Origin of the sequence: Mycobacterium conspicuum (assembly GCF_010730195.1) — a bacterium.
GTDB classification, from domain to species: domain Bacteria; phylum Actinomycetota; class Actinomycetes; order Mycobacteriales; family Mycobacteriaceae; genus Mycobacterium; species Mycobacterium conspicuum.
This window is the reverse complement of sequence record NZ_AP022613.1, coordinates 284,644-741,516: the sequence shown is the minus strand read 5'-3', so window position 1 is coordinate 741,516 and position 456,873 is coordinate 284,644. Positions and strand designations below refer to the sequence as shown.

Genomic DNA, 456,873 nt, shown 5'->3' with positions numbered 1-456,873 from the left:
TGAGATTCCGCCGCCGGCCGACTGTGGGGCCTATGCACGAAAAACGTTGCGAATTCGCACATTAGCCCCACAGGCCAGCATCACCCGGGTAGTGGTGGCGGTGATGGCCGTGGTGGTCCTGGAAGACGCCAACCACTCGCCGCTTGGTCGAGGCCGAACCCGCCTATCGCAGCGGTTGACTTCCCCGTGCGCGGCGACGCACAGTGCGCTGCCGGGCTAGGGGCACATGAAGCTGATCGGCGGGCACTGCCTCCTGGTGATCGCCTCGATCGGCGGGTTGTCGCCATCCCAGATCGCGGTCGGCCGGCCCTGGCTGGTGACGTTGCCCATCCCGTAATTGGTCGGATACCAGGTGTGGCAGACGTTCCAGTCCCAGTCGATGTACTGGTTGACGATGTAGGGCATCTGCTTCGGGTTGCCCGGGCACCACCTGTGGGGCTGAGTCGTGTCCGCGTGGGCGATCCCCGCACCCCACCCAGTGAGCGCGGTGCCCCCCGCCAGCAATGCGGCGGCGAGGGCTCGCTTCGATGTGAGGGCCAAAAGCATGATGGCTGTCCTTTCTGGTCGACGTGTCGCAACCAGTGCACTGCCTACATCGCGCTACCGATCCCAAGTTGCACTCTGCGCTCGAGCGTAGATCGCCATCCGCGATCGCGGCGCGTTCCGGTTGAAACAGCACTCGCGAGGGTGTCTAAACGACAACACCCCCGGCCCACCGAGGACCCGCCTCGAGCACCGGGGGTGCTTCGTCGATCAAACGGCATGCCGCTCAGTGGTGGTGGTGGTGGTGACCGTGGCCGTGGCCGTGGCCGTCATCCTCCTCGTCAGCCGGCTTCTCTACGACGGCCGTCTCAGTGGTGAAAGAAGTAAGCCGTCAATGTGTCACCGACGGGTCGAGACCGAAGACCTTTACCGCTGCCGACTTGCCTTTCAGCTCATGCGATCCTCGGTCCACAAGACCGAGCGGACGAGAAGCCAGGGCGTCGACGGTTTCGTGGGTGAGAAGAAGCGCGTCACCGGTGGTCTTGGTCAGCTGCTCAACGCGGGCTGCGACATTGACCGTGTCGCCGATCAGCGTGAACTCTAGCTTGCCTCCTCCGCCGATCGTGCCCGCGATCACCACACCGGTATTGATGCCGGTACCGATCCGCAACGCGCCACCGAATCGCCTGGCCGCCAGGCGATTGATCAGGACGGCCGCGGACACGGCTGCATCGGCATGATCCGCGAGGTCGTTGGGGGCGCCGAAGACTGCCAGCGCGCCGTCGCCGAGGAACTTGTTCACATGCCCGCCAGCATCCACGACGGCAGGCACGACGATCTCGAACAATGCGTTGAGTCGCGCGACCGTGTCCTCGGCGGTGTTGGCCTCCGCGAACGAGGTGAAGTCACGGATGTCGATGAACATCACCGTCACCTCGCGACGCTCACCGGTGAAGACATCGTCGCCCTGCTCCAGCAGGCGCTCTGCCAGTGCCGGATCGACGTAGGTCCCAAACGCCGCCTGAAGTCGTTGCCGCTCAGCCAAACCGGCCTGCATACGGTTGAACGACGCCGCTAGCGCGCCAAGGTCATCGTCTTGAACCACCGGCAGGCGTTGGCTGTAGTCGCCGGTCGCAACACGTTCAGTGCCTTCGGCAAGATCGCGAATCGGTCGCAGGGATGGCGAGAACGAGGAGACAACGACCACCGGCACCCCGAGGACCAGTGCCAACGCGCCTCCGATGACGACGGAAAGCACCGGGACTTCACTGGTCCGATCGAACACTGCCGCCAGCATGGCGCCCGAGACGGCAAAGTTGAACGCGACTCCGAGCACCGACAGGTTCGACCACGCGGCAAAAGTCGGTCGAGAACGGGGCAGCGAGTCCCCGACCTCCGTATCCCCGGCGATAGCGACCCTGGCTGGTCGCAATGTCGCCTCCACGAAGCTGTGAATGGCAAGCATCTCGATGCCAATCCCGATGGCGGCACCCAGGATCCCGTACTGGATTAGCCGCGACCCGGTTCCTCCGGCGATCGCGCCGACAACAACCAAATTCAGTGCGCCCCCAATTACATTGCTTCCCAGCCCTCGGGCCACCGCGCCCCGAGCGTAGGTATACGTGGCGTCCAGTGCCCTCGTCCGGTCGATGTCGTGGCCGGCGGCCCACTCCTCTACGAGGCGGCTCGGGCCCGAGCCGGGAAGAAAAACCACGCACACCCCCAGCAACAGGACGACAACGGTCACCATGGCCGCCTCGACGTAGTGATCCGACTTCTCGAAAGCGGCAACAAAAAACGACAAAAAGAGGTAAACCGGCAGAACCACGGCGAACGTGATTGCACAGATCGCCCACGAATACCTCGCCCCGTACCGATCCCACACCCACTGCCAGATGCGATCCATGACGCGAGATTAGACGTGCGCCATCGAGCGCGACCAGACGCAAAAGCCCCCGAACACTCGGCGTGTCGGAGGCTTTTGCGTCTGCTGGGCAGAGATTAGTGATGGTGGTGATGGCCGTGGCCGTGGCCGTCATCCTCCTCGTCAGCCGGCTTCTCGACGACCGCCGTCTCGGTGGTGAGCACCATCCGGGCCACCGACGCGGCGTTGAGCACGGCGGACCGGGTGACCTTGACCGGGTCGATGATGCCGGCGGCGGCCAGGTCCCCGTAGTCCAGGGTGTTCGCGTTCAGGCCGTGCCCGGCGGGCAGCTCCCTGACCTGGTGCACCGCGACCGAGCCGTCCAGCCCGGCGTTGGTGGCGATCCAGTACAGCGGCGCCTCCAGCGCGTCGGCGAACACGTCGACGCCGGCCGCCTCGTCGCCGGACAACGACTTGCGCAGCTTGGCAAGCGTCGTGCCGGCCTGGATCAGCGCCGAACCGCCGCCGGCGACAATGCCTTCCTCGACAGCGGCTTTCGCCGCCGCGACGGCGTCTTCGACGCTTTCCTTGCGCTCCTTGAGCGCGGTCTCGGTGGCGGCCCCCACCTTGATGACGGCCACCCCGCCGGCCAGCTTGGCCACCCGCTCCTGCAGCTTCTCGCGATCCCACTCCGAGTCGCTGGCCTCGATCTCGGCGCGCAACTGCTTGACCCGGTTGGTCACCGCGTCCTTGGAGCCGCCGCCGTCGACGATGATGGTGTCGTCCTTGTCGACCACGACGCGCCGGGCCGTACCCAGCACGTCCAAACCGACCTCCCGCAACACCAGCCCGACGTCGGGGTTGATCACCTGCCCACCGGTGACGATCGCCAGGTCCTCCAGGAAGGCCTTGCGCCGGTCGCCGAAGAACGGCGCCTTGACGGCAACCGCCTTGAGCGTCTTGCGGATCGAGTTGACGACCAGGGTCGCCAGCGGCTCGCCCTCGACGTCCTCGGCGATGATCAGCAGCGGCTTGCCCGCTTCGGCGACCTTCTCCAGCAGCGGCAGCAGGTCGGGCAGCGAGCTGATCTTCTCCTGGTGCAGCAGGATCAGCGGGTCCTCGAGCACGGCCTCCTGCGAGTCGAAGTCGGTCACGAAGTACGCCGACAGGAAGCCCTTGTCGAACCCGACACCCTCGGTGAACTCCAGCTCGGTGTTCAGCGTGGACGACTCCTCGACGCTGACCACGCCGTCGGCGCCGACCTTGGTCATCGCCTCGCCAACCAGCTCACCGATCTGCTCGTCGCGCGACGACACGGTCGCCACCTGCGCGATGGCGTCCTTGCCGGAGACCGGGGTGGCGGCGGCCAGCAGCGCCTCGGACACCGCGTCGGCGGCCTTGGAGATGCCCAGGCCAAGCGCGATCGGGTTGGCGCCGGCGGCAACCATCCGCAGACCGCCCTTGACCAACGCCTGGGCCAGCACGGTCGCGGTGGTGGTGCCGTCGCCGGCGACGTCGTTGGTCTTGGTGGCCACCGACTTCACCAGCTGGGCGCCCAAGTTCTCGAACGGGTCCTCCAGCTCGATCTCACGCGCGACGGTGACGCCGTCGTTGGTCACGGTGGGACCGCCAAATGCCTTGGCCAGCACCACATGTCGACCCCGAGGACCCAGCGTCACCCGGACCGTGTCGGCGAGCTTGTTCACGCCCGCCTCCATCGCGCGGCGCGCGGTTTCGTCGTACTCAATCAGCTTGCTCATCAGGCTCCTTCCGCCCGGCGACGATGCAGGCCGACGCAGCGGCCTGCTGAGGTACCGGGCACGTCAAACTCCGTAACGCGAGCCGCCCCGGAATCACCCGCGAAAACGCGGGGATCGCCCGGGGCGGAACACGACCTACTACTTGGTTACTTGGAAACCACGGCCAGCACGTCACGTGCCGACAGGATCAGGTATTCCTCGCCGTTGTACTTGATCTCGGTGCCGCCGTACTTGCTGTAGATGACGGTGTCACCCTCCGACACATCGAGCGGGATCCGCTTCTCGCCATCCTCGTCCCACCGGCCGGGGCCGACTGCGACGACGGTGCCCTCCTGTGGCTTTTCCTTGGCGGTGTCAGGAATGACCAGACCGGACGCGGTCGTGGTCTCGGCCTCGTTGGCCTGCACGAGAATCTTGTCCTCGAGTGGCTTGATGTTCACCTTCGCCACGATTGGAGCCTCCAACTTAGTTGTTCGGGTCCGGGGCCTTCGCCCCGGACGGGTTAGTTCGGGTTCGGGGCCCATGCCCCGACCAGAGTTGGCGGTCGGTCCGGGGTCTGCCCCTGGACCGTCCGAATTACCAGGTGATATGGCATTCGTCCGGGCCCGAGCGCCGTCGTCGCGGGTGCCGACACAGGGGTTTGGCCGATTGCCACCTAGCACTCTATACACGAGAGTGCTAGCACTCAAGGCCACCCCGCTGCCGAAGCGAATCCAGAGCCGCCGGTCCCGGGGATCACTCCCCTGAATCGGCCGAACGGCCATAATCGCAATGTGTACACCCGCATGCTCAACCCCCTGCTGGCCGTCATCCTCGCGCTCGGCCTGGCGCCGCTCGCCCACGCCGACCCGGGCGGTCAAATGTACGGAGATCCGCAGGCCGCGGCACGTTATTGGCGCTACCAGCACGGCGACGATTGCGGCCTGATGGCCGTCGCCGACGTGGTCGGACAGGTCACCGGGCGGGAACCGCATCAGATCGGCATCGAGCTGCGCGGCGTGTTCACTAAAAGCGAAGTCCACCGCGGCAGCGTCTACAAGCTTGACGGCACCTCTCCCGAAGACATGGTCATGCTGCTAGGCAAATATGGCGTCCCAGCGCAGCTCACGACCGGGAACAGCATGCAGACGGTGGAACAGGACCTGGCCGGCGACCATAAAGTGATCGCCGCCCTCAACGCCGAGACCATTTGGAATTACCCGGCGGGCCAGGGCCAGCGGACCCAGGCCGACCACGCCGTCGTCGTCACCGGCGTCGACACCGCCAACAACGTCGTGCACCTCAACGACAGCGGCACCCCCAACGGCCGCGATGAGCAGATCCCGATGGCCACCTTCACCCAGGCCTGGTCCACCGGCAACAACCTGCTTATCGTCGCCTGACGGTCAGGGCAGCTGCCCGCGCACCACCGGCAGACCCGGGTCGGTTGCCACGTCCAGCGGCGACGGCGGCGCTCCCGCGGCCACCAGGTGCGCGGCGAACGCGGCGATCATGGCGCCGTTGTCGGTGCACAGCCGCAGCGGCGGGATCCGCAGCGCGAGGCCCGTCGCGGCGCAGCGCTGCGCGGCCAGCTCCCGTAGCCGCGAGTTGGCGGCCACTCCCCCCGCGATCAGCAGGGTCTGCACTCCGAGTGCGGTGGCCGCGCGCACCGCCTTGCGGGTCAGCACGTCGGCGACGGCTTCCTGGAACCCGGCGGCGATGTCGGCCGTGGCGGCGTCCGGGTGGCTCTCCACATACCGGGCGACCGCCGTCTTGAGCCCGGAGAAGCTGAACGCGTAGGGGTCATCGCGCGGGCCGGTCATGCCGCGCGGGAACGTGATCGCGTCGGGGTCGCCGCTGCGGGCCAGGTCGTCGAGGACCTTGCCGCCCGGGTAGCCCAGGCCCAGCAGCCGCGCCACCTTGTCGTAGGCCTCCCCCGCCGCGTCGTCGACGGTGCTGCCCAGCTCGATGATCGGCTCGCCGAGCGAACGCACATGCAACAAATGGGTGTGGCCCCCGGACACCAGCAGCGCCACGCATTCGGGCAGCGGTCCGTGCGCGTAGACGTCGGCGGCCAGATGCCCGCCCAGGTGGTTGACGGCGTAGAACGGAATGTCCCACGCGGCCGAATACGCCTTGGCCGCAGCGACTCCCACCAACAGGGCGCCGGCCAGCCCGGGCCCGATGGTGGCCGCGACGATATCGGGCCGGTCCAGACCGGCTGCGTCCAGCGCGCGGCGCATGGCCGGGCCGAGCGCCTCCAGGTGCGCGCGGGACGCGATCTCGGGAACGACGCCGCCGAACCGGACGTGCTCGTCGACGCTGGACGCGACCTCGTCGGCCAGCATGGTCACGGTGCCATCGCGGTCCAGCCGCGCGATGCCGACTCCCGTTTCGTCGCAAGAGGTTTCGATGGCCAGAACGACGGTCACAGGGCCTCCCGGCGCATCGTGTAGGCGTCGGCGCCGCTCACCCGGTAGTAGCGCTTGCGCAGGCCGACCTGTTCGAATCCCATGCTGCGGTACAGCGCGATGGCCGCCTCGTTGTCGGTGCGGACCTCCAGGTAGACGACGCCGCCGTCGGCGAACTCCAACAGCTGCGCCAGCATCCTGCGGCCGATGCCCTGCCCTTGGAATGCCGGATCCACGCCGATGGTGTGCACCTCGTACTCGAACGGCGGTTTGCGGCCCAGCCGCGAGATGCCAGCGTAGCCGACCAGCACGCCGTTGGCGCGCGCGGCGACGTAATGGTTGTGGGTGGCGGCCAATTCGCGCTGGAACGCCACCGCCGGCCACGGGTCGTCGCCGTCGAACAGCTGCGCCTCCAGCTCGGCGCACCGGGCGGCGTCGGCGGGGGTCAGCGCCCCGACGGTGACGGGCTCGAGGTGCGCGGTCATGGGTGCGCCGCCAGCGGCTTGGCGTCGGGCCGGCGCAGGTACAACGCCACCAACGGCGCGGGTTCGTCGGCCCAGTTCACCGCGGCGACCAGGCCGGCCGGGGTCGGGTAGACCGGCTCGCAGCGCGGCAGGTCGAACAGCGCCGCGTGCTCGGGTGAGCCGGCCACCGCCCGCGCCGGGCCGGGGTCGACGTCGGCGGGGGCGCTGACCGCGGGACCGTCGGTGCGTGACCCGTCTTGGTATCGCGCCCAATAGATTTCGCGGCGACGGGCGTCGGTGACCACCAGGGTGTCGCCGGTGGTCAGCACGCCGATCGCGTCCAGGCTGCACACCCCGTGCACCGGGATGCCCAGCGCGTGTCCGTAGGCGGCGGCGGTCGCCATCCCGGCCCGCAGGCCGGTGAAGGGGCCGGGCCCGCAGCCCACCACGACGGCGTCGAGGTCGGCCATGGTCAGTTCGGCGTCGGTCAGCGCGGCCAGCACGTTGGGCGTCAGCCGCTCGGCATGTGCGCGGGCGTCGATGGTGACCCGCTCGGCCAGCACGCTGAGATCGTCGCGGCGCACGATGCCCGCCGTCACCGCCGGAGTGGAGGTGTCGAGGGTCAGGATGGCGCTCATGAGCCCCACTCCCACGTCGCAATCCTGGTGTCGGAATGGCTGATTCGTTCGAGACGGATGTCGAGGTGGCGCTCGGCGAGGCGTTCGGCCAGACCCTCGCCCCACTCCACCACGACGACCGCGTCGGCCAGCTCGGTGTCGAGGTCCAGCGATTCCAGCTCGTCGAGCAGGTCGGCGGCGTTGCGGTCCAACAGCCGGTAGACGTCGACGTGGATCATCGCCGGGGCACCGGGTCGTCGCGGCGGATGCACCCGCGCCAGCACGTAGGTCGGCGACGTGACCGGGCCGTCGACGTCCATCGCCGCGGCAATCCCCTTGGCCAGCACCGTCTTTCCCGCGCCCAGCGGACCGGACAGGACGACGACGTCACCGGCGCGCAGCTGCTCCCCGAGCCGGGAGCCCAGCGCGACGGTGTCCTCGACCCGTTCGAGTGTGGCGGTTCCCGAGCTAGTCATCGCGGCACAACCATTCCCGAAGCCGGCGGTACCGCTGCGCCATCTTGCTCGGCCGCGACCGGTTGACCAGCCGGATCAGTCCGTCGTTGATGGCGTCGGGTTTGTCCAGCAGCGCCAGGTGGCTGGCGCCGGTGACGATGACCAGTTCGGATCGCGGCATACAGGCCGCCATCTTTCGCGAGTACTCGTCGGGGGTGAGCAGGTCGTGGTCACCGCAGGCGATCAGCGTCGGGACCCGCAACAGCGTCCACAGCCCGGCGGTTTCGTCGTGCGCTTCCAGCGCGGGCAGGAAGCCGACCATGGTGGCGATCGGGGTCTCGTTCATCATCCGCTGGGAGAACGCGTCCAGGCTGCGGCTGACTTGCAGGTCGCTGAAGGAGGCGGCGCGCAGGATGGGAGCGATCAGCGACCGTGACACGGTGCGGCCGCGGTGCAGCAGACTGGGTGCGGACCGGGCGGTGAACCGGATCGCTTCCAGCGCAGGGTTTTTCAGTATCTCGCCCAGGGGGGACCGGGTCACACCTTCGGCGGCGGAGGAGATCAATGCCGCACCGACAATCCGGCGGCCGTACCGCTCGGGGAACTGCCGGGCGTGCGACAACACGGTCATGCCGCCCATCGAATGGCCGACCAATACGATCGCCCCGCGCGGCACCGCCGCCCGCAGCACGGCTTCCAGGTCCTTGCCCAGTTGGGTCAGCGTGTAGGTCTCGGGGTCGGCCTCGGCGGACTCGCCGTGACCGCGCTGGTCGTAGAAGACCATCCGCACATCGGATACCCAGTGCCCGGCCAGGCGCCGACGCTGAAAGTGGAAGGCGCCCATGCGCAGACAGAATCCGTGCACGAAGACCAGGGTCAGCGGGGCGTCCGTCGGGCCGTCCTCGCGCACCGTCAACCGCACCCCATCGGGCGCGCTCACCACGTAGCTACGGTCGACGTCCACGTCGTCGAAATCCTCGCCAGCGTAAGGATCTTCGAGCGCGGCGGCCCGGGCGGTCATCGAACGCCGGGCCGATGCCCCGACGATGGTAGCCACCGCGCTCACCCCGGCGCCCCCCGCAAGCCAGGCCCTGCGCTTGCGGGTTTCTTCATCACTCAACGGTTTTCGGCCTCGCGATAGGTTCTGGTAATGCGACCGCGCGGGCTGGTGACCACTTCGTAGTGGATGGTGTCGAGCAGATCCGCCCAGTCCTGCGCGGTGGGCTCGCCCGCGGTGCCCGGCCCGAACAGGATCGCCTCGTCGCCCTCGGCGACGTCGGGCTGCCCGGGGCCCAGGTCGACGACGAACTGGTCCATGCAGATCCGCCCGACGCCCGGGCGGCGCCGGCCGTTGATCAGTACGTCCAGCCGCCCGCCCAGCGCGCGGAACACGCCGTCGGCGTAGCCGATCGGCAGCAGCGCCAGATTGGTGTCGCGCTGCGCGGTCCAGGTGTGACCGTAGGAGACGCTTTCGCCGGCGCGAATCGATTTGACCAGTGCCACAGCGCATTTCACCGTCATCGCCGGAATCAGGCCCATGTCGCCCAGCTGCGGCACCGGGCTCAGGCCGTACACCGCGATGCCCGGGCGCACCAGATCAAGGGCCAGATCGGGGCGCGACAGGGTGGCCGACGAGTTCGCCAGGTGCGCCACCTCGAATTGCACCCCCTGATCGCGCGCGTGGGCCAGCATCTCGGAGAACCGTTGGGCCTGAACGTCGTTGATCGGGTTGTCGGGCTGGTCGGCGTACACCAGGTGCGACATCAGCCCGCGCAGGCGCAGGGCGCCCTCGGCGGCGCCGACCCGCAATGTCTGCAGCATCGTCGGGTATTCCGCGGCGGGCACACCGTTGCGATTCAGCCCGGTGTCGACCTTGACAGTCACCGTCGCGGTGCGCCCGGTCCGCTGCGCCGCGCCGAGCAGTTCGTCGAGCTGACGTATCGAGGACACCGCGATCTCGACGTCGGCCAGCAGCGCGGGCCCGAAGTCGGTGCCGGGCGCATGCAACCAGGCCAGCACCGGCACGCAGATGTCGTCGGCCCGCAGCGCCAGTGCCTCGTCGACCGTGGCCACCCCCAGTTCGGCCGCCCCGGCGGCCAGCGCGGCGCGGGCGACCCGCGCGGCCCCGTGGCCATAGCCGTCGGCCTTGACGACGGCCATCACCTGCGCGGAGCCGGCGTGCTCGCGCAGCACCCGCACGTTGTGTTCGATTGCCCCGAGGTCCACCACGGCCTCGGCGAGGACCCCGGGCCTCAGCGATATCGGCGTAACAGCCACGCCGCCATTGTCCCAGAAGTGCCGCGAGCGCCCGCGAACCGAACGTCAGTGCGAAAATCCTGCGCTGATTTCGCAGTGCGGTTCGGCTCGCGAGCGCAAGGACTCAGTGCGCGAAGTGCTCGGCGCGGTAGTGCCCGCCCGGCTTGAGCTTGTCCAGCGAGGCCAGCGCGCTGCGGGCGTCGTCGTGCAGCGCCCGGGCCAGGTCGGCGGACAGCCCCTCACGCACCACGATGCGCAGCACAGAGATGTCGGTGGCGTTGTCCGGCATCGTGTAGGCGGGCACCTGCCAGCCGTAACCGCGCAGTTCATGCGAAACGTCGAACTCGGTGTAGCCCAGGCCGCGCTGCAGCCGGAAGCTGACCACCGGGATCGCCGAGCCGTCCGAGATCAGCTCGCAGTGGTCCCCGACGCGCAGCTGCTCGGCCAGCCAGCGCGCGGTCGACGACAGCGTCTGCATCACCTGGGTGTAGCCCTCGCGGCCCAGCCGCAGGAAGTTGTAGTACTGGCCGACCACCTGATTGCCGGGGCGGGAGAAGTTCAGCGTGAACGTCGGCATGTCGCCGCCCAGGTAGTTGACGTGGAACACCAGGTCCTCGGGCAGGTACTCCTTGCTGCGCCAAACCACGAACCCGACGCCGGGGTAGGTCAGGCCGTACTTGTGGCCGCTGACGTTGATCGACACCACCCGCGGCAGCCGGAAGTCCCACTTCAGGTCGGGGTGCAAGAACGGCACCACGAAGCCGCCGCTGGCGGCGTCGACGTGCACCGGAACGTCGACTCCCCCGCCCGCCGCCAGCTTGTCCAGCGCCGCGCAGATCTGCGCGATGGGTTCCAGCTCGCCGGTGTAGGTGGTGCCCAGGATCGCCACCACCCCGATGGTGTCCTCATCGACCGCCTCGACCACCTGCTTGGGGGTGATGACGTAGCGCCCCTCCTCCATCGGCAGGTAGCGCGGCTCGACGTCGAAGTAGCGGCAGAACTTCTCCCACACCACCTGCACGTTGGAGCCCATCACCAGGTTGGGGGTGCGACCCTTCCAGTCTTTCCCGACCTTCGCCCGCCACCGCCATTTCATCGCCAGCCCACCCAGCATCACCGCCTCGCTGGACCCGATCGTCGACACCCCGCACGCGCTGGAGGGGTCGTCGTCGCGCAGGCCGTCGGCGTGGAACAGGTCGGCGACCATGCACACGCAGCGCTGCTCGATGGCCGCGGTGGCCGGATATTCGTCCTTGTCGATCATGTTCTTGTCGAAGGTCTCGGCCATCAGCCGCCCGGCCTCGGGGTCCATCCAGGTGGTGACGAAGGTGGCCAGGTTCAGCCGCGAGCTGCCGTCGAGCATCAGCTCGTCGTGAATGAAGCGGTAGGCGGCGTCGGGGTCCATGGATTCCTCGGGCAGCCGCAGCGCGGGTACCGGCGCGGTGAACAGGCGGCCGGTGTAGGCGGGGGCGATGGAATGCGCTGGCATGGACGGATGTTGGGGCACGGGATTCCTCTCTAAGGTCTATAGGGCAGCCACGGCCGCCCGGATGTGGTGCAGGATCCGTGACGCCGACGTCGGCGCCTCGCCGGGACCCGGGTCGGCCGCCGACATCGCCGCCGCCCGCGCGTGCACGAACGCCGCGGCCGCGGCCGCCTCGGCCGGCGGCAGCCCCGACGCCAGCAGCGCGCCGATCATGCCGGACAGCACATCCCCGGAGCCGGCGGTGGCCGCCCAGGACTGTCCCGCCGGGTTCAGGTAGACCGGGCCGCCGGGGTCAGCGATGACGGTGACGTTCCCCTTGAGCAGCACGGTCGCGCCGAACGCGTCGGCCAGTTTTCGGCACGCGCTCACGCGATCGTCCCCGGGCGGGGCGCCGGCCAGCCGGGCGAATTCGCCGGCGTGCGGCGTCAGCACCGTCGGCGCGGCGCGGTCGACGAGCACCTCGGGATGGGCCGCCACGATGGTCAGCGCGTCGGCGTCGACGATCACGGGCAGGTCGGTGTCCAGCGCGAACCACAGCGCGGCGGCCCCCTTGTCGTCGGTGCCCAGCCCGGGCCCGACCACCCAGGACTGCACCCGTCCGGCCGACGACGGAGTGGGCGAGGCGATCACCTCCGGCCAGCGCGCGAGCACCTCGGCATGCGCGCCGCCGGCGTAGCGCACCATGCCGGAATGCGTCACGACGGCGGCGCCGGTGCACAGCACCGCCGCGCCCGGATACGTCGACGAGCCGGCCAGCACGCCGGTCACGCCCTGGGTGTATTTGTCGTCGCGGGCGCCGGGCACCGGCCAGCGCGCCACCACATCGGCGGCCTCGAAGCCGAACAGGTCCGTCTCCGGCAGGTCGAGCCCGATGTCGACCAACCGCACGCGGCCGCAGTCGCCCAGCGCGTGCACGGGCTTGAGCCCGCCGAAGGTCACCGTCAGCGCCGCGTGCACGGCCGGGCCGGTGACCGCTCCGGTCGCCGCGTCGACGCCGCTGGGGATGTCGACGGCGACCACCGGGATCCCGGCCGCGTCCACCGCGGCGAACACCTCGGCCGCCGCCGGCCGCAGCGGGCCGGATCCGGAAATGCCCACCACGCCGTCGATGACGAGATCCGTTGCCGCCGAGACCTTTTGCACGATTCTCCCGCCGGCCTTGGTGAACGCCGCCAACCCCTTGCGATGCGTGCGGTCCGGGTTGAGCAGCACCGCGTCGGCGGCCGCGCCGCGACGGCGCAGGAAGGTGGCCGCCCACAGCGCGTCGCCGCCGTTGTCGCCGGAGCCGACGACCGCGCACACCCGGCGCCCGGCCACCCCACCGGTGCGCCGGGCCAGCTCGCAGATGATCTCGCTGGCCAGCCCGAACGCCGCGCGTCGCATCAGCGCACCCTCGGGCAGGCTGGCCAGCAGCGGGGCTTCCGCCTCGCGGATCGCGTCTGCCGAGTAGTAGTGCCGCATCACCGCCAGCCTAGGCGACGGCCTTGCCCAGCCATTCACTCATCGCCGTGGCCAACGCCGCGCGATTCTCGCGCTTGACGATCCCGTGTCCGTCGTCGTCGAACAGCAGGTAGCGCACGTCGCGACCGGCCCGGCGCAGCGCGTCCACGATTTGCTCCGATTCGCCGACCGGGACGTTGGTGTCCATGGCGCCGTGCACCACCAGCAGCGGCGCGGTCAACGCGTCCACGCGGCGCAGCGGGGAGAGCTCCGCCAGCAGTTCGCGATCGTGCACCGGGTGGCCGTACTCGGGGTACGCCGCGGCGGCGATCCACGGCTCGGTGTTGCGGTAGAACGTGGTGAGATCGCTCATCCCGCAGATGCTGACGCCCGCGGCGAACAGCTCGGGGTGAAACGTCAGGGCCGCCAGCGTCAGGTAGCCGCCGTAGGACCAGCCCGCGCAGGCGATCCGCGTCGGGTCGGCCACGCCGTTGTCCACCAGGAAGCGCACGCAGTCGGCGACGTCGTCGATCGCGCCGAAGCGCTTCTCCTTGTCGTCGGCGTGCACGAACGTCCGGCCCAGGCCGCCGGAGCCGCGAACGTTGGGCGCCAGCACCACGACTCCGTCGCCGACCAGCCGCGCGAAGATCTCGCTGTAGCCGGGCCGGGCCTGGCCTTCCGGCCCGCCGTGCAGATAGATCATCGCGGCCCCGGTTGGCTGCGCGGGCCGGTACAGCCAGGCGTTGAGGCGCAACCCGTCGCGTGCGGTGATGATTTCCAGCGTGGTGGCCGCCGATCCCGGAATGATTGGGCCGCAACTGGGTTCGCGGTCGATCGGCTCCCATTGGCGCGAGCGGGGATCGACGAGCTCGACGGTGCGCGGCGTCGAAGGCCCTTCGACGGTGACGGCGACCATCGACCCGCCCGCACTGATGGACAGCTCACTGGCGACCAGGCCGGGCAGCGGGATCGGTTCTCCCAGCGTGTTGTCGGAGTATTCGAGAATCTGTAATTCGCTGCGGCCCTGCAGGTTCCACAGCAACGCAACGGTGGACAGGTCGTCACTGATGACGAACGCGTCGAGATCACAGTCGGGGCGCTCGGCCACCACGTAGTAGCTGACGCCGTCCGGCGTGGCCGTGACTTCCAACAGCCGGGCATGCTCGCAGCCGTTGTCGCTGCGGATCAGCGCCCGGACGTATCCGCTGCCGTCCGCGCCCGGGTAGTACAGCTCACTATCCGGGCCGTGCCGGACGCGGCGCGGATGGTGGTCGTCGAGAATGACGCCGTCTTCCGTGGTGGACCCAGGATCTGATGGCAGCAATGCGATTTCGGTCGATCCGTGCAGCATGATCAGTTCGTGGTAGCCGCGTGGCCCGACTCGTATCAGCGACGCTCCGGCCCACGCGTCGACCAGTCTGCCGCCGGATCGTCGGTCCAGCACCGTGCACTGGCCGTCGGCCGGATCGATCAGACATGAGGTCCCGACGCCGTCCTCACCGGTGAGGATCGCGGCCACCCGGGTGCCGTCCCAGGCGATCAGCTCGGCGGTGCCGGCATCATTTCCGTCGATGCCGTCGATGCGGTCGATGTCGTCAATCCTGCGGGCCATCCGGTCGTCGGGGTCGGTGGTGACGACCCAGATCTGGCTGCGGGTTCCGCCGCCCGGGGCGACTTCGCAGGCCAGCCACCGACCGTCCGCAGAGTGAATGACCCGCGAGACCGCGCCCTCGACCGGTAGCTCCACATCCCGCGACGAGCTGGCCCGCCGGCCCCGTAGAAACCGTTGCACCGCACGGGGATAACCGCCGTCGTCGACCAGATGGGCGAACGCCGTCGCGTCCGGCGACAGCGACGCGCCGTAGAGCGCGCGGACCTGCTGGGCCATCGCCTCAGCCCGCCATGCCCTGCAGCCACATTTCCAGCACGGCCAGTTGCCACAACGCGTTGGCGCCCAACGTGGTCCGTGTGCGGTTGGGCTCGGCCAGCAGCGCTTGGATGGCCTCGGGGCGATACAGCCCGCGCGCGCGGGCGGCGTCGTTGGTCAGCGCGTCGCCCACCATGTCGAGCAGCTCGCCGTGCAGATGGCGGATGCCCGGCACCAGGAAGTGTCCCTTGGTGCGGTCGATCACCTCCGCCGGAAGCAGCTTGCGTGAACCGTTTTTCAGCACACCCTTGCCGGCCGAGGCCAGTTTCAGTTCGGGCGGGCAGGTAGCCGCCAGCTCGACGAAGTCGTGGTCGAGGAACGGCACCCGCGCTTCCAGGCCCCACGCCATGGTCATGGTGTCAACGCGTTTGACCGGATCGTCGACGAGCATCACCTGGGTATCCAGCCGCAACGCGGCATCCACCGCGCTGTCGGCGCCCGGTGCGCCCTGATGGGCCGTCGCGAACTCGCGGCTCACGTCGGCGTCAATCCCGTACTCGGGGGCCAGGATTGACAGCACCTCGTCGTGGCTGCGGTCGAAGAACACCTTGGCGTAGGCCTCGGTGGTCTGCTCGCGCGCAATGTTCGCCAGCGGCGGGTACCAGGAGTAGCCGGCCAGAATCTCGTCGGCGCCCTGCCCGGATTGCACCACCTTCACCGACTTGCTGACCTGGCCCGACAGCAGGTAGAAGGCCACGCAGTCGTGGCTGACCATCGGTTCGCTCATGGCGGCAATGCTTTTCGGCACCGCGGGCGTCAGCCGCGAGGTGTCGATGTGGATCTTGTGGTGGTCGGTGTCGAAGGTCTTGGCGATCAGGTCGGAGTAGAAGTACTCGTCGCCGGATTCGCCGTCGGACGAGTCGAAGCCGATGCTGAAGGTGGCCAACCCGTGCTGGCCCTGCTCGGCCAGCAGCGCCACCACGATCGAGGAGTCGATGCCGCCCGACAGCAGCACACCCACGGGGACGTCGGCGACCATCCGGCGCTTCACCGCGGTGCGCAGCGCGTCCATCAACGCGGCTTCCCAGTCGCGGCCCGACCAGGACGCCTTGTCTGGGTCGCGGCCGAATTTCGGTGTCCAGTAGACGGTTTCGGTGTGCGACCCGTCGGGCTGGATCACCCGTACCGTCGCGGGCGGAAGCTTGCGCACGCCGCGGTAGATGGTCAGCGGCGCCGGCACCACGGAGTGGAACGTCATGTAGTGGTGCAGGGCCTCGCGGTCCAGTTCGGTGTCGATCTCACCGGGCTCGCCAGCCTGTAGCAGCGCCCGCATGCTGGACGCGAACCGCAGCCGGCCCGGCGCCGCCGCCAGGTAAAGCGGCTTGATGCCCAGCCGGTCCCGGGCCAGCGTCAGCACACCGGTGTCCCGGTCGGCGATGGCGAACGCGAACATCCCCTTGAATCGCTCGACGCAGTGCGCGCCCCACTTGTGGAACGCCTTGATCACGACCTCGCTGTCGGCGGTGGAGAAGAATCGGTACCCGTCGGCCTGAAGTTGCTTACGCAGCTCCTGGTAGTTGTAGATGCAGCCGTTGAAGGCCAGGCTCAATCCGAGTTCGGCGTCGACCATCGGTTGCGCCCCGCGAGCCGACAGGTCGATGATCGACAGTCGCCGATGCCCGAGGGCCACGGGTCCGTGCGCGACCACCCCGTCGGCGTCCGGCCCGCGCGAGGTCATCGCGCATGTCATCCGGGCCACCGCCCCGACGTCGGCTGCCCTTCCGTCCCAACGGATTTCACCGCAGATACCGCACATGTCATCCGCCCCCATCGACTGCGCCCAGAATCCAGGTGTCCTTGCTGCCGCCGCCCGACGATGAGTTGACGATCCGCGACCCGCGCACCCCCACTCGCGTCAGCGCCGCGGGCATCACGTGCGCCGAGACGGAACCAGCATCGGGCCGCAGATGGACGAAGGCGCGCAGGTCGACGTGGTGGGGGTATAAGCCGCCGCCGTCGAACGTGGGGTGGGTGGACAGGTTGATCGGCTCCTGGGCGATGAACCGCTCGGGTTGCGCCTCCAATTCGGCGCGGCGAGCCTCGACCGCGGCGTCGGAGGCCTCCGGCCCGATCAGCACACCGCTGCCGCCCAACCCGTCGATCGGTTTCACCACCAGGTCGCCCAGGTGGGCCAGCACGAAGTCGCGCTGTTCGCGTTCGGCGCAGATCCACGTCGGCACCTGAGCCAGTCGTGGCTTTTCGCCGAGGTAGTACTCGATCATGGCCGGGACGTAGGCGTAGATGGCCTTGTCGTCGGCCACCCCGTTGGCCAGCGCGTTGGCGATCGTGAGGTTGCCGTCGCTGACCGCCTCCAGCAGTCCCGGGCGCAGGGGCGCGTCGTCGTACCCGTGGGAGGACAGCAGCATGTCTTCGTCCATCCGCGCATACACGACGTCGATGCGTCGCACGTGAGAACCGATGTGCTGCACCAGCTTTCCGTCGCGCACCGTCAGGTCGGCCGGCTGCACCAACGCGACGTCCATCTCCTCGGCCAAAAATGTGTGTTCGAACCACGCGGAGTCTTTCCAGCCGGCCGACAGGATCACCACGGTGGGGTCGTCGGGCGCGTGTGCCGGTGCGGCCGCGCGCAGCGTCTCGAGCAGCATCCGCGGCGTCTGTCCGGGGTCCTCGATCGGGGCGGGCGGTTGCAATTCGGGGATGTGCTTGGCGATCAGCCGGTGGTTGACGATCGCGTAGGCGACGCCCGACGGCACGCGCAGGTTGTCTTCGAGCACCATCCAGCGGCCGGCGCCGTCGCACACGATGTCGGTGCCGCTGATGTGGGCCCGCACCGTGTTGCCCGCGCGGCGGCCCGTGGAGCGGAAGCCGGGCGCGCGGTCGAGGGCCTGCACGCCGATGATGCCGTCGGCGACGATCGCCTGCTCCGAGTAAACGTCGCGAAGGAACGCGTCCAGCGCGCGTGCTCGCTGAGCCAGGCCGTCGGACAGCGCCGCCCAGTCCTGCGCGTCGACGATGCGCGGCACTAGGTCGACAGGGAACAGCTGGGCCCGGCTCTGGCCGGTGACGCGGAACATGATGCTGTCGGCGCGCTGCTCCTGCTCGATATCCGCTTCCCGGGATCGCAGCTGCGCCGCGCCGAGCCGCGCCACGGTGTCCAGGACCGTTCGGTAGTGCGGGCGGGGCTGTCCGTCCGCGTCGACCGCCTCGTCGTAGCTGTCTTCGAGGGTGACCCGGGGATCGCCGCGGGCGGGGCCGGTCAGGGGTTTGCTGCCCGGGTGGTAGCCGAATAGCAGGCTGGGATCGTCGATGGCGCCGGTCGGGGTGCTGCGCTCGCCGTTGGCGGTCTCGACGATGAGCTGGTCGACCACGTCGGTGAGACGGCCACGGCGGCGCAGCGCGCGCCGTTGCCGAGCGGACGAAGTGCCCGCGACCAGCGCGGCCCGGCTCAATTCGCTGACGGTGTCCCAGTCGTCGCTTTGTTCGAGTTGCGGGCGCAGCGAGTCGACCAGGGCGCCGACCACCTCCGCGGCCGGCCGGCTGGCCGGGCCGGTCACATCGACGAGCTCGCCCTCCAATCCCGAGCGGGCGGCTCGCCACAGCGCCGCCCGGCCCACCGCCGGCGACAGCACCGTCGCTGGGACGCCGGCCCGGGCCGCGGCCTGCTCGCGCTCGACCAATGCCCGGAATATCCCGGCGATCAGCAACACGGTGTCCACCGACGGGCAGCTGTCGCAGACCCGCAACTCCAGCGTCGGAGCGCAGTTGGCCGGACGGACGTCGAAATAGACCATCCCGATGTCGGCGATGACACCGCTGGCCACCAGGTCGGCGACCAGGTCGTCGTACTCGCGGGCCGATTGCACCGGGGCGGCCAGACCCGTCGTCGGCCAACGCTGCCAGACGAGCGTGCGCATGCTGGCGTAGCCGGTGTCGGAGCCGTCCGACGCGAAAGGCGAGCTGGCCGACAACGCGAGCAGGATCGGCAGGTACGCGGCCACCCGGTAGGCGACGGCGACCGCCGTGTCGCGGTCCTCGACGCCGACGTGGATCTGGGTGCCGCAGATCAACTGCTCGCGGGCCAGCAGTTGATAGTCGGCGAGCATTTGCCGGTAACGCCGTGTCCTGGTCACCTGCATTTCGGCCGGCACCGCCAGCGGCACCGCCCCCGCCGCGACGACGCCGATGCCCAGCCCCGCCGCGGTGTCGACCAAAACCTTGCGGTGGCGGACGATTTCGTCGCGCAATCCCTGCAGCGACTCCACCACCTGGGTGTTGGTCTCGATGACACAGCGCTGCAACTCGGCGACGTAGTTCTCGTTCAGCTCGGCCAACAGCTCCGGAGCGCGCGCGGTGAGTCGCCGTGTCTTCAGGTCGACAAGGTGAAACTCTTCTTCCGCCCCCAATGTTCGCGGCGTTAAACGTCGCATTCCGCCACCGTACGGGCGGCCAATTACCGACGCGTTACTTGGCCCGTTGCCCGAGCGGCCCTTCGACACATCCGTCTAATACCCGGATCACCGGGACTCCACGCGACGGGTAGCAGCACAGCCCGATGAGGATCGCCGCGAAATGGGCGATGACAAGGTGCCGCGCCCCGGCCACCTTCGCATGCGCGGACGTCAGGCCGGTTTTTCGGCCTCGGGTCTCAGATGACGCCACCAACAGGAGATGTAGATCAGCATCGACATCACCACCACGACGATCACCCACAGCGTGACCGTGACGTCGAGCCACGATCCGATCGGGGGCGAGTCGGGCAGGGCATTGCGCAGCGGAACCACCGCAAAGAGCATTGCCGCATACCACGTTGTCATCGGCGGTTGGAATTTTCGCTTGTTGCGCAGTGTCTGAACCGCGACGAAGAGGGAGACGCCAGCGATCGCGATCAGCACACCGACGATGACGGCACCAAACGCCGCGGTGCTTGGCGATCGATGCAACTCCACGCGGTACAGCGCCGGTGTAGCGCCGCCGGAGACGGGCGAAACCGCAAGCAGCCAGCCGGGAACGCGGTCGACGAAGTTCACCGGCACCCGCTGGGCTACTGACGCTCCGCCACGGATGATGTCGACGCTGATCGGCCCCGTCCGGTAGCGATCGAAGGGCCAATTCGAGGGGTCACCCGAAATGGTCAGGGGGACAGGGTAAACGCCCGGGGTCATCCCCGCCGTCCAGGTGCGCTTGCTGGGCGACACCGACGAATGGATCACGACACTCAAATCTGCGTTGAGTCCGTGAGTTTGCGGGTCCAGCAGCCCAGCGCCCGGTTGGACAGTGACGTTGGCCGTCAACGCACCCTTCACCGACTGGAGATCTTCAAGGCTGATCGTCACGGAGGTGCCGTCCGGAGCAGATTGATCTTCGATGAGCGGCCGAGGGCACCCGCAACCCGATTTGGCGTACAGCGCAATCGTGGCGATGTACGCCCCGATGAAGAAGATCACCAGACCGATGATGAAAAATCGCATAAAGCGATGGGGTTGGTTGGAAGAATCATCCGCGGACAAGAAGTATGCCTCCCCCGATTGGTTAGCGTGCGAAACGGCTTACCGCGCACAGATAGTAACTCAGCCGATCCAGGAGACTGTGCCCGCGACTCTTGGCCCAGCTACCCGGCTTGTCGACGTCGCTGCCGCAAAACGTTGCTACCGCGGGGATTTCGATCAGCCGCTAGGCCCCGGCGGTTGGACCCCCGCCATCGCCGGGCGGTCCCGGCAACGGCGGCAGCTCACGAGCAACCGTCGGGTGGTCCCAATTCGGCGGCAGCGTGTGCACCACCGTCGGCTTCTCCGTATGCGACACCGGCTGCACCGGGCCCGGTGGCTGCACCGCTTCCCACGCCGGCGGCACCGGCTCCGGGGGCCTGGCGGCATCCGGCCGCACCGGTTCTAGTGGCTTCTGCGGCTCCGGTCGCAAATGCCGCCACCAGCAGGAGATGTAAAGCGCCATCGAGATCGCCAACGCCACGATCACCCACATGACAATCGTGACGTCGATCCAGCTTCCGAAGGGAGGCGCATCGGGCAGGGCGTTACGCAACGGCATCACCGCGAACAACATAGCCGCGTACCACGTCGTCATCGGCGGCTGAAATTTTCGCCTGTCCCAAACCGTTTCCACCGCAACGAAAAGGGCCAGGGCCGCCAGCGCGACGAGGACGCAGAGGATCGCGACACCGGCGAACACGGTGCTGGGCGATCGCTGCAGCGCCACCCGGTACGGGCCGATCTCGCTGGTGTCGTTGACGGGGCTGACCGCGACCTCCCAGCCCAGCAGACGATTGACCAACGTCACCGCCGTCGGCACCGGCGTGTACGACGAGCCGGACAGGAGCTCAGCCACGATCGGCCCCGAATGGTATTCGTCGAACGGCCAATTCGCGACGTCGCCGGCCACCCCCAGGGAGACGCGGAAGGCGTCGGGCAGGGTGCCCTTCTGCCAGGTGTGCTTGCTGCTCGTGACCGCGGAAGTGACCACGATATTGAGGTCGTCCTTGAGCGTGTGGGTCAGCGGGTCCAACAGCGCCGGTGCGGGTGACACGTTGACGTTGATGACAAGCACGCTGCTATCGGACTTCATGCTGTCGGCATCGATGATCACCCGGGTTGCGTCGTCCATCGATGGACCGTGGACAACCACGTGGGGGTGGCCCGAACCGTTGTTGATATACAACACAATTGAGACGACATAGACGACGACGAAGAATGCGACACCCAAGATGCCCAGTCGCGTGCGTCGCCTACTCAACGGTCACCGACTTCGCCAGGTTACGCGGTTTGTCGACATCGTAACCGCGGGCCCGCGCGACCGACGCGGCGAACATCTGAAGCGGGATGGTCGACAGCAGGGGCTGCAAAAGCGTTGATACCGCCGGGATTTCGACCAAGTGATCGGCGTAGGGGCGCACGGTGTCGTCGCCCTCCTCGGCGATCACCACGGTCACCGCGCCGCGGGCCTGGATCTCCCGGATGTTGGACAGCAGCTTGGCGTGCAGCGTGGCCGACCCCTTCGGGGAAGGCATCACAACGATGACCGGCAGGCCTTCTTCGATCAGCGCGATCGGGCCGTGCTTGAGCTCGCCGGCGGCGAACCCCTCGGCGTGCATGTAGGCCAATTCCTTGAGTTTCAGCGCGCCTTCCAGCGCCACCGGGTAGCCGACGTGGCGGCCCAGGAACAGCACGCACGTCGACTGAGCGAACCGGCGAGCCAGCTCGGCTACCGGCTCGATCGCCGCGATCACCCGCGCCACCAGGTCGGGCATCGCTTCCAGTTCGCGGTATTCGCGCGCCACCTCGTCGGGGTACTTGGTGCCCCGGGCCTGCGCCAGCGCCAGGCCCAGCAGGTAGTTGGCGGCAATTTGGGCCAGGAAGGTTTTCGTCGAGGCCACCCCGATCTCCGGTCCGGCGCGGGTGTAGAGCACCGCATCGCACTCGCGCGGGATCTGGCTGCCGTTGGTGTTGCAGATCGCCAGCACCTTGGCCTTCTGCTCCTTGGCGTGCCGGACCGCTTCCAAAGTGTCTGCGGTTTCCCCGGATTGGGAGATCGCCACCACCAGCGTGCTGCGGTCCAGCACCGGGTCCCGGTAGCGGAATTCGCTGGCAAGCTCCACTTCCACCGGCAGCCGCGTCCAGTGCTCGATCGCGTATTTCGCCAGCAGCCCGGAGTGGTAGGCGGTGCCGCAGGCAACCACGAATACCTTGTCGATCTCGCGCAATTCCTGGTCGGAGAGCCGCTGTTCGTCCAGCACGATGCGGCCGTTGACGAAGTGGCCGAGCAGCGTGTCGGCCACCGCGGCGGGCTGCTCGGCGATCTCCTTGAGCATGAAGTACTCGTAGCCGCCCTTTTCGGCGGCGGCCAGGTCCCAGTCGATGTGAAACTCGCGGAATTCGACATCATCGTTGCCGTCGAAATCGGTGATCCGGTAGCCGTCGGCGGTGATCACTACGGCCTGGTCCTGGCCCAGTTCGACCGCCCGACGGGTGTGTTCGATGAACGCCGCCACGTCGGAGCCGACGAACATCTCGCCGTCGCCGATCCCCACCACCAGCGGTGTGGACCGGCGGGCGGCGACGATGGTGCCCGGCTCGTCGGCATTGGCGAACACCAGGGTGAAGTGGCCTTCCAAGCGGCGCAGCACGGCGAGCACGGAGGCGGGGAAGTCGCCGGCGGTGTCGCCGTGCTGGTAGGCCCGGGCCACCAGATGCACCGCGACCTCGGTGTCGGTGTCGCTGACGAATTCGACGCCGGCGGTCTCCAGCTCATGGCGCAGGCTGGCGAAATTCTCGATGATGCCGTTGTGGACGACGGCGATCTTGCCGGCGGCGTCGCGGTGGGGGTGCGCGTTGCGATCGGTGGGGCGGCCGTGCGTCGCCCAGCGGGTGTGGCCCAGGCCGGTGCTGGCGGTGCGCCAGTCCTCGGACGTCTCGGCCATCTCGGCCACGGCGTCCTCAAGGTTGGCCAGTCCGCCGGCCCGGCGACGGACAGTGAGTTTGCCATGACCGTCGACCAGGGCGAGTCCCGACGAGTCATAGCCGCGGTATTCCATGCGTCGCAGCGCGTCCATGACAACCTCGCAGGCGCAGCCGCGCCCGACGTAGCCGACAATTCCGCACATTCTGATCAGGGTAGTGCACGCCACCGCTCCCGGCCCGTTGCAGCACACTGACCTGGGGAAATGCCGCGCGACCCGGGCGCGGTGGGGCCGATCGGGTGGCGCTACCCCGGCCAGATTACGACGAGATGACACGTTCGGTTCCATTTCAATTCATGTCGACTTCCTATTAAATAGGGGTCCTTTTCACCTGATGTCTTTGTGACGTTTTCGATTACGTCATTGCCTCAGCAACCGGCCGACTTACTCTCGGAATATAAGCAAGGCTGGCAACTATCAGAAGCCAGGGGGATCCGCTAAATCAGCCCACGCTGAATTGGCAGACACACCAAGGCGATAGCCCAACGGCACCAGCGGAAAGGACGACGGAGTTGACGCCCGCCTGATCACCACCCTACCGACTCTTGAAACGCTTGCCACGGACCAATTCCGTTGCAGTCCAAGCCTTTATTGCGTGCGCGGCGACCCCTTGCCGGCCGTAAAACTGTTCTCCGTCAGCAACCGATCCAGCTGGCGACAATGCCGATAACCGAGCGACCGGTTTACCCCACGGGGGGATGCGTCACGGATTAGCGATATACGAATACGCAATTGTCCGCAAATGGTTCTCATAACCAGCTAATTCACCAATTCTATTTGCCAATAATCTCTTGGAGGAATCATGACCGCAGTTCTTTTGGACGATATCGACGTTATCGATGTGGCCAGCGACATCCGGCCCACCACCCGGCTGGCCGTGGCGCCCGCGGCGACGAAGAAGCGGGTGCGGCGGGCGCCGATCGACACCGGGGGCGACCCCATGGTGGATGCGGCCACGAGGTTGCTGAGCATCCCGCTGCGCCACATGTACGCGGCGCTGTGGCGCGTGGGTGTGATCGAGGTTCGCTAACGTCTAGGGGTGGCCCGCACCCGCAAGCTCTTCGCCGCCCTCACCCGCCGTGGTCCGCACCGGGTTTTGCGAGGTGACCTGGCCTTCGCCGGCTTGCCGGGAGTGGTGTACACCCCCGAAGCGGGGCTGAACCTGCCCGCGGTCGCGTTCGGCCACGATTGGCTTACCGGTGCCGACCGTTATTCGGGTCTGCTGGAGCATCTGGCATCGTGGGGCATCGTGGCCGGGGCGCCCGACACGCAGCGGGGGCTGGCGCCTTCGGTGCTCAACCTGGCCTTCGACCTGGGCACGGCGTTGGACATCGTGGCGGGGGTGCGACTCGGACCGGGCAAGATCAGCGTGCACCCGGCCAAGCTCGGCGTGGTGGGTCATGGGTTCGGCGGCTCGGCCGCGGTGTTCGCCGCGGCGGGCATGCCCGCCAAGCTGGCGGCCGTGACGGCGATCTTCCCGACGTTCACCAGTCCCCCGCCCGAGCAGCCCGCCGCGACGCTGAAGGTCCCGGGTTTGATCCTGACCACGCCCGCGGACCCGACCGCGTTGAACGCCAACGCCCTCGCGTTGTCCGCGGTGTGGAAGGCGGCCACGTTGCGCATCGTCAAAAAGGGTGAAGCCGCGGGTCTGGCCGAGGGTCGGCGACTGACGCAGGCGATCGGGCTCGGCGGCCCGCACCGCGGCACGCAAAAGGCGGTGCGGGCACTGATCACCGGCTATCTGCTTGCCACGCTCGCCGGCGACAAGACCTACCGCGACTTCGCCGACCCGGACGTGCAACTGCCGCGGACCGTGCCGGTGGACCCCGACGCGGAACCGGTTACCCCGGAAGAAAAGATCGTCGCGCTGCTGAAGTAAGGAGCGTTGATGCGCATCGGCATTGCCCTGGATTACTCCCGCGGATTTCACGAGGCCGTCGACCGCGTCGTTGCGCTCGAGAAGTCGGGTCTCGACATCGCCGTGGTGGCCGAGGCCTACTCCTATGACGCGGTCAGCCAACTCGGGTACCTGGCGGCCAAGACCAACACCGTGGAATTGGCCTCGGGTGTGTTCCCCATTTACATCCGCACGCCGTCGCTGTTGGCGATGACCGCGGCGGGGCTGGATTTCGTGTCCGACGGCCGGTTTCGCCTCGGCATCGGCACGTCCGGGCCTCAGGTGATCGAGGGATTTCACGGTGTCGAGTTCGACGCGCCGATCGAACGCACCCGCGAGATCGTGGAGATCTGCCGGCAGGTGTGGCGGCGCGAACGGGTGCGGTATGACGGCAAGCACTATCAGCTGCCGCTGCCCGCCGACCGCGGAACCGGTTTGGGCAAGGCCCTTCAGCTCATCAATCACCCTGTGCGCGAACGCATTCCGATTCTGATCGCGGCGCTGGGCCCCAAGAATGTCGAGCTGACCGCCGAGATCGCCGAGGGCTGGCACCCGGTCTTCTTCTATCCCGAAAAGGCATCGTCGATCTGGGGTGGGGCGCTGGCGGCGGGCGCCGCCAAGCGCGACCCCGCCCTCGGCCCCCTCGATGTCATGGTGCACGCGTCGCTGGCCATCGGCGACGACGTCGAGGAGCGGCTGGCGTGGACCAAACCGCAACTGGGTCTGTACCTCGGCGGCATGGGCGCCAAGGGACGGAACTTCTACCACAACGTGGCCACCCGCTACGGGTACGGCGAAGTCGCCGACCGGATCCAGGAGCTGTACTTGGCCGGGCGCAAGCGTGAGGCCATCGAGGCGGTGCCCGACGAATTGGTGCGTGGACTCTCGCTGATCGGCCCGCGCGGATTCGTCGCCGAACGGCTGGCCGCGTTCGCCGAGGCCGGGGTGACGACGATGCTGGTGAGCCCGCTGGCGGCCGACTCCGCCGAAGCCATGCGCTACGTCGAGGAAGTGCTCGAGCTGCGCCCCGCCTGAGCGGGATCACTGCCCCGCCTTCGGCAGCTCGTCGGCCGCGATCTCACACGGGGTCTTTGCACCCGGCGGCGGCGCGGCTACCGGCGGCGGCGCGTCGATCGGTGGCGTGGCCGGCGGCGGCGCGTCGTCCGGGGCGGCCTCCTCGGCCACGACGTTCTGGCTTTCGTCGGGCTTGTCCGGCTCGGGATCGGACTCCTCGTCATCGTCGGCTTTGTCGTCGGCGGGGTGGTCGGTGTCGTCGGTGTCTTCTGCGTCGGTGTCGTCGGCGTCGGTGTCGTCGGGGTCCGGCGCGTCGTCAAGCCCCGACGGATCGTCCGAACCCAGCAGCCCACTCAACTCGTCGATGATCCGATTCGCGAGGCCGCCCAGCCCACCCAGCCCGCCGAGCCCGCCCAGTCCGTCGGGGCCGGAGGTACCACCGAGACCAGCGGGCAGCGCCGACGCATCTCCCAGCCCGGTGCCCAAGTCCGGCGCCGCGAGTGGCACGGGCGGCGCGGATGTCGCGGCCGGCGCGGGAGGTGGGGCAACTTCAGCCGGCGCCGGCTCGGGGACCAGGGTGGGACGCGCGGGCGCGGGCGTCGCGCTCACGGGCGGTGCGCTCGCCGGCTGAAGCGGGGCGCGGTCGGGCCGGAGGTCCTCGGGGATCTCAAAATAGACCGGTGCGGCCGCGGCGAACTTGTCGATCACCATGTCATAGGCCGTCGCTACCCCGGCCCGCGCCGACCGCATCGCGGCCAGCCATTCGACGCGAATGTCGTTGTCCACGTAGGGTTTTATCTGCTGTTGGACCAGTTCGCCAGCGGGCCGGTCTCCGTCGGTGACCGCGGCGGCCGCGGCCAGCCACGCGGGCCGGTTCGCCGCGGTGCGATCGTCGATGGCGGTGGCCGTCGCGACCTTGACGTCGACAAGGTGCCACAGGTTGTCGCGCAGCGACTCGCAACGCTGGGCCGCCGCGCGGATCTCGGTGGCCACCGCGTTGGCCGCATCGCAGTGGCGCTGCAGAAAGGCGAGCGCGGACTCCGCCCCGGGCCCGGTCCACGCCGCCGCCAGCTCGTCGACTTGGGCGCGCTGCATCCGCAGCGCTTCGGTGACCGCCCCGGCCGCCGCCCGCAGCCGCGCACAGTCGCCGTCGAGCGCGTGCAGGTCGAGCCCTTGCTCGCTGTCGTACCAATCTCTGATTTGGTTTGGGCGGGAAGTCAATTCGGGATCGTGATAGCCCAGCACCTGACACGCCCGCACGTAGGCCTGGGTGTGTTCGACGGCCGGCCGGCCCTCGGCGAGGCGGCCGGCGACGTCGAACCGCTCGGCCATGATCAGGCGATCCGCGCCGCGGCATACCCGTCGGCGTCGGCGTAGCGGTTGGCGCTGGCCCGCATGGCGACGGCGATCTCGACGGCGGCCCGCGACCACCGCGACACCTCGGCCGTCAACCGGTCCAGCGCGCCGCGTAACGCGTCGCCGCTCGCGGTGTGGGCGCGGCCCGCGCCGGACCCGCCGAACGCGAGGGCGGCCATGTGGTCATAGACGGCGGCGTCGAGGAGTTCGGCGGCGTCACCGAACCGCTCGGCGATCGCGTGCACGGCGCCGGTGTCGATACCGGTGGAACGGCTGTCGGGTCTCATGCCTATTCCGACGCCGGACAAGGCGCGGGAGTTCCCGCAAAAGAATTAGCGCTGCGAACTCACCGCGTCGGCAACACGAGTCGCCACCCGGTGGGCGACGTCTTCGTCGGCCGCTTCCACCATGACCCGGATCATGGGTTCAGTTCCCGAGGGGCGCAACAAGATTCGGCCGGTGTCGCCCAGTTCGGCCTCGGCCTCGTCGACCGCCGTGCGCACCGCCGGCGCGGCGGCGGCGGTCGCCTTATCGGCGACCTGGACGTTGATCAGCACCTGCGGCAGCGACTTTATCGTCGACGCGAGTTCGGCCAGCGACGAGCCGGTCTGCGCCATGCGCGCCATCAATCGCAGTCCCGTGACGATGCCGTCGCCGGTCGAGCCCAGCGCCGGCATCACGATGTGTCCGGACTGCTCGCCACCGAGGCTGAAGTCGCCGGCGCGTAACTCCTCGAGGACGTAGCGGTCGCCGACGCCCGTCGTGCGCACCCTGACCCCGGCCGACCGCATCGCCAGGTGCAGCCCGAGGTTGCTCATCACGGTGGCGACCACGGTGTCGCCGGCCAGTTCGCCGGCCTCCTTCATCGCCAGCGCGAGCACCACCATGATGGCGTCGCCGTCGACCAGGTCGCCGTTGGCGTCGATGGCCAGGCACCGGTCGGCATCGCCGTCATGCGCCAGGCCCAGGTCGGCGTGGTGGGCGAGGACCGCCGAGCGCAGCGAGTCGAGGTGGGTCGATCCGCAGTCGTCATTGATGTTGATGCCGTTGGGCTCCGCGTTGATCGCGATGACCCGGGCACCGGCCGCGCGGTAGGCCCGCGGCGCCACCGACGACGCGGCGCCGTGCGCGCAGTCGACGACCACGGTCAGCTTGTCGAGCGTGCCGGTGCTGGCCTTGCTCAGGTGGCGCAGGTAGCGCTCCGCCGCGTCCTCGGCGTCGATGACGCGACCGAGCCCGGCGCCGACGGGGCGCAACCCGGGGCCGGCGGCGACGAGTTCCTCGATCTGGTCCTCGGTGTCGTCGTCCAGTTTGTGTCCGCGGGGTCCGAAGATCTTGATCCCGTTGTCGGGCATCGGGTTGTGTGACGCCGAGATCATCACGCCGAAGTCGGCGTCATACGCGCCGGTCAGGTACGCCACCGCGGGCGTGGGCAACACCCCGACCCGCAGCGCGTCGATGCCCTCGCTGGTGAGTCCGGCGATGACGGCGGCCTCCAGCATCTCGCCGCTGGCCCGCGGATCGCGGCCGATCACCGCGACCCGCCTGCGCAGATCGCTCGACGCCGCCAGCCTCCGGGCCGCCGCCGCACCCAGCGCCAACGCCAGCTCGGCGGTCAGCTCGCGGTTGGCGACCCCGCGAACCCCGTCGGTGCCGAACAGTCGACCCATGCGGACAAACCTCCCACATTGCTGGGCTCAGACCAATAACAGGGCCTATACCCGACCTAACGTGCCCACTCTTTTCTGGCCCAAACAGCGCACAATTGTGCGCCGACACGCCGCGGGCTATGCACGCGATGCGCCGTTGCATCCAGAAAGTGATCGCCGATCAGCGCTTGCTGTACTGCGGCGCCTTGCGGGCCTTCTTCAGGCCGTACTTCTTGCGCTCGGTGGCGCGCGGGTCGCGGGTGAGGAAGCCGGCCTTCTTCAGCGGGGGCCGGTCCTCCGGCGACGCCAGGATCAGCGCCCGGGCGATGCCCAGGCGAAGCGCACCGGCCTGGCCCGACGGGCCGCCGCCATGCAGCAGGGCGAAGATGTCGAAGCTCTCGACCCGGTCCACGGTGACCAGCGGGGCCTTGATCAGCTGCTGGTGCACCTTGTTGGGGAAGTAGTCCTCCAGGCTGCGGCCGTTGAGGTCGAACTTGCCGGTGCCGGGCACCAGGCGCACCCGGACCACCGCCTCCTTGCGGCGGCCGACGGTCTGAATGGGGCGCTCGAACACGAAGGACTCGGTGCGCTTGGGCGCCGGGCTTTCGACGGGGGTGTCCACCTCTTCGACGACCTCCACCGCTTCGGCTTCGGGAGCTTGGGTGGGTTCCAGGGTGGGCTCGTCGGTTTCCAGGCTGGTTTCGGTCTCGGTCACTGGGCCACCTGCTTGATCTCGAACGGAACCGGCTTCTGCGCGGCGTGCGGATGCTGCGGGCCGGCGTAGACGTGCAGCTTGCGCTGGATCTGGCGGCTCAGCTTGTTCTTGGGCAGCATGCCGACGATCGCCTTTTCGACCACGCGGTCGGCCTGCTTTTGCATCAGCTCACCGATGGTGCGCTTGTGCAGGCCGCCGGGGTATCCGGAGTGGCGGTAAGCGATTTTCTGCTGCAGTTTGTCGCCGCCGATGGCGACCTTGTCGGCGTTGATGACGATGACGAAGTCGCCGCCGTCGACATTGGGAGCGAACGTCGGCTTGTGCTTGCCGCGGAGCAGCGTGGCTGCTGCGACGGCAAGGCGACCAAGCACCACGTCCGTGGCGTCGATGACGTACCACGACCGCGTGGTGTCACCCGCCTTGGGCGCATATGTGGGCACCGCTTACCTTCTTCTATCTCGAGGTGGATCCCGGGTGACCCGGGTACCGGTCAGGCGTTGACGGTTGGGTTGATCTCGGCGACCAGCATTGACCCGAGGACCCTGGCGTACCGCACGCCAACCGAGCAGCTTACCGACCGGCGTCCCCGCAGGTCAAAACGGCCGCCACCGCATCGAATGCGCGCAGTGTGTCCAACATGTGCGGCTCGTGCGAGTGCGGCTGGGTGGACACCTTGGCGGCGACGACCTCCGCGGCGCGGTTGACGTAGATCATCTGGCCGCACATGCCCAGGCACAACACGACGTTGCTGCCCGGATAAGGAACCCACACCTGGTTGCGGTACATCCCGCCGGGCAGTTCGGTGTCCCCGGGGCAGGCGGCGAACGCCGCGCGCGAGCCGGGGCCCCCGTCGAGGGTGTCGGCGATCCACGCCGCCGGCACCACCTGCTCGCCCGTCAACGAGACGCCGTCGCGCAACAGCAGCGTCCCGAACCGGATCATGTCGGTCAGGCAGGCGCTGACGCCGCCGTCGAAAAACCCGGTGCCGACCGCGTCGACGGCGATGGTGGCGTCGCATTGGGCCCCGATGCGGCTCCACAGCAGCTCCGACATCAGTTCGGGCATCCGCCGGCCGCCGGCTACCTCGCAAATCCAGCCGAGCACGTCGGTTTCGCAAGAGCGATATTCGAAGGGGCCGCCGTGCGCCGACTTCTGCCGCAGGGTGAGCAGGAAATCCTGCAGCGTCGCGGGGCCATCCACGGTCCTTGGCGCCCACCCCATCGCCTGATCGAGAAGGTGGATTTCCGCGGTCGGGTCGAGGGGATTCTCCGAGAACGCGATGCCCGACCTCATGTCCAGCAGGTGACGCACCGTCGCCCCCGCATAGCCGCAGTTCGCCAGGGCGGGCACGTAGGCCGTGACCGGTGCGTCCGGGTCGATGGCGCCGGCCTCGTGCAGCGCTCCGACCACCGCGGCCACCAGCGACTTGCTCACCGAGAACAGCAGGTGCCGGGTTTGCGCGCTCATGCCGTCCAGGTATTCCTCGGCCACCAACGCACCGCGGTGGGCGACGGCCCAGCCGTCGGTGGCGGTGGCGGCCATCACCGCGCCGACGGTGGTGGAGGAACCGTCCGTGGTGGTCGTTGCGATGTCGGCGATCGGGGCGGTGGCGGTGGGCAGCGACGCGACGGGCCCGGTCCCGCGTGAGATGGGCGCGGTCGGCACGAAGTCGTCGACGTGCTGGAAGGACCAGTGCGCGTACGGCGCCGACAGCCAGTTGTCCAGGGAGATACCGGCCGGGGCTTCGCTCACGCGCGTGCGACGAGCCGCGAGACGATCGGCGCGGCCGGCGACAGCGGCGTCGAGACGAACTTCGCCTTCATGCCCCGCACCCAGCGCTGGCAGCGCTCGCTGAGCTGATAGTCGTCGGTCTGCAGGTGCGAGCGGGTGACCAGCACGCCGAGTTGGGCGCCCTCGGAACGTAGGTCGCCGGGCGCCGCGACCCGCATATAGAAGGCCTCCGACCCGTCGAGCAGCGTGGCCCAGTCGTTGGCGGTCCGCGAGAAGGAGACCCGGCCGTCATCGTCGATCCGCCATACCCCGGTGCGTGGCGTCGCGGTGAAGATCTCCAGATCCGGCGACGTCTCGGTGATGATCACCTGGCCCCAGACCTCGTCCTCGCCGTAGCCGCGCTCCCAGCGCGCGTTGATCTCGTCGATGTCGAGCTCGTACTCCACGTCCATGTACTCGAGCAGGTGGAAGAGGAACAGCGGCATGTCGGCGTAGGCCTCGGTGGTCAGGTTCGTCATCGGGCTGGCGCCGCTCAGCCGCGGATTCACCTCGCCGAGGTAGAGCTCGTCGGAGTCCAGGTCGTGCAGCAGGTCCACCTCGAAGTAGCCGAGGTAGCCCTCGCGGCGCATGACGTCGCCGAGCTTGGTCACCATTTCTCGCGCGGCGTGCGTCTGGGCCGGCGGCAGCACCTCGTGCCAGATGTCGTTGCCACACCAGCTGCCCCGGCTCGGCGTCAGCTCCGAGTAGCCGACCAAACTGGTCATCGCGGGGCCGACGACGGTGCCGTGGCGGGTCACGGCGCCCTCGAGGCACACCTCGACGTTGCGGATGCGCTTCATCACCTTGAGTTCCTGCCCGACCAGGTCGCCGGCGTGCTCGTCCCAGTCGCGCTGGCCGTGCACGAAGAACGTCCCGCTGCCGGCGTTGCCGTAGGCGATCGAGATGACGAGGTCGTCTCCCAGGTTTGCGTCTTGGGCGAGGGCCAACAGTTCGTCGTAGGAGCCGGCCCGCCCGATCGTGTTGGGCACGCTCGGGACGCCGGCCTCGTCGGCCAGGCGCGTCATCACGATCTTGGAGCCCAACCGATTGCGTAGCTCGATCGGTGGGTGCATGACCTCGAGACCAGCCGAGCGCGCCTTGGCCTGGATTTCCTCGTTCATCATCACAAAGCAGCATTTGCCGCCGGGACCCTTGCCCCCGATGAAGTCGAGCGTCTCGGGATCGGACAGCAGGTGGCTGCACACGTCGTCCATGGAATCGAAATCGCGGCGGTCGCGGCGGCGCGGCACGAACACCCGCGAGTGCGTGCCCTCGAAAGAGTCAAAGTAGGTGAGGTAGAAGAAGTTTCGTATCCAGCGGTCAACGCCGAGCAGGTTGAACGGGGTCGGAGAGATGAAGTACAGCGGCACCTTATTGGTGTGAAAGAACGCGCGTATGTCCGAGAGGCCATTCAGCGGGGGGCGCGGCCCCGGGGCGCCGGCGGTGGCGCTCACGCCGGTTGCGGTGACGTCGTGGCCAGGCGCCGCGGCAGGGGCAAAAGCGCTGCGGTCAGCGCGACGCTGGTGTCCTCGTGAACCTCCATGCCGTCAATTGTGCACGGGCACATGGCCGGGTGGAAGTGCTGGGCTCGGGGCGTGACTGTGTGGTCCCGGCGGCTCTCCTTCCGCAGGGACCACACAGGGTCTGTTTCGGCTACCTGGCCCAGACGCCGGCCGCCCGGCGGTCGGCGTCTGCCACCTCTTGCGCACCGTCGCGCACCGCGTGTCCGAGGTCGACCAGGATCTCATTGAGTGCCGTGGCGGCCTGGTGCCACTTCAGCTGCTCGGCCTGATACGCGGCCGCGGCTTCGCGAGTCCAAAGTTGTTGCAGCGGAGCGATTTGTGACCGCAGCTCCTCCAGCGCGGCGTTGAAGCGTGTCGACGTGGTGTGAATCTCCTGGCGAACCGAGTGCTCGATTTCGTCGAAGTTGTACGACAGCACGGGATCCATGGGCAGTCCTCTCGATCACAGGTGTCCGCCGGTGGCGGCGATGCGGTGCGCATGGCTCTGGCCGGCCTCCTGCAGCGCAGCCTCGTTGTGCCGAATGGTCTCGGCGATGTCGTGCAGAACGCGATAAAGCCGCATCGACTCGGTGTTCCAGCGATCCACGACATCTTTGAACCGCACGGCCGCGAGCCCACCCCACACCGACGGCGGCACAGCGCTCATGCGGCCGATGAATGCCTGCAGCAGCGCCCGGATTTCTTCGTTGCGGGTATCCGTGGTGGCCGCGACGGACCGCATCACGTCGAAGTCGGTGCTCAGGGTGTTGGCGCTCGTCGGTGTGCTCATACCTATTCCGACCGCTGCGGGGCTGGTTTGGTTCCCTCCGATATCGCGCGGGCCGACCGCACCGCCTGCTCGCACACCTCGCGGACCGCGTCCTCGCCGCCCGGACGGCTCTGGCATCCCACGCTGATGCGCACCGGCCCGTCGAGCAGCACCGTCCACCGCACTTGGTGGCCGGCGCGCAGTTCACGGTAGGTCACCGCGGGCCGTCCGGCGCTGGTTCCGGACGGGTTGAAGTCGACAAATATCCCGGCCGGCTCGGCGTCGATGGCTCGCTTCAACCGCTCGGCCGTGCGGCTGAGCGTCTCGCCGGGGATCGGAGTCTGGGTGACGTGCAACGCCACCTCGGGATCCGACGGCGACGTGAGCTCTACCCGCGCCGAGCCGGGCCCACCGGTTAGGCGCCGCGTGGACCAGTTCGCCGGAACCGTCACCGCGACTTGACCTTCCACCAAGAATGTCGTTGCCGGCTTGGCCGCATTCGGCATCTCGCGCCGACCGGCCGCGCCCACCGCGGGCACCGCCGCGACCACGACGACGCCGGCCGCCGCCAGCCAACCCAGCCGCCGCGCGGGCGATCGAGAATCACGAGCAATGTCGGTTGACGGCGGCTCGCCGCAATCCCACCGGTGCAGCGACGCTAGGCGGGCCAGTTGCCGCAGCCGTGCGTCGTCGATTTCGATCACCTTCTGGGCGCCGCGATGACGTACCGCCTCGGCGATCGATGTCGTGAGCGCCGCCATGCCGTCGTCCGAGGCATCGATCACCACGACCGCGCGCTTCGTCGCGGCGGCCAGGCTCGCGACCTCCTGCGCGACGAGCGTCGGCCGCATCGTGCGCGGCACGGCGACCACCTCGCCGCCGGGGGCACTAGTGACCGCCACTAAGCGCTCGGCGATCTCCACCACCGTCGCGTCCGGTCCGGTGTCCGACCATCCCTGCGCCAACAACCACGACCGCGGTTGCGCCGCTAGGTCATTGGGCCGCGGCGCGGCTGTGGTGAGCACGCCGATGCGCGCCGGCGGCCACCACGACGGATGAATTATAGTCAGGCCGTTGCTGCCGTCGCAGGGCAGCGACTCCAGCACTGTTCGCCACAGCGATTCGACGGCGACCGGGCGCTCCCCCACCAGCGCGACCCGATCGTCTATCGCTTCCAGCGCCGCGCGCATCTGGGCATCGTCGATCACGCTTGTGCCACAACATAATCGGCGGATGCTTCCGGGACCCACTTCAATGATCGCGCGATGTGGGCTCACGGCGGACTCCACGCCACCTGAACTAGCCGCTCGTCGCCGGTGCGGGTGATCAGAACGCCGCGCCCCGGTGGCAGCGGTTCGGGGCGGACGGAGCCGAGCAGCGCCCCGTCGGCGCCGCGCCCGCTCATCATTAGTCCCGCGCAGCCGAAGTCCCGCAGGCTCGCGAGCACCGGCTCGAACAACGCCCGGGCCGCGCCGCCGCTGCGCCGCGCCACGACGAGATGCAACCCCAGATCCCGCGCGTACGGCAGGTATTCGAGCAGGGGCGCCAACGGATTTCCCGCCGGGCCGGCAACCAGATCGTAGTCGTCGATCACAACATAGAGGTCCGGTCCGGACCACCATGACCCGGCCCGCAATTGCGCCTGGCTCAGTTGCGGTGAAGGCATGCGGTGGCGCAGCCGGTCCAGGAAACCGGGCAGCGACGCCTCGAGCGCCGCGGGCGACATGGCATAGCCGGCGCAGTGTTCCGACTCGACGACACCCAGCAGCGTGCGCCGAAAGTCGACAATCAACAACTGGGCCTGCTCGGCTGTCCTGGTTCGGACGATCTCACGGCACAAGGTGCGCAGCACGGCGGTCTTGCCGCAGTCGTTGTCACCGATCGCCAGCAGGTGCGTCTCTTGCTTGAAATCGACTGCCACCGGCCGCAACTGACGTTCCTCGATGCCGAGCAAGATGCCCACGCCAGAGGTGTCACCGGCCTGCCGCACGACGGCGTCATGATCCACCCGAGCGGGCAGCAGCGGTATTGGCGGCGCGAGCAAAGCGCCGTGGCGACCCGGCAGGTCACCGACGTCGATTGGCAGCGCGATCAGCATGTGCAGTCCGTCGGGAGTGAGGCCGCGGCCCGGCCTATCGTGGGGCACTTGCCGCGCCTGCCGGCGGTCCAGCTCGGAATCGGCGGGATCGCCCAGCCGCAGTTCGATGCGGGTACCCAGCTGGTCCTTCAGCGACGGCCTGATCTCCGCCCAGCGCGATGCCGACAGCACCACATGCACACCGAACGAGAGTCCTTGCACCGCAAGCGCAGTGATCGATTCCTCGAGTTCAGGGAACTCATTTCGCACTCCGGTCCAGCCGTCGACGACGAGGAATACGTCGCCGAACGGGTCGGCATCCACCGTTCGTTGCCGACGGTATCGGGCGATCGAGTCGACATGGTGCTCGCGGAAGAAGGCCTCCCGGGACCGCACGACCGACTCCAGTTCGGCGATCATACGCACCACCAGCTCCGGCTCGGCCCTACCGGCCACCGCACCAACATGTGCCACCGTGCGCAACGAGGCCAGGCCTCCCCCGCCGAAGTCGAGGCAGTAGAACTGCACCTGCGTGGGATCATGGGTCGCGCACAACGCGGTGACCAGCGTGCGCAGCACCGTCGACTTGCCCGATTGAGGCGCGCCGACAATCCCGACATTGCCTGCCGCTGCGGACAATTCGACCATGAGCGGCGTTCTGCACTGGTCGAACGGCCGATCCACGATCCCGATCGGTACGGCCAAACCGCCCGCCGCACGTCCGGCTTGACGCAACAGGGCGCGCAGAGTCGGTGACTCGTGCAGTGGCGGGAGCCAGACCTGGTGCGCGGGCGGCCCATGCCCCGCGACCCGATCCATGATCGCCCGCAGCACAGTGCCTTCCGATGATGCGCCGGCCGGGGCCGCGACCGGCTCGATGTTTCGTGAGGTGAACAGTCGCGCGGTCCGGAGCGCGGACTCCGGTGCGCCGCCCACCAGCGGCCCGGACACGTATGCCGCCCGAAAGCCAACCGACTCGCCCGCCGCGGCACGCAGCAATCCCGCCCCGGGCTCGTTCGGCAGCAGATACGCATCCGGTGTTCCCAGCACGGTTCGTGATTCGCTGGCGGAGAGCACCTTCAGACATATCCGGTACGACAGGTGCGCTTCTAATCCGCGCAACCGTCCCTCATCGAGCCGTTGACTGGCCAACAAGAGATGCATGGCCAGCGAGCGGCCGAGTCGACCGATCGCGACGAACATGTCGGCAAAATCGGGATGCTGGCCCAGCAGTTCGGAAAACTCGTCGACGATGATGAACAACGTCGGCAGGGCGGGCAATTGCGCACCGGCCCGACGCGCCCGCTCGTACGCCGCGACGCTGGCACAGCTCGCCGCCCGCAGCACCTGCTGGCGGCGGTTCATCTCACCGGCCAGCGCGTCACGCATCCGGGCGACCAGGGGCGCTTCCTCGGCCAGGTTGGTGATGACCGCGGCGACGTGCGGCGCCCGCGCCAGGTCGAGAAACGTTGCCCCACCCTTGAAATCGATGAGCAGCAGGTTGAGCACCTCCGGCGAATTGCGCGCCATCATGCCCAGCGTGATGGTCCGCAGCAGCTCGGACTTTCCCGAGCCGGTGGCTCCCACACAGAGCCCATGGGGACCCATGCCACCTTCGGCCGCCTCCTTGACGTCCAGCTCAATCGGTGCACCGTCGATCGTGGTTCCGATCGGCGCGCGCAGGCGATCGGCGTGGGTTCGGTTGTCCCAGAACGTACTAGGATCGAATGACCTGATGTCGCCGATCCCGACCAGACTCGACCAACCCGCCGCTGCGCCCGCGGCCCTGGAGCCGCGTTGGCCGGCCAGCCGCTGCGCACACACCACCGCGTCGGCAAGATCCATCTGGTCGGGACGGACCAGAGCGTCGGCGACGTCCGGGTGCCCAATCGTCAACGGTGCGCCGTCGCGCCCGGCCCCGACCTCCAGGGTGCTGACGGCGTCGATGATCGGCGCGGGCTCGTCGCGGTCGTCCAGGTCGGCGATCAGCACCACGTGCGGCCCGGCCAGACCCTGCAACGCACCGAGCGCTTCGGCCCGAGAGGGATAGATCATGCGGGCGCGGCCCAGCGCATCGGCAACGCTGGGGTGGCCGCTGGGATGGCCGCTGGGATGGCCGCTGGGATGGCCGCTGGGATGGCCATTGTGCGGCAACCATTTCAGCCATTCCCAGTGGGCTCGGTTGCCGTCGCTGACCGCGCCGACGATGAGCAACTCGTCGGGAGCATGCCACACCGCCAGTTGGCAGATCATCGCCCGCAGCAGCGCCCGCACCTGAGCCCGGTCGCCGTCGACAATCACGGTTCCGGGCAACCCGACGGTGACCGGCGCGTGCGCGATGGTCGAGTGTGTGTCGAGGAAGCGCTGCAGTGCCGCGGCGGTGACCGGATCCGACCGCCCGGCGCCCGCGGTCTCCGCGGCCACCAGTCGGGTGGCGAGCGGACGGGATCCGAGGCCGACGCGGACACGGCCGAAGTCGGGGTCGCCGGCCCGCCGGTTCCACATCCGTGGGCCGCCGATCAACGTCCACAGCGCTTCGGGCTCGGGATGGTCAAGGCTTAGCGACAAGTGTTGCGCTGCAGCCGTTTCCATGACGGCCCGGCGCAGCCGACTCAGGTAACCGAGGTATTCGCTGCGATCGGCGGCGATCCCGCGGCGGCCACCGCGCCCGGTTAACGCCGTGACCACGACGGAAGCCAGCATCATCACCGGGAATGCCAAAAACATGGGATTGCGGCCGGCGCCCGATCCCGACAGGAAAGCCGCCGCCATGACGCCCACCGTGGCGAGGGACACGACGACCGGCAGCAGCCGCACCAACGCGGTCGCGGATGCCGTGCTGGGCACTTCGGGAGGCGCGAGCACCACGATGTCGGCACCCGGGGCCATCGGCGGCGGTGCTAGGGCCGCGTTAGGGCTTGCCACGGTTGCAAGACGCTAAGCAGGACCCGAGCCGTCGGCAAGTCACCTGTGGATGGCCGCAGACCACAACGGCTAAGAAGGGATACCGTGCTGCCCGATGTTGTCTGCACCCGATCCGGGGCTGCGCCGCGTCTGCGTGCACGCCGGCACCGCCGTCGTCGACCTGGCCCTGCCGGCCGCCGTCCCCATCGCGAACCTGATCCCGTCGATCATCGACATCCTGGACGACTGCGGTGTCGACAGGTCCGGCGATCGGCCGGGCCGCCCCTACCGGCTGGCTGCGCCCGGCGTTCCTGCGCTACGCGCATCGACGACGCTGGCGCAGAATGACATTCGCGACGGTGCGGTGCTGATCTTGAGCCAAGCCCGTGCCGACCCACCCGCTCCGCGCTATGACGATGTGGCCGAGGCCGTCGCTGCCACGCTCGGGGTGCGCGCACGGCCGTGGACCCGGCGGGCCAGCCGGCTGACCGGCGCGGTCACGGCGGGGTTTTTGACCGGTGTCGGTGGCCTAGTACTCGTTCGAAACGCCCTCGGCGACAACGCCACCCGCGAGGTTGGCACCGCCGCCGGTGTCGCGGGCTTGGCCGCGGTTCTTGGCCTGCTGATCGCGCGGCGCGCGGCTCGGGATCCGATCACCGGGCTCACCCTGAGCCTGCTTGCCACCGCGTTCGCCGCGCTTGCCGGGTTCACCGCGGTTCCCGGCACGCCGGGTGCACCCAACGTGCTGCTGGCCGCGATGGGGGCGGCGGTGGCGTCGGTGCTGGCAATACGGCTGACAAACCGCGACGTCGTCGCCCTAACCGCGGTCGCGGTCTTCGCGATGATCGCGGCCGGGGCCGCTTTCGCGGACGTGCTGACCGCGGCCCCGGTGCGCACCGTCGCGGCCCTGTCCGCGCTGGTTTCCCTTGGCCTGCTGGGGATTGCCGGCCGGGTGTCCATCGCGCTGGCGAGGCTGTCGCCGCACCGACCGGACGACGCACATCTGGGCGATAAGGCGATGCGCGCCGACGCCTGGTTGGCCAGCCTGCTCGCGGCATTCTCGTCGTCGGCCGCCGTCGCCGCCATCGTCACCGCGGCCGCCGCACCAGGCGCCGACACGGAAGCCTTTGCCTTCGTCACAGCCGCCCTGCTGCTGCTGCGTGCGCGGTCGGCGGACGGCACAACGACGCTCGTGTTGGTTGTCAGCGGAATCGCCACTGTCGGAACAACATTCGCGATCGCGTCGGCCGCCGCGCCGGACCGCGCGGCATGGATCACCGCGGCGACGGCGATGATGGCCGCCGCGGCGCTCTGCCTGGGCTTCCTGGCCCCAGCCATGTCACCCGTTCAGCACCGCATCGTCGAGCTGTCGGAGTATCTGGCCTTCCTCGCGATGGCCCCCCTGGCGTGCTGGATATGCGGCTTCTATGGCGCCGTTCGCGCGCTGAACCCGGCATGAGCACCGCTCGGCTGCTGATGGTGTCGGCGCTGGCTGCCGCACTGGCGTTGGGAATGCCTTTGGCGCAAGCGGTTTCGCCGCCGCCTATCGACGAGCGGCGGCTGCCCGGGCCGGCGAGACCGGCGCCCGCACAGCCGACCGCGCAACGCGAGGTGTGCGACGCGCTGAGCGCGAACCCCGCGGAGCCGGGACGCGGCCCCGATCAGCTCGCGGACCTCGACTTGTCACAGGTGTGGCAGCTCACCCGCGGTGCGGGCCAGCGAGTTGCGATCATCGACACGGGTGTTGCGCGGCACCCGCGGCTGCCGAACCTTGTGCCCGGCGGCGACTACGTGTCCACTGGCGACGGCACCCAGGATTGCGACGCGCACGGCACCGTGGTGGCCGGAATTCTCGGCGGTGTCGCCCCCGATGTCACCTTGATCAGCATCCGCCAATCCAGCGCCAAGTTCGCGCCGGCCGACCATTCCGGGCCCGCTGTCGGCGACGTCGACACCATGGCGAAAGCCGTCCGGACGGCAGCCGACCTCGGCGCTTCGGTGATCAACATTTCGTCGGTCGCCTGCGTTCCGGCCGCAACGCAGCTCGACGACCGCGCGCTCGGCGCCGCCCTGGCCTACGCGGTCGACGTCAAGAACGCCGTGGTCGTGGCCCCGGCGGGCAACACCGGTGGCGCCGCACAGTGTCCGGCTCAGCGGCCCGACGCGACGTGGGAGAACGCGACTGTGGCGGTCAGCCCGGCCTGGTACGGCGACTACGTGCTGACCGTCGGGTCGGTGAACGCCGCGGGCACGCCATCGGCATTCACCCTCGCCGGGCCCTGGGTCGACGTCGCAGCGATCGGCGAGGGCGTGACGCTGTTCGGTTCGGGCCCCCTGTCGGGCACGAGTTATGCGGCCCCGGTTGTCAGCGGGCTGGCCGCGCTGATCCGCGCCCGCTTCCCGACGTGGACCGCCCGCCAGGTGATGCAACGGATCGAGTCAACCGCGCATCACCCGCCGGCCGGGCGGGATCCGGTCGTAGGCAACGGCACGATCGACGCCCTGGCCGCCGTCAGCACCGACTTGACCCCCACCACCACTCCGGCGCCGCAAGCCCCACCGGTTGCGGTCAGCCCCCCGCCGCCGCGGCCGTCGGACGGCCGCGTTCGCGGGGGCGCGTTGCGCGGCGCGGCGATCGGCCTGGCCGTCTTGGTGGCGGCGGTGGTCTCGCTACGGGTGCGAGGGCCCCGCGGCACCGTCTCGAGCGACTGACGCGGTGGCCCGGCTGAGTTCCGGTCCGGACGGCAGCGCCGCCAAAACGGCCCATGGCGCGGGCAGCGGTACCGCCGGCAGCCCAAGGCTGTGCGCCGCCTCGTCGTCGTGGATCGCGAATCGGACCCCGACGTCGGTGACGAGGTATCGCGCCCCGCCCTTCGCCGCCACGTAGGCGCTGCGCCCGGGCGGCAGGTAGACCGCATCCAGCGCCGGCCCGGCGCCGTCGGCCTGGGCCAACGTCACCGGCAGTCTGCCGACCGGCACCGGCAGGCCGGTGCCCGTCAGGAACGCGACGCCGCCTGTCCCATCGGACGCCCAGGTCGCGCAATAGCTGGTATCACGCGCGTCGGCGGCCGCCGGAGCCCGATCCGGAAACGTGGACACCGGCAGGGTGGTGGAGATCGGAGCGGCCCGGATCACATCGGGTGCGACCGCGATCACGTTGGCGGCGCGCTGCGAGTCGCTGAAGCGCAACAAGTCCGTTGCCACTTGGCCGATGCGCTGAACTCCGTCGGTCAGCACGGCGTAATACTCGTCACCGTCGCCGCGGCTGATGCGCAGCACGCTGCCGACCGGGAAGCCGGGAAGCCCGCGCGCCGCGCCGCCGGCGCCGCGGATCCGCGGCGCGGTGATCGCCGGTGCCTCCGGAATGGCGTTCAGCAAAGCCCGCGAGACGTTGCGCGGGACTCGGCCCTCCAGCCGCAGCGCGCGCACAACGGCGGCATCGGCCAGATCCACCACAGCCCGGTGCCCGTTGTAGAGCAGATAGGTCGGCGAACCTGGTCCGGCGGCGACGAGCATGCCCCGTTCGGGGGCCAACCGACGGACCGACGATTCGTCCGGCCGTCCGATGACGATCGTCGTCGCCGGGTCGCCCTGCGTGTCGCAGATCGTCCAGGCCGCCTCATCGCCGGTGAGCGGCCGTCCGATCGTCTGCGGCGCTCCCGAAATCCCCAGCAGTGGACCACGTTTGGTACGGCCCAATTCGGACTCGGGCACCGGCTGTGGGTCGGCGTCGGTGGCCGCGATCAACCGCGCCGAGGCCAGGTTGAGTACCGGATGCCAAATATCGCCGACTCGCACATACAGCGCCCCGGAGTCCCGGCCCATCACGATCTGCGCCCGATCCAGCGCCGGCTGCGGTCGCAGCAAACCAGCCAACGCACATCCCGCCAGCGCGAGGCCGGCGAGCACGACCCCCAGCACCCAGGCGGCCGAATGCGCGCGCAGCGGCTCGTCGACCGTGTCGAGATCTCTGCCCAGCAACGCGCACTCGATGCGGCGGAGGAGAAATCGATGACCGCTGACCTGCAGCCAGCTGGTCGGTTGGCGCGGCGATCGACGGTTCAAAATCCTCCCGGAAAATTTGTGCGTACCGGCCTAGCGCGTCAGGTTAAACCGCACGTCGAACAGCGTGTGGTCGGTTATCCACAGCTCAGCGCCGTTTCGTTGTGCCTGGTAGTGGGTAAAATCGGGGGCGTGAATTCCCTTCCATACCGCTCACGTGGCCCTCGGGCGGGCCGCGCGCGGTCGGCAGGTCGCTGGGTCGGCCTCGGCGCTTCGGCACTGCTCACCGCGACCGGGCTGTTAGCCGTCCCGGCCGCCACGCAGGTGGCCGCCGCGGACGACTGCCCGGACGTCGAGGTCATCTTCGCCCGCGGCACCAACGAACCACCGGGGCTGGGCAAGGTGGGCGATGCCTTCGTGGACTCGCTGCGCCAGCAGACCGGCGGCCTGAACATCCTGCCCTACGGGGTGAACTACGCCGCCAGCAAGCTGCAACTGCACGGCGGCGATGGCGCCAACGACACGATCGACCGGGTCAAAAAGAGCGTGGAAAAGTGCCCGAACACCAAGATCGTGCTGGGCGGCTACTCGCAGGGCGCGTCGGTGATGGACATCGTGGCCGGCGTGCCGATCGGCGGCATCAACTGGGGCAACACGCTGCCCCCGCAGTACGCCAACAACGTCGCGGCCGTCGTCACGTTCGGCGACGTGGCCGACCGGGCCGGCGGGTCGCTGCCCACCCAGAGCGCGATGTTCGGGTCCAAGGCGATCGACCTGTGCAATCCCAACGACCCGATCTGCCACGCCGGCCCGGGCAACGACTGGCAGGGACACACCGAGGGCTACGTCCCGGTGTACACCACCCAGGCCGCGGCCTTCGTCGCGTCGAAGCTGCTGGCCGGGACCGGCCGGCAGGTGCCGGGGTTTGGGCCGCCGATCCAGGGTTATCCGCCGCAGCCGGGCTACAGCCCCCAGGGTCCCCTGAGTCCCCAGGGTCCCCAGACTCCCCAGATACCGGGGTACGGGCCGCAGATGCCCGGGTCACCCGGTTATGCCCCGCAGCCGCCCGGTCCCTCCGGTCCCGATGTGCACGGGCCGGTGCCCGCCACGCCGGCACCCGGCCTGGTTGCTGCGGTGCAGTGACGTACTGTCCGTAAGGCTTCAAAATTCCGTAACATCGCGTCAGTGAGGCATGATGCAACCCGAGTGGCCGGTTTCGCGGCCGCGGCACTCCTCGCTCCCGCACTGGTGATCGCCCCGGCCCTGGTTCCTGTTGGGTCGGCGCCGCTGATCCCCGCGGCGTCGGCGGAGTGCCCGGGAGCCGAAGTGGTGTTCGCGCGGGGCCGAGAGGAGCCGCCCGGACTGGGCGCGGTCGGCGACGCGTTGGTCAATTCGCTGCGCGGTAAGACCCGGATGTCGGTCGGAGCCTACGGGGTCAACTATCCGGCGAACATCACCGTCGACAGCGGCGCCAATGACATGGCCGCGCATGTGCAATCGATGGCGACAAGTTGCCCGAACACCCGTGAGGTGCTCGGCGGTTATTCGCTGGGCGCCGAGGTGGCGGACCTGGCGACGTGGAGCCGTATCCCGCCGGGCCTGGATCAGCACGTCGCGGCGGTCGCTTTGTTCGGGAATGGCACCCGCAAGGTTGCCCCCGCCTTCGCGGGCAAGACGATCGATCAATGCGCGCAGGGCGACCCGATCTGTCGCAACGGCACCACGTGGGCGGCCCATCTTCAGCCCTCATACATCGGCTCCGGACTGGTGGATCAGGCCGCCGCATTCGTCGCCGGCAGGCTCTAGTCGCGCGTGCGCAGGTCCCGGGTGATCAAGACCCGCGACGCAAGTTCGTCGTCCGGCGGATAGTCCACGCCGATCAGCGTCAATCCGTGCGCGGGCGCGGCCGCGAAGTCACTGGAACGGTCTGTTGCAGTAAGCAATTTGCGACACCATGCGGCCGTGCGCCGGTGTTCCCCGACGGCCAGCAGCGCGCCGACCAACGACCGCACCATCGACCAGCAGAACGCGTCGGCGGTCACGTGTGCGGTGACCAGATCCCCGTCGCACGACCAGTCGAACCGCTGCAGCTCGCGGATCGTGGTGGCACCCGCGCGGCGACGGCAAAACGCGGCAAAGTCGTTCAACCCCAGCAGTTCTCGCGACGCGGTCGTCATCGCCGCCACGTCCAGTGGGCGTGGCCAGGCGGTGATGTAGCGGGCCAGCTGCGGAACCACCCCGTAGGGCGCGGTCGACAGTCGATATTGGTAGTGACGGCGCAGCGCCGAAAACCGAGCATCGAAACCCGCTGGGGCCCGGGTGATATCAAGGACGCGAACGTCGGTGGGTAAGAACCCGCCAAGGCGCCGCAGCAACGGCATGAACTCTGGATCGTGCGCACGGGGCGAGCGCGCGTAGGCGTTCGGCAGGGCATCGGCGGGCACGTCGACATGGGCCACCTGCCCGCTGGCATGTACGCCGGCGTCGGTGCGACCGGCGGCGTGCAACCGCACCGGAGTGCGAAACACGGTCGTCAGCGCCTCATCGAGGACGCCGGCGACGGTGCGCTGTCCGGCCTGCACCGCCCAGCCCGCGAAATCGGTTCCGTCGTAGGCGATATCGAGCCGAAGACGGACGTCTTCGCTAATTCTCGGGCGCCTCTTCCGGCGCCTCGGCCTGGGCCTCTTCGGCAGCAGCCTCGTCGGCCTGAGCCTCTTCGGCAGAAGCCTCTTCGGCAGAAGCCTCTTCGGCAGGAGCCTCGTCGGCCTCCTCGGCGGTCGGACCGACCGCCGCCTCGGGCTCGATCGCCGCCTGCGGAGCCGCGGCCGCGGCCACCGGGGCCGCAGCCGTCTTTTTCGAGGCTTTCACGCGGCGCGCCCGGTCGGCCTCGGACGTCACCGTCTTCTCCCGCACCAGCTCGATCACGGCCATCGGGGCGTTGTCGCCCTTGCGCGCCTCGACCTTGATGATGCGGGTGTAGCCGCCGTCGCGGTCGGCGAAGAAGGGCCCGATCTCGGCGAACAAGGCGTGCACGATGTCCTTGTCACGGATCTTCTTCATGACCTCGCGACGGTTGTGCAGCGTGCCCTTCTTCGCGTGCGTGATCAGCTTCTCCGCGTAGGGTCGCAACGCCCGCGCCTTGGGCTCGGTGGTCTTGATCCGGCCGTGCTCGAACAGCGACGTGGCCAAGTTGGCCAGCAGGGCCTTCTGGTGCGACGACCCCCCGCCGAGGCGGGGACCCTTGGTGGGCTTGGGCATTGCGACTTCTCCTAAGTGGGGCCGGCCCCCGTATCAGGTAGGGCCGGGACGGACTTCTTCATCTGTGTCCGGTTCCTCAGCGGCCGCTGCACGGCCGCGTCGTCACCGGACGGTCGTTAGAGCTGTTCGGTTTCGGCGTAATCCTGGTCGTCGTAGGCACTCTCGCTGGACCAGGTGCCGGTGGCGACGTCGTAACCCGCAACCTCCGACGGGTCGAAGCTCGGCGGGCTGTCCTTCAGCGACAGACCCAGCTGGTGCAGCTTGACCTTCACCTCGTCGATGGACTTCTGACCGAAGTTGCGGATGTCGAGCAGGTCGGACTCGGTGCGGCTGACCAGCTCGCCGACCGTGTGCACACCCTCACGCTTGAGGCAGTTGTACGACCGCACGGTCAGATCCAGGTCGTCGATCGGCAGCGCGAACGAGGCGATGTGGTCGGCCTCGGCCGGCGACGGCCCGATCTCGATGCCCTCGGCCTCGACGTTGAGTTCGCGTGCAAGACCAAACAATTCGACCAGGGTCTTGCCGGCGGACGCCAGCGCGTCGCGCGGGCTAATCGAACTCTTGGTCTCCACATCGAGGATCAACTTGTCGAAGTCGGTGCGCTGCTCGACACGGGTGGCGTCCACCTTGTAGGTCACCTTGAGCACCGGCGAGTAGATGGAATCGACTGGGATACGGCCGATTTCGGCCCCCGAAGCGCGGTTCTGCACGGCGGGCACGTAACCACGGCCGCGCTCGACGACGAGCTCCACTTCGAGCTTGCCCTTGTCGTTCAGCGTCGCGATGTGCATGCCGGGGTTGTGCACGGTCACGCCGGCGGGCGGCACGATGTCACCGGCGGTGACCTCACCCGGACCCTGCTTGCGCAGGTACATGGTGACGGGCTCGTCCTCCTCGGACGACACCACCAGACCCTTGAGGTTCAGGATGATGTCGGTGACGTCTTCCTTGACGCCGGGCACGGTGGTGAACTCGTGCAGCACACCGTCGATGCGGATGCTGGTGACGGCCGCGCCGGGAATCGACGACAGCAGCGTGCGACGCAGCGAATTGCCCAGCGTGTAACCGAATCCCGGCTCCAGCGGTTCGATGACGAACTGAGACCGGCTGTCGGTGAGGATGTCCTCGGACAGTGTGGGCCGCTGTGAAATCAGCATGGTGTTTCTTCTTCTCCTTCTCGGCACCCGCTATTTGATGCCGTTTGGGTTTTCAGGCCGGCCGGCCCGAAAGTCTGTTACTTCGAGTAGTACTCGACGATCAGCTGCTCGGTGAGCGGCACGTCGATCTGCGCGCGCTCGGGCAGCTGGTGGATCAGGATGCGCTGCCGCTCCCCCACCACCTGCAGCCAGCTCGGGATCGGGCGGTCACCCGCCGTCTCCCGCGCGATCTGGAACGGCACCGTGTTCAGCGATGAGTCCCGCACGTCGATGATGTCGTACTGCGACACCCGGTAGCTCGGCACGTTGACGTGCACCCCGTTGACGCTGAAGTGCCCGTGGCTGACGAGCTGGCGGGCCATCCGGCGGGTGCGCGCCAGGCCGGCGCGGTACACGACGTTGTCGAGGCGGCTTTCCAGGATCTTGAGCAGTTCCTCACCGGTCTTACCGGACTGGCGCGAGGCCTCTTCGTAGTAGCGACGGAACTGCTTTTCCATCACACCGTAGGTGAAGCGGGCCTTCTGCTTCTCCTGCAGCTGCTGTCGATATTCGCTGTCCTTGATCCGCGCGCGGCCGTGCTGGCCGGGCGGGTAGGGACGCTTTTCGAAGGACTGCGAACCGCCGACGAGGTCGGTGCCCAGCCGGCGCGATTTGCGGGTTACGGGTCCGGTGTAGCGAGCCATGACTTATCTCCTCCTAGACCCTGCGTCGCTTGGGCGGCCGGCAGCCGTTGTGCGGCTGGGGAGTGACATCGGAGATCGCACCGACCTCCAGGCCCGCAGCCTGAAGCGACCGGATCGCGGTCTCCCGGCCCGAGCCCGGGCCCTTGACGAACACGTCGACCTTGCGCACGCCGTGCTCCTGGGCCTTGCGGGCCGCGTTCTCGGCGGCCAGCTGCGCGGCAAACGGCGTCGACTTGCGCGACCCCTTGAAGCCGACGTGGCCCGAGGACGCCCAGGCGATGACGTTGCCCTGCGGGTCGGTGATCGTCACGATCGTGTTGTTGAACGTGCTCTTGATGTGCGCGGCGCCGTGCGGGATGTTCTTCTTTTCCCGACGACGGGTCTTCTGCCCCTTCTTGGGGGCAGCGGCTGCCTTCTTGGCGGGTGGCATGGGTTACCTGGCCTTCTTCTTGCCGGCGATGGTGCGCTTGGGGCCCTTGCGGGTGCGCGCGTTGGTCTTGGTGCGCTGGCCACGCACCGGCAGGCCGCGGCGGTGCCGCAGACCCTGGTAGCAGCCGATCTCGATCTTGCGGCGGATGTCCGCCTGCACCTCGCGGCGCAGGTCACCCTCCACCTTGAGGTTGGCTTCGATGTAGTCACGCAAGTGGGTGAGCTGGTCGTCGGACAGATCCCTGGTGCGCAGGTCCTTGTCGATGCCGGTGGCCGCCAGAATCTCGTTCGAGCGGGTGCGGCCGATGCCGAAGATGTACGTCAGCGCGATCTCCATGCGCTTGTCGCGCGGCAGATCGACGCCTACTAGTCGTGCCATAGGTGGCGTTTCCTCTTGTCTCATGCGGAGGTCTTTTCCCAGCCCGTTCCCGATCTGGATCGGGGCCCGGCCTCCGTCCGGGCGTGGATAAGCGGCCTATCCGCTCATTGGTGCTGGGAGGTCTGCATTCAGTTGTGTCGTGCGCTTCTGGGTTTTTAAGGGCTATTAGCCCAGGTCAGCCCTGGCGCTGTTTGTGGCGCGGGTCGGAGCAGATCACCATGACCCGTCCGTGCCGACGGATCACCCTGCACTTGTCACAGATCGGCTTGACGCTCGGGTTCACCTTCACGGCAGTCTCGGTCCTGTTCTCTGGGTTCTCGTTACTTGTACCGGTACACAATGCGGCCCCGGGACAGGTCGTAGGGCGAAAGCTCTACCACCACCCGGTCCTCGGGCAGGATGCGGATGTAGTGCTGCCGCATCTTGCCGCTGATGTGGGCGAGCACCTTGTGTCCGTTCTCCAGCTCAATGCGAAACATCGCATTGGGCAGGGGCTCGACCACTCGGCCCTCGACCTCGATGGCGCCGTCCTTCTTGGCCATACTCTCTCAGGAATCCCTCGTTTTAGTTCGTTCTCATCCGCGCCCAGATCGGCGCAGCAGACACCCGGCTTAAAACGTGAGCCGGTGACAGGAAATTCCTAGGAACTGGGCACACAAAAAAGCCGGCGCGGAACCGCACCGTTGGTCAACGATACCCGTATCGCCGCGCTCCGCGCAAAACGCGCTAGGTGCGCGTCAGTGCCAGGATCTTATCGTTGTGGCCTGCGACGTAGACCGTCCCGTCGCGGTCGACCGCCAGGCCCCACGGATAATCGAGGCCGGTGAAGGGCAGCACGATTTGTTCGGCGGAGCCGGCGGGCAATTCCAGCGCCCGATTGCCCTCGCTGTCGGTGACGTAGAGCGCGCCCTTGCTGTCGACCGTCACGCCGCCCGGATCCCTGAGGTCCTTGAAGTTCACCTGCTTTGCCTCTTTGGACCCCCGCGGCAACGCGAGGACCCGGTTATTGCCGCCATCGGCGACATACAGCGTCCCGTCTTGACCCATCGTCAAACCGGTCGGCGCATTCAGGCCGGTAAACGGCACCTGGAATTGCTCCGCCGGAGTCGTCGCATTCTCGGGCAGCCCGACCACCCGATTGTGTCCGGTATCGGTGACGTAGACGGTGCGGGCACTGTCCACCGTCAGCCCCGTCGGATGGCCCAGGCCGGCGAAAGGCAGTTCGATGGGCGTCTTCTGGCCATTCGGCAGCTTCAGCACTCGATTGTGGCCGGCGTCGTTGATGTAGACCGCGCCGGTGTTGTCGGTCGTCACACCGGTCGGACCGCTGAGGGCGGTGTTGATCTCCAACGGGGTCGCCGTGTTCCCACGCGGGGCCAAAACCCAGATCCGGTCGTGCAGGGTGTCGGCGACGTACACCGTGCCGGTGCTGTCTACCGTCAGCCCTTCCGGCTTGCGCAGCCCGGTGAACGGCAAAGCCGTCTGCCGGGTATTCGCGTGGCTCGCGGTGTAGGTGTCCTGCGGGGAATTCGGGTTTCGCGGATTGTTGGTGTCGAAGCCGATGAGGAAAGCAAGGACGACGGCGACGACGGCAAGCACGGCGGTGGCCGAGATGACCGAGACGACGAGCGTTTTGCTGCGCCAGCGCGGCGCGGCCGGTTTCGCCGGTGGCGGAGGCGGACCGATGGGGCGCGGTGGGACCGGCCGGCGCGCGGCAGGCTCTCGGGACGCGACCGGCGGGGCTGGCCGAACATTGGGGTCGGGATAGGCGTTCGGTGCTGACCGTCGCCCACCATCCAAAACCTCGGTGTCGCGCGGCCCGTTGACCGAGTGCCGGGATGTCGGTTGTCCAGCCGGCTCCGGTGTCACCGGGATCGGCGTGGTGATGACCGCGCAGGCGGCTCGCGCCAATTCGGTGGCGGTTTGGTACCGCTCGCGGGGGTCTTTGGCCATGCCCTTGGCGATGATGTGGTCGAAGGCGGGTCCCAGCGCGTGGTTGGTTCTCGACGGCCGCGGCGGCGGGCTGAAGAGATGATTGGCGAGCTGTTTCTCCAGTTCGTCGCCGGGAAATGGCTGCCGTCCCGTGAGGCATTCGTAGAGCACACAGGCCAGTGCATAGATGTCGGAGCGGGCGTCCACCGGCGGCGCGTCGGGCTCATTGGGCTTGAACCGCTCGGGGGCCATGTAGTGGAAGGTGCCGATCACGTCGCCGAGGGTGGTCAGTCCTCGCTCGCCGATCGTCTGGGCAATCCCGAAATCGATCAGACACGCGTCGTCGTCCTCGTCGATCAAAATGTTCGACGGCTTGACGTCCCGATGCAGCAGCCCGATCTTGTGCGCGGCCTGCAACGCCTTGGCGATCTGCTCGATGATCCGCACCGCGCGGGCCGGCGCCAACGGGCCGTGGTCCAACATGGCCGCTAAGTTGGTCCCCTCGATCAGCCGCATATCCACGAACAGGCGGCCGTTGACCTCCCCGTGGGTGTGGATCGGCACGATGTAGGGGCTGTTCAGGCGCGCGGCCGCGTGGGCCTCGCGGCGGAACCTCTCCTGGAACACCTCGTCTTTCGAGATCTCGGCAGGCAGAATCTTGATCGCGACCGTCCGGTCGATGACGGTGTCGTGAGCGCGCCAGACCTCGCCCATACCGCCACGTCCCAGCAACTCGATCAGCTGGTACTTCCCGAACGAAGTTTCAGGCACCGTGCCCTCCGACGGCAAAGCATTGGCAGTTGACTCAGCACGATAACGTGCTACCGACATCGTTGCAGGTGTTTGAACACGCCGTAACCCTGGAGCCGAGTTCGAAACAATCCCGCTCCGCCGTCCAACGGACCGGCCCGTCGACCGACCGTGCGCGGCGGCTGAGCGGGTTGCCAGCAAAACGACTTTGGTCGACGTCGCCGACGAGAGCCGCCCACTCGACCCGCCACCGGGCGCCTGACGAGGGCATACTTGACGACGATGACTAGTCCTGATTCAGGTCCTGTTCCCCAGTCACGCAAACCCGTGTTGTTGACGGTCGACGACGATCCGTCCGTGTCCCGCGCGGTGGCCCGGGACCTGCGACGCAAATACGGCGAAGAGCACCGGATCGTGCGCGCGGAATCCGGCCACGACGCCCTGGACACCCTCAAGCAGCTCAAACTGCGCGGCGAAACGGTCGCCACCCTCATCGCCGATTACCGGATGCCGCAGATGACCGGCATCGAGTTCCTGGAACGGGCGATGGACCTGTACCCGCTGGCCCGACGGGTGCTGTTGACCGCCTACGCCGACAGCCACGCCGCCATCGACGCGATCAATGTCGTCGACCTCGACCACTACCTACTCAAGCCCTGGGATCCGCCGGAAGAGAAGCTCTATCCCGTCATCGACGAATTGTTGGACGCCTGGAAGCAGGCGCCCGAGCACCCCATCCCGCACACCAAGGTGATCGGGCACCGCTGGTCGGCCCGGTCCTGGCAGGTCCGCGACTTCCTGGCCCGCAATGGGCTGCATTACTCCTGGTTTATGGCCGACGAACCCGACGGTGAGCGGCTGCTCAACGCCGCCGGCGCCGACCACCGGCGGCTCCCGGTCGTCGTCACCGAACGCGGGGACCCGCTCGTCGAACCCACCGACGCCGAACTGGCCGCCAAGCTCGGCCTGACCACCACCCCGTCGCAGGATTTCTACGACCTGATCGTCGTCGGCGGCGGGCCGGCGGGCCTGGCCGCCGCGGTGTACGGCGCCTCCGAGGGGCTGCGCACCGTGCTCATCGAGCACACCGCGACGGGCGGTCAAGCCGGGCAGAGCTCACGCATCGAGAACTACCTGGGCTTCCCCGACGGGGTGTCGGGCGGACAGCTGGCCGACCGCGCCCGCCGACAGGCGGAGAAGTTCGGCGCCGAGCTGATCACCGCCCGCAAGGCAACCGCCCTCGAGATCAATGGATCCAAGCGCACGGTGCGGTTCGCCGACGGCGGCTCGGTCGACGCACACGCGGTCATCCTGGCCACCGGTGTTTCCTACCGCCAGCTGGCGGCCGAGGGCTGCACGGAGCTGACCGGCTGCGGCGTCTACTACGGGGCCGCGGTGTCCATCGCCTCGGACTGCGAGGGCGAAGAGGTCTACGTGATCGGCGGGGCGAATTCGGCCGGCCAGGCCGCGATGTACCTGTCGCGGACGGCCAAATCGGTCAATATTGTGGTGCGCGCGCCGTCGCTGGAGGCCTCGATGTCCTACTACCTCATCCAGCAGATCGAGGCGAACCCGAAGATCAACGTCCTGACCTGCACCGAGGTGCAGCGCGCCAGCGGCGACGGCCACCTGGAGACGCTGACCCTGATCAACAACAAAACCGGCGACGTCGAGGAGGTCACCTGCGGCCGGATGTTCATCTTCATCGGGGCCGCGCCGCGCACCGACTGGCTCGACGGGGTACTGGCCCGCGACGACCACGGCTTCATCCTCACCGGTCCGGACCTGCGCAACGTGTGCGGGTGGACGCTGGACCGCCCGCCGCATCACCTGGAAACCAGCATCCCGGGGGTGTTCGCCACCGGCGACGTCCGCGCGACGTCGGCAAAACGGGTCGCGGCCGCGGTGGGCGAAGGGTCGATGGCCGTCATGCTGGTCCACCGCTACCTCGCGGAATCATGACCGCATCATGACCACCAAAGTGCCGTGTGAGCCCGACGAGCTGCGCACGCTGTTCCTGTTCGAGGCCCTGACCGACGAGCAGCTCGCGGTGCTGTGCAGCAACGGGCACATCGAGCACTACCAGCCGGGGCCGATCTGCGTCGAAGGCGAACCGGCGACGTGCTTCTACGTCCTGATCGAAGGGGAGCTGACGATGTCCAAGCTCTCCGGCGGCCAGGACATCGAAACCAACCGCACCTCGCAGCGCGGCGTGTATTGCGGTGCCTGGCGGGCGTTCACCGGCGGCAAGCAGAAAAGCTACGACGCCTCCGTGCACGTCACCAAGCCGTCGCGGTTCTTCGTGATGGACGCGCCGGTGTTCGCCCAGTTCATGCGCGACCAGTTCCCGATGGCGGTGCACCTGCTGGACGGCATCGCCGTCGGAACCGACCGGACCCGCCGCATCATCGACAATCGGGAGAAGCTGCTGGCATTGGGCCGGTTGTCGGCCGGGCTGACCCATCAGCTGAACAACCCGGCCGCGGCCACCGCGCGCGCCGCCGCCGAGTTGCGCGGGCGAGTCGCCGGGATGCGTCAGAAGCTTGCCATGCTCGCCGATGGCACCTTCACCTCCGACGCGTTACGCGCGTTGGTGCGAATGCAACAGGAGGTGGTCGAGCAGGTCGCCAAGTCCGCCTCGCAGGAGTTGAGCGCGCTCGAGGCCACCGATCGCGAGGACGCCGTCGGCGAGTGGCTGGAAGAGCACGGCGTCGAGGACGCCTGGGATATCGCACCGACGTTCGTCGAGGGCGGTATCGACACCGATTGGTTGGAACGGATCTCCGCCGGGGTTGACGAACTCCCGTCGACCTCGTTGGCGGGGGCCATCCACTGGTTCAACTACACCGTCGAGATCGAGCTGTTGCTGAACCAGATCGCCGAAGCGAGCAAACGCATTTCGGCGTTGGTAGCCGACGCCAAGCAGTATTCGCAGATGGACCGGGCCCCGTTCCAGGTGGTCGACGTGCACGACCTGCTGCGCAGCACGCTGTCCATGTTCGCCGACCGGCTGGGCAAAGACGCCAAAGCCCCGAACGCGATCACGGTGGTCAAGGATCTCGACAAATCCCTTCCCGAAATCCCTTGCTATCCAGGCGATCTCAACCAGGTGTGGACCAACATCATCGACAACGCGCTCGCCGCGATGGGCGACGAGGGCGGCACGCTGACCATCCGAACCTGCCGCGAGCAAGAGACGATGGCCCGGATCGAGATCTGCGACACCGGCCCGGGCATCCCGGAGGACGTGCGCCAGCACATCTTCGAGCCGTTCTTCACCACCAAGCCGGTCGGTGAGGGCACCGGGCTCGGACTGGATCTGGCGTTCAACATCGTCGTCAAGAAACATCGCGGGGATCTGCGAGTGGAATCCGTGCCGGGCGAAACGAGGTTCATCGTGCTGCTGCCGCTTGAAACGGCTCCCCTCGTCGACGATGTCGTGGATGACGCCGTGGATGACGCCGCACCCGAGGAATAGCGCCCCCGCGCCCCAGGTTGGTTGAACCATGACTTCCACCAAACCCAATCTCGGCAAGTTCGGATCGTTTGGACGCGGCGTGACCACGCAGCAAGCCAAGGAAATCGAAGCCCTGGGCTACGGGGCCGTCTGGGTGGGCGGCTCACCGCCGGCCGAGCTGGCCTGGGTGGAGCCCATCCTGGAGGCGACGACTACCCTGCAGGTTGCCACGGGCATCGTCAACATCTGGACGGCGGCCGCCAAGCCGGTGGCCGAGTCGTTCCACCGGATCGACAAGGCCTACCCGGGCCGCTTCCTGTTGGGCATCGGCGTCGGCCACCGCGAGGTGATCACCGAATACCGCAAACCGTACGACGCGCTGGTGGACTACCTGAAGCAGCTCGACGACTACGGGGTGCCCACCGAGCGACGCGTCGTGGCGGCGCTGGGCCCGCGGGTTCTCGAGCTGTCCGCGCAGCGCAGCGCGGGCGCGCACCCCTACCTCACCACCCCCGAGCACACCGCCCGAGCCCGCCAGCTCATCGGACCGTCGGCGTTTCTGGCGCCCGAACACAAGGCGGTGCTGACCACCGACGCCGAGAAGGCACGCACGGTCGGGCGCCGCGCACTGGACATGTATTTCAACCTGGCCAATTACCGCAACAGCTGGAAGCGGCTGGGCTTCGCCGAGGACGAGGTCACCCGCCCGGGCAGCGACCGGCTCGTCGATGCGGTGGTGGCCTACGGCACGCCCGAGGCGATCGCGGCGCGGCTCAAGGAGCACCTCGATGCCGGTGCCGACCACGTGCCGGTGCAGATCCTGACCAAAGACGAGAACCTGGTTTCGGCGCTGGCCGAGCTGGCCGGACCGCTCGGGCTGACTAAGGCCTAACAAAGGCGTGAAAGTGGGTACAGGCTCCCCGTGACCGACGCTGTTTCCCTCAAACCCAAGCTGGGCCGATTCGGCGCGTGGCTGCCCACCCGCTCCATCACCCCCGAGTTGACCGCCCGGATCGAGGCGCTGGGTTACGCCACGATCTGGATCGGCGGGTCCCCCGACGCCGATCTGGCCTGGGTCGACCCCGCTCTGGCCAAGACGGATTCGGTGCAACTGGCCACCGGGATCGTCAACATCTGGACCGCGCCAGCCCGGGCGGTCGCGGAATCCTTTCAACGCATCGAAAGCGCCCACCCGGGACGATTCCTGCTCGGCCTCGGAGTCGGGCACCGCGAGCACACGCAGGAGTACGCCAAGCCCTGCGACGCGCTGGTCGACTACCTCGACGAACTCGACGCCGCCATGGTGCCGACCAGTCGCCGGGTACTGGCGGCGCTCGGTCCGCGGATGCTGCGGCTGTCCGCGGGGCGCGGCGCGGGTGCGCATCCGTATCTGACCACGCCCGAGCACACGGCGAAGGCCCGTGAGCTGGTGGGCAGTTCGGTGTTCCTGGCGCCGGAGCACAAGGTGGTGCTCACCACCGACCGCGACGAAGCCCGGGCGATCGGCCGTCAATACCTCGAGCACTACCTGAGCCTGAGCAACTACGTGAACAATTTTCTGCGCATGGGGTTCACCGAAGACGATGTACGCCGGCCCGGCAGCGACCGCCTGGTCGACGCGGTGGTTGCCTATGGCACGCCGGACGAGATTGCGCGGCGTCTCCGCGAGCACCTCGATGCTGGTGCCGACCATGTTGCGGTCCAGGTGCTGGACGGGTGGCCGGAGGACAAATTGCTGCAGGCTTTGCGAGAACTGGCCGGACCACTACTTAGCTAGCGGCTCTCCGCTATGGTCTTTGCCATGCGGCTGCTGGTGACGGGTGGCGCCGGGTTCATCGGCGCGAACTTCGTGCACAGCACGGTACGCGAACACCCCGAAGACGAGGTCACGGTGCTCGACGCCATGACCTACGCCGCCCGGCGTGAGTCACTCGCCCACGTCGCCGATTCCATCCGACTGGTGGAAGGTGACGTCGCCGACGCGGAACTGGTCTCCAAGCTGGTCGCCGAGTCCGACGCCGTCGTGCATTTCGCCGCCGAAACCCACGTGGACAACTCGCTGGACGACCCGGAGCTGACGCTGCGCACCAACGTCATCGGGACATTCGCGGTCCTCGAGGCTGTGCGACGACACAGCGTGCGGCTGCACCACGTGTCCACCGACGAGGTTTACGGCGACCTCGCACTCGACGACCCCACGCGGTTCACCGAATCGACGCCCTACAACCCGTCGAGTCCGTACTCGGCCACCAAGGCGGCCAGCGACGTGCTGGTGCGGGCCTGGGTGCGGTCGTACGGCGTGCACGCGACGATCTCCAATTGCTCGAATAACTACGGGCCGTATCAGCATGTCGAAAAGTTCATCCCGCGCCAGATCACCAATGTGCTCACCGGCCGGCGGCCCAAGTTGTACGGCAGCGGCGCCAACGTCCGCGATTGGATCCACGTCGACGACCACAACAGCGCGGTGCGCCGGATCCTGGAAAAAGGGCAGCTCGGCCGGACCTACCTCATCGGCGCCGAAGGCGAACGTGACAACCTGAGTGTGCTGCGCACGCTGCTGAAGATGATGGGTCGCGACCCCGACGACTTCGAGCACGTCCCCGACCGCGCCGGCCACGACCTGCGGTACGCCATCGATCCGTCGGCCTTGTACGACGAATTAGGTTGGGCGCCAAAGCATACCGACTTCAGCGAGGGCCTGCAGGCCACCATTGACTGGTACCGAGACAACGAATGGTGGTGGCGTCCACTCAAGGACGTCACCGAGGCCCGTTACGAAGGACGAGGCAAGTGAAATGAAGGTTCGAGAACTGGCAATCGCGGGCGCCTGGGAGATCACTCCCACCATTCACGGCGACTCCCGCGGGTTTTTCTTCGAATGGTTCACCGACCGCGGTTTCACCGGTTTCGCCGGTCACCGGCTGAACGTCCGGCAGGCGAACTGCTCGGTGTCGTCGGCCGGTGTGCTGCGCGGCCTGCACTTCGCCCAGGTGCCGCCGAGCCAGGCCAAGTATGTGACCTGTCCGTCCGGGTCGGTGTTCGACGTCGTCGTCGACGTCCGTGTCGGCTCACCGACCTTCGGCCAATGGGACTCGGTCCTGCTCAACGACACCGACCGCAGGACGATCTACATCTCCGAAGGGCTCGCGCACGGATTCCTTGCGCTGGAAAGCAATTCGACGGTCATGTACATGTGCTCGTCGGAATACAACCCGGAGCGCGAGCACACCATCTCTGCCATGGACCCGACGTTGGCGATCGACTGGCCCTTGCTCGACGGCGTCGCCGTTTCGTTGTCCGACCGCGACGCGGCGGCCCCCAGCTTCGAGGAAGTACGCCAATCCGGCGTCCTGCCGACCTGGGACGAAACACAGTCATTCATCGACAGCATGCGCGCCCAGATCGGCGGATAGCGCGAGCCCAAACCAAAAAGGGAGAACGCGGTGAAGCGTGCGCTGTTGATCGCCGCGGGCGCGGCAACGATCGTTACGTGCGCGGTGAGCTTAGCGGGCTGCTCCGGCGACAACAAAGCCTCCGGTCCGTCGCCCAGCGCCGCATCGAGCGCGAGTTCCGCGCCCGCCACCGCCAACGCCACCCCCGCCGCCGCCGGGCAACCACAAGTCACCGTCGGCGGCCAGCCACAGAACATCGGCGGCCCGGTGGTGTGCTCGATGACCAACGGCAAGTTCTCGATCGCCATCGGCGAAATGCCGACCGGGGTCATCGTCGGATTGGAACCGGACGGATCGGTAGTCCACGACGCCGGACTGGGCACGGTCGAGGGCGTCGTCATGAGCTTCACCGAAGGAACGCCGGGCAACAGCGCCACCGCCGTCAAGACCGGCAGCAACTACAAGATCACCGGCACCGCCACCGGCGTCGACAAGTCGGGTCAGCAGGTCAGCAAGGACTTTGCGGTCGACGTCACCTGCCCATAGCGTTTCGCTTGGTGAACGATTGCTTGAGCGCAACCGTCGGGGGCACTGCGGCGGCACACCCGATTGCCCGGCTGACCGCCGCCAGCACCGGTGAGGTGCCGACGGCGGTCCATGACCTTCGATTCCTGAGCGGAGCTCAAACCGACTAGCCGCTGCCGGTGGTGCCCAGATCGTGCGCGATGCTGGAAACCACCGACAGAAGGGCCCCGGCGCTACCGAAGCTGGGTTGACTGGTGCCGGGAGCACCGGTCAGCAATCCGCCCGACGGGTCGATGGTGAGGTTGGGGGCGGTCACCGGATAGCCGTTCAGGAAGCCGTCGATGATGGTCGTCGGCGCCATGGCGATGTCTTGGAAGCCCGTCAGGAAGTCGCCAGTGCCAAAGGCATTCATGATGTTTTGGCTGACACCCGCGGCTGCCGCGACGGCGGCGTTGGGCCCGTACAGCGGGGCCAGGGCGATCTCCAGCAGCGGCAACGTGTCGTGGAACACGTTGCTGATATGCGTTCCGATGTCGCCCAGGACGGGGACCAGTGCGCTTACCAAGGGGAGGCCAATATCGATGATTATGGGCTGCTCCACAACCTGGCTGAAAAAGTAGGTGACCGCATCGAAGACGTCGCCCTCCGCGAGGAAGTTCTGCGTGGTTTGGACAACGGCGGGCAGGCCCTTGCCGACGGTGATCAGGTTTTGGGTGATGGTGTGGAACGCCGCGCCAAGTGTTTGCCCGTAGCTCATGTTGTTGGCGATGACCTGCCGAAGGATCGGGTGCGGGTTTGCCTGGCGGGCAGCGTAGAGCGCTTGCAGGTTTTGGAAGGTGTTGTCGAACAGCTTCAGCGGTCCGCTGACCGGGAACTGTTGTTCCGCGGCGGCTATCGTGCTGCCCAAATGCGGGCCGCCGGTGCCACCGCCGGACAGGATCGGACCCAACAGCGACTGAGCGGGAGTTTTCACCGCGTTCAGCAGATTCTGCTCCACCGCCTTCAACGGCGAGGCGTTCGCCGCCTCGGAGGCCGCGTACGCGCTCGCGCCCCCCTTGAGCGCCTGGACGAACTCGGCGTGGAATGCCGCCGCCTGCGCGCTGACTGCATGGAACTGCTGGGCATGTGCCCCAAATACTTTCGCGATCTCCGTCGATATCTCATCAGCTGCCGCGGGAAGCAATCCGATTGTCGGGACCTTCACGGCCGCGTGGGCCTCGCCGATCGACGAACCGAGATTGTCCAAGTCCGACGCCACCGCCGTGAGCGCCTCCGGTGCTGTGATCACAAACGACATCCGCGCCGCCCTTTCGATAGTACGCGAGAGTAACTATTACTTACTTTGTAGTAACATACGCGGGGCACGTTCGTCTAGAGCAACACGTGTACAAAAATTTGTGAGAACCGCGCTACCCAGTTTCCGCTGCGGCAGCCCGGCCCACGAGTCGCCACCCGACTAGTTCGCCCGCCCACAGCAGCACGGTCAGCACTTGGGCGGCGACGCTGCCGGCGGCGTAGGGCGACGGCTCCCAGCCCACCTCGACGAAGCCGAACAGCCCGACCGTCCTCGACAGCACGAACGCGCCCAGCGAACCTCCGGCGACGGCGGCGGCGGCCCAGTGCAGCCAGCCCGGCCCTCCGACGAGGATCAGCACGGCCAGGGCGAAGGACGCACTGGCCTGGATCAGGAAGCCGGTGCCGATCACCGGGATGTGTTGGTAACCATGGACATACAGGTAAGAATGACTGGTTGCGCTGACGGACAAGGACACGGCCAGACCCAGTCGCAGTAGGAAATTCATTGCAGCGTCCGTTCTTTCAGCGCGAGCGCCTGATCGCCCCTGGTGTAGCTCACCTCGCGGATACCCAACGCGTCGGCCAGCTTGCCGGCGGGCAAGGTGACCGGTTTCGGCGCCGGCCCGTCGCCTGGATGGGGCAGCGGATAGGCCGTGGTTGTCCCGCTGTAGAAGGTCACGTTGCCTTCGGTCTTGGAAAACACTTGGTGGACATGGCCGTTGAGGCAGGTGACCGAGGCGAAGCGGCGCAGATAACTCAGCGCCTGGGTGGCGTCGTCGGTGCCCCAGCCCCAGTCTGGGTACATCGCAAACAGCGGTATGTGGCTGACCACGATGATGGGCGTGTCGCTCGAGAGCCGGGCAACATCCTTTTCGACGAACTCGAGCTGTTCGACGCCCAGGTGCCCAAGCTTTTTCAGGTTCAGCGTGTTGACCAATGCGATCACGTGCACACCGGCGACGTCGAAGCTGTACCACCCGTCGCCGGAACTTCCCGCGCCGAACACGCTGCGGTACTTTTGGCCCGCGTCGTCGACCGAGTCATGTTCGCCGGGCACGGTGAAGACGTGTGGTGTCTTCAGGCTGCTCATCATCTGCTTCGCCTGGTCGAATTGGTCGGGACTGGCCAGATGCGTGATATCGCCGGTGTGAATGACGAAATCCGGTGTGTAGCCGAGGTTGTTGATGCGATCGATCGCGCGCCCGAAGGTGTCGGTGACGTTGGGGTTCGCCGAGCCGGAGAATCCAAGGTGGCTGTCGCTGACTTGGGCGAAGCGCAGGGTGGGTCGGGTCTGGGCGTGCTGGGTCGAGGCGCCGGCGACATGTGAGATGACCTCGCCGCCAACGACGGTGAAACCAACCGCGGCCCCGAACCATGCCGTGTGCCGGATCAGCTGGCGCCGACTCATGGTGTCGGGATCGCGCCTCATGGGGTCACCATCACGGTGCCATGCATCATCGGGTGAATTGAGCAGACGTAGTCGAATGTTCCGGCCGTGGCGAAGGTGTGCGAATAGGTGGCGCCCGTGCCCATCCCGGGCGATTTGAATGAACCGTCGCTGGCGGCAACCGTGTGGGGCTCTTCGTCGTGATTGGTCCAGGTGACGGTGCTGCCGGCGTGGACGGTGAGCGTAGCGGGGACGAACGCGAAGCTGTCGATGTTGACTTGGTCGCCGCTCACCGGCGCCGCCGGTGCGGTGACCGACATCGAGGCCCCCGACATCGAGGTCATGGACGGCATGCCCGTAGTTGTGGGTGGCCGCGCCGGGGAACATCCGGCCAGCGACAGCACCGCCAACGCGGCAACGGTACGTTTTCGAAGCATGGCAGCAGTCATGCCCAGTAATAGGGCGGCGGGTTACACCGCCCTGTAATCCCTTGCGCCACTTTGGCTTCTGTAGCCACAATCGGGCGATTCATATCGGTGGGTGTTCAAAAGGGCATGGGTTGCCTGCGTGAACTTGACTCAGGCCGCCCATGGGCCCACGCCACCGACTTTCTCGATGGTGATGTGAGTGAGGTACCCGGGGGGTGCGTCAGGCGGCGGGAACCCCGTGCCGGGGCCGAAGATAGTCGTGGCGATTTTGTCCAGTAGTTCGGGAGCACCGCCCTCCTCGACGCGCGCCGTGCCCCTGATCGACAGATAGGGTGTCTGTGGCCCGCTGCGGTCCGTTGACGCGATGGTCACCGCCACGCGGGGATCACGCCGGATGTTGCGGATCTTCTGATGCTCCTGCAAATGAGCGGTGACTAGCTCATCACCGCCGTCGGCTGTACTTTGCACCGTCACCCAGACCAGGCTGACTTGCGGGCTGCCGTCGCGATTGATCGTGACAAGCGTGGCCGGGGCGGAACCGATCAGTCGGCGTGCGCTGTCGTCGAGCTTTGTGCTGTTCATTGCGTTCTCCTGATTCGTCGTGTTTCCGAGCATCTCGGCTATCTACCAATACGACGAACAAGCTGTCCGTGATCCGACAGTCCGGCCGTCGCGTCGCCGCCGGCCAGCGAGGAACTATGGAAGCAGGGGCAAATCAGCTATCGCTACCACCAGACGACGACCCACCCGATTGACGTCGGTCAGCTAGGCGGGCTCGACGGGGGCGGCCGGGGCGAATACTTCGATCGCCCCGGCGACCTCGCGAACCATCAACTTCGGCAACGGCTTTGGAGCGATCGGCAATTGGTGGGTGAGCACCTGCCCGCTGGGCGCGAACGACGTTGTGTGGCACGGGCAATGCAGTTGGTCGTCGGATGCGTCGAACCACAGACGGCAGCCCTGATGGGTGCACACCCCGGAGACGGCCTCGGGCTTGCCGTTGACCCTCCGCACGAATCCGTTGATCGAGCCGAAATCGAACGAATGCGTGGCCCCCTCGGGCACATCCGAACTGGCCGCGACGCGCATCCAACGCCCGTCGTTGGGGGTGAGCTGCCCTGAGGCGGCGGGTACCTCGGTGTGGCCGCCGATGACCAGGCGGTCCACCGATACCGCCGTGACCGCGGCGGCCGCGGCGGCCGACGTCCCGACGATGACTTGGCGGCGCGTGCTGTTCTGCGTCGGCGGCGGTGTCACTTCCTTTGCCGCGCCGGTCATCTGCTCGGCGAGACGGGCGTGCAGGTCGTTGAGAAACTCCGGCCGCGGAGCGTCCTCACCCGGGCGGGCCGCCCGCAGTTCGATCGCGGTCCGGATCTGCGCCGCCTCGAAGTCGTCGGGCGCAAATGCCCTGGGCCGACGACCGCGGAGCAGATCGTCGACGTATCTGCGCAATCCCCGGGCGTTCACAGCTGCCCCCCATCGTTGACCTGCGCGGCCAGCCGCAACGCGCGATGTTGCAGCACCTTGGCATTGGCGACGCTGACACCGAGTGCCGCGGCCGACTCCTTGATCGAATTCCCTTCCAGGAAGCGCAGTTCCAGGATCCGCCGGTAGTTGTCGGGCAATGTGTCGAGAACGGCCGCGACACGTCGGGGTGCGACGCTGATCGCCTCCTCACTTTCGGGGGGCTGCTCGATGTCGTCGATCGAGGTGATCTCGCGACCCAGCGTTTCGCGCCAATGCGCGGCCAGCACCGTCCGCGCGGTGGCCCGCAGGTAGGCGCGCACCTCGGCAACGGTCGCGGACAGCCGCAGCGGTCGCAGCGCGGCGAGGAACACCTCGGCGGTGAGGTCCTCGGCGTCGGCCCGGTTGCCGACGCGCGCAAACAGCGTGCGGTACACCCAGGTCGCGTTGTCGGAATACACCGCCTCCCAGTTCGCGTAGCCGTCATCGGGCACCGCGCGCAGGGGGCGCGGGCCGACGGGTTCGTTTCGCGCGGTCACATCTCGCCTGCCTGTCCACGAGCCGGGCTCCGCTGAAGATAATCCCATTTCACGAATCAATAGCGGCGCGGGTTACACCCCGGGCGGACCCGCCTTGCCAACGCCGCAGGCGGGTTACTAGGATATGCAAGTATCACCCCTTTCTCGCCCGACCCACCTTTGGATGGCCATGACCACACAGATCCCCCACTTCATCGACGGGCAGCGCACCGCCGGCCAGTCCACCCGCACCGCTGACGTCCTCGACCCCAGCACCGGCCAGGTTCAGGCCCAGGTCCCGATGGCCGGCAAGGCGGACATCGACGCCGCGGTGGCGTCGGCCGCCGAGGCCCAAAAGGGCTGGGCGGCGACCAACCCGCAGCGCCGGGCCAGGGTGCTCATGCGATTCATCGAGCTGGTCAACCAAAACATGGACGAGCTCGCCGAACTCTTGTCCCGCGAACACGGCAAGACGCTGGCCGACTCGCAGGGCGACGTTCAGCGCGGCATCGAGGTCATCGAGTTCTGCATCGGCATCCCCCACCTGCTCAAAGGCGAATACACCGAGGGGGCCGGACCGGGCATCGACGTCTACTCGCTGCGCCAGCCGCTCGGCGTGGTCGCGGGCATCACCCCGTTCAACTTCCCCGCGATGATCCCGCTGTGGAAGGCCGGGCCCGCCCTCGCGTGTGGAAACGCGTTCGTGCTCAAGCCCAGTGAGCGGGACCCGTCGGTCCCGGTGCGCCTGGCCGAGCTGTTTCTCGAGGCCGGCCTCCCGCCGGGCGTGTTTCAGGTCGTGCACGGCGACAAGGAGGCCGTGGACGCGATCCTGCACCACCCCGACATCAAGGCGGTCGGTTTCGTCGGCAGCTCCGACATCGCGGAGTACATCTACTCCACGGCCGCGACCACCGGTAAGCGGTCGCAATGCTTCGGCGGAGCCAAGAACCACATGATCGTGATGCCCGACGCCGACCTGGACCAGGCCGTCGACGCGCTGATCGGCGCCGGCTACGGCAGCGCGGGCGAACGGTGCATGGCGATCAGCGTCGCGGTGCCGGTCGGCGAGCAGACCGCGGAACGGTTGCGCGCCAGGCTCGTTGAACGGATCAACAACCTGCGCGTCGGACACAGCCTGGACCCCAAGGCCGACTACGGCCCACTGGTCACCGAGGCCGCGCTGGCCCGAGTGCGCGACTACATCGGCCAGGGCGTGGACGCCGGGGCCGAACTCGTCGTCGACGGCCGCGACCGCGCCAGCGACGACCTGACATTCGGTGACGCCAACCTGGAGGGTGGCTTCTTCATCGGGCCGACCTTGTTCGACCACGTCACCACCGACATGTCGATCTACACCGACGAGATCTTCGGGCCCGTGCTGTGCATCGTTCGGGCCCATGATTACGAGGAAGCGCTCAGACTGCCTTCCGAGCACGAATACGGCAACGGCGTCGCGGTTTTCACCCGCGACGGCGACGCCGCCCGCGACTTCGTGTCGCGGGTGCAGGTGGGCATGGTCGGGGTCAACGTGCCCATCCCGGTGCCGGTGGCGTACCACACCTTCGGCGGGTGGAAGCGCTCCGGTTTCGGCGACCTCAATCAGCACGGTCCGGCGTCGATCCAGTTCTACACCAAGGTCAAGACCGTCACGTCGCGGTGGCCGTCCGGGATCAAGGACGGTGCCGAGTTCGTCATACCGACCATGAATTAGCGAAGCTACGCCCATGTTCACCCTGAACGACGACGAACGGGTCATCACCGAGACGGCGGCCGCGTTCGCAGCCAAACGCATCGCCCCGTATGCGCTGGAATGGGATGCCACCCAACACTTTCCGACCGACGTCCTGCGCGAAGCGGCCGAACTCGGCATGGCGGCGATCTACTGTCGCGACGACGTCGGCGGCAGCGGGCTGCGCCGACTCGACGGGGTGCGGATTTTCGAACAGTTGGCCATCGCCGACCCGGTGACCGCCGCGTTCCTGTCCATCCACAACATGTGCGCATGGATGATCGACAGCTTCGGCACCGACGAGCAACGCAAGGAATGGATCCCGCGGCTGGCGCCGATGGACGTCATTGCCAGCTACTGCCTGACCGAGCCGGGCGCCGGATCCGACGCCAGCGCGTTGAGCACCCGCGCCGTCAAGCAGGGTGGTGACTACGTCCTCAACGGTGTCAAGCAGTTCATCTCCGGCGCCGGAGCCTCCGACGTCTACGTGGTGATGGCCAGGACCGGCGGAGAGGGCCCGCGCGGAATATCGGCGTTCATCATCGAAAAGGGCACTCCCGGACTGGGTTTCGGCGCCCTCGAAGAGAAGATGGGCTGGCATGCCCAACCCACCGCGCAGGTGATCCTGGAAGACGTGCGGGTGCCCGCCGACGCGATGCTGGGTGGCGCGGACGGTGAAGGCGCCGGGTTCGGCATCGCGATGCAGGGCCTCAACGGCGGCCGCCTGAACATCGCGGCGTGCTCGTTGGGCGGTGCGCAGTCCGCCTTCGACAAGGCGGGCGCCTACGTTCGCGAGCGGCAGGCCTTCGGGTCGTCCCTGCTCGACGAGCCCACCATCCGGTTCACCCTGGCCGACATGGCGACGGGCCTCGAAACGTCGCGAATGATGTTGTGGCGCGCGGCAAGTGGGCTGGACAACGACGACCCCGACAAGGTCGAGCTGTGCGCGATGGCCAAACGCTACGTCACCGACACCTGCTTCGACGTGGCGGACAAGGCCCTGCAGCTGCACGGCGGCTACGGCTATCTGCGCGAGTACGGTCTGGAAAAGATCGTCCGCGATCTGCGGGTGCATCGAATCCTGGAAGGCACCAACGAAATCATGCGGGTGGTCATCGGTCGCGCCGAGGCCTCGCGGTTCCGAGCTACCGCTTAGAAGGGTCCGAGATGACTGAGCATTTGACGGTGGCTTTCCTGGGCCTGGGCAACATGGGCGCGCCCATGGCGGCGAATCTTCTTGCCGCCAAACACGCGGTGCGCGGATTTGATCCGGTCCCCGCGGCGCTGTCCGCGGCGGTCGCAGGCGGCGTCACCGGCTTCGACAGCGCCGCCGACGCGGTGACCGGCGCGGACGTCGTCATCACCATGCTGCCCAACGGAGACATCGTCAAACGCTGCTACGCCGAGATTCTGCCCGCCGCCCGCGAGGGCGCGTTGTTGATCGACAGTTCCACCATCTCGGTCAGCGACGCCCGCGAAGTCCACGCACTGGCCGCCGAACACGGCCTGCCCCAGCTCGACGCGCCCGTTTCCGGCGGGGTGAAGGGCGCCGTGGCCGGGACGCTGGCCTTCATGGTCGGCGGCGAGGAAGACGCGGTGCAGCGTGCGCGACCGGTGCTGGAACCCATGGCGGGCAAGATCATTCACTGCGGTGCCGCCGGCGCGGGGCAGGCCGCCAAGGTCTGCAACAACATGGTGCTCGCGGTGCAGCAGATCGCCGTCGGCGAGGCGTTCGTGCTGGCCGAAAAGCTCGGATTGCCGGCACAGTCATTGTTCGACGTCATCACCGGCGCCACCGGCAACTGCTGGGCGGTGCACACCAATTGCCCGGTGCCGGGCCCGGTGCCGACATCGCCGGCCAACAACGACTTCAAACCCGGTTTCGCGACCGCGCTGATGAACAAGGACCTGGGCCTGGCGATGGACGCGGTGAACGCGACCGGTTCGTCGGCACCGCTGGGCAGCCACGCCGCCGAGATCTACGCCAAGTTTGCCGCCGACCACGCCGACAAGGACTTCAGCGCGGTGATCGAGATGCTGCGCAACGGCCAAGCCCGGATTTAGTCACTACGACATTTTTGTCCACCTCATAGCGACAAACATTGTGCAGCAGGCCGTTTGTCGCTCGGAGGTGGACAACAATGCATGTGCATCCGGCGCCGGGACTAATAAGGCGGATGTGATAGCCGCCGCGTCACTGCACCTTTCGGCCCAGAAACGCCGCCAGTTGGTCGGCGGGCGCGCGCTCGGTCGAGCACGGCTGCTCGTCGCCAAACGGCAGGCCCGCCCCGCGGAACTGGGGTCCGACGAACGCGCGCACCGCGGCGAGCTGCTCGGTCGCCAGCTCACGATCAAGGTCGGTGGACTCGCCGGTGGCGGTCGCCAGATCCCAGGCGTGGGTCAGCACGTCGCTGGTGCGCAGCCCGATGAAGAACTGTCCCGGGAACTCCCCGAACGGCAGCTTGAATATCGTGGACATCCCGTCCGGCCCGGCGAAGATCTCCTGCGCCGCGGCGGCGGTAGCCCGATGGGCCGCGACGTTGCCGTCGGGACGGGGCGGGGCCACCTCGTTGCGGCCCGACCAGATCCCGACGTGCTCGTTGCCGGAAACAACGTGCTCGATCAGGTCGTGGACCGTCCATTCCGAACACGGTGTGGGAGCGCCGAGTTGGTCGGGGCCGACATTGGCCAGCGCGGCGGCGAACGCATCCTGGGCGCGCTGGTGAGCAACTACTGGGTCCATGGTCCTGCCTTCCGTCAGAAATCGCCGGCGTTGCGGCGCAAGGTTTCGATGGACGACACCAGCGCCTGCGACTGCTCAGAGGAAATCCCGATGTCGCCGAAAACCTGCTCGTTGAGCGTAACCGTTGCGTCTTCGACCGTGGAGCGGCCGAGATCGGTGATCTGCACCAGCGTCGTGCGCCCGTCGGTGGGGTGGGGCACGCGTTGCACCAGCCCGTCGGCCTCCAGCCGGCGAATGGCATGCGTGACGCTGGTGACGTGAACCTGTAGCCGGTCGGAGGCTTTGGTGATGGGCAGTGCCCCGGTCCGGCTGAACGCCAGCAGCCGCAACAACTCATAGCGGGAGAAGCTGAGGTCGTAGGGGCGCAGCGCCGTCTCGACGCGGGCCAGCAAAATCTGGTGTGCTCGCATCACCGATGTCACCGCCACCATGCCCTGCGACACGTCGCCCCACCCGGCACGCTCCCAGTTGTCCCGTGCCGCGGCGATCGGGTCGCGCTTCTTCTCCGAAGCCACGCCCTTTCTTACCGCACTTGCGGCAGGAAGCGGGCCAATTCCGGTTGGGCGTCGGCTTCCCCCGTCCCCTCCGCAGGGGAAGCCGGGCGTCAGCTTGCGGTCACCACCGCGGGCGTACGCAACGCGGAGATCGCCGCCAACACCGCCGCACTGGACTGGCGGCTGCCCACGGTGATTCGTGCGGCACCGTCGTCGTAGTGTCGAACTCGCAGTCCGGTGTCGGCGAACACGTCGCCCCACGGCCGATCCCGCGCTGCGCTTGACGGCAGGAAGATGAAGTTGGCTTGGGCGTCCGTGCTGTATATCCCCATGGCGCCCAGCCGCATCCGCAGATAGCGGCGTTCGGCGATGACCTTCCGGATCCGTTGCAGCAGCTGATATTCGGCGTCGTAGGACGCCGCGACCGCAAGCAGGCTGGTGATCGCGATGCCGAACGGCAGCTGCTGGGCCCACAGCGTCTCGGCTACGGGCGCGGATGCCAAGCCATAGCCGATGCGCAGGCCCGCAAGCCCGTAGGCCTTGGAAAAGGTCCGTACCACAACCACGTTGGGAAAGCGTTCGGTCAGCGCCGCAACGTCGATCCGGTGCTCGGGCGCGACGAATTCGATGTACGCCTCGTCGAGCAGGACGATGGTGTCGCGCGGCAGCCGCCGCAGGAAGCCCACGATCTCGGCCGTCGGCTCCAGCGTGCCGGTCGGATTGTGCGGCCGGCATACCACCACCACGCGTGCGGCCGCGGCGGCCTCGGCCAGCCCGTCGAGATCGTTGTGGCCGTGCTGGTCCAGTGGCACCGCCACCGTCTTCAGCCGCGCCATCCGCGCGATGATCGGATACCCGTCGAACGTCGGCGCCGAGAAAGCGACCGTGTCGCCGGGGTCGGTCAACGCCTGCAGCATCTGCAACGCCACGCCGGTCGCGCCGGCGCCCAGCACCACCCGGTCGGTCGGCAGCCCGACACGAGCGGCGATCAGCGTGCGCAACCGCTCGGGCAGGAACTCCGGGTACCGGTTGGCCGCATCGACGGAACGAATCAACGCCGACCGCACCCCCGGTAGTGGTGGGAACGGATTCTCGTTGAGCGACAGCGCAAACGGGTCGATCGCGGTGGGAAACCCGTCGTCGACATCGATGGCGGCGGGGCTCGCGACGGTGTGCATCAGCCCCGCCCGCCCCACCGCACCGCCGCCGCGCCGGCGAAGTCGCCGGCGTGCGCGAAGCCCGCCATCATGACCACATCGCCGGCCTCGAGCTGACCGTCGGATATCGCGCGATCCAGGTTGATCGGGATACCGGCACCGAACAGGTTGCCGCACTCGTCGAAGGTGTCGCGATGGCGTTCCTTGGGCAATTCGAGCGCTTCGCGCCAGTTGCGCAGAAACGCCCGGTTGGGCTGGTTGGTGACCAGCAGGTCGATGTCCTTGGCTGGCAGGCCGATTCGGTCGCACACCGCCAGCGCCACTTCGGGCACCTGACGGTTGCCCCGGGCCAGCACCTTGGTGATTTTGCTTTCGGTGAAGCCGATGGACATCTCACCGGGCCCGGCGGCCCACCACTTGCGGTGGGGCTCCGCGGTCAACGTCATTTCACCGTGGTACTCGCCGTAGGTGCGGCACTCGATGCCGAGGATGGGCGATTCGTCGGACAGCGTGACAAGACCCACCGCGGCGCCGTCGCCGGGCACCGCGGCTTGCGCCTTGCGCCGCACGCCGGGCTGGTCGAAGACCTGGCCCGCGGCGTTTTGCGCGACGGCGATCAGCGCGGTGTGTCCGGCGCCCGACGTCAACAGTTGGCGGGCGACGTTGAGCGCCAACACAAAAGCGGCGCATCCGCCATTGTGCAGGTCGAGCACCCAGGAGGGCCGCATTCCCAAGCGGTGAGCGATGCCGCCGCCCGCGCCGTAGAACGGCAGATCCGGAGCTTGGGTGTGAGTGATCAGCACGTCGGCCCCCTCGATGACGTCCTCCCCGTTACGTTCGATTAAGCCTCGTGTTGCCCGCTCGATCATGTCGATCGCGGTTTCGTCGGGTGCGACGTGATGACGGAACGCCGGCGCGCGGAACATGATGTTGTCGCGCAGGTCATCGGACTCGGCGAACTGCGCATAGTAGTCCGCGCCGATCGGCTCGCCGGGTAGGTAGGTGGAAACGTCGGTCAGACTGACAGTCGTTTCTCGGGTTGTGCTCACGCTGCCTCGATCCCCTCTCATTGCATCCAGTAGGGCGTCACCGGCAGGCCATGGTGATGGCGGTACTCGGCAATTGCCTTGAGGTTATTCATTTCCAGCGCGTGGCCGGCGCCGAACATGTCCCAGAAGTCGCCCACCCACACCGGGCGTTGCGGGGGCGCGGTCTCCGGATACGGGTTGTGGTCGTAGAACGGGTGATGGCAATTGGTCCACAGCACAACCGAACCCGGCTTGTCGAGCACCACCTGGGCGTCGATGACGCGCATCAAGTAAATCATCCACAAGTGCTTGCCCTGGTCCCAGGCGCAGTGGTAGTCGACGGTGCGAGCATGCTCGTTGACGACGGTGCGAGTGTAGATCTCGGTCTCCGAACCGAGCCGGTCGTAGGCCAACCACAGTCCCGGTTCGTCGGTCGGCGTGAAACCGCGCAGGCTGTAGGTCCACTCCTCGAGGCTGCGGGTGTCGGCCAGGTACTCGAAGAGCTCGTCGGGCGGGCAGTCGATGTAATCGTTGACGGTGCAGTACTCCCCGAACACCTGGTCGTGCGGGTAGACCGACCGCATCTGCTCCATGATGATCGGGGTGGCCTTTTCGCGGGGATGCGTTTCGATGCGCGTCACCCCGTCGATTTGGGCGGGGATATCCTCAAGCGCTGGCAGCGACATCGGTCCGGTTCTCCTTTGTGGTTGGAATCTTTTCTGCGGCAGAGCTTTTCGCTGTCATCGCGGCGAGAAATGGCGCGAACGGCGGGACTTCGTCGGCGGCGCATTCGACGCTGACCACCGCCGGGCCGTCGACATCCAGCGCCGCGCGCAGGGCGGCGGCAAAGCCGTCAAGGTCGCTGACATCGACGGACGTCAGGCCCGGAAACATCGCCGCCAGGCCGGCACCCAGCCGGCTGGGCCGAAACCGGTTGTAGCCGTACAGGTCGTCGTAAAACAGTTGCTCGCGGGTCACGCACATGGCATGGGCGTTGTTGTTGAACAACACGAACGTCACGGGAAGCCGGTAGTGCACCGCGGTGTGCACCTCCATGCCGTGCATGAAAAACGCGCCGTCCCCGGCGATTACCACCGTGCGTCCGGCTCGTCGGCCGCTGTTGGCGCGACCGAAAGCCATCCCGATGCCGGCGCCGAAGCTGTAGCCCATGCCGCCCATGCCGAGGGCGACCGCGAATCTGCCGCCCCGCCGAGCCGGAAGGTAGTGGACGGCCGACGCCCCGGTATTTCCCGCGTCGACCACCACGTCCGTCCCGTCGGGCAGGGCACCATCCAGCACCGCCATGGCGTCGCGGTAGCGCACGCCGGCTCCGGCGTGGGGCGGGGGCCGCAATTCGGTGTGCGGCACCGCATCGGGCACCCGCACGCCCACCGGCCGTCCGCGGCCGGACAGCGCCTGGGTCAGCATGCGCAGGGAGCCACGCAGGTCGTCGGTGTGCACGTGGGTGCACCGAACATAGGGCTGCGCCGACCCAATCGACAGCGTCCGCACCCGCGCCAGCACGTCGTCCAGCCCGGTGCGGGCGGTGACCGAAAGTCGGGTGCCGACCACCAGGCACACCGCACTGGCGGCCGCCGCTTCGGCCACACTCGGGTGGCCCATCACACCGGTCACCCCAAGGGCGGATGAGGAGCCGAAACCCGGTGTGCCGGAAGCATCTTTGGCGTCCGGGACGGTCGCTACCCGCGCGCGCAACACCGCACGAAGTGCTTCGAGCTCGACACGGGCGTCGTCACGGGCCACCTGCTCGCCCGCGATGATGGTGACCGGGCCGCGCGCGTTGCGCAGCACCGTGGCGATCGTGTTCGGGTTACCGATGGGTCGCAGCTCGGCGACCGGGTGTCCGTTTCGTTTCGGGATATCCGGGATGGCCACGGCGCCCTGTTGAATGTCCTTGGGCAGCAAGAGAACCGACGGCCCGCCGGTGCGCGCCGCCGCGATGGCCCGGGGCAGTGCGGTGACGATGTCCGCCGGGTCGAGGACCCGCTCGCAGGACAGCGACACCGCGGAGAACACCGCCTCGGCGTCCAGGGCTCCGTTGCGGCCGCTGGTGTCCTGAAAGCTGCCCAAACCGTCCATCGGAGTGGGCGTTTGGCCCACCAGAGCCAGCACCGGAACGCGACTGGCCAGCGCTTCCCCCAGGCCGGCCACCAGATTCAGCGCGCCGCCACCCGAGGTCGCGGCCACCACTCCCAATCCGGATCCCAGTCCGGCCCCGCTGCGGCTGTACCCGTCGGCCATCGTTGCGGCCGAAAACTCGTGCTTAGCCAGGATCGCGGTGATTCCGGGGTGAAAGTGTGCCGCGTCAAACAGGTCTTCGATGTTGGCGCCGTCAACTCCGAAGATGTGGTCGATTCCGATTGCCGCGAGATGTTCGACGATGTGGTCGACCACCCGGTGCGTTCTTGGCATGCACTTAACACGACAAGCGAGCGGCTCGGGTTCACCGCCGCCGCGGATTTACAGCGATCGCTGCAGCAGCACCTGGCCCGTGTCGGCGGAAACGACTTGCACAGCGGCGATCTGGTTGATCGGAGTGGAAATGCTGCCTGCGGGTGTCGCGGTGTGACCGGGATCGGCCACCCAGGTCGCCAGCCGGGTCTGGCTGCCGTCGCGACCCACCACGACCATCGCCAGAGTGTCGTGGTGCGCAGTCAGCGGAGCCAGGCACACGCACTTCAGGTTGATGAACGTTCCCCAATGCTGGCTGGACACCGCCACCGTCGAGCTCAGCAGCTTCGTCCCGACTTGCGACATCGGCTCCGCGGACGCGGTCGCCTGCTGTGCGCCCGTCGAGGATTGGCTCTCGACACCGACGAATACGCCGACACCCAGTACCGCGGCCGCGGCCGCCGAGGCCGCCCAGGTCGCGACGCGGGTCCGGCGCCGACGAAAGCGCACCGCTGCCAGCAACGACGGCAACAACTCCGGCGACATCTGCGGAGTCACCGTTTCCTCGGGAACGGACCCGATCGGTCCCGTTTCGTCGATCGCGACCACATCGCTTCGGTCGAGCCGCGACAGCAGCGCCGGCATCCCGCTGAGTTCGCGGACGGCCTCCCGGCAGCCCGCGCAGGTCCCCATGTGGGTCTCAAACTCGCGGCGGTCGGCCGCGGACAGTGACCCCAACACGTACGCGGCGTCCCACGTCGCGTAGCGGTCGTTGTCACTCATCGTCAAAGTCCCGTCGTTTGCATCGTTTACCGGATCAGGCGGGCCCATCCCCCAAAATGGCGTGCTCATGTCGTTCATCTCCTGTCACCCGTCAAGTATTCGGAGCCCGTGACGTTTTGGATCAGCTGGAAGCGCTGTGCTGGCTGTCCTGTCATCGGGTCACCCCCAGTTCCTGCAGAGTGAGTCGCAACGCCCGCACCGCATAGTGTAGTCGCGACTTCACTGTTCCCTCGGCGATCTCAAGGTCTGTAGCAATCTGTGCTGTGGTCCATCCGCGGTAGTAGGACCGCTCGATCACGGCCCGGTGCTCGGTGGACAGTTGCGCCATCGCATCCGCGATCAGCAGCCGATCCAGCGCGGCGTTCACGTCGTCCGGGGTGGACTGTTCCGGCGCACCCTCCTCGTCGAGGGAACCAACGACGTTGCGGTACCGCGCGCTGCGCCGGTCGTCGATGATCATGTTGCGCGCGACGGTGAACAGCCACGCCCGAGCCGAACGCTCGGTATCGCCGATCACCTCGGGATGCTGCCAGGCCCGCAACAGCGTCTCCTGGACCACGTCCTCGGCTTGACTGGCGTCGCCGGTCAACCGGAGCGCGTAGCGCCACAACACCGCGGCATGCTCGTCGTAAAGGGCCTTCATCAGAGCGGCTTCAGCAGCCCCGGATGCCCCCCGAGTGCCGGCCACACGAGCCACTCGATCACCTCCGACTAGTGAAACGAGTGCAATAGATGTTTAGTTCACGAACACTAACGGCTGGCGGCTAATCTGTGGCTCTGCTCGGGATAAGCCCTGGTCAAGCCACGGTCAGGATGCGGGGGCCCGCCTCGGTCACCGCCACGGTGTGCTCCCAGTGGGCGGCACGGGAACCGTCGGCGGTGGTGACCGTCCATTCGTCGTCGAGCACCACCGTTTTGCCGGTGCCGAGGGTCAGCATCGGTTCGATGGCCAGCACCGAGCCGGCGGCCAGCAGCGGGCCGCGCCCGGGGGTGCCCTCGTTGGGCAGGAAAGGGTCCATGTGCATCTGGCGGCCGATGCCGTGGCCGCCGTAGCCCTGCACGATCCCGAAGGCGCGCCCGTAGCGGACCTCGGCCGCGCGGGTGCCCCGTTCGATGGCGTGCGCGACGTCGGTCAACCGGTTGCCCACGACCATCGCGGCGATCCCGGCTTCCAGCGATTCGCGGGTGGCGTCCGAGAGCGCTGCGTCGGCGGGGTCGAGGGATCCGATGCCAAAGCTCACCGCCGCGTCGCCGTGCCAGCCGTCCAGCACCGCGCCGCAGTCGATGGACACCAGGTCACCGAGCGAAAGAGTCTCCGCCGCCGAGGGGATGCCGTGCACCACTCGGTCGTTGACCGAGGCGCAGATCGACGCCGGGTAGCCGTGGTAGCCCAGGAACGACGGGATGGCGCCCGCCTCGCGGATCACCGACTCGGCGATCTGGTCGAGGCTCAGGGTCGACACCCCCGGACCCGCGGCCGCGTACACGGCCTGCAGCGCGGTTGCGACCACCGCACCGGCGGCGGCCATCGCGTCGAGTTCACCCGCGGTGCGCTGCGGCACGACCCGGCGGCCTCGGAGCCGTGCCAGCGTGCGCATGGGCTGACTATTTCCCCAGGGCGTGCAGCGCGCGGGCGAACACCTCATCCACGCTGCCGACGGCGTCGACTGTCTTCAGCTCTCCGCTGTAGTACTCCAGCAACGGCGCGGTCTCATCCCGGTAGACCTTCATCCTGTTGCGGATCACCTCTTCGGTGTCGTCGGCGCGACCACGCGCCGCGAGGCGTTCGAACAGCTCGTCTTCGGACACCTTGAACTCCACCACCGCATCGATGTCAGTGCCCCGGCGCTCGAGCATCTGGTGCAGCGCCTCGGCCTGCGCGACCGAGCGTGGGTAGCCGTCCAGGATGAACCCGTTGGCCGCGTCGGCATGGTCCAGGCGCTCGTCGACGAGCTGATTGGTCAGTTCGGCCGGCACCAGGTCGCCGGCGTCCAGATAGCGTTTGGCCTCCAGGCCGAGTTTGGTGCCGTCGCCGATGTTTTGCCGGAACAGGTCGCCGGTCGATATCTGCGGGATCCCAAGCTTCTCGGATAGCTTCTCGGCCTGCGTCCCCTTGCCCGCGCCGGGCGGTCCAAGCAAAACGATCTTCACTTGAGGAACCCTTCGTAGTTGCGCTGCATGAGTTGGCTTTCGATTTGTTTGACCGTATCCAAACCGACGCCAATCATGATCAGAACCGCTGTGCCGCCGAACGGCAAGTTTTGCACTCCCCCGGAAGCGCCGATCTGCAGGAAAAGGTTGGGCAGGACCGCGATCACGCCCAGGTAAATCGAACCCGGCAGGGTGATCCGGCTCAGCACGAAACGCAGATAGTCGGCGGTCGGCTTGCCCGGTCGAATTCCGGGAATGAAGCCGCCGAACTTCTTCATCTCATCGGCACGTTCGTCCGGGTTGAAGGTCACCGACACGTAGAAGTAGGTGAAGAAGATGATCAGCCCGAAATAGATGCTGATGTAAACCGGGTCGCTCGGGTCGGACAGGTACGTCCCGACGAATTTGTCCCACCAGCTATTGCCGACGCCGCCGGTGCCGCTCCGGACCAGCTGGGTGATCAAATGCGGAATGTAGATGAGCGAGGACGCGAAGATGACCGGGATAACGCCGGCCTGGTTGACCTTCAGCGGCAGATACGTCGACGTTCCGCCGTACATGCGCCGACCCACCATGCGCTTGGCGTATTGCACCGGGATCCGGCGCTGGCCCTGCTCGACGAAGACCACGCCGACGATGATGATCAGCGCGGCCACACAAACCGCGGCGAAGATGACCCCGCCGCGGCTGTCCAAGATCTGTTTGCCCTCCGACGGAATGCGGGCGGCGATGCCCACGAAGATCAGCAGCGACATTCCATTGCCGATGCCGCGCTCGGTGATCAGCTCGCCCATCCACATCACCAGCGCCGCACCGGCCGTCATCACCAACACGATGACGACCAGCGTGAAGATGCTCTGGTCGGCGATGATGTCCTGCTGGCAGCCCTGCAGCAGCCCGCCGTTGGCCGCCAGCGCCACGATGCTGGTGGCCTGCAGGATGGCCAGGGCAATGGCCAGATAGCGGGTGTACTGCGTCATCTTGGCCTGGCCGGCCTGGCCCTCTTTGCGCAATTCCTCAAAACGCGGAATGACCACCGTGAGCAGCTGCACGATGATGCTGGCGGTGATGTAAGGCATCACGCCCACCGCGAACACCGTCAGCTTCAGCAGCGCACCGCCGGAAAACAGGTTGATCAGCGAGTAGATCTGTCCGGCTTCGCCGCCCGTCGCCTCCTTGATGCACTGCTGGACATTCTTGTAGTTGACGCCCGGCGACGGCAGTGCGGCGCCGAGGCGGTAGAGCAGGACGATGCCCAGGGTGAAGAGGATCTTCCGTCTCAGATCGACTGTCCGCAGCGATGAGATGAAAGCCGAGAGCACTCGTTCCTCCGGGGGTCGATCCTGCGTCACGCGCCAATACCCGCAGGCAGCAATACGACCCTCACAGGCCGTGCGCGTATAAACCGTGTACGAGACTAACAGCTGGCGTGCTCGGAACTCTTCAAGGTCTTTTGCGGGACCGCCCCGAGGCCTCCGAAAAAACTCCGCAAATCGCGTACAGTTTCAGTTGACTCGTTACATTCGCTAAGTATCAAAACGCCTCATCAGACGGCGCACACGGGAGCACCATGACACGCACCGAGCAGGACAGCTGGGACCTGGCCTCGAGCGTCGGCGCCACCGCCACGATGGTGGCCGCCGCCCGCGCAGTGGCCAGCGCGGAGCCCAACCCGATCATCCACGACCCGTTCGCGGCGCCGCTGGTGCGCGCGGTCGGCCTGGGCTTCTTCGTCCGCCTGGTCGACGGTGACGTCATCGCCTCCCGGCCGCACGATGACGCCGAACGGGACCTACAGCTCGAGACCGATTCGATCGCGGTGCGCACCCGCTTCTTCGACGACTTCTTCCTCAACGCCTCGCGCGACGGCGTGCGCCAAGCCGTGATCCTGGCCGCCGGCCTGGACGCTCGGGCGTATCGGTTGTCATGGTCGAGCGGCAGCGTCGTCTACGAGATCGACCAACCCAAGGTCGTCGAGTTCAAGAGCGCGACGATGGCGACGCTCGGCGCCGCCCCGACCGCCGAGCGGCGCACGGTGGCTATCGACCTGCGCGAGGACTGGCCGGCCGCCCTGAGGGCCAGCGGGTTCGATGACACCCAACCCACCGCGTGGAGCGCGGAGGGCCTGCTGATGTACCTCCCGCCCGACGCGCAGGACCGGCTCTTCGACCACATCACCGCGCTGTCCGCCCCCGGCAGCAGGATCGCCACGGAGTACCACGGCAACGATCCCGGCGGCCCGACGATGAGCGAACGTGCGGCGCAATTCAACCAGCGCTGGGCCAAACTGGGCTGCGACATCGACCTGTCCGGATTGTTCTTCGACGGCGATCGCAACGACATCGTCGAATACCTGACCGGGCTGGGCTGGCAGGTGAGCACCCGTCCGCGGCGCGAGTTGTTCGCCGATTACGGCCTGGTGTTCCCCGAGGACGACACCTCCCAGCTGCGCAACATCGTCAGCCTCACCGCCACGCGCTGAGGGGGCCGGGCTATGGGCCAAGGGGCTAACGACACCCGCCGATCCGACGGCGACACTTGGGATTTGGCGTCCAGCGTGGGGGCCACCGCCACCGCGGTGGCCGCTCGGCGCGCGCTGGCCTCCAAGGGCCCCGACCCCCTGATCGACGATCCCTTCGCCGAACCGCTGGTCAGAGCCGTCGGGGTCGAGGCCTTCATCCGGATGATGGACGGCGAAATCGAGCTTGCCGAAGATGATGCAGCCGACCCCGCTTTAACCGCGCGGCGACTCAGCGAAGGCATGGCGGTGCGCACCCGGTTTTTCGATGCGCATTTCCTGGACGCCGCGCGGGCCGGCGTGCGCCAGTCGGTGATCCTGGCCTCCGGGCTGGACACCCGTGCCTACCGGCTGGCGTGGCCGGACACCAGCGTCGTCTACGAGGTCGACCAACCCCGGGTGATCGAGTTCAAGACCGGCACCCTGGCCGCGCTGGGCGCGGTCCCGGCCGTCGAGCACCGCCCGGTCGGCGTCGACTTGCGCGATGACTGGCCGGCCGCGTTGCGCGACAACGGGTTTGACCCGGGACAGCCGACGGCCTGGAGCGCCGAGGGGCTGTTGTCCTATCTGCCGCCGGACGCCCAAGACCGGTTGTTCGACAGCATCACCGCGCTGAGCGCCCCCGGCAGCAGACTGGCCACCGGCTATGTGCCGAACATTCGCGACCGTCTGGAAAAGCGGGGCCGCGATATCAGCGAGCGTTGGCAGCGGCTCGGCCTGAACTTCAACTGGTCCGACTTGGTCTACCCGGGCGAGCGCAACGACGTGGTGACCTACCTGTCGGATCACGGCTGGCAGGTGACGGCGCGCAGCACCCAGGAAATGTACGCCCACAACGGATTTGAGTTCCCCGAGGAGCGATCCCTGGTCGCCTTCGGCGACATCAGGTACGTGTCTGCGGTGCTGCCCCAGCCGGCCGACCCTGTGCGTTGACTCTGCGCTGACGGCGCACCCTACTCGCACTTTTCCGCGATGGACGCAGAGTCAACCCGTGGGGGGCGTGGCGCCGGGTGCCCGGACGACCATCGGCACGGCGGGAAAGTATCCGGCCATCTCCGAGCGCGACGCGCGCAGCGCGGCGGTGCCGTAACCCTTCTTGCGGTGTTCGGGGTGAATCCAGATCCGCACGTTCACCTCACCGCCGACGAGCTCGCCGAACACCATGCCAACCTTCTCGCCGGCGCACTCGGCGACGAACCACGCGGCCTCTTCCTGATACACCCGGTTGAGCGCGGCGCGGATTTCGTCGTCGATGTCGCCCGCCGGGCCGCGGGATCCGTCGCCGGCCTCTTTGATTTCGGCCGTGCGCGTGGCGAACAGGTCACGGTCTTTGTCGGCGGAGAAGGGCCGAAGATCCAAGCTCTCACCCGAGCTCGCCGGGCGCTCCCCGAGGGTGAAGCTGAGCTGTTTGTTCAGGTCGTCGAGCTCGGCGAGGATCTTCTTGCGCGAGTCGATGGTGAGCTGGTTGAACGACATGCCCATCACCGCTTCGGCGGCAACGTGGGACGTGTCCAGCAAAGCCACGATCGCCTCGACCGCGGCCGCTTTGTTCTTGGACTCCACCACGACGTCGGCCACCTCGTGGCGGCGTTCAAGGGCTTTCAGCAGTGCGTCGGCAATCTCTCGGCGGACGGCCGTGCGGTCGTGGTCGGTCATTGCACAAGCCTAGATCGACGCAGCAGGTATCGCGCCACCCATCGGAAAGATCTCACTCGGCCCCGGATTTGCCAGAAAGGCCTTTGAATGTTCGGCAAAGCGACCACCAACAACGCGATCGGGCATAGCATTAATGCCCGCACGGGTTGAGGCAAGGGGCTCGAGCGATGAATTTTTCAATATTGCCTCCCGAAGTGAATTCCGCGCGCATCTTCGCCGGCGCGGGGCCGGAACCGCTGCTGGCCGCCGCCGCAGCCTGGGACGGGCTGGCCGACGAGCTGACCTCCGCCGCGACCGCTTTCGCGTCAGTGACCTCCGAGCTGACCGGCGCTTCGTGGCGGGGGCCGGCATCCGCAGCAATGGCCGCCGTGGCTGTCCCGTATGTTGGCTGGCTGACCGCGGCGGGCGCGCGAGCCGCGCAGTCGGCCGTGCAGGCACGTGCGGTGGCGACCGCCTACGAAGCGGCGGTCTCGGCGACAGTGCACCCGCTGGCTGTGGCGTCCAATCGCACCCGACTGGCGTCGCTTGCCCGGTCGAACTTGTTCGGGCTCAACACGCATGCGATCGCGGCCAACGAAGCCGAATACGAACAAATGTGGGCCAAAGACGTCGTCGCGATGTCGGGTTATCACGCCAACGCCGCGACGGCCGCCGCGCAACTGAAGCCGGTCGCGGCCCTCAATGTCAACCTGGGCGTGGGCAACCTCGGCACGCTCAACGTGGGCAACGGCAACCACGGCAACAACAACGTGGGCGGCGGCAACTTCGGCAACTCCAACGTCGGCTTCGGAAATGTCGGCCGCCGCAATGTTGGCGTCGGCAACAAAGACCTGGTCGCTAATCACACCAGTCTCAACGTCGGCAATGGGAACACCGGCAGCCACAACATCGGCTCCGGAAACCTCGGCAATTCGAACATCGGGAGCGGCAACAAAGGCAACGGCAATTTCGGGTTCGGTAACAACGGCGACGGAAACATCGGGTTCGGCAATACCGGAAGCGGAAACATCGGGATCGGGCTGCACGGCACCAATCAGCGAGGCTTCGGCGGCCTGAACTCGGGCACCGGAAACATCGGCTTCGGCAACTCCGGCACCGGCAACGTCGGGTTCTTCAACTCGGGCGTTGGAAACCACGGGATCGGCAACTCGGGCGACCACAACACGGGCTCGGGAAACTCCGGCTTCACCAATACGGTAGTGGAAACTCGGGCGCTATCAATAGCGGCATCGGCAACGCGGGCGATCTGAACACCGGCTTCGGCAACGCCGGCGCCAACAACACGGGCACGTCGAACTCGGGCGCCGTCAACACCGGTTTCGGGAACGCGGGCAGCTACAACACCGGCATCGGGAACTCCGGCGACATCAACACCGGCGCCTTTGACAAGGGAAACCTGAACACGGGCTTCGGCGGAACGGGCAACGGCCCTGGACCCAACTCGGGCTTCGGTAACTCGGGCACGAGTCTGTCAGGTTTTAACGACTCCGGCTTTTTCAGCTCCGGCTTCGCCAACACCGGCGCGGGCACCATTTTCACCAGCTTGAATTCGGGATTCGCAAACACCGGCCACTTCACCTCGGGCTTCCTGAACGATGGCCCCGGCCCGGAGTTCAGTGTTTCCGAATCGGGTTTGCATAATTTCGGCGGCTTCAACTCCGGGGTCGTCGTCACCGGCACCGATTTATCCGGCTTTTTCCGCTGACGGTGGTCAGACCGACCGATCGGCCAGTTGCAGGAACCGGTGATAGCGATCCTGCATCGCCCCGGCCCATGCCGGGCGGGGCTCCACGACGTGCGCGGTGGCGCCCCAGCGCGCGGCGTCCGCGATCGACGATTCCAGACCGACCGCCATGCGGGCCAAAAAGGCCGCACCGAGTGCCGCGCCTTCGGCCACCGCGGACACCTCCACCGGCCGGCCGGTGGCATCGGCGATGGCCTGCATCCAAGGCTGCACCCGGGTTCCGCCGCCGGTGGCCACGATGCGCGACACCGACGCTCCACTCAGTTCGATGAGCTGGCGGACGACGAAACCCGACGCTTCGTATGCGGCCCGGCGCACCGACGCGGCGTCGTGAGTGAGATTCAGGCCGTCCAGCACGGCCCGGCGATCGGGATCATGGAACGGGGTGCGCTCACCGCGGACATAGGGCGACCACACGGGCACCCGACCCGGGTCGGTCACCGCCGAATCCCCCTGTGCGACAAGGCGATCCACCCAGCCGAGAAACAGCCCGCCAGCATTGCTCGCGCCGCCGATCTGGCTCTTGCCGGCCGTGGTGTGCGGGATGGTCCACAGGCCCGGTACCTGGCGGGCTTCGGCGAGGGTGGCCCACACGATCAGGGTGGTGCCACACATCACCAGCACCTCGCCCTCGCGGTCGGCGCCGGCCACGATCTGCTCGCAGATGGCGTCGATAGCGCCGGTCCCCAGCACGGGGCCGGTTGCAGGGCCGCTCCCCCGCACTCGCCCGACCGCCGTTCCGATCGTCTCCACCCGCGGCATTTGCTCGGCGGTCGCGCCACGCTCGGCGCACGCCGCCGGGTTCCAGCCGGTCCCGTCGAACAGTGGGAACGCGGTGGCGGCGGTGGCGACGTCGACCACTGGCTCGCCCGCTAAGGCGTGGTTGGCCACCGCCGGCGCGGGCCAGTAGCCGGCAGCGCCGGGCGCTTCGCCGGCCGTCCAGCGCAGGAATTCGGCGGCCTCGCCCAGCGCCGGCAGCAGGTTGTCGGCGCCCGGGGCCCGACCCCTGACGTCGCCGTAGAGCAATCCGGGGGTGATCGGCCGGCCGCCGGCGTCGACGGCGGTCAGTGACGGCACCATCGCCGCCACGGCCACCGCGCGAGCGTCGGGAACGCCGAGTCGTTCCAGGGCCGCCAGCGGGCCCCGTCGCCACGCCTCGTCGGCGTCGTGCTCGAGCAGGTCGGGGGCCGGCACCCGGAGCTGGTGCGGGATCCGCACGCGCGCGGTCACCCGACCGTTGTCGTCGGCGGCGACCGCTTTGACCGCGGTGGTACCGATGTCGATGCCGACGGTGATTTCGTTGCTTGTGACATTGCCGCGTGACACGCGCGTCACCGTACGCCAGCATTGGCAGTCGTGATGTCAAGACCGCGTGCCCTGGTGACTGCCCCGCTGCGTGGACCGGGGTTCGACAAGCTGCGCGAGCTGGCCGATGTGATCTATGACCCGTGGATAACGGAGCTCGACCAGAGCCCGCTGCGGATCTACACCGCCGAACAGCTGGCCGAGCGGATCACCGCCGAGTCCGCCGACGTGGTGGTGGTGGAGAGCGACTCGGTCGCCGGCCCGGTCCTCGAGTTGGGTTTGCGGGCCGTCGCATCCACCCGCGGGGACCCCAACAACGTCGACATCGCGGCCGCCACCGCCGCCGGCATCCCGGTGCTCAACGCGCCGGCGCGCAATGCGGACGCGGTCGCCGAGATGGCCCTCGCGCTGCTGCTGGCCGCCACCCGTCACCTGGTGCCCGCGGACGCGGATGTGCGCAGCGGCAACAGTTTTCGCGACGGCGTCATCCCGTATCAGCGGTTCCGCGGTTGGGAGATCGCCGGGCGCACGGCGGGGCTGGTGGGCCTCGGCGCCGTCGGGCAAGCGCTGCGGTGGCGGCTGTCCGGGTTGGGCCTGCGGGTTATCGCGTACGACCCGTACAACGACGAAGCCACCCACGGTCTGGACGCGTTGCTCGGCGAGGCGGACATCGTTTCGCTGCATGCCCCGGTCACCGACGACACCGTCGGGATGATCGGCGCAGCACAGTTCGCGGCCATGCGCGACGGCGTCGTCTTCCTCAACACCGCGCGGGCCCAGCTGCACGACACCGACGCGCTCGTCGAGTCGCTGCGCACCGGCAAGGTGGCCGCCGCCGGCCTGGACCACTTCGTCGGCGAATGGCTGCCGACCGATCACCCGCTGGTGGGCATGGCCAACGTCGTCTTAACGCCCCACATCGGCGGGGCCACGTGGAACACTGAGGCCCGGCAGGCACAGATGGTCGCCGACGATCTGGAAGCGCTGCTGAGCGGCAAGAAGCCCGCTCATATCGTGAACCCGGAGGTGCTCAGCTCATGAAATCCGTAGCCAATGCTGAGGACGCGGTGCTGGCGGCGGCCAAGGACATGCTGCGCCGCGGCCTGGTCGAGGGCACGGCCGGCAACATCTCGGCGCGGCGCCCCGACGGCAACATCGTCATCACGCCGTCGTCCGTCGACTACGCCGACATGGAGCTCCAGGATCTCGTGCTGGTCGACCCGAACGGCGGTGTGCTGCAAGCCAAGGACGGTCGCATGCCGTCAACGGAAATGAAGCTGCACCTGGCCTGCTTCGAGGCATTCGACGACATCGGCAGCGTCATCCACAGCCACCCGATCTGGGCGACGATGTTCGCCATTGCGCATCAGCCGATTCCGGCCTGCATCGACGAGTTCGCGGTCTACTGCGGCGGGGACGTGCGCTGCGCCGAGTACGCCGCGTCCGGCACGCCCGACGTCGGGGCCAACGCGGTCAAGGCGTTGGACGGCCGCGGCGCCGCCCTGATCGCCAACCACGGCCTGGTGGCCGTCGGGCCCCGCCCCGACAAGGTCATGCACATCACCGCGCTGGTGGAGCGCACCGCCCAAATCGTTTGGGGCGCACGCGCTCTCGGTGGCCCGGTGGCCATCCCCGAGGAAGTGAACCGCAACTTCGCCGGCGTCTACAGCTACCTGCGCGCCAACTCTTGATGAACCGGACCCGGCTGGGTCGCGCGATCGTCACGCGCGTGGTGGAGTTTCAATTCGAGTTGGCGGCCACGTTTTTCCCGATGACCCCACCGTCGGGGTGGCGCGACAACGCCGACCTGTTGGTGCCGGATTTCTTCGACCCCGACACCTCTAAGTGGCGTATCGCGGTGCAAAGCTGGGTCATCGAAGTGGACGGCCTGACCGTGGTGGTGGACACCGGCGTCGGCAACGATCGCCAACGCCCGCACCTGCCCGCGCTGGACCACTTGAACACCGGGTTTCTGGCCGCGCTGGCCGCGGCGGGGGTCGATCGGAACGTCGTCGACGTGGTGATCAATACCCACATTCACTCGGATCACGTCGGCTGGAACACCATGCTGCAGCACGAAAACTGGGTTCCGACGTTTCCCAACGCGCGATACGTGTTGCCCGCAGCCGATTACCGCCATTTCGCGCCCGACGGGCCCGCGGCAAAGCGATCACCGAGCAACGACGAGGAGGCGGCCCAGCAGCGCGGCGACCAGTTGGTGTTCGCCGACAGCGTGTCACCCATCGACGACGCGGGACAGCTTGTGCAGTGGTCCGATGACTACCAGATCTGCGAGTCGCTGCGGCTGCGGCCCGCGGTCGGGCACACCCCGGGCTCCTCGGTGCTGTGGCTGGACGCGGGTCAGCCGGCGGTCTTCGTCGGCGATCTCACGCACAGCCCGGTGCAGTTGCGGCGACCGGACGACGCCTGCGCCTTCGACATGGATCCCGAGGCTGCCGCGGCGACCCGGCGGCGCATCTTCACCGAAGCCGCACGGGCAAGGGCCGCCGTGATACCCGCGCACTATCCCGGCCACGGCGGCGCGACAATCCGCGCCACCGGACAGGAATTCGACATCGACGATTGGCTAGACCTTGAACCCCTCTGAACCCTACCGAGTTGTGCAGTGGTCGACCGGAAACATCGGCACGCGGGCGCTGCGTGCGCTGCTCGATCGTGACGCCTTCGACGTGGTGGGCGTGCACGCCTTCGGTGCGGACAAGGTGGGCCGCGACGCGGGTGAGCTCGCGGGCCAGTCCGCCGTCGGCATCACCGCGACCGACGATGCCGACGCGCTGATCGCGCTGCGCCCGGATTGCGTGAACTACATGCCCCGCGCCATCGACTACGAACTCGTGCTCCGGATGCTGCGCGCCGGCATCAACGTCGTCACTACCGGAGACTTCGTGACCGGTACCCATCACCCGGTCGAGCTCCCGCTGCTCGAGGAGGCGGCGCGCCACGGCGGTGCGACGTTTTTGGGCACTGGATTCGAGCCGGGGTTCGCCAATGTCGTCGCGGGCTTCCTCACCGGCGCGTGCCGCCGCGTGCACAGCGTCAAGCTCGTCGAAACATTGGACTGCACAACCTATCCCGTGCAGGACGTGTGGAAGGTGCTCGGGTTCGGCAAGCCGCCGCGGGAGCGGGTGACGCATCTCGACCCGGCGACGCAACGGTATGGTCTCGGCTACTTCGAAACACTGGACATGATCGCCACCATGCTGGCCACCGAGCTCGATGCCAAGGAGGCGTTCGTCGAGCCCGCGGTGCTGACCCGGGATCTGGATCTGGGATGGGTCCGGTACGCCGCCGGCACCGCGGGCGGACAGCGCCGCACCTATCGCGGTCTGCGAAACGGACGCCCCGTCATCGAGCTAGCCATCTGCTGGACGATGAGCGACGACGCGCTCGACCCGCAATGGACCGACCCCAAGGGTTTTTCTGTGGTGATCGAAGGCACGCCACGCGTCGACGCAGTGATCCGATTCGGCAAGCCCGGGGAGGACGTGATGACCGTGTTGATGGACAGCACCGCCATCGCCGCGGTCAACGCCATACCGTTCCTGTGTGCCGCGGCGCCGGGCGTCATCACCCCAATTGACTTGCCAATCATCGGATCCCCGGGCGCCCTGGACTAGATCGCCACTGCCGGGGCGAGGCCCCGTGCGTCCGGCTGAAGACCCTGCTGAAGTACCCGGGGTCGGTCACCCCCACCCGCCTGGCCACCTCCGCCACCGGGAGATCCGTGTCGGCCAGCAGGCTGCGGGCTTCGGCCATGCGGCGTTCGACGATCCACTCCTGCACGGTGCGACCGGTGCGGCGGCGCACGACGGTGGTCAGGTGTCCCGGCGTCATGCCGACCTCGCGCGCCACGTCGCGCAGCGACAGCGGCTCGCCGAGCCGTTCGTCGATCACCGCAAACACGTCCGCCAACAACGGCTCGCCGCTGCGGCGCAGATCGGCCACCAGGTCAGTTGAGTCGCGGGCCAGCCGGGCCAGCTCAATCAGCAGCAGCGTCAGGTGTGCGAGGACCGCCTGTCGATAGCCCTCGGCCGCGGCGGCCAGCTCCGCCTCGATCGATCGGATTAAGTTGTCCCACACTGATTTCCGCTCAGCAGGTACATCCAGCCGCAGCACCCCGCCCGCGCGTCCGTGCAGGAACGGGAAGAGCAGCGGGTGTGCGCGCCATGCCGGCCACGGCGACCGCGCGTCCTCGCCCAGCGCGGTGGGGTCGAAGAACACGGCAACCCCGGAATTCGTTCGCGGCGGCTCCAACACCTCGCCCGGGGCCGCCACGTACACCAGGCCGTCGGCGGGGACGTACCACAGCGCCGGGAAATCGTGAATGTGCCGACCCAGGTCGCGAGCCCCACCGTGATCGTGCCAGTGCACCGAAACCGGGGGCGTGCCCGGATCGGTGCGGTACTGGTAGATGGGGATGCCGTCGCGCTGACGGATCGGCCGGGTCGTCTGCGTCATGATCTCGCTAAAGATTGTCCAACTTTTGGCAAGTATCGCCCAATTATCCTGCTAAATATGGTCGCAGTATGGATTCTATGCTCAAACATCATTCACATGACTACATGCCCGCCGCCGGTCACGACGCCTTTCTGCCCGGATACGACCTGCTGACCTGGCTGTTCGGGTTCAACCGCGTCCATCAACGGCTGATCGAGCAGGCCGAGCTCGCCGACGATCACCGCGTACTGGAAATCGGTTGCGGCACCGGAAATCTCACCATCCGCGCCAAGAAGACCCATCCCCTGGTTGACCTCACCGGATCCGACCCCGACCCGCTGGCGCTCAAGCGCGCGCAGCGAAAGGCGCACGGGTTGATTGGGATTCGGTTCGAACGCGGTTACGCACAGGACCTCCCCTACGGCGACGGCGAGTTCGACCGGGTGCTGTCGTCGATGATGCTGCACCACCTGGACGGCGACGCGAAAGCCGCGGCCGCGGCCGAGGTCTTCCGCGTCCTGCGCCCCGGCGGGCGGTTGCACCTGGTCGATATGGGCGGCGATATGACCCCCGACGACGGCCCGACGGCGCGGTTCGTCTTGACCCGCTCCCACACCCGCGGCAACCTCGGCGACGCGATCCCAAAACTGCTGAGCGCGGCGGGGTTTGAGTGCACCCAGGTCGCCACACACCGCAATCGCGGCGTGGGCCGGCTGACCTACTATCGCGCCACTCGCCCGGGCTCGGCGCGGCCTAACTAGTCAGGTCGAACAGACGCAAGGAAGCAAATCCCGGCCCGCAGGCAGTCGGCGAGCCAAATGTCTTGGCCGGCTGTTCGAAGCGTTGCGGCCAATTCGCCTGCGCCCAGTGCGCTACCGGGATCGAGCGGAAAGGTTCGCGAGCGCAGCAACCGAAGGATGTCATCTCGACGCTGCAAAAATCGGCGCCGACCCGCAGCTCGAATGCGGTTATGGCGGTAACCCTCAGACGATGGCTGGCAATCAATTCGCGGACCATAGGCACGCCAATGCCTTTGCCACGCAAAAAGTCGATCCCAGATCGCTGTCAACGACTACGACGCCCGCCATGTCGTTCTCGCAGCACGCGAGAACGCATCTCCTTGGCATCCGACGCGGTCAGCACACCCTCGAGGCCAAGCAAGGCTTCGACCTCGTCGGCGTTCGGCTTCGCCAAGTATTCATCGACGGCTTCCTGAACCAGGGCGGAGAAACCGCGGATGCCGCGGCGCTGGGCGATCGCGCTCAGCGCGCGATGCTGCTCAGCGGTAATCTCGACCGTCGTCCGCATGCACGCATGCTAATGCATGCGCACCCATCAACGCTGGTCGAAGGCCACCTTGATGGCGCCACTGTCGCCCTGGTTGGCGATGGCAAGGAAGGCATCGCGCCACTGCTCCAGCCGGAAGGTGTGGGTCAGCATGGGCCGCAGGTCCACCCGGCCGTCCCGGGCCAAATCGAGGTAGTGGGCGATGGCGTGCTGGCGCTTGCCGTCGACCTCCTCGAATCCGAAGGCGTTGGAGCCGACCCAGCTGATCTCCTTGAAGTACAGCGGGCTCCACTCCCAGCGGCCGGGCGCGTGCACGCCGGCCTTCACCAGCGTGCCGCGGGCTGCCATGACCCGGACGCCGACCTCGAACGTCTCCGGCTTGCCGATGGTGTCGTAGACGACATCGATCGGCCCGGGGTAGGCCATCGGCAGACCCTGCAGGGGTTGCCGTAGCCGGCCGCCGCCCCAGGCGACGATCTCTTCGATGATGGCCAGCCGCGGCTCGTGCGCAAGGACTTTGACGGCCCCGAACTTTTTGGCCAGTTCGGCCTGGGCGTCGAAGCGGGCCACGACGGCCACCTCGACTTCCGGATACAGCGCCCGCAGGATCGCGACCGCGCACAATCCGAGCGAGCCGGCGCCGTACACCAGGGCCTTGCCCGCGCGGGGCGGCGGGTGGCGGGTGATCGCGTGCAGCGAGACCGAGAACGGGTCGGCGAAGACGGCGAGTTCGTCGGGAATCGAGTCGGGGACGGGGAACAGCATGCTGTCGTGCGCCGGCATCAACTCGGCGTAGCCGCCGGTGGCGTCGGCGGACACCCCGGTGTGGATGCCGGGTTTGATGTCGCCGTCGGCGAAGCTCCAGCACAGGGTGTAGTCGCCGTTTTCACATGCCGGGCAGACCGGATCGATGCCCCGCGGCGCACACGACAGCCACGGGTTGAGCACCACCCGCTGCCCCACCTCGAGGCCGCGCGCCTTCGGCCCCACCTCGACCACGTCGGCGACCACCTCGTGGCCCATGACTTGCGGGAAGGAACAGAACGCGGACATCGCGTTGTCGACGTCGTCCTCGCCGAAGTCCATCAGGATCTGTTTGGAGTCCGACCCGCAGATGCCGGTCAGCCGCGGTCGGGTGATCACCCAATCCTGGTGCAGCGGTTGCGGATCGGGCACCTCGCGCAGCGCCGTCGGGGTGCGGCCCAGGTTCTGGGTCAGCGTGTTGGCGCCTTCGGGCACCTCGAAGGGCTCCGGCGGCACGCCGTAGACCAGCGCCCTCACCGGGGTGCCATCCCGGCCACACCCGCGATGAACGTGTCGATGTCGGCATTTTTCACATCAACCACCGCCTTCATGTCGGGGACGTAGTGCTCGAAGCGGTCGCTGCCCAGCGCCGCGATGATGCCGTCGGCCACTTCCTCGGCCGCCACCTTGGGCCCCTGGTAGAGGGGCGCCTCGCTGCCGGGCTGATCCCAGATCTCGGTGTCCACCGGGCCCGGTTCGATCAGCTTCACCGTGACCCCGCTGCCGTGCAGGTCGACCGCCATCGCTTCGCTCCACCCGCATAGCGCGAATTTGCTTGCGCAGTAGGCGGTTTCGTGGATGATGCCGAGCCGACCGCCGACACTGGACACGTTGACGATCATGCCGGAGCCGCGGTCGAGCATCCGGGGCAGCAAAGCCAGCGTCATCCGCATCGGGGCGAAGAAGTTGACCCGCATGACGTCCTCGACCTCATCGGGCGCCAACTCGGTGACGACCCGGCGCTTGGGGATCGCGGCGTTGTTGATCAGCACGTCGATTCCGCCGAGGTCGTCCCAGGCTTGGCGCGCCAGTTCGCCGAGGGCCGCCGTGTCGGCCAGGTCGGCGGCCCACATCGCCGACGACGGCGAGGTTCGGCGGCAGTCGGCCAGCACCTCACCCAACCGGTCGCGCCGGCGCGCGATCAGCCCCACCACCGCTCCCTGTGCGGCCAGCCGCCGGGCCAGCGCCGCGCCCAACCCCGACGAGGCACCGGTGATGAGCACTCGTTTCCCGGCCGCCGCGTACGCCATCGCTCTAGATTGCACCGCAGTGTGGCTCCGTGGGAACTATTCGCCACGAAAGCTCGTTATACGATCTAAGTAATCGCCCAAATCTGATTAGGGGGAACCTATGACGTCCGCTACCAGCCGCTACGAGGGGGACACCTGGGACCTGGCGTCCAGCGTCGGGGTGACCGCGACCATGGTCGCGGCGGCCCGCGCGATGGCCACCCGCACCGACAAACCGCTGATCAACGACCCGTTCGCCGAGCCGCTGGTGCGTGCGGTCGGGGTGGACCTGCTCACCCGGCTGGCCAGCGGCGAGCTCGACCCGGCCGAGTTGAACGACGTGCACGACGGCGCCACCGAGTCCGCCGGCGCGATGTCGCGCATGGCGGACAACATGGCGGTGCGCACCAAGTTCTTCGACGAGTTCTTCCTCGACGCCACCAACGCGGGCATCAAGCAGGCCGTCATCCTGGCCTCGGGCCTGGACGCCCGCGCCTACCGGCTGACCTGGCCCGCCGGCACCGTGGTCTATGAGGTCGACCAGCCGCAGGTCATCGAATTCAAGTCGCGCACGATGGCCGAGTTGGGCGTCACGCCCACCGCCTACCGACGGACGGTGGCGGTCGATCTGCGTGACGATTGGCCCGCCGCGCTGCGTGCCGCCGGATTCGACCCGGCCCAGCCGGCCGCGTGGAGCGCCGAGGGTCTGCTCGGCTACCTGCCGCCGGAGGCGCAGGACCGGCTGCTGGACACCATCACCGAACTCAGCGCGCCGGGCAGCCGGATCGCCACCGAAAGCGCGCGCAATCTGCGGCCCGGCGACGAGGAAAAGATGAAGGAACGCATGCGGACCGTCACCGAGCGCTGGCGGGAGCATGGCTTCGATCTCGACATGACCGGCCTGGTGTACCTCGGCGACCGTAACGAAGCCGAGTCCTACCTGTCCGAGCGCGGTTGGCAGCTGACCAGCAGCAGCGTCGCGGATCTGTTTGCGGCCAACGGACTTGCACCCTTTGACGACGAAAGCGCCGGCATGGGCGACATGGTTTACACCAGCGGCACGCTCACCGAGACGGCCTGATAGGAGTATTGACGAATGACTGTCGAGACCGGACGCACCGACGGAGACAGCTGGGGACCCGCACACAGCGTGGGGGCGACGGCCACCATGGTCGCGGCGTCCCGCGCCGTGGCATCGCAGGGACCCAATGCGCTGCTTGACGATCCGCTGGCCGACCCGCTGGTCCGCGCCGTGGGCTTGGCACCTTTCATCAGGATCATCGACGGCGAGCTCGACTTCGAAGACGACCCGGTGTTCAACCGCAAGACCAGGGCCGAGCAGATGGCGGTGCGCACCCGGTTTTTCGACAACTTCTTCACCAACGCGACCGAAACCGGTGTGCGGCAGGCGGTGATCCTGGCGTCCGGCCTGGACACCAGGGCGTACCGGTTGCGGTGGCCGGCGGGCACGGTGGTCTATGAGATCGACCAACCGGAAGTGATTGCGTTCAAGACCAATACGCTGGCCGACCTCGGCGCGGCCCCCACCGCCGAGCGGCGCACGATCAGCATCGACCTGCGCGACGACTGGCCCAAGGCGCTCACCGACGGCGGTTTTGACGTCACGCAGCCGACCGCCTGGAGCGCCGAGGGCCTGCTGCCCTACCTGCCGCCGGATGCCCAGGACCGGCTGTTCGACAACATCACCGCGCTCAGCGCGCCGGGCAGCCGGCTATCCACCGAACACGTCGCCGACCCGAACCTGTTTACCGAGGAGCGCGTGCAGCGCATCTCCGAGCGGTGGCAGCGCTTCGGTCTCGACCTCAACGCGGCCGACCTTTTCTATGGCGGGGAACGCAATGTCGTCCTGGACTACCTGACCTCCCATGGCTGGCAGGTGACGCTCAATTCGGCCCGAGACTTGTACGCCCAGAACGGGTTCGAATATCCCGAGGATGGGATGGCGGCGGAGTTCGGCGAATTGAGCTACGTCGACGCGACCCTGAAATAGGCTCTCCTCATGTCCCGCACCCACGACGACAATTGGGATCTGGCCTCCAGCGTCGGCGCCACCGCGACCCTCGTCGCGTCCGGGCGCGCGATGGCGACGAAGGATCCCCGCCGTTTGATCAACGACCCCTTCGCCGAGCCGCTGGTGCGCGCGGTCGGCTTGGATTTCTTCACCAAGATGCTCGACGGTGAGCTCGACACCTCGACGATCGACAACGCTTCGCCGGAGCGACTGCAGGCGATGATCGACGGCATGGCGGTGCGCACCAAGTTCTTCGATGACTATTTCGTCAATGCCACCAATGACGGTGTGCGGCAAGCGGTGATCCTTGCGTCCGGTTTGGACGCCAGGGCCTACCGACTGCCCTGGCCGGCGGGCACGGTGGTTTACGAGCTCGATCAGCCGCAGGTGATCGAGTTCAAGACAACCACTTTGGCCGGCATCGGCGCCGAACCGACGGCAACTAGGCGCACCGTCCCCATCGATTTGCGCCAGGATTGGCCCGCGGCGTTGAAAGCGTCCGGGCTGGATCCCACGGCGCCGACGGCGTGGTTGGCCGAGGGCCTGCTGATCTACCTCCCGCCCGAAGCGCAGGACCGGTTGTTCGACAACATCACCGCGCTGAGCGTGCCGGGCAGCACGATCGCAACGGAATTCGCGCCCGGCATAATCGATTTCGATGCCAGCCGGGTACAGGACATGGGGAACGTGTTCCGCGAACACGGCATGGACGTCGACATGGCGTCGCTGGTCTACGCCGGCGAGCGCAACCACGGCCTCGACTATCTGCGCGCCAGCGGCTGGGAGGTCGAGGGCGTGGCGCGCACGGAACTGTTCAGGCGCAATGGCATCGAGGTGCCGGACCCCCAAATCGACGACCCGCTGGGCGACATCGTCTTCATCAGCGGCACCCGGACCGCTTAGAACTAGAAGCGCGACTGCCCCAGCCAGAGCACGCTGGCACCGCCCAAACTCTGCTCGACGTGTTCGAGGATCCCGGCCACCGCGCGGCCCAGCACCGACCCCACCGCGTCCGGCAGCGACGCGGCGGCCGGCTGCGACGACGCCCGGGGACGAACCAGGTCCAGCCACGACGAGCCGGGGTAGCTGACCAGCCGCACCTCGGCGTCCGCGTCCAGGCCGGCCAGCACCTTGGCCCGGCGCACCGCGGTGCGGAACCCGCCTAGCTCGTCGACCAAACCGCGCTCCAGAGCGTCGGCGCCGGTCCAGATCCGCCCGCGCGCAACGGCATCCACGGCTTCGGCGCTCATGTTACGGCCGGCGGCGACACGTTCCACAAAATCGGTATAGAACAGGTCCGCCTCGGCCTCCCGGTCCGCCTGCTGCTCCGGGGTGAACAACTCGTCGACCGACCAGACATCGGCATTTGCGTTGGTGCGCACGGTGTCCGAGCCGACTCCCAACCTCGTCTTGAGGTCGCGGACCACCAGCTTGCCGCTCATCACGCCGATCGAACCGGTGATCGTGCCCGGGTTGGCCACGATCGCGTCGGCATCCATCGAAACGTAGTAGCCTCCGGAGGCCGCCACCGCACCCATCGACGCCACCACCGGCTTGCCCCGTTCGCGGGCCCTTTTCACCTCACGCCAAATGGTTTCCGACGCGGTGACCGAACCACCGGGGCTGTCCACCCGCAGCACGATCGCGGACACCGCGTCGTCGGCAGCCACCTCTCGCAGTGCCGCCGCGATGGTGTCAGCGCCGGCGTTCGAGGAGCCGAACGGCAGGACTTGCCGCCCGCCGCGCCCGTTGACGATCGCGCCCTCGAGGGTGACCACGGCGATCGTCGGCTTGGACCCGCGCCGGGGAATCGACGGCATCGGCGGCGCAAACCGCGGCCGCGCGGCACCGGCGTAGCGCGACAGGTAGAGCCGCGGCGGGCCGTCGTCTTCGTCGCCGGAAACCTCCTCCACGCCAACGAGTTCCGCGATGCGGGCAAAGGCCTCGTCGCGGAATCCGATCCGGTCCACCAGACCGGATTCCACAGCGTCAGCACGCAACAGCGGCGCGCGGTCGGCCAACGCATCGAGCGCGCCCGCGTCGATGTGACGTGATTCGGCAACCGCCTGCCACACCTGTTCCTGCAGGCTGTCCAACATCCGGGTGACGGCCTCACGGTGGGCCTCGGTGAACTGCGCTTGAGTGAAAAGGTTTGCCGCCGACTTGTATTCGCCCCGCGCGGTGAACTGCGCCTCGATCCCCGCCTTGTCCAGCGCGTCGCGCAGAAAGGTGGCGCTGCTGGCGAAGCCGATGAGCCCGACGCTTCCCGAGGGCTGCATCCAGACTTCACCGAATGCCGAAGCCAGGTAGTAGGACAGCGTGCCCGGATAGGTTTCCGCCCAGGCCAGTGACGGTTTGACGGCGGTGAAGGCCGCGATGGCTTCGCGCAGTTCTTGGACCGCACCCACCGGCGACGCCGCGAGCTGCACGCGCGCGATCATCCCGGCAACCCGGGGATCCTGCGCGGCCCGGTGGATCGCGGCGACCGCGTCGCGCAGTGCCATCGCCCGGCCACCCCCGGTGACTATCGTCAGCGGGTCGAATCCCGTCGTCTCCGGCGGCGCCGACCGCAGGTCCAATTCCAGCACGCAACCGCTGGGTATGCCGTGGTGGCGGGCGGTATCGACGCGGTAGACCAGGTCACGCACGTCGTCAACACCGGGCAGCGAGGGCAGAAAACCGAACATGTTTGCCAGCCTACCGATTCGCCGCCGTACGGTGATGGGGTGAAGTTTTCCGTCGCCATCCCCCAATTCGATTTCGATGGCTTCGATGCCGCCGGGCTGCGCGCGTATCTCGCGCGTGCCGAGGAGCTTGGCTTCGAAGGCGGTTGGGTGATCGAGCAGACCATCGGGGCGGCGCCGCTGCTGGCGCCGCTGGAGCTGCTCGCGTATTGCGCCGCTTGCACCGAGCGACTGCGATTGGGTGTCGCCGTCCTGGTTTCCTCGCTGCACGATCCGCTGCAGTTGGCATCGGCCATCACCGCGGTCGACCGGCTCAGTCACGGGCGGCTGGACGTCGGTGTCGCACCGGGCGGCGGGGCACGCCAGTTCGCCGCCTTCGGTGTGGACAAGAAAACGTTTATCAGCTATTTCACCGAGGGCCTGCAGCTGATGAAGGCGGCCTGGTCGGACGAACCGAAGGTGACGTTTCACGGCCGGTTTCGCGACGTCGATGGCCTTCCCGTGCAGCCCAAGCCGGTGCAGCGGCCACACCCGCCGATCTGGTTCGGCGGCCTGGCTCCCAAGGCACTGGTTCGAGCGGTGCGCCACGGCGACGCGTTTCTGGGTGCGGGCTCGTCGACCACCGAGTCGTTCGCCGGAGCCGTCAAGATCGTCCGCGCCGAGCTTGCCGAACAAGGCAAGGACTCAACCCGCTTCACCATCGGCAAGCGGGTCTATCTGATGATCGACGACGATGCCGCCAAGGCCCGCGAACGGGTGCTCACCGGGCTGCGGCGCATCTACGGGCAGATGCGCGGCATCGATGCGGTCCCGGTGTCCGGCACACCCGACGACGTCGTCGGTGGGTTGCGTGCGGTGATCGACGCCGGCGCCGAGATGCTGCTGCTCAATCCCGTCGGCGCCGACGTTGCGGAGAACCGCGAACAGATGGAACGCCTTGCCGCAGAGGTGATCCCACAACTGATATGACCCGATCAGCTCACGACGCAGTGCGCAGGGCGGCGACCAGGCTCGCCGCGCTCGCCCAGACCGGCCTGACGTACGCCGCCAACGCATACGACGCCGACCGCTACCAGCAGGCGGGCCGGCTCGCCGCCGAGCTGCTCTCGGCGATCAGTGGCCGACCCGCCGACGAGCTTGCGGTGGAACTGGGACGTGATTCCGGCTACGCCACTCCCAAAGTCGATGTCCGCGGGGTCGTCTTCGATGAGCGGGAACGTGTGCTGTTGATGCAGGAGAGGCTCGACGGCCACTGGTCCGTGCCGGGCGGGTGGGCCGATCCCGGCGATTCGCCGTCGTCCGCGGTCGTTCGAGAGGTGCTCGAGGAGACCGGCTACCGAAGTTCGGTGGTGAAGCTGATCTCGTGCTGGGACCGTGACGTGCAAGGCAATACCCCGCCGTTGCCCGTGCACGTCTACAAGCTGTTCTTCCTCTGCCGCACCGACGGCGCCGCCCAGCCGGCCCAACCGCTGGAGACGCTGGCCGTGGGCTGGTTCGGGCTGGACGAGCTGCCGCCGCTATCGCTGGGCAGAGTCAACCCACGGCAGCTTGCACGCGCGCTCGCTCACCACCGCGACCCCACGCTGCCGACCGAGTTCGACTAAAGCTCGGTGACCGATCCGCCTGCGGCGGTGATCTTTTCGCGCGCGCTGCCGCTGAACTTGTCGGCGGTCACGTCGACCTTGACGGTCAGCTCGCCGTTGCCGAGAACCTTGACTAAAGAGTTCTTGCGAACGGCGCCCTTGGCCACCAAATCGGCCACGGTGATGGCACCGCCCTTGGGAAACAGTCGGTTGATGTCACCGACGTTGACCACCTCGTATTCGATGCGGAACCGGTTACGGAAGCCCTTCAGCTTGGGCAGCCGCATGTGGATCGGCATCTGCCCGCCCTCGAACCGCACCGGCACGTTCTTGCGCGCCCCGGTACCCTTGGTGCCGCGGCCGGCGGTCTTGCCCTTGGAACCTTCACCACGCCCGACGCGGGTGCGCGGGGTTTTCGACCCCGGCGCCGGCTTCAGGTCGTGCAGCTTGATGGTCATTTAGTCTCCTCCACCTCAACCAGGTGGCTCACCACCGCGATCAGCCCGCGGGTCTGTGGGTTGTCCTCGCGGACGACCGACTGGCGAATCTTGCGCAGCCCCAGGGTGCGCAGGCTCTCGCGCTGCTTGAAGCGCGCGCCGATCGTGCTGCGCACCTGGGTGATCTTCAGCTGGCTCATGGCTGTGCCGTCCCCTCCCGCGCGGCACTGGCGGCCAACGCATCGCTTTCCCGGCGCGCCTTGAGCATTCCGGCCGGGGCGACGTCCTCGATCGGCAGTCCGCGTCGCGCGGCCACCTCTTCGGGACGCTGCAGCAGCTTGAGCGCGGCCACCGTGGCGTGCACCACGTTGATCGCGTTGTCGCTGCCCAACGACTTGGCCAGAATGTCGTGCACCCCAGCGCATTCCAGCACCGCGCGGGCCGCACCACCGGCGATCACACCGGTACCGGGGCTGGCCGGGCGCAACAGCACCACACCGGCGGCCGCTTCACCCTGCACCGGGTGCGTGATGGTCCCGCCGATCAGCGGCACGCGGAAGAAGCCCTTGCGCGCCTCCTCGACGCCCTTGGCGATCGCGGCCGGAACCTCCTTGGCCTTGCCGTAGCCCACACCGACCATGCCGTTGCCGTCACCGACGATGACCAACGCGGTGAAGCTGAAGCGCCGACCACCCTTGACCACCTTGGAGACGCGGTTGATGGCGACGACCCGCTCCAGGTAGTTGCTCTTTTCGCCGTCGCGGTCACGGCCACCGCGACCGCCGCCGTCGCGGCGGCCCCGACTATCGCGGCCATCACGACCATCACGGCTGTCGCGGCCGTCACCGCGGGTGTCGGCCTGCGGCCCGCCCGGCTGCTCCGACATTATGCGGTCCTTCCAGTCTTGCTTGTCATCAGAACTTCAATCCGTTCTCGCGGGCGGCATCGGCCAGCGCCGCAATCCGTCCCCCGTAGCTGTAGCCTCCACGGTCGAATACCACCGTGTCGATGCCGGCCGCCTTGGCGCGCTCGGCGATCAATTGGCCAACCCGCACGCTGCGGGCTTTCTTGTCGCCGTCGACGCCGCGCACGTCGGCCTCGATCGACGACGCGGCGGCCAGTGTGGTGCCGTTTTCGTCGTTGACCAGTTGCACGTGGATGTGCCGCGCGGACCGGTTGATCACCAGCCGGGGACGAGCCGTGGTGCCCGCCACCTTTTTGCGCAGCCGTGCGTGCCTGCGCAGCCGGGAGATCCGCCGAGTCTCGGATACGTTCCGCCCCACCGGCTTTCGCACTGTGCTGTCAGCTTTCGATTGCGCCATGACTACTTACCTGTCTTTCCGACCTTGCGGCGGACCTGTTCGCCTTCGTAACGCACGCCCTTGCCCTTGTACGGGTCGGGGCGGCGCAGACGGCGGATGTTCGCCGAAATCTGGCCGACCTTCTGCTTGTCGATCCCGGTGACGCTGAACTTCGTCGGCGACTGAACGGCGAACGTGATGCCCTCGGGCGCCTCGATCAACACGGGGTGGCTGTACCCCAGCGCGAACTCCAGGTTGGAACCCTTGAGCTGCACGCGGTAGCCGACACCGAAGATCTCCATGTTGGTGGTGTAGCCCTGTGTCACACCGGTGACCAAGTTGGACAACAGCGTGCGCGACAGCCCGTGCAGCGAGCGATTGCGCCGCTCGTCGTCGGGACGCGTCACCACGATGGCGCCATCCTCGTTGCGTTCCACCACGATCGGCTCGGCGACGGTCAAACTCAAGGTGCCCTTGGGTCCCTTCACCGAGACGTTCTGACCGTCGATCGTTACGTCGACTCCGGCCGGAACCGGAACCGGCTGCTTACCAATGCGCGACATATCTGGTTGCCTCTCCCGCTACCAGACGTACGCGAGGACTTCGCCGCCCACGCCCTGTCTGGCTGCCTGACGGTCGGTGAGCAGGCCCGAGGAGGTCGAAATGATCGCCACACCCAGGCCGCCGAGAACCCGCGGCAGGTTGGTGGATTTCGCGTACACCCGCAGCCCCGGCTTGGACACCCGGCGCAAACCGGCGATGCTGCGCTCCCGGCTGGGCCCGTACTTGAGCTGGACGACCAGCGACTTGCCCACCCGAGCGTCTTCGGTGCGGTAGTCGGTGATGTAACCCTCGGCCTTGAGGATCTGGGCGATGTTGGCCTTGATCTTCGAGTGCGGCAGGGTCACCTCGTCGTGATACGCCGAGTTAGCGTTGCGCAGACGCGTCAGGAAGTCCGCGATCGGGTCAGTCATCGTCATCGTTTGTGTCCCGTCACCAGCTGCTCTTCTGCACACCGGGCAGCTCACCGGCGTGCGCCATCTCGCGCAGGCAGATCCTGCACAGCCCGAACTTGCGGAACACCGCACGCGGGCGGCCGCACTTGCTGCAGCGGGTGTAGCCGCGCACCGCGAACTTCGGTTTGCGATTGGCCTTGTTGACCAGTGCCTTCTTCGCCATCTACTCAGTTCTCCTTGAACGGGAAGCCCAGGGCCCGCAACAGCGCTCGCCCCTCGTCGTCGGTCGTCGCCGAGGTGACGACGTTGATGTCCATGCCGCGGACCCGGTCGATCTTGTCCACGTCGATCTCGTGAAACACCGATTGCTCGGCCAGCCCGAAGGTGTAGTTGCCGACACCGTCGAACTGCTTGGGCGAAAGCCCGCGGAAGTCGCGAATACGGGGCAGCGCAATGGAAGTGAGGCGGTCGAGGAACTCCCACATCCGGTCGCCGCGCAAGGTGACCCGCACACCGATCGGCATGCCCTCGCGCAATTTGAACTGCGCGATGGACACCCGCGCCTTGCGAATTTCCGGACGCTGCCCGGTAATCAGCGCCAGGTCGTTGACCGCGCCGTTGATCAGCTTGGCGTCCCGGGCCGCCTCGCCGACGCCCATGTTGACGACCACCTTGGTGATGGTCGGAATCTGCATGACGTTGCCGTAGCCGAACTCCTTGTGCAGCGCGTCGCGAATCTCGTTGCGGTAGCGCTCTTTCAGGCGCGGCTGCACTTTTTCTGCGGTGGTCATCAAATGTCCTTGCCGTTGCGCTTGGAGATGCGGACCCGCTTGCCGGTCTCCTCGTCCACCCGGTAGCCGATTCGGGTGGGCTTGCCGTCCGAGTCGACGACCATCACGTTGGAGACGTGGATCGGGGCTTCCTGGGTGACGATGCCGCCGGATCGGGCGCCACGCTGAGTGGTGGAAATGGGGGTGTGCTTCTTGATCCGGTTGACGCCCTCGACGAGCACCCGGTTGCGGGTCGGGTAGGCCTGCAGCACCTTGCCTTTGGCGCCCTTGTCTTTGCCGGCGATAACCAAGACGGTGTCGCCCTTGTGGACCTTCATCTACAACACCTCCGGGGCCAGCGAGATGATCTTCATGAATCGCTTCTCACGCAGTTCGCGGCCGACCGGCCCGAAGATGCGGGTCCCGCGGGGGTCGTTGTCGGGCTTGATGATGACCGCCGCGTTCTCGTCGAACTTGATGTAGCTGCCGTCGGAACGCCTGCGCTCCTTGACGGTGCGCACCACGACGGCCTTGACGACGTCGCCGCGCTTGACGTTGCCGCCGGGGATGGCGTCCTTGACCGTGGCGACGATGACGTCACCGATGCCGGCGTAACGTCGCGACGAGCCGCCGAGCACGCGGATGCACAAGATCTCCTTGGCGCCGGTGTTGTCGGCGACCTTCAGCCGCGATTCCTGCTGAATCACTAGATCTCCTGACCTGGTTCACGGCGCACGGCAGGAGGAACGCAGCTCTGATGAGCACCCGACGCGCGCGGTCTTGTTAAAGCAGTCGTCACCGAAGGGCACGCGGGGCCAATGACGTCTGCACGCACCAGCCGAGGTCTGCCCAAGGCAACCCCTAGAGTCTAGGGGAAGAGCTGCTCAGCGCCAAATTTCGCCCTCGCAAGCCTTGATCAGCGCCGATACCAGCGCGGCGAGGATCAATCGCCTTGCCGCACCCAGGCCAGGATGTACAGGCTCATCGCCGCCACCAGCGCAATGAGCACCCACTGCACGATGGCTTGGTCGATCCACGAGCCGTACGGCGGGCCGCCGGGCAGGATGTTGCGCAACGGGACGACGGCAAACAGGTTCGCGGCATACCACGTGCCGAACGGCGGCAAAAACTTCCTCCGGCCCAGCACCATCGGAATGGCCACCAACAACGCCAACGTGGGCAGGGCGATGAGGACCAGGCAAATGCCGAGGTCGAAGATGAGCGGCCCCTTGGCCCTCTTCAAGGTGATGACCACGTTTCCGTTGTCGGACCCGCGTTGGGTGGGCAGCGCGGCGGGATCGTGGACCCGGTGCACGCTGACGTCCCACCCGTCCAACTCCCCGGTGACCTCGACCCGCGCGGGCACCTTCTTGATGTTGTCGCCGGACCCGACGAACGCGTCGGCCGAGATCGGCTCGGTGCTGTAGGTGTCGAAGGGCCAGTTGCCGATGTCACCATGCACCTCGACGGTGGTGCTGAGTTGCGCCGGCGCTTTGCCTTTCGGGTAGTGCAGATCGCCGATGTCGCTCGTCGGATACAGGCGTACGCCGACGTCGGTGGCCAGCACGTCGTAGCGATTGTCGTAGCTCGAAACTCCCGGGTACACAAGCACATTCACGGTGAGACGATTCGCGGTGGGCTTCAGCTCCTCGAGGCGCAGCTGCACGATGGTGGCATCGCCGCCGCCCTGGCTCAGGTCCAGCGGGGGCAGGGGGGCCTCGGCTTCTTGCAGCTGGTGGACCCCGAGCAGCGACAGGACGTACACGCTGACGATGGCCATCAGGATGATCACGCCGATGACGATGCGCGGTCTGCTCCGCTTCTTCGGCGGCGCCGGCGGGGTGACCGGCGGCACCTCGTCCGTCGGCGGGGGCGGGGCCTCCGAGGGTTTTGTTGGTGCGGGCTCGGCGGTTGTCGTCGCTTCAGCGCTCATCGGTCACCACCGGCCCGGACGGAAGGCACCACGGGGTGAGATGTTAGCTAATGCGTGCGTCGACCGCGCGGCGAAAGACGAGTATCCCCGCCCGATCTGGCCTTACGTCACCGTCTGGCCATCTCTCGTTAACCTAGTGGCCTTTAGCCGGGTTAGCTACGCAGCGGAAGCCGATGTGCGTGGTCGCGGTGTCCTGCGACTGCGGTGATCGCGCCGCGGGGCGGTAGCGGTGGCAGTATTCGGGCGCGCACAAGTGCGAACCGCCCTTCAGCGTCTGGTTGACGCTGGGGTCCGGGGGCCCGGACGGTGCGCAGCAGGCCTTCGGGGGTTGATCGAGCCGGTGGTGCGCGGAGAACTCGGTCGTCGTCCACTCCCAGACGTTGCCGATCATGTCGACCAAGCCGAAACCGTTGGGCGGAAAAACTCCAACCGGCGACGTTCCCACCCACCCGAGCGCGCCGTCGTTGCGGTACGGGAACCTGCCCTGCCAGGTGTTGGCCATCAACTGACCGTCGGGTTGCGCCTCCTCGCCCCAGGGGTAGGTGCCGGTGCCCATTGGATCTGGGCCGCGGGCGGCAAACTCCCACTCGGCCTCGGTCGGCAGCCGGCGCCCGGCCCATCGGGCGTAGGCCGCGGCGTCGGGATAGGCCACCTGCACCACCGGGTGATCGGCCCTATCCGCGCCGGTGCTGTCCGGGCCATCCGGCCCGAACGGGTGGCGCCAGTTCGCGCCCGGCACCCAGTCCCACCACTGCCGCCAGTCGCGCAGATCGACCGGGCCCGGCGTCGGGCGGAAAACCATGGCGCCCGGGCACAGCGTGTCGGGGTCGGCCCCCGGGTACAGCGCCGTGTCGATCGGCTGCTCGGCGACCGTGACATAGCCTGTGGCAGCGACGAATTCGGCGAACTGCGCGTTGGTCACCGGATGCCGCTCCATCGCGAAGGGGGCCACGGTCACCGTGTGGATGGGCGCCTCTTCGGGGTAGAAGCTCGTCGAGCCCATGCGGAACGATCCGCCGGGCAGGTCGATTAGCTCGGTGAGCACCATTTCAGGGTAGGACGCCCGCGGACCGGGCGGAGCCATGGCCCGTTCACCTGATGTTTGTTTGCGGGGGGATCCGTCAGCTGTAAATGTCGACGGCGGCGGGCCTCGTCTCACCGTTGCTCTCAAGGAGGCATTCGACGTGCAGCACTCACGCTCTCGCGTCGCGCTGAGCCTGCTGACGGCGAGCACGCTGGCGCTGTCGGCATGCAACCAAGACCATGCGACCCTGTCCTACACCAGTGGTGTCAAGGTGGACTGCGGCGGCAAACAGACCCTGGTCGCCAGCGGATCGACCGCACAGGAAAACGCGATGACCCGGTTCATCGAGGCGTACAAGAAGGTATGCCCCGGCCAGTCGGTCAACTACACCGGCAACGGTTCGGGACAGGGGATCAGCGAATTCCTGTCCGGCAAAACCGATTTCGGCGGATCGGACACCCCGCTATCCGGGGATCAATACGCCGCCGCCAAGCAGCGGTGCGGCGGCGCCGACGCCTGGAACCTGCCCGTGGTGTTCGGGCCGATGGCCATCACCTACAACATCGCCGCCGTCGACTCCTTGGTGCTGGACGCGCCCACGCTGGCCAAGATCTTCAACGGCACCATCAAGCGCTGGGACGACCCGGCCCTCACCGCGTTCAACGCGTCCATGCCGGCCGAGGACATCAAGGTCATCTACCGCAGCGATGCGTCGGGCACCACCTACAACTTCCAGTCGTACCTGCAGGCCGCATCCGGCGGCGCGTGGACGCAGGGCGTGGCCAAGAATTTCAACGGCGGCACCGGCACCGGCGCCGAGGGCAACAAGGGCACCGCGGCGCTGGTGAAAACCACCGAGGGCGCGATCAGCTACAACGAGTTGTCCTTCGCGCTCGACCAAGGGCTGTACGCCGCCGAGATCAAGACCCCGGCCAGCCGTAGGTCGCTGCGCCCGGTACGGATCGGCACCGACACCGTCGGCAAGACCATCAAGGGCGCCAAGATCACCGGGCAGGGCAACAACCTGGTGCTCGATCTGTCGTCGTTCTATAACCCCGCGCAGCCCGATGTGTACCCGATCGTGTTGGCCACCTACGAGATCGTCTGCTCCAAATACCCCAACCCCGAGGACACCCAGGCGATCAAGTCGTTCCTGCAGACGGCGATCGGCCCCGGCCAAATCGATCTCAACAGGGCCGGCTACATCCCGCTGTCGCCCGACTTTCAAGCGCGCGTCTCATCCGCGGTCGACGCCATCGGCTGAGCCGGTCCAGCGGATCTACTTCGCTGTCGGCTGTTTTCGATCCCGGTGCCGCCACCAGGCGAGGATGAACAGCGTCATCGCCACGACGAGTCCGATCAACACCCACAGCACCACGGCTTGGTCGACCCACGAGCCGATGGGCGGGTTGCCGGGGAGGAAGTTGCGCAGCGGGACGATGGCGAACAGCATCGCCGCGTACCACGTGCCGAACGGTGGCAGGAACGTCGTGCGGCCCAACAACATCGGCACGGCCACCCACAATGCCAGCACCGGCAAGGCGATCATTATCAAGCAGATGCCCAGGTCAAGGATCAACGGTCCCTTCGACCTGTGCAACGTGATGATCACGTTGTCGAGGCTGTTCGGGTTCTCGGTGTCCTCGGCGTCGTGGACGCGACGGACGTTGACGTCCCAGCCGTCCAATGATCCGGTGACCTCCACCCGGGCCCACACCTTGTCGTGGTAACCGTTGGTGAAGACCACACCCGAGATTTCATCGGTGGTGTAGGTGTCAAACGGCCAGTTGCCCGCATCGCCGTGCGCCACGATCGTGGTGGCCACCTGCGCGGGCGCTTTTCCCTTGGGATACTGCAGGTCCCCGAGGTCGGTCTCGGGATACAGGCGTACGGCGGCGTCGGTCGTCAACACGCTCGAGTTTTGGTCGATCAACGAATCCTGGGGGGTGACAAGCACATTCACCGACAGTCGATTCGCGACAGTCTCCAGCTTCTCGATGCGCAGCGCAACGATGGTGTCCTCTTTCTGGTACTGGCTCAGGTCCACCGCGGGCAACCTCGGGCCGGATTTGGCCAGCAGATGCACCCCCACCAGCGATAGGACATACACCGCAACGACGGCCAGCAGAATGCCGAGACCGACTGCGATACGCCGTCCGTGGGAAGCATTTTGTACCGGGGCGGCCGCCGGCGTCGGCGCAGGCGCCTGTGGTGGCGGCCCGGGGTTCCCGGCCGTCATCGGGGCCACCGGCCGTCGGACCACCAAACCATCGCAAGCACCAGCATCGGGCCAGGCTAACACTCAAGATGCGGCTTTTTCAGGGTATGACGACTGCGAATTGTTGCATCAACGTGTCTTTCGACGCATCGAATCCCGCCGCGCCCACCGGACTCTGCAGTTGGATCGTGACCAGATACTTTTTGGTGTTGGTCCAGATATGGGTGAGGCGGTCGACGAAATCGAAAGTGCCCGAGGAGCCTTGAAATGTGCCGGTCAGCATTTGGCTGCTGTACCCGCAAAACTGAGCCGCCGCCACGGTGAACTTCACGCCAGGGCGCGAATCCCTCATGGCCACGGCATATTTCAGGAAGGCCCCGCCCGGCTCCAGGTCGGTCGCGGCGATGGTCACGACGCCGGACATCCCGTCGGGACCGGTCAGCGTCAACGCGCGGTCGCCGTCTCCCGCGACCGACCTCCACCTGTCGGGCAAGCTCACCGTGAGCCTGGGCGCGGCCCGGTCGGGCACCGCGGCCGCGGTCATGCGACCGCTAACCGAGGACGTCGGGAAGCACGCGAGCGCGTTGGGCGGGATGTGGTCCGGCAGCGTCGGCACGACACCGGGCACCGGCTCCGCCGGGTCGGGGTGCGTCGTCGTTGTGGTGCCGCTCGCCCGCACCACGGTTCCCGCAGTGGTCTGCTCGCAGGCCGCCAGCACGCCTGCCGCCAGGCAGATCATGCTCGTCACGCCAAGCCGGGTCAGCCGGGTCAGCTCAGTCGCGCGAAAACGCAAGCGCGAGTTCTCTTTCCACATCCGCATACGGTCGGCCGGACAGGTCGACGGTCACCTGCGCGATGGTGCCGCCGGTGAACGAGAACGGCGCCTTGTAACGGCTGGACACGGCAGAGCCACCGTTACGCCCGACGGTGATGCCCGCACCCGCCAACCCGAACGTGCCCGGGTGGGCCTGCACGTCGGCGAGCGTGCCGACCTCCTTGTCGTCGATGAACAGGGTCACATCGCCCAGCGGCGTGTGGCTGTTGGGCACCGTTCCCTTCAGCGCATAACGGGCGCCGAGTAGGTGCCTACCCAGCGGCACCGCGTCCGACGACGACACCAACTGTTGGCGCTCGCCGAGAAAGTTGTACACGTAGTGCAATCGCCCGTCCTGGATGAACAGCACATGCCCGCCGTGCGCGCCGCCCTGCTTGAACAGCACACCCTCGGCACCGGTGGTCTCCACCGTCACGTCGGCGACCACCGCGAACGAGCGGCCGCGAAGCTCGGCGGCGGCGCCGATGCCCACGTCGGCGCAGTCGGGATAGTAGATGTAGCTTTCTCGGTCGGCGACCAGGTAAGGCCGGAACCGGGTCAGCGTCTCCATCAGGTTCAGGTCCGCCAGCGGCAGGCCGTTGTACTTGGCCGCCTCGGAAAACCACAGCGCCTTAAGCTCTTCGAGCTTTTCCGGTTGCTCGGCGGCCAGGTCATGGCATTGGCTGCGGTCTTGCGCGATGTTGTAGAGCTCCCAGCGGTCGGCGTCGAAGTGCGACCAGCCGGCCGGCGTTGCGGCGTGCACCGTGTTGGCGAACCAGCCTTCATGCCAGATCCCCCGGGTGCCCAGCATGGTGTAGAACTGGGTTGTCTTCCCGGTGTCGGCGTTCGGATCAGCAAGGGCCGCCTTGAAACTGATGCCGTCCAGCGGCTTCTGCGCGATGCCCTTGACGGTCTCCGGCGGGGTCATGCCCAGCAGGTCATAGACGGTCGGGGTGATGTCGCAGACGTTGATGTAATTGTCGCGGACCTCGCCGTGAGCGGCAATTCCGTTGGGCCAGGAGATGATCGCCGTGTCGGCGATGCCGCCCTCGTGCGAGGCGTAGCGCTTGAACAGTTTGTAGGGCGTGTTGAAAGCCATCGCCCACCCGATCGGGTAGTGGTTGTAGGTTTCCGGCCCGCCGAGGTGGTCGAAGAGCTTTATGCTTTCCTCGACGGTGTCGATATACCCGTTGAAGAATTTGCCCTCGTTGACCGACCCGTTCGGACCGCCCTCACCGCTGGCGCCGTTGTCGGAGATCACCACGATGATGGTGTTGTCGAGCTGACCGGATTCCTCGAGATAGTCCAGGATGCGACCGATTTGGGCGTCGGTGTAGCTGAGGAACCCGGCGAAAACCTCGGCCATTCGACTGAACAGTTTCTTCTCTTCATCGGTGAGGGAATCCCAGGGCCGCACCGTGTCCTGCAGCGGCCACGACTCGCCTTGGGGCCCCTTGACATCGAGATACGGGTTGATGGGCGACAATTCGGTGTCGGGCGGGACGATGCCCATCGCCTTTTGCCTCTCCAGCACGACTTCGCGGTAACGCTCGTAGCCCTCGTCGAACTTGCCCGCGTACTTGTCGGCCCACTCCTTGAAGACGTGGTGCGGAGCATGTCCGGCACCCGGGCACACATAGCTGAACCACGGTTTGTCGGGCGCGATCACCTTGGCGTCGCGGATGAATTCGATGGTCTTGTCGGCGATGTCCTTCGACAGGTGGTAGCCGTCCTCGGGTGTGCCGGGCGGGTTCACCGGGTGGTTGTCGTACACCAGATCCGGATACCACTGGTCGGTCTCGCCGCCCAGGAATCCGTAGAAGCGTTCGAAGCCGCGGGAGGTCGGCCAGTGCCGCTTGGTCGATGCCATGCTGGACTCTTCCAGCGGCGTCAGGTGCCACTTGCCGACACAGTAGGTGTTGTAGCCGCGTTCGTTGAGCGCCTCGGAGAGCAGCGCGGTGTCGGCGGGAATGCGGCCGTTGCAGTTGGGGAAACCGTCGGTGAATTCTTCGATGGTCGCCATGCCGACCGTGGTCGCGTTGCGACCGGTCAGCAGCGACGCCCGGGTGGGCGAACACAGCGCGGTGGTGTGGAATTGCGACAGCCGCACGCCACGCTCGGCGATGCGCGTCATGGCGGGCATCTCCACCAGCCCGCCGAAGCAGTCCCAGGTCGCGATGCCGGTGTCATCCCACACCAAATACAGGACGTTGGGCGAATTCTCGGGCGCGGTGGGCGCCGCAAACGGACCCCAGTCGGGCTCGGAGTCGCGGATATCCAGCTCGATCTTGCCGTTGAAGTCAGGGGCCATGCGCCGAGCGTAACGTGGCGGCGAAAGTTCCGATCTTTTTTCGCGGTGCGGTTCCGCTCGGCGCAGCGGAAAAGCCGCCGGGCGCTACTTGGCCTTCTCGAGAATCTCGACGAGCCGCCAGCGTTTGGTCGCCGACAGCGGACGCGTTTCCATCAACGACACGCGGTCGCCGATGCCGGCGACGCTGTTCTCGTCGTGCGCCTTGACCTTCTTGGTGGTCCGAATGATCTTGCCGTACAGCGGGTGCCGCATACGGTCTTCCAGCTCGACCACGATGGTCTTCTGCATCTTGTCGCTCACCACGTAGCCGATGCGCGTCTTACGCCGCCCGCGTGGCTTGGGTGTGGCCGGGGTGTGCTTGGGTCCTTTGTCTTTCGACACGGGTTCCGCCGCGGCAGCCTTCTTCGGGGCGGCCTTCGCGGGCGCCTTCTTGGCCGCGGCCTTCGTCGCCTTGGTAGCTTCTGCCATCACGATTCCTTCTCATCTGAGCCGCCCGGTCCCGACGCCAGGCCCAGTTCTCGTTCCCGCAGCACGGTGTAGATACGCGCGATCTCCTGACGGACGACGCGGAGCCGGCGGTTGTTGGTCAGCTGGCCCGTCGCCATCTGGAAGCGCAGGTTGAACAGCTCCTCCTTGGATTCGCGCAGCCGCTCGGCCAGCTCCTCGTCGGTGAGCTCGCGCAGTTCGCCAGGGGAAACTCCCACTGCCATCAGAACTGCTCCTCTCGGGTCACGATGCGTGCCTTGATCGGCAACTTGTGGATCGCGCGGGTGAGCGCGGCCCGGGCGGTCTGCTCATTGGGGTAGCTGAGTTCGAACAGCACCCGGCCGGGCTTGACGTTGACCACCCACCATTCCGGCGAGCCCTTGCCCGACCCCATGCGGGTCTCCGCGGGCTTCTTGGTCAGCGGGCGGTCCGGGAAGACGTTGATCCACACCTTGCCGCCACGCTTGATGTGGCGGTTAATGGCGATACGGGCCGACTCGATCTGCCTGTTGGTGACGTAGGCGTGCTCGAGGGCCTGGATGCCATAGTCGCCAAAGTTCACCTGCGTACCGCCGCTGGCGATGCCGCGCTGGCGCGGGTGATGCTGCTTGCGGTGCTTGACTTTGCGGGGAATCAACATGGTTTAGGTCTCCGTGCTCTGCGGTTCGGGGGCAGGCGCTTCGTCGACGGCGGGAGCCTGCTGGGCCTGCTCCTCGCTGCCCGCAGCGCGGCCGGCTTCGGTGCTGGTCGCCGTGGTGCCCGAGGCGCCACTGCGGCGCGGGCGCGTGCCCGACGGCCGCTCGCGGCGCGGACGCTCGGCGCCCGCGGGGGCCGCAGCGGTGAGTTCGCGCTTGCCGCCGACGATGTCGCCCTTGTAGATCCACACCTTCACACCGATCCGGCCGAAGGTGGTCTTGGCCTCATAGAGGCCGTAGTCGATGTCGGCGCGCAGCGTGTGCAGTGGAACCCGACCTTCGCGGTAGAACTCCGACCGGCTCATCTCAGCGCCGCCGAGACGGCCCGAGCACTGCACCCGGATGCCCTTGACGTTGGGTTGGCGCATGGCCGACTGGATGGCCTTGCGCATCGCGCGGCGGAACGCCACCCGGTTGCTCAACTGTTCGGCGACGCCCTGGGCCACCAATTGTGCCTGGGATTCCGGGTTTTTGACTTCGAGGATGTTGAGCTGGACCTGCTTGCCGGTCAGCTTCTCCAGGTCGGCGCGGATCCGGTCGGCCTCGGTGCCGCGGCGGCCGATGACGATGCCGGGACGGGCGGTGTGGATGTCCACCCGGACCCGGTCGCGGGTGCGCTCGATCTCGACGTCGGCGATGCCGGCGCGCTCCAGGCCGCTGGACAGCAGCCGGCGGATCGCCACGTCTTCCTTGACGTACTCGGAGTACTGCTTGTCGGCGTACCACCGCGACTTCCAATCGGTGGTGATGCCCAGGCGGAAGCCGTGCGGATTGATCTTCTGGCCCACTAGTCTGAGCCTCCCTTCGCTTCAGAAGTCTCAGAAGGTTTTTCGGGGGCCTTCTTGGCGGGTGCCTTCTTCGCCGGGGCCTTGGCCTCCGCTTTCTTGGCAGGTTCCGCCTTCTTGGCGGGGGCTTTCTTGGCGGGGGCCTTCGCGGGGGCCTTCGCGGGGGCCTTCGCGGGGGCCTTGGTGGCCGCCTTCTTCGCGGGCGCTTTAGCCGCGGCCTTGCTGGCCTCGGCGCGACGAGCCCTCGTCGACTTCGCCGACCGCTGGTCCTTGGCGGGCCGGCTTTCCACGATCACGGTGATGTGGCTGGTGCGCCGGCGGATTCGGAAGGCGCGGCCCTGGGCGCGCGGACGAATGCGCTTGGCGGTCGGGCCCTCGTCGGCGTAGACGGTGGCCACCACCAAGGTCGCCGGGTCAAGACCGTCGTTGTTCTGCGCGTTGGCGGCCGCGCTGGCAATGACCTTGGCCACCGGCTCGCTGGCGGCCTGCGGCGCCCACCGCAGAATGTCCAGGGCGTCGGCCACCGACCGGCCCCGCACCAGGTTGATCACCCGGCGCGCCTTGGTCGGCGACACCCGGACGAACCGCGCGACCGCGCTCGCCGACGGGAATTCAGTCGTCGTCATCGCCGCTTCGCCTTCCGGTCGTCCTTGATGTGTCCCTTAAAGGTGCGCGTCGGCGCGAACTCACCAAGCTTGTGCCCCACCATCGATTCGGTGACGAACACCGGGACATGCTTGCGTCCGTCGTGCACGGCAAAGGTGTGGCCGATGAAGTCCGGGATGATCGTCGACCGGCGCGACCAGGTCTTGATGACCTGCTTGCTGTTCTTCTCGTTCTGCACGTCGACCTTCTTGAGCAGATGGCCGTCGACGAACGGGCCCTTCTTCAGGCTGCGAGGCATGGTTGGCTACTCCTCTTGACTTCCCTAGCGCCCGTGCTTCTTGCCTGTGCGCCGGCGTCGGACGATGAGCTTGTTGCTCTGCTTGTTCGGGTGGCGGGTGCGGCCCTCGGGCTGGCCCCACGGGCTGACCGGGTGGCGTCCACCGGAGGTCTTACCTTCACCACCGCCGTGCGGGTGGTCCACCGGGTTCATCACCACACCGCGGACAGAGGGGCGCTTGCCCTTCCAGCGCATCCGTCCGGCCTTGCCCCAGTTGATGTTTGCCTGTTCGGCGTTGCCCACCTCGCCGACGGTCGCGCGGCAGCGCACGTCGACGCGGCGGATCTCACCACTGGGCATACGCAGCGACGCGTAGGTGCCCTCTTTGCCGAGCAGCTGGATGCTCGATCCGGCCGAGCGCGCCAGCTTGGCGCCACCGCCCGGCCGCAGCTCGACGGCGTGGATCAGGGTGCCGGCCGGGATGTTGCGCAACGGCAGGTTGTTGCCCGGCTTGATGTCGGCGTTGGCGCCGGACTCCACCACGTCGCCCTGCGAGAGTCCCTGCGGCGCAATGATGTATCGCTTCTCGCCGTCCAGGAAATGAAGCAGGGCGATGTTGGCGGTGCGGTTCGGGTCGTACTCGATGTGGGCGACCTTGGCGTTGACACCGTCTTTGTCGTTGCGGCGGAAGTCGATCACCCGGTAGGCGCGCTTGTGCCCACCGCCCTGGTGCCGAGTCGTGATGCGGCCGTGCGCGTTGCGGCCACCGTGACCGTGCAACGGGCGGACCAACGACTTCTCCGGGGTGGACCGGGTGATCTCGGCGAAGTCGGACACGCTCGCACCGCGGCGACCGGGGGTCGTCGGCTTGTATTTGCGAATTGCCATGTCTAATCAGGTCTCTCTCTCGGCGCTAGGCCGGTGCTCCGAACAGGTCGATCGGCTTGCTGCCCGGGGCCAGCGTGACGATCGCGCGCTTGGTGTTCTTGCGCTTGCCGTATCCGGTCCTGGTGCGCTTGCGTTTGCCCTGGCGGTTCGCGGTGTTCACCGACGCGACCTTGACGGAGAAGATCTTCTCGACAGCGATCTTGATCTGCGTCTTGTTCGAATCGGGGTGCACCACGAACGTGTACACGTTGTCGTCCAGCAGCCCGTAGGACTTCTCCGAGATGACCGGGGCCAGGATGATGTCGCGGGGGTCAGCGATGGTCGCCATTTACGCCGTTACCTCCTCGGAACTCTTGGTGTTCGCCGTGATGTACGCGTTGAGCGCCTCGACGCTGAACACCACGTCGTCGGCGCGCAGCACGTCGTAGGTGTTGAGCTGGTCCGGCGACAGGATGTGCACACCGGGCAGGTTGCGCACGCTCTTGACGCCGGTCTCGTCGCTGCGGCCGATGACGACCAACACCCGCTTGCGGTCGGTCAGCGTGCCCAGAAACGCCCTGGCGTTCTTGGTCGACGGGGTCTGACCCGTCACCAGTTCGGTGACGGCGTGGATGCGCCCGTTGCGCGCCCGGTCCGACAGGGCGCCGCGCAACGCCGCGGCGATCATCTTCTTCGGCGTGCGCTGCGAGTAGTCGCGCGGCTTGGGGCCGTGCACGGTGCCGCCGCCGGTGAACTGCGGGGCCCGCGTCGAGCCCTGCCGGGCACGACCAGTCCCCTTCTGCCGGTAGGGCTTCCGCCCGCCGCCGCTGACCTCGCCGCGGGTCTTGGTCGAGTGCGTGCCCTGACGGGCCGCGGCGCGCTGCGCGGTGACCACCTGGTGCATCAGCGCGATGTTGGCCGGGGCGTCGAACAATTCGGCCGGCAGCTCGATGGAGCCGTCGACCTTGCCGCCCGGCGTCTTAACGTCAATCTTGAGTGCCATCAGCTCTCACCTCGTTTGATCGCGCTGCGGACCATGACGAGTCCACCGGTGCGCCCGGGAACCGCGCCCTTGATCAACAGCACGCCGTTCTCGGCATCGACCTTGTGTACCAACAAGTTCTGCGCGGTCACCCGGTCGTTGCCCATCCGGCCGGCCATCCGGGTTCCCTTGAATACGCGTGCGGGGGTGGAACATCCACCGATCGACCCGGGACGGCGGTGGACCGCCTGGGCACCGTGGGCGGCGCCCTGCCCGCGGAAGCCGTGCCGCTTCATCCCGCCGGCGAAGCCCTTGCCCTTGGAGGTGCCGGTCACGTCGACGTAGCTGCCGTCGGCGAAGATCTCGGCGGTCAGCTCCTGGCCGACCTCGTATTCGGCTGCGGCGTCCGGGGTTTCCAGGCGCAGCTCGGCCACGTGGCGGCGCGGGTTGACCCCGGCGGCGGTGAACTGACCGGTGACCGGCTTATTGACCTTGCGTGGGCTGATTTCGCCGTAGGCCAATTGCACGGCGGAGTAGCCGTCGCGCTCCGGGGTGCGGATGCGGGTCACCACATTGGGCCCGGCCTTGACCACAGTCACCGGAACGACTCGGTTGTTTTCGTCGAACACCTGCGTCATGCCCAGTTTGGTGCCCAGAATGCCTTTTCTCGCCATTGCTCGGGAAGTCTCCTACTGGATGTTGACGTCGACGCTGGCCGGCAGATCGATGCGCATCAGGGCGTCAACGGTCTTCGGCGTGGGATCGAGGATGTCGATCAACCGCTTGTGTGTGCGCATTTCGAAGTGCTCCCGCGAGTCCTTGTACTTGTGCGGGGAGCGGATGACGCAATACACGTTCTTTTCGGTCGGCAGCGGCACCGGTCCTACGACGCTGGCACCGGTGCGGACGACGGTCTCGACGATCTTGCGCGCCGAGGCGTCGATAGCCTCATGGTCGTAGGCCTTAAGCCTGATGCGGATCTTCTGTCCCGCCACGCTTTTTCCCTACCCTCACTCTTCTTGAAGCCCGGTACCCGGGCTTGATCCATGTCTCAGTGCCCTCGGCGCGCTGATCGGCCCGCCCAACTCTGGGCCGATCGAGCGTCGCGCCGAATACTGCGCCGCTGTTTACCTGTCGTGGTCCAACCGGCCCCCGCGCTCGGGTGTGTCACCCGCACGCGGCCTCGGCGCGCTTAGCACAAGGCCAAATTAGTCGCGCTCCAAGGATGAGACCGGACGCGCCCGTGTGGACGCTGGTCGTATGCCCGACCAGGCGTAAACCTGGCGCAGGGCAACCCGAATAGTATGCCCTAGATCGCCGTGACGGCCAAATTCCTGGCGATGGTTCTGGCAACTCCGGCGACGAGGTGACCGATGGCGGCGCAATCACCGAAACTCGCGGTGCGGTCAGACTAGCCAACCGGGTTGCGCGTGCCCTTGCGCGTGATGGTGCCCACCCTGGACCCGGTGCACGGTCTTGTGCGTCCACCCCATCGACGCCAAGTAGGTCCGAGCGCTGCCGTGCGGGGGTCGATGCTGGCAGGGGCGGCAGCCTGACGCCTGGCGCGACTGGTGAGCGGGTCGGCGGTGGCGGCCACCGTCCTTGCGCAGGCCAGAGTGCGCGTGGCGGACATGGGGAGCGGCGCCCGGGCGGTGCATCCCGACGGCGCGGTCGGTCCCGGGCGAGGAAGCCAGGGCGGCGTGGGCCGCCGCGGCGAATAGGACCAGCAACGCGGCTGCGACCAACAGGCCCGCCACCACGGCCAGGAAGCCGACGACGCGGGTCATGAAGGCGGTCTTGGCGTTGGCAGTGCGGGGCATGAATTTCCCTTTTCTCGGCGGTCTGGTGCGTCGAGAAAAGGTTCTGAGCCGGCCCTGCAGGGATCCTTGAAAAACCCTTGGGGTGCAGGTCGGGCGCCGAAATGCGGCTAGAAACGGGGCGCTAGACGACGCACGACGGGCGTCGGCGAAGCGTTATCGGACCCTAGGCGCCGCAGCGTCCTTGATCGGTGCTTTCGAACACCCCGCCGCCACGAGCCCGGCGACGACGATCGCCAATCCGGCCGCCCCTTGGATCGCTGCTACCCCACGTTGGGCATTCGGCCCGGGTCCGCGTGTTGGGCGCGCTGGACGTGTAAGAAACCGTCGACGGCCGCGCGCGCACATTCGCGGTAGTCGAAATCCGGCAGGGTGGATAGCCGGCCCAGCACCAGCGGGCCAATCAACATCGCGATCGCCCGGGATCGGTCGACCTCGCCCAATTCGGCGGCCTGCGGGCTGTCGAAGATGACATCGAACGGCGCCGCGTACTGCTGGGCGATGCGTTCACGCAGTGTGCTGATCGGACTGTCGCCGGCACCGGCGTGGCGGGGCTCCGGCATCTCGTCCAGGTCGCGGCCCAGCGCCAACCAAGCCATCGCGGTCATCATCACCGGCGCCTCAGCGATGGACTCGGCCTGGGCCAGCACGACGGCCACCAGCCGGTCGCGCAGCGAGCCCTCGGCCGGAGGCGTCGGCGAGACCGGTAGCAGGCTGTTGAATGCGGCCGCCAGCAAATCGTTCCCGCTCGGGAAGTGGCGATACAGGGTGGCTCGGGCCACGTTGGCCGTGCGGATGACCGCGTCCACGGTCACCGCGCTCGGCCCACCGGCGCTCAGCAACCCGGCGGCGGCTTCCAGCAAACGAGCCTTAGACCGCGCCGGACGGGGATCGGTGCTCTCGTCGGTAATTGTGAGCTACCTCCCTGTTTGGAAACAAGACCAGGCGTCTATGTACAAGACTATTAGTCTCGAAAGTCAATACGCCCCCAGGGGGAGGAGGCGCATCGGCCATGGTGCAAACCATTGTTCCGCCCGACCAGCGTACTGATGCGGTCAGCATCGGCGGTAGCCCCCGCGCGCGAGCGTGGACCCTGGCGGTGGCCTGCATGGGCGTCGGGCTCGTGGTCGCGTCCATGACGGCCCTGAACACGGCGCTGCCGGATCTCGCGGTGGCCACCTCGGCGACGCAGGCACAGCTGACATGGGTCGTCGACGGCTACACCGTCGCGCTGGCATGCCTGCTGCTGCCCGCCGGGGCCATCGGCGACCGCTACGGGCGCCGGGGTGCGCTGCTGGCCGGTCTGGTGATCTTCGCGCTCGGGTCGATCGCCCCGGCGTTGCTGCACAGCCCGGTACAGATCATCGCGGGCCGGTCATTGGCCGGTGTGGGTGCGGCGCTGGTGATGCCCGCGACGCTGTCGTTGCTGACCGTGGCCTATCCGAAGGCCGACCGCATGAAGGCCGTTGGGCTCTGGGCGGGCACGGCCGGGTCCGGTGGCGTCCTCGGCATGCTCGGATCTGGCCTACTGCTTCGCTTTTGGGACTGGCATGCGATCTTCTGGTCACTCGGCATCGCCGGGCTGGCGATCTTCGCCCTGGGGTGCACGGTGGCGTCTTCGCGCGACACCACCGCTCCGGGCGTCGACTGGCTCGGTGCGGTGCTGATCGGTGCGGCCGTTGCGATCGCGGTCGCCGCGATCCTGGAGGCACCCGACCGCGGCTGGAGCGATCCGCTGGTCTGGGGTGGTTTGGTCGCGGGAGCCGTCATCGCCGCGGTGTTCGGTGTCGTCGAATTTCGCCGGCGACATCCGCTGCTGGACGTGCGCCTGTTTGCTGACCCCGGTTTCGCCACCGGGGTGGCGTCGATCGTCATCCTGTTCGGTGCGACGTTCGGGTTCTTCTATGTCGGCATGCAATACGTCCAGCAGATCATGGGGTATTCGCCGCTGACGACGGCAATTGCGTTCGGCCCGTTCATGGTTCCGCTGGGCATCTTTTCCGCGTTGTCGTTCTGGTACGTGCCGAAGCTGGGCCTGCGAGTCGTGCTGTTCGTCGGCACGGCGCTCATGGCGGTCGGATTCGCGTGCATGTGCCGCTTAGACCTGCACTCGACCTACGGCGAATTCGCCTGGCCGACATTGATACTCGCGACGGGCATCGGAATGTGCACGGCACCGACGACCTCAGCGATCATGGGTGCGGTCCCCGACGAAAAGCAGGGCGTCGCCTCGGCGGTGAACGACACCTCGCGGGAGATGGGCGGAGCGCTGGGCATCGCCGTGGCCGGGTCGATCCTGGCCGGACGCTATTCCCACGAACTCGAGGCCAGGCTGGCGAACTTTCCGGAGCCCGTGCGTCGGCCCGCGGCCGATTCGCTGGCCAAGGCCGTCGAGGTAGCGGGCAAACTGGGCCCGCAGGGCCGCGAGCTGGCCGAGGTCAGCAAGACCGCATTCCTGACGGCCATGCACGCCTCGACGATCGCGATGGCCGTGATCGTCGGCATTGCGGCGGTCCTGATCGGGGTCTGGGCGCCCGGGCGGGAGGGGCAGCAACTGCGCTCGGTGCGCCGGATCCTGGCGGCACGCAGGAAAAGCGAAAACCCCTCGGGGGGATCTGCGATAGCATTACGCTCGGATCAAGTTCGCATCGGGGAGCGAGCCACGTCTGGACCTCGTGGGGGGGATCCCATATGTCGTACGTGATCGCGGCGCCGGAATACCTGGCCACCGCGGCTACAGATCTGTCCAATATCGGTACTGCACTCAACGACGCCAATTCCGCGGCGTTGGGCCCGGTTTCAGGCGTGTTGCCAGCCGGGGCGGACGAGGTATCGGCGAGCATCGCGGCGCTGTTTGGCGCGCACGCCCAGGCCTACCAGGCGATCAGCGCCGCGGCACAGGCGTTTCACACTCAGTTCGTGCAGCTGATGAGCGGCGGCGCCGAACAGTACGTGCTCGCCGAGGCCGCTAACGCCACGCCATTGCAAACCGTCGGCTCGGGATTGCTGACCGACAGCACCGCGACCGGTCAGGTGTTGAATGTCGCGCAACCGGTGGCCGGCAGCGCGGCCTCCGCGGCGGGGTCGGCGCCACTGGCCGCCGCGGGGCCGGCGAGCGTCTCGGCACCGGTCACTCCGCCGGCGCCACCGGTGACCGCGGTTGCGCCGGCGTCGGCGGTGCCGTCGGTGCTCGTACCGCCCGGCGCGGCGACGCCGACGCCCGCTGCGAGTGGCCCGTCGGCGCTGATACCGGCCGGCACGCCCGAAGCGGCGGTGCCGGCGGGATCGGACGTTCCGGTGGCGTCGGGGACGCCGGCGTCGGCGACCGCACCGCTGGCCGCAGTGGAGGCCGAAGCGCCATTCTCTCCCCTCGCGGCGATGCCACCCGTGCCACTGAACGGCACCGCGGTGGCGGCGGCGCCGACGGTGGCCCCTCCCGCAGCGGCAGGGCCAGCGGGCAACAGCAACGAACAACCCGCGGCGACGTCCGCGTGGGCGGCATCGGCGGAGTAGCCGACCTCAGCCGGCAAACTGTGCCGCACGGTGTGCGAGCATCACGATCGTCGCGTGCGGGCCACGGCTGGGAACTACCGGCAGGACCGAGCCGTCGATGACCCACAGGTTTTCTACGCCGAGCACCCGACACCGTTGGTCGACAACGGCTTTCGGGTCGTCGTCGGCGCCCATCGGCGCGCTGCCGCACAGGTGTTGTGACGTCGCCCAGATGTTCGGTCCGATATGCGTTGCGGAACTACACAATTCGCGGGCCAATTCGCCGCCCTGCCGAAGGTCCGCAATGTCGGCGGGTTCGCTGTCGTAGCGGTGTTCGATCAGCGGTGGCGTCGACGGGTCGGCCGAGACCAGCGTGATGCGTCCGCGTGATCGGGGCCGCATGAGCGCCACCCCGATGTGCGGCCAATCTCGATGTCCCGCGGTGCCGTCGCCGGTCATCGCTATGAAACCCCCTGTATACGGCCGGATTTCGATGCCTTCGGGGGTCGTCAGCACCACCTCCAACACTGGGCGGTCCACCGCTACCGTCCAGTTCGTCGGCAGCACCCATTCCGGATGATCACTGCAGCCCGTCCCGACCGGCAGCGGCGCGACCACGTCGACGCCGACGGCCTTGAGCATCGCCTCGTCGCCGACGCCGGAAAGCATCAGCAGGTGTGCCGACTGAATCGCCCCGGCGCACAAGACAATTCGGTCGGCGGTCAGGGTCGCGGGCCCTTCGGGACCAACGGTGTCGACACCCACGACCGCCCCCGCGGAGAAACGCAGCCGCACCGCTTGCGTCTGTGCCAGCAGCGTCAGGTTGGCCCGTGCCAGCGCCGGTATCAAAAAGGCCGCGCCGGCACCAGTGCGCACGCCATCGACGATGTTGAGCGGGATCGCGCCGACTCCCGACGGCAGGTGCGGACCGACGTCGTTGAGGTCAGCCAGCCAAGGAAACCCCGCCCGCTCGGTGGCGGCCACGAAGGTTTCGCTGCAACCGGTCATGTCGTGCGTGCGGCGAACCGGGATGGGCCCGCTGTCGCCGTGGGCCGGGCCGTCGAAATCCAGGTCCGTCTCGATGGCCCGGAAGTGATCCAACACGTCGGACCACGCCCAGCCGGGTAGGCCGATGCCGTCAAAGTCCGCAGGCAGCCCGCGGCAGAAGTACCCGCCATTGACGGCGCCGGAGCCCCCGATCGTGGCCCCGCGCACGATGGGCAACTGTCGCGCGGGGCGGTCGGTGAGCCGGCTCAGATAGCGGTGCACCAGCGGGCTGCCCGCGCCGATCGGAAGCTGCAACCCATTGGCGGTCTGTGCCAACAGCTCAGGGTCGCCAAGCCCGGGTCCGGCCTCGAGGACCGTCACCGTGCGGCTGGGATCGGCCGAAAGGCGTTCGGCAACAACCGATCCAGCGCTGCCGGCACCGACGATCAGCACATCGCTGTGCGAGACGATGGCGCTCAAAGCGGCGGCTCGGAAGCCTAGGTACGAATCTGGGGTTTGAGGGCACGAGCGTTTCGCTCGCGCGCCACGCCCCACCACAGGCCGATGCCGTAGGCCAGGTCGTCGATACGCTTCAGCAGCAGATAGGTCAGCAGTCCGATCGGTTCCGCGTCGTCACCGGTGGCGTCCCTGCGGCTGAGCCAGTCCACCACGCCGTCGAGGACCGCGGCGACCACCACGACCCGTCTGCAATGTCTCGACAGTGTGGCCGCCAGCAAGGCCAGCGGCCAGTAGTGCCGGCAGATGGCGGATGCCAGTTGCAGCGCCGCCGACCACAGGCCGCGGGTGGCGACCTCGGCGACATCGCGTAACGAGGTCTCGGAGCTGCGCATCGCCCTGGCGATCCGGCGACCGGTCAGGAACGCGACCACCAGCGATGCCAGCTGGCCGATGCTGGTGCCGAGTGCCATCAGGATCCAGACCAGCAGCGCCCAGCCGGAGATCACCACCGGGGCGGTCTTGTCCGGGTGACGCACCGACAGCGGTGCGGCCGATCCACCGTAAAACGCTTTGCGCGCAATCCAATCCCGCAGCTCAGTGCGATGATCGTGGGCGACCAGCGCGATGGGCTCGTAGCGCAGTCGGGCGCCGGTTTCGATGAGACGCCAGCACAGGTCGACGTCCTCGCCGGACTGTAAGGTTTCGTCGAAGCCGCCGACGTCGTGAATGGCCGACCGGCGACAGATGATCGCGGCGCTGGGAACGTAGGACACCGTGCTATGCGGTAGCACCGGCGCTTCGCGCTGACCGAGGTCCAGCGACGAGTGCACCGCCTCATAGCGCGCCAGCGCATTCTCGCTTTGCGAGAGCCCGATGATGCGCGGGGCAACGAGTGCGACGGTCGGGTCGCAGAAGTGCCCGAGCAGCGCCTCCAGCCAGCCCCGCCGGGGCGCGACGTCGGAGTCGAGGAAGGCGACGAAGTCGGTGGTGCAGGCTGCCAGACCGGTGTTGCGTGCGGCCCCCGGCCCCTTGCTGCGCGGGTGACGCAACACCTCGATGTCGCAGTGGGCGCCGATGAAGTCCTCCGGCTCGACGGGACAGGCCGAACCGTCGTCCACCACGATGACGCGCAGCCCGCGCAGTGAGCTGACCAGGCGCCGCACACCGGATGTGTTGTCCCGCACCGGAATAACCACGGTGACGTCGCGGTGTGACGGGCCACCCGCGGGGCGGGGATGCGCGACGGTGGCGTCGAGCAGGGTGCGCGCCAGTTCGGCGCTGACTTCGTCGCGCACCTTCAGCCGACCGTCGGACAGCATGTCCTGAGCGGCGGGAGCCAGCCGCAGCAGCCGGGTGGGCGAGCCACCGAGCAGAGCCGAGCCGTCGCCGAGCACCCGCACACGGCGATCGACCTGAACGGCGAACCCGTCAGGGAGTCGAGCGTGAGTCATGAGCACCGCTCCTCCGCATCACGACTCGTCCGCGTCATTTGTGAATTGTCGCCGGTGCGCCTCATGTCAGCATCCCGTCGGGACCGGGCGCCCACCGCGCGACTCGAGTCACGCAGCCGTCGACCATCTGGTCGAGGATGCGTTCGCCCTCGACTGCCGTCGCGGTCGTCGGGTCCCCTAAGACGCCGACCGGGCTCACCGCGGCCACTCCCCCGCGGCGCATGGACGGCAGCAGTTCGGACAGCGGCGCGCCGTTGCCGGCGAGCCAGCGGTCGGTCAGGACGTCGTTCGGCGAAATATGGAGCAACACCGACGTTTCGGTATGTCCGGCGTGAGCGTCGGCCGGTTTCGAGCCGCCGACGGCGGCGCACGGGCACCACGCGACGTCGCGGCCCTCGGCACGCAGCCGGCGCACCGCGCGCGACAGCGCCTCCGCGTTGCCGCCGTGACCGTTGACGAAGACCAGCCGGGCGGCCCAGCAGGCCGCCGACCTTCCGTACTCCACCAGCAGCAGCGTCAGGGCCTCGGTGCCGATGGAGATGGTGCCGGCGAACTCCTGATGCTCACCGCTGGCTCCGTAGGCGATGGCGGGCGCCACCAGCCAGTCGTGCGCGAGGCGGACTCCCGCGCGTCGGGCGACCGCCGCGGCGATCCGGGTGTCAGTGTCCAGGGGCAGGTGTGGACCGTGCTGCTCGGTCGAGCCCAGTGGGACCAGCAACGACGGCGGTACGGTGGATAGCTCGGTAGACGTCGCATTCCCCAGTTCGACGCGTACGGGCACTCGCCGATGGTAGGACGAATTCACCTGGTGTGCACCATTGTTGCACCATCCATTTAATTTTTTTTATCGCCCGGACGATTGATGAGTTGAAATTCGGCTCGTCCGCCACGATTGCCACGCCTGTACCACGGTTTGGATTTATGTGTCTAGCGCTTCTCGGTGGTCGGCTCACCGAGGACCCGGGCAAACCCCGACGGAACCAGAACGTCATCCGGGCCGAGGTCGTGGACCGAGGCTCGGCCGAGGCCCATCAGCGCGGAGTCGATGCCGCCGCGCAAAATGTCGAGGACGTTTTCGACGCCGGACTGGCCACTTGCCGCGAGGCCCCACAGGTAGGCGCGGCCGATCATGACCGCACGCGCGCCCAGCGCCACCGCCTTGACCACATCGCTGCCACGACGGATGCCGCCGTCCAGCAACACCTCGATCTGGTCGCCGACCGCCGCCGCCACCGCGGGCAGCGCGCGAATCGACGCGGGGGTGCCGTCCAGGTTGTTGCCGCCGTGGTTGGACACCGAGATCGCCGAAACACCCGCATCCACGGCTCTTTTGGCATCGTCGACGCGCATCACACCCTTGAGCATGAAGGGCCCGCCCCACAGTTCGCGGAGCCAGGAGATGTCTTCCCAGGTCGGTGGCGGTGTGCCCATCCACTCGCCGTAGGCGGCGAAGAAGGGCGGGCCGGGCTCGCCCCGGCGCGCCTGGTTCGGCACCCGCAGGTCCGGCGGGCGCAACGTCTTGCCGTACTTCCACAGCCAGCGTGGCTTGAAGGCGGCCTCCGGGGACAACCGCAGGATCGTCCGCAGGTTCATCTGTTCCGGGATCTTGGGGCTGCCCCAATCGCGGCCGTGCGAGAAGCTCCAGTCGGTGGTGACGATCAAGCCGACGGCGCCGGCCTGACGGGCCCGCTCCACCCGCTCGGCGATGGCGTCGCGGCCGCCCAGCCAGTAGACCTGGAAGAAGAGTTTGGGGTTGGCGGCGATCACCTCTTCGATCGGCTTACTGGCGAACGAGGACAAGCCCATCGCGGTCCCACGTGCCGCCGCGGCGCGAGCGACGGCGACCTCGCCGTCTGGGTCGACGGCCTGCACACCGGTCGGTGAAATGATGACCGGCAGCGAAATGTCTTGGCCCATAACGGTGGTCGACAAATCGCGCTTTTCCGCCGCACCAACGACATGTGGCGCGAAGCCGAGTTCACCGAAAGCCTCGACATTGTCGGCGACCGTAATTCCTTTTTCACTGGCCGCCACTAGCGCAGAGTAAACCGATTTCGGCAGCCGCCGTTTAGCGCGTTGCTGCGCGATGGCAACTGTTTCGAACCATTCAGAGCTAGAGGCCACGGCTACAGCGGGCTTTCGTTACACATGCGGGCGGGAGGCCTCATGGAAAGCGTCAGCGGGACGGGCTGCCCGCGCGAGTGGTCGACCCGCGGCCGCGGCGTCTGCCGCTCGCGCGACAATGCCGGCGCACCGTACCCTTGCACACATTCGGGGTCGGGACCGTCCAGCGGCAGGCCGGTGAAGAACTTGGCGGCCATGCAACCGCCCCGGCAGCTGTCGTAGTGTCCGCAACTGGAGCAGGCGCCCGCGGACTGCGGCTCGCGCAGCTCGCGAAACAGCGGGGCGTTCTTCCAGACGTTGTCAAAACCTCCATCGGACAACACATTTCCGGCCAGGAAGCGGTCGTGGATGGCGAACGGACACGCGTACACGTCGCCCACCGGGTCGATCAGGCACACCACCCGTCCGGCGCCGCACATATTCAAACCCGCGAGCGCGCCGGATTGCCCGAGCGGCGCCAGGTGAAAGAAGGAGTCGCCGGTGAGCACCCGCTCGCCCTTGGCGACCAACCACTCGTACAGCTGCACCTGCTGGTCGGCGGTGGGGTGCAGGTCTCCCCACACGTCGGCGCCGCGGCCCGAGGGACGCAGCCGGGTGATCCGCAGCGTCGCGCCGTAACGGCTTGCCAGGGCGGCGAATTCGTCGAGCTGGCCGACGTTGTGCCGGGTGACCACGACGGAGATCTTGGCGTCTCGGAAGCCGGCGGCCGCGAGGTTCTCCAGCGCGCGCACCGCCATGGCGTAGGACCCGGCACCGCGCACGGCGTCGTTGACCTCGGCGGTGGCGCCGTCAAGCGAGATCTGGACATCGACGTAGTCACTGGCCGCCAAGCGTTCGGCGACCTCGGGGGTGATGCGGACACCGTTGGTGGAGAACTTCACGCCGACGTGGTGCGCGGTGGCGTAGTCCACCAACTCCCAAAAGTCCGGCCGCACAGTGGGTTCCCCACCGCCGATGTTCACGTAGAACACCTGCATGCGCTGCATTTCGTCAATGATGTCCATGCACTGGCGGGTGGACAGCTCGCGGGGGTCGCGCTTACCTGACGACGAAAGGCAGTGCACGCAAGCCAGATTGCACGCGTAGGTCAGCTCCCAGGTCAGGCAGATGGGCGCGTCGAGGCCGCGCTCGAACTGCTCGATCAGCCGGGGCACCGGCGCTGTCGGGGCGCTCACCTAACCCTCCTCGGGTACCAGCATGTGGGAATCGGCCAGCACGCCCAGCGCGTGCAGGTAGGGCGCCTGCTCGGAATCGTCGACGCCCGCGGCGCGGCAGGCGGACCGGACATCGGGATGCTCGGCCAACGACCGCACCACCGCGAGGATGGTGCGATTTTTCAGAAAGGACAGCTTGCGGGTCCCAAAGTGATAGAGCAGCGCGCCGAACGGCTCCGGCCGAACCGCCACCTGGGGATGCAACCGCCAGCCCCGATCGGGATCGAACGCACCCGGCGACGATGCGGGCGGGGTAGGGCGATCGACCGCGGCCCGGGCGGGCGCCGTCACGGTCAGTAGACCCCGCACATACCGTCGATGGACACCTCTTCGACCAGGGTCTCGGTGACGAGCTCGGTTTCGGTCTGGTTCTCGGGAACAACCTGGTCCATGTGAATTTGCCTCTCTTTGGGACTCGACAACAAGAGATCGTTCTGGACACAATATGGCATCGAGTGCCGCAATGGAAGGGCGGGTCGGATGTCGCCGCAGTCTCGGGTAGGTAGGCGCCGCTCGACGACACCGGCGCACATCACCGATGTCGCGCTCGAGTTGTTCACCGCCCGCGGGTTCTCCGACGTGAGCGTCGACGATGTCGCGCACGCGGCCGGCATCGCGCGCCGCACGCTGTTCCGCTATTACGCGTCCAAGAACGCCATCCTGTGGGGCGACTTCGACGCGCATCTCGGGCATCTGCGGGAATTGCTCGACAACGTCGACCCTCAGGTGGTGATGGGCCAGGCACTGCGCGCGGCGCTACTGGCGTTCAACACGTTTGACGAAAGCGAGACCGTGCGGCACCGCCAGCGCATGCGCATCATCCTGGAAACCGCTGAACTGCAAGCCTATTCGATGACCATGTATGCCGGGTGGCGCGAGGTGATCGCCGGATTTGTAGCCGCACGCCTGGGCGTCAAGACGACCGACCCGCTTCCTCAGACCGTCGCCTGGACGATGCTTGGCGTGGCGTTGAGCGCCTACGAGCAGTGGCTGAGCGACGAGACGGTGACGCTGCCCGAGGCGCTGGGGAACGCGTTCGACGTCGTCGGCGCCGGACTCAACGAGTTGAACGCTTGAACACCGACCACCTGGTGCACACGATGCGGTCGCAGGGAAAGTTCTGCGGCGGCTCCGGCTCCCCGATGTACGACGCGCTGCTCGAGCTGATGGCCCAAGATGTCGAAGCCGGCGGCGTCTTCGCGACGATTCTATCCGGCCACGAGGACGACTCGGCTCGTCAAGCGGTGCCGCTTCGACTGCTCGGCGGCCTGCACCGATTGGCGCTCGACGGTCGGGCACCGACGCTGCGACGCTTCTATCCCAGCACCGGCGGAACCTTTGACGCGGCGGCCGCGTGGCCCGAAATCCTGCTCACCGCCCGGGACCGGATGAACGATCTTCGCGCCGCGCTGGACCAGCCACCGCAGACCAACGAGGTGGGCCGGTCGGCCGTGCTGATCGGCACCCTGTTGTTCCTGGTTCGCCAATTCGATTTGCCGGTGCGTCTTTTCGAGATTGGCACGAGCGCCGGGCTCAACCTGCGCGCCGACCACTACCGCTATGCCTACCCCGGCGGCCGGTGGGGGCCTGTCGACTCGCCGGTGGTGATCGACGACGCGTGGCGCGGCCAGCTGCCGCCGGACGGCGCGGTGCGCATCGTGGAACGGCACGGATACGACATCGCGCCCATCGACGTCACGACCGTCGATGGCGAAATGACGGTGCTGAGCTACGTGTGGCCCGACCAGAGCGCGCGGCTGCAGCGGCTGCGCGGCGCAATTGCGGTGGCGCGCACCGTTCCGGCGCAGTTGCACCGCCTCACGGCCGCCGACGCGGTCGCCGGCATGGCCCTCGCCGACGGCACGCTGACCGTGCTGTGGCACTCCATTACCTGGCAGTACCTGTCCGACGACGAACGCGCCGCGATCCGCGACGGTATCGATGCGGTGGCCGCGCAAGCCGGTGAGTCCTCACCGTTCGCGCATTTGACTTTGGAGCCCGCGCGCGACGCCGACGGCGGACTCAAATTCCTGGCGCGAGCCCGGAGTTGGCCGGGCGACAAGCTTCGGATTTTCGGCGAATGCCATCCACACGGGCCGCCGGTGAACTGGCTTTGAGTGTGAACTCAGGGTTTTCGCTGTGTGCTCACACTGATCGCCCGAATGCATAGATCACTCGGGGCAGGACCATGCGATCAACGGGGGACGCACGGAGGCACAGAGCGGATTGCCCTTGGCGTCGCTGAGTCGTAGGCGCCCGAGCAGCTGCCCGCGAGCCGCGGCCTGGATCAGGGTTTCTCCCGGCACGCCGCCATCAAGCCAGAGCTTGGCTCGGCGAAACATGTTGGCGGCGTTGCCGGTATCGGCGTCGTCCACCGCGACCCACGACAGATAGATGAACCTGCCGCCGGGCCGGCCTTGGATATACGGGCCGGTGACGTCGGGTGCTTCGCCGCGATTATCGACCGAGCAGTCCAACATCCACGACGCGGTGGCAGCGTCGGCGGAAACGAGGCCCAGCAGCTCTTCTCGATGGTTACGCCGCTGGACGCCGACATGAATGTTGCGGTAGCCCTGCGGGCCATCGGGACTCGGCCCGCAGGATGAGCCCGGAAGATCGGCGCCCTCGATCCGTATCTGCACGGTCCGCTAAGCCAGCATTTCCGAAATCGGCACGCCGGCAGCGATTTTGCCCCGCACCTTCATGACCTTGCCGGGCAACCCGCCACCGACCACGCCGACCAGCTTGCCGTCGCGCTCGTAATACGCCAGGAACTTACGGCCGTCGTCCTCGACCATGTGCACGATGTCGGTGGCCTGCGGTTCGCCCAGGCACTGGATCTTCACGTCGTACTGGTCACTCCAGAAATACGGCACAACGACGACGTCGGGTGCTTCAAGCCCCAACATCGCCGGCACCACGACCCGGGCCTGGTCGGCAACATTGCTCCAATGCTCAACGCGCGCTTGGTGTCCCAACGGGTCGCGCCAGGATGCGACATCGCCCAACGCCCAGACGTTCGGTGCGCTGGTGCGACCGGCCTCGTCGCAGAGCACACCGTTATCGACGTCGATGCCGCTGCCGTCCAGCCAGTCGGTCGCCGGGCGTGAGCCGATGCCGATCACCACCAGATCGGCCGGCAATTCCGTGCCGTCCGTCAGCACCACGGTGTCGACGTGTCCCTCCCCGCGCACCTCGGTGACCCCGACGCCGAGGCGGACGTCGACGCCCTCGTCGCGGTGCAGCCGCGCCACCAGTTCGCCGATTTGTTCGCCGAGCACGGCGGCCAGCGGTTGTGGTTGCGGTTCGACCAGCACGACGTCCACCCCGACGCTGCGCAGGCTGGCGGCCACCTCGCAGCCGATGAAGCCGGCGCCGACGATCACGGCATGCCGCGCGGCGGATGCGTGTTCGCGCAGCGCCAGGCTCTCGTCGAGGGATCGCAGCACCCGGATGCCCTCCAGATCGGGCAGGGTCGGAATGCGCCGTGGCACCAGCCCGGTCGCGATAACCAACTCGTCGTAGGCCACCACCGTGCCGTCGGCGAGGGTCACCGTCTGCTCATGGGTGTCCAGGCGGGTCGCGGCGGAGCCCAAGCGCAGCGTGATGTTGTTCTCGTCATACCACTCGCGCGGTTTGAGGGCGGTGTCGTCGACCTCCTTGCGCAGCACTTCCTTGGAAAGCGGCGGTCGGTCGTACGGGAGGTGCACCTCGTCGCTGACGATCGTGACGGGACCGGCGTAGGGGGCCCGACGTAGTTGCTCGGCGGTCCGAGCCGCGGCCAGGCCCCCGCCCACGATCACGATTCCGTTATTTTCCACGTGGAGTTCATAGCACGACGGGCCGTCAGTACTTTAGGGCACCCTTATCAACGTTGATCTGCGTGCCCGACAGTGTGCCCGAGCCGTCACCGGCAAGCCACGCCACGACGTCGGACACCTCCTCGGCCGTCATGAACCCCTTGTACTGCAAAGGCATTGGCGGGAAGCTGTGCACGAAGCGGGGATGCTTGGCGAAGATCTCCATCATTGCCTCCGGCTCGATCATGGGGGTGTCGACGGAGTACGGGTGAATCGAGTTGACCTTGATGTTGTATTCGCCGAGTTCGATTGCCAGCGTGTTGGTCAGCGCGGTCAGGCCGTACTTGCTGGCCGCGTAGTGGCCGTTGCCCGGTGTGGCCCGGACGCCCGCCGCGGAACTGACAATGACGATGGAGCCGCCGTTGCCGGCCTCGATTATCGCGGGGATCGTGGCGCGCAACGTGCGCCAGGTGCCGGTCAGGTTCACCCCAATGACGGTGTCCCACTGCTCGTCGGTCAGCTCCCACACCCGGCCCCAGCCCAGCACACCGGCGTTGGCCACCAGGATGTCCAACCGGCCGAACTGCTCAACGCCGTCGGCCACCAATTGCCGCACCGCCGGGTCGTCGCGGATGTCCACCTCGCGGGCCAACACCTTGCGGCCCTGGGCTTCCACCAAGCGGACCGTCTCGGCGAGGTCTTCCGGGGTGGCCGGCGGGTAGCTCAAGGTGTCGGACACCGGCGCGCAGATATCCAGCGCGATGATGTCGGCTCCTTCGGCGGCCAGCCGCACCGCATGCGCACGTCCCTGCGCACGAGCGGCGCCGGTTATGAATGCCACCCGCCCTTGCAATGATCCGGTCTGCTCAACCACGTGTCACAGGCTAGCAGCGAAACTGAAACGTGTTCTAGTTGGCCCGGTCCTCTCAGCGAGCAGTCGCGAAAGCGCGCGGTTAAAGGTCGGCGATGATCTGAGCCCGCTTGGCGTCGTATTCCTGTTGGGTCAACGCCCCGCTGGTGCGCAGCGCGTCCAACTCCTGGAGGCGCTGGGCGACCGACTGCTGCGGGGCGGCGACTGGTGCCGGTTGAGCGGCTTGCGCCTGCTGCTCGCCCGCTCGGCGCACCACCGCTTGGATCTGCTGGCGCAGCCCCGGATTCGATCGAATGTCCACCGTGCCGTTGAACGGGACGTTGTTGGCCTTGAGGATCTGCAGGATCTCCATCAGCGGGCCGGCCTGCCCGCTGAGGTCGTAGGTCCGATTGTCCTCAGCGATGGTGAACTGCGCGGGCACCAGCCCGTTGACCAAAGAGCTGCGCTCCCAGTCGATTTGGTAGGCCTGCGTGGTGGGATTGACCAGCACGACGAGCTTGCGGGCGGTGAGGTTACCCAGCCGCGGGATGCTGGCGATGACCCGGTCCTGGGTGTCGAACGGCATGATCCCGGGGCCCGAGATGTGCAGGTTCACCTTGACCACCCGCCGGTCGTTGATCTCGGTGTTCGTCTCGGTCAGCCCGGTGATTTGGGCCAGCGCCAGCACCCCATGCTGTTCGAGTTCGGCGGTTTTGGCGGCCGCGTTCTTGCCGAAGTTGGCCAGCCCGATCGCGATCGCCACATCCGCGATGGTGATGAGCACACCGACATATAGCATCCACTGGATGGTGGAGGCGTAGTCGCCCACCGCGTAGTAGGCGATGACAAAGATTGGGCCGACGAGGCCACCGCAGATCAAGACGACTAACTGGGCCTTCAGATAGCGCGCAAACACGTGGGTGCTCCTCACTCATCCCAAAAAAGTGCCCGAAAAGGTGAAGTCAGACTAGCGCCGCCGCCGGCGTTACCGATCACAAATTTCCGGGCCGAAAGGCCACGGCTCGATCGGCCCACAGCAACGAAGCCCGGACCGCCGAAATCGGCGACCCGGGCTTCGCTGAAACGCCCTACTTGATGATCTTGACGACCCGGCCGGCGCCGACGGTGCGGCCACCCTCGCGGATCGCGAAGCGCAGACCGTCATCCATGGCGACGGGCTGGATCAGCTTCACCGAGATGTTGGTGTTGTCACCGGGCATCACCATCTCGGTGCCTTCCGGCAGCGTCACCACACCGGTCACGTCGGTGGTGCGGAAGTAGAACTGCGGACGGTAGTTGTTGAAGAACGGCGTGTGCCGGCCGCCCTCGTCCTTGGACAGGATGTAGACCTGGCCCTCGAACTCGGTGTGCGGCGTGGTGGTGCCGGGCTTGGTCACCACTTGACCGCGCTCGACGTCCTCACGCTTGATACCGCGCAGCAGCAGCCCGACGTTGTCGCCGGCCTGCCCCTGGTCGAGCAGCTTGCGGAACATCTCCACGCCGGTGACGGTGGTCTTGGTGGTGGTCGGGCGGATGCCGACGATCTCGACTTCCTCGTTCACGTTGACCACGCCACGCTCCACACGACCGGTGACGACGGTGCCACGGCCGGTGATGGTGAAGACGTCCTCGACGGGCATCAGGAACGGCTTGTCGGTCTCGCGGACCGGGTCCGGGATCGACTCGTCGACCGCGTCCATCAGCTCCGCCACGGACTCGACCCACTTGGCGTCGCCCTCGAGCGCCTTCAGCGCGGAAACCCGCACCACCGGGGCGTCCTCGTCGAACTCCTGGGCGGCCAGCAGCTCGCGGACCTCCATCTCGACGAGCTCGAGCAGCTCCTCGTCATCCACGGCGTCGGCCTTGTTCAGCGCGACCAGGATGTAGGGCACGCCGACCTGACGGGCGAGCAGCACGTGCTCGCGGGTCTGCGGCATCGGGCCGTCGGTGGCGGCGACCACCAGGATGGCGCCGTCCATCTGGGCCGCGCCGGTGATCATGTTCTTGATGTAGTCGGCGTGACCGGGGGCGTCCACGTGGGCGTAGTGCCGCTTCTCGGTCTGGTACTCCACGTGGGAGATGTTGATGGTGATGCCGCGCTGACGCTCCTCGGGAGCGTTGTCGATCTGGTCGAACGCACGCGACTCGTTCAGGTCCGGGTACTTGTCGTGCAGCACTTTGGTGATAGCCGCGGTCAGTGTGGTCTTGCCGTGGTCAACGTGACCGATGGTCCCGATGTTGACGTGCGGCTTGGTCCGCTGGAACTTCGCCTTCGCCACTTTGGTGTCCTCCTGGACTTGTTGGTGCTTTTAAAAGCAGTGTTGATGTTTTTCTTCGTTGTGCCGCGTGCTAACCGCGTCAGCTTACGCGTACGTGTTGGTTTACTCTCCAGTCGCCTTCGCGATGATCTCCTTCGACACCTGTGCCGGCACTTCGGCGTAGTTGTCGAACACCATGGAGTAGTTCGCCCGGCCTTGAGTCTTGGACCGCAGGTCCCCGACGTAGCCGAACATCTCCGACAGCGGCACGTGCGCCCTGACGACGCGCGCACCGGCCCGCTCCTCCATGGCCTGGATCTGGCCACGGCGGGAGTTCAGGTCGCCGATGACATCACCCATGTAGTCCTCGGGCGTGGTGACTTCGACGGCCATGATCGGTTCCAGGATCACCGGCTGTGCTTGCTGCGCAGCCTTTTTCAGCACCTGCGAACCGGCGATCTTGAAGGCCATTTCCGACGAGTCGACCTCGTGGAAGGCGCCGTCGAGCAGCGTGACCTTCAAGTTCACCAACGGGTAGCCGGCCAGCACGCCGTACTGCATGGCGTCCTGCGCGCCGGCGTCCACCGACGGGATGTACTCGCGCGGGATGCGGCCACCGGTGACTTTGCTCTCGAACTCGTAGGTGGCGCCGTCTTCGCTGGTGAAGGGCTCGAGCTTGATGAGCACCTTGGCGAACTGACCCGAGCCGCCGGTCTGCTTCTTGTGGGTGTACTCGACGTTGTCCACCACGCGGCGGATCGTCTCCTTGTACGCCACCTGCGGCTTGCCGACGTTGGCCTCGACCTTGAACTCGCGGCGCATCCGGTCCACCAGGATGTCCAGGTGCAGCTCGCCCATCCCGCCGATCACGGTCTGGCCGGTCTCCTGGTCCAGGTGCACCTTGAACGTCGGGTCCTCTTCGGCCAGCTTCTGGATCGAGAGGCTCAGCTTTTCCTGGTCGCTCTTGGTCTTGGGCTCGATGGCCACCTCGATCACCGGGTCGGGGAAGGTCATCGACTCCAGCACGATCTGCTGGTTCGGATCGCTCAGGGTGTCACCGGTGGTGGTGTCCTTCAGGCCGATCACGGCGTAGATGTGTCCCGCCGACGCGGTCTCCACCGGGTTTTCCTTGTTGGAATGCATCTGGAAGAGCTTGCCCAGACGCTCCTTCTTGCCCTTGGTGGCGTTGATGACCTGGCTGCCGGAGTCGACCTTGCCCGAGTACACCCGGACGTAGGTGAGCTTGCCGAAGAACGGGTGGGTGGCAACCTTGAACGCCAGCGCGGAGAACGGCTCGTCGGTCGACGGCTTGCGCACGACCTCCTCGTCCTCCTTGCCGGGGGCGTGCCCGATCGCCGGCGGAACATCCAGCGGCGACGGCAGGTAGTCGATGACGGCGTCGAGCATCGGCTGCACGCCCTTGTTCTTGAACGCGCTGCCGCACAACACGGGGTAGGCCTCCGAGTTGATCGTCAGCTTGCGCAGCGCGCCCTTGATCTCGGCGACCGTCAGCTCTTCGCCGCCGAGGTACTTCTCCAGCAGCGCCTCGTCGGTTTCCGCGACGGCCTCGAGCAGCTTGGTGCGGTATTCCTCGGCCTTCTCGGCGAGCTCGGCCGGGATGTCGATGGTGTCGTAGGTTTCGCCCAGCTTGGTCTCGCCGCGCCACACCTTGGCGTTCATCTCGACCAGGTCGACGACGCCTTCGAAGTCGCCCTCAGAGCCGACGGGCAGCTGGATCGGGATGGCGTTGGCGCCCAGGCGCTCCTCCATGGTCTTCACGGAGAAGTAGAAGTCGGCGCCGATCTTGTCCATCTTGTTGACGAAGCAGATGCGCGGGACGTCGTATTTGTCCGCCTGCCGCCAGACCTGTTCGGACTGCGGCTCGACACCCTCTTTGCCGTCGAAGACCGCCACGGCGCCGTCGAGCACCCGCAGGCTGCGCTCCACCTCGACGGTGAAGTCGACGTGGCCGGGCGTGTCAATGATGTTGATCTGGTTGTCTTTCCAGAAGCAGGTGGTGGCCGCGGAGGTAATGGTGATGCCGCGTTCCTGCTCCTGCTCCATCCAGTCCATCGTGGCGGCGCCGTCGTGCACCTCACCGATCTTGTAGCTGATGCCGGTGTAGTAGAGGATGCGCTCGGTCGTCGTGGTCTTGCCGGCGTCGATGTGCGCCATGATGCCGATATTGCGGACCTTGGTGAGGTCGGTCAGCACGTCCTTCTGTGCCACAGAAGTCTTCCCACTCTTTCGGTTGCTTGGTAGTTCGCTTGGTTAGTCGCCCCGGCCGCACTGCCGGTTTCACCGCCTGGCGGCGGTCTACCAGCGATAGTGCGCAAAGGCGCGGTTGGCCTCGGCCATTTTGTGGGTGTCCTCGCGCCGCTTGACGGAGGCCCCGAGGCCGTTGCTGGCATCCAGGATCTCGTTTGCCAGCCGCTCGACCATGGTCTTCTCCCGGCGTTGCCGCGAGAAGCTGACCAGCCAGCGCAGGGCCAGCGTGGTGGACCGATCCGGACGGACCTCGACGGGCACCTGGTAGGTCGCACCGCCGACGCGGCGGCTGCGCACCTCTAGGGCCGGTTTGACGTTGTCCAGTGCCCGCTTGAGGGTGATGACGGGATCCGTGCCGGTCTTGTCGCGGGCTTGTTCGAGCGCTCCATAAACAATGCGCTCGGCCAGCGATTTCTTCCCCTTCAGCAGAATTTTGTTCACCAGCTGGGTGACCAGCTGCGAACCGTAGACGGGGTCGTTGACCAACGGACGCTTGGGCGCGGGTCCCTTGCGCGGCATTAGCTCTTCTCCTTCTTGGCGCCGTACCGGCTGCGAGCCTGCTTGCGGTTCTTGACGCCCTGGGTGTCGAGCGAACCGCGGATGATCTTGTACCGCACACCCGGCAGGTCCTTGACTCGACCGCCACGGACCAACACCATCGAGTGCTCCTGCAGGTTGTGGCCCTCACCGGGGATGTATGCCGTGACCTCGACCTGGCTCGTCAGCTTCACGCGAGCGACCTTCCGAAGCGCCGAGTTCGGCTTCTTCGGAGTGGTGGTGTACACGCGGGTGCACACGCCACGGCGCTGCGGGCTGCCCTTCAGGGCCGCGGTCTTGACCTTGGCGATCTTGTCGCGGCGACCCTTGCGGACCAGCTGCTGAATCGTTGGCATCTACCGGCTTTCTGTGTTCGTTGTGTTCGTTACCGCTTCAAAGTTTCTGTACTGCAGTTTTGCCCCGCTTTGGAGTAGACGCGCTACCCCGCGGCCGGGTGTGTCGCACGCACTTAGCACCGCACCGAGCCGCTGCATCGTGGACATACGAATTAGCCCGGCATCCGCTTCCTTACGTCAGGCGCCGTAAGCCGCCAGGCACGAGCCACTACAATACCCGTCAGCGGTCTGGCAGGTCAAAGCGAGTTCAGTGGCCGTCTCCCGCGGGCCGTAAGCGGCGCTCAGGTGGACTTGGCGGTCCGCCTGTCCAGGCTGGCGGCTAGGCGCAGCACCATCTCGGAGAACACCACGTCGGTGTCGATGTCGTCCATGACGCCGGTCATCTCCAGCAACACGAACCCGTGCATCGCCGACCAGAACTCCAGCGCGGCGTGGAAGGCCTCCTCCCCACCGAGCCCGTAGGACGCCAACACCGCGATCACCGGGGCCGCCGCGCCCCTGGTCGCGGCCGCGTACTCCGGGTCATCACCGCCCAACGGCATGCGGGTGAACGCCGAGTACCGGCCGGGATGGTGATGCGCGTAGCTCCGGTAGGCGGCCGCCATGACCAGGATCGCGTCCTCGCGCGCGCGGCCCTCGCCGACCCGGTTCAGCATCATGATGATGTCGTCGATCACCCGGATCCGTACGGCGCGACGCAGGTCCTCCAGGCTGTCCACGTGGTTGTACAGCGACGGCCCCTTGGTTCCCAGTTGCGTCGCCAGCGCGTTGATCGTCAGCGAGTCCCAGCCCTCCCGATCCAGAAACGTCAGCGCACCATCGACGATGCTGTCGCGGCTCAGCTTGCCCGGGCGAGCGGCCGATCGGCCCGCGCGCTGGCGCCCGCCGGCTGGCGGGGATCCCGGCGGTTCCGGCGGAGCTGCCATGGCGTGCCTTTCGATGGGGCCTTTCGGTGGGCCCTTGGTGAAACGTTGAACTAATGACTCTAGTTGACCGGACGGCGGAATCACCGAGCCAGATGCGGGCCGGGGGCCGCGTCGGGTAAATGCAAAGAACCTGTCATCAGGCGGGCAAATGCACGTAGGCTTTTTCGCACATCGCCCGCACGATTGCGAAGGGGGGTCCCGCCGTGAAATTTGCGAAATGGACACGCCTCGCCGGGTCACTGGCCGCCTGTGCCGTCACCTTCGCCGCCACCCCGGCTCTGACCGCGCACGCCAAGAACGACGACACCCACATCACCGGGAACGGCAACGAGCAGGTGGTGGATTGCGCCGGTGGCACCCTGATCGTCAACGGCACCGCCAATGCCATCACGGCGAAGGGCAACTGCTGGGCGGTCACGGTGATGGGCTCGTCGAACACGATCGTCGCCGACTCGGTGACGCATGACATCACGGCCTACGGCTACAACCAGACCGTGTTCTTCCACGACGGCGACCCGATCATCTGGGACCGCGGTCGCGAACTGGGCATGACCAACCGGCTTCAGCGGGTTGGCCCCTAAACCGCACAATCATCGAGGAATCGAGGAACACATGCGCGCCCGCCCCACGCCGAATTCGTTTCGACTGGCCGCCCTCGCCGCGGCGCTGACCGTCGGGCTGGCCGGTTGCAGTTCGACCGCCAATCCCCCGGGCGGGTCGTCCGCGACCACCACCACCAAGGCGCCGAGCACCAGCGCGGCCGCGACGACGACCACACCGGGCGGCAACAGCGTGAGCACCTCGGTCGAGATCGGCAACTCACTGGAGTACGGGTCGTTCAACACCACCGCAAACCTTGACTGCGCCGACGGGAAATCCCTCAACGTGGCCGGTTCGAACAACACCCTGACCGTCACCGGAGCGTGCGAGACGGTGAACATCGGCGGCACCGGCAACAAGATCACCTTCGACAAGGTCAACACCCGGATCACGGTGCTGGGCGTCGACAACACCATCACCTACAAGGACGGCGACCCGAAGGTGGACAACATCGGGACGAACAACTCGATCAAGAAGGGCAGCTGACCCGCTAACTGGCCGGTGCGCCGTGGCGGCCGGCCCCCGCGGCGAACCGTCCGGCCCCCTCCATCGCTTCGGCGGAGACGCGGAAGATGCTGGCGAATTCGCCGTCGATGGCGTGGGATTCCGACAGCCCCCACTGGTGTAGCGCCGAAAGCCGATCCGAGCGCAGGCATTGTTGCGGCAACGCGGCCAGCTCAGCGGCCAGCTCCTCGGCGGCCTGGCGGGCCTGGCCCTTGGGCACCACCCGATTGGCCAATCCCATTGCCAGCGCCTCATCGGCCTGCACCGCGCGGCCGGTAAGGATCATGTCCATCGCACGGCTGTGTCCGATCAGCCGCGGCAGGCGCACCGTGCCGCCGTCGATGAGCGGCACCCCCCACCGGCGGCAGAACACGCCGAACACGGCATCCTCCTCGGCCACCCGCAGATCGCACCACAACGCCAACTCCAGACCCCCGGCGACGGCGTAGCCGCTGACGGCGGCGATCACCGGTTTGGACAGCACCATGCGCGACGGGCCCATCGGGCCGGGGCCGGTGCGGTGCAACGCATTGGTCTCCGGGGTACCGAATGCTTTCAAATCCGCTCCGGCGCAAAATGTTCCGCCATCGCCCCATAGAACGGCCACCGATGCGCTGTTGTCACGGTCGAATTGCTCGAAAGCCGCGTAGAGCGCGGCCGCAGTCGGGCCGTTCACGGCGTTGCGCGCGGCGGGTCGATTGAGGATCACCGTGGTCACCGCGCCGTTGCGCTCCACACGAACTGAGTCACTCATTTTGCCTCCTGCAGTTGTTGTGCCGCCATGTCGCGTCGGTCGGAGAGCTCTTTGGCGAAGTCGTGATAGGCGGCGCGCAGCGCGGCGCCGGGCCATTCGGCCGGCAGCAGTTCGGCGGGTAGCATCGGGTCGATGAGCAGGTGACGCACCATCGCCGCGGCGACTATGAAGCGGCCGGGAACGTCTGCGGCCGTGCTCATTTCGTCGAGCAGCCGGTGCCCGGTGGCCGCCCAGCCGGACAGGTCCCACAGTTGAGCGGCCAGCTCGGCGGGCGCGTCGTCTCGTGCGCTCAATACCCGGACCCGGGCCGACACGTTGTGGTCCAGCTCGAGGTCGAGATTGTCGGGCCGCATCCACACCCCTTCGCGCAGCTCACCGAAACGCTTGTGGTGCATGGTGGTTCGCAGTGCGGCGCGGGTGCGGGCATCGGTGCCCACGCTGGTGACGATCAGCACGACCCACTCCCCGCGCCAAGCCTTGACCCGTGGCCGCATCGCGTCGTCCTGGCGGCGCTGGCGGGCCAGCAACCTATCGGAGAGCCGATAGCCATCGGCCGATCGGATCAGGTCACCGGCGCCCACCATGCGGGTCAGCGCGACCCGCAGTGTCGTCTCCTTGATACCGAAATCGGCTGTCAGCCTGATTAATTCGCTGGCGCTCGCCCACGCCGGATGGGCACCGAGCAGCACGCTGAGCACCACCGACCGGGCCGTCATGTTCGGCATGGAAGCTAGACCCCGCCCAAACCAGGAGAGGCTTGGCGGCCGTAGTCACCGAACGGCTCGTCGCGGTGTCTGACCGCGTCGCGAAAACCGTGCTCGACCGCGTCGGCGACGAAGGCATGCCCCTCGGGCGTGTGCCGGGCGACGCCGTCGAAGACGGTGCTGACCATCCTGCTTGTCGCGATACCTTGTTGCAGCAGGGCGGAATTCAGCGCGAGCTTGACCATGATCAGCTGGTTGACCGGCACCGCGGCGATCCGCTCCACGAGGCGCTCGGTGCGCCCGTCGAGATCCTTGGCGTCCGGCGCCTCGATCGCCAGGCCCCACTCGGCGGCTTGCGCACCGGTGATGCAGTCGCCGGTCAGCAGCAGGCGTTTGGCGCGCTGATCGCCAAGGCGGTGCGCCCACAGCCCCGCCGCCGGCACGCCCCACACCCGCGTCGGCGGGTAGCCGATCTTGGCGTCGGCGGCGGCGATCACCTGGTCGGCGTGCAGCGCGATGTCGGTGCCGCCGGCCACGCAGTAGCCGTGAATCTTGACCACCGTCGGCTTGTCGGCGTGCATCAGGCTGGAGAACCCGCGCACGAAGCGGCTCATCATCTGGTAGTCGATCATCGGGTCCCACGGCTGGTTCGCAAAGTGGTTGATGGCCTGGGTCTTGCCGTCCAGCACGGTGCCCTTATACGCGCCGGTGCCGCCGGCCGAGCCCGAGCCGTCGGCGTAGGCGCTCAGGTCGAAGCCCGCGCAAAAGCCTTCGCCGCGACCGGAAACCAGGATCACATGCACATTGGGGTCGAGGTCGGCGCGCTCCACCAACGCCGACAGCTCCAGCGGAGTATCGGCGACGATCGCGTTACCCTTCTCCGGCCGGTTGAAGGTAATGCGGGCCACCCGGTCGGTGACCTCGTAGGTCATCGTCTTTAGGTCGCCGAAATCGACCGGCCTGATCGCGTGCGTCATCCCTTGACCAGGGCACGCTCGAGGATCGGCGCCAGGTCCAGTCCGGTGGGCATGGTGCCGAACGCGCCGCCCCACTGCCCGGCCAGCCGGGTCGCCAGGAACGCCTCGGCGACCGCGGGATGCCCGTGGCGCACCAGCAGCGACCCCTGCAGCGCCAGGCAAATGTCCTCGGCGACCTTGCGGGCGCGGTAGGCGATGGTCTCCAGGTCGCTCAGTTGCCCCCGCAGGTTCTCGACATGGCTGTCCAGTCGGACGTCCTGGCCCGCGCTCTGCGCCAGCTCGTCGAACAGCACCTCGACGCATTCGGGGCGAGTTGCCATGGCGCGCAACGTATCCAGCGCGCTAACGTTACCCGAGCCCTCCCAGATGCCCATCAGCGGCGCCTCACGGTACAGCCGGGGCATGCCGGAATCCTCGACATAGCCGTTGCCGCCCAGGCATTCCAGTGCCTCCGCCGCGTGCGGGGTGGAACGCTTGCACACCCAGTACTTGCTGGCCGCCAGGCCGATGCGACGGAACAGCGCTTCGGTTTGGTCGCCTCGGACCGCCTTGTCGGTGGCGCCGGCCATCCGCATCGCGACCATCGTCGCGGCCTCGGCCTCGACGGCCAGATCCGCCAGCACGTTGCGCATCAGCGGTTGGTCGATCAGGTAGGCCCCGAAGGCTTTTCGGTGTTGGGCATGGTGGATCGCGCGGGTCAGACCGGTGCGCATGCTGGTGGCACTGCCCAGGGTGCAGTCCAGGCGAGTGAGGTTGACCATCTCGATGATGGTCGGTACGCCGCGCCCCTCCTCGCCGACCAACCACGCTGTGGCGCCGTCGTATTCGACTTCGCTCGAGGCGTTGGCGTGGTTGCCGAGCTTGTCCTTGAGCCGCTGCAGGAACATCCGGTTGCGGCTGCCGTCGGGAAGAATGCGCGGCAACATGAAGCAGGACAGCCCATTTGGCGCCTGGGCCAGGACCAGGAAGATGTCGCACATCGGTGCCGAGGTGAACCACTTGTGCCCGGTCAGGCTGTAGGTACCGTCGGCGTTCGCGGTCGCTTGGGTGGTACCGGCGCGCACGTCGGAGCCGCCCTGCTTCTCGGTCATCGACATGCCGGCGGTGATGCCGGGCTTGGCGGTGGCCAGCCGCAGCTCCGGGTCGTACTCGCGGCTGGTCAGCAGCGGCTCGTAGACGGCCGCCAGCTCGGGGTTGAAGCGCAGGGCCGGCACCACGGCATAGGTCATCGAGATCGGGCAGATATGGCCGGGTTCGACGGTCCATACCGAGGTCAAGGCCGCCCGCACCACGTGGGCGCCCGGCCGCTCGTCGGCCCAGGGCGCCGCGTGCAGCCCGTGGCCGATCGCCGTGCGCATCAGCTCGTGGTAGGCCGGGTCGTATTCCACCTCGTCGACGCGGTGCCCGTACTGGTCGTGGGTGTGCAAGACGGGTCGATTGCGGTCTGCGAGCTCGCCCCAGCTCTGGGCCTCGCGGCTTCCGTTGATCGCCCCGAGCTCGTTGACCTGGTCCAAGCCCCACTGACCGCCTTCGCGGATCAGCGCCTCGACAAGCACCGGAGACGTGGCCGGGTTGTAGTCCTGCAGGGTGGGCACCTGGTTAGTGACGATGTGGGTGTCTGGCATGCCACCCATGTTACATTTTCTCGACAGTTGCACAAGAGACGTAATGCTAGCGGGCGTGGGCGGCGAAGAATTGCCACAGCATCGAGCTCGCGAACGGGGGCCACACGTGGCCGCCGCCGTCGATGGTGACCAGCACGACGCCGCGCCCCTGCGCACACCCGGCCGTCGAGGTGGTCACGGCTCCGTTCCTGGTGGCCGTCGGGGCGCCGCACTGATCGACATGGCGCCAGAACTCATTCACCTGCGGCACTGGTGGCCCGCTGATGACGCTGAAGCCCCGCCCGCCGCCGTAGGGAATGAGCCGGTCCGCGGTGCCGTGGATGTGCACCACCGACGCCGGCCTCGGCGACGGGCACGCGGACAGCTGAATGGAGGCCACCGGGCCGATCGCCGCGAAGATCCCGGTGGCGCACGCCAGCGTGTAGGACATGATCCCACCGTTACTCATCCCGGCCGCGTAGACCTTGCGGGGATCGATGGCCACGTTCTTGCCGATGTCGGCGACGACCGCGGTGATGAAGGCGACGTCATCGACGCCTTCGGTTGCGGGTTTCCCGCAGCAGTTCTGCGCGTCGACGTTCCAGGCCTGGCCGTAGCCGTCTGGGTAGGCGACGACGAACTTATTCGAATCAGCCAATCCGTCCCACTGGTAAGCCCTTTCGACTTGCCTGGCGCTGCCCGAGTAGCCGTGCATCACGATCACCAGCGGCGCCGGCTCGGATACCTGTGCGGGCTTGTGGAGGCGGTAGGTGCGGTCGAGTCCGCCAACGCTGATGTGGTGCACGCTGGTGCCGTTCACGAAGCCCGACGGCGGCTTGTCGTCCGGCCACAACGTGCACCCCGCCAGGAGCAGCCCGGCGCAGATGAGCGCGGCGAGTCGGCCAAGCACGGCTTTTTAGCCGGTCGTGTGTTCGCGCAGGAACGCGATGTCGTCCTTGCGGCCCTCGTCGGCGGTTTCGCAGATCACCGGGGCATCGGCGGCGTTGACCACCGCAGCGAGCAGCTGCGGGTCGATCTGGCCGGTGCCGAAGTTGGCGTGCCGGTCGGCCCCGGAGCCCGCCGCGTCGCGCGAGTCGTTGCAGTGCACCAGATCGATCCGCCCGGTCAAGGCCCTTATTCTGTCGACCGCGTCGATCAGCGCTTCGCCCGCGGCCCAGGCGTGGCAGGTGTCGAGGCAGAAGCCAATCCCCTTGTCGCCGATGTGATCCCACAACCTGCCGATGGTGTCGAAGTAGCGCGCCATCGCATGATCGCCGCCCGCGGTGTTCTCCAGGTACACCTGCATGTCGGTTTCGAGATAGTCCAGCGCCTTGGCCCACCGCTCGAAGCCGGCCTCCATGTCGTTGTCGTCGGCGTGACCCCCGTGCACGATCACCGCGGTCGCGTTGATCTCCGCGGCCGCGTCGCAAGTGTCCTGCAGGATCTTGCGCGACGGGATGCGGATGCGATTGTTGGCCGACGCCACGTTGATCAGATAGGGCGCGTGCACGTACAGCGGGATTCTCGACGCCTTGAGCGCCTCGGCGTCGTCACGCGGCTTCGGCTTCTTCCAGCTCTGCGGGTTGCCGAGGAAGAACTGCACCGCGTCCGCGCCGTCCACCTGCGCGGCGGCCAGGGGATCGTCATTGCGGACATGCGAACCGATGAGCATTCGGCCAGTCTAGTGACTGGCGCCGACGAGGAGACCCGCTAGTCGAGTCCGGCATCGACGAGCAGTTGCGGCAGCCCGTGTCGTGCGCACAGTGCGCGGGCCTGGGCGATGTGGTCTTGCGCGGCGTCCACCTGCCCGGCAGCCGTGAGCGTCTCAACGAACAACAGGCGGGCCTGAAGGGCGGCCAGCGGCCGAGCGGTCGGGGCGATTCCGTTCAGCAGAGTGCCGGCGCGCTGGCACGCGTAGGCACGGTCGTCGCTGGCGTGGCTTCGGGAGAGCAAGCGGATGCCGGAGGCCTCGTCCAACTCGGCCGTGATTGTCGCGATGCCGTTGGAACCATGAAAGGTCCGATGCAGGGCCCGTAGCCGAGCGGCCTCCGACGGTGTGATCGGCAGCCGCAGTTTGACCCGTTCATGGTTGATGGCGGCCGCCAGCCGCGGCAAGCCCAACTTCTGGGCCACCGTCATGCCGGCATCAAGGCGGGCGGTTGCCGCATCGCGATCCCCTTGGGCGGCTTTGATTCTGGCGCTCACGGCGTATTGCGCCGCCAGGTAATCGACCGCGCCGGCTTCGGGTCCGAGCCGAAAGCTCTCCTCGAGAAGCTCCGCCGCCTCGGCGAATTCGCCCATCTCGTAGAGCAATTCGCCGAGAAGCGCACCCGCATGTCGCGCCGCTTGCGAGTCTCGCCCAACCGCAGTGCCGATTTCTCGGGCCTTCCGGAAGCTGCTCAGCGCGCGAGGGATGTCGAGCTGGTGTCTCGCGGCAATGCCCGCCCAACAGCTGTGGTACCCGGCGGCGGCCCCCTCGTCGTAGGGCGCCGCCCATTCCAGGGCCCGATGGGCTGCCTCGAAGTCGAAACGGTAGATCCCGGCGAACGCCGCGACGGTTGCCGCCGCCTGGGGCAGCACCGGGCGCAACGTCTTTGGCCTCGATATCACCTGGGCCACCAGAGGGGCCAAACCCTCGACCCGGTCGGCGTTCATTTGGGCCACCCCTCGCAATACGTTGGCCTCCAAGGTCAGATCTGCCCGCTTCGCCGCTGGCAGGTCCGCCCTGGAAATTGCTTCGGCGGCGCGCTCGAGCGCGGCCTCGGTGGCCTCGGGGCGTTGCAGGACAATATTGGCCACCGCTACCGAAAGGTGTACCCGCGGACGCGAGATCACCAGTTGCGGGGGTAGTTTCTCGATCGTGCTGAGAAAGGTTGCCATGCGCGATTGGTTGACCGATCCGATCGTCCTGTCCCGCTCGACGAGGTCGACCGCCCAGGCGGCCTCCCCCGCGGCCAGCGCGTGATCGACGGCATAACTCAGATAGCCGTGATCGGCGAACCACTCCGACGCGGTGCGGTGCAGGCGCCTGAGGCGCTCGGGATTGTCGCGCTCAAGGCGGCGCCGCAGAAATCCGGCGAACATCTCGTGGAAGCGAAACCACTGCGGGTCGTCATCGATGCGCCGCAGGAACAGGCCGCGCTGCTCGACGTCTTCGAGGATGTCCTGGCCGCCGCTGACCCCGGCCAAGACCGATGCGAGTTCCCCGCAGGTCCGTTCGGTGATTGACGTCGCCGAAAGGAACGCAAGCAATTCGGGTTCCACGGTGGCAAGGACTTTTTCGGCGAGAAACTCACCGAGCATCTCGCTGTCGCCTGAGGTTCGACGCAACATGGCGGCGGCTCCGCTCGGCGCCGCGCCATCGCGACCCAGCGAAAGGGCCACCAACTGCAGGGCAGCGACCCGCCCGTCCGTCGAGGCGATCAGGGCCGCCACTTCGCTGGCCTCCAGCTGCAGCCCCGCAATGTCATTCAGCAGCGCTTTCGCCTCGTCAGCATCGAAACGCAATTCGTCACAATCGATTTCGACGAGATCGTCACGAAGCCGCAACTCACTCAACGGCAATCGCGGCCACGACCAGCTGTTCACGATGATTTGCAGGTGCGGCGAACCATGGTCGATCAGGAAAAGCAGCGCCTCGATCGTCCGATCATGCGACACCCGTTGCCAATCGTCGATCACCAGCGTCACTGGGGTTGCGTTGTCATCGAGCTCGTCGATCAGCGACGTCAACACGTCGCGCGCCGCGTCTTCCCCTCGCTCTTCGAGGACGTGTCCCAGCGAATCGGCTACGGCCGGATGGACTTGTCGGATCGCCTCGAGCACGTGCGTGAGAAAACACACCAGGTTGTTGTCATCGTCGTCGATCGTCAACCAGGCCGCCGCCACACCGGAATTGGCCAGTTCTGCTCGCCATTGCTGCACCAGTGTGGTCTTGCCGAACCCTGAGGGCGCATGGATCAGGATCAGCCGTCGACGCCCGGCCGCGCGGAGCGCGGCCATCAACTTGTGGCGAGTAACCAACGACGGCGCCTGTGACCGCAAGTCGCCCATCGATTCTCACCGTCCTCGATGACAGTAAAGGGATGCGCTTTTGGACCCTGCCACGATACCGCGCAGGCTATGAGCGTCAGCCAGCAGACGCAAAAGCCCCCGACACGCCTTGCGTGCGGGGGCTTTTGCGTCTGCTGGCGCTGGAAAATTAGCGGTAGTCGGAGTATCCGTAGTCGTCCAGCGGAACCGCGGCACCGGTGGCCTGGCCGAAGTCCGGGCTGTAGTACTGATCCTCGTAGGACGGGATCGTGTACGCCGCCGCCCGGGCCTCCTCGGTGGGCTGCACCTGGATGTTGCGGTAGCGGTTGATACCGGTACCGGCCGGGATCAGCTTGCCGATGATCACGTTCTCCTTCAGACCGTTGAGCTTGTCGCTGCGGCAGTTGATCGCCGCATCGGTCAGCACGCGAGTGGTCTCCTGGAACGACGCCGCACTCAACCACGAGTCGGTGGCCAGCGACGCCTTGGTGATACCCATCAGCACCGGACGACCGGCGGCGGGCTCGCCGCCCTCGGCCACCACGCGGCGGTTCTCCGCCTCGAACTCCGCCCGGTCGATCAGCGAGCCGGGCAGGAACTCCGTGGCGCCCGAGTCGATGATGGTGACCCGGCGCAGCATCTGGCGAACGATCACCTCGATGTGCTTGTCGTGGATCGACACACCCTGTGCGCGGTAGACCTCCTGGACCTCGCGGACCAGGTGGATCTGCACCTCGCGGGGGCCCTGCACGCGCAGCACCTCGTGCGGGTCGGCCGAGCCTTCCATCAGCTGCTGGCCCACCTCGACGTGGTCACCGTCGGACAGCACCCGCTCGGAGCCGTCCTCGTGCTTGAAGACGCGCAGCCGCTGACGCTTGGACAGCTTGTCGTACACGACCTCCTCGCCGCCGTCGTCGGGAACGATGGTGATCTTGTAGAACCGCTCGCCCTCCTCCAGCTGGATCCGCCCGGTGACGTCAGCGATCGGCGCCTTGCCGCGCGGCACCCGCGCCTCGAACAGCTCCTGCACCCGGGGCAGACCGCCGGTGATGTCCTCACCCACGCCGCCCTGGTGGAAGGTACGCATGGTCAGCTGCGTGCCGGGCTCACCGATGGACTGGGCCGCGACGATGCCGACGGCCTCGCCGATGTCGACCAGCTTGCCGGTGGCCATCGAGCGGCCGTAGCAGGTCGCGCACACGCCGGTGCCGGTGGTACAGGTCAGCACCGAGCGGACCTTGACCGTCGTGATGCCCGCGGCCAGCAGGGCGTCGATCTCCGGGTCACCCAGGTCCTCGCCACGCGCGACGACGACGTTACCGGCCTCGTCGACCGCGTCGGTGCCCAAAGTCCGTGCGTACGCCGAGGTTTCGATGTACGGGTCACGGATCAGCGAACCGTCGGGCTGACGCTCGGCCAGCTCCACGACGATCCCGCGCTCGGTCTGGCAGTCGTGCTCGCGCACGATGACGTCCTGGCTGACGTCCACCAGACGACGGGTCAGGTAACCCGAGTCGGCGGTACGCAACGCGGTGTCCGCCAAGCCCTTTCGAGCACCGTGGGTGTTGATGAAGTACTCCAGCACGGTCAGGCCCTCACGGAACGAGGACTTGACCGGACGCGGGATGAACTCACCCTTCGGGTTGGTCACCAGACCCTTCATGCCGGCCAGCGTTCGGGTCTGGGTGAAGTTACCCGTGGCGCCGGAGTCCACGATCGTGATGATCGGGTTGTTGACCGGGTAGTGGTCCCGCAGCGCCTGACCCACCTCGTCGGTGGCTTCCTTCCAGATCTCCACCAACGCCTCGTTGCGCTCGTCGTGGTTCAAAGCGCCACGCTGGAACTGCTTTTCGACCTTCTCGGCGCGCTCCTCGTAGTGGTCGAGGATCTCCTTCTTGCGCGGCGGAACCAGCACGTCGGCCATCGAGACCGTGACACCGCTGCGGGTCGCCCAGTAGAAACCGGTGTCCTTGAGCTTGTCCACGGTCTGCGCGACCACGATCATCGGGTAGCGCTCGGCCAGGTCGTTGATGATGGCGGCCTGGACCTTCTTGTGCATCTGCTTGTTCACGAACGGATAGCCCAGCGGCAGCAGCTCGTTGAACAGCACCCGGCCCAGCGTGGTCTCGGCCATCCAGGCGTCGCCCGGCTGCCAGCCGTTGGCACCAAACAGCTCGGCCTCGATCTCGGCCGGCGGACGCAGCTGCGTCAACCGCACCTTGATCTTGGACCGCACCGAGAGCACATGGCGGTCCACCGCCATGATGGCCTCGGCCGGCGAGGAGTACACGCCCGTCTCGGGCTTGTCCTTGCCGGCCGGGGTGTATTCGCCCCGGCCGCCGTCGACCTCGGTGGTCAGGTAGTACAGCCCGGTCACCATGTCCAGACGCGGCATGGCCAACGGGCGGCCCGACGCCGGCGACAGGATGTTGTTACTCGACAGCATCAGGATGCGGGCCTCGGCCTGCGCCTCGGCGCTCAGCGGCAGGTGCACCGCCATCTGGTCGCCGTCGAAGTCGGCGTTGAACGCCTCACAGACCAACGGGTGCAACTGAATGGCCTTGCCCTCCACCAGCATTGGCTCGAAGGCCTGGATACCCAGCCGGTGCAGGGTGGGTGCGCGGTTCAGCAGCACCGGGTGCTCGGCGATGACCTCTTCGAGCACGTCCCACACCTGCGGACGCTGGCGCTCCACCATCCGCTTGGCGCTCTTGATGTTCTGCGCGTGGTTCAGGTCGACAAGCCGCTTCATCACGAACGGCTTAAACAGCTCCAGCGCCATCAGTTTGGGCAGACCGCACTGGTGCAGCTTGAGCTGCGGGCCGACCACGATGACCGAACGGCCCGAGTAGTCGACGCGCTTGCCGAGCAGGTTCTGGCGGAACCGGCCCTGCTTGCCCTTGAGCAGATCGGAAAGCGACTTCAGCGGACGGTTGCCCGGCCCGGTGACGGGGCGGCCGCGACGGCCGTTGTCGAACAACGCATCCACGGACTCCTGCAGCATCCGCTTCTCGTTGTTGACGATGATCTCGGGCGCGCCGAGGTCGATCAGCCTCTTGAGGCGGTTGTTGCGGTTGATCACGCGGCGGTACAGGTCGTTGAGGTCGCTGGTGGCGAACCGGCCACCGTCGAGCTGCACCATCGGGCGCAGCTCCGGCGGGATCACCGGAACCGCGTCGAGCACCATGCCCATCGGCGAGTTGCCGGACTGCTGGAACGCCGCGACCACCTTGAGCCGCTTGAGCGCGCGAAGCTTCTTCTGCCCCTTGCCACTTCGGATCACCTCACGCAGGTTCTCGGCCTCGGCGTCGATGTCGAAGTTCTCGATCAACTTCTGGATCGACTCCGCGCCCATGGCGCCGGTGAAGTACTCGCCGTAGCGGTCGATGAGCTCCCGGTACAGGTTCTCGTCGACGATCAGCTGCTTCGGAGCCAGCTTGGTGAAGGTGTTCCAGATGTCCTCGAGCCGATCCAGCTCACGCTGCGCGCGGTCGCGGATCTGGCGCATCTCACGCTCGCCGCCGTCGCGAACCTTGCGCCGCGCATCGGCTTTCGCGCCCTCGGCCTCCAGCTCGGCCAGATCGGCCTCGAGCTTCTGCGCGCGAGCCTCCAACTCGGCGTCGCGCTGGTCCTCGACGCCCTTGCGCTCCACCACCATCTCGGCCTCGAGCGTGGACAGCTCGTTGTGCCGCATCTCCTCGTCGACGGAGGTGATGACGTAGGCGGCGAAGTAGATGATCTTCTCGAGATCCTTGGGCGCCAGGTCGAGCAGGTACCCCAGGCGCGAAGGCACACCCTTGAAGTACCAGATGTGCGTGACCGGCGCGGCCAACTCGATGTGGCCCATCCGCTCACGACGCACCTTGGCGCGAGTCACCTCGACGCCACAGCGCTCACAGATGATGCCCTTGAAGCGCACCCGCTTGTACTTGCCGCAGTAGCACTCCCAGTCGCGAGTCGGTCCGAAGATCTTCTCGCAGAACAGGCCGTCCTTCTCCGGCTTCAGCGTGCGGTAGTTGATTGTCTCCGGCTTCTTGACCTCGCCGTAAGACCATTGCCGGATGTCCTCCGCGGTGGCCAGGCCGATACGGAGTTCATCGAAGAAGTTGACGTCGAGCACGTAACTCCCTTTCCCCTTGCGGGTTTAGATACTTAAAAATCGTTAGTTAAGCCAAGTCCTCGACAGAGGCAGATTCGTTGCGGGACAAGTTGATTCCCAAGTTGGCCGCGGCCCGCTCCAGGTCCTCGTCCTCGCCCTCGCGCAGCTCGATGGCCGCGCCGTCGGACGACAGCACCTCGACGTTGAGGCACAGCGACTGCAGCTCCTTGAGCAGCACCTTGAACGACTCGGGAATGCCGGGCTCGGGGATGTTCTCGCCCTTGACGATCGCCTCGTACACCTTGACCCGCCCGACGGTGTCGTCGGACTTGATGGTCAACAGCTCCTGCAGCGTGTACGCCGCGCCGTAGGCCTGCATGGCCCAGCACTCCATCTCACCGAACCGCTGACCACCGAACTGCGCCTTCCCGCCCAGCGGCTGCTGGGTGATCATCGAGTACGGGCCGGTGGAGCGGGCGTGGATCTTGTCGTCCACCAGGTGGTGCAGCTTCATGATGTACATGTAGCCAACGGTCACCGGGTACGGGAACGGCTCGCCGCTGCGGCCGTCGAACAGCACGGCCTTGCCGTCGCCGTCGACCATCACCTCGCCGTCGCGGTTGGGCAGCGTGCAGGACAGCAGGCCCTGCAGCTCCTCCTCCTTGGCCCCGTCGAACACCGGCGTCGACACGATGCCGTCCGGCTCGGCGCTCTGCAGCTCCTTGGGCAGGTTGGTCGCCCACTCGGGTGAGCCCTCGATGTTCCAGCCGGACTTGGCCACCCAACCCAGGTGGGTCTCGAGGATCTGGCCGATGTTCATCCGTCGCGGCACACCGTGGGTGTTCAGGATGATGTCCACCGGGGTGCCGTCCGGCAGGAACGGCATGTCCTCGGCCGGCAGGATCTTGCCGATGACGCCCTTGTTGCCGTGGCGTCCGGCCAGCTTGTCGCCGTCGGAGATCTTGCGCTTCTGGGCCACGTACACCCGGACCAGCTCGTTGACGCCGGCGGGCAGTTCGTCGTCGTCCTCGCGGGAGAACACCCGGATGCCGATGACCTTGCCGGACTCGCCGTGCGGCACCTTCAGCGAGGTGTCGCGGACCTCGCGGGCCTTCTCGCCGAAGATCGCGCGCAGCAGCCGCTCCTCCGGGGTCAGCTCGGTCTCGCCCTTCGGGGTGACCTTGCCGACCAGGATGTCGCCGTCGCGGACCTCGGCACCGATGCGCACGATGCCGCGCTCGTCCAGGTCGGCGAGCACCTCGTCGGAGACATTCGGGATGTCCCGGGTGATCTCCTCGGCGCCCAGCTTGGTGTCGCGGGCGTCGATCTCGTGCTCCTCGATGTGAATGGACGTCAACACATCTTCTTCGACCAGCCGGTTAGAGAGGATGATCGCGTCCTCGTAGTTGTGGCCCTCCCACGGCATGATCGCCACCAGCAGGTTCTTGCCCAGCGCCATCTCGCCGTTCTGGGTGCAGGGACCGTCGGCGATCACCTGGCCGGCCTCGACGCGGTCGCCGGCATCGACGATCGGGGACTGGTTGGCGCAGGTGCCGTGGTTGGAGCGGGCGAACTTACGCATCCGGTAGGTGCGCCGGGTGCCGCTGTCGTGCATCACGGTGATGTAGTCGGCCGACACCTCCTCGATGACGCCGCTCTCCTCGGCCACGACGACGTCGCCGGCGTCGATCGCCGCACGCAGCTCCATGCCGGTGCCCACCAGCGGCGCCTCGCTGCGCACCAGCGGAACCGCCTGGCGCTGCATGTTGGCGCCCATCAGGGCCCGGTTGGCGTCGTCGTGCTCGAGGAACGGGATCATGGCCGTGGCCACCGACACCATCTGGCGCGGCGACACGTCCATGTAATCCACCTCGGACGACGGCACGTACTCGACCTCGCCCGCCTTGCGGCGGACCAGGACGCGCGGCTCGACGAACCGGCCGGAGCCGTCGATCGGCGAGTTGGCCTGCGCCACGACGTGGCGGTCCTCCTCGTCGGCGGTCAGGTAGTGGATCTCGTCGGAAACGACGCCGTCGACGACCTTGCGATAGGGCGTCTCGATGAACCCGAACGGGTTCACCCGCGCGTACACCGACAGCGAGCCGATCAGGCCGATGTTCGGACCCTCCGGGGTCTCGATCGGGCACATCCGGCCGTAGTGGCTGGGGTGCACGTCACGGACCTCCAGCCCGGCGCGCTCACGCGACAGACCGCCCGGCCCCAGCGCCGACAGGCGACGCTTGTGGGTCAGCCCCGACAGCGGGTTGTTCTGGTCCATGAACTGCGAGAGCTGGCTGGTGCCGAAGAACTCCTTGATCGCGGCGACGACGGGCCGGATGTTGATCAGGGTCTGCGGCGTGATCGCCTCGACGTCCTGGGTGGTCATCCGCTCCCGGACCACGCGCTCCATCCGGGACATGCCGACCCGGATCTGGTTCTGGATCAGCTCGCCGACGGTGCGCAGGCGACGGTTGCCGAAGTGGTCGATGTCGTCGGTTTCCACCGGCACCTCGGTGCCGCCGGGCACCGTCATCGTCGGCTGGCCCTCGTGCAGGCGGACGAGGTACTCGATGGTGGCGACGACGTCCTCTTCGGTCAGCGTCGAGCTGGTGATCGGGTCGCCGACGTGCAGGCCGAGCTTCTTGTTGACCTTGTAGCGCCCCACCCGGGCCAGGTCGTAGCGCTTCTCCTTGAAGAACAGGTTCTCCAGCAGGGTCTGCGCGGACTCCTTGGTCGGCGGCTCGCCCGGACGCAGCTTGCGGTAGATGTCCAGCAGCGCCTCGTCGGTGCCGGCGGTGTTGTCCTTCTCCAGCGTCGACATCATGATCTCGGAGAAGCCGAACCGCTCGTGGATCTGCTCGTTGGTCCAGCCCAGCGCCTTGAGCAGCACCGTGACGGGCTGGCGACGCTTGCGGTCGATGCGCACGCCGACGGTGTCGCGCTTGTCGACGTCGAACTCGAGCCACGCACCGCGGCTCGGGATCACCTTGACGCTGTGCAGCAGCTTCTCGGTGGACTTGTCGATGGTCTCGTCGAAGTACACCCCCGGCGAGCGCACCAGTTGGCTGACGACCACGCGCTCGGTCCCGTTGATGATGAAGGTGCCCTTCTCGGTCATCATCGGGAAGTCACCCATGAACACCGTCTGGCTCTTGATCTCGCCGGTGTTGTTGTTGATGAACTCGGCCGTGACGAACAGCGGGGCCGCGTACGTCATGTCCTTGTCTTTGCACTCGTCGACCGGCGCCTTGACCTCGTCGAACCGTGGGTCGGAGAACGACAGCGACATCGAGCCGGAGAAGTCTTCGATCGGCGACAGCTCGTCGAGTACCTCTTCGAGGCCACCCTTGGGGGCGACCTCCCCGCGCTCCACCGCGCGCTCGCGCCATTCGGGCGAGCCGATCAACCACTCGAACGAGTCGGTCTGCACGTCAAGAAGCCCCGGAACCTCGAGCGGTTCGCGAAGCTTTGCGAAGGAGATTCGGTTGGGCGCTCCGGGCACGGAGTTGTTTGAGGAACTTCCGTTGGAGGAACTTTGTGGGCGATCCGTCTTGCTCTGGCGATCTGCCAAGATGCATCCTTCCAGCACCTCGTGCGACTCCCGAGAACCCTGCAAGGCCGATAGCCACCGGGCCTGTTCGCCGCGACAATTGTGTTAACTCGGCCGGCGAACGATCTGCCCGGATCTCACGCGCGCAACTAAACAGCTGAGCCAAACGGGGGGCTCAGGCAAAGACCGCAGTGTCCTTAGCGGGCCAAGTGGCGATTGTGAGGTGGGCAGGAGGTAGCCAGCGCAACGTCCAACAATAGCGCAGACGCGCGCATTCCTCAACAACCCGTTCAGGGGGTCCGACGCTGGCTGGCGTATTTCGGCGTACCCCTAGAAGGATCAGGAGACATACTGCCCAACAGATTGACCCGTTTGCGCCCGTCAGTCAAGGGGAGACACGTCAAGTTCTCGTGAAACTTGTGAACAAAACCCCTTCTGTGAAAGGCACGGTTCCTATTCGGGGATCTCGTGCGCTGCGTACCTGTGCGTGCCCTCTAGGTCGTCGAGGATTGCCGCCTGGGCGTTCTTGGGCAGGGTGTGCAGCATCGCGCGCACCCGGGCCTGGCGCCGGGCCACCGCCTTGCGCTCCGGCATGCCGGGGGTCGCTTGGATCTGCGGCGGCACCCCCTCGATGTCCTCCACGCCGCCAGCGTGCTGACCGGCGTCGATCATGGCCTGCTCTTCGGCCATGGTGGCCTCGTCCTTTTCCTCGGACATGCCGATCGGGCCGATCCGGCGACCGTTGAGGAACTGCCGCACCACCGGCTCGTCGCTGGTCAGCAGCACCTCGCGCGGGCCGAACATGACCAGCTTGCGGCGGAACAGCATGCCCATGTTGTCCGGCACGGTCCGAGCGATGTTGATGTTGTGCGTCACGATCAGGATGGTCGCGTCGATCTGGGCATTGATGTCCATGATCAGCTGGCTCAGGTAGGCCGTACGGACCGGGTCCAGACCGGAGTCGGGCTCGTCGCAGAGGATGATCTGCGGGTCGAGCACCAGCGCTCGGGCCAGGCCGGCGCGCTTGCGCATACCGCCGGAGATCTCGCCCGGAAACTTCTTCTCGTCGCCGCCGAGGCCCACCATCTCGAGCTTCTCCATGACGATGTCACGGATCTCGCTCTCCTTCTTCTTGGTGTGCTCACGCAGCGGGAACGCGGTGTTGTCGAACAAGTTCATCGAACCGAACAGCGCGCCGTCCTGGAACAGCACCCCGAACAGCGTGCGGATCTCGTAGAGCTCCTTGGCCGAGCACTCGATGATGTCGCGGCCGTCGATGACGATCGAGCCGCGCTCCGGGCGCAGCAGACCGATCAGGGATTTCAGGAAGACCGACTTGCCGGTACCCGACGGCCCCAGTAGGACGCTGACCTCCCCGGCGGGGATTTCCAACGTCACGTCTTCCCAAATCCTCGAGGAACCAAAGGACTTCGTGAGTCCGTTTACCTCGATTGCGACGCCCATGTGGGAATCCTTCCGTCGACGCGCACACCGCCACCTGCCCCTTTGTGTGGCTTGAGTCACTGTAGCGCACGTCGAGGGGGCGGCATCAGGGTTGCGGAGATAACGATTCTCCGACGCGCACCCTAGACGGCGGGCGCCCAGTTGCCGTGAAAGCCCATCGGCACGCGTTGCGGCAGGTGCACCGTGGCCACCGTCTCCAGGGTTTGGGCGTCCAGCAGCAACAGCTGACCTTCGTCTCGGGTGCGGTGCGAACCGTAGCCCATCAGGATCCCGTCGTCTTCTGCGCGCCGTGAGGGGTTCGGCACGAAGCACACCTCGCCCAACAGCAGGTCGGGATCCAGCGTCGCAACCGCGGTGGACCCACCGGTGTAGTCGTGCTTATACAGCGAGGACACCAGTTCGGAACCGCCCGCGGCCTGGAACCCGCCGTCGATGCCGACGGTGTAGCCGAACCGATGCCGGGTTCCGGTTAGGTTCTCGTTGATCCGGGGGAACTCCTGCGACCGATCGTCGCGGCATTCGCTGCTCACTGCGCCCGTGCTCAGGTTGATGGTCCACCGGTCCAGCGTCGGCAGGCTTTCGCCCGGCCCGCGCCGGTCGCGGTCGAACATCCGCGAGTAGCGCACCACGTCGAGCACCAGAACCTCGTCGGTGCCGCGGTTTTCCGAGTAGGCGTTGAGCGGGTGGTAGACGTAGCACGGCTCGATCTCGAACCAGCGGATGTCTTTGTTGGCGCCCTCGCGAGGCATGACGCCGATGCGCGCCGGATAGTCGTCGTTCCAGGCATACGGCAGGCCCGACGAGCGCCGCGGGTCCCGGTTGATCCGCGCGGCGATCGGGCTGGGGATCCGGACCCGTCCGAGCAGCGACTGCAGCACCAGCCGGGCGGGCGGTCGCAGCCAGTGCGGGACGCCGGCGACGGTAGCCGACATCGCCTGCACCGGGTCGAATGTCACCGGCAGGTCGTAGATGACCACGTACTTCTCGGTGAGCGAGAAGTCGTGCATCATTGGCGCTCCGGACACCTCGATGTCCACCGTGCGACGGGCGCGCCCGCTGGTGTCGATCACCGAGTACTGCACGGTGCATCCGCGCGCGAACGAGTAGGACAGCGCGTGCAGTTCTCCGGTGTGGGGATCGCGGTGCGGGTGGGCGGTGTAGCCGCCGGCCAGGGTGCCGTCGAAGTCGCAGGTCCCGACGGTGTCCAGCTCGTCGGTGAGTTCGTAGTTGGCGACCCCGCCTTCGACCAGCGCCAGGGTCTTTCCCGCGTGGGCCAGCACATTCGTGTTGGCGCCCAGGCCGAGCATCCCCGCCCGCGAGTCGATCCGGGCGGTCGTCGGCTCATCGAGCGTGCGGCACACGGCCGGGCTGCGCACCCAGCGGTTGCGGTACCAGCGGGCCGTGCCGTCGCGCAGCGCCACGCCGTGCACCATGCCGTCGCCGGTGAACCAGTGATAGGTGGCGGGGTCGACCTCGGCGGCGGGGTTGGGTCCGTTGCGCAGGTATCGCCCGTTCAGGTGCTCGGGGATGTGCCCGGTGACCCGAAGGTCGGTGACGGTCACTTCGGTGCGCACCGGCGCGAGGAAGCCTTCGAGGTAGGGGTTTTGCGCGGGCTGGGATTCGGTAATTTGCTCGGTAGTCATGGGCTGAGCTCCTATAACATTGTTATTTCAACGTTATGGATAACGTACGCGCCCATGGCGAGGATGGCAATATTGTTTGGCGAGATGACTTCACAGACCGAGCGCAGCGTTCGTGACGAGCTGGTGCATGCGGCCGTCGGCCTCCTCGACGAGCACGGCCCCGACGAGCTGCAGACGCGCAAGGTGGCCAGTGCGGCGCGGACGTCGACGATGGCGGTGTACACCCATTTCGGGGGGATGCGGGGTCTCATCGCGGAGATCGCCCGCGAGGGCTATCGGCAGTTGGATGCCGCGCTGACGGTGCCGGAGACCGCTGACCCGGTCGCCGATTTGTTCACCCTCAGCGCCGCGTACCGGCGCTACGCCATCGAGCGGCCACACCTGTACCGGCTGATGTTCGGCAGCACCAGCGCGCATGGCATCAACGCACCGGGGGGCAACGTGTTGACCTCCACGATCGCCGAGACCGAGCAGTACAACCCCAGCTTCGCGCACCTGGTGCGCGCGGTGCAGCGATCCATTCTGGCCGGGCGCATCACCGTTGGCGCGGAAACGGATGATGCGGCGATCGTTGCGACCGCCGCCCAGTTTTGGGCGTTGATCCACGGGTTCGTGATGCTCGAATTGGGCGGCTTTTACGGCGACGACGGCACGGCCGTGGTCACCGTGCTCGACTCGATGAAGTCGAATCTACTTGTGGCTCTGGGAGATTCGCCCGACCGAGTGGCCCAGTCACAGCGGGCCGCCGCACGCTGAGCAGACGCAAAAGCCCCCGCACACTCGACGTGTCGGGGGCTTTCGCGTCTGCTCGGCAGAGTTACTTGACGGTGACGGTGGCGCCGGCGGCCTCGAGCTTGGTCTTGGCCTCGTCGGCGGCCTCCTTGGCGACCTTCTCCAGTAGCGGCTTGGGCGCGCCGTCGACCAGGTCCTTGGCCTCCTTGAGGCCCAGGCCCGAAACGATCTCGCGGACGACCTTGATGACGCCGATCTTCTTGTCACCGGCGGCCTCGAGGATGACGTCGAACTCGGACTGCTCCTCGGCGGCCTCGGCGGCGGCACCGGCCGGGGCGGCGCCCGCGGCGGCGACCGCGACCGGAGCCGCGGCGGTGACCTCGAAGGTCTCCTCGAACTTCTTCACGAAGTCCGAAAGCTCCAGCAAAGTCATTTCCTTGAAGGCGTCGAGCAGTTCGTCGCCGGAGAGCTTTGGCATGGTGGTGGGTCCTTCCTAGATTTTCTTCGGTTTCTGGTGGGTTATTCGGCTTCAGCCGGCTCCGCGGAAGCCTCTGCAACTTCCGCCGGAGCCTCCGAGGATGGCTCGGCGGCCGGTTCGGGGGCAGGCTCGGCCGCGGGGGCAGCGGCCGCCGCCGGTTCCGAGGCCTTCTTTTCCTGCAGGGCGGCCAGCAGCCTGGCCATCTGCGACGTCGGCGCGTTGAACAGGCCGGCCGCCTTGGCGAGGTTGCCCTTCATCGCGCCGGCCAGCTTGGCCAGCAACACCTCGCGGGACTCCAGGTCGGCGATCCGCTCGACCTCGGTGACGGTCAGCGGGTGGCCGTCCATGTAGCCGCCCTTGATGACCAGCGCCTTGTTCTCCTTGGCGAAGGTCTTGATGGCCTTGGCGGCGTCGACCGGCTCGCCCGTGACGAACGCGATCGCCGTCGGACCGGCGAACAGCTCGTCGAGGCCCTCGATGCCCGCCTCCGTAGCCGCCCGCTTGATCAGCGTGTTCTTGGCGACCGTGTAGGTGGCAGATCCCGCCAGCGAGCGGCGCAACTCCGCCAGGTTCGCCACGGTCAGACCGCGATATTCGGTGATCAGGGACGCGGACGAGTCCTTGAACCGTTCGGCGATGTCGGCAACGGCTGTGGCCTTGTCAGCCCTGGCCATGCATGCCTCCTTAGGGTGAAGTGCTGTTGCGACTTGTCGTCTGCTCTTCCCCCGGAGAACGCCGAACGCCCCGGCGCAGGAAGCGGCCGGGGCGTGAAGATACGCCGGCATGCGCCGGCGATGTTGCCTCGTCCTCCTGCGTGGGCCGCCGGGATGCTCCCGGACTTTCAACCGATTGCTCGGTGACCGACGGTCTTCGGTGGATCGGCAACCACCATAGCGCGGCGCGCCGCGATCAGCCAAAACGACAGCGCGCGGTTGGTGCCGGGTGCGACCGCGCGTAATAACTGCTGGCCAGGCGTTCTGTGCGATGATCGCCGGCTATGAGCGACCTGATTGACCAAGCCAAACCGCGGTGCAAAGTCGTCCTCGAGGATTGGAACCCCGAAGTGGAGGCCGCCATCTGGTCGGATGCTTCGCCCGACGCGCTGCGGACCGGCATCGACGCGCTGGCTGAACTGTTGACCGGTCTCGTCGACCGGCCGGACCGCGTCGCCCTGGTGCTTCCGGTTGACGTGCCGAATGCGGTCCTGCGCCGCGATCCGTCCGTGCACAACACGGTCGGCGGGGCGTCGGGAAGCATCGGTGGGCGCACCATGCTGCGCCTCGACGGCGGCGCCGAAGTCATCGTGGACTCCAATTCCCTCATCAACGCCGACAGCAGCGGCTTCAAGCCCACCGCCGCCGGCCTGCCCAGTGTCAGCCCCGAGGGCCTGGAGAGGCTTCGCCGCACAGTCGCCCACGAAGCGCAGCACGCGAACATGGAACTGAAGGGGTCCGGGTTGGGCGCTTACCGGCATCAGGTGGCGTGGGAGGGCGCTCCCGCGCTGCAGTTCGCCGTGGCGAGGAAGATGTGCGACGAGCATCGCGCCGAGTGGAACACGGTTCAGGCCGTCGGCAGCGCGGCCACGACCGCCGACGACGTGCTCGACATCATCTGCCCGGTGGGCCAAGAGCTCGCCGCGGCGGTTGGCCGGTTTGAGCAGTCCGCTCGCCAGGCGGCAGATATCAAGCGGCTCAGGGACGAGGTCTATGCCGCGTGCATCCCACTGTGGACCGGGGTTGCCTACTGGGCCGCCGAGTATCGCCAGGGCGATCAGATCGGCGAGGTGCCCGCGGAGATTGCACGGTTGAAGATATGGCAGCGCTACGTGGGCCCGACCTGGCAAACCCTGGCGGCGGCGCTGAGCCAACTACCGGTGATCGTGGCCGCCTCGCCGGATGCGCTGCATCTCGCGGCCAGGAGACTCGCCGTGGCGGTGGGGAAATCGTTGGAATACATCGGATTTCGCCATAAGGACAGCGCCGCCCTGAATGAACTTTTGCACATCGCACGCCACGACTTTCCCTCGGCGCGCGCGTAGCCGCATCACAATCCGGCGAGCCTGGCCGCGCCAACCAGGCCGGCGTCGCCACCCAGCTCGGCCGGCACCACGCGCAGACCCGCCAGAAAGTCCAGGCGGGCGTACTCGGCGACCGCCGCACGCAACGGATCGAAAAGCAGGGGGCCGGATTTGGCGACGCCTCCCCCGATGACGACGAGGTCGAGGTCGCACACCGCCGCCACCGAGGCGATCGTCGCCGCGAGCGCCCCGGCACCCCGGCGAAAAGCCTGGCGCGCCACCGGATCTCCCGCCGCCGCCGCATCGGCCAGCTCTTTGGCGCCGGCGCCAAGTGGTGCGTTCCAGCCGTTGGCGCGCGCCCAGCGCGCCATCCACGGGCCGGAGGCGACGGTCTCCACGCAGCCGCGACCGCCGCACGAACACACCTCGCCGTGCTGTTCGACCACCACGTGGCCGACGTGCCCGGCATTGCCCGTGCGCCCCGTGTAGGGCAGGCCGCCTTGCACCAGTCCGCCGCCCACGCCGGTGGACACCACCATGCCCAGCAGGAAGCCGGCGCCGCGTCCTGCGCCCAGCCAGTGCTCGCCGAGCGCCATGCACACCCCGTCGCCGCCGAGCCGGACCGGCACCCCGGGGACCACGGCCGCGACCCGGTCTCGCAGCGGGAAACCGCGCCAGGCCGGAATGTTGATTGGATTCACGGTGCCGCTGGACAGGTGCACCGGCCCGGCCGCAGCGATTCCTACCGCGGCCACTGCGCCCCCCGCCGCGCGCAAGGCGTCTCTGATCATCGCCTCGACCGCGTCCCAAACCTGTTCGGCGTCAGCGCTTTTCGGTGTCGGGCAGGTGGCGGTGTGCACCAGCACGCCGTCCGGATCGGCCAGGCCCGCGGCGACCTTGGTGCCGCCGATGTCAAGACACAGGGTGAGCATCAGTGCCGGTGGGTGTTGTCGGGTTGGCGCGGGTCGCCGGGATGCTCGTAGCCGGGGGCCAGCTCGACCAGCGCCGCACGGCGCGCGTCCAACCACACCCGGAAGGCGCGGCGGCGCGCGGCGGCCAGCAGGTGCTCGGTGATCACCGGCCGTACCTGTTCGATTGGCGGCGCGACGGGCGACGGCGTCCGCCAGCCGTGCCGGTCGAGCCGCGGCGGGGCGAATCGGAGCGGGTTGCGAGCGTGGAAGTCGGCCACTTCGCGGTCGCTGATCCGTACCTCGGCGGTGACGTCGACGAACAGCGCGCGGGCGCGCCAATCCGCCAGGGCCGCGGCGGCGATGCTGCCGATCTCCAGCCGGGCCGTCACGTCGGGCAGCAAGTCGGCCTCGGATGGGGGGGCGTCCGTCGCGGTCAACCCGCGCGCGGCGGCCTCGGCGGCCACCACCCGCCCGGAGACGATCAGCTGGGTGAGCCAGCGGCGCAGTTGGCGTCCTTCGCTGGTGCCGGCGGCCGGCAGCGCGGCCCCGCGGGGGCCGTGACGCAGCCGGGCTTCGGCCGCGTCGACCTCCTCGACCGGGACCGCGGCACCGGCGACCGTCGCAACCAGTTGTGTGCTCATTGAACGATTACCCGCACCGCCGGTGAGTAGAGCAGCCGGCCGGCGCAGCCGACGCGCACCAGGGCCCACCACTGGCCGGGCTCCAGCCACACCGGAGGGGCCACGTCGAAGCCGAGTTCGACGGTGCCGCGCGCGGGCAGGACTGCGCCGAGCGCCGCCGGGCCGATCCACTCCCAGGTACCCCAGGGACTGATCAGATGCGCCTCCAGCGCCAACTCGGCGCAGGCGTGGCTGCCCACCGTGACGGTCAGCCGCGCGGCATCTCCGGCCGCCAGGGTGATGTCGGCCGCGCCGCCGTCGGCGAGGTAGACCAGCTCGGTTTCGCTGCACGCACCGACCCGCACGATGCAGACGTCCTCGACCACCTGGTGCCAGGCTTTCGGCGCGTCGGGGTCGGTGATGCGCAACTGGGCCCGGACGGGATAGGCGCCCGGCTGCGCTTCGCGGGGAATCATCAGCTTCACGGCGATCTCGCCGTGTTCACCGGCGCGCAGCGTGAACAGCTTCTCGGCCGGCTCGGCCTTCCAGCCGTCCGGGTGCACGACCGTGACGACGCCGCTCAGCGTGACGTCGGTGCAGTCGCTGACCGCGGTGAGCCGCAGCACCACCTCGTCGCCCGGCTCGGCGGTGGCCGACTGGGGATGCAGGTGCGCGACGGCGGGCAGGCCGCCGAGCGGCGCGGGGCCGCGGTTGTGCAGCCAATACCGCGCGTACAGGGGCTGGGCGGCTTCGGCCTGCGGGGCCACCTCGGCGGTGCTCGCGGCCGGCGCGGGTACGTCGAGCCGGGCCCGCACGGTCGCGACCTGGTAGCCGTGCAGGTCCACCGATCGGTGGCCGCGCCCCGGGTTTTCCGGCGGCTCTTCCAGCAGGTCGGCGGGCTGCAGCGGGTGCACAGTGGCCAGCTCGGAGCCGACGCTGACGCGGGCGCTTTTCCCGGTCGTCTCCACCAGCCGCAGCGCCACCGTGCCGGGCGCGACCGGCTTGGCGCTGCCGCGCGCGAGCGGGTTGCCGGCCGCCTTGACGGCGCCCAGCTGCACCGAGTCGGCGGGATCGATCCGGAGCAGCGACCCCACCGGTGGCAGCCGCCCCGGCCGGCCCGGCGCGGCCACGGCGAGCAGCGGGTGGGAGAACTGCGCACTGCGGCTGGGGATCTGCGCGCACCGCCAGTCGCCGTCCCCGGTGGCCAGCGCGTAGTCGAAGACGTGTGTCCAGTGTTGGAGTTGGAAGTTCGAGCCGTCGGGCGCGGTGCGGCGCGGCGGGTCGATCCACACGCCGGACGGCCAGCCGGTGCAGGACCGCATCAGCGCGGTGTGCAGGGTGCCGTCGCTCTCGACGGCGAAGCTCGGGACCCCGCGGTTGAGCAACGCGACGGTGCGGGCAACGAACCGCTCCATCTCGGCTGGGGCCTGCTGGCTGACCACGATCTGGGCGTCGGCGAGATCGTCGGCCAACGACGCGATCGCGGCACCCAGCCGTTCCTCGTCGGCGCCGTCGATGACCAGCACGGGCAGCGACCGGACGGCACGCACGTCGGCGCCGGGCAGCCACACCGACGCCAACGGAGCCGCCGCCGGCACCCACACCCGGGCCACGCCGGTCTCGGCCAGCTGCCGGTCGAGTTCCTTGGTGTAGATCGGATCCGCTTGCGCCAGAACGGCTTCGGCGAAGGCGTTGCGGAGCGGGCCGCCCAGCGCGATCCGTGTGTCGGGCAGGTTGGAGTCGACGCCGAGGTCCCCGTAGCGGGGCTTGTCGGCGCCGCTGCAGGTTGCGGTGACGCCGGCGCGGACCAGCGCGACCATCAGGTCACGCGCCAAGGGCCCCGAGCTCGCCTCGGCAGGCGAGACCACCTCGGCCACCGACACCGCGCGCACCGAATCGTCAACGCACACCCGCGCGGTCGAGGACAGCCCGAACCAGCTGTAGGCCGGGTTGTCCAGCGTCCGCAAATGTTCGGCCGTGTCCACCGACGCCGGTCCCCCGGAAACCTTGTGCAGCAACGCAAAACCGCGCCCGACGACGGCGTCGCCCACCTCACTGACGGGCATCGCGCCCGGCACCGGACACGGCCAGCGCAGCCGCACCAACCGGTCCTCCCCGACGAACTCGTCGATGGTGGTGCGGCAGTCCACCCGCGCCAGGCCGCGCCACAGGGTCAGCGTCTGGGTGTAGCGCAGCAACGTGCCGATCGCGCCGCGCACCACGAGTCGCTGACCGAGCGGGCCGTGGTAGGCCTGCACCCGGGCGGGCGATTCCGAGGAGCACACCACCGGACCCTTGGGCAGCAGCTGCCACGGGCCCTCCCCCTGGGTCGGGTGTGCCGGGTATTCGTCGTAGACGGCGAGCTCGTTGCCGACCCGGCCGTTCGCGATCAGCTCGCGGTCGTCCTCGCGCAGCGAGCAGACGCCGCCGCCGCGGGCCGCGTCGACGGCCAGCCGGTAGCGCTCGTTGGCGATGCTGAAGCCCTCCGCGGGCTGCCAGCCCGCGCCAGGGTCGCCCGGCACCAGCCGGTAGGCGCGCCAGCCCAGCGACGGGACCTCCTCCGCAAGCCAGGTGACCGACCGCCCGTCGTCCTCGACGTGCGCCGGCACCTCGCGGCCGTCGGTGTCGAACACCCGCACGCCGACCGGCGAATCGAGCCGGGCCGTGACTATGTCGGTGCGCCGCTGGGCCAACGGATTCCACACGATCACGTCGCCCTCGATGGCGGCGGACAACAGCTCCAGCGAGCCGTCGCGCGCGGCGCGGCCCAGCTCCCACGCGTCGCGCCACCCGGTCAGCAGGTCGAGGTAGACCTGGTCGGACTCCGAGCCGGTGATCGCGTCGTGGTGCGCGCCGTAGGCCAGCTGCACCCACGCCTTGGCCAACGCGGCCTGCGGGTACTCGGCGCCGGTCAGCAGCGCGGCGAACACGGCGAAGCGCTCGGCGTCCCCGACGGCGTTTTCGGCGGCCCGGTTGGCCTGTTTGGTGTCGATGTAGGACACGTCCTTGCCGGTGTAGATCGGGTTCATGTCGCGGGTTTGCGGCGACGGCACGTCACCCCGTTCCGCCAGCTCGGCGCGAACCGCCGCGAAGAACTCGCACGGTGTCGCGCAGACGAACCGCGGCCAGGTGTAGCGCGCGCCCCAGTCGCGATGAATTGCGGTGACCCACTTGTTCGGTGGGGTGTAGTCGGTGCCGACGGGCAGCAGCACATTGCGGGTCAGCGCGACCTTGCTCAGCTGGCGGAAAAGCGCGAAGGTGGCGGCCTCGGCCTCGGCCAACGAGGCCGACGAGTCCATCCCCCAGCCCGCCCCGTAATGCGCGGGCATGTAATGGGTGAGCAGGCCGCGGCCCGACGGCGAGATCCACTCGAATTCGCTGCAGAACTGCATGCGCTCGACACCGCCGCCGTGCGTCGGCCCCCATTGGTGGTGCGGTCCGCGGGCCCACGAGCTCGACGTCAGGCCGGCGTCGGCCGCGAACCCGGGAAATTGCGGGTCGTGCCCGAACACGTCCAGCTGCCACGCGGTGGACGGCCGAGCGCCCAGCACGTGGCGTTGAAAACCCATGCCGTGCACCAGGTTTCGGATGGTGGTTTCCGGTCCGGTGAGATTGGTATTGGGTTCGTTGTAGGTGCCGCCCATGATCTCGACGCGGCCTTCTGCGATGAAACGACGCAGATCGGCGCGATCCTCGGGGTGGGTGTCCCAGTAGGGCTTGAGGTAGTCCACTTCGGCCAAGACGAATTTGTACTCGGCCTCGCGGCGGGCCATCTCCAGATGCGCGTGCACGAGTTCGAAGGCGTTGGTCTGCCGGCCCGGCGGCTCCTCCGCCCACTCGCTGGTGTAGGCGCCCTGGGTGTTCCACCAGACCGGGTCGTAGTGGAAGTGGCTGATCATGAACATCGTCCAGCCGGGTTCGGCGATCGTGAAATCGAATTCGGCGCCTTCGCCGGACGCCCGCACCCGCGCCGTCCGCCGCTGACCGGCGACGGGACGCGCGACGGTGACCGGGACCTCGACGACGGACTGGCCGGCCTCGACGGGCGCCTCACCACTGAGACCGTCGCCGTCGATGCGGATGCGGGTCCGCTTGATCACCGCGTCCAGGGTCACCCGCACCAGCTGCAGCGGAGCGTCCGGCGGGCCGACGAACAGCTCGGTGGACTCCGCCGAAATCAGCTGCATCCCCGCACTTTACGGTGACAGTACGGCAACCGGAAGGATTGAAGATGCCCGCTCTCGCCTCACCCGTGACCGACGAACGCAGCGCCCTGCGCGAGTTCATGGCATTTCACCAAAGCGCCTACTTCGCGGTGTCCTATGGCCTCACCGATGAACAGGCCCGGTCCACGCCGTCGGTCAGCGCGCTGTCGATCGGCGGGCTGATCAAGCACGTCACCGCGATGCAGCGCAACTGGATGGGACGGGTGGCCGCCGCGCCGGAGGCGCCCGCGAAGGACCCTCGCCCCTTCGAGCAGATCTCCAAGGAGTTCGAAGACCAGCACGTGATGCGGCCCGACGAGACGCTGGACGGGCTGCTCGACGCGTTCAGGGCGCAGAACGCCAAATCACTGCACCTGGTGGAGACCGCGAACCTCGACGCCGCGGTGCCGGTTCCGCACGAGATTCCGTGGTTCCCCAAAGACCAGGAGGCTTGGTCGGTGCGGTGGGTGATCCTGCACGTCATCAACGAGCTGGCCCGGCACGCCGGGCACGCCGACATCGTCCGGGAAACCGTCGACGGCGCCACCATGTACGAACTGCTCGCCGCCCTGGAGGGCTGGGAGATCGCGGGGTGGGTCAAGCCCTGGCGGCGCGGGTAGAAACCGTCCGCCTCGCCGAGCGTGCTCTGAGGGCGGAAAAATTGCCACATTTCCGCCCCACTTACACGTTGGGCGAGGGGCACCCGGGTGGTGAGCGGGCTCACACCGCATTGGGACTTGCCACCTCGGTTTTGGCAGACTGCTGGGATGAGCTCCACCAAACACCGCGATGCGGCCAAGCTTGATCGGGTGCCCCTGCCCGTGGAAGCGGCCCGCGTGGCGACCACTGGTTGGCAGATCACCCGCACCGCCGCGCGCGTCGTTGCCAAGCTGCCGGGCAAGGGCCCGCTGCAGTCCAAGGTGATCAAACAGCTGCCCCAGACCTTTGCCGACCTGGGTCCGACCTACGTGAAGTTCGGGCAGATCATTGCGTCCAGCCCCGGCGCGTTCGGCGAGCAGCTGTCCCGCGAATTCCGCGGCCTGCTCGACCGGGTGCCCCCGGCCGACACCAAAGAAGTGCACAAGCTCTTCGTCGAGGAGCTGGGCGGCGACCCCGCCGTGCTGTTCGCCAAATGGGACGAGGAGCCGTTTGCGTCGGCGTCCATCGCGCAGGTGCACTACGCGACGCTGCACACCGGCGAGGACGTCGTTGTCAAGATCCAGCGGCCCGGCATCCGCCGCCGCGTCACCGCCGACCTGCAGATCCTCAAACGTTTCGCCCAGGCCGTCGAACTGGCCAAGCTGGGCCGCCGACTGTCGGCACAAGATGTGGTCGCCGACTTCGCCGACAACCTGGCCGAAGAGCTCGATTTCCGGCTCGAGGCGCAGTCGATGGAGGCCTGGGTCTCGCACCTGCATGCGTCGCCGCTGGGCCGCAACATCCGGGTGCCCCACGTGCACTGGGACTTCACCAGCGAGCGGGTGCTGACGATGGAGCGGGTGCACGGCATCCGCATCGACGACGCCGCCGCCATCCGCAAGGCCGGATTCGACGGCACCGAGCTGGTCAAGGCGCTGCTGTTCAGCGTGTTCGAGGGCGGGTTGCGACACGGGCTGTTCCACGGCGACCTGCACGCCGGCAACCTCTATGTCGACGACGAGGGGCGCATCGTGTTTCTCGACTTCGGGATCATGGGCCGCATCGATCCCCGCACGCGGTGGCTGCTGCGCGAGCTGGTCTACGCGCTGCTGGTGAAGAAGGACCACGCCTCGGCCGGCAAGATCGTCGTGCTGATGGGCGCGGTGGGCACCATGAAACCAGAGGCCGACGCTGCCAAGGACCTGGAGCGCTTCGCCACCCCGCTGACCATGCAGACGCTGGGCGACATGTCGTACGCCGACATCGGCCGCCAGCTCTCGGCGCTGGCCGACGCCTACGACGTCAAGCTGCCGCGCGAGCTGGTGCTGATCGGCAAGCAATTCCTCTACGTCGAGCGCTACATGAAATTGCTGGCACCGAAGTGGCAGATGATGTCCGACCCGCAGCTGACGGGTTACTTCGCCAATTTCATGGTCGAGGTCAGCCGCGAGCATCAGAGCGACCTCGAAATATAAGGGAGGCCTGACGGGTGGAGCTGCGCAGCGGTCACGCAACAGCACGAGCCGGCACCGGCGACCTCAAGCTTTACTACGAGGACATGGGCGACATCAACGATCCGCCCGTGCTGCTGATCATGGGGTTGGGCGCGCAGCTGCTGCTGTGGCGAATCGCGTTCTGCGAGAAGCTCGTTGGCCACGGGCTGCGCGTCATCCGGTACGACAACCGCGACGTGGGTCTGTCCAGTAAGACCGAGCATCACAGCTCGGGGCAGTCGCTTGCCTCGCGGTTGGTCCGGTCCTGGCTGGGGCTGCGCAGCAGGGCGGGATACACGCTCGAGGACATGGCCGACGACGCCGTGGCCCTGCTGGATCACCTGAACATCGAGCGGGCGCACATCGTCGGCGCGTCGATGGGCGGCATGATCGCCCAGATCTTCGCCGCACGCTTCCCGGAGCGGGCGAAGACCTTGGCGGTCATCTTCTCCAGCAACAACTCCGCGTTCCTGCCGCCGCCGGCGCCGCGCGCGCTGCTAGCGCTGCTGAAAGGCCCGCCGCCGAATTCACCACGCGAGGTGATCATCGACAACGCGGTCCGGGTCAGCAACATCATCGGCAGCCCCGGTTACCGCATGCCCGTCGAACAGATCCGTGCGGAAGCAGCCGAGGGCTACGACCGCAACTATTACCCGCAAGGCGTTGCGCGACATTTCAGCGCGATCATGGGCAGCGGCAGCCTGGCACACTACGACCGGCGCATCGTCGCGCCGACCGTGGTGATCCACGGGCGCGCCGACAAGCTGATGCGGACCTTCGGCGGCCGCAGGGTCGCCCGCGCGATCAACGGCGCCCGATTGGTGCTGTTCGACGGGATGGGCCATGATCTACCCGAGCAGCTGTGGGATCGGGTCGTCGCCGCGCTGACGCATAACTTCGCTAGGGCCGCATAGCGCGACAGAACGAGCACGCAAAGAGTCACTGTCTCTGTGGATTTCACGGTGAAACCCACAGGGTTGTACGGTTGTCTGAGGAGGGTGTCTCATATGACCGAGCTGAGACCTTTTTACGAAGAGTCACAGGCGACCTACGACATTTCCGACGACTTCTTCGCACTGTTCCTGGATCCCAACATGGTCTACACCTGCGCATACTTCGAGCGCGACGACATGACCCTGGAACAGGCACAGCTCGCCAAGATCGATCTGGCGCTGGACAAGCTCGGCCTCGAACCGGGGATGACCGTCCTCGACGTCGGGTGCGGCTGGGGCGGGGCCGTGGTGCGGGCGCTCGAAAAGTATGACGTCAACGTCATCGGCGTGACACTGAGCCGAAATCACTACGAGCGGACCAAAGCCCGGCTGGCCGCGGTCCCCACGACGCGGCGAGCCGAGGCGCGACTACAGGGCTGGGAGGAGTTCGACGAGCCGGTTGATCGCATCATGACCTTCGAGGCGTTCGACGCCTTCAAGAAGGACCGCTGGCCCGCGTTTTTCGATCGCAGCTACCGGATGCTACCCGCCGACGGCCGGATGCTGATGCACAGCATTTTCTCGTATCCAATGTCGTACTACCGGGAACACGGCATCCCGGTGACGATGACCGACGTCCGTTTCCTGCGCTTCCTTGGGACGGAGATCTTCCCCGGCGGGGTGATGTGCAGCGAACCCGATATCCTGGACAACGCCCGGGCCAGCGGGTTTGCCGTCGACCAGTCCCAATATCTGCAGGCGCATTACGTGCGCACCCTGGAGACGTGGGCGGCCAACCTAAAGGCGAGTCGCGAACGCGCGATCGCCATCCAATCCGAAGAGGTCTACGACAAATACATGCGCTACCTGACCGGCTGCGCAGGGTTATTCCGCAAAGGCATCTCCAACGTCGGCCAGTTCACCCTGGTGAAGTAGCGTTGGGCTGCTGATCTGCGGGAACGCGGTCGCGCCCGGGTGTCCAGACGCGGATCGGCTAATATTGCGCGGGGGAATGCTTGGGGGACTGGTACGCACGCGCACCGAGCGGCCGCGAGCACCAGAAAGGCATATACCGTCATGGCAAAGAATTTGGCGCCGCACTTCGCGAACGTGCAGGCTCACTACGACCTCTCCGACGACTTCTTCCGGCTGTTTCTCGACCCCACCCAGACCTACAGCTGCGCCTACTTCGAGGGCGAGGACATGACGCTGGAAGAAGCGCAGCTCGCCAAGATCGATCTGGCGCTGGGCAAGCTGGGCCTGCAACCAGGGATGACGTTGCTCGATATCGGCTGCGGCTGGGGTGCCACCATGCGGCGGGCGATCGAAACGTACGACGTCAACGTCGTCGGCCTGACGTTGTCCAAGAACCAGGCCGCCCACGTGGAGCAGCTGTTCGCCCACATCGACAGTCCCCGCAGCAAGCGGGTGCTGCTCAACGGTTGGGAGCAGTTCAAGGAGCCGGTGGACCGCATCGTGTCGATCGGCGCGTTCGAGCACTTCGGTCACGATCGCTACGACGACTTCTTCACGATGGCCGATAGCGTCCTGCCGGGTGACGGGGTGATGCTGCTGCACACGATCACCGCACTGACCGGGCCGCAAATGATCGAACGTGGCATGCCGCTGACATTCGAGATGGCCCGCTTCATCAAGTTCATCCTCACCGAGATCTTCCCGGGCGGCCGACTGCCGCCAATCGAGAAGGTCGAGGAGCATTCGTCGAAGGCCGGTTTCCGGCTGACGCGCCGGCAGTCGCTGCAGCCGCACTACGCGCGCACCCTCGACCTGTGGGCGGAGGCCCTCGAGGCGCACCGAGACGAGGCCATCGCGATCCAGTCCGAAGAGGTCTACCAGCGCTACATGAAATACCTGACCGGCTGCGCCAAGTCGTTCCGAACCGGCTACATCGATGTCAATCAGTTCACGTTGGAGAAATCCTGATTGCATCAACCCACATTCGACAGATTTGGCGCCGTCGTTAATTTTTCTCGATTACGCGACACGCCCGAGTCTGCATATCGTTGACAGTCAATCCCGCCAGAGCCGGCGGTGACAAACTGATTTCGCTGATTTCGAGGAAAGGGCCCGTTTTCACATGAGCACTGAGCGCTTCGACGTCGTCATCGTGGGCGCGGGTTTCGGCGGTATCGGTGCTGCGATCCAGCTCAACAGGCTCGGATACGACAACATCGTGATCCTCGACCGAGAGGCCGATCTCGGTGGAACGTGGCACGTCAACCGCTACCCGGGCTTGGCCGTCGACATCCCGTCGACCACGTACTCGTACTGGTTCGAGCCCAATCCGTACTGGTCGCGACTGTTCGCGCCCGGCGCCGAACTGCAACGGTATGCCCAGCACGTCGCCGACAAGTACGACGTGCGCCGCTACATGCGGTTCAACACGGTGGTCGAAGGCGCGCGGTGGGACGAGGACGCGCAACTGTGGCGAGTGGCGCTGGCCGGCGGCGAAACGCTGACCACGCGCTTTCTGATCACCGCGACCGGCTTTCTTTCGCAGCCGCGCACCCCGGACATCCCGGGAATCGAGACCTTCGAAGGCAAGGTCGTCCATACCACCGCATGGGACGCCACCCACGATTTCAGTGGACGTCGCGTCGGGATCATCGGTACCGGGGCGACCGCGGTGCAGTTGATCCCCGAACTGGCTGCTAGAGCCGCCGATCTGACCGTCTACCAGCGCACCGCCATCCATGTGGTGCCCAAGATCGACTTCGCGATTCCGGCCTGGCTGCAGCGGCTGTTCGCCCGGTTCCCGCGCGTGCACCGGGTGTTCCGGTGGGTGACCGACAGCGCCTTCGAAATGATGATGGTGACCGGCGTGCTGCACTACCGCCGGTTCCGGCGGCTGAACATCGCCGCGGCGGATCTGGCGAAGATCAACCGGTTCATTTCGGTCCGCGACAAGGAGGTGCGGCGCAAGCTGACACCCGACTACGACTTCGGTTGCAAGCGGCCGACGTGGTCCAACAGCTACTATCGGACGTTCGCCAAGCCGCACGTGCATCTCGAGACCACCGACATCGAGCGAATCGAGCCCGACGGCGTCGTCACCGCCGATGGGCACAAGACCGTGATCGACACGCTGGTGCTGGCGACCGGTTTTGACCTGTGGGACGCCAACTTCCCGGCCATCGAGGTGATCGGGCGTCAGGGCCGGAATCTGGGAAAGTGGTGGCGCGAAACCCGGTTCCAGGCCTACCAGGGGGTGTCCATCCCGTACTTCCCGAACTACCTGAGCTTGGCCAGTCCGTTCGCGTTTTCCGGCCTGTCCTTCTTCAACACCATGGAATACCAGATGCGGCATATGGATCGGCTGTTCGGCGAGGTTAAGCGCAGGGGCGCAACGACTTTCGAGGTGACCGAAGAGGCCAACGCGCAATTCCTGGATCGCATGACCAAACGCCTCGACGACTCGGTGTTCTACGCCGGCGACTGCGCCACGTCGCGGTCTTACTACTTCAATCACAGCGGGGAGGCGACATTGCTGCGACCCACCTCGACGGAAAACGCGGTACGAGAGGGATCGGAATTCCCGTTGAGCGACTACGTGGTCCGCTGATCAACGCCGGCTTCTTGCGTGTCGAGTCCGATCAACCCGCGTTGAAGAGGTAGTTAAGATTGTCGCGTTTAGACATGCCGACCAATCCTGGGGAGGAAACGACGATGGCGCGCACGCGGCCCGAAGACATCCAGGCGCACTACGACGTCTCGGACGATTTCTTCGCCCTGTTCCAGGACCCCACCCGGACCTACAGCTGCGCCTACTTCGAACCACCCGGCATCACGCTGGAAGAAGCCCAGTACGCCAAGATCGACCTCAACCTGGACCAGCTGGACCTACGACCCGGCATGACGTTGCTGGACATCGGCTGCGGCTGGGGCACCACCATGAAGCGCGCCATCCAGAAGTACGACGTCAACGTCATCGGCCTGACACTGTCCAACAACCAGCACGCCCGCAGCGAGCAGGTGCTCAGCGAACTGGACACCACCCGCTCTCGTGAGGTGCGGCTGCAGAACTGGGAAGACTTCAACGAGCCCGTCGACCGGATCGTCTCGATCGAGGCCTTCGAGCACTTCGGCCACGAGAACTACCCCGACTTCTTCAAACGGTGTTTCGACATCATGCCCGACGACGGCCGGATGACGGTGCAGAGCAGCGTGAGTTACCACCCCTACGACATGCATGCGCGCGGTAAGAAAATCACGTTCGAAACGGCGCGCTTCATCAAATTCATCGTCACCGAGATCTTCCCCGGCGGCCGGTTGCCGTCCACCGAGATGATGGTCAAGCGTGGCGAAGAGGCGGGATTTGTTGTCCCCGAGCCACTTTCGCTGCGGCCGCACTACATCAAGACGCTGCACATCTGGGGCGACACTCTGGAGTCCAACCGGGAGAAGGCCATCGAGGTCACCTCCCAAGAGGTCTACGACCGCTACATGAAGTATCTGCGCGGGTGCGAACATTACTTCACCGACGAGATGCTCGACGTCAGCCTGGTGACCTACCTCAAGCCGGGCGCGGCCGCTTAGTTTCTCGCCGCTGTCGGATTAGGGCTGCGTCGTTCGTCGGATAGGTAGAGAGTGGAGCAGAAGGGCTTCGCTCACTACCCGGAGGTGACGAAAAATGCAGTACTTCGCCTTGTTGATCAGCAAGGAGCAGGACCGCTCACCCGACGACCCGGCCACCGCGATGGCAGCGTGGCAGAACTTCCATGCCAAAGCCGGCCCGGCGATTCGCGCCGGAGACGCCCTGACACCGGCGGCGACCGGGGTACGGATCAGCGGCGGCGCGGACGCACCCGTGGTTACCGACGGGCCCTTCGCCGAGTCGGCGGAGGTGGCCTGCGGCTACTACTTCTTCGAGGCGGAAAACCTGGACGAGGCGCTGGCATTGGCGCGCGACGTCCCCCTTGCCACCTTCGGGGCCGTGGAAGTGTGGCCCGTGGTCCATTTCCGCGAACCGACCCGGCAGCTCACCGGCAACGACTGGCTTGCCCTGCTGCTGGAACCGCCCGCGACCGCGCATACGCCGGGCACCCCGGAGTGGGAGCAGGTCGCGGCACGCCACGGAGACTTCGCGACCGCCGCCGGTGACCACATCATCGGGGGCGCTGCCCTGCACGACCGATCCACAGCGACGACCGTGCGGGTACGCGACGGCGAAACCCTGATTACCGACGGGCCGTTCGTGGAGGGCGCGGAGATCGCGACGGGCGTCTATCTCCTCGCCGCCGACGACCGTGACGAGGCCGTCAAGCTGGCGTCGATGATTCCCGCCTCGATCGTCGAGGTGAGGCAGCTGGCCGGGATGTCGGGGCTCTAATTTCCGAATGACCAACCTGGACGGCGTCTTCCGCCGGGAATGGGGCCCGGCCGTCGCCGCGCTCGCGCGGTGGTCCGGCGACCTGTCCGTCGCCGAAGACGCCGTCCAGGAGGCCTGCGCCGAAGCGCTGCGCAGCTGGCCCCGCGACGGAGCTCCCGACAACCCGGGCGGCTGGCTGCTTACGGTTGCGCGCAATCGCGCCCTGGATCGGTTGCGCCGCGAATCCGTCCGTCCCGGAAAGGAATTGGCGGCCGTGCTGGACGATATCCGAGCACGCACCGAACAACGCGACCCGCAGCCGGTCCACGACGACGAGCTGCGGATGATGTTCACCTGCGCGCACCCGGCCCTGGACCGACAGTCGCAACTGGCGCTCACGCTGCGCTTGGTCTCCGGGCTGACGGTCGCCGAGATCGCCCGCGCGCTGCTGCAGTCGGACGCGGCGGTCGGCCAGCGAATCACTCGCGCCAAGAACAAGGTTCGCCACGCCAACATCCCGCTGCGGGTGCCACCCGCCGAGCTGCTGCCCGAACGCACACCGCACGTTCTCGGCTGCATCTACTCGGTATTCACCGAGGGCTATTGGTCAACGGCGGGCCCGTCGGCGATCCGCGACGAACTCTGCGACGAAGGGGTGCGGCTGGCCGGCGAGCTGTGCACACTGATGCCGCGGGAGCCGGAGGCACACGCGTTGGCGGCCCTTGTGCTGCTGCATGATTCGCGACGGGTGACCCGGGTGGACGACGACGGGAGGCTGGTCCCGCTTGAGGAACAAGACCGGCGCCGATGGGACCGCGGCCGCATCAGCCGCGGCCTGGACCGACTGCGGCAGGCGGAGGGATCCACCGGCCCCTACCTGCCGCAGGCGGTGATCGCCGCGCTGCACGCCACGGCACCGACCTGGGAGCAGACGGACTGGGCCGCCATCTGCGCGGCCTATGACCGGTTGCTGCAGATCACCGATTCGCCGGTGGTGCGCGCCAACCGCGCGTTGGCGATTGGCTTTCGGGACGGACCGGACGCGGGACTAGGGGCGCTCGACACGGTGGCGCATGACCCTCGACTGGCCCGCTCAAGTCTTGTCGCGACGGTGCGCGCCGATCTGCTGCGCCGGGCCCGACGACCCGACGAGGCGCTCACCTGGTACCGAGAAGCGTTGAAGTCCAACGGATCCGAGCCCGGCCGCGACTTCCTGCGCCGGCGCATCGCCGAGTGCGGCGGGTAGCAGAACCCGCGCGCCGCAGCCTGCAAAGGCAACTCTTCGATTTTTAGCGGCAAACGAGTGTGAGCCCGAAGATCCCGATCACTACCGCGATGGCGAGGACGTCCTGCCACCCTGGCCGATCCGATCGCGCAGCGATGCGGCCTGCGCCGCCGCGGGCGGCGATCGCGTCGCCCATCTCGGCGGTCCGGCGCAACGAGACAACCATCACCGCAGTGCAAAGATCCACCAATTCGGCTCTACGTGAACGCTTTTCCGGCGGCGGAGGCTGCAACCGGCGTGCGGCACCGAGCAACCGGAATTCCTCGGCGAGCATCGGATACATGCGAAAAGCCAGGGCGATGGTGACCGCCCAGTCGTCTACCGGTAGCCGCAGCACTCGCAGCGGACCTAGCAGACGCGCGACGGCGGGGGCGACTTCGGCAACCTGCGTGGTCCACGAGGCCACCGCGCCAAGGCCCAGTAGCACCAAGCCAAGTGACGTGACACGGAGGAATTCAAGGAACCCGCCTAACCCAACGGTCACCGATCCGAGTTTGAGCTGCGGGGAGCCGCCGTTGACGATCGTGAACAGGCTGCCCGCCACGACGACGACCCAGACCCAGCGCGGCACCGAGGGAATGCAGGTGTATGGGATGTGAGCGAGTGCCGCCGCGAGGAGGATGAGCAGAGCCGCCAGCCCGATCGCCTGCCATGACGGAGAAATGGTCAGCAGCACCGAGATCGCCAGGACAACGACGAGTTTCGTTCCTGCCCAAAGATTGTGGATGGGCGAGGGTCCCGGCACCGGCCGCATCAGCATCAACGGACGTCGCCGCACTGGCCGACCCCGCCAGCGAGGCTTCGCTACGTCGCTCACAATTGCTTCTCTCGTCCCGGCGAAACCAGCGCTCCATGTGCGAGCCGGATCGTGCGGGGGCATAGCGGAGAAAGGCTGCCCACGTCGTGGGATATCACGATGATGGTCTGTCCCTGTGCCCGAATATTCATCAGCAGTTCGATCAGATCGGTTTGCGCGTCCAGGTCGAGCCCGGCCAGTGGTTCGTCGAGAATCAGCAGGCGAGGGGAACGGGCAAGCAGTCCGGCCAGGTCGACGCGCCGCAGCTGGCCGCCGCTGAGCCGGTCGATAAGTGCGCCCGCAATATCGGAATCCAGGCCAACCGATGCCAAGGCCCGCTGAATCTTCCGGCTGTCGCTGCTAGAGAAGCCGGCGAGCGCGGCAATCGCGGCACCGGCCTGTCCGCGTAGCAACTGCAGCCGCGCCGCCTGAAAGCACAGCGCCACCGCGCCCACTTGCCGCGAGCTTGGAAGCCCGTCCAGCAGGCATTCACCCGCGGTGGGGGCGAGAAGACCGGCCATGATCCATGCCAAGGTGGATTTCCCCGAACCGTTACCGCCGCACAGCAATAACCCGTCTCCGGACGATACGGAGAACGAGATGTTTCGCAACGCCGGGCGGGCCCACACGGTCCCCTGCGCATAGTCGAAGGAGACGTTCCTGACATCGAGAACTGTTGTCGGGCTTGGTCTTTCGTCTCGGACAGACTCTGGTGTCTTCGGTGCAGCCGTGGCAGCGCGGCGCCAGTCTGGGCCAAGCCGGACCGTTCGATCTGCGGACGCCGCCTCGCCGGGATAGTGGGTAATGTGCACGAGGCCGAGGCGGTGGTGCTGGGTCAGCCTGTCGAGGACGCTGATGACGGCGTTGCGGCCTTCCTGATCGACCATCGTGGTCACTTCATCGGCGACGAGCATCGCCGGCTGGCGGGCAAGGGCCGATGCGACGGCGAGGCGTTGAAGTTCTCCACCGGACAGACCGGCGGTGTCTCGATCACCCATGCCGCCAAGACCGACTTCGTTCAGCAGGCCGTCAATGTCGACCTGTCGGTCATGGGGCAGCCCCCAGACGACGTCGTCGGCAATCCTAAGTCCCAATACCTGACTCTCGGGATGCTGAAGCACCAACGCCGTGCCACCCACCTGACCGAGCCCGACCCCGCCGGGCCGCTCGACTGTTCCGCCGGTCGGCGTGCTTCCGGCCAGGATGCGCATCAGGGTGGATTTGCCAGAGCCGTTGGCACCCGTCACGGCCACGTGCTCCCCGAAGTCGACGGAAAGGCTTACCGGGGGCAGCGCGTCATGGTCGGCGCCCGGATATCGATAGCTCACATCGGTAAGCGCTACCGGCAACGGCCCGGGCGGGCCGATGTCGTCGATGGCAGACAAGCTACCGTCGAGCGAAAGATCGGTGACCTCCTCGATGCGCCGCAACACCGGAGTAAGGACTCCCCACCCGAACGACGTGCCGAACACCACGATCAGCCACACCGAGATCTCGAAGAAGATCGGCCAGTGCAGCAGCCAGATCTCGACCGCCTGATTGAGCTCGCGGCCTGCGGCACCGATCACCGGAATTCCCTGCACCAGGGTCGCGAACCCGCCGACGTTGGCCGCGACGGCGCCGATGACTGCTGCCCGCAGATGAGCCAGGGCCGCGAACAATCCGACGCAGATCGTCGCTGCCACCACACCCCAGGTAGCCGCGACCGCGAGCATGGTGGCGACGCCACGACCATGCCGCCTTACCTGTCCGCTGATCGCGCCCATGTACGCGCTCGTCAATGCCGACACCAACCCGCCAAATCCAGCGACGAGAAAGCTGATCAGGCTGGCAGCGACAAAGGCCGCGAAAGCCACCCGAACCCGGTGCCGATAGCTCAGCACGCCCATTGGTACGGCTCCCAGCCACGCGAACACCACCGCGCCCGGAATCACGATCGATACCACCGCGATCGCACCCATCAGCGCGGCCGTCATTGCCGCGTGGGCAAACTCCGCCGATTTCATACCGTGCGGCGTCTGGGCGACGCGCATCCTTTTCGCTCCACATCGCAGATCAGCCACTTGCAGCGCCCTCAAAGCCAGGCAGGCCCCGCTCGAACCCGTCGATTAGAGCATGCCGGCGCGCGGCTGATGCGATTTGGGCTGGGGTGCCCGGGATCAGGGTCGAACACCGACCTTAGGGCGCGTCGCGCACCCTAGGCGTCGGCGAAGTGGCGGGTGATCGACGGGTCGACCGGGATGCCCGGGCCCGTCGTCGTCGAGATCGTGATCTTCTTCAGGTAGCGGCCCTTCGATGACGACGGCTTGAGCCGCAGCACCTCGTCGAGCGCGGCGCCGTAGTTCTCCGCCAGGTTCTTCTCGTCGAACGACGCCTTGCCGATGACGAAGTGCAGGTTGGCCTGCTTGTCCACCCGGAAGTTGATCTTGCCGCCCTTGATGTCGGACACGGCCTTGGCGACGTCGGGGGTCACGGTGCCGGTCTTGGGGTTCGGCATCAGGCCGCGCGGGCCGAGCACACGGGCGATGCGACCGACCTTGGCCATCTGGTCAGGGGTCGCGATCGCCGCGTCGAATTCCAGCCAGCCGCCCTGAATCTTCTCGATCAGGTCGTCACTGCCGACAACGTCAGCTCCAGCGGCGACGGCGGCATCGGCCTTCTCGCCGACCGCGAACACAGCGACGCGTGCCGTCTTGCCGGTGCCGTGCGGCAGGTTAACCGTGCCCCGGACCATCTGGTCCGCCTTGCGGGGGTCGACGCCGAGCCGGATAGCCACCTCGACGGTCGCGTCCTGCTTGGTCGACGACGTCTCCTTGGCGAGCTTGGCCGCCTCCAGCGGGGTGTAGAGATTGTCGCGGTCGATCTTCTCGGCGGCCGCGCGGAATGCCTTGCTGTTCTTGCTCATTCGATCCGTCCAATCGTTGTTGGGTCGTGGTTGACAAGCGGGCCGAAGCTGGCCCTCCCACGTCTGGGGGCTGTGCGGTGCTATTCGACGGTGATGCCCATGGACCGGGCGGTGCCGGCGATGATCTTGGCGGCCGCGTCGATGTCATTGGCGTTGAGGTCGGTCTTCTTCGTCTCGGCGATTTCGCGGACCTGATCCCAGGTGACCTTGGCGACCTTGGTCTTGTGCGGCTCGGCGGAGCCCTTGCCCACCCCGGCGGCCTTCAGGAGCAGCTTGGCGGCCGGCGGGGTCTTGAGCGCGAACGTGAAGCTGCGGTCCTCGTAGACCGTGATCTCCACCGGGATGACGTTGCCGCGCTGGTTCTCCGTCGCGGCGTTGTAGGCCTTGCAGAACTCCATGATGTTGACGCCGTGCTGGCCTAGCGCGGGTCCGACGGGCGGCGCAGGGTTGGCCTGCCCCGCCACGATCTGCAGCTTGATCAGCCCGGTGACTTTCTTCTTCGGGGCCATGAGGGTCGGTGTTCCTTCCTAAAGGTTGCTAAATCTTGGAGACCTGGGTGAAGGTCAATTCCACTGGGGTTTCGCGGCCGAAGATCGACACCAGCACCTTGAGCTTCTGCTGTTCGGCGTTGACCTCGTTGATGGTGGCCGGCAGCGTGGCGAACGGCCCGTCCATGACCGTCACCGATTCGCCGACCTCGTAGTCGACCTCGACAACCGGACGTTCCAGGCCGCCCGGCTCGGCGGTCGCGGTGGCAGCGGCCGCACCCTTGGCGGCCTTCTTCGCCGCGCCCGGCGGCAGCAAGAACTTCACCACATCGTCCAGCGCCAGCGCTGACGGGCGAGACGTCGCACCGACGAAGCCGGTGACGCCGGGGGTGTTGCGGACGGCGGCCCACGAGTCGTCGGTCAGGTCCATCCGGACCAGGATGTAGCCGGGCAGCACCTTGCGGTTGACCTGCTTGCGCTGACCGTTCTTGATCTCGGTGACCTCTTCGGTGGGCACCTCGACCTGGAAGATGTAGTCGCCGACGTCGAGGTTCTGCACGCGGGTCTCGAGGTTGGCCTTTACCTTGTTCTCGTACCCCGCGTAGGAGTGCACGACGTACCAGTCGCCGGGCTTCTTGCGCAGCTCGGCCTTGAGCGCGGTGGCGGGATCAACGTCTTCGGCCGGCTCCTGCGCCGGCTCGGCCTCAGCGACCTCAGAAACCTCATCGACCTCGGCGACCGTCTCGCTTCCCGAGTCGGTGTCAGCGTCCTGCACGTCCACCGCCTCACCCGCGGACGGGTCACCGTCGAAGGTAGTCACGGTTGTCTGTCCTCTCTGTCTTTCTCAAACCTCAGCCGAACACCAGCATCACCAGCTTGGTGAGGCCCAGATCGGCCAGGCCGACCAGCGCCACCATGAAGGCCAGAAATGCCAGCACCACCGAGGTGTAGGTAAGCATCTGTTTGCGGTTCGGCCAAATGACCTTCCGCATCTCGGCAACGACCTGCTTGAGGTACGTGTAGACGAACAGGAACGGATTCGCCGAGCGAGCGCCGGCCTTCTTCGGCTTTTTGGGCTTCGTGCCGGCCTTACCCGCTTTAGCGGCCTCTTTAGCGCCGGCAGCCTTGCCGGCCTTCTTGCCGCCCGAGTCCTCCTTGCCGTCCCCCACCTCGGTCGACGCTTCCCCGGCATCCGAGGTCGCTTTCTGCCGCGACCGCTTGCCGGTCGGACGCTGCGGTCGGGTGACCGACTTGGTCACCACCGCTGTCCGCCCGCCGCTGTCCTCGGCTTGGCCGCCGTCGCTGGCAGCGTCGTCGGCAACGTCGCCTTCGTCGCTCACCGCGTGCTCCTTTGTTCTGCTGACCGGACACTAACGCTCAGTGTCCACCATTACACGTTTCGCCGTCTGCAGGGGCGACAGGACTTGAACCTGCAACCTGCGGTTTTGGAGACCGCTGCTCTGCCAGTTGAGCTACGCCCCTTCGCGGTTGGCAGGCCAACCTACGCTTACCTACCGGGGCTTACATGAAGCGCGCGCTCCCGCTGATCTTCAGACTCACGGAAAGCGCGCTGATGCCGGGAAAACCCCGAGGTCCGAGTGTACTCGATTCCCCTCATACGCAGGAAATCCGATACCGATTATGCCGTTCTGACGACCTGCCCGGTTTCGCTGTCCCACCTGAGCTTGGCCGCTCCCTCGCCGTCGCTCTGCTGACCCATCAGGGTGGTGCCCGCCTCGAACACGACCTCACCGTCGTCGTTGGTACAGATGTTCCTGGTCACCACGATGTCGGCGCCGAAACGCTCGTCCACCGACTCGATCTCCATCCGCGCCCACAGTTTGTCCCCGGCCACAATCGGCTTGAAATACTCGAACCGCTGGTCGACCTGCACGATCACCAAGTTCTCCATGCCGATGTCCACGTGCCGAAAGAAGTCAACCTGGACATACTTGGCCAGGATCGACACAAAAGTAATCGGAGCCACGATCGCGTCATGGCCGAGTGCGCTGGCGGCGGCCTCGTCGAAGAACGCCGGGTGGTCGCATTTGACCGCTCGAGCATACTCACGAAGTTGTTCGCGGCCGACGATGAAGTAGTCCGGGTATCGCCAGATCATGCCCCGGATGTCGGTTTTGAGCGCCATGGAGCCCCTCCGGTCAGCTCAAGCCAGTTTGGCAGCGGCGATGGCCCGCCCAAAAATCTTCTTACCGCCCGCGGTGGCGGTCAGGGCGATCGTCACCGACTTGCTCTCCGGGTCGACGGACTTCACCCGGCCGCTGAACACGAGCTCGGTGCCCTTTCCATCGTTGGGCACCGGCACCGGGGCGGTGAACCTCACGTTGTACTCGGTGACGGCGCCAGGGTCGCCGACCCACGCGGTCACGTAGCCGCCGCCGATGCCCATCGTCAGCATGCCGTGGGCGATCGCGGTGTCCAGTCCGATCACCTTGGCGATGTCGTCGTCCCAATGGATCGGGTTCAGGTCGCCGGAGACCCCCGCGTAGTTCACCAGATCTTGCCGAGTGAGCGGATAGGTTCGCTCCGGGAGCGTGTCCCCGACCTTCACCGAACTGAACTCACGCAATGGCATGCGAAAACCCTTCTTCACCATCCTCGCTCGCACGGCCCGCCAGGGTCGTGTAGCACTCCTGCACCACGTCACCCGCTTCGTTGGTGACGATGTTCTTGGTCACGATGAGCTGGGTACCGTGCGCCACGCGGGTCGAATCCACCCACACGTCGCAGTACAGCTTGTCGCCCGCCACGATCGGCTGCTTGAATTTCAGCGTCTGGTCGACCTGGACGATCTGCTCTTCGGTCACCTCAATGCCGGCGTGCTTGAAGAACGCCAACTGCGCCTTGTAACCGAACACGCAGATGAACGTCAGCGGGGACAACAACCCCTTGTAGCCGAGCTCGGCCGAGGCGTCCTCGGAGAAGAACACGGCGTCGTCGTTTTGCACCGCAACGGCGTACTCGCGGATCTTTTCGCGCTCGACCTCGTAATAGTCGGGATATCGGTAGTGCATCCCGACGATGTCGGTGGCCAATCCCACGGGTCTAGAACCTACCTAGTCAGATCTGAGCAGATGCTCTGAATGAACTGGAATCGCTAGCGTGTCTCACGGTGGGGCTGGTGCTTGCCGCAATTAGGGCAGAACTTCTTCAGCTCCATCCGGTCGGGGTCGTTGCGCCGGTTCTTCTTGGTGATGTAGTTGCGGTGCTTGCACTCCTCGCATGCCAGAGTGATCTTCGGCCGCACATCGGTACTGGAAGCCATGGGTGTTCTTTCTCGGTCTTATCTCGTGTATTGGGTTGTAGCGATGGCCGGACTCGAACCGGCGACCTAACGATTATGAGTCGTTCGCTCTAACCGACTGAGCTACATCGCCTCGGGTACGCGCCGCCAGCCTGCTCGGCGTCAGCCGAGCCCCCTAACGGAATCGAACCGTTGACCTTTTCCTTACCATGGAAACGCTCTACCGACTGAGCTAAGGGGGCCGTTCACCCGTAGCGACCAGTCGTGCGGGTCTCTTTCGCGGGCCTAAAAGAGGTTACAGCCTGGCCCGCAACGCCACCAAACCACTAGGCCTCACTCGGTGTCGGCCCGTGGCCGGCGGCGCAACGCCGCGAGGTCGCTGAACTGGTCGTACTCGTCTTCCTCGGGGAGGTGTTCGCCGTCGGAGGAGTCCAGCAGGCAGCGCAGCGCGAGGTGGACGGCTTGTTCGCGACCAAGCAGACGGTATCTGCGGATCACCGCTTGGAGCAGGTCGTCGTCAATCTCGATCGCGACCGTTTTCGGCATGGACCAGCAATACCCAGTGGATTCAAACCCAACCTGCCGAAGGCTGGGACGAGTTTTGGACGAGCCTTGGACGAACCCTAGTCTGGTCACGTGTCAGAGGACCGCCTGTACTTCCGCCAACTGCTCTCCGGCCGCGACTTCGCCGCCGGCGACGGGTTCGCCATGCAAATGCGCAACTTCGCCTACCTGATCGGCGACCGTGAGACCGGCGACTGCGTCGTGGTCGATCCCGCCTACGCGGCCGGCGATCTTCTCGACGCGATCGAGGAGGACGGCATGCGGTTGTCCGGGGTGCTGGTGACCCATCACCACCCGGACCACGTGGGCGGGTCGATGATGGGCTTCGAGCTGGCGGGACTGGCCGACCTGCTCGAGCGAAAAGCCGTGCCGGTGCACGTGAATACCCATGAGGCGCTTTGGGTTTCGCGGGTCACCGGGATCGGCCTCGACGACCTGACCGCCCATGAGCATCGCGACAAGATCAGCGTCGGCGACATCGAAATCGAGCTGCTGCACACGCCGGGCCACACACCGGGCAGCCAGTGCTTTCTGCTCGACGGCCGACTGGTCGCCGGCGACACGCTGTTCCTGGAAGGCTGCGGACGCACCGACTTTCCCGGCGGCGACTCCGACGAGATGTACCGCAGCCTGCACCAGCTTGCCCAGCTTCCCGGGGACCCGACGGTATTTCCCGGGCATTGGTATTCGGTCGAACCGAGTGCGTCGCTGTCGGAGGTCAAGCGTTCGAATTATGTGTATCGCGCCTCTAATCTCGACCAGTGGCGCATGTTGATGGGCGGCTGAGCCGCCGGATCGCCGCGATGTAGGGGGGACGGATTCAATGGGGTGGATCCAGGACAGCTGGCACCGGGTCACGGAAGTGGGGTCCGGCACCTGGCTGGCGTGGGCGGCGTGGGGGGCGCTTGCGCTGGGTGTGGTCGCACTGGTCTTCGCGAACGCGCAAATCAAACGCAACCGCAGGCTGGCCGCGGAGCGGACCCGGCCGCATGTCGCCATGCTGATGGAGCCGCACGCCGCCGATTGGCATGTCATCGAACTGGTGGTCCGGAATTTCGGCCAAACCGCGGCGCACGATATCCGTTTTTCGTTTCAGAATCCGCCGACGGTGGCCGAATACGAAAATGCCGCCGACGGCTACGCCGATATCGGCGAACTGAAACTTCCCGCCGGATTACCGGTACTGGCGCCCGGCCAGGAGTGGCGAATGGTGTGGGATTCGGCACTCGACCGCGCCGAACTCGGGAACGGCATCGAGTCCCGGTTCACCGGCAGCGTGCTCTACTGCGACCGCCCCGAACAGCCGCGCGGGTGGCGGTTCTGGAACCGTGAGCGGCCCGTGCTGCAGACCAAGGTGGTGTTGGACTGGAACGCCCTGCCGCCCGTCCAGCGCATCGAGTTGATGACGAACCACGACCTGGCGAAGAGGGAAAAGCAGAAGCTGGAGTTGCTGCGCAGCCTGCTGACCTACTTCCACTACGCCAGCAAGGAAACGCGTCCCGAGGTGTTCCGCGCCGAAATCGATCGAATCAACCGCGCCGTGGCCGAGACCCAGGACAGGTGGCGCACTCGCCAGCTCGAAGAACCCACCGATGTCAGCCTGCGCTGGGGTAACGCCGAAAGCGAACTGGGTAAGCATCACAGCCAGCGGGTCTGATTCAATCAACGGGCCTGCCAGTACTGCGAAGGAGCAACCATGAGCGGCCCGGTGACCTACCGCCACAACGAATCCATCGCGGTCATCAGGATGGACGACGGCAAGGTCAACGCGCTGGGCCCGACGATGCAGCAGGCCCTCAACGAGGCGATCGACAACGCCGACCGTGACGACGTCGGCGCGCTGGTGATCACCGGCAACGAGCGGGTCTTCAGCGGCGGCTTCGATCTGAAGGTATTGACGTCGGGCGAGGTGCAGCCGGCGATCGACATGCTCAGGGGCGGGTTCGAGTTGGCGTATCGGCTGTTGTCCTACCCCAAGCCGGTGGTGATGGCGTGCACCGGTCCGGCCATCGCGATGGGGGCGTTCCTGCTGTCATCCGGTGACCACCGAGTGGCCGCCCACGCGTACAACATTCAGGCCAACGAAGTGGCGATCGGCATGACCATCCCCTACGCCGCCCTGGAGATCATGAAGCTGCGCCTGACGCCCTCGGCCTACCAGCAGGCCACCGGACTCGCCAAGACGTTCTTCGGGGAAACCGCGCTGGCCGCCGGCTTCGTCGACGAGATAGTGCTGCCGGAGATGGTCCTCAGTCGCGCCGAAGAGGCCGCGCGCGAATTCGCCGGCCTGCACCAACATGCCCACGCCGCGACCAAGTTGCGGGCACGCGCCGACGCGCTGAAAGCCATCCGCGCCGGAATCGACGGGATTGAAGCCGAATTCGGCCTGTGACGATGCCGTGAGCGCTGGGGTTTCGGGCGTGCCGCCGCGGGTAGGCCTTCCGACATGGTGTCAACAGACCGCATCGCGGACCCGTGGGGGCCGCGGACGCCGTACGCACCGGGTGAGCCGTGGCCACCACGCGTCGACGAGTTCCTCGCCGACGGAATCACCGCCGCGTCGGTGGACAAATGGGTGCAATCGGCCGCGGTCTTGCACTCCAACGGCGACGGGTTGGACATCGCCGTCAAGGACGGGCGGATCGTCGGCGTCCGCGGCCGTGACGTCGACCGGGTCAACCGCGGGCGCCTGGACCCCAAGGACATGTTCGGTTGGCAGGCCAACGCCTCGACGGACCGGCTTACCACCCCGCTGATCCGAGTCGGCGACGAACTCCACCCCTGCGACTGGGACTCCGCCATGGAACGGATCGTCACGCGCAGCCGGGAATTGCTCGACACCCAGGGGCCCAGCTCGATCGGCTTCTATACCTCCGGGCAGCTGTTCCTCGAGGCCTACTACACGCAAGGAGCGATCGCCCACGGCGCGATCGGCACCAACCACGTCGACGGAAACACCCGCCTGTGCACAGCGACGGCAGCCGAGGCCCTGAAGGAATCGTTCGGCTGCGACGGGCAGCCGGGTTCCTACACCGACGTCGACCACGCCGACGTCATCGCGCTGTTCGGACACAACGTCGCCGAGACCCAGACGGTGCTGTGGGCGCGGATGCTGGATCGGCTGGCCGGTGCCGCGCCGCCGGCGATCGTGTGCGTCGACCCCAGGCTCACGCCGGTGGCACGGCACGCCACCGTGCACCTGGCGCCGCTGCCGGGCACCAATGTGGCCCTGATGAATGGGCTGCTGCACGAGATCATCGCCCATGACTGGATCGACCACGACTACATCGACGCCAACACCGTCGGTTTCGACGAGCTACGCAAGCGGGTCGGGGAGTTCCCGCCCGAGCGGGCCGCCGAGATCTGCGGCGTCGACGCCGACGACATTCGGCAGGCGGCGCGCCTGATCGGCACCGCCGAACGGTTGTTGTCGACGGTGTTGCAGGGCTTCTACCAGTCGCATCAGGCCACCGCGGCGGCGGTGCAGGTCAACAACATTCATCTGCTGCGCGGCATGCTCGGCAAACCCGGCTGCGGAGTGCTGCAGATGAACGGGCAGCCGACCGCGGAGAACACGCGGGAATGCGGCGCCGACGGCGACCTGGCCGGCTTCCGGAACTGGTCCAACGACGGCCACATCGCCGAGCTGGCCGACCTGTGGAACCTTGAGCCGCTGCAGATTCCGCACTATGCGCCGCCCACGCACGCGATGCAGATGTTCCGCTTCGCCGAGGAGGGAACGCTGCGCATGTTGTGGGTCACCGCCACCAATCCGGCGGTGTCGCTGCCCGAGTTGTCCCGCATCCGCGACATCCTGTCCCAGGAGCGGCTGTTCCTGGTGGTGCAAGACATCTTCATGACCGAGACCGCCGCGCTGGCCGACGTGGTGTTGCCCGCCGCGGCGTGGGGTGAGAAGACCGGTACCTTCACCAATGCCGACCGCACCGTGCATCTGTCCGAAAAGGCCGTCGAGCCACCGGGTTTCGCGCGCTCGGACCTGGACATCTTCCTCGACTACGCGCGACGGATGGACTTTCGCGACAAGGACGGCCAACCGTTCCCACCCTGGACCGACCCCGAGTCGGCGTTCGAAGCGTGGAAGAAGTGCAGCGCCGGCCGCCCGTGCGATTACACGGGCCTGACGTATGACAAGCTGCGCGGCGGCAGCGGCATCCAATGGCCTTGCAACGCCGAACATCCCGATGGGACCGAACGACTTTGCGCCGATGCGAAATTCTGGGCGGCGCCCGACTACTGCGAGGCCTACGGCAAGGACCTGATCACCGGCGCCCCGCTGGAGCCCACCGAGTACCGTGCGATGAACCCGTTCGGCAAGGCCATCATCAAGGCCGCCGAGTTCGTTCCCCCACATGAGCGACCCAGCGCCGACTACCCCTTCGCGTTGATCACCGGACGCACCGTCTACCACTTCCACACACGTACGAAAACCGCTCGGGCACAACAACTTCAGCAGGCCGCACCGGAGGTGTGGGTCGAAGTGTCGCAACGGGACGCCCAGCGCCTGGAGATCAAGGATGGCGATATCGTCGAGGTGACTGCGCCACGGGGCAGCGTCACGTGTCCCGTCCGCGTCAACGGGATCCGCGACGGCGTGCTGTTCGTGCCCTTCCACTACGGCTACTGGGACACCGACGGCACGGCACACCGGCGCGCGGGAAACGAGCTCACGCTGACCGACTGGGACCCGGTATCCAAACAACCGATCTTCAAAACGGGCGCCGCCCGCCTGCGGAAAATGCCGAAAAGCCCAGGGCACAAGGAACATTCGAACGGCGCCGGGGCGCCGGCGGCCGCGGGAGCCCAGGCATGAAACTCAAACTGGCGATCCGTGAGCTGCACCGCTCCGAACGTAAACTGGCGCACGAACTCAACGTGATGGCCGCGCGTCACCACAGCGACCAGGACATCCACCACCTGGCGCTCGATTTGGCCGGCTGGTCGCAGCACCACCTCGCCGAGCTGGCCGACCACGGCCGTCACTACGGTCTGCGCCTGTCGGGCAAGCCGCGCACCGCCGCGATGACGGGGCCCGTCCAATCGCGACTGAGTGGCCTGCTGCGCCGCCGCCCGGAACCTGGGCTGCTGCTGCTCGCCGACCTGCGTCGGATACACCGGCTGGCCGCGGGCGCATCGCTGGATTGGGAACTGCTGTCGCAGGGCGCGCAGGCCGCCAAGGATGAAGAGCTGCTCAGCCTGGCTGCGCGCTGTCACCCGGAGACGCTGCGCCAGATGCGCTGGGCCAACGCCATGCTCAAGGAACTCTCGCCGCAGGTACTGGCCAGCTAGTCGAACCGCCGAAACCGCTGCAAATACTCCTCCCAGTCCCAGGTCGACACGAACTCCTGGGCCGCGACGTACCCCTTTTGGTAGAGCATCTCGGCGTCTTGCCGACCGATGCTGAAGTCGAGAAAGTTCACCGATGTCGAGTCGACCCGAATGGCGCGCGCACTCACCCACGGCTGGTTGAGGTGGGTCTGATCGTGACCGACGAACATGGTGGTGATCAACTTTTCCAGCAGCGACGGCGGCCCAAGACGACGCAGCGCGCCCAACGCCGGGATCAACTGGTCGTTGCCTTCGGGCAGGTTTGGCAGCACGGTCACGCCGAAGGTGGGCCAGCGCGGCCGCCGGCGATCGGGCCGGTCGAACGAGTCGATCGGAAAGTTCGACAGCACGCCCCCGTCGACCAGGGTGGAGGTTATCCCGTTGGCGCTGGTCAGCTCGACCGGTCGAAAGTAAAACGGGATCGCCATCGACGCGCGCACCGCGTCGGCCACCGGCTGGTCGTCGGGATCGAGCCCATAGACCCGCCGATAATCCCACGGCAACCGCACCAACTGACCCCGCGTCACATCGGCGACGGTGACCACCAGCCGGTAGCGGCGCTGCTCGATCAACAGCTCGTCGTCGAGGGCCAGGTCGCCGAATGTGGTGACGCCCAAGTTCTTCAGTTCGCTGCGGATCCAGGCGTGCGCAAAATCCCCGCGATACATGCCGGTCTCACGCAGCAAGCCCCACGCCTTGCCGACCATCGGGACTCGTCCGATGGCGCCGCGGTCGCGAAACTTGTGGTACGGCAGGGTAAGCGCAATTTCTTTGATCTCGTCCGTGGTGAGCTGATTCCCGTTCGACGAGGCCGCCAAAATCGACCCGACGAGCGATCCGGCTGACACGCCGGACACCCGCTTGACCGAATACCCGGCATCCAAGAGCGCGACCACCGCCCCCACCAGGCCGATGCCCTTGACGCCGCCACCGGACAGCACGAGATCCAAGGGTTTTGGCTGCTCGTCCTTCATTGCTTATGCCTCGGCACAGATGCAGTCATACCCAGTCATACGGAAGGAACTTGCCATCGAAGGTCACCACGATGCGATCACCCGACGGATGCGGCTTCTTCTGCACGTCGACGCTGAAGTTGATCGCGCTCATGATGCCGTCGCCGAACTGCTCGTGGATCAGTTCCTTGATGGCAGGGCCATACACCTGAAGCGCTTCGTAGAAGCGGTAAATGGTCGGGTCGGTGGGAACGGCAGTGGGCAGCCCGCCGCGCATGGGCGGCGCGGCAAGCAGCGGTATCACCGCATCATCGAGACCGAGCAGGTCGACCAGGACCTTGCCGAGTTCGGCGGGTATCGGGTGTTGGCCCAGCAACGCCGCCGTGGTCCACACCACCGGCCTGTCGATGGCGTCGGCCAGCTGCCGCCAGCTCAGACCCTTGGCCAGGCGAGCAACGACGATCTGTTCGGTGATCTCGTTTCTGTTCATCGCCCCAGCATGCACCACGCGGATCGAGGTGCGGGGCGAACCGTTGTCGGCCTGACTCGCTGCCTGGGCTTTATCGACGGCGCTCCGTGTCGCGAAAGTGTTGCGCCGAAAGGGTTTTCGCGCCCGGCCTCACATCGGCTTGGTGGCCGTCACCAACCGGGTGGAAAACCAGGGGCCGCCGTACCACATCCGCCAACCGAGGTTGCGACGCCGAACATTGCACCAGCCCAGCTCGCGCAACCGCTGCTCGTGCTGGCGGGTCTCCCACAGGTCGGCGATGGCCAAGCGCCCGCCCGGGCGCAGCACACGAACGGCCTGATCCAAAGCCAGGCGGCGACCTACGCGGGTCGGAATGTTGTGGATGGCAAGGTTGCTGACGATGACGTCGACGCTTTCGTCGGGCAACGGCAGGGCCGTCATGTCGGCGGTGTGCAGTTCGACGCGCTCGGTCACGCCTTCGCGTTCGGCGTTGGACAGCGTGGACTGCGGGGAGTTGTCGGTCTGGTCGGCCTGCCACAGATCGACGCCGATCGCGCGACCCCGCGGCAACCGCTTGGCCGCGGCGAGCAGGACGGCGCCGCGCCCACACCCCAGGTCGAGCAGGGTTTCGTCGCCGCGCAGCGCCAGGTCGTCGAGAACCCCGTCCCACACCCGGAATTTGCCGGATCGCGTCGCGTAGATGTACCAGGCCGCCGTCGCGATGATTTCGACGGCCGACCCCGCCGCCAGCGTCGCCGCCACCCGGTTACCGCGCGCGAGGCTGATGCCCGCCCCCGCCAACAGGGCGGCCGATCCCGCGCCCACGACCGCCAGCTGCGTTCCCGCCGAGACGGTGTGGAAAGACCCGTCGTACCCGTACTCGCCGCGATGCTCGGACACCGAGTCACCACCGGCCGCGGTGGACGACCTCATCGAACGGGCGCCGATCCGGGTTGCGGATGGGGCGCAGTGGGCGATCGGCGGGATATCCGACGCCGAGCATGAAGGCCACCAGGTGGTCGTCGGGCACACCCAGGATGGCGCGCGCCTTGTCCTGGTCCCCCACCGACGAATGCCCCGTCCCGATGCCCAGGTCGGTCGCCGCGATCATCATCGCCATCGTCGCCTGACCGACGTCGTAGTTGTCGGTCACCAGCCTGCGCTCGTCCGGCGGGACCGGGACCACCAGGACGATCGCCGCCGGCGCCTTGGCGATGTGACCCGCGCCGCGCCACACCGTCGAGAGCTCCCGCAGCTGGGCCGGGTCGGTGACGATGACAAAGTCCCACGGCTGGCGGTTTTTCGCCGAAGGTGCGCGCCATCCCGCCTCGGCGATGCGGTCCAGATCAGCTTTGGAAACCGGCTCCGGCGTGTACTGGCGAACGTTGCGTCGGGCACGGATCGCGTCCCAAGTTTCCACTTGCCCTCCTGAAGTCACAAACCATCGTGCCACCGGTGTCGGTCGGACCGTCTAGGGTGGCCCGCAATGGCGCTTCATCTTCACCGTGCGGAGCGGACCGACCTGCTGGCCGACGGCCTCGGCGCCCTGCTGGCCACACCGCTGCCCGACCCGTTTGCCGAGGAGCTGGTCCTGGTGCCCGCCCGCGGCGTGGAACGCTGGCTGAGCCAGCGGCTTTCGCACGTCCTCGGGTGCGGGCACGGCAGCCGCGACGGGGTGTGCGCGGGGGTGGTGTTCCGCAGTCCCGGGTCGCTGATCGCCGAAATTACCGGGACCGCGGATGAGGACCCGTGGTCGCCGGAGGCGATGACGTGGCCGCTGCTGGATGTGATCGACTGCAGCCTCGACGAGCCGTGGTGTGCAGCGCTGGCAAAACATTTGGGCCACTTCGACATCGACGCCGACGAGGCCGAGCTGCGCAAGGGCCGGCGCTACGCGGTCGCCCGCCGGCTGGCCGGGCTGTTCGCCTCCTACGTGCGGCAGCGGCCGCAGCTAGTCGTCGACTGGCTGGAAGGCAGGCCCGGCGACCTCGACGGCGACCTGGCCTGGCAGCCCGAACTGTGGCGGGCGCTGGTCGCCGCCGTGCCGGCCGATCCCCCACACATCCGCCACGAAAAGGCCGTCGCCCGGCTGCGAGAGGGCCCGGCCGACCTGCCGCCACGGTTGTCGCTGTTCGGCCACACCCGGCTGGCGTGCACCGACGTGCAGCTGCTCGACGCGTTGGCCACGCACCACGAGCTGCATCTGTGGCTGCCGCACCCCAGCGACGAGCTGTGGCGGGCGCTCGCCGACCTGCGCGGCGCGATCCCCCGCCGCGCCGACACCAGCCACCGTGCGGTGAGCCATCCCCTGCTGGCGACCCTGGGGCGAGACCTGCGCGAGCTTCAGCGCGGGCTGCCCACGGATGTGCACACCGACGAGTATTTGCCCGGTGCCCAGCACCCCGACACGCTGCTCGGCTGGTTGCAGTCCGACATCGCCGCCAATGTGGTTCGGCCGCAAGGCCGTACGCTCGCCGCCGATGACCGCTCGGTGCAGATACACAACTGCCACGGTCCGGCCCGCCAGGTCGACGTGCTGCGCGAGGTGTTGCTGGGTCTGCTGCAGGACGATCCGACGCTGGAGCCGCGCGACATCCTGGTGATGTGCCCCGACATCGAGACCTACGCGCCGCTGATCGTCGCCGACTTCGGGCTCGGCGACGTGGTGCACGGCGCGCATCCCGCGCACCGATTGCGGGTGCGGCTGGCGGACCGCTCACTGATCCAGACCAACCCGCTGCTGGGTGTGGCCGCGCAGCTGATCGCGCTGGCCGGCGGCAGGGTGACGGCCAGCGAGGTGCTCAACTTCGCCGCGGCCGCGCCCGTGCGCGCCAAATTCGGTTTCACCGATGACGAAGTGGACGACATCACCCGCTGGGTCCGGCAGGCCAACATCCGGTGGGGCTTCGACCGCGAGCACCGGCGGCCGTTTCACGTCGACTTCGTGCACAACACGTGGCGTTTCGGCATCGACAGGTTGCTGGCCGGCGTCGCCATGTCCGAGGACTCGAATGCGTGGATCGACTCGACGCTGCCCCTCGATGACGTCAGCAGCAACCGCGTCCAATTGGCCGGCCAGTTCGCCGAATTCGTCGACCGGCTGCAGCGGGTGGTCGATTCGCTGACGGGCACCCGCCCACTGCGGCAATGGCTGGAGTCCTTGACCGAAGGCATCACGCTGTTGGCGCACATCGACGACGCCGACCTCTGGCAGGCCAGCCAGATGCAGCGCGAGTTCGCCGAAGTGATCGCCGATGCCGGCCCGCGGGCCGACACCGAGCTGCGGCTGCCGGACATCCGGGCGCTGCTGGACCGACACCTCGCCGGGCGCCCGACGCGGGCCAACTTCCGCACCGGCACCCTGACGGTGTGCACCATGGTGCCGATGCGTTCGGTGCCGCACCGGGTGGTCTGCCTGGTCGGCCTCGACGACGGCGTGTTCCCCCGCCTGAGCGTCGTCGACGGCGACGACGCGCTCGCCCGCGACCCGATGACCGGCGAACGCGACATCCGTTCGGAGGACCGGCAATTGCTGCTCGACGCCATCGGCGCGGCCACCGAAAAGCTCGTGATCACCTATACCGGCGCCAACGAACACACGGGCCAGCCGCGCCCGCCCGCGGTGCCCCTGGCCGAACTGCTGGACGCGCTCGACGTCACCACCCCGGACCGGGTCCGCGAGCGCATCGTCGTCGAACATCCGTTGCAGCCGTTCGACGTTCGCAATGTCATCCCCGGCGAGTTAGTGCCGAAAGTTCCGTTCAGTTTCGATCGGACCGTGCTGCGGGCGGCGCGGGCCAGCGCCGGGCAGCGCGGCGAACCGCCCGAATTCATCAGCGGCCCGCTGCCCGCCCCGCCCGCCGACGACGTCATCCTCGCCGACCTCGTCGCGTTCCTCAAGGATCCGGTGAAGGGCTTCTTCCGCGCGCTGGAGTTCACCCTGCCGCGCGACGTCGACGGCGTGCAGGACGCCATGCCGGTCGACATCGATGCCCTCGAGGAGTGGACGGTCGGCGACCGGATGCTGCGCGACATGTTGGGCGGCATGACCCCCGACGACGCGCGGCAGGCCGAGTGGCGGCGCGGCACGCTGCCGCCCGGCCAGCTGGGTTGGCGCCGCGCCAACGAGATTCGCGAGCAGGCCACCCTGTTGGCCAAGGCCGCCCAGCAATACCGGCGGACCCAGGCGCGGGCGTATGACGTGGACATCGACCTGGGCGGCGGGCGCCGGCTCACCGGCACGGTGTCGCCGGTGTACGGCGATCGGCTGGTCTCGGTCACCTATTCCAAGCTGGACGGCAAGCACCTGCTCGAGTCGTGGATTCCGTTGCTTGCGTTGATCGCTCACGATCGAAACCGCGACTGGTCGGCGGTATGCATCGGGCGCCCCAAGCGGGGCACCACACCGCGGGTGGAGGGGCTGGGCCGGCCGGACGAAGGCGCCGCCGTGCTGCTGCGCGAGTTGGTGAAGATTTACGACGCTGGACGCCGCGAGCCACTTCCGTTGCCCGTCAAGACATCCTACGCGTGGGCGGCGGCGCGGCACTGCGGTGACGATCCGATACGCGAGGCGCAGTTCCGTTGGAAATGGGAGGATGAAGAGCCGGCTCACGTGCGGGCCTGGGGTAAGAACGCGCGGCTGGCCGACCTCATGCAAGCGCTGCGCCCGGGCGAGGCGTACGACGGCGAAGACAACCGGCTCGGCGCCTACTCGGCGCGGCTGTGGCTACCGATGCTGCGCGCGGAGAGGAAGCCGTCTTAATGCAGCGCTTCGATCTGCTGGGACCGCTGCCCGCTCGGCGGTCCACCACGGTGCTGCAGGCCAGTGCGGGCACCGGCAAGACGTTCGCGCTGGCCGGTCTGGTGACCCGATACATCGCCGAGGGCGAGGCGACGCTGGACCAGATGTTGCTGATCACGTTCTCCCGGGCGGCCAGCCAGGAGCTGAGAGAGCGCGTCCGCGCCCAAATCGTGCAAGCCGTAAGGGCTTTCGACGACTCGGCGGTCGCCGGCGACAACCAGTTGGTGCAGCACCTGATCGAGGGCAGCGACGCCGAGCGCGAGGAACGCAAGCGCCGGCTCCGCGACGCGCAGGCCGGCTTCGACGCGGCGACGATCGCCACCACGCACCAGTTCTGCCAGCTGGTGTTGCGTTCGCTCGGGGTGGCCGGTGATACCGCCGCGAGTACGACGTTGCTGGAAAGCCTCGACGAGCTGGTCGCCGAGATCGTGGACGATCTGTACCTGGCCCACTTCGGGCAGGAGCGCGACGATCCGGTGCTGTCGTATCCTGACGCGCTGCGGGTGGCGCGCGAGGTGGTCAACAACCCGTCGACGGAGCTGCGGCCCCACGACGCGGAGCCCGGATCGCCGGCCGCCGTGCGTGTCGATTTCGCGAAAGCCGTTCTCGCCGAACTGGATACCCGCAAGCGACGCCTGGGGGTGCTCAGCTATGACGACCTGCTGATCCGACTGGCCGATGCGCTGGACGCCGACGACTCCCCCGCGCGGATGCGCATGCATCAACGTTGGCCGATCGTGATGGTCGACGAATTCCAGGACACCGACCCCGTGCAATGGCGGGTCATCGACCGTGCGTTCAGCGGGTGCTGCACCGTGATTCTGATCGGCGATCCCAAGCAGGCCATCTATGCGTTCCGCGGCGGCGACATCGTGACGTACCTGCAGGCGGCCGACAGCGCGGGCGAAAGGATGACGCTGGCTACCAACTGGCGCACCGATTCCGCGCTCGTCGATCGGCTGCAGGTGGTGCTGCGTGGCGCGCAACTCGGCGATGCCGCGATCGTCGTGGACGAGGTCGAGGCCCACCACCGGGGCCACCGGCTTGCCGGTGCGCCGCACAACGATCCGTTCCGGTTGCGCGTGGTGCGGCGCGCGACCTTGGGCCGCAGCGGCACCGCCAACTTGCCGATCGACGAGCTTCGGGCGCACATCGGCGCCGACCTCGCCGCCGACATCGGCGCGCTGCTGGCCAGTGACGCGACCTTCGACGGCAAGCCCCTGCAGGCACGCGACATCGCCGTGATCGTGGAAAAGCACCGGGATGGCGCAGCCTGCTTCAATGCCCTCTGCGACGCCGGCATACCGGCCGTCTACACCGGCGAATCCGATGTGTTCGGCTCGGACGCCGCCGCGGATTGGCTGTGTCTGCTGGAGGCGTTCGACCAACCCCACCGCCCGGGCATGGTGCGCGCCGCCGCGGCGACCATGTTCTTCGGCGAGACCGCGGAATCGCTTGCGGCGGGCGGTGATGAACTGACCGACCGGGTCGCCGAGACGTTGCGCGAATGGGCCGGCCACGCGCGCGAACGTGGCGTCGCGGCGATCTTCGAGGCCGCGCAGCTGCGTGGCATGGGCGATCGCCTGCTATCCGTCCACGGCGGCGAGCGTCACATGACCGACCTGGCGCACATCACCCAACTGCTCCAGGAGGAAGCGCACCGCGAGCATTACAGCCTGCCCGCGCTGCGTGATTGGCTGCGCAGGCAACGCGACGAACGCAGCGGCGCCACCGAACGCAACCGGCGGTTGGACAGCGACGCCGCCGCCGTGCAGGTCATGACGGTGTACGTCAGCAAGGGTCTGCAATTCCCGATCGTGTATCTGCCGTTCGCGTTCAACCGCAATGTCCAGGAGCGCGACGTCGTGCTGTTTCACGACGAAAACGATCAACGCTGCCTGTATATCGGCGGCAAGGACGGTCCGAACTTCCGGGCTGTGCAGGCACAGGGCCGCGCGGAGGACGCCAGCGACGACAGTCGGCTGACCTACGTGGCGATGACCCGGGCGCAGTCGCAGGTGGTGGCGTGGTGGTCACCGGCCCGCGACGAACCCAACGGCGGGCTGTCGCGGCTGCTGCGCGGTCGTCGGCCGCGCGAGGCGGTGGTGCCCGATGTCGTTGTGCCCGCGAAGATCTCCGACGACGACGCGATGGCCCGGTTGCGGGAGTGGGAGGCCGCCGGTGGCCCGGTGCTGGAGGACTCGGTAGTCGCGGCGCCTCGCGCGGTGCCGCCACAACCGGTGCCGACGGATCTCGAGAGCCGCCACTTTCACCGCACCATCGACACGGAGTGGCGGCGCACCTCGTACTCGGGCCTGATCCGCGTTGCCGAGACTTCTTCGGCGGCTTCGGCGGCGTCAGCGGGCTCGGGGGTGAGCAGCGAGCCCGAGACCACCGAGCTGGATGACGAGGCAGCCGAGATTCTGTTGCCGGACGCCGCATCCAAACCGGATCTGCCGTCACCGATGGCGGATCTGCCGACGGGCGCGAAGTTCGGCACGCTGGTCCACGCCGTTCTGGAGACGGCCGATCCGCTCGCCGCCGATCTGGCCACCGAGTTGGAGTCGCAGATCCGTCAGCACTCGGTGTGGTGGCCGGTCGACGTGGCACCGGAGGTGCTGGCCGCGGCGATGGTACCGATGCATGACACTCCGCTGGGCCCCCTGGCCGACGGTTTGACGCTGCGGCAGATCGGCCTACGGGATCGGTTGCGCGAATTGGACTTTGAGTTGCCGTTGGCCGGTGGCGACCTAAGTTCGGTCGCCGTCGACGGCCATCTGGCGGATGTGGGGCGATTGCTGCGCGAGCACCTACCGGCCGACGATGCGATGGCGCCGTATGCCGACCGGTTGACCGGCCGGGCGCTCGGCGACCAGTCGCTGCGCGGATACCTCACCGGCTCGATCGACGCCGTGTTGCGGGTGCGCGACGGATCCGGGCATCGATACCTGGTGGTGGACTACAAGACGAACTGGCTCGGTGACCCGCAGCGAGCTCTGAGCGCCGCCGACTACAACCGGTCGCGGCTGGTCGAGGCGATGCTGCATTCGGACTATCCGCTGCAGGCCCTGCTGTACAGCGCCGTGCTGCACCGGTTCTTGCGTTGGCGGGTAACCGATTACGATCCCGACCGGCACCTCGGCGGAGTCCTCTATCTGTTTGTGCGCGGCATGTGCGGCGCGGACACACCGATGGTCGACGGGCACCCGTGCGGGGTGTTCAGTTGGCAGCCACCGCCGGCCCTGATCGTGGCGTTGTCGGATCTGCTCGATGCGGGGCGGGTGGCCGCGTGACGCTGCAAGCGATCGCCGCCGAAGGACTGCTGCGGACCTTCAGCGATGCCGACATCTTCGAAGCCGCCGATGTCCATGTGGCACAACGTCTTACGGAGCTCGTCGGCGAACCGGACGAGCGGGTGGCGCTCGCCGTCGCGCTGGTGGTGCGTGCGCTGCGCGGCGGTTCGGTGTGCGTGGACCTGCGGCAGGCCCAAGCGCAGATCGCCGCGACGCACGAGGCCGACCTCCCTTGGCCCGCTGCCGACGAGTGGCTGGCCGCCGTGCGGGCCAGCCCGTTGCTCGGGTCGCCCCCGGTGCTGCGGTTGCTCGGCGAGCTGGTGTACCTGGACCGCTACTGGCTCGAGGAGGAACAGGTGTGCACCGACCTGCTCGCGCTCAAGACCAGTTCCGCGGCGGTCGAATTGCCAAGCTACGGTCGGCTTTTCCCGCAGGACCATGACGAACAGCGCGCGGCCGCCGACATCGCGCTGTCGCAGGCGGTGACCGTGCTGACCGGGGGGCCGGGAACCGGCAAGACCCACACCGTCGCGAGGCTGTTGGCGCTGTTGGTCGAGCGCGCCGAAGTCGTCGGCGCACCGCGCCCCCGGATCGCGCTGGCCGCTCCCACCGGCAAGGCGGCCGCGAGGTTGACCGAGGCGGTGGCCGCCGAGGTCGAGCAGCTCGCTCCGGACGATGCGGCCCGGGTGGCGGGTCTGCGCGCGACCACGCTACACCGGCTGCTGGGTCCTCGACCGGATACGTCGGTGCGGTTCAAGCACAATCGGGGCAATCGGCTCCCACACGATGTCATCGTGGTCGACGAGACGTCGATGGTGTCGCTGACGATGATGGCCCGGCTGCTGGAAGCGGTGCGGCCGGACAGCCGACTGATCCTGGTGGGCGATCCCGACCAGCTGGCCTCGGTGGAGGCCGGCGCGGTGCTGGCCGACTTGGTGGAAGGCCTGACCGCGCGCGACGAGGTGTGTGTCGCCGCCCTGCACACCAGGTATCGGTTCGGCGAGTCGATTGGCGCGCTGGCGGAAGCGATCCGGATCGGCGACGCCGACCGCGTCGTCGAAGTGTTGCGGACCGGCGGTGAGCATGTCGAGTGGATCGATGACGATCACCCCGGCGAGCGGCTGCGCGAGGTGCTGGTTCCGCACGCCCTGCGCGTGCGCGAGGCCGCGGTGCTCGGTGACGCGGGGCAGGCGCTGACGATCCTCGACGAGCACCGACTGTTATGCGCGCACCGTCAGGGGCCCCACGGCGCGTCGCACTGGAACCGGCAGGTGCAGCGCTGGCTTTCGGAGGAGACCGGCCAGCCGCCGTCGCTGGAGTGGTATGCCGGCAGGCCGTTGTTGGTGACGGCCAACGACTATGGGCTGCGCATCTACAACGGCGACACCGGTGTGGTGGTCGCCGGACCCGACGGCTTGCGGGCCGTCATCGCCGGCGCCGGCGGGCTGCTCAACTTCGCGACCAGCCGCCTGGCCGAAATCCAGACCATGCACGCGATGACGATCCACAAGAGCCAGGGCAGCCAGGCCGGCGAGGTCACGGTGCTGATGCCGCCGCAGGATTCGCGACTGCTCACCCGGGAGCTGCTCTACACCGCCGTGACCCGGGCCAGGGTGAAGGTTCGGGTGGTCGGCTCCGAGGACGAAGTGCGCGCCGCGCTGCAGCGTCGCGCCATTCGGGCGAGTGGGCTGCGGCTGCGACTGCAGGCCGCGGCGACCGCGGCCTCGGGGCGCTGATCGACATGGTGGATAACGCGGGTCCCCCAGCGACGTCGCGGCGACGCCACATCGTGCGGCTGGCCCTATTCGCCGGCTTTCTCGTCGTGATGTTCTACCTGGTGGCCGTCGCGCGCGTCATCGACATCGAGGCCGTCCGGCGTGCGATTGCGGCGACCGGTCCCGCGGCGCCGCTCGTGTACGTCGTGGCGTCGGCCGTGCTGGGCTCGTTGTTCGTCCCGGGCGCGATCCTGGCCGCCGGGAGCGGGATTCTGTTCGGTCCCGTGTTGGGCATCTTCGTCACACTGGGTGCGGCGGTGGGCACCGCGATCGTCGCGAGCCGGATCGGCAGTCGGGCCGGGCGAGACAGCGCGCGGGCCCTGCTGGGGACCAAGCGGGCCGACCGCATCGAGACGCTGATCGACCGCGGCGGGCTGTGGGCGGTCGTCGGGCAACGCTTCATCCCGGGCACGTCGGATGCGTTGTCCTCGTATGCGTTCGGTGCGCTGGGAGTTCCGTTGTGGCAGATGGCCGTTGGGGCGTTTATCGGCTCGGCGCCGCGGGCGTTCGTCTATACCGCGCTGGGTGCCTCGATCGGTAAGCCGTCGTCGCCGTTGGCGTACGCGGCGGTGGCCATTTGGTGTGTGACCGCCATCGTCGGCGCGTTCGCCGCCCGGCGTGGGTACCGGAAGTGGCGCGCGCACGGCCGCCATGATGACGTCAGCTCATAACGAGGGCGTCCGCCAGCCCGTGCTCGCCGGGCAATGAACCGCCCGATGCATATGTCCGTTGTTTATGGGTACGACCAGTGCGAATACCGACCTGGACGATGACGGAGATAACGATGGCGGCGAACCCCACCGACTATGAGCGCATGTTCCCCGATTGGCCGATGCCGAGGGTCAGCCCCGGCGGCCGAATCGAGGTGGGCGCGATCGGCGGTACCTGGGAAGTCTTCGACGACCGTGGCAATCATCTCGGCACGCGCGCGCCGGGTGACCCGGAACCCACCGGAGAGCATGTGGTTCAACGGCTGCGGGCGTGAGTCGTTTCGGTGCGAATCAGCTCGTAGGTCAGCCCGTCGGCTTGTGGGCGGCCGTGAAGATGTTGCCCGGAACCAGGTCCTCGACCTCTTGGGCGGGCCGACGGCCATAGCCGGCCATCAATTCCAGGGAGGGCGTCGCCGTCACGTCCCAGCCGCGGCGCGTGAACCATTCGCCGACGTCCTCGCGCTCCTCGAAGTACCACAGCTCGTCGGTCCTGGGGATCTCGCGCTGCGGGTCGACTTTGGCCGCCAGCGCACGGATCCGGTCCATCCGCTCGCGACGCTTGGCGCGCAGCTCGGGGTCGAGGAACTTCGGTCCCAGCGCCTCCACGGCGACCCGGCTGCCCGCGGCGGCGAGGCCGTCGACGCGCTCGAACAACAAGTCTTGGGCCGCGGAAGGCAAATACGGCAGCAGGCCCTCCGCTGACCACGCGCTGGGCAGCGACGGGTCAAAACCCGCCTGCCGCAACGCCGCAGGCCAATCCTGCCGCAAGTCCACGGCGACCTCGACCCGATCGCATGCGGGCTCCGCCCCGTGCTCGGTCAGGGTCGACAGTTTGAACTCCAGGACCCTGGGCTGGTCCAGCTCGTAGACCGTCACGCCGTCGGGCTCGCCCTGGTTCCAAGGCAACCGCCAGGCGCGGCTGTCCAGGCCCGCGGCCAGGATCACCACCTGGCGAATGCCCCCGCCGGTGGCATCGAGGAAGAATTTGTCGAAAAATGCTGTGCGGCAAGCCATGTAGCTGACCATCGATTGCATCTGCAGCGGGAGCTCGGGCTCGGCATCGACGAGCTCGGGGGGCAGCTGCGCGCCGGAGTGCCAATTCCACACCCCGTCGCCGACGGCGTCGAGGAACACCTGCGCGAACGGGTCGGTGATCAACGGGTTTTCGCTGCGGGTCTCCGCCGCCCGCGCCGACGCCACGCCCAGTGCCGTCGCGCCCACGCTCTCGGTGATCTCCCAGGTGTCGTTGTCGGTTCTGGCCACGATTATTTCTCTCCTGTTGTGAATAGTGTTTTGGGCGCGGCGTCTTCGACGTCCGGTGGTGTACGACCGTAACTGGCCATCAGGGCTTCGGCCGGCGTGACCGTCACGTTCCAACCGTGTCCGCGCAACCAGTCGCCGACGTCCTCGCGTTCCTCGAAGTACCACAGGTCGGTCACGTCGGGGATGTCGCGCTCGGGTTGCAGCTTGGCCATCAGGTCGCGCACCTGCTGCATGTTCTGCCGCTGCTTGGCGTGGGCGGCCTGATCGAGGAAGTCCGCGCCCGGCGCCTCGACGGCAATCCGGCTGCCGGCCGCAGCGAGCGCGTGAACCCGCTCGAACAACAGCTCCTGGGCGGCGGCCGGCAGAAACGGCAACAGGCCCTCGGCCGACCAGACGCTGGGCGCCGAGGGGTCAAAACCGGCCTCGCGCAACGCGGCCGGCCAGTCGTGGCGCAGGTCCACCGGAACGGGAACCAGGTTGCACGTCGGCTGCGCACCGTGCTCGCGCAGCGTCGAGGACTTGAACTCGAGCACCCGCGGCTGATCGAGTTCGTAGACCGTGACGCCGCCAGGCTCGCCTTGGTTCCACGCCAGCCGCCACGCCCGCGAGTCCAAACCCGCGGCCAGGATCACCACCTGGCGCACCCCCGCGCGGGTCGCATCGAGGAAGAACTGGTCGAAAAACGATGTCCGCGCGGCCATGTAGTCGACCATTCCCCGCATCCGCGGCACCAGGTCGGGGTGGGCCTCGACGATTTCGGCCGGCAGGCCCGGGGCGGAGAACCAATTCCACAGGCCTTCCCCGGCGGCATCCAGGAAGACCCGGGCAAACGGGTCGCTGATCAGCGGATTTTCGCTCTCGGTTTCGGCGGCGCGGGCCGCCGCGACGCCCAGGGCGGTCGCGCCCACGCTCTCGGTGATCTCCCAGGTGTCGTTGTCCGTCCTGGCCACGCGGGTTTCCTCCAATTTTGCTAGTACGCCTACCTAACGAACCCTACGCGCGTTGGATGTGAGCAAGCTGTCCGTCAAGACGTACATCCGGTTAAGTTGTCGGCGGAAGGGGTCGCTTCGACATGCGAGTTGACGGGCGCGAAATCGGCGTTTCGGGCAGCCTGCTGCAACCCCTGCCCCGACGCACCAACGACATCCTGCGGCTGATTCTGGCCACGGTGCTGCTGGCGTTGATCATCACCAGTTCACTGATCACCCGCCCGCGCTGGGTCGCGCTGGAGAAGTCCATCTCGGAGATCGTCGGGGTGCTGTCCCCCACCCAATCGAACCTGGTGTACCTGATCTACGGCATCGCGATCCTGGCGTTGCCGTTCGTGATCCTGATCGCGCTGATCATCAGGCGGCAGTGGAAACTGCTCGGCGCCTACGCGGCCGCCGGGGCGCTGGCGATCCTGCCGTTCTCGATCAGCGGCAACGGCATCGCGGCGCCGCGCTGGCACTTCGACCTGTCCGACCGCCTCAACACCGTGCTGGCGCAATTCCTCGACGACCCCCGCTGGATCGCGATGCTAGCGGCGGTGCTCACCGTGTCCGGGCCGTGGCTGCCGGCGCGTTGGCGGCACTGGTGGTGGACGCTGCTGCTGGCGTTCGTGCCGATCCACCTCGTCGTCAGCGCCATCGTGCCGGACCGCGCGGTCCTGGGCCTGGCGGTGGGCTGGGTCGTCGGATCACTGGTGGTCCTGGTCGTCGGCACCCCCGGACTGGAGGTGCCGCTGGAGGATGCGGTTCGGGCGATGGGCCGGCGCGGATTCCTGGTGTCCGGCCTGCGGGTGGTGCGGCCGGCCGGGCCGGGGCCGCTGGTGCTTTCGGCCTCATGCGCGGAATCGCAAGCGGCGGTGGTCGAGTTGTACGGCCCACATCAACGCAGCCGCGGCACGCTGCGCCAACTCTGGCGGAAGTTAAGGTTGCGCGGCGCCGAGACCGCGCCGCTGCAGACCTCCATGCGTCGCGTCGTGGAACACCGCGCGCTGATGGCCATCGCCATCGGCGAGTTGGGTGTCGCCAACACCGCGCCGATCGCCGTCGCCGAGCTGGAACGGGGCTGGACGCTGTACGCGCACAGGGCCGTTCGCGGCGTCCCTCTCGACGAATGCGCGAAAACGACGCCGGTGAGCCGCGTCTGGGAATCGCTGGCCTCGCTGCACGACTGCCAGATTTCGCACGGCGACCTGAGCGTCAGGGAGATCACCGTGGACGACGGAATCGTGCTTTTCGGCGGGTTCGGCGCCGCCGAATACGGCGCCACCGACATCCAACTCCAATCCGACCTGGCCCAACTACTGGTGACGACGTCGGCGCTCTACGACGCGGAGTCCGCGGTCGGCGCGGCGATCGGCGCGTTCGGCAAGGACGCCGTACTGACCGCCTCGCGCAGGCTCACCAAGCCGGCACTGCCGGCGAGGATTCGGGACTCGGTCGAGGGCGCGGGCGCCGTCCTGTCCGCTACCCGCGCGGAGGTGATGCGCCAAACCGGTGCCGACCAGATCAAAACCGCGACGATCACCCGGTTCACCCGCGGCCAGGTCGTTCAGCTGGTCCTGCTGGGCGCGCTGGTCTACGTCGCGTATCCCTTCATCAGCACGGCGCCCACGTTCTTCTCCGGACTCAAAAACGCCAACTGGTCGTGGGGGCTGCTGGGCTTGACCGTGTCCGCGTTGACCTATGTCGGCGCGGCGGCGGCGTTGTGGGCCAGCACCGACGGCACGGTGAACTTCTGGAAGCTGTCAATCGCGCAGGTAGCCAACACCTTTGCCGCCACCACAACCCCGGCCGGCGTGGGCGGCCTCGCGCTCAGCACCCGGTTCCTGCAGAAGAGCGGCCTGACCACCATGCGGGCCACCGCCGCGGTGGCGCTGCAGCAGACGATGCAGGTCATCATGCATGTGCTGCTGCTGATCTTCTTCAGTACCGTCGCCGGCGTGTCGGCCGATCTGTCGCATTTCGTCCCCAAGGCCGCGGTGCTGTACCTGATCGCGGGGGTGGCGCTGGGCATCGTCGGCGCGTTTCTGTTCGTGCCCAAGCTGCGCAAGTGGTTGGCGACGGACGTGCGTCCGAAACTGAAGGAGGTGACCGGCGACCTCCTTGACCTCGCCCGCCAACCGCGACGATTGGGATTGATCGTAATCGGTTGCACCGGAACGACTCTCGGCGCGGCATTGGCGCTGTGGTCCAGCGTCGAGGCCTTCGGTGGCGGCGCATCGTTCGTCACCTGCACCGTGGTGACGATGGTCGGCGGAACGCTCGCTTCGGCCGCACCCACGCCGGGAGGTGTCGGTGCCGTCGAGGCGGCGCTGATCGGTGGTCTAGCGGCGTTCGGGGTCCCCGGGTCGATCAGCGTGCCGTCAGTTCTGCTGTATCGCGTGCTCACCTGCTGGTTGCCGGTGTTCGCGGGGTGGCCGGTGATGCGGTGGCTGACCGAGAACGACATGGTCTAGCGGCTATTGCGCGAACAGATGCAAAAGTCCCTAATTTGCCTGCGAGATAAGGGTTTTGCGTCTACTCGCCGGATTAACGCTCCTCCGACGCGACCACGACGAGCACCGATGAGTTTCTGCTGCTCTGGCCGACCGCGGTGGTCAGCGAGACCGGGTAATACCCGTCGGGTACGGACTGCGCGGTGATCACCGCATCAACCGCGGCGGACCCGTCGGCGCCGAAGTGACCCGACGCGGGTGCGACCGTGATCCTGCTGTCGGAGGACGTGCCGGTGACGCGGTAATCGCTGGGGCCGTCGATCATCCGTTGGAGATCGACCCGCACGGCGGCCCTGCTCCCCGGCGCGAGCGTGACGACGGGTTCGGTGACGTTGACGGTCACCGCCGAACTGCCGACACCGAACGACGGTGGCGCCGACGACTCGGCAGTCCCCCAGGTCTTGTCGGGGTGGGCGGTGAGCGAGTACGTGAGATCGCCGCCGGTGCGGATGATGGACTCTGGAAGAAACGTCGTGTCGGTGGCGTGGCCGTCGATGGCGAGGCTCCGGATGTATTTCTTGTGGCTCGGCGCCGATGCTCCAGGCGCGGAGATCCGGATGGATTGGTTTGCCGGCAAAGCTATTACGACGCGATCGAAGATTGGTGTGCTAACCGTGAGGATCGGTGTTCCCGGGGTGCTCGGGTAGAGGCCGAGGGCGGCCCAGACGTACCAGCTGGCCATCGCACCGAGGTCGTCGTTGCCCGGCTCGCCGTCGGGCCCGGGGCCGAAGAGCCCGCGCACCCGGTCGACCGTGTGTTGGGTCTTCCACGGTTGACCGATGTAGTTGTAGAGCCACGGCGTGCCGAAGCCCGGCTCATTGCCGGCCCACAGGTAAGGCTCGTTGGGCCCCTCGTTGAGCTTTTCGGTGAGCCGGTCGAGCCGATCGGCCACCGCCTTGCGCCCACCGAGGGCGGTCACCAGGCCCGCGATGTTGTGCGGCACCCACCACAGGTACTGTTCGGCGTTGCCCTCGTCGAATCCGTACTGGCCGAATCGATCTGGAATATCCACGAACCCGGGGCCGTCGGGAAAGAAGCCGCTCAGGTTGCGCGGCGAGATGAAGTGCGTGCTCGGATTGAACAGGTTCTGCCAGTATTGCGCCCGGTCCTGGAAGGCCGCGGCGGTCGGGGCATCGCCGAGCGCCTCGGCGAATCGAGCCATGGCGAAATCGTCAACCGACCACTCCAGCGTGATCGAGGCGCTGGGGCCGACCATCGCGGGCGCGTAACCTAGCTGCGAATAGTAAGGGGCGCCGGGCCTTTCCACGTAGCCGTTCAGCCCGACACCACCGGTGATCGTCCCGTGCACCATGTACAGCAACGCCGTGTTGACGTCGAAGTCCTTGGCGCCGTAGGTGTATAGGTTCACGATCAGCGGCACCACGCTGTCGCCGGTCATCTGGCCGGTCGCGGCATTCGCCAGTGCCCAACGCGGAAACGATCCGCTTTGCACCGCGTCGTTGACCAGCGACTGGGCCATGTCACTGGCTTGCTTGGGGAACAGCAGCGCCTGCAGGGCGGCCAGACATCGGTAGGTGTCCCAGTCGGAGAAGTTGGTGTACTGGGTGCGCCCGTCGGCGACGGTGTGGATCACGCCGTCGAACCCGATGTACTGGCCGTCGGCGTCGTTGAAGGTGTTGGGGTGCAACAGCGATCGATACAGCGAGGTGTAGAAGGTCGCCGTTTCGTCGTCATCCCTGCCGGCCACCGTGATGCGTGACAGCGCGGCGTTCCATTGGCTCGATGCGGCAGCGCGGACCGCCTCGAACGGCGCCGTTGATTCGGCCGCCAGGTTGGCGCGCGCGCCGTCGACACCCACGTAGGAGATCGCGGTGCGCACCTCGATCTGCGAGCCGGTCGGAAACGCGACATACCCGCCGCTGTACGGCGACGCCGCGGCGCGGACGTTGGGGTAGGTCGCGTAGCCGTCCCAGGTGCCGTAGGAGCTGAACGGCTGGCTGAACTTCATCGCGAAATACACGGTGTAGGTGTTGTTCTTGTCGCAGAAGCCTCCGCTGGTGGCCCATCCGGTGATGGTGGTGTTGTCCTCGCCGATCTGGATGGTGGCACGGGAATTACCCGCCAGTGAGCCGCCGGAGCGCACGTGCAACAGTGCGGGCCGGCCGTCGTGCGGGTACTTGAATCGGCCGACGCCGGTGCGGGTGGTGGCGGTGAGTTCCGCGGTCACTCCGGTGGCGGGGAACCGGACGGTGTAGTAACCGGGCACGCCGACTTCGGTGTCGTCGTGGGCGATCCGCTCCCAGGCGTTCCAGGGCTGCGATCCGAGCGCGGTGGTGGTCGGCAGCATGGAGATGTCACCGAAGGCCGGGCAGCCCACCGATGCGTGGGTCATGCTGAACCCGGTGGAGCGCTCTCGGTCGTAGTTGTATCCGGCATAGGTGTTGACGGTGTCCGGCGAGTACTGCACCATGCCGAACGGCACAGTGGCGCCGGGGAAGTTGTCGATCTCCCCGACCGTCTCACCGCCCGTTCCGGTGCCGATGAGCGTGTCGACGTGGTCGACGGGATTCGCGATGAACGCGGGCACGCCGTCGTAGGCCTTGGGCGGAACCGCCGCGATGAACGCGATGACGACAGCCAGGGCGGCCACGATCGCGATCACCCCGATGAGGATCCTGCGCGATCGCATAGCTGTCTCTTACTGCAAATCGGCGGGTCGTGTGGGATTTTGCTGGGATGGGTGCGCCAGCAACGTTCGACTCGGGTGTCGGCTAGTGTTCAGTGCGACGCGGACGGCGCTGGTGCCGCCCCATCTTCGGGAGATGCAAGTGATGAAGTACTTCACGGCGGCAATCGCGACAGCGGCGCTGAGCCTGGCGCTGGTCGGTTGCGGTTCAGACAACAAATCCAGCACGACATCGACATCTACGAGCACGTCCACCTCGACATCGACGGTGACGTCGTCCGCCACCAGCGCGACTCCGGGCGCGCAGACCCACAAGACCATCGCCGACTACATCACCGAAAACAAGATCGTCGAGACTCCCATCCACCGTGGCGATCCCGGGTCCCCCACTATCGATCTGCCGGTGCCCCCGGGCTGGAAGGTGACCGACGCCAACACCGGCACGTCCTACGGCGGCATCGTCCTGGCGCAGCCCGCCAATCCCGCCGACCCGCCGACCATCGTGGCGCAGGTGTCCAAACTGACCGGAAATGTGGATCAGGCCAAGCTCATCCAGTACGCCTCGGGTGACCTGCAGAACCTGCCCGGCTATGACGGCAACGCCGGCAGCTCATCCACGCTGGGCGGCTTTGCGGCATGGCAGCTGAGCGGCGGCTACACCAAGAACGGCACGAAACGGATCGCGGCACAGAAGACCGTGATCATCCCCGTTCAGGATGCGGTCTTCGTGCTCGAACTCGACGCGGACGCCGCAGACAGCGATCAGGGCGTGTTGATGGACGCGGTCAACATCATCGACGACCAGACCACCATCACCACCACCTGATCCTGGGACCACGAAGCGGCCTCTCGCCGCGAACACCGATTGGCCGTACGGTATTCGCATGGCAGAACAGTCGTATGCGATAGACGTCGGGCATCCACCGAGCGCCCTGCTGCGCCTCGTCAACCCGATGCTGAATGCACTGCTGCGCACCCCGTTGGCGGGCCCTATCGGCAAGCAGCTGATGGTGCTGAGCTTCACCGGGCGAAAGTCAGGCAAGCAGTTCACCATTCCGGTGAGCGCGCACGTCATCGGCGGTGATCTCTATGCGCTGACCGGCGCGCCCTGGAAGGCAAACTTCCGCGGCGGCGCTGCCGCCCAGGTCGTCTACGACGGCAAGACGTCCACCATGCGTGGCGAGCTCATCGGGGATCGCGCGGTGGTCATCGACCTCTACCATCGGTGCACCGAGTCCTACGGCGTCAAGCGCGCGCAACGCATGATCGGCTTGAAATTCCGGGAGCAGCGCGTACCGACACCCCAGGAGTTCGGCGAGGCGGTCGACCGGCTGAAGCTCGTGGCGATCAAGTTCACGACGCCCGCCTAGCGTGCTGCGCCGCAGCGGGGTTCACCCCGGTTCGATGAACAACGGGCGGCGGGGCATGTCGCGGGGACTGCGTCAGGTCACGGAGGGCCTCGGCGCGCTCGACCTCGAGGTGTTCCAAGCGGTTGCGGACACCCATAGTCCCCTGCTCGACAGAACAATGCCGGTGCTGACTCGCGCCGCCGATCACTCCAAGCTGTGGATGGCTCTTGCCGCCGCCATGGCGATGTCGGGGAGTCGGTCGGCTCGCCGCGGCGCGGGTCGAGGCCTGGTCAGCCTGGCCGTGACGAGCGCGGTGACCAACCAACTGGCCAAGCGAGTACGGCCGCGGGAGCGACCACGATACGGGTCGGTCCCGCTCGCGCGGCGGCTGCGAAGGAATCCGGCGTCCCATTCCATGCCCTCCGGTCATTCGGCCAGCGCCGCGGCGTTCGCCGTTGGTGTGGGGCTGGAAAATCCGACGCTGGGGCTGTTACTCGCCGCCCTGGCGGGCCTAGTTGGATTCTCTCGCGTCGTCACCGGCGCGCATTATCCCGGCGACGTCTTGGCGGGGTTCGGGATCGGATCGGCGATCGCCGTGTTGGGCGGGCGGCTAGTCCCTCCGATCGTCGAAAACCGCATTCCTCGAGCCGATCCCCTGCGCATCGACACGCCACCGCGACCCGACGGCGCCGGCGTGATCGTGGTGGTGAACCCCTCCGCCGGCAGCGGTACCGGGGAGCGAGTGATCGACCAAGTTCGCCGGTACCTACCCAACGCCGAAATCGTCACCCTCGACGCCGACGATGACGTCCGATCGGTGCTGCGCACGGCCGCCGAGCGTGCCGAGGTGCTCGGCATCGGTGGTGGCGACGGCACGGTGGCCTGCGCGGCGGCCGTGGCGGTCGACCTGGGTCGGCCGCTGGCGGTGTTCCCCGCCGGAACGTTCAACCACTTCGCCAAGGACATCGGCTGTGACGACCCCGCCAAGACCATCCGTGCCATCCGCGAAGGCACCGTCTCCTGCGTCGATCTGGTGTGCCTCAACGATGACGAGATCATCATCAACACCGCAAGCATTGGCGCCTACCCGGCGTTCGTGCGGGCCCGCGAACGGTTGGAGCACAAGGTCGGAAAGCCGTTGGCCGCGGCGTATGCGATGCTGCACACGTTGCGCCATGAGCAGCCGGTGCGCATTCGCTACGACAACAAGACGCTGCAGACATCGCTGTTTTTCCTGGGCAATTCCACCTATCAGCCGTCCGGATTCGCCCCGTCGCAACGCATTTGGATGGACGACGGGCTCATCGATGTGCGGATCCTGGAAATTGGCCGCCGATTCAGCAAATTGCGCATCATGATGGCGCTGATGTTTGGCCGGCTACAGCGCAGCCGCTTATATCACGAGTTGCATGTGCCCCAGTTCAGCTTCACGTGTCCCGACGGGCCGACCCCGATCGCGCACGACGGTGAGGTGGGGGGACGCTACGAACATGCCAGCTTCAACGCCCGTTACCGGGTGCTTGCCGTGTTTGGTCCGCTCCCCCGCGGCCGGTCCGCGTGACCAAAACCGAAGCCGCAGAGCCGATCATCCACAGGGCCCGGCCCCGGCAGCCGCGCGGGTTCGGGTGATCACCGGCTGCTCGAACCCGGCCTCGCGCGCCGCGTGCCGTATCGCGTCGCCGACCAGCTCCGCCCGGTCGACGGGCACCAGCGCGATCACGCAACCCCCGAAGCCGCCACCGGTCATCCGGGCGCCCAAAGCGCCGGTGCGCGTCGCGGTATCGGCGATCAGGTCGATGTGCTCGGTGGTGATCTCGAAATCGTCGCGCATGGACGCCTGTGAGGCGGTGAAGATCCGGCCGACCTCAGCGAAGTCCGAATGATGCAGCGCCGCTACGCAATCAAGCACTCTCCGGTTTTCGGTCAGCACGTGTCGGGCACGGCGGGCGTCGACCGGGCCCTTGACCGCGGCCAGGGCCGAGAGTCCGCGGTCCTGGACCTCCCGCAGTGACGGGGCCTGCAGATCGGCGGCGGCTCGCTCGCACGACGCGCGGCGGGCCGCGTAATCGCCGCCGGCGTGGCGATGCCGCGCGCGGGAGTCGATCAGCAGCAACGTCACACCGCTCGAGTCCGGGTCGAATGGCACCGGCGCGACGGTGAGGTCGCGAAAGTCGATCAGCAGCGCCGTCGACGTCTGCCCGAACAGCGAGGCCAGCTGATCGAGCAAACCCGTTGGGGCGCCGACATAGTCGTTCTCGGCGCGCTGCGCGAGCCGCGCCTGCTCTTTCGCGTCGATATCTCGTGCGCCGGCGGCCGAGGCGATGGCGCCCAGCGCCGCGCATTCCAGCGCCGCGGAAGACGACAGGCCCGAGCCCATCTCGACGTCGCTGGTGATCGACATCGTGCCGCCGGGCACCGGGTGCCCGGCTTGGCGAAGCGCCCAGATCACCCCGGCCACGTAGGCGGCCCAGCCAGTCACGTCACCCGGCGCGGTGTCGAGCGGGATGCGTACGACGTCGGGCGCGCGATCGCTGCTCACCGCGATGGCATCGTTGGCCCCCGGGGTGAACGTCACCACCGTGCGCTGGGGCAGTGCGATCGGCAACGCGAACCCGAGGTTGTAGTCGGTGTGCTCACCGATCAGGTTGATCCGCCCGGGCGCGGCGTGACGGACGGTCATCCGAGTTCCCGCAGCCGCTGGGCCACACTTTCGGGCGTCACGTCGCTGATGAAGGCGTCCATCGCCGACTCCGAGGCGGCCAGGTATTTGAGCTTGGTGGCGCTGCGCCGGATCGACATCAACTCGACGTGGAAGTAGCCGTCGGCCTGGGCATCGGTGTCGGCGAATTGGTGCAAAGCCGAAATGTAGGGCAGCGGAGCCGAATACATCCGGTCGAATCGCTTGAGCACGTCGAGGTAGATCCGCGCGAATTCGTCGAGCTCATCGTCGGAGAGTTCGACGAGGTTGTGCACGAACCTGTTTGGATAGATGTGCACCTCCACCGGCCAGCGCGCCGCGAACGGGACGAACGCGGTGAACTTTGCGGTACGCGCGATGATCCGGCTTCCGTCGGAGATCTCGTGCGCCAACAGGTCGGCAAAGAGGCTGTCCCCGTGCGTGATTCGATGTCTCCGCGCTTGCTCGAGCATGGCGGCGGTACGCGGCGTCAGGAAGGGGTAGCCGTAGATTTGGCCGTGCGGATGGGTCAGCGTCACCCCGATCTCCTCGCCGCGGTTCTCGAAGCAGAACACCTGCTCGATACCGGGCGCGGCCATCAGGTCGGCGGTGCGGTGCCGCCACGCCTCGACGACCAGGCGGGCCTGGGCCGGGTCCAGCTCCGCGAACGATGCGTCGTGGTCACTGGAAAAGCAAATCACCTCGCAGCGGCCCTGCGCCGGCGCGGACACGAAGAGGCCGTCGCCGGGCGCGGGTAATGACTCCGCACCGCCGGACAGGCTCGGGAATCGGTTTTCGAAGACGACGACGTCGTAGTCGGGGGCGGGCACCTCGCTGGTCAGCCCCGTGGGCCCCGGGCACAGGGGGCACTGGTCCGGGGGCGGCTTGTAGGTGCGATCCTGGCGCAGCGCCGCGACGATCACCCACTGCCCGGTGGAGCGGTCGAAGCGCAGCTGCGACTGGTCCGGATCACGCCGCGGCAGCGGTCTGCGGTCCTCGACCGGCGCCGGCTGATGCCCGGGCAACGAGAAGAACAACAACTCACGCCCGTCTGCCAGCTTCGCCCGCGTCGGCGCCGTCACGATGTCGAAGACTAGCTTGGTCTCCAGCGAGGGAGAGGGGGGCCGGCGATAAACGTTCCGTACGACAAAGCCCGCACCTGGTGGGTCGGCTCGGATCCCGGGTTGCTGCGGCTGCGGATGGCGACCCGGACGACGGCGGCGTTGGCCCTTTCCCTGTGGTTGCTCTTCTTCTTGACCAGGGTGACCGGGCAACCGCTGACCGTCGCGCTGCTGGGTGTGGTCATCACCATGATCGCGGCCCGGTCCGTCAACGAGCCGGACCCGCACCAGCAGCGGATCACGATGGCGCTGCTGCCCCTGCCCGCGGCGCTGTCGCTCACCGCCGCCGCCGTGCTGGCGCCGCATAGGCTGGCCGCCGACGTGGGCTTCGTGCTTGTCGTGTTCACCGCGGTGTACATCCGTCGTTTCGGGGCGCGCGGGCGGGCGCTGGGCATGGTCGCGTTCATGGCGTACTTCTTCACTTTGTATCTGGGGGCAAGAATTTCGGAGTTGCCCTGGATGATCGGCGCGGTGGTGGTTGGCACGATATCCACGTTCGTGATGACCGCGTATGTACTTCCTGATCGACCGGAGGCCGTGCTGCGAGCAACAATTCGTGCGCTGCGGGCACGGATGGCCATCGTGGTCGACACCACCGCCGAAGCTTTGCGCACCGGCCGGCTCGACGAACGGCGACGCCGCCGCATGCGGGCGCGCATCATCCGGCTCAACGAGACGGCGCTGATGGTGCAGAGTCAGGTCGAGGACAAAGCCGATCCCGCCATGCTGTGGCCGGGGGTTTCTTCGGAACAGTTGGCGCCCTGGCTCTTTGATGCCGAGCTCGCGATCGAATGGGTCGCCATCGCGGGCAGGCGAGCCGTCGAAGCCGGCATACCTGCCGCGACTCGTGTCGAATTGGTCTCGGCGCTCACGCAACTGGCGCGGGCGATCCGGACGCCGCAGGCAGGCGGGCTGCATCGGGCCGCGAGTCAGGCCCAGCGGATCCTCGACCAGCCCGCCTCCGGCGACGAGCCCGCCGTGCGCCGCCTTGCCCTGGCGATCATCAACGCGGCCACGGCGACCGCCGAAGTCCGGGCCATCGTCGAAAGTGCCAGCGCGCCAACACCGGTCGTCGAAAGCAGCGAGCCGGACGAGGACATCGCGGACGAAGCACGGGGCGGCGGACTGCGGGCAACGACCCGGCAGGCGATCCAGGTGACCGTCGCGGCGTCGCTGGCCATTGTCGTCGGCGAGTCGGTGTCGCCGTTGCGCTGGTTTTGGGCGGTGATCGCGGCGTTCGTCATCTTCGCCGGGACCAACTCGTGGGGCGAGACCCTCACCAAAGGCTGGCAGCGGCTGCTGGGCACGATGCTCGGGGTGCCGTCTGGTGTCGTGGTGGCAACGCTGTTCGCCGGGAACAAGACCGCCTCGCTGGCCGCGATTTTCGTCTGCCTGTTCTGCGCGTTCTATTTCATGACTGTCACCTACAGCCTGATGACGTTCTGGATCACCACGATGCTGGCGTTGCTGTACGGCCTGCTTGGCCAATTCTCGTTCGGCGTGCTGCTTTTGCGGATCGAAGAAACCGCGATCGGGGCCATGATCGGCGTGGCCGTGGCCATCCTGGTGCTGCCGACGAACACCAGGACCGCCATCCGCGAGGACACCCGCGCGTTCTTGACGAGCCTGTCCGCGCTAATCGAGATTTCGACCGACACCATGTTCGGTGGGGGCGAGACCGCAAGCCCGACCGAGCAGGCGCGTGAACTCGACCGGAAACTGCAGCAGTTCCGGGTCAGCACCAAGCCGCTGTTGGCCGGGGTTGCCGGGCTGGCCGCTCGGCGCAGCATTCGCCGGGAATTGCGGTTGTTCAGCGCCTGCGATCGCTATGGGCGGAGCCTGGCGCGCAGCGCCGAGCGATATCGGCACCCAGTTCGGTCAGAGCCGCTCGCGCGCGCTTTCAGGGCGGCCGCAGACCAAACCCGTTGCAACATCGATGCTTTGCTCGCCATCATCGATGGTACGGCCGGGGCGCGCATCAGCTCGACCACCGATGAACTCGACGCCGCCGAGACGATGGCACGGCAGCGCGACGGCGTTGAGCTGACCCCCCATACCCGACGCTTCCTCACCGCGGTGCACGCGCTGCGCCAGATCGACCGCGCCGTCGTCAGCGCGGCGATCAATGTCGGCGCGCGTGAGGGTGCGGCGGTGCCGAGACCGGTCGCGGGCTAGAGGTATGGCGGTGAGCCTTAGATGCCACTGCCTTCGCCAAGGTGGCCGTCTTTCACCGCCGCGGTGCCGCGAAGTCGAATTAGATCCGTGCTTTTATCATGGCTGGATTATGGACACGGTGTTGCTCAAATAGTTAGCAACGTAGACATAGCCAGCCGCAGGGCCGGCTGGGCTGACCGCTACTGGACCCATTCCAACGGCATCAGGACTAAGCGTGAATGTGTTCACGATGTCATTCGTAGCGGGGTCTACTTCCCACAGGTAATCGCTCCCACCGGAAACGTAGACGTAGCCGGTGGGGCTGACCGCTACCCCGCCCTGTCCGTAGGGGGTATAGATCTCATCGGGGTATTGAGTGCTGCCAGGCTCGATCACCCACACGGTGCCGCTGCCGGCATAGCCGCCAGCGTAGACGTCGCGGTCTGGGGACTGATCGCCAGCGCCTCAACTGGACTGTAAACGTCGACAGTTTGGACGACGTCATTGGTGGTGGGGCTGATCACAGACACTGCATAGGGAGAGGTGACGTAGATGTCGCCGGCGTCGGGTCCAGTGGGACTGACCGCGACCCCGTTGCCGCTTATGCCGGCAGGGACATTGATGGTGTAAGCGACGGCGTTGGTGGCAGGGTTGATTACCGACACCGTGCCGTTGACGTAGTTGGTGACGTAGATGTCGCCAGCCTCGGGTCCCTTCGGGCTGACGGCGACCGCGGTCAGCCCGTAACTACCTCCCGCACTATCAACGGTGATGGTCTGGACGGCGTTGGTGGCCGGGTTGATAACCGACACGGTGCCGTTCCCGTTGGCGACGTAGACATACCCGGTCACGGGGCTGACGGCGACCCCTTCCGGACTGGCGCCGGCCGCGAGGCTGATGGTGGTGACGGCCCTGGTGATGGGGTTGATCACCGAGACTGTGTTGCTGAACGTGTTGGTGACGTAAACGTCACCTGCTTCGGGTCCGATGGGGCTGACCGCGATCTGCTCCACGTCGTTGCCGATGTCGACGATGCCGCTGCCACCACCGCCGCTGGCGCCGCCTTGGCCGCCGGCGCCGCCCTGCCCTCCATTGGTGTCAGAAGGTGCCGAGCCAGGGTTGCCCGCGCTACCAGCACCCCCGCCCGTGCCTCCGTTGCCGCCAAAGCCTCCGGCACCTGCGTGGCCGGACCCGCCCCCAGACACGCCGCCGCCGGTGCCGCCGGAACCGCCGTCGCCGCCGTCGCCACCGATGCCGCCGTCGCCACCGGTGCCGCCGGAACCGCCATTGCCGCCGACCCCGCCTTGGCCGCCGTTTCCAGATATTGAGCCGCCCAAGCCGCCGTTACCGCCGTTACCGCCCTGGCCGCCGGGTCCGCCTGGGTCACCTTTTTCGACACCGGCGGTGCCGGTGTCGCCGGTCCCGCCGTTGCCGCCGAGACCGCCGTTACCGATCTGCCCGCCGTCCCCGCCGTTGCCGCCGTTGCCGCCGCTGGCGCCGGTACCGGTACCGGTGTAGCTGTAGCCGTTGCCGCCGTTGCCGCCGTTGCCGGCCGGCCCGGCGGGCAGGTTGCCGGTGGCGCCGTCGCTGGTGGTGGACCCAAGCCCGCCTTGGCCGCCGGACCCGGGTAGGCCCGGGTCACCGCCGTTGCCGCCGTCACCACCAGCCCCCAGGACACCACCCGAACCCGCCAGACCAGCCACCCCGGGCGCGCCATTGCCGCCATCGCCGGGTGTCCCCGCGGTGCCGCCCTGCCCCCCGGTACCACCGGCGCCTTCGGCACCGGGGGTGCCGTGCACCGCCACCCCGCCCAGGCCGCCACTACCGCCGTTGCCGCCATAGCCGCCGTTACCGCCCGATCCGCCGCGCTGGCCTGCACCGTCGTTAACGCCGGAGACCCCGTCGGCGCCTTTGAAGCCAGCACCCCCGGCACCACCTTGGCCGCCGGTGCCGCCACTCCCGCCGGCGCCGCCGTTGCCACCCAGCGCACCGCCGGCCCCGCCGGTCCCGCCGTCACCGCCGGCCCCACCGGTGGAGCCCCAGCCCCCGTCCTCACCCGCGTAGCTACCGTCAGAGCCGTTGTCGCCGGCCGCGCCGTTACCGCCGTTACCGCCGTTACCGCCGTTGCCGACCGACCCACCAAAGCCGCCGGCCCCACCATCAGTACCGCTGCCCCCGGGGGTGGTCGCGGTGTAGCCGTTCCCGCCGTCCCCGCCGTTGCCGGCCGGCCCGCTGACCCGGCCGCCGTTGGCGCCATTTGCTCCGGCCGTGCCGCCCGAGCCGGCACCCGCCGCGCCACCGGCACCACCGGCACCGCCTAGGCCCGCGTTGCCACCGTTACCGCCGTTGCCGCCGTTGTAGAGGGGATCAGTGCTATCTCCGCCCCTGCCGCCGTCACCGGGCGTGCCCCCGTTGCCACCTCGGCCTCCGGTCCCGCCATCACCAGCGCTTCCCGCGGTCCCATGAGCGGCCGTGCCGCCGGCCCCACCGTTGCCGCCGGCTCCGCCAGAGGCGCCAACGCCTCCCCATCCACCGTCGCCACCGTTTTCGCTATTCCGTCCACACCGTTACCGTTACCGCCGTTGCCGTTTCCGTTTCCGCCGTGGCCGCCGTCGCCCGACGACGACCCGCCAGCCCCGCCATTCCCGCCGTTGCCGCCCGTACCGCCCCCGGAGCCGCCGATACCGCTGCCGCCAGCGGAGGTGGCGCTGGCGCCGTCCACCCCGTTCACCCCTGCCCCGCCGACCCCGCCAGCCCCGCCGTTGCCGGCCATCCCCGCGTTACCACCGTCGCCGCCGTTGCCCGCCGTCACACCCATACCGCCAGCTCCGCCATCGCCGCCGTTGCCCGACGACGAGCCGCCCGCACCACCGACCCCACCGTTGCCGCCCACTTGCCCGAATCCGCCGGTCCCGCCATCACCGCCGTTGCCGGTGGTGCCTCCGCTGCCGCCGTTGCCACCGGCACCCCCATGACCACCGGCCCCTGCGGCGCCGCCAGCGCCGCCGACACCGCCAGTACCGTTGGCGCCCGGGCCGCCGATCCCGCCCTTACCGCCAGCCCCAGCGGCCCCGCCTACACCGCCGGCGCCGCCGGTCGCGCCGTCGCCCCCTTTGCCGCCAGCCCCGCCGGTCCCACCGGCTCCACCATGACCAAACGTGCCGGCCGCCCCACCGTTGCCACCCGCGCCGCCGTTACCGCCCGCCTGGCCCGCACCACCGGCCGCGCCCGAACCACCGTTTCCGCCGTTACCGCCATGCCCAAAGGCACCCGCGGCCCCGCCGTTGCCGCCGTTCAGACCCGAACCAGCCGCCGGCGAATAACCGTTGCCGCCGTTGCCATACAAGATGCCGCCAGCCCTACCATTCGGGTTTGCCGCTGTCCCATTGGCGCCGTTGCCGAACAACGGTCGCCCGGTCGCCACGGCAACAGGTGAGAACACCGCCAGATGCTGGGCTCCCGCGACGACCGCCGCCAACGGCGTCGCGTTGGCCGCCTCGGCGGACGCATACGCGCTGCCCGCCGCCTTCAACGCCTGCGCGAACTGCGAATGAAACGCGGAGGCTTGCGCACTGAGCGCGTGATATTGCCGGGCGTGGCTAGAAAACAGCGACGCGATCGCCGCCGACACCTCGTCCTCGGCCGCGGCCGCCAGCGCGGTGGTCGGTGCCGCCGCCGACGCGGTAGCCGCATTCAGCGATGAGCCGATGCCCACCACATCCGCCGTGGACGACGCCAACAACTCCGGAACCGCCAACATGTACGACATCACTGCCTCCTGACGAACTGCCCGAGGGCGGGAAATTGGTAGACACCGCGTTCATCTGCTGCTCGCGCCCGCTCGCCAAGGCAGGCTGCGCCGTACGACTTGGAAGATTCTTGGCGGCCAACGACCTGCGCTAGCGTGCAACACGCGCTCGGCAGCTTGCCCGGTACCGTTCCGACCAATTGGCCGCCACCAGGCATTGCTGCGATCACGTACGGCATTGCCGCCTCCCACCGCTGGTCATGTCCCCCGGCGAGCAACAGCAATGTAGCCCCGCACGGCGCCGCACATACCGTTTCCACAAAACTTTCACACCGAATATTTGTTGACCGACCGCAACGAGTGGCCACGCCGCTCCCTGGGGTCGTCGGGAAGCAGATAGCTGGCACCGAATCGGCACCCGCGCGGCTAGCATCTCCCTAACCGCAGCCGAAGGAGCGCTCCGATGGCCACCCCGAACCTCCCGCCGGGTTTCGACTTCACCGACCCGGAGATCTACGCCCACCGGTTGCCGACGCAGGAGTTGGCCGAGCTGCGCCGCACCGCACCGATCTGGTGGAACGACCAACCGCTCGACCAGGGCGGCTTCGGCGACGGCGGCTACTGGGTGGTGACCAAGCACCGCGACGTCCGCGAGGTCTCGCTGCGAACCGACGTCTTCTCGTCGGCCAGGAAGTCCATCGTGCCGCGCTACCCGGAGGATCAAGCGCAGGGCCAGATCGAGGCCGGCCGCACCTCAATGATCATGATGGACGACCCCGAACACAGCAGGCTGCGCAAGATAATCGCCCGCGGTTTCACTCCCCGCGCGGTCGAGCGGTTACGCGCCGACCTTGGTGAGCGTTCGCAGCGCATCGCGCAGCGCGCCGCCGAAGAGGGTTCGGGCGACTTCGTTCTTCAGGTGGCCGCCGAGTTGCCGCTACAGGCCATCGCCGAACTGCTGGGCATTCCGGCGGAGGACCGCGGCAAGCTGTTCGACTGGTCCAATCAGATGATCGGAAGCGACGACCCGGAGTTCGCGCATCACAACTCGCTGACCGCGGCGGGTGAGTTGATGTGGTACGCCATGCAATTGGCGGCCCGCAAGGCGCAAGAGCCGGGTCCAAAAGATCGAGATATCGTGACCACGCTGATCCAGGCCGGCGCCGACGGCGACGGGCTATCCGACGCGGAGTTCGGCATGTTCGTGGTCACGCTCGGCATCGCCGGCAACGAGACGACGCGCAACTCGATCACGCAGGGCATGATGGCGTTTGCCGACAACCCCGACCAGTGGGAGCTGTTCAAGGCGCAGCGACCCAAGACCGCCGCCGACGAGATCATCCGCTGGGCCACTCCCATCACGGCGTTTCAGCGCACCGCGCTGGCCGACACCGAGCTCGGCGGGGTGGCGATCAAGAAGGATCAGCGGGTGGTGATGTTCTACCGCTCGGCCAACTTCGACGAAGAAATCTTCGACGACCCGTACACCTTCGACATCCTGCGTTTTCCCAACCCGCACTTGGGATTCGGCGGCACCGGAGCCCATTACTGCATCGGCGCCAACCTCGCGCGCATGACGATCGACCTGATGTTCAACGCCATCGCCGACCATCTGCCCGACCTCGCCCCGACGGGTGCACCCCAGCGGCTGCGCTCCCCGTTCATCAACGGCATCAAGCACTGGCCGGTGGATTACACGGGCGCGTAGTACGCGAGCGGAACGCTACGCTCGCGGCTGGTATTTGCGGCCACGGCTCTCGCGCTCCCACAACACCCCGTCCCCGGCCGTCACGCCGGCCTTGATCAGCTCGCGCTTGAGGATCTTGTTGGTCGCGGTGCGCGGCAGCTCGCTGTTGATCCGCACATACCGGGGCCACGCCTTCGGTGACAGGTCGGCCTGGGCGGCGAGAAACTCCTCAAAGTCCTTGGGCGACAACGCCGCATTGAGCACCAACGCCGCCATCACCTGATCGCCCACCCGCTCGTCGGGGACCGCGTACACGGCGACCTGGTTGACCTGAGGCAGGCGCCCAAGGATACGCTCGATCGGTCCGGCCGCCAGGTTCTCCCCGTCCACCCGCATCCAGTCGGCGGTGCGCCCGGCCAGATAGATCCAGCCGTCGGCGTCGCGGTAGGCCAGGTCGCCGGACCAGTACATGCCGTGTCGCATCCGCTCGGCGGTGGCGTCGGGATCGTTGTAGTAACCCGTGAATCCGCCCACGCCGTAGGTGTTGACCAATTCGCCGACGGCCTCGTCGAAATTGGCGAGCGCACCATGCTCGTCGAAAATCGCCGGGGCACATTCGGTGACGGTTTCCGGGTGATAGACGCTGACACCGGGATAGCCCTTGCCGATCGAACCCGGCGGCGTTCCGTCCTCCCGCATCACGACCACGGCGAACTCGCTGGATCCGAAGCTGTCCACCACCCGGCAGCCGAAACGCGTTGCGAATTGCTCGATATCACGCTCGGTGGCCTCGTTGCCGAACGCGGCGCGCAGCGTGTTGTCGGCATCGTCGGGCCGTTCCGGGGTGCCCAGCAGCAGCGCCAGTGGCTTGCCGACGTAGTTCATGTAGGTCACGCCATACTTGCGCACGTCGGCAAGAAAACGCGACGGCGAGAACTTAACCGGGACCATCGCAGCACCGCCATTGATCGCCACCGCCCACCCCGCCGCGACACCGTTGGAGTGAAACAGCGGCATCGCCAGGTAGCACACGTCGGCGGGCGTGATTTCGAACCGGTCGACCAGGCTCGCGCCACACATGACCGCCATCGCGTGCGCGAAGCGCACCGCCTTCGGGTCACCGCTGGTGCCCGAGGTGAAGATCATCGTCACGGGATCGACGCCGCTGACCTCGTGGGGCACCAGCGGCCCCGCGGTCGCGACCGCGTCCCGGTAGCCGGCGGTGTCGACGTCCAAAACCGTTGCACCGCCTAGGTCGAGCCCGTCGATCAGCGCACGGTGTTCGCTGTCGACGAGCACGAGCTGGCTGTCCGATCGGCGGATGTCGCCGGCCAGGCCTCCACCGCGGCGGGTGGTGTTGATCCCGCACAGCACGTAGCCGCCGAGCGCCGCGGCTGCCATTGCCCGCAGCATCGCCGGTGAATTGCCCAGCAGCGCCGCCACATGCGGCGGCCCCGACTCATCGAGCAGGGACAGCACCGCCGATGCTTCCGCCGATGCCTCACTCAGGTGCTCGCGCCAGGTCCAGGTCTTCTCGCCGTGCATCACCGCGACCGAGTCGTCGGCCATGCGGGAGCGCAGCAGCTGCTGCACCGTCTCAAACATCGGCGGGCCTATACCGCAGCAGGGTGACGTCTCCGGTGGCGCAGAACACCGGCGACACCCGCATGCCGATCCGGATGTCGTCGGGTTCGACGCCGATCAGTTCGGTGCTGACCCGCGGGCCCACATCCCACTCGACCACCGCCAGCAGCTGCGGCAGCCGGTCGGCCCACGGTGGGCCGGTCGGGCGCCGCGCGACGGTGAAGGTGTACAGGGTTCCCGCGCCGTCGATTTCGCGCCACTCCAGGTCGTCGGCCAGGGTGCCGGGAGCAAGCGTGCGCGGATAGAAGACGTACTTGCCCGCCGACGGCGAATACTGGATCAGAATCCGGTGCTCGCGCAACGCATCCCAGAACGGCCGCGACACGGGTGTCGGCTCGGGAAGGGGGAAGGCTTCGGTCATCTCAGTCGCCGCCCAACAAAAGGGCCACCTGCTCGCTCATGATGCCGCCGTTGCCCGTCACGAACGCCGTGTTGCACTCGCGCACCTGCGCCCGTCCGGAGCGGCCCATGATTTGCCGCGCGCCGTCGACGACGTGGTGCATGCCGCCGGCCATGCCGGCCTGGCCGAACGACAGCTGGCCGCCGGCGGTGTTCAGCGGGAAGTCGCCGCGAAAGGTCAGGTCGTGCTCGGTCAGCCACCGCATGCCCTCCCCCTTGCCGCAGAATCCGGCGTCCTCGAGCGTCATCAGCACGGTGATCGTGTAGCAGTCATAGATCGATGCGACGTCGACGTCGGCGCGCTGCAGGCCCGCCATGGTAAATGCCTTGTCGGCGGCCCGGGCGATCGGCGTGCGGATGAGATCGTCGGCGTACGTGGGGGTTTTGAACCGGATGTGCTCGCCGAACCCCTTCACCCACACCGGTCGGTGGCGGGTCCGGCGCGCCACGTCGGCGTTGGCGACGAGCACGGCGGCGCCTCCTTGGACCCGCATCACGGTTTCCAGCATGTGGATCGGGTCGGCGATGACGGGACTGTTCAGCACGTCGTCGACGGTGATCGGCTTGCCGTGGAACACCGCGTCGGGGTGCGCGCACGCGTTGGTCCGCTGGTGCACCGCGATCGTCGCCAAAGCCCTGGCGTCGTAACCGAATTCGGCGGCATACCGCTGGGCGATCTGCGCGTACGGGGCGTTCTGGCCGACATTGCCGTAGGGGATCTCGAACTCGGCCTGCGGGGAGCCGTAGTTGTTGCTCGACGCGCCGTACCAGCCGAGGGTTCGCTCGGGACGCGAATCCGAACGCGGAATCTCCAACGAGCCCGGCACCACCGCCAGCACCGCGTCGCACACGCCCAATTCGACCGCCGCGGCCGCCCGCCACACCATGCCTGCCGCGGTCGCTCCGCCCAGGTCGACGCGGTCGCCGAAGTCCAGCGGCAGGCCCAGATACTCCGAGAGCGTCGCGGGCGCGAACATGTCCGACTCCGCGATCCCGTGGCACGACAAGCCGTTCACCACGGTGGGTTCCACGCCCGCGTCCTCGATCACCAGCTTCGCCAGCAAGGCGTACTGGTCCAGCGTGAACGACGGCGGGCGGCTCTGACGGCGTTCGGCCGGCAACTCCGCGATGCCGATGATGGCCGCTTCCCCGCGCAGGCCGGTCATCGCGCGCCTCGTAACGGCAGCGCGACGGTCGCGGTGCCGGGCATCAACAGGTCCTCACCGCGCCGGCAGAAGATGTCCAGATCCACCAGGGCCTGCCCGTCCGTCTCCCGCTTGCCGGTGACCACGCCCCCGAACGTCAGTTCCTGCCCCGGGTGGGCGATCGCGCGGTTCTGCACCGAGAACGCCACCAGCCGGCCGCCGCCGCCGATCCAGTCGGTGAGCGCCCGTGACAGCAGCGCCGCCTGCAACGGCCCCTGGACGAGGACGTTCTCGTAGCCTTCGACGTCGCGCGCGAAGTCCTTGTCGTAGTGGATGCGATGGCCGTTGTAGGTCGCGGCGCTGAAGAAGAACATCTGCGTCTCGGTGACGGTCACCTTCAAAGGCGTTATCGCGGCGCCGGTTTCGACGTCCTGGTAATACAGCTGTTCGGTCATGCGGGCCGCGCGATCATCGACATGCTGGCCTCGGCGACCAACTCGGCGTGCTGATTGCGGTATTCGCCGCGCCAGGTCACCAACACGAATCTGCCCGACCTGCCTTCCTTTTCCACGATCGACTCGACGGTGCGCACCATTTCGATCTGGTCGCGGTGATAGGCGGGCAAGTGAAAGGTGGTGCTCTCCCCGCCGGCCATCCGGCGCGGTGCGCGCGGAAACGCCAGGCTGCCGGTGACCGCGCCGGACGATCCGTCGGGCCGCAGGTCACCCAGTGCGCTCACGCCGAGGACGGCGTATTGCAAAAACAGCGGCGGACAGATGATGTCGCGGTAGCCGTGCGCCCGCGCGTATTCGCCGTCGAACCACAGCGGGTTGTGGTCGCCGACGGCCGCGGCCCATCGCTGCCAGTCGCGGCTGTTCACCTCGCCGCTGGCGGTCGCCACGACGGTGCCGACCCGCGCGGCGGATTCGGCATCGATGAGGCTGTCGGTCAATGTGAAACCTCCCAATCCATCTCGTCGGCAAGCCATTTCGCTGCGGTGTCGGCGCCGCCGCCCATCGTCGCCAGGACGCGGGCGCGCTCGGAGAACAGGTGCAAATCGGTGTCAAGGACGTAGCCCATCCCGCCGTGCAGCTGGTGGGCGTCGAGGGTGATCTTCTTGACGGCGTCCGCCCGCATCTTGGCGATGGCGGTTTCCCGGGTGCCGATCCGGCCGCGCCCGATCCAGAAGACCGCCGATTGAGCGGCCAGCCGGGCCGCGGCGAGCGCGATGTGCATGTCGGCCACCAGATGCTGGGCGGCCTGGAAGGACGCGATGGGGCGGCCGAACTGCTCGCGCATTTTGATGTAGTCCACGGTGCGCTGCAGCACGGCCTCGGCCACCCCCATCAGATCCAGGCACAGCAACGCCGCGGCGGCATTGCTCACCCGTCGCAGGTCCTGCTCGGCGAGGCCGCCCAGGACTCGGCGCTGATCGTCAACCAACACGCCGTCGAATCCGACGGTGAACGCGCGGTGGCCGCCCATCATGGCCAGCGGCCGCGCCGACACCCCGGATGAACCGGAGTCGATGACGAAACCCAAAGCGCCAGAGTCCGCTTCGGCGGCCACGACGATCAGGTCCGCGATGTCGGCGTCGGCGACGAAGTCGGCCACGCCGTCCAGCCGCCATCCGTCGCCGTCTCGCCGGGCGCGCAGCGTTGGAGTAACCGCCGAAGCGTCGCGCGGGCTCCACAACGCGGTGGTGCCCCGCGTGCTCCCCGCCGCCAGCAGGGGCAGCCAGGTCTCGCGCGCCGCACCGGTGCCAAGCCAGTCGACGGCGAGCGCCGCGTGCAGCGTGCTGTGAACGACCATGGGGCACAACGCCCGTCCGGCCTCGATGCAGAACACGCCGAGATCGGCAAGCCCGCCGCCGGAGCCGCCCAACCCTTCCTCGATGCCCAGGCCCAACACGCCGGCCTCGGCGAGCGCCTTCCACAACCCCGGTGTGATGCGTACGCCGTCGGGGCTGTGCAGGGCGCGCGCTAGCGTGGTCGGGCATTCGGCGGTCAACAGGTCGCGACACATGGCGGCCAGATCGCGCCGGTCCTGATCGGGTATCAATCGCACGCCGGTCACCGCCCGTAGGAAGGCATTCCGTGACCGCGCTGGGCGATCACATCGCGGAGTACCTCGTTGGTCCCACCCCCGAAGCGCATCAACGGCGACACCCGGTAGAGACGCTCGAAGAAGCCGTCCAGCGGCGCATCCGGGCTGCGGTGCGCGATCAGCCCGTCGGGCCCCAGGAGGTCGATGGCCAAATCGGCGATGCGCTGGCGCAATTCGCTGGTGAAGATCTTCTCGACGCTGACCTCGACGGTCGGGATGCGCCCGCTATCGAGCATCGACGCGGCTTCGTAGCCCATCAGCCGCGCGACTTCGACGTCGGCCTCGGCTTGCGCGAGGCGGCGGCGCAACACCGGGTCCTGCGCCGGCACCGACCCGTCCCGTAACGGCCGGCCCGCCAGGGCAACCAGATCGTCGAGCGCTCGGCGCAGGTCGCCGGCGTTTGTCAACGCGCCGCGCTCGAGGTCCAGCGCGCCGGTGATATAGCTCCAGCCCATGTTGACCTCGCCGATCAGGTTGGTGACCGGTACCCGCACGTCGCGGAAGAACGTCTCGTTGGTCCGGTAGCCGGACCACGCGTACAGCGGGTGGATCTCGATGCCGGGCTGATCGACGGGCACCGCGATCACCGAGATGCCGCGGTGTCGCGGTGCATCGGGATCGGTTCGTACGCACAGCCATTCGTGCGTCGATCGTTGCGCCCCGCTGTTCCAGATCTTGGCTCCGGTGATCACCCACTCGTCGCCGTCGCGAACGGCGCGGGTTCGCAGGCTGGCCAGGTCGGTGCCCGCGTTCGGCTCGGAATAGCCGAGCGCAAAGACGATTTCGCCGCGGGCGATGCCCGGCAGGAACTCCTTTTTGTTCTGTTCGGTGCCGTGCCGCATGATCATCGGCGCCACCGAGGTGACGGTGAGGTCGGGCCCCGGCACGCCCCAGTATTCGAACTCGCTCATCAGCAGGTGCTGATGCATGGCGGTGAGCCCCAGTCCCCCGTACTCCGCGGGCCAGTTCAGGCCGAACCAGCCGCGCTGCCCGATCTTGCGGCGGAATGCCGAGAGCTCACCACCCTGAAACTCCAACCCGTGCTCGGCCATCTCGGCGCGCAGCGCGGGCGTGACATTGTCCTGCAGGAAGCGCCGCACCTCGGCCAGCCAGGCCCGCTGCTCCTCGTCGAGCTCGAAGTCCACAACGGCGACCTTAGTTGGTGCGCGCTAATTCGCTACCGCGGGTTTCGAAAAGCAGGGGCGGGTGGAGGAGAAATATTGCCCAGGGGCACAATTGCACTATGCATGTCGCGATCAGCGGGGCCGGTGTGGCGGGCGCGTCGCTCGCCCACTGGCTGTATCGCACGGGCCACACCCCCACCCTCATCGAGAAGGCGCCGAGCTTTCGCACCGGCGGCTACATGATCGACTTCTGGGGCGTCGGCTATCAAGTGGCCACACGCATGGGAATCGAAGACGCGATCCGCGCCGCCGGGTACCAAATCGAACGGGTCCGCTCCGTCGGCTCCCGCGGCCAGATCAAGGCCGACATCGACGTCGAGGCCTTTCGCCAGGTGTTGGGCAACGACCTCACCAGCCTCCCCCGCGGCGACCTCGCCGGAGCGATCTATACCACCATCGAAGACAAGGTCGAAACGATCTTCGGCGACAGCATCGCCACGATCGACGAGCACACCGACGGTGTGCGGCTAACCTTCGACAAGGCCGCGCCACGCGATTTCGACCTGGTCATCGGCGCCGACGGATTGCACTCGAACGTCCGTCGCCTCGTTTTCGGGCCCGAGCGCGACTTCGAGCACTACCTCGGCTGCAAGGTCGCGGCGTGCGTGGTCGACGGGTACCGACCCCGCGACGAACTGGCCTACGTCATGTACAGCACACCCGGTCGCCAGCTGGACCGCTTCGCACTGCGCGGCGACCGCACCATGTTCCTGTTCATCTTCCGCGCCAAGCACGACGACCCGCAGATGGCGCCAAAAGATCAGCTGCGCAACGAGTTCGGTGACGTCGGTTGGGAATGCCGAGACATCCTATCGGCGCTCGACGACGTCGAGGACTTGTATTTCGATGTCGTCAGCCAGATCCGCATGGACCGCTGGTCGCGCGGACGGGTGCTGCTGGTCGGCGACGCGGCCGGGTGTATTTCGCTATTGGGCGGCGAGGGCACCGGGCTGGCGATCACCGAGGCATACGCCCTGGCCGGCGAACTCGACCGCGCCGGCACCGACCACCGGCGCGCCTTCGCTGCCTACGAACAGCGCCTGCGTCCGTTCATCACGGCCAAGCAAGCCAGCGCGGCGCGCTACATTTCGTTTTTCGCGACGCGCACCCGCCTTGGCCTGTGGTTCCGAAACCTGGCGATGCGCTCGACGAATTTCGGGCCGTTGACGAAGCTTGTCGCCGGGGGCGTGCGCGACGATTTCGACCTGCCGGATTACGGCATATAGCGGCTCGGCGCAAAGACAATACGCAATTGACCTTGTGTATGGCGAACCACCGGACGTTCCACCACAATCGTTGACACGGCTGGCGGCCGGCCATACATTGAGTGAAAGTTGTCCGCGAGGAGACCGCATGGCCGTCGGTACTGTGCCCGTGCCGGTTTTCGACGCCGATCTGCCCGTGCTCGCCTATGAGCAAACCGAAACCCCGGCCGAGATCTATCCGCGGCTGCAGACGGCGCAACGGCTGGCCCCGATCGCGCTGGGGCCGTTCGGACCCGAAGCGCTCTCCTACCACCTGGCCCGTTCGATACTGCGGGACAACCGGTTTCAGATCCCGCCGGGCCTGAATCTCCTTGTGCAGGAGATAACTTCGGGTCCGCTGTGGGACAAGGTGGTCAACAGCCTGCTGTGCATGGAGGGAGACGCCCACCATCGAGTCCGCAGCCTGGCGTCCAAGGCGTTCACGCCGCGAGCGACCCTGCGCCTGCACGACACCATGGTCGCGGTGATGAACGAGCTAGTGGATCGCGTCGCCGGCGCCGGCCGCTGCGAAGTCGTCGACGACCTCGCGCGGCCCTACCCCGTGCCAATCATCTGCGCGTTGCTCGGCGCGCCCCGCGAGGATTGGCAACGGTTTTCGTTGTGGGCCGACGACGTGTTCAAGGCCTTCACCTTCACCGAGGGTGTCCGCGAAATCGAGCCGGTTGTCATGCGCGCGTGGGGCGAACTCGACGGCTACGTCGACGAAATGGTCGCGCGGCGCCGACACAGCCTGACCGACGACCTGCTCTCCGACCTGATTCGCGCCGAGGATGAGGGCGATCGCCTCAGCGCGGCCGAACTGCGCATGATGGCGGGCGGCCTGCTGCTGGCGGGGACCGACACCACCCGCAACCAGTTGGCCGCCTCGGTGCACGTGCTGTGTGAGCATCCGGAGCAGTGGGAGTTGCTCAAGGAGCATCCCGAACTCGCGATGCGCGCGGTCGAGGAGACCATGCGCCACTCGCCGATCGCCTGCGGAACCCTTCGCATGGTCGTCGAGGATGCCGAGCTGGACGGCTACCTGTTCCCCGCGGGCACCATGGTGGTGGTGAATACCGCTGCGGCAAACCGTGATCCGGCCGTCTACGACGAACCCGACCGCGTCGACATCACGCGCGAGGGAGCGCCCGCGATACTGACATTCGGGGGCGGCGTCCACTATTGCCTGGGTGCCAATCTGGCCAGGCGCGAGCTCGCCGAAGCGCTGAACGTCCTGACGGCCCGACTGCCGAACCCGCGCATCGTCGGGCCAGTTCCCTGGAAGCCGATGATGAGCCTGAGCGGGCCGACGAGGCTACCGATCGAGTTTGACGCCGCGTAGGGGTCGACCGGCCCATCACGTCCGCTGGTACCGAGTGCTCGGTTGCGGACGCCGGGACCGGCGACGGCGCTGCCCGGCAACACCCGACCGACCGCCGCGCGAAGGTTGTTGCGGCGGCGCCTTTTTGGGGGTGGGCGCCTGGTAGGGAGCGACCTCACCGACCAGTGCGTGCACGACGGGTGAGTCGGCGGCCACCAGCTGGGGAGTCACGTGGATGCCGGCCCGGCGCAGCAACGCCTGAGTGTCCCTGCGCTGCTCGGGCAACACGACCGTGACCACGTCGCCCGTGTTTCCGGCCCGCGCCGTGCGCCCGGAACGATGGAGATAGGCCTTGTGCTCGGCGGGCGGATCGATATGGACCACCAACTCGATCTCATCGACGTGCACACCCCGTGCCGCGATGTCGGTCGCCACCAGCACGCGGGCCTCACCAGCGGCGAACGCGGCGAGATTGCGGTCACGTGCGGGTTGAGACAGGTTGCCGTGCAGGTCGACTGACGGAATCCCGGATTCGTTGAGCTGTTTGGCGAGCCGGCGCGCGTGGTGCTTGGTGCGCATGAACAGGATCCGACGCCCGGTGCCGGAGGCCAGCCGATGCACCAGTTCCTTCTTGGCGTCTGCCCCGGCGACGTGAAACACGTGATGGGTCATCGCGTCCACCGGCGAGTTCGGCTCGTCCACGGAATGCAAAACCTGATCACGCAGAAACCGGTTGACGAGTTTGTCGACGCCATTGTCCAGCGTCGCGGAGAACAGCAGCCGCTGCCCCCCGGCCGGCGTGGCGGCCAGAATCCGCGTGACGCCGGGCAGGAAACCGAGGTCGGCCATGTGATCCGCCTCGTCGATCACCGTGATCTCGACCGCGTCGAGGCTGATCAATCGTTGCTTCATCAGGTCCTCGAGCCGACCCGGGCACGCCACCACGATGTCGACGCCGGATCGCAGTGCGGCCACCTGTCGGGCTTGGGGAACGCCGCCGAAGATCGTCGTGACCCGCAACTCGTAGGCGGCCGCCAACGGTTGCAACGTCGCGGTTATCTGGGTGGCCAACTCACGAGTGGGGGCCAGCACCAAACCCGACGGTCGCGACGCCCGGCGCTGGTGCGCGGAAAGCCGGCTGACCAACGGAATCGAGAACGCCAGCGTCTTTCCGCTGCCCGTCTTGCCGCGGCCGAGAACGTCACGTCCGGCGAGGGTGTCGGGCAGGCTCTCGATCTGAATCGGGAACGGTTGTGTGATGCCGCGCGCGGTGAGCACGTCGATCAGCGCCGGCGGCACGCCGAGATCGGCGAAGGTCTTGTCTGTAGTCAATTTTTCGGTGCCTTTCGGGCATCGGGTGTGCCAAAGGCGGCACAAGGTGGCGAGATTGCCGGTGGGCAATATCGATCGCCGCGAGACGAGTGGTGCTGGGTGCACGAATCATCTGGAATCGGTGCCGGCCTGCAGTTCGCGGCGGCGCCGGTGGAGGATGAAGAAGCGTTCCACGACGTGTCGGCATCGCTTGTTCGAGAGGCCAACGTTGCCAAGAGCTTAGCGCATCAATAGCGCAAGCCGAAATTGCCGACGAGCGTGACCAATGTCTCATCCCTCATCGACCGACACGGGACCCAATCAAGCGGCTTCAGACGACAGGCGCGTGAACGGACGCCCACGGATACGCCGACTCCAATTGGGCGGCAACCCGAATGAGAACGTCCTCGCGTCCATAGTCGGCGGCGAGCTGGATTCCGATCGGTAGGCCGTCGGCGTTGCGGTGCAGGGGCAGGTTGATCGCGGGCTGTCCGCTCATGTTGAACGGCGGCGTGAAGGCGGCGAACTGCCCGGCGCGGCGCTGCGGCGCCGTGGGATGCTCGGGGTTGTTCTCGAATTCCGTTAGCAGCGGCGGCGGTTCGGCCACGGTCGGTGACAGCAGCAGGTCCCAACCGTCGGCCCACCACTGCTGCAGCGCGCGGCGGAAGGCCCACCCCTCGGCCTCGGCGACGGCGTAGTCGACGGCGGTCAACCGCCGCGCCTGCTGGATGCCCGCCCAGTTCACCGGCTCGATGTCGTCCGCGGTCAGCTCCCGGCCGATCTTCGCACCGAATTCGCGTGCCGCCATTGCCATTTGCGTCACCCACAGCGCCATGAACTTGCGCGGCAACGTGGCATCGGCCAGACAATCCGGCCACGCCGGCTCGACGATGTGCCCGAGCCGCTCCAGCATCGTCGCGGCGGCGCGCACCGCCGAAACGCAATCCCCGTGCAGGAATTCGCCACGCGGATGGACGTCGAGCAGCCCGATGCGCAGCCGACCGGGATCGGCGCCGACCTCGTCGAGGTAGGGCCGCCGCGGTGCCGGTGCGATCACGGTGTCGCCGACACCGGGGCCGCGCACCGCGTCGAGCAGTGCGGCCGTGTCGCGCACCGTGCGGCTGAGGCCCAGTTCCACCCCCAGCCCAACCTCGGCGCGCGCCGGCCCCACGGTGATTCGCCCCTGGCTGGGTTTGAGGCCCACCAACCCACAGCACGAGGCCGGAATGCGAATGCTCCCGCCGCCGTCCGATGCGTTGGCGAAGGGAACCATCCCGACGGCCACCGCGGCCGCCGCGCCGCCGCTGGACCCGCCCGGGGTGCGGTCGAGCGCCCACGGATTGCGGGTCGCGCCCCAGGCCAGCGGCTGTGTGGTCGGCAGGCTGCCCATCTCGGGGCTGTTCGTCCGCCCGGCGATGACCAGCCCCGCCGCCTTGAACCGGGCCACCAGCGTGGTGTCGGCGGTGTCGATTTTGGCCGCGTTCTTCAGAGCAATGTTGCCGTTGGACAGGGTCTGGCCGGCGAAGCTCGTGTAGAGGTCCTTGAGCAGAAACGGCACGCCGCGGAATGGCCCGTCGGGCAAATGCGGGTCGGCGGCAATGGACCGGGCGTGCTCGAACCACTCGATGACGACGGCGTTCAGCGCCGGGTTCGACTGCTCGATCCGCTGGATCGCGGCCTCCAGCAGCTCGCTCGGCGTGACCTCGCCCTTGGCCACCAGCGCCGCCTGGTCGGTCGCGTCCATCCACCGGGTCTCGTCAGCGAGAGCAGTCATGCGTCTGGGTCTACCACGCCGGCGGTGTAGGCCTGGCCGAGGATCTCGTCGAGCTGCCCGAGCGGGTGCGGTTCGGCTCCGTCGAGGCTGGCAGTGCGGTGCTGGCAGTCGACGACGACGGTGCAGCGGTAGTGGTGCGGGTCGGGGAAGTGACGCAAGTGCAGGACCACCACGGATTCGCTTTCCCAGTCCGCGGAATCCAGGTGCCAATAGCAATCAGTCAAAGCCAGCAGCGTCCGGCCGGCGGCTGTATCGACGAGGACGGGCGTATCGACCCACTGAGAGGCGCGTGCTTCAAAGGGGTCAACGCCGACGACATAGCGACCCCCGGGCGATGTTGACCGCGCTTCGACACCGCTCATGGCGGGGCTCCTCTCGCCTGCCCGAGTCGCGGCAGGAACCGAACACCTCTAGGCTCACTCTTTGGGGTCTTAGCCGGGGGGCTTTCTGATGTATGTCATTAAGGGCTGTGCATGTCTACACGCAGTGTTGCAATATTCGCTTTGGCCGCTTGTCTGAACGCCGCCTGTGCAGCGACGAGCGCGCCCCCGCCCGCGGCCAAGCCGACCACCTACGCTCCGCCCAGCGTCGCCGCCAGTAAGGTCGTCGCGCCGCCGACCGAGACGAGTCCGTTGGCGAAAGATTGGAAAAGCTACGGCGGGACCGCGTACTTCGGCTGCCCGGACCAATTCACGGTCAGCAAGTCGGCGCTCGAGGACATCCGCCCCAAGGTCTTCGATCCGAAAACGGGGCAGTTCGCCTCACCCGATCTGCCGATGATTCCCGCCGACGAAAACGTCACCGGCGCCATGTGCGCGCTGTCGAACACCGTCGACGATATGAAAGTCGTCTATCTGGTCACGACTGCCAAACCGGCACAAGCGCCCGCACCCCAGGTCACCAAGACGACCGCGTATCTGTTCGATCTCAAGAGCAGCCAGCCGCTGGCCACCAAAGAACTGCAACCGCCCACTCCCGACCTGACATTGACGGCGGCGAACGAATGGCGGCTTTCCGCCACCCGAAGCGGCGTGGCGTTGGTCAACGCCTTCACCGACGGGCGCGGCGCGGTCGCGCCACCGCGGACCGTGATGCTGTCCAATGCCGACCTCTCGATGACGTGGAACGATCCCCAACCCGGTCAGGCTTGGCAGGATGTTCTTGCGTTCCAACGCAATACCGCCATTGGCAAGACGTCGGGAGCGGAGCTACGACTGCCCACGGGCGAACCGGTGTTTCAGGACAACGACATCCGGACCGCCGACGCCGAGCTGAGCGACGGGAGCAACAAACTCGTCAAGCTCGCGCACTGGGATTCGTACGACCCCCCGATCGTGTCGACCATGTTCTACGACTTGAACGCCAAGTCGCTGATCAAGTTCGGTGATTCGGAGAAGATCTCCGGCGGCGATTTGATCGCCACCTTGTCGGACGGGAAATTGTTCGTCGACGGCCGCGGTTCGAACAATTCACAGTTCGGGTTCGGCGTCTGGAACCTGGGCGCCAAGCAGTGGGACCTGCTGAAGAGCCGCGATGAGGCCACCCAGATGGCCATCGCCAAGCTGACCTTCTTCGACGACCGTCTCTACGTCACCTACGGCAGCGGCGCACCGGCGGTGATCGCCTTGCCGGCGGCCAACCAAATCGCCTCCGGCTGGTCCGTTCGCCCGTTCGGGCGAATCAATGGCTGGACCCTGGTCTGCCGCGGCGAGACGGCGACGTCGACCGGCGGCGACTGCAAGGAGATCGTGCTGATCCAGGACGAAAACGGCCACTACCCCGGCCCTTGGACCTGAAATTGGCCTGAGCGGAAGTCGCATTCTCCGAATTGTGATGGTGCTTCTCCGCGCGCGAGAGTACGTTATCGACCTATGGAAACGGTGCGTAGTTTCTGCCGCGTCTGCACATCCGTTTGCGGAATCCTCGTCGACGTCGAGGGCGACGACGTCATTCGCGTCCGCGGCGACCAGGACCACCCGTTCTCGCGGGGCTACACCTGCGCCAAGGGTCGCGCGCTGGGTCAGGTGCACCACCACCCGGACCGTCTCGAACGCCCGCGGATGCGCATCGACGGGCGGCTGCAGGACACCACCTGGGACGTCTGCCTCGACGACCTGGGCGCTCGGCTGAAGGACATCATCGACCGGCACGGACCGGAATCGGTGGCCTTCTACTTTTCCACCATGGAAAGCGCCGGCTTCCGGATGGCCGAGGCCCTGCACGCGGCGATCGGTACGCCGGCCAAGTTCAGCCCGCTGACCATCGACGGCACGGCCAAACCGTTAATCTCTGATTTGGTGGGCGGATTCATGGGACTGTCCGGCCGCACCGACCTCGACAACGCCGACTTTCTGATGCTCGTGGGCGTGAATCCCGTTGTGTCGCATGGCCATGCGATCTCGATGCCCAACCCCACCGGCACCGTGCGTGCCATCGCCAAACGCGGCCAGGTGTGGGTGATCGATCCGCGGCGCACCGAGACCGCGCGACTGGCCACCGGCCATCTGGCGCCGCGGCCCAGCACCGACCACGCGGTGCTGGCATACCTGGTCCGCGAGATCCTGCGCGACGGCAGGAAAACCGATGTGCCCGTGCAGGGCATCGACGCGCTGGCGGCCGCGGTCGAGCCGTTCACGCTCGAACACACCGCGCGGCTCGCCGACGTGACCGAGGCCGAGCTGACGCGGCTGTGTGCGGCGGTGCGCGCCGCCAAATGCGTCGCGATCGAGACCGGCGTCGGCGTCACCATGACGGCCGAGCGCGGCAACGTCACGCAATGGCTGGCCTGGGTGCTGATGATCCTCACCGGCGCGATGAACCGACCCGGCGGCACGTGGTTCCATCCCGGATTCGCCTATCAATTAGAGGCTTTCGGCGACCTGCTGCCCGTCACGCCTATCGAGGGGGCGTTCGGTCCCGGCCCCCGCAGCCGCCCGGAGGCGCAGGCGTTCATCAACGAGTGGCCCTGCGCCGTGCTGCCCGACGAGATCGCCGCCGGCCACATCCGCGCCCTGATCAACGTCGGCGGCAGCCTGGTCACCAGCTTCCCGGAGACGGGAAAGCTGATTCCGGCCCTGCGCAACCTCGAAGTCTTTGCCACCACCGAAATCATCAACAACGAAACCACCGAGTTGGCCACCCACGTGCTGCCGACCAAGGACCCGTTGGAACGGCCCGACATCACCATCCACGACATCCTGAGTTCGCGGGTGTCCGTCCAATACAGCCCGGCCGTCGTCAAACCGGTCGGTGATCGGCGCTCGATGTGGTGGGTCTTCGCCGAACTCGGCCGCCGGCTCGGTTACCAGCTGGGCAGCCTGGGCGATCCCGACACCAGCACCGACGACGACGTGCTGAACGTGTTGCTGGCCGGCGCCCGGGCCAAATACGACGAGGTGGCGGCGACCGGTTGGGCCGAGGTACCCCGGGAGCTACCGGCGCAGTGGGTCGAGGACCACATCGCGCGGATGGGCGGGTGGCGGCTGGCGCCGCCGCTATTGGTCGATCAGCTGGCCGCGCTCGAGCCACCCACGCCGCTGGTGATGGTGCCGCGCCGGCAGCGCAAGAAGCTGAACGGGCAGCTCGATTTCCTCGGCGAACCGCCCGAGATCCTCATCCACCCCGACGACGGCTCGGCCGCGGGCGTCGTGAACGGCGAAAAGGTAATCGTGCGAAGCGCGAACGGCGAATTGACCGGTGTCGCCAAGGTCGACGAATCGATACGGCGCGGGGCGGTGTCAATTCCGCACGGCCACCACTCGGCCAACGTCAATCGCCTGACCAGCAAGGACGACATCGACGTGGTGACCGGCATGGTGCGCTATTCCGGCATACCGGTCAGCCTGCACCCGGCGTGAGTTTCCGTTCGCCATTCGTTGTGCGCGTAGGGCTTTCGGTGTGAACCCTGGGCGGTCAAACGGGGCTTTTTCCCGCCCACGCTTCACACTCAATGGAGGCTCGGCCGGCCGCGCGAGTGAGCTAGGGCGCTCAGTGTGAACACAGGGCTTTCGGTGTGAACCCTGGGCGGTCAATACGCAGCTTTTCCCGCCCAGGCTTCACACTCAATGCAGGCTCGGCCGGCCGCGCAAGCGAGCTAGGGCGCTCAGTGTGAACACAGGGCTTTCGGCGTGAACCCTGGGCGGTCAAACAGGGCTTTTTCCCGCCCAGGCTTCACACTCAACGCAGGCTCGGCCTGCCGCGCGAGTGAGCTAGGGCGCTCAGTGTGAACACAGGGCTTTCGGTGTGAACCCTGGGCGATCAAAACGCAGCTTTTCCCGCCCAGGCTTCACACTCAACGCCCACGATTCACACTCAATGAAAAGTGCTGCGGCCAAACGAAGAACGAGTCAGCGCCGCCGAAGGAACCGCGCCGCTCGAAGCCCGTCACCGCACTCAGGTGTAGCCCGGGCCCGGCTCCGGGGTCACGTTCTGTGCGGTGATCTCCTCACCGCAGTGCGCGCAGGTCAATCGGGCATCGGCGACGCGACCGCAGTCGTTGTGGCGCAGCACGATTGGCGGCCCGTCCGGATGCCCCAGATGCTCATCACCCCACCGCATCAGCGCGACGATCGCGCCGAAGAGATCCCGCCCTGCGGCGGTGAGCCGGTATTCGTGGCGCTCCGGGTCGACGGAGTACGGCACGCGGTCCAACAGCCCCGCCTCGACTAGCATCCGCAGCCGCGACGACAGGGTGGGCCGCGGGATGTTCAGGTTGCGTGCCAGCTGACCGAAGCGGCGAACCCCGAAGAACGCCTCCCGCAGGATCAACAGCGTCCAGCGCTCGCCGACCAGCTCGAGAGCCCGGCCGACGGACTCGCCGTCGAAGCGGTGTGACAGATCAGGCGAAGCCACCATGGTTCGCCGATCTTACCGGTTCAATTGCTGAACCAATAGTGGTAACGTAACTGAACCATGACCACGGGCTACGACGACATCGAGGCAACCAGCCGGCGGATCGCCGACGCGGCGTCACGACTGTGGGGCGACATCGACTCCACGCGGCGCCTGCCCGACGAGCTGGTGGCGATGCTGCGCGACAGCGGGCTACTGCGCGCCGGGGCGCCAAAAGAGGTCGGCGGGCTGGAACTGCCGCCACGAGTGGGACTTCAAGCGGCCGAGGAATTGGCGCGCGGCGATGCGTCGACGGGCTGGTGCGTGGCGATCGGGATCACCAGCACCTTGCTCGTCGCGTACCTGCCTCCGTCAAGCCGCGACCAATTGTTCGGCGACGGGCGCGGGCTGGCGGCGGGCGTATGGGCGCCGCGCGGTACGGGGCGGTCGGTCGACGGCGGCGTGGTGGTGTCGGGGCGATGGGCGTTCTGCAGCGGCATCCGCCATGCCGACGTGCTGTTCGCCGGATGCATGGTCGACGAACATCCCGTTCCGTCAGTCGTGGCGCTTCCGACGAAAGACCTTCAGCTCCTGGACAATTGGCACACGCTCGGCCTGCGGGGCACCGGCAGCAACGATTCCGTCGCCGATGAAGTCTTCGTGCCCGCCGACCGCGTCGTGTCGATCTTCGACGGGCCCGTCGTGGACCGCCCGCTGTATCGCTTTCCGCCGTTTGGCTTCTTTGCGTTGTCGGTCGCCGCGCCCGCCCTGGGCAACGCGCGCGCCGCCATCGACGACCTCATCGAAGTGGCCGGCGGCAAGAAGGGCCTCGGTTCGACGCGCACCCTTGCCGAACGCTCCCCCACGCAGGCGGCCGTCGCGGCCGCCGAGTCGGCCCTCAGCGCGGCCAGGCTGCTCTACTACCGGGCGATCGACGACGCCTGGCAGGCCAGCCAGACGGAGCCACCGTCCGTAGAGCTTCGTAATCGGTTGCGGCTGGCCGCAACTCACGCCGCGCGAACATCGGCCGATGTGGTTCGCACCATGTACGACCTCGCGGGCGGCAGCGCGATCTACGACACGTCGCCGTTGCAGCGACGGTTCCGCGACGCGTTCACCGCCACCGCCCACTTCCAGGTCAACGAGGCGTCACGGGAGTTGCCCGGCCGCATACTGCTGGGCCAGGCCGCCGAAGTGTCGATGCTGTGAGAGTCGAAGCCGTCCTGCCGTTCTGGCTGGACCGGCCCGACGAGGAGGCCCTCGACATCGCGCAGAGCGCGCGCGACGTCGGGTTGGGCGCCCTGTGGGTCGGCGAGATGGTGACGTATGACGCCTTCGCGTTGGCCACCGCGATCGGCCATCGCGTGCCCGGCCTGGCCCTGCGACTCGGGCCGTTGGCGGTCGGCGTGCGCAGCCCGGTCACGCTCGCGCTCGGGATCAGTTCGGTCGCGGCGCTGACCGGCACGGCGGTCGATATCGCGCTCGGCGCCTCCAGCCCCATGATCGTGGCCGGCTGGCATGACCGCGAATGGGCGCAACCGGCAGCGCGCGTGAGCGAGACGATCGATTGCCTGCGGTCCCTATTCGCCGGAGAGCGCAGCGATTACGACGGTGGCCAGGTGCGCACTCACGGCTTCCGGTTGCGCCGGCCCCGGCCCGAGACCCGCATCGCGGTCGGGGCATTCGGGCCCGCGATCACCCGCGTGGCGGCCCGGCATGCCGACGAGGTCGTACTCAATCTTGTTCCGCCCCAACGGGTTGCCCAGGTGCGCGCCATCATCGACCGCGAAGCCGCCAACGCTGGCCGCACCCCACCGGCGCTGACGGTCTGGGTCCCCGCCGCCTACCAGCCCGGCGCCGCCGCGCTGCGCCAACTGGCGGCGCAGCTGGCGGTCTATCTCGCTCCGCCCGGATACGGCGAGATGTTCTGCGAACTCGGCTACGGCGAGCTCGTCCAGCGCGCCCGTGCGGGAGCCGGGCGCCGGGAACTGGCCGACCGCATCCCCGCGGACCTGCTCGACCAGATCTGCCTCGCCGGTACCACCGAACACATCGCCGCGGGGCTGCGGGCCTACCACGAGGCGGGCGCCGATTGCGTCGCGGTGGTGCCGTGCACCGCCGAGGACCCCGGCGGCCGCGCAATCCTGACCGCGGTCACCGAAGCCAGGGCCTAGCTTCACGGCTGCGGTGCTTTGGATCGCTGCGTGACGCAGGTCCTCGGGTAGCGTCAACATCCATGCCCGCTGAGCAGCGTGACCTCGACGTCGTGCTCTACGGCGCGACCGGCTCCGTGGGCAAGTTGACCGCTCGGTATCTGGCTGGGTGCGGGCTGCGCGTCGGCCTGGCCGGCCGGTCAACTCAACGGCTGGACGACGTCCGGCAGGCACTGCCCGGTGACGCCCGCAGCTGGCCGCTGATCGTCGCCAACGAGGCCGAGCCGGAATCCCTGGACCGCCTCGCCGCCCAAACCCGCGTATTGATCAGCACGGTGGGCCCCTATGCCGCCCATGGGCTACCGATCGTCGCCGCATGTGCGGCAGCCGGCACCGACTACGTGGATCTTGCCGCGGAGGTCCCGTTCGTGCGCCGCAGCATTGACTCCTGCCACGAGCAAGCGGTCGAAAGCGGCGCCCGCATCGTGCACTCCTGCGGATTCGATTCCATCCCTTCGGACTTGAGTGTGTATGCATTGCACCAAAGGATCCAGCAAGACGAAGCCGGCGAAATGGGCGACACGTCATTTGTCCTCCGCGCCGCAAACTACGCGATGGGCTTTTCCCGGGGAACCGTCGACACGATGTTCGGCCTGATGCGCTCCGGGTTCGGTGATACCGAAACACGGCGGCTGCTCGACGACCCCTACAGCCTGAGCCCCGATCGCCAAGCCGAACCGGATTTGGGACCCCAGCCGGAAGTGTCATTGCGCAGAGGCGAAGAGATCGCGCCCGAATTGGCCGGGTTGTGGACCAGCGGGTACTTGATGGCGCTGTACAACACCCGATGCGTCCGACGCACCAACGCCTTGCTCGGCTGGGCCTACGGCCGCCGGTTCCGCTACACAGAGGCGGCAAGCATGGGTTCGTCGCCGTTTGCGCCTGCGATGGCGGCGATGACGAACGCAACCATCACAGGCGCCTCGAGGCTCGGCGGGGCATACCTACGCATGTTCCCGCCAGGTCTGCTGGAAAGCGTGATCCCGCGTCCCAGCGGCGCGGTGGATGGAGGCGCGCCACGGGGCCATTACCGGGTCGAGACTTACGCGACGACGACCCGGGGTGCGCGATACGTAGCGTCGATGGCTCAGCGCGGCGATCCCGGCTATGCCGCCACGGCGGTGTTGCTTGGCGAGAGCGCGTTTGCGCTTGCGCGCGATCGAGACCAGTTGCCCGACCGGCACGGAGTACTGACGCCAGCCTCGGCGATGGGTGACATCTTGCTGAAAAGGCTTACTGCCGTGGGCGTCACGGTGGACACGGTACGGCTGAGTTGACGGTCACGGCTGATAAAACCCGCGGATGCGGTACCGGTGGCCCCGCCCCAGCAGGGCGTTGGCCGCCTGCAGGCCGGACATGACCGCAGCCTCGATGCAACCGGCGTTGAAGCCGTTGTCTGTCCAGTCGCCCGCTAAAACTAGATTGTCGTAACCACTTTCGTCCGACCGGAGCCGATGCTTGTCTGATCCAGGAACCGACTGCACGTAACGATCCGATGGGTCGATGTTGACGCTGACGTACTGCGTCGCCAAGGCGGACGCGCCGCGATGGCCGTTGGCGCCGACGAGGAGATGCCATGCGAAGCCCTGCTCGGTGACCGCGCCCGGCAGGTAAAGGCCGACATGCGTGTCGAGATAAGTGACTGCTTCGGCGAACACCTTTTCGCGACAGCTCGCCACATAAGCCTTGGGATCCGCATTGTCTCCTTGGCCTGGCACGTTCAGAGCTCCGCAGAAGTAGGCCACGGTGAGCGGATGGTCATCGTCGGGCCATTGCTCGGCCCACAGCGTCTGCGGCATCGATGCCCAGGTGTCGAAAGGAGCGACGTAGCCGCTGGTCGTGACGCCGGGGAGGTTCCATCCCAGCGTCGGCTCGTCCGGCCGCAGCCACAACTGAAAGGCCTGGGTCGCGACGGTACGAAGATTCGTCGTCATGTCGCGCCACTGCGGGCTGTCAGCGATCAGCTCACCCGCGATATGCTCCACCATCCCGAGCGACGCAGCTAGCACGACGTGATCGAAATCGACGCCCTTGCGCAGCACCCGGGTCTCGATGTCGGCACGCCCACCGAAGTGCGATTCCAGGTCGTAAGCAACATGCCCGTCCAACTGTTCGGCCAGCGGCCGGTCCGGGAAGACGGGAAGGCCGCCGACCCGGGTCAGCGGAATGTATTCGTTGACTCCCTCGGCAAGCCGGGCCTGACGACCCATGGTGATCGACTCGATCGACTGATGATGGTCGTCGAGGTGCAACGCATCGACGCGGTGGAAGAACTCAAACTCGACGCCCCGTCGGCGCAGCGCCTGGTAAAGCGGAGCGATGACGACATCGCCCATGCCGGCCGTCATCTTCCAGAAGAACGCTCCTTTGTATTGGAACAGCGCGATCCCAGTGAGCAGCAAGGCCACTCCCGCGGCCAATGCGGGTCTGCTGCAGTCGCCGTCCTCGTACCCGAAGACCATGTCGTAAAGCCCGCGGACGAGGGGAAAGTCAACCACGTCGGGATGGGCGCCGTGGCGCAGAATCCAGGCGCAGAAGTCCTCGTCATTGATGGCGCGGAAGCCGCGTGGATCGGTGACCAGATTGTCGGCGATTATGCCGCGCACGGTCGCGGTCTCAAGCGAGAGGAACAGCCAGAAACGCCGGTGATCGGGCCGATGCTCGTAGTCGAGCGCGTCGCGGATCACGGCCAGCACGTGATTGAGCGACACAGACGGGATCGTTTCGGCGCCTAGCGGTTTGGCTAAGGTCGCCAGCATGGCCAAGGCTCCCCAGCGCACGACTTGAAGCCACTCCGCCGTCGCACCGGGGGATTCGGTAACAGGGTGGGCATCTTCGTCGGGCAAGGGCAGCGAGTCGGCGAAGTTGAGCACCAGTTGAAGTGCGCGCCGGAGAAAGTCGACCGCGGTGAAATCTCGTCCCGTCGCGTCAGGCTCGCCCGGCAGCTCCTGGTTGCGGGCCAGCCCGCCGGGCCACACCAGCCACTCATCGTCGAAGCGGTCGGCGATCCCGAGGTGATCGGAGGGGACGAACGCCTCATCCCATGTGTGAATGGGAGCTGTGGGATCTGTTGTGGCACGGTCGATCTCGGCATAACACTCCCGAAGCAGGGCGAAGGCGTTGTCGTAACAACCCAGCCACACATGCAGGCCGTGCTCCTCAATGCGTCCGTGCGGGCCACGGCTCGACGCGCCCTTGCCGCCAAGGCGCCAGCCGCGCTGGTAGACGGTGATGGAGTCGAATCGGTCCCGCCAGCCCGCTTCGCTAAGCCGCCACGCTGCGCTCAGTCCGGCCATGCCGCCACCGAGTATGGCGACTCGCCCGCGAATCTTCGTCACCCCAGCAGCGCCCTCGCGCGCGCGACATCCGGCCATGCCTGGTCGGCGGGCATGCGGCCGACGGCTTCGAGCAGCGCAGCCCGTGCCGGTTCGCCGACGAACTCGAAATAGTCGGCGGCCGCGCGCAGTTCGAAAATGTGCGCGCCCTGCTTCTGCGCAAGCTGGATCGCGTCCCGGAAGTGGCGATCGCGGTCCTCGCCGTCGTCGAACGTGTGCGCCCGCAAGCGCAGTAGTTCGGCGTCGTAGAACTGAATCAGGGTTTCCTTTCCCATCACCAGGGCGACGTCAACGCATTCACGCGCCGCGCGTCGGTCACCCGCGACGGTCAGCAGGCGCGCCAGCACGCCGTCGTAGTAGGCCAGGAAAGTCTTCACCTCAAACGACCGCCAGGTCTGCACGACGGTGCTCATGACGTTGATGTGCGCTGCCAACGCGTCGGCATCGGCTTCGCCTGCGGCAAGTGCCAGCATTGCTTTTCCAGCGCTTTCCTGGCTCCAACCCACCATCAACCATTCATCGAATCCGTATTGTTTTGCCAGAGAACTCAGTTCGGCGGCGAGCTCAACACAGCGCTCAGGTTCGCCGGCCTCGGCGCGGATCAGCGCCTCGATCGATCGCCCGTAGCACAGACTGAACGCACCCTGCGGGAAGCCGGCCGCGCGGCTCTTGGCTTCCATCTGCTGCAGCGCGTGGTCCGCTGCGAGAAGATCCCCCTGCATGAAACGGATGAACGCGAGGAACGACAGCATTCCCCCTATTGCGTCGTTTGGCCCGTAGTACGGGATCTCGTCGGTGGACGATGAGACCCCTGCAATGGCTTGTTCCAACGTTTCTCGTGCGTTGTAAAAGTCTCCTTGAAAAGCAGCCAGGATTCCCATGATGCCGTCGGCAGCGAGGTTGACCCCGGGCACGTCGGCGAGTTGCGCCCGCAACGTCTCGCCCACTTGGATGCCACGGCGCAAGTCGCCGCGCGCGGTGTAATAGGTCCACAACGCATTCAAGGTGGCGTACAGCTCCGGGCTTGGGTCCGCGCCGATGATCTGCAGGCAGCGCTCGAACTCCGCTGCTGCGTCCGTACTCGCGTGGCCCTGTGCCACGGATGCGAGGAGGCCCGCCTCAAGTCGTATGGCGACCTCGCGCTTGTCGCGTGCCGGGTTCGCAGCCGTGCGCTCGATGTTGGCCAACGCGCGGTTCAAACATGTGCGCGCCTCGTTGAGGGCACCGCGGCGACGAGCGTCCGCCGAAGCCTGCTCGTGGGCGCGTGCCGCTTCGTCGAATCGCTCCGCTGACTCGTAATGCCGTGCCACCAAGGACCATTCGGGATTCGCATCGGCCGACGCCGCGACGAGCGCGTCGGCGATTCGGCTGTGCAGCCGGCGGCGAATAGTAGGCGGTGAGACCTCGGCGGCGACCTCGCGCAGCAGCTCGTGGTGAAACCTCCAGTTACCCGTGCCGGTTGGCTCGAGCACCCGCGCGCGCATCAGCTCATCGAGGAGTTCGTCGATCTCACGCTCGTCCAGGTCAACGACGGCGGAAAGCAGGGCACGATCAAAGCGGCTGCCGATGAGCGCGGCGGCTTCGGCTACGGCAAGACTGTTCTTCCCGGATCGCAGTCTCGCGAAAAGGGTTTCGTAGAGCGTATCGGGCACTTGCGCTGACTGGCCGGCATCGGATGGCTGCTCCTTGAGCTTGGCCACGACCTCTTCGATGTATAGCGGGATGCCGTCGCAACGCTTGTGTACTTGGCTGCGCGCCGTACGGTCGAGATCCGGGTGCAACGCCAGGACGAGTTTGTCGGTGTCGGCATCGCTTAGCGGGGTCAGTTCGAACATCGTGGTGAGGTCCGGTAATGGCGGAAGCCTTCGTGCGGTGATCACCACCATCAGCCGGCCGGTGCCCTTGTGGAGCAACGTCTTAATCACCTCGACGGTGTCCTCGTCGAACCAGTGCATGTCATCGACGAGAACGAGTGCGGGCCCGGAGCCCAGGCATGCCATTAGGTAATGGTGGATCGCCTTGGCGATTCGGCCATACAGATTGGGCCCCTGGGCGCGCACGGACTCGTAGCCGCTCTTGGGGTCGATGCCGAGCACCGGTGCCAGCAGCGGGACCACCACCTCCGGGTCGAGCGAGCGCTGGGTGACCTCCGCGTGCAGCTTGGCAAGCCGGTCGGCAGGATCTGAGTCTCGTTTGATGCCGCACCTGCGTTCAAGCAGCCGCCGGATCGGCCGCAGCCCCATGTCGGTGTGGAACGGCGACCCGAAAATGCCGAGCACCACGGCGCCGTCCCGCTGGGCCATGTCGACGGCAGCGTAGGCAAGTCGGGTCTTGCCGATGCCGCCCTCGCCAACGAATGCAATGCCCGGCGAAGACAGGGCACCCTCCTTGGCCTGAGCCCAACGTTGTTCCAGATATGCCAGCTCGCGCTCGCGGCCGACGAGCGGTCCTCGCGCATTGGACACGACATCGCGCTCGCCGACCGCACGATAGGTGAGGATCGGATCATCCATGCCCTTCACCGCCTGTGGCGGGTTTTCGGTGAGCTCGAACGCGTCGTGCACCACACGTTCAATCGGCTGGGACACCGCAACGGTTGCCGGTGCGGCGATACTGCAGACCCGCGCCGCGACGTTGGCCCCCAGACCGTAGACGTCGTCCTGCGCGAGGTCGAGGTAGACCAGTCCCCGGTGAATGCCTACGCGGACACTGATGTCGAACCCGAAGCGTGCCTGCACCCGCTCGCTGAGCGCGCTGATCGCCTTGACGATGTCGAGGCCGGCGTGAACCGCTCGATGCGCGTCGTTCTCGTGAGCCACGGGATGACCGAAGACGGCCAGCAGTCCGTCGCCTTTGGTAGACCCGATGTGCCCCTCGTATTGCTCCACGATGCGGTTCACCTCGTGGCGATACCGGCCGACGACCGTGCGGTAGACCTCCAGCTCGACTCGGCTCGACAATGCTGTGGAATCGACGAGATCCGCGAAAAGGATTGTCAGGCGCCGAATCTCACCGCTGTCGCCGGGTGCGGCCAGTAACTCCTCGGCGTCGGGATTGCCGCCGTCGACAGCGAGTACCTGCCCGGCAAGCTCATCGGCCGTCTTCCGGTCGCCCTGGTTGATCGCACGAACCGCCCGGTCAAGCAAGTCGTCGATCGCTGTGTGGGCTCCCTTGTCGCTCACAATCCGACGGTGACCACCATCTCGACTGGTGCAATGTTGGGCACGGCCTGAGTGCTCAGCTTGACTTTCCCGGTGTAGTTGGCGCCGAGGAAGTTGTAATTCGTGAGGAGGACCTGGAATTGTGTGGTGCCCGGCGGTAGTAACGAGGGCGCAAACGCAATGGAGGACGCGGGAACAACGACATTCGGCATACCGACTCGCACAAACGGTCCCGCGGCCTCGATCTGCCGCGGATAGGTCTCCTCCTTGACGTTGATGGGCTCTGATGGCAGTGGCGCACACGCGCCCTCGCATCCACACGTCCCGAACCAGGCGCCCGGACCACTGACTACGCACTGGGCAAGGAGTGCCCAGCTTTTCATCCCGAGATCACAAAGGTCGTGCACCAGAGCAATCCGGCCGTCTATGCCCAATCCCTCTGCGCAGTCGCTCTGGTCACCGGCCTTCACCCAACGCTGGGCGATACTGCTGGTCAATTGCTGGGCGACAACGCTATGCGCGCGCATCGGCGGGTTCGAGGTGGTCACTTGCCGCCTCCCTTTGGCTGGGTGATGGCCTGGATAAACTTCCACGGATCACTCGCGATCCTGGCGCCCACCTCGGCGCCGTACTGAGCCAGGTCGGCCACGGTCAACTGGCCCGCCATCCACTTGTCGGCCAGGTCGTACTGCTTGACCGTCAAATCCTCGACGCACGCGGCGACCATCTTGATCGCCGTGGATGCGGCCGAATTACCCGACGAGGGCGGAGGCTTCGTCCCTCCTCCCGGGGGTTGGCCGCTCGGGTTACCGGGGTGCTCCGTCGCTGGGTCGTCCCACCCAAACGCAGCCGCCTTGGGATCCAGAGCCGAACCGAAGAGCATCTCGGCGACGATGAACGCGTAGCCGAAGGCGCAGACGAACCGTTTCATCGTGTAGGGCCGCATGCCGTCGATGTGGCAGACCTTCCGGGTCCGCACATATACCGGGGGCTGATCAGGATCGCCATTGGGCTCTGTCCACATGTTGATGAAGCCGTGGTCAACGGTGATCTTGCCGTCGCTAGGCGGGGTGGGGAACGGGTCGTTGAGTTCGTAGTCCAGCCGAGCCTCGTGTCTCTCCGGCTTGTTCACCGTCGTCTTGAGGAACTTCAGCATGGTGACCAGCCGCGGACTGACCTCCTCTGGGAAGGCGCACAAGCCGACGGTTTCCAGTACGCGGCGCCACCCGTCGGTGCGCAGGTTCTCGTACCGCATGTCGCAGAAGAAACTCCCGCAGTCGTGGCGCCAATTTCGCGGGTCCACAACCGCCTTCAGGTCGTTGAGCGAGACCTGGTTGGAGGACAGCACCGAGTCGACCACCACCGACTCGATGCCGTTGTAGGTGATCACGCAGGCGTTGCACAGGGGCACCGACGCCGCCTCCTCGGTGAGCACCCCCATTGCCACCAGTCGCTGGCTGGTCTCCGTCCAGTGCTTCCAGCTGAGGAAATGGTCGGCGAAAAGGTTCCCGATCGTGTCGATCTGGTCGAGCGAGAAAAACGCAGCGCGCTGCTCGAATTCTTGCCCGCCGGTGAGCGCGAATACGTCGGCGAGCAGGCTGCGCCCGCGCTCGTCTGCAGTCGGATCGGAGAACGGCATCGAGGCGATCTGCACGGTTCTCGTCAGGTGGACGACAGCACCGAGGCCGTAAATCAGCCGCGAAGCCTCCGGGGCGGTCGGCCGCCGCTGCCGCGACACCCAATCTTGCTGAATTTCCGCCAGGGCATTGATCGGGTCGGCGACGGTGCGCGGCGCATCGTCGCCCTCGGCGCCAGCACGAAACATGAACGCTTCGATTTCCTGGTACCACTGCGAGTTGGCGGACGAATCGGGCAGGAACGCGTCGACGATCTCCATGACACGTGGGTCCTGCGTTGCAAGGACAGCGGTGTCCAGACATCCTTGCATTTCGAGTATTGCGCGGAGCGTCGACATTTGCCGCCTCCCATCGTGTTTGCGCGGATATCATACCGTCGAGTGCGCTTTAATGCGCGTTAATGATGGGAGGGCCGATGGGTTGGAACGCGCGACTGGCGCGCGCATGAGCAGCGACCTTCCGTGGTCGCCGGTGTTCGACGCCAAGGCCAACCTGCGAGCGCTGAGTTCCGTCCAGGCGGACGGCTTTCGGGCCGCAAGCGAACTCGTCGACCGATTCGTGCGCATTGCTGCAGCCGGATTGAATGGAAACGCCGCCTCCGAACCACCACCGCGTGATGAGCCCGCCGATTTGTACGGAGCCACCGGTCTTGAGCCGTTTGTTACTTCGTGGTGGGCAATGGTCGACCAATTTTTGCGCATCACGTCACCGCGTCGGGAGCAACAAACCGAAACCGATACAGCGACGCTCGACTTCGCGGCGTCGCACAGCACAGGCAGGCTTCAGCTGTCGACGGTGGCTCCGGGTGCGGCAACGGCCGAACTGTGGCTGCATAACCGCGGACCCATCGACATGGGCAAGGTCGTGCTGCGCTGCGGCGACCTGCTATCGCACCAAGGCAACCTCATCGCGGCGCGATTGATGCGGTTCGAGCCCGATATCGTGCCGATGCCTGCGCGCAGCAGCAGAGGCGTGACCGTCGAGGCCGACATCGACGAGCACGTCGTGCCCGGTAGTTACCGAGGGATGCTGGTCGCCGACGGGCACCCCGACGTCTGGCTGCCGATTGAGCTCGTCGTCAAACCCCTGCTCCCATGAGCAGTACCGCCGACCGGACGGACCTGATATCTGACGTCGAGGACCATCTGCGCGGCGTGGCCAAAGTGGTGCGCCGCGCAATGCTGGATGCGATGCCCGACGGCGAACCAGTCCAGTGGCTCTATGGGCCGATGCGCGAATACCCGTCGCGGCCCGGCAAGGCGCTGCGGCCGGCGTTATGCCTGTCGGCAAGCCGGGTGTTCGGCGCGGAGCCCGACGCGGTTATGGGTATCGCTGTGGCAATCGAACTGCTGCACAACGCCTTTCTCGTCCACGACGATATTGCCGACGGCAGCGAGATGCGTCGTGGACGCCCGACGCTCGCGGCGACGCACGGTGTGGGCGCTGCGCTCAACGCCGGCGACGGACTGGCGATCGTCGCGGGACAGGTGCTGCGAAGGGCGACGAGGCAGCTGCCCGGCGATCTCGCCGACCTGGTTTGGCACGAGTTCGACACGATGGCCCTGCGCACCCTCGAGGGGCAGGCCATCGAAGCCGGTTGGCAGCTCGACAATGTCGACGACCTCAAGCCGCATGACTATCTCGAACTGATCATGCACAAGACATGTTGGTACACCACCATTCATCCGCTACGTGTCGGCGCCCTGGTGGGCTCGGGCGGCAAGGCGGACTTGGCTCCATTGGTGCGCTTCGGATTTCACTTCGGTGCCGCTTTTCAAATTCGCGACGACCTCCTCAACCTCGTGGGTGATGAACGTGCGTACGGCAAGGAGATCCTTGGCGATCTGTACGAGGGAAAGCGCACGCTGCCCCTTGTGCATCTGATGGCCAACGCAACCGGCGTCGACCGTGACCTAGTCCGTGACTACTTGCGCCGCAACCGATCCGAACGTTCACTCGAATTGGTGCGCACCGTCCGCGCGTTGATGGACAGCTACGGCAGCATCGCTTTCACGACCGAATACGCCGAGGGCATCCTGCTGGTCGCGGAGGAGTATTTTGAGCAGGCCTTCGCCGACGCCCGCCCTGGCGCGGACCTCGATTTCCTGCGTGCCCTGGTGCCCTACGTGTGGGCCCGCTGGCGTTGACCGAAGACCACAGCAGCGACGTGCGCCGCTGCTGTGCAAAGAGTTGGCCGACTGATCACATGGCCGATACCCGACCATGCGACGGTAGCCGGGTGCGAGTCGAACCAGAGGCCCGGCAATCGCGCCTGGCCGGCCGATTTCACGATCTGTGTGAGGCGGTCGTTGGTCGGCTTCCGTTCGGGCTCAAAAGGATCGTTGCCCCGACATTTCTCGGCTTCTGCCTGATCAACGGACTCACCTTCGCCGTCGATCTGATGATCCTGACCGCGCTGCACAGCGGCCTTCGCCTTCCGGTGCCGATCGCCGTCACGGTCGCTTACGCCTGCGCATTCGCGCTGAGCTACCTGCTCAATCGCACGTTCAACTTCCGGTCCCACGCACCCGTCGGGCCTCAGGTGGCGATCTACGTCGTCGTGGTCGTCGTCAACTACCTGGCGTTCATCCTCGGGGTGACCACGCTGTTGGTGGCGCTCGGCGTGCACTACCAGCTGTCGCGGATCGCCGCGGGGAGCTGTGAAGCCGTGTACATGTACTGCGCGATGCGGTGGGTGGTGTTCCGTTCCTGAGCTTTCGCGGCGCATTTTCCTGTGACGCGCTGGTTAACCGGTTAACCTAGGGCGATCCGAGTGGGGCCCGCGGGAGGAACCGTGCCGTATGTGATCGCCGCAGAAGAACCGATGGTGACGGCGTCAGCGGAGTTGGCGACTATCGGGTCGTCGCTGAGGATGGCCCACGCGGACGCGGCGGCCCCCACCGTTGTGTTAGTGCCGGCTGCCGCCGACGAGGTGTCAGCGGGTATCGCCCAGCTGTTCTCTCGGCACGCCGAGCACTATCAAGCGCTGGCCGGGCATGCTGCCGCGTTTCCCGAGCGGTTCGCCCACAACTTGACTGCGAGTGCCCGCTCATACGCCAGCACCGAGGGCGCCAACGCCTCGTCATTGTGGTCCCCGGATGCCAGGACGTTATCGCCGGTCATCGCCCACGCGGCGGGCGCCATCCAGTCACTCCACGCGGATGTGCGTAGCTTCCTCTGGCAACTGATGTCGCAACTGCTGCCGGTGACGGCGACTTTCGCCGACGCGGTGACCTTGCTGCTCCTGTATCTCACCGGCCGGTGGGGGTTGATCACGCTGTTCCTGCTTGTCCTGCGTATCCGAGCGTTACTTCACCAACTCGGCATCTGAGGCCTGTGCCAAGATCTCTGACCATGCGCACCCACGGCTGGGGCGGAGCCACTCCTGCGAACGACGAAGAGGCCATCGAGCGAATCCTCGACGCCGCGAGCGCCGCGATCGAGGAGCGCGGCGCGACGATGCGCGTCGCCGACGTCGCGCGCTCGCTCGAGGTGTCCCGTCAGACCGTCTACAACTACTTCCCGGGCAACTCGCTGTTGGAAGCGGTGGCAAACCGATCGGGGCTGCGTTTCATCGAACGACTGGTTTCGCATCTTGCTGGGCACACCGACCCGATCGAGGCTCTGGTGGAAAGCTTTGCCTTCACGCTGGAATGGTTGCCGAGCGATAAGCCTGTGCAATTGATGCTGGCGAACGATCTCGGCAGGACGTCCGTCGAAGTGACCTCCGATATGGCCAAACAGTTCGGGCACAGGATTCTGGCCAGCTTGGACGTCGACTGGGTCGGGCTCGGGATGGACGACGCGGCCATCGACGACCTAGTCGAGTACATGCTGCGGATGTTGCAGTCGTTCATGATCGATCCGGGTCGGCCGCCGCGCCGCGGCGACGCGCTGCGCGGCTACATCCGCCGATGGCTCGGACCGGTTGTGGCGGCCGAGATCGCCAGGCATCAGGGCAAGGGTTGACGCTATCTATAAGCTGTCAAGTCAGGGGTGACCGGACATTAGGGAGCGCGCACGCATGACTTTCGACACGGTGATTCTCAACGGCCGGTGGTTCGACGGCACCGGCGGCCCGTCGGCCGTGCGCAACATCGGCATCCGGGATGGACGCGTCAGTGCGGTGACCACCGAGCCGATCGACGGCACGGACGTCGTGGACGCCACGGGGCACTGGGTGATGCCGGGCATCATCGACATCCACACCCACTACGACGCCGAGGTGCTCGCCGCGCCCGGGCTGACCGAGTCGCTGCGGCACGGGGTGACCTCGATCGTCGTCGGGTCGTGCTCGTTGTCGACGGTGCACGTGAACGCCTCGGAGGCCGCCGATCTGTTTGGCCGGGTGGAGGCCATTCCGCACGAGCACGTCGTCCGAATCGTCGGCGAAAGCAAGACGTGGAGCGGAGCGCAGGAGTACATCGAGGCGCTGGAATCCCGACCGCTCGGCCCGAATGTGACTGCCTTCATTGGACATTCGGACATCCGCGTCGCCGTGATGGGTTTGGATCGCGCCACCCGCAAGGACGTTCGGCCGACGCGGGCCGAGCAGGCTCGCATGGAGGCCATGCTCACCGATGCGCTCGACGCCGGGTTTATCGGATTGTCTTCGCAGCAACTGCTTTTCGACCGGCTCGACGGCGACGTGTGTCGGTCGCGCACCCTGCCCTCGACGTACGCCAAGGCACGAGAACTGCGGCGGCTGAAGGCTCTGTTGCGCCGACGCGACCGGGCGTTGCAGTCGGGACCGGACATCACACATCCGCAGAACATCGTGTCGCAGGCGTTCCAGTCGGTCGGCATCGGCCGGCCCCGCCTCAAGACCAGCCTGCTGGCCGCGGCGGACATGAAGTCCGCGCCGGCGGGCATGTGGATCACCGTGGTGCTGGCGGCCATCGCCAACCGACTCGGCGGGGACATGCGCTTCCAGCACCTGCCCGTGCCGTTCGAGGTGTATGCCGACGGCATCGACCTGGTCGTCTTCGAAGAATTCGGTGCAGGCGCCGCGGCGTTGCATCTCAAGACCGAATTGGAGCGCAACAAACTGCTCAGGGACGAGGCCTATCGCCGGGCGTTCCGCAAGGACTACGACAGCAAGTTCGGTCCGCGCGCGTGGCACCGCGACTTCTTCGACGCCGAGATCGTCGCCTGCCCCGACGAGACGGTGCTGGGCAAGTCGTTCGGCGATGTCGGGGTGGAGCGCGGCGGGCTGCACCCGGTGGACGCCTTCCTCGACCTTGTCCTCGAGCACGGCAAGGAATTGCGCTGGCGTACAACGATATCCAACCATCGGCCGAAGATGCTGCGCCAGCTCGCGGTCAAGGCCGGCATCCAGATGGGGTTCTCCGACGCCGGCGCGCACCTGCGCAACATGGCGTTTTACAACTGTGGGCTGCGGCTGCTGCGCCACGTCCGCGATGAGCAGCGCGCGGGCCGCGAGTTCATGAGCGTCGAACGCGCCGTCCATCGCCTCACCGGCGAGTTGGCCGATTGGTACCACCTGGACGCCGGTCATCTGCGCATCGGCGACTGGGCCGACGTCCTCGTCCTCGACCCTGAGCGGCTGGACTCATCGCTCGACGGATACCACGAGGCGCCCATCGCCGCCTTCGGCGGCCTCAAGCGGATGGTGAACCGCAACGATGCCACCGTGAAGACCGTCATGGTCGCGGGCCGCACCGTGTTCGCCGACGGGCAGCCCACCGACATCGTCGGCCAGCAGCGCACCGGCAGCTTCCTGCGTGCCGACGGACGGCCCCGAAATGTCGCGCGGCCAGGCGTCGTGGCGGCATGACGACGCCGTTCCACATCGACATCGCCGATTCGGCCCTCGACGATCTGCGCCGCCGCCTCGAGCTGGCGCGCTGGCCCGCCGAGTTGGAAGACTGCGGTTGGGCTTACGGCACCGAACAGGCCTTTCTGAAGTCGGTGGTCGACCGGTGGGTGAGCGGATATGACTGGCGGCGAACCGAATCCGAGCTCAATTCGTGGGGTTCGCAGGTCACCACCGCGGCGGGTCAGCGGGTGCACTTCCTACACCGCAAAGCCGATGACGCGCACGCCATTCCGCTGGTGCTGGTGCACGGCTGGCCCGGCTCAGTCGTCGAGTTCCTCGACACTTTGCCGTTGCTGGGCAACCGCTTTCACCGAGTGGTGGTATCCATGCCCGGCTACGGCTTCTCCGGCCCCACCGGCATGCGAGGTGTGGACGTCGCCAAGGTCGCCGCCGCCGTCGACGACGTGATGGGCCAATTGGGCTACGACCGATACCTCGCGCAGGGCGGCGACTGGGGCGCTATCGTCGTGCGCTACCTCGGCCAGCACTACGGCTCGCGCGCGGTCGCGATCCACACCAACATGCTGTTCTCGCCGGTCGAATCCGACGGTCCCGACATGATGGCGGGCGTAACGGAGGCCGAAGTGGCCGCCATCGTCGCCTCGGCCGAGCGGATGGGCGACGGCACGGCGTACATGGAGATTCAGTCCACGCGCCCGCATTCCCTCGGCTACGGGCTGGAGGACTCGCCGCTGGGGCTGGCCGGCTGGATCCTGGAGAAGTTCCACGCCTGGTGCGACATCCGCGACGGCATGCCGATCAGTACCGACCGGCTGATCGACAACCTGATGCTCTACTGGCTCACCGGCACCGCGACCTCGGCGGCCAGGCTCTACTGCGAAGCGGCCCGGGCGGGAACCGCACCGCTGAGTCCGTGGGAGGGCAGAGTGGACGTCCCGACGGGCTACGCCGTCTACCCGTGCGAACTCTTGCGCACGCCGAGAGTGTGGGCCGAAAAGCGTTACAACCTGGTGCATTACTCGGTGCAAGAGCGCGGCGGGCACTTCGCCGCCTTCGAACAACCCGAACTCTTCGCCGCCGATCTCAACGTCTACGGCGACACGCTGCGGGAGTTGGGCGTCTTTTAAGACGCGGCACATCGTCGGCGTGGCGGCGCTCAGCTGTGCACTCACGGCGGTCGTTGTGAGTCCAGGGCGGTCACGACACGGAAAGCCCCACACAGTGGGGTCAAAAGCGACAAGCCCGGCCCGGCGGCGCTAGCGCCGCAGATCGTAATCGTCGGGGTTGGGATTGCGAGTCCACTTCCAGTAGTCGACGATCCGAAATCCGTAGAGCGTGGGAACCGTGCCCGCGGCATTCTTGTAGTAGCTGACGACCTTCGGATGCGTGTAGACCATGGTCTTCAATCTGTCTTGATTGCGGCGGTTGTAGTCGTCGCACACGTCGGTCCGCGGTGCCGCCCAGCGGGCGCCGCCGACGAGAATCATGTCGATGCATCCCATGATGTAGCGCATCTGGCATTCGGAGTTGTAGATGATGCTGGCCCCGTTGACAGCATTGGTGCCGGGGCCGTACATGCAAAAGAAGTTGGGGAACCCCGGCACCGTGACGCCCAGATAGGCATACGGGGAGTCACCCCATACTTCGTTGAGCGACAAGCCATTCAACCCGCGGATGTCGATCGGGCCGAGCTGATGGTTGACGTCGAAACCCGTGGCCCACACCAGCACATCGGCCCGGCGGTGCACGCCGTCGACCGTCGTGACACCGTCGCGCGTGATCTCGGCGATGCCGTCCTGGACCAGGTCGACGTCGTCGCGCTGCAGCGTCTTGAGCCAGGTGCCGTTGTCCTGCAACATCCTTTTGCCCATCGGCGGGTAGTCGGGAATGACCTTCTCGAGCAGTTCCTCGTCGTCGGTGAAGGTCCGCATCCAGGCGATCAGCATTTCGCGTACGGCGTGATTCGCTGCGCCGCAGGACTTTCCGCCGGTGTCCCAGCCGGGGTCGATCATGACGCGTTCCTCGGCGGCGTCGGTCAGCGGCCACCATGACACGAAGCGCAGCCAGCGTCCGTAGTACGGCAAGTGGCGGATCGCCCACCTGGCGCCGCCGGGGATCGCCTCGTGATAGGCGACGTTGGGTGCCATCCACTGCGGGGTGCGCTGGTACACGTCGACATGCTCGGTGCGTTCCGCGATCGCGGGGACGAGTTGAAATCCACTGGCGCCGGCGCCAATCACCGCGACCCGCTTGCCGGCCAGGGCGACGTCGTCGCGCCAATCGGCGGTGTGGAATGACGGCCCGCCGAACCTATCCGCCCCCGCGATGTCCGGGATGACGGCGTTGCTGAACTGCCCGACTGCGCAGATCAACGCGCGGGCTCGCAGCTCTTCCTCGGCGCCGGTGGCGGTGCGCGCGATGACCCGCCAGGTCGCCGAGTCGTCGTCCCACGTGGCCTCGACGACTTCGGTGGAAAACCTGACATTGCGGGCGATGTCGTACTTCGCCATCACGTCTTCGAGATACTGCAGGATCTCCGGCTGCTCGGAGTAGTAGTGCGACCAGTGATCCGTCGGCTCGAATGAGTACGCGTAATACTGGTTGGCGATGTCGACCCGGCACCCCGGGTAGCGGTTGGCCCGCCAGGTGCCCCCGACACCGTCCTGCTTGTCCACGATCGTGAATGGCACGCCGGCCTGTTTCAGCTTGATCCCGGCCAGCAGGCCGGCCTCGCCGCACCCGATCACGACCACGGGGAAGTCAGCGCGCTGTTGCGCGGTGGATGCGAGCGGGGGCCCCAGCTGGTCGGCGTCGGTCAGGCGCAGATCCGCGGCGGCGTAATCGACAAAGTCCTCGGTGACCTGTCCGGCGGACATCACGTCGAGCATCACGCGCATCTGTTCGGCGTTCGGGACGAAGGGAGGCGGACAGCCGCGATCCCGATAGTCGCGCACCACCTCGAAGGCGCGGTCGCGCACGGCCTGTTTGTCGGCCTCGCTCATGCCGCCTTGCAAATCCATCGGGATCAGCACGAAGGGCCTGGGCAGTTGGTCGAACAGGCTCAGATCCCCGGTCATGTGGACCATCGACATCAGCAGCGCGGGCACACTGGCTTCGCCTATCGCGGCGCGGATGACGTCGTCGGAGTCGTTGAACGGCAATCCGATCAGCGCATCCTGTACCGCCGCCTGATGCATGTCGTCACCGTCCCATCGCCGCCATTGCGCATCGCCGACTGGCAATGTTAGCGTTTGACTGGACACATCACAAGGAGTGTCCATTCGGTTAGGGGCGATCGCGATGACGGACCTTCAGGTGCGGCGGGTGCGGTTCGATTTCGCCGGCGAAGACGTGCCCTTCATTTGGCAACCCGAGCGGCCGGCGTTTGCGATGCTGTGCAACCTCATGTCCTTCTTCGCACCGGGGTTTGAGAAGTTCATCGTCGACGCCACCCGCGAGGGCATCCCGCTGATTCGCGATCCCGAGGTTGCCGCGGAGGCGAACGCCTACCTGAGGCAGGAGGCCCAGCACTCCGCCGCCCACGCGAGCCATGCGCGTGCCCTGATCCGGCGCTGGCCAGGCCTGCAAGAGACCGTGGACGAGGTCGCCGCATCGTTCGACCACCTGACCGCGACCAAACCGCTGGCGTGGCGCCTCGGCTATACGGCTGTCATCGAGGCCACGTTCACGCCCTACTTCAAAGTTTTCCTCGACCACGAGGACAAACTCTTCGCGCCCGGCGACGAACGGGTCGCGTCATTGTTCCTCTGGCACTTCGTCGAAGAGATCGAGCACCGCAGCTCGGCGCTCAAGGTGTATGACGCCGTGCACGACAGCTATCCGTATCGGGTGAAAACGATCGTCGGCGTGGTCAGGCACATCGATCAGGTGCTGCGGATCATCTCGCGAGGCTTTCGGCAGCATGTCCCCGAGTCGGACGGCGGCCGCCTCGCCTTGCTTATTCCGAATGGCCTGTCGTTCAATGCCTTTCGTGGTGTGCGGCGGGCCGCCCGCGAACTTTCAACCCCCAGCCAGGCGACCTATGCCGGCGTCCCCAAGCGGGAGCTGATGGCGATGCTGGTCGGCTTGGTGCGATCGCAGGGCCCGCGTCACGATCCCACGACGGAGAGGCTTCCCACCTTCGCCGGACGGTGGTTCGAACGCTTCGATGCCGAGCCCAAGAGTGCGGCGCGATGGTATTCGGTCGGTGCGACAAACGTATGAGAGTGTGATGCGGTGGCCAGACTTGGACCCGAGCGCAAGAAAGTTGACCGTCAGCTGAGACCGGCGGCCCGACTGCTGCCCGGGGGATACGCGCTTCATCGCGGCGTGACGGTGCCGCGCGCATTGATGAAACTCGCGGCCCGTGCGGGACGGCTCAAGGACGTCCCATCCGTTGCGGTCAACTCGAATGTGACCGTGCGACTGCATCGTTCGTCCGACGTGGCCGCACCCGGGCCCGCGATGCTATGGATACACGGCGGCGGCACGGCCATGGGTGCGGCCGCGCAAGAGGACGGGTTCTGCCGCAAGCTGATGAACTTCACCGACGTGTCAATCGCCGCAGTGGATCACCGGCTGGCCCCCGAACACCCCTACCCCATACCGCTGGAAGACTGCTACGCCGCGCTCTTGTGGCTGACGCGTCAACCCTGGGTGGATCCGACCCGGGTGGCGATCGGCGGGGCCAGCGCCGGCGGCGGGTTCGCGGCGGCGCTGGCGCTGCTGGCCCGCGATCGCGCGGAAGTCACTCCCGCCCTGCAGATGCTGGTGTATCCCATGCTCGATGACCGCACCGGCGCCGCACCCGACCAACGGGCTCGAGTCATGTGGTCGGGGCGCGACAATCAGATCGCGTGGGGCTGGTATCTCAACGGCGCGGATCCAGACACCGCCGTCCCCGCACGACGAGACGACCTGGCTGGGCTGCCGCCCGCGTGGATCGGTGTCGGCAGCCTGGATCTGTTCTATGAAGAATCTGTTGCGTACGGACGCCGGTTGCGGGATGCCGGCGTGCCGACCCACGTGGAAATCGCCGAGGGCGCGTTTCACGCGTTCGACATGATCATGCCGAATGCATCTGTGTCGCAACGGTTTTTCGCAAGCCAAACCCGGGCCTTGCGATCGGCGCTGACGACCGAGCCATCCCGGGATCCGCTTGGCTAATGCGAGTCGCCGAACCGCTCGCGAATTTGTCGGCCGATCAACTCGCGATTCCGACGCAATTGGTCGAGCGCGACGGCCGGGTGCCGGGGGTAGCTGTCGTCCCAACCCAGCTCGTGGCAGAGGATCTGGCCAAAGCGAACCCAATCCACCACCAACCGCACCTCGGCGTCCGGCAGATCGGGCCAATCCCCCATCCGGGCCTTTACGTCGCTGCCGTGCTCGGTCTTTGCCTCCGAGCACCGCAGCGCCGACCCCTCGTCCACCGACAGGGTCGCCTGCTCGACGATCGCCCATAGATCGATGTCGGTGCTCTCGGCCGCCGCGAAGAGCGGCTCCAACCATGCAGTGATCTCGGCCTCGGTGTGCATGGTCTCGGCTCCCTTCTAAGCCGCGGCGGGCAGGCTCCCGTCCTAGACCTGGTGGAACCACTGCCGGTGCTCGCCCGGCTCACCAATAACTATTCCGCCGCAGCTCAGCGGCGTCTGTCCGCCGACCAGTTGGTCCATGGGATGAATCGCGCGTCCCCCAATCGGGGGAAGCGGCGGACTGGAGGGCTCGCGAGTCGCACAACGGCCGTGACACAGCAGCCCTGCGCATCACGGGCGGCCGAGGCGCTGCGCGACGCCGTAGTGAGCACGCCCGACTGATAGCGCCACGTCTATTCATGCAACATGGTGAGCATGAGCAGATCGACGCGGCGAGCCCGCCAATACCGCGAGCGGATGCGCCTGCGCGGCTACCGCCCGGTCCAGGTGTGGGTGCCGGATGTCCGCTCCCTTGCGTTCGCCGCCGAAGCACGCCGTGAGGCGCTGGCGCTCGCCGAGGCCGACCGACACAGCGACGACATGGAGTTCGTCGAATCGATCTCCGCTCTCAATTCCCTGGACGACCAGGCGTGAACGTGGCGTGTTGTGGACCGTCTCCGGCGGTGTCAACGCGGTTCGGTGGTCGTCCCCCCGTTGACCACGACGCTCACCACCCCGATTGCTAGCCGAGTCGAAGCCGCGCTCACCCACAGGGCGGCGTAGTAAGGCGTCGGTTGTGATCCGTGACAGCGCAAGGGCCAGGGTGGGTAGCCGAAACACCCCCTGAACTGTGGTGGCAGGTACAGGATTCGAACCTGTGAAGCTTTCGCGACGGATTTACAGTCCGCTCCCATTGGCCGCTCGGGCAACCTGCCGCCTAGCAGGTTACAACGAACCGGTAGACAGAGCACAAACGGCTATCACCTAACGGAAGGGACGGATCGCATGGCGGATTCATCGTTCGACATCGTCAGCAAGGTCGACCGCCAAGAGGTCGACAACGCGCTCAACCAGGCCGCCAAGGAGCTGTCCACGCGCTTCGACTTCCGCGGCACCGACACCAAGATCGCCTGGAAGGGCGACGAGGCGATCGAGCTGACCTCGTCCACCGAAGAGCGCGTCAAGGCCGCCGTCGACGTCTTCAAGGAAAAGCTGATCCGCCGCGACATCTCGATGAAGGCCTTCGACGCCGGCGAACCGCAGGCCTCGGGAAAGACCTACAAGGTCACCGGCACGCTCAAGCAGGGCATCAACAGCGAGAACGCCAAAAAGATCACCAAACTGATCCGCGACGAGGGTCCCAAGAGCGTCAAGACCCAGATCCAGGGCGACGAGGTCCGCGTCAGCAGCAAGAGCCGCGACGACCTGCAGGCCGTCCAGGCGCTGCTGAAGAAGGCCGACCTCGAGGTCGCGGTGCAATTCGTGAACTACCGCTAGCATGCGTTTCGTGCAGCGGCTATAAACGCACGAAACGCATGTAGGATGGGTCCATGACCACCGTCGACGACCTCGTCGTCGCCACCCAGCGGGTACGCGAGGGCGCCCAGGCCCTGCGCGCCGCCCTGGCGTCGGTCGCCGTGTACGCCGAACCCGCCATTGCCCGCTCGCTGCAGGCCGAGCACAACCTCTACGCGCGCATCGACGCCGAGTTCGGCATGCTGAGCAGCACCCAGGCCGGCAAAAAGATGGGGTCGCGGTCCAGCGCACCGCGCAATCTCGCCACCACCGCCCACCGCAATCACCAGCTGCTCGCCGTGCGCCAGGGCAACCATCTCGCCTATCCCGGGTTCCAGTTCGGATCCGACGGGCAACCGCTCGCCGTCATTGCCCGCCTGCGCGACACCGCGGAGGCCAACGACTGGTCCGAAGCGGGCCTGGTGCAGTGGTTGTGCGCGCCGACCACGTACTTCGACGGGGACCGACCCGTGGACTACCTCACCAAGGATCCGGACCGTGTGGTCGCCGTGGCGGCGGATGCACTGGCCGTCTCGTGGTGAAGGCGCCGCCGACTCCGTTCGACCCCAAGATCGAGACCCTGGCCGCCGGGCACCTGCTCTGTCGCGTCTTCACGGCGAGCCGCACGGCCGTTGAGTTCAACCCCGGCGTGGGTGGCCCGACCCGGTTCGGCTTCTTCGGCCAGCCGATCGTCCCGATCATGTACGCGGCCGACGCCGAGGAAGCGGCGGTCGCCGAGACCCTGCTGCACGACATCCCGGTCGACGGGGGTCTGCTGCCCTACGACGATTACTCCCGCAAGGCACTCGCCCGCCTGCGGGTGACCCGAGACCTGCGCCTCGCCGTCCTGTACGGCCTGGGATTACGACACCTCAAGGTCACCGCCGAGGAACTCACCTCGAGCCCCGCGTCCACCTATGCCGACACCGTGCGCTGGGCCGAAGCCGCGCACGGGATCGGGGTGGACGGCATGGTGTGGATGTCGCGACTGTGCAACAACATCAAGGCGTACGTGTTCTTCGGCGACCGGTGCGACGGCACCAAAGCGGCCTTCGCCCAGGACCCCACGCATGGCCGGATCTTCGCCAGCCCCGCCGACCAGACCTGGCTGATCGACCTGTGCGCACCGCTGCACGTCGACGTGTTGTTGAAGGCGTAGCGACCAATCCTGGCCCGACCAACTGGTGGGTGCTTAATGTAGTGGGCGTGACTATCCAGCAAGATATCGACACCGACGTCGATGTCCTCATCGTCGGCGCCGGGATCTCCGGCCTGGGCGCGGCCTACCGGCTCAGTGAGCGCAATCCGCACCTGACCTACAAAATCGTGGAGCGGCGGGCACGCATCGGCGGCACGTGGGATTTGTTCCGCTACCCCGGGGTGCGCTCGGACAGCAGCATGTTCACGCTGTCCTTTCCGTGGGAGCCGTGGACCCGCAGGGAGGGCGTCGCCGACGGCGAGCACATCCGCGAGTACCTGACGGACACCGCGCACAAATACGGCATCGACCGCCACATCGAGTTCAACAGCTACGTCCGCTCGGCGGACTGGGATTCGGCCACCGACACCTGGACGGTCACCGTCGAACAGAACGGCACGCGCAGGTTCTATCGCAGCCGCTTTCTGTTCTTCGGCAGCGGCTACTACAACTACGACGAGGGCTACACCCCCGACTTCCCCGGCACCGAGCAATTCGGCGGCACCGTCATCCACCCGCAGCACTGGCCGGAAGACCTGGACTACAGCGGCAAGAAGATCGTGGTGATCGGCAGCGGGGCCACTGCGGCCACACTGATCCCGTCGCTGACCGACCGCGCCGCCAAGGTGACGATGCTGCAACGCTCACCGACCTACATGGTGGCGGCGTCCAAATACGGCAAACTAGCCGCGGTGTCGCGGAAACTCTTGCCCCGCAAGGCTTCCCACTTGCTTATCCGGATGTACACCGCGATGACCGAGACGGTGTTCGTCTTCGTGTCCCACAAGGTGCCCGCGGTGGTGAAATGGGCGCTGCGGTATCGGGCGATCAAGAAACTGCCCGACGGCTATGACGTCGACACCCACTTCAAGCCCCGCTACAACCCGTGGGACCAGCGGATGTGTTTGATCCCCGACGGCGACCTGTACACCGCGATCCGCGAGGGCCGCGCCGAGGTGGTCACCGACCACATCGACCATTTCGACGCCACCGGCATCACACTCGAATCCGGCAACCACCTCGACGCCGACATCATCGTCACCGCGACGGGCTTGCAGTTGCAGGCACTGGGCGGGACCAAGATCAGCCTCGACGGCGTCGAGATCAATCCCTGCGACCGCTTCGTCTACAAGGCGCACATGCTCGAGGACGTGCCCAACCTGTTCTGGTGTGTGGGCTACACGAAAGCGTCCTGGACGCTGCGCGCCGACATCACCGCTCGGGCCACGGCAAAACTGCTGACGCACATGGCCTCTCACGGCTACACGCACGCCTACCCGCACCGCCGCGGCGGGCCGATGGCCGAAAAGCCGTCCTGGGACATTCACGCCAACTACGTGAAGCGCTCGTTGCACGCGTTGCCCAAGTCGGGCACCAAGCGGCCGTGGAACGTGCGGCAGAACTACCTCGCCGACGCCATCGACTACCGGTTCGACCGCATCGAGGAGTCGATGGTGTTCGGCCGAGCGCGCGAGCGGGCCCGCGTGGCGGGGTGATGAACACCTACTAAATCTCCGGTTTCGGCAATACGCTGGGTCCCATGTCAGCGGAGAAGCGCGAACCCAATGTCGTTGTCCTCGGTGGCGGATCCTGGGGTACCACCGTGGCGTCCATCTGCGCACGCCGCGGGCCGACGCTGCAGTGGGTGCGGTCCGATGCGACTGCCAAGGACATCAACGAAAACCACCGCAACAGCCGCTACCTGGGTAACGACGTCATCCTGAGCGACACGCTGCGCGCCACCACCGACTTCGCCGAGGCCGCCAACTGCGCCGACGTCGTCATCATGGGAGTGCCCTCACATGGTTTCCGCGGCGTGCTCACCGAGTTGGGCAAGGAATTGCGGCCCTGGGTGCCGGTGGTGTCGCTGGTGAAGGGGCTTGAGCAGGGCACCAACATGCGCATGTCGCAGATCGTCGAGGAGGTCCTGCCGGGCCACCCGGCCGGCATCCTGGCCGGGCCGAACATCGCCCGAGAGGTCGGCGAGGGCTACGCGGCCGCGGCGGTGCTGGCGATGCCCGACCAGCACCTGGCCACCCGGCTGGCGGCGATGTTCCGCACCCGGCGCTTCCGCGTCTACACCACCGACGACGTCATCGGCGTCGAGATGGCGGGTGCGCTCAAGAACGTCTATGCGATCGCGGTCGGGATGGGCTACTCGCTCGGCATCGGCGAAAACACCCGCGCACTGGTGATCGCGCGTGCGTTGCGCGAGATGACGAAGCTCGGCGTGGCGCTGGGCGGGCAGAGCGAAACCTTCCCCGGACTGGCGGGATTGGGCGACCTCATCGTCACCTGCACCAGCCAGCGCAGCCGCAACCGCCACGTCGGCGAGCAGCTTGGCGCGGGCAAGTCGATCGACGAGATCATTGCGTCGATGAACCAGGTCGCCGAAGGTGTGAAGGCCGCGAGCGTGATCATGGAGTTCGCCAATGAGTTTGGCCTGAATATGCCCATCGCACGCGAGGTGGACGCGGTGATCAACCACGGCTCCAACGTCGAGGAAGCCTATCGGGGCCTGATTGCCGAGGTTCCGGGGCACGAGGTGCACGGCTCCGGGTTTTAAATCTTTGCGTTCTGTATGCACCCGGCTCGTCAGCTTGACCTGTGCCGCTGAGCACCAATACCGTCGAACCAAGCGGCCAGGCGTGCCGGGGGCGAATAGTCGTGCCGTAATCACCTGTGCGCCAACTAGTTACGTCGACGTAACGCCCCCCGGGACAACCTGACGAGGGAGCCAGCATGCAGCGCCCAGCAAAACTGCGCTCAATTCTGCGCTACGACCTGCCGGCATCGCTGGTGGTTTTCCTTGTCGCACTTCCGTTATCGCTGGGGATAGCGATCGCCTCCAACGCCCCGGTGCTCGCCGGCCTGATCGCCGCCATCGTGGGCGGCGTCATCGCCGGAGCGATCGGCGGGTCACCGCTGCAGGTCAGCGGCCCCGCCGCCGGCCTGACTGTGGTCATGGCCGATCTCATCTCCAATTTTGGTTGGGCGGTCACGTGTTTCATCACCGTGGCCGCCGGTGTGCTGCAAGTTGCGTTGGGGCTCAGCCGTGTTGCGCGGGCCGCGCTGGCCATCTCACCCGTGGTTGTGCACGCCATGCTGGCCGGCATCGGAATCACCATCGCGCTCCAACAGACGCACGTATTGCTGGGCGGCAAGTCCAAAAGCACGGCCTGGCACAACCTCATTGAGCTGCCGGGTCAGGTCGTCGGTGCGCACCGGCCCGGTGTCCTCCTTGGCGTCATGGTGATCGCCATTCTGATCGCCTGGCGCTGGGCGCCGGCTAGGCTGGCCCGCATTCCGGGTCCCCTTGTCGCGATCGTCGGGGTGACCATTTTCTCGGTGGTCTTCCCGTTCCAGGTGCGGCGGATCGAACTCGACGGCTCTCCGCTAGATGCCTTGCAGCTACCCGAGATTCCCGACGGCCAGTGGGGCGCCGTGGCGGTGGGCGTCATCACCGTGGCGCTGATCGCCAGCGTCGAGAGCTTGCTGTCCGCGGTTTCAGTCGACCGGATGCACAACGGACCACGCACCGACTTCAACCGCGAGTTGATCGGCCAGGGTGCCGCCAACATCGTCTCCGGAAGCATTGGCGGGCTGCCCATTACCGGCGTAATCGTGCGCAGCTCAACCAATGTCAACGCGGGCGCGAAATCGAAGGCGTCGTCGATCCTGCACGGTATCTGGATTCTGCTGTTCACCCTTCCCTTCGCCGAGCTGGTCGAAGAGATCCCCGCCGCGGCGCTCGCCGGCTTGCTCATCGTCATCGGGGTTCAGCTGCTGCAGCCGGCGCACATCGAAACCGCAATGAAGCATGGGGATCTCGCCGTCTACCTCGTCACCGCGGTGAGCGTGATCTTCCTCAACCTGTTGCACGGCGTCATGATCGGACTCGCCTTGGCCATCACGTTGACCGGGTGGCGGGTGCTCCGCGCCAAAGTCGAGGCGCATCCGGTGGACGACCAATGGCACGTCACGGTTGAGGGCGCGTGCACCTTTCTCGCGCTGCCCCGGCTGACCCGGGTGCTGGCCTCCATCCCCACCGGCCGGACTGTAACGGTCACCGTTTCGGCGATCTACCTCGATCACGCTGCGCACCAAGCGATTACAGATTGGCAGCGACAGTATGAGGCGGTGGGCGGCACGGTTCGAATCCACGGTGTGGTCGAGACCGGTCGACTCGCAGGCCGGGCCCCGGCTTAAGCGGTCCGCGACGCAAGAATTTCGCAAGCGGTGTACGGCAACCTCGGTGGTGAACCGGTCTTGCGTGGAGTGGCCGGGGGCGGCGCCGTTCTGACCTGCCCCCGGCCAATGCCGGGCAGGCCAGCACAACCGCAGAAGAGAATTACCGATGAAAATCACAATGTTTGCGATCGCCGGCCTGGCCGCCGGCACGCTGGTGACGGCCAGTCCCGCGCAGGCGGACGTGGCGACGCAACCCGCGCCGACGCACCTGCAGCCGTCCGTGCCCCTGAGCCCCCAATCCGACGCTGAAGACGTCCGGCGGCAAATCGCCGACCTCGACGCGGCCTGGGACAGCCTCAGCCCGGCCCAGCGCAATCAGCGGTTCACCCAGATCCAGCAGTCGCTCACCAAGTTGGATTTCGAGACCCAAAACGTGCCCCAGGAGCAAAAGGCCGGGGTGGACGGGATCCTGTTGCCCTCACTGCTGAACCTGGCGAATCTGTACCGGAAGGCTCGGGCCGTCCCCCCGGCCTGACCAGCGCTTTAACCGCGCGCCATGGCCTCCAGCCGGGCAATGCGGTCCTCGATCGGCGGGTGCGTCGAGAACATCGAACCGATCCGCTCCCCCGCACGGAACGGGTTGGCGATCATCAGGTGCGCCTGGCTGGCCAGCTGCGGCTCCGGCGGCAGCGGGGCGGCCTGCACACCGCCGGAAATCTTGCGCAGCGCCGACGCCAGCGCGAGCGGGTCACCGGTCAGCATCGCGCCCGATTCGTCCGCCTGGTACTCGCGGGAGCGCGAGACCGCCATTCGCACGACGGTGGCGGCGATCGGACCCAGCAACGAAACTAGCAGCAGCGCAAAGGGATTCGCGTCGCCATCGCGGTCACCACCGAAGAACATCGCTACGTAGGACAAGGCGGTGATCACCCCCGCCAACGCGCCGGCGACACAGGAGATCAGGATGTCGCGGTTGTAGACATGCGACAGCTCGTGTCCGAGCACCGCGCGCAGCTCGCGCTCGTTGAGGATGTCCAGGATGCCGGTGGTGCAGCACACCGCGGCGTTGCGCGGGTTGCGGCCGGTGGCGAACGCGTTCGGCGCGTTGGTGTCGGAAATGAACAGCCGCGGCATCGGCTGGTGCGCGGCGGTGGCCAGCTCGCGCACGATCCGATACATCACCGGCGCCTGCACCTCGGAAACCGGCTGCGCGTGCATCGCCCGCAGCGCCAGCTTGTCGCTGTTGAAGTACGTGTAGACGTTCATCCCGACGGCGAACAGCACCGCGAAGAACAGCGCCGTCCGGCCGAACAGCGCCCCGACGAAGACGATGAATGCGGACATACCCGCCAACAGAAGAAAGGTCTTCAGGCCGTTGGCATGCGGATGCCAGGTCATGCGGTGCCCTCCTACGAAGCTGACTACAAATTATTGAACGCCCGGAATGGCCGCCCGGGTTCCACGACGCGCGGCTAGCCGTGCCGGCTGATGGTGTAGTCGACCAGGGCGGCAAGCGCGCGCCGGCCGGGGACGTCGGGCAGCAGGTCCAGCTCGTGACGAGCCTGGGCCGCGTACTGGGCCAGGACGTCCTTGGCCTTCGCCATCCCCGGCGACGCACGCAGCAGCGTGAGCGCCTCGAGGACCTCCGCGTCGTCGGTGATCGGCCCGGCCAGCAGCTCGCGCAGCCGCGCGCCGTCGGGCCCGGGCTCGGCCAGCGCGTAGAGCATCGGCAGCGTGTGCACGCCTTCGCGCAGGTCGGTGCCGGGCACCTTGCCCGACTCCTCGGACTCGCTTCCGATGTCGATGATGTCGTCGGAGATCTGAAACGCGGTTCCGACCAGGTCGCCCAGCCGGTCCAGCCGCTCGACCTGCTCGTCGTCGGCGCCGGAGAACAGCGCGCCGAACCGGCCGGCCGCACCGATCAGGCAGCCCGTCTTCTCGTGCACCACCTTCAGGTAGTGCTCGACGGGATCGGCACCCCCGGCTTCTCCGGTTAAGCCGCGGGTCTCGCGCATCTGCCCGGTCACCAGCAGGGCGAACGTCTCGGCGATCAGCCGCACCGCCTCCGGTCCCAGCCGCGACACCAGGCGTGATGCCGTGGCGAACAGATAGTCGCCGGCCAGGATCGCGACGTTGTTGCCCCAGCGCGCGTTGGCGCTGGGCGCGCCGCGGCGCACGGCCGCCTCGTCCATCACGTCGTCGTGGTACAGGGTGGCCAGATGCACCATCTCGATGACGGCGGCGGCCGTCGTCACCTCCCAGGCGTCCGGCCGCGGCCCGATCTGGGCGGCTAACACCGTGAACAGCGGACGAAACCGCTTGCCGCCGGCCAAGAACAGGTGCAGCAGAGAATCGGTCATCACCTCGTCGGCGCCGCGCAGCTCGGTGTCCATCAGCTGCTCGACCCGCGCGACCCCGTCCCGCACGGTCGCGGCGAACTCGGCGTCGCCGAAGTCGACGCCCGCTACCACCGTCGCCGGAGTCCTCACCCGACCAACATACTGGGAAGCGTGGAAACCACTGCCGACCTGGTGGTCGTGGGCGCGGGCCCCGCGGGATCGGCCGCGGCCGCCTGGGCGGCCCGCGCCGGCGTCGACGTCCTCGTCATCGACTCGGCCACCTTCCCCCGCGACAAGGCCTGCGGCGACGGGTTGACGCCGCGCGCGGTGGCCGAGCTGGAACGGCTGGGGCTGCGCGACTGGCTGGACACCCGCATCCGGCACCGGGGCCTGCGGATGAGCGGCTTCGGCGGCGAGCTCGAAGTCGACTGGCCCGGGCCGTCGTTCCCGTCCACCGGCAGCGCCGTGGCCCGCACCGAGCTGGACGACCGGATCCGCAAGGTCGCCGAAGAGTCCGGGGCACGCATGCTACTGGGCACCAAAGCCGTTGATGTGCACCATGATTCATCCCGCCGCGTGGTATCGCTGACCCTGGCCGACGGCGGATCTGTCCAGGAGGTCGGCTGCCGCCAGCTGATCGTCGCCGACGGGGCCCGGTCCTCACTGGGTCGCAAGCTGGGCCGGCGCTGGCATCAGGAGACGGCGTACGGCGTCGCGGCCCGCGGCTATCTGAGCACCGAGCGCGGCGACGAGCCCTGGCTGACGTCGCATCTGGAACTGCGCTCCCCCGACGGCGCCGTGTTGCCCGGCTACGGCTGGATTTTCCCGCTGGGCAACGGCGAGGTGAACATCGGCGTCGGGGCGTTGGCGACCTCGAAGCGCCCGGCCGACCTGGCGCTGCGGCCGCTGATCTCCTATTACACCGACCTGCGCCGCGACGAATGGGGCTTTGACGGTGCACCGCGCGCGGTGTCGTCGGCCCTGCTGCCGATGGGCGGCGCGGTGTCCGGGGTGGCCGGCCCGAACTGGATGCTGATCGGCGACGCCGCGGCCTGCGTCAACCCGCTCAACGGCGAGGGCATCGACTACGGGCTGGAGACCGGGCGGCTCGCTGTCGAGCTGCTGGGCGCGCGCGATCTGTCGCACACCTGGCCGTCGGTGCTGCAGCAGCACTACGGCCGCGGGTTTTCGGTCGCGCGCCGGCTCGCGCTGTTGTTGACCTTCCAGCGGTTCCTGCCGGCGACGGGGCCGATCGCGATGCGCTCCCGCACGTTGATGACGATCGCCGTGCGGGTGATGGCGAACCTGGTCACCGACGACGACGCGGACTGGGTGGCGCGGGCATGGCGCGGCGGCGGCCGGGCGTCACGGCTGCTGGATCGCCGGCCGCCGTTCGGCTGAGCCCGCCAAGCATCAAGTTGGTTGACATATATCAGGCTGATTGATATATCTTGGGCATGACTGAGACAGACTTCCAATTCGAATCGGCGTATCGCGGTGAGTCCGAGCAGATTGGCAAGGGTGTGCGACCGCCGTGGAGCATCGGCAGACCACAGCCCGAGCTGGCCGCCCTGATCGAGCAGGGCAAGTTTCACGGCGAGGTGCTGGACGTGGGCTGCGGGGAAGCCGCCATCTCGCTGCATCTGGCCGAGTTGGGCTACACCACCGTCGGGCTGGACCTGTCGCCGACCGCCATCGAGCTGGCGCGGCGTGACGCCGCGAAGCGCGGCCTGAGCAACGCCAGCTTCGAGGTCGCCGACATCAGCGATTTCTCCGGATATGACGGCCGGTTCGGCACCATCGTCGACTCGACGTTGTTCCACTCGATTCCGGTCGAGGCCCGTGACGGCTACCAGCGATCGATCGTGCGGGCCGCGGCCCCGGGTGCGTCCTACTTCGCCCTCATCTTCGACAAGGCCGCGGTGCCCGAGGGCCCGATCAACGCGGTCACCGAAAACGATCTGCGCGCCGTGGTGTCCCAGTACTGGGTCGTGGACGAGATCCGGCCGGCCCGCCTGCACGCCGCGATACCGAGACAGGCGCGGCAGGACTTTTTCGCCATGCCCGGCGCGCAGGTCCGCGAAGAAGCCGATGGCCTGGTCTCGATCGGCGGCTGGTTACTGTCGGCGCACCTGGAATGAGGTGTATAGTCCGGCTAATGAAGGGGACGAACCTCGCTGCCAGTGTGGCCATGGCAGCAGCCGCAATCGCCTTGGCCGCACCCGCGCAGGCCGACGACTACGACGCCCCGTTCAACGCCCAGCTGCACACCTACGGCATCTACGGTCCGCAGGACCAAACCGCGTGGCTGGGCAAGATCACCTGCGAGCGGATCACCCGGGGCGTGGACCACAGCCCCTACGCCTCGGCCACGTTCATCCAGCGCAACCTGGCCCTGGGGACCACGCAGGGTCAGGCATTCCAGTTCCTGGGCGCCGCGATCGACCACTACTGCCCCGACCAGGTCGGCTTCATCCAGTCCGCCGGCGCCCACTAGGCGGGCTTGTAGCCGGCGTGCAACGCCACGATGCCGCCGGTCAGATTGCGCCACCGCACCGCTGACCACCCCGCCGCCGAGATCTGGTGTGCCAGCGTCGGCTGGTCGGGCCACGCTCTGATCGACTCGGCGAGGTAGACGTAGGCGTCCGGGTTGCTGGACACCGCCCGCGCCACCCGCGGCAACGCCCGCATCAGGTACTCCTTGTACGCGGTGGCGAACAGCGCGTTGGTGGGCGTGGAGAATTCGCACACCACCAGCCGGCCGCCGGGGCGGGTGACGCGGGCCATCTCACGCAGGCCCGCCAGCGGGTCGGCGACGTTGCGCAACCCGAAACTGATCGTGACGGCGTCGAATGCCCCGTCGGCGAACGGCAGCCGGGTGGCGTCACCGGCGACCTTGGGCACCTTGCGCGCCGCACCGGCGCCGAGCATCCCGACCGAGAAGTCGGCGGCCACACACCAGGCCCCGGACTTGGCCAGCTCCACCGTGGAAACCGCGGTGCCCGCGGCCAGGTCCAGCACCTTGTCTCCAGGTCCGAGCCGCAGCGCCGAGCGGGTGGCGCGCCGCCAGTGCCGATCCCGGCCCAGCGACAGCACCGTGTTGGTCAGGTCATACCGGCGGGCGACACCGTCGAACATCGATGCGACATCCCGGGGATCCTTGTCCAGGGCGGCGCGATTCATGTGTTTGACGCTACCGGGTCAGTACTGCCGGTACCTGCGCTGGACGTGTTCTTGCCGGATCCGGATTTGCTCGCGGCGTTCCTCGCCGGAGACGACGCGGGTGGTGGCGGGCAGCTGCTCGCGCACGCGCGCGACGGGCAGCTTGGTCACCGTTGCCTTCGGCAATTCGGCGGGCGCCGCCGGATACGTCCACCGCAGCGTGAGGAACCCGTTGCGGTGCCCGGCGGTGTCGAGCCAGTTGGGCACGCCCGGGTCGGTCTCGGCGACCACATAGCGCACGGTTCCGTCGGGGTCCGGTTCGGCCTGAAATCCGTTGAGGCTGCTGGTGTGGTTGGCGTAGTCCAGTGACTCGCCCCACAGATTGGACAGGTGGAAACCCGTGTAGGCGGGCGGTATTGGGACGACGACCTCGATGAGCAGGGCCTCGTCGGGCTCCAGATCGAAGACGCCGCCGCAGAACACGTTGGTGCTTTGGCCGCCGCCGGTCGCCAGGTTGGCCAGGGCGGGCTGGTTGAGGTCGTTGCGGGGCATGAGGGTGAACCCGTCGCCGTTCTTGTCGCCGTGCGCCTCGAGGATGACGTCGTAGAACTCATTCCAGAACCGCATCTGGTTTTCGACGATCGTGCCGACGCGACGGATGTTTTCCGCCGCGGTCGTGGGATCGCTTGGTGCGGGATGGGTGCCCTCCTTGCCGATCTGGGCGATGTGCAGATCGGGTGCCACTTCGTGTTCCCAGTCGTGAAAGAGCATGCGGGCGACCAGGAATCGCGCGGTCGCGTCGCCGTCGGCGGTGGCGATGAAGTTTCCGCGGCAATCCGCCGGCCGTTGCGGGGCCAGCAGGATCTCGAAAAGGCCGTCGTCGTCGACCGCGAGCTCGGAGGTGTCCAGCAACCCGGTGATCACGCGCCCGCCGGGCCCGAGCTCGGCGAGGCTGCCGGTGTCTCCGGCATAGACGCTGTGTGCTTCAAAGATGATGTACTGCGGCGCTTTCGGACCGACCAGCCGGCCACGCACCCGGTACGTCTTGGCGCCGTCGATCGCCGCCGAGAGATACAGCGCGTCGGCGTTGTCGATGGTCGCCTTGTCCTGCGGTTGGATGGCCCGCCGGAAGTAGGGGTAGTCGGGATCTTCGAAGAAGGCACGTTCGATGCCGCTGAACACGAAGCCCAGCAGGTAGCGGTAGCCCTCGGCGAGTCCCAAGGCGGAGACGGGCGGAGCGTGCAGGTCGGACGAGTCGACGGCGTCGCGGGCCCGGTTCAGCGCGTCGAGCAGGTCGGCCCAGGCCGCGCGCAGACTTTCCGCTGGGCTTTCATTGGACACGGGCGTCGTCTCCTTCTGTCTCCCAATGGTATTCGTCGAACAGGCTCGCCAACCGGGCACGGATCTCGTGGGCGTCCAGGCCGAATTCCTCGAGGCTGTAACGGTGATCGGATTCATGGCCGCCGCGCGCGGCCGCCGAGTCGAATGCCTCGGCAGCCGGCGGGGTTACGTCGAGGTCCAACTCGTCATAGATCCGGCGCATCGTGACATCGGGTTTAGCGATCAGTTCGCGATAGTCGACGACGCTGGACCGCACCTCGGGGTGTTTGGCCAAAACGTCCAGCGGACGCTGGTAGGAGTCGATCGACTGGTCGGCCAGCACCCGCAACGACTTGGCGATCAACCGCACGTCACGGCCGCGCAGGCCCCACTCGACCTGCAGCATCTTGAGCAGACTCGGGATCGTCTCGTAGGGATTGCGCATGGGCACAACGATTCTCGCGTCCGGGAACGTCTCGATCAGCGCTTCGACGCGACCGCAGAAGGTGGGGTTCTTGCTCAGGTGTGTCCCGCCGCCGTTGGCGGCGATTTGGCGCCGAACGCATTCCTTGTAGAAATCCATGGCCCGTCGCCGTTTGCGTGGCGGCCACTCGTCGACATAGTAGAAGTCGAGCTCGCCCATGAACGGGAACATCAGGATCCAGAACCCCGAACACAGCGACCAGGTCAGAAACGCGTCGTCCTCTTCCGGGACGAAGAATCCGGTCTTGTGCATGTCTTCGGTCGGCGCGAACCGCGCCTCCTCGATGGCGTCGAGCCGGCGCCGCAGCCGGCTTCCCGTTGCGGCATCGACACGAAACAGCAAGCGCAGCATGCGCTTTTCCAGTAGCGACGGGAAGAACAACTCGTACATCACCGGGTAGCTGAACTGCGGGTCGGCGGCCATCAGCCGGTGCAGGTAGGTGGTGCCGCTGCGGGCGTGCCCGATGCAGAACGTCGGCGCGATCACCCGCGTGCGGCGCAACGACGGAAACAGGATGGGATCGAGCGCGAAGCACAGCGCGTGGATCGCCGCGACGGCCGGCACCCCGACCAGGAAGCCAAAGTAGCGTTTCCAGCGCGCCGACGCCGGCGGGTCCCGGCGCAGCAGCCGAAGCATGGTTCGGTAGTTGGACCAGTCGAAATAGAAACGCGTTGCCTGCATGAGTTCTCCTCGACGCACCGCGGCCAAGCTATCGGCATTTTCTTGACTATGTCAAGTACCTGTGGCTACCTTCGGACTCATGCAGGTCTTCGCCGCGATGGCGCCCGAGCTTCCGCTGGCCGCGGTGCCGGCCTACACCCGCCGCGTGGAACGGTTGGGATTCGACGGCGTGCACATCGCCGAGACCATTCACGACTCGATGGCCGTGGCGTTGCTTGCGGTCGAGCACAGCACCCGCATCGTGGTGCGGACCGCGGTGACGTTGGCGTTCGTGCGCAGCCCGACGCTGGTGGCCTATACCGCCTGGGACCTGGCGATCCTGTCCGGCGGGCGATTTGAGCTGGGCCTGGGGACTCAGATCCGGCAGAACATCGCGGACCGCTTCGGCATGCCCTGGACCGAGCCGCGGGCGCGCATGACCGAATACATCGCGGTCCTGAAAGAGCTCTTTGAGGCGTTCCGCACTGGGCAGGGCGTGCGCTACGAAGGCGACGTCTACCGGGTCACCCGCCTGCAGCCCTATTTCAATCCGGGTCCCAAAGACATTGAGCCACCCCGTATCTGGCTGGGTGCGGTCAACGCCGGCATGTGCGAGCTTGCCGCCCGGGCCACCCGCGGGGTGGTGACGCATTCCACCAACTCCGACCCGGCGTATCTGCGCGACGTGGTGTGCCCGGCGCTGCGACGCGGAGCCCAGCACAGCGGGCGCGACGACCGGCCGTCCGTCGTCGTCTCGACCGCGATCGCCACCGGCAATTCCGACGCGGACGTCGCGCGGGAACGGGAACGACAACGCCGCATGCTGGCCTTCCTGCTGTCCACCCCGGCGTATGCGCCGGCGCTCAAGCGGCGCGGCTGGACCGAAATGGTCGAGCGCCTCCGCGCCCTGACGAAGGAACAGCGATGGGACGAATTGCCCACGGTACTCAGCGATCTCGTGCTCGATGAACTCCTGACGTGCGGACGGTATGACGAACTGCCGGAGCTCCTTCGGGCGAAGTTCGAGGGCATCGCCGACGCGGTGGTGCTGCCCCCGTTGGCCGATGACGACGACGACCGGATGGTCGGGGCCTGTGTCGATGGTCTTCGGCGGGGGCGATCGTGACGTCGATACGCAAGCTGGATTCGGTGGATTCCATCAGCGCCACGCTCGCGCGCATCGTGCGGCTCAGTGTGAGCCGTTCGGCGTTCGCCCGGCAAGCTCGACAGGCCGGCCAAGCCGACGAAACCGAGTTATCCCAGCCCTCATACGCCTTGCTGCGCGTGCTGGTTGACGAGGGCCCACTGCCGATGGGGCAACTGGCACGCCTGGCCCACATGGACGTCGGGATGACCACGCGCCGCGTGCAAGCCCTAGCGGACGCCGGGCTCGTCGCACGCCGCGCCGATCCCAGCGACGGGCGCGTCGCGGTCATCGAGACCACGGCGGCCGGCGCCCGCGCCGCGCAAGCACTGCACGAGGTGCGCAGGAATCATCTGGCGCGCGCGCTGTCGGACTGGTCGGCGGCCGAACTGCACCAGTTCGATCGGCTGTTGACGAAATTCCTCCGCGACACGACCAGGACGCCGATCGGGGAATGACCCGCCGACGGATGCGTTGCACAACGGCGTGACTGAAAAAGTTTGGTTTATCACCGGGACATCACGCGGATTCGGACGGCAATGGGCCATCGCGGCGCTGGAGCGTGGCGACAAGGTCGCCGCGACGGCGCGCGACACGGCGACGCTGGACGATCTGGTGGAGCGGTACGGCTCAAAAGACGGAGCGTTGCTGCCCATTCGCCTGGACGTCACCGATCGTGACGCCGACTTCGCGGCGGTTAAGCGGGCACACGATCACTTCGGCCGGCTGGACCTTGTGGTGAACAACGCCGGCTACGGCCAATTCGGGTTCGTCGAGGAACTATCCGAGCAAGAGGCGCGCGACCAGATCGAGACCAACGTGTTCGGCGCGCTGTGGATCACCCAGGCCGCCCTGCCCTACCTACGCGAACAGCGCAGTGGGCACATCATCCAGGTGTCCTCGATCGGCGGCATCACCGCGTTTCCCAACGTCGGCATCTACCACGCGTCCAAGTGGGCGCTCGAGGGCTTCTCCCAGTCGCTGGCCCAGGAGGTCGCGCCGTTCGGTGTGCACGTCACGCTGGTCGAACCGATCGGTTACTCCACCGACTGGAGCGGCTCGTCGGCCAAGCACGCCGAGCGCCTGCCCGACTACGCCGAAGTGCACGCGGCCACCGACGCCGAACGCGGGCGACGGTGGTCTAAACCGGGCGACCCCAACGCATCCGCGGCCGCGCTGTTGAAGGTGGTCGACGCCGAAGAGCCGCCGCTGCGGGTGTTCTTCGGGGGTTCGGCGCTCGCGACGGCCAAGGCCGACTACGAAAGCCGGTTACGCAACTGGGAGCAGTGGCAGCCGGTCGCGGAGCTGGCGCAGGGGTAATCGCCGCGCTACGCGTAACGCCGCAGCGAGGTGCGGGCCCGCGCCTGCGGCGACTGCACCGCCTCGTAGTGGCCGAGCAGCTCGTCACAGATGACCGGCCAGCTGCGGCCGAGCACGCTGCGCCGCGCGGCTTGCGCGTAGCGCTGGCGTTCGTCCAGCAGCGCGGCGACGGCCTCGGGCAGCCGCGCCTCAAACTCGTTGACGCCCAACAGCAGTCCGGTGCGGAAGGGGGCTACCAGGTCGCGCGGACCGCCGGCGTCGGGGGCGATCACCGGCAACCCCGACGCCAGTGCTTCCTGCACGACTTGGCAAAACGTCTCGTGTTCACCGGTGTGCACGAAAACGTCCATGCTGGCATACGCCGCGGCGAGCTCGGCGCCGTACAGCGCACCGGTGAAAACCGCTGTGGGCATTGCCGATTGCAGCATCTTCCGATCGACGCCGTCACCGACGATGACGAGCTGAACCGCGTCGTTGGCGGCCAGCGCCCGCAGCCGCTCGGCATGCTTCTCCGGCGCCAGCCGCCCGACGAATCCGACGATCGGCTTGTTGTTCGGCGACCACCGCCGCCTGAGCTTCTCGTCGCGAGCCGACGGCGCGAACCGCAGGATGTCGACGCCGCGCGCCCACTTGTGCACCCGTGGAAAACGGTGGGCAACAAGAGATTCCATTGTCGCGGTGGACGGCGCCAGGGTGCGGTCGGCGAGATTGTGCAAGTGGCGGAACCAGGCCCAGGCCGCGCGCGTCGTGATCCCGATGCCGTAGCTGGCCGCGAACCCCGGGACGTCGGTCTGGTACACCGCCACCGACGGCACACCCAAACGGCGAGCAGCCCGCACCCCGCCCCAGCCGAGCAGCGCCGGCGATGCGAGGTGGATCACATGGGGGTCGAATCCGCGCAGCGCGCGGGTCATTCCGGGCACCGGCAGGCCCAGCGGCAGCGTGGTGACCTTGGGAAACATTCGAGACGGCACCCGATGAATTCGGATGCCGTCATGGATTCGTTCCGCCCGGGGTTCGCCCGGAGGGTTATCGGGTGCGATAACCAGGGCTTCGTGGCCTGTTCGGCGTAGATGCTCGAGGATCCGAAGCACCGAGTTACTGACGCCGTTGACTTGGGGGAGGAAGGACTCGGCGACGATCGCTACGCGCACATCACCCATGGTGGCTCGACCGGCTGTCGACAAGGTTTCGTGTTGGCATACGGGGCGCGAAATTTGCTGGTCAAAGAGTCAGGATGGCACTTCGCGGCGATCCGGTCGACGGTCCAAGCGTCTGTCCAATAAGGCCAACCCGGCCAGCATGATCGCCGCGGCGAGCCAACATACCACCGCGATGGACCCCGCCGGAATGATCGCCAGCCCGGCGTTGCGGTGCTGAACGCGGACGAGGTTCGGGTCCTTCTTGTTGTATTCGACGTAAATCCGCATGCCGGTGGCCAATTGGGACGGATACAGCACGCCGAGCTCGGGCCGGTAGGTGACGCGCTCGGGTGTGACGAACTCGATCGTGGAGCGGCGCGGGCCCGCGCTGAGCACCTCGGCCTGCGCGACACCCATGTTGCGTCGAATCGCCAGGTCGTTGCGCCAGGCGCCGGCCACCAGCAGCACCGACTGCAAAGTGACCAGAGCGGTCACGATCAGAATCGCGATTCGGGCCCAGCGCAGCGCAATTCGTGGCCGGGTTTTCGGTGGTTCGTCGCGGCGTCCGTGAATAAGCAAGCGCAGCAGCGATTTCAGCGAACTCACAGTGCGGCCTTGATGGCCGCGTGTAGCTGCCGCAGCGTGGAGCGGTCGGCCTTGACTTCCAGCACCCGCATTCCGGCGCCGGGTTCGTCGAGGGCCGGTCGCAGCTCGTCGACCTCGATCTGCCGGCTCTCCACGTGGTAGGCGCGGCACAGCGCGCCCACGTCGACGTCGTGGGGGGTGCCGAAGATCCGCGCCGACACGTCGGAGAACCTTGGGTCGCCCTGCTCGAGCAATTCGAAGATGCCGCCGCCGTTGTCGTTGGACACCACGATCGTCAGCTGTTGCGGTGTCGGTTCGGTGGGCCCGATCAACAGCCCGGAGCTGTCGTGCACGAACGTCAGGTCGCCGATCAGCGCAATGGTGCGGCCCTCGTGGGCCAGGGCCGCACCGATCGCCGTGGAGACCGTGCCGTCGATGCCGGCCACCCCGCGGTTGGACCGGACCCGGATCCCGTGCCGGTCGAGGCCGACCAGCGCCGCGTCGCGCACCGGGTTCGACGCGCCGAGCACCAGCTGGTCGCCGGGCCGCAGCGCGTCGGCGACGGCGGCGGCGACGTGCAGGCCGGTCGTCAACGGGTGGGCGGCCAGCTGGCCGCGGACGGCGTCGTAGGCGTGCCGGTTGGCCTCCGCGCAGCGCTGCAGCCAGGCCGGGTCCGGCGTCCCCGTGGTAACCGCGCGGGTGCCGGTGGCCTGCGAATTGCCCGAGACGTCCGGCCAGCGCGGCCCGGTGGTCAGCGCGTAGACCGGCACTTTCGGATCGGCCAGCAGCGCCGACACCGGCCGGTGCAGCGTCGGGCGGCCGAGCATGATCACCTGCTTGGGGCGCAGCAGCGGCAGCGCCAGCGGGTGCAACGGGTTGGGCCGGGACTCCCCCGTCGGCGCCGTCGGCTCGGCGACGGTCGGCAAACCCGCGAGGTTGGGGTGCACACCCGCGCCGTGCCCGGCGATGACGACGGTGTCGGGCGTCAGGTCGATGTCCAGGGGCTGGTCGAAGGTGACCGCCGGCGTGTAGGTCCACGGCTTACCGTCGGGGCGGCCCGGCGGGACGACCGCGCCGTGCGGCTCCGGGTCGGGCACCAGCGGCTCGCGTAGCGGGATGTCGAACTGCACCGGGCCGGCGTTCGCCGAGCGAGAACCGGTGGCGGCCGCCAACACCCGGCAGGTCGCCGAGCGCCAGGTGGCGTTGAACGAATCCAGCCGCTCGGGTGCGTCCTCGGCCAGGCCGAGGCTGATGGCGGCGCGGGCCTGGGTGCCGAAGTAGCCCAACTGCTCCATGGTCTGGTTGGCCCCGGTGCCGAGCAGCTCGTAGGGCCGGTTGGCCGAGAGCACGATCAGCGGCACCCGGGCGTAGTTGGCCTCGACGACCGCCGGCCCGAGGTTGGCCACCGCGCTGCCCGAGGTCATCGCGACGCAGACCGGCGCGCCGGCGGAGATCGCCAGCCCGATGGCCAGATAGCCCGCGGTGCGTTCGTCGATGCGGACGTGTAGCCGGATCCGGCCGCCGCGGTCGGCTTCCTGCAGCGCGAACGCCAGCGGGGCGTTGCGCGACCCGGGGCATAGCACCACGTCGCGGACTCCGCCGCGGATCAGCTCGTCGACGACGACGCGGGCCTGTGTCGTCGAGGGGTTCACTCCTACAGGGTGTCACAGCTTGGCGTTGACTCTGAGATATGGGAGTCAGTGGGCGTCAGCCGGGCTTGACGCTGGCGAAGAACTGCAATATCGCGGCGTTGACCGCCTCCGGGCGTTCGAAGAACCCGAGATGACCGGCGTCGGGGATTTGCAGGTAGCGGCCCTTGGGCAGCGCGTCGGCGACTTCCCGTCCGAGGTGGGGCGGGGTCACCACGTCGTCGGCGAACCCGATCACCAACACCGGTGTGGCGATACTGCGGTAGGCGGGCAGCCGGTTGGTCTGCGGGGCGCAGTCCAACTGGCAGCGCAGTCCAGGGGTGGACTGGATCGGCCACATGTTGAACATCTCGACCCAGTCGGCGACGGCCGCGTCGTCGTTGAGCGTCTTGCGCGAAAAGCTTTCCAGCAAGCGCGATTTCGTCGCGTAGGCCGGCGGCAGCTGGGCGCCCGAGGCGTACAGCTCGGCTTCGGCGTCACGAAAGGACTGGCGGGTGCGATCCAAGCGGCCGCGGGTGGCCATCAGCGCGGCGGCGGTGACGAGCTCCGGCCGGACCACCATGAGTTCCTGGGCGATGTACGAGCCCATCGACACCCCGACGATGCGCGCCGGCGCGGCGCCCAGGGACTCGATCAGCTCCGCGGTGTCGGCGACCATGGTCTGGGTGGTGAACCCCTCGGCGTTTTCGGTGGCACCGACTCCGCGGTTGTCGAAGGTGATGCAGCGGTATCCGGCCGCCAGGAATGCCGGGACCTGGTGAGGTAGCCAGGTCCGTCCGGCGCCGCCGCGACCGGCGATGAAGACGACGGGATCACCCTTTCCACGGTCGTCATAAGCCAGGTTCGTCACCCGCACGACGGTACAAGCAGCGGAAAGCAGTCTTTGACCCGGTCGATCCACCATTGCCGACGCCGCGGCGGGGCGGCCAGCGCCTGCAGCCGCGCCGGGTCGGGTGTCACCGGGCCGACCGTCAGGTAGCCGTCCGACGGTGCGCGGGTCTGGACGACGTCTTCGACGAACAGCCCGCCGGTGCCCAGCCCGCAGGCGTGCCCGAGCTGCGGCAGCGCCGCCGCCGCGGTCAACCCCTGGCCGATGCCGACGGCCGAATCGAGTGCGCTGGACACCACGACCGGGATGTCGATCTGCGCGGCCACGGCGAGCAGGGCCGAAACCCCGCCCAGCGGAGCGACTTTCAGCACGGCGACATCGGCGGCGCCGGCGCGCACCACGGCCAGCGGGTCGTCGGCCTTGCGGATGCTTTCGTCGGCGGCGATGGGGACCTCGATCCGCCGGCGCAGCGCGGCGAGCTCGTCAACGGTGGCGCAGGGTTGTTCGAGGTATTCCAGCGGGCCGTCGGCGGTCAGCGCTGTCGCGGCTGCGACCGCCTCGTCGACGCTCCAGCCGCCGTTGGCGTCCACCCGCACCGTTTCGACCACAGCCCGCACCGCGTTGACGCGGTCGACGTCGTCGGCCAGCGTCTGCCCCGGCTCGGCCACCTTCACCTTCGCGGTGCGGGCACCCGGGAACCGGGCCAGCACCTCTGCGACCTGGGCGGGCGCGACGGCCGGCACGGTGGCGTTGATCGGGATGCGGTCGCGCAGCAGCGGCGGCGGGCGGCGATACGCGGCCTCGATTCCCGACGCCAGCCAGTGCGCCGCCTCGGGCGGCTGGTATTCGACGAACGCCCCGAACTCCCCCCACCCCGCCGGCCCTTCGATCAACGCGAGCTCGCGGGTGGTGATGCCGCGGAATCGCACGCGCATCGGCAGCGCCACCACGTGCAGGCGGTCGAGCAGTTCTTCCAGGGTCGGGGTCACTGGCGGTAAACCTGGCGGCCCGCCAGGTACGTCGCGCGCACCTCGAGGTCGGCGATCTGCTCGGGCGGCACGGCGCGGGGGTCGGCCGACAGCACCACCATGTCGGCGTACTTGCCGACCTCCAGCGAGCCGGTCACGTCGTCGGCGAACAGCTGCCAGGCGGCATCGATGGTCTGCGCGCGGATCGCCTGCTCGACGGTCAATCGCTCCTCGGGCGCCAGCACCCGGCCGCTGGGTGCCGTGCGGGTCACGGCGACGCTGATGTTGCGCAGCGGCTCCTCGGGGGTGACCGGCGGATCGTTGTGCAGCGAGATACGCATGCCGGTGGCCACCGCGGAACCTGCTGGCATCCAACGGGATCCGCGCTCGGGGCCGAACAAGCCGTCGACAATGACGTCGCCCCAGTAGTGGATCTGGTCGACGAAGATGCTGCAGGTGACGCCGAGGTCGGCGGCCCGTTGCAGCTGCTCGGGCCGGATGGCGCCGACGTGTTCGAGCCGCAGCCGGTGGTCGGCGCGCGGATTACGGCGCAGCGCTTCTTCGTAGACGTCGAGGATGGTGTCGACGCCGGCGTCGCCCTGCACGTGGCACGCCATCTGCCAGCCCATCGGGTAGTAGGCGCCGACGATTTCGGTGAGCTGCTCCGCGGTGTAGTTGGCGCATCCGCACGAGCCGGGCGGTACGCCGATGGTGCGCGTCGCCTCGGTGTCCAGGTAGGGAAAGCTCAGTGCGATGTTGCCGATCCACGGCGAGCCGTCGACCCAGATCTTGATGCCGACCTGACGCAACATGTCGTCGCCGTCGCCGGGTTTGGCCGTGGTGGCCATCCGCGGATTGGAAACCTCGTAGGTTCGCAGCCGCACCGTGAGCTGGCCGCGCAGCTGCTCGACCAGGGGCCGGAAGTTCGGGTCGAAGGCCATCTCCGAGCAGGTGGTCAGCCCGGCGCGGTTGAGCCGGGCGCACTCGGCGAGCAGCATCGCCGGGTAGCTATCGGCCTGGATGGCGCCGCCCAGCAGCGGGAACACCGCGGCGATCTCCTCGGCGGTGCCGTCGAGGTCGCCGTTGGCGTCGCGGCCGTATTTGGCGCCCTTGGGGTCGGGGGTGTCGCGGCTCAGACCGTTGAGCCGGGCGGCCTGCGAATTGAAGAACGCCTTGTGCCCGGAATTGTGGATGATCACCAGCGGCCCGTCCGGCGCGAGGTCGTCGAGCCAGGCCAGCGTGGGCTCCGGTAGGCCGGGCTGCAGCAGCGCGTCCCAGCCGTTGAGGTAGGCGCCGGCCGATCCCCGCCGCGCCACCTCGCGGTGGATCGCCGCGACGACGGCGTCGGGGTCGGGGATGGTGACCGGCCGGATGTCGACGATGCGGTCCGACAGTGCGACCGCTTCCATCAGCGGATGACCATGTGCCTCAACGAATCCCGGCATCAGGCAGCCGTCCCCGATATCGACGACTTCGGTGTCGGGGCCGGCCAGCGCGGTGACCTCGGACCGGTCCCCCACCGCGGTGATCCGCCCGTCGGTCACCGCCAGCGCCTCCGCGGTGGGCCGCTTCGCGTCGACGGTCAGTAGGTTTCCGATGACGACGAGATCGGGGGCGGCCATGTGCACAAATGCTAGTGGCGATCGCGAGTGCGGCGAAGCCGAGCGAAGCGGGTCGCCACGAATGTGGTCGTGGCGATCGCGAGTGCGGCGAAGCCGAGCGAAGCGGGTCGCCACGAATGGACCTGTGGCGATCGCGAGTGCGGCGAAGCCGAGCGAAGCGGGTCGCCACGAATCAGACCATGCACCGAGGGCGAGCCCGACGCGAATTGCAACACGTTCTAGTCTGGCCCCTATGAGTGACGATCTGTTGCGCCATCCCACCCACAACGGCCACCTGCTGGTGGGCGCGCTCAAGCGGCACAAGAACCGGCCGGTGCTGTTCCTCGGCGACACCACGCTGACCGGTGGTCAGCTGGCGGAGCGGATCAGCCAGTACACCCAGGCGTTCGAGGCGCTGGGCGCCGGCACCGGTGTGACCGTGGGGCTGCTGGCGTTGAACCGCCCGGAGGTGCTGATGATCCTGGGCGCCAGCCAGACCCAGGGCTACCGGCGCACCGCGCTGCACCCGCTCGGCTCGCTGGACGACCACGCGTACGTGCTCTCCGATTGCGGCGCCAGCTCGCTGATCGTCGACCCCAACCCGGCGTTCGTCGAGCGGGCGCTGGGGCTGTTGGAGAAGGTCGCCTCGCTCAAGCAGATCCTCACCATCGGCCCGGTGCCGGAGGCGTTGCGGGGCGTGGCCGTCGACCTGTCGGCCGAGGCGGCGAAGTACGAGCCCAAGCCGCTGGTGGTGGCCGAGCTGGCGCCCGACCACATCGGCGGCATGGCCTACACCGGCGGCACCACCGGAAAGCCCAAGGGCGTGATGGGCACCACCGGCAACATCGCCGCGATGACCCAGATCCAGCTCGCCGAATGGGAGTGGCCCGAGCACCCGCGGTTCCTGATGTGCACGCCGCTGTCGCACGCCGGCGCCGCGTTCTTCACGCCGACGGTGGTCAAGGGCGGCGAGATGGTCGTGCTGGCCAAGTTCGATCCGGCCGAGGTGCTGAAAACCATTGAAGAACAAAAGATTACGGCCACGATGCTGGTGCCGTCGATGCTCTACGCGCTGATGGACCACCCGGATTCGCACACCCGCGACCTGTCGTCGCTGGAGACCGTTTACTACGGCGCGTCGGCGATGAACCCGGTGCGGCTGGCCGAGGCGATCCGGCGTTTCGGCCCGATCTTCGCCCAGTACTACGGCCAGTCCGAGGCCCCGATGGCGATCACCTACCTGTCCAAGGCCGATCACGACGAGAAGCGGCTGACCTCGTGCGGGCGTCCGACGTTGTTCGCGCGGGTGGCGCTGCTGGGCGAGGACGGCAAGCCGGTGCCGCAGGGCGAGCCGGGCGAAATCTGCGTCAGCGGACCGCTTTTGGCTGGCGGCTACTGGAATCTGCCCGAGGCCACGGCCGAGACATTTAAGGACGGCTGGCTGCACACCGGGGACATGGCCCGCGAGGACGAGGACGGCTTCTACTTCATCGTCGACCGGGTCAAGGACATGATCGTCACGGGCGGGTTCAATGTCTTCCCGCGCGAGGTCGAGGACGTCATCGCCGAGCATCAGGCCGTCGCGCAGGTGTGCGTGGTCGGCACGCCCGACGACAAGTGGGGCGAGGCCGTCACCGCGGTGGTGGTGCTGCGTGCCGACGCGGCCCGCGACGACGCCGCGATCGAGAAGATGACCGCCGAAATCCAGGCCGCGGTCAAGGACCGTAAGGGCTCGGTGCAATCACCCAAGCGGGTGGTGGTGGTCGACGCGCTGCCGCTGACCGGCCTGGGCAAGCCGGACAAGAAGGCCGTCCGGGCCCAGTTCTGGGAGGGCGCCGCGCGCGCCGTCGGCTGATTGCTCCCCGAGCGTCACGCCAGCTCGACGATGGCGTCGAGGCATTTCGGAGGTAACGTCGCAATCGTGAGCGAGCACATCAAGCCACCCTGGTGGCTCAAGCCGGCTAACAAGGTCTTCATCCAGATGTCGCGGCTGGGAATGAGTTTCGGCGGCGAGAGCCCGGTCGTGCTGACGGTGCCCGGCCGCAAGTCCGGCACCCCGCGGTCCACCCCGGTGACACCGATGACCCTCGACGGCACGCGCTACGTCGTCGGCGGCTTCCCCGGCGCGGATTGGGTGCAAAACGTCCGCGCCGCAGGCGAAGTCACGCTCCGCCGGGGCCGTAACACCGAGCGCGTGCGCATGGTGGAGCTATCCGGCGAGGACGCCAAGCCGGTGCTGAGGGCGTTTCCCACCGAGGTGCCCACCGGTGTGGGTTTCATGAAGCGCTCCGGGCTCGTCAAGGACGGTCGCCCCGAGGAATTCGAGGCGCTGGCCGGGCGATGCGCCGTCTTCCGTTTCGATCCGATCTAGTAATGCACCGCCTGCCGTTGATCGTGGCGTTGTCAGCCTGGGTGAGCATCGCACCGATAGCCAAGGCAGGGCCCGGCTGCGCGCCGGGCGGGGCCCCTCCCCCGGCCGGCGCGGCGCACCGGCAGGTCGCCAACCTTGACGGCGGCGACGGACCGTCCACGCTGTGGGTCGGCGGCGGCGCCAACCGCGTCGTGGGCGTCACCACCGCAGGCGGCGGCAACTCCGACGTGCAGATCTCCTCAACAAGCCCAATTCCGTTGGCCGCCTTGGCCATTGATGCGCAGGACAACGGCGGCAATCAGATCATCGTCAGCGACGGGCGCAGCGCGCGGCTGTACACGTTCGCCGACTGCCGGCTGCAGGCCGTGGTGGACGCCCACTACGGCCGGCCGTTTCTGTTCGATCTGCAGAACTTGCGGGGCAACGGCACCGGGGTCGGCTGCAGCGATCTCGGTGACGGTCGGCACCTGGTCGGGCTGCAGGCCGTCGGCAACGGCGGCCAGTGGACGGTGCGTCGTACCGAGATCGACGTGAACGGGACGGTGGCGACCACCGGACGGTCCGATACCGTGACAGCGACCTCCGCGCAGGACCCCGCGGTGACCTCGGCGCAGACCATCAGCTGCGGCGACCTCACCATCAGCCAGGATGGAGTTCAACAGCCTTGAGTGACAACCCCTTTGACGCTTCGGCGTGGCGGCCCGTGGACGGTTTCGGCGATCTGACCGACATCACCTACCACCGCCACGTGAAGGATGCGACCGTGCGGGTGGCGTTCAACCGGCCCGAGGTGCGCAACGCGTTTCGGCCGCACACGGTCGACGAGCTGTATCGGGTGCTCGACCACGCCCGGATGTCCCCCGACGTGGGCGTGGTCCTGCTGACCGGCAACGGGCCCTCCCCCAAGGACGGCGGCTGGGCGTTTTGCTCCGGCGGCGACCAAAGAATTCGCGGGCGCTCCGGCTACCAATATGCCTCCGGCGAGACGGCGGACACGATCGACGCCGCCCGCGCCGGCCGGCTGCACATCCTCGAGGTGCAGCGGCTGATCCGGTTCATGCCCAAGGTGGTCATCTGCCTCGTCAACGGCTGGGCGGCCGGCGGCGGGCACAGCCTGCACGTGGTCTGCGACCTCACCCTGGCCAGCCGCGAGCACGCCCGCTTCAAGCAGACCGACGCGGACGTCGGCAGCTTCGACGGCGGTTACGGCAGCGCGTATCTGGCCCGTCAGGTGGGCCAGAAGTTCGCCCGCGAGATCTTCTTCCTGGGCCGCACCTATACCGCCGAGCAGATGCACCACATGGGCGCGGTCAACGAGGTCGTCGACCACGCCGAGCTGGAGACCGTCGCAATCCAGTGGGCGGCCGAGATCAACGCGAAATCGCCTCAGGCGCAACGCATGCTGAAGTTCGCGTTCAATCTGCTCGACGACGGCCTGGTCGGTCAGCAGCTGTTCGCCGGCGAGGCGACCCGGCTGGCGTACATGACCGACGAGGCCGTCGAGGGACGCGACGCCTTCTTGGAGAAGCGACCCCCGGACTGGAGCCCGTTCCCGCGATATTTCTAGGGTCGCGCCCCCATAGACTGCCCAAGTGAGTAAGAGCCCGCTGCGCCGCTTGACCGAGCAGATCGCCCTCGCCAGCATGCGACCGCCCGCCGCGCCGCAAATACTGATCAACCGGCCCGCGATCAAACCGATCAACCTGGACGGCAAACGCGTCCTGCTCACCGGCGCGTCGTCGGGCATCGGCGAGGCGGCGGCCGAGCAGTTCGCGCGGCGCGGCGCGACCGTCGTCGTCGTGGCCCGCCGCCAGGACCTGCTGGATGCGCTGGCCGACCGGATCAGCGCGGCCGGCGGCACCGCGATCGCCGTGCCCTGCGACCTGTCGGATATGGCGGCCATCGACGCGCTGGTGGCCGACGTCGAACAGCGCGTCGGCGGCATCGACATCCTGGTCAACAACGCCGCCCGGTCGATCCGGCGGCCGCTGGCCGCGTCGCTGGAACGCTGGCACGACGTCGAGCGGGTCATGGCGCTCAACTACTACGGCCCGCTGCGGCTGATCCGCGGGCTTGCGCCCGGCATGCTCGCGCGGGGCGACGGCCACATCATCAACGTCTCGACCTGGGGCGTGATGTCGGAGGCCTCGCCGATGTTCGGGGTGTACAACGCGTCCAAGGCCGCGCTGGGCTCGATCAGCCGGGTCGTCGAAACCGAGTGGGGCCACAAGGGGGTGCATGCGACGACGCTCTACTACCCGTTGGTGGCGACCCCCATGATCAAACCCACGAAGGCGTACGACGGGATGCCCGCTTTGAGCGCAGCAGAAGCCGCCGAATGGATGATCACCGCCGCCCGCACCCGGCCGGTGCGGATCGCGCCGCGGGTCGCGGTCGCCCTGGGCGCGTTGAACACCGTGGGGCCGCGCTGGGTCAATGCGCTCATGCAACGGCGCGCCGACCACCTCGGCGAACCGCAATAACTCCCGGAGGTTGAGGCGCCGACGTCTGCCGCAGGTGAACCACTGTTCGGTGTGCGTTGAAGGCATTGAGTGTGAACGTGTGGCGGGAATCGGGCCGAATTTCCGCCCTGGTTTCACACACAAAGCCCTGGGCTCACACTCAAAGGTCCAACCTGCGGCGGCCTGGCTTCACACGCAAAGCCGTGAGCCTGACCCATGACGTGGTAGACACGAGACCATGGAGATCCTGGCCAGCAGGATGCTGCTCAGGCCGGCGGACTATCAGCGGTCGTTGAGCTTCTACCGCGACGAGATCGGTCTGGCGATCGCCCGGGAATACGGCGCGGGCACAGTGTTTTTCGCCGGGCAGTCCCTGCTCGAGCTGGCCGGTTACGGTTCGCCCGACCATTCTCGCGGCCCCTTCCCCGGCGCGCTGTGGCTTCAGGTCCGCGACCTGCTCGCGACCCAGGCGGAGCTAGTTAGCCGGGGAGTGCCGATCGCCCGCGAAGCACGCCGCGAATCGTGGGGTCTGCACGAGATGCATGTGATCGATCCGGATGGCATAACGCTGATTTTCGTCGAGGTTCCGGGCGACCATCCGCTGCGCCGCGATACCCGAGGCGGTTCCCGGGGAACGGTTGGTTAACTGGAGGGTAACAACAGGCGACGACTCGCGGTCTAGCTGCGATTTGGCCGCTTCTGTATTCGACAAGCGAATGTTCCAGCTACGAGAATCATGGCCTGTGAACATCAACTTGTTCCTCTTGATCATTGTCGTCATCACGGCACTGGCATTCGACTTCACCAACGGTTTCCATGACACCGGCAACGCCATGGCGACCTCGATCGCCAGCGGCGCGCTCAAGCCCAAGGCGGCGGTAGCCCTCTCCGCGGTCCTCAACCTGGTAGGCGCATTCATGTCCACGGCCGTGGCGGCCACGATCGCCAAAGGCCTCATCGACGGGCACATCGTCACGCTGGAACTGGTCTTTGCCGGTCTCGTCGGCGGCATCGTCTGGAACCTGCTCACCTGGCTCTTCGGTATCCCTTCGAGTTCCTCGCACGCGCTGATCGGCGGCATCGTGGGCGCCACCATGGCCGCCGTGGGCGCGCACGGGGTGATCTGGAAGAACATCGTCTCCAAGGTGCTCGTCCCGGCCGTCGTCGCCGCAATCCTCGCGGTCGTGGTCGGGGCGATCGCGACCTGGCTGGTCTACCGCATTACCCGCGGGGTGCCGGAAAATCGCTCCGAGGCCGGGTTCCGGTACGGCCAGTGGGGCTCGGCCTCGCTGGTTTCGCTGGCGCACGGCACCGGTGACGCCCAGAAGACGATGGGCATCATCTTTTTGGCGCTGATGTCCTACGGCGCGGTCAGCAAGAACGAGTCCATGCCGCCCTTCTGGGTCATCTTGTGCTGCGCCGTGGCCATGGCCTTGGGCACCTACCTTGGGGGCTGGCGGATCATCCGCACCCTGGGCAAGGGGCTGGTGGAGATCAAGTCGCCGCAGGGCATGGCCGCCGAATCATCCTCGGCCGCAGTGATTCTGCTGTCCACCCACTTCGGGTACGCGCTGTCGACGACGCAGGTCTGCACCGGATCGGTGCTGGGCAGCGGCTTGGGCAAGCCCGGCGGCGAGGTGCGCTGGGGCGTCGCCGGCCGGATGGTGACCGCATGGCTGATCACGCTCCCTTCGGCCGGATTGGTCGGCGCGATCACCTACTGGATCGTGCACCTCATCGGCGGGTACCCCGGCGCGGTCATTGGCTTCTCGCTGCTGGTCGCGGTCTCCGCCGCCATCTACATCCGGTCGCGCCGGGTCAAGGTCGACCACAACAACGTCAACGAGGACTGGGAAGGCAGCCTGACAGCCGGGCTCGAAGGCGACGACAGCAAGCCGTCCGTGAAGGTGGGACCCAGTGGGTCCGCGTCTGACGACGACACTCTGACCGCGAGGAGCGCCTGATGCACCACGGTGGCTTTAGCGACTGGTTCAACTACCAGGCCAGCCTGAAGATCCTGCTCTTTTCCATGCTGGCCGGTGCCGCACTGCCGGGGTTGTTCGCACTGGGGCTGCGGCTGCAAGCCGTCGGCAATGGGTACGTTTCGGCCACCAAAGGCGGCACGCCGCAGCGCAACCCGATGTTGCTCGGGATCGCCTGGGTGATCTACGCGGTGGTCGTCCTGGTGATCCTGTTCGCCCTGGCCTACATTTCCCGGGAGTTCATCGCGCATCACACCCACTATCCCTTCCTGGGAGCCAAGGCGACGTAGCATCTGAGCGTGCAGGTCTACCCGATCGCCGATCCGCCTCCCGGAGGGAGCGCACAGTGAACGGATTCCTCAGCTCAGTCATCTCGTGGTTGCGCGCGGGATATCCGGAGGGCGTTCCGCCGACCGACACCTTCGCGGTGCTGGCGTTGCTGACTCGCCGGCTGGGCAACGACGAAGTCAAGATCGTGGCCCACGAACTGCTGCAGCGCGACGACTTCGATGATGTCGACATCGGCGTGCTGATCAGCAAAATCACCGACGAGCTGCCGTCGCAAGAGGACATCGAGCGGGTACGCACTCGGCTGGCCGCCCAGGGTTGGCCGTTCGATGACGACAGCCAAGCCGGAGACCAGGCATAGCCGTCCTGCGTGCGCTCGGCGTCCCGCCGGGCTCCGCCGCCAAGGTCCTGTTGCCCGCCCTGGAACGGGTGCTGGACGGGCGTGATCCCGCACTGGTCGCGGTGCCCTCCGACGGCGATCACGACACCATGCTGCGCGCCCTGCGCGTGGGGTCCGAGATCGACGACGACGTCGCCGTGGTGGTGACGACCTCGGGAACCACCGGCGCACCCAAGGGTGCGATGCTGACCGCCGCCGCCCTGACCGCCAGCGCGTCGGCCACCCACGCGCGCCTCGGCGGCCCGGGCAGTTGGCTGCTGGCGTTGCCGGCGTACCACATCGCGGGTCTGCAGGTGTTGGTGCGCAGCGCACTTGCCGGCACCGCGCCCGTCGAGCTGGACGTCACGCGCGGCTTCGACATTGCCGAATTGCCCAGCGCCATAAGCCAATTGGGCCCCGGCCGGCGATACACGTCGCTGGTCGCCGCCCAGCTCGCCAAGGCGCTCACCGACCCTTCGGCCGCGGCCGCGCTGGCCGAGTTGGATGCCGTGCTGATCGGCGGCGGGCCCGCTCCCCGGCCGATCCTGGACGCCGCCGCGACGGCCGGCATCGCCGTGGTCCGCACCTATGGAATGAGCGAAACCGCGGGAGGCTGCGTCTACGACGGTGTCCCGCTCGACGGCGTGGCGTTGCGCGTGCGCTCCGATGGCCGTATCGCGATCGGAGGCGCGACGCTGGCCAAGGGCTATCGCAACCCCGTGATCCCCGACCCGTTCGCCGAACCCGGCTGGTTCAACACCGACGACCTGGGTGCCCTCGACGATTCGGGTGTGCTGACCGTGCTCGGCCGCGCCGACGATGCGATCAGCACGGGCGGGTTGACCGTGTTGCCGGGGCCGGTCGAGGCCGCGCTGTGCAGCCACCCGGCCGTCCGCGACTGCGCGGTGTTCGGGGTTGACGACGACCGGCTGGGTCAGCGGGTGGTCGCCGCGGTCGTGGTGAGCGACGGCTGCGCCCCGCCGACGCTGGACGCGCTGCGCGCCGCGGTCACGCGCACGCTGGACGGCACCGCCGCGCCGCGCGAGCTGCACATCGTCGAAGCACTGCCGCGGCGCGGCATCGGCAAGGTCGACCGGGCGGCGCTGGTGCGCCGATTCGGCGGCGATCAATAAGCTGATCGATCGTGCGGGTTGGTCGGCGGGAGAGCTTCTCGGTTGCCGTCGGCGTTGTCCTGGTGGCGGCCGCCTTCGTGCTGCCCCGGCTGCACTGGGGCGTCAACCCGCGCAGCGATATCGGCCTGGAGCGCTTCGGTGCGCGTGCCGGCGCCGCGCCGATCTTCGGCTACTGGGACATCCACGCCGGGTGGGGCACCCTGCCGGCCCTTCTCATCGCCGTGGCCGTGGTGGTGTGGGGACCGACTGTGGCACAACGGCTTTCGTGGCGGCTGTTGACGCTGGGCACCTGGGTCACCGCCTGCGGGTGGGCCCTTTCGCTGGCGATGATCGACGGCTGGCAGCGCGGCTTCGCCGGCCGGCTGACCACCCGCGACGAGTATCTGTCGCAGGTGCCCGGCATCACCGACGTCGCGGCCGCCGTGCGGACATTCTCCAGCCGGATCCTCGACTTCCAGCCGAACTCCTGGACCACGCACGTCTCCGGGCATCCGCCGGGCGCGCTACTGACATTCGTGTGGCTGGACCGCATCGGCCTGCACGGCGGCGCCTGGGCGGGGCTGCTGTGCCTGCTGGTCGGCTCCAGCGCGGCCGCCGCGGTGGTGATCGCGGTCCGCGCGCTGGCCGACGAACAGACCGCGCGACGGGCGGCGCCGTTCGTCGCGGTGGCACCCACCGCGATCTGGGTGGCGGTGTCGGCCGACGGCTACTTCGCCGGGGTCGCGGCGTGGGGCATCGCGCTGCTCGCGCTGGCCTCGCACGGTGCGGTCCGGTTCCCCGCGCTGGCGGCCGTGGGCGCGGGCCTGTTGCTCGGCTGGGGGGTCTTCCTCAGCTACGGCCTGCTGCTGATGGGGCTGCCGGCGCTGGCGGTGCTGGTGTCCGCCCCCGATTGGCGGGCGGCCCTGCGGGCTCTCGGCCCCGCCGTCGTGAGCGCCGTCACCGTGGCGGTAGCCTTCGCCGTCGCCGGGTTCTTTTGGTTTGACGGCTATACCCTTGTGCAGCAACGCTATTGGCAGGGGGTGGCCAAGGACCGGCCGTTCCAGTATTGGAGCTGGGCCAATCTGGCGTGCGTGGTGTGTGCGATCGGGCTGGGCAGCGTCGCGGGGATCGGCAGGGTATTCGACCGGGCCGCCATCCGCCGCCGATCGGGTTTCATCCTGCTATTGCTGGCAATGCTGGCCGTCATCGTGATCGCCGATATGAGCATGCTGAGTAAGGCCGAGACGGAACGAATCTGGCTGCCGTTCACCGTCTGGCTCACCGCGGCCCCCGCGCTGCTGCCGGTGCGCTCGCACCGCGTTTGTCTCGCCGTCAATGCCGCCGGCGCGCTCGCACTGAACAGCGTCATCTTCACGAATTGGTGATCATGAACGAACCAGCCCTGCAGCGTCGGCTCGGCACGGCCGACGCCGTGGTGATCGGTCTGGGATCGATGATCGGCGCCGGGGTGTTCTCGGCGTTCGGCCCGGCGGCCCGGGCGGCCGGCGCCGACCTGCTGATCGGCCTTCTGCTCGCCGCGATCATCGCGTACTGCAACGCCACCGCCTCGGCGCAGCTGGCCGCGGTCTACCCCACCTCGGGCGGCACCTACGTCTACGGGCGCGAGCGCCTGGGCCCGTGGTGGGGCTTCATCGCCGGCTGGGGATTTGTGATCGGCAAGACCGCCTCGTGTGCGGCGATGGCGCTGACCTTCGCGAGCTACGCGATCCCGGGTCCCCAGTGGGTGCAGCGAATCACCGCGATCGCCGCCGTGGTGGCGCTGGCCGCGCTGAACTACCGCGGGGTCACCAAGACCGCGGTGCTGGCCCGAATCCTGGTGGCGTGCACGCTGATTGCGCTGACCGCGTTCGTGGTGGGGGTCGCGCTGGCCAAGCCGTCGCACGTCAGCGTCGGCGGCTGGCCGATCGCGTCGGTGTACGGCGTGCTGCAGTCGGCCGGGTTGCTGTTCTTCGCGTTCGCCGGGTATGCGCGGATCGCGACGATCGGCGAAGAAGTGCGTGACCCGACCCGGACCATCCCCAGGGCGATCTCCATCGCGCTGGCGATCGCCGTGGCCATCTATCTCATGGTCGGGGTGGCCGCGCTGGTGGCGGCGGGGCCGGAGCGGCTCGCCCGCGCCGCAGCGCCTTTGACCGAGGCGGCTCGGGCCGTGGGTGCGGGCGCCCTGGTGCCCGTGTTGGCCGTCGGGGGTGCGCTGGCCAGTCTCGGGGCGCTGCTCGCCCTGGTCGCCGGGCTCGGGCGCACCGCGCTGGCGATGGCCCGGAATCGCGACCTGCCTTCCTGGCTGGCGGCCGTTCACCCGCGTCACCGGGTGCCGCACCACGCCGAGGTCGCGCTCGCCGTGGTGGTCTGCGTGTTGGTGGCCACCGTCGACCTGCGCGGGGTGATCGGTTTCTCGTCATTCGGGGTGTTGGTCTACTACGCGATCGCCAACGCGGCCGCCTTCACGCTGCCCGGTGTTCGGCGCTGGCACCGGGTTCGCGACGGGTTCGGGGTCGCGGGCTGTCTGCTGCTGGTCGTCACCTTGCCGTGGCAATCGGCGCTCGCCGGGCTGGGGATGTTCGCCGTCGGGATCGCCGGGCGCGTATTTCTGCTCGCCGTCAGAGACCGGCGGCGCGCGTGACCCGGGCGAACCGACTGTCGGGCGCGCAGGCGTCGCGCACCGCGGCGACGTCGTCGATAACATCCAAGTCGGCCAGCTGCTGCACCGGCGTCACCTCGATACCGTTGTCCCGCAAGGCTTTTAGCGTGAGCTCTCCGGTATCGGGCTGCGACATCGGGACACCGCGCAGGCACTCGGCGGCCGCGGGCGTGCGCACCCCGAGCACCCACCAGCCGCCGTCGATCGCCAACCCGAGCACCGCCGGCGTCTGTAGCAGCCGGTCCGCGCAACCGGCCAGCAGTTCGGCGGTCACCTGCGGGGTGTCCATCCCGATCTGCAGCACCGGGTAACCGTCGGCCGCGTCGGCGTGCGCGTTGGCGAGCCGGTCGGCGAAGCCGTCGCCGCGCTGTTCGATCACGGTGAACGCCTCGAGCCGATCCCGGATCTCGGCCGCCCCCGCGGCGCCGTCGAGGTCGCCGGTGAGCGCCACCACCCGCGCGGCCACCGGCGCGGCGACCACCGCGTCCAGGGTGTCGAGCAACGCGGCGGCCGCGATCTCGGCGGCGACCCGATCGCCGACCGTGGCGGCCAGCCGCGTCTTGGCCCGGCCGGGTTCCGGCGCCTTGGCAACCACCAGCAGCGTCACCGGTATCAAGAAATGACCTTCCAGAAATCCAGGACCGCGGTGATGGTGCCCCGCAGCGAACCGCTGACCTTCGACTTGCCGCCGGTCCGGGGGCCGTAGCTGACGTCGAGCTCAACCACGCGCCAGCCGGCGGCCGCGGCGCGGACCAGCAGCTCCAGCGGGTATCCCGACCGTCGATCCTCGACGCCCAGATCCAGCAGCGCCTCCCGCCGGGCCACCCGCATCGGCGCGATGTCGTGTACCGGCAGGCCGTGGCGGGTGCGCAGTCGCCAGCTCATCACCATGGTGCCCACCCGGGCGACCCACGGCCAATGCAGGCCGGGCGCCGGCCGCCGCCGCCCGATGACCATGTCGGCGCCGTCGAGCGCCTCGACCAGCCGCGGCAGGTCGGCGGCGTCCATGGAGCCGTCGGCGTCGATGACCGCCACGATCGGCGTCGTCGCGGCGACGACACCCGCGTGCACCGCGGCGCCGTACCCGGGCCGCTGCTCGGCAACCACCTGGGCGCCGTGGCGGCGGGCGACCGCGGCGGTGTCATCGGTGCTGTTGTTGTCGACGACCAGCGCGCGATAACCGGCGGGCATGGTCGCTAGCACGCCCGGCAGCGACTCCTCCTCGTTGAGGCAGGGCAGCACCACCGTGACAGCGTCCGACATGGCTAGTGGTGGCTGCTGTGCGGCGGGGTGACCGGCTGCGGGGTGACGGGTTTGGGGGCCTGCGTCTGCACGCGCGGCGGCGCGACCGAGGTGTGCGGCGGCGCGACCGAGGTGTGCGGCGCGCTGGGTGGCGCCGCGCTTGATTGCGGTGCTTGCGACGCCGTGTACGGCGTCTTCGTCGCCGGCGCGCTCGACGGGGTCGACGGGGTAGACGGCGCGGACGGGGTAGACGGGGTGGACGGTGTGACCGGCGTGGAAGGCGTGGACGGCGTGGCAGGAGTCGACGGCGTCGAGGGCGTCGAGGGAGTGGACGGGGTGGACGGCGTTGAAGGCGTCGAAGGCGTCGAAGGCGTCGAAGGCGTGGACGGCGTCGACGGCGTCGACGGCGTCGTCGGCGTCGAGGGCGTGGACGGCGTCGTCGGCGTCGAAGGCGTGGATGGGGTCGACGGCGTCGGGTAGGTGGTCGTTGGCCACGGTGGCCGATACGGCGGATACGGCGGCCGCCAGCCCGGGTAGGGAACGATGACCGGGACCGGGATCGGCCCGTTCGGGTTGGGCACCAAACCAGGGGCCGGGCCAGCCGGGACCTCGCCCCCGCGCGACACCAGCTGCGGCGGGATGTAGCCGTTGCTGTCAGGGATGATGCCGCCCTGGTATCCGATATTTGGCTGATCGGCCGGCGGCGCGGGCACCGGAGCCTGTTGCTGAGTTGGCAACAGCGGCATGAACTTTCCCGGCGCAGCGTTCTGGTGCCCCACCACCGGCTCGGAGGCCGCGGTGGGCCGCACCGTGATCGCCACCGCGACGGCCAGCGACGCGAATCCGATCACCGCGAAGGCGACAACCGCGTTGCTGATCAGCAAAGACCGGCCGCGGAGCCGCTGCGCGGTGGTGATGGCTTCGTCGTCGTCGTACTCCGGATAGTCGGGGCCGAATTCGCCCTCGACCGGAAGCGGCTCGCCCTCGTCGGCCATCGAGTACGCCAGCTGCGGCTCCTCCGCCGACGACTCCCCGAGTGCGGCCGTGGGGACCATTACCGTCGCGTCACCGGCCGGGCCCACGGCGGGGGCCATCGCTGTCGCGGCGGGGTCGGCGGCGGCCGCCGCCACCGCCGGAGCGGCCGCCGCACCGCTCGCGAGCGCGAATTCGGGATGCTCGAGCAGCTCCACCCGCAGCGGCGAGCGAGCGCGCAGCCCCTCGACCACCTCGGTGAGGCCCTCGAAGGTGCCCACGACGAACGCGGCAGCGACCTCGAACGGCGCGGTGCGAAGAAAATCCAGCACCATGTCGACCGCGGCGGCCGCGACCTGAGCGCCGACGAGGTTCTCCAGCGCCACGGTCGCCAGCACGCCGGCGGCTCCCAGGCCTATCAACGTCGCGGCCTCGGCGGTGACCTCGAGCACCACCGAACCGGCAGGCGCGCCGACGCCGACGATGCCCCGCATTAGCGCCGTCACCGCCTCGCCCGCCGTGATCTCCGCGACATTTCCGACTCCCGCGGCCGTCAACGCCTGGCTAAACGCTTGCGCCTGAACCGGATTCGGCGCGCACACCCGGGTTGCCACCAGGTGGCGCCCCTCGTCCGCCAGCGCCTGCCGCATGTCGGTCACCGCTTGGGTCAGCGTCTGGAAGGGGTTCACCGCCAGGTCAACCACCAGGTGCCGGACTGCCGCATAGCCGCCCGCTGCGGGCCCGACCAACGCCAATCGAGCGATCGAACCGGCGACGGCTACCCCCAGCACCACGTCCGCGGCGCCCAACGTCGGCAAAGACCCGGTCACGTCGTCGTCTGCGAACGCGGGCGCCATCGCCGTCGCATCGCCGTCAAACCCGACCGTCGGCGCCATCGCGGTCGCATCCGCGTCGATCCCAACCGTCGGCGCCAGCCCCGTCGCCGCCTCCGACTCGTCGAGCACCACGACGTTCTGCACGCCGGAGTCTTCCAACGACCGCCGCAGCTCGTCGGCGCGCAGCGGATCCGACCAGGACAGCCGGGTGGCGAGCAGCCGATGGCTTTCGTCGGACAGCAAGCGATCGGTGCCGACGACGGTTTCGGTCAGTGTCTGAATGGGGTTGTCCGCCAGATCAATGACGGACTGATCGATCACATCCTGACCCGGCGTAGCCGCTGCGACGAGCGTCAGGCGTGCGGTGCGATCAGCGACCGCCACCCCCAAAACGACGTCCACCGCTGCTCTCCTTCGGTTGGCCGGCCCCCGCCAGCAACCCAATCGGCACCCAACCAGCAACTGACCCAGCCATCATTACACTGCGATATCGACCGCAGTATCCAGCATCTAAATTAGATTCGGCTATGAGCACACAGCGGCCCTGCCCCCAGCCAGCAATCGGGATTGCCGTGCCGCCCGAACGGAGAATATGTTCGCAAGCGAGCAACGCACTCCGCCAAGCATCTTTACCCACCGGGGGGCATCGTGAGCCAAGGCAGCGACGACGCGCCTACCGGTCCCATCACGGGGCGGGTCGCACCACCCGCCGACCCGCCGCGCCGCCGGATCCTCGCCCGCGACGTGACCGCCGCGGTACTGCTCGTCGTCGCGCTGTTCCTGCCGTGGAACCTGTATTTCGGGGTCGGCATCCCGGGCAGCCGGGCGGAGCTCTTCGCCGCCGTGGGCCTGGCGACACTGCTGTCCTTGCTTTCCCTCGCGCTGACCAAGCTGCGCGCACCGCTGAACATCCCCTACCAGTTGCTGGTGGTCGCCTTCGTCGTGTTCGACGTGATCCAAACGATCCGATCCGGCGGCGGCGTGCACGTGCCCGGTGGTGTCGGACCGGGGGCGTGGCTGGGGATCGCCGGTTCGCTATTGGCCGCGCACCCCGATGAGCGGTCCCGGTCCGCACCGATCATCGGCTACGCCTCGATCGTCCTCGCATCGCTGAGCACCGCATTCCATTTGTGCTGGCGGGTGCACTACGCGTTGCAGGGCGGGTCCGGTCTCGGCGAGCAGAACCTCGCGGTCATCGCGACGGCGGTGGTGTACGGCGCGGTGGCATTGGCGGCCGTCCTCGTCGCATCCCGGTGGCTGCCGCGCAGCACCGAGGCGTCCCGCCTGGCGACCAGCGCGCTCGGCGCCTCGACCCTGCTCGCCGGGATACTGGTGTGGCTGCTTCCCGTCGGCCGCGACATCGACGCGTTCCACGGCATCGCGCAGAACACCTCGACGGCCGGCGTCGGGTACGAGGGCTATCTGGCCTGGGCCGCGGGTGCGGCGATCTTCGCGCCCGGCGCCTTGATGGCGAAGCGCGGCACCGCCGCCGCCAGTGCCTGGTCGGCGGCGGCCCGAAAAGCGTTGCTGCTCATCGCCGTATGGTGTCTGGGGTCGGTGCTGATGCGGCTCACCGACCTCGCCGTCGCGGTAGCATTGAACTACCCGTACTCGCGCTACGACACCCTGACCCTGGCCGCGTTCGACCTGGCCACCGGGGTACTCGCGATCTGGCTTCGGGTCAACCTGGCCAACCGGGCGGTGTCGAGGAGGCTGACCACGTCGCTGTGCGGACTGCTGTGCACGCTCGGCATCGCACGGGTGATCCTGGGTGTCGTGCTGGCCCCACGGTTCCAGGAGCCCCCCACCGGCGGCGGGTGGGCCAACCCCGTCTACGGCAACGACCTCGCCCAGCAGATCACCAGCACCTTCGATGTGGTGTTGTGCGGGCTGGCGCTGAGTATCCTTGCCGCCGCGGTCATTTCGGGTCGGCGCGGCCCGACAACCCGAAGGCCGCGCGCCGCACACACCCGCACCGCGAAGCCGCCGACCCCGGAGCCGGCGACGACGCGCATCCCGACCCGACCGGGCGGGGACGCACCCACCGCCGTGTCGGCACGGCCCGCCGGATCACCCCGCATCTTCCGCGGCGACGACTCCGCCACCCGCCAGATCCACCTCCCCCCGGCGCCGAAACCCAGGATCTACCGGCCGCCGCACGACCCGTCGTAGTCATCGCAGCGGCGCAAAGGCGAACTCGCGCAACCCATCTCGCGGATCGACGGCCGCGCGGAAACCCAGCACCTGTTCGGCGCGGGCGGGGTCGGCGACGATGTGACGCACGTCCCCGCTGCGGTATTGCCCGGTGACGACGGGCGCCGGGGCGCCCGTGCGGGCTTGGCTCAGCGCGGCGGCAACCTCGAGGATCGAGATCGGCCGCCCGGAGCAGACGTTGAACGCCGAGAAGCCCCCGCGGTCGCTGTTGACGGCCGCCAGGTTCGCCGCGGCCACGTCGTCGACGTGCACAAAGTCACGCATCTGCCCGCCGTCCTCGAAAACCCTTGGCGGCTCGTCCTTTTCGATAGACGAGCGAAAGATCGCGGCGACCCCGGAATAGGGCGTGCCGCGCGGCATCCCGGGACCGTAGACGTTGTGATAGCGCAACGCCACCACCGAGCCGCCGCTCGACTCCGACCACGCCAGCGCATAGTGCTCCTGCGCGGTCTTGCTGGCCGCATACAGGCTGCGCGGACGCAGCGGGACATCCTCGTCGACAAGCCGCCAGGTGACCGGCAGCCCGCAGGCCGGACAGCGGTGGTCGAACACGCCGGCGTCGAGGTCGGCGCGCCGCCGCGGCAGCGCGTCGACCAGCCCATGGTCGGGGCAGGCGTAGTGGCCCTGCCCGTAGACCACCATCGACGACGCCAGCACCAGGCGGCGCACCCCGGCGGCGAACATCTGCGCCAGCAGCACCGTGGTGGCGTAGTCGTTGTGTCCGCCGTAGGCGGGCGCGTCGGCGGCGTCCACGCCGGCACCGACCATCGCGGCGTGGTGGCACACCAGGTCGACCCCGGCCAGCAGCGGCGCCAGGGCGTCGGCGTCGCGCATGTCGACCTGTCGGCATCCCTCCGGAAGCACCGTGTCGGGGCCGTGCGCGGCGGGCAGCAAGACGTCGACGCCGACGACGTCGTGGCCGGCCGCGCGCAGCGTGGCGCCCACCCGCGACCCGATGAAACCGGCTGCGCCGGTGAGCAATACCCTCACGGCAGCTCCAACGGCAGCGTGACGCCGGTGTGCGCCAGGCAGTGTGTGCAGGTGCGCTGGATCGCCACCCGAGCGATCGCGTCGCGGACCAAATTTTTCAGCAGCTCCATGTGCTGCTCGAACTGAGCGAACACGTCGACGGCCTTCACCCCCTCGCCGACGTCGATGCCGGCATCCAGATCGGTCACCAAAGCGATTGCCGCATAGCATATTTCGAGCTCACGGGCGAGCACCGCCTCCGGATAACCGGTCATGTTCACCAGCGTGAACCCGGCCGAGGCGAACCAGCGGCTTTCGGCCCGGGTGGAGAACCGCGGCCCCTGGATCACCACCATGGTGCCGCCGTCCACCACACCGGGCTGACCGGTCGCGGCCGCCCGCAGCGTCGGGCAATACGGGTCGGCGAAGTCGACGTGGATGGCTCCGGAATCGAAATAGGTGTCGGCGCGGCCGCGGGTGCGGTCGACCAGTTGGTCGGGCACGGCCACGGTGCCCGGGCCGAGCTCGTGGGTCAGGCTGCCGACCGCGCACGGGGCAAAGACCCGCCGCACGCCCAGCTTGCGCAGCGCCCACATGTTGGCGCGATACGGCACGGTGTGCGCCGAGTACTCGTGCTGCGCGCCGTGGCGGGGCAGGAACGCGACCTCGTGCTCCCCCACGGTGCCCACCGTGACGGCGGCGCTGGGGTCGCCGTACGGGGTTTCGACGTGCACGTCGCGGCTATCGGAACCGAAGAAGGTGTAGAAGCCGCTACCGCCGATCACTCCAAGCACTAGCCCATTGTGGTGCATAGTGGCGATCGCAAGCCCGGCGGAGCCGGGCGTAGCGGGTCGCCACCGGCTGTGCATAGGGCAGGATGCGTTCGTGGCCACATTCGCGCAGTGGATCTCCGGCGCGCGTCCACGCACCTTGCCCAACGCCGTGGCACCCGTCATCGCCGGCACCGGCGCCGCGGCGTGGCTGCACGCGGCGGTGTGGTGGAAGGCGCTGCTGGCGCTGGCGGTCGCGCTCGCGTTGATCGTCGGCGTCAACTACGCCAACGACTACTCCGACGGCATCCGCGGCACCGACGACGAGCGCGCCGGCCCGCTGCGCCTGGTGGGCTCGAAGCTGGCTTCCCCGCGGTCGGTGCTGGCCGCCGCGATCATCAGCCTGAGCGTCGGCGCGGGAGCCGGGCTGGCGCTGGCGCTGCTGACCGCGCCGTGGCTGATCGCCGTCGGCGCCGCGTGCATCGCCGGGGCCTGGCTGTACACCGGCGGGTCGAAGCCCTACGGCTATGCCGGCTTCGGCGAGGTCGCGGTGTTCGTGTTCTTCGGCCTGGTCGCGGTGCTGGGCACCCAGTACACCCAGGCGCTGCGGGTGGACTGGGTGGGGGCGGTGCTGGCGGTGTCGACCGGGGCGCTGTCGTCGGCGGTGCTGGTAGCCAACAACCTGCGCGACATCCCCACCGACGCGCAGTCGGGCAAGGTCACCCTCGCGGTGCGCCTGGGCGACGCCCGCACCCGGGTGCTCTACCAAGCGCTGCTGGCGACCGCCGGCGTGCTGACCCTGGTGCTGATGGTGGCGGCGCCGCTATGTGCCGTCGGATTGGTGGCCATGCCGCTCGCCGTGCGCGCGGCGGGGCCGGTGCGCTCCGGGCGCGGCGGCCCGGAGCTGATCCCGGTGCTGCGCGATACCGGGCTGGCGATGCTGGTGTGGGCGATCCTGGTGGCGACCGCTTTGGCGCTGGCCGGGCCGCTCGGGATCTGACCGGCCGCCGAGTCTGCGCCCAGAGCGCGCCGGGTCGGCGTGTCGACGCGCTGGACGCAGACTCGGCGAACGGCGGCCGCAGCAACGCGCATACAGTCGATGCAGCAACCCAGATAAGGACGGCATGAGTCAGATCGCCACGAGCAGTGGGCCGAAGAACGTCGGCTTGCTCAGCGTCGGGTCATACCGGCCCGAACGCGTGGTCAGCAACGAAGAGATCTGCCGCAACATCGATTCGTCCGACGAGTGGATTTTCTCCCGCACCGGCATCAAGACCCGCAGATTCGCCGCCGACGACGAATCGGCGGCGTCCATGGCAACCGAGGCCTGCCGGCGCGCGTTGTCGATCGCCGCGCTTGATCCGGCCGAGATCGACGGCGTGATCGTCACCACCAACACCCATTTCCTGCAGACGCCCCCGGCCGCCCCGATGGTCGCAGCGGCGCTGGGCGCCAAGGGGGTCCTCGGGTTCGACATCTCGGCCGGGTGCGCCGGGTTCGGGTATGCGGTGGGCGCCGCGGCCGACATGATCCGGGGCGGGGCCGCCGCCAAGATGCTGGTGGTCGGCACCGAGAAGCTGTCCCCCACCATCGACATGCGCGACCGCGGCAACTGCTTCATCTTCGCCGACGGTGCGGCCGCGGTGGTGGTGGGCGAGACACCCGTGCAGGGCATCGGGCCCCTCGTGGCGGGCAGCGACGGCGAACAGGCCGACGCCATCCGCCAAGACATCGACTGGATCACGTTCGCGCAAAACCCAAGTGGCCCACGCCCATTCGTGCGGCTGGAGGGTCCCGCGGTGTTTCGTTGGGCCGCATTCCAAATGGGCGACGTCGGGCGGCGGGCGCTGGACGCGGCCGGGGTCGGACCCGATCAGATCGACGTGTTCGTCCCGCACCAGGCCAACAGCCGCATCAACGAGCTGCTGGCCAAGACCCTCGAGTTGCGCCCGGATACGGTGATCGCCAACGACATCGAGCAGACCGGAAACACCTCGGCGGCCTCCATTCCCCTGGCGATGGCCCAACTACTGGAAACCGGGGCGGCCAAGCCCGGCGACCTGGCCCTGCTGATCGGTTACGGCGCCGGCCTGACGTACGCCGCGCAGGTGGTCCGGCTGCCGCCCGGGCTCGGCTGATCTCACTCCGGGTCGGTTGTCTCGTCCGGTGTCGTCTCGCCGCGCAGCCGGGCCCGCAGTTCTTCGCGTTCCCGACGGCGCCGGTCGCCGCTGACGGCAAGCGCGGCGGTGGCGCGCCGTCGCAGCGGGGTGAACAGCCAGATGCCCAGCGGCATCGCGATGATCAGCGCGAACAAGACCGCCACGACGAGCGGAAATTCGCCGAGCCCCAGCAGCCGCGCCACCCCGTAGATCGCGGCGCTGAGCGCGACCACCAGCGCCAACCGGGCCGTCGCGTAGAGCAGCACGTCGACGACGATCCGACTCCCAGTGGTCGCAGAACTCCCAGAGCTCCCAGAGCTCCCAGAGCTCGGCCCATCTGACACGGGTCGAGCCTACGGCGCGGGTATATTCGCTCCAAGGAGGTGTCGTGTGCTCTACCTGATCCTCGTCCTGGTGTTCGGGACGCTGATCTACATCGGCTGGCGAGCAGCGCGGTCACAGGCCGCTCGGCCTGTGACCCGCGTGATCGGTCCCGACGACGATCCGGACTTCCTGCGGCGGCTTGGCAAAAATTAGCCGGGACTAGCCGCGGCGACCAATGAATTCGGCGCGGGCCGCGCATCGCTGGGGAATCCGTCGGCGACCACGGCCGCGAGCTCGGTGAGCGCTTCGCGGGTGGACCGCCGCAACCGGTCCAGGTTGATTTCGGCGCCCTCCTCGAGATGGGGGTCGAAGGGCACCAACCGCACCGCGCGGCAGCGCCGCGCGAAGTGGTCGACGACCTTTTGCATGTCGACGTTGGCGCTTCGCGGCCGCACGGCGTTGATGACCGCGACCGAGTTGCGTACCAGGTCCTCGTGGCCGTGCGCGTCGAGCCAGTCCAGCGTCGCCGAGGCGCTGCGCGCGCCGTCGATGGATCCCGAGCTGAGCACGACGAGCACGTCGGCCTTGTCCAGCACCGATGACATCGCCGAGTGCAGCAGTCCGGTGCCGCAATCGGTGAGGACCAGGCCGTAGAACCGCTCGAGGATTTCCATGGCGCGGCTGTAGTCGTCGGCGGTGAATGCCTCCGAGATCGCCGGATCGCTTTCCGACGCCAGCACTTCCAGCCCGCTGGGCCCCCGCGAGGTGTAGCGGCGGATGTCGCTGTAGCGCTCGATGGCCTTCGCGTCGTGCAGCAGCTGGCGGACACTGGCCGCGGTCTCCAGCGGCACCTTCTGGTTCAGGGTGCCACGGTCCGGGCTGGCGTCCACCGCCATCACCCGGTCGCCGCGCAACGAGGCGAAGGTGGTCCCCAACGTCGCGGTGATCGTGGTTTTGCCGACGCCACCCTTCAGCGACACCATCGCGACGCGGTAGCAACCCCGCAGCGGTCGGTTCACCCGGGCCACCAAATCGTGGTAGCGCGCGGCCCGCGGGCTCTCGCCCAGGTTGATCAGCTGACCGGACAGCACGTAGAGCAACCGGCGCCAGCCGTCCGACGGCGGCGGCTTGACCTGACGCAACAGCATGCTGGTGGACAGTTCGGGATACGGCGTGTGCGGCACCAACTCGGGCCGGTAAGAGGAGTCCACCGGGCGTACGGGCGCGTCGGCCGGGCCGCCGTGATAGCCGCCGAATCCCGCGGGGTCGACCCGCGGGATGCCGGTGACCGGCGTGGAATCCCACGGTGGCATCCCGGCCGGCGCGGTTGGCGGCGCCGCGGCCCGGGCATCGGGTGCAGGGCGGCGCTGCTCGGTGCGGAATCCGGCGAAGGCCCGCGTCGGCGCTTCGGCGCCCGGTTCCGGCGCCGGCGGCAACTGGGTGGTCGGATGGTCCACGCCGTTGCGGCTCTGCACGGTTTCGGGCGCATCGAGGCTGGTCGGGCCGGTAGTCGAATTGTCAGACACGTGAACATTCCCCCTTGTTGTGAATACGCGGCCCCCCGGCCAATTAGCCCTATGGGCAGTCAGCCCACGCCCGCGTATGAATGCAGGCCCACGGTCACCAGGTTAACGAAGAACAGATTGAAGACCATCGCCACGAATCCCGCGACGTTGATCCACGCCGCTCTCCTGTCTCGCCATCCCGCGGTCGACCTGGCATGTAGATAGGCCGCATAGATCACCCATGCGACGAACGACACGGTCTCCTTGGGATCCCAACCCCAGTACCTGCCCCAGGCCTCTTCGGCCCAGATCGCCCCGAAAATTACCCCGAAACCGAACACCGGAAACGCGAAGATCGTCGTCCGATAGGCGATCCGGTCCAGGGTCTGCGCGTCGGGCAAACGCTGCACCATGCGGGCCAGCCGGCTGACTTCGTTTGCCTGGTTGTCGGCTTGATCGGGCTCGCCCAGCCGCGAGGTGCGCAGCAGGAACAGGATGCTGGCGATGCCGGCGACCAGGAACACCCCGGAACCCAGGCTCACCACCGACACGTGAATGGGCAGCCAATAGGACTGCAGCGCCGGCATCACCGGGGCGGCGTTGGTGTAGAGCCACCGCCCGGACACCGCGAGCAGCACCAGCACCGGCAGCAGCAGGAACACCCACAGCGGGCGGTACTGCGGGCGGCGCAACACGATCGCGCCCGCCACGAACCCGCTCAGGCAGGTCAGGTTGATGAACTCGTACATGTTGCCCCAGGGCACCCGCATGGTGGCCAGGCCGCGCAGCACGACGCAGGTCAGCAGCAGCCCGATGCCGAGGTAGACCACCGCCAGCCCGGCACGTCCGACGCGCTCGTCGAACGGCCGCGCCCCGACGTCCTGCACGACGCCGGGCGTCGCGCTGTCGGCCGCGACATTTTTCGGCGCACCGGCCAGCGCGAGCGCGCGGCTGTCGACGCGGCGACCGCCGACGTAGGCCAGCTCGAAGGCCAGCAGTAGCAGCGCGACCACCAGCGCCACCACGGCCGAGGTGAATGCCCAGTCGGAGTAGCGCGCCAGGCCGAGGTTGACGTGCAGCGTGTTCATGTGGCGTCCTTTCCGGCTTTCGCGGCGACGGTCGTGTTGACGGGTCCGCCGAGCCCGGCCAGCAGCCTCGCGGTCAGCCGCTCGAACTCGTCGCCCCACCCGGAATTGTCGGTGCGCGCCAGGCCACCCAGCTCGACGTTTACCGTACCGGGGGCCTCCTTAGCCGAGGCGCTGAGCCGGACCCACACCCGTCGGCGCCGCACCAGCAGCGACACCAGCAGTCCGGCCATCATGGTGATCGCGAAGACCAGCACCCAGGTCTGACCCGGGTCGTGCGACACCTGCAGGTTCACGAACGGGACCGCGCCGTCGAAGCGGACGACGGTGCCCGGCGAACCAGGGGGGTCGAGCCGGACCTGTTCGCCGGCGCGCAGGTTGACCCGCTTCTGCTTGGTCAGCCTCCCCTGGTCGATCAGCCGGGGGTCCAGCGAGAACAGCGATTGGGGCCGTCCGGTGTCCAGGCCGGTGTCACCGCGGTAGATGTCGACGGCGACCGCGGGGGCGTTCAGCGCCGGGAAGCGCGACGACAGCAACACGCCGTCGAGCTGTGCGGTCGGCGCCAGCAGGCCCTGGATCGCGATCTCGTGTTTGCGCCGCTCGTCGGGGTTGGGGTAGCTGCCCGCGGGCGGGTCGATGCGTGCCACCCCCGACGACAGCAGGGTCTGCGGGTTGTCGGGCCGCCATTGCACGGTCGAGGTGCGCGTCTGCCCGTCCGGGAAGGTCACGGTGAAGGTGGGCGCGTAGCCGTGGCCCTGCAGGTACACCCGGTCGCCGCCGATTCGCAGCGGGTGGTTGACCTCCAGCCGATAAGGCCGCCAGATGTTCGCGGTGAGGTCGGCGCCCGCTTGGTAGCCGACGTCGGCGGCGAACGAGGTGGCCTGCCCCGATGGCAGGTAGTGGGCCTGAAAGTCGTTGACGCGCAAGCAGATTGGATGCAGCGACGTGCCGTCGACGGTGTTGCCGGCGCGGAACGAGTCGAACGCCGCCGGTGACGCCGAGCAGAAGCCGGGTCCGCCGTCGGCGATCACGATCACGTTGCCCTCGTAACCGAACAGCTTGCCGACGGCCACCGCGACCAACAGGCCGAGCAGGGAGAAGTGAAACACCAGGTTGCCGAATTCGCGGAGGTAGCCCTTCTCGGCGGACACCTCGACGGTTTCGGGGTCGGGGTGTCTGATGGTCGAGCGCCAGCCGCGCAACCGGCCGGCGATGGTGTTGGCCAGCGCGTTCACGTCGGCGGAATCGCCGGACAGCCGCGCGCCGGCGTGTTTGGGCAGCCGGGCCAGGTTGCGCGGGGCGGGCACCGGCAGCGCGCGCAGGCTGCGGGCGTGCTCGATCATCCGCGGGGTCAGGCAGCCGACCAGCGAGACGAACAGCAACACGTAGATGGCGGTGAACCAGAAGCTGGAGAACACGTCGAAGGCCTGCAGCGCATCCAGCCACGGGCCGATCACCGGATGGGCGGCCAGGTAGTCGTGCACCTTGCCGGCGTTGAGGCTGCGCTGCGGCAGCAGCGCGCCGGGTATCGCGCCGAGCGCCAGCAGGAACAGCAGCACCAGCGCGGTGCCCATCGAGGTCAGCGAGCGCCACAGGTTGCGGAGTCTTGCCGCGAGTGCCATCAAATCGGCAGCCTGACGTCGGTGACGAGCGCGTCGCGCAGCCACGAGATGAAGTCGTTCCACACGCCGGTGACCAGGGCGGCGCCGACCACGATCAGCAGGGCGCCGCCGAAGATCTGGATGCCCCGGCTGTGCCGACGCAACCAGCCCAGCCCCGACATGGCGCCGGCCGAACCGAACGCCAGCGCCACGAACGGAATCCCCAGCCCCAGGCAGTAGGCGATCGTCAACACCACGCCGCGGGCGACGTTGGCGCCGTCGGTGGCCGCGGCCAGGGTGATCACCCCACTCAGCGTCGGCCCCAGGCACGGCGTCCACCCCAGCGCGAACACCGCGCCGAGCAGCGGCGCCCCGGCCACCGTCGACAGCTGCCGCGGACTGAACCGCGCCGGGCGCTGCAACGCGGGGATGAGACCGACGAACACCAGGCCCATCACGATGGTCAGCACGCCCCCGAGCCGCTGCAGCAGCACCTGGTTGGTGATCAGCGTGGTGGTCATGCCCAGCACCGCGACGGTACCCAGCACGAACACGACTGTGAACCCGGCCACGAACAGCGCCGCGGAACCGGCGACCCGCCACCGGGCTTCCGGGCCGCCGACGATGGAAGCCAGGTAGGACAGGTAGCCCGGCACCAGCGGCACCACGCACGGCGAGGCGAAGGACACCAGCCCCGCCAGCACGCACACCCCCAGCGCCAGCAGCAGCGGTCCGGCGGCGGCGATCTGGGTGAAGCCGGTCATTGCGCGGGAGCCTCCGACGCCAACCGTTGCACCACCGGCTGCAGGTCCTCGGCCAGCAGCTCACGCAGGAACACCGCGGCGACGCGGTGCTGGCGATCCAGCACCAGCGTGGACGGGATCACGGTGGTCGGGTACTTGCCGCCGAAGGCGATCAGGGTGCGCATGGCCGGGTCATAGATGGACGGGTAGGCGACGTGATGGTCGACGACGAAGTCCTGAGCCGCCTGGCGGTTGTTGTCACGAACATCGATGCCCAGAAACGAGACCCCCGCACCGTGGGTGGCGTCGTACACCCGCTGCAGTTGGGTGACCTCGGCGCGGCACGGCCCGCACCACTGTCCCCACACATTGATGACGACGACCTGCCCCTTGAAGTCGTCGAGCGAGATGGTGCGCGACGGGTCCGCCAGGTCCGGCCCGGACAGCGGGCCCGGGCGGCCACGGCTGGCCGGCGGGTCATAGAGGATGTCGGTTTTGCCGCCGGGCGAGACGAATTCGAACGTGCCGCCCTGAGCGACCGCGTCGCGTCCGGTACAGCCCGTCAACACCGTCACCAGCAGTGCTGCGGCGGCGATCGCCAGCTTCCGCGCGTTCAAGCGCCCGCCGGTTCGCTGTACTCGACATCGACCAGCCGGTCGCCGTCGTAGACGAAGGTGGTCACCGAGGCCAGCCCGCATTGCCGTCGGCGCGGGTCATGCCACAGCCGCTGACCGGTCAGGTGCAGCCGCAGCGTCCACACCGGCAGCTGGTGGCTGACGCACACCACCTCCTGCCCGGCGCCGCGGGCGCGCGCCTTGTCCGCCGCGGTCGCCATGCGTTCGGCGACCTGCTGGTAGGGCTCGCCCCACGACGGCCGGAACGGGTTGCGCAGCTGCCACCAGAACTTCGGGTTGCGCCACGCGCCGTCGCCCGGGCCCATGCGCTTGCCCTCGAAGAAGTTGGCCGATTCGATCAGGTCGGGGTCGGTGTCCACCGGCAGGCCATGCTTGGCGGCGATGGGCGCGGCCGTCTCCTGGGCGCGCTGCAGCGGGGAGGCGATCACCGCGACGATGTCGCGGTGCGCCAGCGCCTCGGCCACCGCCGCCGCTTGCGCGTTCCCCCTGTCGGAGAGGGAGTAGCCGGGCAGCCGCCCGTAGAGGACGCCGCTGGGGTTGTACACCTCGCCGTGGCGGACCACGTGGACGCGGGTCTGCTCGACCATCAGGACTCCCGCGCCTGCGCGGCGGCTCGCGCCGCGGGTGGCAGCGCTTCGGCGATGCGCTCGAATGCCGTGTCGTCCAGCGCCGCCGAGACGAACCACGCCTCGTACGGGCTGCACGGGGGGTAGACGCCGGCGTCCAGCAGCGCATGAAAGAACGGGGCGAACCGCCAGGTCTGGCTGGCCCTAGCCGACGCGAAGTCGGTCACCGGCGTGTCGGAGAAGAACACGCTGAGCATGTTTCCGGCCCGCGGAACCTGGTGCGGCACACCGGCATTCGTCAGCGCCTCAGCGAACAACCCGGCCAGGCGGTCGGCGTTGGCGTCCAGGGTTGCGTACACGGCCTCGTCGGCGGTGCGCAGCGTCGCCAGCCCGGCGGCCATCGCCACCGGGTTACCCGACAGCGTGCCGGCCTGATACACCGGGCCCAGCGGCGCCAGCCGCTCCATCACCTCGGCCCGGCCGCCGAACGCCGCGGCGGGCAGCCCGCCGCTCATCACCTTGCCGAAGGTGAACAGGTCGGCGTCGACCGGATCGATTCCGTACCAACCACTTCGGCTGACCCGGAAGCCCGTCATCACCTCGTCGACGATCAGCAGCGCGCCGTGCTCGGCGGTGATCGCGCGCAGCGCCGCGTTGTAGCCCGCCGCGGGTCGGACGACACCCATGTTGCCGGGGCTAGCCTCGGTGATCACCGCGGCGATGTCGTCGCCGAACCTGGAGAATGTCTGTCGTACGGCGTCGACGTCGTTGTAGGGCAAGACAATTGTGTCGGCGGCGGTAGCGCCAGTGACCCCGGGCGAGGACGGCAAACCTAGCGTCGCCACTCCCGAACCCGCATCGGCCAGCAGCGCGTCAACGTGGCCGTGGTAGCAACCGGAGAACTTGACGATCTTGGCGCGGCCGGTGAATCCGCGGGCCAGCCGCACGGCGCTCATGGTCGCCTCGGTGCCGGAGTTCACCAAGCGGATCCGCTCGACGGGGGCCACCCGCCCGATGATCTCGTTGGCCAGTCGGCTCTCGGCCGGCGTGGGCGCACCGAACGACAAGCCGTTGGCGGCGGCCTTGGTGACGGCCTCGACCACGGCCGGATGCGCGTGCCCCAGGATCATCGGGCCCCACGAGCAGACCAGGTCGACGTAGCGATTGCCGTCGGCGTCGGTGAGCCAGCAGCCGTGCGCCTCGGTGATGAACCGCGGCGTGCCGCCCACCGCGGTGAAGGCCCGAACCGGGGAGTTCACCCCGCCGGGAATGACCGCACAGGCGTCCTCGAACAGCTGTGCCGAGGTACGCACCCGCGCCAGCGCTTGGTCAGTGCTACCCATGTCGACCAGTGTCCCAGCCTTCTCGACCCGTTCAACTACAGGGTGTAGCAGCGCTGGCTGAACCGACGTCCTGCCGCCTTGATGTGACCCGAAACCGCGAGTTGGATAGCGGTATGAAACTTCCCCAAGGGCTGGCGCGGTTCAACCGCCACGTCACCAATCCCATTCAACGGATGTGGGCCGGCTGGGCCCCGTCGTTCGCCATCATCGAGCACGTCGGACGCCGCTCCGGCAAGGCTTACCGCACGCCGGTTAACGCCTTCACCGCCGACATCGACGGCAAACCCGGTGTGGCCGTGCTGCTGAGCTACGGCCCCGATCGCGACTGGCTGAAGAACCTCAAGGCGGCGGGCTCGGGAAAGATGCGCCGCAGCGGCAAGACGTTCGGCATCACGGACCCCCGCGTCGTCAGCCGGGCCGAGGCCGCGGCGCACGTCACGCGTGGGCGGCGGGTCTTCGCTCGGATTCCGTTCGAAGAAGCGGTCTTGTTCACCAAAACCGGGTGACGAAACTCACCGCCATCGTCGAGCGACCGGTCCGATTGCAGGGCAACCCGGCCAATTCACTCGTCAACTTCGCCGGCCACACCGTCTCGCTGGTGGCGCTCATCACCGATACACCCGTCGTCGGGGTGGCATTCAACTCGATCGGGCGGTTCGCCCAGGGCGGGATCCTGCGCGACCGGATGATCCCGCGCCTGCTGGCCGCGGCGCCGGACGCGCTGACCGACGCCGCGGGACGCCTCGATCCGGCCGCGGTGTTGGCCTGCGCACTCGCCGACGAGAAGCCCGGTGGCCACGGCGACCGGGCGGCCGCGGCCGCGGCGCTGGAGCTGGCGTGCTGGGACCTCAACGCCAAACTCGACGACGAACCGGCCTACGCCACCATCGCGCGGCGTTTCGGCCGAGAGCCGGCCCCGACGGTCGCCGTGTACGCCGCGGGCGGCTACTACTACCCGAATAGCGGACTCGACGAATTGCGCGAGGAGATGCGCGGCTACCGCGCGCTGGGTTATGAGGCGGTCAAGATGAAGATCGGCGGCGCGCCGCTGCGCGAGGACCTGGCCCGCATCGAGGCTGTCGTCGATACCGTCGGTGACGCGGCGCGGGTCGCGGTCGACGCCAACGGCAGATTCGACCGCCCGGCCGCCACGCAATGGGCGGCCGCGTTGGTGCCCTACGGCCTGCGCTGGTACGAAGAGCCCGGCGACCCACTGGATTTCGAGCTGAACCGCGCGGTGACGGCCTGCTACGACGGCGCGCTGGCCACCGGGGAAAATCTGTTCTCCGTGCCCGACGTGACCAACCTGGTTCGATACGGCGGCATGCGGCCCGGGCGCGACATCTTCCAGATGGACGCCGGCCTGAGTTATGGCTTGACCGAGTACGCGCGCATGCTCGAGGTGCTCGAGGCGCACGGCTTCGATCGCCGATGCGCCTTTCCGCACGGTGGACACCTGATCAACCTGCACATCGCGGCCGGCCTGGGTTTGGGCGGCTGCGAGTCGTATCCCGGTGTGTTCCAACCGTTCGGCGGGTATCCCGACGGCTGCGTCGTCGCCGATGGCCGGATCCAACCGTCGGACGCCCCGGGCTTCGGCCTCGAGCAGAAGACCGGCCTGGCGGATTTGATCGCCGAGCTGACGGCCTGAGGAGCGCGAGTGAAGATCGCTGTAATCGGTTGTGGTGCAATGGGTTCCATCTATGCCGCCAAACTCGCCGCCGCGGGCAACGACGTGCTGGCGATCGACGCCGACCAAGCCAGCATGACCCAGATAGCCCAACACGGCCTGCGCGTCACCGGCCCCGACTCGGACCAAGTGGTGCCGCTGCGGACGAGCACGGTCGCGCCGGCGGAGACGATGGATCTGATCGTGCTCGCCGTCAAGGCCGCTGACGTGAAATCCGGTGCACAGCAAGCTCTTCCGATGCTGGGCGACAGCACTCCGGTGCTGACCATCCAGAACGGTCTCGGGTCCGCCGAGATCGTGGCCGGCATCGTCGGCGATGAGCGACTCGCGGTCGGGATCGCCAGCGGCTTCGGGGCGTCGCGCGTCGCCCCGGGCCACGTGCATCACAACGCGATGCGGGCCATGCGCTTCGGGGCCTATGCGACGCTGCCGCATGCGACGGTCGAGTCGATCGCCCGCGCCTGGGCGGATGCCGGATTCGACGCCGCCGCGGTCACCGACATCGCCGCCATGCAGTGGGAGAAGCTGATCTGCAACGTCGCGTACAGCGGGCCGTGCGCGTTGACGCACATGACCGTCGGCCAGGTGATGGACGACCCGGCGATGGGCCCGGTCAGCCAGGCGGCCGCGACCGAGGCATTCGACGTCGCCCGCGCGTCGGGAATCGCGATCGCGGTGACCGACCCGGTCGCGCATGTGCGCGAGTTCGGTGCCCGGATGCCCGACGCCAAACCGTCGGCACTGCTCGACCACGAGGCGCGCCGGGTCAGCGAGATCGACGTCATCAACGGGGCCATCCCGCGGCAGGGGGCGCGCGTCGGTGTTGCCGCGCCGGTGAACGCGACCATCACCGCCTTGGTCCAATCCATCGAACGGCAATGGGGTTCTGGCGGTACTGCTCAGTCGGGTTCCCTCGCGCCGGCCAACTCGCCCCCGCGCACACGGGCGGCGAAGTACACACCGAGCACGACCACCCAGGACAACAGCGAAAGCCAGAGCTGACTGCGGGCGGCGCGGTCGAACGCCATGAGCACCACCACGGCGGTGATCGCGGCGAGCGTGAGAATCGACAGCACCGGGAAGAACCACATCTTCACCCGCAGCTTCTCGTCAGGTGTGTTGCGGCGCAACACGATCTGCGACAAAGCGATCAGCCAGTAGACGAACAAGATGATGGCGCCCGACGAGTTCAGCAGAAAGAGGAACACGGTGTGCGGCGCGGCCCACGCCATGATGACGCAACCGAAACCGATCGCCGAGGAGAACAGGATCGCGACGTGGGGCACCCCGCGCCGGCTCAACTTGACCAGCCGTGCCGGCGCGTCGCCACGGTCGGCGAGCACGAACAGCATCCGCGACGCGGTGTACAGGCCCGAGTTCAGGCAAGACAACACCGCGGTGAGCACCACCGCGTTCATCACCTGATCGGCGCCGCGCAGACCCATGTGTTTGAGCGCGGCGACGTAGGGCGAGGACCCGAGCTGCACGGAGTTCCACGGCATGATCACGGCGAGCAGGAACACCGAACCGACGAAGAAGATCGCGATGCGCGCGACCACCGATCTCGTCGCGCGCTGCACCGCTCGCTCGGGGTCGGAGCTTTCCGCGGCGGCGATCGTGACGACTTCCGCGCCCACCATCGAGAAGATCACCACCACGATGGCGGCGAAGACGGCGCCGACACCTTTTGGGAAGAAGCCGCCGTGGGAGGTGAGGTTGGAAAAGTCGATGTGGCGGCCCGGCAGGGCGCCCAGCGCGAACAGCGTGCCGACGACCAGAAAGACCACGATGGTCGCGACTTTGATTCCGGCGAACCAGAATTCAAACTCGCCGAAGGCCGATACCGAGAATAGGTTGGTCGCGGTCATCAGCAGCATCAGGCACAGCGCCGATAGCCATAGCGGCATCGGCAACCAGTAGTTGAGGACCTTTCCGCCGGCGACGGCCTCGAAGCCGACCACGATCACCCAGAAGTACCAATACAACCAACCCACCGAGAAGCCCGCCCAGCCGCCGAGTGCGTTGGCCGCGTAATCGGCGAACGAGCCGGTGGACGGGTTCGCGGCGGCCATCTCGCCCAGCATCCGCATCACCAGAACAACGAGCAGACCGCACAGCGAGTAGGTGAGAAACGCGGCCGGCCCGGTGTCCTTGATCACCACTCCCGAGCCGACGAACAACCCGGCGCCGATCACCCCGCCCAGGGCAATCATGTTGAGCTGCCGCTGCGAAAGCCCTTGCCGCAGCCGCGGTGTGCCGGCCATGGCTCATCACAGTATTAGCTGCGGGCCCCTACTGCGCGGCAGCGGCAGCAAACGGTGTCGACGCGGCCGGCCGCGAGGTTCGATTGGGGTGCGTCCAGAGCCCCTTGCGTTCGAGCAGCGGCAGCACGCCTTCGCCGAACCAGTAGGCCTCCTCCAGGTGCGGGTAGCCCGACAGGATGAAATGGTCGATGCCCAGCGCGGCGTATTCGGCCAGCCGTTCGGCGACCTCGGCGTGCGAGCCGACCAGCGCGGTGCCGGCGCCGCCGCGCACCAGGCCCACCCCGGCCCACAGGTTGGGCGCCACCAGCAGCTTGTCGCTGCCGCCGCCGTGCAAGCGCAGCATGCGGCGCTGCCCCTCCGATTCGCTGCGCGCCAGGCTGGATTGCACGCGTTCGACGTCGGCGGGGTTGACGGCCGCCAACAGCCGGTCGGCCTCGGCCCACGCCTGTTCGGAGCTGTCGCGGCTGATCACATGGATCCGCAGCCCGTACTGCAGGTGCCGGCCGTGCTCGGCGGCCAGGCCGCGAATCCAATCCAGTTTCTCGGCGACGGCGCTCGGCGGCTCACCCCAGGTCAGGTAGACGTCGGAGTACTTGGCCGCCACCGGTCCGGCGGGCCCCGACGATCCGCCGAAGAACACCGCCGGTACCGGCTGCGGCGGGTTGCTCAGAGCCGCGCCGTCAACCCGAATGTGGTCGCCCGCGAAGGTCACCGGCTCGCGCGAGGTCCACAGTTCCCGCACGACGTGGAGGAACTCGGCGGTGCGCGCGTAGCGCGACGCTTTGTCGAGGTAATCGCCGTAGGCCTGCTGCTCGTGCGGCTCACCGCCGGTGACAACGTTGAGCAGCAGCCGTCCGCGCGAGTGCCGCTGAAAGGTTCCGGCCATCTGCGCGGCCAGGGTCGGGCTGAGCAGCCCGGGACGAAATGCGACCAGGAATTTCAGCGTCTCGGTGCCCTCGATCAGCATTGCCGTCGTCAGCCAGGCGTCCTCGCACCACAACCCGGTGGGGGTGAGCACCGCCTCGAAGCCGTTGTCTTCGGCGGCCCCGCAAATCTGGTGCAAATAGCGCAAACTCGCAGGACGGTCGCCGTGCATCGTGGTGCCGTGCCCGCCAGCCACCAGGTTTCGCGAATCCCCGTAGGTCGGCAGAAACCAGTGAAATGCCAGGCCCATTCGTTCTCCTTTTGTGCAATACGGAACAGTCAATCCTTGGCGCAAGGATTGGCGACGCCGGCGCAGGACGCGAGGGTTGAAACCGGCGAGATTGAATCCCCGACGATCACGGTGCAGTCACGGTGCTTTCCGACACGGCGTGGCTGTGGCGTCAAAACCGGGTCGGGGCCGCATGATCTCGCTCGTGCCCCACCTGAAACGCCGTGCGGTATTGCGCATGGGCGCCAGTGCCAGCGCGGCGGCCGCCGGCGTCTTTGCGCTCAGCGCCCTGCTGGATCCGCTCGAACCACAAGCGGCGCCGCCCCCGGTCGAGCCACCGCGGTCCCCCGCGAAGTTCGAGCCCTCAGCCGCCGGCAGCACCCTGCCGACCAAGACCACCGGATCGTTCATCTCGGCGGCCCGCGGCGGCATCAAGACCAATTACGTGATCGCCATGCCGCCGGGCCAGACTGGCATGCTGCGGCCGGTCATCGCACTGCACGGCGTGGACGGCGACGCCACCCAGATGCTGGAATTCGGTGTCGAGGAGGGCCTGGCCAAGCTCGTCAAACAGGGCAGGCCGCCGTTCGCCGTGGTGGGCGTCGACGGCGGCAACACCTACTGGCACCGCAGGGCGCAGGGCGGGGACTCCGGTGCGATGGTGCTCGAGGAGCTGCTGCCGATGCTGAGCTCGATGGGCATGGACACCTCCAGGGTGGGTTTCATGGGGTGGTCGATGGGCGGATACGGCTCGCTGCTGCTGGGCTCCCGGCTGGGACCGTCGCGAGTGGCCGGGATCTGCGCGATCAGCCCGGCGTTGTACACCTCGTTCTCCGACAGCGCGCCCGGGGCGTTCGACAGCGACGAGGACTATGCGCAGAACAACGTGTTCGGGCTGGCGGCGCTGAACTCGATTCCCCTGCGGGTGGACTGCGGCCTCTTTGACCGCTTCTATCCCGCCACCCGCCAGTTCGTCGGCCAGCTGAAAAAGCCACCGGCGGGCAGCTTCTCCATCGGCGGCCACGACTCGGTCTACTGGCACATGCAGCTTCCCGCCGAACTGGCCTGGATGTCCTAGCCGCGCGAACTCGGGTGAACCTTCCAACGACGCCGCACGTCATACCAAATAAGTTCTTCGGGAGGTTTTCGGATGACCCCGCTGCTGATGGTCTGCCTTTCGGCGGCCACGCCGCTCGCCGCTATCGGCTTGCTGAATCTGCAAGCACGCCTTGAGCGCTGGGCCTACGAACGCCACGCCGAGGACTAAACGCCTTGCGCGGCAAGGTGTTTGATCACCTGGACAGCTGCATGCGAATCAGCGGTGCGATCTTGTCGGCCAGATACTGGTGCCCCGCATCGTTGGGGTGCACGCCGTCCACACCGATCAAGTCGGGCCTGTCGAAGAACCACCGGTCCCCGATCGGATCGACGAACGCTGCTCCCACCGCCCGGGCCTGAGCGTTGATCACGTCGCGAATCTGCAGCACGGAAGCGGGCACATCGGCCGTCGGCCATGGCGGCCCGATCACCAGCAGCCGCGCGGTCGGCGCGAAGCGGCGCGCCAAGAGGAAGGCTTCGCGGGTCTTGAGGGCGAGCAGGCCAGGGTCGACGCCTTGGTCGTTGCGGGAGCCGAAGAACACCACCAGCGCATCATCGCGCTTGACCGCCCGGGCCGTCAGATCCTCGAAGACGCTGCCGTGGTCACCGGGCACCGCGTAGCCGGCCTTGCCCTCGGCCGCCACATCGGCACCGATCTGCGTGCCTCGCTGAGCCAGCGCCTGCCAGGCGCGAGCGGTCCACGAATTCGCGCCCTCGCCCCCCTCGTCGGTGCCGGTGGTGTACGAGTCGCCGATCACCGCGAGGTGGCGGAGCAAGAAGTCCTGGGTCAGCAGGTGGTATGGCCGCACCGCTTGCGGCGGGGCCGGGTTGCCCAGTGTCGCCACGGTTTCCAGGAAAAGGACGACCAAGAGACTCACGTTGATGCCCAGCACGCGAAGCCGACCCACCAACACCCCTACCGCTAGACGAATCATGAGTCAGACCGCGCGCGCCGAAACCCCGTCCCGCCCACCGTCGATCTGATGAAGCTTGGCGCTTGCCGGCTCCTCGGATTCGGCGTTCGCGGCGGCGGGCCGGACGTCGACCATCCTGCGCATCCAACGGCGCGCAGGCTCCTCGATGAAGTGATACATCAGACTGGAGCAAAGCACGGCGATCGCCAGCAGACCGAAGATATTCCATTTCCATGGCGAATCGGAGTGCCACGGTGTCAGCTCGAACTGCACCACGGCCCACGTCCAGCTGGTGTGCACCAGCTCGTGCACCATGTACAGGCAGAACGAGATCTGGCCGCCGTAGACCATCACCCGGGTCGACAGCAACCTCGGCAGGCTGCCCGCTCCGATCGCCAGCGTGATCACCAGCGGAACGAACAGCACGTCGACCACGCCGCCGCTGTCCAACACGCCGTGAATCGGATACGCGGCGAGCAGATAGATCAGGCCCACCGTGGCGCCGAGGAGCAGCGCGGAGACGTACCCGACGACGCGGCGGGCGTGCTCGCTGAGCTCCAGCCTGCGCACGGCGGCGCAAGCCAGCGCGCCCGCGGTGAACTGGGTGACGATGCGCGGCAGCCAGCTCCACGGCGTGTAGAAGAAGCCGCTGGTGAGCAGGAGCACCATCGGCGGCAGTTGCGCCACGAAGGCCAGCACCATCAGGGTGCGCGCCCGGGTGGCCAGCTTCATCCGGAAAATCACCAGGACGACCAGGCCGAACAGCAGATAGGCCAGCCATTCCGCGCTGATCGACCAGGCCGGCCCGTCCCAGCTGGTCCCGTCGAAGAACGGCTCGAACCACAGTTGCACCAGCAGCACCTGCCGGACGTAGCTGATCGCGGTGAGCTTGCCAACGTCGGGGGACGGGGTGTGCCCGACGTGCAGGGTGAAGATGATCCACAGCACCGCCAGGTGCAGCGTGACCAGGTAAACCGGCCACACCCGGGCCAGCCGCAGCCACAGGAAGTGCAGCGTCTCGCGGGTCGACCACGCCCGGCCCATGCGATCCAGATAATTCCAGGTCAGCACGAACCCGCTGAGGATGAAGAATAGGTCGACGCCCTGCGCGCCGCAGTTGAGCACCGGCGCGAGGTTCTCGCGCAGATCGGGCGACACATCGCTGATCATGGGCCGGAAATGAAACAGCACCACCCACACGGCGGCGACGATGCGCAGTCCCGTCAGGGCCCTGATCTCGCCCCTGATCTCTGCGCCGCGCACGATGCTCTTTCCGTCCGGAACCTGCTGTTTCGCCATGTCAAAAGCCCCCCGACTAGCCCCCCGGACTAGCCACCGACAGCCACCGCAGCCTAACAGCGCGGCGCCCGCAACGGCGTGAGGGCCGCGCCGCCCGGACCACGCAAGCCCCCGAAAAGCCAAGTCTTTAGCAAAGAGTTAGACGCGGCTTCCGGTCCCCTTAAATTCTGCTGGTTTGGTGGGACACAGGTTAGAACGGCGCTTGGGGAAGGTACCGCATATGACGCTCGCGATCGCTGAGCCGGTTGCTCGCCCAGTTTCTGACGCGCACACCTTCGAATACGGGGGCGCCCGCGTGCGGGCGCACTGCCGTCACCTCGCGACGGTGGTGACCCTCCGAGGCGAAATCGACGGCCTCAACGCCGACCGGATCCGTGAGTACGTCAAGCGCTTCGCCCTCGAGCAAGCCAACGTGGTAATCGACATGAACGACGTCACCCACTTTGCTCCGGCCGGCATCTCGCTGTTGCACGGACTCGACGAAGACTGCCGCGCCGCCGGGGCGGAGTGGACATTGGTGGCGAGCCCCGCGGTGATCGAGCTGCTCGACGGCACCACGTTTTCGACGGCGCGCTCGGTACACGCGGCCCTGCGCACCCTGGCTGACGCCATCGTCAGCCGGCGTCAGCTGGTGCTGCCGCTGATCAAGAAGACGGCCTGAGCCGTCCCGGTCGAGCGCGCCTGAGCCGCGCCACCCCGACAACGAGCAACACCCCGGCAAGCGTGGCCAGCAACATGGTCAGCAATAGCTGCTGAGGGTCAAACACCAACGACGTCGTGGACGGCTGCCCGTCCGCGACGGGCGCGACGCCGACGGTGTGACGCGAGTGCGACCACGTCACCCCGGCGCCGGCCAGCGCGGCCAACGCCAAAACGAGTTCGAGCAGCGCCCGGTACCGGCCGATCACCTGGACAGCCCGTCTTCGCCATACGGCGAGTCGTAGTCGTCGTACTCGTCGTCCTCGGCGAGCTCCGGCGTCGGGCCGACCCGCTCCTGCACCAGCGGGGTCAGCGCGTCGCGCAGGTGGCGGTGGCGCCGTGCCCAGGCCTGCGCGGTGCGGCCGCCGGTGAGCCGCAGGCCGATGCCGACCCGACCGCGGGGAATCCCGTTGAGCTCACCGAGGGTCCGCGCCGTCTGCCACCGCGCCAGCGGTAGCCCGGAGTCGACCGAATTCTCGGCCTCCGGATAGACCTTGACGATTTCGCGCACCAGGATCGTCTCGGTGCCTTGCCGCAGCGCGTCTTCGGTCAGCTCGACCGAGGTGTGGATGCGCGCCGCTTTGATCTGGATCCCCAAAAACAGCGTCACCATCACCAGAAAGATCACCGGGATCGTCAAGCCCACGCCGGCGTGGCTGGACATTTCGATCAGGATCATCGACACCGCCGCCGCCGGCCCCGCCAGCAGCCAGTACCAGCTGGCGCCGGGTTCGTGGAACAACGGCTTGTCGGTCATGACAGCCAACCCGCCGCGGCGGCGGCCCAGTAGGTGAGGACGATATCGGCGCCGGCGCGCCGGATGCTGGTCAGCGACTCCAGTGCCGCGCTTCGCTCGTCGATCCAATTGTTCGCCGCCGCAGCACAAATCATCGCGTACTCCCCCGAGACTTGATACGCCGCCACCGGCACCGACGACATCGCCGCCGCGGCGGCCACCACGTCCAGGTAGCCCAGCGCGGGTTTGACCATCACGATGTCGGCGCCCTCGTCCAGATCCAGCGCAACCTCGCGCAGCGCCTCGCGGGCGTTTCCCGGCTCCTGCTGGTAGGTGCGCCGGTCCCCGGACAGGCTGGAGCTGACCGCCTCGCGGAACGGGCCGTAGAACGCCGACGCGAACTTCGCGGCGTAGGCCAGGATCACCACGTCGGGGTGACCGGCCGCGTCCAGGCCGTCGCGGATGGCGGCCACCTGACCGTCCATCATCCCGCTGGGCCCGACCACATGGGCGCCCGATTCCGCTTGTGCCACAGCAAGTTCCACGTAGCGTGCCAGCGTGGCGTCGTTGTCCACCCGGCCGCGGTCGTCGAGGACACCGCAGTGTCCGTGATCGGTGAACTCGTCGAGACAGGTGTCGGCCATCAACACGGTCGCGTCGCCGAGGTCCTTGGAAAGGTCACGCAGGGCGACGTTGAGAATGCCGTCCGGGTCGGTGCCGGCCGAACCGGTCGCGTCCTTGTCCGCGTCGCGCGGAACCCCGAACAGCATCACCCCGCCCACGCCGGCGGCGACCGCGTCGGCGGCGGCGCTGCGCAGCGAGTCCCGGGTGTGCTGCACCACGCCCGGCATCGAGGCGATCGGCCGCGGCTCGTCGATACCGTCGGCTACAAACATCGGCAGCACCAAATGCCTTGGCTCCAACGAGGTTTGCGCTACCAAACGACGCAGCGCGGGGGTTGAGCGGAGGCGGCGCGGCCGTATTCTCATGCGTTGACTCTGCGCTGAGGGCGGTGGCTACTCGCACTTTCGCGCCATGAGCGCAGAGTCAACGCAAACGAGATCATCGCCTGCGGCTCTTCTTGCGCGGCGGTGGCAGCGCGCCCTCGGCGCGCAGGCGCGCGGCGTGTTCGGCCAGCGCGTCGACCAGCGGGCCGACCGCGGCGGTGTCGGGCTGCACATCCACCCGCAACCCGAATTCGGCTGCGGTCTCGGCGGTTTTGGGCCCGATGCAGGCGATGATGGTCCGCGCGTGCGGCTTGCCGGCGATGCCCACCAGGTTGCGCACCGTGGAGCTGGACGTGAAGCACACCGCGTCGAAGCCACCGGTCTTGATCATCTCGCGGGTGGCCGCCGGCGGCGGCGCGGCGCGCACCGTCCGGTAGGCGGTGACGTCCTCGATCTCCCAGCCGCGCTCGCGCAGGCCCTCGGCCAACGTCTCGGTCGCGATGTCGGCGCGCGGCAGCAGCACCCGGTTCACCGGGTCGAAAATGCTGTCGTACTCCGGGAAGTCGTCCAGCAGACCCAGCGAGGACTGCTCGCCGGCCGGCACCAGCTCGGGGCTGATGCCGAAGGCGCGGACCCGGTCGGCCGTCGACTCGCCGACACAGGCGATCTTCACCCCGGAGAAGGCGCGCGCGTCCAGGCCGAATTCGCCGAACTTCTCCCACACCGCGCGCACCGCGTTGGTCGAGGTGAACACCACCCACTGGAAACGGCCGTCGACCAGCCCCTTGACGGCGCGCTCCATTTGCGCGGGACTGCGCGGCGGCTCGACGGCGATGGTGGGCACCTCGACCGGCAGGGCGCCGTAGGACGTCAGCCGCTCGCTCATCTCGCCGGCCTGGTCCTTGGTGCGCGGCACCAGCACGGTCCAGCCGTACAGCGCGCGGCTCTCCCACCAGTTCAGCTTGGCGCGGCTGGCCACCGTCTTGCCGATGGTCACCACCAGCGGCCCGCCCAGCGGACCGGAGGCATCCGCCCCGGCGCCCAGGACGGCGGGGTCGGTCAAGCCCTGCAGCGTCGTTTCGACGGAGCGCTGCGCACAGGTGGTGCCGTGCGCGGTCACCACGCAGGGCGTGGTCTCGGCCAGCTCGTGCTCGATCAGGGTGCGCGCCGCGTCGGCCAGGTGCGACGCGGTGGCCTGCAGGATCAACGGCCCGGGGGCGGCGGCCAACGCGTCCCAATCCACCTGGGGGTCGCGGACGTCGGCCACCGTGTGCGAGGAGCCCAGCGGCAGCCCCGCATAGGTCGGGACGGCGCTGGTGGCCGCCAGGCCGGGCACGATCTCGATGTGCAGGTGCGTGCGCGCCACGGCGTTCACCTCGGTGATGACGGCATCCAAGGTCAGCGGGTCACCCGCCACCAGCCGCACCACGTCGACGCCCGTCTTGGCCTCGGCGGTCATCGTCTTGGCGACCTCGGCCGGATCGCCCAGCGCCGGACGGATGTCCGCGCCGCCCGGCACCATGGACCCGGTGGCCTGGGCACTGTCCGCGTCGGGGTTGTCGCCGGCCGCGTCCGCGCTGGCAGGCGCCGCGGGCACCGGGCCGGAGACGGGTGGCAGGTCCTTGCCGATCAGCGCCAGCACCGGTTCGGGCACGTCGGGATCGGTGAACACCAGGGCCGCGTTCGCCAGAACCGCGGCGGCCCGCGTCGTCAGCAATCCGGGGTCGCCTGGACCTGAGCCCACAAAGATGATGTGGCCCGGTCTCGGCTTACGCCCTCGCGTCGTCATTGTCGCTCCCAGGTAACTCGTGTTGCTGTTGCTGCCCTAATTGCTCTCGTCAACTTCCTCGCGCGGGGTCTTGCCGCGCTCCCGCCATCAGCTCCCGCGCGCCCAGCTCGAACAGCTCCGCCGCGACCGAGAGCCCGAGCTCTCGCGCCCGATCGGTGGTGCCGACCCCGGACGCGCGGATCACGTCCGATCCGTCCAGCGCCGCCACGCAGCCGCGCAGCGAGAGCTCTTCGAAGATCCGGCCTTCGTCATCGATGGACTCGACCACCTCGGCGATCGCGCCCACCGGTGCCGAGCAACCGGCCTCCAGTTCGGCGAGCAGGGCTCGCTCCGCGGTGACCGCCACCCGCGTGTCGGCGTCGTCCAACTCCGCCAGCACCGCCGCCAACCGGCTGTCACCGGCGCGGCACTCGACCGCGAGCGCGCCCTGAGCCGGTGCTGGCAACATCTGCACCGGCTCTAACGTTTCGGTGACGGCATCGAGGCGGCCCAGTCGGGCCAGACCGGCCCGGGCCACCACGACGGCGTCAAGATCACCACTGCTTACCCTGTTCAACCTGGTATCTAGGTTGCCTCGTAGGGGGCGGATTTCCAAACCGAGACCCAATGCTCTAAGCTGCGCGGCCCGTCGCGGAGACGAGGTGCCCACCAGCGACCCCGCTGGCAACTCCGCGAGCACCAGCCCGTCGCGGGCGACAACCGCGTCTCGCGGGTCATTTCGTGGCGGTATGGCGGCGATGGCGAAGCGCGGGTCCGGCGCCGTCGGCAAATCCTTGTGCGAGTGCACAGCCGCGTCGACTTGGCCCTCGTCGATGGCCTCGCGCAGCGCGGTGGTGAAGACGCCGACCCCGAGGTTTTCGATGGGCGCCGAGGACCGGTCACCGGCGGTGCTGATGGTCACCAACTCCGCCGGGTGGCCGTTGGCGATCAGCGCGTCCCTGATACCCGCGGCTTGGGTGGTGGCCAACAGACTGCCCCGAGTGCCGATCCGAATCACGTGGGCCAATCGGCTACTCGGCGGCGAAATCGCTTCGTGCCACCGGCAATTCGCCCGCGGCTACGGCGTCGACAGCGGTTTGGTCGAGTTCGAAAAGCTCGCGCAGCGCCTCGGCGTAGCTGTCGCCGCCGGGGGCGCTGGCGAGCTGCTTGATCCGCACGGTGGGCGCGTGCAGCAACTTGTCCACCACCCGGCGCACGGTGCGGGCCACCTCTTCGCGCTCGGCGCTTTGCAGCCCGGGCAACCGGTTGTCCAGGCGGAGCAGCTCCGCTTCGACCACATCGGCGGCGCGCTGGCGCAGCGCCGTCACGGTCGGCGTGACCTCGGCCATCCGCTGCCCCACCAGATAGCCGGCGACCTCGCTGGCGACGATGCCGCGGGCGGCGTCGACGTCGGTCGCGGCGGCGTGGGCGGCAGGCTCGTGCTGGACGCGGTCCACGTCGACGACCCAGACGCCGGGAAGCCCGGCCACCGCGGGATCGACGTCGCGCGGCATGCCCAGGTCGCAGATCACCAACGGCTGGGTGGCCTCCTGGGCTTCACTGCGGTGCGCGGCCGCCAGCGCGTGATGCACGTCGGCCAGCGAAACCACCGGGGTCACCGCCCCGGTGCAGCTGACCACCACGTCGGCATGGGCCAGCGCGTCGGCCAAGCCGTCCAGGGTGGACGCCTCGGCCGGCACACCGGATTCACGGACCTTGCGGACCAGCCGCTGCGCCCGGGACAACGACCGGTTGAGCACGTGGATCTGGCCGATGCCCGCCCGGGTGAGCTGCGCCGCCGCGAGCGCCCCCATCGACCCGGCGCCGATCACCAGCGCGCTCTTCCCGGACAGTCCGCCCAGCTTGCGTTCGGCCATGCCCAGCGCCACCGACACCACCGAGGCGCCGGCAGCGTCGATCGCGGTCTCGGAATGCACCCGCTTGCCCACCGACAGCGCGCGCTGGGCCAGCTCGTGCAGCACCCGCCCGACGCTGCGGTTGGCCTCCGCGGCGGCGTACGCGCGGCGCACCTGACCGAGCACCTGCTGTTCGCCGATGACCGCCGAGTCCAGGCCGCTGGCCACGGCGAACAGGTGCTCGACGGCGGCCTCGCTGTAGCGCACGTAGGCGTATTTGGTCAGGTCGCCCATCGACATCCCGGAGTGCTCCGAAAGCACCTGCCCGATCACCGCCAGGCCCGCGTGGAACGCGTCCACGACGGCGTAGACCTCGACGCGGTTGCACGTCGACAGCACCATGGCCTCGGTCACCAGCGACGACTGCAGCACTCGGTCGACGATCTTGATCTGGTCGGATTCGTCGAGGCTGACCTGTTCCAGGACGGAGACCGGCGCACTGCGGTGCGAAACCCCGAAGAGCAGGATGCTCACGGCAGCATCACCTGGCCAGCTCCTTTGCTTTCCAAGCTTTTCTCAAGCCGTCACTGGACTGGTGTCTACGGTAATCGTTGATGAGCTGGGCTACCAAATATCGAGCGGCTTCATCGCGGGGCCAGGTCGGCGCGCAGCCGGGGCTCGTCGATGTCCCAGTAGCTGTGTTCGCGGCCGTCCAGCAGGATCACCGGCAGGCGATCGCCGAATTCGGCCCGCAGCCCGGGGTTGCCCGCCGCCGCGGCGGCGTCGACGTCGGTAGTGGACAGGTCGAAGCCCAGTTCACCGGCCAGCTCGGCCAGCCGGGCGTGCACCCGGGCGCAGATGGTGCAGCGGTCTCGGGTCAGCAGCTCCACCCGCCGGGCCTGGGTCATACCCACCAGTGTGCCAAGTCAACGGTCGTGACCAGTGCGCAAACCTCCTTAACACGCGCGTGCCGGATAGTGTTGGTACCGGCCACCGGGCGACACGGATTGAGGAGGTTTGTCGATGACTTCCGCGGAACCCGGCAGCGCAGCGGGCGCCGGCCGCGTCGACCTGGAGACCCTGACCGATAACGCCAGCGCCAGCCGCGCGCTCGACGACCTGAAGGCCACGCAAGCCGAGGTGGCCGCCTCGGATGACCGGCCGCAGCCGCCCATCGACCTGACCGCCGCCGCGTTCTTCGACGTGGACAACACGCTGGTGCAGGGTTCGTCGGCGGTGCATTTCGGCCGCGGGTTGGCGGCCCGCAACTACTTCACCTACCGCGACGTGCTGGGATTCATCTACGCGCAGGCCAAGTTTCAGTTGCTCGGCAAGGAGAACAGCAACGACGTCGCCGCCGGGCGGCGCAAGGCGCTCGCGTTCATCGAGGGCCGATCGGTCTCGGAGTTGGTGGCCCTCGGCGAGGAGGTCTACGACGAGATCATCGCCGACAAGATCTGGGCCGGAACCCGCGAGCTCACGCAGATGCACCTCGACGCCGGCCAGCAGGTCTGGCTGATCACCGCCACGCCCTACGAGCTGGCGGCAACCATCGCGCGCCGGCTCGGGCTGACCGGCGCGCTGGGCACGGTCGCCGAATCGGTGGACGGTGTCTTCACCGGCAGGCTGGTGGGCGAGATCCTGCACGGCCCGGGCAAGGCCCACGCCGTGCGGTCGCTGGCCATCCGCGAGGGGCTCAACCTGAAGCGCTGCACCGCCTATTCCGACAGCTTCAACGACGTGCCGATGTTGTCGTTGGTCGGCACCGCGGTCGCGATCAACCCCGACGCCCGGCTGCGCAGCCTGGCCCGCGAACGGGGCTGGGAGATCCGCGATTTTCGAACCGCGCGCAAGGCCGCCCGGATCGGGGTGCCGTCGGCGCTGGCGCTCGGCGCGGCGGGCGGTGCGCTGGCCGCGTTGGCGTCCCGACGCCAATCACGCTGATAGGCTGCGCCGCTATCACCTAGTCGCAGCGAAACAGCCGGGAGAACACCAGCCATGACCCTTCCCGAGGGAACCGAAGGCCTCATCGGCAGCCATTACCGGGCACCGGACTACTTCGAGGTGGGGCGTGAAAAGATCCGCGAGTTCGCGGTCGCGGTCAAGGACGACCACCCGGCCCATTACGACGACGCCGAGGCCGCCAAAGCCGGCTACCAGGCGCTGGTCGCGCCCATCACATTTTTGGCCGTCGCGGGGCGTCGCGTGCAGCTGGAGATCTTCACGAAGTTCTCGATTCCGATCAACATCGCCCGGGTCATGCACCGCGATCAGAAATTTCTGTTTCACCGCCCGATCCAAGCGCACGATAGGCTGTACTTCGACACCTATCTCGACTCGGTGATCGAGTCCCACGGGGCCGTGATCTGTGAGATCCGCAGTGAAGTCACCGACGCCGAGGGGAAACCGGTCGTCACCAGTGTCGTCACGATGCTGGGGGAGGCCGCACACCAAGACGCCGGCGCTGAAGAAACCGTCGCCGCGGTAGCTGCAATATCTGCCGAAAGTAGGGGCGATTCGAATGCAGTCACAGGGTGAAACGCGTAGCACCCAGCTAAAGCCGCCTGTCGAGGCGGTCCGATCCCATTACGACAAGTCCAACGAGTTCTTCAAGCTGTGGCTCGATCCGTCGATGACCTACAGCTGCGGCTACTTCGACGAGAATCCCGACCCGCAGCATCTGACCAAGACGCTGGAAGAGGCGCAGTACGCCAAGCGCAAGCTCGCCCTGGACAAGCTCAACCTCGAGCCCGGCATGACGCTGCTGGACATCGGCTGCGGGTGGGGCTCGACGATGCGGCACGCGGTGGCCGAATACGACGTCGACGTCATCGGCCTGACGCTTTCCGAGAACCAGTACGCCCACTCTGTGGCCGAGTTCGAAAAGATGGACAGCCCGCGCCGCAAGGAGGTGCGGATCCAGGGCTGGGAGGAATTCCCCGACGAGCCGGTCGACCGCATCGTGTCGCTGGGCGCCTTCGAGCATTTCGCCGACGGCGCGGGTGACGCCGGATACGAGCGCTACGCCACCTTTTTCAAGAAGTACTACGACGTGCTGCCCGACGACGGCCGGATGTTGCTGCACAGCATCGTGGTGCCCACCGCCGAGGAGGGCAAGGCGATGGGCCTACAGATCAACATGACCCTGGTGCGGTTCATCAGGTTCATTCTCAAGGAGATCTACCCCGGCGGAAAGTTGCCCCAGATCGATTTGGTCGACAAATACTCGACCGACGCGGGCTTCAAGATCGAGCGGCATCACATGATCGGGAAGAACTACGTTCCGACGCTGACCGCGTGGGGCGACGCGCTCGAGGCGCACAAGGAAGAGGCCATCGCCCTGAAGGGCCAGGAGACCTACGACATTTACCTGAAGTATTTGCGCGGCTGCTCGGATCTGTTCCGCGACGGGTACACCAACGTCTGCCAGTTCACCCTGGTCAAATAGAACTCAGCCGAAGAAGATGTTGCGGCGGCCGGCCAGCAGGCGGTACAGCGTCTGCTGGATGGTCTCCCGCACCTGGTCGGTCAGCTCGAACGTGACCATCGGATCCTCGGCGTCGCTGGCGGCGTAGTCGGCGGTGTAGATCGGCTCGCCAAATGCGATGCGCCACTTCGACGGCAGCGGCACCAGGCCCGCGGGTCCGGCCAGCGGGAACAGCGGCGTGATGGGGAAATAGGGCAGGCCGAACAGCCGCGCCAGCAACTTGACGTCGGTCAGCATCGGGTAGATCTCTTCGGAGCCGATGATCGAGCACGGAATGATCGGCGCCTTGGTGCGCAGCGCCGCGGTGACGAAGCCGCCGCGGCCGAATCGCTGCAGCCGGTAACGGTCCTCGAAGCGTTTCCCCAAACCCTTGTAGCCCTCGGGGAAGACGGCGGTCAGCTCGCCGGAGGCGAGCAGCCGCTGTGCGTCGGTCGTGCAGGCCATGGTGTGCCCGGCCTTGCGGGCGGCCTCCCCGACCACGGGCAGGTCGAACACCATGTCGGCGGCCAGCAGCCGTAGGTCGCGCTCGGACGGGTGGTTGTCGTGCACCGCCACCGACAGCATCAGCCCGTCGAACGGCAGGACCCCGGCGTGGTTAGCCACCAACAGCGCGGCGCCTTCGCTGGGCAGGTTCTCGATGCCGCTGACTTCGACGCGGAACCATGAGCGGAAGAAGAACCTCAGCAGCGGCCGCACGATCGCGGCATTGAAGTGCGGATCGAACCCGAACTCGTCAACGCTGTAGTCACCGGTCAGTCGTTTGCGAAGGAATCCGGCCACGGCGGCGACGCGCTCGGCGAGCTCGTTGAGCGGCACCTCGGCGGGAGCCGGCGCGCCCGCGGCGCGGCGGTGCTCGTCGATCTCACGAACGACGGCGGCGAGTTGTTCGGCGGACGCACGGCCGCGGGTGTCAGTGAGCAACGAGGGATGCTGACCGGAGTCGCCTGCCCGTTGATCCGCTCTGCGACGCGCTGTTACCCGGCCCCGATTCGTGTGCAGTGGAATAACATTCGCTCTGTTTTCACCCGCCACGATATCTACCTGACCCCACCCCATGGAATTGGATTTCGGCTACCCCAGCGCTGGGCAATCGCAATAGCGCGATCCTCCAGGGAGCGTACCCGATGTGGGTCGATAATGGGAGTCAGGCCGCGGCCGCGAACGTAGTCGTCGAACGCCTCGGCCGTACTCCATTTGGGCTGGTAGCCAAGTTCCGAGCGCATCCGACTGGTATCCATCACCCGGCCATAACTCAAGTAATTGAATTGGTCTCGGGTGATCTCGGTGTAACGATTAGCCCGCCTTAGCGAATCGAGCGCGAATACGCCAAAACCGGGTACTGGCAACGGAATTCGGCCCGCGCGGCGAATCGCCTGGGACAGCATGATGATACCGTCGGCACCGATGTTGAAGGTGCCGGCCTTGCCGGCCATCGCCGCGCGCTCCAACGCTCCCAGCGCATCCTGCTCGTGCAGCAGCTGCAGTCGCGCGTCGCGGCCGAACATGGTCGGAACCAACGGCCCGGCCAGATACCGCGACAGCGTGGTGTCCATCGCCGGCCCAATCATGTTGGCCAGCCGCAGAATCGTGACGGCGATATCGGGCCGGCGCCGACCCAGCCCACGCGCGTAACCCTCGATATCCAGGCTGTCCTTGGCGAATCCGTCGCGAAACGGCCGACGGCTGCTGCTGTCCTCGGTGAACATCACCGGGTCGTGCGCGCTGGACCCATACACCTCGGACGTCGACTTCAGCACGACCCGACGCACCGACGGCGCCTTCTGACAGGCCGCGAAGAGTTGCATCGCGCCCATCACGTTGATTTCCTTCAACGCCGCGCTGCCGCCCGAGCGCGGTGCGTACGACGCCGCGGCCGCATGCACCACCGTGTCGACGTCGCCGTTTCGAATCACCTTGGCGATAAACGGATTGCGGATATCGGCGCGGACGAACTCGGCCCGGCCCATCCGGCGCAGCATGTCCTTGCTCGGCGCGATCGCGTCGACCGCGATGACCCCGTTGATGAGCGGGTTCTGCGCGAGCCGGGCGGTCAGGTAGCCGCCGAGGAATCGGCATGCACCGGTGACCAGCACGACTTTGGGGTAGTGCACGGTGCCGCCGCTTGTCCCGCCCCCGTCAGGGCCACTCGACGTGTCCACGCAGACGAGCCTAGCGGCCCGGTTGCTACAGCGGCGTTACCGATCCAGCGATTTACTTGCCGAGTTTTCTGCGCTGCACCCGGGTGCGACGCAGCAGTTTGCGGTGCTTCTTCTTCGACATGCGCTTGCGCCGCTTCTTGATGACTGAACCCATGACTCCGCTATCTGCTTCAAAGTTTGGACCCGGTCACCTTACCCGGCGGGACGCGGCCAACACCAAACCGGCTTGGCGCCGTGCGGCCAGCGAGCCCGGCGCGACCTAGCCGGCGTCGAAGTACGACGTCTCCAGCATGTCGTGGACGGCCTTGGCATGCACCCGGAAGGAGCGACCGACCCGAACCGCGGGCAGCTCACCGTTGTGCACCAGCCGGTACACCGTCATCTTGGAGACCCGCATCAGCGCGGCCACCTCGGCGACGGTCAGAAATTGTGTCCTGGCCTGCTGGCTGTCGACGGAACCGGTGTCCCGCGCCTTGCCAGCGGAATCTCGCGCCGATGGCCCGTTCGTTGACGTCATCGCAACCCAATCGTGTCAGGCACGCGCAGCGCCACCGGCTTCCCCTCCGCTGGCACCCACGCGTGCATACACACAGGAGAATAGCGGGACTAATGGGGTTACTGGTACTGGTGGGGGATAATCAATTCGAAATTTTAAAATTATTCGGATGTAATTCTTAGCTGCTCAGAGCGGCTTTTGGCGGCCTGGACGGCGGCGTCCACGGCGGCGCGCAAGCCGCCGCGTTCCAGTTCCCGCAGCCCAGCGGCGGTGGTGCCACCGGGCGAGGTGACCGTGGCGCGCAACTGCGCGGCCGAGGCGTCCACCTGCACCCCCAGCGACGCGCCCTCGGCCGACGCCCCGGCGCCGCCGTTTTGGTTCATCCGTTCCAGGAGCATCGCCGCCGAACCGGCCATCGTCTGGGCGGTCAGGTCGGCGGCCACCGCACGGCTCAGACCCGCCGCGACGCCGGCGTCGACCAGCGCCTCTACCAGCAAGAAGAAGTACGCCGGGCCCGAGCCGGACAGCGCGGTCACCGCGTCCATCTGCGCCTCGGGAACGGTGAGCACCCCGCCGACCGCGTCGAACAGGGCCGACACCTCCTCGAGCTGTGCCGGCGTCACGAAACGGCCGGTGGCCAGCGCCGTCACCGCCGCGCCCACCAGCGCGGCCGCGTTGGGCATCGCCCGGATCACCGGGGTGCCGGCCGGCAGCCGGGACTCGAAGTAGGTGATGGTGATGCCGGCGGCCACGGTCACGAACACCTGCTCGGCGCTGTCGTTGTCGGCGTTGGCGGCCGCGTCGGCCAGCTCGGTCAACACGGACTCGACGTCCGCGGGCTTCACCGCAACCACGACAAACGTCGCGTTGTCCACGGCCTCGGTCACCGAGGACGTCACCAACACCGCATAGCTGTCCGCCAGGTATTTGGCCCGGTCTTCGATCCGCTCGGCCACCACCAGGTCTTTCGCCTGCCGCCCCGCCCGCAGCAACCCAGACAGCAACGCCTCGCCGATGCTGCCACCACCGATGATCGCGATCCTTGCCATGTCGGAAAGCATCGCAGACGGCTCGGCTTCTAGCTTTTGGAGGGCACCATCGCCAGCTGGCGCGACTGCGCCACGATGCGGCCCGTCTGGTCGACGACGAGGTGATCCTCGTCGAACCAGTCCTGCCCGATCTCGATGCAGCTGCAGATCACCCGCAGCCAGCCATCGGCGGGCAGGGCCCGCAGGAACGCGGTCAGCTGGATGGTGGGCGCCCAGCCGGTGCGTTCCACCGCGAACGTCACCGGCGCGGACACGTCCCCGCACATCAGCGCGAACAGCGCGTCGGGGGCGACGCCGCGCGGGCGCGCCCACATCTGGATCACCGGCGGGCGCCCGTCTGCGCGCGGCCCCAGCGTGGACAGCACCGTCCGAATCTCGCAGCCCTCCCCCAGGTGCACCAGGCCCGCCAGCGGGTGGCCGGGCTCGATCGCCGCGACGTCGTCGGGCGGTTCGGGTGGCATCAAATCCAGGACCGGGTTGGCCGACAACAGCGGCACGGTCCCGTGCTCGGGCTCGCCGAGGTTGACGACGGCATGCACCGCGGTGCGGTCGCCCTGGGTCAGCTCGACGTCGACGACGCTGATCCGCCGGCCGCGCTTGCGGATCAACGTCGTCAGCAGCATCGGCCCCGGGTCGGGCGCCCACAGGAAGCTGGCCGAGACGGAAACCGGCTGGGGCCCCTCGCGGTGCCCGCCGCCGCATGCGGTGCGCGCGGCGTTGGCGCACAGCGCCAGCATGGCGCCGCCGTGCACCTTGGGCCCGATGGTCCAGTGCTTGTTCAGCTCGCCCTCGAAGACGCCTTTAGAAAGGCCTGAGCCGACCTCGCGCAGGGTCATCGCTTCGGTGAATAAGGCGGTCATGATCTCCTAGCGCAGTAAGTGCGTGCGGGCGAATTGCAACGATTCGGTCAGCATGTCCTCACGCTCGTTGGCCGAACGCGCGCCCGACGTGGACACCTCCAGAATGACGTGGCCGGCGAAATGGCCGCCGGCCAGCATCTGGCACACCTCGACGGTGGGTTGCGTGCCGCGGCCGGGCACCATGTGCTCGTCGGCGGGCAGGCCGCTGCCGTCGCACAGGTGCAGGTGCACCAGACCGGAGCCCATCCGCCGCGCCATCTCCAAAGCGTCGGTGCCCGCGGTCGAGGTGTGCGACAGGTCCAGCGTGTAGTGCGCGTGGTTGCCGTCGAGCGGGTCGTAGGACGGCGCGAACGCGGAAAACCCGGGTCCCGGGCCGCCGCCGCGCCTGCGCATCCGTTCCCGGGACTGGTCGGCGCCGAAGAATCGGTCCGCCCGGAACGGAAACATGTTCTCGACGGCCACCATCACATCGCTGGCCGCTTCCAGGGCCACCACCTGCTCGCTGAATCCCTCGGCGTAGCGCCGCTGCCACCGGAACGGCGGGTGCACGACGACCGTCTGCGCGCCCAGTTGTTCGGCGGCCTTCACGCTGCGCTCGAGCTTGGGGATGGGATTGGAGCCCCACACCCGCTGCGAGATGAGCAGGCACGGCGCATGCACCGACAGCACCGGGACGCGATAGCGCCGCGACAGCTTTGCGACGGCATCGATGTCCTGGCTGACGGTCTCGCCCCACACCATCAGCTCGACGCCGTCGTAGCCCAGCTTGGCCGCGTACTCGAATGCGGCCTCGGCCCGCAACGGGTACACCGAGGCCGTCGACAAGCCGACTTTGATTGCGGGGCGCACTGTCTGTGTGGTGCCAGCTAGCCCGCTAAGAAGCCCGACTGCAGCGACAGCGCCAGCGGTCCCAGGGTGATCAGCGCCCCCACCGCGACCGCGATCAGCGTGCTGGCAATGTCCTCGGTTTTGCGGACCACGCGGACCCCGACCACCAGGCCCAGGATGACCAGCACCGAGAGCACCAGCGCCACGATGCTGTTCCACCGCCACAGCTGGTCGAAGGCCACGAACAGGCCCGCGCCGAACGCGACGGCCAGCATCGACTGCAGCACCACCAGGGTGGCCCGCCACAGCGCTTCGAACCTGCCCGGCGACGGCTGCGGCCGCTCGCCCGCTCGGGCCGGCTCGGCGGGCGCCGTTGCCTGCGCCGCGCCCGCGGCTTCGTCGCCGCGGCGCCGGGCCAACTCGTCGGCCAGGGACTGGCCCCCGAACAGGGTCGAATCGGAAGCCTGCAGATAGGAACGCACGTAGGCGGAATCCTCGGTCGCGACCTCCGCCTCGCGCACGTCGGCGTCCATGACGTCGACCGGGCTGTCGGCGTAGTCCCCGGCCGGATCGGGACTCATGCCCTCGGCGTCGGACTCCAGCTGCACGGACCCGTTTCGACCCTCGGGCCGCGGGTAGGCGCTGAGCTGCGGCCCCGACGCGCGTTGCGCCTGCGGCGGCGACTTGGGCCAGCGCGGCTCGGGTTCGGAGAAGTAGGCGACGCGCTCCGCGGCGCCCTCGACGGGCTGCTCTTGCCTGGTGGCCGGGGCCGGCGCGCCGGCGTCCTCGTCGTCGCGGATGACCGGAAGTTCGCCGGTGAGCTCGGCAACCGAGACGGCGTCGCTGTCGCCGCGCCGACGGCGGCGCCGCCGGGTGACCGCGGGTGCGCCGATCGTCCCATTCCTGGCCAGCAATTCGGCGACGGAGATCGGCCTGGTCTCGGGGCTCTCCGCCGCGGGTTGTGGTCCGGTCATGATTTGTCGCCTTTCGATCGGTTTGCCGCGTTCCGATCTACTCCCTGGCCTCTGGCATCGCGCACCGAAGTCTCCACCAAGGCAGTTCCGTCGGCTTCACTGTCAAGTTTCCGCAGAATGAGACCTTCCCGTAATGCCCACGGGCAAATGTCCACGGTTTCGATTGACAGCGCTCGCATGCTCGCCTCCGCCACCAGTGCACCCGCCACGATCTGCGGTGCTCGCTCGGCGCTAACTCCTTCCAGTTCTGCGCGGTCAGCGGTCGTCATCCTAGAGATGAAAGCTATGAGTTGTCTGAGGCCGTTTGCGGTCAGCGTCCTTTTCACCCGCGGCCCGGCGGCCGACGGCGCCGCGCCGGTCAGCCGCGCCAGCGAACGAAACGTCTTGGAGGTGGCCACCGCGAGGTCGGGGGCCCCGGAGTCCAGCACCGTCTCGCTCGCCTCGGCCAGCTCGGCGTCCAACCAGTCGCGCAGCATCGCGACCCGCCGCCGGCCCGGCGGATCGTCGGTGAGCCACTCGCGGGTCAACCGGCCGGCGCCCAGCGGCAGCGACAGCGCAACCTCGGGCTCCTCGTCGACCCCGCTGGACAACTCCAGCGAACCGCCGCCGATGTCGAGGTTGATGATCCGCCCCGCGCTCCAGCCGTACCAGCGCCGCACCGCCAGGAAGGTGAGCCGCGACTCGTCGACCCCGCGCAGCACCTGCAACTCGACGCCGGTCTCTTTGCGCACCCGCGCCAGCACGTCATCGGAGTTCTCGGCGTCGCGGACCGCGGAGGTGGCGAACGCCATCAACTCTTCGCAGCCGGAGCTGATCGCGATCTTCGCGAATTCGTCGATCGTCGAGATGAGCTTCTCGGCGCCGCGCTTGGTGATTTTGCCCTCACTGTCGGTGGCCTCCGCCAGCCGCAGGGTGGCTTTCGTCGAACTCATCGGCGTCGGATGGCCGCCGCGGTGGGCATCGACCACCAGCAGATGGACCGTGTTGCTACCCACGTCGAGCACGCCCAATCGCACAGCACAAAACTAGCGGGACGACGCCGCGGCCTGCTGAGCAGTCCGGCAAAGCGACACGACGCGAGCGGCGCGGACAACCGGAATCGTGGTCTAACGTTGAGTCCGTGGCAAATTCGCACCCCGAGCCGGGCCAAGAAGTCGAGTTGGATTTCGCCCGTGAATGGGTGGAGTTCTACGACCCGGCGGATCCCGAGCACCTGATCGCGGCCGACCTCACCTGGTTGCTCTCGCGCTGGACGTGCGTGTTCGGCACCCCGGCATGCCGCGGCACGGTGGAGGGCCGGCCGGATGACGGATGCTGCTCGCACGGCGCCTTCCTGTCCGACGACGACGATCGCGCCCGGCTGGACGACGCGGTCAAGGAGTTGACCGACGACGATTGGCAATTCCGCGAAAAAGGCTTGGGCCGCAAGGGTTATCTAGAACTCGACGAGAATGACGGCCAACCCCAATACCGCACCCGCAAGTACAAGGACGCGTGCATCTTCCTGAACCGGCCCGGGTTCGCGGCCGGGCCGGGCTGCGCGCTGCACAGCAAGGCCCTCAAGCTGGGCGTGGCGCCGCTGACGATGAAACCCGATGTCTGTTGGCAGTTGCCGATCCGGCGCAGCCAGGAGTGGGTGACCCGGCCGGACGGCACGGAGATTCTCAAGACCACCGTCACCGAATTCGACCGGCGCGGTTGGGGCTCCGGCGGCGCCGACCTGTACTGGTACTGCACCGGCGACCCGGCCGCTCACGTCGGCGCCAAGCAGGTGTGGGAGAGCCTGGCCGACGAACTGACCGAACTGCTCGGCAAGAAGGCCTATGCCGAGCTCGCGTCAATGTGCAAGCGCCGCAGCAAGTTAGGGCTCATCGCGGTGCACCCCGCGACCCGGCTCGCCGAGTAGATAACACTCGACCATGCGCAGCGCGCTGGCGCGCAGGTATGCCTCGACCGCCGCGGCGGCGCCCGTCGCGTCACGCTCTACCACCGCGTCGGTGATCTTCCGTAGGTCCGCCACGACGGGGCCGGCGTCGTCGTAGGCCCCGGTGAGCTCGTGCTCTCGGCCGCCGAAGGCATGCTCGACCCAGCGATAGAGCAATCCCAACGCGCGGTTGCGGGTGCTGTGGATCAGCACGCGGAAGTAGGCGAGGTCGGCGGCCTGGCGGGCGAGGGCGGTGTCCGCCTGCTGGACCGCGGCCTCAGCGGCGCGCAGCGCGTCGGCATCCTCGGGGGTGTGCCGCTCGGCCGCCAACCGGCCGATCGCGGGGCCCAACGCCGCGCGGATCTCCAGCAGCTCGGTGAGGAACTCCGGGCCGAGTTTGCGGACCAGCGCCTCGACCACGGCGGGATGGGTAAGGCCCTCGGGGTCGCGGACCAGGTTGCCGCTGCCCTGCCGGGCCTCGATCAGGCCCATCTGCTGCAACCGTGCCAGGCCTTGGCGCAACGACGTGCGATTCACCCCCAGCTGCTCGGCCAGGTCGCGCTCGGGGGGCAGCGTCGAGCCCGGCGCGAACACGCCGTCGAGGATGGCGTCGGCGATCGACGCGGCGATCTGTTCGTCGACCCGGTAGCGGTCGGGTGGCCGAATCGGATTTGACTGGTTCATTGGCTCAACCAATATAGTGGATGGGACCGGCATCGAGACTGCGTCCAGCGCGGAATTTCGGCAGTTTTTTCGCGCTGAGCGCAGTCTCGGCGCCCCGGGGAGGTGTGCATTGGAGGCCGAAGAGCTGCGATCGGCGGCGGCCCCGCGCTGGCGCGGGCAGGCCGGCCGGCTGGAGGTCTGGTACGCGACCCTGTCGGATCCGCGGACCCGCGCGGGGCTCTGGATTCACTGCGAGACCGTCGCGCCGACACAGGGCGCCGCCTACGCGCACGGCTGGGCCACCTGGTTCCCGCCCGAGGGGCCCCCGCGCACCGAACGGTTCGGGCCCGAGCCGGTAGCGCCGGCGGTCGGTGACGCCTGGTTCGACGCGGCCGGCGCACGCGTGGGCCCGCGGGAACTCGCCGGACGCGCGCGGGCGCTGGCCTGGGAGCTGTCCTGGCAGGACGACGGCCCGCCGCTATGGACGTTTCCCCGCCGGGCCTGGGAGCGCGAACTGCTCCCGGGCGCGCAGGTGGTGCTCGCCCCCACCGCCGACTTCACCGGCTCACTGACGGTCGACGACACCACGCACCGCATCGACGGCTGGCGCGGCGGCGTCGCCCACATCTACGGACACGGCAACGCCAAACGCTGGGGATGGATCCACGCCGATCTCGGCGGCGGCGACGTCCTGGAGGCGGTCTCGGCGGTCTCGCACCGACCCGGCCTGCGCCGGCTCACGCCGCTGGCCTTCATTCGCCTGCGCGTCGATGGAAGGGATTGGCCCACAAGCTTTTTGCCGTCGCTGCGGATGCGCACCACGTTGGGACTGCGGCACTGGCAGCTGGAGGGCCGCATCGGAAGTTTTGCGGGCGGCAAGCCCGCGCTCATCCGCGTCGACCAGCCCCCGGAGCGCTGCGTGAGCCTGCAATACACCGATCCGGACGGGGGCACCGCGGTGTGCACCAACACCGAACAGGCCGACATTCACATCGAGATCGGCGACCGGCACTGGTCGGTGCTGGGCACCGGGCACGCCGAGGTCGGCCTGCGCGGTCCGGCGGCCCCGACCGTCAACGAAAGGATCCCATCGTGAGTTTTCTGCTTGACCCGCCGCTGCTGTTCGCCTCCGGGGTGCTCATCGAGCGCGTGCTGCCAGCCGAGCGCCGCGACGCGGCCGAGGCGGCCACCATGGGCGTGTTCTTCGGCGGCTCGTTCGGGCTGTACAACAACGTTCCCGGACTCGGGCTGCTGTGGCGACCCTTCCGCGCGCGCAACGGCCGCGACTTCATGTGGAACAGCGGCGTTTTCAAGGTAAACACCAAAGAAGCCGACTGGCCGCTGCACGCGGCGGCTGGCGGCATCTTCGCGACCTACCCGTTCTTCCTCAAGCTCGGGCGAAAGCTCGGGCGCCGCAAGTGAATTCGTTAGCGTCCTTCGGCACCGCACTCCTGCCCGAGGAGCACGGCGGCCCGTCACCGGCGGTGCTGGTCAATCGCGTCGACCGCTACCTGGCGCGGATGCCGTCGACGACGCGCATGGCGCTGCGGGCGGGGTTGCTGTCGGTCGGCGCGGCCAGCTACCTGACCACCGGCCGGTCGCTGTCCCGGCTGAGCGCCAGCCAACGCGAGCGGGTGCTGCGGCGGGTGGCCGCGCTCAGCCCGGACGCCGGGACGGCCGTCGAGGCCATGAAGGTGATCGTGCTGCTGGCCAACGGCGCCGACAGCTATGCGCCCGAATTGCTCGCCCGCGCCCAAAAGCACGATGTGGCAAGGCCCGACGCGGCGCTGTCCATCACCCCATCCACCGAAAGCCCCTCCGTCGTGACCGCCGACGCGGTGATCGTCGGGTCCGGCGCCGGTGGCGCGATGGCGGCCCGAACCCTGGCGCGCGCCGGCCTCGACGTCGTCGTGCTCGAGGAGGGCCGACGCTGGACGGTCGAGGAATTTCGCAGCACACACCCGATCGAGCGCTACGCCGGGCTGTACCGCGGCGCGGGGGCGACCGTGGCGTTGGGCCGCCCGTCGGTGGTGCTGCCGGTCGGGCGCGCGGTCGGCGGCACCACCGTCGTAAACTCCGGCACCTGTTTGCGACCGTCCGATGCCGTGCAGCGGCGCTGGCGCGACGAATTCGGTTTGGACATAGCGGATCCCGATCGTCTGGCCGGCCACCTCGACGAGGTCGAGCGCACGCTTCAGGTGGCGCCGGTGCCGTTGGACATCATGGGCCACAACGGGCGCATGCTGCTCGACGGCGCGGCGTCGCTGGGCTGGCGGGCGGCGCCGATTCCGCGCAACGCACCGGGCTGTGAAGGCTGTTGCCAGTGCGCGATCGGGTGCCCGCGCAACGCCAAGTTCGGTGTGCACCTCAACGCGCTGCCGCAGGCCTGCGCGGCGGGCGCGCGGATCATCTCGCACGCACGGGCGGAGCGGGTGCTGCACGGGCACGGACGCGCACGAGGGGTGCGCGTCCGTCGGCCCGACGGCACCGCACTGGACGTGCTCGCGGACACGGTCGTCGTCGCCGCGGGCGCTACCGAGACGCCGGGTCTGTTGCGGCGCAGCGGAATTGGTGGACATCCGCGACTCGGCCGCAACCTCGCGCTGCACCCGGCGACGGTGCTGGCCGGGCGCTTCGACGACGACGTCGTCGCGTGGCACGGCGTCCTGCAGAGCGCGGCCGTGCACGAATTCCACGAGTCGGACGGTGTGCTGATCGAAGCGACCGCCACGCCCCCGGGCATGGGATCGATGGTCTTTCCCGGCTACGGCGCCGAGCTGCTGGGCTGGCTCGACCGGGCCGCTCAGGTCGCGACGTTCGGGGCGATGGTGGCCGACCGCGGGGTTGGCTCGGTGGCCTCGGTGCGCGGCGAAACGGTTGTGCGCTATGGCATCGAACGGGCCGCCATCGCCAAGTTGCTGGTTGCGCTGGAGGCCATGGGCCGCTTGCTTTTTGCCGCCGGCGCGGTCGAGGTGCTCACCGCCCTGCCCGGCGCGCCGACCGTCACGTCGCTGCCCGCGCTGCGGGAGGCATTGCGCAGCAGCAACCCGCGCAGCCTGCACCTGGCCGCGTTCCATCCGACCGGCACCGCGGCCGCCGGCACCGACGACCAGCGCTGCCCGGTCGACGAGCGCGGCCGGTTGCGCGGCATCGACGGGGTGTGGGTGGCCGACGCGTCGATCCTGCCCAGCAGCCCGGAGGTGAACCCGCAGCTGTCGATCATGGCGTTGGCCTTGTCGGTCGCCGACGAGGTACGGGTCTGACTACCCCTCCAGCTTGTAGCCCAGCCCGCGCACCGTCACCAGGTGCACCGGGTTGGCCGGGTCCGCCTCGATCTTGGACCGCAGCCGCTTCACGTGCACGTCAAGGGTTTTGGTGTCGCCCACGTAGTCGGCACCCCACACCCGATCGATCAGCTGGCCACGGGTCAGCACCCGCCCGCTGTTGCGCATCAGGTACTCGAGCAGGTCAAACTCCTTGAGCGGCAACGTGATCGTGTCACCGTTGACCGAAACGACGTGGCGCTCGACGTCCATCCGCACCGGTCCGGACTCGAGCACTCCGTCGCTGATCTCGGAGTCGTCGTCGCCGCCACGGCGCAGCACCGCGCGGATCCGGGCGATCAACTCACGCGCCGAATACGGCTTGGTGACATAGTCGTCGGCGCCCAGCTCCAGGCCGACCACCTTGTCGATTTCGCTGTCGCGTGCGGTCACCATGATCACCGGCACGCTGGAACGGGCCCGCAGCTGCTTGCACACGTCGGTGCCGGACATGCCCGGCAGCATCAAATCGAGCAGCACGATGTCCGCGCCGGCTCGGTCGAACTCGGCGAGGGCCGACGGCCCGTCGGTCACCACCGTGGCCTCAAAGCCCTCCTTGCGGAGCAGGAACGCCAGCGGATCGGCCAGCGACTCCTCGTCCTCCACGATCATCACGCTCGTCATGGGCGCGACTCCTCCTCATCGCATCGCTCTGCATCGTCGTACGCGCGGGTCATCTGCTCAATTCTTCCTCTCGTTGTGACCTGTTCGGTCGTATTTCACGTCCCTGCGGCTGTTCGGGTTGCTCGGACACGTCCCGATGCTCGTCCTGATACATCGGCAAGGACAGCGTGAACGTCGAACCCGTCCCGGGCTTGCTCCACACGCCGATGCTGCCGTTGTGGTTGGCCGCCACGTGCTTGACGATGGCCAGCCCCAATCCGCTGCCGCCGGTGGCGCGTGAACGCGCTTTGTCTCCCCGAAAGAACCGCTCGAAGACCCGCTCCTGGTCCTCGAGCGCGATCCCGATACCGCGGTCGGTGACGGCGATCTCGACGTTGTCGCCCCGGCGGCGGCGGCTGATCGAGACCAGCGATCCGCGTGGCGAATAGGCGATCGCGTTGGACACCAGGTTGGCCAGCGCGGTCACCAACAGGGTCTGGTCGCCGAGCACCTTCAGCCCACTCGCCGCGTCGGTGCGAACCTCGATCTCGGCGTTCTCGGCGGCCACCTTGTGGCGTGAAATCGCTTCGGACACAATGCTGTCGACCTCGACATCGGCCACCGTGGGCAACCGCTCGGCGCCCTGCAGCCGGGACAGCTCGATCAGCTCGGCCACCATGTCCCCCAGGCGGTTCGCCTCGATGAGCACCTTTTCGGCGAACCGGCGCACAGTTTCGGCGTCGTCCGCCGAAGCGAGCAGCGCCTCGGCCAGCAAGGCCATCGCGCCCACCGGGGTCTTGAGTTCGTGGCTGACGTTGGCCACGAAGTCGCGCCGGGCGGCCTCCATGCGGGCATAGTCGGACTGGTCATGCACGAAGACGACGGCAAACCGGCGATCTTCCTCGCTCAGCAACCGGGCATGCCCGTGCACCGACAGCCCCGAGCGGCCGCTCCCCGAGCGCCGTCCGGGCGAGAGGTCGAACTCGACGTCCGCGCCGCCCATCGCCTGCTGCGCGGCCCGCCAAGCCTGGTCATCGAGCTGCCGGTCCCGCACCAGCCCCAGCTCTTTGGCCCGCTCGTTGAGGTAGACCACGTCCTGATGGGTGTCGACGACCGCCGCGCCCAGGGGCATCAGCGCCACGATGCGTTCCAGCATCTGCGAAACGGTGATTCCCGCCCATTCGGTGGCCACCCGTTGGCGGCGCGCCGCGACGCGTTGCGACAGCCGGGTGCCGACCGCAATACCCACGGCCAGACCCGCCGCTGCTAAAACCCCGGCCAGCAACAGCGCCGAGAACACAGTCACAACCAAAATCCTACAAATTTCAGTGAACGCCGCCCTAGCGGAGCGAGGCCAAAATCGGACAAGTCACACTTTGCGCTACAGGTGTTCCGCTGCTGTTCACAGAGTGTTCGGAAAACGGGGCTTTCGAGCCTCGCCCGATGCGGTCAATGCCGGAGAACGCTACCCGCGTCCCTGATTGGCCACCGCCGCCGCACCCGCGGCGGCCGCCTCCGGGTCGAGGTAGGTGCCGCCGGGCACCACCGGGCGCATCTCGGCGTCCAGGTCGTAGCGCAGCGGAATGCCGGTCGGGATGTTCAGTCCGGCGATTTCGTCGTCGGACACCTGGTCCAGGTGCTTGACCAGCGCGCGCAACGAGTTGCCGTGCGCCACGATCAGCACCGTCTTGCCGAACCGCAGGTCCGGCACGATCACGTCGGTGAAGTACGGCAGGAACCGGGCCACCACGTCGGCCAGGCATTCGGTCAGCGGGCCGCCGCCGATGTCGGTGTAGCGCGGATCGGCGTCCTGGCTGAACTTGCTGCCCTTCTCGATCGGTGGCGGCGGCGTGTCATAGCTGCGCCGCCACGCCATGAACTGCTCTTCGCCGTACTGCGCCTTCGTCTGGGCCTTGTCCAGCCCCTGCAGCGCGCCGTAGTGGCGCTCGTTGAGCCGCCAGGTGCGCCGCACCGGCAGCCACAGCCGGTCGGCGGTGTCCAGGGCCAGGTGCGCGGTGGTGATCGCGCGCCGCAGCAGCGACGTGTAGAGCACATCGGGCGCCAGGTTGTGCTCGGCGATCAGCTCGCCGGCGCGCACCGCCTCGGCGCGGCCCTTGTCGGTGAGCCCGACGTCGACCCAGCCGGTGAACAGGTTGAGGGCATTCCATTCGCTCTCGCCGTGGCGCAGCAACACCAGGGTGGCAGTGTCTCCCATGCGGGTTAGTTTCTCACGCACCCTCCGACGCTCGCCGAGCGTTACCGCACTGCGAAATCGGGCGCGCTATTTCGCAGCCCGGTCACGCTCGCGGCGCTAGTCGTCGTCCTCGTCGTCGATCAGGTGCGCGAACGCCTCCAGGTTCTTCAGCGACTCGCCGCGAGACACCCGCCACTCCCACTCTTTTTGAATCGAGGACCGAAAACCCAACTCCAGCAACGTATTAAAGTCCGCGTCCACCGCTTCGAGCACCTGCCCGAGCACCCGGTCGATCTCCTCGGCGTCGACCGACGCCAGCGACATGCGGCCCACCAGGTAGATGTCGCCGACGTTGTCCAGCGTGTAGGCCACCCCGTAGAGCCGCCGGTTGCGCTTGAGCAGGAAGCGGTAGACACCCTCGTGGTTCTCGTCGGGTTTGCGGCACACGAACGCTTCGACGCGCACGGAATGCTCGCCGATGCTCAGGATCGTGTTGGTCTTGAGCTTGCGCTCGCCGGGCAGCTCGACGATCAGCCCGGACGGGCCGCCGTGCGCGCCCGCGTGCTCCGAATAGGTCAGCTGGCTGGCCTTCAGCGCGTCCTCGATGACGGCCTGCACGGATGGGCTCATGCGTCGACACCGCGGCGCGGCGCCCACCGGCGCGGCGTGCGCATGGACGCCCGGTCACGGACCCGGCGCTGCCGCTCGGCGGTGAACTCGCGGATCGCGCGCCGATAACTGGCCAGCAGCGCGTCGGTGGTGTGTTCCCACGAGAAGGTGGCCGCGTGTGCGACGGCGGCGCGGCTCATCGCCTGCGACCGCGGGGCATCGAGGCGCAGCACCCGGTCGAGCGCGTCGGCCCACTGACCGGGCTCATGCCCGGCCACCAGGGCGCCGGTGATGCCGTCACGCACCACGACCGGCAGTCCGCCGACCGCGGCCGCCACCACCGGCGTGCCGCAGGCCTCCGCCTCGACCGCGACCAGCCCGAACGACTCCGAGTAGCTCGGCACCGCGACCAGGTCGGCCGCCTGGAACAGGGTGGCCAGATCCGCGCGGGACTGCGGCGGCAAAAAGGTCACCCGATCGCCGATGCCGAGTTCGTCGGCCAGCCGCGCCAGGCCGTCCGGCCCAGCGGCCCGAGACGACAGACCGCTGCCCGACGGGCCACCGGCCACCACGACGCGCACGCCCGGCAGCCTGGCGGCCGCGCGCAGCACGACGTCGGGCGCCTTCAGCGGCTGGATACGTCCGACGAACGCAACCAGCGGGTCGTCGGCCGGCAACCCCAGCGCGGCCCGGGCGGCGCGCCGATCCCCCGGGCGGAACACGTCCAGGTCGACACCGGGATGCACCACGTCGATTCGCGCGGGATCGGCGTGGTGCAGCGAAATCAGTTGTCGCGCTTCATCATCGGTGTTGACGATCAGCCGATCCGCCTCGTCGACGACCTGCTGCTCACCGACCGTGCGCAGCGGCGGCTCGGGAGTGTCACCGTCGGCCAGCGCGGCGTTCTTGACCGCGGCGAGCGTGTGCGCGGTGTGCACCAACGGCACCGCCCACCGGTCGCGGGCCAGCCAGCCGACCTGACCGGACAGCCAGTAGTGCGAGTGCACGATGTCGTAGTAGCCGGGTTCGTGGGCCGCTTCGGCGCGCAGCACCCCGGCCGCGAACCCGCACAGCTGGGTGGGCAGATCGTATTTGTCCAGACCCTCGAACGGCCCGGCCACCACGTTGCGCACCAGGACACCGGGCGCCACCTGCACACACGGCGGGTCGGCCGAGGCGGTCGCCCGGGTGAAGATCTCCACTTCGATGCCCCGACGGGCCAGGTGCAGCGCGCTCTGCAGCACGTAGACGTTCATGCCGCCGGCGTCGCCGATGCCCGGCTGGGCCAGCGGGGAGGTGTGTACCGCCAGCACCGCGACCCGGCGAGGGGGTGTCACTACCGGGCTCCGGTTGGAAGGCAACACCCCTTCATCTTTACAGCAACCCGGTTCGGGCCCGTCAGGCAGAAGACCCCGGGGCGTCGTCGGGCAGCCGCGCCACCAGTGCCCCGGCTCGGCGCATCGCGCTCAGCGGATCGGCGTAGAGCCCGCCGAGCGAGACGATGCCCGCGCCGGCCTCCTGCACCCGGTTGCCGAAGACGGTGACGCGGATGTCGCGCGGCGCCAGCACCGAGCGTGCGGTGAACGCCTCTTCCACCGCCGCCATGCCCTCCGGATATTCGGTGAAGGCCTGCCCGCCGACCACCAGCTCGTCGGGATTGAGCAGGTCGCGTAGCAGCGCGACCGCCTCGCCGAGCACCCGGGCCCGCTCCGCCAGCAGCTCCTTGGCCTGCCCGTTGCCGGCCCGGGCCACCCGGAGGAGGTCGCGGGTCGCGGAGGCGCTGGGCAGGAGCCGCAGGCGCCGGGCGGCGGCCAGCACCGCCTCGTCGCTGACGGTGGACTCCAGCTGGCCGGTGCCGCCGAGCAGCTCCGAGTGCACCGGCAGCGGCGCGATCGTGCCCGGGCCGCTGGTCGGGCAATGCACCCGACCGCCGATGACCAGGGCGTAGCCCACGGTCTCGCGGGCATAGACGTACAGGCTGGTCGGTGAGCTCGGGGCGAATCGCCGCATGCCCAGCAGCAGCTCGGCCCCGGCCATGGCATCGACGTGCGAGGCCACCGACACCGGCAGGCCCAGCGCGTCGGCCAGCACGGGCCCGACGGGCGCCTGCCGCCAGCCCAGCCGGGCGTGGTCGACATGCCCGCTGGCGCTGTCGACGGCGCCGCCGATGGCCACGCCGACCCACAGTGGGCGCCGCCGATGCCAGCGGCGCAGGTAGCGCGCCGCGCTGTCGGCCAGCGACGCCAGCGCCGGCCCGGCCGGGCTGAGCGGCGTCGGCGTCTCGACCGTGTCGAGCGTGCGGCCGAACAGGTCGGTGGCCACGATGCTGGTGGTTCGCGCGCCGATGTGGATGCCCAGCGTCACGAAGGGTTCGTGGTTGACCTCGACGGGCACCCGTGGGCGCCCGATCGCCCCGGAGACCGCGAGGTCGGCGCGCTCCCGCAGCAGACCGGCGTCGAGCAGCGCGATGACCTGGCGATTCACCGTCGCGATGCTGAGCGAGGTGACCCCGGCGATGACGTCCCGGCCGACCGGGCCGCGCAACCGCACGGCGCGGAAGACCGAGGCCGCAGCGGAGTCCGACAGCTGCAGCGACGGCGGCATGATCTGGCGGTGGGAGCGCAGCGGGGCCTTCTGGCCGACTGCGTGGAGGGAGGAATGGTGTGAAAGAGCAGTGCTGCGCATCGGGCGTCCTTTTGATCTGAGTTCCTATGGCCGGTCTTGGCCGCACTGGCTGACGTATGGGTCAGGCGCGGCAAAGTGCGCGGCAACAACACTCATTGGCCGCGGGAAGGCACGCGGCCGAAGCGTTGAACAAGGCGCTGAGATGCACACGAGAAATTTAGCACGTTTATTAGAGTTGCTTGGGTGACTTCACCCGATGGAAACGCACGTGTTGCCGTGGTAACCGGCGCCAGTTCCGGGATCGGCGAGGCGACCGCCAGAACCCTTGCGGCCCTTGGGTTTCACGTCGTCGGCGTGGCACGTCGTCGGGACCGCATCGGCGCGCTGGCCGACGAGATCGGCGGCACCGCGGTTGTGGCCGACGTCACAGACGACGCGGCGGTGCAGGCGCTGGCGAGCGGCTTGGGCCGGGTCGATGTGCTGGTCAACAACGCCGGCGGCGCACGCGGATTGGCGCCCGTCGCCGACGCGGACCTGGAGCACTGGCGGTGGATGTGGGAGACCAACGTCATGGGCACCCTGCGGGTCACCCGCGCGTTGCTGCCCAAGCTGATCGACTCCGGCGACGGCCTGATCGTCACCGTCACCTCGATCGCCGCGATGGAGACCTACGACGGCGGCGCCGGCTATACGGCGGCCAAGCACGCCCAGGGTGCGCTGCACCGCACGTTGCGCGGCGAGCTGCTGGGAAAGCCGGTGCGGCTCACCGAGATCGCCCCGGGTGCCGTCGAAACCGAGTTCTCTCTGGTCCGCTTCGACGGCGACGAGAAGCGCGCCGACGCCGTCTACGCCGGGATCACCCCGCTGACGGCCGGCGACGTCGCCGAGGTGATCGGGTTCGTGGCATCGCGGCCCTCGCACGTCAACCTGGATCAGATCATCATCCGGCCGCGCGACCAGGCTTCCGCGAGCCGGTTTAACCGCCGGGGGTAGACGTCGACGGGCTAGGAGCCTCGGAAGTGGAGGTCGTCGGGGTGCCCGACAGGCTCGGTGCGTTCGACGGCGTCACCGGCGCGGTGACCGGAATCTGGCTGGCCGGCGGGTGCGCCTTGGCCGGCGGCAGCGCCGACATCGCCACCCAGGTGTCCCAGTCCACGGCCCAGTCCCAAATGTCGCCGTCGGCGTAGGACAGCTGGATCGAGCTGCCCGTCACCTCGACGGGGTCGCCGTACATCGCGGTCGGGTAGTACTCCGCGGCGTCCGCGGTGGACAGGTTGATGCAGCCGTTGGTGACGTTGGAATTGCCCTGCGCGCCCGCGCTCGACGGGTTGGCGTGGATGAACTCGCCGTTGTTGGAGATCCGCACCGCCCAGCGTTCGTGGGCGTTGGTGTAGCCGGCGGCCGGGTTGGACATGTAGAAATCGGCGTACTTCTCGGTGACCACGTGGATGCCGTTGCGGGTGACATTGCGGGCCTTGTCGGCTTCGCCGTAGCTGCAGGGGAAGTCCATGATGACGCCGGCATCGGTGACCACCTGGATGCGGTGCGAGGTGACCTCGGCCTTCACCACTTGGCGGCGGCCGATCTCGATGCGCAGCGAAATGTCGTCGGCGCCGTACGCGCCGTCGCCGAACGGCACCCCGTACAGCTTGGCGTTGACATTGACCTTGGTGCCCGCCGGGTAGTACTCGCGGGTGCGGTAGTGCACGCGGGCACCCTGCGCCTCGTCGGGCAGCCACGCCCAGCTGCCCTCGACGGGCGGGTCGGTGGTGACGGTGAGTGCCTTTTCCACCGCCGCCTTGTCGCTGATCGGCGCGTCGAACTGGATGATGATCGGCGCCGCGATCCCGACGGTCTGGCCGTCGGCCAGCTGGAAGGCGCCGCTGATCTTCTTGCTGGGCGACACCGTGCTGAACTTGCCCTTCAGCGCGACCGCCTTGCCGTCGTGGCCGACGGCGGAGCCGCTCCAGGTGTAGGTCGCGTCGTAACCCAACGGTTCGGTGATCGTGTACACGGTGCGGTCCCGGTTGAGCGCGCCGGCCACGACCTTCCCGGAGGAATTCGTCAGCGCGACGTGCTGCAGCCAGCCATCGCCGACCTGGACGCTGATCGGCGAGACCGGAACCACGTCGGCGGCCCCGTCGGTCGGCTGGAAAGTGAGGCGCGGCGAGGGCGGTGCCGGCTTGACCGCCTGGGTGATCGTCTTGGGCGAGCAGGCCGCCAAGGCGGCCGGCGCAAACACCCCGACCCCCAGCGCGGCCAGGGCCAGACGCCGATTGATCGGCCCCTGTCCGTCCGGGGCGCTGGAGGTGTCCACGACATCCAAAGATACCGGGCGAGACGACGTCAAAACCCTGGCCGCTGCGCCAGACTCGCTATAACGCGCACCCGACCAGGACGGGTTCGGGTGTGAGTGTGATACCAAACACGTCGCGAACACCGTCCCGGACGGTGCGGGCGAGCGCCAGTACGTCCTCGGTCGTGGCGCCGCCGCGATTGGTTAGAGCAAGCGCATGTTTGGTGGACAGCCGGCAGCGAGCAAAAGCACCCGGGCCGTCCGGGTAGCCCTTGCCGAAGCCGGCGTGCTCCACCAGCCAGCCGGCGGCCAGCTTGACGCCGTCGGGTGCTGGGTAGTGCGGCACCTGCCCGTCGACGCGGCCGGCCAGCCGCTCGTAGACCTCCGCGGCGACCACCGGGTTGGTGAAGAACGAACCGACGCTCCAGGTGTCGTGGTCGGCGGCGTCGAGCACCATGCCCTTGCGGGCGCGCAGGGCCAGCACCGCCTCGCGTACCGCCCGCGGGTCGGCGCGCTCGCCGCTGGCGGCATCGAGCGCGGCCGTCAGCTCGCCGTAGCGCAAGGGTGCGCTGCGACCCGAGTCGTCCAGCGCGAACTCGACTTCGAGTATCACAGCGGGGATGTCGAGACCGCCGGAATGCTTGAGCAGGCTGGTGCGGTAGCCGAAGCCCAACTCGCTGCCCGCAACCCAGCGCACCTCGCCGCTGCGGCGATCCAGCAGCCGGACCCGGGTGATGGTGTCGGACACCTCGGCGCCGTAGGCCCCCACGTTCTGCACCGGGGTGGCCCCGGCCGACCCGGGGATGCCGGACAGGCATTCCAACCCGCCCAGGCCGCGCTCGATCGTTGCGACCACCACGTCGTCCCACACCGCGCCCGCCTCGGCGCGCACCACGTTGCCGTCGACCGTGATGGCGTCATTGGCCAGCCGCACCACGGTCAGGTCGGTCAACGTGTCGGCGATCACCAGATTGGAGCCGCCGGCCAACACCAGCGGCTGGGTGTCGAGCCGGCGCAGCACCGCGACCACCTGGTCGGTGTTGGTGCAGGTGATGACGCGGCGCGCGACCGGCCCGACCCGCAGCGTGGTCAGCGGCGCCAGCGGCACCGACTCGGCGATGTGCGCACCGGCGAAGAGCGACCCGGCGGCGCTCTGATTCATGGCCCGTAACGGTAGCCTGGCCTGCTATGCCGCGCTCATTCGACGTGTCCGCCGACTACCACGGCAGTGTCGAGCAGATTTATCAGGCCTTCACCGAGGCGGACTATTGGCTTGGCCGGCTTGAGTTTTCCTCCGTCGACGAATCCAAGCTGGAGTCGATGCGTGTCGGCGGCGAATCGGGGCAAGACGGCACCATCGATGTGGTCACCCTGCAGGTGATGCACCGCCGCAACCTTCCGAGCGTGGTCACGCAGGTGCATCGAGGCGATCTGTGCGTGCGACGCGAGGAGACCTGGAGCGCGCTCGCCGACGGCACGACGACGGCGTCCATCCGGGGCTCCGTCCTCGATTCCCCGGTCAGCGTCGCGGGTACCGCCGTGCTCTCGTCCACCGCGGCGGGCGGCTCCAAGCTGGACGTCCAGATGACCGTGCAGGTCCGCATCCCGTTGATCGGCGGCAAGCTGGAGAAGCTGATCGGCGCGCAACTGACCACATTGATCTCGGAGGAACAACGCTTCACCACGATGTGGCTCGATAGCCGCGCCTAACATTGCGGCCATGCGAATCGCCTTGGCGCAGATCCTCAGTGGTACCGATCCGGCGGCGAATCTGGAGCTGGTGCGCGACTACACCGGACAAGCCGCCGATGCCGGCGCGAAGCTGGTGGTGTTCCCCGAGGCGACCATGTGCCGGTTCGGTGTTCCGCTCAGACCCGTCGCCGAGCCGGTCGACGGGCCCTGGGCGGACGGGGTCCGGCGCATCGCCAGCGAGGCCGGCGTCACCGTGATCGCCGGGATGTTCGCCCCCGCCGACGACGGACGGGTGACAAACACGCTGATCGCCGTGGGTCCGGGCACCGATGCCCACTACGACAAGATCCATCTCTACGACGCGTTCGGCTACACGGAGTCGCGGACGGTCGCGCCGGGGCACGAACCGGTCGTCGTCACGGTCGACGACGTCCGGGTGGGGCTGACCCTTTGCTATGACGTTCGGTTTCCGGCGCTCTACACGGAACTGGCCCGCCGCGGTGCGCAGGTGATCGCCGTCTGCGCATCGTGGGGTTCGGGGCCCGGCAAGCTCGAGCAGTGGACGCTGCTGGCCCGTGCCCGGGCGCTGGACTCGATGAGCTACGTCCTCGCGGCCGGTCAGGCCGACCCCGGCGACACCTTGACCGGCCCGGGTTCGGGCCCGGGCTCGCCGACCGGGGTGGGCGGCAGCCTGGTGGTGTCACCGCTGGGCGAGGTGCTGGCCTCGGCAACGAAGGGCGGCGGCGCGGACCCGCAACTGGTGGTTGCCGACATCGACATCGACCGGGTCGCGCCGGCGCGGGAAAGCATCGCGGTGCTGCGCAACCGCTCCAGCTTTGCTCAGGTTGATAGGGCAGAATCGCTTAAGTGACCAACCCGCAAGGACCACCCAACGAAGGGCCGCCGCCGTGGGGTCCGCCCGGCAACCCCCCCGGTAACCAGGGCCCGTTCGGCCCGCCGCAGGCACCGACGGAGCGGATGCGGCCTGGGGATCCCGGACCTGGTCACGCCCCGGAGCCTCCGACGACGGCCGTCCCGTCCGCCCCGGCGCAGCAGCAGACCGAGCAGTTCGGCGCGGCCAACCCGAACCCGCCGCGGCCCGCCCCGCCACCGCCGCCGAGGCCGCCCGCGGCGCCGACGGATCGAGCGGGGACACCCGACGCCGAGCCCGCGCCGGCGAAAAGGAAGCGCCGCCTGCGCGACCCGCTTTCCATCCTGCTGGTGCTCATCATCGTGGTTTCGCTGGTCGTCGCGGGGCTGATCGGGGCCGAGCTCTACTTCCGCAACCAGGCGAACAACAAGGTCGCCGCCGCGGTGGCGTGTGAGGTCAAGGACAAGGCCACCGCGAAGTTCGGGGTGGCGCCGTTGGTGTTGTGGCAGGTCGCCACCAAACACTTCACCAACATCTCGGTGCAGACGGCGGGCAACCAGATCCGCGACGCCAAGGGCATGAAGCTCAACCTGACCATCGACAACGTACGGCTCAAGGACAGCGGAAACTCCAAGGGCACCATCGGCGCCCTCAACATGGACATCACCTGGAGCTCTGACGGCATCAAGGAGTCGGTGCAGAACGCGATTCCGGTCCTGGGCCCGTTCGTCACCAACAGCGTGATCACGTCGCCGACCGACGGGACCGTCGAGCTGAAGGGCATGCTCAACGACATCAAGGCCAAGCCGGTGGTGTCGGGCAACGGTCTGCAGCTGCAGATCATCGACTTCAACACGCTGGGGTTCACGCTGCCCAAGGAGACCGTCCAGTCGACCTTGGACGAGTACTTCGCCAACCTGACCAAGAATTTCCCGCTGGGCATTCACGCGGACAGCGTGCAGGTCACGTCTTCCGGTGTGCGGAGCCACTTTTCGACCCAGAACGCCACCATCCCCGCCGGCGGCAGCACGGACCCCTGCTTTAGCAACCTGTAAGCCCGTCGAGCACCGCCCGGGTGCCGGACAGGCCCAGCCGGGTGGCGCCGGCGTCGAGCATCGCGAGCGCGGCGGCGGTGGTGCGGATGCCCCCGCTGGCCTTGACCCCCAGTCGCTGTCCGACGGCTTCGGCCATGATCGTGACGGCTTCGACCGAAGCCCCGCCGGCGGGATGAAACCCCGTCGAGGTCTTGACGAAGTCCGCGCCCGCGGCCTCGGCGGCGCGGCACACCTCCGCGAGCGTGGCCCGCGCGCTGCCCAACAGCACCGCCGACTCCACGATCACCTTGAGCACCGCCCCGGCCGTCGCGTCACGCACCGCCGCGATGTCGCTGCGCACCGCGCCGATGTCACCCGCTAGCGCCGCCCCGATGTCGATGACCATGTCGATCTCGCTCGCACCGGCCGCGACGGCCTGGGCCGCCTCGACGGCCTTGACTGACGACAGGTGCTTGCCCGACGGAAAACCCACCACCGCGGCGACCCGCACACCGCCGGCCCGCACCGCGACCGGCACCATCGACGGCGAGACGCATGCCGCGTAGACGCCCAACTCGGCCGCCTCGCCGACCAGGGCGACCACCTCAGCCTCGGTGGCCTCGGGTTTGAGCAGCGTGTGGTCGACCAGGGCGGCCAGCTGCGCGCGCGTGGGTCGCATCAGAACGGTTCCTCCGGGCCGCCGGGATTGCAGCCCGACGCCGCCATCTGGGCGTCGTCGACGACCGGGCGCCACGGCTCGAGGTTCCAGCTGGTTTTGCCGGGCTGCGCGAATTCGGCCACCTGCCAATGACAGAGGAACTGGGCGCGCATGCCGGGGGTGTCGGCGTCCGGCGAGCGGGTCAGGACTTCGGTCCAGGCCTCGTCGGCGGCCCCGGAGATGCCCGCGGTCCCGGGCTGCCGGGCGGCCAGCCGCGCCAACGGTGTGGGATACACGCGCAGGCTGGTCAGTCGCCCCCAGTGCGTCCACTCGGTGTGGTCGACGTACCTGCCCGGATCCGCCAGCGCGGGCGGGGCGCCCAGCAGCACGACCAGCAGCGCCGCCGACGTGGCGGTGCTTTGCACGACGGCACCCACGCAGTTAGCGCGACTTACCTTGAATGTCAAGAAGTTTGGGCCGCACGTCGACCAGATAGATACCGGCCGCGCAGGCGGCGATCGCCATCCCGAACACGCCGATCAAGGTCAGGGCCGCGGCCACGCCGAGGATGATCAGCCACACCGGCTTGGTCAGTTTCTCGGCGGCGGTATACGCATCGGGCCGCTGCATGGCCGCGTGCACAAATGCGTACACGGCGGTTACCAGGACGGCGAGCTGTAAGACCCGTAAAACGGTTTCCACGAGGGGAGGCACGTAACAAGGGTATGGGTGAGTGCCCGAAACGTCGACTCCGAGTTGCCTTGGCGATGCGCAAGCATCGCGCGGGCAACTCGGAGTCGAGTGGTTGAACTATTTCTGGGTGACCTTCTTGGCCGGAACAGCCTTGGCCTTCTTGGCCGGAGCCTTCTTGGCCATGGCCTTCGGAGCCTTCTTGACCGGAGCGGCCTTCTTGATCGGAGCCGTCTTGGCGGCCGGGGCCTTGTTGGCCGAACCGGCCTTCTTCGGCAGGTCGATACCGACCAGCTTGGCGGCGCGCTCGCCGACCGCGCGGGTCCGCGACGACACGGTGCCCAGGGCCTCCTGGGTCAGCTCCACGGCCTGGTCCACCGACGCCTGGGCGCGGGCCGAGGCGTCCTCGAAGGTCGACTGGGAGCGGATCCGGTCCAGGGCGGCCTCGCCGCGCTCGACCAGCTCGTTGTACCGGCTGGTCGCGGCCTCCAGGTAACCCTCGGCGGCCTTGCGCAGCTCGTCGGAGGTGAACCGGTCGCGCAGCTCGCGCAGCTGCTCGGGCAGGTCCTCCTGCAGCTTGGTCAGGCGGGCGCGGCTCTCCTCGACGCGGCTACGGGTGTCGCTGCGGGTCTCGCCGGCGCGATCCCGCAGGTCCGAGATCAGCTCGTTGACGGTGGCGAGGGCCAGGTCGGCCGCGCCCAGCGCTGCCAGCAGTGGAGCGCGCAGGTCTTCGATGTTCGGGTTGTCAGCCATGGTTATTCCTTCCTGAAATCCGTTATTTGGCGGCATTTACTGACATTTACTGATGGGTCTGGCGAATTGACTCAAAAACATTGGGCGGCAAGCGTCGGCTCTTCGGCGAGAAGTAGTCAAGACCCGCGGATTGACTTCGCACGCGCCTGCAGATGACCTCCTGATTCGTCGGGTCGGTTCAAGATCGGTTTCGTGATTGGCCCGGGCCGACCGGTCCGGACGTCACACCGGGCGACAGCCGGCTTTCCTTATTTATTTGCAGAAGCCGTGGCCACCTGAGACCGAAACCCCCGTACGGGGTAACCAGGTGGTCCGTCGTCTAGACATCCCCGACATGATTTGCGCCAGGGTCGGCCGGGGTGTCGGTTTGGGTCGGACAGTCCTCAAGGGTGGATTCGTTTTGCAGCGCGAACGACGCATAGATGTCGAGCAGGACTTGCTTCTGCCGCTCGGTGATCGCCGAGTCGGTGATGATGGCGTCGCGCACTTGACTTTTGTCGCTGGGCTCGAGGATGCCGGCCCGCACGTAGAGGACCTCGGCGGAGATCCGCAGTGCCTTCGCGATCTGGTTCAGGACATCGGCGGACGGTTTGCGCAACCCCCGCTCGACCTGGCTCAGGTAGGGATTGCTGACACCCGACCGCTCGGCGAGTTGCCGAACGGAAACCTGTGCGTTCTCGCGCAGGTCCCTGATGAAGCTGCCGAGGTCCGAGGCCATGTCGGAGGCCGCCGTCGACACCTTGGTGGAGAGCTTCTCCTCCGATGCCATCGCGAACTCCTGAACCTGATGCTTGATCCTGACGGGCACCAGACTACTACAAGTGCTTGCTTTTGCAAGCACTTGTTAGCACACCTTAGAACAGCAGCTGGGCGGCCGCGTAGATCACCAACCCCGCCAGGGCGCCCACCACCGTCCCGTTGATCCGGATGAATTGCAGGTCACGGCCGACGTGCAGCTCGATCCGCCGGCTGGCCTCCTCGGCGTCCCAGCGCTCGATGGTGTCGGTGATGATCGCTGTGATCTCCACCCCATACTGCGAAACCAGGTGCTCGGCCGCGCGCACCATCCAGTTGTCCACCTTGTCGCGCAGCTCGGCGTCGTCGCGCAGCGATTCCCCGATGTGCACCACGGTGTCGGCGATGCGGGTGCGCAACGCGCTGGACGGGTCGTCGACGCCTTCGAGCACCAGCCGTTTGAGCGTCTTCCACGCCGTCGCGGCGGCGGAAGCGATCTCGTCGCGGGCCATCAGCTGCTCTTTGATCGCGTCGGCGCGCGCGATGGTGTCGGCGTCGTGCTGCAGATCGTCGGCGAACTCGAACAGGAAACGGGTCGCCGACCGCCGTAGTTCGTGGTCGGGGTTGCGTCGCACCTTGTCGGTGAAGTCCATCAGCTCGCGGTGGATCCGGTCGCCGACCAGATGGTCGATGAACCGCGGCGACCAGGTGGGCGAGTCGCGCTCCACCACCCGCTGGATGACCTCGCCCGCGTTTAGCGACCACTGGAACGCCCGGTCGGCCAGCAACTGGATCAGGGCCTCCTGCCGGTTCTCGGCCAGCAGGGTGGACAGCACCCGGCCCACCGGCGGACCCCACTGCGGCTCGGCGATGCGGCGCACGATCATCCGGTCGATCACCTGCTGCACGTCGTCGTCGCGCAGGAGTTCCACCAGCACCCGCAGCACGGTCGCCGCCTCGCCGGCGACGCGTTGGGCATGCGAGGCATCCGACAGCCACTTGCCCAGCCGACTGGGCACCTGGGCGTCGCGCAGCTTGGTCTCCACCACCTCCGGCGACAGGAAGTTCTCCCGGACAAAGGTGCCGAGCCCCTCCCCCAGCTGGTCCTTCTTGCGCTTGATGATCGCGGTGTGCGGAATCGGTATGCCCAACGGGTGCTTGAACAGCGCGGTCACCGCGAACCAGTCCGCCAGGGCACCGACCATGCCGGCCTCCGCGGCGGCACCGACATACCCCACCCACGGGCCCACCCAGGTCAGGGTGACGCCGTGCGTCCCCTGGGCCTGCGCCCACCGACAGGCCAGAAAGAGGCAGCTGGCGCCGATCAAAAAGCTCAGCGCCACCAGCTTCATCCGGCGCAGCGCGGCCCGCCGCTGCGCATCGGCCGCCGGATCGGCCCCGGCGAAGGATTCGGCGAACGACGCGCGCGGCGGCGGCGAACCCGGCGCTGCGTCTCCTAGTGGGGCCCTGTGTGCCACCACACCATCATGTATTGCCCGGGCCCCGTTGTGCGATGACGACATCTGGCAAGCGGCGCGGGCGCAGCCGAAACGGGTTGTGGGCCCGGGAAGCCGTACTATCGAAGCGACTGAGAGATGGGAATCGGCGATCGGCGGCGAGCAAATGCCGGCTGTGGTGGCGAAAACGGATGGCCGTAAGCGGCGCTGGCACAAACACAAGGTGGAGCGCCGCAACGAGCTGGTGGACGGCACCCTGGTGGCGATCCGCCGGCACGGCCGCTTCATCAGCATGGACGAGATCGCGGCGGAGATCGGGGTCTCCAAGACCGTGCTGTACCGCTACTTCGTCGACAAAAACGATTTGACGACGGCCGTCATGATGCGGTTCACGCAGACCACGCTGATTCCCAACATGGCCGCCGCGCTGACTTCGAATTTGGATGGCATCGACCTGACCCGCGAGGTCATCCGGGTATACGTCGAGACCGTCGCGGCCGAACCCGAGCCCTATCGGTTCGTGATGGCCAACAGCTCGGCCAGCAAGAGCAAGGTGATCGCCGACTCCGAGCGAATCATCGCCCGCATGATCGCGGTGATGATGCGCCGGCGCATGCAGCAGGTCGGGATGGACACCGGCGGCGCCGAGCCGTGGGCCTACTTGATCGTCGGCGGCGTGCAGCTGGCCACCCACTCGTGGATGTCGGACCCGCGGATGACCAGCGACGAGTTGATCGACTACCTGACGATGCTCAGTTGGAGCGCGCTGTGCGGGATCGTCGAGGTCGGCGGATCGTTGGAGAAGTTCCGCGAGGAGCCGCATCCCTCGCCGATCGTGCCGCCCCGAGAAAATGTCTGAGACCAAAGCCCGGTCACGGCTCAGGGCGTGGGCGTACGCGCTGCGCACCACGAACCCGCCGCCGGGCGGGCCTGTCGACGGCGTCACCCGCTGGCTGGTGGTGACGCGCGCGGCGCTGCTGCCGATGACGCTGTTTTCCGGTTTGGTGGCGGCGCTGCTGGCGGTCGGCAAGCCCGGCCTGGACTGGCGCTGGCTGGTGCTGGCGGTGCTGGGAATCACGTTGGCGCACACGGCAAACAACCTGATGAACGACCTGTACGACACGAAGGTCGGCACCGACAGCGCCGACTATCCGCGCGCCCTCTACGCACCGCATCCGGTGCTGTCCGGTCTGGTCAGCCGCCGCACGCTGAGCCTGGCGATCCTACTGGTGAACCTGGCCGATCTCGCGATCCTGGTGACGCTGGCGTGGGCTCGCGGCTGGCCCGTGGTGGCGTTTGCGCTCAGCGGGTTCGCCTTGAGCGTCGCGTACACGGCGCCCCCGCTGCGACTGAAAAAACGCGGCCTGGGCGAACCGGACGTTTTCGTCGTCTGGGGTCCGCTGATGGTGTGCGGAACGTACTACTCCGCGGTGGGCGCGCTCGGCTGGGACGTGGTGCTGGCGTCGCTGCCCTACGGCCTGTTGTGCACCACGGTGCTGATGGGCAAGCACATCGACAAGATTCCCTACGACGAGCCGCTCGGCATCCGAACCCTGCCGGTCCTGCTCGGCGAGGCGCGCGCCCGCGTCGTGACCCTGGCGATGATGGTCGGCTGCTACGTGCTGGTCGCCGTCGCCGTCGCGGTCGGGGCGATGCCGTGGCCCGCGCTGGCCGTCGTGCTGGCGCTGCCCCGGCTGGCCAAGGTGTGGCCGTATTTCCGGCGGCCGAGACCCGAGGAACCGCCGCCGAATTTTCCGGTATGGCCGCTCTGGTACGCCGCGCTGGCGTGGCTGCACGTGCGTCAGGCCGGTGCGCTGCTCGTCGCCGGGCTCGCGATCGGCGCGGCGCTACGCGCGATGTGACGTGCTCGCGCAACCGCGCCGAGCCGTCGAAAATCCCTAAGGGCCGCCAAAGCGGCTAGCATGCTGGGAGTGCATCGGGGGCCCAACCAGGGTGCAGCGTTAACGAAACTCTCGTGCGGCCGCCGAGAAACAGAAAGGCTTTGCGCCATGGCCGTGCAGCTCACGCCGCATTTTGGCAACGTCCAAGCCCACTACGACCTCTCCGACGACTTCTTCCGGCTCTTCCTGGACGCCACCCAGACGTACAGCTGCGCGTACTTCGAACGCGACGACATGCCGCTGGAGGAGGCCCAGCTGGCAAAGATCGACCTGGCGCTGGGCAAGCTGGGCCTGCAGCCCGGGATGACATTGCTGGACATCGGCTGCGGCTGGGGCGCCACCATGCGACGCGCCGTCGAGAAATACCACGTCAACGTCGTGGGCCTGACGCTGTCCGAGAACCAGGCCGGCCACGTCCAGCGGATGCTGGACAGCCTGGACACCCCGCGGTCGAAACGGGTGCTGCTGCAGGGCTGGGAGCAATTCGACGAGCCGGTCGACCGCATCGTCTCGATCGGTGCGTTCGAGCACTTTGGTCGCCAGCGCTACCCCCGCTTCTTCAAGACGGCCTACCAGGTGTTGCCGGCCGACGGCGTCATGCTGCTGCACACCATCTCGCGTCCCACCTTCAAAGAGGCCCGGGCGCAGGGCACGCCGTTGACCCACGAAATCGTCCACTTCGTCCAGTTCATCTTGACCGAGATCTTTCCCGGCGGCTGGCTACCGACGATCCCCTCGGTCCAGGAGCACGCCGGCGAGGCCGGCTTCAGGGTGACCCGGATCCAATCCCTGCGGCTGCACTATGCCAAGACGCTGGACTTGTGGGCCGCGGCGCTCGAGGGCAATCGGGCAGCTGCGATCGCGCTGCAGTCCGAAGAGGTCTACGACCGGTACATGAGGTACCTGACCGGCTGCGCCAAGCTATTTCGCCAGGGCTACACCGACATCAACCAGTTCACCCTGAAGAAGTGACGACGCGGACTACTACTTCACGCAGGTGAATTGGCCGACGTTGCAGATGCCTTTGCGGAAGAAGTTCTCGCACCCGGTGAGGTAGTGCATGTAGCGCTCGTAAATCTCGGCGGACTGGATTTCGACGGCCTTGTCCTTGTTGGCTTCCAAATTGGCCGCCCAGATGTTCAGGGTGCGTTCGTAGTGCTCCCCCAGCAGGTGCGCCCGTTCGATCGTGAACCCGGACTCGTCGGCCAGCTTGAAGAGGTCCTCCTGCGCCGGCAACTGGCCGCCCGGGAAGATCACGTCGCCGATGAACTTCATGAATCGAATGTCGTTCATCGTGATGCTGACGCCGCGCTCGCGGAAGCTGTTTAACGGGTGGGCCAAAATCGTGTGCAACAGCATGCGGCCGTCGTCGGGCAGGATGTCGTAGGCGCGCTCGAAGAAAACGGGGTAACGCTCGGCCTTGAACGCCTCGAAGGCGCCGATGGTGACGATCCGGTCGACCTTGTCGGTGAACTCCTCCCAGCCCTGCAGCCGCACCTCGACGGTGCGCTCGGTGGGGATTTTGGCCAGCTTGGCCTTGCTGTACTCGAATTGGTTGCGGCTCAAGGTGATTCCGATGACGTTGACGTCGAACTTCTCGACCGCCCGGACCAGCGCGCCGCCCCAGCCGCAACCGATGTCGAGCAGTGTCATCCCGGGCTCGAGGTTGAGCTTGCCCAGCGCCAGATCGAACTTCGCAATCGACGCCTCTTCCAGCGTCATGTCGTCGCGCTCGAAGTACGCGCACGTGTACGCCATGGTGGGGTCGAGGAACAACGCAAAGAATTCATCGGAGACGTCGTAAATCGACTGCGACTCTTCGTAATACGGTCTGAGCTTCGTCATGCTCAACAAGTACCTCTCGTTTTCAGGCGGCGCGCCGTTCAGTGTGTCGCCGGTGGGTTGTCAGTAGCGGTAGAAACCCTGGCCGGACTTCTTCCCCAATCGACCCGCCTCGACCATGCGCAGCAACAGCGGGGGTGGACCATAATGCGGTTCCTTGAATTCGTCGTACAGCTTGTCCGCGATGAGCTTCAAAGTGTCCAGGCCGACCAAATCGGAAAGCCGCAGCGGTCCCATCGGGTGCGACAGCCCGGCGACGACCGCCTTGTCGACGTCTTCGACGGTGGCGAACCCGGCCTCGACCATCCGGATCGCCGACAGCAGGTAGGGGACCAGCAGCGCGTTCACCACGAAGCCGGACCGGTCGGAGCAACGCACCACCTGCTTGCCGAGCACCGCGCTGGCGAACTGCTCGGTGCGGGCGGCGGCGGCTTCGTCGGTGACCAGCGTGGTGACCAACTCGACCAGCGGTAGCACCGGGACGGGATTGAAAAAGTGCAAGCCCAGCACCCGCTGTGGGTTCTTGGTCGCCGCGGCGATCTTCATGATCGGAATGCTCGAGGTGTTCGACGCGAGCACGGCGTCGGGATCGGTGATGACCTCGTCCAGTCCGGAAAAGATTTGAGCCTTGACGGTCTCGTCCTCGACGACGGCTTCGATCACCAGTTGGCGGTCGGCCAGGTCCTTGAGCTCGGTGGTGAACGTCAGCCGGTCGAGCGCGTCGGCGCGCTCCCGCTCGGTGACCTTGCCCGCGCTGACGCCGCGCTCGAGCGACTTCACGACGCGGCTGCGGCCCGCGGTGATCAACGCTTCGGTGGGTTCGAACACCGTCACGTCGACGCCGGCGCGGACGGCGACCTCGGCAATACCGGACCCCATCTGCCCAGCCCCGATGACGCCAACGCGCTTGATCGCCGCCTGGATCGGATCCTGGCTCACTGGTTTCTCTCTTACGTCGTTATTGGCATGAAATGCAATAGGCCCCGCCCAGGGTCGCTGGGCAGGGCCTATGCTGTCAACTTCTGTTGAGTGACCTAGATCTCATTACGGCCGCTCTTCGGTAACCCTAGTGGAACTGGCCCTCTTCGGTGGAACCGGTCAGCGCCGTGGTCGACGAGTTCGGGTCGACCGTGGTGGCGATGCGGTCGAAGTAACCGGCGCCCACCTCACGCTGGTGCTTGGTCGCGGTGTAACCGCGCTCCTCGGCGTCGAACTCACGCTCCTGCAGCTCGACGTAGGCGCTCATCTGGTTGCGGGCGTAGCCGTAGGCCAGGTCGAACATCGAGTAGTTCAGGGCGTGGAAGCCGGCCAGCGTGATGAACTGGAATTTGAATCCCATTGCGCCCAGCTCCTTTTGGAACTTCGCGATGGTGGCGTCGTCGAGGTGCTTCTTCCAGTTGAACGACGGCGAGCAGTTGTAGGCCAACAGCTGGTCCGGGAACTCGGCCTTGACGCCCTCGGCGAACTTCGCCGCCAGCTCGAGGTCCGGGGTGCCGGTCTCCATCCAGATCAGGTCGGAGTACGGCGCGTAGGCCTTGGCGCGCGCGATGCACGGCTCCAGGCCGTTGCGCACCCGGTAGAAGCCCTCCTTGGTCCGCTCGCCGGTGATGAACGGCTGGTCGCGCTCGTCGACGTCGGAGGTGATCAGCGTCGCCGCCTCGGCGTCGGTCCGGGCGATGACGACGGTCGGCACGTCGCAGACGTCGGCGGCCAGGCGGGCCGAAGTCAGCGTGCGGATGTGCTGCTGCGTCGGGATCAGCACCTTGCCGCCCAGGTGGCCACACTTCTTCTCCGAGGCCAGTTGGTCCTCCCAGTGCGAACCGGCGACACCGGCGGCGATCATGGCCTTCTGCAGCTCGTACACGTTGAGGGCACCGCCGAAGCCGGCCTCGCCGTCGGCGACGATCGGCGCCAGCCAGTTCTTCACCGAGGTGTCACCCTCGACCTTGGCGATCTGGTCGGCGCGCAGCAGGGCGTTGTTGATCCGGCGGACGACCTGCGGCACCGAGTTGGCCGGGTACAGGCTCTGGTCGGGGTAGGTGTGGCCGGACAGGTTGGCGTCACCGGCGACCTGCCAGCCCGACAGGTAGATGGCCTTGAGTCCGGCGCGCACCTGCTGGACGGCCATGTTGCCGGTCAGGGCGCCCAGCGCGTTGACGAACTCCAGCTCGTGCAGCTGGTCCCAGAGCACCTCCGCGCCGCGCCGGGCCAGGGTCGACTCCTCGACCACGCTGCCTTGCAACGCCACCACGTCCTCGGCGGAGTAGGTGCGGGTGACGTCCTTCCAGCGCGGGTTGGTGTCCCAGTCCTGCTGGATCTGCTCGGCGCTCTTCGGGCTGCCAACGTTGGACACGTTAGTCATGGGTGCTCCTTAACGGTTGCCTCGTGGTCGCCGCGGCCTGACTGCGTCTTAGCCAGTTGCCGACGGCTGTTCTTCACTGCTGTGCTAACTCAACTGAAACCAAGTTAGACATTGCGTGTTCCCGCTGGCCAGCCATTTCAATTGCCAATTTCGGCTACGACTTTCGGCGTTTTTGCAAATCTTGCGAAGATTGAGCGCGACTTAACCGTTCCAGAAGCTACCGGCCGGTAACAAGAATCCGCAGGTCAACGGGGGTTTAACCGGGACGCTTGTCCGGTTAGAGGGCGAACAGCGCGGCGACGGCTTTCGTCTCGTCGCCGACCGCATATGTGAGCGTTATAACAGCGCGGTCGGTCAGGCCCGCGCCGAATTGGTCGGTCGAACCGGGCGGGTGAACGTGCGCGATGACGTCCAGCTTGTCGCCTAAGGCCACCGGCGCCTCGTGCTCGATCGTCACCCGCAGCGGCGCGGCCAGCAGCTCGGAATGCGACGCCAGGTAGTCCTCGATGATGCTCCAGTAGACCGAGTTGTTCACGTGGTCGAACAGGTCGATGTCGGTGACGCGGACGGGGAATTCGTGGATTTCGGTCGCGTCCTCGCGGCTGCCCGGTTTGACGTAGCCCTTCCACCGCAGCCGGTTGACGGAGGTGGTCCGGAATAGACCCTCCAGGAAGTCGTCGGCGATGCGCGCCGGCATCTCGGTGTCCTTGTTGACGTGGATCCAGAACGCCTCGGATTCGATCAGGCCGCCCTTGCGTCCGTCGATGCGGACGCGCATCTCACACCACCGGTTCGAGGTGCCCGAACACCAGCGCCGCATCCGCAGCATGTCGCGGAACTCGATCGGGCGGATCAGGTCGACCATGGTGCGCCGGACGATCCACAGCGGATGGGTCTCCTCGAAGCCCATCTCGCGCAGCTGGTCCTGGCCGATGTCCTGGATGTGCCGGCAGGCCGCGTCCAACCGAAGCCGGCCGGTGCGATCGATGTCCCCCATGCGCAGCGGCCACTCCAGGTCGAACACATCGGGGTGGCCGTCGGGCACCGGCATCATTTCCTTGTCCAGGCTCACGGCTCTCCCCTCTTGGGCCCCTGGGATTCCCGATGCGAATCATGCCACTGCCAATTCTGCTAAGCGCCCCTTCACACCCGCGGGTAGGTTGGTTCAGTGTCCAAAACGTTTGTCGGCTCGCGCGTTCGTCAGCTGCGCAGCGAGCGCGGCTTCAGCCAGGCGGCGCTGGCCCAGATGCTGGAGATCTCGCCGAGCTACCTCAACCAGATCGAGCATGACGTCCGCCCGCTGACCGTCGCCGTGTTGCTCCGGATCACCGAGGTGTTCGGGGTGGATGCGACGTTCTTCGCGCCCCAGGACGACACCCGGCTGGTGGCCGAGCTGCGCGAGGTGACGATGGACCGCGATCTGGACATCGACGTCGATCCGCCCGAGGTCGCCGAGATGGTCGCCGCCCACCCCGCCCTGGCCCGCGCGGTGGTCAATCTGCACCGGCGCTACCGGATCACCACCGCGCAGCTTGCCGCCGCCACCGAGGAGCGTTTCCTCGACGGCAGTGGCAGCGGCTCGATCACCATGCCGCACGAAGAGGTGCGCGACTACTTCTACCAGCGGCAGAACTACCTGCATCAGCTGGACACCGCCGCCGAGGACCTGACGATCCAGATGCGGCTGCATCACGGCGACCTGGCGCGCGAACTGACCCGCCGGCTCACCGAGGTGCACGGGGTGCGGATCAACCGGCGCATCGATCTTGGGGACAGCGTGCTGCACCGCTACGACGCCAAGACCAACACCCTGGACATGAGCAGTCACCTGTCCGCGGGTCAGCAGGTCTTCAAGATGGCCGCCGAGCTGGCGTATCTGGAGTTCGGCGACCTCATCGACAGCATGGTCGAGGAGGCCAAGTTCACCAGCTCCGAATCGAACACGCTGCTGCGGCTCGGGCTGGCGAACTACTTCGCGGCCGCCGCGGTGCTGCCCTACCGCCAGTTCCACGACGTCGCGGAGAATTTCCGCTACGACGTCGAGCGGCTGTCGGCGTTCTACTCGGTCAGTTACGAGACCATCGCGCACCGGCTGTCCACGATGCAGCGGCCGACGATGCGGGGGGTGCCATTCTCGTTTATCCGGGTGGACCGGGCCGGCAACATGTCAAAACGCCAGTCCGCCACGGGCTTTCACTTCTCTTCCAGCGGGGGTACCTGCCCGTTGTGGAACGTCTACGAAACGTTCGCCAACCCGGGCAAGATCCTGGTGCAGATCGCCCAGATGCCCGACGGCCGCAACTACATGTGGGTGGCCCGGACCGTAGAGCGCCGGGCCGCCCGATATGGTCAACCCGGTAAGACCTTCGCGATCGGGCTGGGCTGCGAACTGCGCCATGCACACCGGCTCGTCTACTCGGAAGGACTCGACTTGTCGGGCGATGTCGCAACACCGATCGGCGCGGGTTGCCGTGTCTGCGAACGGGACAACTGCCCCCAGCGGGCGTTTCCCGCCCTGGGGCGCGCGCTGGATCTCGACGAGCACCGCAGTACCGTGTCGCCGTATCTGGTGAAGCAACCGTGAGCAGCTCGCAAGGTCGCATCCCGCCGGGCCGGTTCCGCCAGTTGGGTCCGATCAACTGGGTGGTGGCAAAACTCGCGGCGCGCCAGGTCCGCGCCCCCGAGATGCACCTGTTCACCACGCTGGGTCACCGCCAGTTGTTGTTCTGGACCTGGGCGATTTACAGCGGCCGGCTGATGCGGGGCCGGCTGCCCACGATCGACAGCGAGTTGGTGATTCTGCGTGTCGGTCACCTGCGTTCCTGCGAATACGAGCTGCAACACCACCGGCGGATGGCGCGGAAGGCCGGACTGGACACCGACACCCAGGCCGCGATCTTCGCCTGGCCGGACGATTCGGGCAAGCTCAGCCCCCGCCAGCGGGCGCTGCTGGCGGCGACGGATGAGTTCGTCAAGGACCGCACCCTCACCGACGCCACCTGGCGGCAGCTGGCCGACCACCTGGATCGGCGCCAGCTGATCGAATTCTGTTTGCTGGCAAGCCAATACGACGGACTGGCCGCCACCATGTCTGCGCTCAAGATCCCGTTGGACAACCCGCGCTGATCGTCAGATGTAGAGGTTGGTCAGCACCGCCAGGGTCAACAGCACCGGGAGGACCGGCAGGCTGAACGCGAACGCGGCCGCCACCGCCCTCCCGCGGCGGCGCAGCGACCAGCCCCACGCCCCGGCGCACGCCGCCAGCACGACCGAGCCGAGTAGCACCAGCAGGCTCCACTGGCTCACGGTCGTGAAGTCGTTTCCGATCGAGATCGCGATCAGCCACAGCACATAACCGACGACGCCGCCGCCGATCGCGCTGACGACGCTGCCAGTGCTGTCGGTGTTAGTCATCTCAGAAGTTGATCATGTGGCCGATCAGGCCGTGGAAGCATTCCTGCAGCGCTTCGGACATCGTCGGGTGGGTGTGCACGTTGCGGGCGAGTTCGTTGGCGGTCAGGTCCCATTTCTGCGCCAGCGTGAGTTCGGGCAGCAACTCCGACACGTCGTGGCCGACCAGGTGCCCGCCCAGCAGCTCGCCGTACTTGGCGTCGGCGACGAGCTTGACGAAGCCGCTCGGATCGCCCACGCCATGCGCTTTGGCGTTGGCGGTGAACGGAAACTTGGCGACCACAACGTCGTAACCTTCAGCGCGAGCTTGCTCCTCGGTCAGCCCGAAGCTGGCCACGTTGGGCTGGCAGAACGTCGCGCGGGGCAACATGCGATAGTCGCCGAGAGCCAAAGTCTCTGCCCCGGCGATGGTTTCGGCCGCCACCACACCTTGGGCCTCGGCGACGTGCGCGAGCATCAGCAGCCCGGTGACGTCGCCGATGGCGTAGATGTGGTCGACGTTGGTGCGCATGTAGTCGGTGATCCCGATGGCGCCGCGTTCGGTCAGCGCCACCCCGGCCTTGTCAAGTCCGTAACCCTCGACGTTGGGCGCAAAACCGATGGCCTGCAATACCTTATCGGCCTTGAGCTCCTCTGACTTGCCGTCCTTGCTCACCACCACGGTGACCGCCGAGCCGTCGTCGGAGATGGACTCGACCTTGGTTCCGAGCAGGATCTTGACGCCCAGTTTCTTGAACTGCTTTTCGACCTCCTTCGACACCTCGGCGTCCTCGTTGGGCAGCGCGCGCGGCAGGAACTCGACGATGGTCACGTCGACGCCGTAGTTTTTCAGCACGTAGCCGAACTCCATGCCGATCGCCCCGCAGCCGGCGATGATGATCGACGCCGGCAGCTCGCGCGTCATAATCAGTTCTTCGTAGGTGACCACGTTTTCCGAGAGTGAGGTGCCCGGAACTAGTCGGGTGCTGCTGCCGGTCGCGATGATCACGTTGTCGAAGGTGACCGTTTCGGTTCCACCGTCGTTGAGTTCGACGGCCAGCGTGCGCGGGTCGGTGAACCTGCCGTAGCCGTGGATCTCGGTGATCTTGTTCTTCTTCATCAGGAAGTGCACGCCGGCGACGCGACCCTCGGCCACTTTGCGGCTGCGGTCGAACGCGACCCCGTAGTCGAAGGTCGCCTCGCCGCTGATGCCAAATGTCTTGGCTTCCTTGGTGAAGATGTGCGCGAGTTCGGCGTTGCGCAACAGCGCCTTGGACGGGATGCAGCCGACGTTGAGGCAGACTCCGCCCCAGTACTTCGGTTCGACGACCGCGGTGTTCAGACCCAGCTGCGCCGCGCGAATAGCCGCGACATACCCGCCGGGGCCGGCTCCGAGAACGACGACGTCATAGTGAGAAGTCACGAGCCCACATTAGTGGGCGGGCGGCCGGCGGGCTCAATAGGGAATGATGCCGAGGCAGTGGGCCAACCGCTCGCAGTAGTAGTGACCGTAGAGCGGCGCCGCGGCGGCGACCGACGCGAACGGCCCCGACATCACCGCGAGCGCCAGCGCCGACATCATCGGTCTGCCCCGGACCATCGCCAGGATCACGCCGGCGACGACGCATGCGACGACGTAGACCAGCGCCGTGTACGCCGCCGCCGTCTTGTCGACCGTGTGGTACCACCAATAGAACAGGCTCAGGCCCAGCTGCGCCGCGGCGAGCCACACGGCGAGGAACACCAGCAGCAGCTTCCACCATTTGACGTATTGGTATCGGCCGGGCACGACGACGGGCACCACCACCGACTCGGGCTCGACGGCCGGCTCCGGCACCGGCTGCGAGCCGGTGTCGTCGAAGTCGGGCACGAAGGGCACCGAGTCCTTGCCCGTGTCGTCGGCATCACTGAAATCGGGCACGAACGCCGCGGTGCTCGGACCGGAGTCGAGATCCCGCTCAGCCACCGGAGACCACCCGAAGAGCAATCAGCACCCCCAACCAACCCGGTGCCAGCGCAAGCAGAAACGCTCCCAACATCGTCACCCAGCGGCGCCCGGAAAGCAGGATCGCCACCACCCCGATGACACTGGGAATCCCGACCGCCGCCGCGATGGCCGGGGCGACCAGGTCCGACCGGATCTGCCCATGCAACGACACGACGGACGCCACACCCGCCAGCAGGCCGACGGCACCGCCGATCAGCATGGCGCTTGCCAGCAACCAGGCGCGCGGAAGCGGAATCACCCTCGCGACCTTAGCGCGGCATCAGCACGTTCCTGGCGCGTTACCGGCTACAACCTGGCCACGATTCGATGGCCGTTCGCCACGCTCGTAATCGGCTCCGGTGATCACCGGCAGGGCCTGTAGCTGCGCTTTTTCGGCATCGGTAAAGACCCGGCCACGGCTGAGAAACCGTACGCCCTCGGGGACTTCCAGGCTGAAGCCTCCGCCGCGGCCGGGCACCACGTCGATGACCAGCTGGGTGTGTTTCCAGGCCTGGTATTGGGGGCCGGAAATCCAGACCGGCACACCCTCTGAGCCTTCCGTGCCCACCTCGAGCACACCGAGCAACACGTCGCGATCGCCGACGAGGAAGTCCCCGAGCGGATAACACATCGGCGACGATCCGTCGCAGCAGCCGCCGGACTGATGGAACATCACCGGGCCGTGCCGGTCCTGCAGCCGGGCCAGCAGCTCGGCGGCGGCCTCGGTGATGACCACGCCCGGTGGACCGGCGGGCATCAGAAGAAGCCCTGCGCCTTGTCGGCGTAGGACACCAGCAGGTTCTTGGTCTGCTGGTAGTGGTCGAGCGCCATCTTGTGGGTCTCCCGGCCGAAGCCGGATTGCTTGTAGCCGCCGAACGCGGCGTGCGGCGGGTACATGTGATAGCAGTTCACCCACACCCGGCCCGCCTTGATGTCGCGGCCAGCGCGGTAGGCGGTGTTCCCGTCGCGGCTCCACACTCCCGCGCCCAGACCGTAGAGCGTGTCGTTGGCGATGCCGATCGCGTCGGCGTAGTCGGTGAACGACGTCACCGCCACCACCGGGCCGAAAATCTCCTCCTGGAAGATGCGCATCTTGTTGTTGCCGGCGAAGATCGTCGGCTGCACGTAGTAGCCGCCGGATAGGTCGCCGCCCAACTCGGCACGCTCGCCACCGGTGATCACCTTCGCGCCCTCGCCCTTGCCAATCTCGATGTAGGACAAGATCTTTTCGAGCTGATCGTTCGACGCCTGCGACCCCAGCATCGTTTCGATGTTCAGCGGGTCGCCCTGGCGGACCGCCTTGGTACGGATCGCCGCCAGTTCCAGGAATTCGTCGTGGATGCCGGACTGGATCAGGCTGCGCGACGGGCAGGTGCACACCTCCCCCTGGTTGAGGGCGAACATCGTGAACCCCTCCAGCGCCTTGTCCTGGAAGTCGTCGTTGGCGGCCATCACGTCGGAGAAGAAGATGTTCGGGCTCTTGCCGCCCAGTTCGAGGGTGACCGGGATCAGGTTCTGCGAGGCGTATTGCATGATCAAGCGCCCGGTCGTGGTTTCTCCGGTGAACGAGACCTTGGCGATGCGATCGCTGGATGCCAGCGGCTTGCCGGCTTCCACACCGAAACCGCTGACGATGTTGACCACCCCGGGCGGCAGCAGGTCGCCGATCAACGACATCAGGTACAGGATCGAGGCCGGCGTCTGCTCGGCCGGTTTGAGCACCACCGTGTTGCCGGCGGCCAACGCGGGCGCCAATTTCCACGCGCCCATCAGGATCGGGAAGTTCCACGGAATGATCTGACCGATCACCCCGAGCGGCTCGTGGAAGTGATAGGCGACGGTGTCGTCGTCGATCTGGCTCAGCGACCCCTCCTGCGCGCGGATCGCCGCGGCGAAATACCGGAAATGGTCGGCGGCCAACGGGATGTCGGCGGCCAGCGCCTCCCGGATCGGCTTGCCGTTGTCCCAGACCTCGGCCACGGCCAGCGCTTGGGTGTTCTCTTCGATGCGGTCGGCGATCTTGTTCAGGATCGCGGCGCGTTCGGCCGGGCCCGTCTTGCCCCACGCCGGGGCCGCGGCGTGGGCGGCGTCGAGCGCCTTGTCGATGTCGGTGTCGTCGGAGCGCGCCACCTCGCAGAAGGTCTGGCCGGTGACCGGGGTGGGGTTCTCGAAGTACAGACCTTTGGCGGGTTTCACCCACTCGCCGCCGATGAAGTTGTCGTAGCGCGACTCGTAGGACATTAGTGCGCCGGCGGAACCCGGACGTGCGAAAACAGTCATGGCTCGGCTCCTCGATTTAACTGTGTAATACACCTCACACTACCGTCGTCAGCACAATGACTTCCATGACTTCTGCGACCGGCGAGGACCTTTACCTGTGGCTGGAAGATGTCACCGACGACAAAGCGCTGGATTGGGTGCGCGCGCACAACGATCCGACGCTGGCGGAGTTCGGCGGGGCGCTGTTCGACGAGATGCGCGCGGAGGCACTCGAGGTGCTCGACACCGATGCCCGCATTCCCTATGTGACCCGCCGCGGCGAGTTTCTGTACAACTTCTGGCGTGATGCTGCCAACCCGCGCGGGCTGTGGCGGCGCACCACGCTGGACAGCTACCGCACCGATTCCCCCGAGTGGGAAGTGCTGATCGATGTCGACGAGTTGGGCCGTGCCGACAATGAGAAATGGGTGTGGGGCGGCGCCAACGTCATCGAACCCGATCTCACGAGGGCGATGATCGCGCTGTCCCCGGGCGGGTCGGATGCATGCATCTGGCGTGAATTCGACATGCAGACATGCGAATTCGTCGGCGGCGGGTTCGAGCTCGCTGAAGCCAAATCGCAAGTGGCGTGGGTAGATTTGGATACCTTGCTGGTGGGCACCGAGTTTGACGCCGGCTCGCTCACCGAATCCGGCTATCCGCGGGTGATCAAGCGTTGGCGTCGAGGTACGCCGTTGGCCGATGCCGAGACCGTGTTCGAGGTGGACCGCGGCGATGTGCGCGCCTTCGCGTCGGTGGATCGAACACCGGGCTTCGAGCGAACCGTGGTGGGGCGGGCCATCGACTTCTGGAACGACGAGCTTTTCGAGTTGAACGGGTCAGAGTTGACGCGCATCGACGCGCCCACCGACGCCGGTGTGTCGTTGCACCGCGATTGGATCCTGATCGAGTTGCGCACCGCGTGGACGGTCGGTGGCATTACTTATCCGGCGGGCTCGCTGCTGGCCGCGAATCATGACGAATTCCTCTCCGGCACAGTGGAATTGATCGTGGTGTTCGAGCCCGATGAGCACACCGCGCTCAACCACTACGCGTGGACCGCCGATCGGCTGTTGATGGTGACACTGGCCGACGTGGCCAGCCGCGTCGAGATCGTCACACCCGGTACATGGCAGCGCACGTCGGTGGCCGGCATCCCGGACGCCACCAACACCGTCATCGTCAGCGCCGACGACACCGGCGACGAATTCTTCCTCGACTCCAGCGGATTCGACACGCCGTCGCGGCTGATGCGCGGCGCCGGTGACGGCCAGCTGGACCAGATCAAATCCGCGCCAGCGTTCTTCGACGCCGAAAATATCACCGTCACACAGCATTTCGTGTCCTCCAAGGACGGCACCTCGATCCCCTATTTCGTGGTGCGGCCCGACGGCACCGACGGGCCGGGGCCGACACTGCTCTACGGCTACGGCGGGTTCGAGACGTCCTACACGCCCAGCTACAGCGGCGTGCTGGGCCGGCTGTGGCTGGCCCGCGGGGGCACCTACGTGCTGGCCAACATCCGCGGCGGCGGCGAGTACGGGCCAAGTTGGCACACCCAGACGCTGCGCGAGGGCCGGCACAAGGTGGCGGAGGACTTCGCCGCCGTCGCCGACGATTTGGTCGACCGGGGCATCAGCACCGTCGCGCAACTCGGCGCCCGCGGCGGCAGCAACGGCGGCCTGCTGATGGGCATCATGCTGACCAAGTACCCAGAGAAGTTTGGCGCGCTGGTCTGCGACGTGCCGCTGCTGGACATGAAGCGCTACCACCTTTTGCTGGCCGGCGCCTCCTGGGTGGCCGAATACGGCGACCCGGACAACCCCGAGGAGTGGAAGTTCATCTCCGAATACTCGCCCTACCAGAACATTTCGACCGGCCGGCCGTACCCGCCCGTCCTGTTCAGCACCTCCACCCGCGACGACCGGGTGCATCCGGGCCACGCCCGCAAGATGACGGCCGCCCTGGAAGCGGCGGGCTATCGAGCCTGGCTCTACGAGAACATCGAGGGCGGCCACGCCGGCGCGGCGGACAACGAACAGCTCGCGTTCAAGTCGGCGCTGAGCTACTCCTTCCTGTGGCGGATGCTAAAGGCATGACAAATTTCGAGACGCTGCTCTACACGACGTCCGGTCCGGTCGCCACCATCACCTTGAACCGTCCGGAGCACTTGAACACCATCGTCCCGCCCATGCCCGACGAGATCGAGGCGGCCATCGGGCTGGCCGAGCGTGACGACGGCATCAAGGTCATTGTGCTGCGCGGCGCCGGGCGCGCGTTCTCCGGCGGCTACGACTTCGGCGGCGGATTCCAGCACTGGGCCGAAGGGATGATGACCGACGGCAAGTGGGACCCGGGCAAGGATTTCGCGATGGTCAGCACCCGCGAGACCGGACCGACGCAGAAGTTCATGGCCATCTGGCGCGCGTCGAAGCCGGTGATCGCTCAGGTGCACGGCTGGTGTGTGGGAGGGGCGAGCGACTACGCGTTGTGCGCCGACCTGGTCATCGCCAGCGAAGACGCCGTGATCGGCACCCCGTACAGCCGAATGTGGGGCGCGTATCTGACCGGCATGTGGCTGTATCGCCTCAGCCTGGCCAAGGCCAAGTGGCACTCGCTGACCGGCCGGCCCCTGACGGGTGTGCAGGCCGCCGAGATCGAGCTGATCAACGAGGCGGTGCCGTTCGAGCGGCTGGAGGCCCGCGTCGCCGAGATCGCCGCCGAGCTGGCCCAGATCCCGTTGTCGCAGTTGCGGGCGCAGAAGCTGATCGTCAACCAGGCCTACGAGAACATGGGCCTGGCGTCCACCCAGACGCTGGGCGGCATTCTCGATGGCCTGATGCGCAACACCCCGGACGCGCTCGACTTCATCAAGACGGCCGAAACGCAGGGTGTGCGGGCCGCCGTCGAGCGCCGCGACGGGCCGTTCGGGGATTACAGCCAGGCCCCGCCGGAGCTGCGGCCGGATCCCACTCACGTCATCGTGCCTGATAGCGGCGTATAGTGAGCTAAACTACGAATTTCACCCAGCCCGAACTTGCGGGCCGAAGAAAGTGCTACGGTTATTACTATGTCTCGGCTGAGTAACGGCGTTCGTGCAGGCGCTGTCTTCCTTTCCCTCGCCCTTGCCGCTGTGGTCTTCCCCAAGGCCGCGGTAGCCGATTCCACCGACGACTTCCCGATCCCGCGCAGGCAGATCAACACCACCTGCGATGCGGAGCAGTATCTGGCCGCCGCCAGGGACACCAGCCCGATCTACTACCAGCGGTACATGATCGACTTCCACAACCGGCCGCAGCCCATTCAGCAGGGCGCGATCGACCGCATCCACTGGTTCTACTCGCTGGACCCGGCCGGCCGCCGGCAGTACTCCGAGGACACCGCGACCAACATCTACTACGAGCAGATGGCGACGCACTGGGGCAACTGGGCCAAGATCTTCTTCAACAACAAGGGCGTCGTGGCCAAGGCCACCGACGTGTGCGAGGGGTACCCCAAGGGCGACATGTCCGTCTGGGACTGGACCGCCTAATCTCGCTCGATCCGATCGCCTTCAGCCGACAGTGGGTTGCGGCATGGAATGCGCACGACGTGGAGGCCGTCCTTGAGCACTTCCACGACGACGTAGTTTTCACCTCCCCCGTAGCCGCCCGGCTGCTGCCGGACACCCACGGTGTCGTTCGCGGGAAGTCGGCGTTGCGCCACTACTGGACCGTGGCGTTGGCACGCATTCCGAACCTTTGCTTCACCGTCGAAGGTGTCTACCAGGGTGTCGATACCGTAGTCATCGCCTATCGCAACCAAGACGACGGCCGGGTGAGCGAGGTGCTCAAGTTCGACGGGGACCTGGTGGTCGAAGGCCACGGAACGTACCTGAGTTAGTCCGATGCGCCTTTAAAACGGGGGATCGTCGGGCAAGGGCTCGGCGGCCGGTGCGGCCGGTGACCAATCCGGTGGCAGTTCTTCGGGTTCTCGCGGATCGTTGATCCACGTGGCGAAGGGGCTGACGCTGGGTGTGCCCTTGAACAGAAACAACATGTCGCGCATGTGGTTTCGGAACTTGCGCGCAGCGATCTCCCCTTTGCGGGCGTCATCGAGCCGGCGCCGTGCTTCGTTGATGGGTCGCTGCTGACGGTTATGCCGGCGGGCTCGAGTGATGCGCGAGCTGCGCCGCTGGGACCGGCTGCGGCGGCTCGGGACCGGCGCCGCGCACGCTGGCGCAAGCAATTCGGGGAAGAGATCGGCCCCCGCCGGGGACGTTCGGTATCGTCGCCCGGTCGGCGAGATCCATTCCACGGTTCCATCCGCGAGCTGGATATCTCGCCATCCGCCGAAGGTTTTAAGCCGATGATGTTGTCGGCAAAGGCATTTCAGATTCCGCAGCACAGTCAGGCCACCCGCGGCGGGATCGGCATGGTTGAACGGAATCGTGTGGTCGATATCGCAATACACCGCCCGACGATGACACCCGGGGAACCGGCACGTCAGATCCCTGCACCGCACCGCCCGCTCCAGCGCCGCGGACGGCTGATACCGCAGCGCCTGCGCGGCACTGGCGACCGGATCGACGACCACGGGCAGCGAGGCCGCCGCGGCGGCCAACGCGCGCACCTGCTCGGCGTCGATGACTCCGTAGCCCTCCAAATAGCCGGGCCGGTCGCTGTCGCCATACGCGGTCTGGTCGGTGGCCACCACATTGACCACCAGGCGGACGCCGCCACGCTCAGCCGCGGGGCTTTCCCCGGCGCGGCTCGGGCATTCCGGTTGCCCGCATGCACATGCCAGGCAGCTCCCCCGGGCCAATGCATCCAGAGCATCGGCGCGACGCTGATCCATCGTCCGCGGGTCCGCCGCGCAGACCTGCTTGGCCAGTTCGGACAAGCGTTGGTCGAAGGCCATGGCGGCCGCCGCGGCCACCGTGCCCGACACCTCAGCCATTCCGTTATCCAGCGCGCTGATCCCGATCCGGCGCTCGTCCTCGGCCGCCTGCCGACGCTCGCGCGCGGCATCGGGATCGATGGCCTTCACTGCGGAATCGACCGCGTTGACCACCCGTCGCTGTGACCACCCCTGCCAGTTGCCGATCCGCCCCGACAGCGACTCGTCCAACTTGGCCACCAACTGCTCGTCGGTCACCAGCTCGGTTCGGCGGATGATTACTCGCACCGAGCGCCAATCCGTCCGCCCCTCGGCCAACAACGCCGCCACCTTGGGGAACCGGACATCGAGGGCCTCGGCATCTGAGACGACAAAGCTGGCCGCCATCGGCGAAAGATTCATCGCCGCGGCCACCTCGGCGGTGGTCTGTTGATACGGATCGATCTCCGCGTAGCCACCCCGCTCGGCCAGGTCGACCGCCCGCGCCACGCGGTGCCCCAACAGCGCCGCGACCGCCGCCAACCGCCGCGCCACCAGCAGCGACTCCTCGCGATGCGTCGAGTCGACCAGACCTACCAGCCGCGCGGGGTCGAGTTCGCGCATTGATTCGAACATGTGTTCGACACTACTCGCCGGGCCGACATTTTAGGTCGGCAGCGCGGCCGCCTGTGGATGAAGTCCTAACTGTTAATAATGCGCCGCCGGGAAGCGATCGGTGTTTGCCGCGTCGGCCGCTTCGCCGTTGCGATACGTGCCGCCGTTCTCCGGGGGCAGCAGCAGCGCGCGAACCACCGGCCGCGGCCCGAACGGCCGCAGCAACGCGCTGGCCGGGCGAGTCCGGACCTTCGTCGGCCACCAGAACCAGCGCCCCATCATCGCCGCCACCGACGGCATCATGAACGACCGCACGATCAACGTGTCGAACAACAAACCCAAGGCGATGGTGGTGCCCACCTGCCCCATCACCCGCAGCGGACTGATCGCGAACGTCGCCATCGTGGCGGCGAACACCAACCCGGCCGAAGTCACCACGGCGCCGGTGCCGGCCATCGACCGGATGATGCCGGTCTTGATGCCGGCATGAATCTCCTCTTTGAAGCGGGAGACCAATAGCAAGTTGTAGTCCGAGCCCACCGCGAGCAGCAGGATGACCGACATCGCGAGCACCATCCAGTGCAGTCGGATGCCCAGGATGTCTTGCCACAGCAGCACCGAGAGTCCGAACGAGGCCCCCAACGAAATCAGCACGGTGCCAACGATGGTGATCGCGGCGACCAGGCTTCGGGTGATGATCAGCATGATGATCAAAATCAGGCTGGCCGCCGATATTCCGGCGATCATCAGGTCGTATTTGGACCCGTCGCGCATGTCCTTATAGACCGCGGCCGTGCCGCCGAGCCAGATCTTGGCGCCCTCCAACGGGGTTCCCTTGATCGCTTCCTTCGCCGCCGACTTGATCGGGTCGACGTGCGAAATGCCTTCGGGGGTCGCCGGAGGGACGTCATGGGAGATGATGAACCGGGCGGCGTGCCCGTCGGGCGACACGAACATCTTCAGGCCGCGTTTGAAGTCGGGGTTGTCGAAGACCTCCGGCGGAATGTAGAACGAGTCGTCGTTCTTGGCCGCGTCGTACGCCTGTCCCATGGCCGTGGAGTTTTGGCTCATCACGTCCATCTGGTCATACATCGAGTTCATCGAGCTGTGCATGGTCAGCATCATTTGCTTCATCGTCTTCATCGTCTCGATCATCGGCGGCATCTGCGCCAGCATCTGCGGCAGCAGAGCGTCGAGGTGGTCGATGTCGACCGTCAGGTCGTCGATCTTCTCGGTCAGCTTGTCGATGCCGTCGAGCGCGTCGAAGAGGGATCGTATGGACCAGCACACCGGGACGTCGAAGCAATGCTTATCCCAGTAGAAGTACGCCCGAAGCGGCCGCCATTCGTCGTCGAAGTTCGCGATCTCGTCACGCAATTGCCCAGTGACGTCGGCCATTTCGTGCGTAAGGCCATCCATGTGGTGGGTGACCGCGGCCATCCTCGACGTGATGTCGTACATGCGCTGCATGGTGTCGATGGACTGCTGCATGGCATCGGCCTGCTTCAGCATGTCCGCCATGCGCTTCTTCATGTACTCCTGGTTCTCCACCTGAGTCGTGTTCTGCATGCTGATTTGGAACGGGATCGAGGTGTGCTCGATCGGCGCCCCCAGCGGCCTGGTTATCGTCTGCACGCGTGCGACGCCGGGGATGTGGAAGATGAACCGGGCGATCCGGTCCAACACCAGCATGCCCGCCGGGTTGCGCAAGTCGTGATCGGTCTCGACCAACAGCAATTCCGGATTCATCCTGGCATTGGAGAAATGCCGTTCTGCGGCTTCGTATCCCACAACCGCCTTCGTGCTCCCCGGCAGATACTGGCGGTTGTCGTAATTCGTCTTGTACCCGGGCAACGCGAGCAACCCGACGAGCGCGATGCCGATCGACACGGCCAAAATCGGTCCGGGCCAACGGACAATGGCGGTGCCCACACGCCGCCACCCGCGCGTCCGCATCTTCCGCTTCGGGTCGAACAGGCCGAACCGACTCCCCACCGCCAGCACGGCCGGGCCCAGCGTGAGCGCCGCGAAAACGGCGACAAGTGTTCCCACCGAGCACGGGACCCCAAGGCTCTGGAAGTACGGGAGCCGGGTGAAGCTCAGGCAGTACATCGCGCCGGCGATGGTCAAGCCCGAACCCAACACGACGTGCGCGGTCCCGTGAAACATGGTGTAGAAGGCCTGTTCTCGGTCCTCGCCGAGCGATCGCGCCTCCTGATACCGGCCCAGCACGAAGATCGCATAGTCGGTCCCTGCCGCAATCACCATCAGCACCAACAGGTTTACCGCGAAGGTCGACAGGCCGATGATCTCGCTATTGGCCAAAAACGCGACGACCTGGCGCGCGGCGAACAGCTCGAGTACCACCATCAGCAGGGTGATCAAAACGGTCACCACCGAGCGGTAGACCCAAAGCAGCATCACGATGATCACCACGAAGGTGAGCAGGGTTACCAGGATGACGCCCTTCTCACCGGCCGCGGACTGATCGGCCGTCAGGGCCGCGGCGCCCGTCACATAGGCCTTGATCCCGGGCGGCGGGGGCGAGTCCTCCACCAGCTTGCGCACCGCGTGCACCGAATCATTGGCCTTACTCTCACCCTGGTCGCCGACCAGATAGACCTGCACATAGGCGGCCTTGCCGTCGTTGCTCTGTGAGCCGGCCGCCGTCAGCGGGTCCCCCCAGAAGTCCTGCACGTGCTCGACGTGCTTGGTGTCCGCCTCGACCTTCTTGACGAGTTGGTCGTAGTAGTGGTGGGCGTCGTCGCCGAGCGGCTTGTCGCCCTCGAGAACGATCATCACCGCACTGTCGCTGTCGAATTCGTTGAACACCTTGCCGACGCGCATCGTCGCCTGCATCGATGCCGCCTCTTTCGGGCTCATCGGCACCGTGTGCGCCTTGCCGACCGTTTCCAGGTCGGGGACGAAGAAGGTGAGGCACACCACGAGTCCGACCCAGGCCAGGACGATCAGCGGGGCGAACTTGTGCACCGCGTGCGCGAACCACGGCATGTGCGGAAGGCCCGCGGCCTCGTTGGTGGGCTTATTCGCGGGGCTGAAATCGGGCTGAGTGGTAGTCATGCGGACTTCACAATGCAGAAGGTTTCGGCGTTCACTCCGTTGACCGACCTTTCGTCCTTGACTACGTCGTTCACGATGATTCGGCAGCCGATTTGGTCACCTTCGGTCTGTGCGACGACGTTGACGCTCACCGACGGCAGCGTCGTGATGACCGACAGCGTCCAGGGCAGCGACACATTGTCCACTCGCTGAGGCTGCGCGTGAATATCCAGATAGTTGATGTTGGCGGTGGCGCCGTTCCCGTACACCTCGTAGACCACGTGCTTGGGATTGAAGGGTTTGATCTCGTCGACGCCGCCGCTGCTGATCGCATGGTTTTCGTTCGTCCCGAAAATGCTGCGCAGCCGCGTGACCACAAACCCCGCCACCAAAATCACGGCCACGATGACCAAGAGGATCCACCCCTTTTTCACCGCGTTGACGACTGCAGCCTTGGCCATCGAATCACCTCCCACTTAGCGGCGTGTAGATAGACGCCCAGTTGCTTGCATAAGAAGACACGCGAAAACGCCCGCCGCCGTGGTCATCCCACCATTTGCTTTGGTGCGCTAAGCACCTTAGCGGCATCCGCGCGGCCGCGCACAACACGGTCGTCACTTCGCACCGTCTTCGGGCCCGGGTGATCCGGAATTGAGACCAACACAGGTGGCGGTCAGCACGCGCGTGAGCGCCGACGCGAAGTCGATATTCCATTCGGGCGGAAGGGCTTCCGGCTCCTTGGCGTACACGTCCGACAGCCGCTCCGGGGGGTTGGCGATGTGCCAGAAAGCGGCGGCCAACGAATACGCGGCAATCAAAATGTCGAAGGCGCCCGAGCGTCCGGGCGCGGGCAGCACACGCTCGATGGCGTCGGCCAGTTCGGTCGCGGCGGCGGAAATGGTCAACCTGATCTCGACCACTCTCTCGGGCTCCACCTCATGCTCGAGGTGCAGGTGAAGGTTGGCCAGCAGATCACAAAACAACGGATCGGCAACCAGCGAGGTGGCCAATATCTCGGCGACCCGCTCCGGCGACATTTCCTGCCCGTCGGGTCCGTCCAATTCCTTGCACACAGTGGCCGACCACCGCACCCAGCCTTCGGCGGCGAGGTGCAGCAGCACCTCCTTGTGGGACGTGAAATAGCGGCGCACCGCGGAGTAGTGAATTCCAGCGCGGCCGGCGACGGCGGTCAGCGTCACCGACGCGACCCCGGTCTCGACTGCGAGTGAGCGCGCGGCCTCGACGAGCGCCGCCGCACGTCGGCGCTTGTTTTCTTCCGTGCGGGCACGCTGAAACGTCAGGGGCGGCACCGGCTGAGGATAACGCACATCATGTGATTTGTATAACGCACGGCATGTGATTTGAGAGCAAACCCAAGGGGTCCGTTACGCACGTGATATGCGTTACACTCCAGGCGGTTGAGGACCGCCACGCCATGATTTACTTAGGCAAGGCTTAGTTGCGCCAAAGCCACGCGGTCGGCGCAGCGAACCGTCCGCGAAAAGGAAATGCCGACCGGGTAAGGGGATCTGAGATTTTCAAGGTGCTGTCGCGGACCTGGATTCCACTGATCATTTTGGCGGTGGTGGTCGCCGCGGGGTTCGCCGTCTACCGGGTCCACGGCTATTTCGGCTCGGAAAAGCGCCCCTCCTATGCCGACAGCAACCTGGAGAGCGCGAAGCCCTACAACCCGAAACAGATCAGCTACGAAGTCTTCGGCCCACCCGGAACAGTCGCCGACATCAGCTACTTCGACGTCAACGCCGATCCGCAACGCGTCGATGGAGCGTCGTTGCCGTGGTCGTTGCACGTCACCACCGACAAGGCCGCGGTGATGGGAAGCCTTATGGCGCAAGGGAATAGCGACAGCATCGGCTGCCGCATCGTAGTGGACGGCGAGGTCAAGGCGGAAAAAATCTCCAACGAGGTCCATGCCTTCACCTTCTGCATGGTGAAGTCGGCGTGAGTACCAGACTCGACGGCCTCAACGCCGAAAAGCATGCCGAACGGCCCTTGATCGCACGGATGCTGCACGTCTTCTCCGTGCCAATCATCTTGTTCTGGTTGGCAATTGCCGTCATCGTCAGTGTGTTCGTTCCCTCGCTGGAAGAGGTAGGCCAGGAGCGGTCGGTCACGTTGAGCCCCGGGGACGCCCCATCGGTGATCGCGCTGAAACACATCGGCCACGCCTTCAACGAGGGAACGACCGACAGTGTGGCGATGATCGTGCTGGAAAGCGACAAGCCCTTGGGCGACGACGCGCACCGGTTCTACGACACCATGATTCGCAGGCTGCGCGAAGACAAGACGCACGTGCTCAGCATTCAAGACTTCTGGGGCGACCCGCTCACGGCGGCGGGCGCGCAAAGCAACGACGCCAAGGCCGCAACCGTCCAGGTGAATCTCGCCGGTAACCAAGGAGAGCAGCTGGCCAGCGAGTCCGTCGAGGCGGTCCGCAAGATCGTGGACAGCACGCCGGCGCCGCCGGGGGTCAAGGCGTATGTCACCGGGGCGTCGGCGCTGACCGCGGATTTGCACAAAAGCGGCGACAAATCCATGGTCAAGATCACCGCCACCACGATCCTGGTGATCCTGGTCATGCTGCTATTTGTCTATCGGTCCGTGACCACCGTGCTGCTGCTGCTGCTGACGGTGGGTTTCGAGCTGGTGATCGCCCGCGGAGCCGTCGCGGCAATCGGGCATTTCGGGCTCATCGGACTTTCCACCTTCGCCGTCAGCCTGCTCACCTCGCTGGCCATCGCCGCGGGGACGGACTACGGCATCTTCATCATCGGTCGCTACCAGGAAGCCCGCCACACCGGTGAGGACAAGGAAACGGCCTTCTACACCATGTATCGCGGGACGGCCCACGTCATCCTGGGCTCCGGCCTGACGATCGCCGGGGCAACGTTCTGTCTGAGTTTCGCGCGCAGTCCCTACTTCAAGACCCTGGGCATCCCGTGCGCGGTGGGCATGGTGACCGCGGTCTTGGTCGCCCTCACGCTGGGGCCGGCGGTTTTGACCGTGGCCGGACGCTTCGGGGTGTTCGACCCCAAGCGGAAATTGAGCGTGCGGGGCTGGCGGCGGATCGGCACCGCGGTAGTGCGCTGGCCGCTGCCCATTCTCGCCGTGAGCTCCGCGGTGGCCCTCGTCGGCCTACTCACACTGCCCGGCTACAAGCCCAGCTACGACGACCGGGCGTACCTGCCTAAAGATATTCCGGCCAATCAGGGCTTCGCGGCCGCCGATCGGCACTTTTCGCAGGCCCGCATGAAGCCGGAGATCTTGATGATCGAAGCCAACCACGACATGCGTAACCCGACGGACTTTTTGGTCTTGGACAAACTCGCCAAGGGCATCTTCCGGGTTCCGGGGATTTCGCGGGTGCAGGCGATCACCCGGCCCGACGGAACCACGATGGACCACACGTCGATCCCGTTTCAGATGAGCATGCAAAACGCCGGGCAGATGCTGACCATGAAATACCAGCGCGACCGGATGAACGACATGCTCGCCCAGGCCGACGAGATGAGCAAGACGATCGCCACCATGCAGCGGATGTACTCCTTGATGCAGCAACTCGACGCGGTCACCCACCACATGGTCGGGGACACGATCGAGATGCAACAAATCACGTCCGAGCTACGCGATGACATCGCGAACTTCGAAGACATGTGGCGTCCCATTCGCAGCTACTTCTATTGGGAGAAACACTGTTTCGACATTCCGATCTGCTTTTCGTTACGGTCGGTTTTCGACACGATCGACGGTGTCGACAAGATCGACGACAAACTCAACACCCTGGTGAGTGACATCAAGCAGCTCGACACGCTATTGCCGCAGATGCTCTCCCAGTTCCCGCCGATGATCGACACCATGGTGAACATGCGCACGATGATGCTCACGATGCACAGCACCATGTCGGGCATCTTCGATCAGATGGACGAGATGAGCGACAACGCGACGGCCATGGGTCACGCTTTCGACGCGTCGAAGAACGACGATTCGTTCTACCTGCCGCCAGAGGTCTTCAAGAACGCGGACTTCAAACGCGCCATGAAGAGTTTCCTGTCCCCGGACGGGCACGCGGCGCGCTTCATCATCTTGCATCGCGGCGATCCCGCATCGGCCGAGGGGATCGCGAGCATCAACGCGATCCGCACCGCGGCCGAAGAGTCCACCAAGGGAACACCTTTGGAGGACTCGAAGTTTTACCTGGCCGGAACCGGCGCGGTGTTCAAGGACATCTCCGAGGGCGCGAAATGGGATCTGGTGATCGCCGGAATCTCTTCGCTGGCCCTGATTTTCATCATCATGCTGATCCTGACCCGCGCGTTGATCGCTGCCGCGGTCATCGTGGGCACGGTGGCGATTTCCCTGGGCGCCTCCTTCGGGCTCTCGGTGTTGTTCTGGCAGCACATTCTCGGTATCCCCTTGCACTGGATGGTCATTGCGATGTCGGTCATCGTGCTGTTGGCCGTGGGATCCGACTACAACCTGCTACTGGTGTCCCGGTTCAAACAGGAAATACACGCCGGGCTCAACACCGGGATCATCCGATCCATGGGTGGCACCGGCAAGGTGGTCACCAACGCGGGCTTGATATTTGCGGCCACCATGGCGTCCATGGTCGTCAGTGACGTTCGCATGGTCGGACAGGTAGGCACCACGATCGGGTTGGGCCTGCTGTTCGACACGTTGATTGTCCGTGCCTTCATGACACCGTCCGTCGCCGCGATCCTGGGGCGCTGGTTCTGGTGGCCGATGCGGGTGCGTTCAAGGCCCGCCCGGGTACCGCAAGCACCGATCGAACGCCAGGCGGACCATGCTTTCGCCTACAGCGACTAACTGGCTTGTCCGGCGCTATTGGGTGCCGTGAATGCTCTGCAGCGACGACACGTTGTCGGCCTCGGTGGCCGCGTAAGAGTGGGCGGCGGCTCTTAGGGTCTGAACGCACTGATCATGAAAGGCCTCCGCTTGGGCGCTGAGCGCCCGATAGACCTGGGCGTGTTCGCCAAGTAGCGCCGCAATCGCCGCAGACACCGAGTCGGCGCCAGCCGGCAACACGCCAGTGGTCTGGGCCGCCGCGGCCGCATTCGCCGACACGATCGCCGACCCGATGCTAGCCAGATCCCCTGCTGCCGCCGTCACCAGCTGCGGCGTCGCAATTAGGAATGACATTGGGTAATCGTCACCGTCTCACGCGGCGGCGGTCCCAGTAGTGCGCTACTGCACTCTGGCCCAGCTCGGGCGCTGTGTTACTTAAGGCACCGCTCCACCCAGATGCGCTGCTGTTACGAATGACGGTTATGCAGACCATTGCGCTGATCGGGTTCCTCGGCGGCCTGATCACCGGCATCTCGCCGTGCATCCTGCCGGTGCTTCCCGTGGTGTTCTTCTCCGGTGCCGGAGACGGGTCCAGGGCACGGCCATATATGGTGATCGCCGGCCTGGTCTGCAGCTTCAGCGTGGTCACCCTGGCCGGCTCGGCGCTGTTGTCGGCGCTGCATCTGCCGCAGGACGCGATCCGGTGGGCCGCGCTGGTGATCTTGACGCTGATCGGTCTCGGATTGATCTTCCCGCCGCTGATGCATCTGCTGGAACGGCCGTTCGCGCGCATCCCCCAGCGGCTAAGTGTCAGCGGCACAAGAGGTTTCGGGCTCGGACTGACGTTGGGCGCGCTCTACGTGCCGTGTGCGGGACCCGTGCTGGCCGCGATTGTGGTCGCCGGCGGTACCGGGTCCATCGGCCTGCCGACGCTGGTGTTGACCGCGACGTTCGCCGTTGGTGCCGCCTTGCCGCTACTGGCTTTCGCACTGGCCGGCCAACGCATCTCGGCATTCCGTCGCCGCCAGCGCGCGATTCAGATCGCCGGCGGGATCACGATGATCGTGCTGGCCGTGGCGCTGGTGTTCAATCTTCCCGCGGTGCTGCAGCGCGCCGTCCCGGACTACACAGCGGCAATGCAGAAAGGGATTGGCGCCACTGATGTCCAGCGCAAGCTGAACCGGGGCGGCATGCCGAAGGGTCAACTGGCCGACTGCACAGAAGGTTTCGCCCGGCTGCAGCAGTGCGGACCGGCGCCCGCCATCGTCGGGATCACCCAGTGGCTCAACACCCCGGGCGGCAAACCGATCGACCTCGCGTCGTTGCGCGGCAAGGTGGTGCTGATCGACTTCTGGGCGTACTCGTGCATCAACTGCCAGCGCGCCATCCCCCACGTCGTCGACTGGTACAACCGCTATCGGAGCGACGGCTTCGTTGCCATCGGCGTGCACACTCCCGAGTACGCGTTCGAACATGTTCCCGCCAATGTGGCCAGCGGCGCCGCGGCGTTGCACATCGACTATCCCGTAGCGATCGACAACGACTACAAGACCTGGAACAACTACCAGAACCTGTACTGGCCGGCCGAGTACCTGATCGACGCCGACGGCTCCGTTCGGCACACCAAGTTTGGCGAGGGCGACTACGACGGCACCGAGAGGCTGATCCGCGACCTGCTCACGGACGCGAACGCGGGCGCCCGGCTGCCCGCTCCGTCGAACAAGGCCGACACCACACCACAGACCAGGCTCACCCCGGAGACCTACCTAAGCCCCGACCGCGCATCGAACTACGCCGGCACGGGCGATCACTACAAAGCCGGCGACGGGACATTCACCTACCCGCCACAGTTACCCGACGACCGGTTCGCGCTGCGCGGCCGCTGGACCTTGGACAACCAGGGCGCCACCGCCGACAGTGACGACGACGCGATTGCGCTGAATTACTCGGCGCACGCCGTCTATATCGTCGTCGGAGGTACCGGCACGCTCACAGTGACACGAGACGGGAAGACCATCACCACGCCGATCAGCGGGCCCCCGACCCTGCACCAAATCGTGGGCGACGAGCCGGACACCGCGCACCGCGATCGGCTCGACGTGCAGGTTAGCAAAGGCCTGCAAGTGTTTTCGTTCACGTTCGGGTAGGCCGGCCACAACCGTCCGCTCGATCGATGGCTCCGAATACCAAGGTGTGGAGCAGCCGGGGGCTAGGCTACCGATCCATGACCGCGACGCCAGAGCCGAGCGGCGACCTGGCGGCCCTGCTGCGCCGGGTCGCACGTGGCGATCGCGCGGCCTTCGGCGCGTTCTACGACCAGACCAGTCCCCGGGTCTACGGACTGGTGGTTCGGGTGTTGCGTGATGCCGGCTATAGCGAGGAAACCACCCAGGAGGTCTATCTCGAAGTGTGGCGCAGCGCATCGGGATACGACCCCGCCAAAGGGTCTGCGCTGGCCTGGCTGCTGACCATGGCGCATCGGCGCGCCGTCGACCGGGTGCGCGCCGAGCAGGCCGCCACCCGCCGCGAATCTCGTTACGGCGCAGCCAATATCGATCCGGCAAGCGGCCCCTCCGGCGACACCGTAGCCGACTCGGCGATCGCCGGCGACGAGCGCCGGCGGGTGCTCGCCTGCCTCGAGGCGCTGACGGCCGCCCAGCGGGAATGCATCGACCTCGCCTACTACGGCGGCCTGACCTATGCCGAGGTGTCGCAGCGGTTGGCCACCAACCTGTCGACTATCAAGTCGCGCATGCGCGATGCGCTGCGCGGCCTGCGTAACTGCCTGGACGTGTCATGACCGAACCCACCGACTTCGAGCTGCTCGAGCTGGCCACACCGTATGCCCTGCATGCGATGTCAGACGCGGAGCGGGCCGAGCTCGACCGGCGGCTCGCCGGCGCACCCGCACCGGTCGCGGCGGCCTTCGCCGACGAAGTTCGCGGCGTACGTGAGGCGATGGCGGTCGTGTCGGCGGCGACTGCGGCCGCGCCTCCCGAGCACCTGCGAGCGGCGACGCTTGCCTCGACTGGGCCCGCTCGTAGTAGTCAGTCACGTTGGCGCACAGCAGCTTTGGCCTCCGCGGCGGCGGCGGTGGTGGTGGGTGCCGCAGCGTTCGGCGTCGGGGTGCTGATGCGGCCGCACCCCACACAGACGATGGCCGAGCAGATCATGACCGCCCCGGACGTGCGGACGGTGTCCCGCCCGCTCGCCAACGGGACGGCGACGGTGATGTTCTCCCGCGACCGCAACGCGGGCGTGCTGGTGATGAACAACGTGCCGCCGCCCGCCCCGGGCACCGTCTATCAGATGTGGCTGATCGGGTCCAACGGTCCGACGTCGGCGGGCACGATGGGCACCGCGGCCGTGACGCCGTCGACGACGCACATGTTCAACGACCTCGGCCACTCAAAGGCACTGGCGTTCACCGTCGAACCCGGCACCGGGTCGCCGCAGCCGACCAGCACGATCTTGGCCGAACTGCCCCTGAGCTGAGCTACCGGTGGGCCCGCCCTTACCGCTTGGAACCCAAGACGGCGCCCGTTATCGCGACCAACACACCGAATCCGGCGAATACCACGCCTGCGATCAACGTCAGGTTCAGCCAGAAATGCATGCCGGCCTCAGCGTGGCGGATCATCACGTCGGCGATCTGGCGGATGTCGCCGGTGGTGTCATTGAGCGCCCCGGCCAGGTAGCGGCCGCCGACCTCGATCCCCACCCAGCCCGCCGCGCCCACCAGCAGGGCTGACACGCCCAGGCTGGTCAACGCCTTGCCCCGGCGCCGCGCCACGACAAGCGTCAGCAAGCCGAAGAAACCGCTGACGACCGCCGCACCCAGGCTCACCCAGGGACCCCAATCGGCGACGCGGCTCAGCTGCCCCTGGCGCACCGACTGGCCGGGCAGCGACACGGTCAGCGGGACCGTCAGCGTCGCGGGAACTTTCACGTTGTGGCTGCTCAGCACCTGCTCAAATGCACTGTCTTTCAGCATCGGCGCCAGGTCGATCACCCATGCGTCGCCCGAGCTCGCCGCAGAGAACAGATAGCGGTGTGCCGCCCGGTTCGCGTCGGCGAACAGCGGCGGGAACGACGGTCCGGCCGTGAACGCGGCGGCGATCTCGTGCACCTGCGCACTCTCGACCGGGTGCTTGCCTCCCCCGTGCGCACTGATCAGTGCCATCGCCCGGGTGGAGAGTTCGGCCGCCGCGGCGGACTGCAGGGCCGGGTCGCCCGCGGCCTTGCGGGCAAACGCGGCGTAGCCATCCTCGTCGACGATGTTCAGTTGCGCCCAGCCGGCCGGGACCGCCACCGCCAACGCAACGGTCGTGACCAGCCACAGCAGGACCGTCAGCGCGAATCGCATCTAGGGTGCGATGCCCCGCAGATACGCGGCCTGACCCAGGTGCTGTGCGCAGTCGTCGATGATGCTCACGATCCGCGCACTGGCGGTGACCGGCGGATCCCAGTTGGTGTCGACGACGCGGGCGAGCTCGTCGGCCGTTACGCCCGCGACGTAGTCGAGGGTGAACTGGTGCACCGCGTGGTAGTAGCCGGACAACAGGTCGGCCGGGGCCCGCACCTTGGCCACCTCTTCGGGGCCGTGACCGTAGCCGGTGTCGCGGCGCGCTAGATCCAGCCCGAAGCGGTCCACCCAGCCGTCGCGGGTCCACACCTCCTCGACGCCGGCCACGTGGGCCAGCTGGATGTCCTGCACCCGGGCGCTGTGCCAGATCAGCCAGGCGATGCTGTTGGCCTCGGGCGTCGGGCGGTAATTGGACGTTTCGTCGGTCAGCCCGTCGGTGAGCTCGTCGACGTGCTCGATCAGCCTGGTGAACGAATCCCGAAGCAGCTCTCGGGCTCCGGCAGCATGGGCGTCTAACATAGTCGCGACCCTACGCGGTATGACGGACGGCCTCGACGTTCGCGGTCAGCGGACCGTGTTCGTTTTCTATGAAGCTCATATGGATCGTTGGTAAGCGTCATGCGATAGGCATACTCTGAGGACTATGTCCTATATCAATAGTTGCGGTTAGGTAAGGGTTCCGACGCGGTGACAGTATTCCCTCGGGACCATCTGGCCAGGGCGACAGCATGATTCGGCGTTTCATTTTCGCCGGCGATCGCGCGCAGTAATGCCGGGTAGGCGGCGAGCGATGATTTCACGCGAGGGGGAGCCGGTGTTGATACGCGGTCCGGTCCTCGGTTCGGTGAAGCTGCAATACGCCTACGAGGTCCGCACCACGCCGCTAACCATTGATGCCCGGGGTCGAGACTGGTTTGGGTATTTCAACTCGCAGCTAAAGGGGCCGCACCTTTCCGCACAGCACGACGGAATGAAAACAATCACCGTGGAATGCTGGCCCGACGACGAGCCCCAATGGATCGAAAAGGTCGACGCGGCCATTCAGTACGCCAACGAAAAGCTGCGCCATTAAGCCGCGCAGGGTGCTAGCGAACCCGCACCGGGGTGCATAGCCTGGCTGTATCGCGTGTGTTCATCTACGCGCGAGCTGTCTGGCCCGGCATTTTTGTGGGAGATTACTTAGATGACCTACGACCTCCTCATCCGTAATGGCACCATCGTCGACGGGCTGGGGGGTGAACCGTACGTCGGCGACGTCGCCGTCAAAGACGGCGTCATCGCGGCGGTGGGGCAGGTGAACGGCGACACCGCCACCCGGGAGATCGACGCCACCGGACTGCTGGTCACCCCCGGTTTCGTCGACCTGCACACCCACTACGACGGCCAGGCCATCTGGTCGGAGCGCCTGACGCCGTCGTCGGCGCACGGGGTCACCACAGTGGTGGTGGGCAACTGTGGGGTCGGTTTCGCCCCGTGCCGTCAAGAAGACCACGACGTGCTGGTCGACGTGATGGCCGGCGTCGAGGACATTCCCGGCGTCGTGATGACCGACGGGCTGCCGTGGACCTGGGAGACCTTCCCCGAGTACATGGACGCGCTGGACGCGGGCAAACGTGACATCGACGTAGCCGCCTACCTGCCGCACTCGCCGCTGCGGGTCTACGTGATGGGCCAGCGGGGGGTCGACCGCGAGCCGGCGACGCCCGAAGACCTCGCCAAAATGCGGGAACTGGCCAAGGAAGCGATAGAGATCGGTGCTCTCGGTTTTGCCTCGTCGCGGTTGACGATCCACAAGACCGAGAGCGGCTCGCCAATCCCCAGCTACGAGGCCGCCCGCGAGGAGATCGAGGAGATCGCCCGCGGCGTCGTCGACGGCGGCGGCGGGCTGCTCCAGTTTGTGCCCGACATCCCCTCCGGCGGCTACGAGCCCGTGCTGCAGACGGTGTTCGACGTCGCCGAGGATGTCGGGCTGCCGCTCACCTTCACCCTGGTCGTAGCAAACGCCGGCGACCCGACCTGGCCGGACGCCATCACCATGATCGAGAAGGCCAACGCGGCGGGAGGGGACGTCACCGCGCAGCTGCTACCGCGACCGATCGGCCTGATCATCGGGCTGCAGCTGTCGGCCAACCCGTTCGTGCTCTACCCCAGTTACCGGGAGATCGCGAACCTCCCACTGGCCGAGCGCGTTGCGGAGATGCGCAAACCCGAGGTCCGCGCCCGCATCCTGGCCGACAAGCCCGGTCATGGTCACCCGATCCTGTACGTGGCCCAGATGTGGGACTGGATCTTCCCGCTGGGCGACAACCCGAACTACGAGCCGAACCCGGCCGACAGCATCGGGGCCCGGGCCCGAGCCAAGGGCGTCGACCCGATGGAGGAGGCCTACGACCGGCTGCTGGACGACGACGGGAAGGCCATGCTGTTGGTCGCCACCAGCAACCTCGAGGGAAACTCGCTGGACACCGTCGGCAAGCTGCTGCACCGCGACGACGTGGTGCTGGGCCTCGGCGACGGCGGCGCGCACTACGGCATGATTTGCGACGCCAGCTACTCGACGTACTTCCTGGCGCACTGGGCTCGCGACCGGAAATCCGGCCGGTTTACCGTGCCCGAAGCGGTCCGCGAACTCACCACCGTCCCCGCGCGCATCGCCGGGCTGGCCGACCGCGGGCGCATCGCCGTGGGCTACAAGGCCGACCTCAACGTCATCGACCACGCCGCATTGCGCCTGCACAAACCGGTAATCAGCTACGACCTGCCCGCTGGCGGACGTCGCCTGGACCAGACGGCGGACGGCTACGTCGCCACCGTGGTTTCGGGCCAGGTAATCGCCGAGAACGGGGTGCCGACCGACGCCCGTCCCGGGAAGTTGGTCCGCGGCCGTCAAAACGCTCCCCAACCCGCCTGAAACGCACACAATCGCGGGCCTTGCCCGGTAGTTTTGAATGGTGACAAACCCGCACTTCGCGTGGTTGCCGCCTGAGATCAATTCGGCACTGATGTTCGCCGGTCCCGGCTCGGGACCGCTGCTGGCTGCGGCCGCGGCCTGGAACGAACTCGCCGCCGAATTGGCGTCTTCGGCGGATTCCTTCAGGTCTGTCACATCTGACCTGGCCAGCGGTTCCTGGCTGGGCCCGACGTCGGCGGCAATGATGGCCGTCGCGTCGCAGTACTCGACGTTTCTCATCGGGGCCGCCGCGCAGGCGGAAGAGGCCGCCAGCCAGGCGGGCGCCGCCGCGGCCGCGTTCGAATCGGCGCTGGCGGCCACCGTGCAGCCCGCGGTGGTCGCGGCCAACCGGGCCTTGATGCGGGTGCTGGCAAACACCAACTTCTTGGGGCAGAACGCTCCGGCGATCGCGGACATCGAGGGCGCATACGAACAGATGTGGGCCCTGGACGTCTCGGCGATGGCCGGTTACCACTTCGATGCCTCCGCGGCGGCCGAGCGTCTGGCGCCCTGGCGGCAGATCCTGCACGCCATCGGCTCCAACAGCGCCCAGAGCCACGGGAGCAGCCCCCCGCCCAGGCATCACCACAAACACGTCGGCCTGTTCTCGAGTGTTGCCGCCTCCAGCCTGAGCAACGAGATCGCCGGCGCACTCTTCGGCAACGGTTCCAACGACAACAATTCGAACATGGGTTCCGGCGGTCCCGGCAGCCAAAGTTCGGGCAGCGGAACCAGCGGCAACAACTTCGGCTTCGGCATCCTCGGTAAAGGGAACTTCGGCTTCGGCAGCGGCGGGGATATCGGGTCCCCACTCACCGGCGATCACCAGGTCGGCTTCGGTAACTTCAACTCCGCCAGCGGAATCCTCGGCCCCGGAACCCCGGGAACCGGAAACATCGGCATGCCCAGCCCGGCCGCCGCCACCGGCGCGGCCAGCGGCGCCGTCACCGCCACCCCATTGGCAGCCGGGGTGCCGACAACAACCGGCTTGGCGGTACCGCCGCCCGCCCCGGCCGTCACCGTGCTCAGTCCCGGCAGCTTTACGGGCGGTATGAACGCGGCAAACCTCGGCTCGAGCGTGATCGGCCCGTCGATCGCCAATGCGGCCTTCAACCCGGGCTTCGCCGCCCCCGACGTGATGTCCGCGGCCCCGGTAAGCCAGGTCTTTGCCGGTGCTCCCGCCGCCAGCGCAAGCACGCCAACCTACGACGTGGGCACGCCGAACCCGGCGGTCACGGCGTCCAGCGGTCAGAACGCGACCACCCCGCTCCTTCGTACCGCGGCCCCGACGGGCCTCTTCGGCTCGAGCGGTGGCGACGCGGGGGCGCGGAACACCGCCACCGGTGACGCAGCCGGCGACGGCATCCCGACCTCGGACTTCTACCGCAGCGATCGCAACCCCGTCCCCGACCTGGCTCTGATCCGGCCGGGCTCGTCGGACTAGCGCCTATCCTCGGACGCATGGGCGCCAAGACCGCGAAGAAGGTAGACCTGCGGCGACTGGCCGCCGCTCTCGACGACTTTCCGTTCGCCTACCTGATCACGGTCGACGAGGACTATCGCGTACACACCGTGACGGTCGAACCGACGCTGCGTGAGGCGATCCTCGACATCGGGCTTATCGGCGGGCGCACCCGAAAGAACCTGACCCAGCACTCCGACGTGACGTTGCTGTGGCCCCCACGCGAGCCGGGGGGCTACTCGCTGATCGTCGACGGCAGGGCTCAGGCCTCCGATGCCTCCGACGCCAACGAGGAGACCGCGCGGCTTGAGGTGGTTCCCACCCGCGCGCTGCTGCATCGCGAGGCGGACTCCCCCGCCACCGCCAAGGGCTGCCTCCACGATTGCGTGGTGTTCTCCCTACCCGCCTGAGGCCGTACAGTCTCATCCGTGAGCCGCGTCGCACCGCTCGCTCCGCCCTGGAGCGAAGAAGATGCCACGAGCATCAACAGCTGGGGTCACCCAGACCGCACCTACGAGCCGCTGCTGCTGGTGCGCTGCCTGCAGCGCCACCCGGCGCTGGCCGGGCGGCTGCGCAAGCTCGGCGAATCCCTCTACGTCGCAGCGCTTTTGCCGCCGCGGACGCGCACGATAGCGATCCTTCGCATCTGCGCGCTCCTGGGCTGCGAATACGAGTGGGGCGGGCAGGCCGCGTTCTGGGGCCCGATCGCGGGCGTCAGCGACGACGAATGCGACGCCCTGGTGACCGCCGGCAAGGATGCGCCCGCCGACCCGCGGTGGAGCCCCGCGGAACGGACGCTGATCGAAGCGGTGGACGAACTCGAGCGCACCGGTTCGTGGTCGGAGGCGACCTGGGCGGCGCTGGGCCAGTCGCTGGATGACGAGCAGCGCATCGAATTGCTCACCGCCGTCGGCTGGTACCGCACGATCTGCACGCTGTGCAATGCGCTGGCGCTGCCGGTGGAGGGCTGGATGCGGCCCTGGCCGCTACCTCGCTGACGCGTCCCTTCGAAGGCCCGGATGCTGGTTCTTCAGCAGCGGCAGCAGCAGCCGTCGCGGCATGAACTGAAATAGCCGGGTACTGATCTGACTCGGCAGCCCGGGGATCACGTTGCCGCGGTCGTGCTCGAGCGCATCGACGCCGGCGCGCGCCACCTGCCGCGACGGCATCCACAGGAACTTCGGGAACGCGTCGGCGAACTCCCGTTCGTCCATGCCCGCGCTCTTGAGGAACTCGGTGCGCACCGGGCCCGGGTTCAGCAACGCGACGGTGACGCCGGTGCCGGCGAGTTCGCCGCGCAGCCCTTCGGTGTAGGTCTTGACGAATGCTTTGGTGGCGGCGTAGCCGACCTGCCCCGGGAAGGGGTGGTAGCCCGCGGTGGATCCGACGTTGAGGATCGCGCCGCGCCCGCGCGGCACCATCTGTTGGACCGCGCGGGTGGTCAGGTCGATGACGGCCTCCACGTTCACCCGCACCTGAGCGATCTCGTCGTCGACGGGCGTCTTGGTCACCGAGCCGATGGTGCCGATGCCGGCGTTGTTGACCAGGATGTCAGCGGTCAACCCGCGCCGGTCGACCTCGTCGAATATTGCGGCGCGGGCGGCGGAATCCGTGATGTCGCAGGCGATTACCTCGACACGGGTGCCACTGCGGGCGAGTTCCTCGGCCAGCTCGCGTAGCCGGTCTTCGCGGCGGGCGACGAGCGTGACGCCGTGGCCGCGGTCGGCCAATTCGCGGGCGATGTCGGAGCCGATGCCCGACGATGCGCCCGTGACGACGGCGGTGCTGGACGGTGAAGGAGTCGGAAGGGCCACGCGTAAAAGCTACCCGTCGCCCCAATCAGGGCTCACACCCAAAGCCCTGAGTTCACCCAGCCACCCGGCGCCGTTGAGGGTGAATCGTGGGCGTTGAGTGTGAAGCCTGGGCGGAAAAATCGCGGATTTCGCCGCCCTACGCTCACACCCAAAGCCCTGTGTTCACACTGAACGCGCGCCCAGCCACCCGGCGCCGTTGAGTGTGAATCGTGGGCGTTGAGTGTGAAGCCTGGGCGGAAAAATCGCGAATCTACCGCCCTACGCTCACACCCAAAGCCCTGAGTTCACACCGAACGCGCTCAACTCGCGCGCTGCCCCCGCCCAGCCCGGCTTTCACGCTCGGCGAGGGGGCCAGTAGCACGCGCGCCGCCGTATCCTCGCGTCATGAGCGTGAAAGTGGACCTCGACCAACTGGCCGAAGCGCTGGCCGACTTCACGTTCGCCTACCTCGTCACGGTCGACGACGGCCATCGCGCCCATGCGGTCGCCGTCGAGCCGGTGCTCAGCGACGGTGTCATCGACGTCGGCACCGTCGGCGACAGCACGCGGCGCAACCTGGCGCAGCACGACGGCGTCATGCTCGTCTGGCCGCCGCGCGAGCGTAGCGGCTACACGCTGATCGTCGACGGTCGCGGCGAGCCGACCGACACCGCCGTGCAGGTCGTGCCCGACCGCGCTGTCTTGCACCGTCGGGCGGCCCCGGGCGCGGTCACCAAACCCGGATGCAAGGACGACTGCCTGCGGCTCGAGGCGTGAACACATGAAAAAGCCCGGCTCCCAACAGGGAACCGGGCTTTTTCGTTAGGACCGTGAACTCAGAAGTCCATACCGCCCATGCCGCCGGTCGGGTCGCCCACCGGGGCGGCCGCCTTCTCCGGCTTGTCGGCGACAACGGCCTCGGTCGTCAGGAACAGGCCCGCGATGGACGCCGCGTTCTGCAGCGCCGAACGGGTCACCTTGACCGGGTCGGCAACGCCAGCCTTCAGCAGGTCCTCGTACTCGCCGCTGGCCGCGTTCAGGCCGGTGCCGGCCTTCGAGTTGCGGACCTTCTCGGCGACAACGCCGGGCTCCAGCCCGGAGTTGAAGGCGATCTGCTTCAGCGGGGCCTCGAGCGCCACGCGGACGATGTTCGCGCCGGTGGCCTCGTCGCCCGTGAGCTTGAGCTCCTCGAGGGCCGGGGCCGACTGCAGCAGGGCCACGCCGCCACCGGCGACGATGCCCTCCTCCACGGCGGCCTTGGCGTTGCGGACCGCGTCCTCGATGCGGTGCTTGCGCTCCTTGAGCTCCACCTCGGTGGCAGCCCCGGCCTTGATCACCGCAACACCGCCGGCCAGCTTGGCCAGGCGCTCCTGCAGCTTCTCGCGGTCGTAGTCGGAGTCGCTGTTCTCGATCTCGGCGCGGATCTGGGACACCCGCCCGGCGATGGCGTCCGGGTCACCGGCGCCCTCGACGATGGTGGTCTCGTCCTTGGTGATGACGACCTTGCGGGCTTTGCCCAGCAGCGAGACGTCGGCGTTCTCCAGGGTCAGGCCGACCTCTTCGCTGATGACCTGACCACCGGTGAGGATGGCCATGTCCTGCAGCATCGCCTTGCGTCGGTCACCGAAGCCGGGGGCCTTGACGGCCACCGACTTGAAGGTGCCGCGGATCTTGTTGACGACCAGGGTGCTCAAAGCCTCACCCTCGACGTCCTCGGCGATGATCAGCAGCGGCTTGCCGGCCTGGATGACCTTCTCCAGCAGCGGCAGCAGGTCCTTGACCGTCGACACCTTGGAGCTGACCAGCAGGATGTAGGGGTCCTCCAGGACGGCTTCCTGACGCTCGGCGTCGGTGACGAAGTAGCCCGAGATGTAGCCCTTGTCGAACCGCATGCCCTCGGTGAGCTCGAGCTGCAGGCCGAAGGTGTTCGACTCCTCGACGGTGATGACACCCTCGTTGCCGACCTTGTCCATCGCCTCGGCGATCAAGTCGCCGATCGACTGGTCGCCCGCGGAGATGGCCGCGGTGGCAGCGATCTGCTCCTTGGTCTCCACGTCCTTGGCCGACTTGAGCAGGGTCTCGGTGACCTTCTCGACGGCCTTCTCGATGCCGCGCTTGAGGCCCAGCGGGTTGGCGCCGGCCGCGACGTTGCGCAGGCCCTCCTTGACGAGCGCCTGGGCCAGCACCGTAGCCGTCGTCGTGCCGTCACCGGCGACGTCGTCGGTCTTCTTGGCGACCTCCTTGACCAGCTCGGCGCCGATCTTCTCGTACGGGTCCTCCAGCTCGATCTCCTTGGCGATGGACACGCCATCGTTGGTGATCGTGGGGGCACCCCACTTCTTCTCCAGGACGACGTTGCGGCCCTTGGGACCCAACGTCACCCGTACCGCGTCGGCGAGGCTGTTCAGGCCCCGCTCGAGGCCGCGGCGGGCCTCTTCGTCGTACGCAATTTGCTTGGCCATTGCGAAGTGATTCCTCCGGATTGGGGATGACACGTTCTGGCCGGGTGCAGTGCCCGCGACGGACGGCTGTGGGTGTCTTCCGCTTGCGCGGCCCTGGCCTCACCGTCCCGACCTAGCACTCGCCGGTCGCGAGTGCCAACGTCATTCTTAGCACTCGCCTATGTCGAGTGCAAGAAATCACGGCAGGTCGAGCAGCTGTTCGTAGAAACCGCCGAACCCGCGGACACGATCCACCAGGTGGACCTCCAGGATCCAGTGGCACAGACGGCCGGCGGGGTCCCTTCGCCGCATCGGCTTGTCCGATCCGGGCATGATGTACCACTGGACACCAGCGCCGGCGATCTTCTTGTGCGGGAACTCCCCGACCAGGTGCCCGGCGATCTTGCTGCCCCACTCGAGGCCCTCGGCGTGGGCCACACCGACGACGTGATCGAACAACTGGGCTCCGGTGATGTCGGGGTGACGGCCGAAATGCTCGCGGCCGGCCTGCCACACCCGTGGCAGCGCGTCGCGGACGGCCTTCTTGTGCGGGTTTTCGCCGAGAACGAACGTGCGGCCGAAGTCGGCCTCCCATTCCTCGAACACCGGCCCCAGATCGAGGAACACGATGTCGTCGGCGGCGATCTGCCGGTCGGGCGGATGCTCCTGGAACGGGTGCAGCGTGTTCTCGCCGGCCCGCACGATCCGGCGATGCCAATGTCGGGTCACACCAAGCATCTCTGCGGCCAGGTCGCGGATCTCGTCGGACAGCTGCTTTTCTCCGACCCCTGGGCGGATCATGGCGCGCCGCTCGATTTCGCTGAAGAGTTGCTCCGCCTTGTCCTGGGCGTCGAGCAGCCGTGCCACTCGCGTCTCTTCGGTGGGCTCCACCTTCGTGATGCTAACTGGCAGGCTGGATGATGTGTCCCTCGTCGTGCCGCCCTACCCACCGGCCCGCTATACCGCCGACGAGCCCGAAGTGAGCGCCTGGCTCAAGCGCGCCGATGCTCCCCCGGACTACCAATCCCCCGCCGGGGTCAGCTACCACTATTTGGCGAACCAGCAGGCAACCGATGGCGATTACGGCTTGTACCGGGTCGACATCGCTCCCGCCGGGGGTGGGCCGGGGCCACACTTCCACCGCGCCATGTCCGAAGCGTTCTTTGTGCTGTCCGGGACGATGCGGCTCTACGACGGCACCGACTGGGTCGACGGCCATCAGGGCGACTTCCTCTATGTCCCGCCCGGCGGCGTGCACGGTTTCCGCAACGAGGTCGAGGAGCCGGCGTCAATCTTGATGCTTTTCGCCCCCGGGGCGCCCCGCGAGGCCTACTTCGAGGGTTTCGGCGCGCTGGCCGACATGACCGACGACGAGCGGCGCGAGTGGTTCGTCCGCCACGACAACTATTGGGTCTGAGCGCTTAAGTCCCCACTGACGTAGCGCTGCAGGTTGGGCGCGATCGCGGCGACGGCCTCGGCATCGGTCATGGACGCGATGGGCTCGATTTTCCAGACGTAGCGCATCAGCGCGAACCCCATCATCTGGGATGAGACGAGACCACTGCGCACCAAGCGGTCCCGCTCGTCGCTGCCCAATTCAGACACCCCCATCAGGCTTCCTTCCACCACGCGCCGCAGCTTTTCGCGGGTGGAGGGCTCCTGCGCCGCGGTCTGCAGGATGGCGCGCAGGGTCGGCCCGATCTCGTCGTCGGCCCAGCTGGCCAACAGCAACGTGATCAGCGCCGCGCCGAGCCTGTCGAGGGGCGTTTTCCAGATCTCGGCGACGTTCTCCAGCCATTTCTGCGGCGGGTTGGTCGCCGCGTCCAGCAGCCCTTCCTTCGATCCGAAGTAGTGGTAGACCAGCGCGGGGTCGACGTCGGCGGTTCGCGCGACGGCCCGGATCGTGGTTCCGGCCCACCCGTGCTCGGCAAATTCGGCACGAGCGGCGGCAACGATTCGCGCCGATAGCACGCCGCGTTCATCGCGCGGACCAGGAGTTACCGCTCGCTTCACCATGAGTTTCACTCTAGCGTGAATTTCCTCTTGCGCTGAGACTTTCTTCAACGTACCGTGAAACTTGTTCGGAGTTTCAACGAAGCGTGAAAATGAGGAGAGCAGCCATGTCCACGTCACCAAACCCCGAGGTCCTGGTTGTCGGCGCGGGACCGGTCGGCCTGGTCGCGGCCGCCGAACTCGCCCGCCGCGGTGTCCGCGTGCGGCTGATCGACAAGCTCGCGCAACCGACCGACCAGTCCCGCGCGATCGTGGTGCACGCCCGCAGCCTGGACATGCTCGACCGGATCGGCATCGTCGACGAGATGGTCGGCACCGGCATCAAGGCCATCGCGATGCAGCTCTACGCGGGACGCCGCAAGCTGTTCCGCGTCCCCCTCGGTGGCGTCGACAGCGCATTCCCGTTCACGTTGACCACGGCGCAGACCGAGACCGAGCGCGTGCTGGGCGATCACCTGCAGTCGCTGGGCGTCACCGTCGAACGTGGTGTCGAGCTGGTCGCGCTGACCCAGGACGACGACGACGTACACGCCACCCTGCGGCATGAGGACGGGTTGACCGAGCTGGTCACCGCCCCCTGGGTGATCGGGGCCGACGGCGCGCACAGCGCGGTCCGAAAGCTGGTCGGCGCCAAGCTCGCCGGCTCGTTCGCCGGAGAACGCTTCCTACTCGCCGACGTCGACGCCGAGCACAGCCTGGACATGGACAGCATGCACACGTTCTTCGCTCCGGACGGCCCGGTGGTGGTGCTGCCGATGGCCGAGGGACGGATGCGGTTTCTGGCCTCGGAGACCGGTGCTGGGCGCGACGCGCCCCAGCCGACCCAAGAGGAGCTGCAGCGGATCCTCGACCACCGGATCGGCGGCATTCGGGTGGTGCACTCGCACTGGTTGACCAGCTTCGAGGTCCGGCACGCACGCGTGCCGGCCTACCGCTGGGGTCGGGTGTTTTTGGCCGGCGATGCCGCGCACATCCACAGCCCGGCCGGCGGTCAGGGCATGAACACCGGCATGCAGGATGCGTTCAATTTGGCCTGGAAGCTGGCGATGGTGATCGACGGCCAAGCCGGCCAGACACTTCTCGACAGCTATGAGGCCGAGCGAATCCCGGTCGCCGACAGCGTCATTGCGTTCACCGATCGGCTCACCCGGGGCGGCACGCTGTCCGGCGTGCCGCGCCGGATCCGCGACCTGGTGATTCGGCTGCTGTCGCACGTCCCAGCCGCTCGGCGCTTCATGGCCGAGACCGTCGAGGAGGTCAACGTCGCCTACCGCACCAGCCCGCTAGCCGTGGGCCGCAGCCCTCGACACGCCAAAGTGGCTGCCGGCGAACATGTTCCGCATGTTGTCGACGCTGAGGTGCAGAAGCAGCTCGCCGCCGTGTGCGGGGTGCAGAATACCGGCCACGTAGTGCTCACCATCGCGCCCGGGCACACTGCCCCGGCTGCGGGCGACGGTGAAGTCCAGGTGCTCGTGACGGCGCACGACGCCCAGGTCGCCGGCTACGACACCGTCATCGCTGACCCGAAACAGCTTGTGGCACAACGATTCGGACTCAAGAATGGTGGGCGGGTCGTGATCCGCCCGGATGGCTACATCGGGGCCGTCGCCGCCCTGGACGACACCACGACCGTCGTCGACTACTTCGCCAAGGTTAGGAGCTGAACACCGTGTATACCTACGAGATCGCCACCGCGGACATGTTTACCGACCGCACCGGCCAATTCGAGAAGTTCGGTATCCCGCTCGCGGACATAGAACGGGTACGGGCCGTCACCACCGATATGTGGGCGGACGCTCCGGGCGGCTGGGTGTACGAATGGTCAAAGCTCGCCGAGGAATACGCCGAACGCGGCGATCACTACCTGGCCTCCCTGGTCTACGGTTGCGCAAAGTTCCCCTGCCTGACCGACCCAGCGCGTGAGCGGGCCATGGAACGCCAGTTGGAGCAATTCGAGTTGGCGGCCAAGGACTTTCCGGTCGCCTTCGAGCGGCGCATCGTCACCGTGCCGTACCGCGACGGCTCGGTCGAGGTCGCCGTGCACCTGTATTCCACCAACGGCGATTTCGCGGCCCGCCCGGTGTTGATCGCCAGTGGCGGCGTGGACACCTGGAAGATGGACATCCACCCGTGGTGGGTCGGGTTCACCATGGGCACCGGGATGACCACGCTGGCCTTCGACCACCCCGGCACCGGTGAGACGGCGATCCCGCTCGACGCGCACGCCGACGAGGTGATCCGCGGGCTCGCCGACTACGCCCGGACCCTCGGCGACGGCAGGGTCGGCCACTTCGGCGCCTCGTTCGGCGGAAACTTCGCCGCGATGTCGGGGCTGGCCGGCATCGTCGACGCCGCCGTCGAACTCGGCGGCCCGGTCGATCGCGCCTTCGAATCGGACAATGTCCGCAACCTGCCCTACGGCATGCACGACATCCTCGGCAATGCGATGCACTGGGATCATTCGCCCACCCTTACCGAGCTGAGCGCGGGGTTAGAAGACCTTAACCGCCGGAGTTTGCTTGCTCAGCAACGTAATTCGGCGATGCTGGTCGTCAACGGCGGCGATGATTACTTCGTCCCGCAGTCGGACACCCTGGTGTTCGAGGGCCGGCCGAATACCGAGGTGCACCTCATCGAGGGCACCGGGCACGTCGCGATGAGCAAAGCGGGTGAGGTGGTGCCGATGGTCATCGGCTGGCTGCGCAGCCAGTTCGCTCAGGAAAGCGTGTAGTCGCCGGCAACCATGCTGCGGGTGCGTTCGAAGAATTGTCTTCCGCTGTAAGGCAATTGGGTGACCACCTTGCCGCTGGGGTGCCGAAAATAGTTCTTGCAGGCGAGCCAGACCTTGCCCTGCATCGCGGCCTGAATCTCTTCGTTGTAGCGCCGCTGCGCCTCGGCCGTCACCTCCACGGTGCGGGCTCCGCTGGTGCCCATCACGCCGAGGATGTGGCGGATGAAGGTCGTCTGCGCCTCGTGGATGTAGATGATCGAATTGACCCCATTCGTGTTGGGGCCGTAGAGCATAAAGAAATTCGGATACCCGCTGACCAGCGTGCCCAGGTACGCCTCCGCCCCGTCGGCCCAGTCGTCGCGAAGTCGACGGCCGCCGGTCCCGTACACGTCGATGCTGGACAGATAGTCGGCGGCGGTGAACCCGGTGCCGTAGATGACGGTGTCGAAGTGGTGTTCGACGCCGTCGACGGTGCGCACTCCTTTCTCGGTCAACTCGGCGATGGCGGTCGTTTCCAGCTTGACGTGCGGCAAGGCAAACGTGGGATACCACTCCCGCGACATCAGCGGCCGCTTGCACCCGGCCGGATAGTCCGGCGTCAGCTTGGCCCTCAGCTCCGGGTCGGCCACCTTGCGCATCAGGTAACTGCGCGCCAGTTCGGTCGCATCGCGGGTCTGTTGGTCGTCGACGTCGAAGCTGGCCGACTCGTAGGCATCGAAGGCCTCGTCGCGCAACTTCTGCGCGGCACCGGGATCGCGCTCGAACAGCTCGTGCTGTTCAGGGGTGAAGGGGAAGTCGAATCGCGGCGCGATCCAGATCGGGGTGCGCTGAAAGACCGTGAGCTGCGCGGTTTTTGGGGCGATCGCGGGAACGTACTGGATCGCGCTGGCGCCGGTACCGATGGAGGCCACCCGCTCCCCCGCCGTCGATCTGCTGTGGTCCCAACGCGACGAATGGAATTGCCGGCCCCGAAACCGCTGCGCCCCAGGGATATCCGGGATGTGCGGCACGTCGAGCATGCCGACCGCGCTGACCACGACGTCGAAGTCGTGCTCGTCGCCGTCATCGGTGACCAGGGTCCAGCGACGCGCCTCGTCCGACCACCGCACCGTGCTGACCGCGGTGTTGGCCCGCAAATGTGCGCCGAGCCCATGGTCGGCGGCCACCTTCTCGAGATAGGCCAAGATCTCGGGCTGGTTCGCATACGTCTTGCTCCACCGCGGGTTGAGCGCGAACGAGTACGAGTACAGATGCGACGGGACATCGCAGGCCGCACCCGGAAATGTGTTGTGGCGCCAGGTCCCGCCGAAGCCGTCGGCGCGGTCGAAGATCGTGAAGTCGTATCCGGCCTGGGCCAGCTGAATCCCCATCGCGATGCCGCCGGCGCCCGCGCCGATGACGCCGACCCTGAGGCGCCTCACCCCCATTGCGCGAAGTACGGTCGCTCGGGCCGGCTTTTCTCCACCAGGATGAAGACGACGCCCCACGGATCGACGAACCAACTGGTGCGCACGCGCGCGACGTCCGCGATGCCGCTGACCAGGAAACGCACTCCCTTGGCCTCGAGTTCGGCGCGGGTGGCGTCGAGATCCGCGCAGATCAGCCCGACGTGCGAAAGACCGTGGTCGGTCAGCGCCCGGTCGGCTGCGGCTCCGTCGACGTTGAGGTACTCGATCACTTCGAGGACCCGATCGCCGTCACCCGGCAGTCCGACGATCGCCGCCTTCATGGTGGGATCCGACACCAGCTCGCCCATGTCGTTGCGAATGGCGTTACCCGCCATCACGTATGGCGGCGAGAGCACACTGAGGCCCAACACGTCGCGGTAGAACGCCACTGCGGCCGCGCAGTCCGGAACGCACACCCCGGCGTGGGCCAACCCGGTAATCACGTTCTCGACTCTACGTCCGCCGATGTGGATCGGAACCCGCGGCGAGTACGTTGTGGCCCATGAATTCAAACGCCGAGACCCGCAAGTGGAAAGAGGCCGACGTCCCGGATCAGAGTGGCCGCGTCGCCATCGTCACCGGGGCCAACACCGGAATCGGCTATCAGACCGCGGCGGTGCTGGCTTACAGCGGTGCGCACGTCGTGCTGGCCGTGCGCGATCTGGCGAAGGGCAACGCCGCCCTGTCGCGCATCGTCGCCGCCAGCCCGGGCGCGGACGTCACCCTGCAGGCCCTCGACCTGAGCTCGCTGGACTCGGTGCGCGCCGCCGCCGACGCGCTGCGTTCTGCCTACCCGCGCATCGACCTGCTGATCAACAACGCCGGCGTGATGCTGACGCCGAAGCAGGTCACCAAGGACGGCTTCGAATTGCAGTTCGGCACAAACCATCTCGGTCATTTCGCGCTGACCGGCCTGTTGCTCGACCACCTGCTGCCGGTGCGCGGGTCGCGGGTGGTGACCGTCAGCAGCATGGGCCACCGACTGCGCGCCGCGATCCATTTCGACGACCTGCAGTGGGAGCGCAGCTACAACCGGATGGCCGCTTACGCCCAATCCAAGCTGGCCAACCTGCTGTTCACCTATGAACTGCAGCGCCGGCTGAGTGCCCGGCCGGTCAAGGACAACGGCACCATCGCCGTGGCCGCCCACCCCGGCAGCTCGAACACCGAGCTGACCCGCAACCTGCCGTGGTTCATCAAGCCGGTTGTCGATGTGTTCGGGCCAATGCTGTCTCAGAGCGCGGCGATGGGCGCCCTGCCGACGCTGCGGGCCGCCACCGACCCGGCCGTCCAAGGCGGGCAGTACTACGGCCCCGCCGGCATCGGCCAGCAGCGCGGCCACCCGAAGCTGGTCGACTCCAGTGCGCAGTCCCACGACGAGGATCTGCAGCGACGGCTCTGGGCCGTCTCCGAGGAGCTCACCGGCGTCACGTTCCCGGTCTAGGCGGACAATATCCAGATGCGGTCCGTCGAAGAGCACCAACGCGTCGTCGCCGAGCTGATCCGTGCCCGCCCGGCGGCCATGGTGCCGTTGGCCGAGGCGCAGGGGCTGGTCCTGGCCGACGATGTGGTCGCCCAACTGTCGCTGCCGGTGTTCGACAACTCCGCGATGGACGGCTACGCGGTGCGCGCCGAGGACGTCGCCGCCGCCACCGCGGATCATCCGGTGTCGTTGCCCGTCGCCGAGGACATCCCCGCCGGGCGCACCGACGAACTCACCCTGCAACCCGGCACCGCCCACCGGATCATGACCGGCGCGCCGATGCCGGCCGGGGCGACGGCCGTCGTGCCGGTCGAAGCCACCGACGGCGGGGTCGAGTCGGTTGCGATCCGCGAGGCGCCCGCGTCCGGCAAGCACATCCGGTTAGCCGGTGAGGACGTCGCCGCCGGCACCACCGTGCTGCGCAAGGGACAGATCGTGACCCCGGCGACGCTGGGGCTGGCCGCCGCGCTGGGGATGGCCGAGCTGCCGGTGCTGCCGCGCCAGCGGGTGCTGGTGATATCCACCGGGTCGGAGCTGGTGTCGGCCGGCGACCCGCTGCGCCCGGGGCAGATCTACGAGTCGAACTCGGTCATGCTGGCCGGTGCGGTCCGCGACGCCGGCGCGGCCGTGATCGCCACCGCGACCGCCGGCGATGACGTCGAGCAGTTCAGTTCGATCCTGGACCGCTACGCCGCGGACGCCGATCTGATCATCACCAGCGGGGGCGTCAGCGCCGGCGCCTACGAGGTCGTCAAAGACGCTTTCGGCCGTGCCGGGGAGCAAGGCGTGGAGTTCGTCAAGGTGGCCATGCAGCCCGGAATGCCGCAGGGCATCGGGCGTCTGCAAATAAATGGGGCCGCCACCACGATCGTCACGCTGCCCGGCAACCCGGTCAGCGCGCTGGTGTCGTTCGAGGTGTTCATCCGGCCCGCGCTGCGCACAGCCATGGGTCTGCCGGACCCGCACCGGCCGCGGCGGCCCGCCGTGCTGGCCGAGTCGCTGACCTCGCCGCGGGGCAAACGACAGTTCCGGCGTGCGATCCTCGACGCCGACACCGGCAGCGTCACCAGCTACGGCCCACCGGCGTCGCACCACTTGCGCTGGCTGGCTTCCGCCAACGGGCTGCTGGACATCCCCGAGGATGTCGTGGAAGTGTCGGCCGGAACCCAGCTGGACGTCTGGGACCTCACCTAAATTGGGTCGTGACCCGCTTCGCCCGGCTTCGCCGCGCTTGCGATCGCTCCGAAATTGGGTCGTGACCCGCTTCGCCCGGCTTCGCCGCGCTTGCGATCGCTCCTAGACCCGGTCAGCTACGTAGGATGACCGCGTGGCTAGACGCCCCCGCACTGGCGGCCCGCAGCACATGCTGGAGTTGGTCCGCTCGACCATTCCGCCGATTCACCCGGCCGGCCGGCCGTTCATCGCCGCCGGGCTGGGCGTGGCGCTCCTGGGGCGCGACTACCGGTGGGTGCGCCGCACGGGCCTGCTGGCCGCCGGTGCCTGCGCCGGCTTCTTCCGCCATCCGCCGCGGGTGCCGCCGTCGAGGCCCGGGGCCGTCGTCGCCCCCGCCGACGGCATCGTCTGCGTGATCGACTCCGCGGCACCACCCGCCGAACTCGGCATGGGCGACACTCCGCTGCCACGCGTCAGCATCTTCCTGTCGCTGCTGGACGCTCACGTGCAGCGCGCGCCGGTGAGCGGCGAGGTGATCGACAAGCAATACCGGCCAGGCCGATTCGGCTCGGCGGATCTGCCCGAGGCGAGCACCGAAAACGAGCGGGCCAGCCTGCGGATCCGCACTCCCAGTGGTGAGGACGTCGTCGTGGTGCAGATCGCCGGGCTGCTGGCGCGCCGCATCGTGTGCGACGCCCACGTCGGGGACAAGCTGTCGATCGGCGACACCTACGGCCTGATCCGGTTCGGTTCCCGGCTGGACACCTACCTGCCGCCGGGCACCGAGTCGGCGGTCAAACTCGGCCAGCGCGCGATCGCCGGCGAGACCATGCTGGCGGAGCTGCCGTGATCGACAAACGCCGGGGCAGGCGGACCATGAGCCTGCAACTCCTGCCGAGCGCGATGACGGTCCTGTCGATGTGCGCCGGATTGACGTCGATCAAGTTCGCGCTCGAGCGTCAGCCGATTCCGGCGATGGCGCTGATTGCGGCGGCGGCCATCCTGGACGCACTGGACGGGCGGGTGGCCCGCCTGCTGGGCGCCCAGTCGGCGCTCGGCGCCGAAATCGACTCGCTGGCCGACGCGGTGAACTTCGGCGTGACGCCCGCACTGGTGGTCTACGTGACGCTGCTGTCGAAGTGGCCGGTCGGCTGGGCGGTGGTGCTGCTGTACATGGTGTGTGTCGTGCTGCGTCTGGCCCGCTACAACGCGCAGCACGACGATGACACCCAGCCCTCCTACGCCAAGGAGTTCTTCGTCGGGATGCCCGCGCCGGCGGGCGCGGTGTCGATGATCGGGTTGATGGGCCTCAAACTTCAGTTCCACGGCGACGGCTGGTGGTCCTCGCTGTGGTTCCTCGCCATCTGGATCATCGGGACGTCGATCCTGATGGTCAGCACGATCCCGATGAAGAAGATGCACACCGTGGCGATCCCACCGAACCTGGCGGTCCCGCTGCTGGCCGTGCTGACCGCCGTCGCGGCGGCCGCGGTGCTGGCGCCCTACATCCTGATCTGGGTGATCATCATCTCCTACGTCTGCCACATCCCGTTCGCCGTGCGCAGCAAGCGGTGGCTGGCCAACCACCCCGAGGCGTGGGACGACAAGCCCCGACAACGTCGCGCGGCGCGGCGCGCGACCCGCCGGGCGCAACCGAACCGCCGATCTATGGCGCGCCTGGGGCTGCGCAAGCCGGGCGGACGGCTGTGACTGGCCGCGGTCAGCTCACGCTCACCGCCCGGCTGAACACCTCTGCCGTCGACTCGCGCCGCGGCGTGATCCGGTTGCACCCCAACGCCGTTGCCGCGCTGGGCATCCGGGAATGGGATGCGGTGTCGCTGACCGGGTCGCGGACCACGGCGGCCGTTGCCGGGCTGGCCGGCCGGGACACCCCCGTCGGCACCGTGCTGCTCGACGACGTGACGCTGTCCAACGCCGGGCTGCGCGAGGGCAGCGCGGTGATCGTCAGCGCGGTCGTCGTGTACGGCGCGCGATCGGTGACGCTGAGCGGCTCTTCGCTTGCCACCCAATCGGTTTCGCCGGCCACCCTGCGCCGGGCCCTGCTGGGCAAGGTGATGACGGTTGGCGACGCGGTGTCGCTGCTGCCCCGCGACCTCGGGCCGGGCACGTCGACGTCGGAACCCAGCCGGGCCCTGGCGTCGGCGGTCGGGATCAGCTGGACCTCCGAGCTGCTGACCGTCACCGGGGTCGATCCCGACGGGCCGGTGAGCGTGCAGCCCAACTCGCTGGTGACGTGGGGCAGCGGTATTCCGTCCGGCACCCGGGTGTCCTCGCACGAACTCGATAGCGCCGCCACCCCGCAGATCCTGGTCGAGGAGCTCAAGGGCTCGCAGCCGCAGGCCGCCAAACTCACCGAATGGCTCAAGCTAGCGCTCGACGAACCGCACCTGCTCAAGACCTTGGGTGCGGCCGCCAACCTCGGCGTGCTGGTGTCGGGCCCGGCCGGCGTCGGGAAGGTGACACTGGTGCGGGCGGTCTGCGCCGGCCGCCGGGTGGTGGAGCTGGACGGTCCCGAGGTGGGCGCGCTGAGCGCCGATGACCGGCTGAAAACCGTTGCCACTGCGGTCAGCAAGGTGCGGGCCGGCGGCGGGGTGCTGTTGATCACCGACGTCGACGCCCTGCTGCCGGCCACCGCCGAGCCGGTGGCCGCCCTGATCTTGGGTGAGCTGCGCACTGCCGTCGCCACCGAGGGCGTCGCGTTGATCGCCACCTCCGCGCGACCCGACCAGCTCGATGCCCGGTTGCGGGCCCCCGACTTGTGCGACCGGGAACTGAGCCTGCCGCTGCCCGACGCGGCCACCCGCAAGGCGCTGTTGGAGGCGCTGCTCAAGCCGGTGCCCACAGAGGATCTGGATTTCGATGAGATCGCTTCCCGCACACCTGGTTTCGTCGTTGCCGACCTGGCCGCGTTGATTCGCGAGGCGGCGCTGCGGGCGGCGTCACGGGCCAGCGCTACGGGGCAAACACCGACGCTGAACCAGGACGACCTGGTTGGTGCGCTGAGCGTGATCCGACCGTTGTCCCGTTCGGGCAGTGAGGAATTGACCGTTGGGAACGTGACGCTCGACGACGTCGGCGACATGGCCGACGCCAAACAGGCGCTCACCGAAGCGGTGCTGTGGCCGTTGCGGCACCCCGACACCTTCGCGCGGCTCGGCATCGAGCCACCACGCGGAGTGCTGCTGTACGGGCCGCCGGGCTGCGGCAAAACCTTCGTGGTCCGCGCGCTGGCCAGCTCCGGGCAGCTCAGCGTGCATGCCGTCAAAGGCTCCGAGCTGATGGACAAGTGGGTGGGCTCCTCGGAGAAGGCGGTGCGCGAATTATTCCGGCGCGCAAGGGATTCAGCGCCTTCGCTGGTGTTCCTCGACGAGGTGGACGCGCTGGCGCCGCAGCGGGGCCAAAGCTTCGACTCCGGCGTCACCGATCGGGTGGTGGCCGCGCTGCTGACCGAGCTCGACGGCATCGAGCCGCTGCGCGACGTGGTGGTGCTGGGCGCCACCAACCGGCCCGACCTCATCGATCCCGCGCTGTTGCGCCCGGGACGGCTGGAACGTCTGGTGTTCGTCGAGCCGCCCGACGCCGAGGCGCGGCGCGAGATCCTGCGCACCGCCGGGAAGTCGATACCGCTGGCCGCCGACGTCGACTTGGATGCGGTGGCCGCCGAACTCGACGGCTACAGCGCCGCCGACTGCGTGGCGCTGCTGCGCGAGGCCGCGCTGTCCGCGATGCGCCGCTCCATCGATGCCGCCGACGTCACCGCCGCCGATCTCGAGGCGGCTCGCAACGCCGTGCGCCCGTCGTTGGATCCGGCGCAGGTGGAATCCCTACGCGCGTTTGCCAAAGCTCCTTAGCATCGCCCGCGCCGACGCCGCGACATCGGCCTCGAGCCACGACGGCATCGGCTCGTCGTGCGCGTGCCGCCGGACCACGGCATAGGGCAGGTCGGCCACGGCCCTGCTCACCGCGTCGATCGCGCGCGGATCGCCGCTGCCGTAGAGCTGTTGGGCCAGCGCGCGCACCTTGTCGATGAGCGGCGCGTTCATGTCGGCAAGCGTCCGTTGAAACGTCGCGTCGGGTTCGCCGTCGAGCAGGTCACCGGGCCGGATCGTCAGCAACAGCCGGGCATCCTCCGGCAGTTCACGCGCGAAGCCGATCGCGGACACGGCCATGGCGACGGCGGTGTCGGTCGGGGTACGGGCCTGCGCCGCCATCGCTCGGGATTGGAAGCGTTCCAGCGCGCGTAGCCATGCCGCGGCCAGGATGCCGTCGCGGTTGCCGAAACGGTGGTAGAGCGTGCCGGCGGGCGCCCCACTCGCCTTCGCGATCGCCGCGACGCTCGCCGCACGCGGTCCGCCCGCGAGCACCAGCGCCCGGGCTGCGTCGAGGATCACATCGGTCTCGTGCTTCCGCGGAGGTGCCACGATCTAGTACATTCCTTCTATATGAAACGATTGCCCTATATCGATGAGCATGCCATAACCGTCGACGCGAATCGCGAAGAAACGTGGTCGGCGTTGCTGCGGGTGATGTGCCGCGATCCGCTCAACCCGGCCAGTGTGCCGATCGGCTTCGTGCTCGACGAGGCCCGGCCGTACGAGCGTTTCGCGTTGAAGGGTCGCCACCCGTTCGCCGTCTACCGGTTGGTGTTCGAGCTGGATGTCGACCCCACACCACGCCGCACCAGGGTGCGCGCACAGACCTGGGCCGCGTTCCCAGGCCCGCACGGCAAGGTGTATCGCGCGCTTGTCATCGGCACCGGCGGCCACCGAGTCGCGGTGCGGCGAATGCTCAAAAGGGTTGCGGCAGAGGCACATCCACGTGGGGCTGCGGTGTCGTGATACCCGGTCGGAACTGGGGAGCCACGCCGCAGGAACTAGCCGCGCCCCTACCCTGTGACGGGCTTTGCCCGCCCACCAGCGTCCGAGCAGACCGGGCGATCAGCATCGATGCGGCCCCATCGATCGTGTTCTGCTGGGTCTGCCAGCTACGCGCGGCGCCCTATAGCTATGACGTCCTGGACAACTTCGGGCGCCGCAGTCCCCGGGAACGCGACCCGGGGCTCGTTCACCTCGCGGTGGGGCAACGGTTCATGACCGTGTTTAGGCTGCAATCCTTCGCTAGCGGACAACAGATCACGCTGCGGTCCGGAAGCGTTGCGGTGACCTACCGGATCCGCCCCGAGGCGGCCGGGTCGCGGCTGCACGTGCGCGTGGTGTTCGGCGGGCGCCGGCTGGCCGGGCGGGTCCTTGCACTGGGCGACCTGGTCATGATGCGCAAGCAGCTGCTGACGTTGAAGTCCCTGGCGGAGCGCGAATCCCGGGTGAACTCTTTGGCCTGAGCGTTCGTAACCACATCGCATACATAAGCGGGAGAAGCGTTCGAGCGCCGTCAAGGAGAAACAGCTGCGATGATCGCGACACGGCCCTCCGCCGGCTTCGTTTCTGCGGCTCCCGCCCGGCCGGTCGCGCTGACCAGCCGGGTCATGGTGGTGGCCGTCATGGTGTCGATGGTTGCCTTCCTTGACAGCACCGTCGTGAACCTGGCACTGCCGGCCACTGAACGCGACCTCGGCGGCGGGTTGTGCCTGCAGCAGTGGGTGGTGGACGGTTACCTGCTGGCGCTGGCGGCCGCGATTCTGCCCGGCGGTTCCATCTCCGATTTGTTTGGACGCGTGCCGGTAATGCGCTTCGGGTTACTCGCCTTCGGCGCGGGCTCGCTGCTGGCGGCCACTGCGGCCGCCCCGGACGTGCTGATCGCCGGGCGACTCGTCCAGGGCCTCGGCGGCGCGTTTTTGGTGCCCGGCTCCCTGGCGATGATCAATTCCACCTTCGACCGTACGGAGCGCTCGAAGGCCATCGGGTCCTGGACCGCCTGGACCGCTACCGCCTTCGCGCTCGGCCCGTTGCTGGGCGGATTGGTGGTCGACCTGCTGGGCTGGCGATGGATTTATGCGTTGTCGGCGATCCCGATGCTCATCGGTTTCGCGTTGACGTTCTGGCTTCCCGCGATGCCCGGGCCGGCCAGGCGCGCCCGTGTCGACGTCGTCGGGGCGGTGTTGTCGGCGACCGGGCTGGCCGGCACCGTCTACGCGCTCATCGAAGCGGGGAAGCACGGCTGGGCCCACCGCGGCATCCTCGCGCCCCTGGTCGTCGGGATCGCGGCCCTGTTGGCGTTCGTGGCATGGGAGCGCCGCGCCCCGCACCCTTTGGTGCCCGTCGGTCTGTTCGCCATCCGAAACTTCTTGAGCGCCAATCTGATTACCGCTTTCGTCTACGGTGCCCTCACCATGGCCTCGCTGGCCGTCGCGCTCTACACCCAAGAGGTCGCCGGCTACTGCGCGACCGTCGCTGGCCTGGTCACCCTGGCCAGCCCGGTGCTGTCATTTCTGTTCGCCAAGCGCGTCGGCGCGCTCGCGACCCGGATCGGGTCACGGGTGTTTCTGACGGCAGGTCCGGTGCTGGCCGGGATCGGGCTGCTGCTCATCCGGCCCGGTCACGGATTCAACATCGCTACCCAGCTGCTGCCCGGGATGATCGTCCTGGCCATCGGCATGGTGCTCACCAACACGCCCCTCACCGCGGTGAACCTGTCTGCAATCGACGAATCCAACAGCGGAATCGCCGCAGCAATGCAAAACGCGGTGGGTCGCACGTCGGCGCTGACCTCGGTGGCCTGCATGGGACTGATCACCGCCGGCGCCCTCACCGATGCCAGCTTCGCGCGACTGCTCCAGGTCGCGGCGGCGTTGTTCTTCGTCGGCGCCGCGGTCAGCCGCGTCACCATCAATCAAAGGACAAGCTAATCCGACGACTCGTCGGATTCATCGGACTCGTCCGTGGAGTCATCCGAATCGGCGGCGTCGTCGGCCTTATCGGCGTACTTCGTCAAAAGCCCGGCCAGCTTGCGGGCCTCGTCCGGGGCCACCACATCGTCGAATAACTGCTTGTCGTCTTCGCCGATACGCGCGACGTAAACCTCGTTGTTCTTGACGCCGACGTCCCACCGGCCCCCATCGTGAACCATTCGATGCCGCCTTCCGGCTAGTGACCTGCTTTTACACCCGACGCGATTGTTTACCCACTTCTGCGGTATCCAAGCGACAACCGTTGCGCGACAAGGCCGCCGGCATCGGCTCACATTAGCCCAGTCTTTACAATTTCGGCCCGGACAATCCGACGAACCCCCTATGCTGCTTCGATGACGCAAGATGATGCGTATAGCACCGGTTTCAACTGGGACCAATTGGTCAAGATGCCCACCGCGAGCGAAGAATGGCACACCGGGCGCCAGATCCTCAACTTTTATCCGATGGACAAGGATTATCGCGATTCACCGGCGGCCCGGGCGATGGTCACCAACCACTTCGGCAACGCAGAGCCGCTGAACACCGATGCGGCCGTACTCAAATTCGGTTCCGACCACGTCACGCTGCGCGGTGCGTTTCTGGAGATGGGCGTGTGCACGGGAAAGACCATCAATTTCATTGCGGCACTGAATCCAGAGCAACGCGTCTGGGGATTCGACTCCTTTGACGGGCTGCCTGAACAATGGGCGCGCCCCGACCTCGACGTCCCCCGCGGAACTTTCCGAGTTAACGTCGAGGGCTGGATGCCACCGGTCTTGCACAACGTGTCCCTGGTTAAGGGCATGTTCCATAAGACCCTGCCGGGGTTTAAAGAGCAGATCCTAAAATCGGGCCCCATCGCTTTCCTGCACGTTGATTGCGATATCTATGCGTCCACGAAAGTGATCTTCGACCAGTTGGCCGACAACATCGTGTCGGGGACTGTGATCGTGTTTGACGAGTTCTATAACTATCCGGGCGCCGAGGAACATGAATTCAAGGCATTCCAGGAGTTCCTGGAACGGACCGGCAAAGAGGCTGTCTACCTCGCCTACAACCAGTTTTTTGAGCAAGCGGTCGCCCGGATAGCCTGACGCGCAGGCGGGGCCCGCGGGCTTTATTCGGACAGCTGAAACTCCACCATCTCGGTGACCGTATCGACCGCCTCACTGAGCGCGGCTAGCCGATCGGCGACCGAGGGCGCCGACAGCACGGCGTAGCGGTCGGCCGCACCGATCGGTAGCCGAGATGCCAACGTGTACAACCACCGTGCCGCGTCACCGGTGTCGCGGTCGGCGCCCAGCAACGTGTCGCGGCTCGGCAGCTGCGCGTCGCGGGCGGCCGCGATCCGCTCGAACAACGCCATCACCCGGTCTTCCAGTTCGAGTATCTGGTCGGCCGTCACCGGCTCGCCGGGCTCGTCGGGCCAGACCCGCACCATGGCCCGTGGGTAGGGATCGTCGGGCAGCCACTCGCTGACCCGGATGCGCTCACCGGTGCGGCACTGCAACACATACCGGCCCGAGCCGAGCTCGGCGTGTTCGGCGATGCGGGCCAGCACGCCGACGTCGCATCTCGTATCGCCGCCCCCGACCTCGCGGCCACGCGAGATGAGTACCACGCCGAACGGATCGTCGTTGCCGAGGCAGTCGCGCACCAGCGCGCTGTAGCGCGGCTCGAAGATGCGCAGCGGCAGATCCTCGTTGGGCAGTAGCGCCGACTGCAACGGAAACATCGCCAGCGCAACGGATTCCGTCATGATCAGATGTCCAGCTCCCCGACCAGCGCATCGACCACCGCGCGCAGGTCGCCGTCGTGTTCCTCGGCAACCCGCCGCTGCCGCTGATACGACGCGCCGTCGCGGTAAATGTCGACCACCGCGGCAAGCTCGTCCACGCAGTGCAGCGACTTCGCGACCGGCTCCAGCCGGGTCAGCAGATCGGGCAGGTCGTCGGTGACCAACCGCTCGTTGCTGTCGGCGTCCAGGATGATCACCGCGTCCAGTCCGTAGCGAGCGGCGCGCCACTTGTTCTCCTGAACATGCCACGGCGGCATGGTCGGCAGCGTCTCGCCGGCGTCCAGGCGGCGGTCCAGGTCGACAACCAAACAGTGCGCCAATGCGACCAGCGCGCCCAATTCACGCAGGTTGGAAACGCCGTCTAAGATCCGCACCTCGAGGGTGCCCAGATGCGGCGAAGGCCGGATGTCCCAACGGATTTCGTCCATGTGGTCGATGATGCCGGTCTTCTTCTGGTCGTAGACGAAGCCCTCGAACTCCGCCCACCGCTGAAAGTGAAACGGCAGCCCGGCGGTCGGCAGTTGCTGAAACATCATGGCGCGGTTGCTGGCGTAGCCGGTGTCCTCCCCGCCCCACCACGGCGAGGACGACGACAGCGCCAACAGGTGCGGGTAGTAGTTGAGCAGCGACGTCATGATCGGCATCACCTTGGCGGCCGAGGCGATCGCGACGTGGACGTGCACACCCCAGATCAGCATCTGTCGGCCCCACCACTGGGTGCGCTTGATCAGCTCGGCGTAGCGCGGCGCGTCGGTGAGCTTCTGCGTCGACCACCGGGCGAACGGGTGGGTGCCGGCGCAGAACAGCTCCATCCCGCGGTCCCGGACGATTTGGCGTGCGGGGCCCAGGGTTTCGCGGAGATCCTCCGTCGCTTCGGCGGCGGAGTCGCAGATGCCGGTGACCACCTCGACGGTGTTGCGCAGCAATTCCTTGTGCACGCGGGGGTTTTCGCCGATCTCGGCGATGACCGCGGGCCCTTCGTTGCTCAGGTCGCGGGTCTGCGCGTCGATGAGCGCGAATTCCCACTCCACCCCGATCGTCGGCCGGGGTGAGCCGGCGAAATCGATGTGGGCTCGATTTCTAGCCGGCACCGATGACACCGCACGCCACCCGCTTGCCAGCGTCACCGGTGCTCATCGTCGTCGCGTCGGGACCGGGCGCCCCGTTGACCTGGTTGTAGCGATCCGGCGGAATGTTGGCGAAGTTGTCGGCGCCGGCGTGGATGATGATCGCGGTCTTCTCGCCGGCCAACAGGTCATCCATGGTGAAGGCGTCCGTGGTGGTCAGCAACGTTCCGGTGCCGTCTTTACGCACCTCGAGGGAGGTCAGGTCGCCACTGGCCGGTTCGGCCGAGTGCCCCGCCACTTGGAAATGCCCGCCCGCCGACAGGAAGTCGCCCGGCGCGCCGCCGGTGGGTGCGACGGAGTTGGGCTCACACTTGCCCACCTTGTGGATGTGCACTCCGTGAAAGCCCGGCGTGAGCACACCGACCGCGACCGTGTCGATCTTGACCGTGACGTGGTTGCTGGTGAACTCGAATTCCGCGATCGCGACCTGCGTGCCGTCAGGCGCCTTGAGGTGGGTGGTGATGCTCTTCTGCGGCGCCGCCACCGCCCCCGGGGCGCCAGGGGCTTTGGAAGACGACGGCGAGGGGGATCCGGTCCAGATCGCCGGCGTGGTGCCCGGGACTGACGAGGCGTGCTGGGGCGATGAGCACGCGCAGAGCAGCGCGACGCATGACGTGACGGCGGCGGCAGCGACGGTACGGCGACCGGCAATCTTAGGCATAGCGAGAGCCTAGCCCGGCGACGATGCGCGCTGGAACAGCGCGCTGAGGAGTCGGGCAATCAAATTTCAGCCCGGCGACGATGCGCGCCGGAACAGCTTGCGCGAGTGCGTGTCAACCGGCAACGAGCACGATGACGCCCGGCGGCTGGTTGGCGAGCGCGGGAATGCGCGCCTCGACGGGCGCTTGCAGCTTCTGGCCGACCGCGTCGGCGGTGGCGTGCTCGCCCTCGGCGTCGCTGTAGTAAACGGTGGTGACCTTGACATCGGGCGCCGGCAGGTTCCCGACTTCGGTCACCTTGAAGCCGGCGGCCGTCAGCTGGTCCCGGGTGCGCGCGGCAACGCCCTCTTGCGAAGAGATGTTGTACACCCGGACCTCGGCCTGGTTCGGGGCCGGCTTGGGGCTGGGCGACGTCTTGGTGGTGGTCGACGTCACACTCGACGCCGGCGCGGCCGATTCGTCGTCGGAGTGCCCGGAAGAACCCAGCGCCTGCCACCCGAGCAGCAGGAAAATGACTCCGAGGAACAGCAGCACCATCACCATGGCCCGCAGGGGAAGCCCCGACGAATCGGGGACGCGCTCATTCATCGAGGCCCACTGTAGCGGGGACGAGCGGGCGTCAGGTCACCTCGAAGCCGAGGCGCCGCGCCGCGCGCGCCTTCTGGCGGCTGGCGCGCAACCGCCGCAGCCGCTTCACCAGCATGGGATCGGCCGCCAGCGCCTCGGGGCGGTCCACCAGCGCGTTGAGCACCTGGTAGTAGCGCGTCGCCGACATCGAGAACAGCTCCTTGATGGCGTCTTCCTTGACCCCGGCGAACTTCCACCACTGGCGCTCGAACGCCAGGATGTCGTGTTCCCGGCGGCTGAGCCCGTCGGTGATGTCAGCGTCGTCCCCCGCTTGATTTGCCCGCGCCATGGCGCTGTCCATATCGCTCCCCTGGGCCCTTCCGGCGATTCTCAAACTGCTTGCATGACTGATAGTTCGGGGCGTGTTTTGCGCGAATATTGAACCACGCGGCCAACCCTCAAGGTGTCATCTAGACCCGCGAGTCGGCCGACTTAGTTGGATCATCGCGCACAGTGTGCCGCAAAGCCCGCGGCTCGGCGAGTTTAAGCTAGCCGATCATGGCAGTCGTACCCATCCGCATTGTGGGCGATCCGGTCTTGCACGCTCCGACCACACCGGTGGCTGTCAGCGCCGACGGTTCGCTGCCGGCCGAGCTGCCCGAGTTGATCGCGACCATGTACGAGACCATGGACGCCGCGCACGGGGTGGGGCTGGCCGCCAACCAGATCGGCTACGCGCTGCGGCTGTTCGTCTACGACTGCGCGGACGACCGCGGCGAGACGCAGCGCCGCCGCGGCGTGGTGATCAATCCGGTACTGGAAACCTCCGAGGTTCCCGAGACCATGCCCGACCCGGGCGACGACGACGAAGGCTGCCTGTCGGTTCCCGGCGAATCGTTCCCCACCGGCCGGGCCAAGTGGGCGCGGGTCACCGGCCTCGACGCCGACGGCAGTCCGATCACCCTCGAGGGCACCGGCCTGTTCGCCCGGATGCTGCAACACGAAACCGGTCACCTCGACGGATTTCTCTACCTGGACCGCCTGATCGGCCGGCACGCGCGTGCCGCCAAGCGTGCCGTCAAGTCGCACGGCTGGGGAGTTCCGGGACTGTCCTGGATGCCGGGCGAGGGACCTGACCCGTTCGGCCACTGATGATCTCGTGGCCCGGCCTCGGAACACGGGTGACGGTCCGCTACCGGCGCCGCGCCGGGTCGATCCCGCCGCTCACCGATGCGGTGGGTCACCTGCTGGCCGTCGATCCGGTGGTTCGGGTGCAAACGAAGTCCGGCACCGTGGTCGAGTGCGCGCCCACCGACGTGGTGGCCGTGCGGGAGTTGACCGACGCGCCGGTGCGCGCCTCCGAGATCCGGGCACTGGAGCAGGCGGCCGCGGCCTCGTGGCCCGATACGCACGAGACTTGGCTGGACGGCTGGCTGCTGCGCACCGATTTCGCAGTGCCACTGGATATTTCGGCTCGCGCCGATTCCATCCCCGCGATCGTCGCCTGGTATGCCGACCGCGGCCTGCCCCCGCGGCTGCTCATTCCCGATCGGCTGCTGGCGGTTCCTGCCGGCTTGAGCCCCGAACGCGAGCAGCGCATGCTGGTGCGCGCCGCGCCCGTGCCCGATGCCGCCGCTGGCGTGACGCCCGACATGCCAGGCGCCTACGTCTGCGTCGACGAGCGCGACACCGACGCGATCGCCCGCGCCGAGGCGCAAGGCTTCCGGCTGCACCACCGGCGGAGATTTTTCCGACTGGCCGCTCGATAGTCTCTAGCGATGCGGCTGGCCACCTGGAACGTGAATTCGATTCGCACCCGGCTGGACCGCGTCACCGATTGGCTGGGCCGCGCCGATATCGACGTGCTGGCCATGCAGGAAACTAAATGCTCCGATAGCCAGTTCCCCACATTGCCGTTCTTCGAGCTCGGCTATGAGGTCGCCCACGTCGGCTTCAACCAGTGGAACGGGGTGGCGATCGCCTCCCGGGTCGGCCTCGACGATGTGCAGATCGGCTTCGACGGCCAGCCCACCTGGAGCAGCAAGCCAGAGGTGGCCGCCACGGCGGAGGCCCGCGCCCTGGGCGCCGTCTGCGGGGGTGTGCGGGTGTGGAGTCTTTATGTGCCCAACGGCCGCACCCTTAGCGATCCGCACTACCTCTACAAGCTGGATTGGCTTGCCGCACTGCGTGCTACGGCTGCCGGATGGCTGCGCGATGATCCGGCGGCACCGATCGCGCTGGTCGGCGACTGGAACATCGCACCCACCGATGAGGATGTGTGGAGCCCCGAATTCTTCGTCGGCTCCACGCACGTCTCTGCGCCGGAACGTCAGGCGTTCAATGCCATCGTCGAGGCGCAATTCGCCGATGTGGTACGGCCTTTCGCCCCCGGTCCGGGCGTCTACACCTACTGGGACTACACGCAGCTGCGCTTCCCGAAAAGACAGGGCATGCGAATCGACTTCATTCTCGCTTCACCGGCGTTGGCGGCGCGGGTGACCGATGCCCAGATCGTCCGCGAAGAACGCAAGGGTAAGGCGCCCAGCGACCACGCGCCGGTGTTGGTCGACCTGCGCGCCGAATGACTCACGGGCCAGGCCCCGAGCCCGTAAGCCTCGACATCGTTGCGCGCGACATGGCAGGCTTAACACAGCTGGCTTTCGGATGAAAGCCGCTGTTAACAATCGCGTAGATCCTGTTAACTGTGCGATCAACGTGTATACACGGACGTAGCGAACGAGATCTGCAGCGACCGAGATTAAAGGCCAGGGAGTCATCATGGGTGTCGTCGGTGGAGCGGTTCGTGGCGTCGGTCGAACTGTGAATCGAGCGGCGGCGGCGACCACAGCGACCGCGGGCGCGGTAGGCGGCGCCGCGGTGAACGGCGTTGTCGGCGGGGTCAAGGGAGCCGCCGAAGGCATCCAGCGCGGCATCGGATCCGGCAGCAAGTCGACGGCCGCGGCCGCATTGGCGATCGGCGCGCTCGGCGTCACCGGCTTGGTGGAATGGCCGATTCTGATGGCCGTCGGCGGCGGGGCGCTGGTGCTGCAGCGGATGAACCGCAAGCCCGAAGACCCGGCACCGAAGGCGAAGTTGACGACCGTACCCACTGAGCCCGAGCCAGCCGAGGCGACGCCGTCCAAGGCCCCTTCCCGCAAAGCCGCGGCGAAGAAGGCGAGCGGGCGGCGGGCCGGCTCGGCGGCGTTACGCAGTACCAACTGACTGAGCACCAATTGAGTTTTGCCACGTCAATACGCCGGTCTTTGCCGCTGCGCTTCGTCGCTTCCGGCGTCCAGGCGACCACCACCCTGGCCAGGACCGGCGTTGAGATCGCCGTCATCCCGGTGCGCGAAGGCGCCAAGCTGCTGTCCGGCGAGATCTCCCGCGAGACGCTCAGCCGCAACTGCTGGCGCAACGACAGCCGCGCCTGGATCGAGGTGCGCGGGCTCGGTGACGACGACAGCGGGGAGCTCGGGCGGATCGTCTCCGACGCGATCCTGGCCCACCCGGGCGTCACCTCGGTCAGCCTGAATCACCCGCTGTCGCGCGCGGTCGTCGATATCGACGACCCCGGCTTCTCGCTGCGGGACCTGTGCCGGACGGTCGAGGCCGCCGAAAAGCGCTGCAGCGAGCCCAAAGACGAGTCGGTGTTCACCAGGAGCCTGCCGGGCGACGGCGTGGTGCTGGCAACCAGGGCGTTGACCGTCGCGGCCAACGCGGCCGGGTTGGGCATCGCGCTCACCGGCCGGGCGCTGCGTGTGCGGCCGTTGCCGGCCGCCGTCTCCGCCAGCGTGGCTTTCGTGGACTACCAGCCCTGGCTGCGCCGCGCGCTCGCGGACCGGCTCGGCGGGCCCACCACCGACACGGTGCTGACGCTGGCCGCCGCGGCGGCGCAGACCCTCACGCAGTCGCCGACATCGTTGGCGTTGGGGTTGACGATGCAGTCGATGAAGGCCGCCGAGGTCCGCGCGGAGGCCCAAAGCTGGGCGCAGCACGAACCGGAGCTGGCGCGGCACGCCGATCAGCCGAGGCCGCACCCGGCACCGCGGCCGCAGCCGTCCAGGCCGGTCGAGCGGGCCGCGGGCCGGTTCGCGCTGCTGCAGGCGCTGAGCGCCGGCGCGATCGGAGCGGGCACCCGCAACCTTGCGATGGCCGCCACCGCGGTGCAGGTAACCACCCCCAAGGCCACCCGGACGACGCCCGAGGCGTTCGCCTCCACCCTGGGCCGCGGCCTAGCCGACCAGCACGCCGTCCTGCCGCTGCGGCCGGAAAGCCTGCGCCGGCTCGACAAGATCGACACGATCGTCATCGACCCTCGGATTCTGTGCTCCGACACGCTGCGCGTCGCCCGTGTCCGCGGCGAAGGCGGCCTGGATGACAGCGAGCTGACCGCCGCGTGGAACCGCGCCCAACTCATGCTGGAGAAAAACAGCCTGCGGCCCGGCTGGCGGGCGCTGCGTGGGATATCCGGCAACCGGCCGAACGCGCGAGTCGAAGCGCTTTTCCTGCCCGCGCACGAACCGCTGGCATCGGCCGTCGTCGCCGAGGCGCATCGCACCGGGGCGGAACTGATTTCGGTCGATGTCGAGTCGCTCGACGAGCTGCGGCCGGCGTTCGACGAGATCCGGCCGGTCAAGACCGGGACAGACAGCGCGATCGACGCAGCGCTGGCTGCGGCCGTGTTCGATTTGGAGCAGTCCGGACGGACGGTGGCGGTGTTGTCGTCGTCTGGCGCGCAATCGATTTCGTCGGCCAGCCTGATGCTGGGCATCAAACCGAAGCGGGGCGCACCGCCGTTCAACGCCGACCTGCTGTTGCCGGATCTGGCGGCCGCCTGGCGGCTGCTGCACGCGTTGCCCGCGGCCAAGACGGCGATCCAACGCGGCGTCGGGATCGCGGCCGGCGCGACGGCCATGGGATCGCTGTTTCTGATCCCGGGCGTGCGGGGCAATCTCGGATCCGAGGTGGTCAACGTCGGCGCGGCGGCCGGTCTCATGTCGGGATACCTGCTCGCCCGCGGCATCCTGAACGCGGAAACCCCGCGCCCGGCGGCCGTGCACGAATGGCATGCGATGTCGGTCGAGCAGGTCCGCAGGCTGCTGCCCGCACCCGATGGTGACGTCCCCGAAATGGACCAAGCCCCGCCGAACGACTCACCGCTGCAATCGATTTGGCAGCTCGCCAGGGCCGTGCGGGCCGAGCTGTCCGACCCGTTGACCCCGGTGATGGCGCTCGGCTCGGCCGCCAGCGCCATCCTCGGCTCACCCGTCGACGCGATCCTGGTCGGCACGGTGTTGACCGGTAACTCGATACTGGCTGCCGCGCAACGGCTTCGGGCCGAGAAGCGGCTGAACGTGCTGCTGGCTCAGCAGACTCCGCCGGCGCGCCTGGTGGTCACCGGTCCGGACGGTCAGCGGGTGTACCGGCAGGTCGACGCCGCGCGACTGCGACCCGGTGATGTCATCGAGGTGCGCACCCATGAGGTGGTGCCCGCCGACGCCCGGCTCATCGAGGAGGTCGACGTCGAGGTCGACGAGTCGACGCTCACCGGTGAGTCGCTGTCGGTGGAAAAGCAGGTCGACGCGACGCCCGGGGCCCCGCTCGCCGAGCGTCGCTGCATGCTGTTCGCCGGGACCACGATGGTGGCGGGAACCGCCGTCGCGCTGGTGACCGCGGTCGGCGCGGACACTCAGCAGCGGCGTGCCGCCGATCTCATCTCCGGTGAGCTGTCATCCGACATCGGCCTGCAGCATCAGCTCGGACAGCTGACGAATCAAGCGCTCCCGGTGAGCATTACCGGCGGCGCACTGGTCGGCGCGCTCGGGCTGCTGCGGCGCACCCCGCTGCAGCACGCGGTGTCCAGCGCCATCGCGATCGCGGTCGCCGCGGTCCCCGAAGGGATGCCCCTGGTGGCCACGTTGGCGCAAGCGGCATCGGCTCGACGGCTGACGAAGTTCGGTGCGCTGGTTCGTGTTCCGCGTTCGGTCGAGGCTCTCGGCCGCATCGAAGTGGTCTGCTTCGACAAGACCGGAACGCTGAGCGAGAACCGACTGCGGGTGTCGCGGGTCCACCCCGCGCCCGGCGGGTCGGAGCCGGACGTGCTGCGCTGCGCCGCGCACGCCGCGCCCGTGACCGACGGCGGGCCGCAGCTGCACGCCACCGACGCCGCGATCGTGGAGGCGGCGGAGGCGGCCGGGGTGAGCGATCCGAACGGTAACGGCGGCGTCACCGCTCACCTGCCGTTCCGCTCCGGCAGGTCGTTCTCGGCCTCGGCAACGGGAACCGAGCTGACCGTCAAGGGCGCACCCGAGGTGGTGCTGGCCGCGTGCGGCGACATAACAGCGTTAGACGGCACCGTCGCCGACATGGCGGCCGGCGGGTTGCGGGTGATCGCGGTCGCGCGGCGCACGCTGACGGCGCAGCAGGCCGCGGCGGTCAAGGACAACCCCGACGAGATCGCCGAGTACTGCCGGGACGGGTTGACCCTGGCCGGGTTCCTCGGGTTGTCGGACACCCCGCGCCCGGAATCCGCCGGCGTGCTGTCCACGCTGCGGTCCCAGGGGGTGGGCATCAAGCTGATCACCGGCGATCACCCGATCACCGCGAAGGCGATCGCCGAGGAGCTCGGCCTGCCGGTGACCGCCGGGCAGGTGATCACCGGCGCCGAATGGGATGCGTTGTCCCGCAAGGAGCAGGAACGCGTGGTCACCGAGCGGGTGATCTTCGCCCGGATGACGCCGGAGAACAAGGTCCAGATCGTCCAGACGCTGGAGAACGCCGGCGTGCGGACGGCGATGGTGGGTGACGGCGCCAACGACGCCGCCGCCATCCGGGCGGCCACCGTCGGCATCGGCGTGGTCGCGCACGGCAGCGACTCGGCGCACCTGGTGGCCGACGTGGTGCTCGTCGATGGCCGTATCGAAGCGCTGCTGGAGGCCGTGGAAGAGGGCCGCCAGCTGTGGCGGCGGGTGCAGGCGGCCGTGCAGGTGCTGCTCGGGGGCAACGCCGGCGAGGTGATCTTCGCGATCATCGGCAGCGCGATCACCGGCACGTCGCCGCTGAACACCCGCCAGCTGCTGCTGGTCAACACCGTCACCGATGCGTTCCCGGCCGCGGCCCTGGCCGTCAGCAAGCCGCGCGCGACGGTCGACTCCAGCCTGCGCGGCGTGGATCAGCCCGCGCTGTGGCATGCCGTCGCCCTGCGCGCCGGTACGACCGCGGCGGCGACGACGGCGGCGTGGGTGATGGCGGGCGGCGCGCTGGGCATTCCCGCCGTGCCCGGGATGAACGCCCTGGTGGGAGCCACCGGACTGCCGCAACGCGCGTCGACAGTGGCCTTGGTCGCGCTGATCGCGACCGAATTGGGCCAGACGGTGGTGGAGTCGCAGGCTCCGTTGGTGGTGCTCACCGCGCTGGGGTCACTCGGCTTGGTGGGCGGCTTGATCAGCATTCCGGGGGTCAGCCAGCTGCTCGGCTGCACACCGCTCGATCCGCTCGGCTGGATCGAAGCCCTCGGGTCCGCGGCGGTCGCGACGCTCGCCGTCGCCGCCCTCAGCCGTGTCTTTGACGATCGGGAGCTGCCAGAACCTCCTCAGCGTCCCCAGCCGCCTTCCCAGCCGCCTGAGCCTCCACGATCTCCAGGACGCCCGCGCGCCACAACAACGCATAGAGTTGCTGGAACGGAACATTCAGGAACGAGGCGATCGGTGAAATCAGCGGATCGGCCTGCGGCAGATCGGTCCTCCCCATACGTCCGACGGTGACCGCACCATCCGGCTCACCGGCAAATCTTTCGTTACCGAAAGGCAAATGATGGCGGAAAAGAAGCCCCGGCGGGCGACGTCCCAGCGCGAGGCGGTGGACAAGATCCGCGAAGGCGAAACCTTCGTGGTGAACCTGCCGCTGCTCGGCCAGACCGAGATTCCACGGCCCGAGCAGCTCGCCTACTACGGCGGTCTAGCGGCGCTGGCGGCCCTGGAACTCATCGATTGGCCGGTCGCCCTAGTGATCGCGGCCGGGCACCTGCTGGCGTCGAACCATCATAATCGGATCCTCGAGGAGCTCGGCGAAGCCATGGAAGAGGCCTAGCAGAGGTCTAGGGTCAGCTGGTCAGTCCGGCGACCGCGTGGTCGAACAGCATCGTCACCCGGGTCCCCCAGCGATCGCGGACGGTGTCGACCCGATCGGCGAGGCCGCTCATCAGCGTGAGCCCGCGTCCGCGTCGGTCGCTGCGCAGGCTGGCCGAGGAGTCGCCCGACCAACGACCGGAGTCGGCGACGGTGATGACAATCGCGTCGTCGCGAATGAACGCCTCGAGGGAAACGGTCCTGCGCGGATCACAATGGCTGCCGTGCTCGATGCCGTTGGTTACGGCCTCACCGGCCGCCAACAGAATGTCCTGTGCGCGGGGCGGATCGACGGCGACCGCGTCCAGCCACTCGTGCAAGCGATCCCGCACGACGGGAACCTCGGTGCCCGTCGCCGGAACCACGATGGTGAAGCTGTGCGGCCCGGAATGGCTCGGGCGCAGCGCGAGCACCACGACGTCGTCGCGGTAGCCGTCCGGCGGCGCCATCCGGCGCAATAGCTCGGTGCAGACGTCGTCGACCGCGAGGTGGGCACACGCGGCGGCCGCGGCCCTCAGTCGGTCGAATCCCTTGTCGAGGGCCTCGCCGGGCCGCTCGATCAGCCCGTCGGTGTAGAGCACGACCAGGGCGCCGGGTGGCAGGTCCGCCCGCGCGGTGCCGTCGGCCACGTCGACTCGAGCGGTGGCCACCGGCGGTCGTCGACCGTCCTCCAAGAAGGTGGGAGCAACCGCGAGGTCCGGGCTGACCAGCAACGGGTAGGGATGTCCCGCGCAGGTGTAACTGATGGTGGCGGGGCGCCCCGTTGCCGGCTGGCCGGCGTCGATCAGGGCGTAGGCCACCGTCGCACAGCGCGCACCCTGCACCGTGGCCGCATAGGCGTCCAGGGTGCTCAGGACCACCGCCGGGTCGGCCTGGCTGAGCGCGGTGGCGCCCATCGCCGCGCGGAGCCGGCTCATCACGGTTGCGCCCGGCAGGCCATGCCCGACGACGTCGCCCACCGATATCCCGATCTGCCCCGGCCGGTTGAGCGGTGTCACCAGATACCAGTCGCCGCCCACCCGCATCGCCTCGCCGGCCGGTTGGTAGACCGCCGCCACGGCCGCGGCGGTCGACCCGCGGTCGAGGTCGAGCAGCTGCTCCTGAAATTCGATGGCGATGCGGTGCTCACGCGCCAGGACGCGGACGCGATCCAGGGCCAACTGGGTGAGCTCGGCGGCGTGGGCGAACATGTCGAGTTCGGTGGCGCCGAATTGGCGCGGCTGCGACCACAGCAATGACAGCACGCCGATGACGCGGCCCAGGCCGCCGCGCAAGGGCTGGACAACGCAGGCGCGCACACTCGACGCGGTGTCGTGCACGGCGTGTTCATACCGTGGGGGCAGGTCGAAGGTGTCGGGGACGGTCAGCGGCTCGCCGCGCTTGATGACGTCGATGGCGACCAAGGGGGCGTCCATCGGGGCGACGTGGTAGCGGTCGCGCAATTCCGCGGGAAAGGCCCCGGCGTATTCGAATCGGACGTTGTCCTCGTCGGGATCCAGCAGACCGATGGCAACAGCGTCGGCTTCCCCCAATCCGAATCGGGGGTCGACCAGGACGGCCAGGATGGCGGTGACGGAATCGGCGCCGTGCAGTGCGGCCTCGAACTCCGATGACAGCCGCAACTCGGCGGCGCGCTGCTGACCGTCTCGCTCGCGGGCCGCGGCGGAAAGCCTCGCCGACACCCGGTCGATCAGCTCCTGGGAGCGGAATGGCTTGGGCAGGTAGTCGTCGGCGCCGCCGGCAAAGCCGTCGCTGATCGCCTCCGCGCCGGCCCGGGCGGACAGCATAAGCACCGGCGTGCCGGCCAATTCGGGCTCGGCGCGAATCGCCGCCACCAACTCGAACCCATTCAGGCCCGGCATCATCACGTCCGTGACGATCGCGTCCGGGCGTAGCTCGCGGGTGGCGTCCAGCGCCGATTGGCCGTCGGCGACCAGCACCGTCTCCCAGTGCGGCGACAGCACGCGATCAAGGTGATTCCGCATGTCGGCGTTGTCGTCGGCGATCAAGATCAGCTCACGGCGGTCCCGCGCCGGCGTGGACAAAGGCCGACTTTGCTTGCGCACCAACATTCCTGGCGCGGATGCCAACCACTGATGGGCGTCGGCGACGTAAGGATTGGACGCGTCGAGCTGGCCGTCGGGCGAGTATTGCAGCGGGGTGCCGTCCACGGACCGAGGCAGCCGGATGGTCACCGCGGTGCCACGGTCCGGTTCGCTGTCGATCTCGACCGTTCCGCGCTGCAGTTCGACGAGTCCGCGCACCAGCGACAGCCCGATTCCGCTGCCCTCCACGCTGCGGCCGCGGGCGTCTTCGACGCGGTAGAAGCGTTCGAAGAGCCGGTCGAGGTCCTTGGCGGCGATCCCAACTCCGGTGTCGCGCACCGTAATTCGGCACTGCGCGGGCTCGGCGCGCACCTCGACCGAAATCGAGCCCCGCAGCGTGTATTTGACCGCGTTGGACAACAGGTTGAGCAGAATCGTTTCCCACATGCCGGGATCGACGTCGGCCAACACCGGATCGCAGGCGATCACGTACTCGAGGCCGGCGCGCTCGCAGAGCTCGGTGAAGGACGAGGCAATGTGCGCTGTGAGCGCACCGACATCGGTGCACACCAGCCGCACGGTCGCGCGACCGGCCTCGATCCGCGAGAAGTCGAGCAGCGAGTCCACCATTCGCAGCAGCCGCTGCGCGTTGCGCCGGGCCGTCGTCAGCCGGTCGGCCAGCACGGTGTTGGGCCCGGCATCGGCCAGCGCGTCGTCGAGCGGGCCCAGCAACAGCGTCAAGGGCGTGCGGAACTCGTGGCTGACATTGGTGAGAAAAGCCGACTTCGCGCGATCCAATTCGGCCAGGGCGTCGGCGCGTTGCCGCTCGTGCTCATAGGAGACCGCCGTCGCGAACGTCGACGACAGTTGGTCGGCGAGCAGTTGACAGAAGCCCCGATAAAGCGCATCGAAAGGGAGCCGCGGGCTGACGCCCACCACCAGCGCCCCGGCGGTCGCGCCCTCGCCCAGCGCCAGCACCAGCGCCTGCTCGGGACAGTCGACGCCCAGCGCCCCGTGGATGCCGGGGAGGACCGCCGCGACGTTCTCGATGACCCACGCCGCGCGCGATTCCGGTTGGCGGCCGCCGGTCAGCTCGGCCAGCGTGCGGGGCAGGAATGGCAGCGCCGACGGCGTCGCCCCGCGCAGCCCCGCCTCACCCACGTAGGCGGCCACAAAGGGTAGGTCGTCGGGTTGGTCGGCGCACACCGCGACCGCCGCGGCCACGGCCTCGTCGATGGTGCGGGTGTCCATGAGCGCGGCCGCCACCGCGTTGAGCAGGTGTAGACGACGCGTGCTCAGCACCCGTTCGGTGGTCTCGCTGACCGTGGCCATGACGCCGTAGACGTTGCCGGTATCGCCCATCAGCGGGCTGTAGCTGAAGGTGAAATAACGTTGGCCGCGTCGGCCGTCGGTGATCACCGGCAGGAGTAGGTCGTCGACCCAGACCGCTCTGCGGGTCTCGATGACGCCGGCGATCAGCGGGCCGATCGAGTCCCAGATGTCCCACCACACTCGCTCGCTGCGTTCGCCGAGCGCAGCCGGGTGTCGGTTGCCCAGGATCGGGATGTAGGCGTCGTTGTACAGCATGAACAGATCGTCCGGGCCCAGCCACAGCAGGTACGGAAACCGCGAGGTCAACGCGGCCGCGACGATTGTCCGCATCTCGGCCGCCCACCCTTGCGGCGCGCCGAGTGGGTGTGCCGCCCAATCGAATTCGGCGAACCGGCGGCCCATCTCGCTACCCAGCGCGACGGCCGCCTCCAGGTCGGCGGGCAGGTCGGGGCGCGGCGCGGGGCCCGGGTTCATGGGTGCTGCTCGCGCTCCTGGCGGTCAGTGTTTCCCAGCGCGTCGGTCAGCGTTCGATGCACCTCGAAAACCCGGTCCAGCTTCGTCACCTCGAGCGGGCGCAGCACGTACTCGTTGTCGGCGGCCACCAGCCTGACCGAGGTGCCGGCCGCCAGCCCTTGCTCACGGCAGTCGTATATCGCGTTCAAGCCGGCGCTGCCGAAGAAGGTCACCGGTTGCAGATCGATGACGAGCAGGCGGGCCGGATGGGTGGCCGCAAGCTCCCGAGCGGCCGTCAGTTGCGAGTGCAGCTCGCCGACGGTTATCGAATCCACGTCGCCCCGGACGCGGACGAGAACCGCGTCCGCGCGAGCCTCCCGGTCGACCACCAACGATTCCATGACGCGTGCCCCTGACATTCAACCCGAGTTTGCTATCCCGGAGATGTACCGAGCCTAGCGCCGCGTGCGCTAGTGGTCGCGTTCGGCGGGGATGCGACTGTGGACGGTCAGCAGCAGGTGGTCGAACTCTCTTTGCACGTCGGGCGACGGCGGCGGCAGCGTGGCGATTTCGCTGACCAGTTGTTTGGCCAGGGCGCGCAGCTTGGTGTTGGTCTCCTGGGATCGCCACTGCAGCACCCCGAAGGCTTGTTCGGCGCTGACCCGGTAGACGGCCATCAACACACCCTTGGCCTGCTCGATCGCCGCGCGGTTCTCGAACAGGTCGGGCAGCGCCGTGTCGAGGACCTGCTGGCGGGTCTCGTCGAAGGTGTCGGTGAGGTCGATGTAGTAGCCGGCGGTTCCCACCACGGCGCCGGAGTCGTCCAGCATGCGGTCGCCCGCCACGATGGCGTCGTGCACCCTGCCCGCGGTGTCGACGAACCGGTGCCGACTGGAAAACGACCCCCCCGAGTGCAGCGTGTAGTCAAGCAGATCCTGGACGTGCGCACGATCGTCCGGATGCTTGTGCGATAGCAGCAGTTCGGTCGTCGGCACCACGGATCCGGGTTCGTAGCCGTGCATCCGCGCGACCTCGTCGGACCACTCCCAGCGCTGACCCACGAACCATAAACGAAAGCTGCCGACCTTGAGGTAGCCGCCGTTGCCGGCCTCTGACATCTCGAATCTCCTGCATGGCTGGCCCGGCCGGCTTTGCCCCCATGTCTTGTCGGGCGACCGCGCGGGTGGGTTCACGGGGTAGATCATCCCATTACCGCCGCTGGCCGGAAGCGGGAGTAGCCTCGCGTGCGGACACCCAACAAAATATTCGGACACGGGAGCGCACGCCGAGTGCGCTGAGAGGACGGCTGGGGCCGTCGACCGTACGAACCTGACCGGGTAATGCCGGCGTAGGGAGAATGAAATGACCGCTTCGGAAGTCATCGTCGAACCGTCCGTGACCACCGGCCCCATCGCGGGCAGCAGCAAGGCCTACCTCGATGTCGAGGGCATGAAAGTGCCGTTCCGGCGCGTCCACCTGTCCACCGGGGACCACTTCGACCTCTACGACACCTCCGGGCCCTACACCGACCCGGAGGCGGTGATCGATCTGGCGGCGGGGCTGCCGCCGCGACCCGGCGTGGTCCGCGACCGCGGCACCCAGCTGCAGCGGGCGCGTGCCGGCGAGATCAGCGCCGAGATGGCCTTCATCGCCGCCCGGGAAGGCCTGCCGGCCGAGCTGGTCCGCGACGAGGTCGCCCGTGGCCGCGCGGTCATTCCGGCCAACCACAATCACCCCGAGAGTGAGCCGATGATCATCGGCAAGGCGTTCGCGGTCAAGGTCAACGCCAACATCGGCAACTCGGCCGTGACGTCCTCGATCGCCGAGGAGGTCGACAAGATGGTGTGGGCCACCCGCTGGGGCGCCGACACCATCATGGACTTGTCCACCGGCAAGAACATCCACGAAACCCGCGAGTGGATTCTGCGTAACTCGCCGGTGCCGGTCGGCACGGTCCCGATCTATCAGGCGCTGGAGAAGGTCAACGGCGATCCGACCCAGCTGACTTGGGAGATCTACCGCGACACCGTGCTCGAGCAGTGCGAGCAGGGCGTGGACTACATGACCGTGCACGCCGGGGTGCTGTTGCGCTACGTGCCGCTCACCGCCAAACGCGTCACCGGGATCGTGTCGCGCGGCGGGTCGATCATGGCGGCGTGGTGCCTGGCGCATCATCGGGAGTCGTTCCTGTACACCAACTTTGAAGAGCTCTGCGACATCTTCGCGCGCTACGACGTGACCTTCTCCTTGGGTGATGGGCTGCGGCCGGGTTCGATCGCCGACGCCAACGACGCCGCTCAATTCGCCGAGCTGCGCACCCTGGGCGAGCTGACCAAGATCGCGAAAGCCCGTGGCGCACAGGTGATGATCGAGGGCCCGGGCCACATCCCGATGCACAAGATTGTCGAGAACGTGAAGCTGGAAGAGGAACTGTGCGAGGAGGCCCCGTTCTACACGCTGGGCCCGCTGACCACCGACATCGCCCCGGCCTACGATCACATCACGTCGGCGATCGGCGCGGCCATCATCGCGCAGGCGGGCACCGCGATGCTGTGCTACGTGACGCCCAAGGAACACCTGGGGCTGCCGGACCGCAAGGACGTCAAGGACGGCGTGATCGCCTACAAGATCGCCGCGCACGCCGGCGACCTGGCTAAGGGCCACCCCCGCGCGCAGGAGCGCGACGACGCGTTGAGCACGGCACGGTTCGAATTCCGTTGGCACGACCAGTTTGCGCTGTCGCTGGACCCGGACACGGCGCGGGAGTACCACGACGAGACGCTGCCGGCCGAGCCCGCCAAGACCGCGCACTTCTGCTCGATGTGCGGACCGAAGTTCTGCTCGATGCGCATCACGCAGGACGTCCGGGACTACGCCGCCGAACACGGACTCGACAGCGAGGAAGCGATCGAGGCGGCCATGCAGGAGAAGTCGGCCGAGTTTGCCGAGCACGGCAACCGGGTTTATCTGCCTATTACCCAGTGAATTACCTGCCTGTGCCGGCGCCCGGCACGACGCCGCTGCGGGTGCTCACGATCGCGGGGTCGGACTCCGGGGGCGGGGCGGGGATTCAGGCCGACATGCGCACCATGGCGCTGCTGGGCGTGCACGCATGCGTGGCGGTCACCGCGGTCACCGTGCAGAACACGCTGGGCGTCAAGAGCTTTCACGAGGTGCCCGACGACGTCGTCGCGGGGCAGATCGAGGCCGTGGTCGGCGATATCGGCATCCAGGCGGCTAAGACCGGAATGCTGGCGTCGTCGGACATCATCACCACGGTGGCCGCCACCTGGCGCCGGCTCGGGTTGAGCGTCCCTCTCGTCGTCGACCCGGTCTGCGCATCCATGCACGGCGACGCGCTGCTCGCGCCGTCCGCACTGGATTCGCTTCGCGGCCAACTGTTCCCGTTGGCCACGCTGGTGACACCGAACCTCGACGAGGTGCGCCTGCTGGTGGACGTGGAGGTGGTCGACGCCGAGTCGCAGCGCGCGGCGGCCAAGGCCCTGCATGCGCTGGGCCCGCGCTGGGCCTTGGTCAAGGGCGGACACCTGCGATCCTCCGAGCACAGCTGCGACCTGCTGTATGACGGCGTCTCCTACTACGAGTTCGACGCCCCGCGGGTGCCCACCGGCAACGACCACGGCGGCGGCGACACCCTGGCGACCGCGGCGGCCTGCGCGCTGGCACACGGATTTTCGGTGCCCGGCGCCGTCGGCTTCGCGAAGAAGTGGGTCACCGAATGCCTGCGCGCCGCCTATCCGCTCGGACACGGCCACGGACCCGTCTCCCCGCTGTTCCGACTCACGACCGCATCGTCAGAGGGCGCATGAACCTCGATCAGATCGCGGGCATCGCGCACGAACCTTCCGGCACCCCGGCCGGTGTCGTCGTCTTGACCCACGGTGCTGGTGGAAACCGGGATTCTCCACTGCTGCAACGCCTTTGCGACGAATGGGCGGCGCGCGGCTGGCTTGCCGTGCGCTACAACCTGCCGTACCGCCGACGCCGACCCAAGGGCCCGCCGTCCGGGTCGGCCGCCACCGACCGCGCCGGGATCGTCGAGGCGATTCAGGTGTGCCGCGGGCTGACCGACGGCCCGCTGATCGCCGGCGGACATTCCTACGGCGGGCGGCAGACCTCGATGGTAGTGGCCGCCGGCGAAGCGTCGGTGGACGTGCTGACGCTGTTCTCCTACCCGGTGCACCCGCCCGGGAAACCGGAACGGCCGCGCACCGAGCACCTGCCCGACATCACCGTGCCCACCGTGCTCACGCACGGCACGTCCGACCCGTTCGGTACACCGGCGGAGCTGCGCGATGCGGCGGCATTGATCTCCGCACCCACCGAGATCGTCGAGATCACCGGCGCGAGGCACGATTTGGGCTCCAAGACCCTCGACGTGCCCGCGCTCGCGGTGGATGCGGCGGTTCGGCTGCTTCAGGGCCAAAAAGCGTGATCTCCATCAGTTTTCGCACACACGCCTGGGTATAGGCCGACCGATCCGGCGACATTTCCGAGCTACCCATCCGGCCCAGATCGACCACCAGCGCCATCGCGGCGTGCACCAGGAAAGCCGCCTGGGTCGGCGTGAGCGACGGTCGCGCAGCGGTCAGCAGCCGCACCCATGAATCAATCGTCGACAGCTGCACGTTGTGCAGCGATGTCCGGTCGGAGGGGGTCAAGTTGACCCGCTCGGTGTAATAGACCGCAGCAAGTTCGGGATTGGCGAACGACGTCGCGACGTACGCGTCGATCAGCAGGCTCAACGCCTGACGCGGCTCGGTGAGCGCGCCCACGACCGGCGAGAGTTGTGCTGATACCCGGTCGGCCGCGCGGCGCAATCCGGTCGCGAGGATCTCGCACTTGGAGGAGAAGTACCGATAGATCCCGGACACCGGTATTCCGGCGGCCGAGGCGATGTGCGCCATGCTGGTTTCGGAGTAACCCCGGTCTTTGAACAGCACCATCGAAGCGTGCAACAACGCCTCGTAGACACCCGCATCCTCAGTGAAGATCCGCCAGGAGGGCGGCCGGGGAGATACCTGCGCCCGGTGCGGGAGTTCTGCGTCAAGGACCGCGGTGGCCGCGCCGGTCAACAGCGCACGAATCTCGTTGGCCGGCAGTCGCAACCGGTGATCGACGATGCTGCCGATCACGCTGAGCACCCCCGCCGACAGGATCCACCGTTGTGACGAATCCAACGACGGCCGAATCACCATGAGCGGCTTCTGGATTCGGCGATTGACTTGCTTCAGTTGGTCGGCCAGCGTGGCCTGGTCCTCGGCGCGCAGATAGCGCGCCTGCCAACGGTACAGGCCCCCGGAGTCGCGGTTGTCCAGCGTTACGTCGACGAGCGCGGCGATGAGCCCGTCCAACGTCGCGGCCGGATCGTTTTCGTCCGGCTCCAGATCGGTGCAGTCGACCAGCAGTTGACTCAACGCCAGCACCGCGTCGCGGAACAGCTGGTACTTGCCGGTGTAGTGCCGGTAGAGCGCCGCCGCGGACACCCCGACCTTGGCCGCGATGGTCTCCATGCTCACCGCGTGATAGCCCTGCGCGCTGAACGCCTCGGCGGACGCGCGGGCTATTTGCGCCTTGCGGTCCTTGGGCCGCCTGCGAACCTCGGCGCTCGCGGTGGTCACCGCCCCACTGTAGCCCGCTGTGCGCGTCGCCAACCCGCCGCGAACCTATCGCATTGGCGGAATCTTGATTAACATAATTGAGGCCGGTGCACGCACAGGCTCCCACGACGGGGGGACTCAGTATGTTGGAGAAACTTCGCAAGGTGCTGGAATTTCAGCTCACCGTCGGCCAACTGATGGCCATCGGATTGATCGTCGGCACACCATACCTACTGTTAGGGACGATCTGGTCGGCGACGCACACCGAACATCTGCATCAGATGCACGGGGTGGATCTGGCGGTGTCCTTTCTGGGTTCCATCGTGTCGTGGCCGGTGCTGGTGTTCGCGAACGTCTGCATGACGTAGAGCCCGAGCCAGCGGATCCGTGATTAACATTTGGGGGGAACTGTGAGTCGTCGTCAGACCTATCTCGGCATCGCCGGCCTGCTACTCGCGATCATCGGAGCGGCGGCCCTGGTGTACCCGATCTATCTGGACCAATACGACCACTACGGCATCGAGGTCAGCTGCGGCACCGGCCTGCGCTCCGACCTCACCCAGGCCGCCCAGCCCGATAACCACGGTCTGGTCGGCCAGTGCGACACCGCCGTATTGGTGCGTCGCGCGTGGGCGATCCCGGCGGTGGCCATCGGATGGCTGTTCATCACCGGTTTCCTGGTGGGATGGGTGCACAACAGTCAGAAGAAGACAGTCCAAACTGGACAGTTTTAACTGTCTAGTTTACGGTTGGTGGAGTGGACGGTATCGCCGAATCAGCCGCGGCGGCGGCCCGCGATCTGCGGGTGGTAATCAGCCGGCTGCGACGTCAGTTGCGAAGCCTTGCGATTGACGGCGACCTGACGCCGTCGCAGACGGCGGTGCTCACCCGGCTCTGGAAAGAGGGGGCGTCATCGGCCAGCGCGCTGGCCGGTGCGGAGCGAGTGCGTCCACAGTCCATGGCCACGATAGTGGCCGCACTCGAGCAACGGGGACTGATCGAGCGCATGCCCGATCCCGAAGATGGTCGGCGCCAAGTGATCTCGCTGACCAAGTCGGGCCGGCGACGCGCCGAGAACGACCGTCATGTGCGGGAGGAATGGCTGGCACGCGCCATCCATGAGCGCTACTCGGAATCCGAGCGCCGCACCATCCGCGACGCGCTGTCCCTGCTCGAGCGGCTGACCGAGTAAAGGGGATGAACTGCAATGCAATTCGGAATACACTTCATCGATTTTCTGCCCGGGAACCCGGCGGCGCTGGGGCCGACCCTGACCGAGGCGGCCAAAGCCGCCGAGCAGGGTGGCGCCACGCTGTTCACCCTGGCCGACCACTTCTTCCAGATGGAAAACATTGGGCGAGCTGAAGATCCGTTCCTGGAGGGCTACACCTCGTTGGGCTTTCTGGCGGCACAGACGACGACGATCGAGCTGACCCTGCTGGTCACCGGCGTCACCTACCGCTACCCCGGCGTGCTGGCCAAGGCCGTGACCACACTCGACGTGCTGTCGCAGGGCCGGTCGATGCTGGGACTGGGCGCGGCGTGGTACGACCGCGAGCACATCGCCCTGGGCATCCCCTATCCCCCGCTGCGGACCCGTTTCGAGATGCTCGAAGAGACGCTGCAGATCTGTCTGCAGATGTGGAGCGGCAACGACGGCCCCTATCACGGCAAGCATTATCAGCTGGCCGAGACACTCTGTGTGCCGCAACCGATTCGGCGGCCGCCGGTCCTGATCGGCGGCGACGGCGAGCGCAAGACACTGCGATTGGTCGCGCAGTACGCCGACATCTGGAACAGCATGACGGCCGACGTCGACGAGCTCAAGCACAAGGTGGACGTGCTCACCCGGCATTGCGACGCGGTGGGTCGCGATCCCGGTGACATCGCCAAGACGTGCGGCGGCCTAGCCGTCGTCGATCCCTTCGAGGACACCGATGGGTACCTGAAGACCGTGGAGCGCTACGCCGAGCTGGGCATCGAGATGATCAACGTCGGTCCGCTGCCGGGCAATCCGGACCCCGTCGGCTTCATCCGCCGGTTCAACGATGATCTGGGGCCCAGGCTGGCTCAGATCGGTTGAGCCGCAAGCTCATTCAGCGGTGCAGAGGAAATCACCACAGCCAGCACGCCGGAATCCGCGTGTGACAAGCTCCCGCTTATCGCGGCGAATATGCCCACGGCTATGCAGAGCACGATCCAGACCGAGGCGATCACTATTCCGGCGATTGCCATCCCGCGGCCACCCTGACCGGTCCGCTTGATCTGGCCCAGCGCGACAATGCCGAAGATCAAACCCAAGATGAACCCGACGCCGCAGAGCCACCCGACTAGGGAGCACACCAGCGACGCGATCGCCATGCCGTTCGTCCCGACGCCTTGTGGCGGTGGCGGATAACCATAACCGCCTGGCGGTGGTGGCGGCGGCTGATAGCCATAACCACCCGGCGGTGGCGGCGGGTAGCTAGGCGGTAGGTCCGTCATCGACGCCTCCTGGGATCAAGTCGCACCCACTCTACCGCCGCAGGCTCGGATCTACCCGGTGTAGCGGCCGTAACAAGCGTCCGCCTTGCCGGCCACACCACCACGGAATGCCGCGATCCGAGTGAAACCGGCGGGCACCGAGACACCGTCGGCGTCGCTGGCGGCCAGGTGGTTGGTGAGCAGTCCGGAAACGGCCTTGTCTAGATCACCGGCGGACAGCATCAGCTGCTTGCCGGACGGGATGGCGATGGGTTCGGCCATCTTGCGGTGCGTGTAGCCCGTCAGGCACGCCGTCCGCAGCGCGGTCCACGGGCTCTGCATCGGCAGGCCACGTTCATGCTGCACCGCCAGCACGTATCTCGACATCACGATCGACAGGGCGGTGTCGTCGCCCTGCGGTAGCTCGTGTTCGTCCCTGCCGCCGACCTTGGCCATGGCGACCAGCGCCGGCAGGTCGACCGCGATGGTGTTGGTGGCCGGGCAGTACGACGCCGGTGGGCTGGCCTTGGCGTCGGGGCAATCGGCCGGCTTGTAGGACAGCGTGGGCGGCTGCTTCGGACTGAAGATCTGCCCCATGACCTCCACCAGCGTCGACAGCGTGTCCTCGTCGACCTTGACCTCACCGGTCTCGGTTTCCCCGGTGTCGGTATCGGTCCGCAGGATCTTCGGCAAATCACCGCGCCGCTGCTCGATCTCCGTCGTGTTGATCGCCGTGCATGCCGAGGCGCCGGAAATGAAGCCGATCTGGAACGCGCTGACCCGGTCCAGGGCCGACCCGTGTTCGTTGTCGTCTTCCCGGTCCTCCACCGGGTCGCGCATGGTGATCAGCCCCGCCAGCACGTGGTCGAGCCCGTCAGCGGTGCTCAACGTGAAGCGCGGCGACTTGCCGGAGGCAACCCAATACAGATAGACACCCGCGAAACAATCGGCCTGCTGCTCGAAAACGATGGTGGGGTCATCGTTGGAGACCAATTTTGCCATCCGTTGCAGCGCGTGGCCGAACTCGTGGGCCAAGATCCCGGTGACGGCCATGTCCCCGAAATAGCGTTGCGCGACTGGGAACAACACCCCGCGGTCCCAGGCGATCAGGTCGCAGCGGCTGTTGAAGAAGGCGTTGACGAACTTGTAAGTCTTGCGGCGACAGACGATGGGACTGTTGGGATCGTCGGAGTCATAGGAAACGAATTTGTCGACCGCCCTGAAGGTGCCCCTCAGGGATTGGCTGTAGACGGCCTTCCAGTACTCCTCGATGTCGTTGATCGAGAGCAAGGCCAACTTGTCGATCGGCCCGTTGTTGGTGTTGACGACCTTGCCCGTCGGAGCCGGTGCGTTCGGTCGGGGGCCGCTGGGACCGTCGGCCGCGGGCAGATCTCCCACCCGGAACGGGTCGTTGAGCATGGATAGCGCGCGCCCCTCGACGAGGGTGCTGCATCCGGCCACCAGGAATACCGACGCAGCGCAGGCGATCGCCGCCCGCACCGCCGCGTTCGCGCGCCCGCGGTTATACATGGCCAAGAAGTGTAGATCGACCGGTTTGCTGGCAGGGCAGAAAAGCCCCGGATCACCAGGAATTCACACACGCGACCGTTGGCCGGCTAGGGCACCCGGGTGCGATGTCGCTTGTCATGGGGCAGGACACCATTTACTCCCCCGATCGACTCGGCGTAACAGCCGACCGCGTAGGCCACGCCAGAACCCATGACCCCCAGCGCTTCCCGATTGATGTGTTCGACGGTGTCGCGGGCGCTCTGATAGTTCGGGTCGAACCAGACGCCGGCCTGGCCACCCCAGAGTCGTGCCTGCACAGTGGTTTTCGTCTGTGACGCGCCCGCGGTCATGCCCCCGACCGGCACCCCGGCGACCATGAACGGGTGGTAGTCGGTCCGGGTGCTCAACGGCATGTCGGCGGGCCGCTCGCCGTCCAGGTACAGATAGGCACCCAAGGTGCGCTCAATCCCCGCCGAGCCTTCCGGGACGTCGGCGGCCGCGATCCCCGCGCCCGGCGGGCCGGACTGGTCGCCGTCGTCGGTGAAAAACCCCGCGTTGACCGAGCCCAGCATGACGAAGTCCAGGTAGAGGGCGATGTCGTTGAGTCGCTCGGGGTCCAGCCCGAAGACATAATCCATGGCGCCGTTGGGCCCATCCTGATCGGCTCCCCAAAACACGAACCGCACCGCGTTGTTCACCGCTGGCAACGGGCCCAGCTGCAGCGCGGTCTCCAGCACCGCCGCCACCCCGGACCCGTTGTCGTTGATGCCCGGTCCGCCCCGCGGGCCGTCGAGATGCGCGCCGACCATCACCACGTCGTGCGGCGAGCCGGTCTTGGTTTGTGCCAACACGTTTCGTGAGGTGATCTTGACGTTCTCGGCATCCAGGACCAGGCGCACCGGCGCGGTCGCACTACCCAGCGCGGCGCCACCCGCGGCCCCGACCACCGCGACCGGCATGGTCAGCTGGTTGTAATAACCGGGACCGAACAGCGTGGGCCGGGCGCCCGCGCCGGTGGGCTGACTGATCACGATCAGCGCTGCGGCGCCCTTGGCCAGCGCGCTGTTCTGCTTGTCGACCACCGAGCAGCTACTGTCATCGACGACGGCGATCGACCCGCGCGGCACGACGGGCGGGTAGTCACCGGCGGTGCAGCCGGCCGGGTGACTGGGCCGGATCGGCGCCCCGGTCAGCCCACCGGCCGGCGTCCGGACCAGCAACGAGGCCTGGTCGACCGGATAACTGCGGCCGGCGATCGTCAGCGCCGGCTTGCCCGGGGATATGGTGGACAGCCGGTCGAATTGCGGGGTCAGCACGTCGAAGCCCCTGCCGCGCAATACTTTCGCAACGTAGTCGACGCTGGCGTCGTACCCCGGTGTGCCCGCTGCCCGGTTGCCGCCGTTCGCGTTGGCGATGTCCTGCAGCGCGCGCAGGTGCGCCAGCATCCGGTCCGCGGTCACCTTGGCGGCCAAACCATGGCCGACGTCGGGCGCGGCCGCGTGCGGCCCCGGTTTCGACGAACATCCCGCCAACAATCCCGTCAGCAACAGCACCGTGGCGGTCAGCCGGCGGATCATTTCTTGGTCAGCACGTGACGCGTGCGGTCGTCGAGGACCGGAATGCCGTTGCGGCCGCCGAGGTCTTGCGCGTACAGCGCCACCGCATAGGCGACGCCGCCGCCGTTGATGCCCAGCGAGGTCCGGTCGATGTGGTCGAGGATGTCGGTGTTCTTGTGATAGTTGGGGTCGAACGGCACGTTGGCGGTACCGCCCCACAGCTTGGCCTGCGCGTCGGATTTGTTGGCCTCCGCGCCCGAAAACAGGCCGCCGGCCGGGATGCCCGCCAGGGTGAAGCCGTCGTAGTCGGAGCGACCGTCGAACGAGGTGTCCTGAGCCGGCTTGCCCGCCGACTTCAGGTAGGCGACCAGGGTGCGCTCGATACCGGCCGAACCCTCCGGCACCACCGGCTGACCGCGGGTGTCCGCGGGCAGCGATTGGTCTCCGTCGTAGGTGAAATAGCCCGGATTGGGCGATGCCAGCATGTCGAAGTTGAGGTACAGCGCGATGTGCTGTAGCGCGTCCAGGTCCAGCGACTCAACGTAATTCCGCGATCCGATCAGCCCCAGCTCCTCGGCTCCCCAGAACCCGAACCGTACCGCGTTGTGCACGTTCGGTGAGTTCCCCAGCTGCACAGCGGTTTCCAGTACCGCGGCCACCCCCGAGCCGTTGTCGTTGATGCCCGGCCCCTCCGGCACGCTGTCCAGATGCGCGCCGGCCATCACGACGTCGGTGGTCGACCCCGTCTTGGTCTGCGCAATGACGTTGCGCGCCTTGACGTTTTGAGTACTCGCGTTGAGCTTGATGGTCGCTTGGCCGGGCTGCCTCCGCAGCAGCAGGCCGGTGGATTTGGTGACGCCCACCGAAGGAATCTTGACGTCGGTGTCCGCCCCCAGGGTGCCATCCATCTGCTGCTCGTCGACGTTGTCGGCGACGATCATCGCCGCCGCGCCCCGCTGCGCCGCGGTGTCTTCCTTCTTGGCGAAGGGGCAGCCGCCGCGGTCCACCAACACCACCGCGCCGCGCACCGGCAAACCGTCGAAGTCGGCGCTCTTGCATCCCGACGTCTCGCCGCTCGGCATGGACACCAGCGGCCCGCTCACCCCGTCCGGCGGCGTTCCCAGACTGTATTCCAGCGCCCGCGCTTCGTACGTCTTACCGCCGAGAAGCACCGACCCCTTGTCGGCGTGGAACACCCGCGCGGAGAATTCGGGCGTCTGCACGTCAAAACCGCTGCCACGCAGCGTGTCGACGACGTAATCGATGCTGGCTTCGTAGCCGGGGGTGCCCACCGCCCGGGTACCGCTGTTCGCGTTGGCGATGTCCTGCAGTTTGGACAGATGCCCCATCATCGCGTCGGTGGTCACCCGGTCGCGCAACGCGGACGCGAAATCGGCCGCGGCGGGATTGTTGGCCGGTTGTTGTGCATTCGTTGATTTAGAGCAGCCGGTCGCGAATATAACGAGGGCGATTACGGCGAGCACCGCCGCGCGCGATCGAGATCGGCCAAAGTCAGACATACAAGCCAGTGAAAGGCGCAAATGGGATGTTGCGCAACACAAACCACGCCAACACCAACGACAGCGTCACGACCGCCGACCAACGATGCCGTTGCCAACTCCCGATCCGCCGGCCGGTCAGCCGGCCGTAGGTCCAGGCTCCGTAAGCCCACACCAACAGCACCACCGCCACCAAGCCCAGCGCGTTGAACCGCAGGGCCGCCAGCAGATCACCGTGCATGAGGGAATACAGCATCCGCATAGTGCCGCATCCGGGGCAGTCGATACCCAACAGCGCCTTGGTGGGGCAGACCGGCAGCGGTCCATGCGGCGTAGTCGGGTCGCCCACCCAGATGGCCGCGCATACCAAGGTGGTCGATGCGGCCACGGCCAGGGGTGCGCGGACATTCGAGAGCGCGGACGCCGGGCGAATCACGGCCATCTCGGAGCCAACCGGCCTCTAGAACCCAAGAAGCATCGCGGCCGCGGCGCTCGTGTTCGTGTTCATGGTCGCCACGTTGACCGCGATGACAACCACCTCAGCGATGAGGCCGATGATCACCGACCAGATGATCCATTTCCGCGCACTGTCGGCCGAGGCCTGTGCCTCGGCGTAGCGACCCTGCGCGTACAAACCACTGACCTGGCTGGACTTGACGATGGCGACAATCCCGAACGGGAGACAGCAGAACAGCGTCACCAAGATCGACCACACCAGGTAGTTCTTCGGCGGCTGCGCCGAGGGCGGCTGCGGGGGGTAGCCGGGGGGAGGCGGCTGAGCGGTCATGCGGGTCTCCAGTCCAGAGAAGTCAACTGACCTAAAACGGTGCTTAACCCTACCCGACGAGCGTCGCACCGGCACCTGATAATCCGCGGATGCTTGAAATCGACCAGCTGGATTGTATTTTCATAACTGGGCGGCACTCGGGTTTACCAAATTGAGGAGTCAGGGGATGTCTCATCTATTCAATGCGCTACGCGCCGCGACGGCGGCAGCGCTGATGGGCAGCTTTGTCTGGCTGGCCGCCGGCACCGCGGCGGCGGATCCCGAGCCGACCCCCCCTCCCCCTCCCGCTCCCTCCGGCACCCCCGATCCCGGTACCGGAACGGAAGCGGACATCAACAACCTCGCGGGCAACCTGTCGAAGGGCTACGGCCTCAACAACTGCACCGCCCAGCCGATCACCGGTGGCCAGCTGGCCTCGCTGCTGTGCGGACAAAACCCCGACCCCAAGGGGCCGGTCCAGGCCAAGTTCTACCTCTTCAGCAAACCCGACGATATGACTACCTGGTTCAAAAACAGCGCGAAGGACGACGTGCTGGTCAATTGCGGTGACAGCAGCACCAAAGGGCCCGCCCCCTGGCACCAGGGCAACAACGCCACCACCAACGGGGGACAAATGCTTTGCGGGACCTACCAGGATGGTGCCGAAATCATTTGGACCACCGACGCCAAGAACATCCTGAGCTACATTCGCGCGTCCAATGGTGACACCACCGCGCTCTACAAATGGTGGCAGGCCAACGGCTAACTGGCGCAAATCAATTCGGCCACCGCGCGCATCCCGGCGGCGTTGGGGTGCAGCGGGGCGGGGCGACCCGGTAGCGACAGACCGGTTCGCACGGGCTTGACCGTCCAGGGCTGGGCCGACCACGCGTGGTGCGGCCGGCTGGCCGCCGCCGCTCCGACGACCTCGCAGCCCGTGGCCGCGGCGGCGTCAGCCGTGAGTCGTTCCAGGGTTTCGGCCACGTGCCGACCCAGCTCGGTGTCCGCGTCTGACAGCGGAGGCGCCGGCTTGCGGGCGGGTGGCAGCAACGTGAGGTAGTCGACGAAGAGCACGCGGGCGTGCGAGGCGCGCTGGCGTACAGCCGTGCCGACCGCGCACAGCGAGTCGAAGACCTCCGCGAGCGCCCGGTCCCGCGCGTCCCGGTCCAGCAGTTCGGCGATGCGCCCGCCGAGCAGCGGCAACCGTCGCACGACCCGCGGCAGCGAGGCCACCATCAGCAGTGGGACGTATCCGACGTCGTTGCCGCCTATCGTGATCGTCACCAGGGTCTCCGAACCGTCCAGCGCCGTGATTTGCGGTGGCGCGCCGCGCTGCCGATCGGCGAGCACGTGGGCGGTGGTGGCGCCGGAGAAGGTGACGTCGACCAGGTCGAGGCCCAGTCGGTCGGCCACCAGATGCGGATGGTTGCGGGCCGATCGGCCGGCCGACCAGGGCGCGCCGGCGGCGCGGGGTCGGATACCCGGTCCGGCAGCCATTGAGCTGCCGAGCGCGACATACCGCTTCATCGATTTTAGAGCGCGGGGCTCGACGCCTGCGCCCAGAATCGTTTGGGGATCCGGCCGGCCCGGCGCGCCAGATAGCCGGCGGTGACCGCGGCGGCCATCGCGGTGGCCATCGCCGGCGGGTCGGCGGACCGGGTCACCGCGGTGGCCAATAGCACAGCGTCACAACCCAATTCCATCGCCAGCGCGGCGTCGCTGGCGGTGCCGATGCCGGCGTCGAGCACCACGGGCACGCCGGCCTGGGCCACGATCATCTCGATGTTGTGCGCGTTGATGATGCCCAGGCCCGTGCCGATCGGGGAGCCGAGCGGCATCACCGCGGCGCAACCGGCGTCCTCCAACCGGCGGGCCAGCACCGGGTCGTCGTTGGTGTAGGGCAGCACGACGAACCCGTCGTCGACCAATTGCTCTGCGGCCCGGACCAATTCGACGGCATCGGGCAACAAAGTCCGCTCGTCGGCGATGACCTCCAGCTTGATCCAGTTGGTGTCGAGTGCCTCGCGGGCCAGCTGCGCGGTCAGCACCGCCTCGGCCGCGCTTCGGCAGCCCGCGGTGTTGGGCAGCGGCGTGATGCCCAGCCGGTTGAGCAACTCGAGCATCCCGGTGCCGCCCTCGGCGTCGACCCGGCGCATCGCGACGGTGGTCAGTTCGGTGCCCGACGCGACCAGCGCCTCTTCGAGCACCGCCAGGTTGGTGGCCCCGCCGGTGCCCATGATGAGCCGCGACGCGAAGCTGCGGTCGCCGATCGTGAGCTTGGAATCAACCACCTTGCACCGCCGTCACCACCTCGAAGTGTAGGGAATCCCCGGGAAGCTCGGAAAGCTTTGTCGCCCAACGGGACCGCGGCAGCACGGACAGGTCGAGCGCCACCGCGATGCCCCGGTCCGGAAAGCCCAACGATTCCAGTAGCGTCGCGACGGTGGTCTGCTCGTCGACCTCGACCCGCTTCTCGTTGACGACCACGATCATCAGTGCGCTCCGACCGCGAGAAGTTCGGACATGACCTGTTCGGCCGTCCAGGGCGCCAACAGAAAACCTGATCGACCGTGGCCGGCGGCGACCAGGGTGCGGTCGTCCAGGCGCCGCACCAGCGGCAGGTTATCCGGGGTCATCGGGCGCAGTCCGGCGGCGCATTCCGCCAGTTCGTATTCGCCCAGCGCCGGCAGCACCGCGCACGCGTCGTCCAGCAGGTCGCGCACGCCCGACACCACCGGTGCGGTGTCGCGGCCGTGTTCGTACTGGGTGGCGCCGACCACAACCCCGTCGGCGCGCGGGACCAGATACACCTGACGCCCGTGCACGCGCGCCCGAATCACCCGCTGCGGCAACGGCATACAGCCCTTTCTCCAGCGCAGCCGCAGCACCTCGCCCTTCACCGGGCGCACGGGCAGGCCGGGCCACAGCGCGGGAGCGTCGACGCCGTTGGCGATCACCACCGTGTCGCCCTCGACGCGGGACAGGTCGTTTACCGGTGCCGCCCAACGGATTCCGAGCCGCTCACAGTCCGCGGTCAGCGCGTCGAGCACCGCGCGGTTGTCCACCGCCAGCTCGGTGGGTGCGCGGAAGCCGTGCCGGATGCCCCGCGCCAGCAGCGGTTCGACGTCGCGGGCGGCCGACTCCCAGATCACCGCGTGGCCCTGCGCGGACAGCCAATCGGCGACGGTGCGCAGATCGGCGACGTCGGCTTGGTCGACGGCCACCACCAGCGATTCGCGCGCGGTGATCACCTGCTCTGGCAGGCCGTCCAGGTACCCGCCCTCGTGCCACAGCCGCAAAGACTCGATGCCCAGCCGCAACAGCCGTTCCTCGCCGGGCCAGCCCTCGCTGTGCGGGGCCAGCATGCCGCCGGCGACCCACGACGCGCCCCGCTCGCCGGTGCGGTGCACCCGCACCGACCACCCCGCCCGCGCCGCGCGGCGCGCCACCGACAGCCCGATGACACCGCCGCCGATCACGGCCAACGAATGCATTCGTCTGCTCCCTTCGCCGGCATGACCCGGATCAGGTTCGACGGTAAGGGCGTGCGCGCCCACTCTCAGTCCCCGCTCGCTGGGACTCCCGTGCACCACAACTTCTTCAGGGGTCCACGGTAGCGCGATAACGTCTGCTTGTGCACGAACGTCTTGCCCGGGCGAGGTTGTATCTGTGCACCGACGCGCGCCGCGAGCGCGGCGACCTGGCGCAGTTCGCCGAGGCCGCGCTGGCCGGCGGGGTGGACATCATCCAGCTGCGCGACAAGGGCTCGGCCGGTGAGCAGCGGTTCGGCCCGCTCGAGGCCCGCGACGAGCTGGCGGCGTGCGAGATCCTCGCCGACGCGGCCCGCCGGCACGGGGCGCTGTTCGCGGTCAACGACCGTGCCGACATCGCCCGTGCCGCCGGAGCCGACGTGCTGCACCTGGGCCAGGGCGACCTGCCCGTCGAGGTGGCCCGCGAGATCGTCGGGCGGGCCACCCTGATCGGCCTGTCCAGCCATGACGCCACGCAAGCGGCCGACGCGGCCGCCGCGGCGACCGACTATTTCTGCGTCGGCCCCTGCTGGCCCACGCCGACCAAGCCGGGTCGAGCGGCGCCCGGGCTGCCGCTGGTGCAGGCCGCCGCCCACCTCGGGGGTGACAAGCCGTGGTTCGCGATCGGCGGGATCGACGCCGCGCGGCTGCCCGACGTGCTGGCCGCCGGTGCCCGCCGGATCGTGGTGGTCCGGGCGATCACCGCGGCCGACGACCCACGGGCCGCGGCACAGCAGCTCAGCTCTGCGCTTGCAGCAGCGAGTTGATCCGCCGGCTCAGCAACGACGGTGCGTGATCGGCCCGAGCTGGATCGCCCGGCATGCACCAAATGAAGACCCCGGCCTCGATCTCCAGCGTGCGCGGTAGCCCCCGGCGGCGTTCGTCGCCGTGGTCCATCGGCACGATGGCCGGGGCGGTGCGCAGCTGCTGCCAGCTGGCCGCGAAGCCGGGATGCAGCGGAAGGCCGTCCACCTCGTCCTCGCCGACCCAGCGCAGCTCGGCGCTCTCCCGGTTCGGCACGGTGTGCAGCAGCTCATCGGCATCGGCGACCACCGTGGTGTAGGTCCAGCTGGTGCCGCCGATCCCGGCCAACTCCGCGGTGATCACCGTCGCCCGCACGGCGAGCCGTTCGGCCGGCAGCCCGGCCTCCTCGCGCGCTTCGCGGACCGCGGTCTCCTCCGCGGATTCGTGGCTGTCCCGGGCGCCCCCCGGCAAAGCCCAGGTGCCACCCTGATGGCTCCACACCGCGCGATGCTGCAGCAGCACCGCCGGGGTTCCGTCGGGTCGCGGCGCCCGCAGCAACAGGCCGGCCGCGCCAAACCGGCCCCAATAGTGCGCACCGCTATCGGAGATCACCCATCCGTCACCGTCGCCGCGCACGCGTTCAGGATATGCAGTCCAATTCCGTCCGCCTCCCCCCATAGGGCCGAACATGCTCTTAGAATTCGCTTATAGAGTTTTGGGGAGATAAAGACGCTGACTGAATGGGGTCCGAGCAAACGTGACGGTTGAGCTGGCGCACCCGTCGACCGAGCCGCTGGGGTCGCGGTCCCCGGCCGAACCCGCCCATCCCCGTTGGTGGTTCATCTCCACGACCCCGGGCCGCATCCTGACCATCGGGATCGTGTTGGCCTGTCTCGGCGTCGGCAGCGCGTTCGCCACCTCGACGACCATCAACCACCGGCAGCAAGTGCTGAGCACGGTGCTCAACCACACCGAGCCGCTGTCGTTCGCCGCCGGACGGCTCTACACCACGCTGTCGGTGGCCGACGCCGCGGCGGCCACCGCCTTCATCGCGCAAGCCGAACCGCGCGGGGTCCGGCTGCGCTACGAGCAGGCCATCACCGACGCCGCCGTCGCCGTGACCCGGGCGTCGAGCGGGTTGACCGACCAACCGCTGGTCGAGCTGCTCGGCCGGATCAACGCCGAGCTGGCGGTCTACACCGGGCTGATTGAGGTCGCGCGGACCAACAACCGGGAAGGCAACCCGGTCGGGTCGTCGTACCTGTCGGAGGCGTCGGGTCTGATGCAATCGACGATCCTGCCCGACGCGCAACTGCTCTACAAGGCGACCTCGGAGCGGGTGGACACGGAAACCACCGCGTCCACGCAGATCCCGGCCCCGGTGATCCTGGTCGTCTCGGCCACCGTGGTTTTCGGCGCGTTCTCCCACCGCTGGCTGGCCCGGCGCACCCGGCGCCGGATCAATCCCGGGCTGGTCGTGGGCGCGCTCGGTATCCTGGTCATGATGGTGTGGGTCGGGACGGCGCTGGCCATTTCCACGACCGCGAGCCGCAGCGCCAAGGACACCGCGGCCGACTCCCTCAAGATCGTCACCAACGTCGAGATCACCGCCCAGCAGGCGCGAGCCGACGAGACGCTGTCGTTGATCCGGCGCGGCGACGAGGAGATTCGCAAGCAGTCCTTCTATCAGCGCATCGACGCGATGCACGAACAGATCGACCGGTACATGGCCCGCCCCGATGCCGTCGACAAGGGCGAGCTGCAGGGCGCCGACCAGCTGCTGGTCCGGTGGCGCCAGGCCAACGACCGGATCAACTCCTACATCTCGGTCGGCAATTACCGCGCCGCCACCGAGGTCGCGCTGGGCAGCGCCGAGAACGACTCCACCCCCGCCTTCGACAAGCTGGACGAGTCGCTGGTCAAGGTCATGGACCAAAGCCGCAACCACCTGCGCAACGACGTCCTCAACGCGCGCAGCGGGCTGTCCGGCGCCCAGCTCGGCGGTGTGGTCCTCAGCCTGGGCGCCGCCGTCGCGGTGGCGCTGGGTCTGTGGCCGCGGCTGAAGGAGTATCGATGATGCGGCGGCGGCAGGTGCTCGTCACGCTCGCAGTGCTTTCTGTGGCGATCGTGTTGGCCGGCTGCAGCCACACCGAACAGCTCAAGGCGGCGGCGGTCCCGACCCTGCCGCAGCCCACCCCCGTCGGCATGAACCAACTGCCACCGGAACCCCCGCTGTCCATGGAGGACGGCAGCGGCGACTGCAACCTGACCGCCAGCCTGCGGCCGTTCGCGACCAAGGCCGAGGCCGACGCCGCGGTGGCCGACATCCGCGCCCGCGGCAGGCTCATCGTCGGCCTCGACATCGGCAGCAACCTGTTCAGCTTTCGCGACCCGATCACCGGCGAGATCACCGGATTCGACGTCGACATCGCCGGTGAGATCGCGCGTGACATCTTCGGCAGCCCAACGCATGTCGAGTACCGCATCCTGTCGGCCGAAGAACGCGTGACCGCTTTGCAGCGCTCTGAGGTCGACGTCGTCGTCAAGACCATGACCATCACCTGCGAGCGGCGCAAGCTGGTGAATTTCTCCACCGTGTACCTCGATGCCAACCAGCGCATCCTGGCCCCGCGCGACTCCGCGATCGTGAAGGTGGCCGACCTGTCCGGCAAGCGGGTCTGTGTGGCGCGGGGAACCACGTCGCTGCACCGGATCCGGCAGATCTCACCGCCGCCGGTCATCGTGTCGGTGGTGAATTGGGCCGACTGCCTGGTGGCCATGCAGCAACGGGAGATCGACGCCGTCAGCACCGACGACTCGATACTGGCCGGCCTGGTCGAAGAAGACCCCTACTTGCACATCGTCGGCCCCAACATGGCCACCCAGCCCTACGGCGTCGGGATCAACCTCAACAACCCCGGGCTGGTCCGGTTCGTCAACGGCACGCTGGAGCGCATCCGGCGGGACGGTACGTGGAACACGTTGTACCGCAAGTGGTTAACGGTGCTCGGGCCGGCGCCGGCGCCCCCCACTCCGAGGTACTTGGACTGATGGCCGAACACCTCGAACCCGACTCCGAAGCCTCCGAAGGCTTCGAAGCCCTCGATGACTCCGACGACTCGGTAGATCTGGGCCCGGCCACCCAGCGCGGCGACCCGCCGTCGGGCGCGACGGGCGTGCGCCTGCAGTCCACGCAGGCGGTCTTCCGCCCCGATTTCGACGACGACGACGATGACTTTCCGCACATCTCCATCCCCGGCGCGGACAGCGAGCCGCAAGACCGCATGCCGGCGGCCACCCGGGTGCTCCCGCCGGTCCGGCAGCTCGGCGGCGGCCTCGTGGAGATCCCCCGGGTGCCGGACACCGATCCGCTCGAAGCGCTGATGACCAATCCGGTGGTGCCGGAGTCCAAGCGCTTCTGCTGGAACTGCGGACGGCCGGTGGGCCGCTCCGACGAGGACGGCAAGGGCCAGTCGGAAGGCTGGTGCCCCTACTGCGGCAGCCCGTACACGTTCCTGCCCCAGCTGCGGCCCGGTGACACCGTCGCCGGCCAGTACGAGGTGAAGGGATGCATCGCGCACGGCGGGCTGGGCTGGGTGTATCTGGCGGTCGACCACAACGTCAACGACCGCCCGGTGGTCCTCAAGGGCTTGGTGCACTCCGGCGACGCCGAGGCGCAGGCGATCGCGATGGCCGAACGGCAGTTCCTCGCCGAGGTGGTGCACCCGCAGATCGTGCAGATCTTCAACTTCGTCGAACACACCGACCGGCACGGGGACCCGGTCGGCTACATCGTGATGGAGTACATCGGCGGACGCTCGCTGAAGCGAAGCTCCAAGAAGGGCAAGAAGGCCGAGAAGCTGCCCGTCGCCGAGGCGATCGCCTACCTGCTGGAAATCCTGCCCGCGCTGAGCTATCTGCATTCCATCGGCCTGGTCTACAACGACCTGAAGCCGGAGAACATCATGCTCACTGAGGAGCAGCTCAAGCTGATCGATTTGGGCGCGGTGTCGCGGATCAACTCCTTCGGCTACCTCTACGGCACACCCGGCTACCAGGCGCCGGAGATCGTGCGGACCGGCCCGACCGTCGCGACCGATATCTACACCGTGGGGCGCACGCTGGCCGCGTTGACGCTGAATCTGCGCACCCGCAACGGGCGCTACGTGGACGGGCTGCCCGAAGACGATCCGGTGCTGGCCAAGTACGACTCGTTCGGCCGGCTGCTGCGGCGCGCGATCGACCCCGACCCGCGGCGCCGCTTCACCTCCGCCGAGGAGATGTCCGCGCAGCTGATGGGCGTGCTGCGCGAAGTCGTGGCCCAGGACACCGGGGTGCCGCGGCCCGGGCTGTCGACGCTGTTCAGTCCCAGCCGATCGACGTTCGGGGTGGATCTGCTGGTCGCGCACACCGACGTGTACCTGGACGGCCAGGTGCACTCGGAGAAGCTCACCGCCCGCGAGATCGTCACGGCGCTGTCGGTGCCGCTGGTCGATCAGACCGATGTCGCCGCGCCCGTGCTGCAGGCGACGGTGCTATCGCAACCCGTGCAGACGTTGGACTCGCTGCGTGCGGCCCGCCACGGCACGCTGGACGCCGAGGGCGTCGACGTGTCCGAGTCGGCCGAGCTGCCGCTGATGGAAGTCCGTGCGCTGCTGGACCTCGGCGATGTGGCCAAGGCCAGCCGCAAACTCGAGGACCTGGCCGAGCGGGTCGGCTGGCGATGGCGGCTGGTCTGGTACAAGGCCGTCGCCGAGCTGCTCACCGGCGACTACGACTCCGCCATCAAGCATTTCACCGAGGTGCTGGACACCTTCCCCGGCGAGCTGGCACCGAAATTGGCGCTGGCCGCGACCGCCGAACTGGCCGGCGAAAGCGACGAGCAGAAGTTCTATCAGACGGTGTGGCGAACCAACGACGGCGTGATCTCGGCGGCCTTCGGGCTGGCCAGAGCGCAGTCGGCGCAAGGTGATCGAACCGGCGCGGTGCGGACTTTGGACGAAGTCCCTGCCACCTCAAGGCATTTCACTACCGCGCGGCTGACCAGTGCGGTGACGCTGCTGTCCGGTCGCTCGGCGAGCGAAATCACCGAGGAGCAGATCCGCGACGCCGCCCGGCGTGTGGAGGCGCTGCCCCCGACCGAGCCACGCGTGCTGCAGATCCGCGCCCTGGTGCTGGGCAGCGCGATGGACTGGCTGGAGGACAACCACGAAGCCAGCACCAACCACATCCTCGGCTTCCCGTTCACCAAGCACGGACTGCGGCTGGGTGTCGAGGCGTCGCTGCGCACGCTGGCACGGGTGGCGCCCACCCAGCGGCATCGCTACACGCTGGTCGACATGGCCAACCGGGTGCGGCCCACGAGTACGTTCTAGATTTTGGGTTTGGCTGGCGTCCGGATCTCGCCATACGTTCACACTCAACGCCCTTCAGCGCATTGAGTGTGAAGCCATGGCGGCGGTTGGGGCTTGAATGCCGCCATACGTTCACACTCAACGCCTCAGCCCATTCAGTGTGAAGCCACGGCGGCGGTTGAGGCGTCAGACTCAAGTGGTCGCTGCAACACCTGATGAGTTCGGAGGTGTTGCTCGATGGGGTTTCGGGTGCAGGGTTCGCGTGTCGTGGCGGAGTCGGTGCGGGAGCGGTTCTGGGAGGCGGTGAATTCGGGGCTATCGCCAACGGCGGCCGCGACGGTGGCCGGGGTGCACGGCGGTACGGGTCGGTCCTGGGCCAGGGCGGCGGGTTATCAAACCAATCCCAAGCACTACGGCCTGCGTTATTCGCAGGCCGCTCGGGAGCGGTTTTGGGAGGCGATGCGTGCGGGGGCCACGGTGGCGGAGGCCGCGGTGATCGCCGGCGTGTCAGATGCCGCCGCGCTGAGGTGGGTCCAACACGCTGGGTATGTGCCCAGAACCGCCGTGCCTGTTGATATCGAGCCCGATCCGTCACCGCCGAAGGGGCCGTTGTCATTTATCGAGCGCTGCCGATTGGAACAGCTGTTGGAGACAGCGCACTCACCGGGGCAGGCCGCCGGGTTGTTGGGGCGCCACAGGGACACGATTGACCGCGAAATCACCCGTGGGCAGACCGGGTCGGGTTATCGGGCACGGGTGGGTCAAGACATCGCTGAGGCCAACCGCAAGCGCCCCAAACCGCGCCACCTGCAGGCCAGGCCTGCATTGTTGGCTGAGGTGGTGGCACGCTTGGAAAAGCGGCATAGTCCCGAGCAAATCGCGGGCCGGCTGCGGGAGGACTTTCCCGACGATCCGGAGATGTGGGTGTCACACGAGACGATCTACCAAGCCATCTACGTTCAGCCCCGCGGAGAATTGGCCCGGCTGGTCAAGACCGCGCTGCGCACCGGCCGTACTCAGCGAAAAGCGCAGGGCCGCAAGGAAACAGGCCGCGGCAAGCTCAAAGAAATGATCAACATCAGTGAGCGTCCCGCCGAGGCGGAGGACCGCGCGATCCCAGGGCACTGGGAGGGCGATCTCATCCTGGGCTCTACCGCCTCGGGCTCAGCGATTGGCACCCTGGTGGAACGCACCACCGGTTTCGTGATGCTGCTGCACCTGCCCGGCGACCACACCGCGGCCACCCTGGCCGAGGCAATGTCGGCCAAGGTTCCCGAGATCCCCGAGGTCCTGCGCCGCTCGCTGACCTGGGACCAAGGCAGCGAGATGGCGCTGCACACCAAGATCACCGAAGCCACCGGCCTGCCGATCTACTTCTGCGACCCGCACAGTCCATGGCAGCGCGGCACCAACGAGAACACCAACGGACTATTGCGCCAGTATTTCCCCAAAGGCACCGACCTGTCGTTCTACGGCCCCGGCTGGCTCGACCAGGTCGCCGCCGAACTCAACGCCCGACCCAGAAAACGCCACAACTGGCGCACCCCCGCCGAAGAACTCCACCGACTACTCTCAAACCCGTCCACATTCGTTGCAGCCACCGCTTGAATGCAAGGGCCCGAATCCCGCCATACGTTCACACTCAACGCCTCAGCGCATTCAGTGTGAAGCCACGGCGGCGATTGGGGCCCGAACCCCGCCATACGTTCACACTCAACGCCCTCAGCGCACACTGATTGCCTTCGAGCTGCCGGCCCAACCTCGGGCAGTCAGCGCCTCATGGACTCGGCGCACGATATCGGCTCGACGATGTTCGGCGACGACCCGGACGACAAGCCAGCCCAGCTGCTCGAGCAGCTCCAGGCGTCGAATGTCTTTGACGTACCGCCAGCGGTCTCGCTGGTGCTCACCACCGTCGTATTCGACGGCGACAAGGTATTCCGACCAGCCGATGTCGATGTAAGCCACGGCAAAACCGTCCGGATCCAGCACCGGGATCTGGGTCTGCGGCCGTGGAAATCCGGCGTCGACGAGGAGCAGTCGAAGGTAACTCTCCCTCGGCGACTGGGCGCCCGCGTCAACGAGTTCGAGTGCGGCTTCCAATTGCCGCAGCCCGGGGGAATGGGGGTGACGCTGCGCGACACGCAGCACGTCGTCGACCTTGAAACCCGTCGCGGCGGCGAGCGCATCCAACTGCGCGACAGCCGAGTGCAGTGTGCCGCGCCGCCCGATGTCGAAGGCGGTGCGCTCCGGGGTGGTGACCACGCGACCGTCTAGTTCCTGCGTTTCGTCGGCGAGGAGCCTGAACCGCCGCGTCAGCACGCCCCGCGGAGGTCGGGAATTGGCACATATCAGCTCAACTGGGACATCCTCGGGAATCCACTTGGCGCCGTGCAGCGCTGCGGCGGTGGCACCCGCGAATATCCCGATGCCTTTCGACCACAGGCCCGCGGCGTTGATGCGCTGCTCCAGCGAGGGCTGCACCTGCCGCGATAGGTAGACGTTGGGCAGAATCGCAAGGTATTGCGTCCGCAGTTGGTGCCGGCTCATCGCGCCACTGTCCAGTGCGTGGCTGCCGAGGAATGGTTGACGTGGATCACGCATGCCGCGAAGGGTCGCATGCCAACCGCCGTCGGCGGTTTCCGTTCTCCACAGGCCAGCTTTGCCGTGTCCGGTTAGGATGCCTCCAGGATCCGAACGCAGTCGCGGGCGATGGCCAACTCTTCGTTGGTGGGAATCACCAGAATCGTGATCGGCGAATCGTCGGCAGAGATGCGACGCTGGCCGCTCGCGTTGCGGTCTTCGTCGATCACCAGGCCGAGCTCGTCCATCCCCGTGATCGCATCCCTGCGCACGGCGGCGTCGTTCTCGCCGATCCCGGCGGTGAAGGTCAACACATCGGTGTGCCCCAGCACGGCCAGGTAGGCGCCGATGTACTTGCGCAACCGGTGAATGAACACGTCGTACGCCAATTCCGCTGCGCCGTCACCGGATTCGATCATGCCGCGCAGGCGACGGAAATCCCGCTCGCCGGCCAGCCCCCATACACCCGATCGATTGTTGAGCATGGATTCGATGTCGTCCACCGGCATCTTGGCGCTGCGCCAGAGGTAGCTGATGACGCCGGGGTCGATGTCTCCGCTGCGCGTGCCCATCACCAGCCCCTCCAGCGGGGTCAATCCCATCGACGTGTCGACCGGCCGCCCGCCGGCGATCGCCGACGCCGAAGCGCCGTTACCCAGATGCAGCACAATCTGATTCAAGGCCTCGGTAGGCCTGCCCAGGAATTCGGCGGCCTGCTCGCTCACGTATCGGTGCGACGTGCCATGAAAGCCGTACCGGCGTATCCGCCAGCGCTCGGCCAACTCCCGATTCATCGCGTAGGTCGCGGCCGCGGCCGGCAGATTGTGGAAGAAGGCGGTGTCGAACACCGCGATGTGCGGGACGCCCGGAAGCAGCGATCGCGCCACCTTGATTCCCCGCAGCGCAGGCGGATTGTGCA

445 protein-coding genes, 4 tRNA genes, 6 pseudogenes and 2 riboswitches (1 of these 457 only partly in view) are annotated in these 456,873 nt (G+C 67.6%); of the genes and pseudogenes, 179 read left to right on the top strand and 276 right to left on the bottom strand.

The features are described from left to right. Window positions 1-216 precede the first annotated feature (216 nt). From G6N66_RS03565 to groES, 4 genes are all read right to left on the bottom strand, one after another. On the bottom strand, window positions 217-546 hold the full coding sequence (locus G6N66_RS03565; RefSeq protein ID WP_085233544.1) for a hypothetical protein: 330 nt from the start codon (window positions 544-546) through the stop codon (window positions 217-219). Window positions 547-874: 328 nt separating this feature from the next. Further along, a complete protein-coding gene (locus G6N66_RS03560) occupies window positions 875-2,389 on the bottom strand; it encodes an adenylate/guanylate cyclase domain-containing protein (RefSeq protein WP_085233543.1) in 1,515 nt (504 codons plus the stop codon). A 95-nt stretch (window positions 2,390-2,484) separates the two neighbouring features. Then, window positions 2,485-4,107 (bottom strand): chaperonin GroEL, encoded by a 1,623-nt coding sequence (gene groL, locus G6N66_RS03555; protein ID WP_085233542.1) that lies wholly within the window; start codon window positions 4,105-4,107, stop codon window positions 2,485-2,487. A gap of 146 nt (window positions 4,108-4,253) precedes the next feature. After that, entirely contained in the window at window positions 4,254-4,556 is a 303-nt protein-coding gene (gene groES, locus G6N66_RS03550) for a co-chaperone GroES (RefSeq protein WP_007167930.1), read from the bottom strand. A 336-nt stretch (window positions 4,557-4,892) separates the two neighbouring features. On the opposite strand from groES, the gene G6N66_RS03545 reads away from it, so the two are divergent. Then, entirely contained in the window at window positions 4,893-5,489 is a 597-nt protein-coding gene (locus G6N66_RS03545) for a C39 family peptidase (RefSeq protein ID WP_085233597.1), read from the top strand. A gap of 3 nt (window positions 5,490-5,492) precedes the next feature. Here G6N66_RS03545 and tsaD read toward each other — a convergent pair whose 3' ends face one another. The 14 genes and pseudogenes from tsaD to glmS form a co-directional block, all read right to left on the bottom strand. After that, window positions 5,493-6,518: a tRNA (adenosine(37)-N6)-threonylcarbamoyltransferase complex transferase subunit TsaD gene (gene tsaD, locus G6N66_RS03540; protein WP_085233541.1), complete on the bottom strand. Its 1,026-nt coding sequence runs from the start codon at window positions 6,516-6,518 to the stop codon at window positions 5,493-5,495. After that, window positions 6,515-6,982, bottom strand: coding sequence for a ribosomal protein S18-alanine N-acetyltransferase (gene rimI, locus G6N66_RS03535; RefSeq protein ID WP_085233540.1), 468 nt, complete (start codon window positions 6,980-6,982; stop codon window positions 6,515-6,517). Before rimI ends, tsaD begins: the two co-directional genes overlap by 4 nt. Continuing rightward, a complete protein-coding gene (gene tsaB, locus G6N66_RS03530) occupies window positions 6,979-7,599 on the bottom strand; it encodes a tRNA (adenosine(37)-N6)-threonylcarbamoyltransferase complex dimerization subunit type 1 TsaB (RefSeq protein ID WP_085233539.1) in 621 nt (206 codons plus the stop codon). The genes rimI and tsaB overlap by 4 nt, the downstream gene beginning before the upstream one ends. Continuing rightward, window positions 7,596-8,054: a tRNA (adenosine(37)-N6)-threonylcarbamoyltransferase complex ATPase subunit type 1 TsaE gene (gene tsaE / locus G6N66_RS03525; RefSeq protein WP_085233538.1), complete on the bottom strand. Its 459-nt coding sequence runs from the start codon at window positions 8,052-8,054 to the stop codon at window positions 7,596-7,598. The genes tsaB and tsaE overlap by 4 nt, the downstream gene beginning before the upstream one ends. Beyond that, the gene (locus tag G6N66_RS03520) at window positions 8,047-9,099 is read right to left on the bottom strand and encodes an alpha/beta fold hydrolase (RefSeq protein ID WP_179968249.1); all 1,053 of its coding nucleotides are present in this window, start codon (window positions 9,097-9,099) and stop codon (window positions 8,047-8,049) included. The genes tsaE and G6N66_RS03520 overlap by 8 nt, the downstream gene beginning before the upstream one ends. Before the next feature lie 50 nt (window positions 9,100-9,149). After that, a complete protein-coding gene (gene alr / locus G6N66_RS03515) occupies window positions 9,150-10,310 on the bottom strand; it encodes an alanine racemase (protein WP_085233536.1) in 1,161 nt (386 codons plus the stop codon). A gap of 103 nt (window positions 10,311-10,413) precedes the next feature. Then, window positions 10,414-11,778, bottom strand: coding sequence for a glutamate decarboxylase (locus G6N66_RS03510; RefSeq protein WP_139825262.1), 1,365 nt, complete (start codon window positions 11,776-11,778; stop codon window positions 10,414-10,416). 36 nt (window positions 11,779-11,814) lie between these two features. Beyond that, window positions 11,815-13,236, bottom strand: coding sequence for an NAD(P)H-hydrate dehydratase (locus G6N66_RS03505; RefSeq protein WP_085233534.1), 1,422 nt, complete (start codon window positions 13,234-13,236; stop codon window positions 11,815-11,817). 10 nt (window positions 13,237-13,246) lie between these two features. Next, window positions 13,247-15,103: an alpha/beta hydrolase family protein gene (locus G6N66_RS03500; RefSeq protein WP_085233533.1), complete on the bottom strand. Its 1,857-nt coding sequence runs from the start codon at window positions 15,101-15,103 to the stop codon at window positions 13,247-13,249. Window positions 15,104-15,107: 4 nt separating this feature from the next. After that, on the bottom strand, window positions 15,108-16,898 hold the full coding sequence (locus G6N66_RS03495) for an N-acetylglutaminylglutamine amidotransferase (protein ID WP_085233532.1): 1,791 nt from the start codon (window positions 16,896-16,898) through the stop codon (window positions 15,108-15,110). Between the two features lies 1 nt (window position 16,899). Then, the gene (locus tag G6N66_RS03490; RefSeq protein WP_179968248.1) at window positions 16,900-19,530 is read right to left on the bottom strand and encodes a carboxylate--amine ligase/circularly permuted type 2 ATP-grasp protein; all 2,631 of its coding nucleotides are present in this window, start codon (window positions 19,528-19,530) and stop codon (window positions 16,900-16,902) included. 192 nt (window positions 19,531-19,722) lie between these two features. After that, the gene (locus tag G6N66_RS03485; protein ID WP_085233530.1) at window positions 19,723-20,571 is read right to left on the bottom strand and encodes a DUF4436 domain-containing protein; all 849 of its coding nucleotides are present in this window, start codon (window positions 20,569-20,571) and stop codon (window positions 19,723-19,725) included. A gap of 424 nt (window positions 20,572-20,995) precedes the next feature. Next, window positions 20,996-21,850, bottom strand: a pseudogene (locus G6N66_RS03480) (DUF4436 domain-containing protein); the annotation flags it as partial. Then, the gene (gene glmS, locus G6N66_RS03475) at window positions 21,843-23,717 is read right to left on the bottom strand and encodes a glutamine--fructose-6-phosphate transaminase (isomerizing) (RefSeq protein WP_085233528.1); all 1,875 of its coding nucleotides are present in this window, start codon (window positions 23,715-23,717) and stop codon (window positions 21,843-21,845) included. The gene glmS and the pseudogene G6N66_RS03480, both read right to left, overlap by 8 nt. A 658-nt stretch (window positions 23,718-24,375) precedes the next feature. On the opposite strand from glmS, the gene G6N66_RS03470 reads away from it, so the two are divergent. From G6N66_RS03470 to G6N66_RS03460, 3 genes are read left to right on the top strand one after another with little or no spacing between them, the layout of a single operon-like run. Next, on the top strand, window positions 24,376-24,603 hold the full coding sequence (locus G6N66_RS03470; protein WP_085233527.1) for an Rv1535 family protein: 228 nt from the start codon (window positions 24,376-24,378) through the stop codon (window positions 24,601-24,603). A 9-nt stretch (window positions 24,604-24,612) separates the two neighbouring features. Continuing rightward, on the top strand, window positions 24,613-25,452 hold the full coding sequence (locus G6N66_RS03465) for a dienelactone hydrolase family protein (RefSeq protein ID WP_085233526.1): 840 nt from the start codon (window positions 24,613-24,615) through the stop codon (window positions 25,450-25,452). Window positions 25,453-25,461: 9 nt separating this feature from the next. Continuing rightward, window positions 25,462-26,505, top strand: a complete 1,044-nt coding sequence (locus tag G6N66_RS03460; protein ID WP_085233525.1) for an LLM class F420-dependent oxidoreductase — start codon at window positions 25,462-25,464, stop codon at window positions 26,503-26,505. A 6-nt stretch (window positions 26,506-26,511) separates the two neighbouring features. Here G6N66_RS03460 and G6N66_RS03455 read toward each other — a convergent pair whose 3' ends face one another. From G6N66_RS03455 to eccCa, 11 genes are all read right to left on the bottom strand, one after another. Further along, window positions 26,512-27,816, bottom strand: coding sequence for a hypothetical protein (locus G6N66_RS03455; RefSeq protein ID WP_085233524.1), 1,305 nt, complete (start codon window positions 27,814-27,816; stop codon window positions 26,512-26,514). A 2-nt stretch (window positions 27,817-27,818) separates the two neighbouring features. Next, a complete protein-coding gene (locus G6N66_RS03450) occupies window positions 27,819-28,127 on the bottom strand; it encodes a type VII secretion target (protein WP_085233523.1) in 309 nt (102 codons plus the stop codon). A gap of 45 nt (window positions 28,128-28,172) precedes the next feature. Then, the gene (glmM, locus tag G6N66_RS03445) at window positions 28,173-29,510 is read right to left on the bottom strand and encodes a phosphoglucosamine mutase (RefSeq protein WP_085233522.1); all 1,338 of its coding nucleotides are present in this window, start codon (window positions 29,508-29,510) and stop codon (window positions 28,173-28,175) included. Between the two features lie 160 nt (window positions 29,511-29,670). Next, window positions 29,671-30,129 (bottom strand): 30S ribosomal protein S9, encoded by a 459-nt coding sequence (gene rpsI, locus G6N66_RS03440; RefSeq protein ID WP_372515651.1) that lies wholly within the window; start codon window positions 30,127-30,129, stop codon window positions 29,671-29,673. Window positions 30,130-30,200: 71 nt separating this feature from the next. After that, complete coding sequence (gene rplM / locus G6N66_RS03435) at window positions 30,201-30,644, bottom strand: 50S ribosomal protein L13 (protein ID WP_085233521.1); 444 nt, start codon at window positions 30,642-30,644, stop codon at window positions 30,201-30,203. A gap of 130 nt (window positions 30,645-30,774) precedes the next feature. Then, entirely contained in the window at window positions 30,775-31,956 is a 1,182-nt protein-coding gene (locus G6N66_RS03430; protein WP_085233520.1) for a serine hydrolase domain-containing protein, read from the bottom strand. Beyond that, window positions 31,953-33,428: a biotin carboxylase gene (locus tag G6N66_RS03425; RefSeq protein ID WP_085233519.1), complete on the bottom strand. Its 1,476-nt coding sequence runs from the start codon at window positions 33,426-33,428 to the stop codon at window positions 31,953-31,955. Before G6N66_RS03425 ends, G6N66_RS03430 begins: the two co-directional genes overlap by 4 nt. A 199-nt stretch (window positions 33,429-33,627) precedes the next feature. Continuing rightward, window positions 33,628-33,930, bottom strand: a complete 303-nt coding sequence (locus tag G6N66_RS03420; protein WP_139825261.1) for a WXG100 family type VII secretion target — start codon at window positions 33,928-33,930, stop codon at window positions 33,628-33,630. A 9-nt stretch (window positions 33,931-33,939) separates the two neighbouring features. Beyond that, window positions 33,940-34,266, bottom strand: coding sequence for a WXG100 family type VII secretion target (locus tag G6N66_RS03415; RefSeq protein WP_085233517.1), 327 nt, complete (start codon window positions 34,264-34,266; stop codon window positions 33,940-33,942). 2 nt (window positions 34,267-34,268) lie between these two features. Further along, window positions 34,269-35,522, bottom strand: a complete 1,254-nt coding sequence (locus tag G6N66_RS03410) for a type VII secretion-associated protein (protein ID WP_085233595.1) — start codon at window positions 35,520-35,522, stop codon at window positions 34,269-34,271. Then, complete coding sequence (eccCa, locus tag G6N66_RS03405; RefSeq protein ID WP_085233516.1) at window positions 35,519-39,211, bottom strand: type VII secretion protein EccCa; 3,693 nt, start codon at window positions 39,209-39,211, stop codon at window positions 35,519-35,521. The genes G6N66_RS03410 and eccCa overlap by 4 nt, the downstream gene beginning before the upstream one ends. Before the next feature lie 130 nt (window positions 39,212-39,341). On the opposite strand from eccCa, the gene eccD reads away from it, so the two are divergent. Both eccD and mycP read left to right on the top strand, forming a co-directional pair. Then, window positions 39,342-40,685 carry a type VII secretion integral membrane protein EccD gene (eccD, locus tag G6N66_RS03400; RefSeq protein WP_085233515.1) on the top strand — a complete coding sequence of 448 codons (1,344 nt, stop codon included), beginning with the start codon at window positions 39,342-39,344 and terminating at the stop codon, window positions 40,683-40,685. Beyond that, window positions 40,682-41,938: a type VII secretion-associated serine protease mycosin gene (mycP, locus tag G6N66_RS03395; RefSeq protein WP_085233514.1), complete on the top strand. Its 1,257-nt coding sequence runs from the start codon at window positions 40,682-40,684 to the stop codon at window positions 41,936-41,938. The genes eccD and mycP overlap by 4 nt, the downstream gene beginning before the upstream one ends. On the opposite strand, the gene eccB is transcribed toward mycP, so the two are convergent. Continuing rightward, window positions 41,897-43,291, bottom strand: coding sequence for a type VII secretion protein EccB (gene eccB / locus G6N66_RS03390; protein WP_085233513.1), 1,395 nt, complete (start codon window positions 43,289-43,291; stop codon window positions 41,897-41,899). The two genes, mycP and eccB, sit on opposite strands and share 42 nt — an antisense overlap. A gap of 216 nt (window positions 43,292-43,507) precedes the next feature. Here eccB and G6N66_RS03385 point away from each other — a divergent pair, with 216 nt between their 5' ends. Together G6N66_RS03385 and G6N66_RS03380 are read left to right on the top strand one after the other, a co-directional pair. Continuing rightward, a complete protein-coding gene (locus G6N66_RS03385) occupies window positions 43,508-44,371 on the top strand; it encodes a cutinase family protein (protein ID WP_232079454.1) in 864 nt (287 codons plus the stop codon). 42 nt (window positions 44,372-44,413) lie between these two features. Further along, a complete protein-coding gene (locus G6N66_RS03380; RefSeq protein WP_085233512.1) occupies window positions 44,414-45,034 on the top strand; it encodes a cutinase family protein in 621 nt (206 codons plus the stop codon). On the opposite strand, the gene truA is transcribed toward G6N66_RS03380, so the two are convergent. The 9 genes from truA to G6N66_RS03335 all read right to left on the bottom strand — a co-directional run bounded on the left by truA (window position 45,031) and on the right by G6N66_RS03335 (window position 51,840). Continuing rightward, the gene (truA, locus tag G6N66_RS03375) at window positions 45,031-45,921 is read right to left on the bottom strand and encodes a tRNA pseudouridine(38-40) synthase TruA (RefSeq protein ID WP_232079453.1); all 891 of its coding nucleotides are present in this window, start codon (window positions 45,919-45,921) and stop codon (window positions 45,031-45,033) included. The genes G6N66_RS03380 and truA overlap by 4 nt on opposite strands. Continuing rightward, window positions 45,872-46,486 carry a 50S ribosomal protein L17 gene (gene rplQ / locus G6N66_RS03370; protein ID WP_085233510.1) on the bottom strand — a complete coding sequence of 205 codons (615 nt, stop codon included), beginning with the start codon at window positions 46,484-46,486 and terminating at the stop codon, window positions 45,872-45,874. The genes truA and rplQ overlap by 50 nt, the downstream gene beginning before the upstream one ends. Before the next feature lie 116 nt (window positions 46,487-46,602). Then, entirely contained in the window at window positions 46,603-47,646 is a 1,044-nt protein-coding gene (locus G6N66_RS03365; protein ID WP_085233509.1) for a DNA-directed RNA polymerase subunit alpha, read from the bottom strand. Window positions 47,647-47,723: 77 nt separating this feature from the next. Continuing rightward, window positions 47,724-48,329, bottom strand: coding sequence for a 30S ribosomal protein S4 (gene rpsD / locus G6N66_RS03360; protein WP_085233508.1), 606 nt, complete (start codon window positions 48,327-48,329; stop codon window positions 47,724-47,726). Between the two features lie 13 nt (window positions 48,330-48,342). After that, window positions 48,343-48,759 (bottom strand): 30S ribosomal protein S11, encoded by a 417-nt coding sequence (gene rpsK, locus G6N66_RS03355; protein WP_085233507.1) that lies wholly within the window; start codon window positions 48,757-48,759, stop codon window positions 48,343-48,345. A gap of 3 nt (window positions 48,760-48,762) precedes the next feature. Next, a complete protein-coding gene (gene rpsM, locus G6N66_RS03350) occupies window positions 48,763-49,137 on the bottom strand; it encodes a 30S ribosomal protein S13 (RefSeq protein WP_085233506.1) in 375 nt (124 codons plus the stop codon). Between the two features lie 175 nt (window positions 49,138-49,312). Further along, on the bottom strand, window positions 49,313-49,426 hold the full coding sequence (gene rpmJ / locus G6N66_RS03345) for a 50S ribosomal protein L36 (protein WP_003879483.1): 114 nt from the start codon (window positions 49,424-49,426) through the stop codon (window positions 49,313-49,315). 31 nt (window positions 49,427-49,457) lie between these two features. Further along, on the bottom strand, window positions 49,458-49,679 hold the full coding sequence (infA, locus tag G6N66_RS03340) for a translation initiation factor IF-1 (protein WP_003418601.1): 222 nt from the start codon (window positions 49,677-49,679) through the stop codon (window positions 49,458-49,460). Between the two features lie 184 nt (window positions 49,680-49,863). Beyond that, a complete protein-coding gene (locus tag G6N66_RS03335) occupies window positions 49,864-51,840 on the bottom strand; it encodes a serine/threonine-protein kinase PknD (RefSeq protein ID WP_139825259.1) in 1,977 nt (658 codons plus the stop codon). Between the two features lie 261 nt (window positions 51,841-52,101). On the opposite strand from G6N66_RS03335, the gene G6N66_RS03330 reads away from it, so the two are divergent. From G6N66_RS03330 to G6N66_RS03300, 7 genes are read left to right on the top strand one after another with little or no spacing between them, the layout of a single operon-like run. Continuing rightward, window positions 52,102-53,781, top strand: a complete 1,680-nt coding sequence (locus G6N66_RS03330; RefSeq protein WP_085233504.1) for an FAD-dependent oxidoreductase — start codon at window positions 52,102-52,104, stop codon at window positions 53,779-53,781. 7 nt (window positions 53,782-53,788) lie between these two features. Then, the gene (locus G6N66_RS29950; protein WP_085233503.1) at window positions 53,789-55,297 is read left to right on the top strand and encodes an ATP-binding protein; all 1,509 of its coding nucleotides are present in this window, start codon (window positions 53,789-53,791) and stop codon (window positions 55,295-55,297) included. A 28-nt stretch (window positions 55,298-55,325) separates the two neighbouring features. Then, window positions 55,326-56,168, top strand: coding sequence for an LLM class F420-dependent oxidoreductase (locus G6N66_RS03320; RefSeq protein ID WP_085233502.1), 843 nt, complete (start codon window positions 55,326-55,328; stop codon window positions 56,166-56,168). 30 nt (window positions 56,169-56,198) lie between these two features. Further along, window positions 56,199-57,053 carry an LLM class F420-dependent oxidoreductase gene (locus G6N66_RS03315; RefSeq protein ID WP_085233501.1) on the top strand — a complete coding sequence of 285 codons (855 nt, stop codon included), beginning with the start codon at window positions 56,199-56,201 and terminating at the stop codon, window positions 57,051-57,053. A 24-nt stretch (window positions 57,054-57,077) separates the two neighbouring features. After that, window positions 57,078-58,073 carry a dTDP-glucose 4,6-dehydratase gene (gene rfbB / locus G6N66_RS03310; RefSeq protein ID WP_085233500.1) on the top strand — a complete coding sequence of 332 codons (996 nt, stop codon included), beginning with the start codon at window positions 57,078-57,080 and terminating at the stop codon, window positions 58,071-58,073. 1 nt (window position 58,074) lies between these two features. Continuing rightward, complete coding sequence (gene rfbC, locus G6N66_RS03305; RefSeq protein WP_085233499.1) at window positions 58,075-58,692, top strand: dTDP-4-dehydrorhamnose 3,5-epimerase; 618 nt, start codon at window positions 58,075-58,077, stop codon at window positions 58,690-58,692. A 30-nt stretch (window positions 58,693-58,722) separates the two neighbouring features. Then, entirely contained in the window at window positions 58,723-59,217 is a 495-nt protein-coding gene (locus G6N66_RS03300; protein ID WP_085233498.1) for a lipoprotein LpqH, read from the top strand. Window positions 59,218-59,362: 145 nt separating this feature from the next. On the opposite strand, the gene G6N66_RS29945 is transcribed toward G6N66_RS03300, so the two are convergent. From G6N66_RS29945 to G6N66_RS03265, 7 genes are all read right to left on the bottom strand, one after another. Beyond that, entirely contained in the window at window positions 59,363-60,493 is a 1,131-nt protein-coding gene (locus G6N66_RS29945) for a PE family protein (protein WP_085233497.1), read from the bottom strand. A 112-nt stretch (window positions 60,494-60,605) separates the two neighbouring features. Continuing rightward, window positions 60,606-60,998 (bottom strand): hypothetical protein, encoded by a 393-nt coding sequence (locus G6N66_RS03290; RefSeq protein ID WP_085233496.1) that lies wholly within the window; start codon window positions 60,996-60,998, stop codon window positions 60,606-60,608. Then, window positions 60,995-61,921: a metallophosphoesterase family protein gene (locus G6N66_RS03285; protein WP_085233495.1), complete on the bottom strand. Its 927-nt coding sequence runs from the start codon at window positions 61,919-61,921 to the stop codon at window positions 60,995-60,997. Before G6N66_RS03285 ends, G6N66_RS03290 begins: the two co-directional genes overlap by 4 nt. After that, complete coding sequence (locus tag G6N66_RS03280) at window positions 61,918-62,316, bottom strand: cupredoxin domain-containing protein (RefSeq protein WP_139825258.1); 399 nt, start codon at window positions 62,314-62,316, stop codon at window positions 61,918-61,920. Before G6N66_RS03280 ends, G6N66_RS03285 begins: the two co-directional genes overlap by 4 nt. Before the next feature lie 141 nt (window positions 62,317-62,457). Further along, window positions 62,458-62,889: a PPOX class F420-dependent oxidoreductase gene (locus G6N66_RS03275; RefSeq protein ID WP_085233593.1), complete on the bottom strand. Its 432-nt coding sequence runs from the start codon at window positions 62,887-62,889 to the stop codon at window positions 62,458-62,460. 183 nt (window positions 62,890-63,072) lie between these two features. Beyond that, window positions 63,073-63,774, bottom strand: coding sequence for a QcrA and Rieske domain-containing protein (locus G6N66_RS03270; RefSeq protein ID WP_085233493.1), 702 nt, complete (start codon window positions 63,772-63,774; stop codon window positions 63,073-63,075). Next, window positions 63,771-64,310, bottom strand: a complete 540-nt coding sequence (locus G6N66_RS03265) for an RNA polymerase sigma factor (protein WP_085233492.1) — start codon at window positions 64,308-64,310, stop codon at window positions 63,771-63,773. Before G6N66_RS03265 ends, G6N66_RS03270 begins: the two co-directional genes overlap by 4 nt. A 169-nt stretch (window positions 64,311-64,479) precedes the next feature. Between G6N66_RS03265 and G6N66_RS03260 the strand changes: the two genes are divergently transcribed. From G6N66_RS03260 to mmsB, 3 genes are read left to right on the top strand one after another with little or no spacing between them, the layout of a single operon-like run. Beyond that, window positions 64,480-66,000 (top strand): CoA-acylating methylmalonate-semialdehyde dehydrogenase, encoded by a 1,521-nt coding sequence (locus G6N66_RS03260; RefSeq protein WP_085233592.1) that lies wholly within the window; start codon window positions 64,480-64,482, stop codon window positions 65,998-66,000. A gap of 13 nt (window positions 66,001-66,013) precedes the next feature. After that, the gene (locus G6N66_RS03255) at window positions 66,014-67,174 is read left to right on the top strand and encodes an isobutyryl-CoA dehydrogenase (protein ID WP_085233491.1); all 1,161 of its coding nucleotides are present in this window, start codon (window positions 66,014-66,016) and stop codon (window positions 67,172-67,174) included. Window positions 67,175-67,185: 11 nt separating this feature from the next. After that, window positions 67,186-68,082, top strand: a complete 897-nt coding sequence (gene mmsB, locus G6N66_RS03250) for a 3-hydroxyisobutyrate dehydrogenase (protein ID WP_085233490.1) — start codon at window positions 67,186-67,188, stop codon at window positions 68,080-68,082. A 130-nt stretch (window positions 68,083-68,212) separates the two neighbouring features. On the opposite strand, the gene G6N66_RS03245 is transcribed toward mmsB, so the two are convergent. The 11 genes from G6N66_RS03245 to secY form a co-directional block, all read right to left on the bottom strand. Beyond that, on the bottom strand, window positions 68,213-68,761 hold the full coding sequence (locus G6N66_RS03245; RefSeq protein WP_085233489.1) for a TIGR03086 family metal-binding protein: 549 nt from the start codon (window positions 68,759-68,761) through the stop codon (window positions 68,213-68,215). 14 nt (window positions 68,762-68,775) lie between these two features. Beyond that, the gene (locus tag G6N66_RS03240) at window positions 68,776-69,276 is read right to left on the bottom strand and encodes a MarR family winged helix-turn-helix transcriptional regulator (RefSeq protein WP_085233488.1); all 501 of its coding nucleotides are present in this window, start codon (window positions 69,274-69,276) and stop codon (window positions 68,776-68,778) included. Window positions 69,277-69,365: 89 nt separating this feature from the next. After that, window positions 69,366-70,433 (bottom strand): pyridoxal phosphate-dependent aminotransferase, encoded by a 1,068-nt coding sequence (locus G6N66_RS03235; RefSeq protein WP_085233591.1) that lies wholly within the window; start codon window positions 70,431-70,433, stop codon window positions 69,366-69,368. After that, complete coding sequence (locus tag G6N66_RS03230) at window positions 70,433-71,482, bottom strand: 3-oxoacyl-ACP synthase III family protein (RefSeq protein ID WP_085233487.1); 1,050 nt, start codon at window positions 71,480-71,482, stop codon at window positions 70,433-70,435. The genes G6N66_RS03235 and G6N66_RS03230 overlap by 1 nt, the downstream gene beginning before the upstream one ends. Further along, window positions 71,479-72,126 (bottom strand): SRPBCC family protein, encoded by a 648-nt coding sequence (locus G6N66_RS03225; RefSeq protein ID WP_085233486.1) that lies wholly within the window; start codon window positions 72,124-72,126, stop codon window positions 71,479-71,481. Before G6N66_RS03225 ends, G6N66_RS03230 begins: the two co-directional genes overlap by 4 nt. Beyond that, a complete protein-coding gene (locus G6N66_RS03220) occupies window positions 72,107-73,873 on the bottom strand; it encodes a thiamine pyrophosphate-binding protein (RefSeq protein ID WP_085233485.1) in 1,767 nt (588 codons plus the stop codon). Before G6N66_RS03220 ends, G6N66_RS03225 begins: the two co-directional genes overlap by 20 nt. Before the next feature lie 48 nt (window positions 73,874-73,921). Next, complete coding sequence (locus G6N66_RS03215) at window positions 73,922-74,713, bottom strand: anti-sigma factor family protein (protein ID WP_085233484.1); 792 nt, start codon at window positions 74,711-74,713, stop codon at window positions 73,922-73,924. A 73-nt stretch (window positions 74,714-74,786) separates the two neighbouring features. Then, a complete protein-coding gene (locus tag G6N66_RS03210) occupies window positions 74,787-75,332 on the bottom strand; it encodes a sigma-70 family RNA polymerase sigma factor (RefSeq protein WP_085233483.1) in 546 nt (181 codons plus the stop codon). Between the two features lie 100 nt (window positions 75,333-75,432). Further along, window positions 75,433-76,233 (bottom strand): type I methionyl aminopeptidase, encoded by an 801-nt coding sequence (map, locus tag G6N66_RS03205; RefSeq protein ID WP_085233482.1) that lies wholly within the window; start codon window positions 76,231-76,233, stop codon window positions 75,433-75,435. A 7-nt stretch (window positions 76,234-76,240) separates the two neighbouring features. Then, window positions 76,241-76,786 carry an adenylate kinase gene (locus G6N66_RS03200; RefSeq protein WP_085233481.1) on the bottom strand — a complete coding sequence of 182 codons (546 nt, stop codon included), beginning with the start codon at window positions 76,784-76,786 and terminating at the stop codon, window positions 76,241-76,243. Then, entirely contained in the window at window positions 76,783-78,108 is a 1,326-nt protein-coding gene (gene secY, locus G6N66_RS03195) for a preprotein translocase subunit SecY (RefSeq protein WP_085233480.1), read from the bottom strand. The genes G6N66_RS03200 and secY overlap by 4 nt, the downstream gene beginning before the upstream one ends. Window positions 78,109-78,356: 248 nt before the next feature. On the opposite strand from secY, the gene G6N66_RS03190 reads away from it, so the two are divergent. Further along, window positions 78,357-79,268 (top strand): class I SAM-dependent methyltransferase, encoded by a 912-nt coding sequence (locus tag G6N66_RS03190; RefSeq protein WP_085233479.1) that lies wholly within the window; start codon window positions 78,357-78,359, stop codon window positions 79,266-79,268. Between the two features lie 12 nt (window positions 79,269-79,280). Then, complete coding sequence (locus tag G6N66_RS03185) at window positions 79,281-80,237, top strand: SAM-dependent methyltransferase (RefSeq protein ID WP_085233478.1); 957 nt, start codon at window positions 79,281-79,283, stop codon at window positions 80,235-80,237. Window positions 80,238-80,288: 51 nt separating this feature from the next. On the opposite strand, the gene G6N66_RS03180 is transcribed toward G6N66_RS03185, so the two are convergent. Further along, window positions 80,289-80,960 (bottom strand): GNAT family N-acetyltransferase, encoded by a 672-nt coding sequence (locus tag G6N66_RS03180; protein ID WP_085233477.1) that lies wholly within the window; start codon window positions 80,958-80,960, stop codon window positions 80,289-80,291. A 167-nt stretch (window positions 80,961-81,127) separates the two neighbouring features. On the opposite strand from G6N66_RS03180, the pseudogene G6N66_RS03175 reads away from it, so the two are divergent. After that, window positions 81,128-82,665 (top strand): annotated as a pseudogene (locus G6N66_RS03175) (PPE domain-containing protein). Between the two features lie 6 nt (window positions 82,666-82,671). On the opposite strand, the gene G6N66_RS03170 reads toward G6N66_RS03175, so the two are convergent. After that, window positions 82,672-84,000, bottom strand: coding sequence for a xylulokinase (locus G6N66_RS03170; protein WP_372515652.1), 1,329 nt, complete (start codon window positions 83,998-84,000; stop codon window positions 82,672-82,674). A gap of 60 nt (window positions 84,001-84,060) precedes the next feature. Between G6N66_RS03170 and G6N66_RS03165 the strand changes: the two genes are divergently transcribed. Genes G6N66_RS03165 through G6N66_RS03150 form a run of 4 tightly spaced genes read left to right on the top strand, consistent with a single transcriptional unit; the run spans window position 84,061 to window position 87,647 of the window. Then, the gene (locus G6N66_RS03165) at window positions 84,061-85,050 is read left to right on the top strand and encodes an NAD(P)-dependent oxidoreductase (protein ID WP_085233475.1); all 990 of its coding nucleotides are present in this window, start codon (window positions 84,061-84,063) and stop codon (window positions 85,048-85,050) included. After that, window positions 85,047-85,700, top strand: coding sequence for an L-fuculose-phosphate aldolase (locus tag G6N66_RS03160; RefSeq protein ID WP_085233474.1), 654 nt, complete (start codon window positions 85,047-85,049; stop codon window positions 85,698-85,700). The genes G6N66_RS03165 and G6N66_RS03160 overlap by 4 nt, the downstream gene beginning before the upstream one ends. Next, window positions 85,700-86,617, top strand: a complete 918-nt coding sequence (locus tag G6N66_RS03155) for an MBL fold metallo-hydrolase (protein WP_085233473.1) — start codon at window positions 85,700-85,702, stop codon at window positions 86,615-86,617. Before G6N66_RS03160 ends, G6N66_RS03155 begins: the two co-directional genes overlap by 1 nt. Before the next feature lie 13 nt (window positions 86,618-86,630). Further along, window positions 86,631-87,647 carry an NAD(P)H-dependent amine dehydrogenase family protein gene (locus tag G6N66_RS03150; RefSeq protein ID WP_232079191.1) on the top strand — a complete coding sequence of 339 codons (1,017 nt, stop codon included), beginning with the start codon at window positions 86,631-86,633 and terminating at the stop codon, window positions 87,645-87,647. On the opposite strand, the gene G6N66_RS03145 is transcribed toward G6N66_RS03150, so the two are convergent. Next, window positions 87,619-88,488, bottom strand: a complete 870-nt coding sequence (locus tag G6N66_RS03145) for a helix-turn-helix transcriptional regulator (protein ID WP_085233471.1) — start codon at window positions 88,486-88,488, stop codon at window positions 87,619-87,621. The genes G6N66_RS03150 and G6N66_RS03145 overlap by 29 nt on opposite strands. A 68-nt stretch (window positions 88,489-88,556) precedes the next feature. Between G6N66_RS03145 and G6N66_RS03140 the strand changes: the two genes are divergently transcribed. Next, window positions 88,557-89,228, top strand: coding sequence for a class I SAM-dependent methyltransferase (locus G6N66_RS03140; RefSeq protein WP_085233470.1), 672 nt, complete (start codon window positions 88,557-88,559; stop codon window positions 89,226-89,228). Here G6N66_RS03140 and G6N66_RS29260 read toward each other — a convergent pair. From G6N66_RS29260 to G6N66_RS03125, 4 genes are read right to left on the bottom strand one after another with little or no spacing between them, the layout of a single operon-like run. Next, complete coding sequence (locus tag G6N66_RS29260; protein WP_139825254.1) at window positions 89,221-89,484, bottom strand: hypothetical protein; 264 nt, start codon at window positions 89,482-89,484, stop codon at window positions 89,221-89,223. The genes G6N66_RS03140 and G6N66_RS29260 overlap by 8 nt on opposite strands. A gap of 48 nt (window positions 89,485-89,532) precedes the next feature. Beyond that, window positions 89,533-89,775, bottom strand: a complete 243-nt coding sequence (locus tag G6N66_RS03135; RefSeq protein ID WP_085233469.1) for a hypothetical protein — start codon at window positions 89,773-89,775, stop codon at window positions 89,533-89,535. 27 nt (window positions 89,776-89,802) lie between these two features. Further along, window positions 89,803-91,035, bottom strand: coding sequence for a zinc-dependent alcohol dehydrogenase (locus tag G6N66_RS03130; protein ID WP_085233468.1), 1,233 nt, complete (start codon window positions 91,033-91,035; stop codon window positions 89,803-89,805). Next, window positions 91,032-91,808 (bottom strand): SDR family NAD(P)-dependent oxidoreductase, encoded by a 777-nt coding sequence (locus tag G6N66_RS03125; RefSeq protein ID WP_085233467.1) that lies wholly within the window; start codon window positions 91,806-91,808, stop codon window positions 91,032-91,034. Before G6N66_RS03125 ends, G6N66_RS03130 begins: the two co-directional genes overlap by 4 nt. A 100-nt stretch (window positions 91,809-91,908) precedes the next feature. Here G6N66_RS03125 and G6N66_RS03120 point away from each other — a divergent pair, with 100 nt between their 5' ends. The 3 genes from G6N66_RS03120 to G6N66_RS03110 are packed head-to-tail and all read left to right on the top strand — an operon-like array spanning window position 91,909 to window position 94,722. Further along, on the top strand, window positions 91,909-92,868 hold the full coding sequence (locus tag G6N66_RS03120) for a class I SAM-dependent methyltransferase (protein ID WP_085233466.1): 960 nt from the start codon (window positions 91,909-91,911) through the stop codon (window positions 92,866-92,868). A 15-nt stretch (window positions 92,869-92,883) separates the two neighbouring features. Next, window positions 92,884-93,798: a class I SAM-dependent methyltransferase gene (locus tag G6N66_RS03115; protein WP_085233465.1), complete on the top strand. Its 915-nt coding sequence runs from the start codon at window positions 92,884-92,886 to the stop codon at window positions 93,796-93,798. Window positions 93,799-93,807: 9 nt separating this feature from the next. Next, complete coding sequence (locus tag G6N66_RS03110; RefSeq protein ID WP_085233464.1) at window positions 93,808-94,722, top strand: class I SAM-dependent methyltransferase; 915 nt, start codon at window positions 93,808-93,810, stop codon at window positions 94,720-94,722. 2 nt (window positions 94,723-94,724) lie between these two features. Here G6N66_RS03110 and sppA read toward each other — a convergent pair whose 3' ends face one another. Beyond that, window positions 94,725-96,506, bottom strand: coding sequence for a signal peptide peptidase SppA (sppA, locus tag G6N66_RS03105; RefSeq protein WP_085233463.1), 1,782 nt, complete (start codon window positions 96,504-96,506; stop codon window positions 94,725-94,727). Between the two features lie 39 nt (window positions 96,507-96,545). On the opposite strand from sppA, the gene G6N66_RS03100 reads away from it, so the two are divergent. Both G6N66_RS03100 and G6N66_RS03095 read left to right on the top strand, forming a co-directional pair. Beyond that, complete coding sequence (locus G6N66_RS03100; RefSeq protein WP_085233462.1) at window positions 96,546-97,472, top strand: LLM class flavin-dependent oxidoreductase; 927 nt, start codon at window positions 96,546-96,548, stop codon at window positions 97,470-97,472. After that, the gene (locus G6N66_RS03095; RefSeq protein WP_085233461.1) at window positions 97,469-98,107 is read left to right on the top strand and encodes an NUDIX hydrolase; all 639 of its coding nucleotides are present in this window, start codon (window positions 97,469-97,471) and stop codon (window positions 98,105-98,107) included. Before G6N66_RS03100 ends, G6N66_RS03095 begins: the two co-directional genes overlap by 4 nt. On the opposite strand, the gene rplO is transcribed toward G6N66_RS03095, so the two are convergent. The 12 genes from rplO to G6N66_RS03035 form a co-directional block, all read right to left on the bottom strand. Continuing rightward, on the bottom strand, window positions 98,104-98,544 hold the full coding sequence (gene rplO / locus G6N66_RS03090) for a 50S ribosomal protein L15 (RefSeq protein ID WP_085233460.1): 441 nt from the start codon (window positions 98,542-98,544) through the stop codon (window positions 98,104-98,106). The genes G6N66_RS03095 and rplO overlap by 4 nt on opposite strands. Further along, window positions 98,541-98,723: a 50S ribosomal protein L30 gene (gene rpmD, locus G6N66_RS03085; RefSeq protein WP_085233459.1), complete on the bottom strand. Its 183-nt coding sequence runs from the start codon at window positions 98,721-98,723 to the stop codon at window positions 98,541-98,543. The genes rplO and rpmD overlap by 4 nt, the downstream gene beginning before the upstream one ends. Further along, window positions 98,720-99,409 carry a 30S ribosomal protein S5 gene (gene rpsE / locus G6N66_RS03080; protein WP_085233458.1) on the bottom strand — a complete coding sequence of 230 codons (690 nt, stop codon included), beginning with the start codon at window positions 99,407-99,409 and terminating at the stop codon, window positions 98,720-98,722. The genes rpmD and rpsE overlap by 4 nt, the downstream gene beginning before the upstream one ends. Window positions 99,410-99,437: 28 nt before the next feature. Further along, on the bottom strand, window positions 99,438-99,845 hold the full coding sequence (gene rplR, locus G6N66_RS03075; protein ID WP_085233457.1) for a 50S ribosomal protein L18: 408 nt from the start codon (window positions 99,843-99,845) through the stop codon (window positions 99,438-99,440). Between the two features lie 2 nt (window positions 99,846-99,847). Then, window positions 99,848-100,387: a 50S ribosomal protein L6 gene (gene rplF / locus G6N66_RS03070; RefSeq protein ID WP_085233456.1), complete on the bottom strand. Its 540-nt coding sequence runs from the start codon at window positions 100,385-100,387 to the stop codon at window positions 99,848-99,850. An 18-nt stretch (window positions 100,388-100,405) separates the two neighbouring features. Further along, window positions 100,406-100,804 carry a 30S ribosomal protein S8 gene (rpsH, locus tag G6N66_RS03065; protein ID WP_055401845.1) on the bottom strand — a complete coding sequence of 133 codons (399 nt, stop codon included), beginning with the start codon at window positions 100,802-100,804 and terminating at the stop codon, window positions 100,406-100,408. A 13-nt stretch (window positions 100,805-100,817) separates the two neighbouring features. Next, window positions 100,818-101,003 (bottom strand): type Z 30S ribosomal protein S14, encoded by a 186-nt coding sequence (locus G6N66_RS03060; RefSeq protein WP_055580333.1) that lies wholly within the window; start codon window positions 101,001-101,003, stop codon window positions 100,818-100,820. 4 nt (window positions 101,004-101,007) lie between these two features. Further along, window positions 101,008-101,571 carry a 50S ribosomal protein L5 gene (gene rplE / locus G6N66_RS03055; RefSeq protein ID WP_085233455.1) on the bottom strand — a complete coding sequence of 188 codons (564 nt, stop codon included), beginning with the start codon at window positions 101,569-101,571 and terminating at the stop codon, window positions 101,008-101,010. Beyond that, window positions 101,571-101,888 (bottom strand): 50S ribosomal protein L24, encoded by a 318-nt coding sequence (gene rplX / locus G6N66_RS03050; protein ID WP_085233454.1) that lies wholly within the window; start codon window positions 101,886-101,888, stop codon window positions 101,571-101,573. Before rplX ends, rplE begins: the two co-directional genes overlap by 1 nt. Beyond that, entirely contained in the window at window positions 101,889-102,257 is a 369-nt protein-coding gene (gene rplN, locus G6N66_RS03045) for a 50S ribosomal protein L14 (RefSeq protein WP_085233453.1), read from the bottom strand. A gap of 236 nt (window positions 102,258-102,493) precedes the next feature. Then, window positions 102,494-103,330, bottom strand: coding sequence for a DUF4436 domain-containing protein (locus tag G6N66_RS03040; RefSeq protein WP_232079451.1), 837 nt, complete (start codon window positions 103,328-103,330; stop codon window positions 102,494-102,496). Between the two features lie 286 nt (window positions 103,331-103,616). Next, window positions 103,617-104,528, bottom strand: coding sequence for a formylglycine-generating enzyme family protein (locus G6N66_RS03035; protein WP_085233590.1), 912 nt, complete (start codon window positions 104,526-104,528; stop codon window positions 103,617-103,619). Window positions 104,529-104,667: 139 nt separating this feature from the next. Between G6N66_RS03035 and pstS the strand changes: the two genes are divergently transcribed. Then, the gene (pstS, locus tag G6N66_RS03030; RefSeq protein ID WP_139825253.1) at window positions 104,668-105,771 is read left to right on the top strand and encodes a phosphate ABC transporter substrate-binding protein PstS; all 1,104 of its coding nucleotides are present in this window, start codon (window positions 104,668-104,670) and stop codon (window positions 105,769-105,771) included. Between the two features lie 15 nt (window positions 105,772-105,786). Here pstS and G6N66_RS03025 read toward each other — a convergent pair whose 3' ends face one another. The 16 genes from G6N66_RS03025 to G6N66_RS02950 all read right to left on the bottom strand — a co-directional run bounded on the left by G6N66_RS03025 (window position 105,787) and on the right by G6N66_RS02950 (window position 117,228). Beyond that, window positions 105,787-106,746, bottom strand: a complete 960-nt coding sequence (locus tag G6N66_RS03025) for a DUF4436 domain-containing protein (protein ID WP_085233450.1) — start codon at window positions 106,744-106,746, stop codon at window positions 105,787-105,789. A gap of 79 nt (window positions 106,747-106,825) precedes the next feature. Continuing rightward, complete coding sequence (locus tag G6N66_RS28940) at window positions 106,826-107,464, bottom strand: hypothetical protein (RefSeq protein WP_232079450.1); 639 nt, start codon at window positions 107,462-107,464, stop codon at window positions 106,826-106,828. 34 nt (window positions 107,465-107,498) lie between these two features. Continuing rightward, window positions 107,499-109,850 (bottom strand): arylsulfatase, encoded by a 2,352-nt coding sequence (locus G6N66_RS03015; RefSeq protein WP_085233449.1) that lies wholly within the window; start codon window positions 109,848-109,850, stop codon window positions 107,499-107,501. A gap of 84 nt (window positions 109,851-109,934) precedes the next feature. Further along, window positions 109,935-110,321: a 30S ribosomal protein S17 gene (rpsQ, locus tag G6N66_RS03010; RefSeq protein ID WP_139825252.1), complete on the bottom strand. Its 387-nt coding sequence runs from the start codon at window positions 110,319-110,321 to the stop codon at window positions 109,935-109,937. Beyond that, entirely contained in the window at window positions 110,318-110,560 is a 243-nt protein-coding gene (gene rpmC, locus G6N66_RS03005) for a 50S ribosomal protein L29 (RefSeq protein WP_085233447.1), read from the bottom strand. The genes rpsQ and rpmC overlap by 4 nt, the downstream gene beginning before the upstream one ends. Next, a complete protein-coding gene (rplP, locus tag G6N66_RS03000; protein WP_085233446.1) occupies window positions 110,560-110,976 on the bottom strand; it encodes a 50S ribosomal protein L16 in 417 nt (138 codons plus the stop codon). Before rplP ends, rpmC begins: the two co-directional genes overlap by 1 nt. A gap of 3 nt (window positions 110,977-110,979) precedes the next feature. After that, window positions 110,980-111,819, bottom strand: a complete 840-nt coding sequence (gene rpsC, locus G6N66_RS02995) for a 30S ribosomal protein S3 (RefSeq protein WP_085233445.1) — start codon at window positions 111,817-111,819, stop codon at window positions 110,980-110,982. Then, entirely contained in the window at window positions 111,819-112,442 is a 624-nt protein-coding gene (gene rplV / locus G6N66_RS02990; protein WP_163645769.1) for a 50S ribosomal protein L22, read from the bottom strand. The genes rpsC and rplV overlap by 1 nt, the downstream gene beginning before the upstream one ends. Then, complete coding sequence (gene rpsS / locus G6N66_RS02985; RefSeq protein WP_085233443.1) at window positions 112,439-112,720, bottom strand: 30S ribosomal protein S19; 282 nt, start codon at window positions 112,718-112,720, stop codon at window positions 112,439-112,441. Before rpsS ends, rplV begins: the two co-directional genes overlap by 4 nt. Before the next feature lie 24 nt (window positions 112,721-112,744). Further along, window positions 112,745-113,587, bottom strand: coding sequence for a 50S ribosomal protein L2 (gene rplB, locus G6N66_RS02980; RefSeq protein ID WP_085233442.1), 843 nt, complete (start codon window positions 113,585-113,587; stop codon window positions 112,745-112,747). 25 nt (window positions 113,588-113,612) lie between these two features. After that, entirely contained in the window at window positions 113,613-113,915 is a 303-nt protein-coding gene (gene rplW, locus G6N66_RS02975) for a 50S ribosomal protein L23 (protein WP_085233441.1), read from the bottom strand. Continuing rightward, a complete protein-coding gene (gene rplD, locus G6N66_RS02970; RefSeq protein ID WP_085233440.1) occupies window positions 113,916-114,569 on the bottom strand; it encodes a 50S ribosomal protein L4 in 654 nt (217 codons plus the stop codon). Beyond that, window positions 114,569-115,222, bottom strand: a complete 654-nt coding sequence (rplC, locus tag G6N66_RS02965; RefSeq protein WP_085233439.1) for a 50S ribosomal protein L3 — start codon at window positions 115,220-115,222, stop codon at window positions 114,569-114,571. Before rplC ends, rplD begins: the two co-directional genes overlap by 1 nt. 15 nt (window positions 115,223-115,237) lie before the next feature. Then, window positions 115,238-115,543, bottom strand: a complete 306-nt coding sequence (gene rpsJ, locus G6N66_RS02960; protein ID WP_003873519.1) for a 30S ribosomal protein S10 — start codon at window positions 115,541-115,543, stop codon at window positions 115,238-115,240. 411 nt (window positions 115,544-115,954) lie between these two features. After that, window positions 115,955-116,368 carry a hypothetical protein gene (locus G6N66_RS02955; protein WP_085233438.1) on the bottom strand — a complete coding sequence of 138 codons (414 nt, stop codon included), beginning with the start codon at window positions 116,366-116,368 and terminating at the stop codon, window positions 115,955-115,957. A gap of 260 nt (window positions 116,369-116,628) precedes the next feature. Next, the gene (locus G6N66_RS02950; protein WP_263987947.1) at window positions 116,629-117,228 is read right to left on the bottom strand and encodes a TetR/AcrR family transcriptional regulator; all 600 of its coding nucleotides are present in this window, start codon (window positions 117,226-117,228) and stop codon (window positions 116,629-116,631) included. 149 nt (window positions 117,229-117,377) lie between these two features. Between G6N66_RS02950 and G6N66_RS02945 the strand changes: the two genes are divergently transcribed. Continuing rightward, window positions 117,378-119,069 carry an MFS transporter gene (locus G6N66_RS02945; RefSeq protein WP_085233436.1) on the top strand — a complete coding sequence of 564 codons (1,692 nt, stop codon included), beginning with the start codon at window positions 117,378-117,380 and terminating at the stop codon, window positions 119,067-119,069. After that, the gene (locus tag G6N66_RS02940; protein ID WP_085233435.1) at window positions 119,057-119,878 is read left to right on the top strand and encodes a PE family protein; all 822 of its coding nucleotides are present in this window, start codon (window positions 119,057-119,059) and stop codon (window positions 119,876-119,878) included. The genes G6N66_RS02945 and G6N66_RS02940 overlap by 13 nt, the downstream gene beginning before the upstream one ends. Before the next feature lie 6 nt (window positions 119,879-119,884). On the opposite strand, the gene mftG is transcribed toward G6N66_RS02940, so the two are convergent. The 7 genes from mftG to mftA all read right to left on the bottom strand — a co-directional run bounded on the left by mftG (window position 119,885) and on the right by mftA (window position 126,484). Further along, window positions 119,885-121,324: a mycofactocin dehydrogenase MftG gene (gene mftG, locus G6N66_RS02935; protein WP_085233434.1), complete on the bottom strand. Its 1,440-nt coding sequence runs from the start codon at window positions 121,322-121,324 to the stop codon at window positions 119,885-119,887. A gap of 17 nt (window positions 121,325-121,341) precedes the next feature. Beyond that, the gene (mftF, locus tag G6N66_RS02930; protein ID WP_085233588.1) at window positions 121,342-122,754 is read right to left on the bottom strand and encodes a mycofactocin biosynthesis glycosyltransferase MftF; all 1,413 of its coding nucleotides are present in this window, start codon (window positions 122,752-122,754) and stop codon (window positions 121,342-121,344) included. 61 nt (window positions 122,755-122,815) lie between these two features. Beyond that, window positions 122,816-123,559 (bottom strand): mycofactocin biosynthesis peptidyl-dipeptidase MftE, encoded by a 744-nt coding sequence (mftE, locus tag G6N66_RS02925; protein ID WP_085233433.1) that lies wholly within the window; start codon window positions 123,557-123,559, stop codon window positions 122,816-122,818. Between the two features lie 122 nt (window positions 123,560-123,681). After that, window positions 123,682-124,878: a pre-mycofactocin synthase MftD gene (gene mftD, locus G6N66_RS02920; RefSeq protein ID WP_085233432.1), complete on the bottom strand. Its 1,197-nt coding sequence runs from the start codon at window positions 124,876-124,878 to the stop codon at window positions 123,682-123,684. 2 nt (window positions 124,879-124,880) lie between these two features. Further along, window positions 124,881-126,053, bottom strand: coding sequence for a mycofactocin radical SAM maturase (gene mftC, locus G6N66_RS02915; protein WP_139825251.1), 1,173 nt, complete (start codon window positions 126,051-126,053; stop codon window positions 124,881-124,883). Continuing rightward, a complete protein-coding gene (gene mftB, locus G6N66_RS02910; protein ID WP_372515675.1) occupies window positions 126,054-126,401 on the bottom strand; it encodes a mycofactocin biosynthesis chaperone MftB in 348 nt (115 codons plus the stop codon). Beyond that, window positions 126,386-126,484, bottom strand: coding sequence for a mycofactocin precursor MftA (gene mftA / locus G6N66_RS02905; protein ID WP_085233430.1), 99 nt, complete (start codon window positions 126,482-126,484; stop codon window positions 126,386-126,388). Before mftA ends, mftB begins: the two co-directional genes overlap by 16 nt. A gap of 88 nt (window positions 126,485-126,572) precedes the next feature. On the opposite strand from mftA, the gene mftR reads away from it, so the two are divergent. Next, window positions 126,573-127,169, top strand: a complete 597-nt coding sequence (gene mftR, locus G6N66_RS02900) for a mycofactocin system transcriptional regulator (RefSeq protein WP_085233429.1) — start codon at window positions 126,573-126,575, stop codon at window positions 127,167-127,169. A 23-nt stretch (window positions 127,170-127,192) separates the two neighbouring features. Then, window positions 127,193-128,209, top strand: a complete 1,017-nt coding sequence (locus G6N66_RS02895; protein ID WP_085233586.1) for a DUF2332 domain-containing protein — start codon at window positions 127,193-127,195, stop codon at window positions 128,207-128,209. A gap of 54 nt (window positions 128,210-128,263) precedes the next feature. Here the strand turns inward: G6N66_RS02895 and G6N66_RS02890 are convergent, their stop codons facing one another. From G6N66_RS02890 to G6N66_RS02850, 9 genes are all read right to left on the bottom strand, one after another. Then, complete coding sequence (locus tag G6N66_RS02890) at window positions 128,264-128,734, bottom strand: DUF5990 family protein (RefSeq protein ID WP_085233428.1); 471 nt, start codon at window positions 128,732-128,734, stop codon at window positions 128,264-128,266. Window positions 128,735-128,740: 6 nt separating this feature from the next. Next, window positions 128,741-129,913, bottom strand: a complete 1,173-nt coding sequence (locus G6N66_RS02885; protein WP_085233427.1) for an NAD(P)/FAD-dependent oxidoreductase — start codon at window positions 129,911-129,913, stop codon at window positions 128,741-128,743. 25 nt (window positions 129,914-129,938) lie between these two features. Beyond that, window positions 129,939-130,766 carry a mycofactocin-coupled SDR family oxidoreductase gene (locus tag G6N66_RS02880; protein WP_085233426.1) on the bottom strand — a complete coding sequence of 276 codons (828 nt, stop codon included), beginning with the start codon at window positions 130,764-130,766 and terminating at the stop codon, window positions 129,939-129,941. Window positions 130,767-130,845: 79 nt separating this feature from the next. Beyond that, the gene (locus tag G6N66_RS02875; RefSeq protein ID WP_085233425.1) at window positions 130,846-131,658 is read right to left on the bottom strand and encodes an SHOCT domain-containing protein; all 813 of its coding nucleotides are present in this window, start codon (window positions 131,656-131,658) and stop codon (window positions 130,846-130,848) included. A 172-nt stretch (window positions 131,659-131,830) separates the two neighbouring features. Continuing rightward, complete coding sequence (gene tuf / locus G6N66_RS02870; RefSeq protein WP_085233424.1) at window positions 131,831-133,021, bottom strand: elongation factor Tu; 1,191 nt, start codon at window positions 133,019-133,021, stop codon at window positions 131,831-131,833. Window positions 133,022-133,123: 102 nt separating this feature from the next. Further along, complete coding sequence (gene fusA / locus G6N66_RS02865; RefSeq protein ID WP_085233423.1) at window positions 133,124-135,229, bottom strand: elongation factor G; 2,106 nt, start codon at window positions 135,227-135,229, stop codon at window positions 133,124-133,126. An 87-nt stretch (window positions 135,230-135,316) separates the two neighbouring features. Then, window positions 135,317-135,787: a 30S ribosomal protein S7 gene (gene rpsG / locus G6N66_RS02860; RefSeq protein ID WP_085233422.1), complete on the bottom strand. Its 471-nt coding sequence runs from the start codon at window positions 135,785-135,787 to the stop codon at window positions 135,317-135,319. Beyond that, window positions 135,787-136,161: a 30S ribosomal protein S12 gene (gene rpsL / locus G6N66_RS02855; protein WP_007167812.1), complete on the bottom strand. Its 375-nt coding sequence runs from the start codon at window positions 136,159-136,161 to the stop codon at window positions 135,787-135,789. The genes rpsG and rpsL overlap by 1 nt, the downstream gene beginning before the upstream one ends. A gap of 281 nt (window positions 136,162-136,442) precedes the next feature. Beyond that, complete coding sequence (locus G6N66_RS02850) at window positions 136,443-137,087, bottom strand: TetR/AcrR family transcriptional regulator (RefSeq protein WP_085233421.1); 645 nt, start codon at window positions 137,085-137,087, stop codon at window positions 136,443-136,445. Window positions 137,088-137,290: 203 nt separating this feature from the next. On the opposite strand from G6N66_RS02850, the gene G6N66_RS02845 reads away from it, so the two are divergent. Then, window positions 137,291-137,668, top strand: a complete 378-nt coding sequence (locus G6N66_RS02845) for a DUF3060 domain-containing protein (protein ID WP_139825250.1) — start codon at window positions 137,291-137,293, stop codon at window positions 137,666-137,668. A gap of 31 nt (window positions 137,669-137,699) precedes the next feature. Then, window positions 137,700-138,173, top strand: a complete 474-nt coding sequence (locus tag G6N66_RS02840; protein ID WP_085233420.1) for a DUF3060 domain-containing protein — start codon at window positions 137,700-137,702, stop codon at window positions 138,171-138,173. 4 nt (window positions 138,174-138,177) lie between these two features. Here G6N66_RS02840 and G6N66_RS02835 read toward each other — a convergent pair whose 3' ends face one another. The 11 genes from G6N66_RS02835 to G6N66_RS02785 all read right to left on the bottom strand — a co-directional run bounded on the left by G6N66_RS02835 (window position 138,178) and on the right by G6N66_RS02785 (window position 157,018). After that, on the bottom strand, window positions 138,178-138,945 hold the full coding sequence (locus tag G6N66_RS02835) for a crotonase/enoyl-CoA hydratase family protein (protein WP_085233419.1): 768 nt from the start codon (window positions 138,943-138,945) through the stop codon (window positions 138,178-138,180). Next, on the bottom strand, window positions 138,942-139,670 hold the full coding sequence (locus G6N66_RS02830) for a PaaX family transcriptional regulator C-terminal domain-containing protein (RefSeq protein ID WP_085233418.1): 729 nt from the start codon (window positions 139,668-139,670) through the stop codon (window positions 138,942-138,944). The genes G6N66_RS02835 and G6N66_RS02830 overlap by 4 nt, the downstream gene beginning before the upstream one ends. A 5-nt stretch (window positions 139,671-139,675) precedes the next feature. Further along, window positions 139,676-140,626: a crotonase/enoyl-CoA hydratase family protein gene (locus G6N66_RS02825; RefSeq protein ID WP_085233417.1), complete on the bottom strand. Its 951-nt coding sequence runs from the start codon at window positions 140,624-140,626 to the stop codon at window positions 139,676-139,678. Next, on the bottom strand, window positions 140,623-142,251 hold the full coding sequence (locus tag G6N66_RS02820; RefSeq protein ID WP_085233416.1) for an acyl-CoA dehydrogenase family protein: 1,629 nt from the start codon (window positions 142,249-142,251) through the stop codon (window positions 140,623-140,625). Before G6N66_RS02820 ends, G6N66_RS02825 begins: the two co-directional genes overlap by 4 nt. A 46-nt stretch (window positions 142,252-142,297) precedes the next feature. Continuing rightward, window positions 142,298-143,140 carry an alpha/beta hydrolase family esterase gene (locus tag G6N66_RS02815; RefSeq protein ID WP_085233415.1) on the bottom strand — a complete coding sequence of 281 codons (843 nt, stop codon included), beginning with the start codon at window positions 143,138-143,140 and terminating at the stop codon, window positions 142,298-142,300. A 6-nt stretch (window positions 143,141-143,146) separates the two neighbouring features. After that, window positions 143,147-143,902 (bottom strand): deoxyribonuclease IV, encoded by a 756-nt coding sequence (locus tag G6N66_RS02810; RefSeq protein WP_085233414.1) that lies wholly within the window; start codon window positions 143,900-143,902, stop codon window positions 143,147-143,149. Between the two features lie 38 nt (window positions 143,903-143,940). Next, complete coding sequence (locus G6N66_RS02805; protein WP_085233413.1) at window positions 143,941-146,283, bottom strand: AAA family ATPase; 2,343 nt, start codon at window positions 146,281-146,283, stop codon at window positions 143,941-143,943. A gap of 148 nt (window positions 146,284-146,431) precedes the next feature. Further along, window positions 146,432-150,382 (bottom strand): DNA-directed RNA polymerase subunit beta', encoded by a 3,951-nt coding sequence (locus G6N66_RS02800; protein ID WP_085233412.1) that lies wholly within the window; start codon window positions 150,380-150,382, stop codon window positions 146,432-146,434. Window positions 150,383-150,428: 46 nt separating this feature from the next. After that, entirely contained in the window at window positions 150,429-153,932 is a 3,504-nt protein-coding gene (rpoB, locus tag G6N66_RS02795; protein WP_139825249.1) for a DNA-directed RNA polymerase subunit beta, read from the bottom strand. 432 nt (window positions 153,933-154,364) lie between these two features. Next, complete coding sequence (locus G6N66_RS02790; RefSeq protein ID WP_085233410.1) at window positions 154,365-155,375, bottom strand: ABC transporter ATP-binding protein; 1,011 nt, start codon at window positions 155,373-155,375, stop codon at window positions 154,365-154,367. 122 nt (window positions 155,376-155,497) lie between these two features. Continuing rightward, complete coding sequence (locus tag G6N66_RS02785) at window positions 155,498-157,018, bottom strand: carotenoid oxygenase family protein (protein WP_085233409.1); 1,521 nt, start codon at window positions 157,016-157,018, stop codon at window positions 155,498-155,500. Window positions 157,019-157,102: 84 nt separating this feature from the next. On the opposite strand from G6N66_RS02785, the gene G6N66_RS02780 reads away from it, so the two are divergent. Next, window positions 157,103-157,774: a TetR/AcrR family transcriptional regulator gene (locus G6N66_RS02780; RefSeq protein WP_085233584.1), complete on the top strand. Its 672-nt coding sequence runs from the start codon at window positions 157,103-157,105 to the stop codon at window positions 157,772-157,774. A 61-nt stretch (window positions 157,775-157,835) separates the two neighbouring features. Here the strand turns inward: G6N66_RS02780 and rplL are convergent, their stop codons facing one another. Together rplL and rplJ are read right to left on the bottom strand one after the other, a co-directional pair. After that, window positions 157,836-158,228, bottom strand: a complete 393-nt coding sequence (gene rplL, locus G6N66_RS02775) for a 50S ribosomal protein L7/L12 (protein WP_085233408.1) — start codon at window positions 158,226-158,228, stop codon at window positions 157,836-157,838. Between the two features lie 41 nt (window positions 158,229-158,269). Further along, entirely contained in the window at window positions 158,270-158,902 is a 633-nt protein-coding gene (gene rplJ, locus G6N66_RS02770; protein ID WP_085233407.1) for a 50S ribosomal protein L10, read from the bottom strand. 323 nt (window positions 158,903-159,225) lie between these two features. Between rplJ and G6N66_RS02765 the strand changes: the two genes are divergently transcribed. After that, complete coding sequence (locus tag G6N66_RS02765; protein WP_085233406.1) at window positions 159,226-160,266, top strand: hypothetical protein; 1,041 nt, start codon at window positions 159,226-159,228, stop codon at window positions 160,264-160,266. Between the two features lie 5 nt (window positions 160,267-160,271). On the opposite strand, the gene G6N66_RS02760 is transcribed toward G6N66_RS02765, so the two are convergent. From G6N66_RS02760 to G6N66_RS02750, 3 genes are read right to left on the bottom strand one after another with little or no spacing between them, the layout of a single operon-like run. Then, window positions 160,272-161,177: an ROK family protein gene (locus G6N66_RS02760; RefSeq protein ID WP_085233405.1), complete on the bottom strand. Its 906-nt coding sequence runs from the start codon at window positions 161,175-161,177 to the stop codon at window positions 160,272-160,274. Continuing rightward, complete coding sequence (locus tag G6N66_RS02755) at window positions 161,177-161,797, bottom strand: DUF7158 domain-containing protein (RefSeq protein WP_085233404.1); 621 nt, start codon at window positions 161,795-161,797, stop codon at window positions 161,177-161,179. The genes G6N66_RS02760 and G6N66_RS02755 overlap by 1 nt, the downstream gene beginning before the upstream one ends. After that, on the bottom strand, window positions 161,794-165,963 hold the full coding sequence (locus G6N66_RS02750) for a glycoside hydrolase family 38 N-terminal domain-containing protein (RefSeq protein WP_085233403.1): 4,170 nt from the start codon (window positions 165,961-165,963) through the stop codon (window positions 161,794-161,796). The genes G6N66_RS02755 and G6N66_RS02750 overlap by 4 nt, the downstream gene beginning before the upstream one ends. A gap of 65 nt (window positions 165,964-166,028) precedes the next feature. Between G6N66_RS02750 and G6N66_RS02745 the strand changes: the two genes are divergently transcribed. From G6N66_RS02745 to G6N66_RS02705, 9 genes are all read left to right on the top strand, one after another. Next, window positions 166,029-166,601, top strand: a complete 573-nt coding sequence (locus G6N66_RS02745) for a DinB family protein (RefSeq protein WP_085233402.1) — start codon at window positions 166,029-166,031, stop codon at window positions 166,599-166,601. A gap of 147 nt (window positions 166,602-166,748) precedes the next feature. Beyond that, a complete protein-coding gene (locus G6N66_RS02740) occupies window positions 166,749-168,095 on the top strand; it encodes an ABC1 kinase family protein (RefSeq protein WP_085233401.1) in 1,347 nt (448 codons plus the stop codon). A 14-nt stretch (window positions 168,096-168,109) separates the two neighbouring features. Then, entirely contained in the window at window positions 168,110-169,027 is a 918-nt protein-coding gene (locus G6N66_RS02735; protein WP_085233400.1) for an alpha/beta fold hydrolase, read from the top strand. A 93-nt stretch (window positions 169,028-169,120) separates the two neighbouring features. Continuing rightward, window positions 169,121-169,981, top strand: a complete 861-nt coding sequence (locus G6N66_RS02730) for a cyclopropane mycolic acid synthase family methyltransferase (RefSeq protein ID WP_085233399.1) — start codon at window positions 169,121-169,123, stop codon at window positions 169,979-169,981. 141 nt (window positions 169,982-170,122) lie between these two features. Further along, entirely contained in the window at window positions 170,123-170,989 is an 867-nt protein-coding gene (locus G6N66_RS02725) for a cyclopropane mycolic acid synthase family methyltransferase (protein ID WP_085233398.1), read from the top strand. 154 nt (window positions 170,990-171,143) lie between these two features. Further along, window positions 171,144-172,628, top strand: coding sequence for a flavin-containing monooxygenase (locus G6N66_RS02720; protein WP_085233397.1), 1,485 nt, complete (start codon window positions 171,144-171,146; stop codon window positions 172,626-172,628). A gap of 74 nt (window positions 172,629-172,702) precedes the next feature. Beyond that, window positions 172,703-173,602 (top strand): hydroxymycolate synthase MmaA4, encoded by a 900-nt coding sequence (mmaA4, locus tag G6N66_RS02715; protein WP_085233396.1) that lies wholly within the window; start codon window positions 172,703-172,705, stop codon window positions 173,600-173,602. Window positions 173,603-173,696: 94 nt separating this feature from the next. Next, on the top strand, window positions 173,697-174,395 hold the full coding sequence (locus tag G6N66_RS02710) for a YciI family protein (protein WP_085233395.1): 699 nt from the start codon (window positions 173,697-173,699) through the stop codon (window positions 174,393-174,395). Window positions 174,396-174,402: 7 nt separating this feature from the next. After that, window positions 174,403-175,620: an RNA polymerase sigma factor gene (locus tag G6N66_RS02705; RefSeq protein ID WP_085233394.1), complete on the top strand. Its 1,218-nt coding sequence runs from the start codon at window positions 174,403-174,405 to the stop codon at window positions 175,618-175,620. Window positions 175,621-175,663: 43 nt separating this feature from the next. Here G6N66_RS02705 and G6N66_RS02700 read toward each other — a convergent pair whose 3' ends face one another. From G6N66_RS02700 to G6N66_RS02635, 14 genes are all read right to left on the bottom strand, one after another. Then, window positions 175,664-176,419, bottom strand: coding sequence for an energy-coupling factor transporter transmembrane component T family protein (locus G6N66_RS02700; RefSeq protein ID WP_085233393.1), 756 nt, complete (start codon window positions 176,417-176,419; stop codon window positions 175,664-175,666). A gap of 53 nt (window positions 176,420-176,472) precedes the next feature. Next, entirely contained in the window at window positions 176,473-178,461 is a 1,989-nt protein-coding gene (locus G6N66_RS02695) for an ABC transporter ATP-binding protein (protein ID WP_085233391.1), read from the bottom strand. A 191-nt stretch (window positions 178,462-178,652) separates the two neighbouring features. Then, a complete protein-coding gene (gene rplA, locus G6N66_RS02690; RefSeq protein ID WP_085233390.1) occupies window positions 178,653-179,360 on the bottom strand; it encodes a 50S ribosomal protein L1 in 708 nt (235 codons plus the stop codon). A gap of 80 nt (window positions 179,361-179,440) precedes the next feature. Continuing rightward, a complete protein-coding gene (gene rplK / locus G6N66_RS02685) occupies window positions 179,441-179,869 on the bottom strand; it encodes a 50S ribosomal protein L11 (protein ID WP_085233388.1) in 429 nt (142 codons plus the stop codon). Between the two features lie 28 nt (window positions 179,870-179,897). Next, the gene (nusG, locus tag G6N66_RS02680) at window positions 179,898-180,668 is read right to left on the bottom strand and encodes a transcription termination/antitermination protein NusG (RefSeq protein WP_085233387.1); all 771 of its coding nucleotides are present in this window, start codon (window positions 180,666-180,668) and stop codon (window positions 179,898-179,900) included. Between the two features lie 31 nt (window positions 180,669-180,699). Beyond that, window positions 180,700-181,188, bottom strand: a complete 489-nt coding sequence (gene secE / locus G6N66_RS02675) for a preprotein translocase subunit SecE (protein ID WP_085233385.1) — start codon at window positions 181,186-181,188, stop codon at window positions 180,700-180,702. 69 nt (window positions 181,189-181,257) lie between these two features. Then, window positions 181,258-181,330, bottom strand: a tRNA-Trp gene (locus G6N66_RS02670). Between the two features lie 157 nt (window positions 181,331-181,487). Beyond that, on the bottom strand, window positions 181,488-181,994 hold the full coding sequence (gene hadC, locus G6N66_RS02665) for a (3R)-hydroxyacyl-ACP dehydratase subunit HadC (RefSeq protein ID WP_085233383.1): 507 nt from the start codon (window positions 181,992-181,994) through the stop codon (window positions 181,488-181,490). A gap of 18 nt (window positions 181,995-182,012) precedes the next feature. Continuing rightward, complete coding sequence (gene hadB / locus G6N66_RS02660; RefSeq protein WP_085233382.1) at window positions 182,013-182,441, bottom strand: (3R)-hydroxyacyl-ACP dehydratase subunit HadB; 429 nt, start codon at window positions 182,439-182,441, stop codon at window positions 182,013-182,015. Beyond that, the gene (gene hadA / locus G6N66_RS02655) at window positions 182,428-182,907 is read right to left on the bottom strand and encodes a (3R)-hydroxyacyl-ACP dehydratase subunit HadA (protein WP_085233381.1); all 480 of its coding nucleotides are present in this window, start codon (window positions 182,905-182,907) and stop codon (window positions 182,428-182,430) included. Before hadA ends, hadB begins: the two co-directional genes overlap by 14 nt. 56 nt (window positions 182,908-182,963) lie before the next feature. After that, a complete protein-coding gene (rpmG, locus tag G6N66_RS02650) occupies window positions 182,964-183,131 on the bottom strand; it encodes a 50S ribosomal protein L33 (RefSeq protein ID WP_085233380.1) in 168 nt (55 codons plus the stop codon). A gap of 38 nt (window positions 183,132-183,169) precedes the next feature. Next, a tRNA-Met gene (locus tag G6N66_RS02645) sits at window positions 183,170-183,243 on the bottom strand. 36 nt (window positions 183,244-183,279) lie between these two features. After that, window positions 183,280-183,352: transfer RNA gene (locus tag G6N66_RS02640), tRNA-Thr, on the bottom strand. A gap of 91 nt (window positions 183,353-183,443) precedes the next feature. Next, window positions 183,444-183,656: a type II toxin-antitoxin system VapB family antitoxin gene (locus G6N66_RS02635; RefSeq protein ID WP_085233378.1), complete on the bottom strand. Its 213-nt coding sequence runs from the start codon at window positions 183,654-183,656 to the stop codon at window positions 183,444-183,446. A 90-nt stretch (window positions 183,657-183,746) separates the two neighbouring features. Between G6N66_RS02635 and G6N66_RS02630 the strand changes: the two genes are divergently transcribed. Genes G6N66_RS02630 through G6N66_RS02610 form a run of 5 tightly spaced genes read left to right on the top strand, consistent with a single transcriptional unit; the run spans window position 183,747 to window position 188,981 of the window. Then, window positions 183,747-184,460, top strand: coding sequence for an MBL fold metallo-hydrolase (locus G6N66_RS02630; RefSeq protein ID WP_085233376.1), 714 nt, complete (start codon window positions 183,747-183,749; stop codon window positions 184,458-184,460). Between the two features lie 37 nt (window positions 184,461-184,497). Beyond that, window positions 184,498-185,331, top strand: a complete 834-nt coding sequence (locus G6N66_RS02625; protein WP_085233374.1) for a hypothetical protein — start codon at window positions 184,498-184,500, stop codon at window positions 185,329-185,331. Window positions 185,332-185,370: 39 nt separating this feature from the next. After that, on the top strand, window positions 185,371-186,066 hold the full coding sequence (locus G6N66_RS02620; protein WP_085233373.1) for a crotonase/enoyl-CoA hydratase family protein: 696 nt from the start codon (window positions 185,371-185,373) through the stop codon (window positions 186,064-186,066). A 57-nt stretch (window positions 186,067-186,123) separates the two neighbouring features. Beyond that, window positions 186,124-188,505 (top strand): molybdopterin oxidoreductase family protein, encoded by a 2,382-nt coding sequence (locus G6N66_RS02615; protein ID WP_085233583.1) that lies wholly within the window; start codon window positions 186,124-186,126, stop codon window positions 188,503-188,505. After that, on the top strand, window positions 188,502-188,981 hold the full coding sequence (locus tag G6N66_RS02610) for a hypothetical protein (RefSeq protein WP_085233372.1): 480 nt from the start codon (window positions 188,502-188,504) through the stop codon (window positions 188,979-188,981). The genes G6N66_RS02615 and G6N66_RS02610 overlap by 4 nt, the downstream gene beginning before the upstream one ends. Here G6N66_RS02610 and G6N66_RS02605 read toward each other — a convergent pair. The 4 genes from G6N66_RS02605 to G6N66_RS02590 all read right to left on the bottom strand — a co-directional run bounded on the left by G6N66_RS02605 (window position 188,978) and on the right by G6N66_RS02590 (window position 191,862). Then, window positions 188,978-189,994, bottom strand: coding sequence for a patatin-like phospholipase family protein (locus G6N66_RS02605; protein ID WP_085233370.1), 1,017 nt, complete (start codon window positions 189,992-189,994; stop codon window positions 188,978-188,980). The two genes, G6N66_RS02610 and G6N66_RS02605, sit on opposite strands and share 4 nt — an antisense overlap. A gap of 25 nt (window positions 189,995-190,019) precedes the next feature. Next, window positions 190,020-190,463, bottom strand: a complete 444-nt coding sequence (cynS, locus tag G6N66_RS02600; protein WP_085233368.1) for a cyanase — start codon at window positions 190,461-190,463, stop codon at window positions 190,020-190,022. 129 nt (window positions 190,464-190,592) lie between these two features. Next, entirely contained in the window at window positions 190,593-191,375 is a 783-nt protein-coding gene (locus tag G6N66_RS02595) for a class I SAM-dependent methyltransferase (RefSeq protein WP_276012866.1), read from the bottom strand. After that, window positions 191,347-191,862, bottom strand: a complete 516-nt coding sequence (locus tag G6N66_RS02590; protein ID WP_085233367.1) for a nitroreductase family protein — start codon at window positions 191,860-191,862, stop codon at window positions 191,347-191,349. The genes G6N66_RS02595 and G6N66_RS02590 overlap by 29 nt, the downstream gene beginning before the upstream one ends. A gap of 66 nt (window positions 191,863-191,928) precedes the next feature. Here G6N66_RS02590 and recC point away from each other — a divergent pair, with 66 nt between their 5' ends. The 5 genes from recC to G6N66_RS02565 all read left to right on the top strand — a co-directional run bounded on the left by recC (window position 191,929) and on the right by G6N66_RS02565 (window position 201,296). Then, window positions 191,929-195,204 (top strand): exodeoxyribonuclease V subunit gamma, encoded by a 3,276-nt coding sequence (gene recC, locus G6N66_RS02585; protein ID WP_085233365.1) that lies wholly within the window; start codon window positions 191,929-191,931, stop codon window positions 195,202-195,204. Beyond that, on the top strand, window positions 195,204-198,536 hold the full coding sequence (gene recB, locus G6N66_RS02580) for an exodeoxyribonuclease V subunit beta (RefSeq protein ID WP_085233364.1): 3,333 nt from the start codon (window positions 195,204-195,206) through the stop codon (window positions 198,534-198,536). The genes recC and recB overlap by 1 nt, the downstream gene beginning before the upstream one ends. Beyond that, window positions 198,533-200,272: an exodeoxyribonuclease V subunit alpha gene (gene recD, locus G6N66_RS02575; protein ID WP_085233363.1), complete on the top strand. Its 1,740-nt coding sequence runs from the start codon at window positions 198,533-198,535 to the stop codon at window positions 200,270-200,272. Before recB ends, recD begins: the two co-directional genes overlap by 4 nt. A gap of 5 nt (window positions 200,273-200,277) precedes the next feature. Next, window positions 200,278-200,982: a TVP38/TMEM64 family protein gene (locus G6N66_RS02570; RefSeq protein ID WP_085233362.1), complete on the top strand. Its 705-nt coding sequence runs from the start codon at window positions 200,278-200,280 to the stop codon at window positions 200,980-200,982. Window positions 200,983-201,080: 98 nt separating this feature from the next. Beyond that, window positions 201,081-201,296: a hypothetical protein gene (locus G6N66_RS02565; RefSeq protein WP_139825246.1), complete on the top strand. Its 216-nt coding sequence runs from the start codon at window positions 201,081-201,083 to the stop codon at window positions 201,294-201,296. A 28-nt stretch (window positions 201,297-201,324) separates the two neighbouring features. On the opposite strand, the gene G6N66_RS02560 is transcribed toward G6N66_RS02565, so the two are convergent. After that, window positions 201,325-202,284, bottom strand: a complete 960-nt coding sequence (locus G6N66_RS02560) for a class I SAM-dependent methyltransferase (protein ID WP_085233359.1) — start codon at window positions 202,282-202,284, stop codon at window positions 201,325-201,327. 2 nt (window positions 202,285-202,286) lie between these two features. Continuing rightward, complete coding sequence (locus G6N66_RS02555) at window positions 202,287-203,234, bottom strand: class I SAM-dependent methyltransferase (protein WP_085233357.1); 948 nt, start codon at window positions 203,232-203,234, stop codon at window positions 202,287-202,289. 122 nt (window positions 203,235-203,356) lie between these two features. Between G6N66_RS02555 and G6N66_RS02550 the strand changes: the two genes are divergently transcribed. Further along, window positions 203,357-205,729 carry a lysylphosphatidylglycerol synthase transmembrane domain-containing protein gene (locus tag G6N66_RS02550; RefSeq protein WP_085233356.1) on the top strand — a complete coding sequence of 791 codons (2,373 nt, stop codon included), beginning with the start codon at window positions 203,357-203,359 and terminating at the stop codon, window positions 205,727-205,729. Window positions 205,730-205,802: 73 nt separating this feature from the next. Here G6N66_RS02550 and G6N66_RS02545 read toward each other — a convergent pair whose 3' ends face one another. Next, window positions 205,803-208,418, bottom strand: a complete 2,616-nt coding sequence (locus tag G6N66_RS02545; RefSeq protein WP_085233354.1) for a GH92 family glycosyl hydrolase — start codon at window positions 208,416-208,418, stop codon at window positions 205,803-205,805. Window positions 208,419-208,560: 142 nt separating this feature from the next. Here G6N66_RS02545 and lpqN point away from each other — a divergent pair, with 142 nt between their 5' ends. From lpqN to G6N66_RS02530, 3 genes are read left to right on the top strand one after another with little or no spacing between them, the layout of a single operon-like run. Beyond that, on the top strand, window positions 208,561-209,241 hold the full coding sequence (gene lpqN, locus G6N66_RS02540) for an envelope biogenesis lipoprotein LpqN (protein WP_085233581.1): 681 nt from the start codon (window positions 208,561-208,563) through the stop codon (window positions 209,239-209,241). Window positions 209,242-209,299: 58 nt separating this feature from the next. Further along, window positions 209,300-209,785 carry a hypothetical protein gene (locus tag G6N66_RS02535; protein WP_085233353.1) on the top strand — a complete coding sequence of 162 codons (486 nt, stop codon included), beginning with the start codon at window positions 209,300-209,302 and terminating at the stop codon, window positions 209,783-209,785. A 34-nt stretch (window positions 209,786-209,819) separates the two neighbouring features. Further along, entirely contained in the window at window positions 209,820-211,325 is a 1,506-nt protein-coding gene (locus tag G6N66_RS02530; RefSeq protein WP_085233580.1) for a bifunctional phosphatase PAP2/diacylglycerol kinase family protein, read from the top strand. 24 nt (window positions 211,326-211,349) lie between these two features. Here the strand turns inward: G6N66_RS02530 and G6N66_RS02525 are convergent, their stop codons facing one another. From G6N66_RS02525 to G6N66_RS29255, 3 genes and pseudogenes are all read right to left on the bottom strand, one after another. Continuing rightward, window positions 211,350-212,444 carry a galactokinase gene (locus tag G6N66_RS02525; protein ID WP_085233351.1) on the bottom strand — a complete coding sequence of 365 codons (1,095 nt, stop codon included), beginning with the start codon at window positions 212,442-212,444 and terminating at the stop codon, window positions 211,350-211,352. Next, window positions 212,441-213,481: a galactose-1-phosphate uridylyltransferase gene (gene galT, locus G6N66_RS02520; RefSeq protein ID WP_232079448.1), complete on the bottom strand. Its 1,041-nt coding sequence runs from the start codon at window positions 213,479-213,481 to the stop codon at window positions 212,441-212,443. The genes G6N66_RS02525 and galT overlap by 4 nt, the downstream gene beginning before the upstream one ends. Further along, a pseudogene (locus G6N66_RS29255) lies at window positions 213,458-213,523 on the bottom strand (hypothetical protein); the annotation flags it as partial. The pseudogene G6N66_RS29255 and the gene galT, both read right to left, overlap by 24 nt. 117 nt (window positions 213,524-213,640) lie before the next feature. Between G6N66_RS29255 and G6N66_RS02515 the strand changes: the two are divergent. Beyond that, on the top strand, window positions 213,641-215,737 hold the full coding sequence (locus G6N66_RS02515; RefSeq protein WP_085233579.1) for an FUSC family protein: 2,097 nt from the start codon (window positions 213,641-213,643) through the stop codon (window positions 215,735-215,737). Window positions 215,738-216,108: 371 nt separating this feature from the next. On the opposite strand, the gene G6N66_RS30555 is transcribed toward G6N66_RS02515, so the two are convergent. Further along, on the bottom strand, window positions 216,109-217,515 hold the full coding sequence (locus G6N66_RS30555) for a YncE family protein (protein ID WP_163645767.1): 1,407 nt from the start codon (window positions 217,513-217,515) through the stop codon (window positions 216,109-216,111). Here G6N66_RS30555 and G6N66_RS30550 point away from each other — a divergent pair. Then, window positions 217,510-218,037, top strand: coding sequence for a hypothetical protein (locus G6N66_RS30550; protein WP_163645766.1), 528 nt, complete (start codon window positions 217,510-217,512; stop codon window positions 218,035-218,037). The genes G6N66_RS30555 and G6N66_RS30550 overlap by 6 nt on opposite strands. Here G6N66_RS30550 and G6N66_RS02500 read toward each other — a convergent pair. Continuing rightward, the gene (locus G6N66_RS02500) at window positions 218,034-219,485 is read right to left on the bottom strand and encodes a PE family protein (protein WP_163645765.1); all 1,452 of its coding nucleotides are present in this window, start codon (window positions 219,483-219,485) and stop codon (window positions 218,034-218,036) included. The genes G6N66_RS30550 and G6N66_RS02500 overlap by 4 nt on opposite strands. A gap of 442 nt (window positions 219,486-219,927) precedes the next feature. Between G6N66_RS02500 and G6N66_RS02495 the strand changes: the two genes are divergently transcribed. Next, window positions 219,928-221,172: a cytochrome P450 gene (locus G6N66_RS02495; protein WP_085235499.1), complete on the top strand. Its 1,245-nt coding sequence runs from the start codon at window positions 219,928-219,930 to the stop codon at window positions 221,170-221,172. Between the two features lie 15 nt (window positions 221,173-221,187). Here the strand turns inward: G6N66_RS02495 and fadD1 are convergent, their stop codons facing one another. Genes fadD1 through G6N66_RS02460 form a run of 7 tightly spaced genes read right to left on the bottom strand, consistent with a single transcriptional unit; the run spans window position 221,188 to window position 227,590 of the window. Continuing rightward, window positions 221,188-222,756: a fatty-acid--CoA ligase FadD1 gene (fadD1, locus tag G6N66_RS02490; RefSeq protein WP_085235500.1), complete on the bottom strand. Its 1,569-nt coding sequence runs from the start codon at window positions 222,754-222,756 to the stop codon at window positions 221,188-221,190. After that, the gene (locus tag G6N66_RS02485) at window positions 222,749-223,156 is read right to left on the bottom strand and encodes a Zn-ribbon domain-containing OB-fold protein (protein ID WP_085235501.1); all 408 of its coding nucleotides are present in this window, start codon (window positions 223,154-223,156) and stop codon (window positions 222,749-222,751) included. Before G6N66_RS02485 ends, fadD1 begins: the two co-directional genes overlap by 8 nt. Before the next feature lies 1 nt (window position 223,157). Beyond that, window positions 223,158-224,360: a thiolase family protein gene (locus G6N66_RS02480; RefSeq protein WP_085235502.1), complete on the bottom strand. Its 1,203-nt coding sequence runs from the start codon at window positions 224,358-224,360 to the stop codon at window positions 223,158-223,160. Next, window positions 224,357-224,794 carry a MaoC/PaaZ C-terminal domain-containing protein gene (locus G6N66_RS02475; protein ID WP_085235503.1) on the bottom strand — a complete coding sequence of 146 codons (438 nt, stop codon included), beginning with the start codon at window positions 224,792-224,794 and terminating at the stop codon, window positions 224,357-224,359. The genes G6N66_RS02480 and G6N66_RS02475 overlap by 4 nt, the downstream gene beginning before the upstream one ends. After that, window positions 224,791-225,291 (bottom strand): MaoC family dehydratase, encoded by a 501-nt coding sequence (locus tag G6N66_RS02470; RefSeq protein WP_232079190.1) that lies wholly within the window; start codon window positions 225,289-225,291, stop codon window positions 224,791-224,793. Before G6N66_RS02470 ends, G6N66_RS02475 begins: the two co-directional genes overlap by 4 nt. Further along, a complete protein-coding gene (locus G6N66_RS02465) occupies window positions 225,288-226,406 on the bottom strand; it encodes an acyl-CoA dehydrogenase family protein (protein ID WP_085235696.1) in 1,119 nt (372 codons plus the stop codon). Before G6N66_RS02465 ends, G6N66_RS02470 begins: the two co-directional genes overlap by 4 nt. Before the next feature lie 5 nt (window positions 226,407-226,411). Continuing rightward, complete coding sequence (locus G6N66_RS02460) at window positions 226,412-227,590, bottom strand: acyl-CoA dehydrogenase family protein (protein WP_085235505.1); 1,179 nt, start codon at window positions 227,588-227,590, stop codon at window positions 226,412-226,414. A 98-nt stretch (window positions 227,591-227,688) separates the two neighbouring features. On the opposite strand from G6N66_RS02460, the gene G6N66_RS02455 reads away from it, so the two are divergent. After that, window positions 227,689-228,855 carry an FAD-binding domain gene (locus G6N66_RS02455; protein WP_085235506.1) on the top strand — a complete coding sequence of 389 codons (1,167 nt, stop codon included), beginning with the start codon at window positions 227,689-227,691 and terminating at the stop codon, window positions 228,853-228,855. A gap of 127 nt (window positions 228,856-228,982) precedes the next feature. After that, window positions 228,983-230,215, top strand: coding sequence for a cytochrome P450 (locus tag G6N66_RS02450; protein ID WP_085235507.1), 1,233 nt, complete (start codon window positions 228,983-228,985; stop codon window positions 230,213-230,215). Window positions 230,216-230,230: 15 nt separating this feature from the next. Here the strand turns inward: G6N66_RS02450 and G6N66_RS02445 are convergent, their stop codons facing one another. The 3 genes from G6N66_RS02445 to G6N66_RS02435 all read right to left on the bottom strand — a co-directional run bounded on the left by G6N66_RS02445 (window position 230,231) and on the right by G6N66_RS02435 (window position 233,641). Continuing rightward, window positions 230,231-231,526: a DEAD/DEAH box helicase gene (locus G6N66_RS02445; RefSeq protein ID WP_085235697.1), complete on the bottom strand. Its 1,296-nt coding sequence runs from the start codon at window positions 231,524-231,526 to the stop codon at window positions 230,231-230,233. Window positions 231,527-231,836: 310 nt separating this feature from the next. Further along, complete coding sequence (locus G6N66_RS02440; RefSeq protein WP_085235508.1) at window positions 231,837-233,279, bottom strand: amidase; 1,443 nt, start codon at window positions 233,277-233,279, stop codon at window positions 231,837-231,839. Continuing rightward, window positions 233,276-233,641 (bottom strand): hypothetical protein, encoded by a 366-nt coding sequence (locus tag G6N66_RS02435; RefSeq protein WP_139825456.1) that lies wholly within the window; start codon window positions 233,639-233,641, stop codon window positions 233,276-233,278. Before G6N66_RS02435 ends, G6N66_RS02440 begins: the two co-directional genes overlap by 4 nt. A 111-nt stretch (window positions 233,642-233,752) precedes the next feature. Here G6N66_RS02435 and G6N66_RS02430 point away from each other — a divergent pair, with 111 nt between their 5' ends. Together G6N66_RS02430 and G6N66_RS02425 are read left to right on the top strand one after the other, a co-directional pair. Next, window positions 233,753-235,075, top strand: coding sequence for a hypothetical protein (locus G6N66_RS02430; RefSeq protein ID WP_085235510.1), 1,323 nt, complete (start codon window positions 233,753-233,755; stop codon window positions 235,073-235,075). Window positions 235,076-235,150: 75 nt separating this feature from the next. Continuing rightward, a complete protein-coding gene (locus G6N66_RS02425; protein ID WP_085235511.1) occupies window positions 235,151-237,136 on the top strand; it encodes a molybdopterin-containing oxidoreductase family protein in 1,986 nt (661 codons plus the stop codon). A 535-nt stretch (window positions 237,137-237,671) separates the two neighbouring features. On the opposite strand, the gene G6N66_RS02420 is transcribed toward G6N66_RS02425, so the two are convergent. Next, entirely contained in the window at window positions 237,672-238,130 is a 459-nt protein-coding gene (locus G6N66_RS02420) for a winged helix-turn-helix transcriptional regulator (protein WP_085235698.1), read from the bottom strand. A gap of 60 nt (window positions 238,131-238,190) precedes the next feature. Here G6N66_RS02420 and G6N66_RS02415 point away from each other — a divergent pair, with 60 nt between their 5' ends. The 3 genes from G6N66_RS02415 to G6N66_RS02405 all read left to right on the top strand — a co-directional run bounded on the left by G6N66_RS02415 (window position 238,191) and on the right by G6N66_RS02405 (window position 241,599). Then, window positions 238,191-239,318 (top strand): acyl-CoA dehydrogenase family protein, encoded by a 1,128-nt coding sequence (locus G6N66_RS02415; protein ID WP_085235512.1) that lies wholly within the window; start codon window positions 238,191-238,193, stop codon window positions 239,316-239,318. Continuing rightward, window positions 239,315-240,283, top strand: a complete 969-nt coding sequence (locus G6N66_RS02410; protein ID WP_085235513.1) for an LLM class F420-dependent oxidoreductase — start codon at window positions 239,315-239,317, stop codon at window positions 240,281-240,283. The genes G6N66_RS02415 and G6N66_RS02410 overlap by 4 nt, the downstream gene beginning before the upstream one ends. 62 nt (window positions 240,284-240,345) lie before the next feature. Beyond that, window positions 240,346-241,599, top strand: coding sequence for a saccharopine dehydrogenase family protein (locus G6N66_RS02405; protein ID WP_085235514.1), 1,254 nt, complete (start codon window positions 240,346-240,348; stop codon window positions 241,597-241,599). Between the two features lie 3 nt (window positions 241,600-241,602). Here the strand turns inward: G6N66_RS02405 and G6N66_RS02400 are convergent, their stop codons facing one another. The 4 genes from G6N66_RS02400 to G6N66_RS02390 are packed head-to-tail and all read right to left on the bottom strand — an operon-like array spanning window position 241,603 to window position 248,715. After that, the gene (locus G6N66_RS02400; protein WP_263989091.1) at window positions 241,603-243,696 is read right to left on the bottom strand and encodes an FAD-dependent oxidoreductase; all 2,094 of its coding nucleotides are present in this window, start codon (window positions 243,694-243,696) and stop codon (window positions 241,603-241,605) included. Beyond that, entirely contained in the window at window positions 243,657-246,839 is a 3,183-nt protein-coding gene (locus G6N66_RS02395) for an ATP-binding protein (RefSeq protein ID WP_232079188.1), read from the bottom strand. Before G6N66_RS02395 ends, G6N66_RS02400 begins: the two co-directional genes overlap by 40 nt. After that, complete coding sequence (locus G6N66_RS29245) at window positions 246,836-247,366, bottom strand: hypothetical protein (RefSeq protein ID WP_232079187.1); 531 nt, start codon at window positions 247,364-247,366, stop codon at window positions 246,836-246,838. Before G6N66_RS29245 ends, G6N66_RS02395 begins: the two co-directional genes overlap by 4 nt. Beyond that, a complete protein-coding gene (locus tag G6N66_RS02390) occupies window positions 247,363-248,715 on the bottom strand; it encodes a hypothetical protein (protein ID WP_085235515.1) in 1,353 nt (450 codons plus the stop codon). The genes G6N66_RS29245 and G6N66_RS02390 overlap by 4 nt, the downstream gene beginning before the upstream one ends. A gap of 184 nt (window positions 248,716-248,899) precedes the next feature. Here G6N66_RS02390 and G6N66_RS02385 point away from each other — a divergent pair, with 184 nt between their 5' ends. From G6N66_RS02385 to G6N66_RS02355, 7 genes are all read left to right on the top strand, one after another. Beyond that, complete coding sequence (locus G6N66_RS02385; protein ID WP_085235516.1) at window positions 248,900-249,553, top strand: hypothetical protein; 654 nt, start codon at window positions 248,900-248,902, stop codon at window positions 249,551-249,553. Beyond that, window positions 249,550-250,602 carry a polyprenyl synthetase family protein gene (locus G6N66_RS02380; RefSeq protein WP_085235517.1) on the top strand — a complete coding sequence of 351 codons (1,053 nt, stop codon included), beginning with the start codon at window positions 249,550-249,552 and terminating at the stop codon, window positions 250,600-250,602. Before G6N66_RS02385 ends, G6N66_RS02380 begins: the two co-directional genes overlap by 4 nt. 92 nt (window positions 250,603-250,694) lie before the next feature. Further along, window positions 250,695-251,168 carry a GtrA family protein gene (locus G6N66_RS02375; protein WP_232079186.1) on the top strand — a complete coding sequence of 158 codons (474 nt, stop codon included), beginning with the start codon at window positions 250,695-250,697 and terminating at the stop codon, window positions 251,166-251,168. Window positions 251,169-251,249: 81 nt separating this feature from the next. Beyond that, window positions 251,250-251,786: a PE family protein gene (locus tag G6N66_RS29935; RefSeq protein ID WP_085235702.1), complete on the top strand. Its 537-nt coding sequence runs from the start codon at window positions 251,250-251,252 to the stop codon at window positions 251,784-251,786. A gap of 23 nt (window positions 251,787-251,809) precedes the next feature. Next, window positions 251,810-252,424 (top strand): TetR/AcrR family transcriptional regulator, encoded by a 615-nt coding sequence (locus G6N66_RS02365; RefSeq protein WP_085235518.1) that lies wholly within the window; start codon window positions 251,810-251,812, stop codon window positions 252,422-252,424. Between the two features lie 55 nt (window positions 252,425-252,479). Continuing rightward, the gene (locus G6N66_RS02360) at window positions 252,480-254,252 is read left to right on the top strand and encodes an N-acyl-D-amino-acid deacylase family protein (protein ID WP_085235519.1); all 1,773 of its coding nucleotides are present in this window, start codon (window positions 252,480-252,482) and stop codon (window positions 254,250-254,252) included. After that, entirely contained in the window at window positions 254,249-255,382 is a 1,134-nt protein-coding gene (locus G6N66_RS02355; RefSeq protein ID WP_085235520.1) for an epoxide hydrolase family protein, read from the top strand. Before G6N66_RS02360 ends, G6N66_RS02355 begins: the two co-directional genes overlap by 4 nt. 129 nt (window positions 255,383-255,511) lie before the next feature. Here G6N66_RS02355 and G6N66_RS02350 read toward each other — a convergent pair whose 3' ends face one another. After that, window positions 255,512-257,452, bottom strand: coding sequence for a flavin-containing monooxygenase (locus tag G6N66_RS02350; RefSeq protein ID WP_085235521.1), 1,941 nt, complete (start codon window positions 257,450-257,452; stop codon window positions 255,512-255,514). Window positions 257,453-257,555: 103 nt separating this feature from the next. Here G6N66_RS02350 and G6N66_RS02345 point away from each other — a divergent pair, with 103 nt between their 5' ends. Next, entirely contained in the window at window positions 257,556-258,479 is a 924-nt protein-coding gene (locus G6N66_RS02345; protein ID WP_085235522.1) for a metal-dependent hydrolase, read from the top strand. A gap of 12 nt (window positions 258,480-258,491) precedes the next feature. After that, complete coding sequence (locus G6N66_RS02340; RefSeq protein ID WP_232079185.1) at window positions 258,492-259,421, top strand: alpha/beta hydrolase fold domain-containing protein; 930 nt, start codon at window positions 258,492-258,494, stop codon at window positions 259,419-259,421. Here the strand turns inward: G6N66_RS02340 and G6N66_RS02335 are convergent. Then, complete coding sequence (locus G6N66_RS02335) at window positions 259,418-259,789, bottom strand: hypothetical protein (protein WP_085235523.1); 372 nt, start codon at window positions 259,787-259,789, stop codon at window positions 259,418-259,420. The genes G6N66_RS02340 and G6N66_RS02335 overlap by 4 nt on opposite strands. Before the next feature lie 312 nt (window positions 259,790-260,101). Here G6N66_RS02335 and G6N66_RS02330 point away from each other — a divergent pair, with 312 nt between their 5' ends. Next, on the top strand, window positions 260,102-260,320 hold the full coding sequence (locus G6N66_RS02330; protein ID WP_085235704.1) for an antitoxin MazE-like protein: 219 nt from the start codon (window positions 260,102-260,104) through the stop codon (window positions 260,318-260,320). A gap of 197 nt (window positions 260,321-260,517) precedes the next feature. Here G6N66_RS02330 and G6N66_RS02325 read toward each other — a convergent pair. Continuing rightward, window positions 260,518-260,601: transfer RNA gene (locus G6N66_RS02325), tRNA-Tyr, on the bottom strand. Window positions 260,602-260,671: 70 nt separating this feature from the next. On the opposite strand from G6N66_RS02325, the gene G6N66_RS02320 reads away from it, so the two are divergent. The 7 genes from G6N66_RS02320 to G6N66_RS02290 all read left to right on the top strand — a co-directional run bounded on the left by G6N66_RS02320 (window position 260,672) and on the right by G6N66_RS02290 (window position 267,105). Next, window positions 260,672-261,163, top strand: a complete 492-nt coding sequence (locus G6N66_RS02320; RefSeq protein WP_085235524.1) for a YajQ family cyclic di-GMP-binding protein — start codon at window positions 260,672-260,674, stop codon at window positions 261,161-261,163. A gap of 53 nt (window positions 261,164-261,216) precedes the next feature. Beyond that, a complete protein-coding gene (locus G6N66_RS02315; RefSeq protein ID WP_163645764.1) occupies window positions 261,217-261,723 on the top strand; it encodes a hypothetical protein in 507 nt (168 codons plus the stop codon). Beyond that, complete coding sequence (locus tag G6N66_RS02310; RefSeq protein WP_211280537.1) at window positions 261,717-262,340, top strand: RES family NAD+ phosphorylase; 624 nt, start codon at window positions 261,717-261,719, stop codon at window positions 262,338-262,340. The genes G6N66_RS02315 and G6N66_RS02310 overlap by 7 nt, the downstream gene beginning before the upstream one ends. A 53-nt stretch (window positions 262,341-262,393) precedes the next feature. Then, complete coding sequence (locus G6N66_RS02305; RefSeq protein WP_139825472.1) at window positions 262,394-263,875, top strand: flavin-containing monooxygenase; 1,482 nt, start codon at window positions 262,394-262,396, stop codon at window positions 263,873-263,875. 44 nt (window positions 263,876-263,919) lie between these two features. Next, on the top strand, window positions 263,920-264,945 hold the full coding sequence (locus G6N66_RS02300; protein WP_085235527.1) for an NAD(P)H-dependent glycerol-3-phosphate dehydrogenase: 1,026 nt from the start codon (window positions 263,920-263,922) through the stop codon (window positions 264,943-264,945). Between the two features lie 176 nt (window positions 264,946-265,121). After that, window positions 265,122-266,588, top strand: coding sequence for a SulP family inorganic anion transporter (locus G6N66_RS02295; protein WP_085235528.1), 1,467 nt, complete (start codon window positions 265,122-265,124; stop codon window positions 266,586-266,588). 148 nt (window positions 266,589-266,736) lie between these two features. Further along, window positions 266,737-267,105 carry a hypothetical protein gene (locus tag G6N66_RS02290; protein WP_085235529.1) on the top strand — a complete coding sequence of 123 codons (369 nt, stop codon included), beginning with the start codon at window positions 266,737-266,739 and terminating at the stop codon, window positions 267,103-267,105. An 8-nt stretch (window positions 267,106-267,113) separates the two neighbouring features. Here G6N66_RS02290 and htpX read toward each other — a convergent pair whose 3' ends face one another. After that, entirely contained in the window at window positions 267,114-267,968 is an 855-nt protein-coding gene (htpX, locus tag G6N66_RS02285; protein WP_085235530.1) for a zinc metalloprotease HtpX, read from the bottom strand. A 74-nt stretch (window positions 267,969-268,042) separates the two neighbouring features. Beyond that, window positions 268,043-269,059: a nonaprenyl/(2E,6E)-farnesyl/geranylgeranyl diphosphat synthase gene (gene grcC1, locus G6N66_RS02280; protein WP_085235531.1), complete on the bottom strand. Its 1,017-nt coding sequence runs from the start codon at window positions 269,057-269,059 to the stop codon at window positions 268,043-268,045. Between the two features lie 12 nt (window positions 269,060-269,071). Here grcC1 and menJ point away from each other — a divergent pair, with 12 nt between their 5' ends. From menJ to G6N66_RS02265, 3 genes are read left to right on the top strand one after another with little or no spacing between them, the layout of a single operon-like run. Next, window positions 269,072-270,310, top strand: coding sequence for a menaquinone reductase (gene menJ, locus G6N66_RS02275; protein ID WP_232079446.1), 1,239 nt, complete (start codon window positions 269,072-269,074; stop codon window positions 270,308-270,310). A 56-nt stretch (window positions 270,311-270,366) separates the two neighbouring features. Then, window positions 270,367-271,050 (top strand): class I SAM-dependent methyltransferase, encoded by a 684-nt coding sequence (locus G6N66_RS02270; RefSeq protein ID WP_085235532.1) that lies wholly within the window; start codon window positions 270,367-270,369, stop codon window positions 271,048-271,050. Window positions 271,051-271,067: 17 nt separating this feature from the next. Then, complete coding sequence (locus G6N66_RS02265) at window positions 271,068-271,406, top strand: DUF732 domain-containing protein (RefSeq protein ID WP_085235533.1); 339 nt, start codon at window positions 271,068-271,070, stop codon at window positions 271,404-271,406. Here G6N66_RS02265 and G6N66_RS02260 read toward each other — a convergent pair. From G6N66_RS02260 to G6N66_RS02250, 3 genes are read right to left on the bottom strand one after another with little or no spacing between them, the layout of a single operon-like run. Beyond that, window positions 271,403-272,092, bottom strand: a complete 690-nt coding sequence (locus tag G6N66_RS02260; RefSeq protein WP_085235534.1) for a demethylmenaquinone methyltransferase — start codon at window positions 272,090-272,092, stop codon at window positions 271,403-271,405. The genes G6N66_RS02265 and G6N66_RS02260 overlap by 4 nt on opposite strands. Window positions 272,093-272,110: 18 nt before the next feature. Beyond that, entirely contained in the window at window positions 272,111-273,412 is a 1,302-nt protein-coding gene (locus G6N66_RS02255; RefSeq protein ID WP_085235535.1) for a DUF1214 domain-containing protein, read from the bottom strand. Continuing rightward, entirely contained in the window at window positions 273,402-274,556 is a 1,155-nt protein-coding gene (locus G6N66_RS02250) for a sulfotransferase family protein (RefSeq protein WP_085235536.1), read from the bottom strand. The genes G6N66_RS02255 and G6N66_RS02250 overlap by 11 nt, the downstream gene beginning before the upstream one ends. Before the next feature lie 79 nt (window positions 274,557-274,635). Between G6N66_RS02250 and G6N66_RS02245 the strand changes: the two genes are divergently transcribed. From G6N66_RS02245 to G6N66_RS02235, 3 genes are read left to right on the top strand one after another with little or no spacing between them, the layout of a single operon-like run. After that, on the top strand, window positions 274,636-275,661 hold the full coding sequence (locus G6N66_RS02245; RefSeq protein WP_085235537.1) for a TIGR03617 family F420-dependent LLM class oxidoreductase: 1,026 nt from the start codon (window positions 274,636-274,638) through the stop codon (window positions 275,659-275,661). Beyond that, window positions 275,658-276,137, top strand: coding sequence for a MarR family winged helix-turn-helix transcriptional regulator (locus G6N66_RS02240; RefSeq protein WP_085235538.1), 480 nt, complete (start codon window positions 275,658-275,660; stop codon window positions 276,135-276,137). Before G6N66_RS02245 ends, G6N66_RS02240 begins: the two co-directional genes overlap by 4 nt. Window positions 276,138-276,165: 28 nt before the next feature. After that, window positions 276,166-276,999, top strand: a complete 834-nt coding sequence (locus tag G6N66_RS02235; protein ID WP_085235706.1) for an SDR family oxidoreductase — start codon at window positions 276,166-276,168, stop codon at window positions 276,997-276,999. Between the two features lie 8 nt (window positions 277,000-277,007). Here the strand turns inward: G6N66_RS02235 and G6N66_RS02230 are convergent, their stop codons facing one another. From G6N66_RS02230 to G6N66_RS02205, 6 genes are all read right to left on the bottom strand, one after another. After that, window positions 277,008-278,153 carry a glycosyltransferase family 4 protein gene (locus G6N66_RS02230; protein ID WP_085235707.1) on the bottom strand — a complete coding sequence of 382 codons (1,146 nt, stop codon included), beginning with the start codon at window positions 278,151-278,153 and terminating at the stop codon, window positions 277,008-277,010. A 78-nt stretch (window positions 278,154-278,231) separates the two neighbouring features. Then, window positions 278,232-278,747, bottom strand: coding sequence for a DUF3592 domain-containing protein (locus G6N66_RS02225; protein ID WP_085235539.1), 516 nt, complete (start codon window positions 278,745-278,747; stop codon window positions 278,232-278,234). Further along, window positions 278,744-280,378, bottom strand: coding sequence for a 2-succinyl-5-enolpyruvyl-6-hydroxy-3-cyclohexene-1-carboxylic-acid synthase (menD, locus tag G6N66_RS02220; protein WP_085235540.1), 1,635 nt, complete (start codon window positions 280,376-280,378; stop codon window positions 278,744-278,746). Before menD ends, G6N66_RS02225 begins: the two co-directional genes overlap by 4 nt. A 55-nt stretch (window positions 280,379-280,433) precedes the next feature. Next, window positions 280,434-281,225, bottom strand: a complete 792-nt coding sequence (locus tag G6N66_RS02215) for an alpha/beta fold hydrolase (protein WP_085235708.1) — start codon at window positions 281,223-281,225, stop codon at window positions 280,434-280,436. Next, a complete protein-coding gene (locus G6N66_RS02210) occupies window positions 281,222-282,139 on the bottom strand; it encodes an o-succinylbenzoate synthase (protein ID WP_276013221.1) in 918 nt (305 codons plus the stop codon). Before G6N66_RS02210 ends, G6N66_RS02215 begins: the two co-directional genes overlap by 4 nt. Before the next feature lie 50 nt (window positions 282,140-282,189). After that, the gene (locus tag G6N66_RS02205; RefSeq protein ID WP_085235542.1) at window positions 282,190-283,794 is read right to left on the bottom strand and encodes an amidohydrolase; all 1,605 of its coding nucleotides are present in this window, start codon (window positions 283,792-283,794) and stop codon (window positions 282,190-282,192) included. A 232-nt stretch (window positions 283,795-284,026) separates the two neighbouring features. Here G6N66_RS02205 and fadD8 point away from each other — a divergent pair, with 232 nt between their 5' ends. From fadD8 to G6N66_RS02145, 12 genes are all read left to right on the top strand, one after another. Further along, on the top strand, window positions 284,027-285,628 hold the full coding sequence (gene fadD8, locus G6N66_RS02200; protein ID WP_085235544.1) for a fatty-acid--CoA ligase FadD8: 1,602 nt from the start codon (window positions 284,027-284,029) through the stop codon (window positions 285,626-285,628). A gap of 66 nt (window positions 285,629-285,694) precedes the next feature. Next, entirely contained in the window at window positions 285,695-286,144 is a 450-nt protein-coding gene (locus G6N66_RS02195; protein ID WP_232079184.1) for a nitroreductase family deazaflavin-dependent oxidoreductase, read from the top strand. Window positions 286,145-286,146: 2 nt separating this feature from the next. Then, entirely contained in the window at window positions 286,147-286,812 is a 666-nt protein-coding gene (locus tag G6N66_RS02190; protein ID WP_085235546.1) for a hypothetical protein, read from the top strand. Beyond that, window positions 286,809-287,711, top strand: a complete 903-nt coding sequence (locus tag G6N66_RS02185) for a 1,4-dihydroxy-2-naphthoyl-CoA synthase (protein WP_085235547.1) — start codon at window positions 286,809-286,811, stop codon at window positions 287,709-287,711. The genes G6N66_RS02190 and G6N66_RS02185 overlap by 4 nt, the downstream gene beginning before the upstream one ends. 25 nt (window positions 287,712-287,736) lie before the next feature. After that, window positions 287,737-288,627 carry an SDR family oxidoreductase gene (locus G6N66_RS02180; RefSeq protein ID WP_085235548.1) on the top strand — a complete coding sequence of 297 codons (891 nt, stop codon included), beginning with the start codon at window positions 287,737-287,739 and terminating at the stop codon, window positions 288,625-288,627. Window positions 288,628-288,844: 217 nt separating this feature from the next. Further along, window positions 288,845-289,252 (top strand): VOC family protein, encoded by a 408-nt coding sequence (locus G6N66_RS02175; RefSeq protein ID WP_085235549.1) that lies wholly within the window; start codon window positions 288,845-288,847, stop codon window positions 289,250-289,252. A 97-nt stretch (window positions 289,253-289,349) separates the two neighbouring features. Beyond that, on the top strand, window positions 289,350-290,570 hold the full coding sequence (locus G6N66_RS02170; protein ID WP_085235550.1) for an inorganic phosphate transporter: 1,221 nt from the start codon (window positions 289,350-289,352) through the stop codon (window positions 290,568-290,570). Further along, window positions 290,570-290,878 (top strand): hypothetical protein, encoded by a 309-nt coding sequence (locus G6N66_RS02165; protein ID WP_085235551.1) that lies wholly within the window; start codon window positions 290,570-290,572, stop codon window positions 290,876-290,878. Before G6N66_RS02170 ends, G6N66_RS02165 begins: the two co-directional genes overlap by 1 nt. Window positions 290,879-290,934: 56 nt before the next feature. Next, window positions 290,935-291,237, top strand: a complete 303-nt coding sequence (locus G6N66_RS02160; protein WP_085235552.1) for a DUF3349 domain-containing protein — start codon at window positions 290,935-290,937, stop codon at window positions 291,235-291,237. Window positions 291,238-291,305: 68 nt separating this feature from the next. After that, window positions 291,306-292,388, top strand: a complete 1,083-nt coding sequence (menE, locus tag G6N66_RS02155; RefSeq protein ID WP_232079445.1) for an o-succinylbenzoate--CoA ligase — start codon at window positions 291,306-291,308, stop codon at window positions 292,386-292,388. Window positions 292,389-292,399: 11 nt separating this feature from the next. Then, window positions 292,400-293,752: a hypothetical protein gene (locus tag G6N66_RS02150; protein ID WP_085235554.1), complete on the top strand. Its 1,353-nt coding sequence runs from the start codon at window positions 292,400-292,402 to the stop codon at window positions 293,750-293,752. A gap of 2 nt (window positions 293,753-293,754) precedes the next feature. Further along, window positions 293,755-295,011 (top strand): APC family permease, encoded by a 1,257-nt coding sequence (locus tag G6N66_RS02145; RefSeq protein ID WP_085235555.1) that lies wholly within the window; start codon window positions 293,755-293,757, stop codon window positions 295,009-295,011. Here the strand turns inward: G6N66_RS02145 and G6N66_RS02140 are convergent. The 3 genes from G6N66_RS02140 to G6N66_RS29235 are packed head-to-tail and all read right to left on the bottom strand — an operon-like array spanning window position 294,989 to window position 298,481. After that, a complete protein-coding gene (locus G6N66_RS02140) occupies window positions 294,989-295,645 on the bottom strand; it encodes a TIGR04282 family arsenosugar biosynthesis glycosyltransferase (protein ID WP_085235556.1) in 657 nt (218 codons plus the stop codon). The genes G6N66_RS02145 and G6N66_RS02140 overlap by 23 nt on opposite strands. Then, the gene (locus G6N66_RS02135) at window positions 295,642-296,292 is read right to left on the bottom strand and encodes a glycosyltransferase family 2 protein (RefSeq protein WP_085235557.1); all 651 of its coding nucleotides are present in this window, start codon (window positions 296,290-296,292) and stop codon (window positions 295,642-295,644) included. Before G6N66_RS02135 ends, G6N66_RS02140 begins: the two co-directional genes overlap by 4 nt. Window positions 296,293-296,294: 2 nt before the next feature. Further along, a complete protein-coding gene (locus G6N66_RS29235; protein WP_232079183.1) occupies window positions 296,295-298,481 on the bottom strand; it encodes a hypothetical protein in 2,187 nt (728 codons plus the stop codon). 246 nt (window positions 298,482-298,727) lie between these two features. Here G6N66_RS29235 and G6N66_RS02120 point away from each other — a divergent pair, with 246 nt between their 5' ends. Next, complete coding sequence (locus tag G6N66_RS02120; RefSeq protein WP_085235562.1) at window positions 298,728-300,251, top strand: DUF7937 domain-containing protein; 1,524 nt, start codon at window positions 298,728-298,730, stop codon at window positions 300,249-300,251. Here the strand turns inward: G6N66_RS02120 and G6N66_RS02115 are convergent, their stop codons facing one another. After that, window positions 300,252-301,283: an NAD-dependent epimerase/dehydratase family protein gene (locus tag G6N66_RS02115; protein ID WP_085235563.1), complete on the bottom strand. Its 1,032-nt coding sequence runs from the start codon at window positions 301,281-301,283 to the stop codon at window positions 300,252-300,254. Next, window positions 301,280-302,074, bottom strand: coding sequence for an S-methyl-5'-thioadenosine phosphorylase (locus G6N66_RS02110; RefSeq protein ID WP_085235564.1), 795 nt, complete (start codon window positions 302,072-302,074; stop codon window positions 301,280-301,282). The genes G6N66_RS02115 and G6N66_RS02110 overlap by 4 nt, the downstream gene beginning before the upstream one ends. 73 nt (window positions 302,075-302,147) lie before the next feature. Between G6N66_RS02110 and G6N66_RS02105 the strand changes: the two genes are divergently transcribed. Together G6N66_RS02105 and fabH are read left to right on the top strand one after the other, a co-directional pair. Beyond that, entirely contained in the window at window positions 302,148-303,032 is an 885-nt protein-coding gene (locus tag G6N66_RS02105) for a 1,4-dihydroxy-2-naphthoate polyprenyltransferase (protein ID WP_085235709.1), read from the top strand. A 124-nt stretch (window positions 303,033-303,156) separates the two neighbouring features. Further along, window positions 303,157-304,170: a beta-ketoacyl-ACP synthase III gene (gene fabH, locus G6N66_RS02100; protein WP_085235565.1), complete on the top strand. Its 1,014-nt coding sequence runs from the start codon at window positions 303,157-303,159 to the stop codon at window positions 304,168-304,170. A gap of 2 nt (window positions 304,171-304,172) precedes the next feature. Here the strand turns inward: fabH and G6N66_RS02095 are convergent, their stop codons facing one another. Next, window positions 304,173-304,535, bottom strand: a complete 363-nt coding sequence (locus G6N66_RS02095) for a DUF4229 domain-containing protein (protein WP_085235566.1) — start codon at window positions 304,533-304,535, stop codon at window positions 304,173-304,175. Window positions 304,536-304,581: 46 nt separating this feature from the next. On the opposite strand from G6N66_RS02095, the gene G6N66_RS02090 reads away from it, so the two are divergent. Continuing rightward, complete coding sequence (locus G6N66_RS02090) at window positions 304,582-304,728, top strand: hypothetical protein (protein WP_139825460.1); 147 nt, start codon at window positions 304,582-304,584, stop codon at window positions 304,726-304,728. Here G6N66_RS02090 and G6N66_RS02085 read toward each other — a convergent pair. Genes G6N66_RS02085 through hemL form a run of 7 tightly spaced genes read right to left on the bottom strand, consistent with a single transcriptional unit; the run spans window position 304,725 to window position 311,993 of the window. Continuing rightward, complete coding sequence (locus G6N66_RS02085) at window positions 304,725-306,041, bottom strand: MinD/ParA family ATP-binding protein (protein ID WP_085235567.1); 1,317 nt, start codon at window positions 306,039-306,041, stop codon at window positions 304,725-304,727. The two genes, G6N66_RS02090 and G6N66_RS02085, sit on opposite strands and share 4 nt — an antisense overlap. Window positions 306,042-306,100: 59 nt before the next feature. Further along, the gene (gene ccsB / locus G6N66_RS02080) at window positions 306,101-307,108 is read right to left on the bottom strand and encodes a c-type cytochrome biogenesis protein CcsB (protein ID WP_085235568.1); all 1,008 of its coding nucleotides are present in this window, start codon (window positions 307,106-307,108) and stop codon (window positions 306,101-306,103) included. Next, window positions 307,105-308,700: a cytochrome c biogenesis protein ResB gene (locus G6N66_RS02075; RefSeq protein WP_139825477.1), complete on the bottom strand. Its 1,596-nt coding sequence runs from the start codon at window positions 308,698-308,700 to the stop codon at window positions 307,105-307,107. Before G6N66_RS02075 ends, ccsB begins: the two co-directional genes overlap by 4 nt. A gap of 26 nt (window positions 308,701-308,726) precedes the next feature. Further along, complete coding sequence (locus G6N66_RS02070; RefSeq protein ID WP_085235569.1) at window positions 308,727-309,470, bottom strand: cytochrome c biogenesis CcdA family protein; 744 nt, start codon at window positions 309,468-309,470, stop codon at window positions 308,727-308,729. After that, window positions 309,467-310,066 (bottom strand): TlpA disulfide reductase family protein, encoded by a 600-nt coding sequence (locus tag G6N66_RS02065; protein WP_179968246.1) that lies wholly within the window; start codon window positions 310,064-310,066, stop codon window positions 309,467-309,469. Before G6N66_RS02065 ends, G6N66_RS02070 begins: the two co-directional genes overlap by 4 nt. Next, complete coding sequence (locus G6N66_RS02060; protein ID WP_085235571.1) at window positions 310,063-310,671, bottom strand: histidine phosphatase family protein; 609 nt, start codon at window positions 310,669-310,671, stop codon at window positions 310,063-310,065. Before G6N66_RS02060 ends, G6N66_RS02065 begins: the two co-directional genes overlap by 4 nt. Beyond that, a complete protein-coding gene (gene hemL / locus G6N66_RS02055) occupies window positions 310,671-311,993 on the bottom strand; it encodes a glutamate-1-semialdehyde 2,1-aminomutase (protein WP_085235572.1) in 1,323 nt (440 codons plus the stop codon). Before hemL ends, G6N66_RS02060 begins: the two co-directional genes overlap by 1 nt. A 113-nt stretch (window positions 311,994-312,106) precedes the next feature. Here hemL and G6N66_RS02050 point away from each other — a divergent pair, with 113 nt between their 5' ends. The 3 genes and pseudogenes from G6N66_RS02050 to G6N66_RS02040 all read left to right on the top strand — a co-directional run. Continuing rightward, window positions 312,107-312,499 (top strand): nitroreductase family deazaflavin-dependent oxidoreductase, encoded by a 393-nt coding sequence (locus G6N66_RS02050; protein WP_085235573.1) that lies wholly within the window; start codon window positions 312,107-312,109, stop codon window positions 312,497-312,499. Continuing rightward, entirely contained in the window at window positions 312,496-313,644 is a 1,149-nt protein-coding gene (locus tag G6N66_RS02045; protein ID WP_085235574.1) for an enolase C-terminal domain-like protein, read from the top strand. Before G6N66_RS02050 ends, G6N66_RS02045 begins: the two co-directional genes overlap by 4 nt. A 9-nt stretch (window positions 313,645-313,653) precedes the next feature. Beyond that, window positions 313,654-314,565 (top strand): annotated as a pseudogene (locus G6N66_RS02040) (ketopantoate reductase family protein); the annotation flags it as partial. Window positions 314,566-314,582: 17 nt separating this feature from the next. On the opposite strand, the gene G6N66_RS02035 reads toward G6N66_RS02040, so the two are convergent. Both G6N66_RS02035 and G6N66_RS02030 read right to left on the bottom strand, forming a co-directional pair. After that, on the bottom strand, window positions 314,583-315,947 hold the full coding sequence (locus G6N66_RS02035; RefSeq protein ID WP_085235576.1) for an amino acid permease: 1,365 nt from the start codon (window positions 315,945-315,947) through the stop codon (window positions 314,583-314,585). Between the two features lie 28 nt (window positions 315,948-315,975). Continuing rightward, window positions 315,976-317,121 (bottom strand): LLM class flavin-dependent oxidoreductase, encoded by a 1,146-nt coding sequence (locus G6N66_RS02030; RefSeq protein WP_085235577.1) that lies wholly within the window; start codon window positions 317,119-317,121, stop codon window positions 315,976-315,978. Between the two features lie 172 nt (window positions 317,122-317,293). Between G6N66_RS02030 and G6N66_RS02025 the strand changes: the two genes are divergently transcribed. Continuing rightward, window positions 317,294-318,178, top strand: a complete 885-nt coding sequence (locus tag G6N66_RS02025; RefSeq protein ID WP_139825461.1) for an alpha/beta hydrolase — start codon at window positions 317,294-317,296, stop codon at window positions 318,176-318,178. Window positions 318,179-318,392: 214 nt separating this feature from the next. On the opposite strand, the gene G6N66_RS02020 is transcribed toward G6N66_RS02025, so the two are convergent. Beyond that, window positions 318,393-319,133, bottom strand: a complete 741-nt coding sequence (locus G6N66_RS02020; protein WP_085235579.1) for an Rv0518 family GDSL lipase — start codon at window positions 319,131-319,133, stop codon at window positions 318,393-318,395. A gap of 3 nt (window positions 319,134-319,136) precedes the next feature. Beyond that, on the bottom strand, window positions 319,137-320,375 hold the full coding sequence (locus G6N66_RS02015) for an acyltransferase family protein (protein WP_085235711.1): 1,239 nt from the start codon (window positions 320,373-320,375) through the stop codon (window positions 319,137-319,139). 256 nt (window positions 320,376-320,631) lie between these two features. Between G6N66_RS02015 and G6N66_RS02010 the strand changes: the two genes are divergently transcribed. Then, a complete protein-coding gene (locus G6N66_RS02010; protein WP_085235580.1) occupies window positions 320,632-321,072 on the top strand; it encodes an STAS domain-containing protein in 441 nt (146 codons plus the stop codon). On the opposite strand, the gene G6N66_RS02005 is transcribed toward G6N66_RS02010, so the two are convergent. From G6N66_RS02005 to G6N66_RS01975, 7 genes are all read right to left on the bottom strand, one after another. Beyond that, window positions 321,056-321,319, bottom strand: a complete 264-nt coding sequence (locus G6N66_RS02005; RefSeq protein ID WP_085235581.1) for a hypothetical protein — start codon at window positions 321,317-321,319, stop codon at window positions 321,056-321,058. The genes G6N66_RS02010 and G6N66_RS02005 overlap by 17 nt on opposite strands. Next, on the bottom strand, window positions 321,316-321,867 hold the full coding sequence (locus G6N66_RS02000) for a DUF3093 domain-containing protein (RefSeq protein WP_085235582.1): 552 nt from the start codon (window positions 321,865-321,867) through the stop codon (window positions 321,316-321,318). Before G6N66_RS02000 ends, G6N66_RS02005 begins: the two co-directional genes overlap by 4 nt. Beyond that, on the bottom strand, window positions 321,864-322,835 hold the full coding sequence (gene hemB / locus G6N66_RS01995) for a porphobilinogen synthase (protein ID WP_085235583.1): 972 nt from the start codon (window positions 322,833-322,835) through the stop codon (window positions 321,864-321,866). Before hemB ends, G6N66_RS02000 begins: the two co-directional genes overlap by 4 nt. 73 nt (window positions 322,836-322,908) lie before the next feature. Further along, window positions 322,909-324,582, bottom strand: a complete 1,674-nt coding sequence (locus G6N66_RS01990; protein ID WP_085235584.1) for a bifunctional uroporphyrinogen-III C-methyltransferase/uroporphyrinogen-III synthase — start codon at window positions 324,580-324,582, stop codon at window positions 322,909-322,911. A 49-nt stretch (window positions 324,583-324,631) separates the two neighbouring features. Then, complete coding sequence (gene hemC, locus G6N66_RS01985; RefSeq protein WP_085235585.1) at window positions 324,632-325,579, bottom strand: hydroxymethylbilane synthase; 948 nt, start codon at window positions 325,577-325,579, stop codon at window positions 324,632-324,634. 13 nt (window positions 325,580-325,592) lie between these two features. After that, window positions 325,593-326,951, bottom strand: a complete 1,359-nt coding sequence (locus G6N66_RS01980; protein WP_085235586.1) for a glutamyl-tRNA reductase — start codon at window positions 326,949-326,951, stop codon at window positions 325,593-325,595. A 110-nt stretch (window positions 326,952-327,061) separates the two neighbouring features. Further along, window positions 327,062-327,325, bottom strand: coding sequence for a glutaredoxin family protein (locus G6N66_RS01975; RefSeq protein ID WP_085235587.1), 264 nt, complete (start codon window positions 327,323-327,325; stop codon window positions 327,062-327,064). A gap of 115 nt (window positions 327,326-327,440) precedes the next feature. On the opposite strand from G6N66_RS01975, the gene G6N66_RS01970 reads away from it, so the two are divergent. The 3 genes from G6N66_RS01970 to G6N66_RS01960 are packed head-to-tail and all read left to right on the top strand — an operon-like array spanning window position 327,441 to window position 329,865. Further along, window positions 327,441-328,361, top strand: coding sequence for an HAD family hydrolase (locus tag G6N66_RS01970; RefSeq protein WP_085235588.1), 921 nt, complete (start codon window positions 327,441-327,443; stop codon window positions 328,359-328,361). 54 nt (window positions 328,362-328,415) lie between these two features. Then, the gene (locus G6N66_RS01965; RefSeq protein WP_085235589.1) at window positions 328,416-328,955 is read left to right on the top strand and encodes an FAS1-like dehydratase domain-containing protein; all 540 of its coding nucleotides are present in this window, start codon (window positions 328,416-328,418) and stop codon (window positions 328,953-328,955) included. Further along, window positions 328,939-329,865, top strand: a complete 927-nt coding sequence (locus G6N66_RS01960; RefSeq protein WP_085235590.1) for a cyclopropane mycolic acid synthase family methyltransferase — start codon at window positions 328,939-328,941, stop codon at window positions 329,863-329,865. The genes G6N66_RS01965 and G6N66_RS01960 overlap by 17 nt, the downstream gene beginning before the upstream one ends. A gap of 3 nt (window positions 329,866-329,868) precedes the next feature. Here G6N66_RS01960 and G6N66_RS01955 read toward each other — a convergent pair whose 3' ends face one another. The 9 genes from G6N66_RS01955 to G6N66_RS01915 all read right to left on the bottom strand — a co-directional run bounded on the left by G6N66_RS01955 (window position 329,869) and on the right by G6N66_RS01915 (window position 337,286). Beyond that, window positions 329,869-330,960 (bottom strand): lysophospholipid acyltransferase family protein, encoded by a 1,092-nt coding sequence (locus G6N66_RS01955; protein ID WP_139825464.1) that lies wholly within the window; start codon window positions 330,958-330,960, stop codon window positions 329,869-329,871. Beyond that, window positions 330,942-332,063, bottom strand: coding sequence for an SDR family oxidoreductase (locus G6N66_RS01950; protein ID WP_085235591.1), 1,122 nt, complete (start codon window positions 332,061-332,063; stop codon window positions 330,942-330,944). The genes G6N66_RS01955 and G6N66_RS01950 overlap by 19 nt, the downstream gene beginning before the upstream one ends. 52 nt (window positions 332,064-332,115) lie before the next feature. Then, on the bottom strand, window positions 332,116-332,217 hold the full coding sequence (locus G6N66_RS01945) for a 30S ribosomal protein bS22 (RefSeq protein ID WP_003402602.1): 102 nt from the start codon (window positions 332,215-332,217) through the stop codon (window positions 332,116-332,118). 105 nt (window positions 332,218-332,322) lie between these two features. Beyond that, the gene (locus G6N66_RS01940; protein ID WP_085235592.1) at window positions 332,323-332,580 is read right to left on the bottom strand and encodes a cell division/environmental response transcriptional regulator; all 258 of its coding nucleotides are present in this window, start codon (window positions 332,578-332,580) and stop codon (window positions 332,323-332,325) included. Between the two features lie 140 nt (window positions 332,581-332,720). Then, window positions 332,721-333,608 (bottom strand): pyrroline-5-carboxylate reductase, encoded by an 888-nt coding sequence (proC, locus tag G6N66_RS01935; RefSeq protein ID WP_179968245.1) that lies wholly within the window; start codon window positions 333,606-333,608, stop codon window positions 332,721-332,723. Between the two features lie 29 nt (window positions 333,609-333,637). Continuing rightward, entirely contained in the window at window positions 333,638-334,468 is an 831-nt protein-coding gene (locus G6N66_RS01930) for a thioesterase family protein (RefSeq protein WP_085235594.1), read from the bottom strand. Window positions 334,469-334,474: 6 nt separating this feature from the next. Continuing rightward, on the bottom strand, window positions 334,475-335,317 hold the full coding sequence (locus tag G6N66_RS01925) for a sugar phosphate isomerase/epimerase family protein (protein WP_085235595.1): 843 nt from the start codon (window positions 335,315-335,317) through the stop codon (window positions 334,475-334,477). A gap of 17 nt (window positions 335,318-335,334) precedes the next feature. Then, window positions 335,335-336,270, bottom strand: a complete 936-nt coding sequence (locus G6N66_RS01920) for a hypothetical protein (protein WP_085235596.1) — start codon at window positions 336,268-336,270, stop codon at window positions 335,335-335,337. Further along, the gene (locus tag G6N66_RS01915) at window positions 336,267-337,286 is read right to left on the bottom strand and encodes a Ppx/GppA family phosphatase (protein ID WP_085235597.1); all 1,020 of its coding nucleotides are present in this window, start codon (window positions 337,284-337,286) and stop codon (window positions 336,267-336,269) included. The genes G6N66_RS01920 and G6N66_RS01915 overlap by 4 nt, the downstream gene beginning before the upstream one ends. A 104-nt stretch (window positions 337,287-337,390) precedes the next feature. On the opposite strand from G6N66_RS01915, the gene G6N66_RS01910 reads away from it, so the two are divergent. Beyond that, a complete protein-coding gene (locus G6N66_RS01910; protein WP_085235598.1) occupies window positions 337,391-338,176 on the top strand; it encodes a hypothetical protein in 786 nt (261 codons plus the stop codon). Here the strand turns inward: G6N66_RS01910 and G6N66_RS01905 are convergent. Beyond that, a complete protein-coding gene (locus tag G6N66_RS01905; RefSeq protein WP_085235599.1) occupies window positions 338,132-338,878 on the bottom strand; it encodes a FadR/GntR family transcriptional regulator in 747 nt (248 codons plus the stop codon). The genes G6N66_RS01910 and G6N66_RS01905 overlap by 45 nt on opposite strands. A gap of 109 nt (window positions 338,879-338,987) precedes the next feature. Here G6N66_RS01905 and G6N66_RS01900 point away from each other — a divergent pair, with 109 nt between their 5' ends. The 3 genes from G6N66_RS01900 to G6N66_RS01890 are packed head-to-tail and all read left to right on the top strand — an operon-like array spanning window position 338,988 to window position 342,120. After that, window positions 338,988-339,953: a hypothetical protein gene (locus tag G6N66_RS01900; RefSeq protein WP_085235713.1), complete on the top strand. Its 966-nt coding sequence runs from the start codon at window positions 338,988-338,990 to the stop codon at window positions 339,951-339,953. Then, window positions 339,950-340,279: a hypothetical protein gene (locus G6N66_RS01895; RefSeq protein WP_085235600.1), complete on the top strand. Its 330-nt coding sequence runs from the start codon at window positions 339,950-339,952 to the stop codon at window positions 340,277-340,279. The genes G6N66_RS01900 and G6N66_RS01895 overlap by 4 nt, the downstream gene beginning before the upstream one ends. Next, window positions 340,276-342,120, top strand: a complete 1,845-nt coding sequence (locus G6N66_RS01890; RefSeq protein WP_085235601.1) for a GMC family oxidoreductase — start codon at window positions 340,276-340,278, stop codon at window positions 342,118-342,120. Before G6N66_RS01895 ends, G6N66_RS01890 begins: the two co-directional genes overlap by 4 nt. Here G6N66_RS01890 and regX read toward each other — a convergent pair whose 3' ends face one another. From regX to G6N66_RS01860, 6 genes are all read right to left on the bottom strand, one after another. Further along, the gene (gene regX / locus G6N66_RS01885) at window positions 342,121-342,804 is read right to left on the bottom strand and encodes a two-component sensory transduction protein RegX (RefSeq protein WP_085235602.1); all 684 of its coding nucleotides are present in this window, start codon (window positions 342,802-342,804) and stop codon (window positions 342,121-342,123) included. Between the two features lie 49 nt (window positions 342,805-342,853). Next, window positions 342,854-344,089 carry a sensor histidine kinase gene (locus tag G6N66_RS01880; protein ID WP_139825466.1) on the bottom strand — a complete coding sequence of 412 codons (1,236 nt, stop codon included), beginning with the start codon at window positions 344,087-344,089 and terminating at the stop codon, window positions 342,854-342,856. A 159-nt stretch (window positions 344,090-344,248) separates the two neighbouring features. After that, window positions 344,249-344,998, bottom strand: a complete 750-nt coding sequence (locus G6N66_RS01875; RefSeq protein WP_085235604.1) for a phosphoglyceromutase — start codon at window positions 344,996-344,998, stop codon at window positions 344,249-344,251. 96 nt (window positions 344,999-345,094) lie between these two features. Next, a complete protein-coding gene (locus G6N66_RS01870; protein WP_085235605.1) occupies window positions 345,095-345,607 on the bottom strand; it encodes a type III secretion system chaperone family protein in 513 nt (170 codons plus the stop codon). Further along, window positions 345,604-346,947: a D-inositol-3-phosphate glycosyltransferase gene (mshA, locus tag G6N66_RS01865; protein WP_276013193.1), complete on the bottom strand. Its 1,344-nt coding sequence runs from the start codon at window positions 346,945-346,947 to the stop codon at window positions 345,604-345,606. The genes G6N66_RS01870 and mshA overlap by 4 nt, the downstream gene beginning before the upstream one ends. Before the next feature lie 37 nt (window positions 346,948-346,984). Then, window positions 346,985-348,271 (bottom strand): ROK family transcriptional regulator, encoded by a 1,287-nt coding sequence (locus tag G6N66_RS01860; protein ID WP_085235607.1) that lies wholly within the window; start codon window positions 348,269-348,271, stop codon window positions 346,985-346,987. 183 nt (window positions 348,272-348,454) lie between these two features. Here G6N66_RS01860 and G6N66_RS01855 point away from each other — a divergent pair, with 183 nt between their 5' ends. Further along, window positions 348,455-349,204 (top strand): SDR family NAD(P)-dependent oxidoreductase, encoded by a 750-nt coding sequence (locus G6N66_RS01855; RefSeq protein ID WP_085235608.1) that lies wholly within the window; start codon window positions 348,455-348,457, stop codon window positions 349,202-349,204. Here the strand turns inward: G6N66_RS01855 and G6N66_RS01850 are convergent. Together G6N66_RS01850 and G6N66_RS01845 are read right to left on the bottom strand one after the other, a co-directional pair. After that, window positions 349,188-350,561, bottom strand: coding sequence for a L,D-transpeptidase (locus G6N66_RS01850; protein WP_232079181.1), 1,374 nt, complete (start codon window positions 350,559-350,561; stop codon window positions 349,188-349,190). The genes G6N66_RS01855 and G6N66_RS01850 overlap by 17 nt on opposite strands. Window positions 350,562-350,586: 25 nt before the next feature. After that, window positions 350,587-351,669 carry a UDP-N-acetylmuramate dehydrogenase gene (locus tag G6N66_RS01845; RefSeq protein WP_085235610.1) on the bottom strand — a complete coding sequence of 361 codons (1,083 nt, stop codon included), beginning with the start codon at window positions 351,667-351,669 and terminating at the stop codon, window positions 350,587-350,589. A 26-nt stretch (window positions 351,670-351,695) separates the two neighbouring features. On the opposite strand from G6N66_RS01845, the gene G6N66_RS01840 reads away from it, so the two are divergent. From G6N66_RS01840 to G6N66_RS01830, 3 genes are read left to right on the top strand one after another with little or no spacing between them, the layout of a single operon-like run. After that, window positions 351,696-352,217: a DUF2505 domain-containing protein gene (locus G6N66_RS01840; RefSeq protein ID WP_085235611.1), complete on the top strand. Its 522-nt coding sequence runs from the start codon at window positions 351,696-351,698 to the stop codon at window positions 352,215-352,217. Window positions 352,218-352,227: 10 nt separating this feature from the next. Continuing rightward, window positions 352,228-353,070 carry a carbon-nitrogen hydrolase family protein gene (locus G6N66_RS01835; protein WP_085235612.1) on the top strand — a complete coding sequence of 281 codons (843 nt, stop codon included), beginning with the start codon at window positions 352,228-352,230 and terminating at the stop codon, window positions 353,068-353,070. Next, window positions 353,067-354,125 carry an LmeA family phospholipid-binding protein gene (locus G6N66_RS01830; RefSeq protein ID WP_139825467.1) on the top strand — a complete coding sequence of 353 codons (1,059 nt, stop codon included), beginning with the start codon at window positions 353,067-353,069 and terminating at the stop codon, window positions 354,123-354,125. Before G6N66_RS01835 ends, G6N66_RS01830 begins: the two co-directional genes overlap by 4 nt. On the opposite strand, the gene deoC is transcribed toward G6N66_RS01830, so the two are convergent. The 6 genes from deoC to G6N66_RS01800 form a co-directional block, all read right to left on the bottom strand. After that, entirely contained in the window at window positions 354,112-354,783 is a 672-nt protein-coding gene (gene deoC / locus G6N66_RS01825) for a deoxyribose-phosphate aldolase (protein ID WP_085235614.1), read from the bottom strand. The two genes, G6N66_RS01830 and deoC, sit on opposite strands and share 14 nt — an antisense overlap. After that, window positions 354,783-355,187, bottom strand: coding sequence for a DUF2599 domain-containing protein (locus G6N66_RS01820; protein ID WP_085235714.1), 405 nt, complete (start codon window positions 355,185-355,187; stop codon window positions 354,783-354,785). Before G6N66_RS01820 ends, deoC begins: the two co-directional genes overlap by 1 nt. Before the next feature lie 16 nt (window positions 355,188-355,203). Continuing rightward, the gene (locus G6N66_RS01815) at window positions 355,204-355,476 is read right to left on the bottom strand and encodes a DUF2516 family protein (protein WP_139825468.1); all 273 of its coding nucleotides are present in this window, start codon (window positions 355,474-355,476) and stop codon (window positions 355,204-355,206) included. 96 nt (window positions 355,477-355,572) lie between these two features. Further along, window positions 355,573-356,205, bottom strand: coding sequence for a heparin-binding hemagglutinin (locus tag G6N66_RS01810; RefSeq protein WP_085235616.1), 633 nt, complete (start codon window positions 356,203-356,205; stop codon window positions 355,573-355,575). Window positions 356,206-356,524: 319 nt separating this feature from the next. Then, on the bottom strand, window positions 356,525-356,974 hold the full coding sequence (locus G6N66_RS01805; protein ID WP_085235715.1) for a helix-turn-helix domain-containing protein: 450 nt from the start codon (window positions 356,972-356,974) through the stop codon (window positions 356,525-356,527). Between the two features lie 85 nt (window positions 356,975-357,059). Further along, window positions 357,060-358,421, bottom strand: a complete 1,362-nt coding sequence (locus G6N66_RS01800; RefSeq protein ID WP_085235617.1) for a DUF445 domain-containing protein — start codon at window positions 358,419-358,421, stop codon at window positions 357,060-357,062. Between the two features lie 142 nt (window positions 358,422-358,563). On the opposite strand from G6N66_RS01800, the gene G6N66_RS01795 reads away from it, so the two are divergent. The 3 genes from G6N66_RS01795 (at window position 358,564) to G6N66_RS01785 (ending at window position 361,270) form a co-directional block, all read left to right on the top strand. Continuing rightward, a complete protein-coding gene (locus G6N66_RS01795; RefSeq protein WP_085235618.1) occupies window positions 358,564-359,256 on the top strand; it encodes a TetR/AcrR family transcriptional regulator in 693 nt (230 codons plus the stop codon). Further along, the gene (locus tag G6N66_RS01790) at window positions 359,249-360,259 is read left to right on the top strand and encodes a prenyltransferase (protein WP_163645762.1); all 1,011 of its coding nucleotides are present in this window, start codon (window positions 359,249-359,251) and stop codon (window positions 360,257-360,259) included. The genes G6N66_RS01795 and G6N66_RS01790 overlap by 8 nt, the downstream gene beginning before the upstream one ends. Window positions 360,260-360,406: 147 nt before the next feature. Further along, entirely contained in the window at window positions 360,407-361,270 is an 864-nt protein-coding gene (locus tag G6N66_RS01785) for a cyclopropane mycolic acid synthase family methyltransferase (protein ID WP_085235620.1), read from the top strand. Window positions 361,271-361,282: 12 nt separating this feature from the next. Here G6N66_RS01785 and G6N66_RS01780 read toward each other — a convergent pair whose 3' ends face one another. From G6N66_RS01780 to G6N66_RS01765, 4 genes are all read right to left on the bottom strand, one after another. Further along, a complete protein-coding gene (locus G6N66_RS01780) occupies window positions 361,283-362,143 on the bottom strand; it encodes a cyclopropane mycolic acid synthase family methyltransferase (protein WP_085235621.1) in 861 nt (286 codons plus the stop codon). Between the two features lie 60 nt (window positions 362,144-362,203). Then, on the bottom strand, window positions 362,204-363,064 hold the full coding sequence (locus G6N66_RS01775; protein WP_139825479.1) for a 3-hydroxybutyryl-CoA dehydrogenase: 861 nt from the start codon (window positions 363,062-363,064) through the stop codon (window positions 362,204-362,206). A 142-nt stretch (window positions 363,065-363,206) separates the two neighbouring features. Continuing rightward, complete coding sequence (gene aceA / locus G6N66_RS01770; protein ID WP_085235623.1) at window positions 363,207-364,493, bottom strand: isocitrate lyase; 1,287 nt, start codon at window positions 364,491-364,493, stop codon at window positions 363,207-363,209. A gap of 286 nt (window positions 364,494-364,779) precedes the next feature. After that, window positions 364,780-365,574 (bottom strand): acyl-[acyl-carrier-protein] thioesterase, encoded by a 795-nt coding sequence (locus G6N66_RS01765; RefSeq protein ID WP_085235624.1) that lies wholly within the window; start codon window positions 365,572-365,574, stop codon window positions 364,780-364,782. Window positions 365,575-365,670: 96 nt separating this feature from the next. Here G6N66_RS01765 and ramB point away from each other — a divergent pair, with 96 nt between their 5' ends. Together ramB and G6N66_RS01755 are read left to right on the top strand one after the other, a co-directional pair. Next, the gene (ramB, locus tag G6N66_RS01760; RefSeq protein ID WP_085235625.1) at window positions 365,671-367,086 is read left to right on the top strand and encodes an acetate metabolism transcriptional regulator RamB; all 1,416 of its coding nucleotides are present in this window, start codon (window positions 365,671-365,673) and stop codon (window positions 367,084-367,086) included. After that, a complete protein-coding gene (locus G6N66_RS01755) occupies window positions 367,083-367,628 on the top strand; it encodes a carboxymuconolactone decarboxylase family protein (RefSeq protein WP_085235626.1) in 546 nt (181 codons plus the stop codon). Before ramB ends, G6N66_RS01755 begins: the two co-directional genes overlap by 4 nt. Window positions 367,629-367,631: 3 nt before the next feature. Here G6N66_RS01755 and G6N66_RS01750 read toward each other — a convergent pair whose 3' ends face one another. Genes G6N66_RS01750 through exaC form a run of 6 tightly spaced genes read right to left on the bottom strand, consistent with a single transcriptional unit; the run spans window position 367,632 to window position 372,159 of the window. After that, the gene (locus G6N66_RS01750) at window positions 367,632-367,916 is read right to left on the bottom strand and encodes a hypothetical protein (RefSeq protein WP_085235627.1); all 285 of its coding nucleotides are present in this window, start codon (window positions 367,914-367,916) and stop codon (window positions 367,632-367,634) included. A gap of 1 nt (window position 367,917) precedes the next feature. Continuing rightward, window positions 367,918-369,315, bottom strand: a complete 1,398-nt coding sequence (gene lpdA, locus G6N66_RS01745; protein ID WP_085235628.1) for a dihydrolipoyl dehydrogenase — start codon at window positions 369,313-369,315, stop codon at window positions 367,918-367,920. 33 nt (window positions 369,316-369,348) lie between these two features. Further along, entirely contained in the window at window positions 369,349-369,858 is a 510-nt protein-coding gene (locus G6N66_RS01740) for a hypothetical protein (RefSeq protein WP_085235629.1), read from the bottom strand. After that, complete coding sequence (locus G6N66_RS01735; protein WP_179968244.1) at window positions 369,851-370,138, bottom strand: putative holin; 288 nt, start codon at window positions 370,136-370,138, stop codon at window positions 369,851-369,853. The genes G6N66_RS01740 and G6N66_RS01735 overlap by 8 nt, the downstream gene beginning before the upstream one ends. A 21-nt stretch (window positions 370,139-370,159) precedes the next feature. Beyond that, window positions 370,160-370,636 carry a DUF779 domain-containing protein gene (locus G6N66_RS01730; RefSeq protein ID WP_085235630.1) on the bottom strand — a complete coding sequence of 159 codons (477 nt, stop codon included), beginning with the start codon at window positions 370,634-370,636 and terminating at the stop codon, window positions 370,160-370,162. Then, window positions 370,636-372,159, bottom strand: a complete 1,524-nt coding sequence (exaC, locus tag G6N66_RS01725; protein ID WP_085235631.1) for an acetaldehyde dehydrogenase ExaC — start codon at window positions 372,157-372,159, stop codon at window positions 370,636-370,638. The genes G6N66_RS01730 and exaC overlap by 1 nt, the downstream gene beginning before the upstream one ends. A 56-nt stretch (window positions 372,160-372,215) precedes the next feature. Here exaC and G6N66_RS01720 point away from each other — a divergent pair, with 56 nt between their 5' ends. From G6N66_RS01720 to G6N66_RS01705, 4 genes are all read left to right on the top strand, one after another. Next, window positions 372,216-374,237 carry a prolyl oligopeptidase family serine peptidase gene (locus G6N66_RS01720; protein ID WP_085235632.1) on the top strand — a complete coding sequence of 674 codons (2,022 nt, stop codon included), beginning with the start codon at window positions 372,216-372,218 and terminating at the stop codon, window positions 374,235-374,237. Next, window positions 374,234-375,142 carry a crotonase/enoyl-CoA hydratase family protein gene (locus G6N66_RS01715; RefSeq protein ID WP_085235633.1) on the top strand — a complete coding sequence of 303 codons (909 nt, stop codon included), beginning with the start codon at window positions 374,234-374,236 and terminating at the stop codon, window positions 375,140-375,142. The genes G6N66_RS01720 and G6N66_RS01715 overlap by 4 nt, the downstream gene beginning before the upstream one ends. 66 nt (window positions 375,143-375,208) lie before the next feature. Beyond that, window positions 375,209-375,670, top strand: coding sequence for a DUF5078 domain-containing protein (locus G6N66_RS01710; RefSeq protein ID WP_085235634.1), 462 nt, complete (start codon window positions 375,209-375,211; stop codon window positions 375,668-375,670). After that, the gene (locus G6N66_RS01705; RefSeq protein ID WP_276013954.1) at window positions 375,658-376,020 is read left to right on the top strand and encodes a nuclear transport factor 2 family protein; all 363 of its coding nucleotides are present in this window, start codon (window positions 375,658-375,660) and stop codon (window positions 376,018-376,020) included. The genes G6N66_RS01710 and G6N66_RS01705 overlap by 13 nt, the downstream gene beginning before the upstream one ends. Window positions 376,021-376,032: 12 nt before the next feature. On the opposite strand, the gene G6N66_RS01700 is transcribed toward G6N66_RS01705, so the two are convergent. The 4 genes from G6N66_RS01700 to G6N66_RS01685 all read right to left on the bottom strand — a co-directional run bounded on the left by G6N66_RS01700 (window position 376,033) and on the right by G6N66_RS01685 (window position 381,998). Continuing rightward, entirely contained in the window at window positions 376,033-377,631 is a 1,599-nt protein-coding gene (locus tag G6N66_RS01700) for an HNH endonuclease signature motif containing protein (protein WP_085235635.1), read from the bottom strand. A 72-nt stretch (window positions 377,632-377,703) separates the two neighbouring features. Further along, a complete protein-coding gene (locus tag G6N66_RS01695) occupies window positions 377,704-380,622 on the bottom strand; it encodes an MMPL/RND family transporter (protein WP_139825480.1) in 2,919 nt (972 codons plus the stop codon). Window positions 380,623-380,687: 65 nt separating this feature from the next. Beyond that, window positions 380,688-381,131 (bottom strand): MmpS family transport accessory protein, encoded by a 444-nt coding sequence (locus tag G6N66_RS01690; protein WP_085235637.1) that lies wholly within the window; start codon window positions 381,129-381,131, stop codon window positions 380,688-380,690. Window positions 381,132-381,284: 153 nt separating this feature from the next. Continuing rightward, entirely contained in the window at window positions 381,285-381,998 is a 714-nt protein-coding gene (locus G6N66_RS01685; RefSeq protein WP_085235638.1) for a TetR family transcriptional regulator, read from the bottom strand. A 215-nt stretch (window positions 381,999-382,213) separates the two neighbouring features. On the opposite strand from G6N66_RS01685, the gene G6N66_RS01680 reads away from it, so the two are divergent. Further along, the gene (locus G6N66_RS01680; RefSeq protein WP_085235639.1) at window positions 382,214-382,636 is read left to right on the top strand and encodes an MmpS family protein; all 423 of its coding nucleotides are present in this window, start codon (window positions 382,214-382,216) and stop codon (window positions 382,634-382,636) included. A gap of 59 nt (window positions 382,637-382,695) precedes the next feature. After that, window positions 382,696-385,518, top strand: a complete 2,823-nt coding sequence (locus G6N66_RS01675) for an MMPL/RND family transporter (protein WP_085235718.1) — start codon at window positions 382,696-382,698, stop codon at window positions 385,516-385,518. Window positions 385,519-385,533: 15 nt separating this feature from the next. On the opposite strand, the gene G6N66_RS01670 is transcribed toward G6N66_RS01675, so the two are convergent. Then, entirely contained in the window at window positions 385,534-385,851 is a 318-nt protein-coding gene (locus tag G6N66_RS01670; protein WP_085235640.1) for a PE family protein, read from the bottom strand. Window positions 385,852-385,979: 128 nt separating this feature from the next. Between G6N66_RS01670 and G6N66_RS01665 the strand changes: the two genes are divergently transcribed. From G6N66_RS01665 to G6N66_RS01655, 3 genes are all read left to right on the top strand, one after another. Next, the gene (locus G6N66_RS01665) at window positions 385,980-387,644 is read left to right on the top strand and encodes a cytochrome c biogenesis protein DipZ (protein ID WP_085235641.1); all 1,665 of its coding nucleotides are present in this window, start codon (window positions 385,980-385,982) and stop codon (window positions 387,642-387,644) included. 77 nt (window positions 387,645-387,721) lie between these two features. Then, window positions 387,722-388,297 (top strand): sigma-70 family RNA polymerase sigma factor, encoded by a 576-nt coding sequence (locus G6N66_RS01660; protein ID WP_085235642.1) that lies wholly within the window; start codon window positions 387,722-387,724, stop codon window positions 388,295-388,297. After that, a complete protein-coding gene (locus G6N66_RS01655; protein WP_085235643.1) occupies window positions 388,294-388,992 on the top strand; it encodes an anti-sigma factor in 699 nt (232 codons plus the stop codon). The genes G6N66_RS01660 and G6N66_RS01655 overlap by 4 nt, the downstream gene beginning before the upstream one ends. 19 nt (window positions 388,993-389,011) lie before the next feature. Here the strand turns inward: G6N66_RS01655 and G6N66_RS01650 are convergent, their stop codons facing one another. Continuing rightward, window positions 389,012-389,863: a hypothetical protein gene (locus tag G6N66_RS01650; protein ID WP_085235644.1), complete on the bottom strand. Its 852-nt coding sequence runs from the start codon at window positions 389,861-389,863 to the stop codon at window positions 389,012-389,014. Further along, complete coding sequence (locus G6N66_RS01645) at window positions 389,864-390,382, bottom strand: mycothiol transferase (RefSeq protein WP_085235645.1); 519 nt, start codon at window positions 390,380-390,382, stop codon at window positions 389,864-389,866. 271 nt (window positions 390,383-390,653) lie between these two features. On the opposite strand from G6N66_RS01645, the gene G6N66_RS01640 reads away from it, so the two are divergent. From G6N66_RS01640 to G6N66_RS01620, 5 genes are all read left to right on the top strand, one after another. Next, window positions 390,654-390,935, top strand: coding sequence for a hypothetical protein (locus G6N66_RS01640; RefSeq protein ID WP_085235646.1), 282 nt, complete (start codon window positions 390,654-390,656; stop codon window positions 390,933-390,935). A gap of 111 nt (window positions 390,936-391,046) precedes the next feature. Next, the gene (locus tag G6N66_RS01635) at window positions 391,047-392,774 is read left to right on the top strand and encodes an N-acyl-D-amino-acid deacylase family protein (protein ID WP_085235647.1); all 1,728 of its coding nucleotides are present in this window, start codon (window positions 391,047-391,049) and stop codon (window positions 392,772-392,774) included. 40 nt (window positions 392,775-392,814) lie between these two features. Continuing rightward, window positions 392,815-394,257 carry a PPE family protein gene (locus tag G6N66_RS01630; RefSeq protein WP_085235719.1) on the top strand — a complete coding sequence of 481 codons (1,443 nt, stop codon included), beginning with the start codon at window positions 392,815-392,817 and terminating at the stop codon, window positions 394,255-394,257. 17 nt (window positions 394,258-394,274) lie between these two features. Continuing rightward, complete coding sequence (locus G6N66_RS01625; RefSeq protein ID WP_085235648.1) at window positions 394,275-394,685, top strand: hypothetical protein; 411 nt, start codon at window positions 394,275-394,277, stop codon at window positions 394,683-394,685. An 18-nt stretch (window positions 394,686-394,703) separates the two neighbouring features. Continuing rightward, window positions 394,704-395,273 carry a carboxymuconolactone decarboxylase family protein gene (locus tag G6N66_RS01620; protein WP_085235649.1) on the top strand — a complete coding sequence of 190 codons (570 nt, stop codon included), beginning with the start codon at window positions 394,704-394,706 and terminating at the stop codon, window positions 395,271-395,273. Here G6N66_RS01620 and G6N66_RS01615 read toward each other — a convergent pair. Beyond that, window positions 395,262-396,089, bottom strand: a complete 828-nt coding sequence (locus tag G6N66_RS01615; protein WP_085235650.1) for an SDR family NAD(P)-dependent oxidoreductase — start codon at window positions 396,087-396,089, stop codon at window positions 395,262-395,264. The genes G6N66_RS01620 and G6N66_RS01615 overlap by 12 nt on opposite strands. 384 nt (window positions 396,090-396,473) lie before the next feature. On the opposite strand from G6N66_RS01615, the gene G6N66_RS01610 reads away from it, so the two are divergent. Further along, on the top strand, window positions 396,474-396,845 hold the full coding sequence (locus G6N66_RS01610) for a pyridoxamine 5'-phosphate oxidase family protein (protein WP_085235651.1): 372 nt from the start codon (window positions 396,474-396,476) through the stop codon (window positions 396,843-396,845). A 59-nt stretch (window positions 396,846-396,904) separates the two neighbouring features. Here the strand turns inward: G6N66_RS01610 and groL (G6N66_RS01605) are convergent, their stop codons facing one another. Both groL (G6N66_RS01605) and G6N66_RS01600 read right to left on the bottom strand, forming a co-directional pair. After that, window positions 396,905-398,530 (bottom strand): chaperonin GroEL, encoded by a 1,626-nt coding sequence (groL, locus tag G6N66_RS01605; RefSeq protein WP_085235652.1) that lies wholly within the window; start codon window positions 398,528-398,530, stop codon window positions 396,905-396,907. Window positions 398,531-398,707: 177 nt separating this feature from the next. Further along, window positions 398,708-399,400, bottom strand: coding sequence for a M24 family metallopeptidase (locus G6N66_RS01600; RefSeq protein ID WP_085235653.1), 693 nt, complete (start codon window positions 399,398-399,400; stop codon window positions 398,708-398,710). 31 nt (window positions 399,401-399,431) lie between these two features. Here G6N66_RS01600 and G6N66_RS01595 point away from each other — a divergent pair, with 31 nt between their 5' ends. Beyond that, window positions 399,432-399,926, top strand: coding sequence for a cupin domain-containing protein (locus G6N66_RS01595; RefSeq protein ID WP_085235654.1), 495 nt, complete (start codon window positions 399,432-399,434; stop codon window positions 399,924-399,926). Here G6N66_RS01595 and G6N66_RS01590 read toward each other — a convergent pair. Next, the gene (locus tag G6N66_RS01590; RefSeq protein WP_232079180.1) at window positions 399,914-400,525 is read right to left on the bottom strand and encodes a TetR/AcrR family transcriptional regulator; all 612 of its coding nucleotides are present in this window, start codon (window positions 400,523-400,525) and stop codon (window positions 399,914-399,916) included. The two genes, G6N66_RS01595 and G6N66_RS01590, sit on opposite strands and share 13 nt — an antisense overlap. 104 nt (window positions 400,526-400,629) lie before the next feature. Here G6N66_RS01590 and G6N66_RS01585 point away from each other — a divergent pair, with 104 nt between their 5' ends. Next, the gene (locus tag G6N66_RS01585) at window positions 400,630-402,186 is read left to right on the top strand and encodes an FAD-dependent monooxygenase (RefSeq protein ID WP_163645761.1); all 1,557 of its coding nucleotides are present in this window, start codon (window positions 400,630-400,632) and stop codon (window positions 402,184-402,186) included. Window positions 402,187-402,191: 5 nt separating this feature from the next. Next, window positions 402,192-403,253 (top strand): alpha/beta hydrolase, encoded by a 1,062-nt coding sequence (locus tag G6N66_RS01580; RefSeq protein ID WP_085235656.1) that lies wholly within the window; start codon window positions 402,192-402,194, stop codon window positions 403,251-403,253. On the opposite strand, the gene G6N66_RS01575 is transcribed toward G6N66_RS01580, so the two are convergent. Continuing rightward, entirely contained in the window at window positions 403,238-404,680 is a 1,443-nt protein-coding gene (locus tag G6N66_RS01575; protein ID WP_085235657.1) for a flavin-containing monooxygenase, read from the bottom strand. The genes G6N66_RS01580 and G6N66_RS01575 overlap by 16 nt on opposite strands. Beyond that, window positions 404,671-405,144, bottom strand: a complete 474-nt coding sequence (locus tag G6N66_RS01570; protein WP_085235658.1) for a VOC family protein — start codon at window positions 405,142-405,144, stop codon at window positions 404,671-404,673. Before G6N66_RS01570 ends, G6N66_RS01575 begins: the two co-directional genes overlap by 10 nt. Before the next feature lie 59 nt (window positions 405,145-405,203). Between G6N66_RS01570 and G6N66_RS01565 the strand changes: the two genes are divergently transcribed. The 5 genes from G6N66_RS01565 to G6N66_RS01545 all read left to right on the top strand — a co-directional run bounded on the left by G6N66_RS01565 (window position 405,204) and on the right by G6N66_RS01545 (window position 411,229). After that, window positions 405,204-406,145: an SDR family NAD(P)-dependent oxidoreductase gene (locus G6N66_RS01565; RefSeq protein ID WP_085235659.1), complete on the top strand. Its 942-nt coding sequence runs from the start codon at window positions 405,204-405,206 to the stop codon at window positions 406,143-406,145. A 15-nt stretch (window positions 406,146-406,160) separates the two neighbouring features. Beyond that, window positions 406,161-407,378, top strand: coding sequence for a molybdopterin molybdotransferase MoeA (gene moeA, locus G6N66_RS01560; RefSeq protein WP_085235660.1), 1,218 nt, complete (start codon window positions 406,161-406,163; stop codon window positions 407,376-407,378). Window positions 407,379-407,511: 133 nt separating this feature from the next. Beyond that, window positions 407,512-408,207, top strand: coding sequence for a phosphatidylserine decarboxylase (locus G6N66_RS01555; RefSeq protein ID WP_085235661.1), 696 nt, complete (start codon window positions 407,512-407,514; stop codon window positions 408,205-408,207). Next, the gene (gene pssA, locus G6N66_RS01550; protein WP_085235662.1) at window positions 408,204-409,067 is read left to right on the top strand and encodes a CDP-diacylglycerol--serine O-phosphatidyltransferase; all 864 of its coding nucleotides are present in this window, start codon (window positions 408,204-408,206) and stop codon (window positions 409,065-409,067) included. The genes G6N66_RS01555 and pssA overlap by 4 nt, the downstream gene beginning before the upstream one ends. After that, entirely contained in the window at window positions 409,064-411,229 is a 2,166-nt protein-coding gene (locus G6N66_RS01545) for an AAA family ATPase (protein WP_085235663.1), read from the top strand. The genes pssA and G6N66_RS01545 overlap by 4 nt, the downstream gene beginning before the upstream one ends. On the opposite strand, the gene G6N66_RS01540 is transcribed toward G6N66_RS01545, so the two are convergent. Next, entirely contained in the window at window positions 411,203-411,799 is a 597-nt protein-coding gene (locus tag G6N66_RS01540) for a TetR/AcrR family transcriptional regulator (RefSeq protein WP_085235664.1), read from the bottom strand. The genes G6N66_RS01545 and G6N66_RS01540 overlap by 27 nt on opposite strands. A gap of 21 nt (window positions 411,800-411,820) precedes the next feature. Between G6N66_RS01540 and G6N66_RS01535 the strand changes: the two genes are divergently transcribed. The 3 genes from G6N66_RS01535 (at window position 411,821) to G6N66_RS01525 (ending at window position 414,180) form a co-directional block, all read left to right on the top strand. After that, window positions 411,821-412,216 carry a hypothetical protein gene (locus G6N66_RS01535; protein ID WP_085235665.1) on the top strand — a complete coding sequence of 132 codons (396 nt, stop codon included), beginning with the start codon at window positions 411,821-411,823 and terminating at the stop codon, window positions 412,214-412,216. A gap of 251 nt (window positions 412,217-412,467) precedes the next feature. Then, the gene (locus G6N66_RS29230; RefSeq protein ID WP_232079179.1) at window positions 412,468-412,716 is read left to right on the top strand and encodes a hypothetical protein; all 249 of its coding nucleotides are present in this window, start codon (window positions 412,468-412,470) and stop codon (window positions 412,714-412,716) included. A 69-nt stretch (window positions 412,717-412,785) separates the two neighbouring features. Beyond that, the gene (locus G6N66_RS01525) at window positions 412,786-414,180 is read left to right on the top strand and encodes an MFS transporter (protein WP_232079178.1); all 1,395 of its coding nucleotides are present in this window, start codon (window positions 412,786-412,788) and stop codon (window positions 414,178-414,180) included. Here the strand turns inward: G6N66_RS01525 and G6N66_RS01520 are convergent. Next, window positions 414,177-414,401 carry a hypothetical protein gene (locus tag G6N66_RS01520; RefSeq protein ID WP_085235667.1) on the bottom strand — a complete coding sequence of 75 codons (225 nt, stop codon included), beginning with the start codon at window positions 414,399-414,401 and terminating at the stop codon, window positions 414,177-414,179. The genes G6N66_RS01525 and G6N66_RS01520 overlap by 4 nt on opposite strands. A 174-nt stretch (window positions 414,402-414,575) precedes the next feature. On the opposite strand from G6N66_RS01520, the gene G6N66_RS01515 reads away from it, so the two are divergent. Then, window positions 414,576-415,316 carry a TylF/MycF/NovP-related O-methyltransferase gene (locus G6N66_RS01515; protein ID WP_085235668.1) on the top strand — a complete coding sequence of 247 codons (741 nt, stop codon included), beginning with the start codon at window positions 414,576-414,578 and terminating at the stop codon, window positions 415,314-415,316. Between the two features lie 23 nt (window positions 415,317-415,339). Here G6N66_RS01515 and G6N66_RS01510 read toward each other — a convergent pair whose 3' ends face one another. From G6N66_RS01510 to G6N66_RS01490, 5 genes are all read right to left on the bottom strand, one after another. Beyond that, a complete protein-coding gene (locus tag G6N66_RS01510) occupies window positions 415,340-415,981 on the bottom strand; it encodes an LON peptidase substrate-binding domain-containing protein (RefSeq protein WP_085235669.1) in 642 nt (213 codons plus the stop codon). A gap of 2 nt (window positions 415,982-415,983) precedes the next feature. Then, entirely contained in the window at window positions 415,984-417,111 is a 1,128-nt protein-coding gene (locus G6N66_RS01505; RefSeq protein ID WP_085235670.1) for a glutamate--cysteine ligase, read from the bottom strand. Further along, entirely contained in the window at window positions 417,101-417,808 is a 708-nt protein-coding gene (gene sodC / locus G6N66_RS01500) for a superoxide dismutase[Cu-Zn] (protein ID WP_085235671.1), read from the bottom strand. Before sodC ends, G6N66_RS01505 begins: the two co-directional genes overlap by 11 nt. 112 nt (window positions 417,809-417,920) lie before the next feature. Next, window positions 417,921-418,394, bottom strand: a complete 474-nt coding sequence (locus G6N66_RS01495; protein ID WP_085235672.1) for a LytR C-terminal domain-containing protein — start codon at window positions 418,392-418,394, stop codon at window positions 417,921-417,923. A gap of 31 nt (window positions 418,395-418,425) precedes the next feature. Further along, on the bottom strand, window positions 418,426-418,734 hold the full coding sequence (locus G6N66_RS01490) for a DUF3263 domain-containing protein (RefSeq protein WP_085235673.1): 309 nt from the start codon (window positions 418,732-418,734) through the stop codon (window positions 418,426-418,428). Window positions 418,735-418,931: 197 nt separating this feature from the next. Between G6N66_RS01490 and G6N66_RS01485 the strand changes: the two genes are divergently transcribed. From G6N66_RS01485 to G6N66_RS01465, 5 genes and pseudogenes are all read left to right on the top strand, one after another. Further along, window positions 418,932-419,525 (top strand): peptide deformylase, encoded by a 594-nt coding sequence (locus G6N66_RS01485; RefSeq protein WP_085235674.1) that lies wholly within the window; start codon window positions 418,932-418,934, stop codon window positions 419,523-419,525. Further along, window positions 419,525-420,019 (top strand): annotated as a pseudogene (locus G6N66_RS01480) (GNAT family N-acetyltransferase, cg3035/Rv0428c family); the annotation flags it as partial. The gene G6N66_RS01485 and the pseudogene G6N66_RS01480, both read left to right, overlap by 1 nt. 132 nt (window positions 420,020-420,151) lie before the next feature. Further along, the gene (locus tag G6N66_RS01475; RefSeq protein ID WP_085235676.1) at window positions 420,152-420,958 is read left to right on the top strand and encodes an exodeoxyribonuclease III; all 807 of its coding nucleotides are present in this window, start codon (window positions 420,152-420,154) and stop codon (window positions 420,956-420,958) included. 193 nt (window positions 420,959-421,151) lie between these two features. Further along, complete coding sequence (locus G6N66_RS01470) at window positions 421,152-421,595, top strand: hypothetical protein (protein ID WP_085235677.1); 444 nt, start codon at window positions 421,152-421,154, stop codon at window positions 421,593-421,595. A 716-nt stretch (window positions 421,596-422,311) separates the two neighbouring features. Continuing rightward, window positions 422,312-425,863 (top strand): annotated as a pseudogene (locus tag G6N66_RS01465) (HAD-IC family P-type ATPase); the annotation flags it as partial. 61 nt (window positions 425,864-425,924) lie between these two features. Here the strand turns inward: G6N66_RS01465 and G6N66_RS29930 are convergent. Continuing rightward, a complete protein-coding gene (locus tag G6N66_RS29930) occupies window positions 425,925-426,122 on the bottom strand; it encodes an Rv1535 domain-containing protein (RefSeq protein ID WP_249025792.1) in 198 nt (65 codons plus the stop codon). Window positions 426,123-426,185: 63 nt separating this feature from the next. On the opposite strand from G6N66_RS29930, the gene G6N66_RS01460 reads away from it, so the two are divergent. Beyond that, a complete protein-coding gene (locus tag G6N66_RS01460; protein ID WP_139825481.1) occupies window positions 426,186-426,461 on the top strand; it encodes a hypothetical protein in 276 nt (91 codons plus the stop codon). A gap of 13 nt (window positions 426,462-426,474) precedes the next feature. Here the strand turns inward: G6N66_RS01460 and G6N66_RS01455 are convergent, their stop codons facing one another. The 3 genes from G6N66_RS01455 to G6N66_RS01445 all read right to left on the bottom strand — a co-directional run bounded on the left by G6N66_RS01455 (window position 426,475) and on the right by G6N66_RS01445 (window position 431,447). Continuing rightward, window positions 426,475-430,350: an ATP-binding protein gene (locus G6N66_RS01455; protein WP_085235680.1), complete on the bottom strand. Its 3,876-nt coding sequence runs from the start codon at window positions 430,348-430,350 to the stop codon at window positions 426,475-426,477. Further along, window positions 430,347-430,730, bottom strand: a complete 384-nt coding sequence (locus G6N66_RS01450; protein WP_085235681.1) for an STAS domain-containing protein — start codon at window positions 430,728-430,730, stop codon at window positions 430,347-430,349. The genes G6N66_RS01455 and G6N66_RS01450 overlap by 4 nt, the downstream gene beginning before the upstream one ends. A 69-nt stretch (window positions 430,731-430,799) precedes the next feature. Beyond that, the gene (locus G6N66_RS01445) at window positions 430,800-431,447 is read right to left on the bottom strand and encodes a PAS and ANTAR domain-containing protein (RefSeq protein ID WP_085235682.1); all 648 of its coding nucleotides are present in this window, start codon (window positions 431,445-431,447) and stop codon (window positions 430,800-430,802) included. Window positions 431,448-431,591: 144 nt separating this feature from the next. Next, window positions 431,592-431,701, top strand: a riboswitch (TPP riboswitch). Between G6N66_RS01445 and thiC the strand changes: the two genes are divergently transcribed. From thiC to G6N66_RS01430, 3 genes are all read left to right on the top strand, one after another. Continuing rightward, window positions 431,692-433,314, top strand: coding sequence for a phosphomethylpyrimidine synthase ThiC (gene thiC, locus G6N66_RS01440; RefSeq protein ID WP_085235722.1), 1,623 nt, complete (start codon window positions 431,692-431,694; stop codon window positions 433,312-433,314). Its footprint overlaps the riboswitch before it by 10 nt. Continuing rightward, window positions 433,311-434,159 (top strand): bifunctional hydroxymethylpyrimidine kinase/phosphomethylpyrimidine kinase, encoded by an 849-nt coding sequence (gene thiD / locus G6N66_RS01435; RefSeq protein ID WP_085235683.1) that lies wholly within the window; start codon window positions 433,311-433,313, stop codon window positions 434,157-434,159. Before thiC ends, thiD begins: the two co-directional genes overlap by 4 nt. Then, on the top strand, window positions 434,156-434,785 hold the full coding sequence (locus G6N66_RS01430) for an alpha/beta hydrolase family protein (RefSeq protein ID WP_085235684.1): 630 nt from the start codon (window positions 434,156-434,158) through the stop codon (window positions 434,783-434,785). The genes thiD and G6N66_RS01430 overlap by 4 nt, the downstream gene beginning before the upstream one ends. Here G6N66_RS01430 and G6N66_RS01425 read toward each other — a convergent pair. Then, complete coding sequence (locus tag G6N66_RS01425; protein ID WP_139825470.1) at window positions 434,688-435,971, bottom strand: TetR/AcrR family transcriptional regulator; 1,284 nt, start codon at window positions 435,969-435,971, stop codon at window positions 434,688-434,690. The two genes, G6N66_RS01430 and G6N66_RS01425, sit on opposite strands and share 98 nt — an antisense overlap. A 122-nt stretch (window positions 435,972-436,093) precedes the next feature. Here G6N66_RS01425 and G6N66_RS01420 point away from each other — a divergent pair, with 122 nt between their 5' ends. Genes G6N66_RS01420 through G6N66_RS01405 form a run of 4 tightly spaced genes read left to right on the top strand, consistent with a single transcriptional unit; the run spans window position 436,094 to window position 438,033 of the window. Then, complete coding sequence (locus tag G6N66_RS01420; protein WP_085235686.1) at window positions 436,094-436,318, top strand: hypothetical protein; 225 nt, start codon at window positions 436,094-436,096, stop codon at window positions 436,316-436,318. Between the two features lie 42 nt (window positions 436,319-436,360). Further along, window positions 436,361-436,684 carry a hypothetical protein gene (locus G6N66_RS01415; RefSeq protein ID WP_085235687.1) on the top strand — a complete coding sequence of 108 codons (324 nt, stop codon included), beginning with the start codon at window positions 436,361-436,363 and terminating at the stop codon, window positions 436,682-436,684. Window positions 436,685-436,707: 23 nt separating this feature from the next. Then, a complete protein-coding gene (locus tag G6N66_RS01410; RefSeq protein ID WP_085235688.1) occupies window positions 436,708-437,142 on the top strand; it encodes a MarR family winged helix-turn-helix transcriptional regulator in 435 nt (144 codons plus the stop codon). A 15-nt stretch (window positions 437,143-437,157) separates the two neighbouring features. Beyond that, complete coding sequence (locus G6N66_RS01405) at window positions 437,158-438,033, top strand: LLM class F420-dependent oxidoreductase (protein WP_085235689.1); 876 nt, start codon at window positions 437,158-437,160, stop codon at window positions 438,031-438,033. Here G6N66_RS01405 and G6N66_RS01400 read toward each other — a convergent pair. From G6N66_RS01400 to G6N66_RS01375, 6 genes are all read right to left on the bottom strand, one after another. Beyond that, window positions 438,021-438,311: a DUF4190 domain-containing protein gene (locus tag G6N66_RS01400; RefSeq protein WP_232079177.1), complete on the bottom strand. Its 291-nt coding sequence runs from the start codon at window positions 438,309-438,311 to the stop codon at window positions 438,021-438,023. The two genes, G6N66_RS01405 and G6N66_RS01400, sit on opposite strands and share 13 nt — an antisense overlap. Before the next feature lie 174 nt (window positions 438,312-438,485). Continuing rightward, window positions 438,486-439,943 (bottom strand): neutral zinc metallopeptidase, encoded by a 1,458-nt coding sequence (locus G6N66_RS01395; protein WP_085235691.1) that lies wholly within the window; start codon window positions 439,941-439,943, stop codon window positions 438,486-438,488. Window positions 439,944-440,029: 86 nt separating this feature from the next. Further along, entirely contained in the window at window positions 440,030-441,499 is a 1,470-nt protein-coding gene (locus G6N66_RS01390) for a M28 family peptidase (RefSeq protein ID WP_085235692.1), read from the bottom strand. Further along, entirely contained in the window at window positions 441,496-442,998 is a 1,503-nt protein-coding gene (locus G6N66_RS01385) for a M28 family metallopeptidase (protein WP_085235693.1), read from the bottom strand. Before G6N66_RS01385 ends, G6N66_RS01390 begins: the two co-directional genes overlap by 4 nt. Beyond that, window positions 442,991-443,419: a DUF2752 domain-containing protein gene (locus G6N66_RS01380; RefSeq protein WP_085235694.1), complete on the bottom strand. Its 429-nt coding sequence runs from the start codon at window positions 443,417-443,419 to the stop codon at window positions 442,991-442,993. The genes G6N66_RS01385 and G6N66_RS01380 overlap by 8 nt, the downstream gene beginning before the upstream one ends. 18 nt (window positions 443,420-443,437) lie before the next feature. Continuing rightward, entirely contained in the window at window positions 443,438-443,764 is a 327-nt protein-coding gene (locus tag G6N66_RS01375) for a CD225/dispanin family protein (protein WP_085235695.1), read from the bottom strand. Window positions 443,765-443,930: 166 nt separating this feature from the next. On the opposite strand from G6N66_RS01375, the gene G6N66_RS01370 reads away from it, so the two are divergent. After that, complete coding sequence (locus tag G6N66_RS01370; RefSeq protein WP_163645759.1) at window positions 443,931-444,509, top strand: serine/threonine protein kinase; 579 nt, start codon at window positions 443,931-443,933, stop codon at window positions 444,507-444,509. Here G6N66_RS01370 and G6N66_RS01365 read toward each other — a convergent pair. The 4 genes from G6N66_RS01365 to thiO form a co-directional block, all read right to left on the bottom strand. Then, window positions 444,506-445,270, bottom strand: coding sequence for an SGNH/GDSL hydrolase family protein (locus G6N66_RS01365; protein ID WP_085231935.1), 765 nt, complete (start codon window positions 445,268-445,270; stop codon window positions 444,506-444,508). The two genes, G6N66_RS01370 and G6N66_RS01365, sit on opposite strands and share 4 nt — an antisense overlap. 5 nt (window positions 445,271-445,275) lie before the next feature. Next, window positions 445,276-446,034, bottom strand: coding sequence for a thiazole synthase (gene thiG / locus G6N66_RS01360; RefSeq protein WP_085231934.1), 759 nt, complete (start codon window positions 446,032-446,034; stop codon window positions 445,276-445,278). Then, entirely contained in the window at window positions 446,027-446,236 is a 210-nt protein-coding gene (gene thiS, locus G6N66_RS01355) for a sulfur carrier protein ThiS (RefSeq protein WP_085231933.1), read from the bottom strand. Before thiS ends, thiG begins: the two co-directional genes overlap by 8 nt. Continuing rightward, window positions 446,236-447,237 carry a glycine oxidase ThiO gene (gene thiO, locus G6N66_RS01350; protein WP_085231932.1) on the bottom strand — a complete coding sequence of 334 codons (1,002 nt, stop codon included), beginning with the start codon at window positions 447,235-447,237 and terminating at the stop codon, window positions 446,236-446,238. The genes thiS and thiO overlap by 1 nt, the downstream gene beginning before the upstream one ends. Then, window positions 447,229-447,339, bottom strand: a riboswitch (TPP riboswitch). Its footprint overlaps the gene before it by 9 nt. A gap of 38 nt (window positions 447,340-447,377) precedes the next feature. On the opposite strand from thiO, the gene thiE reads away from it, so the two are divergent. Further along, the gene (gene thiE / locus G6N66_RS01345) at window positions 447,378-448,040 is read left to right on the top strand and encodes a thiamine phosphate synthase (RefSeq protein ID WP_085231931.1); all 663 of its coding nucleotides are present in this window, start codon (window positions 447,378-447,380) and stop codon (window positions 448,038-448,040) included. Here thiE and G6N66_RS01340 read toward each other — a convergent pair. Further along, a complete protein-coding gene (locus G6N66_RS01340; RefSeq protein WP_085231930.1) occupies window positions 448,012-448,653 on the bottom strand; it encodes an NUDIX hydrolase in 642 nt (213 codons plus the stop codon). The two genes, thiE and G6N66_RS01340, sit on opposite strands and share 29 nt — an antisense overlap. 121 nt (window positions 448,654-448,774) lie before the next feature. Between G6N66_RS01340 and glnX the strand changes: the two genes are divergently transcribed. The 4 genes from glnX to G6N66_RS01320 all read left to right on the top strand — a co-directional run bounded on the left by glnX (window position 448,775) and on the right by G6N66_RS01320 (window position 454,979). Next, complete coding sequence (glnX, locus tag G6N66_RS01335) at window positions 448,775-450,094, top strand: protein kinase G-activating protein GlnX (protein WP_085231929.1); 1,320 nt, start codon at window positions 448,775-448,777, stop codon at window positions 450,092-450,094. Then, the gene (locus G6N66_RS01330) at window positions 450,091-451,068 is read left to right on the top strand and encodes a glutamate ABC transporter substrate-binding protein (RefSeq protein ID WP_085231928.1); all 978 of its coding nucleotides are present in this window, start codon (window positions 450,091-450,093) and stop codon (window positions 451,066-451,068) included. The genes glnX and G6N66_RS01330 overlap by 4 nt, the downstream gene beginning before the upstream one ends. Beyond that, on the top strand, window positions 451,068-453,392 hold the full coding sequence (locus tag G6N66_RS01325; protein ID WP_085231927.1) for a serine/threonine-protein kinase PknG: 2,325 nt from the start codon (window positions 451,068-451,070) through the stop codon (window positions 453,390-453,392). The genes G6N66_RS01330 and G6N66_RS01325 overlap by 1 nt, the downstream gene beginning before the upstream one ends. A gap of 438 nt (window positions 453,393-453,830) precedes the next feature. Further along, on the top strand, window positions 453,831-454,979 hold the full coding sequence (locus G6N66_RS01320; RefSeq protein WP_085236268.1) for an IS30 family transposase: 1,149 nt from the start codon (window positions 453,831-453,833) through the stop codon (window positions 454,977-454,979). A 114-nt stretch (window positions 454,980-455,093) separates the two neighbouring features. Here G6N66_RS01320 and G6N66_RS01315 read toward each other — a convergent pair whose 3' ends face one another. Then, a complete protein-coding gene (locus G6N66_RS01315; protein ID WP_085235163.1) occupies window positions 455,094-455,975 on the bottom strand; it encodes a hypothetical protein in 882 nt (293 codons plus the stop codon). 71 nt (window positions 455,976-456,046) lie between these two features. Then, window positions 456,047-456,873, bottom strand: the 3' portion of a protein-coding gene (locus G6N66_RS01310) for an acetate kinase (protein ID WP_085235164.1). 322 nt of this gene lie beyond the right edge of the window; 827 of the gene's 1,149 nt are visible here — the last part of the coding sequence; its start codon lies off the right edge, out of view; the stop codon is at window positions 456,047-456,049.

Excerpts from the sequence above, each read along its gene's own strand:
- G6N66_RS02245 (WP_085235537.1), top strand. The coding sequence starts at position 274,636 with ATGCAGGTCTTCGCCGCGATGGCGCCCGAGCTTCCGCTGGCCGCGGTG.
- G6N66_RS02535 (WP_085233353.1), top strand. The coding sequence starts at position 209,300 with ATGGCAGAACAGTCGTATGCGATAGACGTCGGGCATCCACCGAGCGCC.
- G6N66_RS01610 (WP_085235651.1), top strand. The coding sequence starts at position 396,474 with ATGAGCGTGAAAGTGGACCTCGACCAACTGGCCGAAGCGCTGGCCGAC.
- G6N66_RS03095 (WP_085233461.1), top strand. The coding sequence starts at position 97,469 with ATGACCCGATCAGCTCACGACGCAGTGCGCAGGGCGGCGACCAGGCTC.
- G6N66_RS01515 (WP_085235668.1), top strand. The coding sequence starts at position 414,576 with ATGACGCAAGATGATGCGTATAGCACCGGTTTCAACTGGGACCAATTG.
- G6N66_RS02290 (WP_085235529.1), top strand. The coding sequence starts at position 266,737 with ATGAAAATCACAATGTTTGCGATCGCCGGCCTGGCCGCCGGCACGCTG.
- G6N66_RS02895 (WP_085233586.1), top strand. The coding sequence starts at position 127,193 with ATGCGGTCGCAGGGAAAGTTCTGCGGCGGCTCCGGCTCCCCGATGTAC.
- G6N66_RS01490 (WP_085235673.1), bottom strand. The coding sequence starts at position 418,734 with ATGGACAGCGCCATGGCGCGGGCAAATCAAGCGGGGGACGACGCTGAC.
- G6N66_RS02700 (WP_085233393.1), bottom strand. The coding sequence starts at position 176,419 with ATGCTGATGCGGCCGGTGCCGGGACCCTCGCCCATCCACAATCTTTGG.
- G6N66_RS02415 (WP_085235512.1), top strand. The coding sequence starts at position 238,191 with ATGACCACGGGCTACGACGACATCGAGGCAACCAGCCGGCGGATCGCC.
- G6N66_RS01920 (WP_085235596.1), bottom strand. The coding sequence starts at position 336,270 with ATGACCGGACCACAACCCGCGGCGGAGAGCCCCGAGACCAGGCCGATC.
- G6N66_RS03235 (WP_085233591.1), bottom strand. The coding sequence starts at position 70,433 with ATGCACACCGTCGCGAGCCCCGCCGCCATCGATGTCGACGACGGGTTT.
- G6N66_RS01845 (WP_085235610.1), bottom strand. The coding sequence starts at position 351,669 with ATGAATCAGAGCGCCGCCGGGTCGCTCTTCGCCGGTGCGCACATCGCC.
- G6N66_RS02440 (WP_085235508.1), bottom strand. The coding sequence starts at position 233,279 with ATGACTGCTCTCGCTGACGAGACCCGGTGGATGGACGCGACCGACCAG.
- cynS (WP_085233368.1), bottom strand. The coding sequence starts at position 190,463 with ATGAACAGAAACGAGATCACCGAACAGATCGTCGTTGCTCGCCTGGCC.
- G6N66_RS01905 (WP_085235599.1), bottom strand. The coding sequence starts at position 338,878 with ATGAACCAGTCAAATCCGATTCGGCCACCCGACCGCTACCGGGTCGAC.
- rfbB (WP_085233500.1), top strand. The coding sequence starts at position 57,078 with ATGCGGCTGCTGGTGACGGGTGGCGCCGGGTTCATCGGCGCGAACTTC.
- rplF (WP_085233456.1), bottom strand. The coding sequence starts at position 100,387 with ATGTCGCGCATTGGTAAGCAGCCGGTTCCGGTTCCGGCCGGAGTCGAC.
- rpsS (WP_085233443.1), bottom strand. The coding sequence starts at position 112,720 with ATGCCTCGCAGCCTGAAGAAGGGCCCGTTCGTCGACGGCCATCTGCTC.
- rplE (WP_085233455.1), bottom strand. The coding sequence starts at position 101,571 with ATGACCACCGCAGAAAAAGTGCAGCCGCGCCTGAAAGAGCGCTACCGC.
- G6N66_RS01315 (WP_085235163.1), bottom strand. The coding sequence starts at position 455,975 with ATGCGTGATCCACGTCAACCATTCCTCGGCAGCCACGCACTGGACAGT.
- recB (WP_085233364.1), top strand. The coding sequence starts at position 195,204 with ATGCAGCGCTTCGATCTGCTGGGACCGCTGCCCGCTCGGCGGTCCACC.
- G6N66_RS01510 (WP_085235669.1), bottom strand. The coding sequence starts at position 415,981 with ATGACGGAATCCGTTGCGCTGGCGATGTTTCCGTTGCAGTCGGCGCTA.
- G6N66_RS01535 (WP_085235665.1), top strand. The coding sequence starts at position 411,821 with ATGAAACGATTGCCCTATATCGATGAGCATGCCATAACCGTCGACGCG.
- G6N66_RS03155 (WP_085233473.1), top strand. The coding sequence starts at position 85,700 with ATGAACCGGACCCGGCTGGGTCGCGCGATCGTCACGCGCGTGGTGGAG.
- G6N66_RS03320 (WP_085233502.1), top strand. The coding sequence starts at position 55,326 with ATGACTTCCACCAAACCCAATCTCGGCAAGTTCGGATCGTTTGGACGC.
- G6N66_RS01945 (WP_003402602.1), bottom strand. The coding sequence starts at position 332,217 with ATGGGTTCAGTCATCAAGAAGCGGCGCAAGCGCATGTCGAAGAAGAAG.
- eccCa (WP_085233516.1), bottom strand. The coding sequence starts at position 39,211 with ATGGCCCCGGGTGCCGACATCGTGGTGCTCGCGCCTCCCGAAGTGCCC.
- G6N66_RS01470 (WP_085235677.1), top strand. The coding sequence starts at position 421,152 with ATGGGTGTCGTCGGTGGAGCGGTTCGTGGCGTCGGTCGAACTGTGAAT.
- G6N66_RS01450 (WP_085235681.1), bottom strand. The coding sequence starts at position 430,730 with ATGGAATCGTTGGTGGTCGACCGGGAGGCTCGCGCGGACGCGGTTCTC.
- mmsB (WP_085233490.1), top strand. The coding sequence starts at position 67,186 with ATGACTGAGCATTTGACGGTGGCTTTCCTGGGCCTGGGCAACATGGGC.
- G6N66_RS02500 (WP_163645765.1), bottom strand. The coding sequence starts at position 219,485 with ATGTCGTACATGTTGGCGGTTCCGGAGTTGTTGGCGTCGTCCACGGCG.
- G6N66_RS03455 (WP_085233524.1), bottom strand. The coding sequence starts at position 27,816 with ATGGCCGAGCGGTTCGACGTCGCCGGCCGCCTCGCCGAGGGCCGGCCG.
- G6N66_RS03330 (WP_085233504.1), top strand. The coding sequence starts at position 52,102 with ATGACTAGTCCTGATTCAGGTCCTGTTCCCCAGTCACGCAAACCCGTG.
- G6N66_RS02345 (WP_085235522.1), top strand. The coding sequence starts at position 257,556 with ATGACGGACCTTCAGGTGCGGCGGGTGCGGTTCGATTTCGCCGGCGAA.
- G6N66_RS02265 (WP_085235533.1), top strand. The coding sequence starts at position 271,068 with ATGAAGGGGACGAACCTCGCTGCCAGTGTGGCCATGGCAGCAGCCGCA.
- G6N66_RS02270 (WP_085235532.1), top strand. The coding sequence starts at position 270,367 with ATGACTGAGACAGACTTCCAATTCGAATCGGCGTATCGCGGTGAGTCC.
- G6N66_RS01940 (WP_085235592.1), bottom strand. The coding sequence starts at position 332,580 with ATGACGTCAACGAACGGGCCATCGGCGCGAGATTCCGCTGGCAAGGCG.
- mftA (WP_085233430.1), bottom strand. The coding sequence starts at position 126,484 with ATGGACCAGGTTGTTCCCGAGAACCAGACCGAAACCGAGCTCGTCACC.
- G6N66_RS02810 (WP_085233414.1), bottom strand. The coding sequence starts at position 143,902 with ATGCTCATCGGTTCGCATGTCCGCAATGACGATCCCCTGGCCGCCGCG.
- proC (WP_179968245.1), bottom strand. The coding sequence starts at position 333,608 with ATGGCAAGGATCGCGATCATCGGTGGTGGCAGCATCGGCGAGGCGTTG.
- G6N66_RS02750 (WP_085233403.1), bottom strand. The coding sequence starts at position 165,963 with ATGCAGCTGATTTCGGCGGAGTCCACCGAGCTGTTCGTCGGCCCGCCG.
- G6N66_RS01795 (WP_085235618.1), top strand. The coding sequence starts at position 358,564 with ATGCCGGCTGTGGTGGCGAAAACGGATGGCCGTAAGCGGCGCTGGCAC.
- G6N66_RS02850 (WP_085233421.1), bottom strand. The coding sequence starts at position 137,087 with ATGGCAGCTCCGCCGGAACCGCCGGGATCCCCGCCAGCCGGCGGGCGC.
- G6N66_RS01780 (WP_085235621.1), bottom strand. The coding sequence starts at position 362,143 with ATGACGAAGCTCAGACCGTATTACGAAGAGTCGCAGTCGATTTACGAC.
- groL (WP_085233542.1), bottom strand. The coding sequence starts at position 4,107 with ATGAGCAAGCTGATTGAGTACGACGAAACCGCGCGCCGCGCGATGGAG.
- G6N66_RS03365 (WP_085233509.1), bottom strand. The coding sequence starts at position 47,646 with ATGCTGATTTCACAGCGGCCCACACTGTCCGAGGACATCCTCACCGAC.
- G6N66_RS02565 (WP_139825246.1), top strand. The coding sequence starts at position 201,081 with ATGACGGAGATAACGATGGCGGCGAACCCCACCGACTATGAGCGCATG.
- G6N66_RS02315 (WP_163645764.1), top strand. The coding sequence starts at position 261,217 with ATGACCACCGTCGACGACCTCGTCGTCGCCACCCAGCGGGTACGCGAG.
- G6N66_RS01670 (WP_085235640.1), bottom strand. The coding sequence starts at position 385,851 with ATGTCATTCCTAATTGCGACGCCGCAGCTGGTGACGGCGGCAGCAGGG.
- G6N66_RS03060 (WP_055580333.1), bottom strand. The coding sequence starts at position 101,003 with ATGGCGAAGAAGGCACTGGTCAACAAGGCCAATCGCAAACCGAAGTTC.
- G6N66_RS01715 (WP_085235633.1), top strand. The coding sequence starts at position 374,234 with ATGACAAATTTCGAGACGCTGCTCTACACGACGTCCGGTCCGGTCGCC.
- thiC (WP_085235722.1), top strand. The coding sequence starts at position 431,692 with ATGACCGCTTCGGAAGTCATCGTCGAACCGTCCGTGACCACCGGCCCC.
- rplC (WP_085233439.1), bottom strand. The coding sequence starts at position 115,222 with ATGGCGAGAAAAGGCATTCTGGGCACCAAACTGGGCATGACGCAGGTG.
- G6N66_RS03490 (WP_179968248.1), bottom strand. The coding sequence starts at position 19,530 with ATGCGACGTTTAACGCCGCGAACATTGGGGGCGGAAGAAGAGTTTCAC.
- G6N66_RS02020 (WP_085235579.1), bottom strand. The coding sequence starts at position 319,133 with ATGATTCGTCTAGCGGTAGGGGTGTTGGTGGGTCGGCTTCGCGTGCTG.
- G6N66_RS02595 (WP_276012866.1), bottom strand. The coding sequence starts at position 191,375 with ATGAGGTCGTCCACCGCGGCCGGTGGTGACTCGGTGTCCGAGCATCGC.
- G6N66_RS02405 (WP_085235514.1), top strand. The coding sequence starts at position 240,346 with ATGCCCGCTGAGCAGCGTGACCTCGACGTCGTGCTCTACGGCGCGACC.
- G6N66_RS01645 (WP_085235645.1), bottom strand. The coding sequence starts at position 390,382 with ATGTTAGACGCCCATGCTGCCGGAGCCCGAGAGCTGCTTCGGGATTCG.
- tsaB (WP_085233539.1), bottom strand. The coding sequence starts at position 7,599 with ATGAGCGCCATCCTGACCCTCGACACCTCCACTCCGGCGGTGACGGCG.
- rplB (WP_085233442.1), bottom strand. The coding sequence starts at position 113,587 with ATGGCAATTCGCAAATACAAGCCGACGACCCCCGGTCGCCGCGGTGCG.
- rplK (WP_085233388.1), bottom strand. The coding sequence starts at position 179,869 with ATGGCCCCGAAGAAGAAAGTCACCGGGCTGATCAAGCTGCAGATCGTG.
- G6N66_RS02145 (WP_085235555.1), top strand. The coding sequence starts at position 293,755 with ATGAACGAACCAGCCCTGCAGCGTCGGCTCGGCACGGCCGACGCCGTG.
- G6N66_RS01365 (WP_085231935.1), bottom strand. The coding sequence starts at position 445,270 with ATGAAGCGGTATGTCGCGCTCGGCAGCTCAATGGCTGCCGGACCGGGT.
- mftR (WP_085233429.1), top strand. The coding sequence starts at position 126,573 with ATGTCGCCGCAGTCTCGGGTAGGTAGGCGCCGCTCGACGACACCGGCG.
- G6N66_RS03015 (WP_085233449.1), bottom strand. The coding sequence starts at position 109,850 with ATGGCCCCTGACTTCAACGGCAAGATCGAGCTGGATATCCGCGACTCC.
- G6N66_RS03275 (WP_085233593.1), bottom strand. The coding sequence starts at position 62,889 with ATGAACAGCACAAAGCTCGACGACAGCGCACGCCGACTGATCGGTTCC.
- lpqN (WP_085233581.1), top strand. The coding sequence starts at position 208,561 with ATGAAGTACTTCACGGCGGCAATCGCGACAGCGGCGCTGAGCCTGGCG.
- G6N66_RS01875 (WP_085235604.1), bottom strand. The coding sequence starts at position 344,998 with ATGGGAGACACTGCCACCCTGGTGTTGCTGCGCCACGGCGAGAGCGAA.
- G6N66_RS01475 (WP_085235676.1), top strand. The coding sequence starts at position 420,152 with ATGCGGCTGGCCACCTGGAACGTGAATTCGATTCGCACCCGGCTGGAC.
- mftF (WP_085233588.1), bottom strand. The coding sequence starts at position 122,754 with ATGACTCACGCTCGACTCCCTGACGGGTTCGCCGTTCAGGTCGATCGC.
- G6N66_RS01870 (WP_085235605.1), bottom strand. The coding sequence starts at position 345,607 with ATGAGCCCATCCGTGCAGGCCGTCATCGAGGACGCGCTGAAGGCCAGC.
- G6N66_RS01990 (WP_085235584.1), bottom strand. The coding sequence starts at position 324,582 with ATGACGACGCGAGGGCGTAAGCCGAGACCGGGCCACATCATCTTTGTG.
- rplR (WP_085233457.1), bottom strand. The coding sequence starts at position 99,845 with ATGGCGCAATCGAAAGCTGACAGCACAGTGCGAAAGCCGGTGGGGCGG.
- G6N66_RS01655 (WP_085235643.1), top strand. The coding sequence starts at position 388,294 with ATGACCGAACCCACCGACTTCGAGCTGCTCGAGCTGGCCACACCGTAT.
- fadD1 (WP_085235500.1), bottom strand. The coding sequence starts at position 222,756 with ATGTTTGAGACGGTGCAGCAGCTGCTGCGCTCCCGCATGGCCGACGAC.
- G6N66_RS01790 (WP_163645762.1), top strand. The coding sequence starts at position 359,249 with ATGTCTGAGACCAAAGCCCGGTCACGGCTCAGGGCGTGGGCGTACGCG.
- rpsH (WP_055401845.1), bottom strand. The coding sequence starts at position 100,804 with ATGACGATGACTGACCCGATCGCGGACTTCCTGACGCGTCTGCGCAAC.
- G6N66_RS02330 (WP_085235704.1), top strand. The coding sequence starts at position 260,102 with ATGAGCAGATCGACGCGGCGAGCCCGCCAATACCGCGAGCGGATGCGC.
- G6N66_RS03115 (WP_085233465.1), top strand. The coding sequence starts at position 92,884 with ATGACTGTCGAGACCGGACGCACCGACGGAGACAGCTGGGGACCCGCA.
- G6N66_RS03120 (WP_085233466.1), top strand. The coding sequence starts at position 91,909 with ATGACGTCCGCTACCAGCCGCTACGAGGGGGACACCTGGGACCTGGCG.
- G6N66_RS02435 (WP_139825456.1), bottom strand. The coding sequence starts at position 233,641 with ATGAGCGGTGTCGAAGCGCGGTCAACATCGCCCGGGGGTCGCTATGTC.
- G6N66_RS02250 (WP_085235536.1), bottom strand. The coding sequence starts at position 274,556 with ATGCAGGCAACGCGTTTCTATTTCGACTGGTCCAACTACCGAACCATG.
- mycP (WP_085233514.1), top strand. The coding sequence starts at position 40,682 with ATGAGCACCGCTCGGCTGCTGATGGTGTCGGCGCTGGCTGCCGCACTG.
- G6N66_RS01960 (WP_085235590.1), top strand. The coding sequence starts at position 328,939 with ATGCAGTCACAGGGTGAAACGCGTAGCACCCAGCTAAAGCCGCCTGTC.
- G6N66_RS02820 (WP_085233416.1), bottom strand. The coding sequence starts at position 142,251 with ATGCCAGACACCCACATCGTCACTAACCAGGTGCCCACCCTGCAGGAC.
- G6N66_RS02260 (WP_085235534.1), bottom strand. The coding sequence starts at position 272,092 with ATGAATCGCGCCGCCCTGGACAAGGATCCCCGGGATGTCGCATCGATG.
- G6N66_RS02790 (WP_085233410.1), bottom strand. The coding sequence starts at position 155,375 with ATGGGCGTCGCAATCGAGGTAAACGGACTCACGAAGTCCTTTGGTTCC.
- G6N66_RS02400 (WP_263989091.1), bottom strand. The coding sequence starts at position 243,696 with ATGGCCGGATGTCGCGCGCGCGAGGGCGCTGCTGGGGTGACGAAGATT.
- G6N66_RS02940 (WP_085233435.1), top strand. The coding sequence starts at position 119,057 with ATGTCGTACGTGATCGCGGCGCCGGAATACCTGGCCACCGCGGCTACA.
- G6N66_RS02035 (WP_085235576.1), bottom strand. The coding sequence starts at position 315,947 with ATGGCCGGCACACCGCGGCTGCGGCAAGGGCTTTCGCAGCGGCAGCTC.
- G6N66_RS01785 (WP_085235620.1), top strand. The coding sequence starts at position 360,407 with ATGGCCGTGCAGCTCACGCCGCATTTTGGCAACGTCCAAGCCCACTAC.
- G6N66_RS02730 (WP_085233399.1), top strand. The coding sequence starts at position 169,121 with ATGACCGAGCTGAGACCTTTTTACGAAGAGTCACAGGCGACCTACGAC.
- exaC (WP_085235631.1), bottom strand. The coding sequence starts at position 372,159 with ATGACTGTTTTCGCACGTCCGGGTTCCGCCGGCGCACTAATGTCCTAC.
- G6N66_RS01720 (WP_085235632.1), top strand. The coding sequence starts at position 372,216 with ATGACTTCCATGACTTCTGCGACCGGCGAGGACCTTTACCTGTGGCTG.
- G6N66_RS01485 (WP_085235674.1), top strand. The coding sequence starts at position 418,932 with ATGGCAGTCGTACCCATCCGCATTGTGGGCGATCCGGTCTTGCACGCT.
- G6N66_RS02755 (WP_085233404.1), bottom strand. The coding sequence starts at position 161,797 with ATGAGCACACAACTGGTTGCGACGGTCGCCGGTGCCGCGGTCCCGGTC.
- G6N66_RS03485 (WP_085233530.1), bottom strand. The coding sequence starts at position 20,571 with ATGCGATTTTTCATCATCGGTCTGGTGATCTTCTTCATCGGGGCGTAC.
- G6N66_RS02425 (WP_085235511.1), top strand. The coding sequence starts at position 235,151 with ATGGAAACGGTGCGTAGTTTCTGCCGCGTCTGCACATCCGTTTGCGGA.
- G6N66_RS02300 (WP_085235527.1), top strand. The coding sequence starts at position 263,920 with ATGTCAGCGGAGAAGCGCGAACCCAATGTCGTTGTCCTCGGTGGCGGA.
- G6N66_RS01665 (WP_085235641.1), top strand. The coding sequence starts at position 385,980 with ATGCAGACCATTGCGCTGATCGGGTTCCTCGGCGGCCTGATCACCGGC.
- G6N66_RS29230 (WP_232079179.1), top strand. The coding sequence starts at position 412,468 with ATGACCGTGTTTAGGCTGCAATCCTTCGCTAGCGGACAACAGATCACG.
- G6N66_RS01635 (WP_085235647.1), top strand. The coding sequence starts at position 391,047 with ATGACCTACGACCTCCTCATCCGTAATGGCACCATCGTCGACGGGCTG.
- G6N66_RS01565 (WP_085235659.1), top strand. The coding sequence starts at position 405,204 with ATGAATTCAAACGCCGAGACCCGCAAGTGGAAAGAGGCCGACGTCCCG.
- G6N66_RS01805 (WP_085235715.1), bottom strand. The coding sequence starts at position 356,974 with ATGGCATCGGAGGAGAAGCTCTCCACCAAGGTGTCGACGGCGGCCTCC.
- G6N66_RS01585 (WP_163645761.1), top strand. The coding sequence starts at position 400,630 with ATGTCCACGTCACCAAACCCCGAGGTCCTGGTTGTCGGCGCGGGACCG.
- G6N66_RS03460 (WP_085233525.1), top strand. The coding sequence starts at position 25,462 with ATGCGCATCGGCATTGCCCTGGATTACTCCCGCGGATTTCACGAGGCC.
- G6N66_RS02805 (WP_085233413.1), bottom strand. The coding sequence starts at position 146,283 with ATGGGCGACTTGCGGTCACAGGCGCCGTCGTTGGTTACTCGCCACAAG.
- G6N66_RS01460 (WP_139825481.1), top strand. The coding sequence starts at position 426,186 with ATGGCGGAAAAGAAGCCCCGGCGGGCGACGTCCCAGCGCGAGGCGGTG.
- G6N66_RS29260 (WP_139825254.1), bottom strand. The coding sequence starts at position 89,484 with ATGGTCCGCGAATTGATTGCCAGCCATCGTCTGAGGGTTACCGCCATA.
- rplD (WP_085233440.1), bottom strand. The coding sequence starts at position 114,569 with ATGGCACTCAAGATTGACGTTAAGACGCCGGGCGGCAAGGTCGACGGC.
- G6N66_RS02295 (WP_085235528.1), top strand. The coding sequence starts at position 265,122 with ATGCAGCGCCCAGCAAAACTGCGCTCAATTCTGCGCTACGACCTGCCG.
- G6N66_RS02360 (WP_085235519.1), top strand. The coding sequence starts at position 252,480 with ATGACTTTCGACACGGTGATTCTCAACGGCCGGTGGTTCGACGGCACC.
- G6N66_RS01650 (WP_085235644.1), bottom strand. The coding sequence starts at position 389,863 with ATGCGATTCGCGCTGACGGTCCTGCTGTGGCTGGTCACGACCGTTGCG.
- G6N66_RS03185 (WP_085233478.1), top strand. The coding sequence starts at position 79,281 with ATGGGCCAAGGGGCTAACGACACCCGCCGATCCGACGGCGACACTTGG.
- regX (WP_085235602.1), bottom strand. The coding sequence starts at position 342,804 with ATGACGAGCGTGATGATCGTGGAGGACGAGGAGTCGCTGGCCGATCCG.
- G6N66_RS02525 (WP_085233351.1), bottom strand. The coding sequence starts at position 212,444 with ATGACCGTCCGTCACGCCGCGCCCGGGCGGATCAACCTGATCGGTGAG.
- rplO (WP_085233460.1), bottom strand. The coding sequence starts at position 98,544 with ATGACCATCAAGCTGCACGACCTGAAGCCGGCGCCGGGGTCGAAAACC.
- G6N66_RS03510 (WP_139825262.1), bottom strand. The coding sequence starts at position 11,778 with ATGCCAGCGCATTCCATCGCCCCCGCCTACACCGGCCGCCTGTTCACC.
- rplQ (WP_085233510.1), bottom strand. The coding sequence starts at position 46,486 with ATGCCCAAGCCCACCAAGGGTCCCCGCCTCGGCGGGGGGTCGTCGCAC.
- G6N66_RS03470 (WP_085233527.1), top strand. The coding sequence starts at position 24,376 with ATGACCGCAGTTCTTTTGGACGATATCGACGTTATCGATGTGGCCAGC.
- G6N66_RS02840 (WP_085233420.1), top strand. The coding sequence starts at position 137,700 with ATGCGCGCCCGCCCCACGCCGAATTCGTTTCGACTGGCCGCCCTCGCC.
- G6N66_RS01370 (WP_163645759.1), top strand. The coding sequence starts at position 443,931 with ATGTCTCATCTATTCAATGCGCTACGCGCCGCGACGGCGGCAGCGCTG.
- G6N66_RS01375 (WP_085235695.1), bottom strand. The coding sequence starts at position 443,764 with ATGACCGCTCAGCCGCCTCCCCCCGGCTACCCCCCGCAGCCGCCCTCG.
- rplP (WP_085233446.1), bottom strand. The coding sequence starts at position 110,976 with ATGTTGATTCCCCGCAAAGTCAAGCACCGCAAGCAGCATCACCCGCGC.
- G6N66_RS01405 (WP_085235689.1), top strand. The coding sequence starts at position 437,158 with ATGCAATTCGGAATACACTTCATCGATTTTCTGCCCGGGAACCCGGCG.
- G6N66_RS01525 (WP_232079178.1), top strand. The coding sequence starts at position 412,786 with ATGATCGCGACACGGCCCTCCGCCGGCTTCGTTTCTGCGGCTCCCGCC.
- rpsL (WP_007167812.1), bottom strand. The coding sequence starts at position 136,161 with ATGCCAACGATTCAGCAGCTGGTCCGCAAGGGTCGCCGCGACAAGATC.
- G6N66_RS02060 (WP_085235571.1), bottom strand. The coding sequence starts at position 310,671 with ATGGTCGAGCAGACCCGCGTCCACGTGGTCCGCCACGGCGAGGTGTAC.
- G6N66_RS02450 (WP_085235507.1), top strand. The coding sequence starts at position 228,983 with ATGGCCGTCGGTACTGTGCCCGTGCCGGTTTTCGACGCCGATCTGCCC.
- G6N66_RS03220 (WP_085233485.1), bottom strand. The coding sequence starts at position 73,873 with ATGCCAAGAACGCACCGGGTGGTCGACCACATCGTCGAACATCTCGCG.
- rpsG (WP_085233422.1), bottom strand. The coding sequence starts at position 135,787 with ATGCCGCGCAAGGGACCCGCGCCCAAGCGTCCGTTGGTCAACGACCCC.
- rplJ (WP_085233407.1), bottom strand. The coding sequence starts at position 158,902 with ATGGCCAGGGCTGACAAGGCCACAGCCGTTGCCGACATCGCCGAACGG.
- G6N66_RS01575 (WP_085235657.1), bottom strand. The coding sequence starts at position 404,680 with ATGGGGGTGAGGCGCCTCAGGGTCGGCGTCATCGGCGCGGGCGCCGGC.
- G6N66_RS02365 (WP_085235518.1), top strand. The coding sequence starts at position 251,810 with ATGCGCACCCACGGCTGGGGCGGAGCCACTCCTGCGAACGACGAAGAG.
- rplA (WP_085233390.1), bottom strand. The coding sequence starts at position 179,360 with ATGAGCAAGAACAGCAAGGCATTCCGCGCGGCCGCCGAGAAGATCGAC.
- G6N66_RS02515 (WP_085233579.1), top strand. The coding sequence starts at position 213,641 with ATGGCGACCCGGACGACGGCGGCGTTGGCCCTTTCCCTGTGGTTGCTC.
- G6N66_RS03180 (WP_085233477.1), bottom strand. The coding sequence starts at position 80,960 with ATGACCGACCACGACCGCACGGCCGTCCGCCGAGAGATTGCCGACGCA.
- G6N66_RS01625 (WP_085235648.1), top strand. The coding sequence starts at position 394,275 with ATGGGCGCCAAGACCGCGAAGAAGGTAGACCTGCGGCGACTGGCCGCC.
- G6N66_RS02760 (WP_085233405.1), bottom strand. The coding sequence starts at position 161,177 with ATGCTCACCCTGTGTCTTGACATCGGCGGCACCAAGGTCGCCGCGGGC.
- G6N66_RS02625 (WP_085233374.1), top strand. The coding sequence starts at position 184,498 with ATGGGGTGGATCCAGGACAGCTGGCACCGGGTCACGGAAGTGGGGTCC.
- G6N66_RS03560 (WP_085233543.1), bottom strand. The coding sequence starts at position 2,389 with ATGGATCGCATCTGGCAGTGGGTGTGGGATCGGTACGGGGCGAGGTAT.
- G6N66_RS01445 (WP_085235682.1), bottom strand. The coding sequence starts at position 431,447 with ATGTCAGAGGCCGGCAACGGCGGCTACCTCAAGGTCGGCAGCTTTCGT.
- G6N66_RS03290 (WP_085233496.1), bottom strand. The coding sequence starts at position 60,998 with ATGAATTTCCTACTGCGACTGGGTCTGGCCGTGTCCTTGTCCGTCAGC.
- G6N66_RS01690 (WP_085235637.1), bottom strand. The coding sequence starts at position 381,131 with ATGGCCAAGGCTGCAGTCGTCAACGCGGTGAAAAAGGGGTGGATCCTC.
- moeA (WP_085235660.1), top strand. The coding sequence starts at position 406,161 with ATGCGGTCCGTCGAAGAGCACCAACGCGTCGTCGCCGAGCTGATCCGT.
- G6N66_RS03145 (WP_085233471.1), bottom strand. The coding sequence starts at position 88,488 with ATGACGCAGACGACCCGGCCGATCCGTCAGCGCGACGGCATCCCCATC.
- G6N66_RS03215 (WP_085233484.1), bottom strand. The coding sequence starts at position 74,713 with ATGAACGACATGAGCACGCCATTTTGGGGGATGGGCCCGCCTGATCCG.
- G6N66_RS01420 (WP_085235686.1), top strand. The coding sequence starts at position 436,094 with ATGTTGGAGAAACTTCGCAAGGTGCTGGAATTTCAGCTCACCGTCGGC.
- recC (WP_085233365.1), top strand. The coding sequence starts at position 191,929 with ATGGCGCTTCATCTTCACCGTGCGGAGCGGACCGACCTGCTGGCCGAC.
- rpsK (WP_085233507.1), bottom strand. The coding sequence starts at position 48,759 with ATGCCACCCGCCAAGAAGGCAGCCGCTGCCCCCAAGAAGGGGCAGAAG.
- G6N66_RS02830 (WP_085233418.1), bottom strand. The coding sequence starts at position 139,670 with ATGCCGAACATGACGGCCCGGTCGGTGGTGCTCAGCGTGCTGCTCGGT.
- rpsM (WP_085233506.1), bottom strand. The coding sequence starts at position 49,137 with ATGGCACGACTAGTAGGCGTCGATCTGCCGCGCGACAAGCGCATGGAG.
- G6N66_RS02705 (WP_085233394.1), top strand. The coding sequence starts at position 174,403 with ATGACCAACCTGGACGGCGTCTTCCGCCGGGAATGGGGCCCGGCCGTC.
- eccD (WP_085233515.1), top strand. The coding sequence starts at position 39,342 with ATGTTGTCTGCACCCGATCCGGGGCTGCGCCGCGTCTGCGTGCACGCC.
- G6N66_RS02135 (WP_085235557.1), bottom strand. The coding sequence starts at position 296,292 with ATGTCGGACGCTGTCACGGTGGTGCTGCCCTGCCTCAACGAGGAGGAG.
- G6N66_RS03140 (WP_085233470.1), top strand. The coding sequence starts at position 88,557 with ATGGATTCTATGCTCAAACATCATTCACATGACTACATGCCCGCCGCC.
- G6N66_RS01970 (WP_085235588.1), top strand. The coding sequence starts at position 327,441 with ATGACTTCCGCGGAACCCGGCAGCGCAGCGGGCGCCGGCCGCGTCGAC.
- G6N66_RS01430 (WP_085235684.1), top strand. The coding sequence starts at position 434,156 with ATGAACCTCGATCAGATCGCGGGCATCGCGCACGAACCTTCCGGCACC.
- ccsB (WP_085235568.1), bottom strand. The coding sequence starts at position 307,108 with ATGAACACGCTGCACGTCAACCTCGGCCTGGCGCGCTACTCCGACTGG.
- G6N66_RS02825 (WP_085233417.1), bottom strand. The coding sequence starts at position 140,626 with ATGACGCACGCGATCAGGCCGGTCGATTTCGGCGACCTAAAGACGATG.
- G6N66_RS01380 (WP_085235694.1), bottom strand. The coding sequence starts at position 443,419 with ATGGCCGTGATTCGCCCGGCGTCCGCGCTCTCGAATGTCCGCGCACCC.
- sppA (WP_085233463.1), bottom strand. The coding sequence starts at position 96,506 with ATGTTCGGTTTTCTGCCCTCGCTGCCCGGTGTTGACGACGTGCGTGAC.
- groL (WP_085235652.1), bottom strand. The coding sequence starts at position 398,530 with ATGGCCAAGCAAATTGCGTACGACGAAGAGGCCCGCCGCGGCCTCGAG.
- G6N66_RS02030 (WP_085235577.1), bottom strand. The coding sequence starts at position 317,121 with ATGGGCCTGGCATTTCACTGGTTTCTGCCGACCTACGGGGATTCGCGA.
- rpsE (WP_085233458.1), bottom strand. The coding sequence starts at position 99,409 with ATGTCGGAGCAGCCGGGCGGGCCGCAGGCCGACACCCGCGGTGACGGC.
- G6N66_RS02385 (WP_085235516.1), top strand. The coding sequence starts at position 248,900 with ATGAGCAGCGACCTTCCGTGGTCGCCGGTGTTCGACGCCAAGGCCAAC.
- G6N66_RS02765 (WP_085233406.1), top strand. The coding sequence starts at position 159,226 with ATGAGCGACCTGATTGACCAAGCCAAACCGCGGTGCAAAGTCGTCCTC.
- G6N66_RS03450 (WP_085233523.1), bottom strand. The coding sequence starts at position 28,127 with ATGAGACCCGACAGCCGTTCCACCGGTATCGACACCGGCGCCGTGCAC.
- G6N66_RS03495 (WP_085233532.1), bottom strand. The coding sequence starts at position 16,898 with ATGTGCGGTATCTGCGGTGAAATCCGTTGGGACGGAAGGGCAGCCGAC.
- G6N66_RS02390 (WP_085235515.1), bottom strand. The coding sequence starts at position 248,715 with ATGGAGATCGTCGACGCGTTCCTGCCCGATTCGTCCGCCAACTCGCAG.
- glmS (WP_085233528.1), bottom strand. The coding sequence starts at position 23,717 with ATGTGCGGAATTGTCGGCTACGTCGGGCGCGGCTGCGCCTGCGAGGTT.
- G6N66_RS02175 (WP_085235549.1), top strand. The coding sequence starts at position 288,845 with ATGGAGATCCTGGCCAGCAGGATGCTGCTCAGGCCGGCGGACTATCAG.
- G6N66_RS03245 (WP_085233489.1), bottom strand. The coding sequence starts at position 68,761 with ATGGACCCAGTAGTTGCTCACCAGCGCGCCCAGGATGCGTTCGCCGCC.
- G6N66_RS01455 (WP_085235680.1), bottom strand. The coding sequence starts at position 430,350 with ATGAACCCGGGCCCCGCGCCGCGCCCCGACCTGCCCGCCGACCTGGAG.
- G6N66_RS03255 (WP_085233491.1), top strand. The coding sequence starts at position 66,014 with ATGTTCACCCTGAACGACGACGAACGGGTCATCACCGAGACGGCGGCC.
- G6N66_RS02545 (WP_085233354.1), bottom strand. The coding sequence starts at position 208,418 with ATGCGATCGCGCAGGATCCTCATCGGGGTGATCGCGATCGTGGCCGCC.
- G6N66_RS02210 (WP_276013221.1), bottom strand. The coding sequence starts at position 282,139 with ATGCGCGTGCGATTCCGCGGCATCACCACCCGCGAGCTCGCGTTGATC.
- G6N66_RS03135 (WP_085233469.1), bottom strand. The coding sequence starts at position 89,775 with ATGCGGACGACGGTCGAGATTACCGCTGAGCAGCATCGCGCGCTGAGC.
- G6N66_RS03125 (WP_085233467.1), bottom strand. The coding sequence starts at position 91,808 with ATGGCGTACGCGGCGGCCGGGAAACGAGTGCTCATCACCGGTGCCTCG.
- deoC (WP_085235614.1), bottom strand. The coding sequence starts at position 354,783 with ATGCGACCCACGCGCGCGCAGCTGGCCGCCCTGGTCGACCACACGCTG.
- G6N66_RS02475 (WP_085235503.1), bottom strand. The coding sequence starts at position 224,794 with ATGACCGAACAGCTGTATTACCAGGACGTCGAAACCGGCGCCGCGATA.
- G6N66_RS29945 (WP_085233497.1), bottom strand. The coding sequence starts at position 60,493 with ATGTCGTTTGTGATCACAGCACCGGAGGCGCTCACGGCGGTGGCGTCG.
- tsaE (WP_085233538.1), bottom strand. The coding sequence starts at position 8,054 with ATGACTAGCTCGGGAACCGCCACACTCGAACGGGTCGAGGACACCGTC.
- G6N66_RS02355 (WP_085235520.1), top strand. The coding sequence starts at position 254,249 with ATGACGACGCCGTTCCACATCGACATCGCCGATTCGGCCCTCGACGAT.
- G6N66_RS01640 (WP_085235646.1), top strand. The coding sequence starts at position 390,654 with ATGATTTCACGCGAGGGGGAGCCGGTGTTGATACGCGGTCCGGTCCTC.
- G6N66_RS01700 (WP_085235635.1), bottom strand. The coding sequence starts at position 377,631 with ATGTTCGAATCAATGCGCGAACTCGACCCCGCGCGGCTGGTAGGTCTG.
- rimI (WP_085233540.1), bottom strand. The coding sequence starts at position 6,982 with ATGACCGCGCACCTCGAGCCCGTCACCGTCGGGGCGCTGACCCCCGCC.
- G6N66_RS02455 (WP_085235506.1), top strand. The coding sequence starts at position 227,689 with ATGCATGTCGCGATCAGCGGGGCCGGTGTGGCGGGCGCGTCGCTCGCC.
- G6N66_RS03260 (WP_085233592.1), top strand. The coding sequence starts at position 64,480 with ATGACCACACAGATCCCCCACTTCATCGACGGGCAGCGCACCGCCGGC.
- thiO (WP_085231932.1), bottom strand. The coding sequence starts at position 447,237 with ATGCATTCGTTGGCCGTGATCGGCGGCGGTGTCATCGGGCTGTCGGTG.
- G6N66_RS02610 (WP_085233372.1), top strand. The coding sequence starts at position 188,502 with ATGAAACTCAAACTGGCGATCCGTGAGCTGCACCGCTCCGAACGTAAA.
- G6N66_RS01710 (WP_085235634.1), top strand. The coding sequence starts at position 375,209 with ATGTCTCGGCTGAGTAACGGCGTTCGTGCAGGCGCTGTCTTCCTTTCC.
- G6N66_RS02945 (WP_085233436.1), top strand. The coding sequence starts at position 117,378 with ATGGTGCAAACCATTGTTCCGCCCGACCAGCGTACTGATGCGGTCAGC.
- G6N66_RS02320 (WP_085235524.1), top strand. The coding sequence starts at position 260,672 with ATGGCGGATTCATCGTTCGACATCGTCAGCAAGGTCGACCGCCAAGAG.
- G6N66_RS01520 (WP_085235667.1), bottom strand. The coding sequence starts at position 414,401 with ATGGTTCACGATGGGGGCCGGTGGGACGTCGGCGTCAAGAACAACGAG.
- G6N66_RS01320 (WP_085236268.1), top strand. The coding sequence starts at position 453,831 with ATGCGTGCGGGGGCCACGGTGGCGGAGGCCGCGGTGATCGCCGGCGTG.
- G6N66_RS03415 (WP_085233517.1), bottom strand. The coding sequence starts at position 34,266 with ATGAGCACACCGACGAGCGCCAACACCCTGAGCACCGACTTCGACGTG.
- rpmD (WP_085233459.1), bottom strand. The coding sequence starts at position 98,723 with ATGAGCCAGCTGAAGATCACCCAGGTGCGCAGCACGATCGGCGCGCGC.
- G6N66_RS01810 (WP_085235616.1), bottom strand. The coding sequence starts at position 356,205 with ATGGCTGACAACCCGAACATCGAAGACCTGCGCGCTCCACTGCTGGCA.
- rfbC (WP_085233499.1), top strand. The coding sequence starts at position 58,075 with ATGAAGGTTCGAGAACTGGCAATCGCGGGCGCCTGGGAGATCACTCCC.
- G6N66_RS02495 (WP_085235499.1), top strand. The coding sequence starts at position 219,928 with ATGGCCACCCCGAACCTCCCGCCGGGTTTCGACTTCACCGACCCGGAG.
- G6N66_RS03110 (WP_085233464.1), top strand. The coding sequence starts at position 93,808 with ATGTCCCGCACCCACGACGACAATTGGGATCTGGCCTCCAGCGTCGGC.
- G6N66_RS03160 (WP_085233474.1), top strand. The coding sequence starts at position 85,047 with ATGAAATCCGTAGCCAATGCTGAGGACGCGGTGCTGGCGGCGGCCAAG.
- rplV (WP_163645769.1), bottom strand. The coding sequence starts at position 112,442 with ATGACGACGACTGAATTCCCGTCGGCGAGCGCGGTCGCGCGGTTCGTC.
- G6N66_RS01590 (WP_232079180.1), bottom strand. The coding sequence starts at position 400,525 with ATGGTGAAGCGAGCGGTAACTCCTGGTCCGCGCGATGAACGCGGCGTG.
- G6N66_RS02635 (WP_085233378.1), bottom strand. The coding sequence starts at position 183,656 with ATGCCGAAAACGGTCGCGATCGAGATTGACGACGACCTGCTCCAAGCG.
- G6N66_RS02550 (WP_085233356.1), top strand. The coding sequence starts at position 203,357 with ATGCGAGTTGACGGGCGCGAAATCGGCGTTTCGGGCAGCCTGCTGCAA.
- G6N66_RS01975 (WP_085235587.1), bottom strand. The coding sequence starts at position 327,325 with ATGACCCAGGCCCGGCGGGTGGAGCTGCTGACCCGAGACCGCTGCACC.
- G6N66_RS02070 (WP_085235569.1), bottom strand. The coding sequence starts at position 309,470 with ATGACCGGCTTCACCCAGATCGCCGCCGCCGGACCGCTGCTGCTGGCG.
- G6N66_RS02710 (WP_085233395.1), top strand. The coding sequence starts at position 173,697 with ATGCAGTACTTCGCCTTGTTGATCAGCAAGGAGCAGGACCGCTCACCC.
- G6N66_RS03230 (WP_085233487.1), bottom strand. The coding sequence starts at position 71,482 with ATGAGAGGGGATCGAGGCAGCGTGAGCACAACCCGAGAAACGACTGTC.
- G6N66_RS02740 (WP_085233401.1), top strand. The coding sequence starts at position 166,749 with ATGAGCTCCACCAAACACCGCGATGCGGCCAAGCTTGATCGGGTGCCC.
- G6N66_RS02835 (WP_085233419.1), bottom strand. The coding sequence starts at position 138,945 with ATGAGTGACTCAGTTCGTGTGGAGCGCAACGGCGCGGTGACCACGGTG.
- hemB (WP_085235583.1), bottom strand. The coding sequence starts at position 322,835 with ATGAGAATACGGCCGCGCCGCCTCCGCTCAACCCCCGCGCTGCGTCGT.
- G6N66_RS02025 (WP_139825461.1), top strand. The coding sequence starts at position 317,294 with ATGATCTCGCTCGTGCCCCACCTGAAACGCCGTGCGGTATTGCGCATG.
- G6N66_RS02000 (WP_085235582.1), bottom strand. The coding sequence starts at position 321,867 with ATGACCGACAAGCCGTTGTTCCACGAACCCGGCGCCAGCTGGTACTGG.
- rplL (WP_085233408.1), bottom strand. The coding sequence starts at position 158,228 with ATGCCAAAGCTCTCCGGCGACGAACTGCTCGACGCCTTCAAGGAAATG.
- G6N66_RS02480 (WP_085235502.1), bottom strand. The coding sequence starts at position 224,360 with ATGACCGGCCTGCGCGGGGAAGCGGCCATCATCGGCATCGCGGAGTTG.
- infA (WP_003418601.1), bottom strand. The coding sequence starts at position 49,679 with ATGGCCAAGAAGGACGGCGCCATCGAGGTCGAGGGCCGAGTGGTCGAG.
- G6N66_RS01840 (WP_085235611.1), top strand. The coding sequence starts at position 351,696 with ATGCCGCGCTCATTCGACGTGTCCGCCGACTACCACGGCAGTGTCGAG.
- G6N66_RS29930 (WP_249025792.1), bottom strand. The coding sequence starts at position 426,122 with ATGGGGAGGACCGATCTGCCGCAGGCCGATCCGCTGATTTCACCGATC.
- G6N66_RS02190 (WP_085235546.1), top strand. The coding sequence starts at position 286,147 with ATGCACCGCCTGCCGTTGATCGTGGCGTTGTCAGCCTGGGTGAGCATC.
- G6N66_RS01835 (WP_085235612.1), top strand. The coding sequence starts at position 352,228 with ATGCGAATCGCCTTGGCGCAGATCCTCAGTGGTACCGATCCGGCGGCG.
- G6N66_RS02165 (WP_085235551.1), top strand. The coding sequence starts at position 290,570 with ATGCACCACGGTGGCTTTAGCGACTGGTTCAACTACCAGGCCAGCCTG.
- G6N66_RS01675 (WP_085235718.1), top strand. The coding sequence starts at position 382,696 with ATGCTGCACGTCTTCTCCGTGCCAATCATCTTGTTCTGGTTGGCAATT.
- G6N66_RS02605 (WP_085233370.1), bottom strand. The coding sequence starts at position 189,994 with ATGAAGGACGAGCAGCCAAAACCCTTGGATCTCGTGCTGTCCGGTGGC.
- G6N66_RS01400 (WP_232079177.1), bottom strand. The coding sequence starts at position 438,311 with ATGGCGATCGCGTCGCTGGTGTGCTCCCTAGTCGGGTGGCTCTGCGGC.
- G6N66_RS03190 (WP_085233479.1), top strand. The coding sequence starts at position 78,357 with ATGACACGCACCGAGCAGGACAGCTGGGACCTGGCCTCGAGCGTCGGC.
- G6N66_RS03225 (WP_085233486.1), bottom strand. The coding sequence starts at position 72,126 with ATGTCGCTGCCAGCGCTTGAGGATATCCCCGCCCAAATCGACGGGGTG.
- G6N66_RS02050 (WP_085235573.1), top strand. The coding sequence starts at position 312,107 with ATGAAACTTCCCCAAGGGCTGGCGCGGTTCAACCGCCACGTCACCAAT.
- G6N66_RS01965 (WP_085235589.1), top strand. The coding sequence starts at position 328,416 with ATGACCCTTCCCGAGGGAACCGAAGGCCTCATCGGCAGCCATTACCGG.
- hemL (WP_085235572.1), bottom strand. The coding sequence starts at position 311,993 with ATGGGTAGCACTGACCAAGCGCTGGCGCGGGTGCGTACCTCGGCACAG.
- G6N66_RS03025 (WP_085233450.1), bottom strand. The coding sequence starts at position 106,746 with ATGACGGCCGGGAACCCCGGGCCGCCACCACAGGCGCCTGCGCCGACG.
- G6N66_RS03505 (WP_085233534.1), bottom strand. The coding sequence starts at position 13,236 with ATGCGGCACTACTACTCGGCAGACGCGATCCGCGAGGCGGAAGCCCCG.
- htpX (WP_085235530.1), bottom strand. The coding sequence starts at position 267,968 with ATGACCTGGCATCCGCATGCCAACGGCCTGAAGACCTTTCTTCTGTTG.
- G6N66_RS28940 (WP_232079450.1), bottom strand. The coding sequence starts at position 107,464 with ATGATCTGCCTGGCGGCAGGCGTGCTGGCGGCCTGCGAGCAGACCACT.
- rpmC (WP_085233447.1), bottom strand. The coding sequence starts at position 110,560 with ATGGCAGTGGGAGTTTCCCCTGGCGAACTGCGCGAGCTCACCGACGAG.
- hadB (WP_085233382.1), bottom strand. The coding sequence starts at position 182,441 with ATGCCATTGCGTGAGTTCAGTTCGGTGAAGGTCGGGGACACGCTCCCG.
- G6N66_RS01750 (WP_085235627.1), bottom strand. The coding sequence starts at position 367,916 with ATGACTAACACCGACAGCACTGGCAGCGTCGTCAGCGCGATCGGCGGC.
- G6N66_RS02380 (WP_085235517.1), top strand. The coding sequence starts at position 249,550 with ATGAGCAGTACCGCCGACCGGACGGACCTGATATCTGACGTCGAGGAC.
- G6N66_RS02205 (WP_085235542.1), bottom strand. The coding sequence starts at position 283,794 with ATGGCCGCCCCCGATCTCGTCGTCATCGGAAACCTACTGACCGTCGAC.
- G6N66_RS03280 (WP_139825258.1), bottom strand. The coding sequence starts at position 62,316 with ATGCTTCGAAAACGTACCGTTGCCGCGTTGGCGGTGCTGTCGCTGGCC.
- G6N66_RS03500 (WP_085233533.1), bottom strand. The coding sequence starts at position 15,103 with ATGGCCCAGCAGGTCCGCGCGCTCTACGGCGCGTCGCTGTCGCCGGAC.
- rplW (WP_085233441.1), bottom strand. The coding sequence starts at position 113,915 with ATGGCGACCATCGCTGACCCCCGCGACATCATCCTGGCCCCGGTCATC.
- G6N66_RS02695 (WP_085233391.1), bottom strand. The coding sequence starts at position 178,461 with ATGAAATCGGCGGAGTTTGCCCACGCGGCAATGACGGCCGCGCTGATG.
- rpsD (WP_085233508.1), bottom strand. The coding sequence starts at position 48,329 with ATGGCTCGCTACACCGGACCCGTAACCCGCAAATCGCGCCGGCTGGGC.
- G6N66_RS02530 (WP_085233580.1), top strand. The coding sequence starts at position 209,820 with ATGAACAACGGGCGGCGGGGCATGTCGCGGGGACTGCGTCAGGTCACG.
- fadD8 (WP_085235544.1), top strand. The coding sequence starts at position 284,027 with ATGAGTGACGATCTGTTGCGCCATCCCACCCACAACGGCCACCTGCTG.
- fabH (WP_085235565.1), top strand. The coding sequence starts at position 303,157 with ATGAGTCAGATCGCCACGAGCAGTGGGCCGAAGAACGTCGGCTTGCTC.
- rpmG (WP_085233380.1), bottom strand. The coding sequence starts at position 183,131 with ATGGCTTCCAGTACCGATGTGCGGCCGAAGATCACTCTGGCATGCGAG.
- G6N66_RS01930 (WP_085235594.1), bottom strand. The coding sequence starts at position 334,468 with ATGACCGCCTTATTCACCGAAGCGATGACCCTGCGCGAGGTCGGCTCA.
- sodC (WP_085235671.1), bottom strand. The coding sequence starts at position 417,808 with ATGCCTAAGATTGCCGGTCGCCGTACCGTCGCTGCCGCCGCCGTCACG.
- G6N66_RS01495 (WP_085235672.1), bottom strand. The coding sequence starts at position 418,394 with ATGAATGAGCGCGTCCCCGATTCGTCGGGGCTTCCCCTGCGGGCCATG.
- map (WP_085233482.1), bottom strand. The coding sequence starts at position 76,233 with ATGCGCACGCTGGCACGGCTCCGAGGCCGCCGGGTCGTGCCGCAGCGC.
- G6N66_RS01695 (WP_139825480.1), bottom strand. The coding sequence starts at position 380,622 with ATGCCGTGGTTCGCGCACGCGGTGCACAAGTTCGCCCCGCTGATCGTC.
- G6N66_RS02110 (WP_085235564.1), bottom strand. The coding sequence starts at position 302,074 with ATGCACCACAATGGGCTAGTGCTTGGAGTGATCGGCGGTAGCGGCTTC.
- G6N66_RS02570 (WP_085233362.1), top strand. The coding sequence starts at position 200,278 with ATGGTGGATAACGCGGGTCCCCCAGCGACGTCGCGGCGACGCCACATC.
- G6N66_RS01330 (WP_085231928.1), top strand. The coding sequence starts at position 450,091 with ATGATGCGGCGGCGGCAGGTGCTCGTCACGCTCGCAGTGCTTTCTGTG.
- G6N66_RS01385 (WP_085235693.1), bottom strand. The coding sequence starts at position 442,998 with ATGTCTGACTTTGGCCGATCTCGATCGCGCGCGGCGGTGCTCGCCGTA.
- G6N66_RS02720 (WP_085233397.1), top strand. The coding sequence starts at position 171,144 with ATGAGCACTGAGCGCTTCGACGTCGTCATCGTGGGCGCGGGTTTCGGC.
- G6N66_RS02335 (WP_085235523.1), bottom strand. The coding sequence starts at position 259,789 with ATGCACACCGAGGCCGAGATCACTGCATGGTTGGAGCCGCTCTTCGCG.
- G6N66_RS02620 (WP_085233373.1), top strand. The coding sequence starts at position 185,371 with ATGAGCGGCCCGGTGACCTACCGCCACAACGAATCCATCGCGGTCATC.
- mmaA4 (WP_085233396.1), top strand. The coding sequence starts at position 172,703 with ATGCCGACCAATCCTGGGGAGGAAACGACGATGGCGCGCACGCGGCCC.
- G6N66_RS29950 (WP_085233503.1), top strand. The coding sequence starts at position 53,789 with ATGACCACCAAAGTGCCGTGTGAGCCCGACGAGCTGCGCACGCTGTTC.
- G6N66_RS02010 (WP_085235580.1), top strand. The coding sequence starts at position 320,632 with ATGACGCTCGCGATCGCTGAGCCGGTTGCTCGCCCAGTTTCTGACGCG.
- G6N66_RS01730 (WP_085235630.1), bottom strand. The coding sequence starts at position 370,636 with ATGCCCGCCGGTCCACCGGGCGTGGTCATCACCGAGGCCGCCGCCGAG.
- rplX (WP_085233454.1), bottom strand. The coding sequence starts at position 101,888 with ATGAAGGTCCACAAGGGCGACACCGTCTTGGTTATCGCCGGCAAAGAC.
- G6N66_RS02430 (WP_085235510.1), top strand. The coding sequence starts at position 233,753 with ATGTCTACACGCAGTGTTGCAATATTCGCTTTGGCCGCTTGTCTGAAC.
- G6N66_RS02485 (WP_085235501.1), bottom strand. The coding sequence starts at position 223,156 with ATGACCGAAGCCTTCCCCCTTCCCGAGCCGACACCCGTGTCGCGGCCG.
- thiS (WP_085231933.1), bottom strand. The coding sequence starts at position 446,236 with ATGATCGTGGTCGTCAACGAGAAGCGGGTCGAGGTCGACGAGCAGACC.
- G6N66_RS03285 (WP_085233495.1), bottom strand. The coding sequence starts at position 61,921 with ATGAGGCGCGATCCCGACACCATGAGTCGGCGCCAGCTGATCCGGCAC.
- G6N66_RS01860 (WP_085235607.1), bottom strand. The coding sequence starts at position 348,271 with ATGCGCAGCACTGCTCTTTCACACCATTCCTCCCTCCACGCAGTCGGC.
- G6N66_RS01395 (WP_085235691.1), bottom strand. The coding sequence starts at position 439,943 with ATGTATAACCGCGGGCGCGCGAACGCGGCGGTGCGGGCGGCGATCGCC.
- glmM (WP_085233522.1), bottom strand. The coding sequence starts at position 29,510 with ATGGGTCGACTGTTCGGCACCGACGGGGTTCGCGGGGTCGCCAACCGC.
- G6N66_RS02785 (WP_085233409.1), bottom strand. The coding sequence starts at position 157,018 with ATGACTACCGAGCAAATTACCGAATCCCAGCCCGCGCAAAACCCCTAC.
- G6N66_RS02725 (WP_085233398.1), top strand. The coding sequence starts at position 170,123 with ATGGCAAAGAATTTGGCGCCGCACTTCGCGAACGTGCAGGCTCACTAC.
- G6N66_RS01390 (WP_085235692.1), bottom strand. The coding sequence starts at position 441,499 with ATGATCCGCCGGCTGACCGCCACGGTGCTGTTGCTGACGGGATTGTTG.
- G6N66_RS01955 (WP_139825464.1), bottom strand. The coding sequence starts at position 330,960 with ATGGGGTGGGGTCAGGTAGATATCGTGGCGGGTGAAAACAGAGCGAAT.
- G6N66_RS02350 (WP_085235521.1), bottom strand. The coding sequence starts at position 257,452 with ATGCATCAGGCGGCGGTACAGGATGCGCTGATCGGATTGCCGTTCAAC.
- G6N66_RS03040 (WP_232079451.1), bottom strand. The coding sequence starts at position 103,330 with ATGGCCATCGTCAGCGTGTACGTCCTGTCGCTGCTCGGGGTCCACCAG.
- G6N66_RS02955 (WP_085233438.1), bottom strand. The coding sequence starts at position 116,368 with ATGCCCCGCACTGCCAACGCCAAGACCGCCTTCATGACCCGCGTCGTC.
- G6N66_RS01325 (WP_085231927.1), top strand. The coding sequence starts at position 451,068 with ATGGCCGAACACCTCGAACCCGACTCCGAAGCCTCCGAAGGCTTCGAA.
- G6N66_RS01660 (WP_085235642.1), top strand. The coding sequence starts at position 387,722 with ATGACCGCGACGCCAGAGCCGAGCGGCGACCTGGCGGCCCTGCTGCGC.
- G6N66_RS02780 (WP_085233584.1), top strand. The coding sequence starts at position 157,103 with ATGACTTCACAGACCGAGCGCAGCGTTCGTGACGAGCTGGTGCATGCG.
- G6N66_RS03545 (WP_085233597.1), top strand. The coding sequence starts at position 4,893 with ATGCTCAACCCCCTGCTGGCCGTCATCCTCGCGCTCGGCCTGGCGCCG.
- hadC (WP_085233383.1), bottom strand. The coding sequence starts at position 181,994 with ATGGCGCTCAAAACCGACATCCGGGGCATGATCTGGCGATACCCGGAC.
- G6N66_RS03565 (WP_085233544.1), bottom strand. The coding sequence starts at position 546 with ATGCTTTTGGCCCTCACATCGAAGCGAGCCCTCGCCGCCGCATTGCTG.